Source organism: Mycolicibacterium frederiksbergense (genome assembly GCF_012223425.1).
Taxonomy (GTDB): domain Bacteria; phylum Actinomycetota; class Actinomycetes; order Mycobacteriales; family Mycobacteriaceae; genus Mycobacterium; species Mycobacterium frederiksbergense.
On record NZ_CP038799.1, the window covers coordinates 5,027,733 to 5,481,461 of the forward strand.

Below are 453,729 nucleotides of genomic sequence, written 5' to 3' on the forward strand. Positions count from 1 at the left end.
CCCTGGTGCGGCAGATGCTGGACCGGACCGCGGCGCACTACGGCGTCCGAAACGACGGCATAGCTCTGCCGAACCACGTGCAGGTGGTGGGGCCCGTCACCGCCGGGGGCACCGTGGTGCGTGGCGCGCGCGTCGACGAGGACCTGCGCTTCGACCAGATCTTCCCGCTTGCGCGACTGGTGTCCTCCGCGATGGCCGGGCGGATCTCGGCGCACGACGGTGAAGCCAGACTCGACGAGATCCAGGGTGTTGCCCGCCGCTACCCGGCCTGGGTCACGGTGATCGGCTACGGAATCCAAAGTGCCGGACTGTCCCTCGTCCTGGAGCCGACGCTGTTGAACGTGCTGGCCGCCCTGCTGCTGGGGGCGATGGTCGGTGGGTTCCTGGTCGCGAGTCAGCGTGTCCCGGCGCTTGCCCAGCTGGTGCCTGCGATCAGCGCGTTCGCGGTCGCCTCGATCTGCATCGTGGCGGCACTGCGGCTGGACCTCGATCACGTCGGCCTGCGGGCGCTGATACCGCCACTGGCAGTCTTCCTGCCCGGCGCGGCGATCACGCTGGCCGTCATCGAACTGACCTCCAGAGACGTCATCGCCGGAACCAGCCGCCTGATCGCCGGTTTCGTGCAGATCATCCAGCTGGCCTTCGGCATCCTGATCGCCACCCAGCTACTCGGCATGCGCGAGGACCAACTCAGCTCGGAGGCGGTCAACCACATCGGTCCGTGGGCGCCGTGGCTGGGTGTCCTCGTGTACGGGCTGGGCGTGATGCTCTTCCTGGCGCCGCCCGTGTCGTTTCTGCCGTGGCTGGTGCTCATCACCTACACCGCGTACACGGCTCAATACCTGGGCGATCTGGTGCTGGGCAGCTACGCCAGCGGCTTCTGCGGTGGGCTGGCGCTGACCCTGGTGGCGCTGGCGGTATCGCGCCGGGGCAGCGCCCCGCCGGCCATCACCATGATCCTGCCGGGGTTCTGGCTACTGGTACCCGGATCGATGGGTCTGATCGGTGTCACCGAATTGTTCGGCGCCGACGGTGATTCGGCGCTGCCGGCCACCTTGATCTCGATGATCTCGGTCGCCTTCGGACTGCAGGCCGGACTGGTGCTCTGGCAGGTGGCCCGGCGTAGCCGAGCGCGCCGAGTTCAGGGAACCCGGTAGCCGGCCAGGTACTGCAGTGTGGGCGCGGCGGCCTCCCGCGCCGCGTGCACGCGGTAGGACTCCTCGGTCAGCAGCGCGTGCACCCGATCGTCACCGAAGCCTCGGTCGATGCGGTCACGGATGAAGGCCAGCTCGACCACCTGGGTCGCGAAGGCCTTCACGTCCTTGCCGGCAGCCTTGCCGCCGTGCCGGGAGGCCGCACCGATCGCCAGCTTGCGGTTGCGGATGCTGCCCAGCCAGCTCGCCTCGTTGGCGGTGATCAGGTTCGCGGCCACCATGTTCGGCAGTTTGGCGGCGACCACCAGCTGCTCGCGACGCCGGCTGCGCACCGCCAGCCAGATCGCCAGCCCGAAGATGGGCATCATCCACAGCAGGTACACCAGGAAGTAGGCCTCGATGCCGATCACCGAGGACCCGTTCCACAGCGCGTGCATGACCACCGCGGCGATATAGCCGGCGCCGATGCAGGCGACCTTGCCGATCACATGACGCTGTTTGAGCGCGAAGTAGACGCCGATCGCGAGCATCGACAGGAACAGGGAGTGCGCGAAGGGCGCCATGATCAGTCGCAGCGCGGCGGTCACCAGGGATGTGGCCACGTCCTCGCCGTTGGCGATGTAGAGAACGTCCTCGAACCAGGCGAACCCCGCGCCGACCAGGCCCGCGTAGACCAGGCAGTCGGTCAGCGAGTTCAGTTCATGGCGGCGCCGGCCGGTCATCATGATCAGCAGGAACAGGCCCTTGGCGGCCTCTTCGATGATCGGTGCGCGCAGCGCGGTCGATTCGAAGCCCTCCGGCAGCCCCGGGGTGGGCAGGAAGACTGCGTCCGCCCACAATTCGAGGGCCAGCGACAAGATGATCGCCACCGACGCACCCCACAGGAACGCCAGGATCAGCAGCCGCGGCGGCTCGGGTTCCCAACGGTCCAGCCACAGATAGCAGGCCACGACCACGGCGATCGCGATGCTGGAGAGCACGAACCCGATGGTCGTGCCGACCGGATTCGTCGCGGTCAGCAGGATCATCAGCAGGCCGACGATGACGCTGAGCCCGATGATCACCGCCAGTGGCGCCCCGACTTTGCGGACGGTCGGCGGCCAGGTCGGCAGATGGGGGTGCGGAGGTGGTGGCATCGCGGGCACCTGAGGAGGGTAACCAGGCACCGGCTGCGGGGACCGGGTTTGTCCAGCGTGTACCCGTTCTAGTACCCTTGAGCAGTACCTGTGTGCCCAGTCATGTTCCGGGCCCCGCGGGCACACCGCACATCGGGGCGCCCATGCTTAACAGCCCTGTGTGCAGCACAAATACACAAACCGTCCCTACGATTAAAACTGTCCGGAGCAACCCACCACATGCCAAGCCCCTCCATCACCTCGCCGCAAGTAGCCATCAACGACATTGGCTCGGCCGAGGACTTTCTCGCCGCAATCGACAAGACCATCAAGTACTTCAACGATGGCGACATCGTCGAAGGGACCATCGTCAAGGTCGATCGCGACGAGGTTCTGCTCGATATCGGTTACAAGACCGAAGGCGTCATCCCCTCCCGTGAACTCTCCATCAAGCACGATGTCGACCCCAATGAGGTCGTTTCCGTGGGCGATGAGGTCGAGGCTCTCGTTCTCACCAAGGAGGACAAGGAAGGTCGCCTGATCCTGTCCAAGAAGCGCGCTCAGTACGAGCGGGCCTGGGGCACCATCGAGGAACTCAAGGAGAAGGACGAGGCCGTCAAGGGCACCGTCATCGAGGTCGTCAAGGGCGGCCTGATCCTCGACATCGGTCTGCGTGGCTTCCTGCCCGCATCGCTGGTCGAGATGCGCCGGGTCCGCGATCTGCAGCCGTACATCGGCAAGGAGATCGAGGCCAAGATCATCGAGCTCGACAAGAACCGCAACAACGTGGTGCTCTCGCGCCGCGCGTGGCTGGAGCAGACCCAGTCCGAGGTGCGCAGCGAGTTCCTCAACCAGCTCACCAAGGGCGCCATCCGCAAGGGTGTCGTGTCCTCGATCGTCAACTTCGGCGCCTTCGTCGATCTCGGCGGCGTCGACGGCCTGGTGCACGTTTCCGAGCTGTCCTGGAAGCACATCGATCACCCGTCCGAGGTCGTCACCGTCGGCGACGAGGTCACCGTCGAGGTGCTCGACGTCGACATGGACCGCGAGCGGGTTTCGCTGTCGCTCAAGGCGACTCAGGAAGATCCGTGGCGCCACTTCGCCCGCACCCACGCCATCGGCCAGATCGTGCCGGGCAAGGTCACCAAGCTGGTGCCGTTCGGTGCGTTCGTCCGCGTCGAAGAGGGCATCGAGGGTCTGGTGCACATCTCGGAGCTGTCCGAGCGCCACGTCGAGGTCCCGGACCAGGTGGTCCAGGTCGGCGACGACGCGATGGTCAAGGTCATCGACATCGACCTGGAGCGTCGCCGGATCTCGCTGAGCCTCAAGCAGGCCAACGAGGACTACACCGAGGAGTTCGACCCCTCGAAGTACGGCATGGCCGACAGCTACGACGAGGCCGGGAACTACATCTTCCCGGAGGGCTTCGACGCCGACACCAACGAGTGGCTCGAGGGCTTCGACAAGCAGCGCACCGAATGGGAGGCCCGGTACGCCGAGGCCGAGCGTCGGCACAAGATGCACACCGCGCAGATGGAGAAGTTCGCCGCAGCCGAGGCGGAGGAAGCGGCTCGCCCGTCGACCTCCAGCAGCTCGTCTCGCCCGGAGGGTGAGTCCGGTGGTGGCTCGCTCGCCAGCGACGCTCAGCTCGCCGCGCTGCGCGAGAAGCTCGCGGGCAACGCGTAACAAAGACACTCATTCGCCGAGTGAAGCCGCGCAGCACGTCCTCACGGACGTGCTGCGCGGTTCTTTTTGCACCTGTGAGGGGAGCGTCATGCTGAGGATCGGACTGACCGGTGGAATCGGGGCCGGCAAGTCGACGGTGTCGTCCACGTTCAGTGAGCTCGGCGGCATCGTCGTCGACGGCGACATCATCGCCCGCGAGGTGGTCGAGCCGGGGACCGAAGGCCTGGCCAAACTCGTCGACGCCTTCGGCCGGGACATCCTGCACGACAGCGGGGAGTTGAATCGCCCCTCGCTGGCGGCCGTCGCGTTCAGCGATGACGAGAAGCGTCAGACGCTGAACGGCATCGTGCATCCGCTGGTGGCTCATCGGCGCTCTGAATTGATCGAAGCCGCCTCCGAGGATGCCGTGATCATCGAGGACATCCCGCTGCTGGTGGAGTCCCAGATGGCGCCGATGTTCCCACTGGTCATCGTGGTCAATGCCGATGCCGAACTGCGCGTCAAGCGGCTCATCGAGTACCGCGGGTTCACCGAGCAGGATGCCAGGGCCCGCATCGCGGCTCAGGCCACCGAGGAGCAGCGCCGCGCCGTTGCCGACGTCTGGCTGGACAACTCGGGCAGCGCGGGCGCGTTGGTGGAGCAGGCCCGTGGCCTGTGGCATGACCGCATCCTGCCGTTCGCGCACAATCTGCGGCTTGGACGACCCGTTCATGTCGAGCCGGTCGTGGTGCCGTCCGACCCCAGCTGGCCGGATCAGGCCCGCAGGATCGTGGCGCGGTTGCAGACCAGCTGCGGGCACCGGGCCGTCCGCGTCGACCACATCGGTTCCACCGCGGTGCCCGGGCTGGACGCCAAGGATGTCATCGACGTCCAGGTGACCGTTGCCTCGCTGGAGGTTGCCGACGAGCTTGCCGAGGGGCTACTCGCCGCGGGGTATCCGCGGGTGGCCGCCATCACCGCGGACAATCCGCATTCGGCGGATACCGCCCTGTGGCACAAGAGGTTTCACGCCTCGGCCGATCCGGGTCGGCCGACACACGTGCACATCCGGGTGGATGGCTGGCCGAATCAGCGGTTCGCGTTGTTGTGCGTCGACTGGCTGAAGGCCAATCCCGGTGTGCAGCAAGATTATCTGGCGGCCAAGCAAGCCGCTCTGCGTGCGCCCGACTACGCGGAGGCCAAGGAGCCCTGGTTCCTCGACGCGTATCACCGCGCCTGGGAATGGGCCGAGACCACCGGCTGGCGTCCCTGACGCTCGTGCGTCACTCCGCGGGAACGGCCTCCGAGGCAGGCTGCGGCGGATAGTCCGGCATGCCGGCCTCCGGCACCGGCGCGGGCAGGCCGCTCGCCGGATTATCCAGCGGTGCACCACACTTCATCACCCCGTACAGCGGATCGTCCTTGGCGCGAAACAGTCGCGGCGCGATGAACTGGTCGGCCTGCGCAACTACCTGGTCGTCGACCAGGATCTCGCAGTGCAGGTTCGAACCGTACGGCCACTGGATGGACAGCTCCATCCCGGCCAGATTGGGATCGGACAGCACCGTGTTCACTTCGAACGTCTGTCCCGGCAGCATGGTCGGCTGTTCGCTGTTGACGTTCTGATCGTCGGCCTTGTAGGCGACGACGGCGCCGCGCGAGGTGCCGTCCGCGCGGGCCCGGTAGGTGACGTTGTGCAGTAGGCCGGGTGCCGGCTCGGTCACTTCGGGCTGAGCGGGTTCGACGTCGGGTTCGGCATAAGCAGGTGCGGCAACCAGTTGGGCCGCGAACAGCAACGTGGCTGCCGCGGCAGCTGTCACTCCTGAACGCCTGGTGACACTCATGATCTTGACTTTACCGCTCGCCAGGTCAGCGTCACATCGTGTCCGTGCAACCACCGATCGAGGTCATAGTCGTGCCGGGCCAGGCCGTCCACCGTGGCGACGGCCGTCGCGACGGCCTGCTCGGCGCTGGCGGCGTCCAGCAGACCCTCGGAGACCGCGGCGAACAATTCGTCGATATCGGTCAGTTCGACGTCACGGCCGGTGCGCAGCACCAGATCCAGGTAGTGGTCCTCGGACTGCCAGCGTTCGGCGCCCGCGGTGTATCTGCCGATGTCCAGGTAGAAGTCCTGGTCACGCTCGTATCCGGGGTTGAAGTGGAAGACCGTGACCCGCAGATTCAGCGCCGGCAGCAGCCAGGTTTCCAGATAGTGGAACTGCGCGCGCCCCGGTGCAGGCCGGGCCATGTACAGGCCCCATGGGCGCACGACGAACTCCTCGACATCGCGCACGACGCCCTTGGGGTCGGTGTTGGAGCGGCCGCCGAGGTCGAACGTCTCACGTTTGGGAGGGTGCATGTCACCGCCGCCGGCGCAGGTCCAGCACGCGCGGACCCCTCCCGGCCGGACGCGTCATCAATCGCAGCACGGCGCCGATCACGATGGCCAGCCAACAACCGGTCCACAGCAGGTCGGCGGCCTCCAGCCAGCTGCACTGGCGCGACGGTCGCAGTCCGCCGTCGCCGCACGTGGAGCCCAACCGTGCGGCGATCTCGTCGGGGCCCGGCCATACCAGCAGGACCGCGCAGGCCAGGCCTGCGACCAGCAGGATCAGACCCAGCAGGCGCACTGCAACACGCACGGGTTCGGCCACGGCGTCACCGTATCGCGCACGTTGCGCCGGCGGGGAATGAACTTGTCGGACCGCACGCTTAACCTGGAGACCATGGCTTTCGCGACCGAACACCCCGTGCTGGCGCAGTCGGAGTATCGACCTGCTGCCGACGCCGTCGACGGCGTGGTACGTGCCGGTGGACACTTCGAGGTGGTCAGTGAGTACGAGCCGGCGGGGGACCAGCCGGCCGCCATCGCCGACCTGGAGCGCCGGGTGCGTGCCGGTGAACGTGACATCGTGCTGCTCGGTGCCACCGGAACCGGTAAGTCGGCGACCACCGCGTGGTTGATCGAGAAGCTGCAGCGCCCCACGCTGGTGATGGCGCCGAACAAGACGCTGGCCGCGCAGCTGGCCAACGAACTGCGGGATATGTTGCCGCACAACGCCGTCGAATACTTCGTGTCCTACTACGACTATTACCAGCCCGAGGCGTACATCGCGCAGACCGACACCTACATCGAGAAGGACAGCTCGATCAACGACGATGTCGAGCGTTTGCGGCACTCGGCCACCTCGAGTCTGCTGTCGCGTCGCGATGTCGTCGTGGTGGCGTCGGTGTCCTGCATCTACGGCCTTGGTACCCCGCAGTCCTATCTGGATCGGTCGGTGGAACTGAAGGTCGGCGACGATGTGCCCCGCGACGGGCTGCTGCGCCTGCTGGTGGACGTCCAGTACGACCGCAACGACATCGCGTTCACCAGGGGCTCCTTCCGGGTGCGCGGCGACACGGTCGAGATCATCCCGGCCTACGAGGAACTGGCGATACGCATCGAGTTCTTCGGGGACGAGGTCGAGGCGCTGTACTACCTGCACCCGCTGACCGGCGATGTGGTGCGCAAGGTGGACTCGGTGCGGATCTTCCCGGCCACCCACTATGTGGCGGGGCCGGACCGGATGGCCACGGCGATCTCCAGCATCGAAGCCGAACTGGAGGGCCGACTGGCCGAGCTGGAAGGCCAGGGCAAGCTGCTGGAGGCCCAGCGGCTGCGGATGCGCACCAACTACGACCTGGAGATGATGAAGCAGGTCGGGTTCTGCTCGGGCATCGAGAACTACTCCCGGCACATCGACGGCCGCGGGGCGGGGACGGCGCCCGCCACACTGATCGATTACTTCCCGGAGGACTTCCTGCTCGTCATCGACGAGTCGCACGTGACGGTGCCCCAGATCGGCGGTATGTACGAGGGCGATATGTCCCGTAAGCGCAACCTGGTGGACTTCGGCTTCCGGCTGCCCTCTGCCGTCGACAACCGCCCGCTGACCTGGGAGGAGTTCGCCTCCCGAATCGGCCAGACGGTGTACCTGTCGGCGACGCCGGGCAACTATGAGATGGCGCAGGCCGGCGGCGAGTTCGTCGAACAGGTGATCCGCCCGACCGGGCTGGTCGACCCGCAGGTGCACGTCAAACCCACCAAGGGCCAGATCGACGACCTGATCGGCGAGATCCGGCTGCGCACCGAACGTGATGAGCGGGTGCTGGTCACCACGCTCACCAAGAAAATGGCAGAGGACCTCACCGATTACCTGCTGGAGATGGGTATCCGGGTGCGCTACCTGCACTCCGAGGTGGACACCTTGCGCCGGGTGGAACTGCTGCGGCAGTTGCGCCTGGGCGAGTACGACGTGCTGGTCGGCATCAACCTGCTCCGCGAGGGCCTGGACCTGCCCGAGGTGTCTCTGGTGGCCATCCTGGACGCCGACAAGGAAGGGTTCCTGCGGTCGGCGCGCAGCCTCATCCAGACCATCGGCCGTGCGGCCCGCAACGTGTCCGGTGAGGTGCACCTCTACGCCGACAAGATCACCGACTCGATGAAGCAGGCGATCGACGAGACCGATCGCCGCCGGGCCAAGCAGATCGCCTACAACAAGGAGCACGGCGTCGATCCGCAGCCGCTGCGCAAGAAGATTGCCGACATCCTCGATCAGGTGTACCGGGAAGCCGATGACACGGAAGCCACCGTGGACGTCGGCGGGTCGGGACGCAATTCGTCCCGCGGTCGCCGCGCCCAGGGTGAGCCCGGCCGTGCGGTCAGCGCCGGGATCGTCGAGGGACGCGATACCGCGAACATGCCACGCGCCGAGCTCGCCGACCTGATCAAGGATCTCACCGAGCAGATGATGACTGCCGCGCGCGATCTCCAGTTCGAGCTCGCCGCGCGGATCCGCGACGAGATCCAGGATCTGAAGAAGGAGCTGCGCGGCATGGATGCCGCCGGCCTGAAGTAGTGCCTCGGGGCGAGCGGAGCGACGGGAAGCAACGCTCGGGGTGAGCGAAGCCACCGGAAATCACACTTGAGCTCAACAATGGTTGAGCTTCTAGATTGTCGGTGTGACCGACACTCAAGCGTTGACCGGCGGCAGCTGGCGTGACCTCCTCGGGCCGAAAAACCTTGGCGCCGCGACGGTTCTGGCCGGTGGCGTGGCGCTCTACGCCACCAACGAGTTCCTCACGATCAGCCTGATGCCCAGCGCGGTGGCCGAGATCGGTGGCCACCGCTACTACGCGTGGGTCACAACCGTCTATCTGGTCGCCTCGGTGGCCGCCGCGACCACCGTGAGCGCCACGCTGGCGCGGGTGGGCCCGAGATCGGCCTACCTCGGTGCGCTGACGGTGTTCGGCGTGGGCAGCGTGTTGTGCGCCGTCGCGCCAACCATGGAAATGCTGCTGGCGGGCCGCACGGTGCAGGGCGCCGCCGGGGGGTTGCTCGCCGGTCTGGGCTACGCCGTGATCAACGCCGCGCTGCCCCGCGCCCTGTGGACCAGGGCGTCCGCCCTGGTGTCGGCAATGTGGGGAGTGGGCACCCTGCTGGGCCCGGCCGCCGGCGGGCTGTTCGCCCAGTTCGCCTCGTGGCGTTGGGCATTCGGGGCGCTGGTCATCCTGACCGTCGCGATGAGCGTGCTGGTTCCGCTGGCGTTGCCCGGCCGGGCCCAGGGGGACAGCACGGCGGTGACCCGTGTCCCGGTGTGGTCGCTGATCCTGCTCGGCGCGGCCGCGCTGCTGGTCAGTGTGGCGGGAATCCTGCCCGACCTGTTGTCCACCGCCGCGGTGCTGGCCGCGGCGTTGGCCCTCATCGTGGTTTTCCTGGTGGTCGACCGGCGGCGAGTGGCCGGGGCGAGCGTGTTGCCTCCCACGGCGTTCCGGCCGGGACCGCTCAAATGGGTGTACCTGACGCTCGGTCTGCTGATGGCGGCGACGATGGTCGACATGTATGTGCCGCTGTTCGGGCAGCGGCTGGCCCACCTGGCGCCACTGACGGCCGGATTCCTGGGTGTCGCCCTGTCCGTCGGTTGGACGGCCAGTGAGATCGTCAGTGCCTCGGTGGACCGACGGAGCTCGGTGGTGCGCATCGTGCTCGTGGCACCGCTGGTGATGGCGATCGGGCTGGGCGCCGGCGCGCTGCTGGTGCGCGACGGCATGCCGGGGTGGCTCGCGCTGCTCTGGGCGCTCACCCTGGCGGTGACCGGAACCGGGATCGGGATGGCCTGGCCGCACCTGTCGGTCTGGGCGATGACCGGTGTCGACGACCCCAGCGAGGGGCCGGTGGCGGCCGCGGCGATCAACACCGTTCAGCTGATCTGCGGCGCTTTCGGTGCGGGAGTGGCCGGCGTCATCGTCAACCGCGCCGCCGGCGCCGAGGTTGCGGCCGCGCGCTGGCTGTTCGCCGGTTTCGCGGCGCTGGCGGTGGTCGGTGTCATCGCCTCCTGGCGCGCGGGTGGTCGAACGCCGAGATGAGTCTCGGGGCGTTGCGGAGTCTGCACACCAAGGTCCCCCTACGACTTCCGCTAGGAGAAACAATGTCGCAGAGCGCCGGATATCCCGACGTCGTATCGCGAGAACAGTGGTTGCAGGCGCGTCTGGAGCTGCTGGACGCCGAACGGGCGGCCACCCATCTGCGTGACGCCGTCAACGCCGAGCGCCGGCGGCTTCCGATGGTCAGGGTCGAGAAGGACTACCTCTTCGAGGGTCCGCGCGGACCGGCCCGTCTCATCGACCTGTTCGAGGGTCGCCCACAGCTCTATGTCCATCACTTCATGTGGCTCGATGACATCGATCAGGGCTGCCCCAGCTGCACAGCCGCCGCCGATCTGACGTTCACCGAATCCGACCGGACACTGCTCAGTGCGAAAGGCGTGACCTTCGCCTGCATTTCACGCGCACCGTACGCCAGCATCGCGCGCTACCGCGATGCGCACGGCTGGACATTTCCGTGGTACTCGACCGGTGACGGCGATTTCAGCTACGACTTTCATGTCACCCTGGATCCGGCGCGTGCCGAGGTGCAGTACAACTACAAGTCGCACGACGACCTGCGTCGCGATGGATGGACCGAGCGTGACCTCCGCGGTGACTGGCCCGGCGCCAGCGTTTTCCTGCGCCGCGGGCGCGAGGTATTTCACACCTACTCCGCCTACGCGCGGGGCCTGGACCATACGGCGGTCGGCTACCCGTTCCTGGACCTGACGCCCTACGGACGCCAGGAGCCGTGGGAGGACTCCCCACCGGGTTGGCCGCAGCGCGGGATCGCCGCGGGTATGCCGCACCAATAGCGGCCCCAGCGAACTTTTCCCACATTCCAGGATGATGCCTCCCCCGGGGCATCGAACCTCTCAGTTGACACGTGTTGTCTAGCGCAGGCGGTGGGACCCGTGTCCGCCGATCGGTCGACCCGAGAAGAATTTGCTGAAGGGTCAAAGAACTGAGCCGGTCCGGGCTGTTGTGGTTCGGGTCAACCCGAGTTGCGCATGGGGGAAATCGTTCCTAACTGGACTGTTGTGGCGGCAGGGATTGGCAGAACGGGCCGTCCGCCGCTCGCGACCGACCGCGGATCGTTTGCTAAAAATGCAATTCGCGGAGCGTGGACCTATATTGCGGAGTGGTAAATTGTTTGCCTTGAATTCGGCATCGGCGACATTCTGAGAATGGTGATATTACTTCCAGGTAAGTTGCGCAAATACGCGGCGCTTCGGCTAATTTCCGAGCAGTGTCAAGCCTGACATTGGTTGGTGTCGCGTCCTGGGAATTGGGTGGTCAATATGTGGAAATGCGTCCCACCGTCGGTGCGGGGTATCGCGAACAGAGTGGTCATCGGGGTGACCACGGCGGCGCTGGTCGCGGCCACCGGCAGCCATTTCGTGATGCCCGAGGCGAAGCAGCTCGTTTCGTACGAGGTGATGAATGTGGCGGCGATCGACGAGTCACCGACCACCGTTGGCATTGCCGACTCGAACATCTATTTCACCGACAGCCTCGATGAGGTGATGGAGCACCTCGACCTGATCGAGTCCCTGGGTGTCAAGAATGTCCGGCTCCTGGTGCCGTGGATCTTCATCCAGCAGCAGGATCCGATGGGCGGACCGGTGGACTGGGATCAGGACCTCGACTGGGCGAAACTCGACCAGATCGTCCAGGAGGTCGACCGTCGGGGTCTGGGCATCCTGGGTGTGCTGCAATGGTCACCCGACTGGGCGACCGAAGGAACGGTCGGCAGCGGGCATCCCACCGATGTACAGGATTTCGCCGATTTCGCGGCGGCGGTTGCGGAACGCTACCGCGATGAGATCACCGCCTACGAGGTGTGGAACGAACCGAACGCCTCGTTCTTCTGGAATCCGATCGACCCGGCTGAGTACACCAATCTGCTGAAGGCGGCCTACACCTCGTTGAAGGCCGTCAATCCGGATATCACGGTGGTCGGCGCGGTGGTGAGCGCCACGCTGACCTGGGGTGACACCACCATGAACCCGGTTGATTTCGTCGCAGCCATGTACGAGGCCGGCGCCGACGGCTTTTTCGACGCCATCTCGTTTCACCCGTACAACTTCGACACCAAGTTCTCCGAACAGGATGACCTCGACTGGCGGGAACTGATGCCGCTGTTCCAGGTGCAGAAGATCCGTGAGTTGATGGATCAGCACCTTGCGCCCGGGGAAGAACAGCTCAAGATCTGGATCAGCGAGTACGGCCTGCCCACCAGCGTGGTGACACCGGAGAAGCAGCTCGCTTTCATGACTGATCTGCTGAATGCATGGCAATCATTTTCCGGTGGCGGGCCCGTCTTTCTCTACACCACCAAAGACGATATGAGTGCAATCGGAGATGAACGATTCTTCGGGCTCTTCGACGAGAACGGAAATTTCAAAGGCGGTGAGGCGGCATACCAGGAATTCAAGCGGCTTATCGACTGCCTCGGTGGTTGCTCGCCGTCGAACCCGTCCAACCCCGTGGGATCGCTGCTGCAGTTCCTGCAACAGGTCATCACGCAAGTCCTGAGCTTCGTGCCGAACCTGGTAGCTGGAGTCGTGTCGGCCGTATCGAACCTGATCAGCTCGATCTTGAACGGTCTCTCCGGGCTTGCAGGGGGATCGGCCGCGCCGGCCGGGGTTGTCGGCGCTTCGCTGCGGTCCGCCATGGCAACCACCGATGCGGACGTGACCCCCGCCGCCCCGGTGACCGGTGATCTTGAATCGATCGAGGCCGGCACTGAGGCACCTGGCGCAGAGACGGCGGCGCAAGAGGTCGCGGTCGCCGAGGATCTGGTCGCCGTCGAGGACGCGGTGACCGAAGAGGTCGTCGCGGAGGTGCCGGTGGTTGAGGACGTGGTGACCGAAGAGGTCGTCGCGGAGGTGCCGGTGGTCGAGGACGCGGTGGCAGAAGAGGTCGTCGCCGAGGTGCCGGTGGTTGAGGACGTGGTGACCGAAGAGGTTGTCACGGAGGTGCCGGTGGTTGAGGACGTGGTGACAGAAGAGGTCGTCGCGGAGGTGCCGGTGGTTGAGGACGTGGTGACCGAAGAGGTCGTCGCCGAAACACCTGGCACCGAAGAGATCGTGTCCGAGGCACCCGCCGTCACGGACCCGACCACCACCGATGACGGTACGGACACGTCGGTGGATGAAGCCGGGGTCGCCGAGGGGTCGGCGCCGGAGCTGAGCGATAAATCGGTATCGAAGCTCACGGACACCGAGGAGCCGGCTGCCGAGACGAAGGTGACCCGGTCGGCACCCAAGGCCGGCGTGGGCAGCACGGCGCCCAGGCAGCGGTCGGTACGCAGCGTCCGGTCGAGCGCCTAGGAGCCGCATTCACGCTTGACGACCGGACCTCTCGAGCGCACTGTGATACACATCACGCGCGAGGTGTCGGGAGGACGTGTCAGATGTCGACCAGAGACAAATACACGGAGATCCCCGAGCCGTACTCGTGGCAGGTGCCGAGCGTCGGAGACGCACGCTTCACGTGGGAATACGACGGCGGACGTGCCCGTCTGCTCTCCCTTTATCAGAAGGGCAAGGACAAGCAGTGGGACGCCCAGTCCCGCATCGACTGGAGCCAGGACGTCGACCCGCTGAACCCGATCGGGCTGCCCGACGAGTTCCACCCGCTGTTCGGCAGCCCGATGTGGGACGCCGCCGATGACGCCCGTCGCGCGGAGTTCCGCCGGCACTCCCAGTCCTGGCAGTTCTCGCAATTCCTGCACGGCGAGCAGGGGGCCATGGTGTGCGCGGCCAAGATCGTCGAGGTGGTGCCCGACATGGACGCCAAGTTCTACGCGGCCACCCAGACCATGGACGAGGCACGGCACGTCGAGGCGTTCGCAAAGTTCCTGCAGGACAAGGTCGGAATGGTCTACCCGGTCAACACCAACCTGACCGCGCTGCTCGAGGACACCCTGCGCGACTCTCGTTGGGACATGCCGTATCTGGGTATGCAGGTGCTCATCGAAGGGCTCGCGCTGGCCGCGTTCGGGGTGCTGCGTGATCTGACACCGCCGTCGTCGCTGGCCAAACAACTGCTGGCCTATGTCATGCAGGACGAAGCCCGGCACGTGGCATTCGGGCGAATCTCGCTGAAGGACTACTACGCCGCGCTCACCACCGCCGAACGTGACGAGCGCGAAGAGTTCGTCGTGCAGGCCTGCTATCTGATGCGCGACAGGTTCCGCGGCGAGGAGGTGTTCGAAACGCTCGGGCTCGATGTCAAGGAATGTTCCGAATGGGTCGAGCACTCGCCACTGATGATTCAGTTCCGCTCGCACCTGTTCAGCCGAATCGTGCCGATCGTCAAGGACATTGGCCTCTGGGGCGACAAGGTGCAGAAGGCGTTCGCGGACATGGGGGTGCTCGACATGGCCGCCTTCGACATCGACGCGCTGATGAAGGCCGACGAGGATCAGGCGGACGCGCTGGAGAAGGCACACGCCGAGATGGCGGTCCGGGTCGATGAAGTGGACCAGGCGATCGCGGCGGGCGCTGACTGAGTCTCGCGACCAATAGGAATCAGCGCGATCGAAACGATGTACCCGCAGTTTCGTCGATGGCAGGGTGATGTGTGCTGCGGGTGTGGCTGAGTGGCTAGGCACCGGCCTGCAAAGCCGTTTACACGGGTTCGATTCCCGTCACTCGCTCCAGCACAGCCCTACGGGCCGACGACCACCAGGTCGTCCCAGATGGCTGTGATCTCGGCGGAATTGTCGCCGATGGCCTCGCGCAGCACCAGTGCGGCACCCGCTCGCAGCGCGTCCCCGTCCTGCAGGTAGGTCCGGTCGCGTTCGTCGGCGCCGATGCCGATGAGGTGAATGTGCACCGCCGCCAGCGCACGGTCCTTGACCGTAACCTCCACGTCGGCGACCGCGGCCGCCACCGCGGCTGCCGGCTCGGCCAGCGCCCATGTCAACAGTTTGGCGAGCGCGATATGGCTGACGCCGATCCCCGGCTTCGAAGTCCGGATCAACTTGCCCTGACGCGGCAGCGCCGAAATGCGTTGCGCGATACCGGCGCGCAGCTGGCTCAGTGCGGAACCCGTTTCGGCCCAACGCGGATCGGCGTCGGCATCCGCTTCGGCGAGACCGGCGAAACGGCGCGTGGCATCAGCGATCCACGCCGCCGACTCGGCGGTCGCCTCGTAGTCGTCTTCGGCTGCCGTGCTCATGTGTCCTCCAGTCTTACCCACGTGGCTGCCGCTGTACAGCCGAGCGGTTCTCATGGACGAAACTCCTCGAGTGTTGTGGCCAGGCGTTTTCGGGTGCGCTGCAACAGGCCGCGTACCGAACCCTCCGTCGTGTGCAGCACCGTGGCGATCTCGGCCAACGGCAGGTCGTAGACCTCACGTAACCACCATGCGGCGCGGGCCGGATACGGCAGAGTGGCCAGTTCGCGGTGCAGCGCCGCCAAGAAGGCCGCATGCTCGGCCCGCTGTCCCGGGCCCGGCTGAACATCCACGGTCTCCGGAGCCGAATCGAGATCGCTCTGTGGGCGCCGCCGGCGCAGGGCGTCGATCGTCTTCCGTGACGCCAAGGAGTACAGCCAGGTCCGGAACTTGGACCGGAAGGCGAACGTCGGCAGCGCCTTCCACGCCGCGATGAACGTCTCCTGGACGATGTCGTCACAGTCGCTGGACTCAGGATAGGTTTGCCTGACAAATTTCAGCAACGCGGGTGCATGTCGCACGACCAGCACATCGAACGCTGCCGAGTCGCCCCGTTGAGCCCGTCGGGCAAGCGTCTCGTCGGGCAGTGAGTCCAGCACCCCGGCATGTTGTCCACAAAACGAAGAACTCAAACACAGTGTGTTCTACATCTCGTGGGCGTGCACATCGCGCACCCCGCCGCGTCTCACCCAGTGAGCCGGATGAACGCATCCGAGCTGGAAAGCAACCGAAGGAGACAACGATGACCGCCGCAACCCAGTCCCGTGAGGTCAGCTCTGCCGCCCAGGCCGACACCGCAGGCAAAGAACTGGAGAAGCTGGCATCCGACCACGGCGTGACCACCATCGCCGACGTCGTGGTGTCCAAGATCGCCGGTATCGCGACCCGCGAGGTGGACGGTGTGCATGATCTGGGCGGGCAGACCGCTCGGGTCGTCGGGAAACTTCGCGAGACTTTGCCAGGAAGCACGAGCCTCACCCAGGGCGTCAGCGTCGAGGTCGGCGAGCGGCAGGCGGCCGTCGACATCGGCATCGTCGCCGAGTACGGCGTGGCCATCCACGATCTCGCCGACGGGATCCGCAACAACGTCATCTCCGCGGTCGAGAACATGACCGGTCTCGAAGTGACCGAGGTGAACATCACCGTCCACGACGTCCATTTCGCCGAAGACGAGGACGGCACGGCGCTCGTGGCCGATGCACAGCCCCGGGTCCAGTGACCTCGAGTGAGCGGATCGATCTCGTCATCGCGGCGGTATCCGCCGTCGATGGCGTGATCGGTCTGCATTCTGGGCCGGGCGTGCCCGCCACGTATCTGCCGGGACGCATCGTCGGAGGAGTCCGGCTGGACGGCTCCGGGGGCAAAGTGCACGTGGTCCTCGAACTTCGATCGCCGCTGCTGGAAACCGCGGAGCGGGTACGACACGCCGCCAGCGCCGCCGCCGGAGTCCCCATCGATGTCGTCGTCGGCGATGTCTCGGCACCCGAATCAACCTCACCCCAAGCCAACAGATAGAACCCTCAACACATAGGAGAAGCAATGACCGAAAAGTTGCTGCTGCCAGGACTTTTCGCCGGGCTGCTGCTGGCCATCGCCGCCGTTGCAGGCGGATTGATCGGCTTCTTGCTGGCGCTCGTACTGGGTGCCGCCGGCGCGGCGATCGGTGCCCACCTGGACGGAACGATCGACCTGACCGCACTCGGTCGCGGGTCCGGGCGCTGACGTGACCAGCGATGTGACGGCGCAGTTGCACGCCGGGCGCGGGCGCACGGTCATCGACGACCGCGTACGCCGGCAGCTGGTCGAGCGAGCCGCACTCTCGGTGCCCGGTGTGGTGGCCCGACGCACCATGGTTCCCGGCCGCACCCTGCCCTCCGTCGGTATCAGCGGGGGACAAGGAGCCCAGACCGTCGACGTACAGGTAGCCGTCACCTGGCCGGTCGACGGTGCCGCGGTCCTGGACTCGGTGCGCGCGGCGGTGGCCGACGAGCTGGAGGCGGCCCTGGCCGAACGCCCGGACCGTGTCGACGTCGCGATCACCGTCGTCGAGTCCGATCGCACGCCGGCGCAGGTGGCCGATGCATACGACGCGGACCCGGCCGCTGAGCCGATCGGCGTCGCGCACCGACGCTTCGCGCCGCGGCGCGCCGCCACGGCCACCTACGGCGGGGTGCTCGTCGCCGCCGTCCTGATCGCGGCGGGAGGGGTGGCGATCCGGGATGCCCTCAGCTCCGCCGACCCGTGGATCGCGCCCCCACTGCGGTGGGTGGCCGATGCGCAGTGGCAGTGGTGGGTCTGGCCGATCGCCGCCGTGGCCGCCCTCATCGGGCTGCTGCTGCTCGTGTCGTCGGTGACCCCCCGGCGCCGGACACACGTCTCCGTGGGCGACCACATCTGGGTGCCCAGGAACAAGGTCCGGGACTGGACGGCCCCCGACGCTCTCACTCCCGACAACACCCTCGACAACGGAGGAGAACCCCGATGACGCCCTTCCTGCGGGTAACGGACCGGCTGCTCACCGCGGTGGCCGCCCTGCTGCTGCTGGCCGGGTCGGCGTGGGTGCTCGGCTACGGCCTCGACGTCGCATTCGCACGTACGGCCGCAGCCCGGATCGATGCTGCGGCGGTGGGCCGTGCCCCGGATTGGCAGTGGTGGTCGGTGGCGCTCGGCGCGGGCGGCGCGATCGCCGTGCTCATCGGCCTCTGGCTGCTTCTGCTGCATCTGCGGCCCCGATCGGTGCGGGCGATGGACACCGAACACGTCGGCGCGGTGGATCTGGCGCGGGTGGCCGATGCCGCGGCCGCCGACCTCGCCCGGCACCCCGCTGTGCAGTCGGCCAAAGCGGCGACCCGTACGGCGAGCGGGCGCCCGACGGTGCGCATCACCACCGATGTGCCGCCGACCACGACGGCCGCGCAGGTCCGCCGGCTCGCGCGGCACTGCGCCCAGGATGTGCGGCGTGCAGCCGACACCGATATCGAGTTCCAGCTGCTGGTGCGCCCGGTGCCCGCGGCCACGTCGCGGCCGAAGCCGGCCTGATGACGTCGCCCCGTGCAGACAGCGACGAGGGGACTGCACGGGGCGATTATCGGGGTCGCAACGTCTTTCGGTGGCGGCGCCAGCCAGCCCGGGACGCAGAGCAACCGGCCCGCACCGCTGCCGTCAGGCCTTCGGTGTGCCTCGGGCAAAGCGCCACAGGTAGCGCGGGAGCGCGCGGGCCGGCACACCGTTGGGCCAATCGTCCGTGCGGAAGAACGCATCTGTTCCGACGTCGACGAAAATGACGCTGCCGCACAGAAAATCGGCGGAATCCGACAGCATGAAGGTGATCCAGTCCGCCAGCTGGTCGGCCACGCCGAACCCGCCGACAGGAATCGGGAACCTGCGCACCGCCCTGCCCTCCATGGGCTCGGCGAGCTGGGCTTCCAGCAGCGGCGTCAGAATCGCGCCCGGCGCCAGCGCATTCAGCCGAATTCCCGCGCCCGCCCACAGCGGCGTCACCGCGTGCCGGCGCACCCACCGGCTGACCGCGATCTTGGAAGCCGCGTACATCAGTGCCGAACCGTGCCTGCCGAGCAGCCGGAGACTGCGGACCGCCTTGTCCGGGTCGTGTGCGAGCAGGGCGTTGATGGTGCGACGAGGCACCATCGGCACCGTGGTGGTGGAGTTGCTCGCGATCACGACCACCTTCGCGCGGTTCGCCGCGGCCAGGGCCGGACGCCATGCCAGGAGTGGTTCGACGACGCCGAGGAAGTTCACCTGTGCGATCAGCCGATTGCGATCTGTGCCGGATCCGGGACCCAGGCCGGCCGCCAGCACGGCCCCGTCGAGCACGCCACCCGCGGCCGCGAGCACCTCTGCTGCCGCGCTGCGTCGCCCCGCAGGCTCGGAGAGGTCTGCGATGATGTCGGCGTCGCGGAGGTCGACACCGATCACCCGGTGTCCGCATGCCGTGAGCTGCCGGGCCGCCTGTGCTCCCATGCCGGATGCCGATCCGGTGATGGCGTAAGTACCGATACCTCTCAACTTAAGTGACACCCGTCGCGTCATCTGTATCGGGTTGACCCGGCTCACTCCGGGGCCCGCATGCGGTCCGCAAACACCCCGACCGGGAGCGTCACCTTCCTCACTGATACCCCGCACGTGCTCGGTTTCGGACTAGCATCAACACCCGAACAGCGCCGACGAGACAGTGCAGGACGCGCCGCGTGTGGTGAATCGGCCCCACGGCCGTCGAGCAACGCGTTAATGTCTCGGGTGGCTTAGCAATCGACACTGGGAGGGCATGAATGAGCGCCTATCGGACCGTGGTGGTCGGCACGGACGGATCTGATTCGTCGTTGCGTGCAGTGGACCGGGCCGGGGAGATTGCCGGGGGATCGGGTGCACGAGTAATCGTCGCAACCGCCTACTTCCCGCAGAGCGAGGATCATCACGCCGCCGACGTCCTCAAGGACGAGGGCTACAAGGCCACCGGCAACGCACCTATCTACGCGATCCTGCGGGAGGCCACCGATCGGGCCAAGGCCGCCGGCGCCACCGAAGTGGTGGAGAAGGCCATCGTGGGTGCCCCCGTCGACGCGCTGGTCGAGCTCGCCGAAGCCGAGAAGGCCGACCTGCTGGTGGTCGGCAACGTCGGTCTGAGCACCATCGCGGGCCGCCTGCTCGGGTCGGTGCCCGCGAATGTGGCCCGTCGATCGAAGATCGACGTGCTCATCGTGCACACGTCCTGACCCTCGTCAGACTCACAGGCCGAGGCCCGGCGTCGCCGTCATGCGGTGGCGCCGGGCCTCGGCTTTTGGCGTGCCCGCGGCAACCTTTACAAATAGTCGCGCAAGTGTCACGGTATCGGGGTGGATTTCTCTCGGGTGGAGCTGTCGGCCGAGGACGAGGCGTTTCAGCAGGAGCTGCGCGGTTTTCTCGCTGGGGTCGTCACCGAAGAGGTGATCCGCCGAGATCGTGAGACCGGCGAGAATTTCGACGAGACAGTGCATTTGGCCCTCGGCGCGGCCGGATATCTGGCCGCCGACTACCGGTCCGAGGCCGACGGCGGATTCAGTGCGGTGCGACGGCGCATCTGGGAACTGGAGATCGGCCGCGCGCACACGCCCTGGTTTCATTGGGGCACAACGGCCATGGTGGCGAAATCGGTGCAGGCCTTCGGCGCTGCGGGGCTCGCCGAACGGATACTGCCCGGTGTGCTCTCCGGTGAACTGCGGCTCTGTCTGGGTTACACCGAGCCCGAGGGCGGCTCGGATGTGGCCACCTGCAAGACGCGTGCGGCACGGGATGGATCCACCTGGGTCATCAACGGTTCCAAGATGTTCACCTCGAATGCCCATAACGCCCAGTACGTCTTCCTGATCACCAATACCGACCCGGTCGCCCCCAAGCATCAGAGCCTCACCATGTTCCTGGTGCCGATGGATTCGCCCGGTGTGCAGATCCAGCCCATCCGCACGGTCGACGGCGATCGCACGAACATCACCTTCTACACCGATGTACGGGTGGATGACGAGTACCGCATCGGGGACGTCAACGGGGGATGGGCGGTGCTGCGGGAGGCGCTCAACGCCGAGCACGGCACCATCGAGCGCGAAGCGGGTGGCCTGCAGAAGATCGCCACCATGACCGAGCACATCCTGCTGACCGCCGACGCCGTCGACGGCGTTGCCCGCACCGTCGCGCCCGATTACCGGTTGGGCCGGGCGGTGGCGCGCCTGGAGGCGGCCATGAGTGCCTCCGATATGTACGGCCGGGTCGCCATCGCGCAGACCATGCGGGACATCGCGCCCGATCTGATGGACCTGCTCGGTTCCGCGGGTGCGTTGCCGGTCGATGCCTCGGGCGCCGCCGACAACGGCGGAGCAGAGCACATCTTCCGGCTGGCCGGGCCGACCGGTATCTACGGCGGAACGCTCGAAGTGTTCCGCAACATGATCGCTGCGCACGCACTCGGCCTACCGCGGCCGAACTACGCTCCGCCGAAAGGAGTTCGATGAAATTCGCCTTCACCTATCCGATGCACAGCCATCCCTACAACCCGGAGTTCGTCACCGGGGCCGGGGTGGCGGCGGTGGCCGCGGCAGCGGAGGCGGCGGGTTTCGACGGGTTCGGATTCACCGATCATCCTGCGCCGACCCAGAAATGGCTGGACGCCGGCGGACACGATGCGCTGGATCCCTTCGTGGCCATGGGTTTCGCTGCGGCCCACACCACCACGCTGCGGCTGATCCCCAACGTGGTGGTACTGCCGTACCGGAATCCCTTCGTCGTCGCCAAGGCCGGCGCGACGCTGGACCTGCTGTCCGGCGGCCGATTCACCCTTGCCGTCGGTGTCGGCTACCTCAAACGTGAATTCGCCGCGCTCGGTGTGAATTTCGACGAGCGCGGCGCGCTGGTCGAAGAGGCGCTGGGAGTCATCCGCGCGGTCTGGACCGGTGATGACATCAGCGTCGAGGGCCGGCATTTCACCGCTGCCGGGATCACCGCGCACCCCCGGCCCACCGCACCGCCGCCGATCTGGATCGGCGGCAACACCGCCGCCGCGCGCCGCCGCGTCGCCACGCATGGTGACGGCTGGTGCCCGTTCCCGGCGGCCGGTGTGCTGGCCCAGACCGCGCGGACCGACCCGATGGATTCGCTGGAGACCTTGAGGGCCGGGATCGACGATCTCCGACGGCGCCTGGACGAAGCCGGCCGGGACCCGGCAACCGTCGACGTCACCTTCAGCAATGCCGTCGGTGGTGTGCCCGGCACCGATGACTTCGACGCCGCCGCCTATCTGGGCGGCGTGCAGCAGCTCGCCGATCTGGGTGTGACCTGGATTCAGGTCCAGGTGCCCGGCGAGAGCCTGGCGCGGGCGACCGACGTCATCGCGCAGTTCGGGGAGCAGGTCATCGCGAAGCTGGCGAAGCTCACCAGCCCATCGAGCCGGGTATGCCCTTGAACGGGCCGGTCACCCAGCTGGTGATCCAGCCGCCGTAGAACCCGCCGGGTTGGGCAATGACGTCCTCGCCGTTGACCGTGGCGCGGTCCACCGCGGCGGCCATCACCGCGATGGCGCCGGTCAGGGCTGCGAACCCGGCGGTCGGTGCCGGATACGTCCACGCCGCCCGCGGCGCCACGGTGTCCCCGGCGACCAGGTCGAAGTAGGCGGCCCGGCCTTTCCATTCACACCATGACGACCCGGTGGCCTCGCGCAGCACACCGGGGGCGAAGGCCGCGCGGGGCAGGTAGTACGTCGGAGGGTGGCTGGTTTCCAGTACCCGCCAGCCGTGATCCGTCGACGCGATCCGCTCGCCACCCAGATCGATGGTGATCGAGCCACGGAACTCCTCGAGCCGCGGCGGGCGCGGGTAGTCCCAGACCGATTCCTGGCCGGGACCGGGTTTGTCCGGGGCGGGCCTCACCATCCGCGTTGTTTCCATTCGGCCAGGTGCGGCCGTTCGGCGCCCAGGGTGGTGTCATCACCGTGGCCGGGGTAGACCACGGTGGAATCCGGGTATACGTCGAACACCTTGCTCGACACGTCGTCGAGCAACCGGTCGAAGTCGCCGTCCTTCCAGGTTTTGCCGATCCCCCCCGGGAACAGGCAGTCCCCGGTGAACAGGTGGGTGACCTCGCCGTCGGCGCCCCTCAGGGCGAGAGCGACCGAACCCTCGGTGTGTCCTTGGAGGTGAATCACGTCGAAGGTGAGTTCGCCGACGGTGACGGTGTCGCCGTCGGCGAGGATGCGGTCCGGGGTCACCGGCAACGGCTCGGCGTCCAGGGCGTGTGCCGCGGTCGGGGCGCCGGTGGCCGCGGTGACGGCCTCGAGGGCCTGCCAATGGTCGTAATGCTGGTGGCTGGTCACGATGAGCGCGATGTCGGGGGCGTGTTCGGTGATCAGCTCGATGAGGGAATCGGCGTCGTTGGCGGCGTCGATGAGCAGGGTTTTGCCGGTCGCGGAACACGAGACGAGGTAGGCGTTGTTGTCCATCGGGCCGACCGAAGCCTTGACGATGGTCGCCGCGGGCAGGGTGCGCCGTGCCGCGGTACCGGGGTCGACATGGCCGGTGTAATTCTCGACGAGGGCTGTCATTCGTCCCACGCTATCCGGCTCGACTCGGGCTTGTCGGTGGGTGCACATAGCATTGGCCGTGAATTCTGTCTTGGGAGGAAACCCCGTTGTCTGACCGTCTGATCGTCAAGGGTGCGCGTGAGCACAACCTGCGTGGAGTCGACCTTGATCTGCCGCGTGACGCCCTGATCGTGTTCACCGGCCTGTCCGGTTCCGGGAAGTCCTCACTGGCCTTCGACACGATCTTCGCCGAGGGGCAGCGCCGCTACGTCGAATCGCTGTCGGCATATGCGCGCCAGTTCCTGGGGCAGATGGACAAACCCGACGTCGACTTCATCGAGGGCCTGTCCCCGGCGGTATCCATCGACCAGAAGTCCACCAACCGCAACCCGCGCTCCACCGTCGGCACCATCACCGAGGTCTACGACTACCTGCGTCTGCTCTATGCACGCGCCGGCACCCCGCACTGTCCGGTCTGCGGGGAGCGCATCGCCCGGCAGACCCCGCAGCAGATCGTCGACCAGGTGCTCGCCATGGAGGAGGGCGCCAAGTTCCAGGTGCTGGCCCCGGTGGTGCGCACCCGCAAGGGTGAGTTCGTCGACCTTTTCGACAAGCTCAACTCCCAGGGCTACAGCCGGGTGCGCGTCGACGGCGTCGTCTACCCGCTGACCGACCCGCCGAAGCTCAAGAAGCAGGAAAAACACGATATCGAGGTGGTCGTCGACCGCCTGTCCGTCAAGGCCAGCAGCAAGCAGCGGCTCACCGACTCGGTGGAGACGGCGCTGGGGCTGGCCGACGGCATTCTCGTGCTCGAATTCGTCGACCGGGAGGAGGGGCATCCGCACCGCGAACAGCGCTTCTCGGAGAAGCTGGCCTGCCCCAACGGGCACCCGCTCGCCGTCGACGATCTCGAACCGCGCTCGTTCTCCTTCAACTCGCCCTACGGTGCCTGCCCCGAATGCACCGGCCTGGGGATCAAGAAGGAGGTGGACCCCGACCTGGTGGTGCCCGACCCGGAGATGACGCTCGCCGAGGGCGCCGTCGCTCCCTGGTCGATGGGCCACACCGCCGAATACTTCACCCGGATGATGTCGGGCCTCGGCGACGAGCTCGGCTTCGATGTGGACACCCCGTGGAAGAAGCTGCCCGCCAAGGCGCGCAAGGCCATCCTGGAGGGCTCCGACCACCAGGTACACGTGCGCTACAAGAACCGCTACGGACGCACGCGCTCGTACTACGCCGACTTCGAGGGTGTGCTGGCATTCCTGCAGCGCCGCATGGAGCAGACCGACTCCGAGCAGATGAAGGAGCGCTACGAGGGCTTCATGCGGGACATCCCGTGCCCGGAATGTTCGGGGACCCGGCTCAAGCCGGAGATTCTCGCGGTCACTTTGGCGGCCGGCACACACGGCGCCAAGTCGATCGCCGAGGTCGCCGAGCTGTCGATCGCCGACTGCGCCGAATTCCTCAACGCCCTCACCCTGGGCACCCGTGAGCAGGCCATCGCCGGCCAGGTGCTCAAGGAGATCCAATCCCGGCTCGGCTTCCTGCTCGATGTGGGGCTGGAGTACCTGTCCTTGTCGCGGGCGGCGGCGACGCTGTCCGGCGGTGAGGCACAACGGATCCGGCTGGCCACCCAGATCGGCTCCGGCCTGGTCGGCGTGCTCTATGTGCTCGACGAACCGTCGATCGGTCTGCACCAGCGCGACAACCGCAAGCTGATCGAGACGCTGGTGCGACTGCGCAATCTGGGCAACACGCTCATCGTGGTCGAGCACGACCTGGACACCATCGCGCACGCCGACTGGGTGGTCGACATCGGCCCGTACGCCGGTGAACACGGCGGGCGCATCGTGCACAGCGGAACCTACAAAGATCTGCTGAAGAACCCGGAATCCCTCACCGGCGCTTATCTTTCCGGCAAGGAGAGCATCGAGGTGCCCGCCATCCGCCGCCCGGTGGACCGCAAGCGCCAACTCACCGTTGTCGGCGCGCGGGAGCACAACCTCAAAGAGGTCGACGTGACCTTCCCGCTCGGGGTGCTCACCTCGGTGACCGGAGTGTCCGGTTCGGGCAAGTCGACGTTGGTCAACGACATCCTGGCGACCGTGCTGGCCAACAAGCTCAACGGCGCCCGGCAGGTGCCCGGGCGGCACACCCGGATCAACGGCATCGACCAGCTCGACAAGCTGGTGCGTGTCGACCAGTCGCCGATCGGGCGGACCCCGCGGTCCAACCCGGCCACCTACACCGGGGTGTTCGACAAGATCCGCACCCTGTTCGCCGCCACCACCGAGGCGAAGGTGCGCGGTTACCAGCCGGGCCGGTTCTCGTTCAACGTCAAGGGCGGTCGCTGCGAGGCCTGTTCGGGTGACGGCACGCTGAAGATCGAGATGAACTTCCTGCCCGACGTCTACGTGCCGTGCGAGGTTTGTCACGGTGCCCGGTACAACCGCGAGACGCTCGAAGTGCACTACAAGGGCAAGACCATCTCCGAGGTGCTGGACATGCCGATCGAGGAGGCCACCGAGTTCTTCGAGCCGATCTCCTCGATTCACCGTTACCTCAAGACGCTGGTGGACGTCGGGCTCGGTTATGTGCGGCTGGGACAGCCCGCGCCGACGCTGTCCGGTGGCGAAGCCCAGCGGGTCAAGCTGGCCGCCGAGTTGCAGAAGCGGTCCACCGGTCGCACGATCTACATTCTCGACGAACCGACCACCGGCCTGCATTTCGAGGACATCCGCAAACTGCTCAAGGTCATCAACGGCCTTGTCGACAAGGGCAATACGGTGATCGTCATCGAGCACAACCTCGATGTCATCAAGACTTCGGACTGGATCGTGGACATGGGCCCGGAGGGCGGTGCGGGCGGTGGCACGGTCGTATCGGCCGGCACCCCCGAGGATGTGGCGGCGACCCCGGAGAGCTATACCGGGCAGTTCCTCGTCGACATGCTCGAGGGGGCGGCCGAACCGGTCGAGGTCCCGGCGCCCAAGACCCGCCGGCGGCGCAAGGTCAGTGCCTGAGCGCTGAGGCCAACAACCGGGCGGCGTCCACGCCGGCCGGCTGGGTCCCGTCGGACAACACGCTGAGGTAGACGTGGTCGGCGCCGGCAGCGAGCTGTTGCCGGGCGCGGGCCGCGATGTCGGCGGCGTTGCCCCAGGCGACCATGCTGTCCACCAGGGCGTCGCTGAGCGTCGCGATATCGTGGTCGGTGAAGCCTTGGCGGCGTGCAGAATCCGTGTAGCTGCGCATGTCCATCAGGAACCGCAGCGGCGTGCGGGCCGTCGCCCTGGCCTTGTGGGGATCGGTGTCGAGTACCGCGTACTGGCCGACGATCAGCTGCGCGTCGTCGCCGAGCCGCTGCCTCGCCGTCGCGGTGTAGTCCGGGGTGACCATTCCCGGCATGGCGCCGGCGAAGCGGTTCCGGGCGATATCCAGTGTGCGTGGCCCGAATGCCGCCAGCAGACGCCGATCTCGGGGTATCGGGTCGAGGTCGTCCACGTACGCGGACAGGGCCGCCAACGGCTTCTGGTGCGATGAGCCCAGACCGATCATCAACCGACCCGGTGCCGCTGCCTCGGCATTGCGGTACAGCTCGATCACCTCGTCGGTGCCGAACACGTCCGGCGGGATGATCGCGGGCGCGATCACCGCTTGCCCGGTGGCTGCCAGCAGATCGGTCAGAACGTCCAGCCGGTCGATCTGGCCGCCGTTGACCCACAGCGTGCCGAACCCGAGGTCCTCGATCTCGTGAGCGTGAGGTGAGGCCGGGTCGACGGTGAATCCATAGTGGCCGAGGTTCATGCCGCCACGGTAGGACCCCAACGGTGGTTGAGGTCAAGGCGAGTGAGGCGCGCGCATGCGGCCGCGTAGCTCACCTCTTCGACAACGGGGACGGGAACCGTGGTTTGATCACCGCTCCGCCGAGCCATTCGGTCAGCTCATCGGCCTTGCGCTGCAGCGCTTTCTGAGTCCCACGGTTGACATCGGCGATGACCTGCAGCTCGACCCGGCCATCGCCGGACTGCCGCCATCCTCCGACCACACGGCCATCCGCCCACGCCGTCGGCCCCGCGTTTCCGCGGGTGTCGAACACCGCGCCGCGCAGACCCTCCAGGTACCAGTCCCGATCGACCCAGCCCATGGTCGTGACATCGAGACCCGGCAGCAACGCACACCACGGCTCGGTATCCGGTTCGGGTTCCAGGTCATCGGGCAGGGCCACCGCCGGTGTCCCGTGCATCTCCACCTCGACGGCGCCGATATCGGCCAGGGCGCGCCGGGTCCAGGTCAGGGTGTGGCCGAACCACCACTTGATATCGGCGACGGTGGCCGGGCCGAACGCCCGCAGCCAGGTGCGCACCAACTCCGCGCTCGCGGCGTCGGGCTCGGCGGAATCTGACGTGTCGAGCCAGGAGGCCGCCGACACCCACAGCGGACGCGACGATGTCCAGCCGCCCTGATTCGGGCCGCGGACGACCTCGCCGCGGACGGCGAGCACGGTGATGACCCGAGGCGACAGGGGAGTGGCTCCACCCCAAGGCTTTCCGGGTGCCTGATCGTAGGTCCCCGCCAACTCCGGTAGCGCCACGCGCAACTGGGTCGCGCTGGTCGGGCCGTTGGCCTCCAGATAGGCCAGCACCGCCGCGCACGCCGTGCGCAACCACTCGGCGCCGTCGGTGGCCACCCCGGCCTTCTCGACGTCGGCAATGAGCTTGCGGCTCTCGCTGTCGGCCACCCGATCACTGGATGCCGCCTGCACCGTCGCTATCGCCTCGGCGCGCACCACCCACAACGTGCGCCGCATCGCGAGATGCTTGACCAGCGTCCGCTGGTGATAGAGCGTGGCGTCCAGGTCGGCACGGTCGAAATCCGGAATCCTGGCCCACAGCGACAGATACGGGGTAGCCGGATCGGTGGCATGCAGGCCCACCAGTGCCGATGTCACCGCCGATGCGTCGGGGCCGTGCTCGCCGAGAAAGTGCCGCCGGGCCAGCCGGGCGCGCCTTTCGGCAAGGGTGAACGAGCGCACTAGTCCCGGTTCATCGATTCGCGGATCTGCTTCAGCCGCTCGGCGGCTGCCTCCTGCCGCTGCTCGTACTGCTCGGCCACCGAACGGCCCTCGGGTGTGTCCTCGGCGAGCTCCGCCGACCCGATGGCGGTGCCGAAACGGGTCTCGATCTTCTCGCGCACCGAGTCGAAGGTCGGCACCCCGGCGGTGGTGTAGCCGGTATCTACCGGAATCGGGGTGAGCTCCACCGGAGCCTGCCCGGCGGGTACATCGTCGGCCGGAACTACCTCGGCGTCGATCGGCTCACCCGCAGAAGGCTGCTGGTCATCGGGCATGACGACACCGTACCCGCTGCAGAAGTTGGGATCGGTAGCGATTCGTCACGGATGTACTTGCCCTACGACGGCGCCACAGGGGCGGCGGGCAAAGGAAAAGGACATACACATGACGAAGAATCGCGTTCTGGCCGCCGGGATCGGGATGCTCGCCACCGCGGCGGTACTGGTGGGTTGCTCGGACGACAAGGGCAGCGAGCCCGCCGCGTCGGGCGCCGGCAACACCAGCGGCAGCACCGCTGCGGTCGCCAGCGGCGGCAGCACCCAGGTCAAGGTGGAGGGCCAGGACCTGGCCGGCCTCGACCTCAACTCGGTGACCTGTGTCAAGGCCGGGGGCAAGATCAACGTGGCCAGCGCCGCCGTCGGCGGCCAACAGGGCCTCGGCGTCGTGATGACCGACGATGCCGCTCCCAAGGTCGAGTCGGTCGGACTGGTGGTCGACGGAAATGCCCTCGCGGTGGCCTCGATGGCCGGGGCGAGCTCCGGAAAGGCCGACGTCACCGTCGACGGCAGCACGTACACCATCACCGGTGAGGCTGTCGGCGCCGACATGGCGAACCCGATGGCCGGGATGATCACCAAGAAGTTCGAGATCAAGGTCGACTGCAGCTGACCACAACCGGGCGGCGGGCGCGGAAACGCGTCCGCCGCCCTCGGCCGTCCTATGATGACGCGGTGTCGATCGCGGGTGACCTGGATCGAGCCCGGCGGCTCGCCTGGGCCGCCGACGAATCCGGTGCCAAGGACCTGCTGCTGTCGCTGCTGCCTGCCATCGAGGCAGCCGACCGCGACGACCTCGCACTGGAGGTATTCGCCCAGCTCGGCGAGATCTACCTGGTACGCACCGCCTACGACGGTGTCGGCGAGTGCATCCGGCGCATCCGGGACTGCATCGCGGCGTATGCGGCCCTGCCGGAGTGCAGCCTCGACACCCGCCACATGATGCAGCGCTACACACGCCGTGCCGACTTCCTGCAGGCCGGCCTGCACGCCGCACGCGGCGAGCACGAGGAGGCCGCGGCATCGGTGTCGGCGCTGCTGGGCGCCGACGGCCCGCCGGATCTGGCCGATGAGCACCGGTACCTGGTGGGTTTTGCCAGGCTGCTCTGCGCGATCGCGCTCTCCGATGACGATCTGCACCACCTGGCGGTCCCGTTGTGGGAGCAGGTACTCGACGTCGTCGACGTTTCGGCGGCGGACGGCAGCCACGAGGACCGCCTGCTGGTGCTCGCCGGGATCGGGTACGGCGGATTCTGCGTACAGACCGGCAGGCTCGACGAAGCCGGACCCTGGCTGCAGCGCGCCGGCGCCCGCGCACAGGCGCACGGCTGGGAGCTCGACACTGCGCGAACACAACTGGAACGTGCGATCGCCTGCTGGTCCGTCGGCGACCACAACGGCGTGGACCGCCTCATCGATCAGGCCTACCCGGTCATCGCCAGATACGCTCGCGCCCATGACGTGTCCCGGTGCTGGTTCTACCGCGGCTTCACCAAACTGGCCTCGGCGGCCCTGGAGGAGGCCGATCAGTGCTGGGAACATGCCGAACGGCATTGGCGCGAACTCGGCAAACCGCTCTACCTCCACCGCATTCTGTTGCAGCGCAGCTGGATACCCATTTTCTTCGGTCGCTTCGATCAGGCGACCGAACTGATCGCGCAGGCCCGCAGCCTGCTCGACGAATGGCCGCGCAGTAGCTGGTTGCAGTACGCCCGGCTCGACGATCAGCTGGGCACGGTGTGGCGGGCCGACGCGCTGGGAGATCTGGGATTCGACGGCTCCGGTGATCCGGAGGACACCTGGGATGAGGTCGAGGCCAAACACGAAGCCTCACTGGGCATCACCAATGCCGCGACCGGCAGCCCCGGCTTCGCCCGCGCCATGGCCAAGCTCGAGCAGGCCGCGGAACTCAAGGTGCCTGCGGCGCTCGCGGTGGATTCGGTGCGCTACACGATCATCGATGCCCATGCCCGCGCGCAGTGGGCGACCAGGGTGTCCGCACCCATGCTGGCCGGCGCCTTTGCGGTCTCCTGGGAATGGGAGAACACCGCGCTCACCGCCGAACTGATCGAATATCACAGCGCCCGAGGTAGTTTCAGCACCGACACCGGCGGCGATGCCGAAGCGCCGATCTGGGCGGGAGCCCAGGCGGTGCTCGTCGACGCGGAGTCGGAACTGCCCGACCTCGAGCTCGCCGATGTCGCCGCCGGGTCGGTCAGCGGAGGGCCGTCGTTGACCAGGCTCGGCCCGCTGCCGCCGCTGCAGATGGATCCCGGTGCCGATCCGATCCTGGGGCGTTACCGCGCCCTGGCCAAGCAGCGCTACGGCCGCACCATCACCACCGACGCCCCGGCCTGGCCCACATGGTCGTGATCGACCGGACGACCCTGATACTGCGCTTCGCCGATGTCGGTATCGCCACCTACGCCAGCCTGCGTGTCGTCGGGCAGCCCGAGCGCACCGTCACCTGGGTGGTCGAGGAGACCATTCTGCTTGCGGCACTGGAGGAGATCGCCACAGCGCTTCCGGATCCCAGGGGCGCCGAGGCGGCGGTCGACGCACTGCAGCGCGCCCTGACTGGTGGCGCATTCACCACCGCCGGCGCCGAGCTGACGCTGGCGTACCGCCTGGGCGTGCTGCTGATCTCGGCTGCCGGCTGGGATCTGGTTTCCGAGTGCGTGAACGACCCGCGCGCGGTGCTGTTCGTCGCGCCGAGCGCGCGCCTGGGCCGGGTGCCGTGGGGGTTGCTCGCGCTGCCCGCGGTGCGGCCCGAGGTGACCGCGATGCTGGCGGCGCGCCAGGAGGCCATCACCCCCGATGGCCCGATGCCGGCCACCATCCCGTGGCCGGCCGGAGAGATCGGTGTTCTCACCGAAGGCTTCCGGCTGCTGGAGTTCGCCGATGTGCTGATGGCGGTACCGGCCAATATCGCGCACTCGCGGCGCGTCAACACGCCACGCCCGGAGGCAGATCCGCTGCTGATCCTCGACCCTCGGGTGCCCGGCCAGCGGCCGGATTCCGCACTGGGGTCGGTGCTGGGCAGGCCGGTCCCGGATGCCGTGCTGGCGCGGCATTACGCGGACCTGATGGACCGGCGAACGGTCTTGCCGAGGGTCGGCACCGTGCTCGAGCTGTTCCGGCGCACCGACACCGACCGGCACTGGCTGGCCGACGTGCTGTCCCAACGGCCGGGACGCCTGGTCTATGTCGGACACGCCAGCACCGGCGACGGCGCCGAACGGGCGGCGCTGCATCTGGCGTGCCGCGCCTCGGTCGAGGGGTACAGCGATCCGATCGGTGACCATCGACCGCTCACCGCGGCCGACCTCATGTCGGCAGGGCTGCCCCTTCCGACCCGTGTTGCGTTGCTGGCCTGTGCATCCGGTGGCGACTACCGCTTCGACGAGGCCACCGGGATCGTCGCGGCGATGGTGCTCGGCGGAGCGGAACTGGTGACCGCCACGCTGTGGTCCCTACCGACCAGCGCAGGGTACCGGCGGTTCGTGTCCGGCGCGCCGGCCGACCCGATGGGTGAGCTCATCGCCGCGGTCGACACCGCGCATCAGGCGGGCACCGATTTCGAGGCGGCCTGCGCGGTGAACCGCTGGCAACGCGCACAACTGCGGCGCTGGCGGGACGGCGACGCCGCCGCGGCACCGGTGTATTGGGCGGCGCTGGTGAGCTTCGTGATCCCTCAGGCGGGCGGCACCGCCACCGCGACGGCGGATTCGTCCCCACGCCGGTAGTAGGCGTCGATGACGCTGCCCGGGCAGACCCGATCCAGCGAGGTCGCCGGGATGAGCGTCGTCTCGTGGGCCGGGAACTGCCCGCCTTCGGGCCTGCGGACCATCAGATCGACCACCACCTCGCGGTAATCCTCCCGTTCGACGCCGGTGGTGCGCACGGCCGTCACCACGCCGCTGGACCTGGTGCCGTGCCGGATGAGATCCAGCTGCGCATCGGTGACCAGGCCTTTGTCCACCAGCATCCGGTCGAAGGCCGCGCGGATGGCGACCATGTCGTCGGCCAGTGACAGCTGTTCACGGGAGTCGGGGTCAAAGGCCACCAGTAGCACCGCACCGGGCCGGATCTCGGCGACCACCGGGTCATCCGGGGCGCCGCGCAGGCGACCGGTGAATTTCTGCCCCGACACGCTCACCACCTCGACGGTGATCCTGTCGGAGACCTCGCTGACGGTGCCGATACCGACGGCCGGTGCGCCCGTGGGCCTGGGAGCGGCGCGGCCGCGGGGGAACACGGCGTCGACGGTGACCATCAGGATGGTGACGACGACAAAGGCCAGCAGGATCCACAGTGATTCAGGCATGGAGCAAAGGGTCGCCCCGCGCCGCGGCTACCGAACCCAACTTTCTGCCATCCGCGGCGAGCGGCGCGACCGGGAAGCTCCGGTGCCTATCCTGATCGGGTGAGTACCGTTCCGGAGGTCGCCGCGCGGGAGGCGGGCGCTCCGCCCGCGCAGCCGCGCCGCGCGGTGATCGACCGCGCCTGGCGGGCGCTGGGCCCGGGTGTCCAGGTGCTCAGCGGCGATGACGGCGGACCGCTGAGCCGGACCGTCAAACGCATCCTGGATCCGCTGGTGCTGCGATTGCGCTCCAATCCGCAGTATTCGACGCCGGTGGTGTCCGGCGAGGTGGCCGCAGAGATGCACCAGCTGGTCGTGGCGCAGCGCGATCAGCTGTGTGCCACCGCATCCTGGTTTGCCGTGCTCAAGCGGCAGCGCCGCAAACTTCGGCTCACCACGGGTAACGCCCAGGAACTCTACTTCCCGGTGTGCTTCGAGCTGGCGGTCACCAAAGGTGAACCGGTGCATGGTGATTGGGATACCGCGGAAGCGGTCCTGCGCGAGATCCACGAGGACCGGGACCGCACCGCCATCGAGGTGCTTAACCGCCACGTCGCCGACGCCAGGGTGGTCGACGCATTGACGCGGCAACTGCGGGCCAGTTGGTCCGATGTGGCGCCGACCGCGGCCATCACCGACCCGTTCCTGGCCGGCCTGAACACCGTGCTGGGTGACGCTGCCGGCCACACCGAGTCCGTGGCCCGCCAACGGGTCTGGACCGCGCTGGTGGCCGATGCGACGCCCTACAACCTGGGTGCCCGGGCCCGCGGCCCGGCGCCGGATCTGCCGTGGTCGTTCATCGACCTCGGCCTCACCACGGTGGTGCCGCAGCAGCCGCCGCCCGTGCACGGCGGTGCCGATTCCGACCGTCCGCTCAACCGCAGCGTCGTGGACCGGGTGCGTGCCACGTTGCGCCGCGCCCTGGACCGCGACGAGCTCCCCGATGTACCGCTGCTGTGCGCGGAGGAAGTGGACCGGGCCTGCGCACCATGGGGGCTGCTCGCCGAGGACATCCAGGCCACGATGGTGGCCGGGGTGGAGATCGCCGTCGAACTGGCACCGCTGAACGAGGCCGCCACCCCGCGCTACCGGCTGGCCGCCCAGATCCAGGCCAGGCTCCGTAAGGAGGCCTATGTGCTGCACGCGCGGCGATACCTCGCCGACGGAGGCGCGCTGCATCCGCGCCAGCAGCAGGTGACCGACGAGCTCGCGGCGTTCTCCCGGCCCTACCTGAGCCGGCTGTGGGCCCGGCTGCACGGTCGTGACGTCTGGCAGGAGTCCTGTGCGGATGTCGATGATGTGCGGGCTCTCCTGGAAGGGGTCGCCCGGTCGGTGAGCCTGGATCACCGGCAGCGGATCAAGGCCATGCTGGAACTGGAGGCGGTCCGATGAAACTGATCGCCGAATCCGGCCTGTGGACCGTCGGCGCGCAGGTAGCGTCCCCGCCCGCGGTGGCGGTCGTTGAGGTCGCCGGAGCGGTGCTGGCGTGGACGGTCGACGATCCGGGCGCGGCTGCGCAGCTCACTTTCACCGATGTGGCTGCCGCCGACTGGTTGTGGCGGGTCACCGGTGAGCGGGGGCATGTGGCGGTGATCGAGGCGCTGCGAGACCGCGCTGCCGATCCGCAGGCCAGTGTCGATATCCCGGATCTCGAACTCTCCCGGCAGGTGCTGGCGCCGCTGCGCCGGCTCGCGCTGGGGCACTGGTTGCGGCGGTGGTGGCCGGCCAGTGTCCGCGACGGTATCGCCGATCTCGACATCGCGGTGCTGGATGCCGAACTGGCGGTGCTGACGGGGGCGGCGCAGGAGTTCTTCGGCGAGGACACCCTGGACTCCGATATCGAGGCGCTGCTGCGGCCGCACCGCGACGCACTGTTCGCGCACCTGCGGGACGGCGACCCTCGGGTGGCTACCCTGGTCGAGTCCTGCCTGGAACTACTGGATTGCTCGGAATCGACAGAGCACGAAGAGCTTTCGCCCGACCGCCGCCGAGATGACTATGCGCTGGCAGCCGGTGGGCAGATCTCGCACACCGACGCCATCGGTGCCGGCACCGCGTCGATCAGTTGGAGCGCTGTGCCGCCGGGGGTTTTCGATGCCGCCGAGGACACCGTCGACTGGTCGGTGCGTGGGGACGGTGCCGGGGGAGCCGTGGCCGAGGTGCGTGCCCTGCTCAGCGCCTCCGCCGCCGGGGTGCCGGTGCAGCTGCGCAGCGGCGACGTCACCGCCACCGGTGCGCTCGATGACCGCGGCATCGCGACGCTCACCCTGCCGATCTCGGAATCGGCGGCGTGGAACCATGATTGGACATTTACCACGGTCACCGTCGGGCGGGTGGCATCGGCCGGGGAGGACCGGGCGACCCGGGACCGGCTGCGGGCCTTCGTGCGGTCCCGGTTGGCGGTACCTGCTGCAGACGCGTTCCTGGCGGAGATCCTTGCCGCCGAATCCGATTACTGACTCGGTCGCCGGTCGGCCACCTGCACCGCCGACGGCGCCTTGGCCGGCTGCTGCAATGCGGCCCTCGGCACGTCCGGCGTGCCGATCTGGCCGGCCAGCCACGGGAGTGCCTCGGCGAAAGCACTTGCCGCGAAAGGCCAGTCGTGCTGGCCGGGCCGGCTGACCACCGCACAGTCGATACCGTGGGATGTGCCCAGCGCGCACAGCGACTGGGCGGCCGCGGCGGTCTGCGGTGGCGGTGACACACCCGCCCCGTTCACCGAGAACCAGCCCGACACCCCGGTATACGGACCGTGCCGGGTGATGACGGTGGTCGGATCGAATGCGGCGTAGGCGGCGGCGTCACCGCCGAACAGACGCTCGATTGTCTGCGCCTTCGTCCCCGAGTTCGGGCTCAGGTCACCGGCGATGTCCACGAACGCCGAGAACCGGTCGGGGTGCATCACGGTCAGGTCGACCGCGCAGGTACCGCCCATCGACCAGCCGACGACACCCCAGTTGGCCGGATCCGGGCTGACCCCGAACTTCGAGACCATCGCCGGCACGACATCTTTGACGAGGTGATCGGCGACCTTGCCGCGGCGGCCGTTCACGCACTCGGTGTCGTTGTTGAACGTGCCGCCCACATCGGCGAACACCAGCACCGGCGCGTTGCCGCCGTGCGTTGCGGCGAAGGCATCGGCAGTCTGCACGGCGTTGCCCGCGCGCGCCCAGTCCGCGGGGGTGTTCATCTCGCCGCCGATCATCATCACGGTCGGCAGCCGGGGCGGCGGATCCGAGGCGAACCAGGCCGGCGGCAGATAGACCAACTCACCGCGGTGCGTGAAACCCGAGCCGGCGTCCCCGGTGTCCACCGGCACCAGAGAACCGTTGCGCGGCACCGCGTGCCGGACCTGGAATGCGGCGACGGTCGCCATATCGGTCTGATCGGGCAGCGGTCCCGCGGTCAGCTGGCCCCAGGCCGTCTGCATGGTGGGGAAGTACCCGGTCCACAGATTCAGGGCCAGCGCCGCGCACAGAGCGCACAGCGGGACGGCCGCGACGGCGGCGGTGCGTCGCCACCAGCGCGCTCCGGGCCCACCGGATACCAATGCCGCGGCAGCGAATCCGGTCAGTCCGATCCAGACCCACAGTGCGTACGGTGCGGGTTCGCCGGCCAGCCCCTGGCTGGTCACATACCAGTGCGCGGCCACGGCCAGCGCTGTCCCGAAGGCTGCGGCGGCGACCAGTCGGCGTCGCAACCGCAGCGCAACCAACAGCACCAGACCGGTGATGACCTGAGCGGTCACCGGCACCCAACCGTGCATCAAGGAACCGTGGTGCTGCAAGAGCCCGGACATCAGCGTCACGAGATCATCGTGACGCTGCTTCCTGGAAAGCAGCTGTGGGAAGAGTCAGCGCGGTTTGGCCAACGGGAACGGCAGGGTCTCGCGGATGCTGCGCCCGGTGATCAGCATGACCACCCGGTCGACCCCGACGCCGAGGCCGCCCGTCGGGGGCATGGCGTATTCGAGGGCCTGCAGGAAGTCCTCGTCGAGTTCCATCGCCTCCGGGTCACCGCCGGCGGCCAGCAGGGACTGCTCCTGCAGACGCTTGCGCTGCTCCACCGGATCGGTAAGCTCGCTGTAGGCCGTTCCCAGTTCGACACCCCAGGCCACCAGGTCCCAGCGCTCGGCGACACCGTCGATGCTGCGGTGCGGACGGGTCAGCGGCGATACCGTGGTGGGGAAGTCCTTGTAGAACGTCGGGCGTTCGGTCTGCCCTTCGACGAGCCGCTCGTAGAGTTCGAGGACCACCGCACCGGCGTCCCAGTGCATCAGGTAGGGCACCCCGGCTCCGTCGCAGAGGCTGCGCAACCGGTCCAGGCCGGTCTCCGGGCCGATCTGTTCACCGAGTGCGTCGGACACCGCGCCGTGCACCGTCTTCACCGGCCAGTCTCCGGAAATGTCGACCGCCACCAGACCGCCGTCGGGCCCGGGGCGCATCACCACCTGGGCGCCATTGGCAGCTTCGGCGGCATTTTGGATGAGCTCGCGGCAGCCGTGCATCCACACGTTGTAATCGGCGTGTGCCTGATACGCCTCCAGCAGCGTGAACTCCGGGTTATGGCTGAAATCCACACCCTCGTTGCGGAACGCGCGGCCCAGTTCGAAGACCCGTTCCACGCCGCCCACGCAGAGCCGCTTCAGATACAGTTCCGGCGCGATGCGCAGGTACAGGTCCAGATCGTAGGCATTGATATGGGTGGTGAAGGGGCGCGCATTGGCGCCGCCGTGGATCTGCTGCAGGATGGGCGTCTCGACTTCGAGGAATCCCTTGCCCACCAGCGTTTCCCGGATGGCGTGCAGGATCTTGCTGCGCGCGGTGATCAGGTCGCGGGCCTCGGTGTTTATGGCGAGGTCGACGTAGCGGGAGCGGACGCGGGCCTCCGGGTCGGTGAGGCCCTTCCATTTGTCGGGCAGCGGCCGTAGGCATTTGCCGATCAGCCGCCATCGGGTGACCAGCAGTGACGGGGTGCCGTTGCGGCTGAGCCCCATGGTGCCGGTCACCTCGATCAGGTCACCGAGGTCGATCGAGCCGGTGAAGTCGGCGTTGGTGCCCTGGGTGAGACGCGAGTTGTCCAGCAGCAGTTGTACGTCACCGGACCAGTCGCGCAACGCGGCGAACAGCACCCCGCCGTAGTCCCGCAACCGCAGGATCCGGCCCGCCACGGTGACGGTGACATCGGCAGCGGTGGTGGCCAGGGCCTGCTCGACGGTGTGGCTGGGCGCCTCGCCGACCGGGTAGGCGTCGACGCCGTTGTCCTGCAACGTTTTCAGCTTGGCCATTCGGACCCGCACCTGCTCGGGCAGCCGGTTGCGGTCGTCATCGGGCAGATCATGTTGCAGGGCAAGGGTGTCCGGGGCGCTGCCGTCGCGGTGCAGCAACCCGCTGTCCACCAGGTTCTTCGGCGCCGCGACGTGTTCGCCGGTGTGCTCCTTGCGGCGCGAGAACGGCAGCACCAGGAATCCCTCGGCGATCACCGAGGCCACCCCGACGCGGGGCACCTCACGGGCGTCCTCGTAGCAGGCGAACCGCGGAACCCACTCCGGCTGGTACTTCATGTTGGAGCGGTACAGGGTCTCCAGCTGCCACCACCGGGAGAAGAACACCAGCAGTGCACGCCACAGCCGGGCGACCGGGCCGGCGCCCAGTTGTGCGCCCTGCTCGAACGCCGACCGGAACATCGCGAAGTTCAGCGAGATCCGGGTGATGCCGAGATCCTCGGCCTGCAGACAGATTTCGCTGACCATCAGCTCGATGGTGCCGTTGGGGGACTGCGGTGACCGGCGCATGACGTCCAGCGACACTCCGTTGGTGCCCCACGGGACCAGGGAGAGCATCGCCACGACGTCGCCGTCGTTGTCATTTTCCCCAGTGCCGCCGGCCGCCACGGCCTCCACCAGCATGCAGTCACCGTCGGCGGGATCACCCAGGCGGCCCAGCGCCATCGAGAAACCACGCTCGGTCTCGGTGTCTCGCCAGGCATCGGCGCGGCCGACCACCATGGCCATGTCATCGGAGGTCAGTTCGCGGTGCCTGCGGATGCGGACGGTCAGACCTGCGCGGCGGGCCCGGGTGACGGCCTGGCGCACCGGCTTCATGTCCGGGCCGGACAACTTGAAGCGGTCGGGGTGCAGGATGGCCTCATCGCCGAGTTCGATCGCGTTGAGACCGGCATCGCGAAACGCCTGTGCGGCGGTGGCACTGGCACCCATCACGCCGGGGGCCCAGCCGTAGGATTTGCACAGCTTGAGCCAGGCGTCGATGGCGGCAGGCCAGGAGCGCGGGTCGCCGACCGGGTCCCCGCTGGCCAGGCAGACGCCCACCTCGACGCGGTAGGTGACGGCGGCGCGCCCGTTGGGAGCGAACACCACCGACTTGTCGCGGCGGGTGGCGAAGTAGCCGAGCGAATCGTTCTTGCCGAACAGTTCCAGCAGCCCGCGGATGGCGGATTCGTCCTGGCCGGTCAGCGCGTTGGTGGCGCGTTGGGACCGGAACAGCACGATGGCCGCGACCACCAGTGCCATCGCGCCGAACAGGCCGAGCAGTGCGTTGACCAGGACGCCGGGATGCTGACCGTCGAAGACCGCGGAGTCGACGCCGGCGAACGCCACCACCCGGTTGAAGGCGTAGCCGAGCCGGTAGTCGCGTTGCAGCGTGCCGGGAAACAGTTCCAGCAGACCCCACCCGACCCCGATTGCCAGCGCCATCCCGGCGAGCAGGGTGCCGACGGCCTTGAACAGGGCGCCGCGGCGCACCTTGGCCCAGAACTCGTGCCGGGCCAGCACCAGGAACGCGATGGAGGCCAGGTGGAAGACCAGGCCGATGATCTCGCCGAACTCCTCGAGCACCGATTCGTCACCGGCGATCAGGTCGGCGATGTTCACGGCCGCCGCGGCGACCATGTAGAACACCAGAATCCACCAGGCGATGCTCTTGCGGGCGGCCAGCGCGGCGGCCAGCAGCGCGAGCACCGTGGCCCAGGCGAAGCTGGTGTCGGGGAAGTTGAAGATGTAGTCGTTGACGAACTCGCGGGGCACCCGGATCGCGGACCGGACGAACGGGGAGATGCTCGCCACCAACGACAGCGTGGCGATGACCCCGACGATCCAGCCCGCGGCGGTCGGAACCCACGAGAATCCTGACGGTCGCCGGGTCGTCGACGAATGCGGGACTGTGGTGGCCGTCATAGGGCGCGAGAATATGCCCTAAGCGGCCGAAATGGGTGCTTCTACAGCGCCTGGGTGTCGGCCCGGATCACCAGACCGGACCGGTGAACTTCTCACCGGGGCCCTGGCCGGGTTCCTCGGGTGCCGCGCTGGCCTCCCGGAACGCCAGCTGCAGGCTCTTCAGTCCGTCGCGCAACGGCCCGGCGTGCAGCCCGAGGTATTCGGCGGACGCGGTGACCAGGCCGGCGAGCGCGGTGATGAGACGGCGGGCCTCGTCGAGATCGCGGTGCGGACTGTCATCGGGATCCGCGGACCCCAGGCCGATCTTCTCCGCGGCCGCACTCATCAGCATCACGGCCGAGCGGGTGATCACCTCGACGGCCGGAATCTCGGCGAGCTCCCTAACCTGCGGGTCTGCGCCGGGAGGAGTTTTCTGATCATCGGTCATGCCTGTTAGACTTGCACGATCGACCGTCCCGGCGAACGCCAGGGACAGTAAGTGGAGTCCCGCTCCCACCGCTGACCATACCGGTCCAGCGGTCCGATCACAGGCATCCGCGGATGTCCTGTTCTGCGCATGCGCAGACGGCGAAAGCCGTGATCGGTCGGCATCGGGCCCTGCTGTATGCAGGGCCTTTCTGCTCTCCGGAGCGGAATGCTGGTGGTGTGGTCCCTCCCTGCTGGCCCGGCGCTCCATGCGGTCGTGGCACGAGCAGACAACGTAGGAGGCCCCATCAGCACTGAGACCCGCATCAACGAGCGCATCCGCGTACCTGAAGTCCGCTTGATCGGACCGAACGGTGAGCAGGTAGGCATTGTCCGCATCGAAGATGCTCTCCGCGTCGCCGTCGACGCCGATCTCGACCTTGTCGAAGTAGCCCCAGACGCCAAACCACCGGTGTGCAAGATCATGGACTACGGCAAGTTCAAGTACGAGACGGCACTCAAGGAGCGCGAGTCTCGCAAGAACCAGCAGCAGACCGTCGTCAAGGAACAGAAGCTTCGGCCGAAGATCGACGACCACGACTATCAGACGAAGAAGGGCCATGTGGTCCGCTTCCTCGAAGCCGGGTCGAAGGTCAAGGTCACCATCATGTTCCGCGGTCGCGAGCAGTCCCGGCCCGAACTGGGCTACCGACTGCTGCAGCGTCTCGGCGCGGACGTGGCTGACTACGGCTTCGTCGAGACCTCCGCCAAGCAGGACGGCCGCAACATGACGATGGTGCTGGCACCGCACCGTGGCGCGAAGACCCGCGCCAAGGCGGCGCACGACGCCGACGCCCCGACGCCGCGCTCCGGCGGCGAGGCGGCGGCACCGGCTGCACCGGCCGAACCGAGTCAGCCCACCGAGCCCACGCAGAACTGATCCACCACAAGAACTGAGGACACATGCCCAAGGCAAAGACCCACAGCGGCGCTTCCAAGCGCTTCCGCGTCACCGGAAGCGGCAAGGTCGTCCGGCAGAAGGCCGGCAAGCGCCACCTTCTCGAGCACAAGGCGAGCAAGCGCACCCGTCGCCTGGACGGCCGCGTCACCGTTGCCGCCAACGACACCGCCCGCGTCAAGAAGATGCTGAACGGCTAACTCGGTCGAGCGGCCGAAAAGCCGCTTCCTCCCTCCAGACTTTCCCCGCAAGAATAGGAACACCCTCATGGCACGCGTGAAGCGCGCAGTCAACGCTCAAAAGAAGCGGCGCACAGTACTCAAGGCTTCCAAGGGCTACCGCGGCCAACGGTCGCGCCTCTACCGCAAGGCCAAAGAGCAGCAGCTGCACTCCTTGACCTACGCATACCGGGACCGCAAGGCCCGCAAGGGCGATTTCCGCAAGCTGTGGATCTCCCGGATCAACGCTGCGGCCCGCGCCAACGGCGTCACCTACAACCGCCTGATCCAGGGTCTCAAGCTGGCCGGCGTCGAGGTGGACCGTAAGAACCTGTCGGAGATCGCGATCAGCGATCCGGCCGCGTTCACCGCTCTGGTCGAGGTTGCCAAGGCAGCCCTGCCCGAGGATGTCAACGCACCGTCGGGCGAAGCCGCCTGACCCTCCTCAGCGAGAAGTCCAATCGGGTAGCTGCGGCGATCAAGCTGCAGCGTCCCGCCGGACGTCGCCACGCCGCACGCTTCCTCGCCGAAGGTCCCAACCTGGTCGAGGCAGCGCTGCGGCGTGGTCTCGTCCATGAGGTCTTTGTCACCGAGGACGCGCACGTGCGGTTCGCGGATCTGCTCTCCGGCGCCTCGGTGCACGAGGTGACCGACCGCGCCGCAAAAGCACTGTCGGACACCGTGACCCCGGTCGGGTTGATCGCCGTGTGCGAGATCCCCGATGTCGTCCTGTCCGAGGTGCTCGAGTCGCCACGGCTGGTGGCCGTCGCCGTCGAGACCTCCGATCCCGGCAACGCCGGCACGTTGATCCGGCTCGCCGACGCCATGGGTGCCGATGCGCTCATCCTCTCCGGCGACAGTGTCGACCCCTACAACGCGAAATGCCTGCGGGCCTCGGCGGGCAGCATCTTCGCCCTGCCTGTGGTCCAGGTCCCGGATACGCCCGAACTCATTGCCGCACTGCGGAGTGCGGGTCTGCAGGTGCTGGCCACCACCCTGGACGGCGAGACTCCGCTGCAGTCGGTCGATCTGAGCCTGCCCACGGCCTGGCTACTGGGGTCGGAGGCGCACGGCCTGGCGCCCGCTATCGCCGCGGCCGCCGACGCGCAGGTGACCATCCCCATGCGCGGCAGTGCCGAGAGCCTCAATGTGGCTGCGGCGGCGGCCATCTGCCTCTATGAGAGCGCGCAAGCGCTGTCCTGACTCCCTGGCTTCAGCCTCGGCGGGCCGGTGCTCGCCATATTGCACTGGTGTACGCCAGAGCGCCGGACTGTCTACCCGATTTCAGTCTCGGCGGGGTGAGTCGCGTTATCGCTGAGGCCAAGTAGGTCCTGCCGAGCAATGTGCGTACTGTCCGTCGAACCATTGCTTCATCGTCTCGAATGTCGCCACAGCCGGTGAAGGCGGAGATGCGGGTTCTGAGCACGCGAAGAACCGGCCGGTCTCTCGTGATGGCGCACCTGCTAGCCGCCACTGGATTCCGACAGGGTGTTCTCTCGACGGCCTGACCGCGGCAAGCGTGGCGGCGGCGTTGTCGTACGCTTGTGTCGGGTCGCCCAACTCCACGACAAGGTCGACGATCGTGGCCCCACGGACCTCGAGCTGGAACACGACCACGGGAAGGCTGTCCCGCAACGAAATGACCCGGCTCACTTCTGCTGGTGACAGCGGAAGCCAGACGGTCCAACTGCTGTGCAGAGCCGGTTCGGGGGAACGTATTTCGGCCACGACCGGCAGTGTGGCGTCGAGCGAGTCGATCACGACGGCCAACGACCGCACGGCTTGGTCGGTATCTGCGGGACCGCGGAGCATGTCCACCGTCATCCGGCTTTCATCGAGACGAACTTCTATCGTCCCGTCGATGATCTGCGGTCGCACGCTGCGCAGCATCCGCGCCGCGACCGACACAGATTCGGCGTTCGTCATCGGCCGCTTATCCACGATCGACCCCTCGGCCAGTGCGTAGGTGATCCGATTCCGGTGCCCGGCGAAGCTATCGCCCATCAACTCGTGCACTCGTGACGCGACGGCGGCGATCTGCTGTTCGGATGCAGTGCCGACATTGATCTCGAGGTTGAGTTGTGCGCCGTTCTCGAAGTCGTTGACGTAGTCGTGTGCAACCGCGTCGACTCCCGGCAGCAGGGGGATCTGATCAGCTATTTGTTCGGCGACCGTGCTGCGGTCGGGTGGCGTGCAGCCGACCACGACAAGAGCGACGAGTGCCGTGAAGGCGACAAGCTTGGCGCGGATCACGCTGTCATTGTCGCCGGCGCCGATGACGCGTGGATGAGCGTTTCTACCTATTTCCGGCGAGCAGCCCCTTGGCCACATGGGTGATCTGCACCTCGTTGCTGCCGGCATAGATCATCAGCGATTTGGCATCGCGCGCCAACTGCTCCACCCGGTACTCGGTCATGTAGCCGTTGCCGCCGAAGAGTTGCACGGCCTCCATCGCCACATCGGTGGCCGCCTGCGAGCAGTACCATTTGATCGCCGAGGCCTCGGCCAGCGAGATCGGTGAGCCGGCCTGCGCGGATTCGATGACCCGGAACAGCATGTTGCGCACGTTCATCCGGGCCACCTCCATGGTGGCCAGCTTGAGCTGGATCAACTGGAACTGGCCGATCTCCTTGCCCCACAACACCCGGTTCTTGGCATAGTCCACCGACAATCGCAGGCACTCCTCGATGACGCCCAGGGACATGGCGGCCACGCCGATCCGCTCGGCGGAGAAGCTGGACCGGGCGCTGTCCCGGCCGTCACCGGAGGCGTTGTTCTCGGTCTCGCCGAGCAGGCGGTCACGGCCCAGTCGGACGTTGTTGAAGAACAGCTCACCGGTGCGCGAGCTGTGAATGCCCATCTTGTGGAACGGCTTCGACTGCACGAAGCCCTCCATGCCGCGTTCCAGGACGAAGGTCAGTACCTTGCGGTCGCGTTTGTCGACACCTGGCTCATCGAGCTTCGCGTACACCACGACGATGTCTGCGTCGGGTCCGTTGGTGATGAACGTCTTCTGCCCGTTGAGCAGGTAGTCCTCTCCGTCGCGCACGACGTAGGACTTCATGCCGCCGAACGCATCCGAACCGGAATCCGGTTCGGTGATGGCCCAGGCGCCGATCTTCTCGTAGGTCACCAGGCCGGGCAGCCAGCGTTCCTGCTGCGCCAGGGTGCCGCGGCTCTGGATGGTCGGCACCGTCAGGCCCAGGCTGACACCCATCCCGGTGACCAGGCCCATGGACACCCGGCACAGTTCGCTGATCAACACGAAACCCATCCCGGCCTGGTCGGGTCCGCCCCCGAACATGCCGCCGGAGGACTTGGAGGCCTTCGATTCGCCGCCATCGCGCAATCGAGACAGCCTGCGCTCCAGGGATTCTCGCGCCATGGCATCGATGCCGAAGGCGCTGAACAGCTTGCGGACGATGGGGTAGGGCTCCATATCGCCGCTTTCCAGCGCGTCGATATGCGGCCGGATCTCCTTGTCGACGAACTCGCGCACCGCGTCGCGCACGGCGATGTCGACGTCAGACCATTCCAGCATCGTGTCAAGCGACCTTTCGTTTGGCTGCCGGCCGGGACAGACCCGCCAGCGAGAAGGTGGTGTGGACCAGCGAGCCCGCGCGGTCCAGCAGCGACTTCGGCCCGGATGGTCGCTGCCTCGGCTGGTAGTGCATCGCCAGGCCCTTGCGGTCCGCGGGCGGGGCCATGAACTCGGGCGCCTCCACCAGTGGCGCGTCCTCGGGAATGCTCCCGGCGGCACGGCGATAGGCCGAGATCGCCCGCGGGTGCAGTCGGATCTCGTCGGGCACCACGGTGAACGCCAACTCGACGGCCTTCCCGAACAGCCGCAGCAGAATCTCGTCGCCGGGTGTCCAGTGCATCCCGGCCTTCTCCCGCACCGGTGCGTCGAACACTCCGGCCGCAACCCAGCGCTGCGCCCCAATCATCGGCTTGAACAGCTGATCCCACACGCCCGTCGGCATCAGCACGAACCACGGCTTCGGGATGCGGATGGTGAAGATGTCCAGGGTGGCGCGGTTGATCTCCAACTCCTCGCGGCACTTGTGGTCCCAATAGACCAGGAAGTCCTCCCAGCTCTCCGGGACCGGGCGCATGCTCATGCCGTACATCCGGTACCACTGCACGTGCTCGTCGAACAGCTGATGCTTCTCGGCCTCGGTCAGGCCGCCACAGAAATAGTCGGCGGTCTTGATGATCAGCATGAAAAAGGTGGCGTGCGCCCAGTAGAAGGTCTCGGGATTGAGCGCGTGGTAGCGGCGGCCCTGCCCGTCGACACCTTTGATGTCGTGATGAAAGCCCTTGATCTGGGCGCCGGTCTCGGCGGCACGGTCGCCGTCGTAGACCACCCCCATGATGGGGTACACCGACCTGGCCACCCGCTGCAGCGGCTCGCGCAGCAGGATCGAGTGGTCCTCGACGCCCGCGCCGAGCTCCGGATACATGTTCTGGATCGAGCCGATCCAGACGCCCAGCAGTCCGGTCCGGAGGTCGCCGAAGTACTTCCAGGTCAGTGAATCGGGACCGAGTGGGATCGCCGCGTGCTCGATCGACGGCGCGGAATCTGGCGATGCAGCAGTCATGGCGTCCTCGTCGAGCCTTGAAAACTACGGATGTGCCGACCATATGCTTGACAACGCACGTTGTCTATACGCCGTCGCGGTGTGGCGGGCCGCCGTTATGTGTTGGCTACCGTGCCTCCACGTGCTCGCGATCTGCGCTGCGGGATCCACCTCACGCGATCGCCCACAACCCGAGGCTGATCGCGAAGGCGCTGAGGCCGAGGGTCGTCTCCATGACCGTCCAGGTCTTGAGTGTCGTCTTGACATCCATGCCGAAGAACCGGCTGACCAACCAGAACCCCGAGTCGTTGACGTGGGACAGCACCGTCGCCCCGGCGGCGATCGCCACGACCAGTGCGGTGAGCTGGAGACTGCTGAGGTCGGCCGCGGCGACGGCGGCGCTGAGCAGGCCGGCCGTCGTCGTCAACGCGACGGTCGCCGAGCCCTGCGCGACGCGTAGCAGGGTGGAGATGAGGAACGCCTGCAGGATCAGCGAGATGCCGAGATTCGACAGCGAACTGCTCAGTGCGTCGCCGATACCGCTCAACCGGAGCACGCCACCGAACATGCCGCCCGCGCCCGTGATGAGGATGATCGCGCAGATCGGGCCGAGTGCCTTGTCCAAGATGTCGCTGACATCGGCCATCGACCGGCCCCGCAACCCCAGCACCAGGGTCGCCACGATCACGGTGATCAGCAGTGCGATCGAGGTCGTGCCGAGCAGCTTGAGGTATTCGGCCCAGGTGGCGCCGTCCTCGATGATGCCGGCGGTCATCAAGGTGTTGAGCACGGTGTTGAACGAGATCAACACGAAGGGCAGCAACAAGATCCCCAGCACCGTGGCGAAGCTGGGTGCGGTGCGCGTGGCCGTGCCTCCCGCCGCGGCGGTCGACGGGTCTACGTCCTCGGTGCCTGCGGCGATATCGCGCCCGCCGTTGATCTCGCCGAACAGCGAGGCCGGGATGTCGACGTGTATCCGCCGCCCGATCGCCTGGGATACCAGGTAGGCGCCCACGTACCAGGACACGACGGCGACCGGCGCACCGACGATCAGGGTGAGTCCGATGTTGGCGCCGAGCAACTCCGCGGCCGCCACCGGCCCGGGATGCGGCGGAACAAGGGCGTGCATGGCCGCGAACGCCCCGGCCGCCGGGAACGCGTAGAGCAGCATCGAGCCGCCGAAGCGACGTGCCACCGTCATGATGATCGGGAGGAAGACGACCAGTCCGGCGTCGAAGAAGATGGGAAAGCCGAAGAGCAGTGCGGCCACGCCGAGCGCCAGTGGCGCCCGTTTCTCGCCGAACCGTCCGATCAGGGTGTCGGCGAGTACCTGTGCACCGCCGGTGATTTCCAGGAGCCGGCCGATCATGACGCCGAAACCCACAAGCAGGGCCACCGAGCCGAGCGTGTTGGAGAAACCGAAGGACAGGGCGCTCGGGACGTCGGCCACCGGGATCCCGGCCACCAGTGCGGTCAGCGCACTCACCAGCACCAGCGTGACGAAGGCATGCAGCTTCACCTTGATGATGAGGAACAACAACAGCGCGACCGCCCCGGCCGCGATCAGCAGCAGCGTGGTGGTTCCGTATGCCGGATCAATGGCCTCCACGAGATACTCCGTCCCCTGCGATTTCCGTGCCCCTGGTCATCGGTCCTCCTCGGTCGAGCGTGCTGTGGTTGTGGTGACGTAACTTTCGATGATCGAGTCGATGCTCTGGTCGACGCCGATGGCGACACCGTGCTCATCGGATTCGAGCGGCTCGAGCGTCTCGAACTGGGACGCGAGCAGAGCGGCGGGCATGAAGTGCCCGGGCCGGCTGGCCTGCCGCCTGCCGATGGTCTCCAGTGATCCCTCCAGGTGCAAAAAGTCGATCACGGCGCAATGCCGGCGAAGCTGGTCGCGATAGCTGCGTTTCAGCGCCGAGCAGCTCATCACGCCGCCGTCGCCGTGCGACGCCAACCATTCGCCGATCGAGTCCAGCCAGGGCCCCCGGTCATCGTCGTCGAGCGGGTGACCGGCCGACATCTTTGCGATGTTCGCGGGAGGGTGGAAGTCATCGGCATCGGCGAACGGCACCCGCAGCCGCTGAGCCAGCGCCGCGCCGACGGTCGATTTGCCCGACCCCGAAACCCCCATCACCACGATCGGTGTTGTCATGCCCCTCCGCCTGTTCTGTGTGTGACATCACATAGCTTGTCTCAATCGTCATACGATTGCAAGGGATTCTTCGAGAATTGATCACTTTCGCCGGCGACATGCGTCTGACATCATCTGTTTATGCGCGATCGTCCGAGGGCCAGCGCTCTCCACGGCAGTCTGCTGGCTGCACTGGGAACGGCCATCGTGTCGGGGCAGTACCCGCCCGGTCGGGTGCTCACACTCGACGGTGTGAGCGCCGAGCACGAGATGTCGCGCAGCGTTGCCCGTGAGGTGATTCGGGTGCTGGAGTCGATGGGGCTGGTCGAATCGCGGCGTCGGGTCGGGATCACCGTCCAGCCCGCGGAGAAGTGGAATGTCTTCGATCCGGAGGTGATCCGGTGGCGGCTCGATGTCGGTGACCGTGCCGCCCAGCTGGCCTCCCTGTCGGAGCTGCGCGTCGGATTCGAGCCCGCGGCGGCGGCGTTGGCTGCTCGTCGGGCCACCCCGCATCAGTGCCGGATCATGGCGGCTGCGGTATCCGACATGGTCGTGCACGGGCGATCGGGCGACCTGGACGCGTACCTGCTGGCGGACAAGATGTTTCACCAAGCGCTGCTGGAGGCCAGCGGCAACGAGATGTTCCGGGCGCTCAATGGCGTCGTCGCCGAACTGCTCACCGGCCGGACTCATCACGGGATGATGCCCGAGCGGCCCAACCTCACGGCGATCGCTCTCCATGACGAGGTCGCCCGCGCCATCAGGATGGGCGAGGAGAAGCTGGCTGAGCAGGCGATGCGCGCGATCATCGACGAGGCGGCAGCGGCGGTCGCCGATGAGTCGGCTCGCTGACCCTCAGTCGGCCGGCTGACGACGTCGTGATGTGAGCAACGTCTAGGGCGGGCGTCGTTGCCGGTGTCGGAACAGCCGCCTAGGGTTGCGTTGTGGATGTCGAATCGTTCGAGGAACGATCCGCACGCACCGGGGAGATCGAGGGCACCGATGCGCCGCACCGTCAACCGGGACCGCTGGGATGGCTCACCGCCACAAATCACAACGCCAACGTCATCGCCATGATCCGGCGCGCGCGGCGGGCCCTGCCCGGCGATCCGGAATTCGGGGATCCGCTGTCGGCCGCCGGTGAGGGCGGCCCGCGCGCCGCGGCCCGGGCGGCGGATCGCCTCCTCGAGCGGGAGGCCGTCTCCCGCGAGGTCAGCCTCGGCGCCCTGCAGGTCTGGCAGGCGTTGACCGAACGTGTCTCGGGCCGACCCGCCAACCGGGAGATGACCTTGGTGTTCACCGATCTGGTGGGTTTCTCCGCCTGGTCGCTGGACGCCGGCGACGACGCCACCCTGCGGCTGCTGCGGCGCGTCGCGCAAGTGATGGAACCTCCGCTGCTGGCCGAGGGCGGCCATATCGTCAAACGGATGGGCGACGGTGCCATGGCGGTGTTCCGGAATCCGGAGACCGCGGTGCGCGCGGTGCTGGTCGCCCTGGACGCGGTCCGCGATGTCGAGGTGGACGGGTACACCCCGCGCATGCGGGCCGGTATCCACACCGGCCATCCCCAGCGGATCGGTTCGGACTGGCTCGGTGTCGACGTCAACATCGCCGCCCGGGTGATGGAACGCGCCACCAGGGGTGGCCTGGTCATCTCGCACCCGACGCTGGAACGCATCACCGAGAACGGCGACCTGGCCGCGCTCGGCGTGACGGTGAAGAGGGTGCGCAGGCAGCTGTTCGCGGCCAAACCCAGCGGGGTGCCCGAAGACCTGCAGATGTACTGGGTCAAGCGGATTCCGCAGGCCGGGGGGGCCGAGCGGTTCGACGAAGATGCCGAGGGTGCGTGACGTCGCTCTCATCCGGGCATCACCTATGATCGCCGGGTGGCGGAGCTCTCAGAAGAAGGCCTGATCAACGCGGTGAGCGCGGCCCGGCAGGCCTTCGAAGCGGCCGCCGACCTGGATGCGCTGGCCCGGGCCAAGACCGAACACCTCGGTGATCGATCCCCGATCGCGGTGGCGCGTCAGGCGCTGGGGTCGCTGCCCAAGACCGAGCGTGCCGATGCCGGCAAGCGGGTCAACGTCGCCCGCACCGAGGCCCAGCAGGCCTATGACGAGCGGCTGGCGGCGCTGCGCGTCGAACGCGACGCGGCGGTGCTGGTGGCCGAGCGCATCGACGTGACGCTGCCGTCGTCCCGGCAGCCGATCGGTGCCCGCCACCCCATCACCCTGCTGACCGAGCGCATCGCCGACACCTTCGTCGCGATGGGCTGGGAGCTGGCCGAGGGACCCGAGGTCGAGACGGAGCAGTTCAACTTCGACGCACTCAACTTCGGCCCGGATCACCCGGCGCGCAGTGAACAAGACACCTTCCAGATCGCGCCGGACGGCTCGCGGCAGGTGTTGCGCACCCACACCTCGCCTGTGCAGATCCGGGCGCTGCTGGAACGCGAACTGCCGGTGTACATCATCTCGCTGGGTCGCACCTTCCGCACCGACGAGCTCGATGCGACCCACACGCCCGTCTTTCACCAGGTGGAAGGCCTCGCCGTGGACAAGGGGCTGACGATGGCCAACCTGCGTGGCACGCTGGATGCGTTGGCCCGCGCCGAATTCGGGCCCGCGGGACGCACCCGGTTCCGTCCGCACTTCTTCCCTTTCACCGAACCGTCCGCCGAGGTGGACGTGTGGTTCGAGAACAAGAAGGGTGGGCCCGGCTGGGTCGAGTGGGGTGGTTGCGGCATGGTCAATCCGAATGTGCTGCGCGCCTGCGGAATCGATCCTCACCTGTACTCGGGCTTCGCGTTCGGGATGGGCCTGGAGCGCACCCTGCAGTTCCGCAACGGCATTCCCGATATGCGGGACATGGTCGAGGGTGACGTGCGGTTCTCCCTGCCGTTCGGGGTGGGTGCCTGATGCGCGTTCCCTACAGCTGGCTGCGTGACACCGTCCGGGCCGGCACGCCGGGCTGGGACATGTCGGTCGAGGACCTCGAGCAGACGCTCATCCGGATCGGTCATGAGGTCGAGGAGATCATCCCCGTCGGCCCCGTCACCGGTCCGCTGACCGTCGGCCGGGTCGCCGAGATCGAGGAACTCACCGAGTTCAAGAAGCCCATCCGGGCCTGCAAGGTCGACGTCGGTGAATCCGAGGCCCGCGATATCGTCTGCGGTGCAACGAACTTCGCCGTCGGTGATCTCGTGGTGGTGGCGTTGCCCGGCACCGTGCTGCCCGGCGATTTCACGATCGCCAAACGCAAGACCTACGGTCGCACCTCGGACGGGATGATCTGCTCGGCATCCGAGCTCAACCTGGGCGGCGACCACTCCGGGATCCTGGTGCTGCCACCGGGCACCGCCGAACCGGGCGCCTCGGCCATCGACGTCGTCGGCCTGGACGACGTGGTCTTCAACCTGGCGATCACCCCGGACCGTGGTTACTGCCTGTCGATGCGCGGTATGGCCCGCGAGATCGCCTGTGCCACCGACCTGGAGTTCGTCGACCCCGCCGATATCGCGCCGCTGCCGGTGCAGGGCCAGGCCTGGCCACTGACCGTGCAGCCCGGCACCGGTGTGCAGCGCTTCGGGCTGCGTCCGGTGAGCGGTATCGATCCGTCCGCGGTATCGCCGTGGTGGCTGCAGCGTCGGTTGCTGCTGTCCGGTATCCGCGCCATCTCACCGGCTGTCGATGTCACCAACTACGTGATGCTCGAGCTCGGTCACCCCATGCACGCGCATGACCGGTCGCTGATCACCGGTGCGTTCACCGTGCGGTTCGCCGAGGCGGGGGAGAAGGTCACCACACTTGACGATGTCACCCGGACCCTCAACGACGGCGACGTGCTGATCGTCGACGATGTCGCGACCGCGGCGATCGGCGGCGTGATGGGTGCCGGCACCACCGAGGTGCGCGACACCACCACCGATGTGTTGTTGGAGGCCGCGGTGTGGGATCCGGCGGCGGTCTCGCGCACCCAGCGCAGGCTGCGGCTGGCCAGCGAGGCCGGACGCCGCTACGAACGCACGGTCGACCCGGCGATCTCGGTGGCCGCCCTGGACCGCTGCGCCACGCTGCTCGCCGAGATCGCCGGTGGCACCGTCGATCCCACGCTGACCGACTGGCGGGGTGACCCGCCGCGTGAGAACTGGTCGCCCGCAGCTGTCAGCATGCCGGTGGATCTGCCGGACCGGGTGGCTGGCGTGACCTACCCGGCCGGTGTCGCGGCGCGACGGCTCGCCCAGATCGGCGCCGTGGTGACCGAGGACGCCGACCAGATCACCGCCGTGCCGCCGAGTTGGCGCACCGATCTTCGCGAACCTGCCGATCTGGTCGAAGAGGTGCTGCGGCTTGAGGGCCTGGACGCCATTCCGTCGGTGCTGCCGCTGGCGCCTCCGGGGCGTGGCCTGACACCAGTGCAGAAACGTCGTCGCGCACTCGGGAAGTCGTTGGCGCTCAACGGCTATGTCGAGGTCCTCCCGACACCATTCCTGCCGGCCGGTGTGTTCGACACCTGGGGGCTGCCCGCCGACGACCCGCGTCGCTCCGTCGTCACGGTGCTCAACCCGCTGGAGGCCGACCGGCCGCACCTGGCCAGCACTCTGCTGCCCGGGCTGTTGGAATCGTTGTTGCGCAATGTTTCTCGCGGCGCGGTCGATACTGCGCTGTTCGCGATCTCGCATGTGGCGCTCAAAACCTCGGATACCCGCGCGATGGAGCGTATCCCGACCGACCGCCCTCCCACCGCCGCGGAGATTGCCGGCCTGGACGGCTCGCTGCCGAGTCAGCCCGAGCATGTCGCGGTGGTCCTGACCGGTCTGCGCGAACCCGCCGGGCCGTGGGGCGCGGGCCGGCCGGTGCAGGCAGCCGACGCCTTCGAGGCCGTCCAGGTGATCGGGCGCGCGGCCGGGGTGGAGTTCACCCTGCGCGCCGCCCAGGAACTGCCCTGGCATCCGGGTCGGTGCGCCGAGGTCCTCATCGGCGATCTGACGATCGGCTACGCCGGACAGTTGCATCCCGCCGTCATCGAACGGGCGGGTCTGCCCGCCGAAACCTGCGCGGTGGAACTGAACCTCGACGCCATCCCGATCACCGAACGCCTGCCCGCGCCCGCGGTCTCGCCGTTCCCGGCGGTGTTCCAGGACATCAGCCTCGTCGTTGCCGAGGACGTCGCCGCCGCCGCGGTGGTCGAGGCGGTGCGTGACGGCGCCGGTGAGCTACTGGAGGATGTGCGGTTGTTCGATGTGTACACCGGCCCGCAGATCGGGGACGGGCGCAAGTCGCTGACCCTGGCACTGCGGTTCCGGGCTACCGACCGGACGCTGACCGAGGACGAGGCGAGCGCTGCGCGCGAGGCCGCGGTGGCCGCCGCGGGCGAGCGCGTGGGAGCGGTCCAGCGGGCCTGATTCCCCCGCGAGCAGACACAAATGGCCGCGAAAACACGTCAAAATGCGGCCATTTATGTCTGCTCGCCGTTACACCTGCTAATGGGTTTGCACTTGACTGCATAACAATGCAAGGATTGGGTGTATGACCTCCGTAGCCGTCGCCGGTGCCAGTGGGTACGCCGGCGGAGAGATCCTGCGCCTGCTGCTCGGCCACCCGGCCTACGCGGACGGACGCCTGACCATCGGGGCACTCACCGCCGCCGCCAGCGCGGGCAGCACGCTCGGCGAGCATCACCCGCACCTGCTGCCACTGGCCGACCGGGTCCTGCAGTCCACCGACGCCGCCCTGCTGGCCGGCCATGACGTCGTGTTCCTCGGCCTGCCGCACGGGCATTCCGCCGAACTCGCCGCGCAACTCGGCGACACCGTCATCATCGACTGCGGCGCCGACTTCCGGCTGGCCGACGCCGCCGACTGGGAGAAGTTCTACGGCAGTGCGCACGCCGGCACCTGGCCCTACGGCCTGCCGGAACTGCCCGGCGGCCGGGACGCGCTGGCGGGCGCCACCCGCATCGCCGTGCCCGGCTGCTACCCGACCTCTGCGCTGCTGGCCCTGCTGCCGGCCGTGGCCGCCGATCTGGTCGAGCCGAACGTGACCGTCGTCGCGGTCAGCGGCACCTCCGGCGCGGGCAAGTCGGCCAAGGTCGATCTGCTGGGCGCCGAGGTCATCGGATCGGCACGGGCGTACAACATCGCGGGCAAGCACCGGCACACCCCGGAGATCGCGCAGGGGCTGCGCGCGCTCACCGACAAGAAGGTGACGGTCTCGTTCACCCCGGTGCTCATCCCGACCTCTCGGGGCATCCTGGCCACCTGCACCGCGCCGACTTCGGCCTCCGAAGGCGAAATCCGCGCCGCCTACGAGAAGGCCTACGCCGCAGAGCCGTTCATTCATCTGCTGCCCGAAGGTCAGTTGCCCAAGACCGGATCGGTCATCGGGAGCAATGCCGCACAGGTGGCGGTCGCCGTCGACGAGGAGGCCGGTGTGCTGGTCGCGATCTGTGCGATCGACAATCTGACGAAGGGCACCGGCGGTGCTGCGGTGCAGTCGATGAACCTGGCCCTGGGTTGGCCCGAAACCGAAGGACTGTCGACCGTGGGAGTGGCACCGTGAGCGGAGCGAACCATCCGACCCCGAAGCTCGTTCGAACTCAAGGTGTGACCGCGCCCGCCGGTTTCCGCGCGACCGGGATCCGGGCCGGTATCAAGGCATCCGGGAACCTGGACCTCGCGCTGGTGTTCAACGAGGGCCCCGACCACCACGCCGCGGGTGTGTTCACCCGCAACCAGATCAAGGCCGCCCCCGTGTTGTGGTCGCAGCAGGTGCTGACCACCGGCCGTTTGCGGGCGGTCATCCTGAACTCCGGTGGCGCCAACGCCTGCACCGGACCGCTGGGCTTCCAGGATGCCCACGCCACCGCCGAGGCGCTCGCCGCGGCGCTGAGCGACTGGGGCACCGAGACCGGCGCCATCGAGGTCGCGGTCTGCTCCACCGGGCTGATCGGTGACCGGCTGCCCATGGACAAGGTGCTGGCCGGTGTCACCGAGATCGTGCACGAGATGGCCGGCGGACTCACCGGCGGCGAGGAAGCCGCCAGGGCCATCATGACCACCGATACCGTGCCGAAACAGGTTGCGCTGCACGCCGACAGCTGGACGGTCGGCGGGATGGCCAAGGGCGCCGGCATGCTCGCGCCCTCGCTGGCCACCATGCTGGTGGTCCTCACCACCGACGCCGTCGCCGATTCCGCCGCGCTGGACACCGCACTGCGGCGGGCCACCGGTCGTACCTTCGACCGCCTCGACATCGACGGCAGCTGCTCGACCAATGACACCGTGCTGCTGCTGGCCTCCGGTGCCAGCGAGGTCACGCCCACCCAGGAGGAGCTGGACGCGGCGGTGCTGGCCGTCTGCGATGACCTCTGCGCGCAGCTGCAGGCCGATGCCGAGGGGGTCACCAAGCGGATCTCCATCACCGTCGCCGGCGCCGCCACCGAGGACGAGGCGCTCATCGCCGCCCGGGCGGTGGCCCGCGACAGCCTGGTCAAGACCGCGCTGTTCGGCTCCGACCCCAACTGGGGCCGGGTGCTGGCCGCCGTCGGGATCGCTCCGGTGGCGCTGGACCCACAGCGAATCAGCGTGTCGTTCAACGGCTCACCGGTGTGCGTCGACGGTACCGGCGCTCCTGGCGCCCGCGAGGTCGACCTGTCCGGTGCCGACATCGAGGTGCTGATCGAGCTGTTCGCCGGTGACGCGACCGCGTCCATCAGGACCACCGATCTGTCGCATGCGTACGTCGAAGAGAACTCGGAGTACAGCTCATGACACCCACCACCACCAAGGCAGCGGTCCTCGCCGAGGCGCTGCCCTGGCTCAAGCAACTGCACGGCAAGATCGTGGTGGTCAAGTACGGCGGTAACGCCATGACCGATGACGCGCTGAAGGCCGCCTTCGCCGCGGACATGGTGTTCCTGCGCAACTGCGGTATCCGGCCCGTCGTCGTGCATGGTGGTGGCCCGCAGATCAGCGCGATGCTCAAGAAGCTGGGCATCGCAGGCGATTTCAAGGGTGGCTTCCGTGTCACCACACCCGAGGTGCTCGACGTGGCGCGGATGGTGCTGTTCGGTCAGGTCGGCCGGGAGCTGGTCGGGCTGATCAACGCGCACGGCCCGTACGCGGTCGGCGTCACCGGCGAGGATGCGCAGCTGTTCACCGCGGTGCGGCGCAGCGTCACCGTCGACGGAGTGGCCACCGATATCGGGCTGGTCGGCGATGTCGAGCGTGTCAACGCCGGGTCACTGCTGGATCTCATTGCCGCGGGGCGTATCCCGGTGGTCTCCACCATCGCCCCGGATGTCGACGGGGTGGTGCACAACATCAACGCCGATACCGCCGCCGCCGCGCTGGCCGAGGCGCTCGGTGCCGAGAAGCTGCTGATGCTCACCGATGTCGAGGGGCTCTACACCGACTGGCCGGACCGCACGTCGCTGGTCAGCGAGATCGACAGTGCCGCGTTGACCCAGCTGCTGCCGAGGCTGGAAACCGGCATGGTGCCCAAGATCGAGGCCTGCCTGCGCGCCGTGACCGGCGGGGTGCCCAGTGCGCACGTCATCGACGGCCGCGTCGAACACTGTGTGCTGGTCGAGCTTTTCACCGATGAAGGAACCGGAACCAAGGTCGTGCACACATGAGTGACCCGAATCTGCAGCACCGCTGGGAAGCGGTGATGATGAACAACTACGGCACCCCGCCGTTGGCCTTGGCCACCGGTGACGGTGCGGTGGTCACCGATACCGACGGCAAGAATTACCTGGATCTGCTCGGCGGTATCGCGGTCAATCTGCTCGGGCACCGTCACCCCGCCGTCATCGAGGCCGTCACCGCGCAACTCAACACCCTGGGACACACCTCGAATCTGTACGCCACCGAACCGGGTATCGCCCTGGCCGAAAAGCTCGTCGATCACCTCGGCCATCCCGCGCGGGCCTTCTTCTGCAACTCCGGTACCGAGGCCAACGAGGTCGCGTTCAAGATCAGCCGGCTCACCGGACGCACGAAAGTCGTTGCCGCCGAAGGCGGATTTCACGGCCGCACGATGGGATCACTGGCACTGACCGGCCAGCCGGCCAAACGGGCCCCCTTCGAGCCGCTGCCCGGGGATGTGACCTTCGTGCCCTACGGGGACGCCGAAGCGCTCGCGTCCGCGGTCACCGAGGAGACCGCCGCGGTGTTCCTGGAGCCGATCATGGGGGAGGGCGGCGTCGTCGTGCCCCCGCCGGGCTATCTGGCCGCCGCGCGTGAGATCACCACCAGGCACGGCGCGCTGCTGGTCCTCGACGAGGTGCAGACCGGCGTGGGACGCACCGGGGCCTTCTACGCCCACCAACACGACGGCATCACCCCCGATATCGTCACGCTGGCCAAGGGCCTGGGCGGCGGGCTGCCCATCGGTGCCTGCCTGGCGCTCGGCGCGACCGGCGACCTGCTCACCCCGGGCCTGCACGGCAGCACATTCGGGGGTAACCCGGTGTGCACGGCGGCCGCGCTGGCCGTGCTCGACACACTCGCCGCCGAGGACCTCGTCGCGAAGGCCGGCGCGCTGGGCAAGACGATCAGCCACGGTGTCGAGGAACTGCACCATCCGCTGGTCAGCCATGTCCGGGGCAGGGGCCTGCTGCTGGGCATCGTGCTGACCGCCGAGAAGGCAAAGGCCGTGGAGACGGCCGCGCGGGAGGCCGGGTTCCTGGTCAATGCCGCCGCGGTCGATGTGATCAGGCTGGCCCCGCCGCTGATCATCACCGAGACCCAGATCGACGAATTCCTCACCGCGCTGCCCGCGGTGCTCGACAAGGGAGCGCTATGACGTCCAGAACAGCGGCGACCAGACATTTTCTGCGCGACGATGACCTGACACCCGATGAGCAGGCCGAGGTGCTGGCGCTGGCCGCATCGCTGAAGGCGGCGCCGTTCAGCCGCCGGCCGCTGGAGGGGCCGCGCGGTGTCGCGGTGATCTTCGAGAAGAACTCGACCCGCACCCGGTTCTCGTTCGAGATGGGGATCGCCCAACTCGGCGGGCACGCCGTCGTCGTCGACGGGCGCAGCACCCAGCTGGGCCGCGAGGAGACCCTCGAGGACACCGGAGCCGTGCTGTCGCGCTACGTCGACGCCATCGTGTGGCGCACCTTCGCTCAGGAACGGTTGACCGCCATGGGATCCGGGTCGACGGTGCCGATCGTCAACGCGCTCTCCGACGAGTTCCACCCGTGCCAGGTGCTGGCCGATCTGCAGACCCTCGCCGAGCGCAAGGGCGCGCTGCACGGTCTGAAACTGACCTACTTCGGTGACGGCGCCAACAACATGGCGCACTCGCTGATGCTGGGTGGGGTGACGGCCGGGATCGACGTCACCATCGCCGCACCCGCCGGCTTCGAACCGCACCCGCAGTTCGTCGATGCCGCCCGGCGCCGCGCCGCCGAGACCGGTGCAAGGGTGACACTCGCCCACGACGCGAGAGCCGCCGCCGAGGGCGTCGACGTGCTGGTCACCGATACCTGGACCTCGATGGGGCAGGAGAACGACGGTCTGGACCGGGTGCGCCCCTTCCGCCCGTTCCAGCTGAACGCCGAGCTGCTGAGCCTGGCAGATCCGGAAGCAGTTGTGCTGCACTGCCTTCCGGCGCATCGCGGTCACGAGATCACCGACGAGGTGATCGATGGACCGCAGAGTGCGGTGTTCGACGAGGCCGAGAACCGGCTGCACGCGCAGAAGGCGCTAATGGTCTGGTTGTTGGAGAACTCGTGAGTTCACCCACCCGGGTCGGCCGTCAGGCCCGCATCATCACCCTGCTCTCCGCGAACGCGGTGAGCAGTCAGGGTGAGCTGGCCGCGATGCTCGCGAGCGAGGGCATCGAGGTCACCCAGGCCACGCTGTCGCGGGACCTGGAGGAGCTCGGCGCGGTGAAACTGCGCGGCGCCGACGGTGGCGTCGGGGTCTACGTCGTCCCCGAGGACGGCAGCCCGGTGCGCGGTGTCTCCGGCGGCACCGAACGGGTGACCAAGCTGCTCGGTGAGCTGCTGGTATCCACCGATGCCAGCGCGAACATCGCCGTGCTGCGCACACCGCCGGGGGCGGCGCACTATCTGGCGAGCGCCATCGATCGGGCATCGTTGCCCCAGGTTGTCGGCACCATCGCCGGTGATGACACCATCTTCGTGATGGCGCGTGAGCCGATGACCGGTGCCGAGCTCGCGATCATGTTCGAAAACTTGAAGTGAAGCAGTTCTACACAAGGGAGATTTTGCATGTCCGAGCGCGTCATCCTGGCGTATTCCGGCGGTCTGGACACCTCGGTCGCGATCAGCTGGATCGGCAAGGAGACCGGGCGTGAGGTGGTGGCCGTGGCCATCGACCTCGGCCAGGGTGGTGAAGACATGGAGGTGGTCCGGCAGCGAGCTCTGGACTGCGGCGCCGTCGAGGCCGTCGTGGTCGACGCCCGCGACGAGTTCGCCGACGAGTACTGCCTGCCGACCATCCAGTCCAACGCGCTCTACATGGACCGCTACCCGCTGGTGTCGGCGATCAGCCGCCCACTGATCGTCAAGCATCTGGTGGCCGCCGCCCGCGAGCACAAGGGCGGCACCGTGGCGCACGGCTGCACCGGCAAGGGCAACGATCAGGTCCGCTTCGAGGTCGGATTCGCGTCGTTGGCGCCCGAACTCAAGGTGCTGGCTCCGGTGCGTGACTACGCATGGACGCGGGAGAAGGCCATAGCCTTCGCCGAGGAAAATGCCATCCCGATCAACGTCACCAAGCGCTCACCGTTCTCGATCGACCAGAACGTCTGGGGCCGCGCGGTGGAAACCGGCTTCCTGGAGCACCTCTGGAACGCACCCACCAAGGACGTTTACGACTACACCGAAGACCCCACCCTCAACTGGAGCACCCCCGACGAGGTCATTGTCGGCTTCGAGAAGGGTGTGCCCACCTCCATCGACGGCCGGCCCGTCACGGTGCTGCAGGCCATCGAGGAGCTCAACCGGCGTGCCGGTGCCCAGGGTGTCGGCCGGCTCGACGTCGTCGAGGACCGCCTCGTCGGTATCAAGAGCCGCGAGATCTACGAGGCGCCCGGCGCCATGGTGCTGATCACCGCACACACCGAACTCGAGCACGTCACCCTGGAACGCGAGCTCGGTCGCTACAAGCGTGGCACCGACCAGAAGTGGGGCGAGCTGGTCTATGACGGCCTCTGGTACTCGCCGCTCAAGCGCGCGCTGGAATCCTTCGTGGCGCACACCCAGGAACACGTGACCGGCGAGATCCGACTGGTGCTGCACGGGGGGCACATCGCGGTCAACGGCCGGCGCAGCCCGACCTCGCTGTACGACTTCAACCTGGCCACCTACGACGAGGGCGACAGCTTCGACCAGTCCTCGGCGAAGGGCTTCGTGCACGTGCACGGGTTGTCCAGCAAGATCTCGGCCAAGCGCGACCTGGGCTTGTGATGAGCCGCGTGGGCGAAGAACGTCGATCATGAGCTCAACCAACGAAGGTTCGCTGTGGGGCGGCCGGTTCGCCGACGGCCCTTCCGATGCCCTTGCCGCGCTGAGCAAGTCGACGCACTTCGACTGGGTGCTGGCGCCCTATGACGTCACCGCCTCCAAGGCGCACGCCCGGGTGCTGCACCGCGCCGGGCTGCTCACCGACGAGCAGCGCGACGGGCTGCTCGTCGGGCTGGACAGCCTGGGCGAAGACGTCGCCGACGGCAGCTTCGGGCCGCTGCCGACCGACGAGGACGTACACGGCGCGCTGGAACGCGGGCTCATCGATCGGGTCGGCCCGGAGCTCGGCGGACGGCTGCGCGCCGGCCGGTCCCGCAACGACCAGGTGGCCACGCTGTTCCGGATGTGGCTGCGTGACGCCATCAAAGTCGTCGGTGCCGGTGTGCTGGACGTGGCGGCCGCCTTGAGCACCCAGGCAGCCGCGCACCCGACGGCGATCATGCCCGGCAAGACGCACCTTCAGTCCGCGCAGCCGGTGTTGCTGGCGCATCATCTGCTGGCCCATGCCCATCCGCTGCTGCGCGACGCGGGCCGGTTGGTCGACCTGGACAAGCGGACCGCGGTGTCGCCGTACGGTTCCGGCGCCCTGGCCGGGTCCTCGCTGGGTCTGGATCCGGATGCCATCGCCGAGGAGCTGGGCTTCCATTCGGCGGCCGAGAACTCGATCGATGCCACCGCCGCGCGGGATTTCGCCGCCGAAGCGGCTTTCGTGTTCGCGATGATCGCGGTCGACCTGTCCCGGCTTGCCGAGGACATCATCTTGTGGAGCACCACCGAATTCGGCTACGTCAAGCTGCACGACGCCTGGTCGACGGGAAGCTCGATCATGCCGCAGAAGAAGAACCCGGATATCGCCGAGCTCGCGCGCGGCAAGTCCGGGCGGCTGATCGGGAACCTGGCCGGCCTGCTGGCGACGCTGAAAGCGCAGCCGCTGGCCTACAACCGGGATCTGCAGGAGGACAAGGAGCCTGTCTTCGACTCGGTGGCGCAGCTGCAGATGCTGCTGCCCGCGATGGCCGGGCTGGTCGGCACGCTCACCTTCGACATCGATCGGATGGCGGAGTTGGCGCCGCAGGGCTACACGCTGGCCACCGATATCGCCGAATGGATGGTGCGCCAGGGTATTCCGTTCCGGGTTGCGCACGAGGCGGCCGGGGCGGCGGTGCGGGCGGCCGAGGCGCGCGGGATCGGGCTCGAGGAACTCGCCGATGACGAGCTCGCCGGCATCCATCCCGGACTCACCGCGCAGGTGCGTGAGGTGCTGACCATCGCCGGTTCCGTCGACTCCCGCGACGCCCGCGGCGGCACCGCGCCGATCCAGGTGGCACGCCAGCTCGGCGCGTTGCGCGACGCCGCCGATGAACTACGGATCAAGCTGCGCTAGGTAGCATCTGCAGCCATGGAACCGGCTCGGGGGAGCGCCGCCACCACACTCACTGGACGTCTGCGTCGATGGCTGGCGGGCTGGGGCCTCAAGGAGTGGCGCCGAGCCGGACTGGTGGCCGTGCTGGTGGCCACCGCCGCGTTCGGCGGGCTCGACACGGTGAACAAGAAGGTCGTCGACATCAAGCCGGGGGAGACGTTCGATACCGGTCGGTTCGAGATGACGCTGCATCGCGCGACGCTGGTCGACGAGGTCAAGTCGGACGCAGCTCGGGTGTTGGCTCCGAGGCCGGGCATACGCTATCTCGGACTGGTGTTCGAGATTCGTAATCACGGCACGCTGCCGGGCAATGTGTATAACCCGGTGGACTTGGTCGGTCGTCCGGACGCGTCTCGCATGGGTGCGGTGCGGATGGCCGACGGGACAGTGTCGGTGGTCCTTGGTCCCGGGCTCGGCGACCAGATCGTGCTGCTCTGGAGCGTGCCGACCGGCACGATCGAAGTCGGAGACGACCTACCGTTGCGATTGCGCAAAGAGGTCAAAAAGTCGAGTGCGACCTCATCTCAGGGTTGGGCGCGAAGTGAAACGGAGTATGCGCGGCTCAGCGTTCGGGTGGGGGGCCCGCGGTGAAACAGGCCAAGTGGCCACGAGCGCTGCACGCCTTCGGCACCGCTGTGGTGATTGCCGGCGGTGCGTTCTTGTGGCACAACCTGCCCACACCCGACGATGTGTATGGCCCGTTTGACGTGCACGCCGGTCTGGGCCAGAAGGCTGTGGGCCGCGCTATCAGCGTGGAGGTGAGCGGGGCTCGGATCGCGCCTCGCCTACGCCAGGCACTCGGCTCGAATCCGGAGCTCGACGCGGTGGGCACCTGGGTCGCTGTCGACGCCGAGGCGGTGGCCTTGCGCAGTGATGATGTGGCGAATGTCGAACTCTCGGTGGGACCGAACACCTATGTCCCGACCACGCGCACACGTGTGACGCCTATGGTCGGGGCCCTGGCGCCCGGCATCGCGGTACGCGGTCCCTGGGTGTTCGACGTGCCGGCAGATCTGATGGCGAGCACCCGGCAGATGACGCTGCGGGTGTGGGTCCGCGACGGACGCATGGATTCCCGGCTCGTAATCGACATCCCGCTCGATGACCAACGGGTCAGCCGCAGCGATCTTCTGGTCATGGAACCGGACAGGTTGGCGGGCACGTGACCCTTCAGCTGTGGAAGCGCAATGCCATCGGGGCAGTGGTGTCGGCCGCCGCGCTGGCCGTCGCCGGCACGTTCATCCTGTTGCCGCCGTGGGAGCGTTACCGGCAGACGGTGGCGCCGCGACACATCGCCGCAGCCGGGCAAGAGATCACCGCCGACGGACAGACCTGGACAGTTCGACGCGTCAATCGCTCGACCCATCGGCGCGGTTCCCGTGCACCGCTGCCCGAGAACACGGTGGTGGTGAATGTTCTGGTGGAGCGCATGGGACCGTCTTTGGCCGGTACCGGTTGTCGGGTCTACCTGGTCGAGGGTGACCAAACGTGGCGCGGCGACGGCGGCGTGTGCAGTGCCGAGACGTCGATGTCGGTCGAGTTCCTGGTTCCCTCCGATACGGAACCCACGGCGGTGGATATCAAAGCGGTCAACGCAGCGATACTGGTTCGTTTGGAGCTGTAGTGGTGGTGTCCCTGAGCCGCATTCGGTCCAGGCACCACCCGAGCGTCACGGCGACCAAACAGATTCGCAGCGGCTCCGTGATCACATGGGAGATCAGTTCGATCGGCTCCCAGATGCCGAGCCAGAACATGATGTCGTGCGGGCCGAGCAACCCGGCCATGCCGCGGAACAGATACCCCGGCCCGATCTGGGTCCGTAGGTAGCTGCCCGACATGTCCAGCCAGGCCAGCCCCAGGTAGGCCAACACGTACAGGGACAGTGCGAACACACCGCCGGCGATGATGACATGCGCCGAGTCCACGATCGGCTTGAACTTTCCGATCTGTTGACCGACCTGCTCGCGTAACTCCGTCCGGACCTTTCCTGGCACGCGCTTCCAACGGGTGTCCAGGCGGGTGCGGGTGGATTCGGGATCGATCCAGCGCCCGGCCCGGTGACCGCCCAGTCGTCGCCGGACCTCGCTATGCCAGTCGGCCTTCTCGGCGGCACCGTAGACAATGCATGCCACCGCGAGCCAGACGAGCGGGACCGCTGCGCCACCGAAGACGGTCCCGACCGCCCACATCAGACCCTTCCAAACCGTCTCGAGCAGTTGGACGTGTGAAAACACGCTCTCGCGGGTCTCGTTGAACCACACGATGATTCGTCGCTCAGCAATCCACGCCGACGGGTTGATCACCAAAGTCACGCCTCGACTGGCCGAGAACGTCAGTATCAGGAAAACCCAGAGTGCGTCCAGATAGAGCTGCACCGCCAGCAGCCAAGCCGGTAGCCGGTTCTTGTAGCGCGCCAACACGATGCGGACGACAAACGCGGCTCCGATGACGACCAACGTGACGGTGCTGACCGGGAGCATCCGTGGGTCGATCTCGGTTGCGGTGGCACTCGCGGGCCCGCCCACCTTGTAGGCCAGAGTGGCGTACAAGAACGTGATCCAGTCCTCGCGGAACATCTGCCAGGCCAGATAGATCGCGAAGAACGGCACGATGATCGTGGCGAACATGTCCACTTGTCGGGCCTTGCGGGCGGGCAGCGCGGCCAACGTGGGAATGCCGTGCCGGATCACCAGGAACATCGCCACGTAGGAACCCAGCCGGGCCATACCGGCCAGCGGCATGATCAGGGACGCCCACAGGTCATTGTCGTAGCCGACCCGGGCGGCCAACTCGATGGCTCCGGTGCGGCCGAGGTAACCCAGCAGATAACACGCCGCGAGCTGCGGAAAATACCGGACACACAGCGTCACCGGTTGCAGGAGATACCGCACCGGCTCATCGTAGAGACCCCGAACCTCAGCCGAGCGACTCGGACAGTTCGAGCCACCGCTCCTCCAGCGTGGCGACCTCGGCTTCGAGCTCGCGGACGCCGGCGGTCAGGGCCCTGAGCCCCTCGTAGTCACCCTGGTCGTGCTCGGCCTGGCGGCGCTGGGCGTCCTTGATCTGACCGTCCAGTTTCGTCAGTTTGCGCTCGATCGCCGAGATCTCCTTCTGCGTCGCACGCAGATCGGCCCCGGAGATCGAGTTCCCGTTCAGCGGGGCCGGTGTGAGTGCCGCGGCGCCGGTGGTCGCCTCGTGCGAGGCCCGCAACCGCAGGTACTCGTCGACCCCTCCCGGCAGGTGCCGCAAGTGCCCGCCGAGGATGCCGTACTGCTGATCGGTGACCCGCTCCAGGAAGTACCGGTCGTGGCTGACCACGATCAGGGTGCCCGGCCAGGAGTCCAGCAGATCCTCCATCGCGGCCAGCATGTCGGTGTCCAGGTCGTTGGTCGGCTCGTCGAGGATCAGCACGTTGGGCTGCCCGAGCAGGATGAGCAGCAGCTGCAGACGTCGTAACTGCCCGCCGGAGAGATCCTTGATCGGCGTGGACAGCTGCGCGCTGGCGAAACCGAGACGCTCCAGCAGTTGGCCCGGGGTGAGCTCCTGCGCCTTGGAACCCGTCCCGACGGTGAAGGTGGCGGCCAGCTGACTCAGCACCACCCGCACCGGATCGTCGAGGTGATCGGCGAGCTCGTCGACGCCCTGGGTGAGGGTCGCGATCTGCACCGTCTTGCCGTGTTTGACCCGGCCCTCCGTCGGCTGCACCGAACCGTCGATGAGGCCCAGCAGCGTCGACTTACCCGCACCGTTGACACCGAGGATGCCGGTCCGCTCGCCTGGGGCCACCCGCCACTCGACCTGCTTGAGCACCTCACGGTCGGCATAACTCACCGACACGTCGAGCAGATCCACGACCTGCTTACCCAGCCGGGTCACCGCCAGTGACTGCAGGGCCACCTTGTCCCGGATCTCGGGGACGTCGGCGATCAGGGCGTTGGCCGCATCGATGCGGAACTTCGGCTTGGTGGTCCGGGCCGGTGCGCCGCGGCGCAACCAGGCCAGTTCCTTGCGGGCCAGATTCTGCCGGCGGGCCTCACTCGACGCGGCCTGCCGATCACGTTCCACCCGCTGCAGGATGTAGGCGGCGTACCCACCGTCGAACGGTTCGACGATGCGGTCGTGCACCTCCCACGTCGTCGTGCACACCTCGTCGAGGAACCAGCGATCGTGGGTGATCACCAGCAGTCCACCCGAGGACGGTGACCAACGCCGTTTCAGATGTTCGGCCAGCCAGGTGATTCCTTCGACGTCGAGATGATTGGTCGGCTCGTCGAGCGCCAGCACGTCGTGATCACCGGCCAGCAGTTGGGCCAGCGCGACCCGGCGCCGCTGTCCACCCGACAGCGTGCCGAGCGGCGCGTCCCAGGCCAGGCCGCCCAGCAATCCGGAGATGACGTCGCGGCCGCGCGGGTCACCGGCCCACTCGTGTTCCGGTGTGTCACCGACGACAGCGTGCCCGACGGTGTCGTCGGGATCGAGGGTGTCGCCCTGGTCCAGCACGCCGACGCGGATGCCGCCGCGCACGGTGACCCGCCCGGAATCGGGCGTGACGCGGCCGGCCAGCATGGCCAGCAGGCTGGACTTTCCGTCGCCGTTGCGGCCGACGATGCCGATGCGGTCACCCTCGTTCACGCCGAGCGAGACCGCGTCGAAAACCACTTTGGTCGGGTATTGCAGATGTAGGGCTTCGGCCCCGAGAAGATGCGCCATGTCCCCACCAGGCTAGGCCGACCGGCGGTGCACATTCGCAGCGGCCGACCAGCAACGCTGTGCCATGATGTCGTGGCACTCGGGGGATCGGGAGTTACACAGTCAGGGAGCGCGCGTTGGTGGATTTCTCGTTGATCACGGGTCCGGTGAGCCGAATTCTGGCCACCGCGCAGAACGGCATCGAAGTTCTGCGGTACGGCGGTCTGGAAACCGGTGCGGTCCCCTCGCCCTACCAGATCATCGAGAGCGTGCCGATGTACCGGCTGCGGCGGTACTTCCCGCCCGACACCCGGCCCGGTTCGGCCACCCCCGGCCCCCCGGTGCTGATGGTGCACCCGATGATGATGTCGGCCGATATGTGGGATGTCACCCGCGAGGACGGCGCCGTGGGCATCCTGCACGCCGCAGGGCTGGATCCCTGGGTCATCGATTTCGGTTCGCCCGACCAGGTCGAGGGCGGCATGCAGCGCAACCTCGCCGATCATGTCGTCGCGCTCAGCGAGGCCATCGACACCGTCAAGAGGGTCACCGGCAGCGATGTCCATCTCGCCGGTTACTCCCAGGGCGGGATGTTCTGCTATCAGACCGCGGCATACCGGCGCTCCAAGGATCTCGCCAGCATCGTCGGGTTCGGCTCCCCGGTCGACACCCTGGCCGCCCTGCCGATGGGCATCCCGCCGAACGTGGGCGCGGTCGCCGCCAACTTCATGGCCGACCACGTGTTCTCCCGTATCGACATCCCGGGCTGGCTGGCCCGCACCGGGTTCCAGATGCTCGACCCACTCAAGACCGCACAGGCGCGGCTGGATTTTCTGCGTCAGCTCCATGACCGTGACGCGCTGCTGCCGCGTGAGCAGCAGCGCCGCTTCCTCGATTCCGAGGGGTGGATCGCCTGGTCGGGCCCGGCCATCTCCGAACTGCTCAAGCAGTTCATCGCGCACAACCGGATGATGTCCGGCGGCTTCTCCATCCGCGGTGAGCTCGTCACCCTGGCCGATATCACCTGCCCGGTGCTGGCGGTGATCGGTGAGGTCGACGATATCGGTCAACCGGCGGCGGTTCGCGGCATCAAGTCCGCCGCTCCCAGGGCCGACGCCTACGAATATCTCATCCGCACAGGACATTTCGGTCTTGTCGTCGGATCCAAGGCGGCGAATCAGACCTGGCCGACGGTCGCCTCCTGGGTCAAGTGGCTCAGCAGCGACGGACTGCCGCCCGAGGATGTCGCACCGATGGGCTCTCAACCGTCCGAATCCGCCATCGACGCAGGTGTGGCATTGACCTCCCGGGTGGCACACGGTGCGGCCGCCGCCTCCGAGATGGCCTTCGATCTGGCGCGTTCGGCGGCCGGAGCGATGGTCGCCACGAACAAGTCCGCGCGCACCCTGATCGTCGAAACCGCGCGCACCCTGCCCCGCCTCGCGCGGCTCGGTCAGATCAACGACCACACCCGGATCTCGCTCGGACGCATCATGACCGAGCAGGCCGAGGGCCACCCGGACGGCGAGTTCCTGCTGTTCGACGGTCGTGTGCACACCTATGAGGCGGTCGACCGCCGGGTCAACAACGTGGTGCGCGGGCTGATCGAAGTCGGTGTGCGCCAGGGCGTACGGGTCGGTGTGCTGATGCAGACCCGTCCGAGCGCGTTGGTCGCGATCGCGGCGCTGTCGCGCTTGGGTGCGGTGGCTGTGCTGATGCCCCCGGATGCCGACCTCGCTTTGGCCGCACGACTCGGCGGTGTCGCCGAGGTCCTGACCGATCCGGCGAATCTGGAGATTGCGCGCACACTGGACCTTCGGGTGCTGGTTCTCGGTGGTGGCGAGTCCCGTGACCTGGATGTGGCCGACGGCACCGACGTCGTGGACATGGAAAAGATCGACCCCGGCCGGGTCGAGCTCCCGGGTTGGTATCGGCCCGATCCGGGCTTCGCCCGTGACGTGGCCTATGTGGCATTCGCGACGATCAACGGTGAACTCGTCGCCCGGCAGATCACGAACTACCGGTGGGCGTTGTCCGCACTGGGCACCGCGTCGGCGGCCAACCTGGGCAACCGCGACACCGTGTACTGCCTGACCCCGCTGCATCATCCGTCCGGCCTGCTGGTGAGTCTCGGCGGCGCGGTGGTCGGCGGTGCCCGCATCGCACTGTCCCGGGGGCTGGCCCCGGACCGCTTCGTGCACGAGATCCGGCAGTACGGCGTGACGGTGGTGTCCTACACCTGGGCGATGCTCGGCGAGGTCATCGACGATCCGTCGTTCTCGCTCGTGGGCACCCACTCGGTGCGACTGTTCATCGGCGCGGGTATGCCGACCGGTCTGTGGCGTCGCGTCGTGGAGGTGTTCGCGCCGGCCAAGGTCGTCGAGTTCTTCGCGACCACCGACGGTCAGGCGGTGCTCTCCAACGTGGCGGGGGTGAAGATAGGCAGCAAAGGCCGCCCGCTGCCGGGCGGGCCTCAGGTCGAACTGGCCGCCTATGACGTCGACGATGACCTGATCCTGGAGGAGGACTCCGGTTTCGTGCGGCGCGCCGAGGCGGGTGAGGTCGGGGTGCTCCTGGCCCGCCCGCGCGGACCGGTGGACCCGACCGCATCGGTGAAGCGTGGCGTGTTCGCGCCCGCCGACACCTGGGTGTCCACCGAGCAGCTCTTCCGCCGCGACGAGGACGGTGACTTCTGGCTCGTCGACAACCGCAGCTCGGTGATCAGGACGCCCGACGGACCGTTGTTCACCGCGACGATCAACGACGCCGTCAGCCGGGCGGCCGCGGTTGACTTGGCGGTGACGTACCGCCTCGAGGTGCGTGGCGAGCCGCTGGTCGTCACGGCGGTGACGCTGCAGCCTGGCGGCAGCCTGCCCAGTGCGGAGCTCAATGAGGCCATGGCGACGTTGCCGGTTGGCATCGGGCCCGCGGTGGTCTACGTGGCGCCGGAGATGACACTCGGGGCGTCCTACCGGCCCGAGATCGGTCCATTGCGAGCCGCCGGCGTCCCGAAGGCATCGCGTAACACCTGGTACTTGGATACCGATACCAAGCAGTACAAGCGCATGACGGCTGCCGTGCGCGCCGAGCTCATCGGCAATCAGCCGTGATGCCCCGCGTGGTGTGCACTGTTAGGCTCGCCGAGACGGCAAGGGAGAGGTTCAGATGACGACGGAGAACTCCGTGACCGGCACAGCATTGCGGCGCTGGACGGCAGGCGCCCTCATCGGCGCGGCCGCCGTCGCGGGTCTGGGCCTGGCGCCGGTGGCGTCGGCCGAACCGGACTCCTCCCAGGAACAGCCGGCCCAGCGGATCTCCCCGGATCAGGTGCTGATGATGATCTCCGATCAGTACCAGACCGGTAGCGGTGGCGGACAGGTCTCCAAGCTCATCGAGCAGGTCATGACGCTGCGCCAGCGCGGTGTGCGGCCCTCGGCGGCCAACTCGCAGGCCCTGCTCGACGGGCTGAACGCGCGTCCCAACCAGAAGCCGCTGATCGAGGCGCTGCAGTCCACGTTGTCCTACCAGCGCCGGATGATGAACCAGCAGGCCAACGCCGGCTCCGGCGCACCTGGTCAGGGCTCGGCGGGCTCCGCTGCGCCCTGGGCGCCGGTCGCCGGCGACGACGGAAACAATGCGCTGATCCCACCCGGCTGGGGTGGGGACATGTCGCCGTGGTGACGAGGGTTCGGTGAGCCTCGACGCGAAGCTGCTCGACATCGTGGTCTGCCCCGAGGATCACGGGCCGCTGGCCTACATCCCGGGGGAGTGCCTGTACAACGCCCGACTGCGCCGCGCCTACCCCATCGTGGACGGCATCCCGGTGCTGCTCGTCGACGAGGCGGTACCCGTCGCCGACGATGGCGAGCACGAGCGGTTGCTCAGCGCAGCGCAGGCAGATCCCCGGTGAGATAACGCTGCAGGTTCGGCGCGATGGTCTCGGCGATGACCTGCGGCGCCAGCCCGGCGAACGGCTGCAGTTCCAGGATGTAGCGCACCATCACCACCCCGACCAACTGTGATGCCAAGAACTGCACCCTGATCGCGCCGGAACCGGGCGGGTTGTCCACCCGGGAGCCGATCTCGACGGTGATGACCTCCTGCAGGAACGATCGGACCAGCCCGACATCGGCACCTGCCAGCAGTGAACGCAGCGTGGCGATGAAACCCTTGCCGAGTTCGGAATCCCACAGCGGCAACAGGATTGACGGAAGCACAGCGCCGATCTGTTCGACCGGGGTTTCCCGCAGCGGACCGATCACCTGCATCGGGTCGATGGGGATCGCGATGGCGGCGGCGAACAGCTGCTGCTTGTTTCCGAAGTAGTGGTGCACCAGGGCACCGTCCACGCCGGCGCCCGCGGCCACCGCGCGGATCGATGTCTTGTCGAAACCGTTGCGCGCAAACAATTCCCGCGCGCTGTCCAGGATGCGCTGGCGCCGCTCGGAGGTGCCCGGCGGTCGCCCGGGGCGTTTGCGATCAGCGCTGCTGCTCACGTTTTCCTCTCTACTACGAGGGCCACCCGGTTACGGGGTCCGGCGTCGCAGGGTCCCCGCCGCCAAACCCAGCGCGACGAGTGCGAAGCCGATCACGACCGCGATATCGCGAACCGCGATCGCGGTTGGCTCGGCATACGCTCCGACCTGTTGCAACGCTTCCAGAGCGTAGCTGGCGGGCAGCGCATTGCTGATCCACTGCAGCCAGTCCGGCAAGGCCTCGCGCGGCACCAGAATCCCGCACAGCAGCAGCTGGGGGACCACGACCACCGGCATGAACTGCACCGCCTGGAACTCGGTGCGGGCGAAGGCGCTGCACAGCAGGCCCAGGCCGACACCCAGCACGGCATTGACGATGGCGATCACGAACACCCATACCGGGCTGCCCGCGGTATAGAACCCGAGCAACCAGAACGAGACACCACACGCCAGCGCGGCCTGCGCGGCGGCGGCGATGGAGAACGCCGTGCCGTATGCGGCGAGCAGGTCGAACCGCCGCAGCGGGGTGGTCAGAATCCGCTCCAGCGTGCCGGACACGCGTTCGCGCTGCATGGTGATCGAGGTGATCAGAAACATCACCACCAGCGGGAACACCCCAAGCATGATCAGACACGCGTTGTTGAACGGCGATGGCGTACCCGGGGGGTGCGGTACCTCGGCGAACATGAAGTACATCAGCGTGATGACCAGCGTGGGGACCAGCATGATCATCGCCATGCTGCGGTGGTCGGCGGCCAGCTGGCGCAGGATGCGGGCGGTGGTGGCCTGATAGGCCTGCAGACCGAACATCGCCGGGCGACTCACGCCGCGGTGCCGTGCCGGATGACGGACAGAAATGCGTCCTCCAGTGATGTGCATCCGGTGTCCTCTCGTAGTTGTGCGGGTGTGGTGTGCGCGAGCAGTCGTCCTTCCCGCAGGAGCAGCAGGTCGCCGCAGTGGTCGGCCTCGTCCATGACATGACTGGAGATCAGCAGGGTGGTGCCGTTGCGGGCGAGTCGGTGGAACTGATCCCACAGGTCGACCCGTAGTACCGGATCGAGGCCGACGGTGGGCTCGTCGAGCACCAGCAGGTCGGGGTGTGACACCAGTGCGCAGGCCAGCGACACCCGGGTGCGCTGTCCTCCGGAAAGGTTGCCGCACAGAGCGGTTCGATGGTCGTTCAGGCCGACCGCCGCGATCGCGTCGTCGGCCGCGCGGGCATCGGTGCCGTACAGCGCGGCGAAGTAGCGGGCGTTGTCGATGACCCGCAGGTCGGGGTAGATGGTCGGCTCCTGGGTCACGTAGCCGACGCGTCGGCGCAGTGCAGCGCTGCCGGCCGGCAGGCCGAGCACGGTGACGGTGCCGGACGCGATCACCTGGGTGCCGACGATGGACCGGATGAGTGTGGTCTTGCCGCAGCCCGAGGGGCCGAGCAACCCGGTGATGGAGCCGGGCGGGATGGCGACCGAGATGTCCTCGAGGGCGGTGCGTCTGCCCCGTGTGACGTGCAGGTTCTTGATCAGAATGGCGTGTTCGGGGCGGCCGTGCGGTAATTCATCGCTTGATGAACTCATCATGCGATGAATATCCGCCCGATGACCGCCGGTGTCAAGGGAGCGGGCACAATCAGTGACGTGGGAGCCATGACGCTGGCGGTCGATCCGGTGGCAGCGGCCCGTCGTCTGCTCGGCGCACGACTGCACGGCCGGGACGTCACCGCGACGATCGTCGAGGTCGAGGCCTATGGCGGCCCGCCGGACGGCCCCTGGCCGGACCCGGCGTCGCACTCGTTTCGCGGGCCACGTATGCGCAATACCGTGATGTTCGGTCCGGCCGGTCGGATGTACACCTATCGCAGCCACGGCATCCACGTCTGCGCCAATGTGGTGTGCGGCTGGGAGGGTGTCGCGGCGGCGGTGTTGTTGCGCGCGGCCGTCATCGACGACGGTGCGCCGGTGGCTCAACAGCGTCGCGGCGTGACCCCGGCACTTCGTGCGCTGGCGCGCGGCCCCGGAAATCTGTGTTCAGCACTGGGAATTACCATGGACGACAACGGGATTGACCTTTTCGATAGGACCGCTCCGATCCGCATCGAGGTGGGCGCAGCCGTGGATGCGCTGGCGGGCCCAAGGGTCGGGGTGAGCGCCGCGGCCGATCGCGCCTGGCGGTTCTGGCTGCCGGATCACCCCGAGGTCTCGGCCTACCGCCGCAGTCCGCGGGCTCCGGTACCCGGTGGCAGTGACTGATACAGGATGATGGCCGGGTGAGCAAAGGCATCCTCGATGAGCTGGAATGGCGCGGCCTGATCGCGCAATCGACCGACCGGGACGCGTTGGCGGACGCGCTGGCCAATGCGCCGCTCACGGTCTATTCGGGGTTCGATCCCACCGCGCCCAGCTTGCATGCCGGCCATCTCGTTCCGCTGCTCACGCTGCGCCGATTTCAGCAGGCCGGACATCGTCCGATCGTGCTGGCAGGCGGCGCCACCGGGATGATCGGCGACCCCCGCGACAGCGGGGAACGCACCATGCAGACCGCGGACACCGTCGCCGAATGGTCCGGACGCATCCGTGGCCAGCTCGAACGGTTCGTCGAATTCGACGACGGGCCGACCGGGGCGATTGTCGAGAACAACCTGTCCTGGACCGGTGAGCTGTCCGCCATCGAGTTCCTGCGCGACGTCGGCAAGTACTTCTCGGTCAACGTCATGCTCGACCGCGATACGGTGCGCCGGCGCCTGGAGGGCGAGGGCATCTCCTACACGGAATTCAGCTACATGCTGCTGCAGGCCAACGACTACGTGCAGCTGCACGAACGGTATGGCTGCGGACTGCAGATCGGCGGGTCCGACCAGTGGGGCAACATCGTCGCCGGCGTCCGGCTGGTGCGGCAGAAGCGCAGCGCCACGGTGCACGCGATGACGACACCGCTGGTCACCGACTCCGAGGGAAAGAAGTTCGGTAAGTCGACCGGTGGCGGCAACATCTGGCTCGATCCGGAGCTGACCAGTCCGTACGCCTGGTACCAGTACTTCTTCAACACCGCGGACGCCGATGTTCTCGGCTACCTCAAATGGTTCACGTTCCTGAGCGCCGAGCAGATCTCCGAGCTGGGCGAAGCCACCGACACTCGCGCTCACGAACGTGCCGCGCAACGGACGCTGGCGCGTGAGTTGACCACGCTGGTGCACGGTCAGGCCGCCACCGATGCCGTCGAACTGGCCAGCCAGGCGTTGTTCGGGCGGGGCGAGTTGGGCGATCTCGACGAATCGACGCTGGCCGCGGCCTTGCGGGAGGCAAGCAACGGTGCGGTGACAGAGCTGGCGGTCGGCGGCCCGGATGCGATCACCGATCTGCTGGTGGGCACCGGACTGTCCAAGAGCAAGGGCGAAGCACGCCGAACGGTGGGCGAGGGCGGCGTGTATGTGAACAACGTGCGAATCGAAAGCGACGAGTGGATACCACAGTCATCGGACTTTCTGCACGACCATTGGCTGGTGTTGCGACGTGGCAAGCGCAACATTGCCGGCGTACTGCGGGTGGGCGCCGGTGACCCGTCGGCGTAGCCCGCTGACCTGCGCAGACTCCGCGCTGACCAGGCGATTTGACTCGCTGTTAGCCCTGCCGTAACTTATTGCAAGTCAGAGCGACACGGCCTCGGCCGGAGAGCGAAGACAAATCCGAGCGAATCACCCATTAACGTGGGGGTTCCTCACTGCCCGCTCTACCTACTGCGGCTTTCGAGCCGGGGTTTGTGGCGCGGACAAATGAAGGTCTGTTGTTTGAGAACTCAATAGTGTGTTTGGTGGTTTTTGTTTGTTGTTTTTTGCCACTCATTTTTGGGGGACTTCCCGTCTTCCCGAGTTTGGTGGGTGGTTTGTTTTTTGATGCCAGTTTTTGGTGTCTTTTGTTTGGATATCAGGTTTTTCTGATTCGAATTCCACCTGGGCTTTGGTCCGGGTTGTTTTTGTTTGGAGAGTTTGATTCTGGCTCAGGACGAACGCTGGCGGCGTGCTTAACACATGCAAGTCGAACGGAAAGGCCCTTCGGGGTACTCGAGTGGCGAACGGGTGAGTAACACGTGGGTGATCTGCCCTGCACTTTGGGATAAGCCTGGGAAACTGGGTCTAATACCGAATATGACCATGCACTTCCTGGTGTGTGGTGGAAAGCTTTTGCGGTGTGGGATGGGCCCGCGGCCTATCAGCTTGTTGGTGGGGTAATGGCCTACCAAGGCGACGACGGGTAGCCGGCCTGAGAGGGTGACCGGCCACACTGGGACTGAGATACGGCCCAGACTCCTACGGGAGGCAGCAGTGGGGAATATTGCACAATGGGCGCAAGCCTGATGCAGCGACGCCGCGTGAGGGATGACGGCCTTCGGGTTGTAAACCTCTTTCAGCACAGACGAAGCGCAAGTGACGGTATGTGCAGAAGAAGGACCGGCCAACTACGTGCCAGCAGCCGCGGTAATACGTAGGGTCCGAGCGTTGTCCGGAATTACTGGGCGTAAAGAGCTCGTAGGTGGTTTGTCGCGTTGTTCGTGAAAACTCACAGCTTAACTGTGGGCGTGCGGGCGATACGGGCAGACTTGAGTACTGCAGGGGAGACTGGAATTCCTGGTGTAGCGGTGGAATGCGCAGATATCAGGAGGAACACCGGTGGCGAAGGCGGGTCTCTGGGCAGTAACTGACGCTGAGGAGCGAAAGCGTGGGGAGCGAACAGGATTAGATACCCTGGTAGTCCACGCCGTAAACGGTGGGTACTAGGTGTGGGTTTCCTTCCTTGGGATCCGTGCCGTAGCTAACGCATTAAGTACCCCGCCTGGGGAGTACGGCCGCAAGGCTAAAACTCAAAGAAATTGACGGGGCCCGCACAAGCGGCGGAGCATGTGGATTAATTCGATGCAACGCGAAGAACCTTACCTGGGTTTGACATGCACAGGACGACTGCAGAGATGTGGTTTCCCTTGTGGCCTGTGTGCAGGTGGTGCATGGCTGTCGTCAGCTCGTGTCGTGAGATGTTGGGTTAAGTCCCGCAACGAGCGCAACCCTTGTCCTATGTTGCCAGCGGGTTATGCCGGGGACTCGTAGGAGACTGCCGGGGTCAACTCGGAGGAAGGTGGGGATGACGTCAAGTCATCATGCCCCTTATGTCCAGGGCTTCACACATGCTACAATGGCCGGTACAAAGGGCTGCGATGCCGTGAGGTGGAGCGAATCCTTGTAAAGCCGGTCTCAGTTCGGATCGGGGTCTGCAACTCGACCCCGTGAAGTCGGAGTCGCTAGTAATCGCAGATCAGCAACGCTGCGGTGAATACGTTCCCGGGCCTTGTACACACCGCCCGTCACGTCATGAAAGTCGGTAACACCCGAAGCCGGTGGCCTAACCCCTTGTGGGAGGGAGCCGTCGAAGGTGGGATCGGCGATTGGGACGAAGTCGTAACAAGGTAGCCGTACCGGAAGGTGCGGCTGGATCACCTCCTTTCTAAGGAGCACCACGAGACTGCGGCCCGCCCACATCGTGTGGGGGTTCGGTGTTCGCAGCGATTCGTTGGATGGCCCTCTTACCTGTAGTGGGTGGGGGTCTGGTGCAACTCAACAAACTTTTGGGTGTCCCGCTTTTTGTGGGTGCCTGGCTGCCAGACACACTATTGGGCTTTGAGACAACAGGCCCGCGGGACATCTGCGTTGGTGGGTGTTGCCGGCCGTGAGTCCGCGAGTCCCCAAGTGTTGGGGGTGATCGGTGAGCGGTTCTTGTTGTTGCCCCGCTTTGGTGGTGGGGTGTGGTGTTTGATTTGTGGATAGTGGTTGCGAGCATCTAGCACGCAAGGAGACTGGTTCTTCGGGCTCCCTTTTGGGGGGTGTGGGGTTCTGGTGTTGTTGTGTGTGTTTGATGTGCAATTTTTTTCTTTATTTGGTTTATCTGTGTTGTAAGTGTTTAAGGGCGCATGGTGGATGCCTTGGCATTGGGAGCCGATGAAGGACGTGGGAGGCTGCGATATGCCTCGGGGAGCTGCCAACCGAGCGTGGATCCGAGGATGTCCGAATGGGGAAACCCAGCACGAGTGATGTCGTGTTACCCAACGGTGAATATATAGCCGTTGGGGGGGAACGCGGGGAAGTGAAACATCTCAGTACCCGTAGGAAGAGAAAACAAAAGTGATTCCGTGAGTAGTGGCGAGCGAAAGCGGAGGATGGCTAAACCGTATGCATGTGATACCCGGCGGGGGTTGTGTGTGCGGGGTTGTGGGGCGTTTCTTCTCTGGTCCGCCGACCAGGGCAACAGTGAGAAAAGTGTGTGTTAGCGGAAGTGGTCTTGGGATGGCCTGCCGTAGACGGTGAGAGCCCGGTACGTGAAAACACATGCTCTGTTGTGGGACTGTCCCCGAGTAGCAGCGGGCCCGTGAAATCTGCTGTGAATCTGCCGGGACCACCCGGTAAGCCTGAATACTTCCCAATGACCGATAGCGGATTAGTACCGTGAGGGAATGGTGAAAAGTACCCCGGGAGGGGAGTGAAATAGTACCTGAAACCGTGTGCCTACAATCCGTCAGAGCCCTCGACTTGTCGTGGGGTGATGGCGTGCCTTTTGAAGAATGAGCCTGCGAGTCAGGGACATGTCGCGAGGTTAACCCGTGTGGGGTAGCCGCAGCGAAAGCGAGTCTGAATAGGGCGTATCCAATCCAGAGGGGTTGGTGTAGTGGTGTGTTCTGGACCCGAAGCGGAGTGATCTACCCATGGCCAGGTTGAAGCAGCAGTAAGATGTTGTGGAGGACCGAACCCACTTAGGTTGAAGACTGAGGGGATGAGTTGTGGGTAGGGGTGAAAGGCCAATCAAACTCCGTGATAGCTGGTTCTCCCCGAAATGCATTTAGGTGCAGCGTTGCGTGTTTCTTACCGGAGGTAGAGCTACTGGATGGCCGATGGGCCTCACAAGGTTACTGACGTCAGCCAAACTCCGAATGCCGGTAAGTGAAAGCGTGGCAGTGAGACGGCGGGGATAAGCTCCGTGCGTCGAGAGGGAAACAGCCCAGATCGCCGGCTAAGGCCCCTAAGCGTGTGCTAAGTGGAAAAGGATGTGCAGTCGCGAAGACAACCAGGAGGTTGGCTTAGAAGCAGCCACCCTTGAAAGAGTGCGTAATAGCTCACTGGTCAAGTGATTGTGCGCCGATAATGTAGCGGGGCTCAAGCACACCGCCGAAGCCGCGGCAATCAACTTTGTTGATTGGGTAGGGGAGCGTCCTGCATCCAGTGAAGCAGCGGAGTGATCCAGTTGTGGAGGGTGTGGGAGTGAGAATGCAGGCATGAGTAGCGATAAGGCAAGTGAGAACCTTGCCCGCCGAAAGACCAAGGGTTCCTGGGGCAGGCCAGTCCGCCCAGGGTGAGTCGGGACCTAAGGCGAGGCCGACAGGCGTAGTCGATGGACAACGGGTTGATATTCCCGTACCCGTGTGTGCGCGCCCATGATGAATCAGCGGTACTAACCGCCCAAAACCATCGTTACCGATCGCCTTCGGGTGTGAGGATTGATGGGGCTGCGCGGGACCTTCTCTGGTAGTAGTCAAGCGATGGGGTGACGCAGGAAGGTAGCCGTACCAGTCAGTGGTAATACTGGGGCAAGCCTGTAGGGAGAGGCCTAGGTAAATCCGGGTCTCATATATCCTGAGAGGTGATGCATAGCCGATTGAGGCGAATTCGGTGATCCTATGCTGCCGAGAAAAGCCTCTAGCGAGCTCACACACGGCCCGTACCCCAAACCAACACAGGTGGTCAGGTAGAGAATACTAAGGCGTACGAGTGAACTATGGTTAAGGAACTCGGCAAAATGCCCCGTAACTTCGGGAGAAGGGGACCTCTTACTGTCATGGCACTAGCGGCCGGCAGCGGTGGGGGGTGGCACAAACCAGTGAGAAGCGACTGTTTACTAAAAACACAGGTCCGTGCGAAGTCGCAAGACGATGTATACGGACTGACGCCTGCCCGGTGCTGGAAGGTTAAGAGGACCCGTTAACTCGTAAGGGTGAAGCGGAGAATTTAAGCCCCAGTAAACGGCGGTGGTAACTATAACCATCCTAAGGTAGCGAAATTCCTTGTCGGGTAAGTTCCGACCTGCACGAATGGCGTAACGACTTCTCAACTGTCTCAACCATAGACTCGGCGAAATTGCACTACGAGTAAAGATGCTCGTTACGCGCGGCAGGACGAAAAGACCCCGGGACCTTCACTACAACTTGGTATTGGTGCTCGATACGGTTTGTGTAGGATAGGTGGGAGACTGTGAAGCATGCACGCCAGTGTGTGTGGAGTCATTGTTGAAATACCACTCTGATCGTATTGGGCCTCTAACTTCGAACCGTATATCCGGTTCAGGGACAGTGCCTGGTGGGTAGTTTAACTGGGGCGGTTGCCTCCTAAAATGTAACGGAGGCGCCCAAAGGTTCCCTCAACCTGGACGGCAATCAGGTGTTGAGTGTAAGTGCACAAGGGAGCTTGACTGCGAGACTTACAAGTCGAGCAGGGACGAAAGTCGGGACTAGTGATCCGGCACCTCTGAGTGGAAGGGGTGTCGCTCAACGGATAAAAGGTACCCCGGGGATAACAGGCTGATCTTCCCCAAGAGTCCATATCGACGGGATGGTTTGGCACCTCGATGTCGGCTCGTCGCATCCTGGGGCTGGAGCAGGTCCCAAGGGTTGGGCTGTTCGCCCATTAAAGCGGCACGCGAGCTGGGTTTAGAACGTCGTGAGACAGTTCGGTCTCTATCCGCCGCGCGCGTCAGAAGCTTGAGGAAACCTGTCCCTAGTACGAGAGGACCGGGACGGACGAACCTCTGGTCCACCAGTTGTCCCACCAGGGGCACGGCTGGATAGCCACGTTCGGACAGGATAACCGCTGAAAGCATCTAAGCGGGAAACCTTCTCCAAGACCAGGCTTCTCACCCATTAAGTGGGATAAGGCCCCCGCAGACCACGGGATCGATAGACCAGACCTGTACACCTAGCAATAGGTTTAGGGAACTGGCACTAACCGGCCGAAAACTTACACACACCCAACCATGTTGGGTAGCAGATAAACCGTGTAAGAAAAAAATTTGACGCACAACAAACGCGCTTGCAACCACACATCCACACCATCGGACACGAGACATCACCAGCAATGGAAATGTCACACACTCCACCACCAAAACACACTCCCCCCACCCACATCGTGTGGGGGCGCCCAGAAAAGGGTGAATAAAGTTACGGCGGCCATAGCGGCAGGGAAACGCCCGGTCCCATCCCGAACCCGGAAGCTAAGCCTACCAGCGCCAATGATACTACCCAAAAGGGTGGAAAAGTAGGACACCGCCGAACACACATTAAGCCCTCGGCCCTCCAAACACCGTTTGGAGGGCCGAGGCATTTGTGCATCCGATGCAATTCACCAGCCATTTTACGATTCGAATTGAATGGCAGTAAATGGCCGATATTCAGGCAACTGTCGTGTTTCGCCGGCTCCCGGCTATCCTTTCGGAAAGACGGTTGATCAATCAGGAAGGCGACTGTGGCCGAGGACAGACAAGCCGGCAGCGGCGAACGGCCCTTCCGCCGGGCGGCGGGCGACGGTCCGCGTGCCGGCGGGAACTCCGGACACCGTTCCGGCGCCAACGGCGCTCAGCGTTCCGGAGCCGGCGGCGCGCCTCATCGAGGTGGTCGTGATCGGCCCAGCCCACCATGGTCTTCCGGGCCCAGTAGCCGGCGGGATCAGGATGGCGAAGACCGTCCGGTCGGCCCGCGCATTCCACCGGAGATCGAAGCAAAACAGCTCTCTCCCGAGATCCGCAGCGAGTTGATCACCCTGGACAAGTCCACGGCCGACGTGGTGGCACGCCACCTGGTGGCGGCCGGGGAACTCCTCGAGGAGGATCCTGCGGCCGCGCTGGAACACGCCCGCGCCGCGCGTGCCCGTTCCGGCAGGATCGCCGCGGTCCGCGAAGCCGTGGGTATCGCGGCGTACTACTGCGGTGACTGGGCGCAGGCGCTTGCCGAATTGCGTGCCGCCCGGCGGATGGGCAGCAAGTCTGCACTGCTGCCCTTGATCGCCGATTGCGAACGTGGTGTCGGACGTCCGGAAAGGGCCGTCGAGTTGGCCCGTAGCGAAGAGGCCCTGCAGCTCACCGGCGACGATGCCGATGAATTGCGCATCGTGGTGGCAGGGGCCCGATCCGATCTCGGCCAGCACGAACAGGCGCTGGCGCTACTGTCCAGCCCGCCACTGGACGCGACCCGCCTCGGGACCACCAGTGCCCGGCTGTTCTACGTCTATGCCGAGACCCTGCTCGCGCTCGGTCGCCCCGATGACGCGGTGCAGGCCTTCATCAACGCCGCCGCCGTCGACGTAGAGGGTGTCACCGACGCCGAAGAACGTCTCACCGAGCTGACCTGAGATGGGCACACTGGCGCGGGAGCATGATTGTCTGCTCCTGGATCTCGACGGCACGGTGTTCCGCGGCCACGAACCCACCACCGGAGCGGTGGACAGTTTGGCGACGCTGGACGCCCGCACGCTCTACGTCACCAACAATGCTTCCCGGTCGGCCGCCGAGGTCGCCGGGCATCTCCAGGAGCTCGGCTTCAGCGCCCGAGCCGATGACGTCGTCACCAGCGCGCAGAGCGCCGCCCGCTTGCTGGCGAGCCAATTGCCTGCCGGCGCCGCCGTGCTGGTCGTCGGCACCGACTCGCTGGCCGCCGAGATCGTCGCCGTCGGCCTGAAGCCGGTCCGCGCGTTCGAGGAGAGTCCCGTCGGTGTCGTCCAGGGCCACAACCCCGAGACCGCCTGGCCGATCCTGTCCGAGGCTGCGCTGGCCATCCGTGCCGGTGCGGTGTGGGTCGCCGCCAATGTCGACCGCACGCTGCCGTCGGAACGCGGGTTGCTGCCGGGCAACGGCTCCATGGTCGCTGCGCTGCGTACCGCCACCGACGCCGAACCTCAGGTCGCCGGGAAACCGGCCCCCACCCTGATGAACGACGCGCTGGCCCGCGGCGATTTCCGGACACCTCTGGTCATCGGGGATCGCCTCGATACCGATATCGAGGGAGCCAACGCTGCGGGGCTGCCCAGCCTGATGGTGCTCACCGGGGTGAACAACGCCGCCGATATGGTGCACGCCGCGTCCGGCAGCCGGCCCGATTTCGTGTCCGAGGATCTGCGCGCCCTGCACACCGATGCCGAGGTCCTGCGGATCGCCCCGCACCCGGCCTGGCAGACCCAGACCAGCGGTTCGACGCTCACCGTGCGGGCGACCGGAGCCGATGCCGGTGATCCGCTGAGCGTCGTGCGTGCCACCGCGCACGCAGCGTGGGCCGGCGGTGGCAGCGTCACCGTCGCAGCCGGCGATGACACCGCGCGCGCTGCACTGCAGCGCTGGTCGCTGCTGACCTGACCGCATCGGCTAGCGTGATCAGCGATATGAGTACCGATCCTGAGCAGATCCGCACCCAGATTGCGGCACTGTTGGCAGACCTGCCGGATATCGAATCCGGGGGGCTGGAGGACTCCGAAATCGACGCCGTCGCAGCGCGCCTGGAAGAGGCGCATGACCTACTGGTCCGCGCCCTGGAATCGGTGGAGGGCCGGGGCGACGCGATCCGGGGGCACTGACCCGATGACGCGACGAGCGCGGGTGGATGCCGAGTTGGTGCGGCGTGGGCTGGCCAGGTCCCGGCAGCAGGCCGCCGAACTGATCGGCGCGGGCCGGGTCCGCATCGATGGCATGCCGGCGGCCAAGCCGGCCACCGCGGTATCGGTGGACGCCCATCTCACCGTCGCAGCCGACGAACGCACCTGGGTATCGCGAGGTGCGCACAAACTGATCGGTGCGCTCGATGCCTTCGGTGTGCCCGTCCAGGGCCGCCGCTGCCTGGATGCGGGCGCATCGACCGGCGGATTCACCGAGGTGCTGTTGGACCGTGGTGCCGCCGAGATCGTGGCCGCCGACGTCGGCTACGGACAGCTCGCCTGGTCACTGCGCTCCGATGAGCGGGTGGACGTGCTGGAACGCACAAATGTCCGGACTCTCACACCCGATGCGATCGGCGGCCCGGTCGACCTGGTGGTCGCCGACCTGTCCTTCATCTCGCTGGCCACCGTGCTGCCCGCGCTGACTGCGTGCTGCAGCCGTGACGCCGACATCGTTCCGATGGTCAAACCACAGTTCGAGGTCGGCAAGGACCGGGTCGGTGCCGGTGGCGTCGTCTCGGATCCCGCGCTGCGCGCCGAGGCGGTCCTGGCCGTCGCACACCGTGCCGCCGAATTGCAGTGGCACACAGTCGCTGTCACTGCAAGCCCATTGCCGGGGCCGTCCGGCAATGTGGAGTTCTTCCTGCGGTTCCGGGCCGAAGCCGACGAACCTCTCGTCGGTGAGAGCCTGGAAGACGCTGTTGCTCGTGCCATTGACGAAGGGCCACAATGACATCCGAACGATCCGTGCTGGTCGTCGTGCATACCGGGCGTGACGAGGCCACCGAGACCGCCCGCCGGGTGGAGAAGGTGCTGGGCGAACACGGGATCGGCCTGCGGGTGCTGACCGCGGAAGCCGTCGACCGAGGTTCGCTGCACCTGGCACCGGACGAGATCCGGGCGCTCGGTGTGGACATCGAGGTCGTCGACGCCGACGAACGGGCCGCCGAAGGCTGTGAGCTGGTGCTTGCTCTCGGTGGCGACGGCACCTTCCTGCGGGCTGCCGAACTTGCCCGCAACGCCGAGATTCCGGTGCTCGGGCTCAATCTCGGTCGCATCGGCTTTCTCGCCGAAGCGGAGACCGAGGCCCTCGACGACGTTCTCGACCATGTCATCGCCCGCGACTACCTGGTCGAGAAGCGGATGACCCTCGACATCGTGGTTCGCGCGGGCGGCACCATCCTGGACCACGGCTGGGCGCTCAACGAGGCCAGCCTGGAAAAGGGCCCGCGGCTCGGCGTGCTGGGCGTGGTGCTGGAGGTCGACGGCCGACCGGTGTCCTCGTTCGGGTGCGACGGTGTGCTGGTCTCGACGCCGACGGGTTCCACGGCGTACGCATTCTCGGCGGGCGGACCGATCCTGTGGCCGGATCTGGAGGCGATCCTGGTGGTGCCCAACAACGCTCATGCGCTGTTTGCGCGGCCGATGGTGACCAGCCCGAACGCGTCCATCGCCATCGAGATCGAGGCCGGCGGCAATGACGCGGTGGCCTTCTGTGACGGCCGGCGCAAGATGATCGTGCCGGCCGGCGCACGCCTGGAGGTGACACGCTGTGAGACGTCGCTGAAATGGGTGCGGCTGGACAGCGCGCCGTTCACCGACCGGCTGGTTCGGAAGTTCCGGCTGCCCGTCACCGGATGGCGTGGCCAGTAGTGCTTTCCGAGATACGTATCGAATCGCTGGGCGCGATCAGTTCGGCGACGGCCGAGTTCGATCGCGGCCTGACCGTGTTGACCGGCGAGACCGGCGCAGGCAAGACGATGGTGGTCACTGGCCTGCACCTGCTGGGCGGAGCACGGGCCGACGCCAGCCGGGTGCGTACCGGTGCCGATCGGGCCGTGGTGGAAGGACGTTTCGCCACCGTTGATCTCGGTGCCGATGTCACCGGTCGCATCGACGAGATCCTGGAGTCCTCAGGCGCAGACCGCGACGATGACGACAGCGTCATCGCGGCGCGATCGGTCAGCCGTGACGGGCCGTCGCGGGCCTACCTCGGCGGGCGCAGCGTGCCGGCGAAATCGCTGAGCGGGTTCACCAATGAGCTGCTGGCCCTGCACGGACAGAACGATCAGCTGCGGCTGATGCGCCCCGATGAGCAGCGCGGCGCGCTGGACCGGTTCGCCGATGTGAGCACACCGCTACGCAAGTACCGGGCGCTGCGCGAGGAATGGCTGACCGCGCGCCGCGACCTGATCGACCGTACCCAGCGGGCCCGCGAACTCGCGCTCGAGGCGGACCGGCTGAGCTTCGGGCTCAACGAGATCGACACCGTGGACCCGGCGCCGGGTGAGGACGATGCCCTTGTCGCCGATATCCGTCGGCTCTCCGAACTCGACGCACTGCGCGAATCCGCCGCCGGGGCACGGGCCGCGTTGGCGGGCCCGCCCGATGACGACGGCACCGATGCGGCGTCCGCGGCGGCCAATGTCGCCTCGGCCAGGGCCGCCCTGGAGGGCACCGATGACGGCGTCTTGCAGGCGTTGGGCGAGCGACTGGCCGAAGCGGTCGCCGTGATCGCCGATGTGTCGACCGAGCTCGGTGGATTCCTCTCCGAACTGCCCAGCGATGCCAGCACGTTGGAAGGCAAGCTGGCGCGCCAGAGTGAGCTGCGCGGACTGACCCGCAAGTACGGTGCCGATATCGACGCGGTGCTGGCGTGGGCGAGAGAATCCCGGGACCGGCTGTCGCAGCTCGACGTCTCGGAGGAGGCGCTGGCGGGATTGCAACAGCGTGTCGATGACCTGCAGGCCAAGGTGGTCGCCGCGGCCGCCGATCTGACCAAGGCGCGCACCAAGGCGGCCAAGGGGCTGTCCAAGGCGGTGACCGCAGAATTGGCCGGTCTGGCGATGACCGGGGCCGACTTCGGTATCTCGTTGGCGCCGTTGGCTGCCCGTGCCGACGACTCGGCGCCGATCACGCTGGCCGGTGGCGTGGCGGCGCACGCCGGTCAGCACGGGGTGGACGCGGTCGAGTTCGGGTTCGCCGCGCATCGTGGCACCGAGCTGCTGCCGCTGGCCAAAAGTGCCTCCGGCGGTGAGCTCTCGCGCGTCATGCTGGCCCTCGAGGTCGTGCTGTCAGCGTCGGCGGAGGGCACCACGATGGTGTTCGACGAGGTCGACGCCGGAGTCGGTGGCCGTGCCGCGGTGCAGATCGGTCGCCGGTTGGCGCGGCTGGCCCGCACCCATCAGGTCATCGTCGTCACCCATTTGCCGCAGGTGGCCGCCTACGCCGATACCCATCTCGTGGTGGAGAGCGGCCCGAAATCCAGCCGCGTCGTCCGTCTGCAGGACGAGGACCGGGTGGCCGAACTCGCCAGGATGCTGGCCGGGCTCGGCGACACCGACAGCGGCCGGGCCCATGCGCGTGAGCTGTGGGAGTCCGCCCAGCGCGACCGCGCCGAGTGATCAGGCCGGGTTGGCGGGCGACAGTTCCGCGCTGCTCCAGCGCAGCGGGCTGACACCGGTCAGTTCGAGAACCTCGTCGACGGTGAATTCGATGGAACACTGTGCATCCGGTTCGCTCTGCCAGATGATCTCGGCGGTGCCGGTCAGCTGCAGCGTGGTCCCGGTGTCCCAGTCCGGGATCAGCAGCCCGGCCCGCGGGTTGGCACTGATATTGCCCAGCGTCATGAACATCGAGTTGCCCCGGTAGTCCGGCCACCGCAGCCGGGTGGGTGAAAGCACCTGGAGGAAGCCCGGATTGCCGCCCCGGTGCGAGGCGTCGGTGTTGCCCTCGGTATCCGCGGACCCGATGAAGAAGGTGTCGGCCGCCGCGATGATCTGCTGGGCGCGCGCGTCGAGGGCGTCGCCGTGGTGCCGCACGTGCCTGTCGGGCGCGCTCACCACACCCTCGATATGCCTGCGGGAGATGTATTTCGGGCAGTTCGAGTACACCTGATCGGGCTGGATCAGCAGTCCGGCGCCGGTCGGGACGGCGACACCGTTGACCCGCATGCGGCGCCGGGTCTGCGGCTGCACGGCGATCATGCCGACCCGGTGGGTTTGTCCGGTCAGCACCTCGCGCAGGGGATCGCCGGTGACGGGCAACGCATCGACGGCGATCTGCTCATCGGTGACGTGCACGAAACCGGGCGGGCCGGTGACCAGGCCGGTCCATATCCGGTCGGCGTCGTCGGCCGCGGCGAGCACGACCATCGGTTGATCGGCCAGGAATTCGGCGGCGGCGTCCGGGATCTCGTCGCGGACCATCCGGCTCAGCCGTGCCGCGATGTCGCTCTGGCCCAGTCTGCGCTGCACCGCCAGCTCGCCGGGGTGATAGACGGTCATGGCGCGCCTCAGAAGAATCCGCAGGTGGGTGATTCGCCGTTGGGGGCCGGCTCGGCCTCGGCGCCGCGTGGTGCGAAGACCTCGAGCCGGATCCCGTCGGGGTCGGTGAAGAAGATGCCACCCGACGACGCGCCCTCACCGTGCGCCACCACACCGTCATGAGCGAAGGTCACGCCGAGCTCCTTGAGTGCGGACTCCACGGTTCGGACCTGCTCGATGGTGTCGACCTGGAAGGACAGGTGGTGCAGGCCCGGGGTGCTGCTGGAGAACTCTCCGTCGCTCTGCTGCCACAACGTCAAACGCAGGTCGCCGTCGATGCCCAGGAAGGCGAAGCGGCGGTCACCCTCGTTGTGGATCGCGAGCTGTTCGAAACCCAGTGCCCGCCGGTAGAAGTCCACCGATCGGGTGAGTTCGGTGACGTTGAGGCCGACGTGGCCGGGGGCGAGCTGTGGGGCGGTGGGTGTACTCATCCTGATCCTCCATGTAACCGGTGTAATTTATTTCAGAGGTTAGGACGATTCGCGACCGGTGTCAACCAGCTAAATCTATTTCGGTGGTTAGTGCGCTACGCTGGGGTATGGCTGATCCGCGCCCGCATGTCGGGGAACCTCTCGCGCTGGATCTGCTGAACACGGTGTGGATGTCCGCCGACGGGCCGCAGGACCTGCTCGAGGACGTGCCCGGCCTGCGTATTTGGCTGTTGGCCAACGGTCTCGACGAGCGCTGCCCGGCCGACGAGAAGACCCGTGCCGCACTGGTACGCGCCCGGGACGCGGTACTGCGGGCGGTCGCCGACAACGACATCGATGAGCTGAACGCGGTGCTCGACCAGGGGCGGGTTCGTCGCATCCTCGCCGAGACCGGTCCGCGCGAGGAGCCCGATGTCGCGCGGGCGGAGTGGCTGCCCGGCTGGCTGGCCGCCGACGATCTGTTGCGGCTGCTGGCGGTGGCTCCGGGTCGGATCAAGCAATGCGCCCACGAGCACTGCGTGCTCTGGTTCCACGACACCTCCAAGAACGGCACCCGGCGGTGGCATTCGATGACCACATGCGGCAACCGCGCCAAGGCCGCACGGCACTACGCGGCGAAGCGCGATTGAGATCGCGATGATGTTGCAGATGTGACAAAAGAAAACTTGTGGGGCTGGTGTTACGGCGCGCCTCCACCTCAACTTGAGGGTTTATGGCCAGAATCGCCGCATGAAGATGTCAGCGTTGCTATCGCGTAATGCCAGCTCAAAGCCGGGCGTCATCGGTACTGCCCGCGTTGACCGCGACATTGATCGATTGCTCCGGCGCATCGGGCCCGGCGATATCGTCGTCCTGGACGCACAGGACCTCGACCGCATCACCGCGGACGCCCTGGTGGAGGCCGAGGTCGCCGGTGTGGTCAACGCCTCACCGTCCATCTCGGGCCGCTATCCCAACCTCGGTCCCGAGGTGCTGGTGGCCAACGGCATCGTGCTCATCGACGAGGCGGGCCCGGAGGTCTTCAAGAAGATCAAGGACGGCGCCCGCATCCGGCTCAACAACGGTGGCGTCTACGCCGGTGACCGCCGGATCGGGCTCGGTACCGAGCGCACCGACCTGGAGATCCACGAGCTCATGGTGGAAGCCAAGAGCGGACTCGTCGCGCACCTGGAAGCCTTCGCCGGCAACACCATCGAGTTCATCCGCAGCGAGAGCCCGCTGCTGATCGACGGGATGGGCATCCCCGATATCGATGTCGACATGGACCGCAGGCACGTCGTCGTGGTCGCCGAGGGGCCCGCCGCCGCCGATGACCTGAAGGCGCTCAAGCCGTTCATCAAGGAGTATCAGCCCGTTCTGGTCGGTGTCGGTGCCGGCGCCGATCTACTCCGCAAGGCCGGTTACCGGCCCGCGCTGATCGTGGGCGACCCCAGCTCGATCAGCACCGACGCGCTGCGCTGCGGAGCGCAGGTCGTACTGCCCGCCGACGCCGACGGTCACGCCCCGGGCCTGGAGCGCATCCAGGATCTCGGTGTCGGAGCGATGACCTTCCCGGCCGCCGGGTCGGCCGCCGACCTCGCGCTGCTGCTGTGCCACCACCACGGCGCCTCGCTGATCGTCACCGCAGGCCACAGCGCCACCATCGAAGAATTCTTCGACCGCTCCCGTCAGCAGAGCAACCCGTCGACGTTCCTGACCCGGCTCAAGGTCGGCGAGAAACTCGTCGACGCCAAGGCCGTGGCCACGCTGTACCGCAGCCGGGTCTCGGCCGGCGCGATCGCCCTGCTGGTGCTGGCGATGCTGATCGCGGTGATCGTTGCACTGTGGGTGACCCAGGTCGACGCCACCGTGATCGACTGGGTCGTCGACTACTGGAACCGCTTCCTGCTCTGGGCGCAGGGCCTGGTGTCCTAGATCCTGCGGCATCCTCGCTGAATCCTCCCGAAGGGTGGCATCATGATTTCGCTGCGCACGCATGCCATTTCGTTGGCCGCGGTCTTTCTCGCCCTGGCCATCGGTGTGGTGTTGGGCTCGGGGCTGTTCTCCGACACAGTGCTGTCCGGGCTGCGCAGCGACAAGGCCGACCTGCGCACCGAGATCGAGACGCTGACCGACGAGAAAAACGAACTCAACGAAAAGCTCAGCGCGGCGGGGGAGTTCGATGAGATCGTGGCGCCCCGCATCCTGCGCGACACCCTGCGGGGCAAGTCGGTGGTGATCTTCAGGACCCCCGACGCCGCCGACGACGACGTGGACGCCATGGTGCGGCTGGTCGGGCAGGGCGGCGCCACCACCACCGGAGTCATCGCCCTGACCCCGCAGTTCGTCGACGCGAACTCCTCGGAAAAGCTGCTGTCGGTGGTCAATTCACCGATCGTGCCGGTGGGCCGTCAGCTCAGCACCACATCGGTGGACCAGGGCTCCCAAGCCGGTGACCTGCTCGGGATCGCGCTGTTGCGGGGCAAAGAGCAGGCCGTCCCCGAGGACCAGCGTGAGACCGTGCTGGCGACGCTGCGCGACACCGGTTTCATCGCCTACGACGCGCAGGGCATCGACGCCGCGGACACCGCCGTCATCGTCACCGGAGGCTCGCTCGGCGATGACGCCGGCAACCGGGGGACCACGGTGGCACGATTCGCCGCCGGCCTGGCCCCGCACGGCGGCGGCGTCGTGCTCGCCGGGCGCGACGGGTCGGCCACCGGGACCGCCGCCGTCGCGGTGACCCGTTCGGATGCCGGGCTGTCCGCAGCGGTCAGCACCGTCGACGATGTGGACCTGGTATCGGGACGCATCACCACCGCCCTGGCGCTGAGCGATCTGCTGCGTGGCGGCCAGCCCGGCCGCTACGGCATCGGGCAGGGTGCGAACTCCGTCACCGTCCCGCAGTAAACAGCCCCGGCGCGTCAGGCGCGGCTTGTCGGCGCTGGTGTTAAGGTGAGATTCCGTGGGTCGCAGGCCCTGAGTTGATGCAAATCAACTCGCCCCATCGCCACGGAGGTTGCACTTGCCCGGTCAAGCGAAGTTACGCAAGCACCCGCAGACCGCGACCAAACACCTCTTCGTCAGCGGTGGTGTCGCGTCCTCACTCGGGAAAGGCCTGACGGCCAGTAGCCTCGGCCAGTTGCTCACCGCCCGCGGGTTGCAGGTGACGATGCAGAAGCTCGACCCCTACCTCAATGTCGATCCCGGCACCATGAACCCGTTCCAGCACGGTGAGGTGTTCGTCACCGAAGACGGCGCGGAGACCGACCTCGACGTCGGCCACTACGAGCGCTTCCTGGACCGGAACCTGTCCGGGTCCGCCAACGTGACCACCGGTCAGGTGTACTCCTCGGTGATCGCCAAGGAACGCCGCGGCGAGTACCTCGGCGACACCGTCCAGGTGATCCCGCACATCACCGACGAGATCAAGAGCCGCATCCTGGCGATGGCCGAGCCGGACGCCCAGGGCAACCGGCCCGATGTGGTGATCACCGAGATCGGCGGCACCGTCGGCGATATCGAATCGCTGCCGTTCCTGGAGGCCGCCCGGCAGGTCCGCCACGAGGTGGGCCGCGACAACGTGTTCTTCCTGCACGTCTCGCTGGTGCCGTACCTGGCGCCCTCCGGTGAGCTCAAGACCAAACCCACCCAGCATTCGGTGGCCGCCCTGCGCAGCATCGGTATCGCACCCGACGCGCTGATCCTGCGATGCGACCGCGACGTGCCCGAGGGCCTGAAGAACAAGATCGCGCTGATGTGTGACGTCGACATCGACGGGGTCATCTCCACCCCGGACGCGCCGTCGATCTACGACATCCCCAAGGTGCTGCACCGCGAGGAACTCGATGCCTACGTCGTGCGCAAGCTCAACCTGCCCTTCCGCGACGTCGACTGGACGCAGTGGAACGACCTGCTCCAGCGCGTGCACGAACCCCAGGAGACCGTCCGGATCGCGTTGGTGGGCAAGTACATCGACCTCTCCGATGCGTATCTGTCGGTGGCCGAGGCGCTGCGCGCCGGCGGGTTCGCCCATCGCGCCAAGGTCGACATCCGGTGGATCGCCTCCGACGACTGCGAGACCGATGCCGGTGCGATCGCCGCGCTGGAGGATGTGCACGGCGTGCTCATCCCCGGGGGCTTCGGTATCCGCGGCATCGACGGCAAGATCGGCGCCATCCGCTACGCCCGCAAGCGGGGTGTGCCGGTGCTCGGACTGTGCCTGGGTCTGCAGTGCATCGTCATCGAGGCGGCGCGCTCGGTGGGGCTGACCGAGGCCAGCTCCGCCGAGTTCGATCCCGACACCCCGGACCCGGTGATCGCCACCATGGCCGATCAGCTCGACGCCGTCGCCGGCGAGGCCGACCTGGGTGGCACCATGCGCCTGGGCGCCTACCCGGCGGTGCTGGAGCCGGGATCGATTGTGGCGCAGGCCTACGACGCCACCGAGGTCTCCGAACGGCATCGGCACCGCTACGAGGTCAACAACACCTACCGGGACCGGATCGCCGAGAGCGGATTGAAGTTCTCTGGCACCTCACCGGATGGGCACCTGGTCGAATTCGTCGAGTACGGCGCCGATGTGCATCCGTTCCTGGTGGGCACCCAGGCGCACCCCGAGCTCAAGAGCCGCCCGACCCGTCCGCATCCGTTGTTCGCCGCCTTCATCGGCGCGGCGCTGGACTACAAGGCCGGCGAGCTGCTCCCGCTGGAGCAACTGTCGCGCTCCAACGGCGCCGAGGTCGAGGAAGCCGAACCGGCCCACCGTGGCTGAACACGATTTCGTCACCGAGTCCAGCGAGACCGTCTACGCCGGAAAGATCATCGCCCTTCGCCTCGATGAGGTGCAGATGCCCCACGGCGTGGTGGCCCGGCGCGAGGTGGTCGAGCATTTCGGTGCGGTCGCCGTCGTCGCCCTCGACGACGACGATCGGGTGGCCATGGTCTATCAGTACCGGCACCCGGTGGGTCGCCGGCTCTGGGAGATACCGGCCGGCCTGCTCGACGTGGGTGGGGAAGCCCCGGCGCTGACCGCCGCCCGGGAACTGCACGAGGAAGCCGGCCTGGCCGCCGAGAACTGGTCGGTGCTGGCCGACATCGTGACCTCACCCGGTTTCAGCGACGAGAGCGTGCGGATCTTCCTGGCCACCGGGCTGTCGGAGATCGGGCGGCCCGAGGCCGAGCACGAGGAGGCCGACCTGAGACTGGACTGGCTGCCCCTCGCCGCGGCGGTGCAGCAGGTGCTGGCCGGTGAGATCGTCAATTCGATTGCGGTGGCCGGGATTCTGGCCGCGCACGCGGTTTCCGACCGATCCACGCTGCGGCCGGCCGACAGCCCATGGACGGATCTGCCCCACGCGTTCGCGGCCCGACAGGACTGAACCGTGACGACCGCGATGGGTGTGCTCGACGAACAGATACAGGGCTATCTGGACCACCTCACCATCGAGCGTGGCGTCGCGGCCAACACCCTGAGCTCCTACCGGCGCGACCTGCGCCGCTACGCCGACCACCTGACCGGTCGCGGCATCGCGGATCTGCGGGCGGTCGGGGAGACCGATGTCAGCGACTTCCTGATCGCGCTGCGCAAGGGCGACCCGGACAACGGCATCACCGCGCTGTCGGCGGTGTCCGCGGCGCGCACGCTCGTCGCGGTCCGCGGGCTACACCGCTTCCTCACCGCGGAGGGCATCGTCGAGGTCGACGTCGCCCGCGCCGTCAAACCCCCCACCCCGACCCGGCGGCTGCCCAAGAGCCTCACCCTCGACGAGGTCGTCTCGCTGCTGGAGGCCGCCGGTGGCGAACGCGAATCCGACGGGCCCCTGACCCTGCGCAACCGCGCGCTGCTGGAAGTCCTGTATTCGACCGGCGCCCGGATCTCCGAGGCGGTCGGCCTGGACATCGACGATGTGGACACCGAATCCCGCTCGGTGCTGCTGCGCGGCAAGGGCGGCAAGCAGCGGCTGGTGCCGATCGGCAGGCCCGCGGTCAGCGCCCTGGACACCTACCTGGTGCGCGGGCGCCCCGACCTGGCGCGCCGTGGCAAGGGCAGCCCGGGCATTTTCCTCAACGCCCGCGGTGGCCGGCTGTCCCGGCAGAGCGCGTGGCAAGTGCTGCAGGATTCCGCGGAGGCGGCGGGGATCGCCTCGGCGGTCTCACCACACACCATGCGGCACTCGTTCGCCACCCATCTGCTCGACGGCGGCGCCGATGTGCGCGTCGTGCAGGAACTGTTGGGGCACGCCTCGGTGACCACCACGCAGATCTACACGCTGGTGACCGTCAGCGCGCTCCGCGAGGTGTGGGCCGGGGCGCACCCGCGGGCCCGTTAACCGCCCAGGTAATCGGACTCCAGTACCAGATCGGGCAGCAGCGTCTGGTACTCGGCGTGTGTCTTGTGCTCGACGGTCCGCCACGAGGCGCCCTGGTGTTCCTTCATGTACGCGCGGTACTTGGGGGCGCCGGGGATCCCGACGTTGTCGGCGACGACCACGGCGCCGGTACGCAACCACCCCCGGGACAGGATGGCCTGCAGATCGCTCAGGTAGGCGTCCTTGTCATGGTCGAGGAACAGAAAGTCCAGCTCCCCGGGCGCGAAGCCCAGCGCGTCCAGGGTGGCGCCGCCGTCGCCGATGGTGCCGACGACACAGCTGACCCGGTCGGCGACGCCGGCGTGGGCCCAGATCCGGCGGGCCACCTCGGCGTTGGCCGCCGACAGTTCCACCGAGAACACCTGTGCCTGCGGGGCGGCGCGGGCGATGCGCAGCGCGCCGTATCCGCAGTAGGTGCCCAGCTCCAGCGCAGTCGAGGGCGACGCCCGCCGGACCGCGTCGTCGAGCAGCAGGCCCTTCTCGTCGCCGACGTTGATCAGATAGGAGTGCTCGTAGGCGAAGCGGTCGATGGCGGCGATGACGTCGTCGACGTCCCCGGCGCGGGCCCGGGTCTCCACGAAGTCCGCGGCGGCCGCTTCCCGGCCGTCGCCGATCTGACCCGTGGTGGTGATGTTGCGGGCGCCCCAGGCCAGCCGGAGGAACGACCAGCGCAGGAACGGCAGCCGTCTGGTCAGGCTCATACCTGCGACATTAGCCAGCGGGTCTGCAGTACGGGACTGTTATCCACAGCTAGACTCTGCTGCGATGTTCGCCATGGATGAGGGCCACCCGATCTGCGTGGCTGCAGCGTGAGCGAAGACGAGTCGGCCCCGGAGATCGGCCTCACCGGCCGCCCGCCCCGCGACATTCCCGAGCCCCGCCCACGCAGCGTGCACGGGCCCGCGAAGGTCATCGCCATGTGCAATCAGAAGGGTGGCGTCGGCAAGACCACCTCGACGATCAACCTGGGCGCCAGCCTGGCCGAATACGGTCGCCGGGTGCTGCTGGTCGACCTGGACCCGCAGGGCGCGCTGTCCGCGGGACTCGGGGTGCCGCACTACGAACTCGACCACACCGTGCACAACCTGCTGATCGAGCCGCGGGTGTCCATCGAACAGGTGATCATCAACACCCGGGTCCCCGGGCTGGATTTGGTGCCCAGCAATATCGACCTGTCGGCCGCAGAGATCCAGCTGGTCAACGAGGTGGGCCGCGAACAGTCGCTGGCCCGTGCGCTGTACCCGGTGCTCGACCGCTACGACTACGTGCTCATCGACTGCCAGCCGTCGCTCGGCCTGCTCACCGTGAACGGGCTGGCCTGCTCCGACGGCGTGATCATCCCGACCGAGTGCGAGTACTTCTCGCTGCGCGGGCTGGCGCTGCTCACCGACACCGTCGAGAAGGTGAAGGACCGGCTCAACCCCAAGCTGGAGATCAGCGGCATCCTGGTCACCCGGTTCGACCATCGGACCGTCAACGCCCGCGAGGTGATGGCCCGGGTGGTCGAGCGGTTCGGCGATCTGGTGTTCGACACCGTCATCACCCGCACCGTGCGATTCCCGGAAACCAGCGTGGCCGGTGAGCCGATCACCAGTTGGGCGCCGAAATCGACTGGGGCACTGGCATATCGCGCCTTGGCCCGCGAGGTGATCGCCCGGTTCGGGTCGTGACGGAGGCGGCTGCTCCCGACGCTCCGGAGGCCGCCCAGGGTTTCCAGGTCCGGCTGAGCAACTTCGAGGGCCCGTTCGATCTGCTGCTGCAGCTGATCTTCGGCCACCGCCTCGATGTCACCGAGGTCGCGCTGCACCAGGTGACCGACGAGTTCATCGCCTACACCAAGGAGATCGGCCGCCAGCTCGAGCTCGACGAGACGACGGCGTTCCTGGTGATTGCCGCCACACTCCTGGACCTCAAGGCCGCCCGGCTGCTGCCGGCCGGCGAGGTGCACGACGAGGAAGATCTCGCCCTGCTGGAGGTGCGCGATCTGTTGTTCGCGCGGCTGCTGCAGTACCGCGCTTTCAAGCACGTCGCCGAGATGTTCGCCGAACTGGAGGCCGCCGCGCTGCGCAGCTACCCGCGCGCAGTCTCCCTGGAACCGCAGTTCGAGGAGCTGTTACCCGAGGTCATGCTGGGTGTGGACGCCGACCGGTTCGCTCAGATCGCCGCGACGGCGTTCACCCCGCGACCGGTCCCGACGGTGCGCCTGGACCATCTGCACATCCAGCCGGTCTCGGTGCCCGAGCAGGCCAAACGGCTGATGGGGTTGCTGGAGACCCGGGGCGTGGGGCAGTGGGCGTCGTTCTCGGAGCTGGTGGCGGACTGCGAGGGGTCGATGGAGATCGTCGGCCGCTTCCTGGCGCTGTTGGAGCTGTACCGGGCCAGGGCGGTAGCATTCGAGCAAGTAGAACCGCTTGGTGTGCTCCAGGTTTCGTGGACCGGAGATCGGCCAACCAACGAACACCTCGCAGCCGCCGTGGAAGAAGACCAATGACCAACGATGTGACCGATACCGAAACGGGCGTCGACCCGGCCCCGGGCTCGGACGCCGAGTTGATCGCCGACGAGACCCCGGAGCCGACGGCCGAGGCTCTCGATGACGCCGAGTTCCGCTCGGTCATCGAGGCGCTGCTGCTGGTGGTGGACACCCCGGTGACGGTCGAGGCGCTGGCCTCGGCCACCGCCAACACCGAGGATCGGGTGGCGGCCACGCTCGCCGAACTGGCCGCCGAGCTGACCGAGCGGGGCAGTGGTATCGATCTGCGCGAGGCCGGTGGCGGCTGGCGGATGTACACCCGGGCCCGCTACGCCCCGTACGTGGAGCGGCTGTTGCTCGACGGTTCGCGGTCCAAACTGACCCGTGCCGCGCTGGAGACACTGGCGGTGGTGGCCTACCGGCAGCCCGTCACCCGCGCCCGGGTCAGCGCGGTGCGCGGCGTGAACGTCGACGCCGTGGTGCGCACCCTGGTGGCCCGCGGTCTGATCACCGAAGCGGGTAACGACTCCGACAGTGGCGCCGTCACTTTCGCCACCACCGAGCTGTTCCTGGAACGGCTCGGACTGTCCTCGTTGGCAGATCTACCCGATATCGCGCCCCTGCTGCCCGATGTCGATGTCATCGATGACCTGAGTGAAAACCTCAGTGCCGAACCGCGTTTCGCGAAGCTCGACGGTTCGGCTGCTGTACCCGGCAAGCAGTCGGGTTTCGATGTGGACAAGGATTGACATGGTCGAGCAGGATGGTGTTCGGTTACAGAAAGTGCTGTCGCAGGCGGGAATTGCCTCCCGCCGGGTGGCTGAACGGATGATCCTCGACGGCCGCGTCGAGGTGGACGGCCGCATCGTCACCGAGCTGGGCACCCGGGTGGACACCGAGAACTCGGAGATCCGGGTGGACGGCAGCAAGGTGCAGCTCGACGACACCCTGGTGTATCTCGCGATCAACAAGGAACGCGGCATGCACTCGACGATGTCGGATGACCGGGGCCGGCCCTGCGTCGGTGATCTGGTGGAGCACCGGGTGCGTGGGAACAAGAACCTGTTCCACGTGGGGCGCCTGGACGCCGAGACCGAGGGACTGCTGATCCTGACCAACGACGGCGAGCTGGCCCATCGCCTGATGCACCCGTCCTACGAGGTGCCCAAGACCTATCTGGCCACCGTCGTCGGCTCGGTACCGCGCGGGCTCGGCAAGAAACTGCGCGCCGGGGTGGAACTGGACGACGGGCCGATCGCGCTCGACGACTTCGCGGTCGTGGACACCCTGCCCGGCAAGTCGATGGTGAGAGTGACGCTGCACGAGGGCCGCAAGCGCCTGGTGCGACGGCTGCTGGCCTCGGTGGGTTTTCCGGTCGAGAGTCTGGTGCGCACCAGCATCGGTGCTGTCGAGCTGGGTGATACCCGGCCCGGCAATATCCGGGTGCTGACCCGCAAGGAAATCGGCGATTTGTACCAGGCGGTGGGAATGTGAGTGACGTGCTGATGATCGCCCTGGACGGGCCGGCCGGAACCGGAAAGTCCTCGGTGTCACGCGGTTTGGCGCGCACCCTGGGGCTGCGCTACCTGAACACGGGGGCCATGTACCGGGTCGTCACGCTCGCGGTGCTGCGCGCCGGGGTGGACGTCACCGATGCGCAGCGGGTCGCCGATATCGCCGCCGATGTCGACCTGGCCGTCGGGTACGACCCCGACGAGGACCGGGCTTTTCTTGCCGGCGAAGATGTTTCGTTCGAGATCCGCGGTGACGAGGTCACCGGCGGGGTGTCGGCGGTTTCCGCGGTGCCCGCGGTGCGGGCCCGGCTGGTGCAGCTGCAGCGCGAGCTGGCAGCCGGTGATGGCGGGGTGGTGGTCGAGGGCCGCGATATCGGCACCGTGGTGCTGCCGGATGCCGACGTGAAGATCTTCCTGACGGCGTCGGCGGAGGTGCGTGCGCAGCGGCGCCACGCGCAGAACATCGCGAACGGTATCGAGGACTCCTACGAGGCCGTGCTCGCCGACGTGAAGCGCCGTGACCATCTCGATTCCACCCGCGCGGTATCGCCGCTGCGGGCCGCGCAGGACGCGGTGATCGTGGACACCAGCGAAATGAACGAGGCACAGGTGATTGATCACCTCCAAGAGCTGGTACAGCAGCGGGCCGGAGCGCACCGATGAGCGAAGACGGCACCTGGTACGACGAAAGTGACTGGGCAGAAGGATCATTCGAGGACGACGGTGCCGAGGAGGATTTTGCTCCACCGCCGGTGCTGGCCGTGGTGGGACGCCCCAACGTCGGTAAGTCCACGCTGGTCAACCGGATCCTGGGCCGCCGTGAGGCCGTCGTCCAGGACATCCCCGGAGTGACTCGCGACCGGGTCTCCTATGACGCGCAGTATCTGGGCCGCCGGTTCGTGGTCCAGGACACCGGGGGCTGGGAACCCGACGCGAAGGGCCTGCAGCAGAAGGTGGCCGAGCAGGCGTCGATCGCGATGCAGACCGCCGACGCCATCGTCATGGTCGTCGACGCCATCACCGGCGCGACCTCGGCCGACGAGGCCGCGGCCAAACGCCTGCAGCGCGCCGGGAAGCCGGTGTTCTTGGCGGCCAACAAGGTTGACAACGAGCGCGGTGAATCCGACGCGGCCGCACTGTGGTCGCTGGGACTGGGGCAGCCGTACCCGATCAGCGCCATGCACGGCCGCGGTGTCGCCGACCTGCTGGACAGCGTGCTGGAGAAGTTGCCCGAGGCCTCCGAGGTCGCGGGCGGTCCCGGCGGTCCGCGACGCGTCGCGCTGGTGGGTAAACCCAACGTGGGCAAGAGCTCACTGCTGAACCGGCTGTCCGGTGACGAACGTTCGGTGGTGCACGATGTCGCGGGCACCACGGTGGATCCGGTCGACTCGCTGATCGAGTTGGGCGGCAAGCCTTGGCGTTTCATCGACACCGCCGGGCTGCGGCGCAAGGTGGGCCAGGCCAGCGGGCACGAGTTCTACGCCTCGGTGCGCACCCACAGCGCCATCGACGCCGCCGAGGTGGTGGTCGTGCTGATCGACGGCTCGCAGCCGCTCACCGAGCAGGACCAGCGGGTGCTGACCATGGTGATCGAGGCCGGGCGTGCACTGGTGCTGGCGTTCAACAAGTGGGATCTGGTCGACGAGGACCGGCGCTATCTGTTGGACAAGGAGATCGACCGGGAGCTGGCGCAGGTGCAGTGGGCGCCGCGGGTCAACATCTCGGCCACAACCGGTCGTGCCGTGCAGAAGCTGGTGCCCGCACTTGAGGCCTCGTTGCGGTCCTGGGATGCCCGCATCCCGACCGGGCGGCTGAACACGTTCTTCAAGGAGATCGTCGCGGCGACCCCGCCGCCGGTGCGCGGAGGTAAGCAGCCGCGCATCCTGTTCGCCACCCAGGCGGCCTCGCGCCCACCGACATTCGTGTTGTTCACCAGTGGCTTCCTGGAGGCCGGTTACCGCCGGTTCCTGGAGCGCAAGCTGCGTGAGACCTTCGGATTCGAGGGCAGCCCGATCCGCATCAATGTCCGGGTCCGGGAGAAGCGCTCCGCCCGGAAGTAGCACCCACCGCTTGAGTAGGGTGGCCACAGTGTCGACCACCCACATGATCCTGATCGCGTTGGCCGGAGTGGGTGCCGGAGCGATCAACGCGATCGTCGGCTCGGGCACTCTCATCACCTTCCCGACCCTGGTCGCCCTCGGCTTCCCACCGGTCACCGCGACGATGTCGAACGCAGTAGGGTTGGTCGCCGGCGGAGTGTCGGGCACCTGGGGGTACCGCCGCGAACTGCGCGGCCAGTGGAGCCGCTTGCGCTGGCAGATCCCGGCCTCGCTGGTCGGCGCCGGTGTCGGCGCCTGGCTGCTGCTGCACCTGCCGGAAAAGGTGTTCATCCGTATCGTCCCGGCGCTGTTGATCCTCGCGCTGGTCCTGGTGCTGCTGGGTCCGCGCATCCAAGCCTGGGCGCGCCGGCGGGCCGAAGCATCGGGCCAGACCGCCGACCATGTGTCGGCGGCCCGGATGACCGCCCTGGTGGCGGGAACGTTCGCCGTCGGCATCTACGGCGGCTACTTCACCGCGGCGCAGGGCATCCTGCTGGTGGCGGTTATGGGCGCCTTGCTGCCCGACGATATGCAGCGCATGAATGCGGCCAAGAATCTGCTGTCGCTGCTGGTCAACGTGGTCGCCGCGGTGGCCTACACGGCGGTGGCGTTCGACCGGATCAGCTGGGTGGCGGCCGGACTGATCGCGGTGGGATCGCTGATCGGCGGCTTCCTCGGTGCCCACTACGGGCGGCGGCTGTCACCCAGTGCGTTGCGGGCCGTGATTGTCGTGGTGGGATTGATTGGGCTGTATCGGTTGTTGTCCGTGTAGTCTGGCCTGCGGCTTGAGAATCTGGGAGGACTCCGATGAGTGAACGCGCTTTCGCGGCGTCACCGTCCGAGTTGTGCGCGCTCGAGCCGTTCTGGCCGTCGCGCCGGTTGATGGCTTTCGACGAGTGGTGTTGTCGGCGTCCCTGACGTCCGCCCCACCCGTCTCAAGGCCGCCCATGGCCTCCTGATCGAAAGCAGCCGAACCAGTGCGTTCGCTCATCATCTTCACGCTTGTCGGTGTCGGCGCCCAGCTCGTGGACGGCGCGCTCGGCATGGCGTTCGGCGTCACCGCCACCACCCTGCTGGTGCTCTCCAACGTCGGCGCCGCGCAGGCCAGCGCCGCGGTGCACCTCGCCGAGGTCGGCACCACGTTCGCCTCGGGGCTCTCGCACTGGAAGTTCAAGAACATCGAGTGGGCGCTGGTGGCCAAACTGGGTGTGCCCGGCGCTGTCGGCGCCTTCCTGGGTGCGACGGTGTTGTCGTCGTTGTCCACCGAACATGCCGCTCCACTGATGGCGGCCATCTTGATGGCGATCGGTCTGTACGTCCTGCTGCGGTTCTCGCTGCGGACACCGCTGACGTTCGGTGGGCGGGGGACCAGCCACAGCACGAAGTTCCTGGCCCCGCTGGGGCTGTTCGGTGGATTCATCGACGCCTCGGGCGGCGGTGGCTGGGGCCCGGTGACGACCAGTACCTTGCTCTCCCAGGGCAAGACGGCGCCCAGGACGGTCATCGGCTCGGTCAGTGCGTCCGAGTTCCTGGTCTCGGTGTCGGCGTCACTCGGCTTCCTGATCGGCCTGCGTCAGGAGTTCCTGGAGAACTGGCCGGTGGTCGTGGGGCTGATGATCGGTGGCGTGATCGCGGCTCCGTTCGCCGCGTGGTTGGTGACCAAGGTCAGCCCGGCACTGCTGGGCACCGCGGTCGGCGGTGTCATCGTGCTGACCAACAGCCAGAAGCTGGTGCATTTCTTCGACATCCAGTGGCCGTGGTCGACGGCGATCTACTCGCTGATCGTCGTGGTGTGGGTGTCGTTGGTGATCTACGCCTGGCGGGTGACGCGCGCGCCACGCTTTGCCCCCGAGGCAGGAGCCGTGGCGGCGGGTGAGACGGAGTCAGAAGCGATCACGCGCTGATTCCTGCTCCAAGACGGCCTCGAGGTCGGTGAGCCGGTCCATCGTCGAGACGCTGCGGCGGGTCCGGTTGTTGCGGGACAGCAGGTCCCGGTGCTTATGGGTGAAGGCCCAGTAGCCGGCGGTGAACGGGCACGCGTCGTCGCCGACCCGTTTCTTCGGGTCGAACGCGCAGTCACCGCAGTGGTCGCTCATCTTGTTGATGTAGGCGCCGCCGGAGGTATACGGCTTGGTCGCGAGCAGACCGCCGTCGGCGTGCTGGCTCATGCCCACCACGTTGGTGGGCATCACCCAGCGGAAGCCGTCGACGTAGGCGGTGGCGAACCAGTCGGTGAGCTCGTCGGGCCGGTAGCCGCGCTGCAGGGCATGGCTGCCGAGCACCATGAGGCGTTGGATGTGGTGGTTCCAGCCGCGGTCCCGGACGCCCGCCAGCGCGTTGTGCAGGCATCGCGCGGTGACGGCGTCGGCGTCGAGATCGGCCCACCAGTCCGGCAGCGGCGCCCGGGCGTTCAGTTCGTTGTTGTCGGCGGTGTAGTCGGGGCCGAAGTGCCAGTACAGGTGCCACATGTATTCGCGCCAGCCGAGGATCTGCCGGATGAACCCCTCCACGGCGGCCAGCGGTGCCTGGTTGTCGCGGTACGCCTGCTCGGCGGCTTCCACCGCGTCGAGCGGGTGCAGTACGCCCAGGTTGAGCGGTACGGACAGCAGTGAGTGCGACATCGACCAGTCCTGGGCCATGATGGCGTCCTCGTAGCGGCCGAAGGCCGGCAGTCGGTGTTCGACGAAGCGGGTCAGCGCGCGCTTGGCCTCGGCAGGAGTGACGGCGAACAGGCGCGGGCCGTCGACGCCGACGGTGTCGAGGTCCATCTGGTCCAGGTCGCGGCGGACCTGCTCGTCGATATCGTCCTCGCGGGGTTGGTACGGGGCGGGGACATCGAGGGTCTTCTGCTTCTTCGGCGGGGGCTCCCGGTTGTCCTCGTCGTAGTTCCATCGGTTGCCGACCGGGTCCTTGCCCTCCATCAGGACGTCGAAGCGGCGGCGCTGGTCACGGTAGAAGTCCTCCATCCGGAAGCGGGTCCGCTGGCCGGCCCACTCCTGGAAATCCTTGCGCGGCAGCGCGAATGTCGGGGTGGGCAGGATGTCGGCGATCAGACCGTTGTTGCGGAGTCGGTGGACGAACTTCTCGGCCGCATGCGAGGTGGGTTCGAACACCAGGACGGGTCGCTTGAACTGGTGCAGCGCGTCGGAATAGGTGTCGGCGTGCAGCAGGGTGGCACGATCGTCGAGGTCGTGCGCGGCGTGCCTGAGCGCGGACAGCACCAGATGGAGTTTCTGGCGGTGGTAGCGGCGCTTGGCCAGCGCCGAGGTCGCCTCCACCAGCAGCACCTCACGGTGGGCGTGCTCACCGCCGTAGGTGGCCGGGCCGAGCTGATCGGCGAACAGCCACAGGGGAGTGTCATCGCGGGTCTGCGCCACCCGTCCTTGATACCCCGATTTGGTAGGGATGACGCGGTTGGGATTTGGGTAGGGGGCTGAGGTAGAGTTTCGCTCGCCTACCGGCGATCCCGGAAGGCAACTCGGGCTGTGGCGCAGCTTGGTAGCGCACTTGACTGGGGGTCAAGTGGTCGCAGGTTCAAATCCTGTCAGCCCGACCAAGGGAAACCCGCTCCGACCTGTGTCGGAGCGGGTTTTGGCGTCTCGAGGCGCTCTAGCGCTCCTGGCAGCTCAATGGACAGTGGAAGGTCCCGGAAACTACGGGGTGGGTTCCAGTCAACGTCGCAACACTGTCGGACCAGATGATGTTGGCAACGCGGCCGCTCTCTCAGGAGAACTGAAGCGGCACTTCTAGCGCGTTCGGGGTTGCGTCCAGCAGAGTGGTGTACGAGTCGGACCTGATCGGCGGTACCGGCGTGTCGTAGCCGAATGATTGAAGGTCATCGCGTGATTCTTCGAGAGACCGACCAAAGTCACTCGAGCAAAGAAGGAACACACGCGATGACCACTGCCCACAATATCGACCTGCCCACCGTGCTTGCCGAACGACTCACCACCACCCACCCCGACGTGCTGCGTGAGCTGCTGGCCACGTTCATCCATACGCTGATGGGCGCGGAAGCCGACGCGCTGTGCGGCGCCGGATACGGTGAACGCAGTACCGAACGGACGAACTCCCGCAACGGGTACCGGCACCGCCAATTCGACACCCGCACAGGTTCATTGGATCTCGCAATTCCCAAGCTGCGCCACGGTTCCTACTTCCCGGAGTGGCTACTGGAACGCCGCAAACGCGCCGAGCGGGCCCTGACCACCGTGGTGGCCACCTGCTACCTGCTCGGAGTCTCCACCCGGCGGATGGACAAGCTCGTCGAAACCCTGGGCATCACCAGTCTGTCGAAGTCGCAGGTGTCGGTGATGGCCAAGGAACTCGACACCGCAGTCGAGGCGTTCCGCAGCCGCCCGCTGGACGCCGGCCCGTACACGTTCGTCGCCGCCGATGCGCTGGTGCTCAAGGTGCGCGAGCAGGGACGTGTGGTCAACGTGCACGCGCTGATCGCCGTCGGGGTCAACGCCGAGGGCTACCGCGAGATCCTGGGCATCGACGTCAGCACCGCCGAGGACGGGGCGGGCTGGCTGACGTTCTGGCGGTCGTTGACCGCCCGCGGCCTGTCCGGGGTCAAGCTCATCACCTCCGACGCGCACGCCGGGCTGGTGGCTGCGATCGGGGCGACTCTGCCCGGAGCTGCCTGGCAGCGCTGCCGGACCCACTACACGACCAATCTGATGGCGATCACCCCGAAGTCGTCGTGGCCATGGGTACGCACCCTGCTGCATTCGGTGTTCGATCAGCCCGACGCGCAATCCGTTGCTGCACAATATGATCGCATCATCGATGCACTATCGGACAAGCTGCCCAAAGTCGCCGACCATCTGGAGAACGCCCGCGCGGACCTGCTCGCGTTCACCGCGTTTCCCAAACAGATCTGGCGCCAGATCTGGTCGAACAACCCCCAGGAACGACTCAACAAGGAGATCCGGCGACGCACCGACGTCGTCGGAATCTTCCCCGACCGAGGCGCCCTGATCCGCCTCGTCGGAGCGGTCCTGGCCGAACAGCACGACGAATGGGCCGAATCCCGGCGCTACCTCGGCCTCGACGTCCTGAGCAAATCCCGAGCCGACCAGAACTCACCAACCGAACAGGAGGACGTGCCGGCGGCACTGACCGCCTGAACCATCACCTCGAAGAATCACACGACAACGTCGTACACCACGTCCCTGGACTTGACCGCGTTCGGGTGAGCCGGGAGGAAGTCCAAGCCCACCGCTCGCAGAATGGGAGGGTGGATCGTCTGTGACCTGTGGCTTGACTCGCGACCTGTCAGCCTAATTCGAGCGAGACGCGGGGGACACATGGTGGACACGATGCCGAGATTGGATTTCGCTGACAGTTCACTCTCATCAATGAGGACAGATGCCAGCAAAACCGTTCCACCTCGGATGGTTTCAGACTTTCCAGGCCAACGAGTGGAAGACTCCGTACACGCTGTCCGAGGGGGTTCCCTTCACCGGGGACTTCTACGTCGAGCTGGCACAGGCGCTCGAGCGGGCCTGCTTCGACTTCCTGATGCTGGAAGACACCGTCGGGATCCCGCGCGGTCTGGAAGGCACCACGGCTCGCGCCCTGGAGAACGGCGACTCCTGTCCGAAACAGGATCCGGTGCCGCTGGCCGCGAAGGTCGGCGCGCTGACCCGGCAACTGGGCATCGTCGCGACGATGTCCACGACGTTCTACCACCCGTATGCTTTGGCGCGCCTGGCGTCCACTATGGACTCGCTCACGAGTGGGCGCTTCGGCTGGAACGTGGTCACCAGCGCCAAGGACGAAGCGGCCCAGAACTACGGCCTCGATGAGATGTCGGAGCACGATTTGCGCTACGAGATCGCCGACGAGTTCGTGGAGCTCGTGAACGCCCTCTGCGACAGCTGGGAACCGGGAGCGATCGTGCGTGATCGCGAGAAGGGCATCTACATCGATCCCAGCAAGGTCCATGACGTCGACTTCGTCGGCAAGCACTTCAAGTCGCGGGGCCCCCTGACGTGCGTCCGCTCACCGCAGGGGCGTCCCGTCTACCTGCAAGCCGGGGGTTCCCCCGCGGGGCGGGCCTTCGCCGCCAAGCACGCCGATGCGATCATCGCCTGGGCGACCGGAGTCGAGGGGATGAAGGAGTACCGAGCGGACATCCGCGCGCAGGCCGCCGCCGCTGGGCGCGATCCTGATGACGTGAAGGTGATGTTCCTGTTCTCCCCGATCCTCGGCGAGACCGAGGAGGAGGCACGAGCCAAGGTCAAGCCGATGAGCGAGGAGGAGATCCCGGCGCGGCTCAAGGCGTTGAGTTCGAACTTCTACGCGGACTTCACCAAGATGGACCTTGACGAGCCGGTCCCGTACTTCGTCACGCGCGGCGAACAGGGATCACTCGCTGGGTTCGCCCAGTGGGGAACCGGCAAGACGCTGCGCCAGTGCATGCAGGCCCGATCGGCAGGCGGCGCCAGCTCCTTCGAGGCCATCGGTACGCCGGACCAGGTCGCCGACATCATGGCGGCGGCGATGGAAGAGGTTGGCGGCGACGGCTTCCTGTTCCCAGGGGACGGCGGCTCGCTGACGCGTCACAGGATCATCGAGATTTGCGACGGGCTGGTGCCGGCGCTGCAGGCGAGGGGTCTGACCCGGACGAGCTACTCACACAACCTGTTGCGGGACAACCTACGGGCGTTCTGAGCCCGATCCCCGAGGGTGATTCGGGATCGGTGACTCCGGCGGATGGTGCGGTGGACTCGCGCCGCGGGGAACATTCTGATCTGGTGCGCACAGCCCTCGGACGCCGTCGTCGTAGATCTGTGACCGGACATCCTCACAGAATGGGACGACCGCCGGTCACCGCGATGCGCGCACCGGAAACGTAGCTGCCCTCATCGGAGGCCAGCAGGACGTACACCGGGGCCAGTTCGACCGGTTGGCCGGCGCGCCCGAGCGGAGTGTTCTCGCCGAACTTCGCCACCTTCTCCGGCGGCATGGTCGACGGGATCAACGGAGTCCAGATCGGTCCCGGCGCCACACTGTTGACCCGGATGCCGTCCGGCCCGAGGAGCTGCGCGAGGCTGGCGCTGAAGTTCGCGATCGCTGATTTCGTCGCCGCGTACGGCGCCAGCGTCGGGTTGGGCGAATCGGAGTTGACCGAGGAGTCGCGATGATCGAGGAACCCGCGGGCATGTGCGGAGTCGCCGCCTTGGCCAGGTAGAAGAACGCCCCCACATTGAGCTTGAACGTGTAGTCCCACTCCTCGTCGCTGATCTCCTGCAGATTGTGGTGGGTCATCTGGTAGGCCGCGTTGATCACCAGCACATCGAGACCGCCCCATTCGCCGACCACGGTGTCGATCACGGAGCGGCAGTGCGAGGCCTCGGAAAGATCGCCGGGGATCGAGATGGCACGTCGGCCCTCGGCCTCGATCAGCTGGTGCACCTGCTTGGCGTCGTCGTGTTCGTTGAGATAGGCATTGGCGACGTCGGCGCCCTCACGGGCGAAGGCGATGGCGGCTGCGCGTCCGATCCCGCTGTCGCCGCCGGTGATCAGGGTGCGCTTTCCGGTCAGCTTCCCCGAGCCGCGGTAGCTGTCCTCGCCGCAGTCCGGCACCGGGTTCATCTCCGATTGATTGCCGGGCGGAATCTGTTGTTGCTCGGGAAATTCCATGGTGTGTCCTTTCCGGCCGCTCAGGCCATGCTCGTGGGCGCTGCCCTCGGGACGTCGGATTGTGGGGCCGACGGGCGGCGAAACAATGCGCCCCAGCGGTGTTCCGCGACGCGCGCGGCCGGGTCGACGGTCGTGTCGCGGTAGCCGCCGGCGGCTAGCACCAAACCTCGGGCGAGCGCATAGGTCGAAAGGCCGGCCTCTCGTCCCGCGGATACCAGCTCGGCGATGGCCTGTTCGGGCGAGCACCGACGTAGTCCGATCAAGATTCCCTCGGCCAGGTGCAGCGTTCGGGCACGGGCCATGGAATCGTCGATGCGGGAAAAGGCGCCCTCCGGTCCCGGTTCATGTAGCACGATGTGCACCCCCTGGCGATTGGCTGTAGCCGAGTGAGTACCCATTGCGGTTGGCGGTAAGCGTCATCGACGGCCAGCAAACGAACGAACCGATGAGGCGGGCGGGCGAGACCGACCACATGGGGCATACCACCTGGAACGCCAACGGTTTTGGAGACTCCCACGGGCATCGAGGATTCGGATGCCCCTGAACGGGGTAGTCAACGCTTGCCTTCCGCGTACAGCCAGCCTGCGCGGCTCCCACATCTCGCTCGCAGGAGTTCGACATGCCCCCAGCACGCAAATCCGATCAAGCCGCCGCGAAAGCCGTCGGACCGACCGGCAGCGCCGCGCAGCCAGATCCCGACTACCGCGCCCAGTCCGGTGAGTATCTGACCACCGCACAGGGGCTGCGGTTGTCCGACACCGACCATTCGCTCAAAGCCGGATCTCGCGGACCCACGCTGCTCGAAGACTTCCACCTGCGGGAGAAAATCACCCACTTCGACCACGAACGCATCCCCGAGCGCGTCGTGCACGCGCGTGGTGCGGCCGCCCACGGCGTATTCGAGTCCTACGGCACCGCATCCTCGGTGACCAGGGCCGGTTTCCTGGGTAAGCGCGGCACCAAAACCGAAGTCTTCACCCGGTTTTCGACGGTTCTCGGCTCGCGGGGCTCGGCGGACACGGTGCGTGACACGCGCGGGTTTGCCGTGAAGTTCTACACCGCCGAGGGTGTCTTCGACCTGGTGGGCAACAACATGCCGGTGTTCTTCATCCAGGACGGCATCAAGTTCCCGGACATCATCCATGCCGGAAAGCCGCACCCCGACCGCGAGATCCCGCAGGCCCAGTCGGCGCACGACACATTCTGGGACTTTGTCTCGCTGCACACCGAGGCGACCCATCACGTCTTCTGGAATATGAGCGACCGCGGCATACCGCGCTCCTACCGGACGATGGAAGGTTTTGGCGTGCACACCTTCCGGCTGGTCAACGCGGACGGTAAGACCAGCTTGGCGAAATTCCATTGGAAGCCCGCCGCGGGCGTGCACTCGCTGGTCTGGGAGGAAGCCCAGATTACGGCCGGGGTCGACCCGGACTTCCACCGTCGCGACATGGCCGACGGCATCGAAGCAGGCGCGTTTCTCGAATACGAACTCGGCATCCAGGTCATGCCGGACGACGGGACCGACAGTTTCGAGGGGATCGACCTGCTCGACCCGACCAAACTGGTGCCCGAGGAACTGGTTCCGGTGCAGGTCATCGGCAAGTTGACCTTGAACCGCAACCCCACCAACTACTTTGCCGAAACCGAGCAGGTCGCCTTCCACACCGGCAACCTCGTGCCCGGCATCGAGGTCACCAACGACCCGCTCATGCAGGCCCGGCTGTTCTCCTACCTGGACACCCAATTGACCCGGCTGGGCGGGCCGAACTTCACCCAGTTACCGATCAACCGCCCGCATTGCCCGGTCAACGACATGTTGCGCGACGGCATGCATCAGACAGCGGTCCACACCGGCCTGGCCCCGTATCACCCGAACAGCATCGACAACGACGAACCGAAGCCCGCCGACGTCGATGAAGGCGGCTACGTCCATACTCCGCGTGTCATCGAGGGCACGGCCGTTCGGGCCCAGCCTGTTTCGTTCGATGATCACTTCACGCAGCCGGCCATGTTCTACCGCAGCCTCAGCCCGATCGAGCAGGCGCATGTGGTCGAGGCCTTCACGTTCGAGTTGGGGAAGGTCTACGAGCAGTCCATCAAGGAGCGTCAGCTCCAGGTGCTGGCCAACGTCGACGCCGACCTGTGCCAGCAGGTGGCGGCCGGGCTCGGGCTGCCCGCCCCGGCCGGCGAGCCCGTACAGGACGTACCGGTGTAACCGGCCCTGTCGCAGATCGTGACCGACCCGGGACCCATCGATGGCCGCAAGATCGGCATCATCGCCGATGCCGGGTCCGACCTCGCCGGGGTTGCGGCGCTGGTGAAGGCGATGTCCGGGTTGGGCGCCACGGCGCTCGTGGTGGCTCCGGTGGGTGGAGAGCTCAAGGCACGCCGGCGCACAGTCACCGTCGACCGCACCTTCGCCACGGCGCGCTCCATCGAATTCGACGCGGTGGTGGTGGCGGACGGCACGACGGCCGGTGCCGACATCAAGCTGGTGGTGTTACTGCAGGAAGCATTCCGGCACTGCAAGGCACTCGGAGCCTGGGGCGATGGCGCGGCGGTCCTGAAGACCGCCCGGATCCCGGCGAAGGGCCCTGGCGTGGAAGTCGCGAAGGCCGCCGACAAGGCGTTCGTCGCCGCACTGGCCAATGCCCTGGGCGTGCATCGCGCCTGGGAGCGGGCACCGAAGGTGATGGCCTCCGCGGTGCCGCCGGTGAGCTGAGCGCGCCGGGCTGTGTCGGACCGAGCTACGGAGTGAACTCGGCGGGCAGCTGGATATCCGCGATCGCGAGGTTCTCCTCGAGATGGGCCACCGATGAGGTGCCCGGGATCAGGAGGACGTTGGGCGCGACCGACAGCGTCCACGCCAGCACGATCTGGGCCGGCGTATAACCCAGCTCGGCCGCGGTCTGCCTGACGGCGGGATTGCCGAGCACCGGGTTGTCGGCGGTGAACCCAGAACCGAGCGGGAAGAACGGGACGAACGAGATGCCGTGCTCGGTACACAGGTCGAGCACAGGCTGCGAGGAACGGTCCAGGACATTGAAGGCGTTCTGCACGGTGACGATCTCGGTGCGGTCCAACGCGATTCGCAGGTGTTCGATCGAGACGCTGGACAGGCCGATGCCCGCGATGAGGCCCTCGTCGCGGGCGGCGATCATGGCGGTCAGCTGACGGTCGAACAGCTCGCGCTCGACCGCGCCGACACTGCTGGGGTCACCGGAGTGGATGCGAAGATTCACGGCGGCGAGCCGATCGGTACCCAGGGTCTCCAGGTTGGCTTCGATGTCGGCGCGCAACTCGTCGGGTTGCTGTGCGGCAATCCACTCGCCCCCGTCGTTGCGACGTGCCCCGACCTTGCTGACCAGCGCCAGGTTCGCGGGGTAGGGGTGAAGGGCTTCGCGGATGAGCTCGTTGGACACGTTGGGCCCGTAGAACTGCGCGGTGTCGATATGGTCGACGCCGAGTTCCACGGCCCGCTTGAGCACAGCGATGGCCTGATCGTGATCGCGCGGTGGCCCGATGACGCCGGGGCCGGGAAGCTGCATGGCCCCGAATCCGACGCGACTCACCGTGAAGGGGCCTAGCGGGAAGGTTGTCGTCATTTTTCGAACTACCTCGCCTTCGTCGGGGTTATTCCCCGAGCCCGTTGCGGGCTTGACGCCGACGATAGCCCGTCCTTCAGAAGATGCCGCTGTAGGCGTTCAGCGCCGGCTGGCCGCCGAGGTGTGCGTAGAGCACTGTGGAGGTGGGTCCGATCTGCCCGGACTGGACCAGGTCGATCAGTCCGGCCATGGACTTACCTTCGTAGACCGGGTCGAGGATGACGCCTTCGAGTCGGCCGGTCAGGGTGATCGCATCGATCGTGGATTGCACCGGTATGCCGTAGAGGTCGCCCGCCCAGCCCTCGAGAACGGTGATCTCGTCATCGCGGAGTTCACGGCCGAGGCCGATGAGCTCGGCGGTGTTGCGGGCGATACGTTCGACCTGGGCTCGGGTCTTCTCCAGGGTCGCCGAGGCGTCGATACCGATGATGCGCCGTGGCCGGTCCTGGCCGGCGAACCCCGCGATCATCCCGGCGTGGGTGGAGCCGGTCACGGTGCAGACCACGATCGTGTCGAAGAAGATGCCGAGGTCCCGTTCCTGCTGTTGGACTTCGTAGGCCCAACGGGCGAAGCCGAGTCCGCCCAGCCGGTGATCGGAGGCGCCGGCGGGGATGGCGTAGGGCGTGCCGCCCGCGCGTTTGACGTCCTCGATGGCGTTCTGCCAGCTGTCCTTGAAGCCGATGCCGAAGCCGGAGGGATCGAGTCGCACGTCTGCGCCCATGATGCGCGACAGCAGAATATTGCCGACCTTGTCGTTGACGGAATCAGGCCAGTCGACCCACTTCTCTTGCACGAGCACGGCTTTCAGGCCCAGGCTGGCGGCGACGGCGGCCACCTGGCGGGTGTGGTTGGACTGGACGCCCCCGATCGAGACCAGCGTGTCGGCGCCCTGCTCGAGTGCCTCCGGGATCAGGTACTCCAGCTTTCGGGTCTTGTTGCCGCCGTAGGCCAGCCCGGCGTTGACATCCTCGCGCTTGGCCCAGATCTCCGCGCCACCGAGGAACTGGCTCAGGCGGCGTAGCGGGTGGACGGGGCTCGGGCCGAACGTCAGCGGATAGCGCTGGAAGTCTTCGATAACCATGGGTATCTCCTGGGACGCTGGACGTGGCCGCTGTGAAATGCAATATATCGCATGGCGGCGACGATGGCAGCGGAGGGTTCACCGAGGCATGCCGAGTTCTTGGCGAGGTCGATTTCGAAAGAACAGCACCCGGGCACCTCCGTTGCTGACCCGAGCCATCTCCTCGAAGAGCCGAACACCGTCGAAAATGCCCGCCGAAGAGGGCATTTCGATCCGCCGACGTGGATGGTACGGCCCGGCCGTATCGCCGTGGCGACTCCATCGGGGGATTGCGGGCTGTGGTTAGCTGAAGTGGTGTCTGATGCCGGTCGCACCACCGCAGAGTTGATCGTCGAATGCCTGGAGAACGAAGGGGTCACCCATGTGTTCGGCATCCCCGGCGAGGAGAACATCCTGCTCATCGAGGCGCTGTCGAGGTCATCGATCGAGTACGTCCTCACCCGCCATGAGCAGGGTGCGTCGTTCATGGCGGAGGTTTACGGTCGACTGACCGGCAAGGCCGGGGTGTGCTCGGCGACCCTGGGGCCCGGCGCGATCAACCTGCTGCTCGGCGTTGCTGATGCCACCACGAATTCCACTCCGGTGCTGGCGCTTTCAGCACAAGTAGGAATGCGGCGCAGTTACAAGGAGTCGCATCAGAGTGTGGATCTGGTGTCGATGTTCGCGCCCGTCACCAAGTGGTCGGCGCTGGTCGCCACGCCGGGTTCGGTGCCGGAGATGGTCCGCAAGGCCTTCAAGCTCGCGCAGACCGAGCGTCCCGGAGCGGTGTACCTCGCGGTGCCCGAAGACGTCGAAGACGCGGCAGCGCCCGCAGACACCACCGCACTGCGCATCAACGTGCCGCGCCCGGACGACCCGTCGGAAAAGCAGATTGCGCGGGCGGCGGCGATCCTGAACTCGGCGCGCAATCCGGTGCTGCTCGCCGGCCACGGCGCGGCCCGCGGCGGGGCCTCCGCGGCGGTGCGACGTTTCGCGGAGACACTCGGAATGCCGGTGGCCACCACATTTCACGGCAAGGGCGTGATGCCCGATGACCATCCCTTGGCCCTGGGCGCGGTCGGGTTCATGCGCCACGATTACGCCAACTTCGGTTTCGACCAGGCCGATGTCATCGTCGCTGCCGGCTACGAACTGCAGGAATTCGATCCGGTCCGGATCAACCCGCGTGGGGACACCAAGATCATTCACGTGCACCGGTTTCCGGCTGAAGTCGATGTCCACTACGACGTCGCCGTGGGGTTGCACGCCGACATCGGGCAGTGCCTGGACGCGCTCGCCGCCGCGGCCGACCGCGACGAGCTGTATTCGTCGGGCCAGGAACGCATCCGCGGCCTGCTGGCCGAGGAACTCGATCGTGGCCGCGCCGATGACAGCTTCCCGTTGACCCCTGCGCGCATCGTCGCCGACACCCGTGCCGCCTTGGCGCGCGAGGACATCGCGCTGGTGGACACCGGTGCCTTGAAGATGTGGATGGCGCGGCTCTATCCCACCTACGAGCCGAACACCTGCCTGATCTCCAACGGGCTCTCCACGATGGGATGGACGGTGCCCGGCGCGATCGCCGCCAAGATCGCACGACCTTCGGCCAATATCCTCGTCGCGACCGGGGATGGGTCGTTCCTGATGAACTCCCAGGAGATCGAGACGGCGCTGCGCGTCGGCACGCCGATGGTGATCCTCATCTGGGTGGATGACGCCTACGGTTTGATCAGCTGGAAGATGGACCTGGAGATCGGGCACAACGTGGACACCCGCTTCGGCAATCCCGACTTCGTGGCCTATGCCGAGAGTTTCGGCGCCACGGGGCATCGCATCTCTTCGGCCGGCGAGTTGTTGCCGACCCTGCGGGAAGCGTTGTCGGCGGACACCGTCAGCGTCATCGCCTGCCCAGTGGACTACAGCGCGAACAGCGCCCTGATCGCCGCACTGGGAGAGCTCGACGAGTCCTGGTCGTGAGTTCTGCCGGCACGCCCTCTCGAGACCGTCTTGGAAGCCGTTGTCATAAAGCGCTTTACGTCACCGTCCGCAGATGCGCCGTGTCAGGCACTCAGACCGGTGGTGAGAATGGCGGCAAGTTCGCGATAGGCGCTCGCGTCATCGAGTCCGGTATTGGCGCGCACGGTGCGTTGCTGGATGCGCACCATCATGGTGGCGGCAAGATCGGCCGCGAACGCGGCATGCACATCGCGGAATTCGCCGCCGGCGACACCGGCGGCGATGATGTCCTGGACCCGGCCCGCCGCGAGCGCGGTATTGCGTTCGTACACATCGCGAGAGGGCGGGAAGGCGTCCAGGTCGGCCATGAATTGATCCGACGCCGCATCGAGCGCCGTTCCGACCGCCGATAGATACGCGGAGATCTGGGCGCGCGCGCCATCGGCCTCGGCGACTTCGGCCTCGACATCGGCGGTCGCACGGCGGAAGAAATGCACCGTCGCCATCTGCACGAGCTGCTCCTTGCTGCCGGCCAGGGTGTACAGCGTCGACTTGGAGCAGCGCAGTCGTGCCGCGATGTCGTCGAGGGTCAGATGCGCGAATCCCTCGGCCAAGAACAGCGCGATGAGGGTGTCGAAAAGCACCCCGCGTCGCCGGGTGCCGAATGCGTGTTCTGAAGATCCACTCACGGCGTGATGGTACTGCAGCGAGTTGAGCAGTACCGATATGCGAATGTGTGATGAATCGGTGGGACGATGTCGGTCAGCGAGGCCGAGGACATCATCATGGACCGGCTGGCCGACATGGTCGCCGTGTGACCGGGCAGTTGCCTGGCGGAATCGCTTGAACGACGGGTTATTTCGTCAGCGTGAACTGCCCGACGTCGATCAGGCCGCTGCGGAACAGCGGCGGGCAGCCGAGTAGGTACTTCATGTAGCGGTCGTAGACCTCCTGGGACTGCAGGGCGATGGCTTCGTCCTTGCGTGCCTCCAGCGCCGCGGACCAGTAGTCCAGGGTCGTGGGGTAGTGGGGCTGCAAAGACTGGAACCGGGTCACGGTGAAACCGGGCTTCACGGCGTGCGCGTTGACCATCCGCACCGACGGCAGCCGGCCGCCGGGGAAGATCTCGCGGACCATGAACAGGCAGAACCGGGCCATCTCCATGCTCAGCGGGATGGCTTTTTCACGGACCTCGTCGGGATGCAGACCCAGGATGGTGTGCAGCAGCAGGATGCCGTCGTCCGGCATCGCGTTGTAGGCGAAGTCGAAGAAATCGTCGTAGCGATCGAAGCCGAAATGCTCGAAGGCGCCGATCGACACGATGCGATCCACCGGCTCGTCGAATTGTTCCCAACCACGCAACTCGACCCGCTTGGAGCTCGGGCTCTCCGATGCGGCGAACAACTGCTCGACGTGCGCCTGCTGGTTCGCGCTGAGGGTCAACCCGATCACGTTGACGTCGTAGCGTTCCAGCGCGCGGTTCAGCGTCGAGCCCCAGCCGCACCCGACGTCGAGCAGCGTCATACCCGGCTGCAGATCGAGCTTGCCCAGGGCCAGGTCGATTTTGGCGATCTGCGCCTCTTGCAGCGTCATGTCGTCGCGCTCGAAGTAGGCGCAACTGTAGGTCTGAGTCGGGTCCAGGAACAGCCGGAAGAAATCGTCGGACAGGTCGTAGTGCGCCTGCACGTTCTCGAAGTGCGGCTTCAGCTGCTTGGACATTGGCGTGAGAGCCTTCCTGAAAGTCCGGCAGCGATCACACAGGTTCCCCGACCGTGCGCCACCCGGATGGTTCCGACGTTAGTCCCTTTCGGGGTTCTCCGACGGCTAACGATTGCTGCCGATCCGAAAACGGATATCCTTCGCGGTGAATTGACGGCGCCCCGACGTGGCGAGGCGTCACGGCATGAAGGGCCTCAAGGGCTGGTTCAGAGAAGGCAGCATCGGGGGAACGGATTGCCGAAGTATTCGATCAGTTTCGCGGTATTCGCTCGCCTCATACGTGCCTGGTGGAGCGAGCCGGTCGCCTATGCCACCCAGGTGCAGTACTTCACCAAGCGGACCATGTCCAAGACGATCCAGGTGGCGATCGGCGTCGGCACCGGCATCGACGGGATCGTCTCGCTGGTGCTGCTGTGGCCGGCCGCCGGTAACCCCGCGTCCGGTGCCGCCATGGCGACGTTCGCCGCTCTCCAAATTGTGTGGGGGCTTGCGTGGTGTGTCCTGCCCTGGCCCACGCGGTGGATTTCGCTCGCCTTCGTCGTATCCGCCGATATCGCGATCGCCGCGGTGGTGCTGCTGGATGGGAGCTGGCTGTTCGCGCTGTTCGGTTGGTACTTCTTCGCTCTGATGTCGGTGTACGTGATGTTCTTCGACGGCGCGAAACTAGCTGTGGGGCACGCCCTGTGGGTGGTGCTCACGGCATGCTTGTTCGTCACCGGCACCGGCTCGGCGTTCGGCGGCCTCAACCCCCTGGTGACGACACTCGTGTGGGTGGTGCCGATGGCCGCGGCGCCATTGGGCATCCAGTGCGGCATCTGGGCCATGCGCAACGATGCCTACGAGGCGGTCACCGACCCGCTGACCGGATTGCTCAACCGGCGCGGACTGCACCTGCACATCGACGACCTCTTGCACGGCAGCTCCTCCGACGAGGCAGAGGTGGACGTCATGGTGGTGGATCTCGACCGTTTCAAGGACATCAACGATGCCTACGGCCATCCCATCGGCGACGAGGTTCTGATCCGTAGCGCGCGACGTATCAAGGCCGCCGTGCGCGGCAGCGCGTTGGTGGCCCGCGTCGGCGGTGAGGAATTCGTCGTCATCGATCTGGCCGAACCGGACCGCACGGAGCGTGAATCGGACCGCGTGCGCGATGCGATCGCCGCTCCCGCGGACCCGCCGATCACCGCCAGTGTCGGTGTCACCAGTGTCGCGGTCGCCGACCTCGGCGATCGCGGCGTCGATTCGGTGACCGTGCTCGACACCATCATCGAACGCGCCGACCGAGCGATGTTCGACGCCAAACGCGACGGCGGCAACGCGACGATCCGCATTCGGCCCTGACCGCGCATGTCGGCGTCGCCCGTCAGGAGACCCTGACCAGCTCCACCACCGGGATGACGCGCTCGGTCTTGCGCTGGTACTCGCCGAATTGCGGTTCGACGGCAACCTGTTTCGCGTAGACACCGTCGCGTTCGTCGCCCTCCAGGACCCGTGCGGTCGCCGCGAAGGTATCGCTGCCGATCTCGACGGTGATGTCCGGATGGGCAAGGAGGTTGCGGTACCAGTCGGGGTGGGTATCGGCTCCGCCCTTGCTGGCGAAGATGTAGATTCGGCCGTCGTCCAGCAGCGGCACCAGCGGTGCGATGCGTTCGATTCCGGACTTGGCGCCGGTGTGATGCACCAGGACCAGGGGCTTGCCCTCGAACACCCCGCCCGCCTTGCCGCCGGTCTCCCGGAATTCGGTGATCACGGCGTTGTTCATCTGGTCGAATTCGTGCTTTTCCATCTGCCCAACGGTAGTACTGCTAGACGGTATGAGGTGACCGTCGGCTGTTGTCGGGGGTTGCGGGCCGGGGCCTCGCTCACCCATGTTCGTGGGTTACCGGGTGGGTAGTGGGCCCGCCCGGTCTATCCAACAGTGTTGGGAGGCCCCGGTGTTCACTGAGCGTACGAGTATTGGGCTGGACGTGCACGCACGTTCGGTCGCGGCGGCAGCAATCGATGGGATGACCGGTCAGGTGACCCAGACCCGGTTGACGCCGTCTTACGAGCACATCCAGGACTGGATCAAACAGATGCCTGGTCCGGTGGCGGTTGCCTACGAGGCCGGCCCCACGGGTTTTGGACTGTATCGCGCACTGACCAGTGCAGGAATTCGGTGCGAGGTGCTCGCACCATCGAAGCTGCAGAAACCCGCCGGAGATCGGGTGAAGACCGATGCTCGCGACGCCTTGCACTTGGCCCGGCTGCTGCGCTTAGACGAGGTCACCTCGGTTGCGTCCAGCAGAGTGGTGTACGAGTCGGACCTGATCGGCGGTACCGGCGTGTCGTAGCCGAATGATTGAAGGTCATCGCGTGATTCTTCGAGAGACCGACCAAAGTCACTCGAGCAAAGAAGGAACACACGCGATGACCACTGCCCACAATATCGACCTGCCCACCGTGCTTGCCGAACGACTCACCACCACCCACCCCGACGTGCTGCGTGAGCTGCTGGCCACGTTCATCCATACGCTGATGGGCGCGGAAGCCGACGCGCTGTGCGGCGCCGGATACGGTGAACGCAGTACCGAACGGACGAACTCCCGCAACGGGTACCGGCACCGCCAATTCGACACCCGCACAGGTTCATTGGATCTCGCAATTCCCAAGCTGCGCCACGGTTCCTACTTCCCGGAGTGGCTACTGGAACGCCGCAAACGCGCCGAGCGGGCCCTGACCACCGTGGTGGCCACCTGCTACCTGCTCGGAGTCTCCACCCGGCGGATGGACAAGCTCGTCGAAACCCTGGGCATCACCAGTCTGTCGAAGTCGCAGGTGTCGGTGATGGCCAAGGAACTCGACACCGCAGTCGAGGCGTTCCGCAGCCGCCCGCTGGACGCCGGCCCGTACACGTTCGTCGCCGCCGATGCGCTGGTGCTCAAGGTGCGCGAGCAGGGACGTGTGGTCAACGTGCACGCGCTGATCGCCGTCGGGGTCAACGCCGAGGGCTACCGCGAGATCCTGGGCATCGACGTCAGCACCGCCGAGGACGGGGCGGGCTGGCTGACGTTCTGGCGGTCGTTGACCGCCCGCGGCCTGTCCGGGGTCAAGCTCATCACCTCCGACGCGCACGCCGGGCTGGTGGCTGCGATCGGGGCGACTCTGCCCGGAGCTGCCTGGCAGCGCTGCCGGACCCACTACACGACCAATCTGATGGCGATCACCCCGAAGTCGTCGTGGCCATGGGTACGCACCCTGCTGCATTCGGTGTTCGATCAGCCCGACGCGCAATCCGTTGCTGCACAATATGATCGCATCATCGATGCACTATCGGACAAGCTGCCCAAAGTCGCCGACCATCTGGAGAACGCCCGCGCGGACCTGCTCGCGTTCACCGCGTTTCCCAAACAGATCTGGCGCCAGATCTGGTCGAACAACCCCCAGGAACGACTCAACAAGGAGATCCGGCGACGCACCGACGTCGTCGGAATCTTCCCCGACCGAGGCGCCCTGATCCGCCTCGTCGGAGCGGTCCTGGCCGAACAGCACGACGAATGGGCCGAATCCCGGCGCTACCTCGGCCTCGACGTCCTGAGCAAATCCCGAGCCGACCAGAACTCACCAACCGAACAGGAGGACGTGCCGGCGGCACTGACCGCCTGAACCATCACCTCGAAGAATCACACGACAACGTCGTACACCACGTCCCTGGACTTGACCGTCACCTCGGTGGCGATCCCGAGCCTGAACCAGGAAGCATGCCGCGATCTGGTGCGCGCTCGCGAAGACTGCCGCGGTGATCTGATGCGGGCCCGTCATCGACTGTCCAAGCTGCTGCTGCGCCACGGCATCGTCTACTACGGCGGCCACGCCTGGACGGGTACCCATGATCGCTGGCTGCGCACTGATGCTGTGACCCGGTTGCAGATGCCAGCCACACGGATGGCCTTCGACGCCGATTACGAGCATGTACTGATGCTGCAGGCCCGACGCGACCGCTTGGACGCAGCGATCCACGAAGTCGCCGCCGACAGCGAGTTCACCCCCATCGTGCGTCGGGTGTCGTGTCTTCGCGGCGTAAGCACCTTGACCGGCTTCGCACTGGCGGTTGAGATCGGCGACTGGAACAGATTCACCGGCAACACGATCGGCTCCTTCGTCGGACTGGTGCCCTCGGAACACTCGTCGGGTTCGGCACGGGTGCAGGGACCGATCACCAAGACCGGCAACACCCACGTACGCCGCCTGCTCGTCGAAGCAGCCTGGCATCACCGACCTCGCTATCGTGTCGGACCGGTGATGCGGTCACGGTGGGACCTGGCCCCGGTCGCCGCCCGTGCCCGTGGTGACGAGGGCAACCGACGCTTGCATCACCGGTGGGTGGGCTTTCTGGCCCGCCGCAAGCGGTCCACGGTGGCCAATGTTGCGGTCGCCCGCGAACTGGCCGGCTGGTGCTGGTCGCTGGCGGTCATGGACGACTAACCGCCACCCAAGCTGCTTCCTTGGTCACGGTGGTGGCAGCGCGTGGATCGACCCGCGACCGGCCTATGAGCAGACCCCTGAAAGGGGGCCGACGCTCGATTCTAGACACGCGGATACGATCCAGCCGAAACACCGTCCTGCGGTAACCAATCCGCGCATATCAGTCTGACCGCGCGTCGCCAACCGACACGCTCACCACACGGACCCAGGAAGCAACGAGGCGCCGCCGGGATAACTTTCCCGGCGGCGCCTCACCCTGCCTATTGACAAACTTCCCTACATATCAGGCCGGGGCGTTCAGGGTCAGCACCGAGATGTCCGGTGGTGCACCGACCCGCACCGGCGGGCCCCAGAACCCGGCCCCGCGTGAGACGTACAACTGGGTGTCCTGATGGGTCGACAGCCCTGCCAGCGACGGTTGCACCGCCTCCACGATGTACTGGAACGGCCAGGTCTGCCCGCCGTGGGTGTGCCCGGACAACTGCAGGTCCACTCCGCGGGCCGCTGCCTCTGCGACCATCACCGGTTGGTGGGCCAGCAGCACCGTCGGTCGTGACGGCTCGGCACCGGCCAGTGCACGATCGAAATCCGGCGGGTCGCCGCGCTCTTCGCCGGCCAGGTCGTTCACGCCGGCCAAGTCGAACGCGGCGCCGCCACGCCGGATCGCGGTGTTCTCGTTGCGCAGCGACGACACACCCAACCGCTCCAGCTCATGGATCCACGGCATCGTGTCCTCGACGAAGTACTCGTGATTTCCGGTGACGAAGAAGGACCCTTCGCGAGACACCAAGTCCTGCAGCGGCTCTGCAGCATGGCCGAGCTTTTCGACGGTGCCGTCCACGAGGTCGCCGACGATGGCCACCAGATCGGCGTCGGCTTCGTTGATCAGCCGGACGATCCGCTCGGTGTGCCGCCGCCCCAGCAGGGGACCCAGATGGATATCGGAGACCACCGCGATCCGGAACCCGTTGAACGCCGGATCCAGCCGGCCGAGCCGGACCGGTACCTGCAGGACGTTGGGCGGGCCGAGTGCTGTGGCGGCACCGTAACCGACCAGCCCCGAGGCCGCGACACCCGCCGCAACCGCACTGGTGCGCGCCAGGAAGACCCGCCGGTTGACCGCCGGTGCGGGCTCATCGAGAGCGGCGGGCTCGACCGTCGAGCCGCGTTTCACCCAGCCGCGCAGAATCAACCTCACCGGCTCCAGCAGCAACAGGGCCAGCAGCAGGTACCCGACCAGCGCGAACCAGAGGTAGCCCGGCCACGCGAACCAGGCGGACTCGTCGATCCCGGTGATTCGCGGAACCATCAGCGTCATGACCAGCAGGGCGGCCAACGTCAGGAACACAGCCGTCAGCACCCAGCGGGTGCGCCCGGGGACGGTGGTGTCTCGGATCAGCCGTTTCCACACATAGAGGTGCGCCAGCCCGAGGACCGAGGTCAGAATGATGATGAACATGCAGGCGATCAGCCCCGCGCCCGGACCAGACTCATGTCAAAAGCCTAGCCATGGGTCCCCTTGTCCAGGTTTGCTGTGACCACGCTCACCGGCGATTCCAGAATCGGTGGTGGTGCATGGCATGATTCGCCCTCGCACCGGGTACATGGGTGCGGACGGCGAAAGGAACTCCGATGGCTGGTGCCGCTGCATTGAGTGGACGCACAGTTGGTACCTGCCCGGGATGCGGCTACCCGGTGATGGGCCCGCATCCGTGCGCGGCGTGCGCACCGCTGATGGCGGCTGCGCAGGCTATCGCCGCGCAGGATGGTCCGGTTGTCGCTGCCTGAGCACACAGACGTCCACCGCAGTGCCGCCGGCGGTGACAGGTCATGCGGCAGGCCATGTCGCCGTCAGAACCTCCGGCGTCCACGCCGGCCATGACGGCGTGCCCACCGCGAACCCCGAGTTGAGCTGGGCCACGATCCGAGGTCCCGTCCGCGCACTGTTGTCGTAGCAGCTGGTGGACTCGGCGCGCATCCCCGCGACGGCGACCAGGTCCCACAATCGCCGGTAGCGTCGCCGGATCTTGTCTTCGGGCACCTGGTGTCCGCCGGCCCGAACCCGGTGCCGCACCCGCTCGACGGCCAGTTCCTCGGGGATCAGCACCACGTGCAGCACCACCGCGTAGCCCGCCGTCTGCGCGGCGTCGATCAGATCGAGTTTCGACGGATGCGAGAACACCGTCTCGGCGATGAACGACTCACCGAGCTCGATCAGCTTCGCCCGCGTGTCGGCCGCGATGCGGGCCGCCTCGTAGGCGTGATCGGCGGCGGCGCCCGGCCACCTGTGCCTGGCGATCTCATCGGCGTTGACCACCGGGCTGCCGGGAAGCAGCGGCGCCAGCGTCAACTCGATGAAGGTGGACTTGCCCGCACCGTTGGAGCCGACGACGAGGTCGAGGCGTCTCACCGGCGGGGGTGCAGCACCGACGAGCTGCCGTCGGGGCGGTATTCGATGATCTGCCCGGATGCATCCAGTGCGACGGTGGTGATTCCACGCGCGGCCAGCAGCGCCCCGTAGTCGGTGTCGGCCAGGCTCTCCTCGATGGCCGCTGAGATCTCGGCGTTGAACACGACACCTTCCTCGGTGGTCAGCTCGGCCAATTCCACCCCGCCCGCCAACGCGGCCTCCACCTTGCGGCGTGCCGCGCTGTGCTGGGCCGACACCGACCGCCCGATCCGCGCCCAGTGGTCCAGCTGCTGTTTGGCCGAGCGACTCTGCCGGGCGCCTTCGGCGGCGGCGCTGTCCATGAGGTCAGCGGCGACCCTGGTCACGCGATCAGCGGCATTGGCCATGACGAGCTCCTTTGCATGTAGCAGTCTGCTACAACTGTAGCAATCTGCGACGATGCCTACTGCGGATGAGCTGCCAGGTACTCCGCCACCGGGATCGTGCTGGTCCGTGCGTAGCCGATGGGCAACAGCACGTCACCGGCCGTCGTCCGGTAGTACACCTCCCAGTCGTAGTAGCCGGCGAACGCCACGGGATCGGCGGCCAGCACGGCTGCGTAGTTCTTGACCGCCTGCACGTAGTGGTCGGAGTTGTTGTATCGGTACAGGGCGTGATCGGGATCGGTGACGAAACCGTTGGCGGCCAGATACCGTCCGGCGGCCATGATGCTGTCGCGCGGCGCGTGGATATCACCGCCCCCGCCGTAGGCGGCGAACGTCGACGGCAGAAACTGCATGGGCCCCTGCGCGCCCGCGGTGCTGGTGCCCGCGATGCTTCCCAGGCGGGTCTCGATCAGATTCACCGCGGCCAGATAATTCCAGCCGACACCGGAGGCAGCCTCGGACTCGCGGTAGTGGGCCAACAGTTCCTCGGCGGGACGCGGCGCCTCGATCCGCCATGCGGGCAGGGTGTCCTTGGCTTCACCGGTCAGCAGCGCGTCAAGGTGCCGCCGCGCCTCGATGTTCAGGTCGTAGACCGCCAGCATCGGCGGCGGGATTCGGGGACGGGTCAGGCCATCCCATTCCGGGTGCCTGCCGATGACGCGGTAGGCGGCCTGCTGGCGACGGGCGGCGGCGCGGCGTGCCTCGGGCGTGGACGACGGATTCCGTAGCGTCTGCTCGTCGGCCACCAGGTCGTCGGCCACCTGAGCCGGCTCAGGTGCCAGCCGGGGCTAGGCCGTCGCCGGTGCGGGCGGTGTTGGTGGTGGTGTTGTGGGCGTTGAGGTTTGCGTCGCCGCCGGGGGAGTCGAGGACGATTCCACCGCCCTCGGGTCCGACCTGTCCGAGCATCCCGCGAGCACGATGAGCATCCCGAAGGCCGCAACGAGCCGGGCGGCGACACCGCGAATCGGCGTGGGGCCAACTCGTGCATTCGTGTCCATCGGGTGGTGTCCGAGCGGTAATTTGCGGTACAGATTCGGCGAGCAGCGTGTGGCAACGATGAGGCGACGATAGCAACGCCGCGCAGCGAATCGATCGCAACCGTGCGCCGCCCCGGCCCGCGGACGTCGGAAGGAACTCCATGGGTTACGCCAAGCACATCGGTCGGGTCGGCGCTTTGGCGGTAACTCTGGGGGTGGGGGTGGCGCTGGCATCGGCGCCGACCGCTTTCGCCGAGACGGGCGACTCGTCGTCCTCCTCGTCCTCTTCGAGTTCGACCAGTTCCGCAAGCTCGTCGAACACCGGCAGCAGCAGCACGTCGTCGGACTCGAGCTCGTCGAGCACCAGCGGGCAGAAGACCACCCGGTCGGCCCGGTCTGCCGCCGGCTCGGGCTCCGGCGCCATCACCGTGCCGCTGGCCGACCGCACGTCCCCGGTGCGCGCGAAGACCGCACGCACCGCCAAGACCAGCCCGTTGTCTGCGGGCGCGCCGGCCGAGCCCGCCGTCACGCTCATCACCATCCCGGTGAACCCGGCGGCCCCGCTGGTCAATCCCGATCCCGGAACTCCACCGGTGGAAGCGCCCGCGGCGTTGGCGGCCCTCGGCGCGGTACGTGACGAGCTGGAACGCAACACCTTGCGCCGCAACGCCACCAGCGGACCGCAGGTCGGCATCGCCTCGGTGGACACCCCGAACGTCTTGGTCATCGGAGTGGACGGCGCCAACCTCAGTCGGGTGCTCGCCGACCCGGCCAACGTCAACTTCTTCAGCCTCATCCAGGGCAGCTCGACCGCTCCGTCGAGCATCGTCGGGCACACGACCATCTCCAACCCGTCCTGGTCGACCATCCTGACCGGCAACTGGGGTGAGACGACCGGCGTCATCAACAACATCTTCACGCCGTGGACGTACAACAGGTGGTCGACGGTGTTCAACCAGCTCGAGGAAGACCACGATGACGGCATCCAGACCACGGCGGTGGCCAACTGGGACGTGATCGCCGCCATCGCCGCCGCGGGTGGTGACCTGGGCGCAGACCTGGTGCGCTACATCGGGAAACGCGAGGATGACCCGAATTGGCTGAAGACCGATGACGCGGTCGGTGACACGACCGAGCTGATCATTGCCGGCTCGAACCCCGACGTCGCGAATTTCGTCTTCAGTTACTTCGTCGGAGTCGACGAGAACGGCCACGCGTACGGCGGCGCCTCCGAGGAATACAAGCTGGCGCTGAACAACTTCGACCGCAACCTCGGCGAGATCATGGCCGCGGTCGAAGCCTGGGAGACGGCCAACAACGAGGAGTGGACCATCGTCCTGGTCACCGATCACGGACACCAGCCGCAGCGCGGACTCGGGCACGGCTTCCAATCACCGGATGAGACCGAGACATTCGTCATCGTCAACGGCCCCGGGTTCACGCCGGGCGCGATCAACCTGCAGTACCAGATCGTCGATGTCACTCCGACCGTGGTGACGCTGTTCGGTGGGACCCCGCGGGCGAGCGACGGCACGTCGATGACCGAACTCACCAACAATGTCATCCCGATCAACAACGATGCGGCGCTGCGCGAGGCGCTGCAGGACCTCATCTCCAAGAACGGCTACCCGGACACCATCACCAACATCTCCCTCGGGGTGCGCACCATCTTCACCTCGATCCCGTACTTCCTGGTCGATATCGTCGACGGCATCGTTGGCGGCATCAAATCGGTTGCTGCACAGAATATTCCGATAGTGAGCCTGCTGGCCGGGCTGGCGGTCGGGCCGGTGCAGTTCATCGGGGATCTCGGGTATGTGGCGACGAACTTCGTGGCTCAGGTCGTTGCCCGGATCACCGGTGTCACCGGCGCCAGCATCTACCCGTTCTGGCCGCCGGCAGCACCGGACTTCCCGTCGTACACCCCGCCGGCACCGCCGTCGATGCTGGCCGGACTGCAGGTGTGCGGGGATCCGGCGCTCGGCGCCTGCGTGGACCCGTCGATCGCGGTCTGAGGCTCAGGGCTTCATCGAACCGAGGTAGTAGGACTCGCGGCCGGTGGGGTAGCCGCCCCCATCGGTCGCGATGTGGATGTGGTCGAAATGGTTCAGCGTCTCCGAGCCGTAATCGGCGGTCCAGCTGGGTGCGCCGATGCCCGGGTAGAAGCCCTGCCGCCAGATGACGTGGATGACGCCCCAGCGTTCGGCGTTGGCCAGGGCGAGCCCGGCGATCTGGTTGCCGAGTTCGATCCCGGCGTCGCTGCCGTGGTTGGGGATCATGACGTCGATGGCCAGCCCGTTGGGATGCCACTTCAGCGGATCCTGGCGGTAGCCGCCGATGGTGGTGATCTCCGGATACATCATGCTGATGGCGCGGGCCACCCAGATGGTCTTGACCTGCAGGCCCTGCTCGGGCGTGACGCCCGCGTCGAGCGGGAAGTCGAGTACCCGGGTGTCCACCGGTGCGCTGACCGCCAACAGTTCGGCCTCGGTGGGGGCCTGGGCGGCGTTGTCCGGCAGCAGGGGAGCCGCGGGCTCGGCCGACGCCTGTCCGGGCGCGGCGGCCTCCGGAATGCCAAGCGGGCGGGGGGCCGCGTTCTGGGCGTACAGCACACCTCCGGAGATGACGATGGAGCCGGCGATTGCCAACCACCGTCCCCGGTTCGCGGCTAACAGGTTTCTGCCCACGCTGAGCACTTTAAATGCCGGATCCCGCGAGCGGTGTCAATGTCGGCGAACTGTTTGCGCGTGCCGGGGCGCCACCTCGGCCCCGACGGCTCCTCTCGTACGGCAGCAACCGGGTCACGCGACTTGCGACCAGTGCGGAAACGGACCCACAGCAAAATTGTGGCGATGTCAAGAGGTACGTCGGTGGACACCGTATTGCCGAGAAAAGTGCGGACAGTGGCCGATGTGGGACGGTAGGCGCAACACTTTTGTCCGGTTTGCCGCAAACTGAGAGATTTCTAAGCGCGCGTCTGACATACTGCGGGCGGCAAATCGGGTCAGGTTAAGGAGCAGCGGTGGGAAACGTGCCCAGCACAATCTTTTCGGCATTGGCGGCGGGTGTACTGGCGACGACGGGTGTCACCGTCATCTCGGTAGACGGTAACGGGACGGAGGTAGCCGGCCCGGCAGCGGTGTCTGCCCCCGCGGTGATCAACGCCCAACCGGTGCTGGCGGCCGCCGTGTCGCCCAGTCCGTCGCCCAACGCGCTGTACGGCGCTCAGATCGCCGGCGGCGGCGCGCCCGAGGCGGCGGTGCCCGGCGCCGCAGATTCCGGCGGCACCCTCATCACGTTCGCCCCCACCGGTGGCGGCACCGACGGCGCATCCGCCGAGCGCGGTTCCTCCTCGCGCGGGGCCGCCGGAAGTGGCGCCGCCCCCTTCACTCCCGAGGTCCTCGCCGACGCCGTCGCGCGTACCGGCGGAGACTCCAACACCGAGGTCACCGTGATGGTGGCCGGCGCCACCGGAGCGCTGCAGGTGGCCCAGACCACCCTCGGCGATCTGCCCGGTGCGATCGCCGGACTGCTCGGCGACATCGGCGGCCGCATCCCGGTCGTCAGCTTCTTCGTGCGCAACGGCACCCTGTCCAATCCGGATGGCGGCCTGCTGATCGGCAACGGCTTCAGCTCCATCACCGCAGGCGTGAACGGCGGCCGTGGCGGTCTGCTGTTCGGTAACGGCGGTGCCGGTGGTTTTGGCGCCGACGGTGGCCAGGGTGGTCTGCTCGGCAGCGGTGGCGACGGCGGCCTCGGCGGCGGAAATGGCGGAGCGGCGGGCCTGCTGGGCAATGGCGGCAGCGGTGGTGACGGTTCCGGCCTGAACGCCGACGGCGGCAACGGTGGCCGCGGCGGTCTGCTCTTCGGCAACGGCGGCAGTGGCGGAGCCGGTGATCAGGCCGGCGCGGACGAGACCGGTGGCGCGGGTGGCGACGGTGGCGCGGCCGGCCTGATCGGCGGCGATGGCGGCCACGGCGGCGCGGGCGGCACGGCCGAGGGCGCCAACGCGGTGGGCGGTGCCGGTGGTAACGGTGGCACCGCGGGCATCGTGGGCGGCGGCGGTAGCGGCGGCGCCGGTGGCGCCGCGCAGGGCGACGGTGCCGGCACCGCCACCGGCGGCGCGGGTGGCGACGGTGGCCAGGGCCTGTACGACCCGGGGCGCGGCGGTGATGGCGGAAGCGCCACGGCTGGCGCCGGCGGTTCGGCGGTCGGCGGCGCCGGTGGCACCGGTGGTGTGGTCGAGGTCGGCAGCGGCGGATGGGGCGGCACCGGCGGTGATGCCACGGCCACGGACGGAACCGCAACCGGCGGTGCTGGTGGCACCGGCGGCGGCAATGCCATCGTCGGCAGCGGCGGACGCGGCGGCAACGGCGGCAACGGAACCTCCGAGACCGGTGAGGCCGCAGGCGGATCCGGCGGCTCCGGTGGCGGCAGCGGCCTGGTGCTCGGCGGTGGCGGCCGCGGCGGCAACGGTGGCAACGGCACCAAGGAAGCCGAAGGCGGAATCGGCGGCGACGGCGGCTCCGGTGGTGACGGTCGCGGAATCCTGACCGGTGGCGGTCGCGGTGGCAACGGCGGAAACGGCGTCGGCGACCAAGGTCTCAACTCCGGAACCGGCGGCAGCGGCGGCAACGGCGGTAGCGGCAACTTCGGCGGCATCGGTGGCAACGGCGGCAACGGCGGCGAGTCCAACGGCGCCCCCGGTCAGGGCGGCGGCCCCGGCGGGCGCCCCGGCAACACCGGCGGCAACGTCGTCTGATCGCAACACGCAGTAGGAAGGGCCGGTCCTGGAACTCAGGACCGGCCCTTTCTCGTTGGCCACCTGGGTGTTGCCCGGCGTTCATCCGGGTTGGTCAAGATCACTCGACTTCACCGCCAACTGAACAGGGGTCCCCATGACGTCGAACCTGGGTCGCGTGACGGCCGCGGCCGCGGTCACCGCACTGCTCGCGGCCGCCTGCTCGCCGAGCACGCCGGAGGACAACGCCGGTGCGCCCGCCCCGCAGACGCAGCGCGCGACCTCGCCGATCGACTTCGATCTGCCCGACGCCGAGCGCTACCACCGTCTGGCGACCTACCCGGTGTACCTGAACCGTCCGGCCGGGGAGGACCCCGCGACCGAGACCGTCGCCGAGATCTCGACGGTCACCCCGGACGGCAACACCGTGATCTACACCGATGCCGCGGCCAAGCGCATCGGGTTCGCCGACATCCGAGACCCGCTGAACCCTGCCGGGCTGGGCACACTGTCGCTGGCCGAGCTCGGGCACGCCGATGACCAGCCGACCTCGGTGGCCGCCCACGGCGAGTTCGTCCTGGTCGTCGTCGACACCACCGGTGGTGACTTTGCCAACCCCTCCGGCCGCGTCGACATCGTCCGCGTCGCGGACCGGACTCGGGTACACAGCATCGACCTCGGCGGCCAGCCGGACTCGATCGCCATCAGCCCGGACGGATCCTTCGCCGCCATCGCCATGGAGAACCAGCGCGACGAGGAGTTCACCCCAGAAGGGGGCGAGGAGGGCGACCTGCCCCAGCCACCGACCGGGTTCCTGCAGCTGCTGACCCTGACCGGGGCGCCCACGGCCTGGACCGCACGCAAGGTCGATTTCGACGTCGAGCAGGCCCGCGCCGCCGGCCTGGACACCCCCGAAGACCTTGAGCCCGAATACGTCAGCATCAACTCGCGCGGTCAGGTCGCGCTGAGCCTGCAGGAGAACAACGGCATCGCCATCATCGACGGCAAAACCGGCACGGTCTCCTCGATCTTCACCGCCGGCACCCAGGCCGTCGACGGTATCGACACCGCCGAGGACGGCGCCATCGACCAGAGCGGTGTGATCGAGGCCGTGCCGCGCGAGCCCGACTCGATCGGCTGGATCGGCGACGATCATGTGGCGACCGCCAACGAGGGGGACTGGAAGGGCGGCACCCGCGGCTGGTCGGTCTTCGATGCGGCCACCGGCAAGGTGGTGTGGGATGCCGGGAACTCCTTCGAGCAGCTCGCGGTTCGGACCGGCCTGCACATCGAGGGGCGCGCCGAGTCCAAGGGGCCCGAGCCCGAGGGCCTGGCCATCACCGAGATCGACGGGCGTCCAACGGCCCTCGTGGCCTCCGAGCGGAGCAACTTCGTCGCCGCCTATGACGTGAGCGATCCGGCGGCCCCGGTGTTCCGGCAGATCCTGCCCACCACACCAGGACCGGAAGGCATCCTGGCCGTCCCCGCACGCAATCTGCTGGTCATCTCGTCGGAGGCCGACGACGCCGAGAACCGGGTGCGAGCGTCGGTCACCATCTACGGTTACGGCGACGCGTTCGCCGCCGATGGCGGCAGGCCGGCGTTCCCGTCGATCATCTCGGGTGACCTCGACGGCGCCCCGATCGGCTGGGGTGCGCTCGGCGCGCTCGCCGCGGACCCGGCCGCGCCGGAGCGGCTGTTCACCGCCACCGACAACGCCTACGGCCCGGCCCGCATCCTCAGCGTCGATCTGTCCGAGACGCCCGCGCTGATCGACAGCCGGCTCGTCGTCACCGAGGACGGCAAGCCCGTCAGCCTCGACATCGAGGGAATCGCCGCGCGTCCCGACGGTTTCGTGCTCGCCGTGGAGGGCGAGGAGGGTTCCGGCAACGAGCTGATCAACGTCGCCACCGACGGCAGCATCAAGGATCGGATCGCGCTGCCCGCCGAGATCACCGCGGAGCTGGGCGGCCAAGGTCTGGAGGGCGTGGCCGTCGACGGTGACCACGTGTGGGTGGCGCTGCAGCGCGAGCTGAAATCCGACCCGCCGGGTGTGGCTCGCATCGGCCGCTACGACCCGGCCGACAAGTCCTGGCAGTGGTTCGGCTACCAGCTGGATTCGACTGACGCCGAGGGTGATTGGATCGGGCTGTCCGAGATCGCGGTACATGACGGCGCGTTGCTGGTGCTCGAGCGGGACAAGCTCAACGGGCCCGATGCCCGCGTCAAGGCCATCTACCGGGTGCAGATCCCCACCGAGGACGGGGTGAGCGGCACCGAGGTGCCGAAGGTCCTGCCCAAGACGCCTGCCCGGGATCTGCTGCCCGATCTGCAGGCCACCAGGGGATTCGTGCAGGAGAAGGTCGAGGGCTTCGCCGTCGCCGGCAACGGCAACCTGTACGTCGTCACCGACAACGACGGGCTCGAGGATGCCAACGGCGAGACCGTGTTCCTCGACCTGGGGCCCGCCGAAGAAGCGCTGCGCGGATAGCGGCTCGCACTGCCCGCGAGATTGTCGTTATCGCGCGAAAGCTCGAGTGGAGGCATCGATAACGGCAACCTCGCGGGACAGACCGTATCCGGCGGACGATAATCACCCCGATGAAGACTGTCGGCACGATCATCTGCCTGCTGGGCGCCGGCGCCGCGATATGGCTGGCGTTCACCACCTCGATGGACGTGTCGATGGCCGGTTTCCCGGACGGTCACGTCACCGATTACGGGGCGGCGGTCGACACACCGCTGCAAGTGGTCATGTGGGCCGCGGTGGGTTTCGCCATTCTGTTTCTGGGCCTGACCTTTTCACCGGTACGCTCACGCTCCGGCGCGATCGGGTTGCCCGTCGCGGTGCTCGCCTTCGTCGCCGTGGCGCTGGTCGCCAAGGTGGGTGTGCCGTGGTACTACGGCACCCACCTCGGTCTGGACAACGGAGCCGGCGGTTAGCCGAACCGCTAATCCTCCTTGCGGATGAGCTTGCCCAGTGCCTTGCGGTCGGCGGACAGCAGCTCGTCGATGCGCTCCTGGTTCACGTCGGCGACGATGATCTCGCCGACCTCCTGGTAGACATTGCTGAAAATGCCGTGCTTCTTCATCTTCTCGGTCTGATAGATGTTGTCCTCGGTGGGCGTCACGTAGTACACGATCTCCGGCTTGAACCGGTGGATGAGCCACAGGTGGATCACGTCCATCAGGCGCTTCTTACGCAGCTTCTCGGCGTAGGTGTTCTGATCGCGCACCGTCAGGATGTTGCGTCCGTGCCGGTCCTTGATGGGGTCGACCACCACATCGGCGAGCTTGTCGTCCCCGTCGCCGTAGATACCGAGCTCGAGCACATCGGAACCGGCCCGGCGGGGACGCAACTGCACCCGAAGGGTCTCGCCGATCTGGTAGTGCTCGCCCCACAGCGCCAACCATTCCTCCAGCAGCTTGCGGGGGACCTCGGTCTGCACCAGATGCTGATGCTGGGTGGAGCCCTTGCCCATCGATTTGGTGGTCGCCGTCCGCCCCGAGGAGGCGGCCAGCGCCGCATCGCTGCGCGGCCCACCGACGAGGGTTTGCGGTGTGCGGTAGGGGGATTCGACGAGGCGCATCTTGCGCTGCAGCCGGGCCAGCGACAGCATGCCGTCCTGCAGCAGCGCGGTCGCGAACTCCTCGGCGGCCACACCGTCGATCTGATGCCCGCCGTAGGTCATGAAGTTGAAGACGAACCCGAGCTTGCCGATCTCCTCCGGGAAGGCCCGCATCTCGTCATCGCTCATGCCGGTCGTGTCCCAGTTGAACGACGGTGACAGGTTGTAGGCCAGCATCTTGTCCGGGTAGACGGCGTGGATGGCGTGCGCGAACTCGCGGGCATCGGCCAGATCGGCGGTCTTGGTCTCCATCCAGAGAATGTCGGCGAAGGGTGCGGCCGCCAGCGACTTGGCGATCGCATACGGGATGCCGCCGCGAATCTGGTAGTACCCCTCGGGGGTTTTCACCCGCTCCGGATCCCACGCCACGTCGGCGCCCAGTTCCTTGGCCTTGCCCCGCGCCACGTACAGCGACGCCTGCGCGGCGAACGCACGCCACTCCGCCGCGCTCAGCTCGGCCTTCTCGCCCTCCCGCTCCCGGAACTCCAGCAGCTCGGCGACCGCGTCACCGTAGGTTTCCAATCCGGCGTCGTTCTGCCAGGCCTCCACGAACTGCGATTCCACCCCGTCGAACAGGGCGTCGACGGATTGGCCGGGATCCTTCTTGTAGGCCTCGACGGCGGTGGCGATCGCGGCGAGGATGCCCTGGCTCTCCAACCAGGCCTCGGCCGCGGCGTATTCGCCGTCGGGCAGCGCGTAGAGCAGGTGACCGTTGAGTTCGTTCACCCCGAGCGCGTGGAAATGCCGGGTCATCGCCAGGAAACACGACTTGTACGGTGGGATCTTCAGATTGGTGGCCCCCAGCAGGAACGGCTGGTCGCGCTCGTCGGCCCGGCCGTCGATCAGGTTGGCCGCCTCGGCATCGGTGCGGGCCACGATGATGCCGGGTACCCGCATGATGTCGAGCTGGAACCGGGCGGTGTTGAGCCGCTTGATCTGTTCGTCCGACGGAACCAGCACCTTGCCGCCCTGGTGGCCACACTTCTTGGTGCCGGGCCGCTGGTCCTCGATGTGGTAGCCGGGCACGCCGGACTCGACGAAACGGCGAATCAGGTTGCGCACGTGTGGATCACCACCGTGGCCGGTATCGGCGTCGGCGATGATGAACGGCCGGTAGTCCACCGCCGGGGTGGCCGCACGCTGCTCGGGGGTCATCTTCAGCCGCAGGTACTGCTGATTGCGGTCGGCGGTGAGCAGGGCGCGCACCAGGCCGGCCGCCTCATCGGGAACCTGGCTCAGCGGGTAGCTGGCCAGATCGGGTCCGGGGTCCTCGTTGATCGAGCCCTTGGCCGAGGTGGCCCAGCCGCCCAGATAGATGCCCTCGATGCCCATGCGCTTCATCGTCACGGCCTGGCCGGGGGAGTAGGGCCCGAAGGTAGTGATGCTCTTCTTCTGGCCGAACAGTTCGCGCAGCCGGGGGAAGAAGGCCGTCGCGGCCTCGCGGGCCACCGGGTAGTCCGAGGGGATGGTGCCGCGCTGTTCGGCGACCTGACGGGCCGAGTAGAGCCGGGTGATGCCCTCGAATCGGGGGCTGTCGAAGTACTCCTGGGTTGCCGCCACATCCTGTTCGAAAGCCTGTTCTCCGGATGCGGCGCCGGCTGCGCGTTTGGCCATGTGTCTGCTCCTCTTCGAGCTCGGGTCCCTTGATTATCGCGGGGCGCGCCGTGCGCCGGAGGCGAGTTGGGCAATTGTGCACGGCCGCAACGGACTGAGCCCTAGGCTGCCCACCATGTCTATCGACCGGGCGGCACTGGCCGTGGGCGGTATCCGATTGGCCTCGGGCATCTCGTTTCTCGTCGATCCCCTGCGGGCCAACAAACTGTGGGGTTCGCCGGACAAACCCGACGCCACCGCGCAGCTACTGTTGCGCTCGATGGGATACCGCGACGCGCTGATCGGCGGCTTGATGCTGTCCGCGGCGCTACGCGGAAAGGACACCCGCGGCTGGTTTTTGGCCTCCGGCGGGGCCGACGCCGCCGACCTGCTGGGCGGCGCCGGTGTGCATCACGAGATGCGGCGCTCCCAGCAGGTGATCGGGCTCGGCGGTGCGGTGCTCGGGATCGGGGTGGGGTTGTGGGGTGCGACCCGGCGCTCAGATACCGGCGAAACCCGCGTACCCGGCGCGCCCACGGGCGGGTGAGCCCCCGGTACGCGAGTTTCGCCGTGGTCGGGGTCAGGGCTCCTCGATGATGTCGCGGCGATACCGGTGTGCGGCCAGCGCGTAGCAGCCGATCGCGAGGAACTGCATGGTCGGCACCAGGATCAGCAGCGCGCGGCCGAGCGCCTGCGGGCCCAGCTCGGCGGTCAGCGAATCACTGATCATGCCGGTCAGGAACGGTCCCACCGAGCCCAGCGTCGCATTGAAGAACAGGAAGATGGCGGATGCCGTCGCGCGTTGTTCGGGCAGCACCAGCCGCTGGATCGCCGCGATGGACGGTGCCAGGTACGCGGTGCCGATGACATAGCCCAGGGCCAGCAGCCAGACGCACGCCAACTGGCTCTCGACCACGAATGCCAGCGCCGACGCCGGCAGCAGTACCGCGATCAGGATGACCACGATCCACAGCAGCCAGCGCGGATCCCGGGATGCCAGCCGGTCGGCGATGCGGCCCACGATCAGCAGCCCCAGAATTCCGAGCAACCCGGTGGCCAGGCCGTAGGAGATGCCGACCTCGCCGAGTGACATCCCGCGGGTGCGCATCAGGAATGCGGGGGCGAAGGTGGTCAGCGAGTAGCCGGCCGCCGAGACCAGCGCGGTGCCGGCCACCATGGCCAGGAAGCTGGGCTTGCGCAGCAGGTCCCACCAGTTCACCGCCGCGGCCCGCTCGCGCGGCGGCGGGGTGGGCAGACTCTGGCGGCTGCCGACCACCCACAGCACCAGCGGCGCCAGCAGCACACTGATCCCGCCCATCACCACAAAGGCCATCCGCCAGCCCATGCTCTCGGCGAGCAGGCCGCCGCCGAGCAGGCTGGCGGCACTGGCCAACGGGATGGACATGGTGATGACCGCCAGCGGTGCCGACCGCTTCTCCGGGACGAAGTTGCGCGCCACATAGGCGTGCGCGGCGGGGGTGCTGCCCGCCTCGCCGACGGCCACGCCGACCCGGGTCAGGGCGAGCTGGAAGCCGGACTGGACCGCGCCGCCGAGCATGGTCATCGAGCCCCACAGCGTCAGACAGCCGGCGATGACCGCGCCGAACATGCCGCGGTCGGCGACGCGGGCGATCACGATGCCCAGCACGGCGTACACGATGAGAAAGCCGAACCCGTTGATGACGCCGATTGCGGTGTCCGACAACGCAAGATCCTGCTTGATCGGTTCGGCCAGCACACCCGGCAGGAAGCGGTCGACGTAATTGAGTGTGCCGACAGCGGCGAGCACCGCGACGGCGGCCCACGCGCGACGCGGCCCATGCGTGGCCTGGGGTTCGAGCGGGGCGGTCGACATCGTCTCCTCCGGGTCCGGAACTGGCCGACGTAGCTTTACAGAGCCGTTTCAGATTGTCAGGTGTTTCCTGGTGGGCGCGGCCCGGGCGGCGAAATCGCTAACACCGGATTGACCAATTGTTAACACAGGGCAACCTTGCCTTTGCAACGATGCATGGCGGAAACGCCCGCGTGTTCAACCTACGGACGGAGTTGCCGTCGTGACCGAATTCCTCAACACCCTCAACGGGTACATCTGGAGCAACGGGCTGGTTTATCTGTGCCTGGCCGCCGGCGTGTACTTCTCCATCCGCTCCCGGTTCGTCCAGGTGCGTCAGTTCAAAGAGATGATCCGGCTGATGCTCAAGGGCGAGAAATCGCCCTCCGGTGTCTCCTCCTTCCAGGCGCTGACGATGTCGCTGGCCGGCCGGGTGGGCACCGGCAACATCGCCGGTGTCGCCACCGCGATCGCGTTCGGCGGCCCGGGTGCGCTGTTCTGGATGTGGGCGGTGGCATTCCTCGGTGCCTCGACGAGCTTCGTCGAGTGCACCCTCGGACAGATCTACAAGACCCGCGACACGCTCACCGGTGAATACCGTGGCGGACCGGCCTACTACCTGAGCAGGGCGATGGCGCACACCAAGGCCGCCCCACTGTTCAAGGTGTACGGCCTGGTCTTCGCCGCGGTCACGGTGCTGGCCTGCGGTGTGCTGCTGCCCAGTGTGCAGTCGAATTCGATGGCCTCGGCGATGAACCAGTCCTGGGGCGTGTCCAAGTGGGTCGTCGCGGTGTGCACCGTGATCCTGCTGGCATTCGTGATCATCGGCGGCGTCAAGCGTATCGCGGCGTTCGCCTCGATCGTGGTGCCCTTCATGGCGGTGGTCTACATCGTGCTTGCGATGATCATCGTGTTCGCCAATGCCGATGCGCTGCCCGGAATGCTCAAGCTGATCTTCGAGAGCGCCTTCGGCCTCGACGCCGGATTCGGTGCCATCGTCGGCGCCGCAGTGATGTGGGGCGTCAAACGCGGCATCTACTCCAACGAGGCCGGCCAGGGCACCGGCCCGCATGCCGCCGCGGCCGCCGAGGTGTCCCACCCCGCCAAGCAGGGACTGGTACAGGCCTTCGCCGTCTACGTCGACACCCTGTTCATCTGTTCGGCGACCGGCTTCCTGATCCTGTCGACCGGCGCGTACCGGGTGTACGAGGGTGAAAGCGACACCGGAGCCGTACTCGCCGAGGGCGGCGCGCTGGGCGCCGACGCCGAGGTGGGGCCGTCCTTCGTGCAGACCGGTTTCGACACCCTGTGGCAGGGCGGCGGGTCGAGCTTCGTCGCGGTGTCGCTGGCGTTCTTCTGCCTGACCACCATCATCGCCTACTACTACATGGCCGAGACCAACCTGCGTTTCCTGCTGGGCAAGGCCGCAACGATCAAGGTTCCGGTGATCCGCGGGACCGTCGGTGGCGATGCCACGTTGGTGTTGCAGGCGGTGATCCTCGGATCGGTCGTCTCCGGTGCCGTGTCGACGGCGACTGAGGCCTGGACACTCGGCGATATCGGCGTCGGCCTCATGGCCTGGCTCAACATCATCGGGATCCTGATCCTGCAGCAACCCGCCTACAAGGCGCTGCGCGACTACGAACGACAGAAGAAGGAGGGCCTCGACCCGATCTTCGACCCGACGGCGCTGGGCATCGTGGGCGCCACGTTCTGGGAGACCCGGGACCCGTTGACCGGCAAGGAGCGGGTGCCCGAAACGTCGCGTTCCTAGAATCGGGGCATGGCGAAAAGGGCGGTGGCGGTGGTCCTGGTGCTGGCCGTCGCGGGTTGCACCCGTCCGGTCGACGCCCCGCAGGCCCGACCGGCACCCCCGGTCGGGCCGATCTCGCCGCTGCAGGTCGGCGACCTGCTCAGCCCGGAGATCGTGCACAAGGACGGCAACCTGTTCGCCACCGTCGAACCGGAACGCTGCGCCGGGGTGGCCCGCGAGGTCGATCCGCCGTTCATCGTCGAGCACGCCCCCGAGGCGCGCGACGGCGGGCACTGGTCGACCGGTGTCGGCGGGGTCGAGGCCGTGGTCGAGGAGATGGTGGCGGTCATGCCGTCGGACTTCTCGGCGCGGGATGCGCTGACCGCGGCGCGCGGCACCGTCGACGCGTGCCGCGACACCCCGGTCACCGTGACGACGATGTACGGCCGCACGTACACGTTCAGCGTGGAATCGGCGCCGGATGCGCCCGAGGGTGCGGTGCTGTGGTCGTTGCGGGCCGCCGAGTGGAACTGCGACAACCTGTTCGTCGCCGCCCACAACGCCGCCATCGAGATGACCAGCTGCGGCGCCGCCGGCGGCATCGACGTCGCCACCGCCGCCGAGGACGCCCTCACGCGCATCGAGGCGTTGGCCGACAACCGCGCCTAGACACGGCACAGTCGGGTAGTCCTACTCATCCCGCCGGTGCCGCGGGTCGGGCACGCTGTACCCATGCCGCTCGTCAGACTGCTTCCCGCACGCGACAGTGTCGCGAACCCCGCGCCCGGCCGCGACCGCGCCATCGATGTGGCGCGGCTGTCGGCCCTGGTGACCGTCATGTTCGGGCACTGCGCACTGCTGCTGGCCACCGTCAACGAGAACGGCCTGCGCATCGGGAACATCCTCGGGGAACTGCCGCAGCTGTCGCCCATCACCTGGGTGGTGCAGGTCATGCCGCTGTTCTTCTTCGCCGGCGGTGCCGCCGGCGCCTACGGCTGGCACCCCGACGGGTCGGCGGCCGGCAAGGCCTGGGGCAGCTGGCTGGTCAGCCGGACCCAGCGGTTGTGCCGGCCGGTGTTCTGGTATCTGGCGTTCTGGACGGTGGCGCTGCTGGTGGCCCGGCTGACCCTGGGGGCGGAATCCGCCGACCGGCTCGGCCGCGAATGTGTGGCACTGCTCTGGTTCCTCGGCGTCTACCTGGTGGTCATCGCCTTCGTGCCGGCCCTGACCCGGCTGCGCAGCGCGGGTGCGTTCGCCGCGGTGATCGCGGCGCTGGTGGTGGCGGCCGCGCTGATCGACCAGGTGCGCTTCGCGGTCGGCTCCGCCGAGGCCGGGGTGCTGAACTTCGTCATCGTCTGGCTCATTCCGGTCGTCATCGGCGTCGGCTACGCCCGCCGCCTGATCCGGCCGCGGATGGCGCTGCTCACTGCCGCTGCGGCGCTGGCGACGCAGGTGCTGCTCGTCGTCTACGGGCCCTATGAGGTGGCGCTGGTCACCAACGGCAGCACCGAAGGGGTGTCGAATGTGTCCCCGCCGACGGTGCTGCTCGCGGTGCACTGCATCTGGATGACGGGTCTGTTCGTGGCCATCGCCGGGATCGTCGAGCGGCTCGCCGAACGCCCGCGGGTCTGGTACGTCGTCGCCGTCGGCAACGGGGGAGCGATGACCCTCTACCTCTGGCACATCCCGGCCATCGCGGTCGCGGCGTTCAGCCTCAACGCATTCGGCCTGGACGCCTGGGATGTGCACGCCCCGAACTTCTGGGCACTGCTCGCCCTGCGCGCGGTGGTGTTCGCCGTCGTGATGCTCGCGACGTTCCTGCTGCTGTCCCCGCTGGAACACCGCAGGCTGCCGTGGTGGGATGACGCGGTCGGGGCCACCGGTGCCCGCTCGACGGTGGCCGGGGTGCTGGTGTGCCTGGCCGGGGTGGCGATGCTGCTGGTCGCCAAGAACGGTCTGGCCGGTGCCGACGGCTGGGTGCCGCTGGCCTGCTTCCTGGTCGCGGTGCTGGCGGCGCGCGCATGCGCGGGCGTCAGGGGACATGTCAGCGGGGTTCGGTAGGGTCTGCGGGTGACTTCGAGTGCACCCGTAGGGACCATCACATCTGTAAATGCCCGTCTCGCTGCGGAACTGGCCGTGGCCGAGGGGCAGGTGGCCGCCGCTGTGCGACTGCTCGACGAGGGGTCGACGGTGCCGTTCATCGCGCGGTACCGCAAGGAGGTGACCGGCAGCCTCGACGACGGGCAGCTGCGCACCCTGGAGGAGCGACTGGCCTACCTGCGCGAGATGGACCAGCGCCGCGAGGCCGTGCTGGCCTCCATCGAGGAGCAGGGCAAGCTCACCGACGAGTTACGCGCAGCGCTGTGGGCGGCCGACACCAAGGCCCGTATCGAGGACATCTACCTGCCCTACAAGCCGAAACGGCGCACCAAGGCGCAGATCGCCCGGGAGGCCGGTCTGGAACCGTTGGCCGACCGGTTGCTGGCCGACCCGACCGTGGCACCTGAAACCGTCGCCGCGGAATTCCTCGGCGAGGAGGTCGCCGACGCCGCGGCCGCGCTCGACGGGGCACGACACATCCTGATCGAACGGGCCGCCGAGGACGCCGAACTGGTCGGCGAGGTGCGCACCACATTCTGGAACGACGGCACGCTGCGCACCGCCCCGTGGTCCGAGGAGGCGGCCAAAAGCCCGGCGGGACAGAAGTTCCGGGATTACTTCGAGTTCTCCGAGCCGCTGGAGAAGATGCCGTCGCACCGGGTGCTCGCGGTCATGCGCGGTGAGAAGGAGCAGATCCTTGCGCTGAACTTCGACGGCGGGGATGAGCTGGCCTATCAGGCCCGCATCGCGCGGAGCCTCGGTATCGACATGACCGCCGGGGCGGCCGCCACCACCTGGCTGGCCACCACGGTGCGGCTGGCCTGGCGCACCAAGCTGATGATCTCGGCCGCCGTCGACGCCCGTATCCGGCTGCGGCAGCGCGCCGAGGCGGACGCGGTGGCCGTGTTCGCCCGCAACCTGAAAGACCTGCTGCTGGCCGCTCCCGCGGGCACCCGCACCACGCTCGGCCTGGATCCGGGCTTCCGGACCGGCGTCAAGGTGGCCGTGGTGGACAGCACCGGCAAGGTCGTCGACACCTGCGCGATCTTCCCGCATCAGCCGCAGAAGCAATGGGACACCGCCAAGGCCACGTTGGCCGCGCTGGTCGCGCGTCACGGTGTCGAGCTCATCGCGGTCGGCAACGGGACGGCGTCACGGGAGACCGACGCGCTGGCCGCCGAACTGATCGCCGAAATCCGCGCCTCCGGTGCGAACCCGCCGCTGAAAGCGATGGTCAGCGAGGCCGGCGCCTCGGTGTACTCCGCGTCGGCCTATGCCGCGCACGAGCTGCCGCAGCTCGACGTCACGCTGCGCGGCGCGGTGTCGATCGCGCGCCGGTTGCAGGATCCGCTGGCCGAGCTGGTGAAGATCGAGCCCAAGTCGATCGGCGTGGGCCAGTATCAGCACGACGTGACGCCGGGAACCCTGGCGCGCAGCCTGAATGCCGTCGTCGAGGATGCCGTGAACGCCGTGGGTGTCGATCTCAACACCGCGTCGGTGCCGCTGCTGTCCCGGGTGTCGGGGGTGACGGATTCGCTGGCCGAGGCCATCGTCGCGCACCGGGAGAACACCGGGCCGTTCCGCAACCGCACCGCGCTGCTGAAGGTTCCCCGCCTGGGCCCCAAGGCCTTTGAACAGTGCGCCGGATTCCTGCGGATCCGCGAGGGTGACGACCCACTGGATGCCTCCGGTGTGCATCCCGAGGCGTATCCGGTGGTCCGGCGGATCCTGGACCGCGCGAATGTCACGCTGGCCGAACTCATCGGCAACGAGCGCACGCTGCGCGCGATCAAGCCCGTCGACGTCGCCGATGACCGGTTCGGTGTCCCCACCGTCACCGATATCCTCGCCGAACTGGAGAAGCCGGGACGCGACCCGCGGCCGGCGTTCTCCACCGCGACCTTCGCCGCCGGGGTGGAGAAGGTCGGCGACCTGAAGGTGGGCATGGTGCTGGAGGGTGTGGTCACCAACGTGGCGGCCTTCGGCGCCTTCGTCGATGTCGGTGTGCACCAGGACGGTCTGGTGCACGTGTCGGCCATGTCGGATCGCTTCGTCTCCGACCCACACGAGGTGGTGAAATCCGGTCAGGTGGTCAAGGTGAAGGTGCTCGAGGTCGACGTGGACCGCCAGCGGATCGGATTGTCGTTGCGGCTCAACGACGCTCCCGGTGCCGGCAAGCCGAAGCAGTCCGGAAAGCCTGCGCCCGACCAGAACCGCGGCGGCAATCAGCAGCGCAATCAGAACCGGGCCAAGACCTCCGGTCGCCGGGAAACCGCGGCGCCCACGGGATCGATGGCGGACGCGCTGCGCAATGCCGGTTTCGGGCGCTGAGACCGGAGCTACCCTGAGGTAGTGACTGACCGGATACCCGGTGGGGTGGTGCACACGATGCCCGCCGATCTGCGCACCGCGCTGCTCGCCAACGACACCGCGCTGACGGCGTGGAAGGACATCACGCCGCTGGCGCGCAACGAGTTCATCTGCTGGGTCGAGGACGCCAAGCAGGAAAAGACGAGGGAGCGCCGCATCCGCCGGACCACCGAAGAGCTTGAGGAGGGCCAGCGCAGGCCCTGCTGTTGGCCCGGATGCAAGCACCGGGAGCGCACCGGCAGGGCTTAGGGATTGATGGTGTCCTCGCCGACCTGACGTCCCCACACGTACTCCGCCGTCAGCGGCCGGCCGATCTCGAAGTGGTTGTACGGTGCGATGCTGGCTCCGGTGTCCATCACCAGATAGGGCATCGGGAACAGTTCCCGGGTGATCGGCTGCCAGCATCCGGGCCGCCCGCCGGGGGCCGCGGGCATTGACCCGCGGAAGATTGTCGGGGAACACATAGCGATTGCCCGCGCCCACCAACTCATTCCGCAGCCGCAGCGAGTAACCGTTGCCGCCGAGCATTTCGGCGAATCGGGGCGCGACATCGCTGTAGTTACGCAGCGTGCACAGCAGTTGTGGACTGTAGTAGTCCAGCAACGCGCCCGTCGGCAGCAGATCCTGGGCGCCGCGCACAAGGTACGGGCCGCCACGCTCCAACACGTCGGCGGCGGTGTCGGCGAAACCCACCGCCGACATCAGCGCCTGATCGACCGTGCGCCGTTCGGCGTTGAGCGTGCGCGCGGTGTCCGTGGCGTGGTCGAGCCCGTCGAGAAGCTCGCCGGCGGAGTCGGCATAGATCGTCGCGAGATCGGCCAAACCCGCTGTGTCCCGCCGAATCTGCGGCATCCGGGGGTTGAGCTCGCCCAGGATGTCGTGCCCGTCGACGACGGCACGACCGAAACTGTCTCCCAACCCGTTGAGTGCCTGGGCCGCCGCCGTCAGCGTCTGATTGAGTTTCACCGGGTCCACCTGCTCGGCGATTCCCATGATGGTCTCGAACACGGTGTTGAACTCGGTGGTGGTCGCCGACGCCTCGATCACCGCGTCCGGCCGCAGCCTGTCCGTCGCCGGATTCGCCGGGGACAGAAACGATATGTACTTGTTGCCGAACACCGTTGTCGCCCGCAGTTGCGCATCCACGTTGGCCGGAATGAGCGGCAGATACTGCGGTTTGACGTCCAGAACCAATCTGGCCCGGGCTCCTCGGCCATCGGTCACCACACCGGCCGACTTCAGCCGTCCGATCGGGACACCGTTGAACGTCACCTTCGAACCCGGATCCATGGACAGCCCGGCCCGCTCGGCCATCACCACCACCGTGACACCGGAGTCGAAGTACCCGCGGAACAGCGCCCACGTCATCCCGAACACCAGCGCGACGATCAGCAGCAGCACCGTGCCCGCCATGCGGTACGGCGGCTCCTTCGGGTCGTTCAGTGGGCCCTCGTCCGCCGCATCGACCTGGTCGGCCTCCGGCACCGTGATCATTGGCCAAGTGCACCACAGCGCAAGGCTTTTGGCGTTCTCGCCGCATTGTGACGCTGATGGTGTGCGCCGGTGATTGTGACGGCGATAACAGCGCCGCTAGAGTCCCATGTCCTTGGCGATGATCATCTTCATCACCTCACTGGTGCCGCCATAGATCCGGCTGACCCGGTTGTCGGCGTAGAGCCGGGCGATCGGGTACTCGTTGATATAGCCGTAGCCACCGTGCAGCTGCAGGCAGCGGTCGATGACCTTGGCGGCGATATCGGTGCAGAACAGCTTCGCGGCGGCCGCATCGGCGGCCGTCAGCTCGTCGCGGTCGTGGGCCTCCATCGCGCGGTCGACGACGGCCTCGGCGGCATCGACGTCGGCCTTACAGGCTGCCAGCTCGAATTTGGTGTTCTGGAACGCCGCGACCGGCTTACCGAACACCGTGCGGTCCTTGGTGTACTGCGCGGCGAAGGCGACAGCGGCCTTGGCCTGGGCGTAGGAGCCGACCGCGATGGCAAGCCGCTCGCGGGGCAGGTTCTGGCCCAGATAGGAGAAGCCCATGTGCAATTCACCCAGGACGTCCTCGACGGGCACCTTGACATCGACGAAGTTGAGCTCGGCGGTATCGGATGTGCGCAGGCCCAGCTTGTCGAGCTTGCGCCCCACTTCGTAGCCGGCGGACTTGGTGTCGACCACCAGCAGTGAGATGCCGTAGCGGCGGTCGTCCTCGCGCGGGGCGGCGGTCCGGGCGCAGACGATGACGCGGTCGGCGTGCACGCCGCCGGTGATGAAGGTCTTGGAGCCGTTCAGCACGTAGTGCGTACCGTCGCCGGAAGGCTTTGCGGTGGTGCGCATTCCGGCCAGGTCGGAACCGGTTCCGGGCTCGGTCATGGCGATGGCGAACATGATCTCGCCGGACATCATGCCCGGATACCAGCGCTGCTTCTGCTCCTCGGTGGCCAGCGCCTTGAGATAGGGCAGGCACAATCCGATGTGCACGCTGGAACCGCCGAAGGACACCGCCGCCCGGGACAGTTCCTCGGTGACGATGGCCTGGAACTTGTAGGAATCGATACCGGAGCCACCGTACTCGGTGGGGATCTCGATACCGAAGATGCCCAATTCGCCCAGCTTGTAATAGAAGTCGCGGGGCGCGATACCGGCCTCGAACCACTCGTCGTACACCGGGACGACCTCGGCGGCGATGAAGTCGCGGATCATCGCCCGGAAGTCTTCGTGCTCCTGGTTGTAGACGGTCCTCTGCATCGGTACCTCTCCTTGGCGAACAGTGTTAGCTATTGAGTTCACTATAAGCTAACGTCGTTCACCAAGGCAATCGTGGGGGAGGTGCGGAACAGGTGGGAAGACCACGTCTGCTCAGTCGCGAGCGCATCCGGGACAGCGCACTGATGATCATCGACCGCTCCGGCCTCGGCGAGCTGTCCATGCGCAAACTTGCCGCCGAACTCGGGGTGCAGGCCGCCTCGCTGTACAAGCACTACCCGACCAAAGACGACGTCCTCGACGATGTCGCCAGCCTGATCGTCACCGCCGTGGACACCTCGGCCTTCGACGCCGACGAGGACTGGGATGTGGCCCTGGCCGGGTGGGCACGTTCCTACCGTGCCGCGCTGGTGTCACATCCCAACATGGTGCCGTTTCTGGCCGGTGGCCCCGGCCAGCGCGACGAGAGCCTGCGCATCGCGGATTCGGTCCACGGCGGTCTGGTGCGGGCCGGCTGGCCGCCCCGCGAGGCGACCCTGATCGGCGCGGCCACCCGGTCGCTGGTGCTCGGGTCGACCGTCGGTTCGTTCTCCCGGGGATTCGTCGACGACGTCCAGGTCTACCGCGACCGCTACCCGCACATGGATCAGGCGCACCTGCTGCGCGGTAAGGCCAGCGAAATCGACACGGCGAGCTTCGAGCTTGCGCTCACCGCATTCATCCAGGGCCTGAAAAGCCAGTTCGCGGCGATCGGGGAACGCAGGCGGCGGCGCCGCCCGGCGACCGTGTGACGGCACGGGGTGCGAACGCCCCGACGGTGTTGCGATCGAAGTGAACGCTCGGTGAATGTCTGTCGCCGGATCGGGCAACCCGGCCACCCACCGATGAGTCGGTCGAGGACCGCGCTCCAGCTGGTAACACCGCCGGACGCACGCCCGATAAGCGGTTACACAGCCGTGAAAACGGCCGTTTCGCCGAGATGCCGAACGCGAACGAGCAAACTAGGCTCGTCCGCGACCAGCACCAGACCCGGGACAGGAGTCGGAACCGAGGGTGAAGACCGTACTTGGACTGTCGGTGACAGCGGCCGGTGTCGGCTGGGTACTCGTCGAGGGCACCGCCCCCGTGGACGACGACAAGTTCGCCGTCCGGGGCCTGGAAGACCTCGTGCCCCGCTGTCTCGCCGCGGTACGCGGCGCCCAGTCCATCGCCGCGAGCAGCGGCCGCCGGATCGACTCGATCGGGGTCTGCTGGAGCCCGGAGGTCGAGCAACAGGTCATCACCCTGCTCGCGGAACTGCGGACCGCCGGCTGGCCCGATGTGCGCTCGGTCCGCCAGGTCACACCGGGCAACGGCGATGTTCCGCCCGCCCAGCGCGCCGAGCGCACCGACCTCTGCGGCCTGCTGGCCGGGATGCTCGCCGACGACCCCGAAACCGACGCCGATGACGAGACGGCGTTCGTCGATCACGACATGATCTGCGGGCCCGATGCCGGACGGACACCGGCCTATGACGCCGCACGGGCCGTCGTCACCGGCGTTGCGCCGGCGGAGCCCGTGCCGGCGGCGCGCTCGCCCCGAAACTGGGTACCCGAGTGGACCCCGGCGATCTCGGGCACCCGTCTGGTGTCGGCGGCCGCGGTGACCGCGGTGGTGGCGCTGTTCGCGGTCGGATCCCAGTTCATCGGGACGGCGAAGCAGCAGCCTGCGGAGGCGGCGCTGGCCGGGAGCAGCACGGCGCCGACGGCGCAGACCACCCAGGTGGTGCCGCAACAGCGGCCGGCGGTACAGCCGATGGCGGCGGCGCCGGAGCCTACGCCCGCCCTCGCCGAGGTGAGCGAGCCGCCGGTGCAGCTGGCACCGCCGCAAGCGCAGCCGGTGGCCGAAGCGATGCCCGAGCCGGCTGCGCCCGTCGAACCACCGGCGAGCGCCGAGCCGCTCGCGGCACCGCAACTGCCGGCACCCGAAGCGGCCCCGGCCCCGGCGGCCGAGCCCGTAGTCCCTGAGCCGGCCGTGCCGCTTGCCGCACCCGTTCCGGCGCCGGAGGCTCTTCCGCCGGCACCGGTGGTGCCGCCGCCCCCGTTCTGGATGCTGCCGCCGTTCGTGCCGGCCCCGCCGCCGCCACCGCCGCCGGTCCTGCCACCGGCGCCGGAGGCGCTCGCCGCTCCGGTCGAGCACCTCCCACCGCCCGCTGCGCCCGTCGACCCGGTGCTCGGCGCCCTACCCTGACATCGGGTCTGCGTTCAGATCCGCATCCCACGGGCCGTAGTACACCTCGTCGGTGGCGCCGGCGGGCATCGTCGGCTCCCTAGAAGCTCAGTCCGTGTTTCTCGAAATGCCGTGCCAGTGCCTGCATGTAGGAATCTCCGTGGAACGGTCCGCGCGCCCCGATGGCAGCCTCCAGGAAGGGGCCGTATTCCTCGTCGTTGACGTAGGTCGACCAGTGGGTGATCTGGGCGTCGTCGTTGGTGTCGACGAAACTGATCGAGTAAAAGCCCATCACCTTGCCATCGTTGACGTTCGTGCCCTGCCAGCGGTAGCGCATCACGAATCCGTTCTCGGCCGGCCACACCTTGTAGTCGACGGGCTTCCAGTCCGGGAAGGTGATGCCGTAGGCCTTTGCCTCCACGGTGGCCGCGGTATCCCAGTGCGTCGCCACGTCTTTGAGTACCAGTTCCTGATCGGCGACGAAGTAGGGGGAGGTGTAGACCGCATCCTCGGTGAACTCCCATTCGTCATAGCTCTCGCCGTCGGCGACCTTCTGCAGCACGTACTTGTCGCGGTAACTCTCGGCCATCCGGCGGTGCTTGGCGATACGGTCTTCCAGGTTCACTGCGCGTGCTCCTCTTTCGTCTCTTTTGTCGTCGAGTCCGGTGGCAGCGGTGCGCTGCCCGGTTTGGGCTGTAATCCCCAGGTGCCGAAGGCCATGGCGGTCAGGGTGTAGGTGCCGACCAGGAAGATGACCTCCATGGCGGCGTGTTCGCCGAGTTCGTCGACCAGACGCTGCCAGGTGGGCCACTGCGCCTTTCCGTCGGCGATGACCTCGTCGACGGCGTCGAGCACCAGTCGGTCGGTGCCGTCGAACCCGTCGTTGCCGGCGGCCAGCGCGGTGACATCGTCGTCGGTGACACCGACGGCGGCGCCCAGCCTGACGTGCTGACCCCATTCGAAGGCCGAGCGGTGCCGGTGCGCGACCCGCAGGATGATCAACTCACGCAGCCGCCCCGGTAACTCCCCACGCTGCAGCAGGAAACCGTTGAAGCGCAGGAACACCTCCGACATCTCGGGGTGCCGGGCCAGCATCCCGATGATGTCGAAGTTCAGCGGGTCGTAGGGCTCGCCGGACCCGGCCCTGGGCACTTTGTCGGCGGGCAGCCCGAGCAGCGCGCCGAACGCGGCGTACTCGGGTTCGCTCCATCGGTCGGCGGCCAGCGGGGACATCCGCGGTGCGTCGGTCACGAAGGCGGCTCCATCTGCAGGTACAGGTCCAGGCGCCGGATCCGCCCGTCATCGCTGAACTCATAGACCGACAACGAGTTCACCACACTGCGGAAATCCCCGACGACACTGCGCTCTTCGAGTTCCAGGAACACCAGGTCGCCGTGCTCGGTGATGCGTCTGAAGGTGCCCTCCCATTCCGAGGTGGTCGCCCAGCCGGTGAGGAAGGCGACATAGCCGGCCCAGTCCATCTCCTCCTTGAACGCGCCGACCCGTAGGAAGTTCTCGGTGTCGACCAGCGCGGCCAACGGCGCCCAGCCCGCCTCATCGAACCCGGGTGCCTTGGCCTCGGTGACGAGGCGACCGGTGGTGGCGGCGTATTCCAGCACGGTGCGGCTGTGTCCGGTGTGCTGCGCGACGATCTCGGCGAGTTCGGGCATCAGAGCGCGCCCAGGTAGCGGTCGATGACGGAGTGGTAGTGCGCGATGACCACTTCCTCGTTGACGAGCGCCATATGGTCGAGGCGGGCATTGCGCAGACCGACCTGTTGACGTGGCATCTGTTCGTAATCCTGTTGCAGTGCTTCGAAGTACTTGAAACTGCCCGGTTCCTGGACGTCGATGAGGTCCGCGGCGAACGCGGTGCGGTGTTCTTCGGGCAGCCACATGAAACTGGTGATGTGCCAGATGCAGCGGTTCGGGTCGCCGTCGGGGTGCGGGGTGGCCATGATGACGGTGGCCTCGCCGGCCCGGATGGTCATGAAGAAGTTGGGGAACAGAACCCAGCCGTGGTTGTCGCTCATCTGGGCGTCGGTGAGGCCGTCCACGTCGAGACCGTCGCGGGACAGGGTGTCGCGGGTGGCCTGCTGCAGCAGGGTGCGCCCGGTGACCCCCTCGGGGAACACCAGAGTCCCGTCCGCCGTGCGGTTCTCGTCGACCAGTTCGGTGAACCGGGGGAGCACCCGCACCACCCCCGGGAAGGTCTCGGGGAGCTCCATGATGCCCTCGACCTGTTTCTCCGGTCCCATGCCCTCGACGTGGGCGACCTCGAACGGGGCGACGGCGATGCTGTGTTTGTCCAGGAACCGGTACTTCACCTTGCTCGGGTCGATGACCAGTACCCGCAACAGCTGTGGGTGGATTCCGGAGACGTGATAGCCCTCCTCGAAGGCGTCCATCACCACCTTCCAGTTGCAGTCCAGCGCTTCCCGGACGTTGAGCACCGTGGTCATCTGGTCGAGGTGGTAGGGCTCCAGGATGCGGATGACGTCCTCGCCCAAGAAATCGCACAGCGGTGCGGCGCCCGGGTCGGGGTTGAGGAAGACGAAACCGGCGAAGGTGTCCACCGGGACCTCGAGCAGGCCGTAGTCGTCCTTGTCGATCTCGGGTTTCGAACAGCCCCGCAGCTTTCCCTGCTGGTCATAGGACCACAGGTGATACTGGCACACGATGCGCTGCTTGGCGTGTCCCTGACCGCTGAACAGCGGGTTCCCGCGATGCCGGCAGGCATTGACGAAACCCCTTATCTCGCCGTCATTTCCGCGCATCACCACGAAGGACTGGTCGAAGATCCGGTACTCCTTGAAGTCGCCGGTCTGCTCCAGTTCGTCGACGCGGCCGACGATCTGCCAGACCCGCATCCAGATGGCCTCGCGCTCCCGGCTCACGAAGTCCTTCGATGTGTAGCGGTCGGTCGGGATCTGCATGCGGAACAGCGCACTCGCATCGTCGGGGCTCAGGCCTTCGGAGTCGACCCATTCACCGGGACGGGCGGCTTGCGCGGAATCGATGGACATATCGAGGGTTCCCTTCTGCGGGCGGGTGTTCGCGAGGACGCGAAGGCGGCGTCGGGGGCTGTGACGGCAGTCACGATAATACAGATGTGAATGTCAGATACAAGACTGTATTTGTGATCGATGTTTGCGAGAATGGACCGATGACCGAGCGCTGGACCAGGGAGCGGCGCATGGAGCAGACCCGCACGGTGCTGCTCGATGCGGCGGAGAAGATCTTCGCCGGCCGTGGGTACGCGGGTTCGCTGGAAGACATTGCCGAAGCTGCCGGCTACACCCGCGGCGCGATCTATGCCCAGTTCGGCGGCAAGGATGAACTGTTCCTCGCGGTGATCGAACGGCACCGCCAGCGCTTCCTGGATGGCTTTGCCGATGTGATGGAATCGTTCGACCGACTCGCCGACATCGATGTCGAAGGATTTGCCGAACGCTGGCGGGTGCTCAGCGCTACCACCGACGCGCAACAGGCCGCCGCGCTCAACCATGAGTTCACGCTGTTCCTGCTGCGCAATCCCGCCGCTCGCGACCGGGTGGCCGTCCAGCGCCGCGAGACGGTGCGCTCACTGGCCGAGTACATCGCCAAAGGCGTTGCGCGCCTGGGTGGCTCGCTGAAAATACCAGCCGAGCCGCTGGCCCGGGTGCTGCTGGCCACCAACGACGGCGTCACACTGGCCAGCCATCTCGACGGCGAGGACCTCTACCGAACCTTCCTGCAGTTGGTGCTTTCCAGCGTCGGCCCACCCGAGGGGTGACGCGACGAAGCATAGGCTATCTAACTATGGGACGGACCGAGAATGACACCTGGGATCTTGCCTCGAGTGTGGGCGTGACGGCCACGGTGGTGGCCATGCAGCGGGCCATCGCCACCCGATCCGGCACCGCGGGGGTCAAGGATCCCTACGCCGAGCCGCTGGTGTCGGCGGTGGGTGTGCCCACCTACATCCGGCATGCCCGCGGCGAATCCGGAGACGAGGCGCCCGCCGACGCGGTGCGCATGGCCGATGGCATCGCGGCCCGCACCCGCTGGTTCGACGAATTCGTCACGGAAGCACTGGCGGCCGGTATCCGGCAGTTCGTCATCCTTGCCTCCGGTCTGGACGCGCGCGCCTACCGGCTGCCGTGGCCCGCCGATGCGACCGTCTACGAACTGGATCGGGCCGAGGTGATCACGTTCAAGACGCGCACGCTCGCCGACCTGGGTGCGGTGCCGGGCGCCGAGCACCGCCCGATCGCCGTGGACCTGCGTGACGACTGGCCCGCCGCGCTGCGTGGCGCCGGCTACCCGATCGACCGGCCGACGGCCTGGCTGGCCGAGGGCCTGCTCATCTACCTTCCGCCCGAGGCGCAGGATCGCCTGCTGGACAACATCACCGAGCTCAGCGCCCCCGGTAGCCGCATTGCCACCGAGAACACCCCGACGGTCAGCGTCGAGGACCTGCAGGAGATGAGCGAACGGATGCGCGCCACCCAACAGGAGTGGCGGGCCAAGGGGATGGACCTCGGTGACGAGGTGGACGTGGCCGAACTGTTCTACGCCGGCGACCGTACCGAGGCGGCCACCCACCTGGCCGGGACCGGCTGGACGACGACCCTGCGCACGGGCACCGAACTGTTCGCCGAGTACGGGCTGGCGCCGTCGGCCGAGGGCGTGTCGTCGTTCGGTGACGTCGTCTACGTCAGCGCCACCCTCGGGTGAGCGCGCAACGCACGATCAGCGAGGTCATTCCGGCCGCGCCGGACGTGGTCCGCGATTTCTATGTCGATCTGGACAACCTGCGGACACTGCACCCGCTGATCGTCGCCGTGCAGCGCACCGCGCGCACCGTCGGACCCGACGGCTTCGTGTCGGACTACCGGGTGCAGGATCGAATTCCATTCGGTCGCACCACGTTACCGGTCACCTATACCGCGACGCTGCATGTGCCGGTCGAGGGGGAGGTCTGGACCGAGGCCCGGCAGTTCCCGCGGGTGCGGCTGCGGGGCCGGGTGTCGTTCGACGAGGTCGATGCGGGAACCCGGCTCACCGAGCGGTTGAGCATCACCGCGCCGTGGCCGCTGGCCGGGTTCACCGCTCGCCAGGCGGTCGCCGCGCACGCCGCGATGTTGGCCGGGATCCGCCAGCATTTCGCGTAGTCGGCGCCGCACCGCCGGAGCGGGCGGTAGAAAAGTGTCAGCCGGTGCGGGCGAGCAGCTCGCCCGCCGACGCGAGTGACCGCAGCGTGTCGTCCCGCGCGTCGCCCATTCCCACGATGCAATCGACCGTCAACGGGGCAAGTACTTGCGTGAGGCCGTGGCCCTCGTGGCCGAAGAAGCCGGCCAGCTCGAGCATCACGGCTCCGTGCACGAGGCTCCAGAGCCGGCCGGCGACATTCAGTTCGCCGTCGTCGCGGATACGGCCCGAGGCGATCATCCGGCGAACGGCATGTCGCAGTGCCTCAAAGGATTCCGCCTGCTCGGCACGATCGTTGGCGCTCCCGGTGCTGGTGACGTCGGTGCGTTGACCGACCACCGATGCCGGGGACGTGGTGCCGAAGATCAGCTGATAGCGCTGCGGGTCCGCGAGCGCGAACGCTCGATACGCCGCGCCCATGACGAAGAAGTCGCAGACCGGATCGTCGGTCTGATCGGCGTCGGTCAGGACCCGGGTGAACCGCGCGAACGCCTCGTCGGCAAGCGCGTCGATGACGCCGGTCATGCCGCCGAAGTGGGTGTACACGGCCATTGTCGAGGTTCCGACCTCCGCGGCGAGGCTGCGGACGCTCAGTGCGTGCAGCCCGTCGCGCTCGAGTACGCGCATACCTCCCTCGATCAACCGTTGCCTGATGTCGCTCACCATTGCAATCTTGCCATAACGCTGTTATAACGGAGGAATCAATAACGTTGTTATGGAGGCGTTCGTCATGACCAACCGCTATCTGGAGGGGCCGTTCGCCCCGATCGGCGAGGAGGTCACACTGACCGACCTCGAGGTGTCCGGCACGATCCCGGACTACTTGGACGGCCGTTACCTGCGCAACGGCCCTAACCCGATCGGTGAGATCGACCCCGAGCTATATCACTGGTTCATCGGCGACGGCATGGTCCACGGTCTGCGCATCCGCGACGGAAAGGCCGAGTGGTACCGGAACCGGTGGGTGCGCAGCCCGCACGCCACCCGCATGCTCGGTGAGCAGCGGCGCACCGGGCATACCGGGGTCTCCGCGCTCGGCGCCAACACCAACGTGATCGGACATGCCGGCAAGACGGTCGCGCTGGTCGAGGGCGGCATCGCCAACTACGAACTGACCGACGAACTCGAGACGGTCGGGCCCTGCGACTTCGACGGCACGATCACGGGCGGGTACACCGCACACCCGAAACGCGACCCGGACACCGGGGAACTGCACGCGGTGTCCTACAGCATGTATCGCGGCAACACCGTGCAGTACTCGGTGATCGGCGTCGACGGCCGAGCGCGGCGCACCGTCGACATCGAGGTCACGGGCAGCCCGATGATGCACGACTTCTCGCTGACCGAGCGACACGTTGTCTTCTACGACCTACCGGTCACGTTCGACAATCGCCGGGCCGCGGAGATGGCGGTGCCCCGCGGACTTCGGCTGCCGGCGCGACTGCTTTTGTCCGCGTTGATCGGTCGCGTCCGGATCCCCGACCCGATCAGCGCGAGGACGCCGTCCGGGATGAGCGCCGACCGTCGGTTCCCCTACTCGTGGAACCCGCGCTACCCCGCCAGGGTCGGGGTGATGCCGCGCGAGGGTGGCAGCGCCGACGTGCGGTGGTTCGACGTGGAACCCTGCTACGTCTTCCACCCGATGAATGCCTACGACGACGGTGACACGGTCGTGCTCGACGTGATCCGCCATCCCAAGATGTTCGACACCGATCAGCTCGGACCCAATGAGGGTGCGCCGACGCTGGATCGCTGGACGATCGACCTCGCCGACGGCAAGGTGCGTGAGTCGCGGATCGATGATCGTGGCCAGGAGTTCCCGCGCGTCGACGAGCGGCTCGTCGGCAAGCGGCACCGCTATGGCTATGCGCCCGCGGTCGGCGAAGGCACCGGTGGGACCGGGACCCTGCTCAAGCACGACCTCGTCGGCGGGAACAGCCAGGCCCGGTCCTTCGGTGTGGACATGTCGCTGGGCGAGTTCGTCTTTCACCCGTCCGCGCCGGACGCAGACGAGGACGACGGTGTGTTGATGGGCTACGTCTACGACCGTTCCACCGATCGCAGTGAGCTGGCGATCGTGGATGCCCGGACGCTGGAGTCGGTGGCCGCGGTCAAACTGCCGCACCGGGTGCCCGCCGGCTTCCACGGCAACTGGGTGCCCACGGGCCAGGTCTGATCCGGCGCAGGATCAGCTCGCGGGCACGGCCTCGCCGCCGGCGACCGCCTTGGCCCACCGATAATCGGCCTTGCCGGCCGGTGAGCGCACGATTTTCGGCTGGCGGATAAAGGCTTTCGGAATCTTGTAGCGCGCCACCGACTGCCCGCACACTGCGGCCAGGTCCTCGTCGTCGGCGCTGGCGCCCTCGGCGAGTTGCACGACTGCCACCACCTCCGAGCCCCAGCGTTCCGACGGTCTGCCCACCACCACGACGTCGTAGACGGCCGGGTGCGCGGCGATGGCACGTTCCACCTCTTCGACGAAGATTTTCTCGCCACCGGAATTGATGGTCACCGAATCGCGGCCCAGCAGCTCAATCCTGCCGTCCGCCAAGACGTTTGCCCGGTCACCCGGTACCGACCAGCGCACCCCGTCGATGGTGGGGAAGGTGCGGGCAGTCTTGTCCGGATCGCCGAGATAGCCCAGCGGGATCAGATCACGGCGCGCAAGCCAGCCGCCACCCTCGCCGGGTGCCAGCACCCGGCTGAAGTCCTCGGCGACGACCGCGGTATCGGACTGGGCGTCGAAGACGGCCGCCGTCGTCTCGCCGCCGGCGGTGGAGAAGGTGCTCAACTGGGCACCGGATTCCGAGGCACCGACGGCGTCGAGCAGCATCAGGTGCGGCAGGGCGCTCAGGATGCGCTCACGCACCGTCGGCGAGAGGGCGGCGCCGCCGTTGGTGATGGTGAGCAGCCCGGACAGGTCGTAGTCGCCCTTCTCGATCTCTTCGACCAGCGGCCGGGCCACCGCATCGCCGACGACCGGAATCGTCAGTACCCGTTCACGTTCGGCGAGGCGCAGCACCTCGGCGGGACGCAACCGCTCCACATCGTCGGGGATGACCAGCCGGCCGCCCATGGTGATCGCGTTGTAAGCCGCCCACTGCGCGGCGCCGTGCATGAACGGCGGAATCATCAGCATCGACATGGCGCCCGCGCCGGCGCGGGCCTTCTCGGCGAGTTCCTCGTGAGAGGTCAGGGCCTGATTGCTGCCGAACGGACGCCCGCCCATGGAGGACAGGAAGATGTCGTGCTGGCGCCACAACACGCCCTTGGGCATGCCGGTGGTGCCGCCGGTATAGAGAATGTACAGGTCATCACCGGACGCGGCGGGAAGCCCGCCGGCCGGTGCCGGCGTACTCAGGATCGCCTCGTAATCCACGGCGCCGGGCAGGAGCTCGTTGCCGGATTCGTCGGAGACCTGAACCAGCACCTGCAGATGCGGGACGCGGTCACGGATCGCAGCCACCCGGGGTGCGAACTCGGCGTTGTAGATCAGCGCACGGGCCTTTGAATCATTGAGCAGGTAGACGAGTTCTTCCTCGACGTAGCGGTAGCTCACGTTGAACGGCGCGACCCGAGCGCGGTACGCGCCGATCATCGACTCCAGGTACTCGTTGCCGTTCCGCAGGTAGATGCCGAGGTGGTCCTGTCCGGACTCGTGGCCGTCGAGGGCGTCGCGTTCGGTGTGGCAGCCCAACCCAGCCGAGGCCAGGAAATGGGCGAACCCGTCGACCCGGGCATCGAACTCCGCATAACTGAATCGGCGGTCCCGCCAGACCAGAAAGGTCTGTTCGCCGATGGCACCGGCCACCGTGCGGAATACCGAGGACAGGTCGAAGGTCACGCCACTCATGACAACAGACCATACATTGATCGAATATGCGTATGGTCGAGTTTAGTCAGTCCGGCGCATCCCGCGGGTCCCGAAAAGACGCCGCGGTCCGCTGAGCTCCCGCGTGTCGATCGGCAGCTGAGCCGCCGGCTCAGGCCGGGAAGAACCCGTCTCCGGTCAGCACCCCGGGCTGCCAGCCCTGCGCGCCCCGACAGAGCATGGGGCGACCGTCGGGTGTCTGTGCGGCGCCCTTGGCCACCGAGCACGGCGCACCGGTCTCCTGCACACCGTGCAGTGGATAGGAGATCGTCCAGAAGCCGGTGTAGACGGGCGGCCACTGGTTGGGGATCCAGCTGCACTTCATCGCCTGCCCACCGCGGCCGCGCCCGAAGGTGAACAGCTGGGTGTTGTCGCACGGCGCGCCGAGCGCGGCGTGATAGTTCATCCCGGGCACATCGGTCGGGTAGCGGCCCGACTCGTCATCGGCCGCGGCGGGCGCGGCAAAGCTCAGCGCAGCGGCCGCGATCGATACAGCAACCGTCAGTTCACGAATCATGTCCCACCCTTTGCCAGGTCCTGCCCGTACCGCGGCAAAGTTTAGTGGTGCGGACGCTCCGCGCGGGGCTATTCGGGCGCGTCGAGCACACTGACCGCGATCCCGTACGGCAGGAAACGGACGCGGCGGGACGGGTCGGTGTTGTTCTTGTTCGCCCGCAGCGCATCCAGCTCGCTCGGGTACACCTCTTCGATGTGGGCTCCGCCGGCGGCATCGACGCTGTAGATCGCCCACACGCCGTCGCCGGTGTCACCGGTGGTCTCGGGCCGGGTGGGCTGGGCCTGGCTGGTGAACTGGTCGATCAGGGTGGACCAGCCTGCACGCTTGCCGAACCGGTCCAGCGCGTCGCGCAGCCCCTCGCCGGCTTCGCGGGCGAGCCTGTCAAACTCTTCGGGGTCGATACCGAACGGCCCGTTCTGGCTCATCGCCGTCCTCCTTCACGCAGGGGTGGTAACCAAGGATATGTCCTTAACACGAAGTGCGGTTCTGGCAACGGTGGAGCGCTCGCCGGCAGCGGCCGGCGCCCATGATCGGGCCGGCTGGGTCGGGCTGTTCGCCGGAGACGGCAAGGTCCAGGACCCGGTCGGTTCGCGTCCTCATGTCGGGCATGCCGAGATCGAGAGGTTCTACGACACCTTCATCGGCCCGCGGGACATCACCTTCCACCGTGCGGTCGACATCGTCCACGGCCACACGGTGCTGCGCGACCTCGTGCTCGAGGTGGCGATGGGCTCTGCGGTGACGATGCACATCCCGGCCATCCTGCGCTACGACGTGCACACGGCCGCAAGCCCCGACGAGCTGCGCATCGCCCGGTTGCAGGCGTACTGGGAGCTGCCGGCGATGGCATGGCAGTTCGCCCGCAACGGACCCGCCGCGGTCCCCGCCGCGCTACAGCTGACCCGCGCGCTGCTGACCAATCAGGGGCCGTCGGGGACGGCCGGATTCATGTCCGGGGCGGTCGGTGCCGGCCCGCGCGGCAAGCGTCTCATCGCACAGCTGATCGACGATGCCTGCGCAGGCAACGAGGTCGCGGTGAAGCGGGTGCTGGGACCCGACGTCGACATCACCGCGGGCGACGACGACCGGCTGAGGCCCACCGAACTGGTGGCGGCGCTCAACGGTGCGCGGCGCCGCACCACGATCGTGGCCGGCCGCCATGTCGCCGTCAGTGTCACCGGACCCGGCGGCGATGCGATCCTGATCGCCGATGTCGGCTCGCGGCCGAGCCGGGTGCAGCGGTTGCGGTTGTTCGTCGAGGCGGGGTAGAAGCCCAGCCGGGGGATCGCGGCGACGCGGCGACATGAGACGGTGGTATCCACCATGGACAGTTCTTCCCCCGGGTCTGCCGCCGGAAACACACCGCAGTACCTGAGCTACGAGGATTTCGGCCGGCGGTTCTTCGAAGTCGCGGTCTCGGAGAAGCGCGTCGCGGACGCGATCGGCGCGATCGCCGGGGACGAGTTCGAGATGGGGCCGATGGGCCAGGGTCCCGGCGGCATCGCCAAGGTCACCGCCAGGGTGCGCATCCAGGCGCCGCGGGTCACCCGGCACGTCGGCCCGACCATCACCTTCGACATCCGCATCCCGCTGGAGATCAACATGGTGATCGACCTGCGGATCGACCGGCCACGATTCATGGTGTTCGGTGAGATCGCGCTGCAGGCGGCGGCGCGGGCCGCCGACCCGCTCCTGCTGATCATCGACGTCGACAAACCGGGACCCCGAGACATCTCGATTCACGTGACGTCGGGGACACTGCGGGCCGAGGCGCTGCGGGTGCTCGCCGGTATCGACGCCGAGATCAAACGGTTCATCGCCGCGCACGTGGTCGGCGAGATCGACAGCCCCGGCGCGCGGCAGGCCAGGATCATCGACGTCGCCGCCCAGATCGACGCGGGCTGGGCCGGGATCTGAGCACCGTAGAATTGCCACCCATGCGTCGTATCTCGCTGTGCCTGCTGTCCACCCTGACCGCGGCGACCGCCGCGCTGGCCGTCGCCGCGCCGGCCGGCGCGGACTCCGTCACCGACAGCTTCCTCAACGCCGTCGACCAGGCCGGGGTGACTGCCCCGAACATGGTCGACAACGCGGCACTGGGGCAGTCGGTGTGCCCGATGCTGTCCGAGCCCGGTCAGAACGTCGCCGACGTCGCGGCCCGGGTCGCCGATACCGCGGGCATGCCACTGGGACCGGCCACCATGTTCACCGGGCTCGCGATCTCGGCTTTCTGCCCGGCCGCGGTGGCCGGTATCGGTGACGGCAAGGTGTTCGGGTTCGACGTACTGGGCTTCTGAGCTCCCCGCGCGACCATCGGGCTGCTGAGCCCGTCACGCGGTTATTGGGCTTCGGTGCGCGCTGACACCGGAGCCAGTTCCGGGTGGCGTGGTACCCGCCCGTGCCCGGCGCCCCGTCCGCGCAAGTGCCGCCAGATCCACGGCATGAACATGTTCTGCGTCCACAGCAGCTGTGAGTACATCCGGGACCGGAACGTCTGATGGTCCGTGACGCCTGCGCCGGCCAGCGCCCAATCATGGTTGCTGCCAGGCAGACCCAGTGCCTCCGCGGCCGCCGCGGCGAACAGCAGATGACCGTTGCGGGAACCGTGCACCCGGTCCGGGCTCCACACCTCGGGGTCGGTCATCGATTCGGCGTAGTACAGATCGACGAGCCGGAAACCGTGGTCGGTCGCCGCCGCGCGGATGACGTCGTTGATCTCCAGCACCCGCGGCACCAGCAGCCGCCCGGCCGGCAGGATGCGAGTGATGTCGGGAAACGTCGTCGTCACGACGGTCGCCCCCGATGACGCCAGCCGTCGGTGCAATTCGTCGAGGTCGACGAGCGCCTGCCGGAACTTGCGCCCCGGACGGGTCACGTCGTTCATCCCGACGCACACCGTGATCAGATCCGGCTGCATCGACAACGCCTGTGGCAGCTGCACATCCAGCACATCGCGCACCCGCTTACCGCGGATGGCGAGATTTGCGTAGCGCAGCCCGGGGGAGTGCGCATCGATCATCCGCGCCAGCCGGTCGGCGAAGCCGATCAAGGCTCCCGCATCATCGAGGTCCCAGAGCCCTTCGGTCTGGCTGTCGCCCACAGCCACGTATCTGCGGTACCGGTGGTCGGCCACGGATCAGACTGTAATGGGCAGAACGGGTTCCGCGCTGCGCGGTGTGTGCTCGGCCACACCGTGTCGTCAGCCGGCGTCGATCAGAACGATGGACCTGTTCAGCTCAAGGGGAGCAAGGCCGGGTCCCACGCCCGACATCTTGCTCCGGTTCAAGGCGACCGGCCCCCATCGATCAACCACCACGACGCTGCCTTGACGTGCCTGCTCAACAACGGTTTCGTCGACGGTGTCGGGTCCTTCCGGGGCCGCGTGAGCGGGGGTGGCGAGTCCGATCGACAGACCCCCCAGTGCTACTCCGAGCGCGGTACCGATGTGTGCGCGCGGGGTCCGGAGACCTCTTGCCCTCATGGCCAACTGCCTTCTTTCGCTGCTATTCCCGGTTCAACAGGCGATCGCGGCGGCGAATTCCACCGGAGCACCCTGACGTATATGTGACGTTCACCGCGTATTAACCTGCGGTATGCCGCGATTGAGTGCTGGGCTGTTGGTGTACCGCATCGTCGAGGGCATTCCCGAGGTGCTGATCGGTCACCCGGGAGGCCCGTTCTGGGCACGCAAGGACGACGGGGCCTGGACGATTCCCAAGGGCGAATACGACGACACCGAGGATGCGTGGACGGCGGCCCGGCGCGAGTTCGCCGAGGAGGTCGGTCTGCCGCCGCCGGATGGACCGCGGATTGCGTTCGCACCCCTGCGGCAGCCCAGCGGCAAGGTGGTCACGGTATTCGCGGTGCAGGCAGATCTGGATGTGCGGGACGCGGTGAGCAACACGTTCACCCTCGAGTGGCCCAAAGGGTCCGGGACGTTCCGGGAGTATCCGGAGCTGGACCGGGTCGGCTGGTTCGGTGTGGTGGAGGCGCGTGACAAACTGCTGAAAGGTCAACGGCCACTGCTGGATCTACTGCTGGAACAGCTGGATCACCGCGGGTAGCTCAGGGTAGCCCGTTGCTCTGGCGGATCTGCTCACGGCATTCGCGGCGGGTCTGCCCGGTCTGCTGCATGCACACCCGCACCGGAGACTCCTCGGCGGCCGGCAGCGGTTCGTCGCCGGGGTCGGTGGTGACCGTCGGAATGGGCACCGCGCCCGGCGTCAGCGACCACACGGTGGCGTCGGTGTCCTGAATCGACGAGCAGTAGGCCGTTGCTCCCGCCGCGGTGACCGCGGTGCTGCCCTCCGGCAGACAGTCTGCCCCGATGACCACGGGCGGCGTGGCCCCCGAGGTGTCCGACGTCGTGACGGTGGTGACCGCCGTCGAGGATTGCGCGGAGGGCGTCACCGGCGCGGCGGAACGAGCCGTCGACGACGGGGGCGGCGCGGCGGTGGGGCGCTCGTCGTCGGCGCGGTTGAGCTCGAAGACGGCCGCCGCCACGGCGGCGCACAGCATCACCGCGAGCACGGCGACGACGGCGATCAATGTGCGTGACCGGCGTGCATGGCCCGCGGGTGCGCTCGCCGCGGCGCTCTGCGTCAGTCCGAGGGTGTCGCCTTCGAGTTGATGTCCGAGCGCCCGCGCGAAATCGGCGCACCGGTCGAACCGGTCGGCAGGGTCCTTGGCCAACGCCTTGGCGAACACCGGGTCCAGGTGGGCCAATTCGGGGCGGTGGTCCCCGATTGCCGGAGGCAGCGCCGACAGGTGCTGGCTGATGACCACCGCCGGATTGGAGTTCTGGAACGGCGGCCTGCCGGTGAGCAGCTCGTAGGCGGTGGCGGCGAGCGCGTACTGATCGGCGCGGCCGTCCACGGTGTTGCCCATCAGCTGTTCGGGCGCGGCATAGGACACCGTGCCGACCGTCATATTGGTCGCGGTCAGGCCGCTGACGTCATCGGACCACCGGGCAATGCCGAAGTCGGCCAGCAGGATCCGGCGATCGGCGGACTGCGTGTCGGAGAGCAGGATGTTGGCGGGTTTCACATCGCGATGCAGCAGGCCGCGTTGATGCGCATAGTCCAGCGCGTCGGCGACCGCGCTGACGATCTCGGCCACGTATTTCGCCGGCAGGCCCTTCCGATGGTGTTCGCGCACGAACCGGGCGGTGTCGGTGCCCGGCACGTAGTCCATCGCGATCCACAACTGACCGTCGTGCTCGCCGCGATCGTGCACGCCGACGATATGGGGATGCCACAGCGTCGCGGCGATATCGGCCTCGCGTTCGAACCGCTGCCGGTACTCGTCATCGGCCGAGACACCGGCGCGCAGAACCTTCAGCGCGTCCTGGCGGGGGAGGCGGGGGTGCTGGGCGAGGTAGACCTCACCCATCCCTCCGGTGCCCAGGCATCGGACAACGGTGTACCCCGCAAAGTTCGCTCCGGCTGCCAGTGGCATGGGCGAATATTAGACGGCGGACTCAGCCTGCCGGCGGAGGCACAGGTGCGGGCGAGGTCGGAACCCCTGCACCCGGCGGGGGCACCGGCGTGGGCGTCACGGTGGTGATGCCGTTGGCGCCGATGGTGCGCCCACCGGGACCGGAACCGCTCGACCTGTTCAGGCCGGCCTCGTCGAAGGCCGCCTGGGTGCAGTTGAGCATCAGCTGCACGCGTCCGTTGCTGGTGAATTTCTGCTTCTCCACGACGCAGAGGCTCTGCTGCATATCGCTGCCCACGGCGCCGCCGAAGGTGGCCTTCATGCCGGCGCCGGCCAGGATCTGCACCGCGCGGCCGTAGGGTTCGCCGACGACGTTGTAAGGGCTCTCCGCAGCCGGATCCGAGCTGGCGGTGCCGGCAGTGATCAGTGCCGCCAGTGCTGCGGCGCTGGTGCCGAGGCCTAGCGCGATGAGCTTCTTGTTCACGTGCCCTCCGGGTGTCGCGGTGCGGTGCGAACATATCGCAGAACCGCACCTGTAGAAACTCCAGTCACGTTTCCATCGTCCGTACCTGGCTTTTCATTACTTCGGCCAGCGCGTTGGCGCGCGGGTCGGCGAAGATGTCCTCGACGCGCAGCCGTCGGCCGTCCGGGCCGGCCAGCGGCACCCGCCAATTCGGGTACTCATCGGTGGTGCCCGGCTGATTCTGGGCCCGGACATCGCCGACCGCGTCGGGCAGCGCCAAGGCAAGCAGCTTGGACGGTGTACGCCCCAAGTAGGCGTACAGACCGCGGATCATCTCGTCGATACCGGGGTCCGCGCCGACGAGCCCGAGCCGCTGCAGCTCTGCCAGCCAGGCCGCCTGCTCGGCGCGGTCGGCGGCGAGTTCCTCCTCGGCCGGCCGGGTCAGCAGGCCCAGTTCCTCCCGCAACCGGATGTGCTCGCCGGCCAGATATCCGGCCGTGGGCGGCAGATCGTGGGTGGTCACCGAGGACAGGCAGGCCTCCCGCCACCGGTTGGCGGGCAGGGGCTTGTCCGGTTGCCCCCACTCGCGGTCACGTTCGAACCACAGGATGGAGGTGCCGAACAGTCCGCGTTCGCTCAGGTAGTCACGCACCCACGGCTCGACGGTGCCCAGGTCCTCGCCGACCACGACCGCACCGGCACGCATCGCCTCCAGCGCCACGATGCCGATCAGCGCGTCGTGGTCGTACCGCACGTAGGTGCCCTCGGTCGGCGCGGCGCCCTGGGGGATCCACCACAGCCGGAACAGTCCGATGATGTGGTCGATGCGCACGCCGCCCGCGTGCCGCAGCACCGCCTCGACCAGCGCGCGGAACGGCGCGTACCCGGACTTCTCCAGCTGATCGGGCCGCCACGGGGGTTGGGACCAGTTCTGGCCGAGCTGGTTGTACTCGTCCGGTGGCGCGCCGGCACTGACGCCGAGGGCCAGCACGTCCTGCAGCGCCCAGGAGTCGGCGCCGTTGGGATCCACCCCGACCGCCAGGTCGTGCATGATGCCCAGCGACATCCCGGCCTGGATCGCCGTGGCCTGCGCCGCTGTCAGTTGGTCGTCCAGCAGCCACTGCAGCCAGCGGTGGAAGTCCACGGCCTCGGCGTGGCCGGCGGCGAACTCCGCGACGGCCGGGGCATCCGGATGGGTCAGCGGCTCGGGCCAGCGGTGCCAGTCCGAGCCGTGCACCTCGGCCAGCGCGCACCAGACGGCGAAGTCGTCGAGGCTGCGTCCGGCACGGTCCAGGAATGCGGCGTAGGCGAGTTCGCGGCCCGCCGAGCGCGGTACCCGGTACAGCTGCTTGAGGGCGGCCCGCTTGACCTTCCACGCGGCGTCGCGGTCGATCCCGTCGTGCCGGCGCGCGCGGGCGGCGAGATCGGCGCGGGCCTTGCGCAGCGGCCCGCGCTTGCGCAGGTGGGCGTATTCGGGGACGGCCTCGACCCGCAGGTAGAGCGGGTTGACGAACCGGCGGGAGGTCGGCAGGTAGGGCGACGGTTCCATCGGCGCGACCGGCGCGGCGGCGTGCAGCGGGTTCACCAGGATGAACCCCGCACCGTGCCGGGCTGCTGACCAGACCGCCAGGTCGGTCAGATCGGTCAGATCGCCGGTGCCCCAGGAATTTTCGGAGGTGACGCTGTACAGCTGGGCGGCCAGGCCCCATTGCCGTGTGGTCGGCGCGGCCAGCGTGGCGGGCGCGACGATGAGGGTGGTGCTGATGTCGAGCTGGCCGGCCTGAGCGTGCAGCCGGTGATAACCGGGTGGGAGGTCCGCGGGTAGTTCGAAAGTGGCTTCCCCGATCAGCCTGCCGTCCAGATCATATGGGGGACGGTTGTTTTCGAGCTGGCGTAGCCCGGTGCGCACCGATCCGTCCTCCAGTCGGATCCACAGCCCGACCGGGTCGCCGTGGGTGACGTGCACCCAGAACGAGGACGCGGTGCCGCAACGCGCCACGACGGTCGGGGGCAGGGTGAAACCCCAGTGCTCACGGTCGTGGTTGCGGGCGGCCTCGTCGCGTTCGGCCGCGGAGCCGGCCGGCACGCCGAGCGAGGCCAGCACCCCGATCAGGGTGTGCTCCGGGACCGGAACCCGGTGCCCCCGCCAGTCGATGAAATCGGTCGCCACCCCGTACCGCTGTGCGAGGTCGGCAAGTTCGGTCATGCCCGCAATCTTGCCGGATCCGCCGGCGCATCGCTGTCCGCCCAGCGACCAGTACTGTCTGCGGGCATGGTTTCCGGACCGATCGACACCGTGCGGGACCGGCGGGCCCGGGTCGCGGTCGGCGCCCTGTTCCTCACCAACGGCGCGGTGTTCGCCAATCTGTTGCCCCGCTACCCCGAGATCAAGACCGATCTTGCGTTGACCAATGCCGAGTACGGCGCCGTCGCGGCCGCCTTCCCCACCGGTGCGTTGGTCGCCGGTCTGGCCGCGGGCATGGTCATCCGCCGGCTCGGCTCGGCGCGTGCCGCGGTCAGCTCGACGGTGATGCTGGCCGTGCTGCTCGTGGTCGCCGGCTATGCGAGCGGCCCGGCCGTGCTGGCGGCCGCCCTTTTCCTGGGCGGGGCCTGCGATGCGGTCACCGATGTGGCGCAGAACGCGCACGGTCTGCGCGTCCAGCAGCGCTACGGGCGGTCCATCATCAACTCGCTGCACGCGGTGTGGGCCGCCGGTGCGATCCTGGGCGGGATGATGGGGGCGGGCGCCATCGCGCTGGGCATCGACCGGGGACCTCACCTGGCCATCTCGGCGGCGCTGTTCGCGGCGGTGGCGCTCGCCGCGTATCCGTTCCTGCTGCCCGGGCCCGATCGCGCCGAGGGCGAGACATCGCCTACCGGGTCGGGGTTCCGTGCGGGTCTCGCCGTCTACGCCGTGCTGGCGGCGCTGATCGCGATGGCCATCGCCGGTGCGGTGATCGAGGATGCCGGGAGCACCTGGGCCACCCTCTACATGCGCGACGGTGTCGGGGCGCCGCCCGCGGTCGCGGTGTCCGGTTACGTGGCGCTGATGGGCGCCATGTTCATCGGACGGCTCACCGGCGATCGGCTGGTGGACCGGTTCGGGGAACGCGCGGTGACATTGTCCGGCGGTCTGGTGATCGCCGCAGGCATGGGTGCGGCGTTGGCGCTTCCGAGTGTGCCGGGGACCATTGCCGGTTTCGCGGCGGTGGGTCTGGGGGTGGCCACCCTGGTGCCGGCCGCCATGCACGGCGCCGATCGGCTGCCGGGGCTGCGGCCGGGGACCGGGCTGACCGCGGTGGCCTGGTTGATGCGCCTCGGGTTCGTGGCGTCCCCACCGGTGGTCGGCCTGATCGCGGACGCTGCGGGGCTGCGGGCCGGGCTGCTGCTGGTCCCGGCGGCGGGGCTGTTGGTGGCGTTGCTCGCCTGCTGTCCCGGTGTGCTCAGTGGGCGGCACCGCCCATCTCGATCGTGAGGACTCCGGCGATGATCAATCCGATCCCGGCCAGCATCCGCCAGGTCAGCGGATCGTGGAACAGGAATCGTGCGGCGATGGCCACCAGTGCCACCCCGCATGCGGTCCAGATGCCGTAGGCGACACCGACCGGCATGCCGAGCGACAACGACAACCACAACAGATAGAAGGACACCAGGTACCCGGCGGCCACCGGCGCGATCCACGCCCTGCGGCGGAATCCGTCGGAGGCCCGCAGGGACAGCGTCGCCAGCACCTCCATGCCGATCGCCCCGGCCAACGCCAGCCACATCATGCGGGCGCCTCGGGTGTGCGCTCGTGCGAACCGAACTCGACCAGCAGCACCCCGGCGATGATCAACGCGATACCCGCCGCCAATGGCCAGGTGAAGGCCTCACCGAAGATCACCGAGGCGGCGAGTGCGGTGACCGCGGTGCCGATGGCGCCCCAGATGCCGTAGGCCACCCCGACCGGCATTCCCGCCCGCAGTACGGCCGCCATCAGGATGAAGGACGAGATGTAGCCGACCGCCACGACGATCAGCCAGGCCCAGTGGTCCTGAGAGGCCCGCAGGGACAGGGTGCCGGTGACTTCCGTGGCGATCGCCGCACTCAGCAGCCCCCACTTTCGCATCGCGGCAGCCTAGCCGCGATCAGGCCGGCATGGTCTGCCGGGTTCGAAGAGGTCATCGAGGGAAGGCACCACGCCGCGTCTCATTCGACCAGAGTCTCAGCGCCGTCTGGAACGCATGCGTACCGTGGAACAACGGAAGGTAGGACTGAACATGAACGACTCGCTCATCGTCGATACCAGCAACGGACCCGTCCGCGGGATCAGCGACGGCACCGTCTCGGCATGGCTGGGCATCCGCTACGCCGCACCGCCGACCGGTGACCTGCGCTGGCGGGCTCCGCAACCTCCGGCGCCGTGGACCGAACCGGCCGACGCCACCGAAGTGGGCCCGGTGTGCCCGCAGCCGACCGACCCGCGGATCCCGCTCGATCTGGGCGCCCCACAGGGCGAGGACTGCCTCACCCTCAACGTGTGGGTTCCCTGTGGGGGCGCACGCAGCGACGGGGAACCGGTGAGTGGGTCGGACAACAAGCCGGTACTGGTGTGGGTGCACGGCGGGGCCTACGTGCTGGGGTCGGGTGCTCAGCCGCTCTACCACGGCAGGGAACTGGCCGTCGGCGATGACGTCGTCGTGGTGACCATCAACTACCGCCTCGGCGCGTTCGGCTTCCTCGACCTGTCCTCGTTCGGGGATGCCTTCGACACCAACAACGGCCTGCGCGATGTGCTGTTCGCCCTGCAGTGGGTGCGCGACAACATCGCCGGATTCGGCGGTGACCCGGACCGCGTCACGCTGTTCGGGGAATCTGCCGGCGGCGGCATCGTCACGACGCTGCTGGGCAGCCCGGCCGCCGCCGGGCTGTTCCACCGTGCCATCGCCCAGAGCTCACCGGTCACCTCGGTCTACGACCAGACCCGGGGTCGGCGGATCGCCGAGGAGTTCCTCACCGAGTTGGGCATGTCGGCCCGCGACGCCGGACAGCTGCCCACCCTGCCGGTGGCCGCCGTGGTGGCGGCCTCCAAACACCTGTTCAACGACGTGCCGGCGCGTGCACCCGGGACGCTGGCGTTCGTGCCGATCGTGGACGGCGACCTGGTGCCCGACTACCCGGTGCAACTGGCGCGGGCCGGGCGCACGCTGCCGGTACCGCTGATCATCGGGACCAATGAGCACGAGGCGGCTCTGTTCCGCTGGATGAAGTCGCCTCTGCTGCCGATCACCCCGCAGGCCATCACGGACATGTTCACCGCGATCGCCGCCGAGCAGCCCGGTCTGCAGATCCCCAGTCAGTCCGAGATCGGGTCCGTCTACCGTGGCCGCGGGAAGAAGCCGGGGATGGGCGTGGCCCGCGACGTCGGCTTCCGGATGCCCTCGATCTGGTTCGCCGAGGGACACAACCGGGTCGCGCCGGTCTACATGTACCGATTCGACTGGGCCACCCCGATGTTGCGGGCGCTGCGCCTGGGCGGTGCGCACGCCACCGAGCTGCCGTATGTGTGGGGCAATCTGGTTGCCGGACCGAAGGACCCGACCTTCAAGCTGGGCGGCCTGGCGACCGGTAAGGCGGTCTCGCGCCGTATGCGGGCCCGCTGGACCGGTTTCGCCGCGGGTGCCGAGCCCGCCGCGGGACCGGCGGACCCGGTCTGGCGCCCGTACCGCGACGACGATCGGGCCACCCTGCTGATCGGCGCCGAGGACGTGCTGGCCGACGATCCCGACCATGTGCAGCGCGCGACATGGGGCGCCGAAGTGCTGAGCTTCCGATGACCGTCATGGGTGTGTGCGGCTCGGCATCGGTTGCCGAACGCGGCGATTAGGCTCACCGCCATGGATGCGTTGCTGAGGGTGCTCGACGCGCTGCCACCGCAGATGCGGGACCCGGTGCTCTTCGCCATCCCGTTCTTCCTGCTGCTGTTGGTGCTGGAGTGGACCGCCGCGCGCAAGCTGGCCCACCTTGAGCCCGCCGACCGTACCCCGGCCGGGGCCTATCACCGCCGCGACGCCTGGGCGAGCCTGTCGATGGGGCTGGTCTCGGTGGTCACCACCGCCGGCTGGAAAGTGTTGGCGCTGTTGGGCTATGCGGCGATCTATGCCTACCTGGCGCCGTGGCATCTGCCGTCGGACCAGTGGTACACGTGGGTGATCGCGCTGGTCGGCGTCGACCTGTTGTTCTACGCGTATCACCGGGTCGCGCACCGGGTCCGGCTCATCTGGGCGACGCACCAGGCGCACCACTCCAGTCAGTATTTCAACTTCGCCACTGCGCTCCGGCAGAAGTGGAACAACAGCGGAGAGATCCTGATGTGGATTCCGCTGCCGCTGCTCGGGGTGCCGCCGTGGATGGTGTTCGCGAGTTTCTCGGTCAACCTGATCTACCAGTTCTGGGTGCACACCGAGCGAATCGACCGGCTGTGGCGGCCCGTCGAGTTCGTGTTCAACACACCGTCGCATCACCGGGTGCACCACGGCATGGATCCGGAGTATCTGGACAAGAACTACGCGGGGATCTTCATCCTGTGGGACAGGATCTTCGGGACTTATCAGGATGAGTTGTTCCGGCCGCACTACGGGCTGACCAAACAGGTCGACACCTTCAACATCTGGAAGCTGCAGACCCACGAATACGTCGCGATCGGCCGGGATGTCCGGGGCGCAAGGCGCTGGCGCGACAAGTTCGGCTACGCGTTCGGGCCGCCCGGCTGGGCACCCCGGGAGGCCGGGCGCACGGTGTCCAGCAGTGCGGGCTGAAGTCTGCTCGCAAGACCCGCAGACCCCGTAGTCTCATGCTGTGAAGACCGTTTTCGATGCCCACGTCGACCCCGCACTCGTCGAACGTTCGCTTGCCGCAAGCGCGTTCGCGCCGATGTGGCTCGACATCCGGCGGCCCGAACATGCCGCGCTGACCGGGGCGGTGAGTTGCGACCTGCTGGTCATCGGCGGTGGCTACACCGGTTTGTGGGCGGCCCTGCACGCCGCCGAGCGCAATCCGGGCCGCAAGATCGTGTTGATCGAGGCGAACCGGATCGGTTGGGCGGCTTCGGGGCGCAACGGCGGTTTCGTCGACGCCAGCCTCACCCATGGCGCCGAGAACGGAAAGTCGCGCTGGGCCGACGAGTTCGACACGCTGCAGGCGATGGGCATGGAGAACCTCGACGGCATGGCTGCCGATATCGAACGGCTCGAGCTCGACGTGGAGTGGCAACGAACCGGCATGCTGTCGGTGGCCACCGAACCACACCAGGTCGACTGGCTGGCCGAATCCGCAGCGGCCGGGGAAGGCCGTTTCCTGGATCAGGAGCAGGTGCGTGCCGAGGTTGCGTCGCCGACCTATCGGGCGGGACTGTTCGAGCCAGACACCTGTGCGATCGTGCACCCGGCCAAGCTCGCGGTCGAGCTGGCGCGGGCGTGTCGCGAGGCCGGCGTGCAGATCCACGAGCACACCCGGGCGGTCTCGGTGCAGGCGTCGGGCAGCGGTCTGCGGGTGGGCGCCGAGACTGCCGTGGTGAACGCCAATCAGGTGGTGCTGGCGACCAACGTGTATCCCAGCCTGGTGCGCCGGAACCGTTGGTACACAGTGCCGGTGTATGACTACGTGCTGTCCACTGAGCCGCTGACCGCCGATCAGCTGGACCGGATCGGCTGGCGGAACCGGCAGGGCGTCGGCGACTGTGCGAACCAGTTCCACTACTACCGGCTGACCGCGGACAACCGCGTGGTGTGGGGCGGCTACGACGCCGTGTACTACTTCGGGCGGCGCGTCGATGCCGTGTACGAGGACCGGCAGCAGACATACCGCAAGTTGGCCGAGCATTTCTTCATCACCTTCCCGCAACTCGACGACATCCGGTTCAGCCACCGCTGGGCAGGGGCGATCGACACCAACACCAGATTCTGCGCGCACTGGGGGACCGCCCACCGCGGCCGCGTCGCCTACGTCAACGGGTTCACCGGCCTCGGAGTCGGGGCCACCCGGTTCGCCGCAGACGTCTGCCTGGATCTGCTCGACGGTGCAGCCACGCCGCGCACCGAGTTGGAGATGGTCCGCAAGCGGCCATTGCCGTTCCCGCCGGAACCGGTTGCCAGCGTGGGGATTCAGGCCACCCGCTGGTCGCTGGATCGCGCCGACCACTCCGCGGGCAAGCGCAATGTGCTTTTGAAGACCCTGGACACGCTGGGCCTGGGTTTCGACTCCTGATCGTCTCGCACCAAATGTTCGCCGAGCGTTCGGCTTCGGCGAGCAGAACCGGATACCGGAGCTCCCGAGATCACTAGGCTCGGCATATCAATTGTCGAAAGGGGAGAGCGACATGGGTGACAGACTTCAGAAGGGCGGGAAGCTCGGACCGGGGGAGTCGCTGACGTCCAAGAACGGGGCCTTTTCCGTGGTCCTGCAGGATGACGGCAACCTGGTGCTCTACAGCGGTGACACCGCGGTGTGGTCGACGGAGACCAACGGCCAGAACGTGGTCAGGGCCGAGGTCCAGGACGACGGCAACTTCGTGCTCTACACACCCGACAAGCCGGTCTGGCACACCGACACCAAGGGCGCCAAGGATGTCCGGCTGATCATCCAGGACGACCGCAATCTCGTGCTCTACGGTTTCGACGGGGTCGCCTGGGCCTCGGGTACGGAAACGACCGAAGCCACGCCCGCGCCGACGCCACCCCCGCCGGCCGCCGAGCCGGAGGTCGAGCTCGCCGCCGCCGAGGAACCCGCACCGGCGGCCGAGGCTGCCGCACCGCCGCCACCCGCTCCGCCGGCCCCGCGCACCTACACGGCGGTGTCCGGGGACACGCTGTGGGCGATCTCGGAGCGCTTCTACGGCGACGGTAACCAGTATCAGCGCATCGCCGACGCCAGCGGCGTCGCCAACCCGGACCTGATCCACCCGGGTCAGGTGCTGACGATCCCGTAGAACTTTCGCTCCACGTGTTGCACGTGTGACACGCGAGTCGTTACGAGAACTGTGATGTAACGAGATCTATCCGTTATCCGATTCACCTCTCAGCACCCCGGTAGCGTCGATTCCTGTGTGGGGTGGAGGATCGGAGGGCTCGATGCGTGCACGCCTTTTCCTGGGACTGATGGCGGCGGCGCCGGCGATGGCGATGACGTTGGCCGTCGCCCCCGCGGCAAGCTCCGAGCCGGGGGTGACGGTGTATCCGGGGATGGAGATCCGGCAGGGCAGCACGCTGTGCACGCTGGGCTTCGTCGATCCGGTGGCCCGCGCCGCGTTCACCGCGGGGCACTGCCGCGGTGACGGCCCGGTCACCGACCGGGCGGGCAATGTCATCGGCGCGATGGCGCTGTTCGACGACAACACCCCCGACGGCGCGACCGTCACCGGCGATCATCAGATCGCCGATTGGGGCGCCATCACGCTGGCCGACGACGTGCAGATCAATTCGGTGCTGCCCGGCGGACGGGCGCTCGTGATCGACGAGGCGCACGCGGTGAGCCAACCCGGTCAGCAGGTCTGTCACTTCGGCGTCGTCACCGGAGAGAGCTGTGGCACCGTCGCGGTGGTCAACAACGGCTGGTTCACCATGGGCAACGGCGTGGTCAGCCAGAAGGGCGACTCCGGCGGCCCGGTCTACACCCTCACCCCGGACGGCCGGGCGGCGATCGTCGGACTGTTCAACAGCACCTGGGGCGGCGCCCCGACGGCGGTCTCCTGGCAATCCACCGGCCAACGGATCCGTGAGGCCGTCGCGACTCAGCCGGCCAGTTCGAACACCGGTATCGAGGCGGCGATCTCTTTCACCTCCGAGTCGGTCGATACGGGCGTCAACCCGCCCGAGTGACCCTTGACCTCCCAGTACCACCTGTCCAGATAACGCCGGATGAGTTCCGGCTTGGCCGCATCGGGAACCTCCCGGACGCTCGCCCGGCGCCGGTGCCAGCGCGGGCCGGTCTCCACGGTTCCCGCGGCCCGGGCATTGCGCACCCATTGGGTGTTGCCGCGCGGTGAGACGACATAGTCGCGACCGTCGACGGTGAGTACGTTCACCACCACCGACCGCCACTGTCCCGTCGTTCGGCCCCGCACCCGCAGTGCTCGGCTGCCGGCTATTTCGATTCCCAGTTCGGCCAACTGCCGGATCACCTCGTTGAAGGCCCGGGCGGCCCGGTTCGGCTGGTCGTAGCGCGTGGTCATGGCATTCCCTTCACTTAGAGAGCACTGCTCTTTGATGAAGCGTGGCATGCCGCGCCCCGAAATTCAAGAGCAGTGTTCTCTTTTCTGGCACACTGGGCCGGTGGGCAAGAGGCAGCAGGCGCGCGACCGGACCGAGGCGCAGATCATCGAGGTGGGCCGGCGCCACCTGGTCACCGACGGGGCGGCGGGGCTGTCGCTGCGTGCCATCGCCCGCGAGATCGGCCTGGTGTCCTCCGCGGTCTACCGCTATGTCGCCAGCCGTGACGATCTGCTGACCCTGTTGCTGGTCGACGCCTACACCGAACTGGCCGACACGGTGGACGCCGCGGCCGCGGCGGTGCCCGGCGACTGGGCGGCGCGGCTGATGGCGATGGCGCATGCCGCGCGCCGGTGGGCCGTCGGGCAGCCGGCGCGCTGGGCGCTGCTCTACGGCAGTCCGGTGCCCGGCTATCGCGCCCCGGCGGAATTGACGGTCGGCCCCGGTACGCGGGTCGTCGGCGCCCTGTTCGCGGTCATCGCCGACGGTATTCGCGACGGTGCGGTGCCCAACCCCAAAGGTACTGCACCGCAACCTGTATCGGATGACCTGAACCGGGTGCGAGCGGAGTTCGGTTTCGCCGGTGGCGATCCGGTGCTACTGCAGTGCTTCCTGGTGTGGGCGGCGCTGGTGGGGGCGATCAGCCTGGAGGTGTTCGGCCAGTACGGCCCGGACACGCTCTCGGCGCCCGAGGTGGTCTTTGACGGGCAGATCCGGTTGTTGGTGCAGGCCCTCGCCTCGTCAATCGGCGATTCGTGGCCGGACACCGGGAAAAACTAGAACACGTTCTAGCCATCGCGGCGCGGTGGCGATATCCTCACTGGCGATGCTGAATCAGACACCTGTCCAGGTTGCCTGGGTGACCCGCGACCTCGACGCCACCGAGCAGACCCTGTCCGCGTTGCTCGGGGCCAAGAAGTGGGTCCGCATGCCCGGTGTTCACTTCGGTCCGGACAGTTGCACCTATCGCGGTCGGCCCGCCGATTTCACCGCCGACATCTCCCTGAGCTACGCAGGTGACATGCAGCTCGAGCTGATCGCCCCGGTCGGCGGTGCGAACGTCTACGCCGATTTCCTGGCAACCTCCGGCCCCGGTCTGCACCACATCTGCATGGCCGCCGCCGACGAGGCCGCGTTCGACACCGCGCTGCACGATGCATGCGCCGGTGGCGCATCGGTCGTCATGCAGGGCGTGCTGCCCGGCGGGATGCGTTTCGCCTATGTCAGCGCCGCCGGCGCCGGGGTGCCGTTCATCGAGATCGCCTACATCCCGCCCGATATCCAGGCCGTTTTCGACCACATCAAGAACGAGCAGAAGTGAGAGATATGACACTGCAACAGATCCCGGACACCATGGCCGTCGCCGAAGCGACGGCTTGGTCCGACGACGTCGACGTCGTGGTCATCGGTTTCGGTATCGCCGGGGGATGTGCGGCGGTATCGGCCGCCGCGTCCGGCGCCCGGGTACTGGTGCTGGAACGCGCCGCCGCAGCCGGCGGCACCACCTCGATGGCCGGCGGCCACTTCTATCTCGGCGGTGGTACCGCCGTGCAGGAGGCCACCGGACACCCCGACACCGCAGACGAAATGTACAAGTACCTCGTCGCGGTGACCGAGGATCCCGAGCTGGACAAGATCCGCGCCTACTGTGACGGCAGCGTCGAGCACTTCAATTGGCTTGAGTCACTGGGATTTCAGTTCGAGCGCAGCTACTACCCGGGCAAGGTGGTGGTGCCGCCGGGCACCCAGGGGCTGTCCTACACCGGCAACGAGAAGGTGTGGCCGTTCATCGAGCAGGCCAAGCCCGCACCGCGCGGTCACTCCGTGCCGGTGCCCGGCGAACTCGGTGGCGCCAACATGGTCATCGAACTGCTACTCAAGCGTGCCGCCGAACTCGGCGTGCAGATCCGCTACGAGACCGGGGCCACCAACCTCATCGTGAGCGACGGCGCCGTTGTCGGGGTGAACTGGAAACACTTCACCGAAACCGGTGCGGTCAAAGCGAAGTCGGTGGTCATCGCCGCGGGTGGGTTCGCGATGAATCCCGACATGGTCGCCCAGTACACGCCGGCGCTCGGCCAGGAACGCAAGACCAAACACCACGGCATGGTGGCGCCCTACATCCTGGGCAACCCCAACGACGACGGGCTGGGCATCCGGCTCGGGGTGTCGGCCGGCGGGGTCGCCAGGAACCTCGATCAGCTGTTCATCACCGCTGCGGCCTACCCGCCGGAGATCCTGTTGACCGGGATCATCGTCAACAAGGACGGGCAGCGGTTCGTCGCCGAGGACTCCTACCATTCGCGTACCTCGGCGTTCGTCCTCGAACAACCGGATCAGACCGCATACCTCGTCGTCGACGAGGCGCATATGCAGATGCCGGAGATGCCGCTGATCAAATTCATCGACGGTTGGGAGACCATCGCGGAAATGGAGTCGGCGCTCGGCATCCCGGAAGGCAAGCTGGCCGCATCGTTGCAGCGGTACAACGAGAACGCCGCGAGCGGAACCGACCCCGACTTTCACAAGCAACCCGAGTACATCGCGGCGCAGGACGCCGGCCCATGGGCCGCCTTCGACCTGACGCTCGGGGTGGCGATGTACTCCGGTTTCACCATGGGTGGGTTGACGGTGTCGATCGACGGTGAGGTGCTGCGCGCCGACGGCAGTCCCGTGCCCGGGCTGTACGCCGCGGGGGCATGCGCCTCCAACATCGCCCGAGACGGTAAGGGATACGCCAGCGGTGTGCAGCTCGGTGAGGGATCCTTTTTCGGGCGACGGGCGGGAGAGCACGCCGGCAGGCGCAGCGGCTAGCTCGGCTCGGGGTCCTTGGCGGGCTTGTCGATGTCATCGTCGACATCGCCGAGGACCCAGTTACCGCCGCCGAGCAGGTGCAGATGCCGCTCATGGTGCTGGCCGACGGTGCTGCGGTGGGTCACGCTGACCAGGATGGTGTCCGGCAGTTCGCGGCGCACCAGGTCGTACATGCTGTACTCCAGCCCCTCGTCCAGCGCGGAGGTGGCCTCGTCGAAGAACACCACCCGCGGTTTGGTCAGCAGCACCCGCGCGAAGGCGATGCGCTGCTGCTCGCCCGGTGAGAGCACCTTGGCCCAGTCGGCCAGCTCGTCCAGGCGCCTCGCGCACTGCGGTAGCGAGACCTTGTCCAGGGCGACCCGCAGCTCGGAATCCGAGAGTACGTCGGGCCCCTTCGGATAGGACACCACGGCCCGCAGATCACCGAGTGGCACATACGGCATCTGGGACAGAAACATGGTCTCGTTGATGCCGGCGGGGCAGCGCAACGTGCCGGTGGTGTATGGCCACAGCTGAGCGAGGCTGCGCAACAGGGTGGTCTTGCCGGTGCCGGACTGGCCGGTGATGATCAGGGTGTCACCCGGATACATCTCGAAGTTCAGACCGTCGATGAGCACCTCACCGGTGGGGGTGTGCACGTCGATATCGTGCAGCTCGACCGGGCAGCTGCCGCAGGGTTCGACGTTCAGCTCGGGGAGCGCGCGGCCTTCCTCGTTGGCGATCACCAGTCCGTGCAGACGGATGATCGAGGCCCGCCAGCCGGCGAAGGCGTCATAGGAGTTACGGAAGAACGACAGCGACGTCTGGATCTGGCCGAACGCCGAACCGGTCTGGGAGACATCGCCTAGCTGGATGCTTCCGTTGAACAGGCGCGGTGCCTGAACGACCCAGGGCAGCGGGTTGATGATCTGGCTGATGGTCAAGTTCCAGCCGTAGAACCCGACCGACCGATTGATGAAGCGCTGATAGTTCGACACGATCGGCTCGAAACGCTTGCGCAACTGCACCCGCTCGGCGACCTCGCCGCGGTAGAAGGCCACCGACTCCGAGGCGTCGCGCAGGCGGACCAGTGCGTATCGGAACGCGGCGTTGTACTTCTCGTTGTCGAAGCTCAGCCGGATGATCGGGCGGCCGATCCAGAACGCGATAACCGTGGCGATGAACACGTAAAGGAAAGCGATCAGGAACATCGCGCGCGGCACGGTGGCACCGAAGACCTCCAGATCGCCGGAGAGGTTCCACAGAATCGTGGTGAACGAAATCACCGAGACGATCGCCGTGATGGCACCGAACAGCAGGGTGGAACCGCTGGTGTTGTTGGGCGTGTTGGGCAGCGGGCCGACGTTGGTGGTGAAGATGTCGATATCTGCCTGGATGCGCTGATCCGGGTTGTCGATGGTGTCATCGATGAACCGGCTGCGGTAATAGGCCTTGCCGTCGAGCCAGTCCGAGGTCAGCCGGTCGGTCAGCCAGGTCCGCCAGGCAAGCATGAAGCGCTGCATCATGTACAGGTCGAGCATCACCCGCGCGACGTGGATCGTGGCGAGCAGAGCGAACAGCCACAGTGCGGCCCAGAAACCGTCGCGACCGGACTCGGCGATCGCTTCATTGCCACTGGACAACCCCTGCACCGCCACCTGGGCGCCGGTCATCATGTCGTTGCCCTGGAAGCTGAACAGCACGTCGAGCCGGACCCCGGCGATCACCGACAGCAGGATCGCCCCGAGCCACGCCCAGACCTTCACCGACTCGCGCCCGGTGAAGTAGGCGCCGGTGATGCGCCAGAACTGGCGGCCCCAGGAGGTGAACCTGCCGAGCAGGACGAGCACGAGCAGAGTGCCCGCCGCGGCCATCGCCCACGCCTTGGCGATCCAGATCAGTGAGGTGACGAGCTCACTGCCCCAGTCGAGGGACGTGGTGAACATTTCCATGCGGGCAAGGTACCCCTAGAACCTGTCGAGAGGCGGCTGGAGGGTCGTGGCGTCCCAACGGCCGTCGCCCAGCAGATCGAGCCGCTGTTCGTGGAAGCGGTGCACCGTGTGTCGATGGCTGACACTGACCAGGGTGGTGTCGGGCAGCTCGGCGCGCAGCAGCTGGTAGAGCGTCAGCTCGAGTCCCTCGTCGAGGGCCGAGGTGGATTCGTCCAGGCACACCATCGGTGGCCGTTGCAGCAGCACCCGGGCGAAGGCGATGCGCTGTTGCTCACCGGGCGACAGGATGGCCGCCCAGTCGCGCGTGTCGCCCAGCTGCAGCACCAGGTGCGGCAGCACCACCTGCAGCAGGGCGCGCTGGATGGCCTCGTCGCCGAACATCTCACGGTCGTGCGGGTAGGCCACCACCGCGCGCAGTGTTCCCAGCGGGAGGTAGGGCACCTGCGGGATGAACATGCAGTTCAGCGGGTACTGCGCATGGCCGGAGGTGTACGGCCACAAGCCGACCAGGCTCTGCAGCAGGACGGACTTGCCGACCCCGGACTGCCCGGTCACCAGCAGAGTGGCCCCGGGCTCCAGCGTCAGGTCCAGGCCGTCGACCAACTGGCGGCCGTCCGGGGTGTGCACCTCGACGCCGCGCAGCCGGACACCGTCATCGGTCGCCGGGACGTAGTCGATGCCCGGCATGGCCCGCGCCCGCCGGTTGGCGTCCAGAAGTCCGTCGAGCCGGATCAGCGCGGCGCGGAAGCCGGCGAACACGTCGTAGCTGGTGCGGAAGAAGGACAGCCCGTCGTGGATGGCGTGGAAGGCGGTGGCAGACTGCATGACGTCGCCGAACGATATCTGCTGGGCGAACAGCCGTTGGGCCTGAACGACATAGGGCAGCGGATTGATGGCCTGACTCATCGACACGTTCCAGCCCAGGAACAGCATCATCCGGTTCAGCCAGCGCCGGTAGTTGCCGATCACCCCGCCCAGGCGTTCCTCGAGCATGCGGCGCTCGGCCGGTTCACCCCGGTACAGGCCGACTCCGGCGGCCGCTTGCTTGAGCCGGATCATGGCGAACCGGAAACCGGCGTTGCGCAGTTCGTTGCGGAAGCTCAACCGGATGAGCGGGCGCCCGATCCAGAACGCGACGACGGTCGCGGCCAGCACGTAGACGATCACTGTCCAGAACAGCGCCCGCGGGATGACGATGCCCAGCAGGTTCAGCGGCCCGGACAGGTTCCACAGGATCACGCCGAACGAGGCGACCGTCAGCATCGACTCGATCGCGCCGAACAACAGGATGTGGTTCGACCCGTGTGCCGGGTTGTTCGGGTCCGCCGAACCGGTGGTCACGATGTCGACATCGGCCTGGATCCGCTGGTCGGGGTTGTCGACCGCGTCGCGGATGAATCGGCCGCGGAAATAGGCGTGTCCGTCCAGCCAGTCGTCGAGGACGTGGCGGGTCAGCCACAACCGCCACCGGATCAGGAAGCGCTGGGTGAGATACAGGTCGGCGAAGTAGCGCGCCATGAACAGCAGGGCGAGCACCAGGTAGATCAGCAGGGCATCCCAGAAATGCGCGATGCCATCGGCCTTCAGCGCGTCGTCATCGGTGCCGCTGCCCTGAAACGCCATCTGCAGGGCGGTGAACAGGTCGTTGGTGTAGTAGCTGATCAGCACGCTGAGACGGACCGCGATGATCGTCGAGAGCAGCAGAGTCCCCACGAGCAGCCAGACCTGCACGCTGCCGCGGCCGGTGAAGAAGCGTCCGGTGATGCGGACGAACTGACGGCCCCACTCGGCGCGGCGGGCGACCACGGCGATGACGACCGCCAGGCATGCCGCGGTGATGCCGAACGCTTCGAGGACCCACAGTGCCGAATGCCCGAACTCGGTACTCCAGTCGATCGACGGGCCGAGCGTGGCTGTGTCCATCTGTGTCCGTTCGACGGTCCGGTCCGTTCGGCGTGCTGCTGGGCAGGAAGCCACCGCAGCGCAACTGCCGTGGCGCCCTGCCACGGCAGTGCGGCCGCCGTGCCGCTGCCGCGTACCGTATGACTGTGGCTGTGAGTTCCAAGACCTCGAAGGCGTCCAAGTCCGGTGGCTCGAAATCCGGCGGATTGAGCAACCGGTTCTGGAAGTTGCTCGGCGCCAGCACCGACAAGGACCAGGCGCGCTCCATGACCCAGGTCAGCGCCTCGTCGAAATTCGACGAGAAGGCCGCCGACCTCGATGATGAGCAGTTGCGCAAGGCCGCCGGACTGCTGAACCTCGACGACCTCGCCGACTCCGGCGATATCCCGCAGTTCCTGGCCATCGTGCGGGAAGCGGCCGATCGGTCGATCTCCCTGCGGCCGTTCGACGTCCAGCTGCTCGGGGCCCTGCGGATGCTCGCCGGCGACGTGGTCGAGATGGCCACCGGCGAAGGCAAGACACTGGCCGGCGCCATCGCCGCGGCCGGCTACGCCATCGGGGGCCGAAGTGTGCACGTCATCTCCGTCAACGACTATCTGGCCCGCCGCGATGCCGAATGGATGGCCCCGCTGCTGGAGGCGCTCGGTCTGACGGTCGGTTGGATCACCGCCGACGCGACCCCCGCGCAGCGGCGCGCGGCCTACGCCTGCAACGTCACCTACGGCTCGGTCAATGAGATCGGTTTCGACGTGCTGCGCGATCAGCTGGTGATCTCGGTGGACGATCTGGTCTCGCCGCGCCCGGATGTGGCCCTGATCGACGAGGCCGACTCGGTGCTGGTCGACGAGGCGCTGGTCCCGCTGGTGCTGGCGGGCACCTCGCACCGCGAGACCCCGCGGCTGGAGGTCATCCGGCTGGTCGGCGAGCTCCGCGAGAACACCGAGTACGAGACCGACGCCGACCGGCGCAATGTGCAGCTCACCGATGCCGGTGCGCGCCGGCTGGAGGCCGCGCTCGGCGGGATCGATCTGTACTCCGAGGAACACGTCGGCACCACCCTCACCGAGATCAACGTCGCCCTGCACGCGCATGTGCTGCTGGAACGCGATGTCCACTACATCGTCCGCGACGATGCGGTGCACCTGATCAACGCCTCACGGGGCCGCATCGCGTCGCTGCAGCGCTGGCCCGACGGCCTGCAGGCGGCGGTCGAGGCCAAGGAGGGCATCGATATCACCGAGACCGGTGAGGTGCTCGACACCATCACCGTGCAGGCGCTGATCAATCGGTACCCGCGGGTGTGCGGGATGACCGGCACCGCGCTGGCTGCCGGTGAGCAGTTGCGGCAGTTCTACAAGTTGGGTGTCTCGCCGATCCCGCCGAACAAGCCCAATGTGCGCGAGGACGAGTCGGATCGCGTCTACATCACGGTGGCCGCCAAGAACGACGCCATCGTCGAGCACATCGCCGAGGTGCATGAGTCGTCGCAACCGATCCTGGTCGGTACCCGCGACGTCGCCGAATCCGAGGATCTGCACGAGCGGCTGGTGAAGGCCGGCATCCCGGCGGTGGTGCTGAACGCCAAGAACGATGCCGAGGAGGCGGCCGTCATCGCCGAGGCCGGTGCGCAGGGCCGGGTCACGGTGTCGACCCAGATGGCCGGCCGCGGTACCGACATCCGGCTGGGCGGGTCCGACGAATCGGGCCACGATCAGGTGGCCGAGCTGGGCGGGCTGCACGTCATCGGCACCGGACGGCACTACACCGAACGGCTGGACAACCAGCTGCGCGGCCGGGCCGGGCGCCAGGGCGACCCGGGCTCCTCGGTGTTCTTCTCCAGCTGGGAGGACGACGTGGTGGTGTCGTTCCTGGAACCCAACAAGCTGCCGTTGCAGACCGACGAGGACGGCAAGGTCACCAGCAACAAGGCGGCGACCCTGCTCGACCATGCGCAGCGGGTGGCCGAGGGCAAGACGCTGGACCTGCACGCCAACACCTGGCGCTACAACCAGCTCACCGCCCAGCAGCGCGCCATCCTGGTGGATCGCCGGGACACTCTGCTGCGCACATCCACGGCGCGCGAAGAACTGCAGGAGCGTTCGCCGAAGCGCTATGAGCAGATCGCGGAATCGGTGTCCGAGGAACGGCTCGACGAGATCTGCCGACTGATCATGCTCTATCACCTGGACCGCGGCTGGGCCGATCACCTGGCCTACCTGGCCGATATCCGGGAGAGCATCAGCCTGCGCGCCCTCGGTAACCAGAGCCCGCTCGACGAGTTCCACCGGATGGCCGTGGACGCCTTCGCCTCGCTGGCCGCCGATGCCATCGAGGCGGCCCAGCAGACCTTCGACACCGCCAACATCGTGGGCGGTGAGACCGGCCTGGACCTGACCCGGCTGGCGCGGCCGACCTCGACGTGGACGTACATGATCCACGACGATCCGTTGGCCGACAACGTCATGTCGGCGCTGAGCCTGCCGGGCGTCTTCCGCTAGGTTGACCCGTATGCAGCCCGGGGCGAGCGGAGCGATGGGGGATGAGCCCGGGGCGAGCGGAGCGACGGGAAATCGGCCTGGGGATCGGGTGCTCACCATCCCCAATGCGTTGAGCGTGCTGCGCCTGCTGCTGGTGCCGGTGTTCCTGTACCTGCTCTTCGACGGTGCCATCGGCTGGGCGGTCGCGGTGCTGATGTTCAGTGGTTTCTCCGACTGGGCCGACGGCAAGATCGCTCGGCTGGTCGCCGATCAGTCCTCCCGGCTGGGCGAGTTGCTCGACCCGGCCGTCGACCGCATCTACATGGTGGTGACCCCGGTGGCGCTCGCCGCCGCCGGCGTGGTGCCGTGGTGGTTCGTGATCGTGCTGATCGGCCGGGATCTGGTGCTGGCCGCGACGCTGCCGGTGCTGCGCAGCCGCGGGCTCACCGCACTGCCGGTCACCTATATCGGCAAGGCTGCGACGTTCGCGTTGATGTCCGGGTTGCCGCTTGTGCTGCTGGGCCAGTTCGATGCGCTGTGGAGCCGGGTCATCCTGGCCTGTGGCTGGGCATTCCTGATCTGGGGGATGGTGCTGTACCTGTGGTCGGCGGTGCTGTACCTGGCGCAGGTGGGGCTGGTGATCCAGCGACTGCCCCGCACCGCCGCAGCGAACCGGGGAGCACCGGGGCATGGTTGATCCCGCGAGTTCGCTGGGCGGCTTTCACCCCGAGGCCGGCCTGAACCATCACGAAAAGGATGCGCCGCAACGCATCCCGGTGCCGTCGCTGCTGCGTTCGCTGCTCTCCGACCATCTCGACCCGGGCTATGCGGCGGCCGCCGCGGCCCGCCACGACCACCCTGCGGGCCGGCTGCGCGCCGGGGGCTGGACATTGCTGGCGGGGCTGACCGTGGCGGTCGTGTTCGCCGCGGCCGCCTCGCAGGCGCAGTCGGTGGCGCCGGCGAACCGGCAGACTCAGCTGGTGCTCGCCGACAGCGTGCGGGCCGGCGAGAGCCGCACCGACGCCGTCGAGGTGACCAGGGATGAGCTGGCCGCCGAAGTCGAGACCGAGCGGCGCAGCCGCCTCGCCGGTGACGAACAGGGCCGGGCACTGCTTGCCGCGCTCGACGAGGCGGAGTTCTCCGCCGCCGTGACGCCCGCGATCGGGCCCGGGCTCGAGGTCGCCGTCACCGACCCCGGTATGTCCCGGGATCTCACCGACGTGTCCAAACAGCGGGTGACGGGCAGTCAACAGGCGATCCTGGACCGCGATCTGCAACTCGTGGTCAACTCGTTGTGGGTCGGGGGAGCCGAGGCGGTGGCGGTCGGTGGGGTGCGGATCGGGCCCAACGTCACCATCCGGCAGGCCGGCGGCGGCATTCTCGTCGACAACCGGCCGATCACCAGCCCGTACGCCATCGTCGCACTGGGGCCGCCGCACGCGATGCAGGACGTGTTCAACCGCAGTCCCGGGATGCAGCGGCTCACGCTGCTGCAGCAGTCCTACGGCGTCGGGGTTACGGTCAGTACCGGTGAGGCGCTGAGCGTGCCCGCTGGTTCGGTACGAGAGATCCGCTTTGCCACACGGATTGAGCGGTGAGGTATGGGGAAGAGTTGATCTACAGGTTGAACCAGAAGTTGGTCCAGACGTGATCGGTATCGCCGCACTCGTCGTCGGCATCGTGCTCGGGCTGGTCTTCCACCCGAGCGTGCCCGAGGCGATCCAGCCGTACCTGCCCATCGCCGTGGTGGCGGCGCTGGACGCGGTGTTCGGTGGCTTGCGCGCCTATCTGGAGCGGATCTTTGATTCGAAGGTGTTCGTCGTGTCCTTCGTCTTCAACGTGTTGGTGGCCGCGCTCATCGTCTACGTGGGCGACCAGCTCGGTGTCGGTACCCAGTTGTCCACCGCGATCATCGTGGTGCTCGGTATCCGGATCTTCGGCAATGCAGCCGCGTTGCGGCGCAGGCTGTTCGGAGCGTGAGCGATGGCTGAGCACGCCGCGAACGAGCAGCCCGAGCACGGCCGCCACGAGTTGCCGGAGGACGCCGCCGCGCCCGCCGGTCGCACGCGCTCCCAATGGATTTTTGGCGCTCTGGGCGTCGTGCTGTGCATGCTGCTTGGGATCGCGATCGTCACGCAGGTGCGGCAGACCGGATCCGGTGATTCGCTGGAGACCGCACGGCCGGCCGATCTGCTGGTGCTGCTGGACTCCCTGCAGCAGCGGGAGGCCGCGCTCAACACCGAGGTCGCCGATCTGCAGCAGACCCTGAACTCGCTGCAGGCATCCGGCAGCAGCGATCAGGCGGCCATCGAGAACGCCCAGGCCAGGCTGGCGGCATTGTCCATTCTGATCGGCTCCGTGGCCGCCGTCGGCCCGGGTGTGACGATCAGCGTCCGGGACGATGCCCGCGGCGTGTCGCCGGAGACGATGCTCGACGTGATCAACGAGTTGCGGGCGGCGGGCGCGGAGGCCATGGAGATCCGCGGCGCGGGGACCGGCGGGCTGGCGGCACCTCCCGCCCGCGGGGGAGAACGCAGCGACCCGGGGAATGCGGCGCAGGGTGTCCGGGTGGGCGTCGACACCTGGGTGATCGGCGCGCCGGGCGCACTGATCGTCGACGGGGTCACCCTCGGGTCTCCGTATTCGGTTCTGGCGATTGGTGATCCGCCCACGCTCTCGGCCGCGATGAACATCCCCGGCGGGGCCATGGACAGCGTGAAGCGGGTCGGCGGCACGATGACGGTGACCCAGTCCGAGTCCGTAGAGGTGACCGCCTTGCGGCAACCGAAACCTCGCCAATACGCTCAGCCCGTCAAGTAGTGCCCGCGTCCCGCCGCCGAAGGAGTCCCGTGAGCGAGATCCCGTCCGATCTGCAGTACACCGCCGAGCACGAGTGGGTGCGACGCACCGGCGAGGACACCGTGCGGGTCGGCATCACCGACTACGCGCAGGCGGCCCTCGGCGATGTGGTGTTCGTGCAGCTGCCCGACGTGGGCGCAGCGGTCGCCGCAGGCGATGCGTTCGGGGAGGTCGAATCCACCAAATCGCTGTCGGACCTCTACGCGCCGATCACCGCGAAAGTCGTTGCGGTCAACGGTGAGCTCGAGGGCAATCCCGAGTTGGTCAACTCCGATCCCTACGGCGCCGGCTGGCTGGTCGAACTGCAGACCGACACCGCGGTGCCGGCAGGTCCGCTTCCGGACCTTCTGGACGCGGACGGCTACCGCGGGATTCTTCCCGAGTAGGTGTTGTTAGGGTTTTGCGGATCTGTTGATCAGCGACAAGCGTTGAGCAGGTCTGCGTGACCGGATCCGGCGGTGGTGGACCCAATGGCCTGCCCGGCGCGGTACGGTCGTCGTGAGACGCAACTAAGGCCGGACGGGCGCGCGGATGGTCCCATACGGCCGTCGGACAAGCACGCCACAGCAGCCAGTAGAGGAGCAGCGGGTGACGGAAAACAGCAACTTTCAGGCCGACCAGTCCGACGAAGTCACGGTGGAGACGACATCGGTTTTCCGCGCTGATTTCCTGAACGAACTGGATGCCCCGGCCAGTACCGGCACCGAGAGTTCGGTGTCGGGTGTCGAGGGTCTGCCTGCGGGTTCGGCCCTTCTCGTCGTCAAGCGGGGCCCCAACGCGGGCTCGCGCTTCCTGCTCGACCAGGCCACCACCTCGGCAGGCCGCCATCCGGACAGCGACATCTTCCTCGATGACGTCACCGTGAGCCGTCGGCACGCCGAGTTCCGGCTGGAGTCCGGCGAGTTCCAGGTCGTCGACGTCGGCAGCCTCAACGGCACCTACGTCAACCGTGAGCCGGTGGACTCCGCCGTGCTCGCCAATGGCGACGAGGTGCAGATCGGCAAGTTCCGGCTGGTCTTCCTGACCGGGCCGAAGACGGACGACGCCGGCTAACTGCCGAGCGCCGCTTGCGCGAGGATTAGATGACCCAGCCCGAACCGGCACCCGCCGGGATGTCCATCGGAGCGGTTCTGGACCTGCTGCGCCCCGACTTCCCGGATGTCACGATCTCGAAGATCCGGTTCCTGGAGGCCGAGGGGCTGGTCACCCCGCAGCGCTCGGCGGCCGGCTATCGCCGGTTCACCGCCTACGACTGCGCCCGGCTGCGGTTCGTCCTGACCGCGCAGCGCGAGCAGTATCTGCCACTCAAGGTCATCAAGGCCCAACTGGACGCGCAGCCCGACGGCGAGCTGCCGACACTCGGATCCGCGTACACGGTTCCGCGCCTCGTCCAGATCGCCGGGGATGTCGGCACGGGCACCGATCCCGCGGGCACCGAGGCGGTGGCGCCGGCACAGGTGCGGCTCAGCCGAGAGGATCTGCTGTCCCGCTCCGGTGTGGACAACGCCCTGCTGGCGGCCCTGGTCACCGCGGGTGTCATCAAGCCCGGACCGGCAGGGTTCTTCGACGAGCATTCGGTCACCATTGCCCAGTGTGCCCGCGCGCTGGCCGATTACGGTGTCGAGCCGCGGCACCTGCGGGCGTTCCGGTCGGCAGCCGACCGGCAGTCCGATCTGATCGCCCAGATCGCCGGTCCGGTGGCGGCCGCCGGCAAGGCCGGGGCGCGCGACCGCGCCGATGACCTGGCCCGCGAGGTGGCGGCACTGGCGATCACCTTGCACACATCGCTGATCAAGTCCGCAGTGCGAGACGTTCTCGATCGTTGAGGACTAGACTTTGCCTGGACGGCTTCGTTGCGGAGGGCAGGCGCTGATGGGTGAGGTTCGGGTAGTCGGTATTCGCGTGGAGCAGCCCCAGAATCAGCCTGTGCTGTTGCTGCGGGAGTCCAACGGTGACCGCTACCTGCCGATCTGGATCGGGCAGTCCGAGGCCGCCGCGATCGCGCAGGAACAACAGGGCGTCGAGGCCCCGCGCCCACTCACCCATGACCTCATCCGGGATCTGATTGCTGCCCTGGGCCATTCGCTCAAAGAGGTACGCATCGTCGATCTGCTGGAGGGCACCTTCTACGCCGACCTGATCTTCGATCGCGATATCAAGGTCTCGGCGCGGCCGTCGGACTCGGTGGCCATCGCGCTGCGCGTCGGGGTGCCGATCTTCGTCGAGGAAGCGGTGCTGGCCGAGGCCGGGCTGCTGATTCCCGACGAGACCGATGAAGAGAGCGACGGACCGGTCCGCGAGGACGAGGTCGAGAAGTTCAAGGAATTCCTCGACAGCGTGTCACCCGACGATTTCAAGGCGACCTGACGCTGCTCCTCCCGCACCATGGTCAAGATCACGGATGCGTCTCGTGAGTTCGACACGCGGGCCGGGTGTGAGCCGCAGGGGAAACGGGCAGCCATAATTTTGATCGACGACGAGCAGTAGCAGCAATGTGTTGAGCGTATGCTCGACACATTCAAACTCGGACGTGACGCGCGACGATCACGGGCCCGGGGGCGACGGCGAGAGGATGGACTGTGGGCGACACGCCACATCAGGGGGAGCTGGATCTGTCTTCCGCCGGCGGTGCGACTCCGCCCGTGAGCAGCGCACCCGGCGAGCCCGTGCAAGGCGGACTGTTCCCGGACAATTCGATCCCGGACGAGCTGGTCGGATACCGCGGGCCGAGCGCCTGCCAGATCGCCGGCATCACCTACCGCCAGCTCGACTATTGGGCGCGCACCTCGCTGGTCGTGCCATCGATCCGGGGCGCCGCCGGATCGGGCAGCCAGCGCCTGTACTCCTTCAAGGACGTCCTTGTCCTCAAGATCGTCAAGCGACTGCTCGACACCGGAATCTCACTGCACAACATCCGTGTCGCGGTGGATCACCTGCGGCAGCGCGGTGTGCAGGACCTCGCCAACATCACGCTGTTCTCCGACGGGACCACGGTGTACGAGTGCACCTCCGCCGAAGAGGTTGTCGACCTCCTGCAGGGCGGCCAGGGCGTGTTCGGGATCGCGGTGTCGGGTGCCATGCGGGAACTGACCGGCGCGATCGCCGACTTCCCGGGAGAGCGCGCCGACGGCGGCGAGTCGATCTCGGCGCCGGAGGATGAACTGGCCTCGCGGCGCAAGACCCGGGACCGCAAAATCGGCTGACCGCTCACTCACGAATGTGACGAAGATGGCGAGGAATCCTTGATTCCTCGCCATCTTCGTCACATTCGGCCCGGCTGAATCCGGCGTGGACGGTGCTGGATCTGGCCGACCGGTAGAATCAGCAGCGCATCGCCCTTGCGCGGGAGAGTTCCGTGACGGCCAGTCACGGGCGCCGAAGGAGCAATACCTCTCCGTCAACCTCTCAGGCACCCAGGACCGCGGACGGCCACGATGCCTCTGGAAAGTGGTGCCCCGCGCACCCGCCCATGGGGAAAGGCCGGACCGGCTGAATCTCTCAGGCGCCCCGACAGAGGGAGAGGGACTGGCTGTCCGCGCCCTCGAACAGGGGAGATCACGTGTCTGTTGACCATTCCGGCTTCGTCGCCCGCCACATCGGGCCCGACGCCGACGCCATCGCCACCATGCTCGATGTCATCGGCGTCGGCTCGCTCGACGAGCTGGCCGACAAGGCACTTCCGGCCGGCATCCTCGACGCGGTCGGCGCCGACGGCCTGGCACCCGGCCTGGAACACCTGCCGCCGGCGGCCACCGAGGAAGAGGCTCTCGCCGAGCTGCGCGCCCTGGCCGACTCCAACACCGTGGCCGTGTCGATGATCGGCCAGGGGTACTTCGACACGCTGACCCCGCCGGTGCTCAAACGCAACATCCTGGAGAACCCGGCCTGGTACACCGCCTACACGCCGTACCAGCCCGAGATCAGCCAGGGTCGGCTGGAGGCGCTGCTCAACTTCCAGACCATGGTCAGCGACCTGACCGGCCTGGATGTGGCGAACGCCTCGATGCTCGATGAGGGCACCGCCGCCGCCGAGGCGATGACGCTGATGCACCGTGCGGTGAAGGGCCCGTCCAACCGGCTGGCCGTCGACGCCGATGTGTACGCCCAGACCGCGGCGGTGATCGCGACCCGCGCCGAGCCGCTGGGCATCGAGATCGTCACCGCCGACCTGCGCGACGGCCTGCCCGAGGGCGATTTCTTCGGTGTGATCGTGCAGTTGCCGGGCGCCAGTGGACGGGTCGACGACTGGAGCGCACTGGTTGCCCAGGCCCATGAGCGCGGCGCGCTCGTCGCCGTGGGGGCCGACCTGTTGGCGACCACCCTGATCACCCCGCCCGGCGATATCGGCGCCGACGTCGCCTTCGGCACCACCCAACGTTTCGGTGTGCCCATGGGATTCGGCGGCCCGCACGCCGGTTACCTGGCCGTGCACACCAAGCACGCCCGCCAGCTTCCCGGCCGCCTCGTCGGTGTCTCCGTCGACAGGGATGGGTCGCCGGCGTTCCGCCTGAGCCTGCAGACCCGCGAGCAGCACATCCGGCGCGACAAGGCGACCAGCAACATCTGCACCGCGCAGGTGCTGCTGGCCGTGATCGCGGCGATGTACGCCAGTTACCACGGCGCCGCCGGCCTGACCGCGATCGCCCGCGGGGTGCACGATCAGGCGGCGAAGATCGCTGCGGCCCTTGGTGATTCGCTGGTGCACGAGAGGTTCTTCGACACCGTGCTGGCCGAAGTTCCCGGCCGGGCCGATGAGATCGTCGCCGCGGCCAAGGCCGCGGGTGTCAACCTGTGGCGCGTCGACGCCGATCACGTGTCGGTGGCCTGTGATGAGGCCACCACCGATGCGCATGTCGCGGCCGTGTTGGAAGCGTTCGCGGTGACCCCCGCGCCGGCTGCGGGAACCGATATCGCCACCCGGACGTCGGATTTCCTGACCCACCCGGCGTTCCACCTGTACCGCACCGAGACCTCGATGATGCGGTACCTGCGGTCGTTGGCGGACAAGGACATTGCGCTGGACCGCAGCATGATCCCGCTCGGGTCGTGCACGATGAAGCTCAATGCGGCCGCCGAGATGGAACCGATCACCTGGCCGGAATTCGCCAAGCAGCATCCGTTCGCCCCGGCGTCGGACAATCCGGGCCTGCGCCGCCTGATCGCCGACCTGCAGGACTGGCTGACCGGCATCACCGGCTACGACGAGATCTCGTTGCAGCCCAACGCCGGATCGCAGGGGGAGTACGCCGGGCTGCTCGCCATCCAGGCCTACCACCGCGACAACGACCAGGCCGACCGCGACGTCTGCCTGATCCCGTCCAGTGCACACGGCACCAATGCGGCCTCCGCCGCACTGGTCGGGATGCGGGTGGTCGTGGTGTCCTGCCGCGCCAACGGTGACGTGGACCTCGATGACCTGCGCGCCAAGGTCGCTGCGCACGCGGATCGGCTGGCCGCGCTGATGATCACCTACCCGTCCACCCACGGGGTGTACGAGCATGATGTCGCCGACATCTGTGCGGCCGTGCATGATGCGGGCGGCCAGGTCTACGTGGACGGCGCCAACCTCAACGCGCTGGTCGGGCTGGCCCGACCGGGTCGTTTCGGCGGCGATGTCAGCCACCTCAACCTGCACAAGACGTTCTGCATCCCGCACGGTGGTGGGGGTCCCGGCGTCGGACCGGTCGCGGTGCGCAGCCACCTGGCGCCGTATCTGCCCGGCCATCCGCTGGCCGACGAACTCGGCGACAGCTACACCGTCTCGGCGGCCCCGTACGGGTCGGCGTCGATCCTGCCGATCACCTGGACCTACATCCGGATGATGGGCGGGGCCGGGCTGCGGGCAGCCTCGCTGACCGCGATCGCGTCGGCCAACTATGTGGCGCGCCGCCTCGACGAATACTTCCCGGTGCTTTACACCGGCGAGAACGGCATGGTCGCTCACGAGTGCATCCTGGATCTCAACGGCATCACCAAGGCCACCGGCGTCACCGTCGACGATGTGGCGAAGCGGTTGGCGGACTTCGGTTTCCACGCACCGACGATGAGCTTCCCGGTGGCCGGCACGCTCATGGTGGAGCCCACCGAGAGCGAGAGCCTGGCCGAGGTGGACGCGTTCTGTGACGCGATGATCGCCATCAAGGCCGAGATCGACAAGGTCGGTTCGGGGGAGTGGCCGGTGGAGGACAACCCGCTGCGCGGTGCCCCGCACACCGCGGAGGCTCTGCTGGTGCCGGAGTGGTCGCACCCCTACACGCGGGAGCAGGCCGCCTATCCGTTGGGCAAGGGATTTCGTCCGAAGGTGTGGCCGCCGGTCCGCCGGATCGACGCCGCCTACGGCGACCGCAATCTGGTGTGTTCCTGCCCGCCGGTGGAGGCATTCGCTTAGCCTGACCCGGTGCTGCCTGCAGATGTGCAGAACTGGGCCGACGGTGGACGCTTCCTGGCCACCTCCGCCGGTTCGGTGTTCGTCCGGTCCGCGCCCGGCGAGGGGCCGACGGTGCTTCTGCTGCACGGATTTCCGTCCAGCTCCTTCGATTACCGCGAGGTGGTCACCGAGCTGGCGGGCCGGTCGTGGGTGACGCTGGACTTCCTGGGCTTCGGTCTGTCGGACAAGCCTCGGTGGGCAGGAGCGCAGCGACCGGGGAGTCGGCGCCGACCGCACACCTACAGCCTGCTGGAACAGGCGGACCTGGTGCAGCAGGTGCTGGCCGAGACCATCACCGGGCCGGTCTCGATGGTGGCGCACGATATGGGCACGTCGGTGGCGACCGAGCTGCTGGCCCGCGATGTGGAGGGCCGGCTGCCGTTCGATCTGCGTTCCGCGGTGCTGACCAATGGCAGCGTGATCCTGGAGCGGGCCAGTCTGCGCCCGTCCCAGAAGGTGCTACGGGGACCGCTCGGACCGGTGATGTCGCGGCTGATCGGCCGGGGCGGTTTCGTGCGCGGCTTCGGCCGGCTGTTCGGTGCGGATCATCCGCTGACGGCGCAGGAGGCCGCGGCGCAATGGGCGTTGTTGGCGCACAACGACGGTCACCGGATCACGCACCTGCTGTGTGCCTATCTCGACGAGCGGGTGCGCTATGCGTCCCGGTGGCACGGTGCGATCAGTGCGTGGCAGAAGCCGCTGAGTTTCCTGTGGGGGCTGGACGATCCGGTGGCCACGGTCAACGTCCTCGCCGGACTGCGTGAACTGCGCCCGGCGGCGAAGGTGGTCGAACTGCCGGGCATCGGGCACTATCCCCAGGTCGAGGTGCCGGATGTGTTCGCCAGAGAGGCTCTCGGTCTGCTTCAGCTGTGAGCGGCGTCGAACTCCCGACGCGCCGCTGCGATATCGCCCTGGTGGCGTTCGGTCCACCGGACCAGCGATTGGACGGTCTGGTGCAGGGTGCGCCCGAGATCGGTGAGTTCGTAGTCGACCCGGGGCGGGACGACGGGATGCACGGTGCGGCGCACCAGGCCGTCGCGTTCGAGCTGGCGCAGCGTGACGGTCAGCATCCGCTGGCTGACGCCGTCGATCATGCGTTTGAGCTCGGTGAATCGCATGGAACCGTCATCGAGCAGGGCGATGACGAGCAGCGACCATTTGTCCGCGATCCGGTCGAGGATCTGGCGGACCTCACAGTCCTCGCGCCGATCCCACTGGAAGGCGTCCGGGCAGCAGTCGGTTACCTCAGGGGTACCGGCTGACTTCGAAGTGCCTTCTTCCGCCACACCGCCATGGTGCCTGATGATGTGGTCAGTTACCAATAGGAACTCAAGGTTGGGGTAGATGGACACAGTTGCGGCACATCCCACACGTACGCCCTCGCGGACCCGCTCGGCGCTGCTCCTGGTGGCGCTCTGCGGGGCGGCTTTCCTGGAGGGCATCGACATCGCGATGTTCAACATCGCCCTGCCGGTGATCCGCGAGGCGCTGGGGCTGCCGACCGTCCAACTCCAGTGGATCGTCAGCGGTTACGTCATCGGCTACGGCGGTTTCATGTTGCTGGGCGGGCGCACCGCCGATGTCTACGGGCGGCGGCGGGTGTTCCTGATCGCCCTGGTCGTCTTCATCGGCGTCTCCGCGCTGGGGGGCGTCGCCCCCAGTGGAGCGATGATCATCGCGGTCCGCGTCATCACCGGGATCGCGGCGGCCTTCCTGATGCCGGCCGGGCTCGCGATCATCACCACCAGCTTTCCCGAAGGCCCGCAACGGGATCGCGCGGTGCTCATCTACGCGGGCATCGGCGCGGCCGGGTTCTCGCTCGGGCTCGTCGCCGGCGGCGTGCTGACGGCCTTCGGCTGGCGTTGGGTCTTCTTCGCTCCCGTCGTGCTCGCGCTGGCCGTGCTGGCCCTGGGTTTTCCGCTGATCCCACGCGACACCGTGGCAGCGCGCCGTTCACTCGACCTGCCCGGCGCTCTGCTGATCACCGGCGCGGTGGTCCTGACCGTCGCCACGATCGAGAATGCCGCGCACGCCTCCGTTTTCGCCTCGGCAGCGACAGGTGCCGTCGCGCTCATGCTGTTCGCCGCATTCACCGTCCGGCAGCGCACCGCCGCCGACCCGCTCGTCCCTCCTGGTCTGCTGCGCAACGACAGCCTGGTCAACGCCTACATCGGTGCCGGCTGCCTGGCGGGTGGCTTCATGGGATTCCAGTTCATCGTGGTGCTCTACCTGCAGGAATTACGCGGTTGGTCGGCACTGACGACGGCGTTGGCGCTGCTGGTGGTCGCCATCGACGCCATCCTCGCGCCGACACTGACCCCGGTCCTGGTCCGCAGGTTCGGGCTGTGGCGGGTCATCGCGGCCGGCATGTTCTTCTCGGCATTGTCGTTCGCCTTGTTCACCGGTGTCGAGGACGACTGGGTCTATCTGAGCATGCTGCCGAGCTTCCTGGCGCTGGGGATCGCGTTCACCCTGGCCTACGGCCCACTGACCATTGCCGCCACCGACGGCGTCGAGGAATCAGCGCAGGGCCTGACCGGGGGGTTGCTCTACACCACGTTCCAGTTCGGCGCGGCGATCGGGCTCGCCGTCACCACCGCCGTTCAGGTCGCCGTCCTGGCAACTGGTGCCGACCTGCTCGAGTCATACCGTGCGGCGCTGCTGGTGCCGCTCGGGGTCGGACTGATCGGCATCGCGGTGACACTGCCGCGGGCGTGGCGGGCTCCGCGGGGGTGCGCCACCGCAGCGGAGTAGCTTGGGCACCATGGACCGGCTGTGGCACAGCTATTTCCGTCGCCCGGCCCACGTGCCCGTGCTGCGGTTCGATCCCGGTCGCCAAAGGTGGATCACCGCACGCGAAACGGCCACGCCATGCCACGTCGACCGTCTCACCGTCACGACGTACAACATCTGGTTCAACGACAAGCACGCCCGGCAGCGCCACCGCACCATCGCCGATCTGCTGTCCCGAGAATCCCCGGACATCATGGCTTTTCAGGAGGTGACTCCCGATGCGCTCACCGTGTTCGGAGAACAACCATGGATCCGGGAGCACTATCGCAGTGCCGCGGTTGTCGGGGGCCGCCGGGGCAACTATGGCATGCTGCTGCTGTCCCGCGTCCCCGTCGACAGCGTCACCTACACGCCGCTGCCGACCCGATTGTCCCGCGGATACCTGACCGCACAGCTCACCGTCAACGGTGAGCGGCTGACCGTCGTCGGTATCCATCTCGAGAGCGGAAAGGCGTCAGCGTCTCTGCGTGCCCGCCAACTCGGGCGGATCTTCGCATCCCAGCGCGACGCCGAGAACGTGGTGATGTTGGGCGACTTCAACATCCGTGACTCCGAGAACGCCATCATCGACCCGGACTACCGGGACGCCTGGCCGGTGCTGCGCCCGGGAGAACCCGGGTACACCGAGGACACCACCATCAACCACATGCGGTTCGACATGAAGGACAAACGCCGCCACGTCCGATTCGACCGGGTGCTCACCACGGGTGACGCCTGGGTGCCCGAATCGATCGAACTACTGGGCCGCGAACCGATTTCGGCCGCACTGCCGCGGGTGTTCCCGTCGGATCACTTCGGGGTGCGCTGCGTGCTGCGGCGGCGCTGAAGCGAGGAGCTCAGCCCAGGAAGTCGGCGACCGCATCGGCCAGACCGGGATCGGCCGAGCTGGGCACATTGCGGTACTCGCCGCCACTGGCCCGTGCCACCTCTTCCCACGTCGAGCGGTCCGGGTCGTCGCCGAGATTGATGACGTTCACCGCGACCGGCCGGTCCGTGTCCACCGCGCCCTGGATGTAGGAGATCAGTCCCGGGCCGTCCAGGCTGCGGTCGGTGTGCGGGCCGGAGGTGATCACCAGCACCGAATTCGGTTCACCGGCGCGGAAGTTCGCCAGCGCGTCGGCGTAGATCAGCCGCAGCGTGGTGAAGGACACCGCGCCGCCACCGGAGCTCGTCTGGGACTGCAGATTCGTCGACAGCGCCGCCGAGCGGGGTTCACCACCGACATCGTCGCCGAGTGGTCCGGTGGTGGTCACCGAGCGTCCCGCCACCCCGTCGAAGGTCCACAGCCCCACCGACGATGTCGGCGACAGCATCTGCAGCCGGTCGTTGAGCGCGGTGGTCACATTGGCCAGCCGGCTGCGGCCTCCCTCGTCGACGGGCATCGACTGATCGAGCATCACGGTGACCGTGCCGCTCTGGGCGGGTGCGGTCATCCGGGTGGCCAGGGTGGCGCGGGACTGCGCGTCACCGAAGGACAACGGCTGGGCGAGCGCCGGGAAATCGGTGACCGGGCTGCCCGGCGGTGCCACCCCTTCGACCCGGAATCCGGCCTTGGCGAGTTCGGCGAGTTGCTCGGGTTTGCGCATGAAGCGGTCGAACTCGCTTGCCGCGGTCAGCTGTTCCTTGGACAGCCAGTCGCCGCTGAGCAGCACCGCGGGGAAGTCGGCGACGGCGGCCGGCCCCGAGGGGATCCAGGAACCGAGCTTGCCGGCAGCATCGTCGAGGTTCGCGCCCCGCTCGAACAGCTTCTGTTCGGTGGTGGCGACGGCGTGCACCGGTGCGGTCGCGGGGTCGGCGGCGTTGACGAGGGCGTCCAAAGCGGTCGAGGCCGCGGCGTCGGCCAACTCGGGTTGCCCGGCAAGCAGGCGTTGAGCCGCGCCCGCGCCCGCGCTGCCCGGCGATCCGGCGGGCGCCGAGGCGGCGGCCACCGCTTCGGAGGCCAGGTAGGCGGCGTCGCTGTTGTCGGTGAGCGGCAGCGCCAGTTTCAGGCCACCCCAGCCCGGCAGGTTGAGCCCGTCCAGGCCGGCCGGGTCGCTCTGCAGCCCCGGCAGGGCCGACCAGCTCTGCTGGCCCAGCGCATCCTTGAGCTCGGGCCGGACGGCCAGCACGACGGGGGAGCTCACCAGCGGCCGGCTGTCGATGACGGTTTTGCCGCCGCTGGCCGTCTCCAGCCGTGCCTCCGAGATCGAGCTCGCCGGAATCCACAGGGCCGGGCGGTCACCGAGTTCGCCAGGCCAGGACTCGGCGAAACCGTTGATCACCGCGGTGGAGTCCGCGGCCCGCACCGCGACCTGCACACAACGGTCGCCCACCGGGTCGGCGGTCGCGCTGTACTGCTCGGCGAAGGTGCCCACCTGTTCGGCGATGGCAGGGTCGGCGATGACCGCGACGGTCACCTCGCCCTCGACGCAGCGATCGGCGGAGGCCTGGCTGCGGTTGGACAGCGCGTCACCGAAGAAGCGCCACAGGATGACGGCGCCGACCACCACCACGACGGTGATGAGAGCGCCGATGACGACGGGGCTGACCTTGCGCCGCCCGGTGGTCACCGCACGGTGACTGCCGGTCCACTCGCCGTCCTCGTAGGTGCGCTGGCGGCCGGTGACCGAGAAAGCCTGGGTCGGCGAATCCTCGTCGGCGACGGCGGGGAAACCTCGCGGCGCCGGGTCGGGCTCGTCGTACCCGCGATCGACTTCGTACTGGTAGTCGTCCGGACCGTACTCATCGGACCCGTAGTCATCGGACCGGTATTCGCCAGGACCGTATTCGTCGGCCCCATAACCGGCGTCGCGGAAACCTGCATCACTGTCCCCGGCGGGTTCCGACCCGTAACCGGCGTCCGGCCCGTTGCCGGTCCGGTCGTCGGCCTCGTCGGGGTCGGGAATGCTGTGCCTGCCCATCCCTACCCTCTTAACTCGTCGTGTCGAATGCCCCGCCGAAGTCTAGTCACTGGCTTGCGGCACGCGCCTTGAACTCGCGGCGGCGCCGGTGCAGGATCGGCTCGGTGTAGCCGCTGGGCTGCTGGGTGCCCGACAGGATCAATTCCTGCGCGGCCTGGAAGGCGATGCTGGCCTCGGGATCGGTGGCCATCGGCAGGTAGTCGGGGTCGCCGGCGTTCTGCTGATCGACGACAGCGGCCATCCGGCGCAGGCTCGCCTTGATATCGCCCTCAGTGATCACTCCGTGGCGCAGCCAGTTGGCCAGCAACTGACTCGAGATGCGCAGCGTGGCACGGTCTTCCATCAGCGCGACATTGTGGATGTCGGGCACCTTGGAACAGCCGACACCGGCGTCGACCCAGCGCACCACGTAGCCCAGGATGGACTGGCAGTTGTTGTCGACCTCTTCGTGGATCTCATCGGTCGACCAAGCCAGTTCACCGGCCAGCGGAATGGTCAGCAACTCGTCGATGGTGGCGCGCTGCTTGCCTGCGAGTTCCTTCTGCACCGCCGCCACGTCGACCTGGTGGTAATGCATGGCGTGCAGGGTGGCCGCGGTCGGGGAGGGCACCCACGCGGTGGTGGCGCCTGCGCGGGGCTGGCCGATCTTCTGTTCGACCATGTCGGCCATCAGATCGGTCATGGCCCACATGCCCTTGCCGATCTGGGCGCGCCCGGACAGGCCGGTGGCCAGGCCGACGTCGACGTTGGCGTCCTCATAGGCCTTGATCCACGGCTGGCTCTTCATGGCGCCCTTGCGGATCATCGGGCCGGCCTCCATCGAGGTGTGGATCTCGTCGCCGGTGCGGTCCAGGAAGCCGGTGTTGATGAACACGACACGGTCGGCGGCGGCCTTGATGCAGGCCTTCAGATTCAGCGTGGTGCGGCGTTCCTCGTCCATGATGCCGACCTTGAGGGTGCCCTGGGGCAGACCGAGGACATCCTCGACTCGGCTGAACAACTCGCAGGTGAACGCGACCTCGTCGGGCCCGTGCATCTTGGGCTTCACGATGTAGATCGATCCGGTGCGACTGTTGGCGTGCGGTCCCGTCTCGTCGCTGACCGTCAATCCGTGGGTGGCGATCAGGCCGGTGAACAGGGCGTCCTGGATGCCCTCGGGGACCTCGTTGCCGTCGGCGTCCACGATCGCGTCGTTGGTCATCAGATGCCCGACATTGCGGACGAACAGCAGGCTGCGCCCGGGCAAGCTGAGCTGGCCGGTGCCGTCGGGGGTGCTGAACGTCCGATCGGGGCTGAGCACCCGGGTGAAGGACTTGCCGCCCTTGCTGACCTCTTCGGCGAGATCGCCGCGGTTGAGCCCCAACCAGTTGCGGTAGCCCAGGACCTTGTCCTCGGCGTCGACCGCGGCGACCGAGTCCTCGAAATCCATGATGGTGGTGATGGCGGACTCCAGCACGACGTCCTTGATGCCGGCCTTGTCGGTCGATCCGACCGGTGAGTCCGCGTCGGTCAGGATCTCGATGTGCAGGCCGTTGTGCTCCAGCAGCACCGACCAGGCCGGAGCACCGAGTTCGCCGGTGTAGCCGACGAATGCGCTCGGATCGGCGAGCTCGACCGACGAGGGCTCGCCCGAGGAGTCGACGGTCAAAGTCAGCACGCCGTCGGTGATCGTCACCTCGGTGATGTCGGCCCAGGAGCCCGAGGACAGCGGCACGGCCTCGTCGAGGAAGTTGCGGGCGTAGGCGATGACCTTGTCGCCGCGCACCCGGTTGTACGAGGAGCCCTTCTCGGCGCCACCGTCCTCGGAGATCACGTCGGTGCCGTACAGCGCGTCATAGAGCGAACCCCACCGCGCGTTGGCGGCGTTCAGGGCGAAGCGGGCGTTGAGGATCGGCACCACCAACTGCGGGCCCGCGGTGCTGGTGATCTCGGCGTCGACACCGGAGGTGGTGATGCTGAAGTCGGCGGGCTCGGGCGCCAGGTAACCGATATCGGTGAGGAACTGCTTGTACTCGGCGGCGTCGAAGGGGCCGATGACCCGGGCACGGTGCCACTTGTCGATCTGGGCCTGCAGGTCATCACGACGGGCCAGCAGACCCTGGTTCTGCGGGGTGAGGTCGGCGATGACCTTGTCCACGCCCGACCAGAAGGTATCGGGGTCCAGACCGGTGCCGGGTAACGCTTCGGTCGTGATGAAGTCGTGCAGCACCTTGGCAACCCGCAGGTTTCCCACCGTCACGCGCTCGGTCATGTTTCCTCCCTTAGCAGTCGGACTAGTTTACCCGCCGGTAACTACCGGTGATCCGGCGGAGGACCGGGTGAGCAGCAGGTCACACCGGCGGGCCAGCTCCGCACGCAACGGCGCGGCCCGTTCGGTGATGCCCTGCTGCGCTGTGACGTACTCGGCGCGGCCTGCGGCGGTCTCGATGGTAATCGGGTCGAAACCATAGTCGGTCAGGTCATATGGGCTGGCACACATGTCGACCGCCCGCGCGTCGGCGGCCAGTTCCAGGCAGTCCATCACCAGTTCCGAGGGCACCAGCGGCCCCAGTTTGTAGGCCCACTTGTAGCAGTCCATTGCTGCGTGAATGCAGCCCGGCTGCTCGGTGACGAGCTGGGTGTCGCGGCGTAACTGCTCACCGTTGCGCTCGGCAGCGGCCGGGGTGAAGAACCTGAACGCGTCGAAATGGCTGCATCGCAACGGCATCGAATCGACGACGGCGTCGGTGCCCGTCGCCCCGAGACGCAGCGGCACCTGGCCGTGGCGCACCTCCGGCGAGCGGTAGACCATCGCCCATTCATGCAGCCCGAAACAGTTGAACCGGGCGGGCCGCTGGGCGGTACCCGACAGCAGGTCGGCGATGAACGCCACGGTGTCGCGCCGGGCTTTCAACAGCTCATCGGTCACCGTCACAGTGCCCTCGATGCGGTGGTAACCGGTGCGGGTGGCGAAGCGTTCGGCGGCGGGTCCGGCCAGCGCGACGCCGAAGCCGGGATGCCAGCGCCGCAGCTGGCGGGGCCGCAGGCTGTAGTAGGTGAACAGGAAATCCCACACCGGATGCGGTTCGCCGCGTCGCGCGCGGTGCTGGTGCGGCGCGGTGAACCGCGCGACCCGCTGCTGGTGCGCGGCCTCCCGAGCCAGCCAGTCCGATTCGGTGAGGACGGTCACCATCAGATCCGGTTCGTCCCGTCGCGCACCGTGCCGACCAGATCTTCCACCAGGTCCTCCAGCGTCACCATCGCCGTGACCCGGCCACCGTCGGTGACCAGTGCGAGGTGACTCTTGTTGCGCCGCAACCGGGTCAGCGCGTCGGGCAGCGGCAGCGTGGATGCCACCTCGATCAGCGGGCGCACCATCGCCGCGTCCAGCGTGGTGCGCTCCTCGTGGAGCACCGGCAGCACATCCTTGATGTGCAGGTAGCCCAGGTAGCTGCCGTCGGCATTGGTCACCGGGAAGCGGGAGTACCCGGTCTCCGAGAGCGCCTGCTCGACGGCCGCGATCGTGGGTCCGGACCCCGGTGCCGCCGAGGGCACCGCGTGGATCCGGTCCAGCGGGATGGCCAGATCCGCCACGCTGCGATCGCGGATCTGCAGGGCGCGGGTCAACCGGGTGTGCTCCTCCCGGTCGAGCAGACCCTCCGACAGGGACTCGGCGATCATGTCGGACAGCTCGACGGTGGAGACCGTGACGTCGAGTTCGTCCTTGGGTTCCACCCGCATCGCCCGCAGCGTGGTGTTGGCGGCCCAGTTGTAGAAGGCGATGAGCGGGCGCACCGCACGGATGTACATCAGGTACGGCGGTACCAGCAGCATCGCGGTGGCTTCCGGTCCGGCGATGGCGATGTTCTTGGGCACCATCTCGCCGAGCAGCACGTGCAGGGTCACGACCACCGCGAGCGCGACGATGAACGACACCGTGTGCAGGACGGCGTCGCCGACGCCGAGCAGCGCGAACGGTTTCTCCAGGAGATGGGCCACCGCGGGCTCGCCGACCCGGCCGAGCAGGATCGAGCAGATGGTGATGCCCAGCTGCGCGCCGGCCAGCATCAGCGAAAGGTTCTCCGCCGCACGCATCACCGTGACGGCGCGTTTCTTGCCCTGCTCGGCGAGCGCTTCGAGGCGGTCGCGCCGCGCCGAGATCAGGGCGAACTCGGCGCCGACGAAGAACGCGTTGAGGCCCAGCAGCAGGACGGTCAGTGCGACCGCGAACAGGTCACCGCCCATCGGTGGGCTCCTTGCCCTCGGCGGGTGACGCGTCGGCGCCGGCGGTCTCGACGAGTTCCAGCAGATCGATACGCCGGCCGTCCATCCTCAAGATCCGGGCCTGCCAGCGCACCGGGTCCTCACCGGGCTTGTCCGGGTCGAACTCGGTGAGCTCCACGGTTTCGCCGACGTCGGGGATGTGTCCGAGCTTCTCCAGGACCAGGCCGCCGATCGTCTCGTAATCACCCTCGGGGGCCCGGAACGGTGTCTCGGAATCGACCTCGTCGATCCGCAGCAGTCCGGAGACCTGCCAGCCGGCCCGGCTCTGCACCACATCCGGTGTGGCGTCATCGTGTTCGTCGCGCACATCGCCGACGATCTCCTCGATCAGGTCCTCGAAGGTGACCATGCCCGCGGTGCCGCCGTATTCGTCGACGACCATGGCGGTCTGGATCCCGTTAGCGCGGATCTGGGTCATCACCGCGTCACCGTCGAGCGACGCGGGCACCGTCGGCACCGGCACCGCCAACCGGGACAACGGGGTGGTGGCGCGCCGTTGCGCCGGCACCTCGAAGACCTGCTTGACGTGCACCATGCCGACGGTCTGGTCGAGGTCGCCGTCGACGATCGGGAAACGCGAGTAGCCGGTGCGGATCGAGGCGTCCAACAGGTCGGAGACGGTGTCCTCCAGTTCCAGCGATTCGATCTTGGACCGTGGGGTCATCAGTTCCTCGGCGGAACGGTCGCCGAACTGCAGTGAACGGTCGACCAGGACGGCGGTGTCGGCGTCCAGCGCGCCGCTGCGTGCCGAGGTGCGCACCAGCGACACCAGTTCCTGGGGGGACCGTGCCGAGCGCAGTTCCTCGGCCGGTTCGATGCCCAACCGGCGCAGGATCCAGTTGGCGGTGCCGTTGGTGGCCTTGATGACCGGGGTGAACAGCTTGGAGAAGTACCACTGCGGCGCGCCGGCGAATCGGGCGGTGGGCAGTGGTTTGGAGATGGCCAGATTTTTTGGCACCAGCTCACCGAAGATCATCGACACCGAGGTGGCGATCAGCAGCGCCAGCACCAGAGCGATCGGGCTCACCCAGTCGGCGGGGACGTGCAGCGCGGTCAGCGGCGCGTAGAGCAGCCGGGCCACCACGGGTTCGGCCAGGTATCCGGTGGCCAGGGTGGTGATCGAGATGCCGAGCTGCGCGCCGGACAGCTGGAAGGACAGGGTGCGGTGTGCCTTGAGGACGAACTGATCGCGCCGTCCGCCGGTCCGTGCGTTGGACTCGACGATGCTGCGTTCCAGTGCGGTCAAGGAGAACTCGGCCGCGACGAACAACGCGGTTCCCGCGGTCAGCAGGATGAACGCGAGCAGGCTGAGCAGCGTCATGGTGAGATTCATCGTCTGCTCACCGCAGGTGTGCCGGGCCTGGTGCCCGGCCGGCTACTGGACGGCTCGGATTCACCGGGTTCGCTGGGCGAGGGCGGTGTGCCGAGCGCAATCCCGGAGCCCATTCGATCTCCGTGGGCTTCCACGGGTGCCTGTGGCACGGGGTCCCTCTCTGTATTGGCGACGGATGTCATTCGCGACGGAATCGGTACATGGTAACTGCCCGGATCGGGCCCGCGGAATCACCAACCGGTGGGCAGCGGGTGTCCTTCGGCGAAGCCGGCGGCCGACTGCACGCCGAGGACGACCTTGTCGTGCAGTTCGGGCAGCGTCGTGGCGCCGACGTAGGTGCAGGTGCTGCGCACCCCGGAGGTGATGTGGTCGAGCAGGTCCTCCACACCGCCGCGCGCCGCGTCGAGAGCCATCCGGGAGCTGGAGATGCCCTCTTCGAACAGACCCTTGCGGGCCCGGTCGAAGGCGCTGTCGGCGGCGGTGCGCGCGGCCACCGCGCGTTTGGAGGCCATCCCGTAGCTCTCCTTGAAGGGCTGTCCGTCCCGGTCGCGCAGCAGGTCGCCGGGTGATTCGTAGGTGCCGGCGAACCAGGAGCCGATCATCACGTTGGAGGCACCCGCGGCAAGGGCCAGGGCCACGTCGCGGGGGTGGCGCACCCCGCCGTCGGCCCACACGTGACCGCCGAGTTCCTTTGCTGCCGAAGAACATTCGACGACGGCGGAGAACTGTGGGCGCCCGACGCCGGTCATCATGCGGGTGGTGCACATCGCGCCGGGGCCGACACCGACCTTGACGATGGAGGCACCCGCGCCGATCAGGTCGCGGGTGCCCTCGGCGGACACCACGTTCCCGGCGGCGATCGGCAGACCCAGATCGAGTGAGGCGACCACCGCGATGGCCTCGAGCATCTTGGCCTGATGACCGTGTGCGGTGTCGATCACGAGCAGGTCCGCCCCGGCCTCGGCGAGGCCGCGGGCCTTGGCGCCGACGTCACCGTTGATGCCGACCGCGGCGGCGATGCGCAGCCGACCCGAGGCGTCCACCGCGGGGGTGTAGATGCCCGCGCGGATGGCGCCGGTGCGGGTCAGCACACCGGTGAGTTCGCCGTTGTCATCGGTGAGCACCGCGATGTCGACGGGGGCATGCTCGAGCAGGTCGAACACCTTGCGCGGTTCGGTGCCGGCCGGCGCGGTGATGAAGTCGCTGATGGCGATGTCGCGGACCCGGGCGAACCGGTCCACGCCCGCGCAGGAGGCCTCGGTGACCACGCCGATCGGCCTGCCCTCGAAGACCACCACCGCCGCGCCGTGCGCCCGCTTGTGGATCAGCGCCATCGCATCGGAGACGGAGTCCTCGGGGCCCAGGATGACCGGGGTGTCGACGACCAGATCGCGGCTCTTCACGAAGTCCACGGTGTGCTGCACCACCGACAGCGGCAGATCCTGGGGCAACACCACGATGCCGCCGCGGCGCGCCACCGTCTCGGCCATCCGGCGGCCCGCGACGGCGGTCATGTTCGCCACCACCACCGGGATGGTGGTGCCCGATCCGTCGACAGTGGACAGGTCCACATCGAAGCGGGACGCCACATCGGAGTGTCCGGGCACGACGAAGACGTCGTTGTAGGTCAAGTCGTAGGGCGGGGTGTGACCGTTGAGGAACTGCACGCCCGTAAGTCTAGTGGGCTCCGAACATCCCGCGAGCAGACGCAAATGGCAGAGATAGCTGCCCTATTTGGGGCCATTTATGACTGCTCGCGGGTAAAACTCAGGCCTCGACCTCGCTGCGGTCGCCGCTCCACAGGGTGTGGAAACGCTTGTCGCGGTCGGTGTCGATGCGGCCGTAGGTGTGCGCGCCGAAGAAGTCGCGCAGGCCCTGGGTCAGCGCCGCAGGCAGCCGCTCGGTGCGCAGGCCGTCGTAGTAGGACAGCGCGGAGCTGAAACCGGGGATCGGGATGCCCAGTTCGGTGGCCTTGACCACGACGCGGCGCCAGCTGTCGATGGCAGCCTCGATGGCGTCGCGGAAGTACGGGTCGACGATCAGGGTGGGCAGGTCGGCATCATTGTCGAAGGCGTCCTTGATGCGGTTGAGGAACTTGGCCCGGATGATGCAGCCGCCGCGCCAGATGGTGGCCATGTCGCCGGGGGTGATGTCCCAGTTGTACTCGGCGCTGCCGGCCTGGATCTGGTTGAAGCCCTGGGCGTAGGCGATGATCTTGGAGGCGTAGAGCGCCTGCCGGATGTCCTCGGTGAATTGCGCTGCATCCGTTGGTTTTTTGCCGAGATCGCCGGAGGCCAGGCCGGTGGTGGCCTTGCGCTGGGCCACCGAGCCCGACAGTGCGCGGGCGAACACCGCTTCGGCGATGCCGGTGACGGGTACACCCAGATCGAGCGCGGACTTCACCGTCCAGCGTCCGGTGCCCTTCTGCTCGGCCTCGTCGAGGATCAGATCGACCAGCGGCGTGCCGGTCTTCGCGTCGACCTGGCGCAGCACCTCGGCGGTGATCTCCACCAGGTAGCTGTCCAGATCGCCGGAGTTCCAGTCGGTGAAGACGTCGGCGATCTGTCCGGCGGCCAGGCCCAGGCCGTCGCGCAGCAGTTGGTAGGCCTCGCCGATGAGCTGCATGTCGGAGTACTCGATGCCGTTGTGCACCATCTTCACGAAGTGCCCGGCGCCATCGGGGCCGATGTGGGTGCAACACGGCACCCCGTCGACGTGCGCAGAGATCTCCTCCAGCAGCGGACCCAGCGAGACATAGGACTCGGCGGGGCCGCCGGGCATGATCGACGGGCCGTTGAGCGCGCCCTCCTCACCGCCGGAGATGCCGGCGCCGACGAAGTGCAGACCCCGCTCCCGGATCGCCTTCTCGCGGCGGATGGTGTCGGTGTAGAGCGCGTTGCCGCCGTCGATGATGATGTCGCCTTCCTCCATCGCGTCGGCGAGCTCATTGATGACGGCGTCGGTCGGGTCACCGGCCTTGACCATGATCAGCACGCGGCGCGGCTTCTCCAGCGCGTCGAGGAACTCGGCGATCGTCTCGCTGCGCACGAAATTGCCCTCGGAGCCGTGCTCGGCCAGCAGCGCATCGGTTTTGGCGATCGAGCGGTTGTGTAGCGCAACGGTGTAGCCGTGCCGGGCGAAGTTCCGCGCGATGTTGGATCCCATGACCGCGAGGCCGGTGACCCCGATCTGTGCCTTACCGGTGTTGCCCGAACTGGTCATGCGGCAGCCTTTCGTGTCGTCTACGTCTTCGATGGTTGAATCGCCGCCGGTTCGGGGTTTATGCCCTAGTGACTGAACAAGCGGTGCAGCTCGGTGAGCCAGGGAAGTGCCAGCGCCACCGTGGGAATGATCAGGATCGCAGCCGCGGCGGTGTAGGCCGCCACTGCCAGGGCAAGACTATTGCCCTCGCCGCAGAGCCGCTGCACGCGCACCACGGTGGTCGGTCCGCCGGCGGCCAGCGCACCGGACGGGGTGCGCCCGCCGGCGCACGCGACCAGCGCACGGGCCAGGGGAGTGGGCCCGGCGACCCGGACGGCGGCGTCGTCGGCGAGCAGTTCGATGAGCAGCCGGACGGCGTCGAGGGCGTTACCGCTGCGGACGAACCGCGGAAACGCGGCGTGCACGGCGGTGAACATCTCCAGCACCAGATCGTGGCGGGCCCGCAGGTGGGCTCGTTCGTGGCTGAGGATGGCCGAGACCTCGGATTCCGAGAGCGTGGTCAGCGCGCCCTCGCTGACCACCACGCGGCTGCGCACACCGGGCAGGCAGTAGGCCATCGGTTGGGCGACGCCAAGGACGCGCAGTCCGCTGGGCCGACGGGCGGGGGTGCGCACGACGTCGCGGGACATGCCGACGAGGTCGACGACCATGCGGTGATGGGCGCGTCGTCGCCGGGTGGCGATGGCCACCAGCACGACCGCGATGATCAACCGCGCGCCGATCATCAGGGTGAGTGCGAAGACCACCACGTACAGCGCCCACAGTGGCCAGCCCAGGACCGCGATTTCGCTGGTCAGTGTGGCGGTGGGGCGGCCGTCGGGGCCGGGGACGAACAGCCGGCTGGCGATGGCGATACCGGCGGAGAACGCCGAGAGCACCGCGGCGAGTGCGATGGCCTGCCAGAGCACGATGGCGGCGCGCGGCGCGCGTAGGGGCCAGGATGCGCGCGCGAGGAGCGCGGGGACCGGACCGACGAGCACCAGCGCGACGATGGAGAAGGCCAGCGCGGACACGTCGTCAGTGTCCCTCAGCCGGTACCCGAATTACCAGCCGGTGGGACAACCCGGTGCTTGGATTCCAGTTCGGCGAGTGCGCGGCGCAGCGCGTCAGCCTCATCCGCGCCCACTCGTTCGACGAAATGCACCAGAGCGGCCTCCCGGCTGCCGGAGTCCGAGACCTGGTCGAGTGCGTCGACCATCAGTCCGGCGACGAGCTCGTCGCGGCCGTGGGTGGGGGCGTAGCGGTGGGCGCGGTCATCGCGATGCTGGACGACGAGATTCTTCTTCGCCAGCCGCTGCAGGACCGTCATGATCGTGGTGTAGGCGAGGTCGCGGCGCGCAGCAAGGGCCTCGTGGACCTGCCGCACCGTTTGTGGTTCGCGCGATGTCCAGAGGTGGTCCATCACTTCGCGCTCGAGTTCCCCGAGCCGCGTCAACTTGGCCATGTTCTGTTCACTCTCCTGAGCAATGGAACAAGGGTACTACGCGGTTACTACCGTGCGTCGTATCCCATCTACGCGCCAGGTCGGTTGCCTGGAGCCGTACTCTCCTGCGCCGGTCACGGCCCGTTTCCGAGATACCTGTGAGTCGAGTCACAGGTACTGGCCCGCTTGACGCCGATGACTATAGTAAGGCTAACCTAACCGAAGAAGGAGGTGCTGATGACGGTCGTGGTCGACGATCCGCTGATCGCACGCATGTCGATTAGGCGGGCACTGCCGCTACATGAGTCCAGCCGGCGACTGCGGGAGCTCTATCCCGAATGTCCGCGGGTCTACGGCGTGGCGGTGATGGGTGATCTGTCCCGGCGGCGTTGGTGGCCGCTGGTCGAGGTGATGACCACCGACCGCCTGCGCACCATGTTCGACGCCGCGGTCGCCGAGACCGACAGCCGCGCCGCGGTCGCGCAGCAGCTGGCGGCGACGCTGTCTCATGTCGTGATCGGGCGGGTGGTGCCATTGATCGCGCTGGAAGGCCGCGCGTGGGACACCGGGCTGGAGAACCTGTGGGTGCACGTCGATTCCGAAGGTGCCATCGACTGGGTCGGGGTAGTTGACCCGACGCTGCGCGCACTGCCGGACGATCCCCACCTGGCGCAACGTGCCACGGTCGGCACGGTGCGCACCACGCGCGACGGCATCGTGGCGCTGCCCAGTGAGGCGGCCCTGACGACCTGGGTGGCCCATCGCAGTCACCGGGCGCTGGCTCCGCTGTTCGCCAAGCTCTATGAGGTCAGTGACGGCGCCATCTCGATCGCGTCGATGTGGAACATCGTGGGAGCGGCCGTGGTCGGCGCGTCGACCCAGGTACCCCTGCTGGCCGGGTCCAGTGAGCTGACGAGCATGTGCCGCGGCCAGGCGATCCTCGACGCCTTGGTCGGGTTCGGCCTGCCGGTGCGCGGCGCCAGCAGGATTGCCGCAGGGAAGGCCTTGCTAAATTAGGGCAGCCTTGCCTATTATTTAGGTGCGAGGCTAACGGACCGAGCCGGAGTCCTGAGGGCTGCAGAGACCCCCGGTCCACTCGAAGGAAGGGCCCCACGCATTACGCGTGGGGCCCTTCCGCATTCGGTGATCAGACCGTGTAGACACAGATCTCGTGACCGCATCTCTGCCTCCCGGCCTCGGCGCCGGCTTCGACAGCGAATTGGGACTGCAATACCTGGAGGTGACCCCCGACGGCGGACGTGCCCGTCTGGAGATCACCGACAAGGTGAAGCAGCCCTGGGGGATCGTCCACGGCGGCGTCTACTGCGCCATCGTGGAAAGCCTCGCCAGCGTCTCCGGACACGTCTGGCTCGCCGAGCACGGCGGCGGGACCGTCGTCGGTGTGAACAACAACACCGATTTCCTGCGTGCCATCAAATCCGGCACGGTGACGGCGGTTTCGACGCCGATCCACCGGGGCCGGCGGCAGCAGCTGTGGCTGATCACCATCACCGACGAGGATGACCGCACGGTGGCGCGCGGCCAGGTTCGGCTGCAGAACGTCGCCGAATAACGGTGAGCGCTGCTGATTCGCCCGAGGCGTGGCAGTATCGCGCACTATGCGTTTAACGCCGCATGAACAAGAGCGGTTACTCATTTCCTACGCGGCCGAGCTCGCTCGGCGACGGCAGGACCGAGGGCTGCGGCTGAACCATCCCGAAGCCGTCGCGCTGATCACCGACCACATCCTGGAAGGCGCGCGCGACGGACGCACGGTGTCCGAGCTGATGGTCAGCGGTCGCGACGTGCTGACCCGTGAGCAGGTCATGGACGGTGTGCCGGAGATGCTCCATGACGTCCAGGTCGAGGCGACCTTCCCGGACGGCACCAAGCTCGTCACCGTCCACCATCCGATTCCGTGACAGGGGTGTGCCATGTACCCAGGTGAGATCGTCTTCGGTGACGGCGATATCGGCCTCAGTCCGGGCGCGCCGCGCATCTCGCTCGATGTGGTCAACAGCGGGGATCGGCCGGTGCAGGTGGGCAGTCATGTGCACCTGCCGCAGGCGAACTCGGCGCTGGAATTCGATCGCGATGCCGCGCACGGGCACCGTCTCGACATCCCCGCCGGCACCGCGGTGCGCTTCGAACCCGGCATCGCCCAGCACGTTTCGTTGGTTCCACTGAGCGGCACGCGTGAGGTGTACGGGCTTTCGCTGAATCCACCGGGCAGATTGGACGCGCCACAGTGACCTACCTCTCCCGCGACCGTTACGCCGCGTTGTACGGTCCCACCGCCGGCGACCGGATCCGGCTGGCCGATACCGACCTGTTCATCGAGATCACCGAGGATCGCAGCGGCGGACCGGAATTGGCCGGTGACGAAGCGGTGTTCGGTGGCGGCAAGGTGCTGCGCGAATCGATGGGCCAGAGCCGGGCCACCCGGGCCGACGGTGCGCCGGACACCGTCATCACCGGTGCGGTGATCCTCGACTACTGGGGAATCATCAAGGCCGATATCGGGATCCGCGATGGCCGTATCGTGGCGATCGGCAAGGCGGGAAACCCCGACATCATGTCCGGGGTGCACCCCGACCTGGTGGTCGGCCCGTCCACCGAGGTCATTTCCGGCAACGGCCGCATCGTCACCGCGGGCGCCATCGACTGTCACGTCCACCTGATCTGTCCGCAGATCATGGAGGAGGCCCTCGGCGGCGGCATCACCACCATCGTCGCCGGCGGGACCGGGCCGGCGGAGGGCAGCAAGGCCACCACCGTGACCCCCGGTTCCTGGCACCTGGCACGGATGTTGGAAGCGCTGGACACCTGGCCGCTCAACATCGCGCTGCTGGGCAAGGGCAACACCGTCAGCCATGAGGCGATGTGGGAGCAATTGCGCGGTGGTGCAGCCGGATTCAAGCTGCACGAGGACTGGGGCACCACGCCAGCCGCGATCGACGCCTGCCTGACCGTGTCCGAGGCCGCCGGCGTGCAGGCCAACATCCACACCGACACACTCAACGAGATGGGGTTCGTGGAGGACACCCTGGCCGCGGTGAAGGGCCGGTCCATCCACGCCTACCACACCGAGGGCGCGGGCGGCGGGCATGCACCCGACATCATCACGGTCGCGGGGGAACCCAACGTGCTGCCGAGTTCGACGAACCCGACCCGCCCGCACACCGTCAACACTCTCGACGAGCATCTGGACATGTTGATGGTGTGTCACCATCTCAACCCGCGAATCCCCGAAGATCTCGCGTTCGCGGAAAGCCGGATCCGCCCCTCGACCATCGCCGCAGAGGATCTGCTGCACGATATCGGCGCGATCTCGATGATCGGCAGCGACGCCCAGGCCATGGGGCGTATCGGCGAAGTGGTGTTGCGCACCTGGCAGACCGCGCATGTCATGAAGCGCCGCAGAGGCTTCCTGGAAGGCGACGTGCGGGCCGACAACAACCGGGCCCGTCGCTATGTCGCGAAGTACACCATCTGCCCCGCGGTGGCGCACGGGATGGATCACGAGATCGGTTCGGTGGAGGTCGGCAAACTGGCCGATCTGGTGTTGTGGGAGCCGGCCTTCTTCGGTGTCCGCCCGCACGCCGTCATCAAGGGCGGCATGATCGCCTGGGCGGCGATGGGCGATGCCAATGCCTCCATTCCGACCCCGCAACCGGTGCTGCCCCGGCCGATGTTCGGCGCCGCGCCCGCCGCTGCGGCGGCCACGTCGGTGCATTTCGTGGCACCGCAAGCGCTCGAGGACGGCCTGGGCGACCGGCTCGACGTCAAGCGACGGCTGCTGGCGGTGGGCAACGTACGGCAGGTGGGCAAGGCCCAGATGCCGCTCAACGACGCATTGCCGCGGATCGAGGTCGACTCCGATAGCTTCACCGTCCGCATCGACGGCGAGGTCTGGCAGGAGCAGCCGGCCACCGAACTGCCGATGGCGCAGCGTTACTTCTTGTTCTGATGTTCGCCCATTCCCCGTCGCTGCGCTCGCCCGAGCCGAACTTCCCGTCGCTTGGCTCGCCGTCGTCCCTGGCAACACTTCTCACGCTGGCCGATTCCCGGCTGCCGACCGGCGGTCACGTGCACTCCGGCGGCATCGAAGAGGCGATCACCGCGGGGCGGGTCACCGGCGTCACCACGCTGCGGGCCTACCTGTGTCGCCGGATCCGCAGTCAGGGCCTGGTGAGTGCGTCCCTGGCGGCCGCGGTGCACACCGGCAGTCTGGCGATCGATGCCGCCGACGCCGAAACCGATGCCCGCACGCCGTCGCCGGCGGCACGGACGGCTTCGCGGGCGCAGGGCCGCGGACTGCTGCGGCTGGCCAAACGGGTGTGGCCGGAGCACCCCTGGGGTGCACTCGGATCCAAGCCGCACCTCGCAGTGGCGACGGGCGCGGTCGGTATCGCCGGCGCGATGGCTCCCGAACACACCGCGCTGTCGGTGGTGTACACCACCATGACCGGGTCGGCCACGGCCGCGCAACGGCTGCTGGCGCTGGATCCGGCCGATGTCGCGGCACTGACCTTCGAGTTATCCGCGCTGTGCGAGCAGACCGCCGCACTGGCCGTCAAGGAGCTCGCCGACCTGTCCGATCCGCTGCTCGACGTGCTGGCCGAGGGGCACGCTGCGCGCGAGCGGCCACTGTTCTTCTCCTGAAATTCCTGAGCCGAGTCGAAAGGTCCATATATGCCACCACATTTCATCGACGGCGAACCGCACACCCATGCCGACCGGCCCAAGCGGGTGCGTCAGCCGGGGGAGCCGCTGCGCATCGGCGTGGGCGGCCCGGTGGGGTCCGGCAAGACGGCCCTGGTGGCCGCGCTGTGCCGTCAGCTGCGCGATGAGATCTCGCTGGCCGTGCTGACCAACGACATCTACACCACCGAGGACGCCGACTTCCTGCGCAGGCATGCCGTCCTGCCCGACGAGCGCATCGCCGCGGTGCAGACCGGAGGCTGCCCGCACACCGCCATCCGCGATGACATCACCGCCAATCTGGATGCCATCGACGATCTCATCGCCGCCAATCCGGGTCTGGATCTGATCCTGGTCGAGTCCGGCGGCGACAACCTGACCGCCACCTTCTCCTCCGGCCTCATCGACGTGCAGATCTTCGTCGTCGACGTGGCCGGCGGTGACAAGGTGCCGCGCAAGGGTGGGCCAGGGGTGACCTTCTCGGATCTGTTGGTGATCAACAAGACCGACCTCGCACCCATGGTCGGCGCCGATCTGGACGTGATGCGCCGGGATTCCACCCAGGTGCGGGGAGACCGTCCCTTCGTGCTCATCTCGCTCACCGACGACCCGACCGCCGGCCCGGTGCTGCAGTGGGTGCACAAGCAGCTACGGGTACCGGTCGCGGGCTGAGATGCGTTCCGACGTCCTGCTGGTGGCGCGGCCCGGCCGCGGCCCGCACATCGAATGCGCGGGCGGGCTCGCCGCGCGTCGCACCGAGCCCGACGTCGTACACCTGCTGTCGGCCGCGGCGACACCGCTTGGCGGGGATGTCATCTCGGTGCGGATCGTCGTGGAGGCCGGTGCGCGGCTGCGGGTGCGCAGTGTCGCGGCCAGCGTCGCGCTCCCGGGTGCGGGAAGCGTGGTGTCGCACAGCTTCTGGGATCTGGAGGTCGCAGGTGAGCTCGACCTCGATCCCCAGCCCACTGTCATCGCGGGCGACGCGTGCCACCACACCAGCACCCGGCTGCGGGTAGGCCAGTCCGCGACGGCACGGGTGCGCGAAAGCGCGCAGATCGGCAGAACCGGTGAGGACCAAGGATTCTGGACCTCGGCGCTGCACGCCGATGTGGACGGCACGCCGCTGCTACGGCACCGGGTGGAGCTGGGCGCGGGATCGGTGGCCGACGACGAGCTGGGCACACCGCTGGCGTGTGTCAGCGAACTGCGTTATCCGGAAACCGGATTCGACAGCCCCGGCACCGTCCTGGAACTGGCCGGTGGAGGCAGTCTGTCGACGTGGCAGGGACAGCGATTGGGCGGCTAACTGGCCGCCTTCTCGCGTTCCTGCACCGAGGCGGCGATCTCCTCGAGTTCCTCGATCCTGGTGCGGGCGTAGGCCTGCTGCTCGGTGATGGTCAGCTGACCACGCTGGCGGCTCAGGAACGTCACCGCCCAAGAGAGCAAGGTGGCGATCTTGGTCTTGAAGCCCACCAGGTAGATCAGGTGCAGCCCCAGCCACGCGAGCCAGGCGATGAAGCCGCCGAACTCGAGCTTGCCGACCTTGGCCACGGCGTTCCACTTTGACACGGTGGCCATCGAGCCCTTGTCGAAGTACTTGAACGGCACCCGGGGCTTGGGCTTGGTGCCGTGTGCGCGTGCAGCGGCCTCGTTCTTGATGATCGCGGCGACGTACTTGGCGCCCTGGATGGCGCCCTGTGCCATACCCGGCACGCCGTCGACGAACGCCATATCGCCGACCACGAACACGTTGGGGTGACCGGGGATCGACAGGTCCGGGTTGACCTTGACGCGGCCGGCACGATCGATCTCGGTCTCGGACTGGGCGGCCAGATCCTTACCGAGCGGGCTGGCCTGCACGCCTGCGGACCACACCTTGGACGCCGATTCGATGCGTCGGATGGTGCCGTCCTTGTCCTTGACGGTGATGCCATTGCGGTCGACATCGGTGACCATGGCATTGAGCTGAATCTCGACGCCCATCTTCTCCAGCCGCTCCTTGGCCTTGAGGCCGAGCTTCTCGCCCATCGGCGGAAGGACCGCGGGCGCGGCGTCGAGCAGGATGACGTGCGCCTCGGTGGGGTCGATATGCCGGAAGCTGCCCTTGAGCGTCTGGTCCGCCAGCTCCTGGATCTGGCCGGCCATCTCCACGCCGGTCGGTCCGGCACCGATGACGACGAACGTCAGCAGCTTCTTGCGGCGCTCCGGATCACTCGACCGCTCGGCCTGCTCGAAGGCGCCGAGGATGCGGCCACGCAGCTCCAGCGCGTCGTCGATGGTCTTCATGCCGGGTGCGAACTCGGCGAAGTGATCGTTGCCGAAATATGACTGACCTGCACCTGCGGCCAGGATCAAGGTGTCATACGGCGTGCGGTAGGTATGGCCCAGCAGGACGGAGTCGATCGTCTGGTTCTCCAGGTCGACATGGGTCACGTCACCGAGCAGCACCTGGGCGTTCTCCTGCTTGCGCAGGATCAGCCGGGTCGGCGGCGCGATCTCGCCCTCGGAGATGATGCCGGTGGCCACCTGGTACAGCAGCGGCTGGAACAGGTGGTGGGTGGTACGGGCGATCAACTTGATGTCGACATCGGCACGCTTGAGTGCCTGTGCGGTGTTCAATCCACCGAAACCCGAACCGACGATGACGACCTTGTGCCGATCCGATGCCGTAGCTCCCGGGTGGCTCATCTGACGCTCCTAGCGAAGTACTTTGTCAATACAACCCTAGGGTAGTCGGTGGCCATCCCACCAGCGCGGTGAGATGGCGCACCGACCAAGAGTTCACCCGCCGATCACGGGCTTCAATGCCTCGGCCACCGCAGTGACGCCGCCGGGTACGTAACCGCCCATCGTCACCGGGCTGAGGATGACCCCGTCGACACCGACGTCGTAGACCTTCTCCTTGATCTGCTCGGCGACCTGCTCCGGCGTGCCGAAGACCGCCTGCTGTTTGAAGTCGTCGGGGATCATGTCCGCGGTGAACTGCTCGCCGATCAAGGCGATCACCAGCATGCTCGTCTCCAGCGTGGCGGGATCGCGGTCGATCTTCTCGCAGTTCTCCTTGACCACAGCCAGCTTGCGGGGCAGCTCGTCGAATCCGGCGATGATGTTGAGGTGGTCGAAGTGCCGCGCGGCCAGTGGGATGGTCTTCTTCTCGCCGCTGCCGCCGATCATCAGCGGAATGTGCTCGCGGAAGCGGGGATTGGCGAAGGCTTCCTGAGTCTTGTAGTAGGCGCCGTCGACGGTCACGCGCTCGCCCTTGAGCATCGGCACGATGATCTGCAGGGCCTCGTCGAGCTTTTTGAAGCGGTCGGTGAAGGTGCCGAACTCGAAGCCCAGGCTGTCATGCTCCAGTTCGAACCAGCCGGTGCCGATGCCCAGGATGGCGCGGCCCTGGCTGATCACGTCCAGCGTGGTGATGGCCTTGGCCAGCACCGTGGGATTGCGGTAGGTGTTGCCGGTGACCAGGGTGCCCAGTTGGACCCGTTCGGTGGCGGTGGCCAGTGCGCCGAGTGCCGTGTAGGCCTCCAGCATCGGCTCCTCGGGTGCGCCGAGGCCGGGCAGTTGGTAGAAGTGGTCCATCACGAAAACCGAGTCGAAGCCGGCATTCTCGGCTTCCTTCGCCTGCGCGATGACGGTGGGGAACAGTTCGGAGATGCTGGTGCCGTAGGAAAAGTTGGGGATCTGGAGTCCGAGTCGAATCGCCATGGGACTCACGAAACCACAACTAAGCGGAGCGGTCACCCCGTTTTAGCTCGGGGCGAACACGGGAATATCTCAGCCGAAGTTGGCGAGCGCACCCTGGCTGACGTGCAGCGTCTCGCCGGTGATGTGCCTGGCCGACGGTGTGGTGAGAAACAGTGCCAGACGGGTGATTTCATCGGCAGTCGTGGTGGGGGAGCCGCCGAGGCCGTCGTAGCCGGGGTCGACGCCACGGCCGGCTGCGACGAGGTTGATGGTGATGCCGCGGACGCCGAAGTGGGCGGCCTGACCGGAGGTCCAGTTCGACAGCGCCGCCTTGACAGCGGCGTCGGCGCTGCCGTCGGCGGGATTCGACGCCACCACGTTGACGATCGAGCCGCCCGAACTCAGCTGGTCGCCCAGTATCGACACCGTCAGGACCGCGGACAACACCGTGGTGTCCAGCGCGTGGCGCCAGGCCGACGCACGGTCGGTCAGCGTGTGGGTGCGGGGGTCGCCGGCGTCCCAGCGCGGGGCGGGCACATTGATGATGCCGTCGAGGTGCTGAGGGAAGGCGCCGCGAGCGGCTTCGAGACTGGCTGGATCGTTGTTGTCGAAGACCACGTAGTCGACGTCGAGTTCCTTGGCGGCCACTTCGAGCTCGGCGCGCTGCGCTCCGGCGATCACCACGTTGTGGCCCTCGTCGCGGAACCCACTTGCGATGACACGGCCCAGTTCGGTATCGCCACCGGTGACGAGCAACTCCATGGGACCTCCTTGGTTCAGCGCTGAAGCCAGCGAGTGACGGTCATGTTACTGGACAGTAGCTAGCTGGGGAAATCAGACGCGCCGGGTGTGCGAATGGCCGGCAACGTCGCGTAACGGATCCCGGGGCGCCGGCGACGTAAGGGGTGAGAACCCCACCGGGGCGTGGACGGCACACCCGAGCGCCATCGGTGGACTCCGTCGTGGGCACGTAAAATCAGCAACGCTGCGCATCGGTATCTGCGTAGGCTTTAGAGGTTCTCAGCAACGTCTCAGCTTGACACTCAATGAGCAACTCACACTTGCGTCACGGCCGTAACACGGTAGTTTCTTCACCATGGATCAGTCGGACGTGAATTCCTCACACCGCAAGCGGCTCGGCAAGAGGCTTACGGTCGCTGTAGCGGTTGCGTCCGCGGCGGCCCTGACCCTTCCGGTCGCGGTGTCGCACGCGGAACCGGTGCCACCCGCGCCGGCCCCCGCCCCCGCTGAACCGACGCCGCCGCCCCCGCCGCCGCCGGCCGATCCGAACGCTCCGCCGCCGCCCGCCGCTCCGCCGCCGCCCGCCGCACCGCTGCCTCCGGGCGTGCCGCCACCACCGCCCGATCCGAACGCGCCGCCCGTCGATCCCAACGCTCCGCCGCCCCCGCCGGAGCCGGAACCGGGCCGCGTCAACAACGCTCCCGGTGGTTTCAGCTATCTCCTGCCCGAGGGGTGGAAGGTGGCCGACGCCACCCAGTTGTCCTACGGGCAGGCGCTGCTGACCAAGATCCCGCCGCCCGGTACCGAGCAGCCGCCGAACGACACCAGCGTGCTGCTGGGCCGCCTCGACATGAAGTTGTTCGCCGGTTCCGAGGCCGACAACGCCAAGGCGGCAGCCCGACTGGCCTCCGATATGGGCGAGTTCTTCATGCCTTTCCCGGGGACCCGCCTCGGCCAGGAGACCGTGCCGCTGACGGCAGGTGATCTCACCGGCACCGCCTCCTACTACGAGGTGAAATTCACCGACACCAGCAAGCCGACCGGACAGATCTGGGCCGGTGTGGTCGGTGCCCCCACCGCGGCAGCCCGCGGTCAGCGCGCACCCGAGCGCTGGTTCGTGGTGTGGCTCGGTACGGCGAACAACCCGGTGGACAAGGGTGCCGCGGTGACGCTGGCCCAGTCGATCCGGCCGTGGAGCCCGCCGCCACCGCCGCCGCCGCCGGACCCGAACGCGCCTCCGCCGCCGCCGGATCCGAACGCACCCCCGCCGGACCCCAACGCGCCGCCGCCGCGTCCCGGCGTCGGTGTCCCGGTGCCTGTCGACCCGAACAGCGCCCCCGGGATGCTGCCGGCGTAGTCGTCACGACCGACGCAATGTCGCCCTGAGGGCCGCAGCGCGGATCCATATCCGCGGCGGCCTCCTCAGGGCGACATTGCGTCTCAGGGCGACATTGCGTCGCCGTGGCGATGGGAGATCGTGGCCATTTCTTGGGCATGATCGTTACCTTGGGTTGGTATTCCATAGATATGGGCCTGTCAGCCATGTCGGGCCCAGGGAGGATGTCTCATGGGCACCATCATCGGAACCATCATCTTCGGCGCAGTGATCGGCGTGCTGGCGCGTCTGGTCATTCCCGGTAAGCAGTCGATCGGATGGGTGATAACCATCGTCTTAGGCATAGCCGGTGCCCTCATCGGTTATTGGGTCTGGGGCCTCGTCGCCAGTGAGGGAAACGCCAACACCGGCGGTATCGACTGGATTAGGTGGGCAATCAGCATCGCTGCGGCAGCGGTTCTGACCCTGGGCTACACCGCGGCGACCAAGAAATAGCCAGGATGAAAATGCTTGCCGGTCAAGAATTTTTGGCCTTTGCGCCGCCGACGGCTGTGAGCTGGCTGAGCTACATCGTCATCGGCGGTATCGCGGGTTGGTTGGCCGGCAAGATCATGCGCGGCGGTGGACAAGGCATCGTGCTGAACATTGTCGTCGGTATCATTGGCGGTTTCTTGGGCGGTTTCTTACTGGAAAAGCTCGGCGTCGATGTCGTTGAGGGCCGACGGTGGTTCACTTTCTTCACCTCGCTGCTTGGCGCGGTGCTTCTTTTGTGGATCGTCGGTCTCATCCGAAAGAAGTCCTGACTTAGGCGCATGGGCGCCGCGCTCAGGTGGACGCGTGCCACACGAGCGCGGCGGCCAGTGCGCCCATCCCGTTCAGTGACCAGTGCAGTGCGATCGGCGCGATCAGACTGCCACTGCGCCGGCGCAGCCAGGTGAAGACGAAGCCGGCCGCTGCGGTCGCGATCACTGCACCGACGACGCCGGCCACCATGCCGAACACACCGCCACCGAGGATGCGGGAAAACCCGACATTGCCGCTGGTGAGTCCGAACGAACTGGCGATGTGCCACAGGCCGAACAACAGCGATCCGGCGGCGGCCACCCCGCGGACGCCCCAGGCGCGGTCCAGCGCACCGTGCAGCACACCGCGAAAGGCCAGTTCCTCGGGGATGACGGTCTGCAGCGGGATGATCACCATCGACGCGAGTAGCGCGCCCGACAGCGTCGCGTAGTGGTTGTTCATGAACATCGGGCGCGTCCACGGCAGTAGGGCGCCGATCGCGATGACCAGCAGCACGATCCCCACGACGGCCGCGGCGTACCCAGCGCCCGAACGCCACTGCTCGCGGCCCAGGCCGAGCTCGGACCAGCCGAGACCGCGCGAGCGCACCAGGATGACCAGACCGACTGCCGCGGCGGGCACGATCACGACATTGGCCCACGGAGTGGTGAAATGCGCGACCAGATTGGTGAGGGCGAGCACCACCACGACGACACCCACATCGACGTAGACCCGAAAATGGTGCAGCGCCGACAGCTGCCCAACCAGCGGATGGGCAGGCATTTCGATCGGTGAAGCCATCGCGCCGGCGTCAGACATTGTCTGCAAGTGTACGTGCCGTGGTTGTCTACCTAAGTTAGCGAACTGACACGCTATGGTGTCGAGCGTGCTGAGGATGACGCGGTGACGGCGCAGGGGCCACTGCTGGGTGGCGTGCGGGTGCTCGACCTCGCGGGCGCCGAGGCTGCGGCGATCACCCGGCTGCTGGCCGATCTGGGTGCCGATGTGCTCAAGATCGGGCTGCCCGGGGACGACCGCGACCGGCACACCGCGCCATTGGTGGGTGCCACCAGCGTGCCGTTCGCCCTGAACAATGCCAACAAGCGCGCCACGACGCTGGATCCCTCCGACGAGGCGGACCGGCGCCGATTCGACGAACTGGTCGCCGGGGCGGACATTCTTGTCGCCGCCGGCGGTTCCCTGACCGCTGCTTTCGGCGCCTCCTGCGCCGAACTCGCCGACCGCCATCCCGACCTGGTGGCGCTGTCGGTCACCGATTTCGGGGCCGACGGGCCGTACCGGTCCTGGGTGGGCACCGACGCGGTGTTCTACGCGATGTCGACCGCGCTGTCGCGTTCCGGCCCGGCCACCGGGACACCGGTGCTGCCGCCGATCGGTATCGCGTCGGCGACGGCGGCAGCGCAGGCGGCGTGGGCGGTGCTGGCCGCCTACTACCACCGGTTGCGCCACGGCGGCGGTGACTACATCGATTTCTCCCGCTTCGAGGCCGTCGTGCAGGCGCTCGACCCACCCTTCGGCTCGCAGGGGCAGGCGGCATCCGGTCTGAAGCGCTCCGGTGGCTGGCGTGGCCGGCCCCGCAACCAGCAGATCTATCCGACGTTCCCGTGTCGCGACGGGTATGTCCGCATCTGTCTGCTCTCGGCGCGGCAATGGCGTGGAATGCGAGCCTGGCTCGGTGAACCCGAGGAATTCAGCGGGCCCGAATTCGACTCGATCGCGGCGCGATTCGCCGCGTCCGTCCGGCTGAATGCGGCGATAGCGGCGTTGTTCGCACCCGGGACCATGGCCGATCTGGTGGCACAGGGGCAGTCGCGGGGCGTGCCGATCGCCGCGGTGCAGACGCCGGCCGAGGCACTGGCCTCCGAGCACTTCCGTGCCGTCGGTGCCCTGGCGCCGCTGCCGGTGGCCGGCGGCGCCGTGGCGGTGCCGGTCGGCCCGTTCGTCGTCGACGGTGCGCACCGCGGTATGACCGCCCCGGTAACCGAGGACGCGGTACCCGAGTGGTTGGGCCCGACCAACACCCTCGGGCGGCCGCGCAAGAGCGGGAAACGTCCGTTCGACGGACTGCGGATCCTGGATCTCGGGGTGATCGTCGCCGGCGGCGAGCTCGGCCGGTTGTTCGCCGACCTAGGAGCCCGGGTGGTGAAGGTGGAAAGTGCGGCCTACCCCGACGGGTTGCGTCAGACCGCGCCGGGACAGGCGATGAGTTCATCCTGGGCGTTGACCCACCGCAACGAGCTGAGCTTCGGGGTCGATCTGCGCCGACCGGAAGGCGCGGAGATCTTTGGCAGGCTGGTCGGTCGGACCGACGCGGTGTTCGCCAACTTCAAACCGGGAACGCTTGCGGCACTGGGGTTCTCCTTCGATACCCTGCGTACGTTGAATCCCACTGTGGTGCTGGCCGAGAGCAGCGCCTTCGGCGACACCGGCCCATGGAGCGACCGGATGGGTTACGGCCCCTTGGTCCGTGCCACCACCGGCGTCACGCGGCTGTGGCGGGGTGCGGGATCACCGGCCGATCAGTTCTTCGATGCGACCACGATCTTCCCCGATCACGTGGCGGCCAGGATCACCGCGATCGCCACCCTGGCCGCGCTGATCCGCCGGGAACGCACCGGAAGCGGTGCACACGTGCACATCTCGCAGGCCGAGGTCGCGGTCAACCAACTGGCCGTGGCGTACGTCGCCGAGGCCGCCGCGCAGGCCGGTCTGCCGCTCACCGAGGACGCCGCCGTGCACGCGGTCTGCCCGTGCGCCGGCGAGGACGAATGGTGTGTCATCTCGGTGCGCGACGAGCGCGATCGCGCCACGCTGGCGGCCCTCATCGGCATCGACCTGCCCGCCGACGCCGCGGCGCTGACCGCCATCCTCGGGGCGTACACCGTCAGCCGCGACAAGCACGTCCTCACCGAGGAACTGCAGGGCGCCGGCATCCCGGCCGGGCCGATGAACCGGCCGGGCGATGTGCTCGACGATGTGCAGCTACAGTTCCGGTCGCTCTACGCCGATCTGGAGCATCCGCTCTTCGACGAGCCGATGCCCAGCGAGACCGGGCCCGCACCCTTCCGCACGATTCCGCGCGGCGAACTGCGCCCGGCACCGGTGGCCGGGGAGCACACCCGCGATATCGCCCACCGAGCACTTGGCATGGACAACGACGAGATCGACCGGCTCATCGCCGAGGGTGTCTTGTTCGAAAGCGACGGACTGTTCAAAAGCGACGTCGCGTCCGAGAGCAGCGTGCCTACCGAGAGCACCACCGACCAGAGGAGTGCACCGTGAGCACCGCATCAGTCTTCATCGCCGGACAGTTCCGCACCGCATCCGAGCACGTCGCCGTGATCGAGGCGGCCACCGAGGAACAGCTCGGGCTGGGCGCGGCGGCAACAGAATCCGAGATCGACGACGCCGTGACGGCGGCCCGCACGGCACTGCCGGGATGGGCGGCCACCCCGGCCGGTGCGCGGGCCGGCGTGCTGCGGTTGATGGCCGATGCGCTGCAGAAGCGGGCGGCAGGCACCCTGGAGCTCTGTTCGCGTGAGAACGGGATGCCGATCCGGCTGTCCAAGGGTGCCAACGGCATGTTCCCCGCGGTGCTGCTGCGCTACTACGCCGACCTGCTGGACACGACCGGCCAGGAGGAGGTGCGCCCGGCCGCCATCGGTCACACCATCGTGCGGCGCGAGCCCGTCGGTGTCGTCGCCGCGATCACCCCGTGGAACTACCCGCAGGCGCTGGCCATCATGAAGATCGCGCCGGCACTGGCCGCGGGATGCACCATGGTGCTCAAGGCGGCACCCGAAACCGCTTTGGATGCCTTGGTTTTCGCCGAGGCGGCCGAAGAGGCCGGATTGCCGGCCGGTGTGCTGAACGTCATCGCCGGCGGCGCGCAATCGGGCGCGCATTTGGTGTCGCACCCCGGGGTCGACAAGGTGGCCTTCACCGGGTCGACGGTCGCCGGACGCATCATCGCCGAGACCTGCGGTCGGCTGCTGCGGCCGGTGACGCTGGAACTCGGTGGTAAATCGGCCGCGATCATCCTCGACGATGCGGACCTGGACGCCACCGTCAAGGGGCTGAAGTCGGCCTCGTTCGTCAACAACGGGCAAACCTGTCATCTGAGCTCCCGGATCCTGGCGCCGCGGTCGCGCTACGCCGAAGTGGTCGACGCGGTTGCGGCACTGGCCGACGGGCTGGTCGTGGGCGACCCGCTGCAGAAGTCCACCGATATCGGGCCCCTGGTCAGCCGTCGCCAGCAGGAACGCGTGCTCGAATACATCGGAGTCGGTAGGTCTGAGGCCAAACTTGTTGCCGGCGGCGCGATCCCGGCCGATCAGCCGCGCGGCTGGTTCGTCTCGCCGACGGTGTTCGCCGATGTCGACAACTCGTCGCGCATCGCCCAGGAGGAGATCTTCGGCCCGGTGCTGACGGTGATCCCGTACGGCACCGATCAGGAGGCCATCGACATCGCCAACGACAGTGAGTTCGGCCTGGGCGGCACGGTGTGGTCACCCGATGTGGATCGCGCCACCGATATCGCCCGCGCGGTGCGCACCGGCACCATCGGCGTCAACGAATACCAGTTGGACGTCAACGCCCCGTTCGGTGGCGTCAAGGCCAGCGGGCTGGGCCGCGAACTCGGACCCGAGGGGCTGGCCGCCTATCAGACGCTGAAATCGATCTACCGGGTCGGACCGGCCTGATTCCGCGCGAGCGTGCGGGTCTGTTGCCCGACACGCCGCGCGTCACACCAAGTTTCCGCACGCTCGTGGAGAGGACCCCAATAGTGACGATCGACCCCAGAACCCCGGTGCTCGTCGGGTACGGACAGGTCAACCAGCGCGACGAGAGTTCGACGACCGAACCCGTCGACCTGATGGAGGCTGCCGCCCGCGCCGCCGCCGATCCCCGGGTGCTCGCCGCCGTCGACTCGGTGCGGGTGGTCAATCTGCTGTCCTGGCGCTACCGCGATCCCGGCCTGCTGCTCGCGCAACGTATCGGCGCCCAGAACGCGGCCACCCGGTACACGCCGATCGGCGGCAACGTGCCGCAGTCACTGGTGAACCAGGCCTGCCTGGACATCCAGCAGGGCCGCAACGATGTGGTGCTCATCAGCGGCGGCGAGACGTGGCGCTCGCGGACCCGGCTACGGGCCCGCGGTGAGAAACTGGTCGGCACCAAGCAGGACGAATCGGTGGCGCCGGCGCCCGGCTCCGATGACGAATTCCAGCTGGCCGGGCCCGGTGAGTTGCGCATCCATCTGGACCGACCGGCGTTCGTGTACCCCATGTTCGAGCAGGCGCTCCGGATCGCGGCGGGCGCCAGCCCGCAGGAACACCAGCAGCGCATCGGTGAACTGTGGTCACGATTCAGCGCGGTGGCCGCCGGCAATCCGCACGCCTGGAGCAGGGAGGCGCTCAGTGCCGAGGAGATCGCCCGACCCGGACCGAAGAACCGGATGATCAGCGCCCCGTACACCAAGCTGATGAACTCCAACAACATGGTCGATCAAGGTGCCGCCCTGATCCTGATGTCCGCGGAGAAGGCGACCTATCTGCAGATCCCACAGGAGCGTTGGGTGTTCCCGTACGCGGGCACCGACGCGCACGACACCTATGAGATCAGCCACCGCGCCGAGTTCCACGGATCGCCGGCCATCCGCATCGGCGGGAAGCGGGCACTGGAACTCGCCGGACTGGGCGTCGATGACATCGCCCTCGTGGACGTCTACTCGTGCTTCCCGTCCGCGGTGCAAGTCGCGGCCAACGAACTCGGCCTTGGTCTCGACGACCCACAGCGACCGCTGACCGTGACCGGCGGACTGACCTTCGCCGGCGGGCCATGGAACAACTACGTGACACATTCCATCGCCACCATGGCCGAGCGGTTGACCGCCACACCCGGAGCGGTCGGCCTGATCACGGCCAACGGTGGCTACCTCACCAAGCACAGCTTCGGGGTCTACGGTACCCAGCCACCCAGTGGTGGATTCCGCTGGGAAGATGTGCAATCCGACGTCGATGCCGAACCCGTCAGGGCCGCCGAGGTCGAATGGGAAGGCGTCGGCACGGTCGAAACCTGGACCACACCGTTCGACCGCGAAGGCGTACCGGAGAAGGCGTACCTGGCGGTCCGGACACCGGCGGGCACCCGGACGCTGGCGGTTCTCAACGATCGCTCCGAGGCAGCGACCAGCGTCGCCGAGGACATCGCGGGTGTCAAGGTCACCGTACGGGCCGACGGCACGGCCACACTGGGCTGACTACAGCAGTCCCAGTGCCGCGACGGCGTCGCGTTCCGCGCGCAGCTCGGCGACCGACGCGTCGATCCGGGCGCGGGAGAACGCGTTGATGTCAAGGTTTTCCACGATCTCCCAGCGACCCTCACGCGATCGGCACGGGAACGAACACACCAGGCCCTCCTCGATGCCGTAGACACCGGGGGAGGGCAGTGCCACCGATGTCCAGTCGCCCTCGGGCGTGCCGTGCACCCAGTCGTCGATATGGTCGATGGCGCCGTTGGCCGCCGACGCCGCCGAACTCGCGCCCCGCGCCTCGATGATGGCCGTTCCGCGGCGTGCCACCGTGGGGATGAAATCGTCGGCGAGCCAACGGGTATCGGCGGCGAAGTCGGCACCGGAGCGGCCGCCGACGATCGCGTGGAAAATATCCGGGTACTGCGTCGGCGAGTGGTTACCCCAGATGCTCATCCGGCTGATCTCGGTGACCGGCGCGCCGGTGTGTCGCGCCAGCGCCGCCACCGCGCGGTTGTGATCGAGACGGGTCAGTGCGGTGAATCGCTCGCGCGGAATGTCGGGGGCGTGCGCCGAGGCCACCAGCGCGTTGGTGTTGGCCGGGTTTCCGACGACGAGCACCCGGATGCCGGGCGACGCTCCGGCGTTGAGTGCCTTGCCGGCCGTCGCGAAGATCTGCGCGTTGGCACCGAGCAGATCAGCGCGCTCCATCCCCTTGGTGCGGGGCCTCGAGCCGATCAGCAGGGCGACGTCGACACCGTCGAATGCCCGCACCGGATCGTCGTGGATTTCGGCGCCGGCCAGCAGCGGGAAGGCACCGTCGTCGAGTTCCATCACCACGCCCTCGGCGGCACGGACGGCGTCCGGTAATTCCAGGAGTCGCAGTCGGACCGGGGTGTCGTGGCCGAGCATCGCTCCGGCCGCGATGCGGAAGAGCGCGGCGTAGCCGATCTGCCCTGCGGCGCCGGTGACGACGACAGTGATCGGTGATGGGATCGGGGACATGTACCCGACCCTAGTCAACGATTCCTAGACCAGTTCGGACAGCGGGACTTTGGGGTCGGCCAGTCGATCGGTGTCGATCTTCGCACCGGCGCGGATGATCGCCTTGATGTCATCGAGACCATCCCAGATGTTCACGTTCATCCCGGCCAGTACCCGCTTCTTCTTGTCGAGCCAGAACACGGTGAACTCGCGCTTGTCGACGTCACCCCGGAACACCGCCGCGTCGTACTTCGGTGCGTGGCCGACGTATTCCATGCCGAGGTCGTACTGGTCGGTGAAGAAATACGGGAGCTCGTCATAGCTACCCGGGCTCCCGAGCATGCCGCTCACCGCGACGGCCGGTTGCTTGAGCGCGTTGGCCCAGTGTTCGGTGCGGACGCGCCCACCGAAGAGCGGATGTCGCGCGGCGGCGATGTCACCGACGGCGTACACATCGTCGTCGCTGGTTTTCAGCGACTCGTCGACGGCCACACCGCCGTCGTCCAGCGTGAGCCCGGCTTTCTCGGCGAGCGCGATATTGGGTTCCGCGCCGACGGCGATCAGGACCAAGTCGGCCGACACGGTGGACCCATCTGCGAGTCGCAGTCCACTCGCGGTGCCCTCGGCGGTGGTGGTGACGGCCTCGACCGTCGTGTTCAGCCGCAGATCCACACCGTGGTCGGTGTGCAGGGCCGCGAACACCTGCGCGACCTCGGGTCCGAGGGCCCCCAGCAGGGGCAGTTCTGCGCTTTCCACAACGGTGACCTGTGCGCCACGGGTCCGGGCCACGGCGGCGACCTCCAGCCCGATCCACCCGGCGCCGACGATGGCGAGCCTGCTGCGCTCGGTCAGCGCCGACAGCAGCGCGGAGGCATCGTCGGCGGTGCGCAGTACGTGCACGCCCTCGGCGTCGGCGCCCAGCAGGTCAAGGCGGCGAGCCCGCGAGCCGGTCGCAAGCAGCAGCTTGTCGTAGTGCTCATGGCGGCCGTCATCGAAACCGACGCTGTGGCCGCCCGTGTCGATGACCTGCACGCCGGTGCCCAGGCGCAGGTCCACATCGTGCTCGGTGTACCACTCGGCGGGGTGCACGGTGAAATCCGCCAGTGACTTCTCGCCGGCGAGGTAGTCCTTGGACAGGGGCGGCCGCTCGTAGGGGAGTTGTTCTTCGTTCCCGAACAAGATGATCTTGCCTTCGAAGCCGTTGTCGCGCAGTCCTTCCGCGGCCTTGGCGCCGGCCAGGCCGGCACCGACGATGACGTATGTGGGCATGGTGTTCTCCTTTGATCAGGGCTATGCGGACAGCCGCTCGCGCAGCTGTTGGTCGAGCGATGCGCGCACCAGGGCGGCAGCCAGCTCAGCGGGCCTGCCCTCGGACAGTTCGAGCAACTGTTCGGGATCGCCGGGAAGTCCAAGTTCGCGGGCCGTCCTCACTGCGCGGTCGTCGAAATAGGGCTGGGCCCATGGCCATACGTTCTGCACTTCACGCAGGAAAATGTCGGCTCCGGTGGGACCGATGCCGTCGAACTGCTGTAAGGCCTGGGCCGCGGCTCGAGGGTCATGCCCGGCTTCCTCGGCCAGGTTGCGGAGGTCACCGGAGTAGCGGTCTCTCACGGCGGTGGCGAGTTCGGTGAGCCGGGTCGCCGAACTCTCGTCGTACCGGGCGTAGCCGGCACGTCCGAACGCTGCGATCATCGTCGGCCGGTCGGCGCGCAGCACATCCGCCGGCGTGCGTAGCCCGGCACCGAACAGTTCCCGGGCGGCGGCGACCGCGACCGAGGCGGCAATGGGCTTGCTGGCCAGCATCGTCAGCGTCAGCAGCTGGAACAGCGGTTTGGGTTTGTCGCGCAGCGTGATGCAGGCCTCGTCGGCGTAGGTGGTGCCCGCCTGCTGGAGCAGGCGGCTGATCGAGGTGGTCGAGCCTGCCATCGGGTAGTCATACCCCGGTGCTCCGGTGCCTAATCGGGCCTACTTGGGCGGCAGGGTCGACGCGTACTCGACGCCGCGGGTCACCCACGGTTGCAACTGCCGTTTGGTGGTCACACCGGCCGCCGCGACCCGGACCCAGCCGCGAGTTTCCCTGCCCGCCATGATCATCGGTTCGACGTGCGCACGGGTGAGCAGGGCGGCGGTGTCCTCGGCCGGCACCCGCACCATCAGGCCGCCGGCCCCGGACACGCAGACGGCCATATGGCCGTGCACGAGGAAGGCCAGCCCGCCGAACATGCGTCTCTCGTCGACGCCGGCGGCCATCGCCACCAGCTCCCTGACCCGCTCGGCCAGATCCTCGTCGTAGGCCATCGGTCTAGTCCAGGTCGACGCGGATGGTCAGGAGGTCACTGCCCATCACCCGGACCATCGAGCTGTTGAGCTGCGGCAGTTGGGCCAGCCGGGCGATCGGGTCGTCGGAGGGCAGCAGGTGCGCGGTGCCCGTGCGCCACCGCCCGCGGATGCGTACCCGGACAGCAGGATTGGCCTTGATGTTCAGCACGTAGTGCGAATGCTCCCCGTGCTCGGACACCATCCAGAACTGGTCGTCGACAACCCGGCCGCCGACGGCGGTGCGCCGCGGCAACCCGGATCTGCGCCCGATCGTCTCCAGCATGGTGACGGGCAGCTTACGGCCGATCGGGTTGACGACGCGGCGCTGTGCCGCGTGCACGACGCGGCGCTTGGCGGTGTTGAAGTCGGTCATCGGGCTCCCCGAGTTGCTGGTCAGCCGAGTCTATTCGGTGACCGGACCTCACACCTGGACAACGACACGCGGCCGGCAGCCGACATCGAAATTGACCGAGTTGGCGATGAAGCAGAGTTCGTGTGCACGCTCGTGGATGCTGGTGAGCGCCTCGGCGTGCTGCGCATCGGTGATGTGCACGGTCGGTCGCAGCACGACTTCGGTGAAATGCCCTCCGCCGTCGGCGGTCTGGGCCATGGTGCCCGACGGGTGGTCGGTGTAGCCGGTCACCGTGACACCGTCCTGCGCGCACAACGCCAGCACCCAGAGCATGTGGCACTGTGACAGCGACGCCACCAAAAGCTCCTCGGGGTTCCAGCGCTCGGCCGCGCCCCGGAAACTGGGATCGGCGCTGCCGGGGATGGTCGGCTTACCGGGTGCGCTGATGTCGTGGGCGCGTTCATACTCCCGGTAGCCGCTGGTGCCGGAGCCGGTGTTGCCGGTCCAGGTGATGTCGAGCTCGTAGTGATGCGTCTTGTCGGCCATCGGGTCACCCTAGCTGCGCGAACAGACACAAATGGCCCACAAATCCGTCGGATTTGGGGCCATTTGTGTCTGCTCGCGAGGGCGAGGGTCAGGCGGCCTGGGTAGCCGGTTCCGCCACCGGCTCCAGCGCCAAGGCGACGATCTCGGCGACATCGGTCATCGGCCTGACCTCCAGCGCCTGCAACACCTCGGCCGGGACCTCGTCGAGATCCGGCTCGTTGCGCTGCGGAATGAAGACCGTCTTCAGCCCCGCCCGTTGCGCGGCCAACAGCTTCTGCTTGACGCCGCCGATCGGCAGCACCCGGCCGTTCAGCGTGACCTCACCGGTCATGCCGACATCACCGCGCACCTGCCGGCCGGTGGCCATCGAAACCAACGCCGTCACCATGGTGACGCCCGCCGACGGGCCGTCCTTGGGCACCGCGCCCGCCGGCACGTGCACATGGATCTGGCGGTCCAGGGCCTTCGGATCCACGCCCAACTGCTCGGCGTGGGCCCGCACGTAGGACAGCGCGATCTGCGCAGACTCCTTCATGACGTCACCCAGCTGTCCGGTCAGCTTCAAGCCCGGTTCGGCATCCACCGCGCCGGCCTCGATGTAGAGCACATCGCCACCCAGGCCGGTGACGGCCAGGCCGGTCGCCACACCGGGCACCGCGGTGCGTTCGTCGGAGTCCGGCGTGAACCGCGGACGGCCCAGGTACTCAACGAGATCCGGCTCATCGACGATGAGGCTGGTCAATCCTCCGGGTGCCAGCTTCGTGGTGACCTTGCGCAATGCCTTGGCCAGCAACCGCTCGAACTGCCGCACCCCCGGTTCGCGGGTGTAGTCCGCGGCGATCTTGCGCAACGCCGCGTCGGTGAGCGTGACCTCGTCGGAGGTCAGCGCGGCCCGTTCGGCTTGCCGGGGCAGCAGGTAGTCCCGCGCGATGGCCACTTTGTCGTCCTCGGTGTAGCCGTCGATCTGGATCAGCTCCATGCGGTCCAGCAGCGCCGACGGGATGTTCTCGATGACGTTGGCCGTCGCCAGGAACACCACATCGCTCAGGTCCAGATCCAGCTCCAGGTAGTGGTCGCGGAACGTATGGTTCTGCGCCGGATCCAGCACCTCGAGCAGGGCCGATGACGGGTCGCCGCGGTAATCCGAGCCGACCTTGTCGATCTCGTCGAGCAGCACGACGGGGTTCATCGACCCGGCCTCGCCGATGGCGCGGACGATACGGCCGGGTAGCGCGCCGACGTAGGTGCGCCGGTGGCCGCGGATCTCCGCCTCGTCACGCACGCCGCCGAGGGCGACCCGAACGAACTTGCGGCCCAACGCCCGTGCCACGGATTCACCCAGGGACGTCTTGCCGACACCGGGAGGACCGGCCAGCACCATGACGGCGCCGGAGCCGCGCCCACCGACGACTGACATGTTGCGCTGCGCGCGACGGGCGCGCACGGCCAGGTACTCGACGATGCGGTCCTTGACGTCGTCGAGGCCGTGGTGATCGGCATCCAGGATCTCGCGGGCCGACTTCAGGTCGGTGGCGTCCTCGGTGGTGACGTTCCAGGGCAGGTCCAGGACGGTGTCCAGCCAGGTGCGGATCCAGCCGCCCTCGGGGCTCTGGTCGCTGGAGCGTTCCAGCTTGCCCACCTCGCGCAGCGCGGCCTCGCGGACCTTCTCGGGCAGGTCGGCGGCCTCGACACGCGAGCGGTAATCGGCCTCTTCTGCAGTGCCGTCCGGACCCAACTCGCCCAATTCCTTGCGGATGGCGGCGAGTTGCTGGCGCAGCAGGAATTCCTTCTGCTGCTTGTCCATCCCGGACCGGACATCCTCGGCGATCTTGTCGTTGACCTCGACCTCGGCCAGGTGTTCACCCGTCCACTCGATGAGCTGACGCAGCCGCTGCGAGACATCCTCGGTCTCCAGCAGTTCACGTTTCTGCACATCGGTCAGGTACGACGCATAGCCGGCGGTATCGGCCATGGCGGACGGATCGGTGATCTTGTTGACCACGTCGACGATCTGCCACGCCTCGCGCCGCTGCAGCATCGCCAGCAGCAGCTTCTTGTACTCGGCGGCCAGCGCGCGAGTCTCCTCGTTGGCCTCGGCATCGGCCACTTCGGTGACCTCCACCCAGAGCGCCGCGCCCGGTCCGGTCGTCCCGGTACCGATGTGGGCACGTCGTTCGCCCTTGACGACGGCAGCGGCACCGCCGCCCGGAATGCGTCCGACCTGCACGATCGAGGCAAGCACACCGTAGGTGGGGTAGCGGTCATCCAGGCGCGGGGCGATCAGCAGCTGTCCGGAGTCGCTGGACTGGGCGGCGTCGACGGCGGCCCGGGCGGCGTCGTCGAGCTCGATGGGCACCACCATTCCTGGCAGCAGGATGGGCTCACGGACGAACACGACCGGGACGGAGATGGGTTCAGACATCAATCCTCCAAAGTTGATTCTGTTGCACTCAACTCAGTGGCGGTGCGGATTGTTCCCGCGGGAGTTCATCGGGTCGTGCTCTCAGGAGCGCGGCAACCGTCAGCGGAGGTCGAGCAGGCGTTGCACGGGGCTGTCGGCGAGGTGGGTGCAGAGGTCGAGAGCGTTGTCGAACACCACCTCGGCGCCGGCCTGCTCGAGCTCGCCGCGTGAGACGCCCCCGCTGAGGACGCCGATGCAGGCCACCCCGGCAGCGACGCCGGCCTTTGCATCCCACACGGCGTCGCCGACGAAAACGGCGCGCTGCGGACTGACCTGCGCGCGCGCCAAAGCGATGTGGACGATATCGGGCTCGGGCTTAGCCGTCTCGACATCCTGCGCCGAGGTCGCGGTGGAGATCAGGTCGTCACGGTCGAGCACTGCGCGTAGCGTGGCGAACTCGTCTTCGGGAGCGGAGGTGGCCAGCACGACCTGTAGTCCCATCGAATCGATGAGTTCCAGGATTTCGCGTGCACCAGGCAACGGAGACAGCAGCGATGCCGTCTCCTGGTAGTACTGCTTGTGGAGATCTTTGAGCCGGTTGCGCGAGTCCTCTTCTGCTGCAGTGGCCAACGTGTCGAGCAGCTTCTCGCCGTCCATACCGATGGACCGGTGAATCTGCCAGCTCTGCACCGGAATTCGCAGGTCGGTGAACGCACGGTGCCAGGCGTGCACGTGCAGATAATTCGAATCGACCAAGGTGCCGTCGACATCGAACAGCACGGCAGGGGGATGTACGTCGTCAGGCACGTCGTCAGGCATGCCCATTCGGCGCACTGTCAAACCCCATCCCACCGATCTACGTGATGGACCAGAACTCGAGCAGGGTGCGGATGGTCGCCACCAGGGGGAGAGGTTGGTCCAGCATCGGGTGGTGCCCCGCCTCGGCGAGTTCGACGAATGGGCCCCGCAATTGCAGCAGGGAACGGATCTGATCGGCCATCGGCGGTGGCACCAGACCGTTCTCGCACCGCAAATATCCTATCCGGCAGGGAATTCGGGCGAAGACGTTCTCCAGGATCTCGTCATCGGCCGGCGTCTCTTCCAGCCGCAGGCCGCCGAAGATCTCGGGGTCGAACTTCCACACCCATCCGCTGTCGGCCTTGCGCACCGACTGCGCGGCGATATGGCGTTCGATGAACGGCAGTGTCACCGCTTGGGTGGGCACCGCTCGGAAGCGTGCCAGGATCTCTGCCTCGGTGCGGTATCCGGGAGTGTCGCGGCGACGGGTGGCCAACCGCGACTCCTCGGGAACGCGGTCGCTCAGCGGTGAATCGATGACCAGGACGCTGTCGATCTGCTTCCCGTACCGGGTGGCTGCCGCCGCGCCGACCCATCCGCCCATGCTGTGTCCCACGACAGCGGGCCGGGCCGACGACCCGGAGGCCTCCGCCGCGGCGAGCACCTCGCGCGCCCACATCGACATGGAGTATTCCGGGCGCGTGCCGCTGTCACCGTGCCCGCTCAGGTCGAGAGCGACGACCCGGTGGGTGACGGTGAACAAGGGAGCGATGTGATCCCACCATCCGGAGTGCGCGCCGCCACCGTGGACGAACAGCAACGGTGGCTTGTCGGTATCGCCCCACAGACGTAGATGGATGCGGCACCCGCGGACGTCGATCGCGGAATGTTCGGGCCTGACAGCCAGGGCGGCGCTGAACCATTCCGGCACGTCGACCACCGGTTCCGGGTCCGACGGCGTTCCGCGGCGGAACTTGAGACTCATCGTGAGGAGTCTGTCTCATCGCCTGACCTGCCCGATATCCGGCCCGCGTGTGTGCGGTGGCCTTGTTGCCTGGGCTGGTGTTGCTGCAAACGGTGCAGGTATGGTCAAACCTCGCTGGGCCCAACGCCAGCTGACGGCCAGAACCTGACTGGCGCACGTGACGAGACGATGACGATGACGAGGTCTGTTGATGCCCCGCAATTCGCGATCTGTGATGCCGAAGGCGTTCCGCGCCTTGAAACCGCAGGTGTTCATACCTTCCTCGGTGGTGATCATTGGTCTCATCGTGTTCGCGGTGGCCTTTGCGTCCATTGCCGAGGGTGCTTTCACCGGACTCAATGAAGCCATCGCCTCCACTGTTGGCTGGTGGTACATCCTGGTCACGACCGGGTTCGTGCTGTTCGCTGTGTACTGCGGAGCGTCGCGCATCGGCACCATCAGGCTCGGCGCCGATGACGAGGAGCCCGAGTTCACCTTCACTGCCTGGCTTGCCATGCTGTTCAGCGCGGGCATGGGTATCGGCCTGGTGTTCTACGGGGTCGCCGAACCACTGACCCACTACATCAATCCGCCCGCGTCGTTGGGAGTGGACGGCGCCACCGCGCCGGCGGCGAACCAAGCACTGTCGCTCACACTGTTCCACTGGGGTCTGCACGCCTGGGCCATCTATGTGGTCGTCGGCCTGGGAATGGCCTATATGACCTACCGACGCGGGCGCCCGCTGTCGGTGCGGTGGCTGCTGGAACCACTCATCGGCAAGGAACGCGTCGAGGGGCCCATCGGCCATACCGTCGACGTGGTGGCCGTGGTCGGCACCCTGTTCGGCGTCGCGACCTCACTCGGCTTCGGCATCACGCAGATCGGGGCCGGGCTGGAGTACCTGGGCTGGATCGAACTCGACGCCACCTGGACGATCGTGCTCATCCTCGTGATCACCACGATGGCCACATTTTCCGTGGTCAGCGGTGTCGCCAAGGGCTTGCAGTGGCTGTCGAACATCAACATGGGCATGGCCGCGGCGCTGGCCCTGTTCGTCATGGCGCTGGGTCCGACGCTCTTCCTGTTGCAGGCATGGGTGCAGAACCTCGGTGGGTATGCCCAGGCGCTGCCACAGCTGTCCCTGCGGACCGGACCGTTCAGCGACGGCAGCTGGCTGGGATCCTGGACGATCTTCTACTGGGGTTGGTGGATCAGCTGGGCGCCGTTCGTCGGGATGTTCATCGCGCGCATCTCCCGCGGTCGCACGATCCGGGAGTTCGTCGCCACCGTCCTGCTGGTACCCACGGTGATCGGTTCGTTGTGGTTCACCATCTTCGGGGACTCGGCGATACTTCGGCAGCGGACCGACGGCGACATGCTGGTCGACGGTGCGGTGGACTCGAACACCTCGCTGTTCCAGCTGTTGGCGACACTTCCGTGGCCCACAATCACCAGCGTGCTGGCCGTGCTGGTGATCATGTTTTTCTTCATCACGTCATCGGACTCCGGCTCGCTGGTCATCGACATCCTCTGTTCGGGCGGTGACCTGGACCCGCCCAAGGCCACCCGGGTCTACTGGGCGGTGCTCGAGGGTGTGGCCGCAGCGGTCCTGTTGCTGGCCGGCGGCGCGGGATCACTCACAGCCCTTCAAACGGCGTCGATCGCCACCGCAGCGCCGTTTTCGATTGTGATGGTGGCCGCGTGCGTGGCGATGTTGCGGGCGTTCCGCTACGACCTCGCCACGACGCCGCGGCTGTTGCACGTCAGTGCACCCGACCTTTTACCGGCGCATCGCCGACATGACGTGTCGGCCACCATGGCCGGGTTGATCTCGGTACGCACGATCACTCCGGCCGACTGGGAGATACACCCGACCACCGGGGAGCTCTCCATCACCGAACCGACGGATCCGTTGGCCGAGGGCGAGTCGTCGACCGATTCGGAGTCCGAACCGGCACAGCAAGTTCCGGACGAGTTGCGGTGAGACACGCGCGATCTTGCTAGCGACCGCGTGGAGGTCGTACTACGACGGCGCGCTCCCGGCGTTGCCGGCCGCGGCCTGCCAGTCCCGGGCCGCGACCAGTTCCGGAATGAGCGTCTCGGTCAGCAGGCGCACATCGTCGACATCGTCCCCGGGATAACGCACCGTGTGGGTGGCGGTGGGCACGTCACCGCCCACGCCGACCACCATGGTGTCGCGCGGCCCGGTCCATTCGGCCATCTGGGCTTCCCATTTCGACCCGGCGAACACGAGCATCCGCAGATCGCTGTTCTTGGTGCGGTACACATCGACATGACTCCAGTCGCCGCTCTCACAGCCGATGGCCGAGCGCCGGGGCCCTTCCCGAAACATCAAGGCGCCCTGCTGCGCAGACGACAAGCGGTGGGCCGGGGCCACCAGATGCGTCTCCGCCTCGCCGAGTAGCAGGTCGGAAACCGGGGGTCGCCAGTCGCTTTCGGTGGACAGCAGCCAGTCGCTCGCGCGAGCCGCCGACTCCACGGCGGTGACCAGGTCGTCGGTGCGGGTTCCGGTGAGGTGACATTCGAGCGCCATCAGCATCGCAAGGGTGTGCTGATAGCTGCGGCAGGCGACCCCACCCACTTCGGGCTCGGCCAACAACTCGACCGTCTCCCGGCAGCGCGTGGTGATGGTGGATCCGGGTGTGTTGGTCAGCGCCACCGTATGTGCCGAACCATCGAGACGTTCCAGCGCATCCAGGGTCTCGATCGATCCACCGGTCGCCGAGGTGGCCACCACGAGGGTGCCAGCACCCCACCGGGGCAGCAGTTCCGTGGACGCGATCTCGGAGACCGCGCAGATCCCGCGGGCCCGCAGCCGCGCGGCCGCGACCCCGCCGGCGTAGGCCGACGATCCCATGCCGAGCAGGACGACGCGATCGACTTCGGCGGGAACGATGTGCGCCCAAGGGTTCCGAGCCGCCAGCGCGTCGGCCAGATTGGTCAGCACATCGGGCTTGCGGGCGAGATCGGCGGCGAATCCGTCGGGTTTCATGAGCTCATTTCGGTGAGAAGGGCGGGAAGCGCCGCATCCGGGACGTACATCCAGCGCGGCAGGTGGCGGCCTGCGTAGACGATCTCGCGGAGCACCTGTTGCAGGCGGAAGGCGCCGAGGGCGTGTTGGATGTGCAGGTTGGCATTCCCGACCTGCGTCAGCCGGTCGATGTAGGCGTCATTCAGTGCCGTCCGCGCAACTCTATCGACCTCGGCGAATGCGTCCGCGCCGAGATCTGAGCGTTTCACGGCGACGATGGCGACGTGCGACAGCGACTGCAGGATGCCGGCGAGGTCGACGGCCGCCGGTACGGGCAGAACACGTTCGGCCGGCGGGAGTACCGGATTGCCGTCGAAGTCGGTGATGACCAGCAGATCGTCGGTGCGCAGCACCTGACCGACGTGCAGGTCGCCGTGTGCGCCGAGGACCGGCACGTCTACCAGCCCGGACAAACCGTCCAGGATGTGCTCGATGTCGTCGGCATGCTCGGCGAGCAGCTTCGCGTTGGCCGGACCGGCCAGCAGGCGCGCCTCGGCCAAGGTGTCGAAAGCGCTGTCGCGCCAGCGTTTCGCGTCTTCGGATGTGGACCGGATCGATGTCTTGCCCAACGCGCCGTGCAGGTCGGCGACCACAGCGCCCAGCGCGCGGGACGTGGCGGCCACCGCGGACAGATCGCCGCTGCGGGCCGCGGCGATGAACAGATCCTTGGCCCAGGTCCAGCCGTCGACCGCGCCGGGCAGGTACCCATTCACCGTCGCGACCAGGGTTTGTTCGCCGGCCTGGGGTGTCCAGGTGACCACCCCCCACGGGGGCGGCGTGGCCGTGAACCCGGCGGCGGTCAGGGCCGCCAGCCTGCCCGGGGCGGGATGCGGCCCGGGCTGCAGGTGGGTCGCCCACTTCACCACGGCCTGCTCGCCGACGATGACCGACTCGTTGGTCTGGTCGACGGTGATCGGACGTTCGCCGCCCGGCAGGTACCGGTCGGTCCACGAGACCACGGAGAACCGGCCGTGCGTCGCGTGCCCGGGCGTCCGCGCAAGCAGCCGTACCAGCGCGTCGGCGGTGCCGTCGCCTGCCGCCGCTCGCCGCCAATCCCCGGGTGTGCCGACGACGGGAACTGCCGACAACGACCCGTCGCGCTCGACGATCGCCAGCGCGTGGCCATCATCGAGCGTGAGGAGATCGACAGCGGACTGCACGAATCAGCCGGTGGTGCTCAGATGGGACACACCGGTGCGCTCGATGACGTCGGCGGCCACGCTGAGGCCGTCACGCTCGCGGACGGCCACACCGATCGCGGACACCCTGTCGCGCAGTTCCTGATCGGCCAGGATCCGGTCCAGGGCGCCGGTCAGTTCGGAATCGGCGAAATGGTAGGTGTCCAACCGAATGCCCAGTTTCAATTCGTCTATGCGCTGGGCATTTTCGTACTGATCCCAGAACAGGGGCAGCACGATCAGCGGTTTCCCGAAATGCAGCGCCTCGGTCGTGGTGTTGTTGCCGCCGTGCGAGATCACCGCGTCCACCAGGGGGATGATTCTGGTCTGCGGCAGCATCTGCGCTCCGACCATGTTGTCGGCCAGCGTGATCTTGTCCGCTTGCGGGCCCTTGCTCACGATGAAGCGGTGCCGGGTGGTGCCGAGGATGTCGACCAGCCGTTGCATCAGCGACACATCTGCTGCACCAAGCGAACCCAGCGACAGATAGATCAGTGCGCTGTCACCGGGGCGATCGGCCATTTCGGCGGGTAGCTCGTAGTCCTCGTCGGTCTCGCGGATACTGGAGTCCACCCGCGTCCACGACGTGTCCAGTGGCCGCCTGTCGACGTAGTCTGCCTCTTCCGGATAAATGTAGATCGTGGCCGCGTTGTCGCGCGGCATGAACTCCAGATCCGGCAGAGGGGCGCCACCCTGTTGGCGGACCCAGGCGTCGAAGTCCTCCCACATCGGCCGCAGGACGCGGTCGAATTCGGTGCGGTAGGCCGCCCAGCCGGACCTGTCATCACTGGGCAGACCCGAAAACGGCGGCGGGACATCGGCTCCGGGAACCTCCAGTGGGCTGCACGAGATGAACCGCACGAACGGCTTGCCCGCGGTGGACAGTGCGGGAAAAAGGACCACGTTGTCTTCGACGATCACGTCGGGTCGGTGCTTGTCGACGATCTCTCGCAACCGTGGCTCGCAGTATTTCGCGCCGTCGATGAGCGCCTGGTAGGTGGGACCGATGAAGGTTTCCAGTTGGTCGAAGGTCGGTTTGGCGAACTCAGGTGCGGTCTCGGCGATGAAGTCGGTCCAGAACTGGCCCGCGTCACCGTCTTCGGCGCCCTCGACGGGCGCGGCAAGGTCGACGAGTTCCTCGATGAATCCGTAGGTGGCGATCTTTCCCGCCCATGATGACTCGGCGGCGAAGACGATGGTGTGGCCGCGGTCGCGGAGCTTGGCGGCAACGCCGATGCATTGATTGGTGGGTCCGTAGGCGGATTCCGGCCAGAACATGATGGTCAATGGCTGGGACATCATTGCGTCCTTTCGCCGTCAGCGCGGCGGGGTAGGGGATGGCCGGTTGCCACCCGCGCGTAATCGAGGATCAGTTCGGTGGACGCGTCGGCATCGAGGCTCGGATGGCGGGCGACCATGCGGTAGCCGTAGGCATCCTCGAGTGCCACGATGTTGCGGGCAATGGTCAGCGAGGGCGAGGTCAAACTGAAGACACCCTGTGCGGCACCGGATTCCAGAATGATCTGGTACATCGCCACCTGTCGGTCGTACAGTGCGGTGAGCAGCACAGCGTACGTCGGGTAGCGTCCGGCCGCCCCGCCCAGCTCACACAGCAGCTTCACCGCCGGATCGTCGGAGTCGACCGGCAGGCCGGACTCGATGGTGAGTACCAGGCGGCGGTCGGGTTCGGCGATGCCCTCGATCCGGCGGAGACGATCATCGTAGAACCGCTCCATCCCCGCCCTGTTGGCCTCCACGAGGAGCGTCTGCACGTCGGGGAAGTGGTAGAGAACAGCACCCGAGGTGAGCCCGGCCTCCGCTGCCACCTGGTTGAGCTGGACGTCCGCGCCGTGTTTCATCACTGCGCGCTGGGCGGCGTGCAGCAGGTTCGCGCGTCGTTCCGTGCGGCTCACCGCCACCTGGGTCCCCTCCCCTCGGGCAATCTCCCACGAAGTATGTCGTGTGTCACGGTGCCAGACAACGGGGCATTCCGGAAGCATTTCTTGAAGAGAAACTCAGGATTCACGTTTGTAACCCCATTGACATGCAATTTCTGGTCTTGTGTTCTCTGAATGGCGGTGCAACTATCGTCCCTGCCGTCGTGGGACTCGCGGATGGGCGGCACCGATCGACGATGGAGCAAAGCGTGAGAACGACCGACGATCTGCGTGACGCAGAGCCCCGGCCCGTGTGGTGGGACGGCGCACACACCGGACCGCAGGCGCCGGCGCTGCGCGGGCGGGTCAACGCCGATCTCGTCGTCGTGGGTGGGGGATACACCGGTCTGTGGACGGCGATCGAAGCTCTCACCGCGGACCCGGGCCGCCGGGTCGTCGTGCTCGAACAGTCGTGGGTGGGCGCTGCCGCGTCGGGGCGCAACGGCGGCTTCGTCTCCGAGTCGCTCACGCACGGCATCGCCCATGGCCTGGCGAGGTGGCCGGACGAACTCGACGAGCTGCAGCGCCAGGGCCGCCAGAACGTCGAGCAGATCGCAGATGTCCTGCAGCGCAACCATATCGACGCCGATCTGCGCTTAGTCGGCAAGACCACGCTGGCCAGAACTCCGCACGAGGTCGAGGCGCTGCGCCTCGCCGTGCCGGGCTATGCTCGCCACGGCGAGGCCGTCGAGTTCCTCGACCGCGATCAGGTTCGTGCGGACATCCACTCGACCGCCTTCCACGGCGGACTGCGGATCCGGAGCGGCGGCCTGGTGGACCCGATGGCGCTGGTGCTCGGGTTACGCCGCCTTGCAGAGCAATTGGGTGCCGTCATCTTCGAACGATCCCCGGTGACCGGTATCACCAGGACTGGTGGCAACCTGACCGTGCGCAGCACGCACGGCGAGGTCGACACGTCCCACGTCGTGCTCGCCACCAACGCCTACCCGCCCCTGCTGCGACGGCTGAAGTCCTGGGTTCTCCCGGTCTACGACTACGTGCTGGCGACGGCACCGCTGACGACCGGTCAGCTGGACTCGATCGGCTGGTCGCAGAACCAGGGCCTCACCGACGCCGGCAACCAGTTCCACTACTTCCGCCGGACCCGCGACGACCGCATCGTGTGGGGTGGCTATGACGCGATCTACCACTACGGCGATGCCATCGGCCCCGAACTCGAACTGCGCGATCGATCACACCGACTGCTGGCGCAGCACTTTCGCGAGACGTTCCCACAGTTGGCTGATCTGCCGTTCACCCACCGTTGGGGTGGCGTCATCGACACCACCAGCAGGTTCACCCCGATCTTCGGGACAGCCTTCAACGGTCGCCTGGCTTACGCGGTCGGATTCACCGGCCTCGGTGTGGCATCGACGCGCTTCGGTGCGCGGGTGGCACTGGACCTGCTGAGCGGGCGGGAGACCGAACGCACCTGTCTTCGGGCCGTCACCGGCAGCGCTGTGCCGTTCCCGCCCGAGCCCTTGCGCTGGCCCGCCGTGGAGATGACACGCGCCGCCCTAGCCCGTGAGGACGAAACAGGCCGTAGGGGACTGCTTTTGCGCACCCTGGACCGCTTCGGTGTGGGATTCAACAGTTGACGAGGAGTGTGCGAGTGACCGCAGGACTATTCCATCGGGGCGAGCGGGTCGCCGGCTCCGGGGGCGCACGTACCCTGATCGACCCGGCGACGGGGGAGCCGACGACGACGATCTCCGAGGCCTCGGTCGGCGACGCCGCACGCGCCGTCGCCGCGGCCGCCGAAGCCTTCCCCGCCTGGTCCGGCCGGACCGCCGGCGAGCGGGCACGGGTACTACTGCGGTGGGCCGACCTGATCGACGCCCATGCCGCGGAACTGACCGCACTGGAGGTCGCCGAAACGGGTAAGCCGGAGGCGGTCTTTCGCGACGGCGAACTTCCCTTCGGCACCGACAATCTGCGGTTTTTCGCGGGAGCCGGCCGTTCCCTGGAGGAGACCGGTGCCGGCCTGCTGAGCGCGGGCTACACCTCGATGGTCGTCCGCCGGCCCGTGGGTCCCGTGGTGGGCATCGCCCCGTGGAACTTCCCGATGATCATGGGGCTGTGGAAGATCGGGCCCGCCCTGGCTGCGGGCAACACGATCGTCATCAAGCCGGCGCCCTCGACCCCGTCGAGCACGCTCTACATCGCCGAACTGGCGATCGAGGCGGGTGTACCACCGGGAGTACTGGAAGTGGTGACCGGTGATCAGGCCGTCGGCGAGACATTGGTCGCCGATGAGCGTGTGCACCTCGTCTCCATCACCGGGTCGACACGTGCCGGACGCCAGGTGATGTCGACAGCAGCGGTGCGCGGTGCGCGGGTTCATCTCGAACTCGGCGGCAAGGCGCCGTGTCTGGTGTTCGAGGATGCTCACCTCGATGATGCGGCGCACGGTATCGCGATGGGCGCCACCTACAACTCGGGCCAGGACTGCACCGCGGCGACCCGCGTGTACGCACATGAGTCGATCATCGACGCACTCGTCGAACGTCTCACCGAGGCTTTCGGTGCGATCCGGGTCGGTGATCCGCACCAGTCGTCCACCGACATCGGTCCACTGATCAGTGTCGAGCACCGCGAGCGGGTGCACGGCTTCGTCCAACGTGCGGTGGCGGCGGGAGCCACGGTGCGCGCGGGCGGTGTGCTGCCGGAGGGCCCCGGTGCCTACTATCCGCCGACGCTGATCACCGGAGTGCCACAGACCGCCGAAATCGTGCAGGACGAGGTCTTCGGACCGGTGCTGGTGGTGCTGCCGTTCGGCGATGAGGCGGAAGCTCTTCGGCTGGCCAACGACTGTCGGTACGGACTGGCGTCCTCGGTGTGGACCACCGATGTGGCGCGCGCACTTCGCACCGCGCACGCGATCGAGGCCGGTGTGACGTGGGTCAACGACCACCTGCCCATCGCGTCCGAGGCGCCGCACGGCGGTGTCAAGGCAAGCGGTTTCGGCAAGGACATGAGCCAGGCCGCTGTCGCCGAATACACCGTCGCCCGGCACATCATGGTCAAACACGCGCCGAGGGCGGCGCATGCCTCCTTCCGGCCGTCCTGAATCACGTTCATGCCGAACCGATCTGATACCCAATTCCCAAACGGAGGTACCCCCATGACATCCAACAGTCAGTCAGCAGAACTACATTCGGTGGACGAGGTGCTCCCCCGGAAGATGCGGTGGTTCGACGGCTTCGCGATGGCGATGACGATGCCCGCCGCGCTGGTCGCCACCCTGGGCGCCTCGATCGCCGGGCTCGGCGGCTGGGGTGCCGCGGTGCTGTGGGCCATCTCGATGGCCATATCGCTGGCCGTCAACTGGATCTATATCGAGTTGGCGGCGATGTTCCCCAATGCCTCGGGCGGCATCTCGGGCTACGCGGCCGAAGCGTGGAAGCGACGCGTGCCCTGGTTCGCGCCGCTGGCCGGGGTCGGGTATTGGCTGCCGTGGGGATCCAACCTGGCGACCTACGGTTCGTTCACCGGTCTGCTGGTGCAGTCCCAGTGGTTCCCCGACCAACAGTGGACCTTTGATCTGGGTCCACTGCACTTCAGCTTCCCGATTCTCATCGGGCTGATCGTCATCTTCGTGCTGTACGGCATCAATGTCATCGGCGTGCGGGTCACCATGGCGTTCGTCTATGTCACCGCCGCGATCCTGATGATCCCGCTTGCCGTGTTCATCTTCTTCCCGCTCTTCAACGCCGACTGGGCGCCGATGGACCTGACGTGGAACCTGCACGGCCTGGAGGGTCTACACACCGCGATCGTCTGGCTGTATGTGATGGCCTGGACGACGCTGGGCATCGAGGTCTGCGCGACCTTCGCTTCCGAGTATCGCGATCCGGTCCGGGACACCTCGCGGGCGATCCGTGCGTCGGCGCTGTTCTGCCTGGGGGTGTTCTTCCTCGTCCCGCTCACCCTCGGCGGTTTCGCCGGCGAGGAGGCGATCGCGGCGGACCCGTCCACCTTCTTCGTGGCGAGCTTCTCGCAGTTGACCGGCGCCGGTGCGGACGTCATGGTGTTGTGTCTCATCGCATCCCTGGTGTTGGTGATGCTGACATCTGTCGCCGATGCCTCGCGCGTCCTGTTCAACATGGGCAAGGAGGGCATCACCGTGCGCTCCATGGGCAAGCTCAATCGTCGCGGTGTTCCCATCCGCGCGCTGAACGTCATGCTGGTGCTCAACATCGTGCTGCTGGTGGTGCTCCAACAACCGCTGGCAATCATCGTCACCGGCAACCTTGGTTACATCCTGGCCCACGTGCTGGCCGTGGCCGGCTTCGCGCTGCTGCGCAAGGACCGGCCCACCGCGCCGCGTCCCATCCGGCTGCCGCGGGTCTTCGTGCCGGTCTCGGTGGGCCTTGCGATTCTGCTGACCGTGATGCTGGTCGTCGGAGCCACCGGGTTCTCGGTGACCGGGTACGGCGGCGTCCTCGAACTCGGCATCGCCCTGTCGATTCTGGCCGCGGGCGTGGTGCTCTGGTGGTTCGTTCAGCGCAGCGACCGACGCAACGAGGCGCAGGCGGACACGGCAGGCTGATCGGCGTCACTGACCGTAGGTGTAGCGCAGGTTCGCGTTGATGAGCTCGTTGAGGCGGTGCCGCAGATGGCCGACCAGACCGGCGTCGGGCTCGGGCTCGTCCAGGTACAGGGTCCACCGCAAGTCCGTTCCGCCGTCACTGGTGGCCGAGAGATCGAACCGCACGATGGCGTCGGGGCGCCGGGGCCACAGCGATGACCAGACCACCAGGCGTGCCTGATCGCTCTCGGTGACGGTCGGGGCGATCTCGTCGACCCTCAACTCGAGCCACGGACGCGCCGGTTGGCGATGCGGGTCGCACAGATCCTCGAACAACGCCCACGGGGGCGCGGGTTGGCTGCGTCGGCGGGAGCCGAATTCCTTCATCGTCGGCCGCCTACCGGGCCCGATCCAGCCAGCGCGCAATCCGCGGCTCGAACACCGCCAGCAGTATCGCTGAGACGAGCCACACCCCCGATAGTGCGACCGTGGTGTTCCACGCGTCCATCGAGAAGCCCTCGTCATCCTCGGTGTGGAAGAACGGCGTGATGATGCCGTATTCGATCGCCGGGGCGACCGCGATGCTGAACGCGAGACCCGTTGTGGCGCCGAAGGCTCCGCGCAGCAGATAGGAGCGCGGGCTCCCGTCGGTCGGCGCGGCGTGATGGTGGGCCAGCAGGATGAGCAACAGCATCAGGCCGATGACGACGGCCAGGACGTCCCAGTCCTCGCCGGCGAAGATGAAGGCGACGGCTCCGCCGACCGTGGCCAGGGCCAGCGCGCCGGGATCCACGCGGTGCTGGACGTGCAGTGTCGGCGGTGGGCCCTGGTCGTCGGCTGGCATGACCGAACTTTATTGCTGCGAGCCAGATAATCCGCTGCGAATCGCCGCTCGCGCAACGCGCAAAAGCAGGGAGCCTGCCGTTCGGGGGGTACGGCAGGCTCCCTGGGTTTTGTGGATCAAGCCCTCATCAGGCGACGGCTTGGGCTCCCAGCACACGCTGGATATCCGGCTTCATCATCTGGAGCTGCTGGCCCCAGTAGCCCCAGCTGTGGGTTCCGTTCGGCGGGAAGTTGAACACACCGTTGGTGCCACCGGCCGCGATGTACTTGTCGCGGAAGGCGACATTGGTGCGCAGCGTGAAGCCCTCCAGGAACTGGGCGGCCATCAGGTTGGCGGCGTTGCCGCCGGCGTCCAGGTCCGACGGGGTGCCGGTGCCGCAGTAGATCCAGACCCGGGTGTTGTTGGCCACCAGCTGGTTGATGTTGACCATCGGATCGTTGCGCTTCCAGGCCGGATCAGAGGACGGGCCCCACATGCTCTCGGCGTTGAAGCCACCGGCGTCGTTCATGGCCAGACCGATCAGCATCGGCCACCAGCCCTCGGACGGATTGAGGAAGCCCGACAGGGTTGCCGCATAGATGAACTGCTGCGGATGGTGGATCGCGTAGGTCAGCGCCGCACTGCCGGCCATCGAGATACCGACCGCCGCGTTACCGGTGCGCGACACGCCCTTGGCGGCTTCCAGGTAGGTGGGCAGCTCCTGGGTCAGGAACGTCTCCCACTTGTAGGTGTAGTTCTGCCCGTTGCCCTTCGAGGGCTGGTACCAGTCGGTGTAGAAGCTGGACTGACCGCCGACGGGCATGACCGTCGACAGACCGGATTCGTAGTAGTACTCGAATGCGGCGGTGTTGATGTCCCAGCCGTTGTAGTCGTCCTGGGCGCGCAGACCGTCGAGCAGATAGACCGCGTGCGGTCCGCCGCCCTGGAACTGCACCCGGATGTTGCGGTTCATGGACTGCGAGAACACGTCCAGATACTCCACGGGCAGGCCCGGGCGCGAGAACGCTCCCGCTGTCGCCGAACCCCCGGCGAAGCCGATCAGCCCGGGCAGTACCAGGACTGAAGCGGCGACCACCGCCGCCCTGCGTAGCACTCCGCCTCGGATATTTCTGATGAACTTCATAACGGCAACCAACCCACCTTTCTTCACGTGTTAAGCAAGCGCCGCTGCTTTCTTCGTGAGGTAGTTGAACATGCGCCTCACCAGTCACACACGTAACAGCGCGGCGTGGTGTGGTCGCGGGTTGCTAACGATTGCGACTCGGGGTCGAGACCAGCTCCGACACCGGTGTTCAGTCGATCGCGGACAGTGCCTGTCGCACGGCGATCTGGCGTTCCTCGATGGCTCTGCCGAATTCCTGCAGCAGCACCGGTTTGCGGGCCACGAGCTTCTCCAGGTCCACACGTTCGATCTGCACCACGGTGACCTCGTCGAGTGCGTACGCGCCCGTCGTGACGGGCTCGCGGGTCAGCGTGGTCTGGCCGAGGAAGTCGCCCTCCTCGGCCGTGCGGACCGTGACGGTCATGCCGTCATCACGCACCGCCGTCAGTTTCACCCGCCCTTGCACGATGAACGTCATCCGAGTCGGCACCTGACCGGGCGACTGAATGGACTCCTCGGCGCCGTACCGGGCCAGCCGCACTCGGGACGTCAACTCGTCGAGTTCGGCGCCCTTCAGGCGCAGGCTGGACGCCACAACCGTCATGGCGTCGGCGACCCTTTCCGGCGTCGCGAAATCGTCGTCGGCTTCATCGAGGTGAAGCCCGGCCCGACGCGACGCGTACCAGATCCAGCGCAGGAACGTCGCCCTGGCGGCGACGTCGTCGGTGGGGGAGCGCAGCGGGATGGTGGCCTGGTAGTCCAGCCCGCCGCTGTACGCGGCGGTGGCCTTCGCACCGGCACGGAGGTGCGGCAACGCGTTGGCCGCCCGGGACAGCAAGGCACACACAACATCCGGCGAATCTTCGACACCGAACACGCAACGCACCGTGATCGAGTGCTGACCGGCCGGCCGGCTCAGATTGGTGAACGACGCACCGGCGAGCACCGAGTTGGGGATGATCTGCATGCCGCTGCGGGTGTCGATATGCGTTGCGCGCCAATTCACCTCGATGACACGCCCACGTGCGCTCGGTGTGTCGAGCCAGTCACCCAGACGGAACGGCTGCTCGAACAGCAGCAGAAGACCTGACACGATCTGGCCCACCGAATTCTGCAGCGCCAGACCCAATACGATCGAGGTGATGCCCAGGGCGGTGAACAGACCGCCGACGTTGGCGCCCCACACATAGGAGAAGATCAACGCCAGCCCGACGGCGATCACCGCGAAGCGGGCCACGTCCAGAAAGATCGACGGCATGCGTTTGCGCCAGCTGTCGTCGGGAGCGCCCTGGAACAGGGTGGCGTTCAGCCCCGACAACAACAGGATGAGAACGACGAATCCGAACGCTGTGGCAATGATCCGCACCGGCGTGGCATCCGCGGACACCTCATTGGCTTTGGTCAGCAGCAGCAGCAGTGCGCCAAGCGGCAGGATGTAGTTGCGCAGCAGTCCGACTGCGCGAGCCAGCGTGTTGCCCCTGCGCACCAGCGCGTTGCGCAGTTCGGTCAGTAGCACGATCGTCAGGGGCAGACCGATGGAGATGCCCACCGCCCAGGCGAACCACGGTGCGCCGGTGATGTCGTTCACGGCTGGGTCTCGGTGAGCCGCCACACCGGCTCGGCCCCGTCTGCGCCCACGATCTCCCCGGTCTGGACGAACCGGTGTTCCTCACCCAGCGAGTCGTACACCCGGGCCGTGACATAGATGCCGCCCTGGTCCGAGCCGGTCTGTACCCTGTTGGCAAGATCGACCGTGGCGCCCCACATGTCGTAGGCCAGGGTCGAGCGCCCCACCAGTCCGCTCGTGACGGTGCCGGTGTCGATACCGGCCCGGAGCGTGAGCGCGCTGCCGGTCTCGCCGTTGAAGCGGTTGACGATCAGCTGCATCTCCATCGCGAAATCCACTGTGCGCCGTACATTGTCTAGGCGAGGCACGTTCAGTCCGCAGCTGGCCAGATATCCGTTGTGCAGAGTGCGGATATGTTCCACCCCGAGGCTGTCGGCCGCGGCGTCGAACTGGCGGACCAGCCTGTTGACGATGGCCAGCGAATCCTCCGAGCTCAGATTCGCCGAGAGTTCCTCCAGGCCGACGATATCGGCGAAGATGACCGACACGTCCTGATGATCCTGCGAGATGGTTTCCTCACCGTCGCGGTAGCGCGCCACCGCCGTCTCCGGCATCAGCGACAGCATGAGTCTGTCGTTCTCACTGCGTTGCTCGTTGAGCAGATCTTCCTTGATGGCCAGGTTGCGACTCATATCGTTGAAAGCCACTGTGAGGTCGCCGAATTCATCCCTGGATAGCACCGGAACCGTGACGCCGTAGTCCCCGGAGCTGATTCGTCTGGCGCCGGCTTCAAGCCGGCGGATGGGTCGCACGAAGAACCGCGCCAGCAGCATGGCCGCGATCGACACCACGAAGATGATCGCTGCGGTGGACAGCACCAGGGTGCGGGTAAATGCCGACACCGGCGCGAAGGCCTCTGCGGTATCGATCTCGGCGATCACTCCCCAGTGCAGACCCTCGATCTCCACCGGTCCGTACGCCTGCAACGACTGCTGCCCGAGGTAGTCGTCGGTGACGACCGTGCCGCGTTCACCGCGCAGGGCGCGCTCGGCGGACGGACCGTCGACCGGCTGCACCAAGGTGGTGCCGTTCTGCCGAAGCGAGTCCTCCGCGATCTCCGGGGGCGTCCCGGCCTCGATGACGGCGCGTTTGAACGCTTCGGGATCCTCCACGAACAACCGTGAGTCCGAGCGCATCAGACCGTCCGGCCCGACGATGTACGTTTCGCCGGTCCGGCCCATCCCGGACGCCTCCCACTGCTTGTCCACCGTCATCAACCGGTTGATCTTCGAGATGGGAAACTGCATGGCCAGCACGCCCGTGGCGCGGCCCGCGCCCCCGACCGGAGAGACCAGCCATGCCGTGGGAGCGGGTGCCGGCTGGTATTGACCGAAATCGGTGACCGCCACGTAGTCCACCGTGTTGGACTGCATGGCCTTGATATAGGCCTCGGTGAGGTTGCCGCCCTTGTAAGGACCGTTGAGGATGTTGCTGCCGAGTTCGACACCCTTGTTCGCGGTGTAGACGATATTGCCGCGGGTGTCGATGAGCAGCGCGTCCTCGTATTTGAAGCGGGTGACGATTTCACGGAAGAAGTCGTTGTATTTGGCGTTCGCCGCCGACCATGCGCTGCGGTCACCGGCGTCGTCGAACAGAATGGACTGCTCGTCTTCGGTGAACGGCGTCGTGTACATGGCCTGCAGGTAACGCTGAGCATTGCCGTAGGGCAGCAGCGCGGCCACATCGATCTGGTTGCCGGTCTGTTCCCTTTCCTCCCTGGCGAACGGCCCGGTGTAATAGTCGGTGAGGCGCTGTTGCTGTTGCGGCGTGATGGTGGCGTTGGCCAGCTCGTCGAAGCCGGCGGTGAAATCCTGTAGCGCCTGGGTCGCCGTCGCGCCGCGGCTGTAGATCACCAACGAGTCCTTGAGATCCGCCACACCGATGCCCAGCGTCCGTGTCTGTGCCTCCCGGATCTCGGTCAGCCGGTCGAACACCGACGCCCGCAGCGACTCATGGCCGGACTGATATCCGATGAAGCCGACGATCACCGCCGACAGCACGCTCGTCGCGAGCAACATCAACAGCAATCTGGATTGGATACTGGCTCGGGAGAACAGGTGGCGCCGGCTCAGGTGTGGTGTCGACGCTGTCGCGTCGAGATCGGCGGGCGGCCCGGGCGCAATCATCGTCGGCATCAGTTCGGCAGCCTATCCCGGCGACGAGCGGTGTCGCGCCGCTTGGCCGATGCCGGCCGTCGGCACCGAAGATGCAGCTACCCTCGAAGCGGTGAGCGACGAACGCACCAGGGTGCTCATCATCGGTGGCGGATTCGGCGGGCTGTTCTGCGCCCGCAGGCTCGGCAGGCACGATGTCGACGTCACCCTGCTCGATCGGGGTGCCGGCCACATCTTCCAGCCGCTGCTCTACCAGTGCGCCACCGGAACCCTGAGCATCGGGCACATCAGTCGGTCGCTGCGTGAGGAGCTTGCGCGCCACCGCAATGTGACCACCTTGCTGGGTGAGGCGATCCGGCTGGATCCCGGCGCCCGGACCGTCACGGCGATGCGTCCCGACGAGACCACCTTCACCGTGGGTTACGACGTCCTGGTGGTCGCCGCGGGTATGAAACAGTCCTATTTCGGCAAGGAGCATTTCGCCGAATGGGCGCCGGGGATGAAGACCCTCGATGACGCCCTGTGTATCCGTCAGCGGCTGTTCACCGCGTTCGAGATCGCCGAGACGCTGCCGCCGGGACCCGAACGGGACAGCTGGCTGACGTTCGCCGTCGCCGGCGGCGGCCCGACCGGCGTGGAGATCGCCGGGCAGATCCGCGAGGTGGCCAGCCGTACGCTGGCCAACGAATTCCACAGCATCGCCCCCGAGGACGCCAGGGTGTTGTTGTTCGACGGCGGCGACCGGGTGCTCAAGAGTTTCGCTCCGGGTCTGTCCGACAAGGCCGCCCGCACACTGACGTCACTCGGGGTCGAATTGCACATGGGCGTGCACGTGACCGATGTCGGCCGCGACGGGGTGACCGTCACGCCGAAATCCGGTGGGGCGGCCGAACAGTACGCCGCGCGCACCGTGTTGTGGACCGCCGGTGTCGAGGCCGTGCCCTTTGCCCGGCAGGTCGCCGAGGTCCTCGGGGCGGACACCGACCGCGCCGGCCGGATCAGCGTCGAGGACGATCTTTCGGTGCCCGGGCATCCCGAGGTCTTCATCGTCGGGGACCTTGTCGGTCGCGACGACCTGCCGGGGGTCGCCGAGAACGCCATGCAGGGCGGGCTACACGTGGCCGCCTGCGTGCGCCGCGACCTCGACGGTAAACCGCGCCGGCGCTACCGCTACCGGGATCTGGGATCGGCGGCCTACATCAGCCGGGGCAACGCGCTGCTGCAGGTCGGGCCCGTCCGGGTGTCCGGTTTCGCCGGCTGGCTGGGCTGGGGCTTCATCCACATCGCGTTCCTCACCGGTCTGAGTAACCGGGTCAGCACCGTGTTCACCTGGATGGCCGCCATCGGTCGGGCCGATCGTCATCATCGGGCGTTCATGCTCGGTGGTGCCACCGCGGCCGAGCAGCACTACACGTGGTCCGAGTGTGACGAGACGCCAGGCTGATCCCGTCAGCCGACGTCGACGATCACCCAACCGTGCGCAGGCACCACGAGCTGCTGCACGCGTTCGGCGGGGGGAGCCCCGGAGCCGGCGACGACGTGCCCGGCCTCGGGTAACTGCGCCGACAGCGGCTGGTCGTCGATGTTGAGCGCCACCACCAGCGCCCGGTCGGCGGCGCTGGTGCGGTAGACGTAGCCGGTATTGGTCAGCTGCACCGCCTCGGTGGTCGCGGTGTGCAACCACGGATTCCGGCGCCGCAGGCCGATCAGATACTGGTGCAGCGACAGCGTGTCGTGCGGACCGGGCCGGGGGTGCCCGAACTCGGGGCGCACCGCGTCGTCACCGCCGACGCGTTCCTCCTTGACACCCTGGGCGGCCCATTCATCGCCGGCATAGATGCTCGGTGTTCCGCCGGTGGTGAGCAGCAGCACCAGGGCGTGCTCAAGGTGGCGGACATCGGTCAGCTGGCTGGCGATCCTGCTGACATCATGGTTGCCGATGAAGGTGAGCGGCACGAAGGTGTCCAGAAATTCGTTGTGCCGCTGCAGCGCCCAGTCGAGTTCGTGGAAGTTGGCGTCGTTGAGGCTGCTCCAGATCGCCTTCCACAGCTCATACTGGGTGATCGAATCCAGCGTGCCCGCGCGCAGCTGAGCCGGGTAGTCGCCGTGGATGACCTCGCCGACGAACCACGCCTCGGGGTGCCGCCGGCGCACCTCGGGTAGCACCGCGGCCCAGAAGGACGGGGCCACCGCATAGGCCGCGTCCAGGCGCCAGCCGTCGGCTCCGCGTCCGAGCCAGTGGTCCATGACCTCGATCACGTAGGCGATGACCTCGGGGTTGTCATGGTTCAGGGCGATCAGTTCACCGTGACCCTCGAAGGTGGCAAAACCGTTGCGGTTCTTGCGGAACCAGTCGTCGGGCCCATCGGCCAGCGCTTCGCGGTAGCGGCCGAAATCGGTGCCGACATGGTTGAACACGCCGTCCAGCAGCACCCGCAGTCCGCGCTGATGGCAGGCGCCGACCAACGCATCGAAGTCGGCGTCATCGCCGAGGCGCGGGTCGATGCGCAAGTGGTCGGTGGTGTCGTAGCCGTGGGTCCGGGACGCGAAGACCGGGCCCAGCGCGATACCGGAGGCGCCGAGTTCCACTGCGTGGTCCAGCCATTCGATGATGCGTCGCAGCCGGTGCTCGTCGGCAGTCGGTGGGTTCTCGGCAGGGAACGCTCCGACGAACCCCAGCGGGTAGATCTGCCACCAGATGACGTGTTGCACCCAGTCCGGATCGCTCATGGGCGGAACGTCGCTTCGTAGAGTGCGCGCATCTCGTCCTCCAGTTCCGGCGCCGGCCCGTCGCAGCGGATGCCGGGCGCGATGGTGGTGACGGGCAGTGCGGCGACCGGAGCGGGTGGGGTACCCCATTCGGTGCACCACCGGCTGAGCTGCTCCGAGGAGGTGGCATAGACGATGCGGCCGAGCCCGACCCAGGCGTGCGCGGCCGAGCACATGGGGCAGTGCTCACCGGAGGTGTAGACGACGGCGCCGGCTCGCTGCTGCGGGGTCAGGCGCTCGACGGCCCACCGTGCGATGGCGAACTCGGGATGCTGGGTGGCGTCGCCACCCTGGACACGGTTGTGATCTTCGAACAGCACCGTGCCCGACTCGTCGACCAGGATGGACCCGAAGGGTTCATCGCCACCCTGGTGCGCGGTGCGGGCAAGTCCTACACAGCGGCGCAGATACTGGAGGTCTTCGTCGCTGATCGGCACACCGGCAGTTTACGCGGGCATGCGCGCCATGCCCGGAGGCTCGGCGTCGGCGGTCGGGGCGGAGCCCCAGCACCACGCGGCGTAGGCCGCCGCGACGGCGATCGCCTCAAGGTCGTGATCGTCGCCGCCGGCCGAGCGAACCGGGTCCTCGACGGCCCCCCGGATCATCCGGACAAGGGCGAACAGGGGCTCTTCTGCATGGCGTTCGCACGTCATCGGGCGTCCTCTCCACAGCGGATGGCGGCACCTCATCCAGATGCGTGCGCGCCCCCCGTATCGCTTCTGGGGCCAACAGTAGCCCTCACCACCGCAAATGGTGGCATGACACATTGAGAGGCAACCAAATTCATTCAATCGCAACATTGGGTCGGCTCGTTCGTGACATCCGCCCTGCAGGCGCAGGACGCCAGCACCGGAACATCGGCCCGCGCCTGCGCCACCTCGAGCTCCGCGGCGACGGTGTCGGCCTCCTCGTCGCGGCCCAGCCGGCGCAGGCTCTCGTGGTATCCGTGCAGGCTCCAGACGTTTCCCGGGTGCTGGCATGACCGACGCAGCGTGTCGTCGAGCCCGAGGTCGGCGGCGTAGACGGCGGCGGCCTTCTCGACGAGCCCCTGTTCGAGCAGCAGGGCCCCGTAGGCGTGCCGGGTCGGCTGCATCCAGCCCCACGGTTCGTCGTAGGGCAGCCCGTCGTCCAGCGCGATGGCATGCCGCAGATGGTCGAAGGCTTCCTCGAATCGTCGCTCCCGATAAGCGATTTCGCCGTCGAGCATGGCCACCGCCACCGCCAGGATGTCGCGGCTGGTGTTGTTGAACAGGTAGCGGGAATCGGGAATGCGTGCGTAGCTCGCAGCAAGCGCCTGCCGTTCGGTATGCGCCTGGGGTAGCTGGCCTTTCGCCGCGTGCGCGACACCGCGGCCGTAGTGAATGGTGGCGGTGGTGGTGCAGTAGAGGTCCGGGTCCGCGGGCAGGGGGAGGGCGATCAACTCGTCCCACCGGCCGAACCGCACCAGCACGTGCACCCGCAGCCCCGCGAACGCTTCCAGCCAGTCCGCCATCGGTGGCGATTCGATGGCCAGCAGCTCGGGTGTCAGCTGGCCGGCGAGTTCGGCGGCGGCGTCCTCGGCAACCTGGAATCTGCCTTCGAACATGGCCGAATAGACCACGAAATGCAGGTCGTGCGCGCGGTAGAGAGAGTAGAAGTTCAGCGGACCGGACCGCGCGACGAACTTTCGGTCCGCGGACACCGCGGCGTGGTTGGCGATCACCGACGCCCCGTAGTCGCCGCAGAGCACATCGATGTGGCTCGGCATGTGTTGCAGGTGTCCGGCGTCGGGCACCAGGCCGCGCAACAGATCGGCTGCGGGCCGCGCATCCTCCGGGTGCGCCGACATCTCCATGGCGTGGATATAGAGGTGCAGCACGCCGGGGTGGGTGCGCCCGGCCGGGGTGGCGAGGGCGGCCTCGAGAATGGCCTTGGCCTCGACCACTCTGGACCCTTCGGCGGGTTCCCCGGTGACGCTGTCCCACAACGCCCATGCGGTGACGTTCAGCAGCGCATCGGCGGCCAGTACCTGGACGTCGACATCATCGGGATGGCGCTGCGCCACCGCCGACATGGCCTCGGCGTAGGCCAGGTGGCCCTCGGTGAGCGCGGCCTCGTCGGTCGGGTCGTCGGTGCGGAAACGCATCGCTAACGCGTCGATGAGCGCGCGCTCGGTCGCCGATGCCCGGCCGCCGCCGGTGGCGGCCAGTTCCGCTCGGGCCCGGGCCAGCGCACCGGCGAGTTCGACCGGATCGAACGCCTCCCACGCCTTGTTGTAGTTCGGTCCGACGGCGTAGGCGATACCCCACCGGGCGATCGCCAGATCGGGGTCCAGTTCCAGCGCCCGCTCGAAACAGTGCACGGCTTCTTCGTGATTGAACGCGTAGGCCCACACCAGTCCGCGGTCGAACCACACCTGAGCCTGCGGAGCGGAGGTCTCGATCGGCCGGTGATAGGACCCCAGATCGTAGTACGGCTCGCTCATGGCGAGAACGATAGTTCGCTCAGGCGCGGGTGGTGACGCGTTGCCACAACTGCCGGGTGCCCGGCATTCTCACGGTGGTGGCCAGCACCGCGAGGACGCACCCGGTGGCAGCCCAAATCATCAGCGTGCCAAGCGGTGTCAGCGCTCCGTTGCCGCCGAAGTACTCGATGCTGCGCAGCAGCGATACCCCGGATCCCTGCGGAACGACATGGTTGAACGTCGTGTAGAACCCCGACAGCAGCGGGCGCCCGATCGGTCCGGCGGCCGCGGCGTTGCCGACGACCACCAGGAACGCGGTCACCGCCATCGCCGCCACCGTCCCGAATGCGGCAGCCACGCCGGTGACCGCACCCCCGACGGCCATCGCATAGAGCCACAGCGCCCCGAACACCTGCCACGGGTGGCCGGTCAGCGCGCCGAGTGCAGCGTCCACGTAGATGGTGACCACACCGGCCAGCAGCGCGGAGTAGGCCGAAAGCGTGAGGGTACGCAACCCCAGCGTCCAGGGCCGCCGGACCGCCCCGACGAGCCGGCCGAACGCGGCCGCGCCGACCGAGGCCCCGATGGACACGAAGATGACCGCGTAGAACTCGACGGTGCCGGACGGGTCGCCCGCCGACGTCGGCGCGATATCGGTCACCACGGGTGCCAGGCCGGCCTCGGTCGCGGTTGCGCGGCCGACGGTCTCGGCGGCGGTGGCGACGCTGCGCCCGCCGCCCCCGGCGACATAGATGTCGAGGCCGCCCGCGGGAGTGGCGACGAAGGCCGCGTCGGCCTTTCGTTCGAGGATCAGAGCGCGGGCCGCGGCGTCGTCACCGACCGCGGTGACATCCAATTCGGAGCGGGTCTCGAGCGCGTCGAGCAGCTGCTGTGGGGCCGCGACGGCGATGTCGAGGTGGTGCAGGGTGGGCTTGGCGAAGGCGCCGGCATAACTGGCGATCATCGCGAGCACCAGCAGGGTGAAGGTGACCATGGCCAGCACCACATGGCGGACCTGGGTGCGGGTGATCCCGTGTCCTGTCGGTATGGACGGTGCGGTGGTCTGGCCGTTGTGCTTGCCCATGTCATGGCCTCCCAGCGGTGTCGGGCAGCGTCAGGAGCGCGTTGACGGTGTCGAAGGCGGCGGCGACACGGTCGCGGAGGTCTCGGGCGTCGCGCGCCTCGGGCTCCTCCATCCAGGACCGCAGTACCTCCATGAAGCCGCCCACCAGGAAGCGGGTCACGGCTTCGACGGTCAGTCCGGCGATCGGCGTCACCACGGCCATGCCCTGGGTCGCGATCTCGGCGCAGGCGGGGGCGAGTTCGGCGCGGAAGGCGCTGACCACCCGTTGGGTGACCGAACTGGGCACCACATTGCGGTACATCGCGCGGTGTTCGCCGGCGAAATCAAACAGGCGCATGATGCGCACCCGTGCGTCGCCGCCGTTATCGGCGCATGCCTGTCCGAAGGCGACCGAGAAGGCCGCCGCGACGGCGTCGTCGCGGTCGCGGAAGTGTTGGTAGAAGACCTGCCGGCTGACACCCGCCCGGCCCACGATGACGGCCACGGTGAGTTCATCGACCGGGCGTTCGTGGGCGAGCGCGAATGCCGCCTCGTGCAGGAGAGTGCGGACCCGCTCGGCGCGCGGGTCGGCGCTGTGTGTGCGTGCCGCCATGAATCACAGCGTAAGCCACTTCGTAGACACATGACCACGAAAGCTTAGGTTAACTATGACACCTGCCGCGGCCCGTTGTGACCCGCGCCGCAGACCTGGCGAAACTCGCGTACCGGGGGTTGTGAGCCCCCTTTCAACCCCGGGTACGCGAGTTTCGCCCGGCGTCAGTGGCCGGCGACGATATCGGACTCGTCGACGACCACCGGGTCTTTCGCGCCGGGCAGCAGCGAGTACGCCAGGCAGACCGCGGCGAAGAACAGATAGCCCAGCGCCACCGCGGGACTGGCCGCCCAGGACACCTCGGGTGCGTGGATCAGCCCGATGAAGCTCAGCACCGCGCCGACAGTCGCCGCGATCGCCGCATAGTGGAACTTCTTGTCCAGGATGAAGGTCACCATGGTGCCGAGGATCAGACCGACGAGCACCGCGCCCTCGCCGAGGGTCTTGAGCCCCTCGTAGACCACCCCGGCGCCGTTGAGCGCCTCCATGCCGACCTCGGAGGCCGAGGTGCCCGCGGCGTTGAGCGCGTTGTCGACCTGTGTCTTGGCCCATTCGGCGAGGTTGGGTAGCAGCGCGGCAACCACCGCGATGGCATGCAGGCGGGGGACCGCCTGGAACGCCTGGGCGCCGATCAGCAGCCCGATGTAGAGCAGGATCGGCACGATCGCGGGCACCGGTAACAGCGCGTCCAGGATCCCGAACAGGCCGACGAAGCAGAAGATCCCGATCATCAGTCCGCTGGCCAGTGAGTAGCTCGCCCGGCCGCCGGCGTCCTTCCAGCCGGGGTGGCCGATGTACACCGCGGGCGGGAACGGCGACCCGAACGCGGATCCGACGACCGCGCCGGCGCCGTCGGCCAGCAGCACGCTGCGCAGGTTGTAGTTGTCGCCGGCGGCCGCCGCGCTCTCGACATTGCTCATCGCCTCGGTGAAGTTGTACACACCCAAGGGAATTGCGGTGCCCAGCAATGGCGCCAGGTTGGACAGTCCGGAGAACAACAGGTCCAGGCGCAGGTCGGGGACACCGACGGCGATATCGGAGAAGGCCTGCCCGACATCGGGAGCCGACATGTAGCCGCCGATCCAGCCGATCGCGGTGCCCACCAGCAGCGCCGCCAACCCGACCGGGATGCCGAACGGCAGTTTCACGTCGGTGAAGAACCCGATCAGGATGATGGCCAGCACGGGCAGGCCGATCCACGCCGCCTCCCACATCTGGGCGGCCGGTCGCATCGAGATGAAGGTGATCGAGATGCCCGCCAGGGTGCCGAGCATGGCCGCCCGCGGGGTCAGCTTGCGGATGTAGGGGCCGACGAAGGCGCCGATCATCACGATCACACCGATCATGAAGGCCCACGCCAACCCGGCAGACCAGGCCTGCACCGCATCGTCGGTGTTGAGGTACACCGGCAGCATGACGACGAACACCACGATGAACATGTGCGGGACCGACGGCCCGTACGGCAGCGCGGTGACATCGGAGCGGTTCTCCCGCTTGGCAAGTCGGCGGGCCAGGAAGGTGTAGTACAGGTTGCCCAGGATCAGCGCGACGCCGAGCGCGGGTAGCACGGTGCCGAGCACGTCCCCGGCCGGCACGGCGATGACGCCGATCATCAGGCCGGTCAGCGTGAGGACGTTGACCAGGATGTTGAAGCCCAGGCCGAAGAAGGCGTTGGTGTCGCCCCGGGTCCACCACGCGACGGTCGGCGCGGGTTTCTCGGCGGGGGGATCGACGGGGGGATCGGAGATCTCGGTGCTCATGAGCAGGTCCTTTCAGGCAGCGGACAACGCGAGGGTGTGCAAAGCGGGAATGACGGCAGAGGTGTCGGCGACCCAGCCGAAGATGCCCCCCTGGGCTTTGATCATTTCCAGCCCCACCCGCTGGAACTCCGGGAAATACGAACCCACACAGTCGGATACCACCAGGCACTCGTATCCGCGATCGTTGGCCTCGCGGGTGGTGGTGTGCACGCACACCTCGGTGGTGACGCCGGTGACGAGCAACTGGGTGATGCCGGCGCCGGTGAGCACGTCCTGTAACTCGGTGGCGTAGAAGGCGCCCTTGCCCGGTTTGTCGATCACCACTTCACCCTCGACGGGGCTGAGCTCGTCGACGATGTCGTGGCCGTACTCGCCGCGGATCAGGATGCGGCCGTACTTGCCGGGATCGCCGATGCGTTTCGACGGGGCGCCGCGGCTGAGTTTGGCCGGCGGGCAGTCCGACAGGTCGGGCACATGGCCTTCCCGGGTGTGGATCACCAGGATCCCGGCCTCGCGGGCCGCGGCGATCAACGCGGCCAGCGGCGGCACCACCTTGAGCAGCTGGTCGACATCGTTGCCCAGGCTCTCGCCGAAACCGCCGGGCAACAGGAAGTCCCGCTGCATGTCGATGACGATCAACGCGGTCCTGCCGGCGATCAGGGGGAACGCCGACGGTTCGGCGGGCACATCGATGGGACTCATACCTGCTCCTTGTGGCGGGTGGTGGCTGGTGTTTCGGTGTGGGTTCGGGGTTCGTCGAGGATCTGGGCGGCCAAAGCCAGTGCGGTGTCATCGGATCCGGCGTCGGCCAGCAGCATCGCGCTGTGCGGCCTGCCGTCGGTGGTGGTGCCGGCGGGGACCGCAACCCCCAGCAGATCGAGCAGGTTGCCGAAGTGGGTGTAGTGCCCGAGCATCGTGTTCGTCTCGATGGGACGTGCCAGCACCTCGTCGACGGTGAAGGTGGTGCCGATGGTCGGGAGCACCAGCACATCCATGCTCTGCCACACCCTGGCGACGTGCGCCTTGAGTTCCTGCAGGCGCTGCAGCGCGGCGAACGCATCGACCGCGGTGTAGTCCAGGCCGCTGCGGAAGATGTCGCGCACCACCGGATGGATCGAATCAGGTTGAGCGGCAAGGAATTCTCCGAACTCGACCAGGCGTTCGGCGACCCATGGCCCCTGGTAGAGCAGTGCTCCCGCGGCCAAGAACGGCTCCAGCGACACCTCGACCACGCTCACCTGGCGGCTCAGCTGCTCGCGGAAGCCCAGATGGGCCGCCCGCACCGCCTCGTCGCCGAAGAACTCCAGGTCGGCCACCGGCGGCAGGCCGACCCGGATTGTCCGGCCATCGTGACGCGCGCCGCGGTCGCGCGACCAGGCGTCGTCGTCATCACGGCCGGCCATCACGTCGAAGACGCGGTCGACGTCGGCGATGCAGCCGGCCATCACACTGATGCAGTCCAGCGATTTGCACGCGGGCACCAGGCCTACCGTGCTGATCACGCCGCGCGACGGCTTGAACCCGACGACGCCGTTGAGCGCGGCCGGCACCCGCCCCGACCCTGCGGTATCGGTCGCCACGGCGAACGGAACCTGCCCGAGCGCGACCGCCAACGCCGAGCCGGAGCTGGAGCCACCGGAGATCATCTCGCCGCCATAGACGCTGCGCGGCAACGGATACGGGGTCCGTGTTCCGTTGAGGCCGGTGGCGAACTGGTCCAGATTGGTCTTGCCGACGTAGAGTGCGCCGGCGTCGAGCAACCGCTGCACGGCCGGTGCGGTGCGCTCGGCGACATAGGCGTAGTCCGGGCAGGACAGCGTCGTCGGCACGCCGGCGACGTCGATGCTGTCCTTGACGCCGAAGGGGACGCCGTACAGCGGCAGCGTGCGGGCCGCCGGGCGGCTCTCTATCTCGGCGGCCGCCGCCAGCAGTTCGTCGCGGGGCACCGTGGACAGCCACGTCCCGTCGTCCCCGCGCGCGGCGATGGCATCGGCCACCCGCGCGGCCGTCTTCGTCGGTGAACCCGTCCCGCCCGCGTGTGAGGCGAGGATCTCCGCGACCGACGGTCCGATGGACGGCCCGCGTGTGTCAAATCCCATAAATGGAAATTGTCGACAAAATGATGGCGTTCGCGGAACGCCCGTGTGTCGATCGTGTTAGCGATTCGGCGGCAGGTCCAGGTATTGCAGGTGTCCGTGATCGGCCAGCGCGGTGATCACGGTGTCGGAGTCGTTGCTCTCCAGGGCGGTGAGGATCGCCAGGTGCCGGTCGATCCCGTCACCGGCGCGATGGTGTCGGGCCTCCTCGCGCAGGTTCATCGCCATCGGCAGCTGCAACTTGAGCAGTATCGGCTCCAGCGCGATGTCGAGCTGACGCTGGCCGGCCAGTCCGACGACTGCGGCATGAAAGCGCCGGTGGGCGTCGTCGCGTTCCAGGTCGTCTGTGGCACTGCTCATTTCATCGAGAACCCGACGCACCGGTTGCAGCGCGGTCTGCGGATCGGCCAGCGGTAACGCTGTCTCGATCGCATGCCGTTCCAGCACATGCCGCAGCGCGAACAACTGCAGGATCTCCTCCGGGGACCAGGCCGCCACCCGTGACCCGCGCCGGGGCAGCCGCTCGACGAGTCCCTGCTGGGTCAGCAATCGCAGTGCCTCCCGCAGCGGCGCCCGGCCGATGCCGAAATCAGCGCACAGCTGCTCCTCGACGAGCTTGTCTCCGGGACCGAGTGCGCCGCTGAGGATGGCGGCACGCAGCCTGCTGCCCGCGATATCGACGAGCGTCGCGGGCGAGCCGTGCCGCGATCCGTCCATCCTGGGTGCCGCCATGGCGGATTCGGTGCCCCCTCATGCCGGCGCGTGCCGACTCAGAGGCCATCGTAGGAACTTTTGCCCTGCGCTGCCGCGTCGGCGCCGGTGATGACTCGACAGCGTGGATAGAACGTGTTCTAGTTCTCGGATGCTGGACTTCACTCTCGAGGACCTCAGTGCCGAGGACGTCGAGCGCCTACGTGACATCTACCGCCCGCTGACCGAATCGGTGCGTGAACTCATCGACGCCACCATCCGCACGGCGGCGGACGCGGACACGGTGGCGGCCGCGAAGGCCCAGATCGATGCCGCGACGGCGGCCTTGCGTGCCAACCAACTCGACGGCCCGTTCGGTGTGCGGTTCACCGCGCACGGCGACCGGATGCCCTGGGGCAACGCCGTCATCGGACTGCGTAACCCGATCGCGCCGCCGCTGCAGGTCCAGCACGAACCCGACGGTGGGGTGTTCGCCGATTTCACGCTGGGCGCCGCGTACGAGGGACCGCCGGGGCATGTGCACGGGGGAGTGGCCGCGTTGATCCTGGACCATGTGCTCGGGGAATCGGCCAGCCCCGCCGCCAGCCCGCGGTTGACCGGCACCATCAGCATGCGCTACCTGCGTCCGACACCGCTGGGCGCGCTGCACGTCGAGGCCGCGATCGTCCGCACCGAGGGTGTGAAAACCTATGCCGCCGGCGTCATCTCGGATGCCGAGGGTCCCACCGTCCAGGCCGAAGGGGTATTCATCCGGCCGAAGTGGGCCCGGGACTAGAGAGCCCGATATCGCGGGTCGCGATCTCGGTGACCACGCCGGTGATGGTGGCGATCTCGCCGACCAACAGTCGCTCGGCGGCGTGCGCATCGGTCAGCGTCGCCGCGGCATCACGCACGCCGGCGCTGGCGGCCAGCAATGCGTCGGTGTCGACACTCCACGGTGCGGCCGGGGTGGCCGGATCGCCGCACAGCGCCTTGACATAGTCGTCGACGGCGGCCACGAATTCGCGGTTCAAGTTGGGCGGCGGGTGCGCAGGTAGATGCGCCTCCAGGGTGGCGCACGATGTGGTCACCGAGTTCAGTGCGGCCCGATAGCCGCGCATCCACCGCCGCAGCGCTCCGGACTCCGTGCCGGTGGCACCCGCGGTGGCCTCGAACGCAGCGCGTGCGCTGACCGCACGTCCCCACGCCGATTCCAGCTGTTCCTTCGGATGATCGAGGTCGTGCACGAAGGCCTTGACCACTGCAGCGGCATAGTCGATTTCGGTCTTCAGCAGTTCACCGGCGCGTTGTCGCAAGCGGACCAACGCGTTGTCGGGCACCAGCACATGGACGGCGACCGCCAGCCCGCCGCCGGTCACCACCGCCAGTAGCTGATCGCCGATCGCCCCCGCCCCGCCGGCGCCTGCGGTGTCGATCAGAAAGACGAGCGCGCCCGCGATGGCCGTATTCACCCCGACATAGCTGAATTCGGCGGTCAGGTACCCCATGGCCAGGAAGCTCACCGCCAGCACTGCCGACACCAGCGCGGACGGCTCGGTCAGGGAGGCCAGTAGCGCGGCAACGGCCACCCCGACGGCGGTGCCTGCGATCCGGCCCACACACCGGGTATAGGTGTGCGCGGTCTCGGGGCGCAGCACCATCAGCACGGTGAGGGGCACCCATACGCCGTGCGGCATGCCGCCGAATCGCCACAACGCCACGCCGATGGCGGTCGCGGCGGTCAGTCGCACCGTGTGACGCAGGATCGGGGAGCTGCTGGTGAGCTGGGCGCGCACCAGTCCGGCGATGGCGGTCAGCGCGTGGGGTACACCGCCGTGGCCCAGGGACACCACCTGTTCGGGTTCGAACTGCCCGAACCTCAGTTCAACGGCCTCGCGGAGTTGCGTCGACAACCGCAGCGCAGCCTCGCGGGCCCCGCCCTGGACGCCGTCGGCCGCACCGTCCAATTGGCCGGTCGCATAGCCGAGTTCGCCGCGGGACCGGCGCCGGGCATGGGCGACGATGACCAACAACTCGGAGGCACTGTGCAACACCCGCACGACGGCGTCGTCGTCGTTGTGCACACCGAGCACGGCCAGCGATTCGGCGATGCGCTCGGGCAGGCTGTACCAGCCCCGATAGATCGGCGGTCGACGTTTGGCCAGCGCCTCGCTCACGGTGAAGGCCTCGCGCAGCCGGATCAACGGTTCCGTCTCCACACCGGTGTCCGAGTCGACGGCGATCCGGTCGGCATCGGCGGCCAGTGAGAGGTAGGCGCGGGTGAGTGCGCTGCGCTGGATGCGCCAGCGGCGCTGCGGCCAGATCGCGATCAGGACGGCCTGCGACAGTCCGCCCGCCAGGGCGAGTGCGACGGTGGCCGCCACCGATGCCACGGTGTGCGATGTGGGCGCCGTCGTCAGGATGAGCGCCGCGCCCGCGGCCGCCACCAGCCCCGCATTGGCGCCGATCGACCAGTGCAGACCGGCCGCCACACACCACAGCGCCGCCACGATGACGAACGCGATGGTGTTGCCCTCGGTCAGTGAGCCCAGGAGGACGGCGAGGGCCATCTCCAGCGACACCACCACGACGGTGAGGAACCGGCTGCGTGGACTGTCTTGCAGGGCGCTCGCCCCCGCGACGATGGCGGCGGCGCCGGCACTGACTGCGGCGGCCGGTGAGCTCACCCAGGCCGCCACCAGCACGATGGCCAGCACACCGGCGAGGCTGCGCGCGACCGCGCCGGCGTCATACAACGTCAGTCGCAGTTGACGGCCGATGGTCACCCCGCCATTGTGACCCCGCGGACGGGTGTGGCAGGTGCGATCGTCTTGTTAGGTTCAGCGGGTGGAAAAGGTGATGGTCACACTGCGCTCGACGACTGCCGACGAACAATGGTGCACACGGTTGCGGACCCGGGTCGCCACCGAGTTGTCCGAACTCGATCTCGCCGGCCTGACGGTGAACGTACGCGACGCGGTGGTCAGCGCATCGATGATGACGCTCACCACACTGGATCCTCCGGTCTCGGCGGTGATCAGCATCTGGACGCAGCAGTACTACGGTGCGGCGCTGCTCAAGGCGCTGGATCTGCTCGCGGCCGAATCCCAGGAAACGGCCGCCTATCTGGTCACCGAGTCGGTCCCCTTGGTGGGCCCGGACGTCGCGCCGAGCGCCAGGACCCCGGGACTGGCCAATATCGCGTTGCTGCGCCGACCGCAGGACATGGACGTGGCGACCTGGCTGCGGCGGTGGCACGTCGACCACACGCCGGTGGCGATGGCGACCCAGGCGACCTTCGGGTACACCCAGAACACCGTGGTGCGGGCGCTGACTCCGGATGCGCCGCCGATCGACGCCATCGTCGAAGAGTTGTTCCCCATCGAGGCTGTTTCGGACCTGCACGCATTCTTCGGGGCCGCCGATGATGCCGATCTGGGCGACCGGATAGGCAAGATGGCGGCCAGCGTGGCGCGTTTCGGTGCGGATCGGGACATCGACACGGTGCCGACCAGTCGCTACGTGCTGTGGACTCCGACCCTTACGCTGCAACCGTGACTCTGTTGATCGCCGATGAGAATCGGGTACGCACCCTGACGTTCAATCGCCCGGAGGCGCTCAATGCCTTCAGTGAGGCGCTCTACGACGCGACGACGGAGGCGCTGCTGGCGGCGGCCGAGGACCCGGAGGTCTCGGTGGTGCTGCTGACCGGTGCCGGGCGCGCCTTCAGCGCGGGCAACGACCTGGTGGAGATGCAGAAGCTGGTGACCGACCCGAACTACCAGCCGGGCAAGCACGGGTTCCGCGGCATGCTCGAGGCGCTGGCGGCGTTTCCCAAGCCGCTCATCTGCGCGGTCAACGGCGTCGGTCTGGGCATCGGTACCACCATCCTCGGCTACGCCGACCTGGCCTTCATGTCGAGCACCGCCCGATTGAAGTGCCCGTTCACCAGCCTGGGCGTGCCGCCGGAGGCTGCGTCCTCATATTTGTTGCCGCGGTTGATCGGCAGGCAGAACGCGGCCTGGCTGCTGTTGTCGTCGGAGTGGGTGGACGCCGCCGAGGCGCTGCGCATGGGGTTGGTGTGGAAGGTCTGTGCGCCCGAGGATCTGCTGGCCGAGGCACGTCGGCATGCCGAGGTGTTGTCCTCGCGGCCACTCAACAGCCTGCTTGCGGTGAAGCAGACGATGATGGAACCGGTCCGCCCGGGTATCGCGGCGGCCAGCGAGCGGGAGAACGCACTGTTCGCCGAGCTGCTGGGACAGGCTGCCAACGTGGATGCGCTGGCCTCGTTCGTGGACGGCCGCGGGTAGGGCCTCAGCGCACCGCGTGCACCGGGCAGTCGACGGCGGTGCGGGAGGCCGCGAGGATGGCCCGTACCGTGCGACGGCACCGTCCGCAGTCCGAGCCGGCGCCGCAGGCGTCTGCGACCTGCCGGGACGTGGTCGCGCCGCCGGCCACCGCGTCATGGACGGCCTGGGTGGTGGCTCCGGTGCACAGACACACGAACATCGGCTCAGGCCGCCGTATCCGTCGACCGAATTGAACCGGCGTGCGCCACGCCATTGTTTTCACGCCCGAATTCCGGTGAGCATCCGTATGAAAAGCGGGCATTCATGTTCGCCGTCGAATGGCGATCATCCATTGTGGATGCCGGTAGGAGATACGCGTTGCACCGACGGAATTCGCCAGCCGGAACGAATGACCGGGAAGTGTGTTCCGCCACCGTTCCTCCCATTGCATCCGCGTTGATCCGGGGTGCCGACGTCGACCGCCAGCGAGTTAGGTCAGTGTAACCTAACTAAGGGTAGCCAGTCCATAACAAGGGCGCTGACTAGGGTTAGCCTCACCTACGGCGCGCCGCAGCCGCCCCAAAAATGTTCCCGAACCGCCGCCGCCGCTCTCGCCGGGCCCCGTCTGCTGGACTAGATTCAGATGTGCACGGCTTTAGCGAACTTGACCAGCCCTCAAGGTGCCTAGGAGCGATATGCAAGGCGATCCGGACGTTCTCAAACTGCTCAATGAACAGTTGACCAGTGAACTCACGGCGATCAACCAGTATTTCCTGCATTCGAAGATGCAGGACAATTGGGGATTCACCGAATTGGCCCGCCACACCCGGGAAGAATCATTCGAGGAAATGCGTCACGCGGAAACGATCACCGATCGGATTCTGCTTCTCGACGGCCTGCCGAACTACCAGCGGCTGTTCTCCCTGCGTGTCGGCCAGACCCTGCGCGAGCAGTTCGAATCCGACCTCGCGGTCGAATACGAGGTGGTGGCGAGGCTGAGGCCCGGCATCATCATGTGCCGTGAGAAGCAGGACGCCACCTCGGCCGGCATCCTGGAGACGATCCTCGCCGACGAAGAAAGCCACATCGACTACCTGGAAACACAGCTGCAGTTGATGGACACCCTCGGCGAAGAGCTCTTCTCCGCGCAGTGTGTGTCGCGCCCGCCCGGCGGGGGTAGCGGCTAGGCGCGAGGCCGCTGGCCCAACCCCGCGTATGTTAGGTAGCAAAGCTAATATTCTGCTGGGTCGGGGAGGACCGGGGAATCGTGACGGCCGCTGACACCGGCGCGGCGACAGCACCGATCAGTCTGCAGCGACGAAACATCATCTTCGTCGCTGTGTTGCTCGGCATGCTGCTCGCTGCGCTCGACCAGACCATCGTCGCCACCGCACTGCCCACGGTGGTGTCAGATCTCGGTGGAGCGGGCCACCAGTCGTGGGTGGTCACCAGCTATCTGCTCGCATCGACCATTGCCACCGCGGTCGTCGGCAAGCTCGGCGACCTGTTCAGCCGCAAGTCGGTGTTCCAGGTCGCGGTCGTGTTCTTCCTCGCCGGGTCGGTGCTGTGCGGGCTCGCCGGTTCGATGTCGATGTTGGTCGGCGCCCGCGCCCTGCAGGGCATCGGCGGCGGTGCGCTCATGGTCACGGCGACCGCCGTGATCGGTGAGGTGATCCCGTTGCGCGACCGTGGCCGCTATCAGGGGGCGCTGGGTGCGGTCTTCGGTGTGACCACCGTGATCGGACCGCTGCTCGGCGGATTTTTCACCGATCACCTGTCCTGGCGCTGGGCGTTCTGGATCAATGTCCCCGTCGCGGTGGTGGTGTTTCTGGTCGCCACCATCGCCATCCCGGCGCTGGCCAGGAAATCCCGGCCCGTGATCGACTACGCCGGGATCGCGCTGGTCGGAATCGGCGCATCCGGGCTCACGCTGGCCACCAGCTGGGGCGGAGCCCAGTACGCATGGGGATCCCCGATGATCATCGGGCTTTTCGTAGGGTCGGTCATCGCCTTGGCGGCGTTTGTCTGGGTGGAACTGCGCGTGCCGGAGCCGATTCTGCCGATCAGGCTGTTCGCCGGGCAGGTGTTCTCGGTCTGCTGCGTGCTGGCGTTCATCGTCGGTTTCGCGATGCTGGGCGCGATGACGTTCCTGCCGACGTTCATGCAGTTCGTGGACGGGGTATCGGCGACGGTGTCGGGCCTGCGCACGCTGCCGATGGTGGCCGGCATGCTGATCACCTCGATCGGCAGCGGTTCGATCGTGGGTCGCACCGGGCGCTACAAGATCTTTCCGGTCGCGGGTACCGCCATCATGTTCGTCGGCTTCCTGTTGTTGTCCACGATGGACGCGCACACCTCGCTGCTGAAGCAATCGCTGTATCTGTTCGTCCTCGGCTCCGGTATCGGACTGTGCATGCAGGTGCTGGTCCTGGTGGTGCAGAACACCGCCAACTTCTCCGATCTGGGGGTGGCCACCTCGGGTGTCACTTTCTTCCGGACAATCGGAAGTTCCTTCGGTGCAGCGATTTTCGGTTCACTGTTCGCCAACTTCCTGTCTGGCCGCATTGCGGGCGCGCTGGCCACCAGTGGTGCGCCACCGATCGCCGCCGAGTCGCCGCAGGCCTTGCGGGAACTGTCGCCGGAGATGGCCGCACCGATCATCGACGCCTATGCCGACTCGCTGGGTCTGGTGTTCTTGTGCGCCGCCCCGGTCGCCCTGGTCGGCTTCGCGGTCTCGTTGTTCCTCAAGGAGATTCCGCTGCGTGAGATGGAAACGGTATCGGCAACCGACCTCGGCGAGGGTTTCGGGATGCCGGCACTCGAGACGTCGGACGAGATTCTCGAGATGGCGGTGGCCCGGATCTTCCGGGACTCACCCGATATCCGGCTGCGCAGGCTGGCCGACCATCCCGGCTGTGAGCTCGATGTCGCGCGGTTGTGGGCTGTCGTTCAGATCTACCGACACAACCAGGTCTACGGCTCGGCCACGCTCGGCCAGATCGCCGAACTGCGGCGGCTGCCGCCGGAGGTGCTGGAGCCGACCTTCGAGCGATTGGTGGATAGCGGATACGCCCTGCGTACCGGCGATCAACTCTGGCTGACGCAGTCCGGGGCGCGACAGGTGGATGTGGCGGTGGACGCGCTGGTGAGCAAGCTGGTCGAAAGGCTGGCCGGCGGGGCGAGCGCGGCGACGGGGGATGAGCAGTCGCCGGGCTACCACGGGCGGCCGGACCGAATCCAGGTCGAGGCCGCGCTGGAGCGCATCGCGCACCGGATGGTGCTGCAGCCCCAGTGGGTCGAAGACCGGGCCGAGTTGACCGCCGCGGGCGGACCAAAAAACTAGAACACGTTCCAATTCAGGGTGTGCGCGCGTATTCTTCGGGCATGAGCCGTATCGGAGATTTCGCTGATGACGACGCCGCCGCATGGATCACCAAGTCACCCGACATCGGTGTCGCGATGGCCGGATACACCCACGCCGTCTACAACAAGAACCGGCTGCCGATGCGGGTCCGGGAACTGGCCCGGATGGTGATCGCGCTGGACAACGAGTGCGTCGTCTGCCAGAACACGCGCGACTCGGCGGGTGCCGAGGCCGGCGTCGACGAAGACCTCTACGAGCACGCCGCAGTGTGGCGGACCTGGCCGGGCTTCAGCGAGCAGGAGCGTATCGCCGCGGAGTTCGCCGAGCGTTTCGCCGCCGATCACACCGGCCTGCGCGATGACGAAGAGTTCTGGGAGCGCTGCCGTGCGGAGTTCAGCGACGAGTTGCTGACCGACCTCGCCCTCTCGTGCGCGATGTGGTTGGGCATGGGCCGCATGCTGCGGACCCTCGACATCGGCCAGTCCTGCAAGATCACGCTCTAGCCGCAGCGCCGGGTAGCACAATGGCTGATGTGAGTATCCCGGCAGCCACACCCCATGGCGCTTCGGCCATCGCAACATTAAAGGGCGCCGGCGTCCGGACCGTGATCGGCACCGTGGTGAATCCGGCCGGCCTGACGATGGCCAAGGCGGTGCCGTTGCGCAGGACCACGCATTTCGCCGAACCGGGTCTGGGTGCCAGCCCGGTCTGGCATGTGTTCGCCATCGACCAGACCGGCATCGTGTTCGGCGACCACACCGGCGTCATCGGAGACCAGCGGGTCCGGATCGATCTCGCGGGGCTACGCATCGTGGACGACGGAATCGCTTGGGCGCCAGGGTCTTTCTTCGCCCAGGACGGCACCCCGGATCCATACTGCGCGCGCGGCACCCTGCAGCGGGTACAGCGCCGGCTGGCCGACGCCGGTATCGACAGCAGGGTCGGCCACGAACTCGAGTTCGTGCTCGTCGGCCCCGACGGCGCGGCGCTGTCGTCGGCGCTGTGGGCGCAGTACGGCCTGGCCGGCATGCTCGAGTTCGAGGGGTTCGTCCGTGACGTGATCGATGCGGCGGACCGATCCGGGCTGGCCATCGAACAGATCCATCCGGAGTACGGTGTCAACCAGTTCGAGATCTCGCTCGCTCCAGCGGATCCGGTGACAGCGGCCGACCAGCTGATCCTGGCCCGGATGGTGGTCTGCCGAACGGCGCGCCGGCACGGTCTGCGGGTCAGCCTGTCCCCGGTACCTTTCGCCGGCAGTGTGGGATCCGGCGCGCATCAGCACTTCTCGATGACCCGCGATGGCGCCCCGCTGTTCTCCGGCGGCGCCGGCGTGCACGGTATGACGCCGGAGGGGGAGTCGGCGATTGCCGGTCTGCTGGCCGGTCTGGCGGACGCCCAAGGGGTGCTGTGTGGTTCGATCCTCTCCGGCCTGCGCACCCAGCCGGGCCACTGGTCGGGTGCGCACGTCTGTTGGGGAACCGAGAACCGGGAGGCCGCGGTGCGCTTCCTGCTCGGCGGGCCGAGCAATCCCTACGGTGCGCACGCCGAAGTCAAAGTGGTCGACCCTGCCGCGAATCCGTATCTGGCAACCGCGGCGATCCTCGGATTGGCGCTGGATGGAATCACCCGCGGGCTGCCGATTCCGGGCGAGATCCGCGTCGACCCGGCCACGCTGAGCGAGGGCCGGCGCATCGATGCCGGGGTCACCACCTTGCCGGCGCAGCAGGCTGACGTGCTCGACGCGCTGGACCGCTCGACACTGATCCGCGACATCCTGGGCGATGCCGTGGTCGACGCCACGGTGGCAGTCCGCCGCTATGAGCAGCAGACATACGCCGACCGCGCAGACTCTGAGCTCGCCGACCAGTTTCGGCTGGCCTGGAGTCTGTAATGGAAGATCCGCTGGCCGAACACATTGGCGCGGTCCCGTTGATCGATCACCACGTGCATGGCTATTGGACGCACACCGGGCCTCGGCGCACATTCGAGAACGGCCTCAACGAGGCCAACACTGAGCCGTTGGCCACCTTCGATTCCGGGTTCGACACCCAACTCGGCTTTGCGGTGCGTGCGCACTGTGCACCGCTGTTGGGCCTGCCCGCCCATGCCGATGCCGACAGCTATTGGGCGGCCCGCAGCATGGTTTCGGATGACGCACTCGCACGACGCTTTCTGGGTGCCGCCGGGGTCACCGACTGGCTGGTGGACACCGGATTCGGGGAGGGCATCAGTGATCTGCCCGCGATGGCCAACGCCGGCGGTGGCCGGGTCCATGAAGTGGTCCGACTGGAAGCGCTGGCCGAAGATGCTGCCGCGCAACCGGGGGACTACGCGGCCGCATTCGAGGCGGTACTCGCCGACCGGGGCGCCCGGGCGGTGGCCACCAAATCGATCCTGGCCTATCGGGGCGGCCTGCGTGGAGACCTGTCCGAACCGTCGCAGCGCGACGTCAGGGAGGCGGCGCAGCGTTGGCGCGCGGCGGGCGGACGACGCCTCACGGACCGAGTTCTGCTTCGTTTCGGTCTGCACCAGGCGCTCCGGTTGAACAAGCCGCTGCAATTCCATATCGGATTCGGGGACAGGGACTGCGATCTGGATGCCGCAAATCCGTTGCACCTGTCGAGCTTTCTGCGTGAGGCCGGTGACACGCCGATCATGCTGCTGCACTGCTATCCGTTCGAACGGGAGGCCGGCTATCTGGCGCAGGCGTTCAATCACGTCTATCTCGACGGCGGCCTGGCGATCAACCACCTCGGTGCAAGGTCGAGCGCGTTCATCGCCCGGTTACTGGAGATGGCCCCGTTCCGCAAAATTCTGTACTCCTCGGACGGGTTCGGCCCGCCGGAGCTGCACTATCTGGGAGCAATGCTGTGGCGCAGGGGAATTCATTCGGTCCTCGACACCTTCGTGCGCAGCGAAGAGTGGGGTCTGGCCGAGGCCATCCGGGTGGTCGATTTGACGGCGTACCAGAACGCGCGTCGCGTCTACCGATTGGAGTAGTTCGATGACACCGGCGGCGGGAATCGCGGCGGCGCTGACATTTGTGTGGCTGGGCATGGTGGTTGCGATCTCGTTCATCGAGGCGCCGCTGAAATTCCGGGCGCCCGGGGTGACGTTGCAGATCGGGCTCGGGATCGGCCGACTGGTTTTCCGCGCGCTCAACGGCGCCGAAGTCGTTCTGGCCGTGTCCATCATGATTGCGCTGCTGCTGACCGGCGCATCAAGGCTGGAACTGATCGCGGTCACCATCGCGGTGATCGCGCTGGCCGCCCAACTGATGGGCGTACGGCCGCAATTGACCAAACGCTCCGATGCCGTGCTGGCCGCCGGACCGGAGGCCGCGCAGCTACCTCGGTCCCGCGCACACTACGTCTATGTCGCCCTCGAGTTGGTCAAGGTGGGGTCGCTGGGCGTCGCCGGGGCCGCGCTGCTCGCCGGCTGAATCCGAACGCGACCCACCGGGGTATCACCCACCCCGCGCGGGTTCGGTTCGAACATCGGCGGGTTCGTGGGCCGGGCACGTTACGGGCGGGGCGGCGTCGACCGCCCTGGCGCGGATCCTGGCGCCCCGGTGCGGGACCAGGATGACGCCCTTGACCCGTGACCGCTCGGCGCGAGCAGTGCTGGTGTGCAGATCGACGCGGCGCAGCACCTCACCCAACACCACCGCCATCTCGACCAGCGCGAAGTTCGCGCCGAGGCACCGGCGATTGCCGCCGCCGAACGGCAGCCATGTCGTCGGGCCGAGGGCGGCGCCGAGCATGCGGTCCGGGTCGAACCGGTCTGGATCGGGGTACTGCCCGGCGCCGCGGTGCACCAGTCCGATTCCCGGTGCCACCATCACACCCGCCGGCAGCCGGTACCCGGCGACCTCCGTCGGCTCGGTCAGGATGCGACCGATATCGAACACCACCGGCCGGATCCGCAGCACCTCCTTGCACACGGCGTCGAGGTATTCGTCGGCGCCGGTGCGTGCCGCGTGCACGGCCTTCGCCAGCACCGCCGGGTGCCGGGTCAACCGTTCCAGCGCCCACGACAGCGAGGTCGCGGTGGTGTCGTGACCGGCGACCAGCAGGGTCATCAGTTGATCGCGGAGTTGGGAGTCGGTCATGTCGCCGGTGCGGATCATCATCGCCAGCGCGTCGGTCCGGGCGTTCAGATCGGGATCGGCCCGGCGTTCGGCGATCTCGGCGTAGAGCAGGCGGTCGGCCTCGCGCAAGCGGTCCCGGAACGGGCGCCACGGCGCGAGGCGCTGAAGACCGGGGGTGTTGATCGCCAGGTATTCCCACACGCCGATGCTGAGCAGTTTCGGCATGATGGCGCGCAACTGGGTCAGCCGGTGTTCGTCAGTGGCCCCGATGACGGTCCGCAGGATCACCTCGAGCGTGATCTCGGACATCTTCGGGGCCACCGCGAACCGACGGCCGACCGGCCAGCCCGCGATGTTGTCCGCGGCGATCCGGGCGATCAGCCCGGTCTGGCGGGCCACCGCCTCCCGGCGGAACGGTGCCAGCATCAACCGCCGCCGATCGCGGTGCTCTTCATCATCGACGACCAGCACGGAGCTGGATCCCAGCAGCCCGGCGAGCATCGAATTGGCTTCGCCGGCATGGTAAACCGCCGGATCGCCGCCGAAGACGGTCTTGATGTCATCGGGCCGGGCCAGGTAGATCAGGGTGCCCATGGAGGCCACCCGCAACGTGAACACATCCCCGTAGCGGCGATGGCAGGCCGAGACGAACCGGGGCCAGAACTTCATCATCAGCCCGGCCTGGACTCCCGGCGGCAGCGGTGGCCCGGGCGGTAACGCGGTCTCGGTCACGTGTACGAGTCTATGGCGCGGACCGCGGTCCTCAGAGCAGATCGGTCGCGTCGTAGACCCAGGACATGTCGGCGGTGGCGAAATCGTCCAGCCAGTTCGGCGGGGCGAAGTTGGCCAGCGCACTCATGTCCCAGTAGTCCTTCCAGATGGTGATCCTGTCGTCGACGACCTTGTGCACCGTGACGAAGCGCAACTGTGCGACCTCACCGGTCGGCCACGTCCAGGTCTCGGAGTGCTCGTACATGACGTTCGGTCCGTCGGCGACCAGCAACCCGTCGTGGTTCTCGTACCCGGCAAGGACTTCGAGCCCGATCTTGAGACGTTTGACGATGTCCTCAGGTCCGCGCGCGGCGGCGGCCGGGCCCACCGGCATATCGGCGTAGATGCAGTCCGGTGCGAGATACGTCTTCACCTGATCCCAGTCGCGCGCCGACAGTGCCCGCCACATGCCCAGGATCGTTGCAATTTCCCCGCGCTGCGCTAGGCCGTGCGTCTCAGCTGACATGGGCCAGTTCGTTCTTGTCGGTGGGCAGAGCGGGGGAGCGGTGCGCCGCCCGCAGGAACCGTCCGGTGCGCTGCGTGCCGACCAGGTCGGTCGGCCGGCCCTCGAGGAACACCGCGCGACCACCCACCAGGACGGCGTTGACGGTGTCGTCGTTGCGGTTGACCATTCGAGACAGCCCGCCGTAGCAGTCGACGGTGTGCTCGGCGTAGGCCTCCAGGGAGGCGTCCAGGCGGGCGGGATCGACGATGACGACATCGGCGCGGTCCCCGATGCGCAGGTGCCCGGCGTCGAGGCGGTACCAGTCGGCCAGTTCGCCGGTGAGCCGGTGGACAGCCTGTTCGATCGTCATGAACGGCGTGCCGGCGCTCTCGGCGTCGCGGACGTGCTTGAGCAGCCGCAGGCCCATGTTGTAGAACGCCATGTTCCGCAGGTGCGCCCCGGCATCGGAGAATCCGAACTGGATCCCGGGCTCGCGGGCCAACTTCTTGAGCACGTCGGGCCGGTGGTTGGAGATGGTGGTGCGCCAGCGCAGGGCGCGCCCGTGCTCGCACACCAGGTCCAGGAAGGCGTCCACCGGGTGCACGCCGCGGTCCAGACCGACCTGCCCGAAGGAGCTGCCGATGACGGTGCTGTCCGGGCAGTCCACGATCTCGGCATCGTGGAAGTCGCGCTGCCAGACCCGGAGGCCGAACCGGTTCTCGTAATCCTTGCGGAACTGCCTGCGGTACAGCTCATCGCGCAGCAGATCGTTGCGTTCCACTTCGTCGCGCAGGTGCAGGGCGGCGGCACCGGCGCCGAATTCCTCGAACACCACCAGGTCGATACCGTCGGCGTAGACCTCGAATGGGACCGGCAGGTGTTGCCAGCGGAAGTTGCCGCCCAGGCCGTTGATGACCCGAGCGAGCGGGCCGAGCAGCTTGATGGCGTGCGGATTGGCCTTGATATCGGCCGCCGACAGCAGGCTGGTCTTGAGGGGATTGCGGAAGACGCCCAGTGACTGTGCCAGCTGCGACGCCAGGTTGAGTGGATTCTGGATGTCCGGCCCGGACTGCAACACCCGGCCGGCGCGGCGCAGCAAGGACTTCAGCCGGCGTAGCTCGCGTGGCCCGGCGTAGGTCGAAGGCAGCGTCCGTGATCGGCAGATGTCTCCGTCGATCTTGTCGAAAAGGAGTTGTTGTGAGGACATTCCGACGAACCCTGCGTCGAGCGCCTCGGTGAGCATGGCTTCCATCCGGGCCTGCTCGCGCCGGGTGGGGCGGTGCCGTTTGCGGGTGGCGCGGTCCAATCCCATCACCGCGGTGCGCATATCGGAGTGACCGATGAAGGCGGCGAGGTTGGGGCCCAGCGGCAGCGACTCCAGTGCCTCGACGTATTGCTCGGCCCCGCTCCAGGTCTTGTTCTTCTCGACGGTGTCGATCACGAATTCGCGGGGGATGGCCTCCACCCGGCCGAAGAGATCGCCCGCATCGGCGCCACCAACGTGCACCGTCGACAGCGAGCAGGAGCCGAGCATCACGGTGGTGACGCCGTGGCGCAGTGATTCGGCCAGTGATGGCAGGCCGAGCACCTCGATGTCGTAGTGGGTGTGGATGTCGAGCATGCCGGGCAGCACCCATTTCCCGGAGGCGTCGAGGATCTGGGGACACCCGGTTTCGTCCAGGGGTTCGGCGCTGATCGTGGCGACCTGGCCGTCCCGGATGCCGATGTTGCGGACCGCCGACGGCGCGCCCGTCCCGTCGAACCAGCGGCCCCCGCGGATGATTGTGTCGTAGGTCACCCAGACATCAGAGCAGTGCGGTCGAGCGGGTGTCAACGAAAATCGTGAACAGATTCCAAAAGGTGTCTACTGGCGGAGGCGCATAATCGTTAAGTGTGACCCCGTTGCAGCGGTACATCGCCGAAGAGATCGCGACCGACCACGTCGACGGGCTGCTGTCGCGGCGCGAAGCGATGCGCCGGCTCGCGCTGCTGGGCGTTGGCGCGTCCGCGGCGACCGCGCTGATCGCAGCCTGCGGATCGAACTCCGCTCAGCCGACCCCGGCGTCGACAGAGACAGCCACCCCGACGGCGTCGGCTCCGCCGGGAATGGACACCGCGGTGGAGACCACCGCGATCACCTGGGCCGGCCCGAAGGGGGAATTGCAGGGCGCGTGGGCGCAGGCGGCCGAACCCAAGGGCGCCATCCTGGTGATCCACGAGAACAAGGGCCTCAACGACTGGGTGCGCACGGTGGCCGGCCGGCTCGCCGGAGTCGGCTACTCGAGCCTCGCGATCGACCTGCTCTCCGAGAACGGCGGCACCGCCACCTTCGCCGACCCCGCCGAGGCGACCGCCGCACTGGGTAACCGCGCTCCCGAGGAGATGGTCGCCGACCTGAAGTCGGGGATCGGCGAGGTCTCGGCACGCACCCCGGGGGCCGGGATCGCGGCCGTCGGCTTCTGTATGGGCGGTGGACTGGTGTGGCGGCTGTTGGCCGCCGGCACTCCCGAACTGGCCGCGGCCTTCCCGTTCTACGGGCCCACCCCTGACGCCCCCGACTTCGCCGGGTCGAAAGACGTAGCCGTGCTCGGTTTCTACGGTGAACTCGACCAGCGGGTCAACGCCACCGAGCCCGTCGCCCGCGCCGCGCTGGAGCGGGCCGGGCTGGTCCATGAACTGGTGACCGAGCCCGGGGCCAATCACGCGTTCTTCAACGACACCGGTGACCGGTATGACGCTGGCGCCGCCGCCGACGCCTGGCGACGAACGTTGGATTGGCTGTCCGTGCACGTCGGCTGACCGGCGCTCAGTCCGTGCCCCAGCCGTCCGGGCAGTAGCCGTCGATATCGGTGAACCCGTACTCCCTGGCCAGCTCCACCGAGGTGACCGACCGCTGATTCCAGCGCGTGCGCATCTCATCGGCCGCCATCGCGGCGACTCCTCGTCCGACGAACCGCGGCGTCTCGGACTCGGCGAATCCCGGCGGCGCGCTGGGGTACCCGTCGTCACGGCCGGCGTGTAGGGCGGTGCGCCAGTTGTCCTCGGTCACTCCGTAGTTGTCCAGCATCATCTCCGAGCGCAGCCAGCCTGGGCTGACCGCGACGGCGGTGGCGCCGACCTGTCGCAGTTCGTGGCCGTGGCTGAAGGCGAGCCGGTTGACGGCCATCTTGGCGAGATCGTAGAACACCGACAGTCGAAACGTATCGGCATTGTATTCCGTTGTGCCATCGGTAATTTCGACCAGCAGGCCGCCGGGTCGGGTGACCAGCAGCGGGAGCAGGCAATGTGAGGTGATCAGGTGCGTGCGGACACCGAGATCGATGATGCGCAGCCCGTCGTCGAGGTCGTGTTCCCACATCGGCCGCCCCCAGGTCGCCGGCGGCCCCTTCAGCACTTCCGCGCCCCAGATGTCGTTCACCAGAATGTCGATGGTTCCGTGATCGGTGCGGATACGGTCTGCCAGCGCACGAACCTGGTCGGGCACCAGATGGTCCACCTGGACCGCCACCCCGGTGCCGCCGAGCGTATTGACCAGTGCTGCAGTCTCTTCGATGGTTTCCGAGCGGTCATAGTCCGAACCGCCGCGTCCTGTCACACTGCTGCGGCCGGTGCAGATGACGGTCGCCCCCGCCTCGCCCAATGCCGCAGCGATACCCCGGCCGGCGCCTCGGGTGGCGCCGGCCACGACGGCGACCCGGCCGCGCAGTGCCCCGGGGCCCGGTAATCCGGCCATGGACGCAAAGTATGCGCGTGGACACCGAACCTCGTGGGCGAACCCGGATAGCGCACATTCACCCTGCGTTAACGCACCGGTGGGCCCGGCGTGTTCGTACGCACATGGGTGGCGGCTGTGATGGGCACATGCGAGTCGTGCAGGTCGCGAACTTCTACGGTCCGCGGTCCGGGGGGCTGCGGACCGCCATCGACCGGCTTGGTGCGGAGTATGCCGCGGCCGGTCACCAGGTCACCCTGGTGGTACCCGGTGACCGGGCCGCGCGCCACACCTTGGAAACGGGTGTCACCCGGCTGTCGCTGCCCGCGAAGCTGATTCCCCTCACCGGTGGCTACCGCGCGGTGCTGCCCGGCCCGGTCACCGCGTTACTGGCCGAGTTGGAGCCCGACGCCCTGGAGGTGTCCGACCGGCTCACGCTGCGCTCGCTCGGCCCGTGGGGCAGGCGGCGGGGCGTCGCCACCGTGATGATCTCCCATGAACGGCTGGACCGCCTGGTCGGGCAGATCCTGCCGGCGAGCGCGGCGCGCGCGGTCGCCGACATCGCCAATCGCCGCACCGCACACAACTACGACGCGGTGGTCTGCACGACAGCCTTCGCCCGCGAGGAGTTCGACCGGATCGGTGCAGACAATGTCGTCACCGTGCCCCTCGGAGTCGACCTCCATCAGTTCCATCCGCGGCACCGCAGCGCACAGCTGCGCAGCCGCTGGGCACAACCGGAACAGACTCTGCTGGTGCACTGCGGCAGGCTGTCGGTGGAAAAGCACGCCCACCGCAGTATCGACACCGTTGGTGCGCTGCGCGATTCGGGTATCGATGCGCGTCTGGTGGTGGTCGGTGAAGGCCCGTTGCGGGCCCGGCTCGAACGGCAGGCGGCCGGGCTGCCCGTGGATTTCACCGGTTTCATCGGGTGCCGCGATACCGTCGCCGGCATCCTGGCCTCCGCCGATGTCGCGCTGGCGCCGGGCCCGCACGAGACCTTCGGCCTGGCGGCGCTGGAGGCACTGGCCTGTGGCACGCCCGCGGTGGTGTCGCGCACCTCGGCGCTCGCCGAGATCCTGACCGCCGACAGCGGTGCGACCGCGGACAACGATCCGGCGGCCATCGCGCGGGCGGTCACCTCCGTGGTCTCCCGGCCCGAGACGCAACGCCGGATCGACGCGCGGCGCCGCGCCGAACAGTTCACCTGGCCGCGCGCCGCTGCAGGCATGCTCGACGTGCTCGCCCGGCGCTGACACCGAAATTGCGCAGCCGGGTATGGATGGTGCGCCGGTGCCATACGATTCCCGACATGGTGGTCTCCGCGGTGGCATGGTCCGGGTTGGCGATACCCGCTCTGATGGTGGCTGCGCTGAGCGGCGGGGGCCAGGCCGTCGCGGCGCCCGCTGACCCCGGCTGTGCGACGACGCTGACGGCACCGCAGGTGATCGACGTGTCCGGCACCGCCATGGTGTCGGCCTCGGCATCGCCGGGGGCCTGTAACCGTGCCGCGCCGCAACTGCAGGTCGCCTGCCTGCAATTGGTGGGCAGCACCCTCGCGCCGGTGTGTGTACAGGCCGAGGGGCCGGGCACCGCGCGGGTGTACTTCGCCCCGTACACCCCGGGGGCCAGCTATGTGGCCACCGGCCGCAGCTGCGCCAATGCCGGTAGCCCGCCGGTCACCTATTGCCGATCTGCCGGACCGCTCACCGCAACGCTGTAGCGGCCCGTGGCCTAGCCTGCGCGCGTCCACCGCACCGGCAGGCGCTTGATGCCGTGGATGAACGGCGACAGCAGCCGATCCGGCTCGGCGTCGGCCGCCATATCCGGTATCTGCCGGTGCAATTCCTCGAACGCGACCGTGATCTCCCGACGGGCCAGGTTGGCGCCCAGGCAGAAATGTGCACCGCCGCCCCCGAACCCGACATGCGGGTTGGGGCTGCGCCGGATGTCGAAACGCCAGGGGTCGAGGAAACGTGTTTCGTCGCGGTTCGCCGATCCGTACCACAGGGTGACCTTGTCGCCGGCGGCCATCGCGACACCGCTCAGCTCGGTATCGCGGGTGAGGGTGCGCCGCATGTAGGCCACCGGGGAGGCCCAGCGGATGATCTCCTCGACGGCGGTCGGCGCGAGCGCGTCGTAGTCCGACCACCAGAGGTCGCGTTCTTCGGGAAAGCGGCTCAACGCGGCGACGCCATGGCTGATCGCATTGCGGGTGGTCTCGTTGCCTGCGACCACGAGCAGGATAAAGAACGACGCCACTTCCGCCGATGTCAGCTGTTCACCGTCCACTTCGGCGGCCACCAGTGCGGTGGTCAGGTCATCGCCCGGTCGAGCCCGACGGTCCTCGGCCAGATCCTTGGCGTACGCGCCGATATCCATGGCGACGCGCGCGAATTCGTCGAAATCGGTGGTGAGGTCGGGGTCTCCGAAACCGAGGATCACATTCGTCCAGTGGAAGATCTTGTCGTGATCGTGCTCGTCGATGCCCATCATGTCGCAGATCACCTGCAGCGGTAGTGGGCCGGCCAGCGTCGTCACCAGGTCGGCCCGGCCGTCGGGATGGTCGGCGACCATCCGCGACACCAGGTGGCGGGCGCGTTCGCGTACCGATTCCTCGATCCGGGCGAGCACCTTCGGGGTGAAGGCACTGCGCACGATATTTCGCAGCCTGCTGTGCCGCGGGTCGTCCATCGCGATCATCGATCCGAAGTACTCGGCGAGCTCGGGTGTCTGGTCGCCGATGGTGATGTTCGGGCTGGAACTGAACACGTCGGGGTGCCGGCTCGCGAAGTGCACGTCGTCGTAGCGGGCCAGCGCCCAGTGTCCGGCGCCGGCGTCGACTCCTTCCCCGGTGATCGGCGCGTGGAAGGAGACCGGCGCTTCGCGGCGCAGGGTGGCGAAGGCGGCGTCGCGGAAGTCGTCGTCCCGCGACCAGAAGCGCCAGGACCCCAGATCGACCTCGGCCAGGTCGACCTGCGGGGGCTGCGAACCGTTGACCCGTGTCGCGATCGGCATGGCCGTAGCTTAGGTTCGCCGCGCCGCGGGTCACCGGGTTTTGAACCGGCCGCTCAGTCGGGCAGGTCGTGACGCACCACGCGGACGCGGCCGTGTGGCAGGCACGCCGCGTACCCGTGGCGCTTGCCGTACAACTCCCACGAAGTGTGCGCATCGTCGCTGGGAACGTCGATGTGCTGACCGCCGGAGAACTGCAGGTGCAGGCTGCCGTCCTCATCCCAGTCGGCATGTGTGCACGTGGTGCCGGCGAAATCGAAGAGCGGCTTCTGCTCGTTGCGTACCACGGTCGGATCGATGGCGACCACCTCGGACGCTCCCGAGGGGGCGCCGGCGATATCGGGCAACGTCAGCTCCAGCGGTGCGGAGATGACGAGTTCGTTGTATTCGTCCAGGTTGAGCACCAGACCGTCGCGGAACATGATCCGCTGCAGCGTGCGCCCCTGGATCCATTGTTCGGTCATTTCTCCACTTTGGGCCGTTGCTGGGCCCAGCACAAGAGATGATGGGCTGTTCGCTCCGGCTCGGGTTCTGCGCTGTTGTCCAGACCGGCGATCGCAGGTGAAAGCCGCTGTTTGAACGCCTGACGAAGCGGGCCGCACGCCAGACACTGTTCGCTGATGTAAACGCTTGCGGCTCCCGGGCGTAAACTCCACGCAACGGGGGAGGGTTCACGCAACGAGCCGGTCCATGTACGTGTCACTAGTGAAAGGGCTGACTTGCCCGCATCAGACAACCGAGTTCCCGAAACCGGTCTCAAACCGCACTTCGAGGACGTACAGGCGCATTACGACCTGTCGGACGACTTTTTCCGGCTGTTTCTGGATCCCACCCAGACCTACAGCTGTGCCTATTTCGAACGCGACGACATGACCCTGGAAGAGGCTCAGTACGCGAAAATTGACCTCTCGCTGGGCAAACTTGGACTTGAGCCCGGAATGAAGCTCCTCGACGTCGGCTGCGGGTGGGGCGCCACCCTGAAGCGCGCCATCGAACGTTACGACGTCGACGTGGTCGGGCTGACGTTGAGCCGCAACCAGCAGGCTCATGTCCAGGAGCTGTTCGACGGACTGGACACCGAGCGGTCCCGCGAGGTCCTGCTCGAGGGCTGGGAACAGTTCAGTGGGTCCGTCGACCGGATCGTGTCGATCGGCGCCTTCGAGCATTTCGGAGCCAACCGGTACGACGACTTCTTCAAGATGGCCTACGCCGCGCTACCGGCCGGTGGCTCGATGCTGCTGCACACGATCGTCAAACCCAGTGACGTCGAGTTCGGGGACCGCGGGCTGCCGCTGACCATGACGAAGCTCAAGTTCTTCAAGTTCGTCATGGACGAGATCTTCCCGGGCGGAATGTTGCCGTTCGTCTCGGTCGTGGAGGAGCATGCCGCGAAGGCCGGATTCCAGGTGCAACGGGTGCAGTCGCTGCGATTGCACTACGCGCGGACGCTCTCGATCTGGGCAGACGCCCTGGAAGCTCGCCGTGACGAGGCGATCGCCATCCAGTCCGAAGAGGTCTACGACAGGTATATGCGGTACCTGACCGGCTGCTCCGAGCTGTTCCGGGACGGATACACCGACGTCTGTCAGTTCACGCTGCACAAGGTCTGATCGGTTCACCTCGCGGCTTCGAGGGCTTGGCGCAACGCATCGGGTAGTTCGCGTTTCGCCCAGCCGTCGGTGGACACCACCACGTAGACGTTGCGCCCGCGCACCGCGACCTGTTCGATGTCGCATGGGTCGCCGGGTGCGGTGCGCGACACCGTGAAGCTCACGGCGAAGCTGGTGGTGCCGATGTGGTCGCACACCGCGTCGACCCGGACATCGTCGCGCCAGCGGACCGACGTCAGGTAGTCGATCTCGCTGTGGACGACCTGGAAGTCGACGCCGGTGGTCGTCAATTGCGCGTCGTCGACGCCGTGGCCGTCCAGCAGCGCGGTGCACGCCTCGTCGAACCACGTCAGGTAGTGGCCGTTGAACACCACGCCCTGCTGATCGATCTCCGCGTACCGGGGCACGATCTTCAGTGAACTCACGTCAGCCACCATGCACGACGACCGCGGGTCACCGCTAGCATCGAGCGGTGACGTCTGCGGCGATGGAATCCCGATGAGTGCGCCCACCCTCGTCACCGTCGGCGAGATCAGGGCGGCGGCGGATCGGTTGCGCGGCAGCATCATGCGTACTCCTCTCATCCCGGCGCCGTGGGCGGATCCCGGCCGGCCGCTGTTCATCAAACCGGAGAGCCTGCAGGTCATCGGCGCGTTCAAGGTGCGCGGTGCGCTCAACGCCATCGGCCGCATCGATGACGGGCTCCGGCAGCGCGGCGTCGTCGCCTATTCGAGCGGAAATCACGCGCAGGCAGTTGCTTACGCCGCCGCCCGATTCGGCATCGACGCGCACATCGTGATGCCCGAGGAGACACCCCGGGTGAAGGTGGCGCGAACCAGAAGCCACGGCGCCCGGGTGGTGTTGTGCGGTGCGGGTCAACGAGAAGTGGTTGCCGCGCAGCTCGTCGAGGACACCGGAGCCACGTTGGTGCCGCCGTTCGACCATCCCGATGTCATTGCCGGCCAGGGCACGATCGGTCTGGAGATCGCCGAGGACATGCCCGATGTCAGGACCGTGCTGGTTCCGGTCAGCGGTGGCGGGTTGGCCTCCGGTATAGGCACCGCCATCCGCGCGTTGTGCCCGGATGCGCAGATCTTCGGGGTCGAACCCGAACTGGCGGCCGACACCGCCGAGGGGTTGCGTCGGGGAAGCCGGGTCAGCATGCCGATCGAAGACCGTAACCGCACCATCGCCGATGGTCTGCGGTCCGAACCGTCGGAACTGACCTTCGCGCACCTGCAGCAGGTGCTCACCGATGTGCTGACCGTGAGCGAAGACGAAATTCGTTCCGCGGTAGCAGAACTGGCTGTGCAGGCGCGTTTGGTCAGCGAGCCCAGCGGGGCGGTGGCACTGGCCGCCTACCGGCGTCACCGGACACCGGCGGGCAAGACCGTGATGATCCTGTCCGGCGGCAACATCGAACCGGCGCTGCTGGCACAGATCGTGGCGGAGTCACCAACGGTCGGGGTTGACCAAGGGGACGGACACGGCGCAACCCCCACGCGCGCAGTGTGACCAGGCATCCTGTTCGGCAGCGGCCTTGAGTCGGCGGCGCTGTCCGGCCCATCCGCACGAGCAGGTCGCCGTGGAATGGCCGAAGCCGCGGTTGAACACGTAGACCGTTCCGTGTCCGGTGGTCTCCGCGAAAAGATCTTCGAGCAGCATGGATTTCATCGGTTTATCTCCTTCGTCGACCTGACCTCGGTGTCATGTAGACGCACTGGCGCAGTTCGATTCTGCGCCGCAGCACCTCGGAATGGCGGGACCTGCGGGTCACGAGTCGGCGCAGATCCAGTCAAGCCGAAGTAACTGGTGATCCGTCTCTACCCGGGGTCTGGAGTTGCTAAACCCGGTGCCCGTCCACGTAATTGACGCCGCGGCAGGTTGCTGTGCTAGTGCACACCCTCCATCAACCGGCTGATGCGTCCGGTCAATGCCAGTACCACCAGACCCGCGCCGATCGCCGTCAGACCGAGGATGCCGAAGTAGGCGAACTCGTGTGCCGGGTCGTAATAGCCGGCCAGCACCCCGGACATCGACGTCCCGAGGCCGACGGAGAAGAAGTACAGCGCCATCATCTGCGCCCGGAAGGCCTCCGGCGCAAGTTGAGTCGTCACGGCCAAGCCGATCGGGGAGATCATCAGCTCGGAGACCGCGAAGGCGGCCATGACCGCGACGATGAACAGTGCGGGTACCGCTCGTCCGGTGGTGCCGGCGAACGGCAGGAACAGCAGGAATGCCACACCCATGCCGATGACGCCGTAGGAGAACTTGCGCGGCGTGGTGGGTGCGCGTTGCCCCAACCGCGTCCACATCACGGCGAACAGCGGTGACAGCAGGATGATCCAGACGGGCTCGATCGACCCGATCCAGCTCGACGGGGCCGTCCATCCGAAGATCGACCAGTTCATCCGTTCGTCCGAGTAGACCGCCAGCACGGTGAAGATCTGCTGGAACAGCGACCAGAACACGGCATTGGCGATGAACAACGGAATGAAGGCGCGGACCCGGGTGCGTTCGAGAGCAGCGACTTTCGGGCTCGTCAACAACAGGATGAAGTAGCCGATGGCGGCGACGATGATGACCCCGGTGGTCACCTGGGACAGGTTCTCCAATGTCACCAGACCGGTGGCAAAGACCAGGACGGCGATGGCGACCACGCCGACGGCGACCCCGACGGCCGGCAGCACACCGCTGCGCGGCAGCGGGTTCGGCACCTCGCGGCCATGGTTACCGAGGTTGCGCCGGAACACCACATACTGGGCCAGGCCGAAGGCCATACCGATTGCGGCGGCACCGAATCCGTAGTGGAACCCGACGTGTGTCTGGAGCAGGCCGGTGATCAGGGGCCCGGCAAAGGCGCCCAGGTTGATACCGAGGTAGAACAGCGTGAATCCGCCGTCGGCGCGCGCGTCGCCCTTGTCGTACAGCGTGCCCAGCAGCGACGAGGCGTTGGCCTTGAGCGCGCCGGAACCGAGTGCGACGAGAACCAGACCTGCTGCCACCCCGGTGATTCCGGGCAGTACCGCCAGCGCGATGTGTCCGAGCATGACGACGATGCCGCCATAGAACACCGTGCGTTCCATGCCGAGGACCCGGTCGGCCAGCCAGCCGCCCAGCACCGTCGACAGGTACACCAGCCCGCCGTACGCGCCGACGATGCCGGTCGCCGTGGTCTTGGACATCTCGAGGCCGCCATCGGTGGCCGAGTAGTACAGGTAGTACCCGAGGATGGTGAGCATCCCGTAGAAGGAGAACCGTTCCCACAGTTCGACGCCGAACAGATTCGTCAATCCGATCGGGTGACCGAACAAGGTCCGTGCTGCCTGCTGATCCGTCTGGCCGCCCCCGGCCGGTTCCGCCCCAGTCATAGCGCCACCTTTTCACGATGTCTCCCCGGCCCGGTGCATTGTCGGGAAGTCCTGGCGGGTCGCCCCGGTCCCGACGTTATGGGCAAATCAGCCGATGCGCTTCACATGGCTATTTACTGCTGCAGCAAACCGAAAGGCGAAGATTTGCGTGCACGGGTGGGTTCCCGGCTGCAACGAAGGTAGTCTCAGCCGGATAACGGGACGGTGGCTGCATCGTCACGACGCGGTCGCCTGCGCGTGGCCGAAGAGGGTCCGAAGGGGTACATGTGGACGCGGTGCTCGGCTTGTCGATGACACCAAGGTCGCTGTCAGTGGTGGTTGTGGGCGGCGGCGACGACCCGGCCGGCAGCCGTAACGACGCGTTCGAGGTCGCCGTCGACGGCTCCGATGGGCGGTCGGCCACCGAACGTGCGACCGCTGCGGTGGAGGCGATCGCGGCCTCGCGCGGTGATCGGCTGAAATCCATCGGCATCACCTGGAGCGACGATGCGGACGCCGAGGCGTCACTGTTGATGGAATCGCTGACCGAATCGGGATTCGACAATGTCGTGCCGATCCGCCTGCCGGAGGCGACCGAGGCCCTGGCCCGCGGGATGGCCGATGTCATCGGCTACCGGACCTCCGCGGTCTGCGTCATCGAGCCGGACACCGCGATCGCCCTGATCGTGCACACCGGCGACGGTGCGGTGCAGACCGCGATCAACCACACCATCGACTCCGACGAGAGTCTCGTCGGCTGGCTCAGCACCGTGTTCGCGCGCGCCGACTGGCAGCCCGAAGCCCTGGTGGTGGTCGGGTCGGCCGGCGGGTTCGACACCGTGCTGCCCAAGCTGGAGGAAGCGCTGTCGGTGCCGGTCTTCGCGCCGGCCGAGGCGCCCTTGGCGTTGGCACGAGGTGCGGCACTCGCCTCCACCCACAACGCCGGGCTGCCACTGGACACGAGCCCGTTGTTTTCGTCCGGTGCCACCGGTCGGCACGCCGCCGCCGAAGCGTCCCGGCTGTCGCCCTCACGGCTGCTGGCCGGGCTGCTGGTGGCCGGAGTGGTGACCTTTGTGGCGTCGGCGTCCGTGGCGGTCGCCGTTGCGCTCTCCCCGCGCCCGCAGGACGCACCGCCGCCGGCGGTCAGCGCCGAGCGCGGCGTCGATGAGGCACCGGTGGTCCGGCCGGCGCCCAGTGCCGCGGTCCCGCCGCCTGCCGAGGCTCCCGTTGTTGTCCCCGAGCCCGTGGAAGCGGTCGCACCGGTGGTCGAGCCCGTCGTCGAGTCGGTGCCGCCGCCCGAGGTCAACCCCGTGGCGGACAACATCCCCGCCGAGGGGCCATACGTACTGGAAGCCCCGGCCCCGCCGCCACCGCCGCCCGTCGTGGCGCCGCCGACCGTGGCTGCACCGCCGCCGGTGGTGGGTCCGGTCTATGACCAGCCGAAGAGACCGTTGCTGCAACGCATCAGGGACAAGTTGCGGATCGGTGGCGACGATCAGCCGCCGCCGATCATCATGAATCCACCGATGGGCTGAGCGTCGACCCTCATCGCTGGCTAACATTTCCCGCACTCGGCACGATCTACGATGTAGTTCAGTACGCCAGGTCCGGATGTCCGGAACGAGGGAGGTCGGGAACTTGCGCAGAAATTTTCGTCATGTGCTGCTCATGGCGGGTGTCACGGTTGCCGCACTGATGACGTCGACCGGTACCGGTGTGGCGGCGGTGCCCATGCTGCCGGCGGCCGTATCGGTGTCGCCCGCGCCCGGCGACGTCGTCGGGGTCGCCTATCCGGTGACCGTGGCATTCGCCGATCCGGTCCGGAATCGCGTTCAGGCCGAACGCGGTATCACGTTCTCGGCCGACACCGTCCCGGCCGGCACCTTTGACTGGCTGGACGATTCGACGGTGCGTTTCACGCCGGTCGACTTCTGGCCGGCGCACTCGACCATCTCGGTCCGGGCGCTCGGTTTCAAGTCCTCGTTCGAGACCGGCGCTCAGGTGGTCGGCGTGGCCGATATCAGCGCGCACACCTACACGGTGAGCATCGACGGAGTGGTCGCCAGGGAGATGCCGGCATCGATGGGCAAGCCGGGGTTCGCCACCCCGATCGGCCGGTTCACCGCGCTGGGCAAGGAGAGCGTGGTGGTGATGGACTCCCGCACCATCGGCATCCCGCTCGATGATCCGGAGGGCTACAAGCTGACCGTGTACGACGCGGTGCGGGTGACCTGGGGTGGCGTGTACGTGCACGGTGCACCGTGGTCGGTCGGTTCTCAGGGATACGCGAACGTCAGCCATGGCTGCATCAACCTGAGCCCCGACAACGCCGACTGGTACTTCAACAACGTCAGCATCGGTGACCCGATCATCGTGCAGGCCTAGCCTCGGGCGTGCAGGTTGCGCGCCGTCGGTGAGGTTTCGGCGGATCCCGGATCCGGATAGGTGCCCAGCACCCGGTCGGCGGTGCCGCTGCTGGTGACAGTGAACCAGTAGTGCTCGTTCTTGAAGTGGTGCTGGCGGTGGTTGCGCCAGATCGACCGGTAGACAGTCGATTTCGGCCGGTAATCGGTGTGGATCAGGTAGTGGCACCATTCGTAGCCGATGCCTAGCAGAGCGAGGAAGGTCAGGAACGTCAGGCCGCGCCCGAGGCTGGGGAACGCGATCAGGGCAACCGCCACGGCCAGCGGCAGCACCCACAGCAGCGACTGCCAGGGGATGAACACCAGCGGGAGATCGCGCGGTTCGACGTGGTGGTCGCGGTGCTTGCGTGACAGCAGCGGATCCACCGTCACACCGGCGATCCGGCGTGGCCGCCAGTGCAGGATGACCACGTGGATCATCCATTCGGCGAACGGGAACACGGCGAGCATCGCCAGTGGTACCAGGGCATCGGTGAGCTGCCAGTCGCCCGCGGACACCCGGGCCGCCGCGGCGGCGATCAGCGTCCCGGTGAGCATCCAGGGGGTGGGGTGGCGCAGGAACTCCCGTCCCGCACCGGCCAGCGTGACGCCGCGACGCGTGCTCATGAGAGGTCCTCCAGTTCGGTGAGCGCGCCCAGCAGGGCGGTGGTGGCGGGCTCCAACAAGGCGCGGGCGGCGGCCGCGGCCGCCGCCGCGTCGCCGGCGCGCACGGCCGCGGCGATCGCTCGATAGGCCGCGGGGTTGCCGACCTCGGCGGCCATCATGACGGCCAGCGCGGGCAGGGCGGGCTCGTAGGTCGCGCGCAGCGTGTTGTACATCAACCGGAAGGCGATCGAATCCGCGCCGTCGACCAGGTGATCCCAGAACATCAGCGCATGACGTTGCCGCTGCACCGGGTCGTCGTCCGCGCTCAGGGCGTCGACCGCGGCGTCGAGCAGGGCGGCCCGTTCCGGACCGCGCCGTGCGGCGGCGAGTTCGGCCACCTTGGGGCCGTTGTGCAGCCGGGTTTCCAGGATGGAACGCACGACGGCGACGTCGAGTTCGCCGGCCCGGAACAGCAGCCGGGGGAGCAGGTCGAGGCCCGCGTGCCTGCGGAAATCACGCACCGTGGTGGTGTCGCCCTGGCGGATCTCCACCAGACCGGTCGACGTGAGTCGCTTGAGTGCCTCGCGCACCGCGGGCCGGGACACCCCGAGGACCTCGGCGAGGCGACGTTCGCTGGGCAGCGCGTCGCCGGGCTTCATCTCGCCGCTGAGGACCTCGGCGACGATCTGTTCGAAGACGTCGTCGGGAACCGAGCGCCGGTTGACCGGTTGCAGTGCCATGGATCGAGCATGACACCGCCAGCGGTAAGAGGTCAAGTGGTCATACCAGTGTTGGCGGAACTGGCGGCACCCCGTAGCGCTTCGGCGGTCGCGTCGTCAGCGGGCAGGAACGCCTCGATGCTGAGTTCGGCGGCGGTCAGATCCAAGGCGGTGCCGAAGGTCGTGACGGTACTGAGGAAAGTGAGGATCTGCCCGCCCGGCCCTTCCAGTTCCAGGGGCACGACGACCCCGCCCAGATCGGTGCTCGCATCGAGCCCGCCCGGATACGCCTCGATCTCGGCGAGCAGTTCGGCCGACCGCGCCGAACCGCTGATCGCGGACTCGCGCCGCAACCGCCCGATGACGTGGTGTCGCCATTGCGCCAGATTCCGGATCCGCGGTGCGAGTCCGTCGGGGTGCAGCGAGATCCGCAGCGCGTTGGGCTGCGCCAGCAGGTGGGTGGCCACCCCGTCCAGCAAAATCGCTGCACCGGCGTTGACCTGCAGCACATTCCACCCGCGGTCGATGGCCAGGCACGGAAAGGGGTTGTACGCGTTGAGAACTCGCTCCACACCTGTCCGTACCGCGGACATCCCGGGGTCGTCGAGGGTGCGTTCGGAGTACGCCGGGGCCAGCCCCGCGGCGATCAGCAGCTGATTCTGCTCACGGGCCGGCACCTCGAGCGCCGTGGCCAGTCGCAGCACCATGGCGCGGCTGGGTGTCGAGCGGCCGGTCTCGATGAAGCTCACGTGCCGGGCCGACACATCGGCCTCCAGCGCGAGGTCGAGCTGGCTGAGCCGTCTGCGTTGTCGCCACGACCGCATCAACGCACCGAACGGGGGAGTCTGCAGGTGAACACCGGTCACCCCGCCAGTCTCGACCACAACCGGTCGCGGCACCATTACCTCACCGGTAATTGCGGTGCTGACCTCCGCGGACGACGGTGGGGACATGAACGAGACCCGCAATCCCGACGTCCCCCGGTGGCTTGGCCTGGTGCTTCGCTGCGACCGCGCCGGATCATCCTGGTACATCGGTACCGGTTTCTTCTTCGCACCCGCGCTCGCGGTGCTCTCACCGTGGCCGGCGCTGACCAGCGTGCTGTGGGTGCTGATCGCGCTGGCCGGCCTGTGGCTGGGACTGCTCGGCATCGCGATGGCAACCGGTCTGGCCATGGTGCTGCGGCGCAACGGGGAAATCGACGAGGACTACTGGAGGTCCATCCTGGACTATCGGGACGCGCCCGGAGTCAGTGCGCGACAGGCTGCCTGGTCGCACCGGCGTAGTCGACCTGCCAGTGCTTGATGCCGTTGAGCCAGCCCGATCGCAACCGTTCGGGCTTCTCCAGCGGGGTGAGATCGGGCATGGCATCGGCGATCGCGTTGAACATCAGGTCGATGGTCATCCGGGCCAGGTTCGCGCCGATGCAGTAGTGCGCGCCGGTGCCCCCGAAGCCCACGTGCGGGTTGGGATCGCGCAGGATGTTGAACGTGAACGGATCCTCGAAGACCTCTTCGTCGAAGTTGGCCGAGCGGTAGAACATCACCACCCGTTGCCCCTTCTTGATGGGAACCCCGCCCAGTTCGGTGTCCTGCAGGGCGGTGCGCTGGAATGACGTCACCGGGGTCGCCCACCGGACGATCTCGTCGGCGGCGGTGCCCGGGCGTTCCCGCTTGAACAGCTCCCACTGATCGGGGAAGTCGGTGAACGCCATCATCCCCTGGGTGATCGAATTGCGGGTGGTCTCATTGCCGGCCACCGCGAGCAGGATGACGAAGAACCCGAACTCGTCGTCGGATAGCTTGTGTCCCTCCACATCTGCCTGCACCAGTTTGGTGACCAGATCGTCGGTGGGGTTGGCCGACTTCTCGGCCGCCATCTGCATGCCGTAGGTGATGAGTTCCACCGACGCGCTGATCGCGTCATTGTTCTCGAACTCGGGATCCTGGTCACCGACCATCTGATTGGACCAGTGGAAGAGTTTCATCCGGTCTTCCTGCGGCACACCCATCAGGCCGGCGATGGCCTGCAGGGGGAGCTCGCAGGACACCTGCTCGACGAAGTCGCCGCGGCCCTCCGCGAGCGCGGCCGCGGCGATCTCACGGGCCCGGTCGGCCAGATCGGCGCGCAGCTGCTCGACGGCCCGCGGCGTGAACGCCCGCGACACGATCTTGCGCAGGTGGGTGTGGTGCGGCGCATCCATGTTCAGCAGCACGAACTTGCCGGAGTCGATCTGGGCCTGGACGGTGCCGTCCTTGTAGCGGGGCAGGGCCGTCTTCTCCAGGCTGGAGAACACGTCGCTGCGCCGCGACACCTCCTTGACGTCCTTGTGCTTGGTCACCACCCAGAAGCCGCCGTCGTTGAATCCGCCGGCGCCATCGGGTTGCTCGTTCCACCAGATGGGGGCCACCTTGCGCATCTGTGCCAGCTCGTCGACCGGTAGTCGTTCGGCATAGATGTCCGGATCGGTGAAGTCGAATCCGGCGGGCAGGTCGGGTGTCGGCATCGCGCAAGCCTCCGAGGTAGGAACTGGTGTCGCTATCGCATTGCTACACCAGAGATGCACCCTGCGTCCTGAAGTCGGACAAGGTGACCGAGGCTGACAGCACGGAGGCGGAACTCCTAGGAAAGTCACAGCAGTCGCAGCTGTAACGAAACCGACGCCGAGACGGAAGATCATAGGGCAGGGTCCACGAGAGAGGAGCGTCGCCGATGATCGATGTCGGAGCGAAGGTACTCAGCGCGGCGATCGGCGGCGGATTCGCCGCGTTGATGTTCGCATCCCCGGCCGCCGCCGCGCCCGCCCCCATCCCGCCTCCCGCTCCTGTCACGGACGGCGCCGTCGTGCAGGCGGCTCCCGTGCAGGCCGGCCCGGAGGGCGTGCCGCACCTACCGAGCCCGGAGGCGCTGCCGCCGGGTTCGACGATGGATCCCAGCGTGATGGCCGGCGGTGAGTCGCCGAACGTGAGTTACCTGCGGGATCTGTGGCATGCGGTGCAGAACCAGGAGCTCAGCGGGAGGGAAGCCCTGCTGCTCGGCATCTCGCAGCGCAACCTGAACACCCCGATCCCGGCCCAGGCGTCCGGACCGAACGTGCCGATCACGCCCGCCGGTCCCGCGTCGGTACCCACCCCGCCGCCGGCTCCCGCCGCTCCGGTCCCGGCCCCGCCCGCTCCCGTCGCCCCCTAAACGCCGACGGGGTCGATACGCGCAGGCACGTGTTTGTGCCACGGCGTGCCGGCGTAGGCATCGCGCCAATCAGAGGCGGTCAGGGCATTGGGCGCGACCCCCGGTGCCGTGACGGTGCCATCGGTCGCGGCGAAGTCCAGCCCGTAACCGTTGGGCAACGAGGCATGCCCGGGCAGCATGGCGTCGCTGATCTCGATGCAGGCCTCCGCGGCCCCGGATGCGGTCGTGATGCGGGCCCGCCCGCCGTCGACCAGGCCCAGTGCGCGGGCATCCTCGACGCTGACCCGCAGGGCGCCGTCGGTGTCGCGTTTACGCCAGACCGGGTCTCGGATGATGTCGTTGGCCGTGAACGCGCGGCGCTCACCGGCCGACAGCACGATCGGATACTCGCTGGTGGTCAGCAGTAGCCGGTCGGTGGCCAGCGCGGTGAGTTCGGTGACCAGTTCCGGGATCTCGAGCGCGATGCGGCGGTCCGGATGGGTGATCAGAGCCCAGTCGTCGGCGTACTCGTGTTCGGTGAACGTCACCCCGGACCGGGCCTCCAGGATCGCGGTGAACAGGGCGTTGCCATCGGGGTGGCCGGCGCGTTGCATCGCCTCCGGATAGGTCAGCGCCACCTTCTGGGCCAGCCCCCACAGGCCCGCCGCGCCGGCCAGTCCGTCGGGCAGGCTGGGGCCCAACGTTTCGTACAGCACGTAGGGCAGGACCTTGCCCAGCATCGGATTCGCGCCGACCGCGGCAAAGAAGGCCTGGGTGTACGCGTCCAGTCCGTCTGCGGCGGCCCGGCGTAGCGGCTGCAGTTCGGCATCGTCGACGACGCCGAGTTCGCGTACCAGCCGCGCCCAGATCTCCGGCTCGGGCAGAGTGCCCGGCAGTGGCTCCAGCAGGGGATGGCGCAAATGGAAGGTGTTGTGCGGGAATTCGAGATTGAAGAAGGTCGCCTCGGCCTTCTCGAACTGGCTGGCCGCGGGCAGCACGTAATGCGCCAGCCGGGCGGTCTCGGTCATCGCGACGTCGACCACCACCAGCAGTTCCAGCGCGCGCAGCGCCTCGCCGACGGCCGTGGAGTCGGCGATCGAATGGGCCGGGTTGCTGCTCTCCACGATCATGGCGCGGAACCGGTCGGGATGATCGCCGAGAATCTCCTGAGGCACCACATTGGAGGGCACCAGTCCGGCGATGATCGGCGCGCCGGTGACCGGTGTGCGGCCCACCCCGCCGGCGCCGAACAGTGACGCGAAACTCGAATGCAGATGCTGGGCACCGCGTTTGGCGAAGTTTCCGGTGAGGATCCACAGCAACTTGTTCAGGTAGGAACACAGCGTGCTGTTGGGCGCCTGCTGGATGCCGAGGTCCTCGAACACCGAAACACTTGCGGCGGCGGCGATCCGGCGCGCCGCGTCACGCAACAGCTCGGCGTCCACGCCGCACCGCTGCGCGTAATCGTCGACATCAACCCCGGCCAGCGCCCGTCGCACCGGTTCGACGCCGGTGACATGTTCGGCCAGAAACGCCTCGTCGCACAGGTTTTCCTGCACCAGTACTGCCGCCAGCGCACTCAGGCACCAGGCGTCGGTCCCGGGCCGCACCCGCAGATGGAAGTCGGCCAGCTTGGCGGTGTCGGTGATCACCGGGTCGATGACGATCATGGAGCGCGCCGGGTCCTTGGCGATTTCGTTGAGCACGGTGCGCGCCCGCGGAAAGCTCTGCGACATCCACGGGTTCTTCCCGACGAACACCGCGACCTCGGCATGCTCGAACTCGCCTCGGGTGTGCCCGCCGTAGAGCTGGCTGTCCACCCAGAACTCGCCGGTCTTCTCCTGCGCCAGTGCATTCGAGCGGTACCGGGCGCCCAGCGCTTTGAGGAAGGCGCCACTGTAGGCGCCGCCGAGGTGGTTGCCCTGGCCGCCGCCCCCGTAGTAGAAGATCTTGTCCCCGCCGTATTCGTCGCGGATGCGGGCGAAGCCTTCGGCGATCTCGGTGATCGCGGTGTCCCAGCCGATCTCCTCATAGTCGCCCGCGGGGGTGCGACGCATCGGCGAGGTCAGCCGGGCCCGGTTGTTCTGATAGTGGTCCAGCCGCAACGCCTTGTTGCAGGTGTAGCCCTGTGAGGCCGGATGCTGCTTGTCACCGCGGATCTTGGCCAGCGTGCGGCCCTCGAGCTGGACCACGATGCCGCAGTTGCATTCGCAGAGGATGCACGCCGTGGGTTGCCAGTCCGAGGCGGTCGACGAGGTGTCACGCATTTCCGGATTTCCCTTCGCCGGTGGCGGCGGTCACGAGGGCGCGTAACTGCCGGTGGACCATGTCGAGTGCGCCGGTGTCACCGGTCGTGCGGGCGACCAGGACGGCGCCCTCGATCGCGGTGGTCGTCAGCATCGCGAGTTCGGCAGCACGGTCCGCGGTGGCGCCGTCGCTGCGCAGCAGTTGCTCGATCAGCCCGGTCCAGCGGACGAATGCCGCTGCCGCCCGTTCGACGACCGGCGGATTGTCGGCCTCTACGGCGACCGCGGCCACCGGGCAGCCGGCCCGGAAACCGGTCTCGGTGAGCTGGCTGCGGAACCCGTCGACCACGGTGTCGAGCGCGTCGAGTGCGCTGGTCGCGGCGGTTATTCGGCGCGCGATGTGATCATTGGCGAAATCGACTGCCTCGCAGAGCAGTTGGGTACGCCCGCCGGGGAAGTGGTGGTAGGCCGAACCGCGCGGTGCGCCGCTGTGCTCGAGGACGTCGGAGATCGCCGTGGCATGCGCGCCACGTTCGCGGATGAGCAGCGCAGCGGAGGCGACCATGCGGTCACGGGGCGAGGCCATACGACATCCCTTCGCAGTAGATTATGTAGAGCATCATACATAAAGCTGCTGACCGGGCCAGAGGCGAAAAAATGGCTGCCCCCGCGATCGCGGGAGCAGCCATCTCGGGTGGCTTGGCGGGCTAGACCGAGGCCGCCTCGTTGAGCTCATTGAGGGTGTTGGTCGCCTCCAGGTATTCCTGCACCCAGCGCTCGATGACCGCCGAGGTCTTCTCGACCTTGGCGAACTGACCGACCACCTGGCCGACCGGGTTGAATGCCACGTCCACCGACTCGTTGGGGAACTTGTGCGTCGCGGCCACGGCCATGCCCGAGACCATGTACTGCAACGGCATCCCGAGGGGCTTCGGGTTCTCCGGGTTCTCCCAGGCCTCGGTCCAGTCGTTGCGCAGCATCCGGGCCGGCTTCCCGGTGAAGGACCGGCTGCGCACGGTGTCCTTGCTGGTGGCTTTCACATAGGCGGCGTGCTGCTGCTCGGTGTGCTCGGATTCCTCGACCATCACCCACTGCGAGCCGGTCCAGGCCCCCTGCGTGCCCAGGGCCAGGGCCGCCGCGATCTGCTGACCGCTGCCGATTCCGCCGGCGGCCAGCACCGGGACCGGCGCGACCTCCTTGACGACCTGCGGCCACAGCACGATCGAGCCGATCTCGCCGCTGTGTCCGCCGGCCTCGCCGCCCTGGGCGATGATGATGTCGACCCCGGCGTCGGCGTGCTTGCGGGCCTGTGACGGCGAGCCGCACAGCGCCGCGACCTTGCGGCCCTCGGCGTGGATGTGCTTGATCATCTCGGCGGGCGGGGTGCCCAGCGCATTGGCGATCAACGTCATCTTGGGGTGCTTGAGCGCGATCTCCACCTGCGGGGTGGCGGTGGCCTCGGTCCAGCCGAGCAGCTGCAGCGCGTCATCGTCGCTGTGGTCGACCGGGACGCCGTGATCGGCCAGGATCTTCTTGGCGAAGTCGATGTGTTCCTGCGGGACCAAGTCGTTGAGCGTCTTCTTGAGCACCTCGGGATCCATATCGGTGGCGTCCATGCCCTCGTACTTGTTCGGGATCACGATGTCCACGCCGTAGGAGTGGTCGCCGATGTTCTCGTCGATCCAGTTGAGTTCGATCTCAAGCTGCTCCGGGCTGAAGCCGACCGCCCCCAGCACGCCGAACCCGCCGGCCTTGCTGACCGCGACCACCACGTCGCGGCAGTGGGTGAAGGCGAAGATGGGGAATTCGATACCCAATTGGTCGCAGAGGGGAGTGTGCACGCAGGCTCCTATGTTGGGCGATCGCGAATCGCAGACTGAAACGTGTTCTAGTTTAGTATCCCGGCCCTCGTTTTCCGCAATGCTCACGGGCTCATTTGTCGCCATCGGCATCCGCACCATGCGAGAATGCGATTACCGTTTTTCGGAAGTTCCATTAACAGCCGCCGTATCCACGATCCCGGGAGGGCCACGATATGAAGGACTGGCTGGCCAACTCTTTGGTGCTGGTGTCCGACTACCGCGTGCCCGACCCGACCGCCGTCTGGCCGCTGTTGCAGCGCCGCACCGACGCACTGGCGGGCATGGGTGTCCACCACGTACTGGTCTACACCTCGACGACGGATCCCGAGCGTGTTCTGGTGATCCTCGGCATTCACGCCCACGAACCGGTGCTGGATCTGCTGCGGTCCCGGGTGTTCTTCGACTGGTTCGACGCCGTCGGCGTCCAGGACCTGCCCGCGGTGTTCGCCGGTGAACTGTTCGAACGGATCGACTTCGACCACGATGAGCATCCCGCCCCGCCGGTGATGGTGTCGATGGTGACCTCGGTCGCCGATATCACCGCACTGAACACGCGGGTGCGGGGCGCGGCCAAGGCCTTCCATGCCTCCGGAGTTCAGCGCTTCTGGAGCTTCCGTGCGCTCGACGATCCGCACGAGGTGCTGATCCTGCAGCAGATCGACGACGAACTCAGTGCCCGGCGCTGGCTGCACGATTCCGACGATGCGGCCGAATGGCTCGCCGAAGCCGGTGTGGGAGCCTACCCGCCGGTGTTCATCGGCCAGTTTCAGCAGATGATGCGCATCGAGGGCTGATGTTCGTCTGCCTCTGCAACGGCATCACCAGTCATGAGGTGGCTGATGCGGTGGACGGCGGTGCCGCCACCACCAAACAGGTGGCCGTGGCCTGCGGGGCCGGCGCCGACTGCGGACGCTGCCGGCGCACGATCCGCGCGATCATCGAATCCCGGGGCGCTGGGCGCGCGACCACCACCGCCGGTCCTCCTCGGAGCTGACCCGAAGCACCGGCCAGCCGTTCCTGGCCGCGGCGGCCGCGAGGCCCGGCCGGGGATTGACCGCGCTGGGATGTCCGACCGCATCGAGCACCGGCAGATCCTCGGTGCCGTCGGCGTAGCAGAAGCTCTCGGCCAGATCGATGCCGCGCTGCGCGCTGAAGTCCATCACCGCTCTTGCCTTCTGGCTTCCCCACACGACGGGTTTGGCGATGTACCCGGTCAGCTTGTCCTCGGCGTCCACCTCGAAGTGGTTGCACAGCACATGCTCGATGCCGAGATGGCGGGCGACCGGCCCGGCGTGCATGGTCAGGGCCGACGAACTCATCGCCACCGTGTGCCCGCGCTCCTGGTGTGCGGCGACCACGCGGGTCATCACCGGGAAGAGTCGACCGGCGATGCGGGTGGTGAACAACTCGTCTCCGAGGGCCTCGAGCTCGGCCAGCGGTTCGCCTGCGAGGTATCCCGCCGCGCGCTGAAGCAGCCGGGCGAACTGCATCCGGCCCAGTTTGTAGCGGAGGCTTGCCTCGAAGATCCCGGACAGTTCCCCGAATCCGGACTGCCCGTTGCGGATGCGGTGTCCGGCGTGCACCGTCGCGGTGAACCCACGCACCAGCGTCCCGTCGAGATCGAAGAACGCACCGATGTGTGGGCCTTGCGGACTCGCGAGTATGGCTGGCAGCGGGTCAGTCACTCTTCCATTGTGCGTGTTGCCGGAATCAGGCCGGATACACCAGACCCTTGCCGGTGCCCAGCGGCAGATCGAGCGTGGTGCGGATGCCGGGTGCGGCGGCCACCACATCGGGGATGGCGTTCACGATCCGGCCGGCGGCGGCCAGGATGGCGGCGTAGTTGTGATCACCGCGGCTGCTGGTCGGACAGATGTCGACCACATAGGACGGTTCGCCGCTGATCTCGACGCGGTAGGACCCGCCCGGTTGCGCGGGCTGAGCCCAGTCCGGGCGCAGGTCCTCGCGCACCCGGGTGATGTGTTCGACGACGATCACCGGTTTCCCGCCGACCATGCCGTTGATCTCGAACCGCATCGCGGCCACGGTGCCCTTGGCGATGACGCCGGTGGCGACGGGGATGTCCTCCGGTGCGGGCTCCAGTTCGTAATTCTCGGTGATCTCGTCGACCTCGACGCCCAGACCGGCCGCCAGCATCCGGATCGCCGTGCCCCAGGCCGCGCTCAGGATCCCCGGCAGGAACAGCATGCCGGGCTGATCGATGGGATTGCCGAAGCCCATCACGATCGACATCACCTCGGCGCCGTCGTAGGTGGCGTAGTCGGCGATTTCCATGGTCTTGATCTGGTCGATGCGCTGGCAGGTGCTGGCGATCGCGAACGGGACCAGGTCGGTGGCGAACCCGGGATCGACACCGGTGATGTACACACTCGAATTACCTTGTCGTGCCGCATCTTCCACGCGTGCAATGGCCTTCTCCGGCATTGCGCCCCACGGGAACTGCAGACCGCCCGGAGCGGAGCCGACCACGTTGATACCGGCCGCGAGCGCTGCCATCACATCGCGGGTCGCCTCGACGGGGCGGGTGTCGCCCATCGCGCAGTACACGAGGCAGTCCGGCTTCGCGGCCAGCGCGTCCTCGATGCCCAGCGTCGCGGTCACCCCGGTGACGGTGTCCAGTCCGGCGAGCTCACCGGCGTCGCGGCCGACCTTGGCCTCGGTCGAGGTGCCCACCGCGACGAGCTCGAACCGGGGGTCACCGATGAGCTGAATCAAGGACAGCCGGCCGCAGTTTCCGGTGCCGACGAGTGCCACGCGAATGGCCATACAGGTCTCCTCACGGTGTTTGGTCTGGTCGCAGTATGCGGGGGCCGGACACAAATTGGAACAGGTTCTAGTTTATTTCGGGGTTGAGGTAGCCTGACGCCTCATGGGACGCGTGGACGGAAAAGTGGTACTCATCAGCGGCGGCGCACAGGGAATGGGTGCCGCCCACGCCAAGATGCTCATCGACGAAGGCGCCAAGGTGGTCGTCGGCGACATCCTCGACGAGAAGGGTACGGCGCTGGCCGCCGAACTCGGCGACTCCGTCCGGTATGTCCACCTCGACGTCACCGACGCCGACCAGTGGGCCGCAGCGGTCAACACCGCCGTCGAGACCTACGGCAGCCTCACCACCCTGGTGAACAACGCGGGCATCGTCGCGCTCGGCAAGATCGGCCAATTCGATATGGCCAAGTGGCAGAAGGTCATCGACGTCAACCTGACCGGGACCTTCCTGGGCATGCAGGCCGTCGTCGAACAGATGAAGGCCGCCGGCGGCGGCTCGATCATCAATGTGTCCTCGATCGAGGGCCTGCGCGGCGCACCCATGGTGCACCCGTACGTGGCGTCCAAATGGGCGGTGCGCGGGTTGGCCAAGTCCGCCGCGATCGAGCTCGGCAAGTTCAACATCCGGATCAACTCGCTGCACCCGGGCTTCATCCGCACCCCGATGACCAAACACTTCCCCGACGACATGGTCACCTCGCCGCTGGGCCGGCCGGGCCGCTCCGAAGAGGTCTCGACCTTCGTGGTGTTCCTGGCCAGCGATGAGTCGTCGTTCTCGACCGGCGCGGAGTTCGTGGTCGACGGTGGTCTGATCACCGACGTCCCGCACAAGGACCTGTTCTGATATGGGGAGCTGATTGTCAACAAGGCAGGGTGAAGCGGCGGCCGCGACCGTCGCCGTGGCCGCCGCTTCGTTGACCAGATGAGTGTCTCGGTGCTGTCGAGCGTGTCGTGTCGACGCGTTGTCAGTCTGGTATGCGCGGGTTGGTTACCGCAGGATCGGGACTTCGAGTCGGAGTTGGCCGCCATCTAGAGTCGAGCGTGATCATGTTGCCGTGCAACGTGATTGCTCATAGAACGGACGCGGATCACTCCAAGACGCTTGCCGTCACCACTGAGGTCGTCATCTGGAAAATTGTGGGCCGGCTACTCGTCGAGGACCGCCAGCGACCAGCACCAGCCGGCCAGTTCCCTGGCCACCGCGATGTTGGCGACCACGGATCGCTTCCGGCGTTGATCAAAGCCGGTCCAGCGGTAGTGCAGGCGTCGGTTGGCGGCCTGTCCGCGAGCCCGTGCCGCCGGGGAGGCCAGGTCCCATCGTCGTCGCAACACCTGCCCCGGCCGATACGGGCTGCGGTGGTGCCATGCCGCTTCGACCAACAGGCGCCGTACGTGTTTGTTGCCGGTCTTGGTCACCTCGCCCTGGACCCGACTGCCACCGGAGGAGAATTCGGACGGGACCAGCCCCAGGTAGGCGCCGATCGTTCGTCCGGTTAGTCGGCGCCAGTCGCCGATCTCGGTGGCCAACCCGAACGCGGTCAACGTGGCGATCCCGCGGATGCACCCCAGCCGTCGGACTACCGGAGTGAACTCGCTGTCGGCGGCCATCGCGTCGATCGCGGCCTCCAGGCGTTCCCGCCGGTCGATGCAGGCGCTCATGGCGTCGAATGCGGCGTCGTAGGTCAACTGCAGTGCCCTGTTTTCGAAGCGCTGCTTGCGCAGCCACAGTTCGTGACGATTGGTCCAGGCCGCGCCGTCGTAGTACACGATGCCCTGCCGCAAAAGCAGTTTCGATAGTCGGTGCCGAGCGGCCATCAGATCGCCGCGGCAGTCCTCGCGGGCCCTCACCAGATCACGAGCCGCTTCCTGATCGGCAGTGGGAACCGCAACCGCGGTGATCTGGCCCAGATGCAACAAACGAGCCAGATGCGCCGCGTCGCGAGCGTCGGTTTTGACCCGATCGCCAGCGGGACGGATCAGTTTCGAGGGCGCGGCGACCTGGCACTCTATCCCCGCCACCGCCAGAGCCCGGGCCAGGCAAAATCCGGTGGGACCGGCCTCATAAGTCACCGACACCGGACCGGGCAACCCGTTGATCCAGCTCAGAATGTCGTGATGATCCGGCGTCAGCCGCCGCTCAACGACTTCACCTGTTTCTCGGTCCAAACCGCACGCGACAACCGAACGTGCATGCACATCCAACCCAACGCTCGTACGCTGACTCACCACTGGGGCCTCCTACATCTGTGGCTCTACCGGCCAGGACCCAATTCCTGTCGGCAACCCACGTTCACATGCAGTGAGGCCCCAGCCTCCTCATACGATCTAGGGGCGGTGGTCTGGTTCCTGGGTGACGACCGGTCGCCGGACAGGGCGACCCGGCAGGGCAGGATGGGGGTCAACCCATCACAGGAGGACACCGTGCCCGATTCGACGACGAGGCCAGACGCAACCGAACGGCAGGCCCTTGCCGAGATCACCGCGGAGCGCGGGTGGACCCGGCGCGTCGCCGACCGGGTCGACATCTACCTGCGCGGAGCGGCGCGTATCCGGGTGATCTGGCAGGGCGACGAGGCCATCAGCGGGGGATCCCGCTACCACGACGACGGCATGGAGCAATACACCCGCGACCTGGCGACGGTGAAGGGCTGGCTGACGCACTGACGGCGTCGCTGCCTAGGCTCATACCATGACTGTGCGCGCGGCGATCGTGGTGACCGGAACCGAGGTGCTGACCGGGCGCATCCAGGATCTCAACGGGCCCTGGCTCGCCGACCGGCTGCTGGAGCTGGGTGTGGAACTGGCCTATGTCACCCAGTGTGGTGACCGCGCCGACGATATCGAGGCGCAGCTGCGCTTCCTCGCCGACCAGGGTGTCGACCTCATCATCACCAGCGGCGGCCTCGGCCCGACGGCCGATGATCTGACGGTGGCCACCGTCGCGCGATTCGCCGGCCGCGAACTGTTGCTCGACGGCCCCCTCGAAGTCCGCATCGCCGAGATCCTGCGCACCCTGATGGCCGGGCGCGACGGAGTCGACTTCGAGGCGGTGATGGCCGCCAACCGCAAGCAGGCGATGGTGCCCGCCGGTGCGGAGATCCTGGATCCGGTGGGCACCGCGCCCGGGATTGTCCTGAGCCCAACTGGGGACGGGCCGACCGTGGTGGTGCTGCCCGGCCCGCCACGTGAACTGCAGCCGATGTGGTCGCGTGCGGTCGAGACCCTCGCCGTGCAGCAGGCGATCTCCGGACGCACCGAATACCGCCAGGAGACCGTCCGGATGTTCGGCCTCGCCGAGTCCGGGCTGGCGGATACGTTGCGGGAGGCCGAATCCCGTATCGACGGCTTCTCCGGCCTGGAGATCACCACCTGCCTTCGCCGCGGTGAACTGGAGATCGTCACCCGCTACGAACCGCCCGCCGCCGGTGCCTATGCCGCATTGATCGACCTGCTGCGGGACCGCCATCGAACCGAACTGTTCTCCACCGACGGTGCGCTGGTCGACGATCAGGTGGCCGCGCTGCTGGCCGGGCGCCGCTTCGCCACCGCAGAATCGTGCACGGCGGGCCTGCTGGCCGCCCGCATCGCGGACCGGGCCGGGTCGTCGGCCTATCTGGTCGGCGGGGTGGTGTCCTACTCCAACGAGGCCAAGGTGGAACTCCTCGGCGTGGACGCCGCACTGATCGACGAGCATGGCGCGGTGTCCGAGCCGGTGGCGCGCGCGATGGCCGAGGGTGCGCTGGCCCGCTTCGATGCCGACACCGCGGTCGGAATCACCGGAATCGCCGGGCCGGGCGGTGGGTCGGCGGAAAAGCCGGTCGGCACGGTGTGTTTCGGGGTGGCGCTGAGCGGCAGGCCGACGCTGGTGCGTACGTTGCGACTGCCCGGTGACCGCAGCGACGTGCGTGAGCGCTCGACGACGGTCGCCATGCACATGTTGCGCAACGAACTGTTGTCGCTGCCCCCGGACTAGCCCGCGAACTCGGAGATGATCTGGGAGGCAAGGATTTCCAGAGTTTGATCGGAGGCGCGGTCGTGGGTGAACAAGACGACCTGGCCGAATCCCAGATCCCGCCAATGGCGCAGTCGCTCGACGATCATGGGTGCGGTGCCGATCAGCCCGCCCTCGGTCAGTCCGAACCCTGGTCCACCGAAGCGCTTCTCGGCGAACTCGCGGACCTTCGGCAGGGACTGCTCGTCGGGCGCCAGGGCCATCACCGCCTCCACCGACATCACGATGGTGGACGGATCGCGTCCGATTCCGGAGCAGATGGAGCGCAGCACGGCCAGTTTGTGCTCCAACTCGCCGAGTGCGTAAGTGGGCACGTTCCACACGTCGGCGTAGCGCGCCACCAGTGGCAGCGTGTACTTTTCACCCACGCCGCCGACCACGATGGGCGGCCGCGGCTGCTGGAACGCGCCGGGACGGATGGGCATATCGCGGATGGCGTAGTGCTCGCCGGTGAAGTCGACGGTGCCGCTGCCGAACGCCTGGGTCAGGATCTCCAGCGATTCGGCCAGTCGCGCCGAACGGGTGGCGAACGAGCCCCAGTCCAGGCCGGTGCGCCGGTGCTCGTCCTCGATGGAGCCGCTGCCGATCCCGAGTTGCAGGCGGCCTGCTGATATCTGGTCGAGCGTGGTGGCCATCTTCGCCAGCACCACCGGATGGCGGAACTGGTTGCACAGCACCATATGTCCGACCCGCAGCCGCTCGGTCCGGGCCAGCAGTGCAGTGGCCAGTGTCCAGGCCTCCAGGGAGTCGATCTCGGGCATGCCCGGGCCGTACAGATGGTCGTACAGCCACAGCGACCCGATGCCGAGTTCCTCGCAGCGCTGCGCACGATGCAGCACGTCGGCAAAGGAGAAACCCATCTGCGGGACGTAGACACCGATATCGAGCTCACCCATCGGCGGATATCAGTTCAGTACGGGCGCAAGCCGACGCCACTGCTGCATCGGCAGCGCTGTCGGATCCGCGTCGAGCACCTGGACGCACACATGGTCGGCGCCGGCGGCCTTGTGCTCGTTGACCCGCGCCAGGATCGCTTCCTCGTTGCCCCACACCACGATTGCGTCGACCAGCCGGTCGCTGACCGAAGCCACGTCGTCTTCGGTGAACCCGGAGCGCAGCAGGTTGTTCGCATAATTCGGCATGGCCAGGTAGCCACGCACCCACTCGCGTCCGATCTCGCGGGCGGCGTCGGCGTCGTCGCTGAGCACGGCGGTCTGCTCGGGCAGCAGCAGGGGTCCGTCGCCGAGGCGCTCCCTGGCGGTGGCGGTGTGCTCGGGGGTGACCAGGTAGGGGTGTGCGCCGCGTGAGCGGTCGGCGGCAAGGCGAAGCATCTTCGGCCCGAGCGCGGCGAGCACCCGGTCCTCGGCCGCGACGGGCTGCTCGGCGTTGTCCAGTCCGTCCAGGAAGGCCGCGGTGGCGGCCAGCGGCTTGCGGTAGGTGCCCGGGGACTTCGAATCGATCAGTGGCGCGTGGCTGACGCCGATACCCAGCAGGAACCGACGGCCGTGCGCCGCGGAGAGCCGTGCGTGTGCGGCCGCCACCTCGGCGGGCTCGTGCATCCAGAGGTTGAGGATGCCGGTGGCGATGGTGACGGTCTTCGTGGCGGTCAGCAGGTTCTCGACCGAGTCGAGCACAGGTCCGCCGACGTCGGGAATCCACAGCGCGGTGTAGCCGAGCTCTTCGAGTTCGGCCGCTGCCTCGGCGGCGTGGCCGGCATCGCCGTACCGCAGATGTGAGCTCCAAATTCCGGTTCCCGAAAGTTCCACGTGCCGAACTCCTTTCAGCGGGAGCCGCGGCCGTCGCGATCCCAGATGTCAAGCATCGTACGGAGGATCTCTTCGGCGCAGCCGAGCCCCCCGAGGTGGCTCTCGCCGGGCAGCACCGTCATCTCGGCCTCCGGCAGTCGTGACACCACGTGCGCGCCGTGCGCGAACGGGACGATGTGGTCCTTGTCGCCGTGCCACCAGTGCACCGGGACCTTGACCTCATCGAGGCGGAATCCCCAGTCGCGGACGAAGTCGACGATGTCGTAGAACGGTGCCGCCAGCTGTTTGCGGCCGCCGTTGAGCAGGTCATCGAGGAACATCGCCTTGAACTCGGGGCGTGCCAGCAGTCGGCGGTCTCCCTCCGGGGAGATCCGCGCGTACATCTCCAACGCCGGTGAGCCGACCGGCGCGATGAACTTGATCAACGTGGCAGCGGCCAATCTGATGGGGGCACCCGCCAGCTCGAGTACCGGGGCGACCGTCGAGCCGAGGTTCATCAGGCCGCTCGCGATCCCATCCGGCCCGACATAGGGGGCCACGCCGCCGAGCACACCGGCGGCGACCACCCGGTCGGGCATGGCGGCCGCGGCCGCCAGCGTGTACGGCCCACCACCAGAGAGGCCGATCACGGCGAAGTTGTCGATGCCGAGGGTGTCCGCGATGACGCGCAGGTCCTCGGCGAAGGCCAGCACGTTGGGATACTGGTGCGCCGTGGAGGACCCGATGCCCGGCCGGTCCACTCCGATAAGCCGGACCTTCTCCAATCCGGCGTAGGCACGTGCCTCGGCGGGTATCTGCCGGCGCGCGCCGGGGGTGCCGTGCAACCAGAAGACCGCCCGGCCCCGGGGATCGCCGAACTCGGCGAAACCGAGTTGGCGGTCAGCGCTGACGGCGACATTGCCCTCGAGCTTGGGGCGCGCGATGGGAGGAACCATCAGCCGAGTGTGTCATGGATTACAGGTCGGCAATATCGTGCCCTTCGCCACGCGCGGCACGTCCTCATGGAATGGTCGGGTGCACGCTGGCTTCGTGGTCAGCCCTGCGATCGAGGAGGACACCATGGACGATCCGATCGACCGAGGCGCCGTCGCGCTGGCGTTCTCCACCCATCGTTTCGAGGAGTCCCTGCCGCATCTGGCCAGAGACGTCCAGTGGACGATCGTGGGCTACATGGTGCTCGAAGGTGCCGACGCCGTCATCCGCACCTGCCGCGAAACGCGCGAGAGCCTGGCCGACACCGAGACCAGCATGCAGCGCTGTGTGGTCGCCGCCCAAGGCGATGTGGTGGCGGTGGACACCGTGGCCCGCTACAGCGGGCCCAACGGCGTGACGGCGGTGGCCGGCTGCGACATCATCGAGTTCACCGGAACCCAGATCAGCGCCATCACCTCGTATGCGGTGCAGGTCGACCCCGATTGTTCGGGTGCGCCGCCGCGATAGGTCGCTGATCCGGGGCCGGGTGCGATCAGCGCCGCGCCGCCACTCCGTTGCGCTCGGCCAACGAGCGCAACTGTTTCAGCGCGAATTGCCGGCTACGCCCGGCCGGCGGCAGCACGATACCGGCCCACAGACCCTCCGCCCCCGGAGTCGCACAGGCCTCTTTGGCGCATTGCCAGCGGCGCGGGCACGCTCGGCACAAGGCCTTTGCCCCTTCATCCGCCGTCGTCGTCCATCGGTCGGGATTCTGTGTGCACGGTGCCGTCCACACTCCGTCTTCGATCGATATCGGATACACGTCCCCCCACCATCCCTTCCGTCTCGATTCATCGAGCTACTGGACCATACGTTTGTATCGTACTTACGATACAGACGTATCGGCCAGCCGTGGTGGAGTGAGATTGACTACGGTGGCAATTGTGAAGTCTGAGGCCGGCGGGACGGGCGTTGAGGTACCGCGCAGCGTCGAGAAAATCCGTACCGCGGCGTTGCAGAGTTTCGCGGTGCACGGCACCGCCGCGACGACGCTGCGCGGGGTCGCCGCGGCGGCCGGGGTGTCACTCGGGCTCGTGCAACATCATTTCTCCACCAAGGCCGGATTGATCGAGGCCGTCGACCAATACGTGGTCGACGTGGTGATCGCCCCGATGGCACAGCCCATCTCCGAGCTCGCCGCCGACTCGGTCTCGGAGGTCGGCAACCGGGTGAACAAGATCTTCGCCGAGCACCCCGATGTGGCGGCCTATGTGGGCCGTGCCCTGGTCGACGGGAGCCAGTTGGGCACCACGATCTTCGACAGCCTCTACCAGATCGGCATGGTGCGCTGGCAGGAGCGCGCCGAGCGTGGGGAGACCCGCCCGGATATCGACCTGCCCTGGGCGGTCATCAACGCGCTGATCCTGCCGCTCGGCGCAGTCAGCATGCGCGGCCATATCGAAAGGCACCTGCCGGGGTCGTTCACCGCTCCGGAGCAACTGCACCGTTGGCGGGACGCGGTGAACGAATTGTTGCGCCAGGGTCTGTTCCGCGGGCCATAGCGCATATCAATCCTTTTGGCCGGCAACCCTTTTGCGGTAGGCCGATGGCGTCTCGCCGCAGAACTGGGCGAAGCTGCGGGTGAACGAGCTCAGGTTGTCGAAACCCACCGCCGACGAGGTCGCCTGTACCGACTAGCCGGGTGCGGCCAGCAATGCCATCGCGCGCAGCATCCGGGCGTGCAGCAGATAGGTCCGCCAGGACAGCCCGAGGGTGTCGGAGAACAACCTGCGCAACGTCCGTTCCGAGACCGCCACCGCGCGACTGACATCCTCGGCGGTCACCGATGCGAGGTGCTCCTTGGTGTAGGCCAGCGCCGCCGCGACGATCGGATGATCCGACGTCGGCAGGCTCAGCGGTGCCTCGTGGTCGAGTGCCTCGGTGACCAGGTGGGCCATGGTGCGGAAGAAGTCGTCGGATATCTGATCGCTGTGGTCCCGGTCGATCGGCCAGCGCAGGGCGTAGATCATCATCTCGCGGATGAGCGGCGACACCGCGATGATCCGGGCCCGGTCACCGGTGTCGGTGATCATCTGCGCGTCGAACATCACCGCGACGGTCTTGACGTCCGGGTTCATCACCGCCTGGTGTTCCAGCCCGGCCGGGATCCAGGCGGCCTGCTGGGGTGGCAGCAGATAGTGGCCCGCATCGGTCTCCACCTCGACGACACCCTGCAGCGCGTATTCGATCTGATGAACCTCGTGGGAGTGCCAACCGGTGATCAACCCGTCGCCCTCGTAGAGATAGCTGCCGGCGACCGCGTGCCCGCCACGGCGCAATTCGATGACCGGCCGGCCGGGTTCATCCACATTGGCCGAAAAGGTCAAACCTCTGTCCGATAGCGCAGAGACGGTCACGGAATCCGAGGGTACTAGTTAAGTATGCAGACCGACGACCTGATTCTTGTGAGCATCGACGACCACGTCGTCGAGCCTCCCGACATGTTCCTGAACCACGTACCGGCCAAGTACAAATCAGAGGCCCCGATCGTCGTGACCGACGACAAGGGCGTCGACCAGTGGATGTATCAGGGCCGCCCGCAGGGCGTCAGCGGCCTCAACGCCGTGGTGTCCTGGCCCGCCGAGGAATGGGGCCGTGATCCCGCCGGGTTCGCCGAGATGCGCCCCGGCGTCTACGACGTGCACGAACGGGTCCGGGACATGAGCCGCAACGGCATCTTGGCCTCGATGTGCTTTCCGACCTTCACCGGATTCTCCGCGCGCCATCTCAACATGCACCGCGAGGACGTCACGCTGGTGATGGTGTCGGCCTACAACGACTGGCACATCGACGAGTGGGCCGGCTCCTACCCGGACCGCTTCATCCCGATCGCCGTGTTGCCGACCTGGAACCCGGAGGCGATGATCAAGGAGATCAAGCGGGTCGCCGCCAAGGGGTGTCGCGCGGTCACGATGCCGGAACTGCCGCACCTGGAAGGACTTCCGAGCTACCACGACGAGGACTACTGGGGCCCGGTCTTCCAGGCGCTCTCCGACGAACAGGTCGTGATGTGCCTGCACATCGGCACCGGTTTCGGAGCGATCAGCATGGCGCCCAATGCGCCCATCGACAACCTGATCATCCTGGCCACCCAGGTATCGGCGATGTGTGCCCAGGACCTGTTGTGGGGACCGGCGATGCGCAACTACCCCGACCTCAAGTTCGCATTCTCCGAGGGCGGTATCGGCTGGATCCCGTTTTATCTGGACCGCAGCGACCGGCACTATACGAACCAGAAATGGCTGCGCCGCGACTTCGGTGACAAGATGCCCAGCGACGTCTTCCGCGAGCACTCGCTGGCCTGCTACGTCACCGACAAGACCTCACTGAAGCTGCGCCATGAGATCGGCATCGACATCATCGCGTGGGAATGCGACTATCCGCACTCGGACTGCTTCTGGCCCGATGCTCCCGAGCAGGTGCTCGCGGAGTTGAATGCTGCGGGCGCCGACGACGCCGACATCAACAAGATCACCTGGGAGAACTCCAGCAGGTTCTTCGGCTGGGATCCGTTCAAGCTCACGCCCAAGGAGAAGGCGACCGTCGGCGCGTTGCGGGCTACCGCCACCGATGTCGACACCTCCATCCGGCCGCGTGCGGAGTGGGCACGGCTCTACGACGAAAAGCGGTTCGCTCAGGTCTGATCGAGGTCACCGGATCCGATGCCGGCACACGCGGCGCTTGATCTAGGCTTGGCAGCATGACCGATCTGGATCGTGCCGCCGCCCGCCGTGAAATCGCCGAAGCCCTGCTGAAGGCACTCGACCGCCGGCACGAGGTGCTCGACATCATCGTCGACGCCACCGATCGGGACGCGGCCGTGACGGCCATCGCCGACCTGCTCGGCACCACCCACCTGGGCAGTGAGGCGGTTTTCGGGCTGTCGTTCCAGCAGCTGACCAAGGACGCCCGCCGGGGCATCGCGGCCGAGCTGGACGATCTCAACAGCCAGCTCACGTTCACTCTCAACGAGCGCCCGGCATCGTCGGCGGAAACGCTGGTGCTGCGCGCCTTCTCGGGCGAGACCGACCGCGACATCTTCGCCGCCCGGGTGGACGAGTTGCACACCGCAGGCGACGGCAAGGGCGGTCCCGCAGGCAGCCTCGATGACGAGATCACTTCTGCGCTGGGTCGTTTGGACGCTGAAGAAGCGGCCTGGTTCGTGGCTTTGGAGGGCGAAGAGAAGGTCGGTCTGGTCCTCGGCGAGCTCGTCGACCACGAGGTCGAGGTGCGTATCTGGATTCGTCCCGATCTGCGCAAGAAGGGCTACGGCACGGCGGCGCTGCGCAAGTGCCGCTCCGAGATGGCGATCTACTTCCCGGCGGTGCCTGTCGTGGTGCGTGCTCCAGGAGCCGTCGCTCGCTGACGGATCACGCTCGGCAGTAGTGCTTTTCGGGCGCTGATCACCAGTCGGCGCGGCCCGCGCCCTCCGGCGTGGGTGCCGCCGCGCCGGGTTCACCTTCGGGCGCGGTGGCCGACCATGCGGTGCCTTCGCACACCAGGTCGGTCGGCAGTGAGATCTCACTCGGAAGTGTCACCGGCAAGCCGGGCACGGTCGGCAGGGCCAGCGGGGGCGGCGGTGTCGCGGCCAGCACGGACGGGGCCGATGCCAGCATCGGGAGAACATTGCCCGCCGCCTCTGCGACGCTTGCCGCGGCGGGTGCCCCGATCCCCACCGGTGGCGCGACCGCGGCCTCGACCGGCGCGGCGGCGGCAATGGGTGCCGCGGCGTCCACCAGTGCCACATCCGCCGGTGGTGGCGGCGCGTCGACCGGCGCGGGAGCCACGATCTCGGCAGGCGGAGCAACGGCCTCGACCGGTGCGGGCGGTGCCGCCGCTACGGGTGCCGGTGGCGGTGTTGCCTCGATCGGGGGTGGCGGCGGTGCTGCCGCGATCGGCGGTGGCGGGGGAGTCGCGGCGAGTGGCGCCCCGGCCTCCACCGGACTGACTGCGGCTGCCTCGATCAGCGGCGCGGCCACCGGCGCGGCCGGTGCGGCCATCGGGATGCCCGCCGGGACGGGCACCGGGGCCGGCGGAACGCCGACGGGCAGCGGCGGGGTCACGACCGGTACGGCCGGGGCCGCGATCGGCGCAGGAACCGGGAGCGCGGCGGGCACCGGAGCCGCCACCGGGGCTACGGGCGGTCCGGCCATCGCGCGCTCGAGCACCGACATCGCCGCGGGGGTGGCCTCGCTCGCGGCGGGAACCGCCGGAACCGCCGGAACCGCCGGAACCGCGATCTCCGCGGGCGGAGCGGGGACCGCAGGGGCCTCGATCAGGGGTGCCGCGATCTCCATGGGTGCCGGAGGTGGAGGTGGTGCGAAGGCTTCGTTCAGCGCCGCCGTGCCACCCTCCAAGGACTGCGGGATGATCTCCGGAGCGGCGGCGAGGTCGGAGACCATGTCCAGACACGGCACTCCAGGGCTGGGCTCAGCAAAGACCGCCGGGCTCAATGCGAGCACACCGCAGTACAGACCTGCCGTCGCAAACGATGTCAGCACGATCCGATTTGTGGTGCGTGGCATAGATTTCCCGGTCTCCCTGCGACTGACGACGAGGGGAACCTATCGCGATCTCGAAATTGCGCAAACCGCTAATTTTGGCCGACACCGATCCGATGCGAAGCGGTGGCCGTCCTGTGACTGCCACGGGGCACGCCGTCGCGTCGCCGTTCAAAAGCGGAGCGCGCGAGCCCATTTCTGCAATCCCGCGGCTGGTCAGAGTCCGGCGGCCTGTTCCAGCGCGGCCAGCGAATCCTCCAGGTGGGTCAGCAACCTCTGTAGATGCGGCACGCTGCGGCGGCACCCGACCAGTCCGAAGTCCAGGTTGTCGGCGTTGTTGGTGAGGGTGATGTTCAGTGCCTGCCCGTCCAGGGCGATGGACATCGGGTAATTGCCGTCCAGCCTGGCGCCATTCCAGTACATCGGTTCCCGCGCTCCGGGAACATTGGAGATGACGATGTTGAACGGCGGCGGTGCCGAGGACACGAATCCGGGCACCAGGCTGAGTCCGAGCCCGGCGACCAGGAAGCCCGACAGCGCCAGCGCCTGGGTGCGCGGTAGCTCGCTGAAAACCTGCTTGTTGTCCCGCATCGATGCGCTGATGGCTGCCAGGCGTTTCATCGGGTCCACGACGTCGGTGGCCAGATTGCACAGGATCGTGCCGACCATGTTGCCGCCGGCGTCTTGCTCGTGTTCGCCGCGCAGGCTGACCGGAACCATTGCCACCAAGGGTGTTTCGGGCAGTGCGTGCTGCTCGTCGAGGTAGGCGCGCAGCGCTCCCGCGCACATCGCAAGCACCACATCGTTGACGGTCGATCCCGGAGCGGCCTCCTTCACAGCGCGAAGCCGGGCCAGCTTCCAAGACTGTGCCGCGCACCTTCGGGCACCGCCGATGGGCACGTTGAACATGGTCTTGGGCGCCCTGAAGGGGAGGGTGAGTTGCTGTTCGAAGAGCGCCGAGCGGGCGAGGGAGATGGTCGAGGGGGCGATGCCGGCCACCGCTCCTGCGGCACCGGTGAGCGTGCCCACCAAGGAGGAGCCCGGACTGGCGGACTTCACCGCCCGCTTCTTGGCCCGCAGCGTCCAGGGCACCCGGACTTCGCGGTCGGCCGGATCGGAGGCCAGCGTGCGAATCATCAGCCGCTGGGCGGACACCCCATCGATGAGGGAATGGTGGATCTTGGTGTAGATGGCGAAGCGTCCGTCGCTGAGGCCCTCGACGAAATAGGCCTCCCACAGTGGTCGGTGCCTGTCGAGCAGTGTGCCGTGGATCCGTGAGGTCAGCTCCAGCAGCTCGCGGACCCGCCCGGGGCGCGGCAACCCGGAGCGGCGCAGGTGGTAGTCGACATCCACCTCGCTGTCCAAAGTCCAAGCGACATTGGATATTCCACCAAAAAGGCTGGCCGGGTGTTTGCGGAACGTCGGCTGAAAGTCATCACACTTGGTGATCGTCCGGTACAGGTCACCGACGAAATCGGGTCCGGCGTCGGCCGGGGGTTCGAACAGTTGCAGCCCGCCGACGTGCATCGGGTGTTCCCGTGACTCTCCGACGAGGAACAGTGCATCGGTCGGTGAGATCAGCTTCATGCCGCCACGCTACCGATACCGTCGGCGGGTGGTAGGCGATTGCTCAGGCGGGCCGGGTGGCGACGGGCACCCGGACCACCGGGGCCGGTACGACCGGGACCTGCACCGCAGGTGCGGGGGCGACGGGGGCCGGCACCGCGGGTGCGGGCGCAACGGGTGCGGCCGGCGGCGGAGCGGGCGGGGTGACACCGAGCACGCGCAGCAGGTCCGGCTTCATCGCCTGCAGCTGGGAACCCCAGTAGCCCCAGCTGTGGGTGCCGTCCTTGGGGAAGTTGAACACCCCGTTGCGGCCGCCGGCAGCCAGATACCGTTGCTGGAAGGTCTTATTGGTGTTCAGCGTGATGTTCTCCAGGAACTGGGAACTGAACATGCCACCGAAATCGCCCGCGTTGTCGAGTTCGGACGGTGTGCCGTCGCCGCAGTACACCCAGACCGCGGTGCGGTTGGCGGCCAGCATGGCGACGTTGACCATCGGGTCGTTGCGGCGCCAGGCCGGATCGCTGGTCTGTCCCCACATATCGGTGGCGTTGTAGCCGCCGGCATCCCGCATCGCCAGCCCGATCAGTGTCGGCCACAGGCCCAGTGACGGGTTGACGAAACCGGACAGCGAGGCGGCGAAGATGAACTGGGCGGGGTGCCAGATGGCCAGCGTCAGCGCGGAACCGCCCGACATTGACAGGCCGACAACGGCATTGCCCACTGGACTGACTCCACGGTTGGCGGCCAGCCAGGCCGGCAGCTCCTGCGTCAGGAAGGTTTCCCACTTGTAGGTGATAGGGCCGGCGCTGCCCACCGCGGGCTGGTACCAGTCGGAGTAGAAGCTCGACTGGCCGCCGACTGGCATCACCATCGACAACCCGGAATCGTGGTACCACTCGAAGGCGGCGGTATTGATGTCCCACCCGCTGAAATCGTCCTGCGCGCGCAGTCCGTCGAGCAGATAGACGGCGTGCGGCCCGCCGCCCTGGAACTCGACGCGGATGTTGCGTCCCATCGCCGCGGATGGAATGTCCAGTTGTTCGATGGGCAGACCGGGGCGGGAGAACGCGGCGGCGGGCGGCGCGCTGGCCAGCGACCCGAGCACCATCGTCGCGAGAGCGGTGGACATGCCCCGGCGCAGCCACCGACGCATCGTTTTCGAAGGCGTCATACCCGGCAAGTTAACAAAACCACGAGGGCCACCGGTGGTCCGACGCGGGCTGTGATCGCGTTGTGATGTAACGGTTTTGACTCAGGCCGGTACGACGATGACGAGATCGTTGCCGGTGCGCTCGACCCGCATACCCGCCTTTCGTGCGACGGCGGCGACCTTGGCGGCGTCGTCGGGTTCGGACCGGCTGCTGACCAGCGCGCGGGCCAGCTTGCCCTTGTGTGCCTTGTTGAAATGGCTGACGACCGTGCGGTGTCCGTCGGCATGTTCGGCCAGCACGTTGACCCGGACCGCGCGGTCGAGCCGGCCGAGTGCGGCATAGGATCCCGAACGCAGATCGACCACCAACTCGTCGGCGGCGATCTCGGCCAGCGCCGGCTCGAGCACGGGTTTCCAGCGGGCCGCCAGCGTCGGCCGGCCGGGCAGTTTGGCGGATGCCGACAATCGGTACGCCGGTACCGGATCGTCGGCACGGAGCAGCCCGAACAGCGCCGATCCCACGGCGAGCCGGGCCCGCGCGCGGGCCGCGCTCGCCCCGCGCAGCGATCCGATGTCGAGGGCGTCATAGAGCACGCCGGTGTAGCGGTCGATCGCCGGCAGCGTCGGTGTGGTCATCAGCGTGGCATTGCGCTCGATCTCGGCGTCCTGTTTCGCGGTCAGGCCGAGAGCCCGGCGGCTGGCGGGTACGTCGGCGGCCAATGCGGCGACCTCTCCGGTGAGTTCGGTACGTACGCCGGTCAGTGCGGGGAAGCTGAGTTGGTCGAGTCGCAGCGGTGGGCCCTCGCCCCCGGATCGCTTGGTTTCCGACGGTGGCAGCAGCACGATCACGCTGAGAGGTTAGCCGAGCCTGGAGCGCCGGCCGACCGCACAGTCCGAGCAAGCGCTTGGTTTGACGCAACGAAGAAAATGTCGATGGATTAGCTGAATTACGCGCATTTGCGCGCGGGCACGAAAACCTTGGGTAATCGCTCAGCCAAGGCATTGACAATGCTGCATTCGGTATTCGACGATCGGCGTGTTCGATCAGGTGAGGATCGGTGCGGGGGCCGATCGAGGTTTGTTGCAACTGCGGTGCAGAAGGATCGCAGGAGTATTGCAGAACGATGTAAAGGATCCGGTTGTGGAGTCGACGCACAGAATGTCTGCGATCATGGGCACCGGACGACGCGCGGTTGCTCTGCGCGGTGTATTAGCTGCCGCCGTTATTCACTCGGCCAAGCGCGTTGACTCCGCACATTCCGTGTCCACGATTCGATCGCACGACGACCGCTTGCCGCGGTCGCCGCAGATGACAGGGGAGCTCCCGTGACAGCTCAGGACATTGTCGGCGCCGAGCCCGGCGGCACCGACGACCATGGAATCGCGGTGGATGTGCGGGTACGTGTGCATGCCGGGTCCGATGACGAGGAACTCGGTCTCGTCGTCGATGACTTCGGGGACAGTGCAGGCTATTCCGTGGACATCGGTGACAACCACATCGCCGATCCCGCCCGCCGTTGGGCGGTTCTGCTCGACACGGGCTCGTTGACCTTCCTCAACAGCGACGCGCTGACCCCGGAGTAACCCGGTCAGGCCTTGTCGGGCAGCCGGTCCAGCAGGTCGTCGAGGAAGCCGCCGGCTTCCCGGCCCGCCCGTGCGGTGTCCTGCGCGGCGATCGCCTCGATCAGCCCCCGGTGTCGGGCGAACTCGGCGACGGGCTGTACCTCTTGGGTGGTGATCACGCTCGCCGACACCACCTCGGTGAGACCGCGATAGAGCTCGGTGAGCACGGGGTTGTGCGAGCTCTTGACCACCGCGAAGTGCAGTTCGGCATCCGCTCGGGCGAATTCGTCGCCGCCTTGTTCACGCAACGCTTCGCTGCGATCCAGGAGCTTCCAGAGCTCATCGAGATCCTCGGACGTCCGAGCCGTCGCGGCCAGCCGGGCACCTTCGACCTCCAGGCAGCGACGGACCTGCAGGACGTCTCGAAATTCGGTGCCGCACAACCTGTGAAGCGCTCCGGAGACCTCACTGGTGGCCCGGACATAGGTGCCGTCGCCCTGGCGGACTTCCAGGATGCCGCTGTGCGCGAGTGCTCGGACGGCTTCGCGCACGGTGTTGCGGCCGACACCCAGCGTCTCGGCGAGTGCGGGTTCGGTCGGGATCCTGGTGTCGACCGGCCACTCGCCGGTGCTGACCGACGAGCGCAGCTGTTCGATGACCTGGTCGACCAGGCCCGTGCGGCGCGTGGTGGCCAAAGGCACAGAAACCCCTTTCATCCAATCATGGGATGTATGGCAGGGTAGTTCAGGTGAATGGAAGTCGCCACACGAGCGCGCTCGACGACCTTGAGCCCGACCTCGACGGATCGGTGGAGCTGCGGCCCTCCGAAGTGGCGGCCGGTGGTGCCCTCCTGGTCGTGGCGGTCGTCCTCACCGCTCTGAATCTGCGGCCCGCGATCACCAGCGTGGGCCCGTTGCTCGGGGATATGCGTGACGATCTGGGCACCTCGGCGCTGTGGGCCGGGCTGCTGACGACCCTGCCGGGTTTGTGCTTCGCCGCGGCCGGCCTCACGGCGCCGTGGCTGGCTCGTCGCTTCGGCATCGGTTCGGCGATCGCGGCCGCGCTGCTGGTCCTCACCACCGGGCTGCTGCTGCGGGTGATCGACGGTCCGCATGTCGTCATCGGCGGCACCCTGGTCGCGACCGCGGGTATCGCGTTGATCAACGTGCTGATTCCGGTGGTGATCAAGGGCTCCTTCCCCGCCCGGATCGGCTTGATGACGGGTATCTACACCGCCGCGCTGCAGGGCGGCGGGGCGGCAGGTTCGGCCGTCACGCCGGCGCTCGACGAGAAGCTCGGCGGCTGGAGATTTGCGCTGGGCGCCTGGGCCGTCCTGGCGGCCGCGGCGCTGATCGTGTGGTTGATCGCGATGCAGCGCCGACGGGCCGCGGCCGGGCCCGCCCCACGGATGGTGACGGTGGTTCCGCACGGGCGCTCGCTGCTGCGCAGCCGGCTGGCCTGGATCATCACCGGGTTCTTCGGCTGCCAGTCATTGCTGGCCTACGTGGTGATGGGCTGGCTGCCGCAGGTGTTCATCGACAACGGCATGAGCAAGGGCGATGCCGGTCTGCTCCTCGGTCTCAACGCCGTGATCGCGGTGCCGATCAGCATCGTGGTCGCCCCGATGGCCTCGCGGCGACCGAGTCAGAGCGGCTGGATTGTCGGCCTGGGCCTGCTGGGCATCAGCGGTGTGGCGGGCCTGGCGATCGCGCCCGCCGCGGCGCCCCTGCTGTGGACGGTGTTGTTGGGGCTGGGGATGAGTGTGTTCTCGCTGGCGCTTGCGGTCATCGCGTTGCGGGCCCGGACCGCCGAGGACACCGCGCGGCTGTCCGGCATGGTCCAGGGTCTGGGATATCTGCTGGCCGGCGCCGGACCGTTCGCGTTCGGTCTGCTGCATGAACTCAGCGGCGGCTGGACGGTGCCCTGGGTGATGTTGATGGTGGTCTACGTCATCCAGATCATCCTGGGGGCCCTCGCGGGCCGGCCCAGGTACGTCTAGAAAGTCGCTACAGCGGGAACGTCGCCGGGGGAGCCGGGGGCCGGGGATCCAGCGGAGCCGGTGGCGGAGGCACATCCAGCGGTACCGGCGCCATCGCGTCGGCGGGCGGGGGTGGCAGCTGGCCCGGGGCCGGGGGAGCGAAGCCGGGTGGCGGAGGCGGAATCATGCCGTCTGGCGCGGGCTGTGCGGGCGGATCCATCGGCAGGTACATGTGCTTGGTGAACTGCGGCTGGTAGGCGCCGCCGCCACCGATCTTGACGCCGCCACCCTCGCCGGAGGAGACGGGCGTGCCGTCGGGCAGGGTGACGGCCGTGTGGCCGCTGTTCCAGCCGATGACGAGTGCCCCGGGTGCAGTGCCGTACCGGAAACCGCGGGCCAGCAGTGCGCTTTCCTGGTTTCCGGTGTTGAACCGGTCACCGAACACCGGTCGGTTGGTCGCGGCGTTGCTGACCCATGATGCCAGGCCCGAGCAATCGGTCCCCGCGGGGGAATCCCCGCCCGACACGTACGGCGTCCCTGACACCTGGCTCACAAGCGCCAGAAGTGAAGCTACAGCAAACATGCGGACGGACGTTAACAGAGCGGTTTGTAGGCGGGCAAAATTCTGTGACCCCCTTCACATCTCGTCAAACTCCCAGTACAACTCACAAAAGGGCGCATGAACGGCTTTGTACGAGGGCGCAATTCAAGGGTGTCTCTGCATCGATCTTGAGTTCTCGCAAATTTCTTGGGGGCCCGGCGTTGTCGCTCGTAGCGCGCGAAACCTGTTGAGCTGCTTCACCATCCAAAGCTGCTGGGATGCAACGTATTTCGGACCGCTGGTCCAGGTGCCCAAAATGGCTGCCCCGAACGCCGGGAGCAGCCATCTGGTGTGGTTCGCGCAGCGGTCTACCAGGTCCAGACGGACATGTCGTCGGGTGGGTAGTTCATGCAGACTGCGGTGGATGCGGCGACGACGCCCTTGTTGTTGAAGAAGATCTTGGCCCAGTTGGGCCAGTTCCAGGCCAGCTGTTCGTAGAAGGCGTTGGTGGCGGTGTCTTCGGAGTACTGGCGACGGCCGGCGTAGTCCATGGCGAAGAACCAGTGGATGCGGTCCTGCACGGCGCGGTGCACCTCGGGGGACTTGTTGTTGTAGTCGATCATGTAGCGCTCGTAGTACACCGGGTTGGTGTCGCGGGTGGCGGCCAGGATCTGTTCGGCGGTGCACGGGGTGTGCAGGATCTTGCGCGGGATCGGGTAGTCCTCGGTCGCGTCGGCGGACGCGGTGGGGGCGAGGGTCAGGGCGGCGGCCGCGGCCAGGGCGGCCAGGCTGAGCTTCTTGAGTGGCGTTTTCTTGAGTGGCATTGGTCTTCCCTACTGTTGGGTGAGCAGGACGCGCTTGTCCGGGCAGTAGTAGTTCATTGCCGCGCAGACGAATTGGTAGGCCTGCTCGGAGCTGGAGCCGCGCAGCAGTTGGTCGGAGACGAACGTGGCCGAGTCCGCCGCGGTGACGTCGACGGCCGCGCTCGATTTCATGACCGACCCCGCTCTGGTTCGGGCGCACCGGCGGCGACCGGCTGCTGGGGCCACGGCTGCGGCACCGGGCGCCGGCGCATCCGCTGCGGCCACCAGAACCACTTGCCCAGCAGCGCCGCGATGGCCGGTGTCATGAACGCCCGGATCACCAGTGTGTCGAACAGCAGACCCAGCCCGATCGTCGTGCCGACCTGTCCGATCACCGTCAGCTCGCTGACCGCCATGGACATCATGGTGAACGCGAACACCAGACCCGCCGAAGTCACCACCGAACCGGTGCCGCCCATGGCCCGGATGATGCCGGTGTTCACGCCCGCGTGGATCTCTTCCTTCAAGCGCGCGACCAGCAGCAGGTTGTAGTCCGCGCCGACGGCCAACAGCACGATCACCGCCATCGCCAACACCATCCAGTGCAAGGGGATCCCGATGATGTGCTGCCAGATCAACACGGACAGCCCGAAAGCCGACCCCAGCGAGACCGTCACCGTGCCGACGATGACCGCGGCCGCCACGACGCTGCGGGTGATGATCAGCATGATGATGAAAATCAGTCCGATGGAGGCGATTCCGGCGATGATCAGATCCCACTTGGATCCTTCGGCCATGTCTTTGAACACCGAGGCGGTGCCGGCCAGGTAGACCTTGGAGCCCTCCAGCGGAGTGCCCTTGATGGCCTCCTTCGCTGCCTGCTTGATCGCCTCGATGTGGGCGATCCCCTCCGGGCTCATCGGGTCGTTCTCATGACTGATGATGAAGCGCACCGCGTGTCCGTTGGGGGACAGGAAGTTCTTCATCCCGCGCTTGAAGTCTTCGTTCTCGAAGGTCTCCGGCGGCAGGTAGAAGGAGTCGTCGTTCTGGGCGGCGTCGAAGGCCTCACCCATGGCCGACGAGTTGTCCTGCATCGCCGACACCTGATCCTGGATGCCCTTCTGGGTCTGATACATGGTCAGCATGTAGGTCTTCATATTCTTCATCGTCGCGATCATCGACGGCATCAGCGCGACCATCTGCGGCATCAGCGCGTTGAGCCGCTCCATGTCCGGAATGAGGTCTTCGATGCCGTCGGTCATCACGTCGATGCCGTCGAGGGTGTCGAAGATCGAGCGCAGCGCCCAGCAGCCGGGAATGTTGAAGCAGTGCGGTTCCCAGTAGAAGTAGTTGCGGATCGGGCGGAAGAAATCGTCGAAATTGGAGATGTTGTCCCGCAATTCGGCGATGTCGAGCGTCATCGCCTTCATCTTGCCGACCATGGAGTTCGTCACCGCGGCCATCTGCACGGTGATCGAACTCATCTTCTCCATGTTCTCGATGGTCGACTGCATGTCGTCGGCCTGCCTGAGCATGTCGGCCATCATGTCCTGCTGGTACTTCTCGTTCATTTTCTGCGTGGTGCCCTGCATGCTGATCTGGAACGGGATCGAGGTGTGCTCGATCGGCGTTCCCTGCGGGCGGGTGATGGCCTGCACGCGGCCTACCCCGGGCACCCGGAAGACGGACTTGGCGATCTTGTCGATCACCAGGAAGTCCGCAGAGTTACGCAGGTCGTGATCGCTCTCGATCAGCAGTAGTTCCGGGTTCATCCGGGCCTGCGAGAAATGCCGGTCCGCCGCGGCGTAGCCGACCTGCGCGGGAAGATCGGCGGGCAGGTACTGGCGGTCGTTGTAATTGGTCTGATAGCCGGGCAGCGCCAGCAGGCCGACCATCGACAGGGCGATCGTTCCCACCAGCACCGGTCCGGGCCAGCGCACGATGACCGCGCCGATCTTGCGCCAGCCGCGGGTGCGCATGGCGCGCTTGGGCTCCAGGATCGTGCCGAATCGGGTGGCGACCGAGATGACGGCGGGTCCCAGCGTCAGGGCCGCCAGCACCGCCACCACCATGCCGATGGACAACGGGATGCCCAGCGACATGAAATACGGGAGCTTCGTGAAATGCAGGCAGAACGTCGCACCCGCGATCGTCAGGCCCGAGCCGAGCACGACGTGCGCGGTGCCGTGGAACATGGTGTAGTACGCGGATTCCCGGTCCTCACCGGCCGCACGCGCCTCCTGGTATCTGCCTATCAGGAAGATGGCGTAGTCGGTGGATGCGGCGATCGCCAGGGTCACCAGCAGGTTCACCGCGAACATGGAGAGTCCGATGATCTCGTGGTAGCCCAGGAAGGCCACCACGCCGCGGGTGATGCCGAGTTCGACGACGACCATCGCCAGCACCAGCACCGTGGTGACCACCGACCGGTAGATGATCAGCAGCATGGCGATGATGACTGTGAAGGTCAGCAGCTCGATGACTTGCACGCTGCGGTCGCTGGCGATGTGTTGATCGGCGGCCAACGCCGACGGGCCCGTGACGTATGCCTTGACGCCGGGTGGTGGGGCGAGGCTCTCGACAATCTCCTGGGCGGCCTCCACCGACTCGTTGGCCAGCGCCTCACCCTGGTTGCCGGCGAGATACACCTGGACGTAGGCGGCCTTGCCGTCGGAGCTCTGCGCGCCCGAGGCCGTCAGCGGATCGCCCCAGAAATCCTGGATGTGCTCGACGTGCTCGGCGTCGGCTTCCAGCTTGTCGATCATCTCGTCGTAGAACGCGTGCGCCGCCTCGCCGAGTGGCTCGTCGCCTTCGAGCACGATCATGATCGAGCTGTCGGAACTGAATTCCTCGAAGACCGAGCCGACGCGTTTCATCGCGATCATCGACGGTGCGCTGTCCGGGCTCATCGACACCGCGCGCATCTGCCCGACCGTTTCCAGCTGCGGGACGATGGTGTTGAGCACGATCAGCAGCCCGATCCAGGCCAGGATGATCGGGACGGCCAGGGTGCGGATGGTGCGCGGGATGGCGCTCCGACGCTGCGGCTCGGCGGCCGGGAAGGCGTCGGTGCGGGGCTCGTTGCTGAAGGTCATGCCGATTTCACCAGGCAGTAGGTGTGGGCGCCCACGCCGTCGACGGTGCGCTCATCCTTCACCTCGTCATCGACGGTGATCCGGCACGACAGCGTGCTGCCATCGCCCTGCCCGGAAATGGTCGGGAACACCGAGGGCGCGGTGGTGCTCAGCGTGATCTCCCACGGCAACGTCACATTGTCGGCGCGCACCGGGCGCGCATCGAGATCCATGTAGTTCACATTGGCCGTCGCCCCGGGCTCGCCCCACACCTCGTACTTGACGACCTTCGGGTCGAACGGCTCGGTGTCATCGGAGGCGCTGTTCTCGGTCGAGATATAGCCGGGGCCGGTGCCGAAGAACGTGCGCACCCGCATCACGGTGAACGTCGCCACCAGGACCACCGCCACGATGACCAGGGGGATCCACGCGCGTTTCAGAATCGTCGTCATCGTGAATCGAGTTCCCCGCTGCCTTTTCTCACCTCGTCGCGACCTCGGGAGTCGTTCAACACCGGTGCAGGCCGGCGACTTTGAAAACTCTCACCTTCGCCACAGGTTAGCTAAGGTAAGCGAGAGCTTAGCTCATATAACAGAGTTGCGCCCCCTCGATATTGTGCAGTCGCACAGCGCGCCGACCGGTGCCCGTTTTCATGCCCTCTATCAGCGGCGATGTCATAGTGCACCACGCCCTCCGGTGCCGGCGCGCGGGCTCGGCGGAGCTTTCAGCAACCTCTCAGCCGGCCTCCGCGAGGCTCCTGTGACGCCACCCACGGAATTCCGGTTTGCGCCGGATCGGGCCTACCCTTGTCGGTCATGGGGTTCACAAAGCCGATGATCACCGCTGCCGGGCTGGCGCTCGCCGGACTGATCGCCGCGGGTCCGGCAGTCGCCGAGCCCGCCGAGCCGGCCCCGCCGGCTCCGCCCGTCAGCTCCGAACCTGCGCCCGATGCGCCGCCACCGGCCGCACCGTTGAACGTCATCGACAAGGACGGCACCTACCAGGTCGGCACCGATATCGTGCCCGGCGTCTATGCCTCCGCCGGTCCGTTCCCCGAGGGCACCTGCTCCTGGCGGCGGATGGCGCCGGTCGTCACCGAGGGCGAGCCCGGCGAGACGCTGGACCGGGCCTTCACCAAACAGCCCCAGATCGTCGAGATCAAGGCCGACGACGGCTCGTTCAAAACCACCGGGTGCCAGACCTGGACGCTGACCAACCAGCCGCCACCCGCGCCCGGGATGTCTCCGGTGATGGCCGCGCTGCAGTGGAAGCTCTATATGGACACGCTGAACCGCAACGCCGCGCAGTTCGAGGCAAACCCGCCGCAACCTGCGCCCGCGCCGCCGGGTGCGCCCGGATCGTAAAGCTTCAGCAACGGCCCGTTTTCGGCCTCACCCAGCCGAGCCGGTAGCGCTGTTATTCTTCGATCACTGCCGGCTGCCTGGACGTTGGGGAGCGGTCCGCCCGGCCAGCGCGCGTAAGCGTAAGTGAAAAGCCGGAACTCGGGGAAAGAGTGTTGTGCGTAGCGGAGAAATCAAGGCCCTCACCGGTCTTCGTTTCTTCGCCGCAATCTGGGTCGTGCTGTTCCACTTTCGCCCGCTGCTCGCGCAGGCGGTGCCGGATGTCAGTTCCGCGCTGGCGCCCGTGCTCGACAGCGGCGCACAGGGCGTCGATCTGTTCTTCATCCTGAGCGGTTTCGTACTGGCCTGGAACTATCTGGACCGGATGGGTCCGTCCTGGTCGACCCGCGACACCCTGCATTTCCTGTGGATGCGGCTGGCCAGGGTGTGGCCGGTCTATCTGGTGACCCTGCATCTGGCCGCGCTGTGGATCATCTTCACCCTCAACGTCGGGCACGTCCCGGCAGAGAACGCCGACACCCTGACCGCGACCAGCTACATACGTCAGCTCTTCCTGGTGCAACTGTGGTTCCAGCCTTACTTCGACGGCTCCAGCTGGGACGGCCCGGCCTGGTCGATCAGCGCCGAGTGGCTGGCGTACCTGACCTTCGGCTTCCTGGCGCTGGTCATCTTCCGGCTGGCGCGGGCCACCCGCGCGCGCAGCCTGCTTCTGCTGGCGTTCGCGACGACCCTGCCGCCGGTGATGTTCCTGCTGGCCAGCGGCCAGTTCTACACGCCGTGGAGCTGGTTGCCCCGCATCCTGCTGCAGTTCACCGCCGGAGTGATCGCCTGCGCGGCGGTGCGCCGGCTCGATCCCGGCGATCGCACCCGGATGCTGGCGGGCGCGGGTTCGATACTCCTGTTAGGGGCGATCATCGGCACGCTGTACTGGCTGGACGGGCATCCCATTCCTGGGGTGATGGACAGCGGCGGCGTGGTGGATCTGCTGTTCGTCCCGCTGGTCGTGATGCTGTCCATCGGGGCGGGCACGCTGCCCGCGCTGCTGTCGACCCGCATTCTGGTCTATGGCGGGCAGATCTCGTTCAGCCTGTACATGGTTCATGAGCTGGTGCACACCGCGTGGAACTGGGCAGCAGAGCAGTTCGCGTTGGTGTTGGCGTCCCCGGCCGGGCCGTGGTGGTTGACCGCGATCTTCGCGGTGACGCTGGCCTGCGCGGCGCTGCTGTATCACGTGGTGGAGGAGCCGGCCCGGCATTGGATGCGCCGCATGGTCGACATCCGGGGAACCGTGCCCAGAATGCAGGCGGCCGACACCGACCGCACCGAGTCCAGATTGTCGGCCTGACGCGAATGCTTCTGTGCGGCAGTTTATCTGCGTGGTCCAGTACGCTTACGCGGGTACTTCAAGCAGGAGGATGTCGTGCGTCGTGTGGCCGGTCTGGTGGTCTCGCTTGCGCTGTTGGTCACCGCTGTACCGCTCGCGGCACCGTCGGTGCAGCTCGCCGGGCGGGAATCAGCGCTCAGCCGGGTCGCCGTCATCAGCGACTCCTACACCACCGGCACCGACCTCGGCGGTCTCGGCGTCAATGGCTGGCCGGCGCTGGCCTGGCGGATCCTGGCCGATCAGGGCAGGCCGGTCGCGGCCGACGTCGCGGCCGAGGGGCGTGCCGGCTACGGGGTGCGCGGAGATCACAACAGCACGTTCGGTGACCTGACCGCTCGGGCTGTCCGGCCCGATGATGCTCTGGTGGTGTTCTTCGGGTCCCGCAATGACCAGCCGGTCGACGCGGTAGATGTGGCCGGATTGGCCAGAAGCGCTTTCGATCTCGCGCGGCACCGGGCGCCGGCGGCGCGCTTGCTGGTGATCGGGCCACCGTGGCCCACCGCAGACGTTCCCGTTCGGATCACCCAGATCCGGGATGCCCTGTCCATCGTCGCCATGGCGTCGGGGGCCCGATTCGTGGATCCGCTCGCCGAACGCTGGTTTGTCGGCAGACCCGATCTGATCGCCGTCGACGGAGTGCACCCCACCGATGGCGGGCATCGCTATCTGGCCGAGCGGATCGCCGGACTCATTGCGGCGGAGCTGCCTCCGGTCCGCTAGGCGTGCGCGCGGCGGCGTGCCTTGTCCTTCAACGGTTCCGGCAGGGCGTCGGCGACGAGCAGTGACGGCAGCAGGCTTGGATCCTTCATCATCGCGCGGAACACCAGCGCGATCGTCACATCATGGCCGGGGCGCTCCAGGATCTCGATCGAATCGCCGGCACGCACCACTCCGGGCGTGATGATGCGCAGATAGGCACCGGGCACACCACGATCGGTGAATCGCTTGATCCAGTTGTCGATCTCCAGCCACGACGAGAACGTCCGGCACGGTGTGCGGGGCCGGGTCACCTCCAGGACCAGGCCGCCGTCTCCGACGCGCCAACGTTCACCGACGACCGCGTTCGTGACGTCGATGCCCGCCGTGGTCAGGTTCTCCCCGAAGGCGCCGTTGCCGATCTGCCGGTCGAGTTCGCTCTCCCAGGCATCGAGATCCTCCCTGGCGTAGGCGTACACGGCTTGATCGTCGCCGCCGTGGTGCTTCTGCTCGCTCACCAGATCGCCCACCAACCCGCTGCCCAGACCACCACGCATCGGACCGGGCGGGCGCACCTCGACGGCGGTATCGGTGGGGCGCTTGTCGATGCCGGTCGGCTTCTTGAGGGTGTCGGGGTTGGTCCGCGGATGGGCGATGTTCACTGTCAGCACGCTCGACATGCGGTCAGCCTAGTGGCACCCGGACGGTACGGCCTTCCGCATAACCTGACACCCATGTTCGTCACTCCGCACTACGGCGACGGAGCCCTCGCCGATCTGGTCCCCTCGGTGCTCGGCGTCCTGGGGGTGGCCGGGGAAACCGACCGGGTCGGGCTGGGTCTCGACGGCGTGCGGCGGGTGGCGATCCTGCTCATCGACGGTATGGGTGCCGAACTGGTCGCCGCCCGCCGCGAGGTCGCGCCGTTCCTGGCGGCCCGGACCGCGCAGTCGCTGACGGCGGGGTTTCCCAGCACCACGGCGGCCAGCCTGGCCTCGCTGGGCACCGGCCTGCCCGCCGGGGAGCACGGCCTGGTCGGTTACCTGCTGGCGGTGCCCGATCACGATCGGTTGATGAACCCGCTCAAATGGCGGCTGATGGGCGAGGGGCCGAAGGTCGATCTGCTCAAAGAGATCGTTCCCGAGCAGTTTCAGCCGGTGGCGACCGCGTTCGAGCGGGCAGCTGCCGACGGCGTGGTGGTGACGCAGGTGGCGCCGATGTATCAGGCGGGTTCGGGTCTGACCCGGGCGGCATTGCGCGGCGGCGAGTTCCGGCCCACCTTCTCGTCCGGGGACCTGGTTGACGGGGTGGTCGGTGCGCTCGGTGCGGGGGACCGCAGCCTCGTCTACGCCTATCACGGTGACCTGGATCTGACGGGTCACGTGCGCGGGCCCGCCTCGGAATCGTGGGCGCTGGAATTGCAGCAGATCGACCTGACCGTCCGCCTCATCGCCGAGCGGTTGCCGCCCGGTTCCGCCCTGATCGTCACCGCGGACCACGGCATGGTCCACGTGGAGGATCCGGTCGACTTCGATCACCGCGCCGAACTGCGCGCCGGTGTGCGGGGGCTGGGCGGGGAACCGCGTGCGCGGCATGTGTACACCGAACCCGGGGCCGCACCGGATGTGGCGGCGGCCTGGCGGGCGGCGCTCGGCGACGACTTCACCGTCCTCACCAGGGCCGAGGTGATCGGCGCCGGTTGGTTCGGCCCGACCGTGCAGGCGCGCGTCGAGCCCCGCATCGGAGATGTCGTGGTGGTGGCCAACGGTGATCGGGCGATCATCCGCTCGGGTGCCGAGCCGTTGCAATCGCAGCTGGTCGGTCACCACGGATCGCTGACACCGGCTGAAATGCTGGTGCCGCTGTACACAATTCGATGATGTCCCCGCCGCCGGCTCGATTATTTCCCCGTCGCTGCTCTCGCGCCGGCAAGAACTCGGCTAGCGTGCAGGTCTTGTGCAGACGCTGATCGATCTGGACACCGCTGCGGTGTTCGCCATCCCCATGCGTGACGGCACCACCATGCACGAAGGCGTCCTCGTGGAGGGACCGCAGGGCTGGGGGGAGTTCAGCCCACCGCCCGGGTGCCCGGACCATCTGCTCGTGCGCTGGCTCACGGCCGCCACCGAACCCGGCACCGTCGGCTGGCCGGACGCCCGGCGCGGACGTGTGCCCGTAGCGGTGACCGTTCCCGTGACGGATCCGGCGCGGGCCCATGACGTGGTCGTGGCTTCGGACTGCCGGACGGCTGCGGTCGAGGTGGCCGATCCGGCGTGCACGCTCGGAGACGATGTCGCCAGAATCGCCGCGGTGCGCGACGCGCTGGGCCCGGACGGCATCATCCGCTGTGACGCCAAGGGCAGGTGGTCGGTCGATGCTGCGGTGACCGCGGTCCCGGCGCTCGATCGTGCCGCGGGCGGCCTCGAGTTCGTCGAGCAGCCATGCCGGGGCATCGCGGAACTCTCCGCGGTGCGACGACGGGTCGATGTCCGGATCGCCATCGCCGATTCGCTGGAGCGGGCGTTGGGCGATCCGGGGCTGGCCGAGGCCGCCGATATCGCTGTGCTGCAGTGCGGGTCACTCGGCGGGGCGCGACGGGCGCTGCGCATCGCCGAAGCGTGTGGGCTGCCATGCTCGGTCACCTCGGGGGTGGAGACCAGTATCGGGGTGGCGGTCGGCGTGGCGCTGGCCGGCGCATTGCCCGAGCTTCCGTTCGCCGGCACCCTGGGCTCGGGCTCGTTGCTGGACGGGGACCTGGTGGCCGACTCGCGCAGGCTGATTCCGATCGATGGATTTCTGCCGGTCGCGCCCATGTCACCGGCGCCGCTGCCCGAGCTGCTGGACCGGTATTCGGTCATCGATCCGGCCCGAATCCGGTGGTGGCGTTCCCGGCTGGAAAGCGCGATTGCACAATGAGGAGATGACTTCGGTGTCCGAACCGGCGGTCCTGCTCGGGCAGGCCCTTGCCCCGTCCAACCGCGTCGACCCCTATCCGGCGTACCGCGCGCTGCGCGAACACGGTCCGCTGCAGATCCCCGAGATCAGCCTGACGGTGTTGACCTCGTACGCCGACTGCGACGCCGCGATCCGGCATCCGGCGTCGTCGAGTGACCGGATGAAGTCGGCCATCGCGCAACGCCAGATCGCTGCCGGTGAGGAACCGCGACCGTTCGGACTGGCCGGACTGGTCGACAAGCGCCGCACCCCGGCCTTCCTTTTCCTTGATCCGCCCGACCACACCCGGCTGCGCAAACTGGTGGCCAAGGCATTCGCGCCCCGGGTGATCAACGAGCTGCGCAATGAGATCGTCGCCACCGTCGATGGCCTACTCGACGCCGCGGAGGAACGCGGCGAGTTCGACGCCGTCAGCGGCCTGGCCTACCCAATCGCGGTGGCGGTGATCTGCCGGCTGCTCGGTGTACCCGTTGAGGATGAACCCAAGTTCGGGCACGCCTCCACCCTGCTCGCGCAGACCGTGGACCCGTTCCTCACCGCGACCGGCGATGTGCCGGAGGGGTTCACCGACCGCATCGAGGCCGGAAAATGGCTGCGGAAGTACTTCCGCGAGCTGATCAGCCGCCGCCGCAGCAGTCCCGGCGATGACCTGATATCCGCGATGATCGCGGTCGAGGAGTCCGGTGATCAGCTCAGCGAGGACGAGATCATCTCGACCTGCAATCTGCTGCTGATCGCCGGACACGAGTCGACGGTGAGCCTGATGGCGACCTCGGTGCTGGCGATGCTGCGGGATCGCACGCAATGGGCGGCGCTGGGGGCCGATCCGTCGCGGGCGCTGCGCGTCATCGAGGAGACGCTGCGTTTCGATCCGCCCGCTCAGCTGCTGGGTCGGGTGGCGGCCGAGGAGATGCGGCTGGGGGACACCGTGATTCCCCAGGGCGACACCATCATCGTGCTGTTGGCCGCCGCGCACCGTGACCCGGCAGCCAACCCCAACCCCGATGTCTTCGATCCCGACCGGGCCACCATCAGGCATTTGGGTTTCGGACACGGCGCCCACTTCTGTCTCGGTGCGCCGCTGGTGCGGCTGGAAGCCTCAATCGCCTTGTCTGCCGTGACACAGCGTTTCCCGAAGGCCGAACTCGGCGGTGACCCGCGGTACAAACCGAATGTGACGCTGCGCGGCATGCTGTCGTTGCCGGTCAGCGTGTCGGGCTGAGCTGCATCGCTTCGCGGTCAAAAGGGCGGCGGGTCGCTGTCGTTGTCGGCGCGTTCGAGGGCGAGTTCTAGTTGGTTGCGTGCGCGTTCGGTGTTGATGCGTTGGGCGCGGTCCTTGAACCGTCCTGGTCTGGATGGAGACCTCGGTTATGCCACCTCTGTTGTTGAGGCGACGGTGTGACGGTACCGGTCCTCGTACTCCGAGGGCGAGAGATAGCCCAGGGCCGAGTGCAGGCGGGTGGTGTTGTACCAATGCACCCAGGCGGCGGTTTCGCGTTCCACCTCGGCGCGCCCGGTCCAGGACTGGGCCCGATTGATCAACTCGGTCTTGTAGAGACCGATCGCTGATTCCATCAGTGCATTGTCCAAAGCATCACCGACCGAGCCGATCGATCCTGCGATTCCCGAGTCATGCAGAGCATCGGTGAAGACCAGCGATGTGTACTGACTTCCGGCATCGGAGTGATGGATCAAACCCGTTGTCGTAAAACGGAAATCGGTTCTGCGACGGGTGAACACAGCCTGTTCGAGCACGCTGTGAACGAGCGGTGTCGCCTTGGTCGACATCACCCGCCACCCCAGAATTCGGCGTGAGTACACATCCACGCAGAACGCGGTGTAGACGAATCCCGCCAAGGTCCAGGTGTAGGTGAAATCGGCCACCCACCATTGATCAGGCCGTCTCGGAGCACCCCACTGGCGGGCGATCAGATCGGGATGGCGCGGTGCGCCCGGATCAGCGGTCGTGGTGACCGTGGTGCGCCGCCGGCCACGAACGGCTCCGCTGATGCCGCAGATGCCCATCAGCCGGCTGACCTGGTCACGGCCCACATCATGGCCTGCATGTTTCATCGCGTGCCACATCTTGCGGACCCCGTAAAGCCGCCGGTTGGACACAAACAACCGGTGCACGGTGTTGGCGGCGTGCGCCTCGGTCCAGGCAGTGTCGCTGACCGGGCCGCGGGCTTTGGCCGCGTAATAGGTGGACGGGGCGATCTTGACGCCGTAGCTGGTGAGCACGGTGCAGATCGGGTCGACCCCGAACTGGTGACGGTGGGCATCGATGTAATCGATGATCACCGAAGTCGGCGGTCGACCTCCGCCGCTGCGAAAAACGCTGTCGCCGTCTTGAGAATCTCATTGGCCCTGCGTAGCTCGGCGTTCTCTCGGCGCAACGACTTCAATTCCGCAGAAGAATCCACAGCCCCATCGACAACCGCCGAGTCGCTGCTGCCGTAGCGATTCTCTACCCAGTTGCGCAACGTAGCTTCATTGATTCCGAGGATCTCGCCGACATACCGGCGGGCCCCTCGCTTGGAATCCCCAGTCTGGGAAATCCGGTCCTGATACATCCGTACCGCCCGCTCACGGGTCTCTGGGTCAAACTTCCTCGGCGCAGCCACAACAACATCCTCCTGGTGCGTTCACGATCTCCACCAGACCCAGGACGGTTCACCTGGGCGCGGGTGCGTTGTCGGACCGGCATCTTGGTGTCGCGGTCGGTGTCGTTGATGAGGCTGATCGCGCGTTTTCGGGGGATGGGCGTCTGGATATTCCAGTACGGGAACAGGATTGCCGCGCCGGGTGATTTCTTGTAGGTGTGTCCGGTGGGCGCTGTCCATTGGATGCTGCCGTCGGGTTTCGCGCTGGGTGTCCAGCCGCTGAAGGTTTTGAGCAGATGATGCAGACGGCACAGCGGGGCCAGGTTGCCCGGATGGGTGGCCCCGGCCGGCCATGGGGTCAGGTGATCGAGGTCGCAGCGGTGGGCGGCCCGGTTGCAGCCGGGGAAGCTGCAGGTCATGGCGCGCATCCGGACGAAGGCGGTCAAGGCTGTGGAGGGCCGGTACTGGCGCTCGGCGGGCAGGTCGGCGATCTCCGATAGCGGCTTGACGGTGGCGCCGCCGGCGACTAGTTCGGCGAGCATGGCGGCGGGGATGATGGCGCCATCGAGCGTGACGCCGGGGCTGGGGTTGCACGCCGCGGGAGCCGCAGGACGGGCGCTGGCCGCGGGCGCGGCAGGCTGGGAGCTGGCCGCGGCTGGTTCGGTGCGGGCAGCCGGCGCGGCGGGTTCGGACGGCCCAACGGGCTCAGACTCCGCAGCCGGAGTCTGCGGCTCGTGCTCGGCAGTCCGCTCCTGTTGCTCTGGCGCGGCCTCAGTCGCGGCAGGCTCGGAGTCCGGGGTGCCTGCAGTACCAGGCGTGCTCTGCGGCGGGGTGTCTTCACCGGCGGCGGGCACCTGGTCGGTGAGCGCATAGATGGTGACCGCGCCCGCACGCGGATCCTTCCCGCTGCCCGCACAGTTCACGTCCCCGCACTCGCAGGCCAGGCGCTCCAATTGTGGGCCCACCGCACCCAGGGCGGCCAGGGCCGCGGCACGCAGTTCCCCACGCTTACGGGGGTCATTCGGGCAGACGGTGTCGGCCAGGGCGTCGAGGCGTTGTTCGAGGATTTTCTTGTCGGTGATGCGCAGTCTGCCCCAGAAGGAGGCGACCCCGTTGGGGTCGTCCTTGTCGTCGAACTCGACGTAGAGGTCTTTGGCGGCCCGTCGGGAGCGGACGACGGCGTCGGGGTCGAATTTTTCCACCCAGAGGTCGACCGCGCCGATCAGCTGTTTCTCCGAATGCGCCCCGTACGCGCCCGCTTCGCCGGAAATCGCCGCATCGATCAATACCAGCGCGTCCTCGTCGACGACCAGATGGGTGCGCCAGGTGATGGCATCGATCACGGTCGCCGAGATCGCGCCGGTGGCGAACAGGGCCGCGGTGCGGGGTAGCCGGTCACGCAGGGCTTGGGCGATGCGCATCTGCTTGGACGCGGCATAGGGGTTGAGGTTGCAGGCAGCCGCGACCGCGGCCTGGGCCCATGCCCAGCCATCGATCACCTGGTGGGCGACCGTGTCGTCTTCGTCGTCGCATTGGCGGGCGATCACTTCGCCGATCAGGGCCAGCCGTGCCGCGGCGGCCATGGCCTCGGTTTGGGTCAAGGTCGTGACCGCGGAGATGAGCGCTTCATCGCTCAACTCCGCGAGTGCGACCCGATCCAAGACTTCGAACATATGTGCGATACTACCGGCCGGTTCCGACACTGGCAGCAGCATTCTCGCGGCTGTGGATGAACTGGATTGAGGCTATTCCTGGACCGCTTTGGCGACGGCCACGCAGGTGGTCAGCCACTTCGCGTCCGGCACCGCGTTCTCGGTGAGTTCCCACATCGCGTTGTGCATCATCCGCACGATCACCCACGCCCGCGCGCGGTCGACGTCCAAACCGGCGGCCTCGGACAGGGTGTAGAAGCGGCGCCGCACACCTTCGCGGACGTAACCGGCAAGCTCGTCCCAGCGGTCCCACAGCATCGGCGCGATCTCGTAATGGGGATCGCCACTCATCGGCTTCGGGTCGATCACCAGCCACGGTTCGCGGTCGCCGGCCAGCACGTTCTCGTAGTGCAGGTCGCCGTGGATGAGCGTGCCGGTGCTGGCCGGGTCGGACACGAAATCGGCGCCCAGTGACAGCGCCTGCTCCACGAGCCGGTGGGGCAGAGCGGCGCTGCGCGGTAGCTGCGCCAGATCGGTATTCCATTTTTCGATGAAGCCGACAAGCGGACGCAGCTGCGGCAGGGCGGGGACATGGATTCGCCCGTACAGTCCGGCGACGATCTCACACGCCTCCAGGTCCCAGACGTCGTTGAGGTTGCGGGCATGCAGCCGCTCCAGCAGCATTGCGCGGCGGTAGGGATTGGCGCGCAGCAGGCGCACGGTTCCCTGGCCGTCCCAGCGGCGCAACGCCAGGTGTTCGTGTTCGGATTCGTCGTCGGGGAATGCGATTTTGAGCATGGCGGATTCACCGTCGCCGGCGCGAACCGGCAGCACGATCGAGCAGAATCCGTATTGGGGTGCACCGTCCGGGGTGAGATCCCACTCCTGAAGCTGGCTGCCTACCGACCTGGGCAGGTCGTCGACCCAACGCTGCCATTCGTGTCCGCGGGCGGCCATCGCGAGGACCGCGTCGGGCAGGACGATCACGATTCGATGGTGCCATGCATCCTCACCTACCCCTGTGGCACCCGAGCGCTCCAGTCTTTGACAGACTGGTGGCCATGGCACAGATCACCATCAAGGGAAACCCCATCAACACGGCCGGCGAGCTGCCCGCAGTCGGCACGTCGGCTCCGGCCTTCACCCTGGTCGGTACCGACCTCGGCGCGGTCACCAGTGACCAATTCAGCGGCAAGGCCGTACTGCTCAACATCTTCCCGTCGGTGGACACCCCGGTGTGCGCGACGAGTGTGCGGACGTTCAACGAGCGCGCCGCATCGACCGGAGCGGCGGTGCTGAACGTGTCGAAGGATCTGCCGTTCGCGCAGAGCCGTTTCTGCGGTGCCGAGGGCATCGAGAACGTGGTGACGGCCTCGGCGTTCCGGGACAGCTTCGGCGAGGACTACGGGATCGTCCTCGTCGACGGCCCGTTCGCCGGCCTGCTGGGCCGCGCCGTCGTGGTGATCGGTGCCGACGGCAATGTCGCCTACGCGGAGCTGGTTCCCGAGATCGCCCAGGAGCCCAACTACGATGCCGCGCTCGCCGCACTGAAGTAATCCGGCTTGCCGCAACGGCACCGGTCAGCACAGCCTTCGGGTCGCGCGGACCGGTGCCGTTCTGCATTCTGCGCACCGTCGCGATGGTGTCGGAACGGTCGCGGATCGATCACGACCCGGGTACGGGAGTCTCTTTCCGGTCACGGATCGGCATCTCATTTGCGCTGTCCTGCAGTCGAATTGGGAAACGACTGAATCGGTCGGTAGAAATAGCGGTGACGCCCGTCAATTATGGGTCGTCGCGGTATCCGCCCTGATTGAAAGAGTTGACGACCCGATGAGACGCTTCTGTGCCCTGCTGCTCGGCCTGGCTGTGTTGACAGTGACTCCTGGTGTCGCATCGGCTGATCCGTTCAATACCCGCCCGGCTCGCAACCAGCAGGCGGTCGACTATGTGATCGCGCGGGCGCTGGCCCAGCGCGGCGTGCCGTTCGCCTACGGCGGTGGTGACGCCAACGGTCCCACCCGTGGTGTCGTCCGCGAGACCCCGGCCGCAGCGGAACCGGCTGCCGCCGCCATCCCCGGCGGGGTACCTGGCCTGAACTTCCCCGGGCTGGCGCCGCCGGCCCCGGTCGCGTCGCCGCTCGTTCCGAGCCTTCCCGCGGCGCCTGATCCGGCCGTCAACGTGGTGGGGTTCGACGCCTCGGGCATCATCGTCTACGCCTTCGCGGGTGTCGGGGTGAAGCTTCCGCGCTCGTCCGGCGAGATGTACAAGGTCGGCCAGAAGGTGCTGCCGGATCAAGCGCTGCCCGGCGATCTGATCTTCTTCGGTCCGGAGGGCACCCAGAGCGTGGCGCTGTTCGTGGGCAACGGGCAGATGCTGGAAGCCACCGACTCTGGAGTTGCGGTCTCGGCCGTGCGCACCGCCTCGATGACGCCCTATCTGGTGCGCATCATCGCCTGAGTCGGACCGCAGACCTACCCGACCGGCAGCGAGTCGTTGCGCTGCAGAACGAAGAAATATGGGCGTTTGCCGCCCCGGTAGTCCATCGCGCCGATCACGGTGTCTTCGGAGACCTTGCGGAACACGTCGTTGATCGGCAGGTTGTCGTAAATCATTGTCGCGCTGTCTATCCCGCGGTAGCGGGTGGTACGTAGCCGCGCCTTGGGCGCCTTGGTCCGCAGCGCCGGCCGCAAGGCCGAGATCGGCTGCACCAGCGACAGGTTGCGCACCAGGGGCACCTTCGTGGCGATGCCCAGGCCGCCGAACGCGAGCACCGGATTCAACGGCCACAAGGCCGTGCCCCCGTCCTTCGGGAAGAGCAGGGGATGCACGGTCTCGGCGTCGACGAACTGTTTGCCCCACCAGCCACTGGCGGCGAGCAGTCCGTCCATTGGGTGCGCGGTCGGCAGTTCGGCGCCGTGCCAGGTGCCAATCATGAAATCCGGTTCGACACCGGGGGCGGCGTCGAAGAGGTCGAGCGCCTCTGCTGTCGTCGTCGGCACGGTGGTCAGAATGTCCTCGGCAAGCATGCCCGCACCTTACTTGACACGTGTCAAGTTCTCAAAGCCGATTCGCCTGCCCTCTCGTCATGCAGCAGCACGAAACGAACCGCTTCGGTTCGCGAAGCGACGCCGAGTTTTCGGTAGGCGCGGTAGAGGTGGTTGGCCACCGTTTTTGCGCTCAGGCCGAGACGCTTGGCGATCTGTTGGTTCGTCAGCCCGTTGGCGACCTCGGTGAGCACCCGGCCCTCCGCCTCGGTGAGCGCGCTGAGCTCGGGGGTACGCCGGTCGACCTTTGCCGCCCATGCGGCGGCGCCGAGCCTGCTGAATCCGTTGCGTGCCTCGGCACGTGCGTGCTCGCGGTCTGTCGCGTCATCGGCCAACCGCGCGATGTCATGGAAGGTGCGCGCCCGGTCGAAGGCGTCGTGCGCGGGATCGTAGATTGCCGTTGCCCGGTGGAGAAGGCGAAGTGATCCTGCCGGATCGGTACCGCGGAGCAGTAGTGCCTCGGCGCGGCAAGCGGTGGCCTTGGTCCATCGGCTGGACCCGACGGCTGCCGCAACCGTCTGGAGGTGCTCCACCACCGGTCGGGCGTCGTCGCTGCGCCCCACTGCGAGGTAGGCCTCGACCAGGTCGATGTGCCAGCGGGCCAGCTGTGGGGCGAGGAGTCCGCCGACCTGTTCGAATGCCCAGCACTCGGAAAGCGCGGCGACCGCGTCGTCGGGGCGACGTGCGGTCAACGCGGCCAGTCCCGCATTGGCCAACAGAAAGTAGCGCGCGCCGAAGGTGGACAGTTCATCGGAGATCGCGAAGCCGAGTTCCAGGTCTGCGGCGGATGTGTTGTCATCGCCGCGGATAGCGTGCACCCGCGCACGGAGCGAGAGCCAGAACGGCGCGAATGCTCGTTGGCCGGTTGCCAGGCTGAGCGCAGTCGCCTCATCCAGACACATCAGGGCATCATCGAAGCGCGATGCGCGTACATAGGTTTCGCCGAGTGCACCGAACACCATGGCGAGCGCAGACCGCGCTCCCTCGCCCCGCAGTTGGGCGCTGAGTTCGGTCAGCGCCGCTGCCGAGGCCTCGTATCGTTCGGCGATCGACAACGCCCGCCCGTAATGCAGGCCGATCATCGGGTCGCTTGTGACGGCGGCGACGAGGTCCAATTCCTCCGGTATGCCATCGACGAGTTGGTCCGATCGATTCTCGTGCCGGGCGCTGAGTGCATGGGCGAGGATCACCCGCGCCACATGGGAATCGGTCGACAGTGGGTCGCTGAGAGCGACCGCCGCCGTAGCGGTGTCGATGATCTCGCCGACCATCCCGAGCATCCCCAGCGGTATGGCCATCCGGGCGTGCACCATGCCGGCCTCGGCCGGTGAGGCCAAGATGGCGCATTCCTTGAGGCGGTGCAAAGCCATTGCCGGCGCTCCGCCCACCGCTTCCAGCGTGGCAAGCAACACCGTCGCCGCGACGTGTAGCTCGTGGGATGCGGGATCTGCCAACACCGTTTCTAGCCGGTACCGCGCGGAGTCGGTCTGTCCGGCCGTCACCAGTTGCCGGGCAGCCAGCACCCTGAGCTCGGCGCGGCGGGAGTCATCACCGGTCAGATCGATGGCACGGTCCAGCAGACGTGCGGCCGGCTCCGTTCCGCCTCTGGACCTAAGCGTGCGCGCTGCGCCGACGAGCTCGTCAACCAACGCTTCGTCCGGTCCCAGAGTGCCGTGCGCGCGGTGCACGAGCCGGACGGTGTCCGAAAGTGCCGAGCAGTCGGCGAATTCCAGGTGCAACCGGCGCTGGTGTTGGTGGGGCATGGCGGCAACGGTCGCGCTGCGCAGCAACGGGTGCTGCAGGGTCAGCCTTCCGGAGTGCAAGGCGGCCAGGCCGCTGTCCTCGAGGGTGTGCAGCGCCGCCTCGGCGATGCCGGGGCGCATCGACCGCAGTACCGACCAGGATCCGTCGGCCGACAGCGAGGCCAACTCCAACAGGGTGCGCCCCGCGGTGCCGGGGCGGGGTAGCTGTCGGCTGAACACGGCGCGGAGATCCCCGACGAGTGGGATGTGCTCCGGCAGCAGGTGCGCACCGGACAGTTGCTCCGGTGTCAACGCGCCGGGGAGATGGCGCAGCACCAGTGGATTACCGGCCGCCACATCCAGGAGCTTCTCGATGACCGCCGGGGCGATGGGCACGGTGCTCGCCGCTTCCAGCACCGCAGTGGCGGCCGGCCGATCCAGTCCGGGGAGCTCTTCGACGTCGAACCCCTCGGCGAAACTCTCGGCCGACGGAACCCGGCGACCGGTCACCACCACGAAGACGGCGGCATCCGTTGACCTCCGCATGGCGAGGTTCAGCGCTGTTCGGCTGGCGGCATCGGCGTCGTGGATATCGTCGATCAACAGCGTTGTTCCGGCGGCCCTCGCCAGTCCGGCGCTGAGGATGTCGGCGACCCGCAAGGCGTCCACCTCGCCGGCCACCGATCCCACCGGTGTCATGATCGGCAGCACCGCGGCGATCTCGGCGGCGGTGGACATCGGTGCTGCGATATCGCCGCCGCGGCAGCTCACCAGATGGGCTGTCGGCCCGATGCGGTGCGCGAGCTGAGCGAGCGCACTTGACTTTCCGATGCCGGGATCGCCGAGCAGTACGACGATACGGCCGGCTCCCGTGCAGGACTGCAGCCACGCCTGTTCCAGGCGATCGCCGAGTGTGCCTGCCGATGTCGAACCCACCATGTAGGAGGCAGGCTATCGCAGGTGACGCCGTACGGCGCCGATCGGCAGGACTCAGTTCACCCCGATGAGCTCCCAACGATCGTCTTCGTCGACACCGCCGGGAGTGACCTTCACCGGACGGGTGTCTCCACGCCGGTCAGCCGCGGTGCATTCGAACGATTCACCGACCTCGACGACCTTGAGCCCTTCGCCGCAGGTCACCGTGACGGCGAATCCTCTGTCGGCAGAGATCTCCTTGGTCAGCCCCTGTGCTGTCTGCGACAGATCGAAGATGACGTCGAGGGTGCTGAACTCGACGTTGTCCTCGTCGTCGCTGACAACCACCTGCACTCGCACCGTTGAGCCGTCGACATCGGCGTTGCAGAGAAACTTGTCACCCGCCTTCGGCGCCTTCTCGGGTTTCTCACAGGCGACGTCGGACACCTCGCGGTCGATCTTCTGGTAGCTCGAGTTCAATTCGTCGGTGATGGCGCTCTCCAGCTTCGCGTAATCCGGGCCGCCCGCGGACATCGAGAACGAGCAACTGGCCAGGGCCGCGGGCAGCATCAACAGCATCAGGCGCGATCGATTGGACACCTCACGAGGCTAATCTCCCATCGCCGGCGGGGGATATGGGTAAAAGTTCTCACCCGCGGATGGCCGCGCCGACATAGTCGGCCAGGTGCTGTCCGGTCAGCGTCGAACGATCGCCCACCAGGTCCCGCGGGGTTCCCTCGAAGACGATCCGCCCGCCGTCGTGTCCGGCGCCCGGGCCCAGGTCGATGATCCAGTCGGCGTGGGCCATCACGGCCTGATGATGCTCGATCACCACCACCGACTTTCCGGCGTCCACCAGCCTGTCCAGCAGCGCGAGAAGTTGCTCGACATCGGCGAGGTGCAGGCCGGTCGTCGGCTCGTCGAGTATGAAGACCGCACCGTCGTCGGCGCCCTTGTCGCTGAGGCGGGCGGCCAGCTTGAGGCGTTGCCGCTCGCCGCCGGACAGGGTGGTCAACGGCTGGCCGAGGGTCAGGTAGCCCAGCCCGACATCGGACATGTGGCCCAGGATCTTCTGTGCTGCTGCTACTTTGGCCGCACCGCTGGCGAAATGTCGCACGGCTTCGGTCACCGGCATGGCGAGCACCTCGGCGATGTTCTTGCCCGCCAGCGTGTATTCCAGCACCGAAGCCTGGAAGCGGCGTCCCTCGCACTCTTCGCAGGTGGATTCCACCGTGGCCATCACGCCGAGCTCGGTATAGATCACGCCGGCACCATTGCAGGTGGGGCAGGCGCCCTCGGAGTTGGAACTGAACAGGGCGGGTTTCACACCGTTGGCCTTGGCGAATGCCTTGCGGATCGGCTCCAGCAGGCCGGTGTAGGTGGCCGGGTTGCTGCGCCGCGAACCGCGGATCGCGGCCTGATCGATGGTGACGACGCCGTCGAGACCGGCCACCGATCCGTCGATCAGCGAACTCTTACCCGAACCGGCCACCCCGGTGATGACAACCAGGACGCCCAGCGGGATGTCGACATCGATGTCACGCAGGTTGTGGGTGGCGGCCCCGCGGATCTGCAAAGCCCCGTTGGGCTCTCGCACCGACTCCTTCACCGCCGCGCGGTCGTCGAGATGGCGGCCGGTGACCGTGCCGCTCTTGCGCAACGCCGCGAGGCTGCCCGCGAACACCACTTCGCCACCGGCGCTGCCGGCACCGGGGCCCAGGTCGACGATATGGTCGGCGACCGCGATCGTTTCCGGCTTGTGCTCGACGACCAGCACGGTGTTGCCCTTGTCCCGCAACTGCAACAGCAGATTGTTCATCCGTGCGATGTCATGCGGATGCAGCCCGATGGTCGGCTCGTCGAAGACATAGGTGACATCGGTCAGCGCCGATCCCAGGTGCCGGATCATCTTCACGCGCTGGGCTTCTCCGCCGGACAGGGTGCCCGCCGGGCGCTCCAGTGACAGATATCCCAGGCCGATCTCGACGAAGGAATCCAGGGTGTGCCCGAGTGCGGTGAGCAGTGGCGCCAGTGGTTTGGCCGCCGGCTTCTCGCTGAGCGTGCCGACCCACCGGGCGAGATCGGTGATCTGCATGGCGCACACGTCGGCGATGTTGACGCCCTCGATCGTCGATGACCTGGCAGCCTCGGAGAGTCGGGTGCCGCCGCAGTCCGGGCAGGTGGTGAAGGTGACGGCACGTTCGACGAAAGCGCGGATATGTGGCTGCATCGCGTCCACATCCTTGGACAGGTACGACTTCTGGATCTGCGGGATCAGTCCGAGGTAGGTCAGGTTCACCCCGTCGATCTTGAGCTTGGTGGCCTCCTTGTACAGCAGAGCGTCGAGTTCCTTGTCGGTGAAGGTGTTGATCGGCTTGTCCGGGTCGAAGAAGCCGCAGCCGTTGAAGATTCGGCCATACCAGCCCTCCATGCTGAAACCCGGGATCGTGAGCGCGCCCTCGTTGAGCGACTTGCTGTCGTCATAGAGCGCGGTCAGATCGATGTCGTTGACGGCGCCCCGCCCCTCGCAACGCGGGCACATGCCGCCGAGGACGCTGAAATCGCGGCGCTCCTTTACGGTCTTGCCGCCCTTCTCGAACGTCACCGCGCCGGCACCGCTGATCGAGGCGACGTTGAACGAAAAGGCCTGCGGGGACCCGATGTGCGGTGTACCCAACCGGCTGAACAGGATTCGCAACATCGCCCCGGTGTCTGTGGCGGTGCCGACGGTGGAGCGTGGATCGGCGCCCATGCGCTGCTGGTCGACGATGATGGCGGTGGTCAGGCCCTCCAACACGTCGACGTCGGGGCGGGCCATGCTGGGCATGAAACCCTGCACGAACGAGCTGTATGTCTCGTTGATCAGTCGCTGGGACTCGGCGGCGATGGTGTCGAACACCAGCGAGCTCTTGCCGGAGCCGGACACGCCGGTGAACACCGTCAGACGGCGCTTCGGCAGTTCGATATCGACGTTCTTGAGGTTGTTCTCCCGCGCTCCGGTCACCCGGATCAGGTCGTGGCTGTCGGCGGCATGCGGCATGGAGGACGATGTTGCCATGCACTGGATCGTGGACGCCATGAACGTCGTGGGTTCGCGACCGGATGGCTGGTGGAAGGACCGCCGGGGCGCGCTCACCACCTTGATCGGGCAGATCGAGCGCTGGGCGGCGGCGGGCGCCCACGATGTGACGGTGGTGCTGGAGCGGCCGATGTCACCTCCGCTGCAGTCGGCGGCGATCGGCGTGGCGCATGCGCCACGGGCGGCAGCGAATTCCGCCGATGACGAGATCGTCCGGCTGGTCGGTGAGGCCGACGCGCCGCGGGACATCACGGTGGTGACCTCCGATGGTGCGCTGGCCGCCCGCGTTCAGGCCGCCGGCGCCGCGACGTTCCCGGCCGGCCGCTTCAGGGAGCTGCTGGACTGATCGGCAACACACCGTCGATGACGTTGGCAAGCAACCCTTTCCGATCGAACTTCCCGCTGGGCAGGGTCGGGATCTGGTCAGCGGTGGCGATCACCCACCGGGTGGGAACCTTGTAGACCGACAACTGCTCACGCGCGAGTTGCCGGATGCCGTCCAGATCCAGACCTGTCACCGCCGGGACCACCACGGCGCATACCTCCTCACCCCGCTGCGGATGCCGGAGCCCGAGCACCACACACTGCGCGATATCGGGCAGCGCCGAGATCACCGCCTCGACTTCCAGCGGTGACACATTCGCGCCGCCGGCCTTGATCAGGTCGGTGCTGCGGCCGACGTAGAACAGCCGCGGGTCACCGGTTCGCCGGTAGACACGGTCGCCGGTGTGGTACCAGCCATCGGCGTCAAAGACCTCGGCGCGTTCGCGTTTGTTGTAGCCGGCCATCACCCCGACCCCGCGGATCCACAGTTCCCCGGTGGTGCCGTCGGGAACGGGCCTGCCGTCGGCATCGACGATGGCGAGTTCGGTGTGGACGAATCCGCCCGCGGTCTCGGACATGGTGCGGTGCACCGGAAATCCGTCGGGCACATCGGTCATCGCGATGTCGAGCGGGCCGTCCCGCAGCATCGGTGCGCTGGACAGGTCGCGGTCGGCGAACCCGGGGTGGTCGCGTAACCGCTGGGTGAACGCCGGCCAGCCGATGATGCCGGTGGCACGTTCGGACTCCATCAGGTCCAGGGCGGTCCCCGGGTCGAGTCGCGCCATGACCAGCAGCGTGATCGTGTCCTGCAGGGCACCCATGGCGGCGAGCAAACCGCCGATCCAGAAGAACGGCATGGCGCACAGGATTCGGGGCCGGTGATGGGTCCCGGTGACCGCACGGATCGCGACCGGCCAAGCCGATGTCTGTCGCACCAGGGTGCCGTGGGTGTGCAGGACACCCTTGGGGTCGGCGGTCGAACCGGAGGTGTGCACCATGATCGCCAGGTCGGCGGGGGACACCTCGTCCTCCACCGCGGTGAGCACCTGCGGTGAGACCTGTTGTGTCAGATCGTCCCACCGGGTCGCCCAGCGGTACCCGGTGTCCTCGGTGAGCACGATGCGGCGCAGATACGGTGCGGCGGTGAGCGCGAGGGCGTCACGGTCCTGACCCCGGAGTTCGGGCAGCGCCGACTCGAAGCGGCCGCCGACATCGGTGCCGAGTACTTCGGCCGGCGCGATGAGCGTGCCGATATCGGCCAGCCGCAGCACCTTGGCGATTTCGGCGGGCGCGTAGAGGGTGCTCAACGGCACCACCAGCGCGCCGATCCGAGACAGCGCCAGCCACCAGCTGATCCAGTCGAGCCCGTTCGGGAAGAACAGTCCGACCCGGCTGCCCTTGCCGACGCCCGCGGCCAACAGCCGGCGGGCGATATCGGCAGAGCTTGCATCGGCCTGTGCGTAGGTCAGCCGTCCGTTCGGCGCGACGACATAGGTGTCCTGCCCGGATGCGCGAACCCGGCCGGCCAACAACGCGGGAACAGTCAGCGGCGTTACAACAGTGTGCGGAGATGTCACCCCTTGATCATCGCCGATGAACTGCGCACCTCAGCGGTCGCCGTACGCGTCGTGCCATCTCCACCATTGGTAGGGCGGGGTCTGGGGGTAACCCGCCGGGGAGTCTTCCCACGATTCCTGACGGCCCAGCGCCGTGATGTCCAGATAGCTCCAGGTGGTGCCGAACGCCTCGTCGCCGCGGTTGTTGACGAAATAGGTCCGGAAGATCTGATCGCCCTCGCGGATGAAGGCATTCGTGCCGTGCCATTGGTCCACGTCGAAGTCGGCGTCGAAGGCGAGGCCCGATTCCTCGACGATGGTGTACCAGGGGATGGTCCAGCCCATCTTGTCCTTGATCCGCGTGATGTCCCGCTGCGCGCCGCGCGACGCGTAGACCAGTGTGGTGTCGCGGGCGTTGAGATGGCTGAGGTCGCCCACGTGATCGGCCATCAAGGAGCAGCCGGTACAACCGTGTTCCGGCCAGCCGTGTACGCCGGGGTCCATGAACGCGCGGTAGACGATCAGCTGCCGCCGGCCGTCGAACAGATCGGGCAGGGCAACCCTGCCGTTCGGTCCGTCGAAGGCGTAGTCGTTCCGCACCGGGGTCCACGGCATCCGGCGGCGCTGCGCCGCAAGTGCATCCCGGGCCCGGGTGAGTTCCTTCTCCTTCACCAACATCTCGGAATGGGCGACCGCCCACTCTTGAGCGCTGACTATCGGTGGTGTCTTCATCGTGTCTCCCTGTCGTCCGAGCTTGCTCAATCATTCAACAACATTGTTGAATATTAACCGAGGAGACCACAGCCGACCCGATATAGTCAACAGAATGGTTGAAGATCAGCTGCTCGACCGGGCGTATGCCGCGCTGGCGGACCCGACGCGTCGCCGATTGCTGGAGGCCTTGCGGGAAGGGGATGCCCGCATCACCGATCTGGCCGCCCCGATGCCGATGACGTTCGCGGGAGTCTCCCGCCATATCGGAGTCCTGGAGACAGCAGGTCTGGTGACCCGCGAAGTGCGTGGTCGTGAACACTGGCTCTCGCTGCGCGAGGAGGGCCTGACCCCGGCCGCACAGTGGATGGGGGAACAGACCGACTTCTGGTCGACTCGCGCCGATGCACTTGCCGAGCGGTTGCGTCGCAAGAAGGACGGGCGATGACCGAGGCGCGCACGGTGCACGTGCAGCGGATCATGCCGGCCGGCCCAGAGGAGGTGTTCGACGAGTGGCTGGACCCGGAATCGTTGCGAGAGTGGATGTGTCCGCGCCCCACTCGATGTGTCACGGTGACCGTCGAACCGCGGGTGGGCGGGCTGTTCCGCTTCGACGTCGACGACCGGGGTGCCAGTGTGCTCATCACGGGGCAGTTCGTCAGTATCGAACGGCCACGGTTGCTGAGATTCACCTGGACCAATTCATACTGGGTGGACCCGACGGCCTCCAGCATGGTCACGGTGACCTTCGAACCGGTGCGGGACGATCAGACCTTGATGTCCATCGAGCACGTCATGCTGCCGCCGGAGGAGTACGAGAACTTCCACGACGGGTGGCTCAAGACCGCCGATCAGCTGGCGGATCGCTTGAACGCCTGAAGGCGGTTGCTTCCGCCGCGGAAACGCCGGCCGGCGCGAAAATTAGGTCGTCGGACGTGCAGTTGGTACGCTGGCCGAATACGTCGCACTCGTGAATCGACGTGTCTGTGTTCGGCCGAATCGCGGCCGGGGTCAGTATCACCCCTTTACGGCCTGTGCCGGCATCGCACACCCCAGAACCCCACTGAATTGAGCGACCATCGGTCGCACAACCAGGCTTGGTCGACATGACGTTCGGCCAGTAAAAAAGAAGAAAGAAGTAAGAACATGGCAGAAGGAACCGTTAAGTGGTTCAACAGCGAAAAGGGCTTCGGCTTTATCGCTCCTGACGGCGGTGCACCGGACGTTTTCGTGCACTACTCCGAGATCCAGGCCGGCGGATTCCGCAACCTGGAGGAGAACCAGCGGGTGAAGTTCGACATCACCCAGGGCGCCAAGGGCCCCCAGGCGGTCGGCGTCACCGGCCTGTAAAGACCTCCTCGAGCCCCCGGACCGATATCACGCTCAGCGTGAGTCGGGCCGGGGGTTTCGTGTATCGCAACCCTTCGCGATGACTTTCCGCACGCAACCCGGTCTGATCAGTGTCCGTTGACGGTCTGAGGAGGAACGCGTGGCTCAACTGCTGAGAGTGCACAATTTCGCGGTATCGCAAGACGGTTTCGGAGCCGGCCGCGACCAGAGCTTCGAGCGTCCCTTCGGGCACGCAGACCCGGCGGATTTGATGTCCTGGGCGGGTGCCACCGCGAGCTGGCCCAATCGCAAGGATCCCGGTGGCAGTCGGGGTATCGACGACTACTTCACCAGAGAGTTCGCCCGCAACATCGGGGCTGAGATCATGGGCCGCAACAAGTTCAGTCCCCATCGCGGCGCCTGGGCCGACCACGACTGGCAGGGCTGGTGGGGCGACGAGCCGCCGTTCCACACCCCGGTCTTCGTGCTGACACACCATCAGCGCCCGTCGTTCTCCTTGTCGGACAACACATTTCACTTCATCGACGCCAGCCCGGCCACTGCGCTGAAGCGGGCCAAAGAGGCCGCCGCGGGCAAGGACGTCCGGCTCGGCGGCGGGGCGCACACCATTCGGCAGTTCCTGCAGGACGATCTCGTCGACACGCTGCACGTCGCGGTGGCGCCGGTCCAGCTCGGTGGGGGGTCGCGGCTGTGGGAGAGTTCCGATGACCTGCTCGACAGATTCCATCGCGATGTCGTGCCCAGCCCCAGCGGCGTCACGCATCACCTGTTTTGGCGACGCTGACGGCTACCTGCACGGGCCCACCCGACACGCCGGAGGCGTCGTCTCGGGCGCCGACCTGCCCGGCTTGACTTCCTTCCTGGGCCGCGATCCGGAAAGCGATGTGACGCTGGTGATCTGGGCCAATCTGACCTTCTCGGCGGACGGCTAAACGACCGCCAACGCCATGCTGCGACCGATTCTCGATGAGATCGACGTGGGCCTCGCGACGGCGTCCTGCCCGATCAGTATCGTGTCCGGTGATGGTTTTCGATCGGTCTGAAGAAACGGCCCGCGCACGTCGCAGCCTGCGGGGCGCGCTTCGTGGTCGCCGTGATCCTGCGCCGATCGCCGGACAACGCAGACGCAGCGCCAACCACGTCGGTGACGTGTACACCCGCAAGGTTCTCGACCTGACCATCCGGCTGGCCGAGGTCATGTTGTCGTCGGGGTCGGGCACCGCCGATATCGCCGCGACCGCTCAGGATGTGGCTCAGGCGTATCAGCTCTCCGACTGTGTCGTCGACATCACCTTCTCCACCATCATCGTCTCGGCGTTGCCGACCGCGGATAGCCCGCCGCTGACCATCGTGCGGTCGGTGCGCGCCCGCGCCACCGACTACACCCGGTTGGCCGAGTTGGACAAGCTGGTCCGCCGGATCACCTCCGGCGGCGTCACCGTCGATCAGGCCCATGAGGCAATGGACGTGCTCAGTGAGCGTCCACATCCGTATCCGCGCTGGCTGGCCACCGCCGGCTGGGCGGGCTTCGCGCTCGGTATCGCCATGCTGCTCGGCGGCAATTGGCTGGTCTGCATACTGGCGGCGGTCACCTCGGCGGTGATCGACCGGGTCGGGCGGTACCTCAACCGGATCGGCACACCGTTCTTCTTCCAGCACGCGGTGGGGGCCGCGATCGCCACCCTGGTGGCGGTGGCCGCCTACCGGTTCGCTGATCAGGGCCCGACGGCGCTGGTGGCCACCGGCATCGTGGTCCTGTTGTCGGGAATGACGCTCGTCGGTTCTGTTCAGGATGCGTTGACCGGCCACATGCTGACGGCCGTGGGGCGCCTCGGCGACGTGATCTTCCTGACCGCGGGGATCGTGGTGGGCATCGTGGCAGCACTGCAGATCGCCACCCTGGCCGGTGTCACCATCGCCCTGCATGTCGACGCCACCGAATCATTCGTGGTGCCGAGCGAACCGCTGCCGATCTTCATCGCCGTGTTCGGTGCCGCCTTGGCCGGAGTGTGTCTGACGTTGGCGAGCTACGCGCCGCTGCGTTCGGTGGTGACCGCCGGGTTCGCGGCCGGTGCGGCCCAGTTGGCGCTCATCGGCCTCGGCCATGCCCAGATCGGGCATATTTTCGCCACCGGGATTGCGTCCGTCGGCGTCGGCCTGCTGGCCACACTGATCTCGATCCGGCGTCAGGCACCGGCACTGGTGACCGCGACCGCCGGCATCACGCCCATGCTGCCGGGTCTGGCGGTCTTCCGGTCGGTGTTCTACTTCGCGGTCGACGAACGATTCCTCGACGGCATCGCCCAGTTGCTGTCGGCCGTGGCGATCGCGCTGGCGATCGGCAGTGGCGTGGTGATGGGGGAGTTGCTGGGCTCACCGCTGCGCTATCGGGCCGGTCGAGTCGGCGACTTTCTCCGCATCGAGGGGCCGCCGGGCCTGCGCCGCGCAGTGGGCCGGGTGGTGCGTCTGCAGCCGGCCACGGATGTACCCGCGCCCCGGGCGCAGAGTGTGGCCCTGGAGCCGGAGACGTCGGCCGAGGATTCCGACGGCGACGAGCCACCGAAGGAGACGGTCGACACCGACGACGGCAGTCCCACGAACTAGCCGCTTACAGCGCGTCGAGCGTCTGGGCGGCCAGCCCGAAGGCCAACGTCATCCCGAGGCCGGTCGTCACGGTCACCGAGCTGACCGTGGGCTCATGGCTCGCACGCAGCACATCGGTGCGGCCGCTGGAGGCGTAGATGCCCTGCCAGCGCTGCAGCACCTGCAGATGGTCGACCCCGAGGATGCGGCTGACCCCGCCGAGCAGATGCGCGGACATCTGTTCGTCGAGGAAGGGTGGCGCAGTGCGGCCGTAGTGGTGCGAATCGCCGACCAGCAGGGTGCCGTCGGGCCGACGGGTGAACATCATGTTTGCACCCAGCTCCAGCAATTCGGGGTTGCCGCGTTCCAGCTCGGCCCGCACCGCCACCGCGGAAGGCAGATTCGCCATGCCCTCGTACCGCAGCATCGAGGTGCCGGTCAGTACCGCCGAATCCAGGGCATAGCCGGCCGGCGCCCCCACCAGTGCCATCTGCAGCCGGCATCGCACCACCTCGTTGGCCTCGGCGGTCGCCGGATACAGCCGGTCCAGGTCGTGGCCGACGCACACCAACACGTGCCGTCCGCGCACCACGCCTCGGCTGGTGTGCACCGCGGCATCGGTGCACCGCACGGCATTGGTACGCCAATGGAATCGCACCCCGGGCTGCTCGGCGAGCCATGCGGCGATGGTGGCCACCGTGGTGCGCGGATCGACCCGCAGATCCGCCGGGAACCAGGCGGCGCCGACGATCGCGGGATCGGGCGTCCGGCCGGGCCCGGCCAACCGGGTATTCACCTCACCCGCGGTCAGCAGCCGGACGGCTTCGGTGCCGCGTGCGTCGCGGAACTCCTCGATCAGGGCGGCTTCGGCGGAACTGCGCGCGAGTACGACGGCGCCCGCCTCCGGCGCCCAGAACCCGCTCTGTGCCGCGGTGCGCAGCCATCCGCGCCGGGACGCCTGGGCCGTCTCCAAGAGGGCGGGGCCCTGCGCGGTGATGCAGGCGTGGCCGAAATTCCGGACCGAGGCGCCGACGGCCTCGGAGTCGCGTTCCACGATCTCCACGGTGAGTCCGCGGTGCACGGCCTCGGCAGCGTGGGCGAGGCCGATGATCCCCGCTCCGACGATGACCAGATCAGGGATTGCAGAATTCATGCGGCCATCTTCGGGTGCCCGCGAATCCCGCGGTGCGCGGGGTGGATTCGTTCACCGGGGGTTTGACTGCTCGTCACCTTCGGCGCCGTCGGGATGTTCGGCGTGGTCTATCGGCGACGCCGACGGCGCCGAGGCGCTAGCCTTTTGACCCATGACCGATCGACAGCGTGCCGCGACGCGCTCCACCGTCAAGCTCGCGTTGGCGACGACCTTGCTCACCGGGGGCGCGTTGTTCACCGCCGGGCTGGCCGCTGCCGAGCCGGCGCCGCTGGTGCCACCGGGGGACCCGGCCGCGCCGATCCCGGGTCAGCCGGTGGCAGTGAATCCCGAAGAATTGGTGGCCGCGCCGCCGGCACCGCCGCCGGTCGGCGCCCCGCCGGTACCGGCGATGACGAACCCGGCCTACGGGCAGGGCTCCTCCGGTGGCGGACTCGGCTACATCAAGGATCTGTGGAACGCGGCCAGGTCGAATGACCCGATGGCGGCGTTCTCCGAGGCCGGGACGGCCGGAATGCCGACCGGTGCACCGCCGGGGGCGGGCCCGGCGCCCAAGCTCCCGCCGGGCTACATGTCGCTGACCGATCCATCGTCCTCGACCCCGTCGTTGCAGGGCACGCCGCAGGTCGGTGGCCCGCCGCTGCCGCCGGGCTTCGTCTCGCTGTCGGATCCCAATCCGCCGGCAGAGGCGCTGCCCATCGGTGCACCCGGCGCCGCTCCGGCCGGGGTTCCCGCGCCGGGCGCCCCGGCACCGCCGCCGGTTCCGGCCCCCGCCCCGATGCCGCCGACCATCATCCAGCAGGGTCCGCTGGGCTGATTCAGCCCAGTCCGGCCCGCCATTTATCGAGGACCCGGCGGTCGCGTTTGGTCGGCCGCCCCGCGCCGCGGTCGCGCACGGCCACCGGCACCACGGTCGTCGGCGGGACCACGGGCGTGCGATCCAGGTAGCAGGTCACCGCGTCGGCGGCACCGACCCGTTTCTGGATGACCCGCACCACCTCGACGATCCGGGTGCGATCACCGACCAGCGCTTTGACCGTGTCGCCGGGGACCACGGTCGCCGACGGTTTCGCGACCCGATCGTTGATCCGCACGTGTCCGCCCCGGCAGGCCGTCGCCGCGTCGGGGCGGGTCTTGGTCAGCCGGACCGCCCACAACCAGCGATCCACCCGCGTCGACTCCATGGCTCCATCATCGCGCACCGAGGTCGAGGGCGCGGGCGCCCGGCTCAGGAAGCCGGCCGCCGGGCCACGATGGCGAAGTTCAGCGGGATCCGCGGCGTCCCCGACGGCATGGTCCACCCCTGAGGGCCGGACACCAGGGACGGAAACGCGGGCCAATCCATGTAGGGCAGTTCGCGGAACTTCTCGATACGCAACCCAGCCCCGAGTAGCGCACTGACCACCTCTCCGAGGCCATGACGCCATTCATGGTTCGTGGTGTGGGTGATCTCGCCGGACGAATTCTCTGTGTAGGTGCCCGCATCGTCGTAGGTCCTGGTCCCACCGCCGGCCAGATAATCATCGGTGATCTGCCAGGGCTCGAACTCCATCGCAGCCAGGAGTGGGTGGTCATCGCGGATCAGAAAGAGCCCGCCCGGGTTCAGCAGATCGTGGATCGATCGAGCCCAGTTGACGAGTTCCGGTAGCCACACGATGGTTCCGGCACTGGTGACGACGATGTCGAACCTGCGATCGATCTTGGCGGACGCGAATCGGGCATCGCCCTCGACCCATTCGATGTGCCGGCCGTCGGCTTCGGCGATACGGGCCGCGTGCTGCAGCGAATTCGGGGACAGATCAAGCCCTGCGACGTCGACCGCGCCCAGTCGTGCCCAGGACACCGTGTCGGTGCCGATATGGCACTGCAGGTGCAGCAGGGACCGACCGCGCACGCCGGTGGCGGGTAAGTGCTCATTCAGCATTGCCAGATCGCGTTCGACGACATCCGAGATCTGGGTCGGATCGGCCAAAAAGCCTTCCACGTCGTACATTTGGGAACGCACGTGCACATCGGCGCGCTGATCCCAGTTGGCTCTGTTGGAGGCGATCGCCTCGCTGTCACTCATGTGTCCCCCTGCGGACAAGTGTGACATCCGCGGGGGAGCGCTTGCTGCTATACCCTGCCTGCCGCGTAGGCGGCCGCCTCATTGGCGATTCCGTTGATCCCGTACATGGCGTGCGCCATCGACGGCATGCCGCCGGGGGTCCCGTCGCAGATGGTGTCACCGGGTGCGCAAAGTTCGACCGTCTTCGGCGCATACAACGGACCGACGGTGCTCAACGGGGCGCCGAATTGGTTGAGGAACGCATCGGACGGATTGCCCAGCAGCACCACCGCGGCCACATTCTCGGACACGGCGTCCGGCAACGGATTCGGGATGGAGGGCAGGTACTCCTCGGGCACACCGTCGGGGACGGAATCGGCCGTGACATAGCCGGCGACCACCGCGCCCTGGGAGAAGCCGCCGAGCACGATACGGGTGTCCGGGCACGCCGCCGCAGTTGCCTCGATATGGGAGCCGGCATCACGCACTCCGTCGACCACGTTCTGCCCGAACGCAATTCGGTCGCCGAAGTTGTCGCTGGCGGGATAGTTCACCGGATACACCGACACCGTTTTGCCGGGAGTCTGGGCCCGGAACGCATCGACGAAAGCCTGACCAGTACCGCCGACGCCCGGCGCCTCGGCGGTGCCGCGGGCGAACACGACCTCGACATCGGGGCACGGCTCAGCGGAGGCGGCCGGAACGGCGGTTGCGGCCACCAGACCCGACGCGATCAGGGCGCCGGCCCCCAGAAAACGCACGGATTGACGAATACTCATCAGCGAACTCCTTCGGGATACGGCGCGCGCCCTTGCTGCAGACCGGCCTGCTGGTCTGTACCCGTGATATTTGCCACTGAAACAGCAGCGGTGAGTTCTGCGGCCCGGTCGGGTCGATATCTGGGCACGGTTTCCTACGAGAGGAGCACACCAGCATGGTCATCGTGGCAGGACACATCACCGTCGACCCGGCGCAGCAGGACACCTATCTGGCCGGGTGCGTCAGCGTCGTGGCAGCGGCGCGTCGGGCAGAGGGCTGCCTGGACTTCGCCATCGCCGCCGATGCGGTGGAATCCGGCCGGATCAACATCTACGAACGCTGGGAATCCCGAGCGGCGGTCGAGCAGTTCCGGGGTAGTGGCCCATCCGACGAGCAAGGCACGGCGATGAAGTCGGCGGCAGTCGCCGAGTATGACGTTGCGGGCGTGCGGAGTCTGAGCTGACCCGCCAGGATCAGGTGGCCGAGACGGGCGCGGCGGAGACGGCGCGGGCCACGAAGTCCGCCGCCTGTTCGGCCATGCCGTTGGATTTGTAGGAACTGTGTGCGCTGCGATCCAGGCCGCCCGGGAAGCAGACCGGGTCTCCCGATGCGCACAGCTGAACCGTCTTCGCGGCGTACTGCGAGCCCACCGTGACAGGTGGCGCGTCATGGTCGACGAGGTTCAGGAACCAGTTGTCGGGGGTGCCGAACAGCGCCACCGCCACCACGTGCGGTGACACCGAGGCGGGCATGGGCCCGATACCGGCGGGAAGCGTGAGCCCGGCCGGCACCGTGTCGAAGGTGGTGTAGCCCGCGACAGCCGCGCCTTGCGAGTAGCCGCCCAGGACGATCTTGGTGTCCGGGCACGTCGCGGCGATGTCCTCGATCCTGTTGCTGGCATCGGCGATCCCCGCGGTGGCGGCCTGGAAGTCCAGGGACGCTGGGTAGTTCACCCCGTAGATGTCGACGCTGTCGGCGCCCAGCCGGCTGGTGAGCGCGTCGACGAACGCCTGACCGGTCGCACCGACGCCCGGGGCTTCGAACGTGCCGCGGGCGAAGACCACTTCCACATCTGGGCACGGCGCCGCCGGATCGGCGAATGCCTTGGCGGTCGCCAGCGGTCCCATGGTTGCGGCCAGGAACAACACCGCGGCGGCGGCGTATTCGACGCGGTGCGACCGCGGGGTGTCTGACATCTTGGTGGCCATTTCGATCCTTCGTCTGCAGTGGGCGATCTTGAATGTGGTCATCAGCATCCCGCGATCGCCGCACCCGCACATTGACGCAGACGCCACTGCTTATGTTCCGGCTAGCACTACCACCGGCTCAGTCGACATCCCCGACAAAGGTCACCGTTTCTGCCAATGGGGCGCGCATGGTGCGGATGTAGTCGACGGCAGGATCCTCGTAGCCGATCGACATGCCGCAGAAGAGCATGAGCTCTACCGGGGGAGTGAGCGCCTCTTCGACCGATTTGCGCACCTGCGACCACGCCATCTGCGGGCAGCTGTGCAGGCCCTCGGCGCGCAACAGCAGCATCACCGTCTGCAGGTACATCCCGAGGTCGGCCCACTGGGGACGGCCCATGCCACGGTCGATGAAACAGAACAGGGCAGCCGGGGCCCCGAAGCACTCCCAGTTGCCGATGGCCGCGCGCTGGCGGGCCTCCCAGTCCTCGCGGGCGATGCCCAGCGCCGTGTAGCGCTCCCTGCCGAACCGGGACCGACGCTCACGGTAGGGGGAGACCAATTGCGGCGGGTACATCTGGAACTCACGCTCGTCCCAGGGTTCGCCCGCGGCGACGCGTTCGACGGCGACCTTCTTGAGCTGCTCCAGCGGCGCACCCGTGACGACATAGCTGTGCCAGGGCTGCAAATTCGACCCCGATGGCGCCCACGCGGCTGCGGAAAGCACCCTCTCCAGCACGTCCACCCGGACCGGCTCATCGGTGAACCCACGCACCGCCCGCCGGCTCTGCACTGCCTCATATACGTTCACGACCCGCCTGCCTCTCTGATCTGTTTGAGATCAAGCCTGGCAGCGGACGTATGGGTGCGAGCCCTTGAAATCCCGTGGCCGGTGCGTGGTCCTACACCCGCGCGGCGGCGAAGCCGGCGGCCTCGGTGACCATGCCGTTGGCGGTGTAGAGGTTGTGCGCCACCGGATCCAGTCCGCCCGAGCAGATCGGGTCGTTGACGGCGCACAGGTCGAGAGTCTTGGCCGCGAACGCCGAGCCGACGGGCACGTAGGGCTGGCCGATCAGGAAGAGGAACCGGTCGTTGGGTTTGCCGAACAGCACCACGGCGTCGACCTGGCCGGCGACATCGGGTGCCAGCGGCGTGGTGGTGCCGAACGCGAACGAGTTCGGCGGAATCGCCGGGGCGTCTGCGGTCACGAGCTGGGCGACGGCGGCGCCCTGGGAGAAGCCGCCGAGCACCACCTTGGTGTCGGGGCAGTCCGCCGCGAGTTGGCGGATGCGGTTGCCGGCATCGTTGACGCCGATGACCGAGGTGGGCCAGTCGTGGTTCGCCGGATAACTGACCGGGTATAGGCCGACGGTCTTGTCGCCGACCTGGCTGCGTAGCGCCTCGGTGAAGGCGTTGCCGACGCTGCCTGCGCCCGGGCGCTCGGTGGTGCCCCTGGCGAAGACGACCTCCACGTCGGTGCAGGGTTCAGCGGAGGCGGGTGGCGACCCACCGAGCACCGTGCCTGCGCCGGTCAGTGCGGCGGTTGCCAGCAGCGCGGCGACTGCTCGGGACTGAACTCGCATCGTTGTCGTGCCCTCCTCGGTGTACGGACGGATCTGCTCGGTGTCGGCGAAATGTCCTTCGTCGACGATGGTAGTGACCGCGTGACACAGCCCACGTCGCACATGAATAGACTCACCTTGTCGGGTCGCGCGCACGCGCGGTGCTCGTGAGTTACGAATCGTTTCTCGGTTGTAAAGTTTGGTAGTGCGTGTCGGGCCGTCTCCGGCGGCGCGAAGCAGCTGTTACTTCAGCCCATGTCCGGAAAGGCAACTCGTTGAACGCGGTTCTGGCGCGCACGGCCATTTTTCAGGATGTCGATCCCGACGCGATGGCGGCGCTCGAAGCCGAGTTGGAGTGGATCACGTTCCGACGCAATCACACGGTATTCACCGAGGGAGAGCCCGGCGACCGGTTGTATGTCCTCGTGCAGGGCAAGGTCAAGATCGGCAAGCGTTCGGTGGACGGACGCGAGAGCCTGATCGCGGTGATGGGGCCGGGGGAGACGTTCGGCGAACTCGCCCTGTTCGACCCGGGTCCGCGAACGGCGACGGTGACCACGCTGACCGAGGTGCGGGTGGCGGCGGTGGCGAGGCAGGCGCTGAGTGGCTGGATTTCCGAGCGCCCCGAGATCTCCGAGCAACTCCTGCGGGTGCTGGCGCGTCGGTTGCGGCGCACCAATGACGATCTCTGCGACATGATCTTCACCGATGTGCCCGGGCGGGTGGCCAAGCAATTGCTCGACCTCGCCAAGCGTTTCGGTAAGACCGAAGGCGATGTGCTGCGGGTGGACCACGAACTGACGCAGCTCGAGCTCGCGCAGTTGGTGGGATCGTCTCGCGAGACGATCAACAAGGCGCTCTCGGAGTTTGCGAACCGCGGCTGGATTCGTCAGCAGGGCAAGACGGTCTTCGTACTCGAACCGGCGAAACTGGCCCGCCGGGCCAGGTAGCTAGCGGCCCGGCGGCACCGACTGTTCGGGTGCGGGCCGACCCCACAACGAACCGATAGCATTGGCGCGCAGAGCATCCCAGCGCGGGCCGTGCGCCGCCCCCGTGCATTCGGCGCGCCTGACCACGCCGGCCGACTGCGTTTTCTCCCCCTCGTTCATGTGGTGTCACTCAACGCCGGGCGGGCACGTCTTTGCAACCGATTTTGTTCCAGGGGGTGCCGCGTCGCGGCTTCACAACCGGGCGTCCACGTCCTCCCGGAGCGCCAGGGAGGACGTGGACGCGGGCTGAGCGTCTAGTTCGAGGCTTCCAGGATCTTGATGGCGAAGATGAGCGTGTCGCCCTTCTGGATGCCCGCGGCGGGCTGGCCCTCCGCGTAGCCGTCTGCAGAGGTCATCGCGACCGCGACGGTGGATCCGACCGTCTGGCCGGCGATGGCCTTCTGGAATCCCGGGATGACACCGTCGAGCGGGAAGTCGACGGGAGATCCGGTCTGGTAGCTGCTGTCGAACACCGACCCGTCGCGTCCGTTGACACCCATGTAGCAGACCGACACTGTCGCGGTCTCCGGAACCACCGGGCCGTCGCCGGCCTTCAGGGTCTGGACCTGTGTCTCGGTGACGCTGAACGGTCCTTGCACGTCCACGACCGGCGAGGCGGTGTCGGTGGATCCGGTTACCGCGACGCTTCCGGTGGCGCCAGAAAGCGTCCACTCCGGTGTGCCAGGGGTTGCCGGTGCGGCCGACGGGCACGGGCTCGCGATCGGTGCGTTGTCACCAGCGGTGGCCGGGATGTCGAACACATCGTTGGTGGTGGAGGCGCTGGTCGAGGCTGCACTTTGGGTGTCAGAGCCGCATGCGGACACTGTCATGGCGATGGCCGCAGCACCGGCGAGGAGCGCGATGGAGGAGGGGACGCGAGAGCAATTCACCTTCGCCACGCTACCGGCGCAGCGCTTTCGTTTGGTCAGAAGGCCCGGTCGGCGCACCTGTCATCGACGGCGCAGTGGTGGCGGCCGGTGACCGGTGCGTGCTGAGTTGTTGTGCTGCCGCTGTTTTCGTCAGGTGTTCACCGGCGCGGGCGGCAAATCGGATTGCGTACACGCCGCGCGGCCGCCAACATGGAGAACCAGGGGACTGCCCGGCGGGGGCCGGGCACATCATGAGGGGGAACGACATGGGGTTTCGCAAAGGTGACATCGTCACAGCTCGTCGTCGGATCGAGGGGATCGACGTCCCGGTCGTGCCGGCCGGCGCCACCGGGACGGTGACGACGACAACATTGTTCGGAGGCCCCAAGCGGGTGCACTTCGAGGTGTCCGACGGCTGGGGGGAGAAGAGCTTCCAGGTGCGCGTGCGCCGGCGAGATGTCGTACCGGGCGACGCAGGCTAGTTTCGGGAGCGGTGGGCTCAGAGCGGGCTGCGCCGGGACGCCGACGCCATACCCAGCCAGGTGTGTCGATTGCCCGCCCAGCACCAGCCCACCTTGGGTGCACCGCGATTCGCGACCCCGTCGCGTCCGGTTCCGCCGCTGATCCAGATCGCCGGTGTCCTGGCGTCCAGGCCTTGTCGGGCACGTTTGCGCGATGCGATCGTCATGAAACAGTGATTTGCTTCAAGGTGTTTGGGTTCTTGCAACAGCCAGCTGATCCCTTCGCAGATGGTCAACGGGGTGCGTTCCCGTTCGGCAATCACCGGTAGCGACTCCTTGGGGCTCCAGTTGCGCATGTCGTCGCCGCGGTCGACGTCATGGACCAGGTACAGCGGCGTGTCCGGTATCGCGACACCGGCGATCGGTTCGAAGGCCTCGAGATCGGTCAGATCGGTCACCACGAAGCCGGCCTTGTCGTCATGACGCAGGAGCGGGGCGAGAGCCCGCGCCGGCGCGAGCCGGGGGTGCACGGCAATGACGGCACCGGGCTCGTCGGGCAGCGCGGCCGCGTACCCGCGCAACTCGTCGGCGGATATCGCGGCGGCCTCGGCAACACCCGCGTCGAGCAACGCGGTGAGCTGGTCTGTCAGGGACATCGACACTCCAGGGGGATGGGCACGCTTCCGGGCAGCGCACTCCGTACAGTGTACGGAACAACGTATGGGGGTGTGATGCCGCGATCAAAGCCACACGTGGGCGACCCGGTGCGGCTCTCGCAGCTGCTCTGGTCCCACGAACGGCCGGTCGGCCGATCGGGCCTGTCACTCGGGATGATCGTGGGTGCCGGAACCGCGGTCGCGCGGCGCGAGGGAGCCGACGCGATCACCATGCGGCGGGTGGCCGCGGAGCTCGAGGTCGCTGCGATGAGTCTGTACTCGCACATACCCGGAAAGGCCGAACTGCTGGAGTTGATGCTCGACGCGTGTGCGGCAGCGGTCTATGAGGCGGACGACCTACCGGCCGCCCGCCCTGACCGGCGGGCCGCCGCGCTGTTTGTCGCCGAGCGAAACTTCGACGTGGCCGTCGCCCAGCCCTGGACATTGGAGATTCCCGCCGACCGACTGGTGCCCGGCCCGGGAACGACCGCGAAGTACGAGGCTGAACTGGCTGTTTTCGACGGAGTCGGACTCACCGATGTCCAGATGGACCACGCACTGACCGGGTTGCTCGGCCTCGCATCGGCCATGGCGCGCCACCAGGTCGGGCTCGTACGAGCCCGCGCGGCCAGCGACCGCGACGACAACCAGTGGTGGCAGCAGGTGGGGCCGGCGCTGGCCACCGCCATGCGTGGGCGCGAATTCCCTTTGGCGGCGCGGGTGGGAACTGCCGCTTCACTGGCCGCGAACGCCTCCGCAGATCCCAGGGCGGCACTCGACTACACCGCAGGACTGTTGCTGGACGGACTGGCGGCGAGCGGCGCTGATCTGTGACCGATGTCATCGGCGCATCCGCCGCTGGGTGTGGTCCGATCGGCGGTTGTGGGTATGGGAGTCGAGAGGGATGTCCGTACAACAGGAAGCGCTGAGGAGAAATGGCGAAAGTCGATGTGTCGGTGTCGTCGGATCTGGCGCCAGATCAGGCCTGGAAGTTGGCCTCCGACCTGCAGCGGTTCGACGAGTGGCTGACCATCTTCGCCGGTTGGCGTAGCCCGCCGCCCGCGGTGATCGAAGAGGGCACCCAGGTGTCGTCATCGATCAAGGTCAAGGGTTTTCGGAACACGATCCATTGGCAAGTCACCGAATACGACGAACCGCGACAGATCCGGTTGCAGGGCCGTGGCCGCGGAGGAGTGCACATCTCGCTGACGATGACCGTGGCCGACGACCGGCCGGGCTCCAACTTTCACCTGGTGGCCGAACTTTCCGGGGGGTTGCTCGGTGGGCCCGTCGGATCACTGGTCGCCAAGATGATCACCTCCGACGTGCGGAACTCGGTGCAGAACCTCAGCTCATTGCGCTGACCAAAAGCGACTCCTCAGAACAGCTTGAGGGCCTCGGCGATCATCCGGTGGCCCTGTTGCTCGAACGGTTCGTCACCGACCTGGTGAGCCCACACTGCGGTTCCGATGGCCTCATGCACGGCGAACATCCGCCACTGCCCGGGTGTTCGGGGATCACCGCCGTACCCGGCGAAGAAAGCGTCCTCCAGTTGCGGATGCTGTCGCCACTGTTGAGCCGCCAGTCGGCAGAAGTCACTGATCGCGGGACGCCAGGAAAAGCGCCCGAAGTCGATGGCCTTGACCGTGCCTGCGTCGATGACCCAATTCCGCGGCTGCCAGTCACCGTGGGTGGGCACCACCGCGACGGGTCTGGTTCGGTGAGAGTTCAGCACGGTGCGTAGACCGGCAGAGGTCTGCGGCGCGATGCGATGCGGCTTGTCGAGCCAAGCGAGCGATTTCGCCACCGCGGCGGGCTCCCAACCGGGGTCCACACGTTCGCCTTGATCATGAAATGTGCGCGCCAACTGCCCGGCCTGCCGGTGGGTGTCGATCGTGAGTTCGGCGGCCGACCCCTCCACGAGGTGGCCGTCGAGGAAACTGACCACGAGAAGCCCCGCCGCCCGGTCTTGATGGAGCAGGCGGGCGGCGTGCCCGCTGCGCGCCAGGCACTCGGTGTAGCCCTCGAAGGCAGTGATCTCGCGGCCGAGGTGGTGATCCAGTGGGCCGGCCGCCTTGATGACGACTCGCCCCCGACTGGAATCGGCGTCGAGAACCACCGTGTCCACCAGGTTCCAGCTCATATCGCGGCGGACCTGCACGCCCGGCAACCAACGTTCCAGCAGGGCGGCCTGTTGATCGCTGAGTCGCCCACCATGCCAAGACCGCACTCGCGTCACGCTATACGCATGCCCCGGCGAAACCGCCGGGTCGCTGGGCGCACCGACCACGATCGACGCGCAATCGGGATAGTTCTCACGTATCAAATATGCTGGCACACAAAGAATTCACGAATATTCTTGATAGTGTCCAAGAAACGGGCCACACTCGAGTGGATGGCTGACGTCCCAGGCTCCACGTCGTTGTTGCGGGCGGCCGGACTCCGTGTGACCCGGCCCCGGCTGGTCGTGATGGACGCCGTCGAGATGAATGCACACGCCGATACCGACACGATCTTCACCGCCGCGCGACGGCAACTCCCCGATATCTCCCGCCAGACCGTGTACGACATCCTGAACGCACTGACGGCGGTCGGTTTGGCTCGTCGCATCCAGCCTGCCGGGGCCACCGCCCGCTATGAATCCCGCGTCGGTGACAACCACCACCATGTGGTGTGTCGGTCCTGCGGCGTCATCGCCGACGTCGATTGTGCCGTCGGCGGGGCGCCGTGCCTGACTGCTTCCGATGACCTGGGTTTCGATATCGACGAGGCGGAGGTCATCTACTGGGGTCTGTGCCCCGACTGTGTGAAATCGGGGACCACCTGACTGATCCGACTTCCTGATCCGACCATTGTGCAGCCCGTATGAAACCGACGAAAGGCGAGAAGATGACCGACACCTCCGATGCCCGGCCCCCGCACTCCGACACCAAGACAGACAGCGGGAGTGAATCCGAGAACCCGGCCATCGACTCACCGCACCCCAAGTCACATGCGCCGCTGACCAATAAGGACTGGTGGCCGGAGCAGGTCGATGTGTCGGTGCTGCACCGCCAGTCCTCGAAGGGCAACCCGTTCGGCGAGTCCTCGAACTACGCCGAAGAGTTCAAGAAGCTCGACGTCGAGGCCCTCAAGGCCGACATGCTTGCGCTGATGACGTCATCGCAGGACTGGTGGCCTGCGGATTACGGCAGCTACGCCGGTCTGTTCATCCGGATGAGCTGGCACGCCGCCGGTACCTACCGGATCCACGACGGGCGCGGCGGCGGCGGCCAGGGCGCGCAGCGCTTCGCCCCGCTGAACAGCTGGCCCGACAACGCGAACCTCGACAAGGCGCGGCGGCTGCTGTGGCCCATCAAACGCAAGTACGGCAACAAGCTGTCGTGGGCGGACCTGATTGTCTACGCAGGCAACGTCGCCCTCGAGTCTGCGGGCTTCGAGACATTCGGTTTCGCTTTCGGGCGCGAAGACATCTGGGAACCCGAGGAGATCCTGTACGGCCAGGAGGACACCTGGCTGGGTACCGACAAGCGCTACGGCGGAGCCAACGACAGCGACAAACGCGAGCTGGCTGAGCCGTTCGGCGCCACCACCATGGGGCTGATCTACGTCAATCCTGAAGGGCCCGAGGGGAAGCCGGATCCGCTGGCCGCTGCGCACGATATCCGTGAAACCTTCGGTCGGATGGCGATGAACGACGAGGAGACCGCAGCGCTCATCGTCGGTGGTCACACGCTCGGCAAGACGCACGGTGCCAGCGCCGACGATGTGGGTCCCGAACCCGAAGGAGCGCCGATCGAGCAGCAGGGTCTGGGCTGGAAGTGCCCGTTCGGCACCGGCAACGCCGGTGACACCATCACCAGCGGCCTGGAGGTGGTGTGGACCGGTACACCGACGCAGTGGAGCAACGGTTATCTGGAGATCCTCTACGGCAACGAGTGGGAGCTGACCAAGAGCCCGGGCGGGGCCTGGCAGTTCGAAGCCAAGGACGCAGCGGCGACCATCCCGGATCCGTTCGGCGGACCACCGCGGAAACCGACCATGCTGGTCACCGACGTGTCGATGCGGGTGGACCCGATCTACGGGCAGATCACCCGGCGCTGGCTCGATCACCCGGAAGAGATGAACGCGGCGTTCGCCAAGGCCTGGTACAAGCTGCTGCACCGCGATATGGGACCGGTGAGCCGCTACCTGGGCCCGTGGGTGGCCGAGCCACAGCTCTGGCAGGATCCGGTACCGGCGGTCGACCACCCCCTCATCGACGACGCCGATATCGCGGCGCTGAAGAGTAAGGTCCTCGAATCCGGGCTGTCGGTCCCGCAATTGGTGAAAACGGCGTGGGCATCGGCATCCAGCTTCCGCGGCACCGACAAGCGCGGTGGAGCCAACGGCGCCCGGATCCGTCTGGAACCGCAGCGCAACTGGGAAGCCAACGAGCCTTCGGAACTGGACAAGGTGCTACCGGTGCTGGAGAAGGTCCAGCAGGACTTCAACGTTTCCGCCGCCGGAGGTAAGAAGGTCTCGCTGGCCGATCTGATCGTGCTTGCCGGATCGGCTGCGATCGAGAAAGCAGCCAAGGACGGCGGTTTCGACGTCACGGTGCACTTCGTACCCGGGCGCACCGATGCCAGCCAGCAGGATACCGACGTGGAGTCGTTCGCGGTGCTGGAAACGCGCGCGGACGGTTTCCGTAACTATGTGCGGCCAGGCGAGAAGACGGCGCTGGAACAACTTCTGGTCGACAAGGCGTACTTCCTGGACCTCACGGCACCCGAGTTGACGGTGCTGGTGGGCGGGCTGCGTGCCATCGGCGCCAACCACGGCGGCACCAAGCACGGCGTGTTCACCGATCGGCCCGGTGCGCTGACGAATGATTTCTTCGTCAATCTGCTTGATATGGGCACGGATTGGAAGGGGTCGGAGTCAGCCGAGAACGTCTACACCGGGTACGACCGCGGCACCGGCGAGGTGAAGTGGACGGCCACGGCCAATGACCTGGTGTTCGGCTCGAATTCGGTGCTGCGCGCTCTGGCCGAGGTCTACGCGCAGGATGACAACAAGGGCAAGTTCGTCGAGGACTTCGTCGCCGCATGGGTCAAGGTCATGCACAACGACCGATTCGATCTGGACTGATCTACCCACATCGAAAGGGGCGGGATCCTCGGATCCCGCCCCTTTCGCTATGACTATCTAGGGCGTACCGACGCAGACCGATCCGACGCACGCGCCGGCACCGTCGGGACCGGCGCCCGCGCCCGCTCCGGGAACACCGACGGAAGCGCCGCCGGGACCGGCTTCCGCGCCCGCTCCGGGAACACCGGCAGATGCGCCGCCGGGACCGGCTTCCGCGCCCGCTCCGGGAACGCCCGCGGTAGCTCCGCCCGGGCCTGCCCCTGCACTGGCGCCGGGTGCGGTGGCCGTCGCGCCACCGGGCCCGGCGTCGGCACCCGGAGCCGGGGCGGATGACGACGGCGCAAGCGTGGTGGTGGCCGCGCCGGTGGAGGGAGTGGTCGTCATCGTCGACTCTGTTGTCGAGGTCTCGGTCGAGGTTCCGCTGTCGGAACTGCAGGCGGTGAGCCCGCCCGCCAGTACTGCGCCCGCCACTGCGGCCGCGAGGGGTAGACGACGGACAATCTGAACGACGGTCATATGTGACTCGATTCTGCTAGTACGGCTGCCGAACAGTGCGAACACTGCTCTGCGGGAACGACCCCGATGTGTTACCCGCTTTCAATGCGGGTTAAGCACGGAATCCCGCCGTAGAGTTTCGGTGCGGGGGAGGAACGCGATGTCGACGCAGTCAGCGGTGGTGTGCGGGGCAAGCATGAGCGGCCTGTTGGCTGCTCGAGTAATGGCCGAAACGTGCGACTCGGTGACGGTGATCGAGCGCGACAAGCTTCCCGACCAGGTCTCGCAACGGCCCGGAGTGCAACAGGGCCTGCACCTCCACATGCTGCTCAGCTCTGGCCTCAGAGCGCTCGAGGATCTCCTGCCGGGCGTCAGTGAGGAACTGCGGTCAAAGGGCGCGCCGGTTCTCGATTCCCGCGACCTGTCGCAGGCTTACCTTGACATCAACGGGCGCGTTCTGTGCAGGCGCGGGACCGTGGCTGATCCCGATGCCATAAGGGTCGTCCTGGCAAGCAGACCACTGCTGGAATCTGTTGTCCGTGAGCGGGTTCGCTCGTTGTCGAACGTGACGTTCCTAGACGGTCATGACGTGATCGAACCGACGCTGAGTGGGCGCACGGTGACGGGAGTAAAGGTCGGTAGCCGCTGCACAAAGCGTACGTTCGAGGTGCCGGCCGATGTCGTCGTCGACTCGTCGGGCCGATCGGCCCGGACACCGGCATTCCTGGAGGCTCACGGGTTCGGTCGGCCGGTCGAACAGACCTACCGCGTGCAGCTCAGCTACACCAGCCAGCTTTTTCGAGTCCCCGGCGGATTGCTCCACGAAAAGGCCGCCGTCATCAGCCCGACCTTGCAGCGTCCCACCGGCGCCGGAATGCTCGCGAACGAGGATGGCACCGTGATCTTCACGCTGATCGGTACCGGAGGGCAGCGGCTCCCGGCCGATCTGCCTTCCGTCCTCGAGGGCGCGGCCCGGCTCCTGCCACGGCATATCAGCTCGGTGCTCAAGGCGGCAGAGCCACTCGGCGAACTTCACCACCGTCGGTACCAGGCCAGCGTGTGGCGGCGCTACGACAAGCTGACATCCTTTCCCGTCGGACTTCTGGTCACCGGTGACGCGGTGTGCAGTTTCAACCCGGTCTACGGGCAGGGCATGACCTCTGCGGCGCAGCAAGCCCTCGCGCTGCGAAAGGCCTTCGCCGACAATGATATTCCCGATCTGAGCAGAGCATTCTTCCGCAAAGCCGCCCGCCGGATCGCGCCGGTCTGGCATGCCAACCGGCTCAACGATTTTGCCGTCACGCCGGCAACCGGATGGACGATGTGGCCGCAGCGGGCGTTCAACACCTACACGACGGCCTACATGGCCGCGGCCTCCGACGACGCCGGGCTCACCGAGGCGTTTCTCCGGGTCCTACAGGGCATGGACTCAGGGTTCACGCTCGCCTCTCCCGTGCGTGCGGCGCGCGTCATTGCGCATTCGGTCCGGCGGCGATGAGTTCCGGCCGTTCCGCGGGTCCAACCACCATGGGAAAGAAGCTCTCGCGAAGCGGTCACCTACCGATCAACGGTCTGGATCTGTACTACGAGGTGCACGGCGACCTCGCTGCCCCCGGGATTCCGTTGCTGCTCATCCCGGGCGCGTTCATGGCCACCGACTCGATGCCGGACTGGGTGGACGCCTTTGCAAAAACCCGCACCGTCATCGTGTTCGACCAGCAGGGGCACGGCCGTACCCCGGACACCGCCCGAGCCATGTCCTATGAGCAGTTCGGGGACGATGCCGCCGAGCTGTTGCGTGCGCTCGGGGTGGCACGAGCGGATGTGATGGGCTACTCACAGGGCGGTGGCGCTGCCATGCAACTTGCCATCAGGAATCCCACCCTCGTGAGCAAGTTGGTGGCCATGTCGGCGACGTTTAACCGCGACGGCTGGCATCCGTCGGTGGCCGAAGCCATCGCGGCTATGCGTGCCGCCGACTTCGCCGGCACGCCCGTGCACACCGCGTTCACCGCACACACCTCTGCGCCGGGTGCCTTCGATGCCTACCTGGAGAAGATGAAGGCACTCAACATCGCGGATCAGCAGATCGGCGAGGAGCAGGTGCGAGCCATCGCTGCCAGGACGATGGTGATCGTCGGTGACGCGGACTCGGTGATTCTGGAGCACGCGCTGACCTTGTTCAGGCTGCGCGGGGGAGTGGACGACGACGCGGCCAAAACGGGACTATTGCAGAGTGTTCCGCAGGCGCGCCTGGTGGTGTTGCCGGCCACATCGCATATAGGCCTCGCCGGGCAAGCTGATGTGTTGGTGCCGTTGGTGACCGCGTTCCTTGACGACGTGCCGCCGGTGGCACCCGATCTTTTCTGATCGGGATCACTGCGGCCGGTTGTCCAGGATCACCTTGCCGACGGTGCGCTTGGATTCCAGCAGCTGGTGCGCGCGAGCGGCTTCGGTCAGGGGAATGACGGTGTCCACGACGACACGGACTGCCCCGGAGGCGAACAAAGGAAGGACATCGCGGGTCACGCCGCTGATGATCTCGGCTTTCTGGTGCAGCGGGCGCGCCCGCAGCATGGTCGCAGACACGGTGGCGCGTTTGGACATCAGGTAGCCGATGTCCAACTGCGTGGACCCGGTGGTGCCGCCGATGATCACCAGATGTCCGTCGGGTGCCAAGCATTCGAGGTTGCGCCCCAGGTAGTCCGCTCCCACGACGTCGAGGATGCTGTCGACGCCGCGCCCGCCGGTGGCTTCCAGGGTGGCGGCGACGAAATCCTCTGAGCGGTAGTTGATCGCGGTCTGAGCGCCGAGACTCAGGCCTGCCTGCACCTTGGCGTCACTGCCGGCGGTGGTGATGACGTGGGCGCCGATCGCGACGGCCCATTGGATCGCGAAGGTGCCGATACCGCCGCCCGCGCCGTGGATCAGCACGGTGTGACTCTTCCCGAGTCCGGCGATCATGGCGAGGTTGGAGTAGACGGTGGCGGCCACCTCAGGGATCGCGGCCGCTTCGATCATGTTGACACCCTGGGGGATCGGCATCACCTGGGCCGCGGGCACGGCGACTTCGTCGGCGTAGCCGCCGCCGTCGAGCAGCGCGCACACATCATCTCCCGGTGACCAGGCCGCGACATCTGCTCCGACGGCGGTGATCGTTCCGGAGCACTCCAGCCCCAGCGGGCGCGGCGCCCACGACGGCACCGGATAGTGCCCACGGCGCTGTAGCAGGTCGGCGTTGTTGATCCCCGCCGCCGCAACTCTGATCACCACCTCGTGGGGCCGGGGCTGCAAGCGCTCGACCTCCCGCCACTGCAGCACGTCCGGCTCACCTGGGTGATCGAACAAGATCGCGCCGTTCATCGCGCGGCTGCCCAGCGGGCGATGCTCTGTGCGTACAGCGGTGTCTCGACGCGGCAGTGCCGCCCAGACGCCTCCTGCCGCGCATCGGCTGCCTCGCTGAAGGTCTGGCCGTTCTCGGCGATGAACTTCAGAAACGCCTCGGTGGGATGGGAGGTCACGGTGTTGGTGTAGCGGCACCGGTCACCGTCGAGCTGCTCCATGCGAAGCTCCCAGATCACCTGGGTGGTTGTCCACCCGGCGGGGGTGAGAATGTCTGACAACGACACCATCTTGCAGTAGTGGGTTTCAGCGACCTCGAATCGGTACTGCTGGATGACCAGCCCGGTGCCGATCATCTCGATGTTGATCGACATGGGTGTGCCGTCGTCGTCGACCGTATATCCCGCAGCCTTGTGATCGCCAGGCGCGCAGCGCTGATACTCATGTGTGGGAAGGGTTTTCAACCATTGGGCGATATCCACACGCTCGAACGGCGCCTCCACGTCGGCGGTGATCGCTGCGTGCGAGAGCACCAGTTCGTCGCGCACTGCCTTGCTCATGTTCTGCTCCTGTCATCGATGGGGAGGCTTACACCACACAGCATGTCCGGGTGACCGCGGTGTGGACAATGACGCTGGCGTGACCTCATCGGGTAGTGCTAGCCGCCACCGGCTTCGATCTGCTCGCGCAGGATGTCGGCGTGTCCGGCATGCCTGGCGAACTCCTCGATCATGGCCAGCAGTGTCCACCGCATACTGAGTTCACCCTCGACGGGATTGACCTTGGTGTCATCGAGGTCGAACCGTGCCGCAATCGTGCGGGACAGCCGGCTGGACCGCTCGAATTCGGCGATCACACCGGCGAGCGACTCGTGCGCGCCGACGTCGAAGGTGCCCTCGTCACGCTCGGCGTATCCGTCACACTCCGCAGCGTCCAGGCCGGCCCAAAAGCGTTGGAACCAGATGCGTTCGGCGGCCGCCGCATGCTTGATCAACGAGATGGGCGTGGTCAGCGACGCGACGAGCCGGCGCCGGGCGTCTGACTCGGAGAGCCCGCGCACGGCGTCGATGAGGGCCGATCGGTTGCGATCCAGGGTGTTCTCGATGATCAGTCGCTCGGTGCCGCTCCTGATGATGTTGACAGACATCGGCTTTCTCCGTTCTGGTGAGATGAGTGAAGGCACGACAGGTCCCGTCCCGTCAGGGGAAAGAGTCGAGGGAGGGAGATAGGGATTGTGGGCCTACACCGATCGGGGGCCGCGCCTGAGATCAGTATGTCCCACCCGCCCGGTTCTGCGCCAGGGGCATGAAAACAAGTGGGCAATCCGCCGCGAGGCGTGCCACCCTTCCACGATGACGCAGACGATGTATGTGTTTCTGTGGGCACACCCCGGAATGGAGCAGGCGCTCAGCGACTACGAGGACGCGGTGCTTCGACTGGTCACCGAGCACGGCGGAAGCGTCGTCCACCGCGCGTGGACAGATGGCGCCGAGGGCCGGCCGTTGGAGATCCAGCTGTTCGAGTGGGCATCGGCGGCAGCGATGGACCGATACATGGCGGACCCGCGTCGCACCGCGCTGTCGGACGATCGGGAACGGGCGATCGCCCGCACCGAGATCGTCCCCGTGTACACCTGCCTACCATCGACCTATGAGCGAGCGGCCGCAGACAACAGCTGATGGTCACCATGTGGTCATCGACGGGAGGCGCTGGCGCGCGACGGATCCGTCGATACCTGAGAAACGCCGGACCGAGCTGGTGCGGATATTGATGGCGTGGCGCCGAGAGGTGCGCAGGACGAAGGGGACGCCGGAGGAGCCGGCGGCCCGCGCCGGCGTACAGGCCGCCAAGGTCGCCCTGGGGGAGCGGGGCCAACCGCCGTGGTGGGAGCAGACCGACGAGCAGCGCCGAACACGTTGGCAGGAGCCGCTTTCCGAGCCGAATTGATGTCGCGACGCACCAGATGGGGCGCGGACGGTTCAGGTCAGCGGCGGTAGTCCCGCAGTGCGGCAGCGTCGAGTCTCTGGTAGGCCGCCCACATATCGCGCCCCAGGGCTCGGACGCCTTCGGCGTTGTAATGACGATCGGCCAGACTGTTGATCGAATCCCTGTTGCCGGGCACAAATGCCGTCCGCGGCAGGCGATTCGGGGTGTCCTGGTGCACGGCGTCGATCACCGTATAGTCCTTGCCGCTGAGCTCCATCTCCTCGGGCACCATGCCGCCGAGGATGATCGGAGTCTCGGCCCCATAGCGGGCGCGAAGATCGCCGAACAGGGCGTCGAGCTTGCGCTGGTAGTCCGGCCCAGTCGTCAAGGGCACATCGGATTCCCCCTGGTGCCACAACACGACAGCAACGGTGCTTCCCGGATGTTGTGCCAGGGCAGCGTCGATCGAACGGACCGCCTCACGGTAGAGATTGCGTCGGGTCTTGGTGTCCTCGATGTCCCAGGTGTACCCGTTCTTCGGATGAAACGAGGTGTCGCCGCGGGCGCAGGGCACCAGCAGAACCGAGCGATTGGTCGCCTCGGTCAGCGCCTTGCCGAACGTCACGCCGAAACCGACACGCCGCGAGGGTGTCTCGTGCACCAGCGGATCCGCGCCGAGGATGACGGTGTTCTTCGACGGGCCACTGTTGGCCCACTGGTGCACATTCGGGTGCGGTTTGTCGGCCCCCTCCCGATCCAATGGCAGGCCCATCCCGAACGCGTTGGACTGCCCGAGGATCGGCACCACCAGGTACGGCTCGCTCGGTGGCGCCACTGGGACGCCCTTCGGTGCGATCCGGCGTTTGATGAAGCACTTCAGTTCGAAGGCCGCCCGCTTCCACAGCGGGGCGTCGCCATCAGGATTGCGGGGCGTGCGCATGGCCAGGACAGTACAACCGCCCCGACCGGCACACATCTGAACCCGGGAGGTATGCGCGGTGCGGCTTGTTGACACCCGTCGAGTGCCACGTACGATCTGTTGACTACAAGCGTTGTCAAAATCAGCTCAAAGGGGAGCAGCGATGACTGTAGGTGTCCCGAGCAGGCATCCTGCCGGACCTCGTCCGGTGCCGGGGATGATCAAGCTCTTGGCCACCGGCCTGGGTATACGCAGGCCAGGCCCGGGGCAATGGCATCGACTCGGGGAGCGGCTCACCGTCGGTGACGAGCCCATGGATCGACTGCTGGACTGGATGGTGGTCACCGGCCTGCCGCAGACCCGTCCGCTGTTCGACCGGGCACTGGTCGAAGGCATCGCGAATGTGCCGGAAGCGCCGCAGCCGCTGCGGGACTTCTTCTCCTCGGTGGAGACTCTGCCGGACTGGGTCGATCCCGGGCTGATCCGGCGCGGGCAGCGCGCCATGCGGCGGGGCGGTGCCGACGGCATGTATATCGCGCGCGATGTGTCCTTGCTGGGCGGTTACCAGTTCTCCGGCTTCAACAAGACCCTGCTGCGCACCGGAGCGCTGGAGAAGGGCTCCAACAAGCGCTTCGCCGAGACCATGCAATGGGCGATGGACGTCATCGCCGAAGACGGCCTCGAACCACTGGGGGTCGGTTATCGGTCCACGATCCGGGTGCGGCTCATTCACGCCTTCGTGCGCAGGCATGTCGGTGCGATGCCGGACTGGCACCCCGACGACTGGGGCGTGCCGGTCAACCAGACTGATATGGCGGCCACCTTGATCGGTGCCCTCATTGCTCCGCCGGCGGCCAGCCTCGGAATGGGAATCCTCACCGCGCCTGATGATCTGGATGCTGTGGCTCACCTGACGCGCTATGTCGGGTGGCTCATCGGTGTCGAGGATGAGTGGTTGCCGCACAGCTTCCGCGACGGCATCAGGGTGCTTTACCACACCTTGACCGCGCTCTCGGCGCCGGATGAGTCCACGCGGCAACTGGCCGCACCGATGGCCGACGATCCGCTGGCCTGGCATTTCGACAGCCTTCCCGCGCTGCGCCGGCAGCTGGCGCGGGCCCAGCACCTCTCGGTGACGAGCGCCTTCCTGGGACCCCGCGCGATGCGGATGCTGGGACTGCCGACCTTCGTGCTGCCGTGGTATCCGCTGCTCAAGTTGCCGGTCAATGTCGTGCGCAGTGCGGTCGACCTGACGCTGCCCGGCGGTATGGACCGGGCTGCGCGTCGCGGTCAACGCGAGCAGGCGGAGTTGCTTCGCACCATGATCGGCGGAAGCGAGGTCGCCATCGGGGATTCGGCAGCGCACGTGAGCAGGGTCGTGGCCTGAGATCCGTCATTGTTTAGCGACGCGGCCATGTTGGGCACCCCGCGGGTATGAGCAACGAAGCAAAGGTCACCGTCGAACGAACCATCACCGCCCCGTCGATGCGGTGTTCGACATCCTGTCCAACCCGAGCGGCATCCAGTGCTCGACGGGTCCGGGTTTGTCCGCAGTGTCGACCATGCCGATCGGATTCAGAAGGTCGGCGAGGTGTTCACGATGAACATGCAGGGCGACCATATGGGCGGGGAATACAAGACCGACAACCACGTCACCGGGTATGCGAAGGACAAGCTGCTGGCCTGGAAGACGGCGCCCGCGGGTACTGAGCCTCCCGGCTGGGAATGGCTGTGGGAGCTGGAAGCGCACGGCCCGGGCGAGACGCTGGTCCGTCATACCTATGACTGGTCCAAGGTCACCGACAAGAAGCTGCTCGAAAAGGTCAAGTTCCCGCTCGTCACCGAGGACCAATTGGACGACACGCTGTCCAGGCTCGCCGCCGAGGCGACGTCCTGAGCCACCAGGCTGGACGTTGCGTCAACGAGGTACGTGCGTGGGTGCGCTGAGGCGACGAACCGGCCCGGTCAGCCGCGCCCGGTCTTTTGTTGCAGCTCCTCGATGAGGTCGGAGGCTTGCGCTTTCGTCACGTCCTCGGGAACCTCCGCGCCCGCCTCCTGGGCAAGCGTGTGCAAATAGCTGCGTTGCGGGCCGGTCATCGGCTCATCGCCGGTGACCCACTGCGATGTATCCTTCTCGGCGTTTTCGTTGGGCGCTTGTGTGGTGTCATCATTCATGACCAGATAAATGCCCGTAGCACGTATGTTCGAAACCTCGGGTTCAGCCGAGGATCGGGAATCGGCGTTTGCGGGCCAGATCGTCCAGGGCGCGCTGCATCACCGTTCGGACGTGGTCATCCACCTCGTCGATGTCAGGGTCATCCCCGAACTGCTCGGTCACATCGATCGGGGCGAGCACGCGCATCACAATCTTGGACGGCAGCGGAATGTTCGCGGGCAGCACGGTGGTCAGGCCGAAGGGCAGGCCGAAGGTGAGCGGAAGGGCGTTGAACCGGATCCGGTGCAGTCCGAGGCGCCGCGCCAGACCGTCGCCGCGGGCCAGGAACCACTGGGTTTCCTGGCCGCCGATCGACACCATCGGCACGATCGGCACACCCGACTGGATGGCGGTCCGGACGTAGCCGGTACGCCCCTCGAAGTCGATGACATTGGCTGATTCCGACGGACGGAATGCGTCGTAATCGCCGCCCGGGAATACGAGGACCACCGCATCGGAGCGCAACGCCGCCGCCGCGTTGTCCGGTGTGGCCTCGATGGCGCCGGCCTGCGACAGGGCCGAGCCCCACGGCCCCAGCAACACCCCGTAGTGCGCCAAGATGTGCAGCGGCCGGTCATAGCCGAATGTGTTGTAGAAGGCCGGCGCAAAGATCAGCACGTCGGGTGTGAGCACGCCGCCGGAGTGATTGGAGACGATCAACGCCCCGCCGAGGGCGGGCACATTCGCGAGATCCTTGACCTCCGCCCGAAAGTAGCGGGCCACGATCGGCCCGATCGCATTGCTGATCCGGCGTGCTACGGATGGATCCCACTTGGCGATTTCATTGTGTGTTCCGCCCATTCCACTCCCTGACTGCGTCGGGCCGGAGTTGTGATCCAGCGCACAGAGCGGATGCCCTTTCTTGCGTGGGTTCAATCGTCGGTGAAGATCTCGCGGATGGTGCCCACAAAGCGCTCGCCGACACGTTGGTGAACCTGCGGGCCGGGATGCACGTTGTCGGCGAGAGGAAGCTCGGAGAAGTCGTCGGGCCCATACAACGTCAATCCGTCGAGGTAGCGAAGGTGTGGGTCGACAGTGGAGCGTTGTTCGACGATGGCCGCCAGTTCGTGACGGATGACGCTCAGCGTGAGCTTGCCCGCCCTGGTCTCTGCCGGATCTCCGGTGGCGACAAATGTCATTGTGCCGCTGCTGAAATCGGGAGCCAGCGGTCCGGGGGTGTCTTCGTGGATGGGGCAGTAGAGCGCGGAGACGACGACGATCGGAGTTGTCGGGTGACCGTCGCGGATGGTGTCGAGAAAGCCGTGTACGGAGGGCCCGAACGCGCGAAGGCGCATCAGATCGGCGTTGACGACGTTGATGCCGATCTTGATGCTGATCAGATCGGCCGGAATGTCGCGCATCGTGCGTGCGGTGAAAGGATCCAGCAGGGCCGAGCCACCCATACCGAGGTTGATCAGTTCCACGCCGGCGCCGGCAGCCGCCAGCGCGGGCCAGGTGCCGGTGGGGTGAAGTGCGTTGGAGCCGTGGCTGATGGAGCTGCCGTGATGTAGCCAGATGGGCCGGGTGATCGGGCAGCTTTCCAGCTGCTGGTCGCTGCGAAGTGCGATCAGTTCGGTGGTTTCGTTGTGCGGCAACCAGATCTCGACGGTCTTGTGGCGATCAGGAAGATCGGCGAAGCGAATCGTGCCGGGTGCACCGGGCAGGAGTTCCTCGGTGCCGCTCGCGGCGTCCTTCATCAGCACGTTGCCGCCGGTCAGGCTCGCCTGCGCGGCGAGTCGGCCGTCGATCAGCAAGTCGTAGACGCCGTCGGGCCGCATCGGCATCCCCCGATAGGCCGCACGGGTGCGCAGCGCATCCAGTTCGATCATCGTGGACAGGGTGCGAAACACCAATCGGCAACCGGCGGGCTGGGATTCGGCCATTGCCAGCTGAGCATCCGCGCATTGCGCTCGTGCCCAGCCAGGCAACCGATGCGGAAGCAGGCCGTGCGCCGTCGGTTCCAGTTCGCGCGCACCGCGCACGATGTCCATGGAGATCGGGGTGGTAACCGGCATGGCCGTAGGGCTCCGTTCAGTAGTTCGGTACTGGCATCAGTTGCTGATCGAACGAAGACTGTACGTTCGGACCGGACCTGCCGTGGTTGCTCGGCACTGTGAGAACAGCGGCCTGGACATCGCTTCGTTCAAGAGGACCTCGACCGCGCCGTTGTCGGCCGCCAACACAACCCGGACGACTCCGTCAGCACTGTCGACGGTGACGGGATTCAGTGCTTCGATCCGGTCGTCGCCATAGGCTTCGCGGGCGAAGTGTTGCGCAGCCTGCACAGCGTGGGGGACAGAGGTTCTGCCGCGCAGGTATCGGTCGTCGAGTCTGCCGTCGAAGTACAGCCGGAGGAATTCGGCGGCGTCGGTGCTGTCGGCGCGGCCGTAGCACAGGCCCTCCGGCAGGATCAGCATCGTCGCGGCAAACCGATCCCCACCCAGATGCGAACACTCCCAGACTATCTCGGGATACGACGCGGCGATGGCGGCTGCTGCTGCCCGCCCCCGCACAGCGCAGCACTGGTCGTGCTTGCCGTGCGCGCAGACAGCCACGAGCGGATCTTCCGATCGGACACCGTCGCCGCCGCCGAGGTCGAGGTCCAGGTACTCACGTGCCTCACCGACCTCGCCGTGAAAGAGGGCATGCTGTTGTCCCACCGTGGAATTCGCCACGAACCACCGCCATCGCGGGCTCGACGACCGCCGTCCGTGCCGCCGGATCGCGGCGATGCGCATCCCCGCCGACTCGGCGCGCCGCACGATCGACCGTCCCAGAGTCGGGTCGATACAACTCGGCGACTGCAGGAACGCCGACGGGCCCCAGCCGCCTTCGAGTTCGAGCAACAGCCAGGACGATCCGGCCGACGCCGTGCCGTACATCGGCTCGTCACGAGCCAGGGACTCAACGCTGCACGGCGGGCGTTTCTCCGGCGTCACCAGCTCAGCCTAGGGGTGGGCCCGGTCGGCAGGGCAGGGCACCAGCACACCTTCTCGGAGCAGCCGCCGAATCAGCACTGCGCCATCGGCGCTGTCCAGACCGGGTAACGCCGCTGCGTCGGCGGTCCTGCCGGTGATGAGTTCCCGTAACGCACCGGAGCACACCACCGGGAAACGGATGGTCTTGTCCGCCAAGCTCAGGGCCACCCGGCCATCGCGTTCCTCCGAGATGGTGGCGGTCAGGCCGCGACGCCACCGCACATGCATGGTGTCGGCCTGCTCAGCGGCACGCATCATCGCCAGCGGGCGGACCGCTTCGGCTCTGGTTCGCGATCCGTGCCGGGTGATCAACCGCTCGGCGGCAGCAGTGCTCAGCACTTCTGCGTTGTCGCGGAGATGGCCGGCGATCTGCGCGATGACTTTGGCTGTAGTTGCCGCGACACCGTCTTTGTCGACCGGATTGATGCCCAAGGGGAGTGGGGCCCGGAACTCTTCGACGGCGCCGAGCTGGTCGAGTACGGCGCGCGCGATATCCACCGCCGTCGTCGCCTCCACACCGATCGTCAGGTGGATGGAGGTCGTGTCCAGCGTCTGCGCCGCATGCACCCACCCACGTGGTAGATAGAGCGCGTCGCCCTGCGACAGCTCGGCGTCGATGACCGGCTCGCCGGTGACGCGCTCAGCGATCTGGTCGCGATGGTCGGTCCACGACTGCGATGGCAGCGGATGAACGTGCACCGGTTCATGCACGATCCAGCGTTTGGTTCCAGATACCTGCAGGACGAACACGTCGTGCACATCGTAGTGGAAGTCGAAGCCCCGATTGCCTGGTGGCGTGATGTACGCATTCGCCTGAACCGGATGACCGATGTCGTCGACGGCATGACCGACGAAGTCGATGAGTGGCGGCCAAAGCCGGTGCAGCCCTTGCAGAACGACGGTGGCGCCCGACCCGAGCCGGCTGAGCACCTTCGCCGAGTCGACCTGGTCGGCGATTTCCGCACCGAAGCCGGCAGGCCCGAGGTAGGAGTCCTTGGACAGGACGTGCCCTTCCTTGGCCAGCCGGATGAAAGGCGCGCGCACCCCGCGCTCTGCAATGAGCTCGTCGACCGTGTCGGGCGACAACAGATCGCAGAAGTCGCGGGGTAGCGCAGCCGAGCGGCTCAGCAGTGGCTTTTGACCCCAGTACTCGGTGGCGAAGACATCAGTGTCGATGCCTATACAACGGCTGAGCACCACGGACTCTCAGGCGGTGCCGTCGGCGCCGCCGTCGTGGCCTTCGGGGTTGCTTCCGCCGTCGGCGGGGCCTTCGCCACCGGCGGTGCCGTCAGCGCCACCGTCGTGACCTTCGGGGTTGCTTCCGCCGTCGGCGGGGCCTTCGCCACCGGCGGTGCCGTCAGCGCCACCGTCATGGCCCTCGGGGTTGCTTCCGCCGTCGGCCGTTCCTTCGCCGCCGGCTGCCGGCGAGGTGCTGATGTCATTGTCGTCGAGCGCCATGTGAGTCTCTTTCCGATGTGATCCCCATGGGGATTGCTTTCGCTTCCGCGTCGCGTCAGCGTGCGCAGGCTGTGCGCGTCGACGGTGTGCCCCGCCTGGGGGCACCCGAAACCCCAGGGTTGGCTTACCTGCTCACCCGTTGTCCCGCCAGGTGAGCACCTCTTTCAGAGACGTGAGGTCGTAACCGTTGTCGGCGGTGAGTTCGGTCTGAAATAAGCTCACTCCTGCCTCGCGGAAGGCATCGGCGCCCTCGGCGTTCGCCCAGAGCGTCGAGCGCTCGATATCGGCGCCGTTGCGGCCGAACGTTTCTGCCAGCTCATCGACGCGGTCGCTGGACCTACGGAAGGCGTCGAGGTCGGCGAACGCGTGCCAGATGTCGGCGTGCCGGGCGACGGCGGGCAGCGAACGCTTGGGCCCGGTGCCCCCGATGAGGATGGGTAGCTTGCGCACGGGCGGCGGAATCAGCGCAGCGAGCCGGCTTTCGATGCGAATCAAGCTCTCGTCGAACAGATCGAACCGGGAGCCAAAGGTGCCGAAGTCGTAACCGTAGGTGGTGTAATCCTTTTCGTACCATCCCGCGCCCAGGCCGAGGATGAGCCGACCGCCGCTGATGTGGTCGACGGTGCGCGCCATGTCGGCGAGCAGGTCGGCGTTGCGGTACCCGACGCCGGTGACAAGCAACCCGATCTCGGCGTGTGAGGTGATCTCGCCCCACGACGCGAGTGCGGTCCAACCTTCGAAGTTGGCGACGTCGGGTTGCTCGTCGTACATGACCGGCTTGCCGTCGACGAGGGCCTTCATCGCCGGGAGGTGGAAGTGGTCGTAGCCGAAGATCACGTCAACACCGAGGTCGTCGGCGGCCAGGACGGCGTCGCGCCAGGTGCGGTAGTCGGGCGTGCCGCCGGGCTGGATCTGTACGGCGACGCGGACGGGACGGGTCATGGATGCTCCTGAGTCGGGGAAGGGGCGACCCTTGAGCCAAGTTCACCGGGCGCGGGGTTTATTCCGGCGGAGGGCGCCGAGCGGTTCAACCGAAACTTGACCCACTCCAGAGCAAGACGCGAGAGTGAGCCAATGAGGACAACCGAATACCGCTACACAGCAGTCGTCGGCATGGCTGTCGTCGCACTGATCACCGTGGGCTGCAGCAATGGTGAGACCGTCGACACGTCGGTGCCGCCGCAGGTCGGGTTGATCGCCACCTCCGAGACGGAGGCCCCGCCCGCCGAAGTGAAGCTCATCGGGGAGAGAGACGTCGAGGTGACGCTGACCGGTCCGATTGCGGCCAAATATGCGTCGGCATCCGAATACCAGCGGCAGGCTCTCGGCAAGCCGCTGACGGGTGACCGCAATGCGGGGGCACGCGAGAGCGGTGTGTTGTTCCAGCAGTTCCAGGGCGGCGTGATCACGGCCAAGAATGGCGACGCCGGCACGCCTGGTTACATCACCTGGGGCAAGATCCGGGAGGCCTGGAATGTCCCGCGGGACCCAGCGGGCGTACCGGTGGTCACCGGCGAGAACGGCTCAGTGGGTCCCCTGGGCGCGCCCACCAGTGACGAGGATACCGTCGGCGATCTACTCGTGACGACCTTCGAACACGGCAAGGTCGAGTACGACGCGGAGATGGACCAGGTCGCGGTAACGGTCAACGGCAAGGTCGTACCGTCCGGTCTCTGATGGACACGGCCTTCGGCGAAAGTCGACGGGCTCATGCCAGGATCGCCCGGGCCGCGCGTTCGGCAATCAACATGACCGGCGCGTTGGTGTTCCCGGATGTGATGGTCGGCATCGCCGACGCATCGACCACTCGGAGACCCGCCACGCGGTACACGCGGCAGTCGGTGTCGAGCACCGTGGCGGCCGACCGTGGCAGTCCTCGTGTGTCAAAGGCTCCCATGGTGCAGGTGCCGACGGGATGAAAGATGGTCGTTCCGAGCTCGCCGGCCGCCCGCAGGAGGTCTTCATCGCTCACCAGTTGCGGGCCGGGCAGCAGTTCTTCCGGGTGGTATCGGGCCAGGGACGGCGCCGCCATGATCTGCCGGGTCATCCTCAAGCCCCGCACGGCGGTTTCGCGATCGGCGTCGGTGGACAGGTAGTTGCAGGAGATCTTCGGGTAAGTCAGCGGATCTGCGTCGGCGATGCGTACGTGGCCGCGCGAGCTGGGTCGCAGATTGCACACCGAGGGCGTGATCGCTCCGAAACGGTGTAGCGGTTCGCCGAACTTTGCCAACGACAAGGGCTGTACATGCCACTCCAGATCGGGACTGGTCAGCGTGGGGTCGCTCTTGGCGAAAGCGCCCAGCGTGGAAGGCGGCATGGTCATGGGTCCGGATCGCAACATCAGGTACTGAAGTCCCATGCCTGCGCGGGTAAACCAATTGCGGTACAGGGAGTTGACGGTCCGGGCACCCCGCACCCGGTAAACCGTGCGCAGCTGCAGGTGGTCCTGGAGGTTCTCACCTACCCCTGGCAGATCGACGGCCACCGACACGTGATGCTGAGCAAGCAGCCCGGCCGGTCCCAGACCTGACGCCTGCATGAGCTGTGGCGACCCGATCGCTCCGGCGCTCAGGATCACCTCTCGCCGGGCCCGGACCTCGATGATGCGCCCGTTCTTGAGCAGCCGCACACCAGAGGCGCGGTGCGCAGCTGTGGTCCAGGCACCGCGACGCTGGCCGTCGTGGACCTGGTCGTCCATCAGCAGCTGCAACGCCTGGGTGTGGGTGTACACGGTGAGATTGGGTCGGTGGGCGACGGGATGCAGAAAAGCATCGGCCATCGACCAGCGACGGCCCCGACGTTGGTTGACGTGAAAGTACGCGCTGCCGGCGTTGTTACCGCGGTTGAACTCGGCGATCGGGGCGATGCCTTCCTGGGCCGCGGCGGCCTGCCAGGCGTCCAAGATTTTCCAGCGCACCCGCGGCCGCTCGACGGCAATCTCGCCGCCGGCGCCGTGCCATTCGTCGGCGCCACCGAAGTAGTCTTCCAACTCCTTGTAGATCGACAGCGTCTCGCCGGCCCCGCCCTGTCCACCCCACCGCCAGCGATCGTCACCGGTGGCCTGCGCCCACAGCTCGTAATCGCTGGCTTGTCCACGCATGTGGATCATGGCATTGATCGACGAGCTGCCGCCGATCACACGGCCGCGCGCGTAGTGGATGCTGCGATCGGCCAGACCGGGGTCTGCCTCGGTGGTGAAGCACCAGTCGGTGCGGGGGTTGGCGATGGTGTACAGGTAGCCCACCGGGATCTTGATCCAGAACCAGTTGTCCTTGCCGCCGGCCTCGACCAGGAGCACCCGGTGATCGGGGTTGGCGCTGAGCCGGTTGGCGAGCAGGCAGCCCGCACTGCCCGCTCCCACGATGACGAAATCGAACTCGGCAGCGGGGCTCATTTCCGGCATCGGGGGAGACTAAGGCTTTGCGGCACGTCGTTGTCGCGAAATTGGACGCATCATCGACAAGCTCACAACCTGCCTGTCGACTCGGTACCCAAACACCGACATACCGTTGTCGCAACCATGTCTGATGCTGTCGCCATGAATGAGAACCCGAACATGGTTAATACAAACCGGGCTGCTGCAGATGCGGCGCTCGCGGTGTGGTTGGAGATGTGGAACACCGACAGTCAGATCGCGCGCCGGATCTGCAGTGCTGATTTCCGGATTCATTTTCTGGTCTCCGAGACCGATGGGTCGAACCCGGGGGATGCCGTGCTGGGCGCGCAGAGCTTCGCCGGGTTCCTCGATCGGTATCGCGAGCAACATCCCGATGTGGTGTTCACCGAGATCGCACGGGCTGTGGACGGCGCGCACGGGCGGATGCTGTGGAATGTGCAGGACGGGGAACTTGCTGCGGGCGGCATCGATGTCTTCGACTTCACCGACGATGGGTTGATCCGCGAGGTGTGGTCGACGACCGGGACGCGCGCGCACCTCACCTGAGATCGAGGAGACTCGAAATCATGAGGAGAGCCGAGCGGTTGTACGCGCTGGTGGATCTGTTGCGGGGATCTCGCCGGCCGATGTCGGCCGCTCGGCTCTCGGAGGAGTTCGCAGTGTCCAAACGCACGATCGAGCGTGACATCCAGTCGCTTCAGCGTGCGGGTGTCCCGATCTATGCCGACCACGGAATGTCCGGTGGGTATTCGATCCTGCGCGAACATTCCCTGCCGCCATTGAATCTCACGGTGCCGGAGTCGCTGGCCGTGCTTGCGGGGCTGGGCTTGCTGGAGTCCTCGCCCTACGGTGCGGTGGCGCGCCGTGCGAGGGCGAAGATCCTTGCGATCAGCCGCGAAGAACAGCTTGCGACCGTCGACGAGGCCTTGGCGTCGATGTTCGTCATCGAGTCTCAGCCGCCGTCTGAGGCGGCGATCTCGCTGGTTCCCGAGGCTATCGCTGCGCGCCGAGTCGTGCGGTTGGACTACACCGCTGAGGACGGCGCAACGCGCACCACCCGTGACGTGGAGGCGATGGGTCTGCTGCGTGGAGGTGATGCGTGGGTGTTCGCGGGATGGTGTCGGCTGCGCGACGCCATCCGGGGATTTCACCTCGACCGCATCCGGCACCTGGAGATCACCGAAGAGGTGTTCGCCGAACGCGATCCTGCGGTGCTCGAGGAGGATCTGTCACGGTGGCGCACTCGGCGGCTGGGTTGACGCCACCAAACCACAAGCAGATCGACAGGCGAGACGCGTTGGACTGCAGTGACAATGCGTCCACCTGGAGTCGTTCACCGGTGTCACCCGGTGAACGCTCGGAACACCGAAAGACTGTCCTCGTAGATGTGGTGGCCGGTGATCAGGCCATCTACCACCGTCAGGTGCAACGCGAATGCAGCCTGATAGCTGCGGCCAGTCGGTGCCGCTGTGTTCTGGAGCTCGCCGAGCACGACGGCGTCTGCGTCGTCGACCAGCACCAAACTCACCTTGGCGGAACTCAATTGCGCGATGTGGTGTTCGGCGATGAGTCGGTAGTGCTGCTCGACGCCAGCTCGTGTGGACCGTTGTTGAATCCAGGGCACTGTGTCTGTGTAGTCGCCGGACGGCCAGGCCAGTTTCCACGAGATCTGCTCGGCATAGAGCTCAGCGATTTTCGTGTGGTCACCGACTGCGATGCGCCGTAGCAGTTCGTTGACCGTCTCTCGGGTATCCACAGATTTGAGTGTGCCCCTCGCAGGGTCGCCCGGCGATTACGTGACAGGTCATGGTCTTTGGCCAAACCTGCCGGCAAAGACGGCGCCCGACTCAGCTGTACCGCGCGACAAGCGCACCGCCGATCGAGGCGAGGTGGTCCCGCACGCCCTGCGGGCTGGTGACGTCGAGCCATTCGATGAACCCGGCAAGTTCGACAGCGAGTGAGTACTCGCTACGGCCGCGGACCACGATCGCGATCCGGCCGTCGGGCGTGGAACCTCCAACGTCGAGGCGACCCCCGAGCACCGTTCGAAGCAGGCCGAGCCCGTCGGGAGCGCACAGGGCCTGAACCTCAAGGGGAGTGCGCCTTCGGTCGACCTCGTCGGCGATCTCGCGCCAGCTCTCGGCAAGGTCGAATCCCTCGGGCCGTTGGACGGGAACGTCGGTCAACTCGACCGACGAGACACGGTCTATCCGAAAGGTCCGTTGGCCGTCCGCTGTATGGGCGACCAGGTACCACGTCGAGCTCTTGGCGACGATGCCCAAGGGGTGGACATTCCGCTCGGTCTCGGAGCCCTTGCGGTCGACGTAGCCGAGCCGCACCTGGACGCCGAGGATCACCGCCTCCTGAAGTTCGTCGAGAAACCGGGGTGGTCGGCGCTCGAGCCGGCTGGATCCCCAGTGTCGTGGGTCCACGACGACTGATGTCGCCGCTCTCGCGGCCTGCTCCCGGAAGGGCTCAGGAAGCGCGCGTACGAGCTTGCGCAGAGCGGCCTTCGCGCCCGGGGTTGCCGTCGAAGCGGCCCCGGCAACCAGAAAGAGGGCGCGAGCCTCGCCCGCGGTCAGGCCGGAAAGGTCGGTGCGAGCGCCGCCCAACAGACGCCACCCACCCCCTCGGCCTTGCATGGAGTACACCGGCACCCCGGCGACGCTCAACGCTTCGAGGTCACGGCGGGCGGTGCGCTCGGACACCTCCAGCTCCAGGGCGACCTCCTGCGCGGTGACCTGCTCGCGCTGCTGAAGCAGCAGGAGGATGGCTATCAGCCGGTCGGCGCGCACCCAACCACACTCCCACATCAAACAGGCCATCAGATGACCGGTTTGAGTCGGCACAATGCCGTCATGACCACACAGACCAGTGTCACCACAGACCGCCCCCACGATCCCAGGCCAATGCTCGACCGCGCCATCGATACCGTCGGGGTCGTCGTTGCCGGCGTCCGGTCAGGGCAGCTCAGGAACCCGACACCGTGCCCAGGCATGGACGTGCGAGCACTGCTCGCCCACCTCATCGGCGTGCTGAACCGAGTTGCCGCGCTCGGAAACGGCGAAGATCCCTTCGCAGTCACCGATACCGCAATCGCCGACGACCGCTGGCCCGACGCGTGGCGGGAGTCGGGGAGGCGCGCCGCGGATGCCTGGAGCGACGACACCGTGCTCGAACGACCCATGGCGCTGCCGTGGATCCAAGGAAGCGGCGCGCAGGTACTGGCGTCATACTTCTCCGAGCTGACCGTCCACACGTGGGACCTTGCGACAGCGACCGGTCAGCAGCCCGACTGGGACGTCACGGTCGTCACCGCGGCGCTCGAAGCGGCCCGCCAGATGCTCCCGGCCGAGAACCGCCGAGCGCTCTATGCGGAGATCTCGGCCGCGAGGGGACTCGACGAGGTCGGCATCCCGTTCGCCGAGGCCGTCCCGATCCCCGACGACGCTCCCGCCATCGACCGCCTCGTCGCCTGGAACGGTCGGGATCCGCGCGGCCGATAGTGACGAGCCAGTCCAGGCCTCTCCCTGTCGACGAAAACGACTGCGGCGGAATGGAAACAGCGACCTCTACCGGCAATCCGCCAGAGTTGATGCCGGCGTATTCCTCGCCGCCCCGGGCAGTGAAACGGTCTAGAGTTGTCCCAGAGGTCGGCAGACATTGGACAGGGCGTTCCAGTACTGACCGGGCGCACAGTTCTCCGCCGGACGTGGGGTCTGGCAGGTGTTGGTGATCGGATCCCAGAATTGTCCGTTGACGCAGTTCGGGGGCTCAGCCGAACCGATTCCGGCGCCGAACAGCGACCCCGCAGCAATGGGAGCGGCCGCAAGGATGGCGATGGCCGAACGGCGCAAAAGATGATTTCGCATACGCGTATCTTGCCCGACGATCTGAATTTCCAAACGCTGTCGGTGCCCACCGGCAGCGGTGGGAGCAGGCTCTGATTGTTGGCAACGGTCGACTCGGCCTCGGACCCCGCCGCCGCGGCCGGACGCCTTCGTTCCCTAGGTAGTACACGCAACGCGTGCTGCAGGGTCGCGTAGATTCTTCGAGAACAATCCCGAGCACCTGCCGCACCATTCGACGAAGGCCATCATGTCCGAGGACCAGAACGCAGACGTTCCACCGAATCACCTCTCGATCGACCCGCGCAGCCCCTTCTATAGCGAAGAGGTGCTTCGCCGCGAAGTGGGTATTCGCTTCAACGGCGTCGAGAAAACCAACGTTCACGAATACAACGTGGCCGAAGGCTGGGTGCGTGTCGAGGTCCCTACGGCGAAGGATCGCCGCGGAAATCCTATGGTCGTCAAGCTCAGCGGCACGGTCGAACCGTATTTCCGCTGAGCAAGACAGCGGACGCCGCGCGCGTCGGGCCCGGCGCGTGGTGACGGTTCACGCGACGCTGCTCATGATCGCGATAACCAGCCCGCCCAGGGTGAGTGCGCCGACCATCACCGCGGCCGCGATCGCCCGTCCCCGGCGATGTCGGCGCGCGTCGTAGATACCCACCGCGATGCCGGCGAGGATCAACGCTGCATAGGCCGACAGTCCCAACGTCAACGCCGCCGTTGACGCGGCGCTGGACAGGGTCACGGTGTGCACGCCGTGAGCCTACGGCGCGAGCGCATCGCTGCGTCGGCGAGTTCGGACCGGTACCCGCGGAGGGGGGAGTTGCCTCATGGCGATCTGGCGGGCCTACACCCGGCCGGGGCGGTTGTCGCGCGGCCGCCTCGTCAATTGGTAAAGGCTGTGCCCACGAAGGACGATATTCGTCGCCTGGCTTCCTTCGACTCTGGAGCGGGCAAAAGGATGGGGTGGATCCCAAAGTGCCGCTGGCCGACCAGATTGGTGAGCTCAAGGCGCTCCAGGATGAGGGCAAGATCCGCGAGATCGGAATGCCGCAATGCACTGTGGCGCAGCTCGACGAGGCGCGGCAGATCGCCAATATCGTCAGTGTCCAAAGTCGGTTCAACGTCATCGACCGGAGCGCCAACGACGTTCTGGAGGTGTGCGAACGCGATGGGCTCGCGTTCATTCCATGGGCGCCCGTGGCACAGGGCGGGCTCGCCGCCGCCCATCAAGCGCTCGCCGACATCGCCCGGGTGCACCAGTGCACTGAGGGCCAGGTGGCGATCGCGTGGTTGTTGCATCTGTCACCGGCGATGCTCCCCATCCCTGGCACATCGCGCCGCACGCATCTGGAAGAGAATATGGCTGCCGCTGAAGTGCAGTTGACACCGGAACAGATCGACGAGCTCAGCGCCGCTGCCAGTTGATCGAGCATGCCCAGTGGTACTGCGCCTGAGGCGATTTCAACCGAGGAACTCCACCGGGCCGGCGCAGCCAAAACCGAATGGGGGATTGCTTTTAGCGCGCCTTGGAGGATGTCGTCGTCAGGGTCGGGGTGTTTTCAGGCCCGCGAACAGATGAATCATCTGTTGCATCATCAATTCCAAGTCTCGCCAGATGCAATATGCAGTGCTTTGCAGGTAACCCTGCATATTCGATGCGTCCATAATCGCTCCGTGTCCGCCCCGCAGGAAGCGGCAGGGGGAGTGCATTACCGGCTCGATGCCGGAGCTGCGTCCGTCTCCTACCGCCTCGGCAATCAGCGGTAGCGTTTCGCATCCCACATCGGTACCATCTCGCTATGAGCAAGCAGATCGCCGTTCGGCTTCCGGACGACGTCGTCGATTTCATCGACAGGGAAGTGGACCAGCGGCACGTCGAGAGCCGCGCGTCATTTGTACTCAAAGCGCTCGAACGCGAGCGTCGCCGGCTGATCGCTGCCCGCGACGCGGCGATTCTCGCCGAGCGCACCACCGCGGACGATGACTTCGACGAGCTCGCTGCTCACACCTCCACCTTCGAATTGGATATCGATTGAGGCCAATTCACGTTGCCCAGCTAGATAAGGCTCGGCCGGTTCTGATCCTGACTCGGGAGCTCGTGCGGCCCCACCTAACCAGGGTCACCGTGGCACCGATCACCGGAACAGTTCGCGGCCTGTCGACCGAAGTTCCAGTAGGTGTACGTAACGGGCTCGAGAGAGATTCCGTCGTCAGCGTCGACAACATTGTCACGATCCCGGTTGCGGCTCTGGGCCGTCAAATTGGGTTCTTTCTTCCTGATCAAGAGGAATCGCTGACAACGGCGATCCAGCACGCGTTCGATCTCGACTGACAAGCAAGGGCGACCGCGGTGCGGGGATTCACAATGCTTCCTCCAAGGCATCCCTTCTGGATCGAGCGGCGACGCAAGTGCGCCGGGGAAGGCTGGAGGACCTGATCTTCATAGTGGCGACGGGGTCAATGCGAGCGATGTCCGAGACGATCCGGATGCGCGTGCTCTGTTTGCTGCAGGGCCACACCGGGGTTGTCGGCGGGTAGGCGCCACTGGCGTTGCCGCTGCTGTGCGAAAACAGCGCTGATGAGGATCTTGTGACTTCTTGGACCACGTCAGACGCGGCGGCAGTACCTGCGAGACTGGACGCATGAGTACCACACCGCAGTGCTGGCTGACCGACATGGATGGCGTCTTGGTCCGGGAGGAGCACGCCCTGCCAGGGGCCGCGGAGTTCCTCCAGGCGCTCAGCGACCGGCAGCGGCCCTTCCTGGTACTCACCAACAACTCGATCTTCACGCCACGTGACCTGGCGGCCCGGTTGGCGCGGTCGGGCCTGATTGTGCCCGAGGAGTCGATCTGGACCTCGGCCCTTGCGACGGCGGCCTTCCTGCACGACCAGCTGCCGGGCGGCTCGGCCTACGTGATCGGCGAGGCCGGCCTCACCACGGCGCTGCATCACGTGGGCTACACGTTGACCGACGTCGGTCCGGACTTCGTCGTGCTGGGAGAGACGCGCACGTACTCGTTCGAGGCCATCACCAAGGCGATCCGCCTGATTCTCGGCGGGGCGCGTTTCATCGCCACCAACCCCGACGTGAGCGGTCCGTCGGCGGAGGGTCCGCTGCCTGCCACGGGCTCGGTCGCCGCGCTGATCACCAAGGCGACCGGCAGGGAGCCCTACTTCGTCGGCAAGCCGAATCCGATGATGTTCCGCAGCGCGATGAACCGCATCGATGCCCATTCGGAAGGCACCGTAATGATCGGCGATCGGATGGACACCGACGTGGTTGCGGGCATCGAGGCCGGGCTGGAGACGATCCTGGTGCTCACCGGCTCGACGACGCGCGAGGAGATCGAGCGCTATCCGTTCCGGCCCAGCCGGGTGTTCGAATCCATCGCCGACGTGATCGAACTCGTCTGACGCGACGTCCCCACGCGTCAGACGAGGGGGTCACTTTGAAGTCACTCGAAACAATGCATGGTTCACCTGGTGAACACGGCACACTCAACTTGACATAATGTAGATTATCGGCACAAATCTGAACTGGGTGGATGGGCTGAAGCTGCACATGCTGCCGTCTTGCCGTCTGTTTTCCGAACTGGACGTCGACAGTCCCCGGACAGCGTTTCCGGCTGCGCCCTGTTCGAAGCCGCGTCCGCGCCGCGGTCGCCTGACGCGTCGCTGTCCCGCCCTCGCCGCGTTGCTTCCGCCTGGATCGACGCACCGTTGCCTCGCCGGCGCGGCGCCCCCTGGATTCGATGCCGCCCATCGCCCACACTCCTCGCCGACCTGACCCTAATAACGTCACAGTGACGAAACGATGGAGTGCGCCTGGATGGCGATATTGCACACACATGCGAGGATAATGACGCATCGGCACGCGCCGACGGGATCGGAGTCGGTTCATGGAGCGACCGCATCAGGTGGTGGTCCTCGTGCTCGAGGGGGCGCTCCCCCTCGACGTCGGGATCCCGGCGGAGGTGTTCCATCCCGAGACGGGGTTCGGATACGAGGTGTCGGTCTGCGGGGTCACCGCCGGAACGGTGCCGTCCCACGGGGGCTTCGGCTACGCGGTCCCGCGGGGCCTGGACGCGCTGGCCGACGCAGACACGATCATCGTCCCGGGGTACGCACCGGCGGGTCGGCCGATACCGGTTCAGGTGCGCGACGCGCTCCGCAGCGCCGCATCCCGCGGGGCCCGTATCGCATCGATCTGCTACGGCGCCTTCGCGCTTGCGGAGGCCGGCCTGCTCGACGGCCTGCGAGCGACGACGCACTGGGACGCGGCGGAGAAGTTCGCGGCGCGATATCCGCAGATTGCGGTCGAGCCGAACGTGCTCTTCGTCGACCAGGGATCCATCCTCACCTCGGCCGGCGCCGCCGCCGGTCTGGACCTGTGCCTGCACATCGTTCGGTGCGACCTCGGCGTGAGCGCGGCGAACGAGATCGCACGAGGCCTCGTCACTGCGCCGTACCGCACCGGCGGTCAGGCCCAGTACTTGCCGAAGACCAACTCGGCGGCCCATGGTGAAACCCTCGCCGAGACGCGCGAATGGGCCATGGCGCGGCTGGACCAGCCACTCACGATCGCCGGCCTGGCCGCACACGCGCAGATGTCGCCGCGCACGTTCCTGCGCCGCTTCGCCGAAGAGACCGGCAGCACCCCACTGCAGTGGATTCTCCGGGCACGGGTCGACACCGCCCGCGAACTGCTGGAAAGCACGAAGCTGTCGGTCGACCGCATCGCGGAGCAGGTGGGCCTGGGAACCGGATCGAACCTCCGACTGCACTTCCGCCGACTCCTGGATGTGTCCCCCTCGGAGTACCGGGACACCTTCGCCGGGCGGAGCTGATACCTACGAGATGCGGGGAGGCAACGCGACAGTGTCTCCCGCCACATCGATCGCGACCTTGCCGCGCAGCGCAAACGACCGCCTGTTCTCCAGGAGCTCATGAGCCTCACCGGTCCGGGCGAGCGGAAGAGTCGCGCCGATGACCGGCTTCACGAGGCCGCGCTCGACCAGCGTGGTGAGCGCGTTCAGCTTTCCGCGGTTCTGTCGGGTGAAGACGAAGTGGTAGGCGGCGTTCTTGCCCCACGCCTCGATGAGGTTCTGCGGCTGCGCGATGTCGACGATGCTGACGACGCGTCCGGAGTCGGCGAGCGCCAGCGGGCTTCGGGTGAGCGCGTCGCCACCGATGGTGTCGAAGACGACGTCGACACCCACGCCCGAGGTCAGCTCGGACACGGCGTCGACGTAGTCCGTCGACGTGTAGTCGATGGCCGCATCCGCTCCGAGCGAACGCACGAACTCATGGTCACCGGCTTTCGCGGTGGTGATCACTCGTGCGCCGATCGCCGCCGCGACCTGGATCGCGATGGTGCCGACACCACCCGTGCCGCCATGGATGAGGATCGTCTCGCCGACGGTGAGTTGAGCTCGCGTCACCAGGGCCTCCCAGACCGTGCCGCCGACCAGGGTCAGGCTCGCCGCCTCCAGGTGACTGACGTTCTCCGGCTTCCGGCCGACGAGTTCGACATCGGCGACGTGCTGCTCGGCGTAGGAGCCGGGGCCACCGAAGATCTGGGGCGTGTAGTACACGGCATCGCCGACGCAAAACTCGGTCACGTGCGATCCGACTTCCTCGATCACGCCGGAGATGTCATGCCCGATGATCGCCGGGAGCGGCACCAGATCCACGTAGTCTCCGCGGCGGATCTGAAAGTCGAGCGGGTTGATGGCGGTGGCATGGACGCGCACCCGAACCTGACGGGGCCCGACGTGCGGCACAGATACCTCGCGCAGTTCGAAAGCATCGGGCCCTCCGAAATGGGTGAGCACAACGGCCTTCATCTGTTCGGTCATATCGGTGATCCTCATCGTGGTTCTGGGTGCGCGCCGCGGCGATGTGGGGCGGCTCCTTCCCAGTGTCGCGCACAGAATCCGCACTTTCCAGTGGCGTGAATGCCAGTATCCACAAGGATAATGACAGCTGTCGCGCGGTGCTCGTGGATGATCCCTCGGGACGGACCAAGCCTCCGCGAGGCCACCGCACCGAACACATAGGCTGGCTCGGTGAGTCTTCTGCTCGGTCCTGTGCTGCGCCACGTCGGCGAAACCACCGCGATGGTCTGGGTGCAGACCGACGAACCCGCCGAGGTGGAAGTGCTGGGATGCTCGGCGCGCACCTTTCAGGTGCAGGACCAGCATTACGCGCTCGTCTCGGTGCAGGGGTTGGCCCCGGATTCGACCACCGAATACCAGGTGCACATCGACGGCACGCAGGTCTGGCCAGAACCCGATTCCGAGTTCCCGCCGAGTGTCATCCGCACCCGTGGTCCGGCGGCGTCAGACCGGTTGCGACTGATCTTCGGTTCGTGTCGCTATCCCAAGACCGGCGACGCCAAGATCGACAGCAAGCTCGGTCTGGATGCGCTGGACTGCTACGCCGCACGGCTGACCTCGCAGCCGCACGAGCAGTGGCCGGACGTGTTGATCCTGCTCGGCGATCAGGTCTACGCCGATGAGCTGACTCCGGAGGCGCGGCAGCAGATCACCGGCCGACGCACCAACAAGAAGCGGCCACCGGACGAGGTGGTCAGCTTCGGCGAATACGTCGGCCTCTATCGGCACACCTGGGGCGACCCCGAGATCCGCTGGGTGATGTCGACGCTGCCCACCGCAATGATCTTCGACGACCACGACATCCGTGACGATTGGAACACGTCGGCGGCGTGGCGGGCAGCGGTCAACAAGAAGCCGTGGTGGCGGGACCGGATTCGCTCCGGTCTGGCCTCGTACTGGGTCTACCAGCACATCGGCAACCTGAGCCCGCAGCAACTGGAGCAGGATGAGGATTATCAGCAGATGCTGGCCACCTCCGGTGACTGCTGGCCGCTGTTGTCAGAACTCGCCGACCGCGCGGACCGGGAAGTCGACGGCGCGAAAGGCCTACGGTTCAGTTTTCGTTGGGACCTCGGGCGCAGCAGGCTCATCATGATCGACTCGCGGAATTCCCGGATTCTGGAAGACGGCAATCGCAAGATGTTGGGCGACGGCGAATTCAGCTGGGTCGAGAAGCATGTCAACGTAGGCCTGGAAGATCTCGACCATCTGATTCTGGCGTCCTCTCTGCCGTGGCTGCTGCCGCCGGCGATCGGTGACATGCAAACCGTCAACGAGTTCGCGGCCAACCGATCGGGCTTGCGCGGCGCGGTGGCCGAGAAGATCCGACAGACAGTCGATTTCGAGCACTGGCCGGCCTTCTTGACGTCATTTCTGCGGTTGAGTCAACTCATCATCGAAGCAGCCGGCAGTTCGGACCGTGGGCCGGCGACGGTCAGCGTGCTCTCCGGCGATGTGCACCACAGCTACGCAGCGCGAGCCCACTTCCCGGGCGACTCCGCCGCCCGCGTCCACCAGCTTGTCTGCTCCCCCGTCCACAACTACGTTCCGTTCTTCATCAAACCGGTGTTCAAGTTGGGCTGGTCACCGCGGGCGGCGGGGGTTGCCCGACGGTGGGCGCGGCGCCATGGCGCACCCGACCTGCCGATGTCGTGGCGCAACCTGAGCGGTCCGCTGTTCGGAAACACGATCGCCACGCTGGAGACGGCAGGCCGCACCGCGCGAGTGATTTTCGAACAACCGGCCGACGACAGCGAGCTGATAGCCGTGACAGAAATTTCGCTGACCGACTGATCGGCCCCCGCCGTAACGGCACCGCGCACTACCGCGATGACATGAGCGGCGACTCGCACGAGAGCCACTTTTACGGCAGGTGGCCAATAACGCCGCCGCCTGCCACGGGGGTCTGGCACAGTCTGCGCAGGGCTGTTTGGGGAGGATTGAATTGGTCATTGGAGTGCGAATCGTCGGTCGCCTGGTTGCGGCGACTGTCCTGGCGGCCGCGGCGCTGCCCGTCATGGTGCCGACTGCGGTTTCGCAGCCGTGCCCGGACATCGGCGTGGTGTTCGCCAGAGGCACCTCTGAGCCGCCCGGCGTAGGGGGCGTCGGTCAGCGGTTCGTCGAAGCTTTACGTGCGCAAGCCTTTCCGCGCACGGTCGGTGTACACGGTGTCAATTATCCGGCGAGCAACAACTTCACCGGCGGCCCGGCATTCCAGATGAACGTCGTCGAGGGTGTGCGCGACGAGTCCATCCATGTGCAGGGCGTGACCTCGGTGTGCCCGAGCACCCAGATGGTCCTCGGCGGGTACTCGCAGGGGGCCGTCGTGACAGCTCTGGCCACCTCCGGCGTGGTGCCCGCAGGTCTCGCGCCGGGGACTGCTCCCCCGCCGTTGCCCGCCGACGCCGTCGACAATGTCGCCGCGGTGGTCCTCTTCGGGACACCCGCGGGTTGGTCCGCGGAGAAGTACGGTACCCCGGCGATCGACGTCGGACCCGCCTACGCCGCCAAGTCCCTGGAGTTGTGCGCTCCCGGCGACACCGTCTGCTCGGGCGCATTGCCGTCGGGATCGAGCGGTCCTCATCAGCAGTACGGCGTCAACGGGATGGTCGACCAGGCGGCGGCCTTCACTGTCAGCAAGTTGGTGCGGTCGCCTGCGCCCGTGTAGCGCTCGTTGCGGTTGGCGTCGGCGTGATCCGCGGGATGCGCCCATGGGCGCCGCGCTCTGAGAGCCTGCGCCTCCCGTGAGATAGGGAACCCGTCCTATCCCGGTGGATGGGCGTGCGTTCAGAATCGTTGCAACGAGTGACGACGGAAGCCCGATCACGAGGAGCAGCCATGACCACACCGAAGAACTCCCCGCTGGCAGATCTCGGTATGAGCATTCCGCTGATCGCCGCCCCGATGGCCGGCGGTGCCACCACGCCGGCCATGGTCATCGCCGCTTCCCACGCCGGCGCGCTGGGGTTCCTGGCCGCCGGCTACAAGACTCCCCAGGCCCTGGAGTCCGAGATCGCCGCCGTACGAGCCGCGTCAATCCCGTTCGGCGTCAATATTTTTGCCCCCAACCCGGTGCCGATCACCGGGCAGGACTATCGCCGCTACGCAGATGCCCTGCGCCCCGACGCAGACCGCTTCGCGCTCACCTTGCCCGCCGACCCCATCGATGACGATGACGCTTTCGGCGCCAAGATCGACCTGTTGTCGGCGAACCCGGTACCCGTGGTGAGCTTCACCTTCGGGCTACCGAGCCACGACGTCATCACCGCCCTGCAGCGGGCCGGGACAGCCGTTGTGCAGACCGTGACGACGATGGCGGAAGCCGAACTGGCCGCCGCGGCGGGCGTGGACATGCTCGCCGTGCAGGCCAGCGCGGCCGGCGGGCATTCGGGCACGCTGACTCCGAACCGCTTGCCGGCACCGGTTCCGATCGGTGACCTGATCCGGCAGGTGACCCACGGGGTGAAGGTGCCGGTGATCGCCGCGGGTGGTCTGGCCACGCCGGAAGCGGTCGGTGCCGTCCTGGATGCCGGCGCGGTCGCGGCCGCCGTCGGGACGGTGCTGCTGCGCGCCGACGAAAGCGGCGCCTCGGCAACCCACAAGGCCGCACTCATCGACCCGTCGCGCACCGATACCGTCCTGACCCGCGCTTTCACCGGGCGGCCGGCCCGCGGTCTGCGAAACGGCTTCATCGACCGTTTCGAATCGGTTGCGCCGCTGGGCTACCCCGCGATTCACTACCTGACGAGCCCGCTTCGCAAGGCAGCCGCTGCGGCAGGCGACGCCGATCTCGTGCACCTGTGGGCCGGCACGGGTTACCGTCACGTCCGCGATGCATCGACGGCGTCGATCCTCACCTCCCTGGCCGGCTGAAAACTCCTTGCTCGCGCTGCGAGCGGTCGTACACAGTGGGTCAGGTGATGACGCATCCAGACATCCGGGCGGCGATGAGACGCGATCTCGTCGCCGCGCTCAAGGCCCGCGACACCGACACCGTCTCGGCGTTACGGACCGCGATCGCCGCGATCGACAACGCCGAGGCGGTCGACACGGCTGCGCCGGCGCCAGTCCACAACGAGGGACGGGTCGCGGGCGCCACGGCCGGACTGGGCTCCAGCGAGCTGGCGCGCCGGATCCTGTCAGTGGCGGACGGGCAGTCCGTGGTCTCGGCCCTCGTCGCGGAGTACCTCGATGAAGCCGGGCGCTATGCGGAGCTCAACCGGGATGACCTCGCCGAGGGTTTGCGCCGGCAGGCCGCGGTGCTGCGTTCCTATGTTTGCTGATCAGCCGGGCGGGCTAGTTTGGAGGCATGCCGTCCGTGTTGTGGTTCCGTCGTGACCTCCGGTTGACCGATCTCCCCTCGTTGCTGGCCGCGACCGACGGTGACGGGGACGTACTCGGCTGTTTCGTGCTCGACCCCCGCCTGGAGGCGTCCTCCGGCCCGCGCCGCATGCAGTACCTCGGTGACAGCCTGCGTCACCTGCACAACGAACTGGACGGTCGGCTGCTCGTGGTCCGTGGTCAAGCTGACAAGCGAATACCGTTGATCGCCAAAGATATCGATGCGGATGCGGTGCACATCTCCGGTGACTTCACGCCATACGGCCGACGCCGTGACGAACAGGTGCAAAAGGCGCTCGACGGCATCCCATTGGTGGCGACCGGCTCCCCCTATCTGGTGTCGCCGGGCCGGGTCCGCAAGGACGACGACAGCCCCTACAAGGTGTTCACCCCGTATTTCCGCCGGTGGCAGGAACACGGCTGGCGCGCCCCCGCTGCGTCGACCACGACGTCGGCGCGCTGGCTCGATCCCGCGGATCTGTCGCACAAGACACTGCGGCCGGTGCCGATTCCCGACCCCGGCGTGGATATGGACGTCACCGCTGGGGAAGCCGCCGCACTGGAGCAGTGGAAGAACTTCGTCGAGGACGACCTGCAGAATTACGAAGAGGACCGCAACCGTCCGGACCTCGCCCGCACCAGCCGGATGTCCGGTCCGCTGAAGTTCGGCACCATCCACCCGCGCACCCTGGCCGCCGACCTCGATGCCCGTCGGGCCGGCGACGCCGCGTACCTGCGGGAGTTGGCATTTCGCGACTTCTACGCCGACGTCCTGAACCACTGGCCGCGCAGCGTCTGGTGGAACTGGAACGCCGACTTCGACGCGATCGAAGTCGACGAGGGCTCCGATGCAGAGCAGCTGTTCGCGGCGTGGAAGGCCGGCAAAACCGGGTTCCCGATCGTCGACGCCGGCATGCGACAGCTGCGGGATACCGGTTTCATGCACAACAGGGTGCGGATGATCACCGCGTCCTTTCTCGTCAAAGACCTTCACCTGCCCTGGCAGTGGGGTGCCCGCTGGTTCCTGGAACAGCTGGTCGACGGTGACATGGCGAGCAACCAGCACGGGTGGCAGTGGTGTGCAGGCAGCGGCACCGATGCCGCGCCCTACTTCAGGGTGTTCAACCCGACCACTCAGGGGCAGAAGTTCGATCCCGCAGGCGATTACATCCGTCGCTGGGTCCCCGAACTCGTGGATGCCGACGACCCGCACCTGAAGAAGGGGCAGCGGCCGGCGGGCTACCCGGATCCGGTCGTGGATCACAGCCAGGAACGTGCCGAGGCCCTGCGCCGCTATCAGGTGATCACGGGTAAATGATCTCGTGGCACTGATACGGTCGCGGTATGCGTGATTCCGCCACCGTCGTCATCGATGTCCCGGCAATCGATGTGTGGAATGTGGTGTCCGATATCCGTAACACCGGGAAGTTCTCCCCGGAGGTCTTCGAAGCGGAGTGGCTCAACGGAGCGACCGGCCCGGCGCTCGGCGCGAAGTTCCGCGGGCACGTCAAGCGCAACGAGATCGGACCGATCTACTGGACAACCTGCCGCGTGACCGCCTGCCAGCCGGGTAAAGAGTTCGGGTTCGAGGTGCTCATCGGCGACCGCGCGGTCAACAACTGGCATTACCGGTTCGAGCCCAACGGCGCGGCATCGACGAAAGTGACCGAGTCCTTCTTCCTGCCGCTGCCGGCGCTGGTGCGACCGTTTGAGCCGCTGTACTTCCTGCGCCGCCGCCGCAACGTCAGGGACATGACCACGACGCTGAACCGCATCAAGGATTACGTCGAGCAGGGTTAGCGGGTGCGCACCGGTAATTGCGCCCACCCGCGGACACTCGAGGTATGCGCCCGTCGCGCGTTGTCGTAGTCGACATCCCAGTCGGTCCAGCGTTTGAGCACCTCCTCGAACGCCACTCGTGCCTCCAGGCGCGCGAGCGCCGAGCCTAGGCAGAAGTGGATGCCCTGGCCGAACCCGAGATGCGGTGCCTTGCGGTGGATGTCGAAACGATCAGGGTCGGGGTGCCGCGCGGGATCACGATCGGCCGAGGCGTTGATCAGCAACATGTACGAGCCCTCGGTCACGGTGTGTCCGTAGTGCTCGACATCGCGGGCGACGTAGCGGGCCTGCACCGGTGACGGCGGTTCGAAACGCAAGGTCTCCTCGACTGCTGCAGGGATCAGCGACGGGTCGGCGACCAACTCATGACGCTGATCGGGATGCTCGCCCAGCAACTGCCCCATCGCCCCGATCAGTCTCGCGGTGGTTTCGTTGCCCGCGCCGGCGATCATCGCGGTGTAGGCCAGTACCTCCCCGCGCTCGAGCTTGCGCCGGTTGCCGTCGGCTTCCTCGATCTCGGCGTTGAGCAGGTCGGTCATCAGATCGTCGGACGGGTGGGTGGCGCGCCATTCGATGTACTCGACGAACATCGCCACGGCGTCCTGGAATATCGTCGGGCTGATATCGCCATCCCGGTTCGGGGCGACGGTGATGGCGGTGTCATTGCGATCCCGAATACGCTGCTGCTCCTCTTCGGGGATGCCCAGCAGATAGCCGATGGTGCGCATCGGCATGATGGCACCCAGATCGACGACGAAGTCGAAGCGGTCGGATCCGACGATCGGATCGAGGGCCCGCGAACAGAATTCGCGCACCAGGTCTTCGACGGCCAGCATCCGCCTGGGCGTGAACACCCGCGACAAGAGCTTGCGATGCAGGTCGTGCAGCGGCGGGTCCTCGAAGAGCAGGATGCCGGGTGGCACTTCGATACCGCTGAACAGGATGTCAGCGGTGGTGCCGTGGCCCGATCGATAGGTCTGCCAGTCCGGCAGGGCCGGTGCGACATCGTCGTAGCGGCTCAGCGCGTAGAAGTTGTACTTCTCGTTGTAGTAGAGCGGCGCCTCTTCGCGCATCCGCTTCCAGATCGGATAGGGGTCGTCGTCGATGTCGTTGTCGAACGGGTCGTAGTACAGCTCTGTCGTCGGATGGACGGTCACAGCGGGTTTCCTTCCACTACCGGTGCACGAATTACCTGGGCTGGTTGGGCACACCGGGAAACAATTGCTCGGTCGGACCGGAGGTCACATAGCCAGCGAGCTTCGTTGCCAGGTGGGGGGCGAATACCGCGCCGTAGGCGAGATGCCCGGCCACGATCATGGCCGCCACCGATAGCAGGGCGGCTCCCCCGCGGGACTTCGACCGCGTGTCGGCCCACACTTCGACGACATTGCGGCCTTGCCCGTCGGTGCGCCCGAGCAGATAGGTGAACACCATCATCTGTACGGCCATGGCGATCGCGTCATAGATCGGGTATTGGTACCTGCTGCCCTCGAAAAGTGCCAAACCCGGAATGACCAAGCCGTAGTAAAAGATGCCGAACCGCGGACCGAAGAAGGCGTTGAAAAACACGGCCCAGCAGAACCCGACGAGCAACCCGACGACAAGCAGCGTCTGCGGCCTGCGCCACCCGAATCGCCGGATCGCCCAGCGCCCGAGTGCGGCACCGATCACCGCGGGCAGCACGAAGTAGGCGACATAGCCGATGGGTACCGCCGACGGCAGTCCACCGCCCCAGGTGAAGTTCATCGGCCACCAGGACGGCATGCGTGGGAGTGCGGGCGGGAACTGCGCGTACATCGCCCAGTCATACGGCGCTTCGATCCAGGAGAACGAGATGGCCGAAATGGACACCAGCAACAGCGGATGCAGGCGGCCACGCCGGTAGCTCAGGTACACGCCGTACGCCAGGAACAGCACACCCCCGATGTAGGCGAAGGACAGGCCAATGATGAGCGCCGGCGTCAGCCCGGTGCTCACCGATCACTCTCCGGCGCTGCGCCGTGCACTGCGCGAGGCCCGCGCGCCTCGGGATCGAAGTACCAGACGAGCCCGAAGATCAGGAGAATGAGTCCGAACAACGTTCCGAGCATGATGAATTGGCCCACGATACGTTCCTTCCGCAGGGCTGATGGCCAGAAAAAACATCGGTCTAACCGCCAGGCCCGTTGGGCCACTTGAGAAGTGATCCGGCATCCACCCGAATGTGCTGTCCGGTGATGTAGCGGCTCTCGTCGCTGGCCAGGAACACGCCCAGGTTGGCCATGTCCTCAGGCTCGATGTATGGGATCGGCATCGCCTGAAACAGACTGAACAGGGGTTCGGCGTCTTCCCGGGTGGCGACCTTGCCCTCGGCCTTCAGATCTGGCCGGAACACCCCGTACATGCCCTCGTTCTGTAGCAGATGGGTGTTGCAGTTCGTCGGGTGCACGGCGTTCACCCGGATCATCCTCGGCGCCAGGTGCAGACACATCTCATCGACGTATTCCATGACGATGCGCTTGCTCCAGCCGTAACCGGCTCCCCCGGGCCCCATGTCCGGGCTGGTGGTGGTGCCGCGAATCATGCCCGCGGTGGAGCCGGTGACGATGATCGATGCGCCCTCGGGAAGATGCGGAATCGCCACTGCCACCGTGTTCATCACGCCGACCAGATCGACGTCGGAGGCATCGACGAAACCCATCGGGTCGGGGTTGCCCATCGCCATCGGCAGGATGCCGGCGTTGGCGACGACGATGTCGATCTTGCCGAAGTCGGCCACCCCCGCCTCGACCGCATCACGCAGCTCGTGGCGTTCGCGCACGTCGGCGATCCGGGCCAGCACCCGCCGGCCCTGCCCCTTGATCGAGCGTTCCGTCTCGGCGAGATCCTCGGGTGTGGCCAACGGGTACGGGTTGGACGCTATGTCGCGGCAGATGTCGACGGCGATGATATCGGCGCCCTCTCGAGCCATCGCTATCGCGTGCGCCCGCCCCTGCCCGCGTGCGGCGCCGGTGATGAAAGCGACCTTGCCGTCCAGCTTTCCGGGCATGTTCTGTGATCCTCTCGTCAGCCGGCGGGCGCAAAGGTGATGTGTAGCTCGCTGAGTCCACGCATGATGAAGGTCGGCTCGTATCCATAGCGTCGGTCCTCGGCGGGCCCGTGATGATCCTCGGAGATCGTGATGTCGTGCATCCGGTCCAGGATGCGTTCGAGCGAGATGCGGCCCTCCGCTCGGGCCAGCGGGGCTCCCGGGCAGGAATGCGCGCCGCGGATGAAGGCGATCTGCTCGCGCGCGTTCGGGCGATCGGTCTGGAATTCATCGGGTTGCTGAAATTTTCGCGGGTCCCGGTTGCACGCACCCGGTAACACCATCACCGTCGTTCCCGCCGAGATCTTGACCTCGCCGATCGTCGTGGACCTGCTCGCCATCCGAAAGTGGGATTTGACCGGGCTTTCCAGCCGTAGGGTTTCCTCCAGAAAGGCGGGAATCTTGCTCCGGTCGTCACGCAGCAGCTTCTCGAAGCCGGGGTTGTCCCCGATGAACCGCACCGCCGAACTCACCAGCTTCGTCGTGGTTTCGGTGCCGGCGGCGAACAGGAACGTCGACAGGTTCATCACATCCTCGATGTCAGGTGTCGAACCGTCCTCGTGCTTGGCCTGCGCGAGTTCGGTCAGGACATCGTCGCGAGGTAGTCGTCGGCGATCCTCGATGTAGCCGAAGAACTTCTCATTGAGCCATTGCAGTGGATTGTGTGTGGTCGGGGCTTCCTTGCCGAGTTCGCCGACGGTCTCCAGCGCAAAGACCGCCTTGAACTCCTCATGGTCCTGCTCGGGCACTCCCAGCAGATCGGCGATGACCAGTAACGAGAACGGCTTTGCGTAATCGGCCAGGAACTCCGCACTCCCCCGGGCCAGAAAGGTGTCGAGCTGCCGGTCCGCGAGCCGCCACATGAAATCCTCGTTTTCCTTGAGGCGTTTCGGAGTGATCAGCTTGCTCAACAAACCGCGCGTGCGGGTGTGCAACGGCGCGTCCTGAGAGGTGATGTGTTCGGCCATCGGCACCTGGCCACGGTGTTGCTCGATGAGATCGCTGACGTCGTCACTCTCACCGGGGCCGAACGGCAGGCCGGAGAACGGTCCGGCCACCGAGTTGCAGGAGGAGAACGCCGGGTTCTTGTACACCGCGAGCGCTTCGTCGTAACCGGTGATCGCGACGACGTTGAACGGCGTCGCCTCGGTCACCGGGCACTTGGCGCGCAGATGGTCGAAGTACGGATAGGGGTCCGAAACCAGCGATTCGTCGGCGAAGTAGTCCACCGTGTCGAAGTCGGTCACCGCGCGCTCCTGAACGATCCTGTGGCCACAGCCGTAAAACCTAACGTTTGTTACAGCTCACCCTAATACTTGTTCCACATCGCGGTCAACGAGTGACTTGACAACGTTTTTTGGTGCTGACTGCGCGTACACGTTCTTGCCGGATACCTAATATCGGGTTTCGCAGGGGCGTTCCGGGTGAGTCAGTCCGTGCTCCAGAGCAAGCCCCGCATGAGTGCGGACTGTGGAACGTCCTCGACGGCGATCAGTCCGGCCGGTGCATTGCACACCCAGTCGATGGCGTTCACCACGCGTGCCGCCGTCGAGATGCACCCCGCGTCGGTGGGATCGAGGACCGGGTGCGACAGGTGCGTGTTGAGTTCCACGCGGGGATCCCCGTCGACGACGACCCGGTGGACCCCCACCTGCCCGTCGGGCGGAAAGTCCCAATCCGGCGCGGCCGCGGTGGTCAGCCGGTTGACGTGCTCCAGCGTGATCACCGTGCGACCATCGAGCACTCCTTCGGTGGCGAAGCGGATGGCGGCCATCTGGCCCGGCTGCACCGACATCATGGCGCACTCGATGGGTGCTGGGGTGAACCACCGTTCGGTCCGCTGGCGGATTTCGTCGAGCGTCACGCCGAGATTGGCCGCCAGCCCGCGCACCTGCGGACCCCATATTGATTCGACCACGCCGGGAAGTAGGAGCGGAGGTGGATCATCCGCCTCAGAGGTGCCGAACCCCATTGAGGCACCTGTGAATTCGGCGTCATCGTAGTTGCCGTAGTCGAAGATCTCCTGCACGGTGATACTTTCGACGCGGGTCGCCAAGCTCGCCGCGGTATGGACGAGCGTGTCGCCGGAATAGCCGGGGTCGATGCCGTTGATGTACAGCGAGGCGTTGCCCGCCTCGCACGCGGCCTGGAGCGGCTCCGTCACCCAGCTCTCGGCATGACGTGACGCGGCCATCCAGACCAGTGACGTGCCCACGACGTTGATACCGGCGCCGAGAAACCTGGCCAGCTCCTCGATGGCCTCCATCGGCCGGGTCTCGGCGAGTGCGGTGTAGACGACGCAGTCCGGTGCGAGGTCGATCAGGGCGCCGATATCGTTGGTGGCGATGACACCTGTCGCCGTCGGCAGACCGCACACGTCGGCGGCGTCGCATCCGATCTTGTCCGGCCCGGATGCGTGCAGCCCGACAAGTTCCATATCGGGTCGCCCGATGACGGTCTGCAACGCATGGCGGCCGACGTTGCCGGTGGAGAACTGAACCACTCTGCGCATGTATGGCTCCTCGAAGACTGTCCGCAATGTCAACCGAAGTACTTACAGTACTGATGACGGCATCCATCGCGAGGCACTATCGGAATCGACAGAGATACACCGTTCGGCGCGCCAACATCACCACCGCACCGGATTCGGGCTCTGACCCGATGCTGACACTTTCGGTGCGACACGTAACGTGAGCGCATGGGCTACCTCGGGGAGCTTCGGACCAACTGGCAGCCATTGGCGGCGGCAACCGCGGGTTTGAGCGCAGGACTGAGCCTCAGCGCATACACCAACGCCGCCATGGCCCCGCAGTTCCTCGAAGAATTCGGCTGGAATCGTTCGGAGTTCGTGTTGACCGGCGTCATCACGCTACTGACGTTCGTGTTCCTGCCCATCTACGGCAGGCTCACCGATCTGTTCGGAGTCCGTCGAATCGCGGTGATCGGCGTCGTCGGACTACCGCTGTGCTGGGCCGGCTATACGCTGATGTCCGGGCCCATCTGGCAGTACTTCGCGATCAACGTCGTGCTGATCGGGCTGGGCGTCACCACGACGCCGGCGATCTACAGCCGAATCGTGGCAACCTGTTTCGACAAGGCTCGCGGTCTGGCGCTGGCCATCGCCATCTCCGGACCACCGCTGCTGGGAGCCGTCGGCGCACCGGCGCTCGACGTCATCAACCGGGTCTACGGCTGGCGAGTGGGCTGCCTGGCGATCGCCGTCACGATCGCCCTGATCGGCGGCCTCGCCTTGTGGCTGATTCCGGCCGACGGGGCCGATGCCCGGCGCACCCGCCGAGAGGGCAGGACCGGCAACGACTACCGCCTCATCGGCCGCACCCGGGTGTTCTGGATTTTGTTCGCCGGCGTACTGCTGTGCAACCTGTACCACACGGTGACCACCACCCAACTCGGTGTCGTCCTCGGTGATTCGCTGGGTACCGGAGGTGAGGTCGCGTTGCTGATCTCGATATTTGCCACCGCCGTGATCGTCGGAAGATTCGCGTGCGGTATTGCGCTGGACCGCTTTCCGGCGCAGCGGGTGGCGGCGGCCGCGATGGCACTGCCCGGCCTGGGATGCCTGCTCATCGCCTCGACCTGGGACGGCTTCACGGTGCTGGTCGTCGCGGTCTGCTGCCTGGGGGCGGCGTGGGGTGCCGAAGGCGATGTCATCGCCTATCTGGTGGCGCGGCGGTTCGACCTGACCCTGTACAGCACCGTGCTGAGCATCCTGTCCGCGGCCATCGGGGTGTCCTCGGCTCTCGGTGCTTTCATCCTCAGCAGGACCCTGCAGGTGAGCGAGAGTTTCAACGGTTTCCTCGTGTTCACCGGAGTGGCCGCGTTCGTCGGTGGCGCCTTGTTCCTGCTGCTGGGCAGCCGGTCGGCCGTTGCAGAAACCGCCGAGACCGGCGAACCGACGCACTCGCGCTAGTCGCCGGAGGGCCGGCAGACCCCGACCGGAAGCGGCGAATGGTGCAGCAGGTTGAGGCTGGTCGATCCGATCAGCGCACTGGCCAGCGCCCCGTGACCGCGGGTCCCGACGATGACGAGTTGCGCACCGTCGAGGTGTTTCAGCAGCGCCTGGCTGGGCTTGGCCGGCTCGACGAAGAAACTGACATCGACCCCTGGATGGCGTTGTGCCCAGGGGCCGACGGTCGCAGTCAGCGAACTCCATTCCAGGGCTTCCAGTGCGTCCCAGTCGATCAGGAACGGGATGGTGACGTCACCGGGTGCGCGACGCGACGACGAGGACCGCACGGCCCACAATGGGACGTGTAGTGCGCTGGCAAGGTCGAAGGCCAACTCGAGGGCGGCATCGCTGTTGTCGCCGTCGACCCCGACCACGATCGGTTGCGTTGTCGGAGAGAGAATCTCGCCACGCCAAGCAATGACCGGACAAGCCGACCGGGTGATCGTCTTGAGCGTCAGAGACCCGATCAGCAACGCGGAAGCCGCCGATACGTCCTGTGAGCCCAGCACGATCAGCCGAGACTGTGCGCTCAAGGATTCCAGCACTTCGTCGGCGGCTTCGGCAGGTGCGCTCGTGGTGACACTCAGATCGGGTTCGGCACTGCGCACCGCGTCCGCCGCGGCGCCCAAGATGGATACCGCGGCCTCCCGCTGCCCGGTGATCGCCGCCGCCCGGACCGCCGCCGCCGCGTCGCTGAAATTGTGGCCGAGATAGGGCGTGGCATACACGATGTGCAGGGGCGCTCCCAGCCGGGCGGCCAACGCGCCTGCCCAGGTTGCCGCACCCACCGCGTTCGCGGAACCGTCCACTCCGACCACGATGGGTTGTGCCGTATCGGTCATGTCACTGGTGTCCTCTCGGAGTTACTGTGCCGCTGCGCACACTACGCGCCGCCGAATCGCCCGCTCGCCGCTTGTGGCGGAACCGCGCAGCACTAAGGACTTTGGACCCTGCCGGTGCGCGGCCGACTCGACTAGCGTCGACTGTGAACATCACAGAGGAGCATCGCATGTCTACGCCAGCCGAGAACGCAGGAATCCTCGTCGCGGTCGACGGCTCACCCGGTTCGGACGCCGCGGTGATCTGGGCCGCGCGGGAAGGGCTGCGCCGCAAGGTGCCTGTGACGCTGCTCCATGTCATCGCGCCGATGATGGTCACCTGGTCGTCTGCCGTCGCCGAGTCGAGTATCGCTGATTTGCAGGAGGATTCATCCGCGAGGGTGCTCGTGCATGCTCAGCAGGTCTTCGAGTCGGCACTCGAGGATCCGAAATCAGTGTCGTTGCGTACCGAGTCGCGACCGTCCCCGGTGGTGGGATCGCTGGCTGAGGCTTCGCGGTCGGCGCTGATGCTGGTGGTCGGCAACCGGGGCGCCGGTGGGCACAAGCGTCTTCCCCTGGGATCGGTGGCTGCCGGCCTGCTGCACCACGCGCACAGCCCGGTCGTGGTGATCCACGAGGACGACGTTGCCGACGCCACGGCCCCGGTGGTGCTCGGCGTGGACGGGTCCCCGTCCTCGGAGGCCGCCACCCGGTTCGCCTTCGAGGAGGCGGCGCTGCGCGGCGTGGACTTGGTGGCCCTGCATGCCTGGAGCGATATCGGGGCGGTTCCGCTGTTCGCCCTGGACTGGCGGGTGTACGAGGAAGAGGCACAGGAGACGCTGGCCGAACGGCTTGCCGGATGGCAGGAGCAATACCCCGATGTCCAAGTCCAGCGCCGGCTGGTGCGGGATCGTCCCGCGCACTGGCTGGTCGAGGAGTCGCAGCACGCGCAGCTGGTCGTCGTAGGAAGCCGTGGGCGCGGCGGCTTCACCGGACTGTTGCTGGGTTCGGTCGCCTCGACCGTCGCTCAGCTCTCGCACGCCGCGGTGGCCGTGGTCCGCATCCACTGAGGGGTGATCACCACCGGCAGTAGTTGGGTTGTCCCGGCTGGATGTAGCGGAAGTCCATCAGGTAGAGCTGCGGAGTCAGATCATCCGTGCGCCAAGTGGGATCGGTGACGATGTCTGCGGTGGTGTAGCGGTACCCGTCGTAGGCGTACGTCATCGGCACCGTATAGCCGGCCTGGTCCCACGCGTGGATCCATTTGCGGAATTCCACGACCGGCAGCGCGTAGCCGCGCGGGGACCCGTCGTAGTGGTAGATGATGTCGCCGTAGCGATCATCGATATCGAGGATCCAGACCACGTCTTCCTGATACCCCCACACCTTGATCGGATTGCTGCCCAGCAGAAGGTGGTTGGACGACTCCCCCTCGGTACGCAGATTGCTGAACATGGAGAAATTGCCTGCGGTGCGCAAACCCAGGTAGGGCGTCAGGCCGATGAAAATCAACAGGATCGCAAAGATGTAGAGCAGCGCAGGCATCCGCGGGTCGACAATGCGCACCCCCTCCCAGCGGGGGGCGCGGTCTGCCGAGAACACCGTCGCCAGCAGCGGCCAGATCGCGATGAGGACTGCGGCGTCGAGGGCCAGTCCGGTGAGCAGTGTCAGCTCGGATATGCGGTGAACGTGCGCGCTCCACCCACACACCAATGCGATGCCGAAGCAGATTCCCGCGTAGGCGCGCACCCGGGGCGCGGTCAGCAGCTGCACGTGGCTGGCGGGGACAAAGGTGAACAGCAGGGCGACGGCCAGCGCCCCGAAATCGACGAATCCGATCAGCGCGAGCGCGGCGTGCATGGTCAGCGAGAACGCCAGGATGCCCGCCTGCAGACGCGGAACGGACAGCAGCAGGCCCCCGCCCAGCTCCCACCCGATCACCGATACCGCCGCGATGACACCGATCATCGGTGCCACGGCACCCAACCGCGGCGCGAACAGCACCAGCACGACCGCCGCGAGCCCGGCGGCAGCGGTACCGACCACCACTACGGTGAACATCCGGTTCCCTGCGGTGCCGAATCTTCCTCGTCGCAGCAACCGATAGCCGAGGTAGGCCATCACGACGGTGACCGGCACCACCAACGGCACCCCGAGGAACCGGGTCTGCATGGCGGCGATGATCGATTGCAGCATGCCGGCCGCGCATGAGGCCGCGGGGTCGAAAAAATCAGAGTTCAGCTTGTCGAACCCGGCGATGACGTAGACGAGGATCAGACCGATGCGCAGCACCGGCAGTATCGCGGCGTAGTCGTGATCGGGTGCATCCCGGCGCCGGATCAGTGAATGCGCGAACACCAGGATCATTGCTACGTTCAGGCACAGCATCAGGTTGACGTGGTTGGCCACATCCGGGAATCGGAAGAGCAGGAAGTACGCCGTCGAAGCGGCCAGCAACACCAGGAACTTCGGGCGGGTCATCCCGGTGGCGATCGCGGCACCGGCGAGCAGGATGAAGGCGCCGGTGAACCAGGGATCGATCCACTGCTCGCCCAGTTCCATGACGACGGCAACGGTGTAGAGCAGTGCGAACACCGAGAACGGGCTCAGCGCAGGGTCGTCCCGTCCGGCCACCTGCGTCACGTGCGCAGTTTAACCGCGACTCACATCGTCACCTGTTGTAGCGGATCTCAAGATCGGCCGAGCACACCGCGGGGCCATCGGCATCGGCGGTGACCCGTACGCCTACCGGCCGGCCCTGCCGATCGAAGAAGGACAGCGGCGGCTTGCCGTCCTGCAGGTGCGCGTCGCCCCACTGCATCAGCGACAGGAAGACCGGCAACAGGTCCTCCCCGGCCGGGGTCAGGTGGTACTCCTCGCGCGCCCGGCTACCGGGCTCCCGATAGGGCGCTCGCTGGACCGCACCGGCGGCCTCCAACTGCTTCAGCGCACGCGACACCGCGGGTGCCGAGGTTCCGATGCGCTCCACGAAGTCTTCGAACCGTTTTGTGCCGTAGAAGCATTCGCGGACAGTGAGGAACACGGTCTTGGTGCTCAGCAGATCCAGCACCCTGGCCACCGAACAGCGCTCGCCGGCGGTCCAGGATTCGCGATCCTGAAGCTGTCGCTCGAATGTCATCGCCATCACCCCAGTGTAGCTAATGGTTGCGTTACTCAGCTACCTGTGGTTGTATCTCAGTAACGTATTCGTTATTCAGACTGGGAGGAGCGGTCATGGTTGCAGTCAGAGGCACGACGGTGTTGGTGACCGGAGGCCGACGCGGTCTCGGCTCGGCACTGGTAGACGAGGTACTCTCCCGCGGCGCGGCAAAGGTGTATTCCACTGCGCGCGAGCAGTACTCGGACAGTCGCGAAAAGGTGGTCAGCGTCCCCCTCGAGGTGCAGGACGAGAAATCAGTCGGCGCGCTCGCGGCGATCGCCTCCGACGTCGACATCGTCATCAACAACGCCGGGATCCTGCTGCCTAGCTCTCTGCTGACCGGAGCCTTCGACGACATCACCACGACGTTCGACATCAACACCCTCGGTCCGTTGCGGGTCACCCGGGCATTCGCGCCGATACTTGCCGGCAACGGTGGCGGCGCGCTGGTGAACGTGCACTCCGTGTTGTCCTGGGTGGGGGGCAGCGGAGCCTACGGCGCCTCCAAGGCCGCCATCTGGTCGCTGTCCAATTCCCTGCGCATGGAACTGCGAGCCCAGGGCACCCAGGTGCTCGGCGTACACGTCGGCTTCGTCGACACCGAGATGGTCTCCGACGTCGCCCTCCCCAAGACCGCTCCGGCCGATGTTGCCGCCACTGTGATCGACGCCCTGGAAGCCGGAGCCCACGAGGTCCTGGTCGATGAGGTGTCCGTCGCAGTCAAGGCACAACTGTCCGGACCCGTCGAAAACCTCGTCTTCGACCTGGCGCACTGACCGGGCTAGCGCAGGAAGGCCGAAACCCATGCCGCTCTGGACCATTCACCACACCCCAGGCATCTTCACCGACGCCGAAAAGCGCGAACTCGCGTCGCGCATCACCGATCACTACGAGAAGATCGGGCTGCCGCGCTTCTATGTGGTCGCCGTCTTCAACGAGACGACACCGGCGAATCTGTACGTCGGTGGCGAGCCCACGCCGGTCGGGGTGCGCGTCGTCATCGAACACATCGCCCGCAGCAGCGTGGATTCCGCAGGTAGACAACGCACCAGTCGATGGATCAAGTCGATTCTCGAGCCCTACCTCGACAGGCACGAGGGATTGCACTGGGAGTTCCACGTCGACGAGACCAGCGAGGAGCTCTGGATGATCAACGGGCTCATCCCGCCGCCGGCGGGTTCGGAGGCCGAACGCGAATGGGTCCGGTCCAACGCCGCATCCGTGTACTGAGAACTGTTCGCCCAGCGTTCATTGTGCGGTGTGGCGGCGGCATTGCGTCACTGCAAGGGTCCTCGCATGCCCGTCACCCATCGTGTCGTCCCACTGCTCTCGCTCGTCGCCGTCGGCGCCCTCACGCTGAGTGCATGCAGTGACCCGGCCGCCGAATCCGGGGCGTTGCCAGAGAATCCCAGCGTCATCATCCTCAGCGGAGACGGGATGGGTTCTCAGCAGCGCACCGCGATCCAGTACCACTCCTACGGGCTCGACGAGCGCCAGCCGATGGATGCACTGCCTTTCGCGGGCATGCTGGACACGATTCCGGGTGACCCCGAGTACGCGGTCAGCGACTCGGCCGCAGGGGCCACCGCGTGGGCCATCGGCCAGAAGGTCCCCAACGGCACCACCGGTCTGGGGCCGGACGGTGATTCGGTGCCGACGCTGCTGGACATGGCCAAGGACCGCGGCATGTCGACGGGCCTGGTGAACGACCACGACGTCACCAACGCCACGCTGGCGGCCTTCGGCGCACCGGTTGCCGACCGGGATCTCAAGGTCGAGATCGCCGAGGGCTACCTGGAGCGCGGTGTCGACGTGCTGTTCGGTGGTGGCGAAAAGTACTGGTACCCAGAGGGTGACGCCGGCAGGATTCCCGACGTCGGCGAGGACGATGTCAGCGAAGGCACCTCGAACCTCGTCGAGCGCGCCGAAGAACTCGGCTACGGCTACGCGTACGACCGCGACACCTTCGATGCACTGGCCGGGCCCAGGGCGCTGGCACTGGTGCAGGACAGCGCCAAGCGGCGTTCCACCGAGATCGAAGGCTATGACTACCAGAACGACCCGCACTACGTGGCACCGGAGAAACTGGTCGCCAAGGCGCTGGACATCCTGGGTCAGAACGACAAGGGATTCTTCCTCGTCATCGAGAGTGATGACCTGGACTCCGACGGCCACGAGCACGACGCCCAGAACATGATGCTGGCCGGTGAATCCGTGAACGCCATGGTTCAGGTGATCACGGAGTACCAGAAGGAACATCCCGACGTTCTGCTGATCGTCACGGCCGACCACGAAACCGGTGGTATGGCCATCGAAAACGTGCTCGACGACGGCGAGCCCGAGCCCAACAGCGATCAGATCGCCGATGACCCGGTGCCGTACTGGGCCGAAACGCCGGAGAACATGCCACTGCCGGGCGGTGGTGTCCCCAAGCGCAGTGGTCCCTTCACCATCAAGGGCACCGATCGACAGTTCAAGGTGGACTGGACGACTCCGGAGCACACCGGAACCATGGTGCCGGTCACGGCCGCCGGTCCGCTCGCCGAGCGGTTCACCGGCGTGCACCACAACACCCACGTCTACGACGTCGTGACCGAACTGTTCGGCAACTGAGTACAGCTTTATCGACCGTCATGCCGCGACATTGCCGTTGTCGCGCGGTTCTTCGAGTAACAGCCGCAACAACAGCAATCTCGCGGGGTCGGCTCCGGGTTTCGCGAGCTCTCGCCGCCGGTCGGGACACGTCACCGGTTGCGTTCAGGCGGATCCGATTGCCGGGGCCTTACGCTGAGGCGATGACCCACAGCGGCGGCGACGACGAGAACCCTGGTCGAGCCCGTGCCGCTGCGCGGATGGCGCTGGGCGTTGCCGTCATGATCGCTGTGCTCGCGGGATGCGGCTCCCCCACCATCGTCAACACCGGTGAGCCCTGGACCCCGGTCGAAACCCCGGCACCGCCGCCGCGATTACCGGACCACCCGACGAATCGGTTGCTGGCCGACGCGTCGGAGTACTACGTCGTCACCGAGACGCCCAAGGTGTATCGCTTCGCCACCCCCAGCGGTCGTTGGCAGTGCGAGATCGTGCCGCACGCCTCGGCGGGCTGCCGGCCGGCGACGTCGTCGACGCTGGGCATCACGGGCGCGCCGACGACGGTACCCGGAGCCGACGGTGAACCGGCCGCGCCCAACACCATCGTCATCGATCGCGGCTCCGACGTCCGGTTCGTCGAGACAGCCACCGATACCGATACCGATACCCCGATCGTCACGCTGCCGTTCGGCAAGGTGCTGCAGGTCGCGGGATTCCGGTGCAATGTCCAGGAGGCCACCGGGGTGTCCTGTGGCAGCGAATCCAGCGGCAAGGGATTCACCTTCTCCGCCGAGGGCTACGCCGCGGTGTACACCGATGTCCCCCACTAGAGCGGTCCGCTTCACGGCCGGTCTCGTCTTCGCACACCTGCTCACCTCCGGCGAGGTCTTCATCGTCCTGATGTCGCTGCGCCGTCAGAACCACAGCGGGGCAGAAGTGTTGGTCCCGCAGGGTGATCTGTGGACCATCCTGGTCGTGGTGCTGCTGGGCACCGCGCTGGCAGGTATCGGGGGCTACCGCATCATCGCGCCGTCGCTGCGCTGGTTCGAAGCCGGAATCGAACCGAATGTGCGCCAGCGTCGCGCCGCCATCAACATGATCCGGCGCCAGTCGGTGTTGCTGTTGTCGATCTGGTTGCTCGGCGCGGCGATCTTCATCGTCGTCAGCGGCATCACCGGCTGGAAGCCGATCCTGCTCATCGAGGTATCGGCGCTGTTCGGCGGCATCTCCACCGCCAGCAGCAGCCTGCTGTTCACCCAGCGGGTCACCCGGCCCGTGGTGGCCGCGGCGTCAAGGGATTTCGACGGCCGTGTGACCGCCCCCGGCGTGCAGGCGCGACTGGTGCTGATGTGGACGCTCACCACGGCAGTGCCGAGCCTCACCATCGCGATCATGGTGGTGGCCCGCGCCAACGGCTGGCTGATCCCGGAGTCGGCGTCGGTGGATGTTCCGGTGGTGCTGCTCTCACTGGTCTCGGTATTCCTCGGGCTGCGCACCCTGATGCTGGTCTCCATCTCCATCTCCGATCCACTGCGCGAGATCATCGACGCGATGGCCGATGTCGAGCAGGGCCGCATCGGCAAGCAGGTGGATGTCTACGAGCAATCCGAGATCGGTCGGTTGCAGCACGGGTTCAACCGGATGGTGGCGGGCCTGCAGGAGCGTGACCGGCTGCGCGACCTGTTCGGCCGGCACGTCGGCCCCGAGGTGGTGAGTATGGCCATCGAGACGGGTGCGGTGACTGATGACGTGCTCTCCGGCGATGTGCGCGAGGTGGCCGTCCTGTTCATCGACGTGACGGGTTCCACCGCCCTGGCGATGACCCGCACCCCGGCCGAGGTGGCCGACGTGTTCAACGATTTCTTCCGGATCGTGGTGGCCGCCGTCGAGGCCCACGACGGGCTGATCAACAAGTTCCAGGGCGATGCGGTGCTGGCCGTGTTCGGCGCTCCCCTCGCCTCGCAGACGGCGGCCGCGTCGGCGCTGGCGGCGGCCCGCACCCTGGGCGCGGCCCTCGGGCGCCAGGAACTGGACTACGGCATCGGGGTCTCGGCGGGGCCCGCGTTCGCGGGCAACATCGGTGCGGAGAACCGTTATGAGTACACGGTCATCGGGGATCCGGTGAATGAGGCTGCGCGGCTGGCCGATATCGCCAAGACACTGCCGGCGCGTATCGCGTGTTCCGGCGCCGCCATCGAGCGGGCCGGCGACGAAGTCAGGCACTGGGACCGACACGGCGAGGTGACGTTGCGAGGGCGTTCCGAGGCGACGGATGTCCACGTGCCACGATGATCGCCATGAGCGAAGCTTGCGCGCGAATCGTCAACCCATGAGTGAGATTGCGCCCTTCCGGATCGCGGTGACCGACGACGAACTGGACGACCTGTTGCGCCGGCTGACGCATACCCGGTGGCCCGAGGCCGAATGCGTCGACGACTGGAGCCAGGGCATTCCGCTGGCCTACACCCGTGAACTCGCCGCGTACTGGGCTGAGGGCTACGACTGGCGGGCACGGGAGGCCGCACTGAATCGCTTCCCGCAGTTCGTCACCGCCATCGACGACTTGGACATCCACTTCATCCACCAGCGGTCCCCGCACGAGGACGCGTTCCCGTTGGTCATCACCCACGGCTGGCCGGGATCGATCGTCGAGTTTCAGAAGATCATCGCTCCACTGACAGATCCCACGGCGCACGGCGGGCGCGCCGAGGATGCGTTCCATGTCGTCTGCCCGTCACTGCCCGGCTATGGCTTCTCCGGCAAACCCACCACCACCGGATGGGGTGTCGAACGGATCGCGACGGCCTGGGACACCCTGATGGGCCGGTTGGGCTATGAGCGTTACGGCGCTCAGGGCGGCGACTGGGGTGCGGCCGTCACGACGCAGATCGGGCGAAATATCGGCCGGTGCTGCGCGATTCATACCAACATGCCGATCGGGCAACCCACCGCCGAGAGCATGCAGAACCCGACCGAAGACGACCAGGCGGCCTTCGCCGCGATGAAGCACTACCGGAAATGGGAAGCGGGTTACTCCATGCAGCAGTCCACCCGGCCGCAGACGCTGGGCTACGGTCTGGTCGATTCGCCGGTGGCTCAACTGGCCTGGATCGTCGAGAAATTCTGGTCCTGGAGCGACTGCGACGGGCACCCGGAGAACGTGTTCAGCCGGGATGAGCTGCTGGACAACGTGATGCTGTACTGGCTCACCGGCAGCGGGGCGTCATCGGCGCGGTTGTACTGGGAGAGTTTCGGCGCCTTCGGTAAGCGCGAACCGGTGTCTCTGCCCACCGGTGTCGCGGACTTCCCCAAGGAGATCCTGCGTTCGCCGCGTCCCTGGTGCGAACCGCAGTACAACATCACCCGGTGGACGACGATGCCGCGCGGCGGGCATTTCGCCGCGTTCGAACAACCCGAATTACTGATCGAGGACGTCAGGACATTCTTCGCGACGGTGCGAAGCTAATCGGCCCGGCCCGCCCGACGGGCGAGCAACCGGTAGCCGCCGTAAAGCAGCGCGGCCACCGCGAAGTTCACGAAGTACGCGATATCCGCGCCATGCCAGGCGGCCGCGACCGGTCCCTTGATCAGCGTGGTGTTCATGAACGGCATCGCCGCGGCATAGGAGAGCACGAAGACCGCCAGCGCGGCGATGGCGTGCCGACGTTCGGTGAACGCCGAGGCCACATCGACGGCGGGACCGGCGCCGCGGGTACGCAGCACCCAGTCGATGCCGATGATCGCCACGAAGGCCGGAATCCAGTACCCGATCAGCAACAGGACGTCGAGGAACCTCGTCGAGGTGTCGGCACCCTCGAGCCACAGGATGAGAAAGAACGCGAGGACGGTCACCACGACCGCGGACACCGGCCGCCGCACCCGCACGCCGAGCGTCTGCAAGGCCAGCGAACCGCTGTAGTCGTTCATGACACCGGAGCCCACCGAGGCCAAGGCGATGATCAACAGTGCCACCGCGCCCAGGGCGCCGCCGCCCATCACATCGCGCACGCCCTCGGCAGTGTGCGCACCGATCACATCGGCAGCGGCGATCCCGATGCCCTGCACGAAGATGTATGCCGACACCATTCCGCCGAACGTGTACCCGAATACCTTGGCCTTCGGCGACTCCACCGGTAGGTAGCGACTGAAGTCCGCGGCATAGCTTGCCCAGGAGATCGTCAAGCTGAGCGCGATGGTGACCTCGAGCACGAACGCGCCGATGAGATCGGCACCGGTCAGCGCCGCCGGGGTGACGACCTCATGGCCTTCGACGAGTTTGACGGCGAACACCACGAAGGTGGCGAACAGCACCACCGTCAGCACGGCTTGCAGTCGGTGGATGAGTTCGTAGCCGACGAATCCGACCGCGCCCTGCACGGCCAGCACGATCAACACGGCCACCCAGAACGGGATGCCGAGCAGCAGGGCCAGCGCCTGCCCGCCGAACAGGCCGACCAGCGCGTCCCACGCGATCGAGGACAGCCACTGCAGTGCGGCCGGCAACGCCACACCCGGACCGAAGGCGAGCCGCGCCGACGGCAACTGCGCGGTGCCGGTACGCGGACCCCAGGTGGACAGATAGGCCACCACCAGTCCGCCCAGCACGGTGCCGATCACCATCGCCAGCAGTCCCAGCCAGAACCCGAGGCCCAGCAGGATGGCCAGGGTGCCGGTGAAAACGCCGGTCATGTTGACCTGGGGTGCGAACCACACGGTGAACAGCCGCGCCGGCTTCCCGTAGCGGCGGTCCGCGGCGACGGGCGCGATACCGTGCGTCTCCACCGAGAGATCGCCGGCCCCAGCCGGGGACCTGCCACTGAACGACGGCGCATCAATCGCCCGGTTGGATGTCTGAGAGCCACTTGCCGCGCCGCCGGTCATGCGAGTATTCGATCACGCCACCCCGGTCGGTCCGGGCCCACACCTCCGATGACTGTGCACGTCACCACATCGGCGCAGCGGATTCTGTCTCCATCGCCGCGAACAAGCTATGGATTCCATTGTCGGAATGTAAATTCGTTGCGGAATCGCTTGCGAAGGGAGTGGTGATCGGCAATGGTTGATCAAGTCCACCGCAATGCCCGAGGGAGGCTCCGCCCTGACCGGTACACACGCCACCGCCACTGACCAGACCGTCGGCGAGAATGGGACCACCCTGCGCAAGGGCGAGCCCGTGATCGAGATCGACCATGTGGTCAAACGCTTCGACGACTACGTCGCCGTGGCCGATGCCGACTTCACGATCGCCGCCGGCGAGTTCTTCTCCATGCTCGGGCCGTCGGGCTGCGGGAAGACGACCACCCTGCGGATGATCGCCGGGTTCGAGACACCCACCGCGGGCGCCATCCGGCTGCAGGGTGTCGACGTGTCGCGGGTTCCCCCGCACAAGCGCAACGTCAACACCGTCTTCCAGCACTACGCGCTGTTCCCGCACATGACGGTGTGGGACAACATCGCCTACGGCCCGCGCAGCATGAAGATCGACAAGACAAAAGGCAAAGGGGAGGTCAAGCGGCGCGTCGACGAGATCATCGAGATCGTCCGGCTCACCGACTTCGCCACGCGCAAACCGGGCCAGCTGTCCGGTGGCCAGCAGCAGCGCGTCGCGCTGGCCCGGGCGCTGGTCAACTACCCCAGCGCGCTGCTGCTCGACGAACCGCTGGGCGCGCTCGACCTCAAACTGCGCCATGCCATGCAGTTCGAGCTCAAGCGCATCCAGCGCGAGGTCGGCATCACCTTCATCTACGTCACCCACGACCAGGAAGAAGCGCTGACGATGAGTGACCGCATCGCGGTCATGAACGCCGGCAATGTCGAGCAGATCGGGAGTCCGGCCGACATCTACGACCGTCCCGCCTCGGTCTTCGTCGCGGGCTTCATCGGGCAGGCCAACCTGTGGGCGGGCAAGCAGACCGGCCGGGCCAACCGCGACTTCGTCGAGATCGACGTGCTCGGCACGACGCTGAAGTCGCGCCCCGGCGACACCGCCATCGAATCCGGTGGGCAGGCCACGCTGATGATCCGGCCCGAGCGCGTCCAGGTCTCCACCGACCAACCCAGCGGCGATCTCGCGGTGGTCCGGGCGACCGTGCGGGATCTCACCTTCCAGGGTCCGGTCGTGCGGCTGTCGCTCGCCGCACCCGACGATTCGACGGTGGTCGCGCATGTCGGCCCGGAGCAGAGTCTGCCGCTGTTGCGGCCGGGTGACGAGGTCTACGTCAGCTGGTCTCCGGAAGCGTCGCTGGTGTTGCCGGCGGCGGACATCCCGACCACCGAAGATCTCGAAGAGATGCTCGACGAGTCCTGATCTCTTCGCTTCACTCCCCCTCCCTCACGAAAGGCACCGCATGTCCAACGAGATCGATCCCCGGCTACTGTCCCGACTGGCTGCCAACCGCACCAGCCGGCGACGGTTCATCGGCGGCAGCGCCGCCACGGCCGCGGCGGCGATCCTCGGGTCGTCGTTCCTCGCCGCGTGTGGATCCGACAGCAGCAGCTCCGGTTCGTCGAGCACCCAGGATGACGGTGGACCCGCCAGTGGCACGCTGCGCGTGTCGAACTGGCCGCTCTACATGGCCGACGGATTTGTCGCCGCGTTCCAGACGGCGTCCGGCATCACCGTCGACTACAAGGAAGACTTCAACGACAACGAGCAGTGGTTCGCCAAGGTGAAGGAACCGCTGTCGCGCAAGCAGGACATCGGTGCCGACCTGGTGGTGCCCACCGAGTTCATGGCCGCCCGCGTCAAGGGCCTGGGCTGGCTCAACGAGATCAGCGACGCCGGGGTGCCCAACCGCAAGAATCTGCGGCAGGATCTGTTGGACTCCAAGGTCGACGAGGGACGCAAGTTCACCGCGCCCTATATGACGGGCATGGTCGGTCTCGCCTACAACAGGGCGGCCACCGGGCGCGATATCAGGACCATCGATGACCTGTGGGATCCCGCCTTCAAGGGCCGTGTCAGCCTGTTCTCCGACGTCCAGGACGGCCTCGGGATGCTCATGCTGTCCCAGGGCAATTCGCCGGAGAACCCGTCGACGGAATCCATCACGCAGGCTGTCGATCTGGTCCGTGAGCAGAAGGACCGGGGGCAGATCCGCCGCTTCACCGGCAACGACTACGCCGATGACCTGGCCGCCGGCAATATCGCTGTCGCACAGGCGTATTCCGGTGACGTCGTGCAGCTGCAGGCCGACAACCCCGACCTGCAGTTCATCGTCCCCGAGTCCGGCGGTGACTGGTTCATCGACACCATGGTGATCCCGTACACCACGCAGAACCAGAAGGCCGCCGAGGCGTGGATCGACTACGTCTATGACCGGGCCAACTACGCGAAGCTGGTCGCCTTCACCCAGTTCGTCCCGGCGCTCTCGGACATGACCGACGAGCTCGCCAAGGTCGATCCGGCATCGGCGGAGAACCCGCTGATCAACCCGCCCGCCGAGATGCAGGCGAATCTGAAGTCGTGGGCGGCGCTGACCGACGAGCAGACCCTGGAGTTCAACACCCTGTACGCCGCTGTGACCGGCGGCTAGGTCGATGGCTCGGCGAATGCAGGGAGCATAAATGGCGGGAGTCGCCACCAGCAGTCGGCAGCGGAGCAAGATCGCCCCCTACCTGATGATCTTGCCCGCGCTGGCCTACCTCGCGGTGTTCTTCGTGGTGCCGTTCTTCTCACTGGCCAGGACGTCGCTGTCCTCGTCGGGTGGTTCGGTGTACCTGCCGACACTGACGTTCGACTGGAACTTCGGGAACTTCATCGACGCGTTCAAGCTCTATCAGGACCCGATCCTGCGGTCGTTCGGCTATGCGGCCGCGGCGACGGTGTTGTGCATGCTGCTGGCCTTTCCGTTGGCCTATGTGATCGCGTTCAAGGCCGGCCGGTTCAAGAACCTGATCCTCGGCCTGGTGATCCTGCCGTTCTTCGTCACGTTCCTGATCCGCACCATCGCCTGGAAGACGATTCTCGCCGACGAGGGATGGGTGGTCAGCGCGCTCGGCACGATCGGACTGCTCCCCGAGGAGGGTCGGCTGCTCTCGACGAGTTGGGCGGTGATCGGTGGGTTGACCTACAACTGGATCATCTTCATGATCCTGCCGCTCTACGTCAGCCTGGAGAAGATCGATCCGCGACTGCTGGAGGCTTCCCGGGATCTGTATTCCGGTGGCACCCGCAGTTTCCGGAAGGTGATCTTTCCGCTGGCCGTGCCGGGCCTGCTGGCGGGCAGCCTGCTGGTGTTCATCCCGTCGGTCGGTGACTTCATCAATGCCGATTATCTGGGTAGCACCCAGACCACGATGATCGGCAACGTGATCCAGAAACAGTTCCTGGTGGTCAAGGACTACCCGGCCGCTGCCGCGCTCAGCCTGGGTCTGATGGGTCTCATTCTGGTCGGGGTGCTGATGTACACCCGGGCACTGGGTACGGAGGACCTCGTATGACCGCCGGGGCGCGCGAAGCGATGGGGAATCGCGCCGGTACCGAACGGCCGGCCGCGCCCAAACATGTTCGTTCCCGGCCGAAGTGGGGCGACGTCTCGCTGCGTATCGTCGCCGGACTGGTACTGCTGTACCTGTTCTTGCCGATCATGGTGATCGTGCTGTTCTCGTTCAACGATCCGGCGGGCAAGTTCAACTACACCTGGCAGGGATTCACCCTGGACAACTGGGCCGACCCCTTCAAGTACCCGGCACTGACCGAGGCGCTCAAACTCAGCCTCAACATCGCCTTCGTGTCCACGCTCATCGCACTGGTCCTCGGCACGCTGCTGGCCATCGCCCTGGTGCGCCAGCGCTTCGCCGGGTACCGGGCCGTCGACACGTTCATGATCCTGCCGCTGACGGCACCCGAGGTGGTCATGGGTGCCTCGCTGCTGACGCTGTTCCTGGACTTCGGTTGGGCCGCGGGCTACACCACCATCCTGATCGCGCATGTGGCCTTCGAAGTCAGCTTCATCGCGATGACGGTGCGGGCCCGGGTGCGTGGTTTCGACTGGACACTGGAGGACGCGTCGATGGATCTGGGCGCCAGTCCGGTACGGACGTTCTTCAAGGTGACATTGCCGCTGATCGTGCCCGGCATCGTGGCCGCGGGCATGCTGTCGTTCGCGCTGTCACTCGACGATTTCATCGTCACCTATTTCGTCAGCGGATCCACGGTCACCTATCCGCTCTACGTCAACGCGGCGGTCAAAGCCGCTGTGCCACCCCAGATCAACGTGCTGGCGACGGCGATTCTGCTGGTGAGCCTGGTGCTGCTGGCAGCCGGTACCCTCTACCGCCGCAAGAAGGTCGTCATCTGAGATCAGGTGAGCCGAACGTCCACCCGCACCCGTCCCCGGTCGTCACGGGTGGCCACGGCGTGGCCGGCGCGGTCGCTGCCGCGGAAGTTGAGCAACGTGATCGGCGCGCCGTCGCCGAGGAAATTGCGCCACCAGCTCTTGGCGTCCGGCGACATGACGGCGATGGTCACCCGGTCGCCGTCGAGTCGATAGTTCACCGGGGTCTGGAAATCGCGCCCGGATTTGCGCCCGGTGTAGCGGATCTCGACCAGGCCGCGACCGACCAGGCCGCCGAGCACGGGCAGGTTGGTCAGGGCGACGGCCCCCCGGTTGAGCGCACGGGCGACCGGGTTGTCGAACATTCTGCTGGACATGCCTTGAGGCTAACCTCCCCGTGCCAGGTCCGCCGCGACATGTGACGCCCGACGGTCACCGGATCGCGCCGCGCCGACACCGGCGATGACGACCGCGACGATGCCGATGACCCCGAGCGCGGCCGGGACCTGATCCAGGATCACCCACCCCATCAGCATCGCAAACGCCGGCTCCAGGCTCATCAGCGTTCCGAACGCGGCGGTGGTGAGCCGGCGCAGAGCCAGCAATTCAAGGGCAAATGGTATGACGGGCAACAGCAATGCCAGCCCGATGCCGGCCAGCCACAGGTGCGGTGTCATGTGCCCCAGCACGGCGGGCCCCGTGACCACCGACGCAACGATGGCGGCCACCGGCATGGAGACCGCCAGACCGCTCAGTCCGCGCACCTCGTCGCCGACGCGCTGGGTCAGCAGAATGTAGGCGCCCCAACAGAATCCGGCGGCGAGCGCGAAACCGACCCCGGCCAGGTCGACGGCACCGGCCCACGGTTCGGTGAGCAGCAGCACTCCCAGTGCCGCGAGTCCGGGCCAGACGATCCTGCCGGGCCCGTTGCCGTGTAGTACCGCGACGCCGAGCGGCCCCAGGAATTCCAGTGCGCTCGCGGTACCCAGCGGGATGCGTTCCACAGCCATCATGAACAGCACGGTGATACCGGCGGTGACCACGCCCAGCAGCACGGAGGCCAGAAATGACTTCCGGGTGAACGACGACGGGCGTGGCCGCACGATGACCAGCAGCAGCAGGGCCGCCCAGAACAGGCGTAGCCAGGCAGCCCCGGTGGCGCCGATATCGTCGATCAACCCCACGGCGATGGCGGCGCCCACCTGTACCGAACACATCGCGGCCACGGCCATCAGCGCGCCGTTACGTGCCTCGCTGGATGCCACCCCTGCATTCAACGGTGCCCGCGCAGTCCTGTCCACGAGTTTTCCCGAGTGGTGCCGGTGGGGACACCCGGCGCACCGGTGACGGCCGGCGGATGAAGCTAGGCGATCCCGGCGGCTTGCCGGACATCATCGGCGATCCGCTGATGTCCGGCACCGTTGGGGTGCGGATCGTCGTCGCTGCAGTAGTAACTCAGCGCGCATATCTCATCCACCGACGTGGCGATCGGCTCTACGAACCTGGCGCCGGACCTCGAATAGGATTCCCGCAGAGCGGGATTGAAGTACCCGTCGAAGACGGCGGCCGCCGGCTCGGCGTGCTCCCCGGCGACGAACACGTTCAGATAGGACAGGCCCACCACCGGAACGCCGGCGTCGAGCACGCCCCCGAGCTTGCCCAACATGTCGTCGAGCGCGGCTGTGGCGGATTCGGTTGCGGTTTCCGAACACGCCAGCACGCCGTCCGGCGGCGCCTCGGCAATACAGGGCGCGACATCGTTGCCTCCGGCGACGATGGTCACCAGACCCACCTGCTCGCGATGATCGGATATGAACTGCACTGCCGCATCCACCTGTGAAACGTCGTCATAGGCCGGTCCGTCGTGCGCCTTCGCCTCGACATCGCAGCCGGGTTGATGGACCATCTGCTCCGCGGTCGCTCCAGAGCAACCGAAGTTGATCAGGCGCCACTGCTCGTCGACGTTGCGCCGCAAAGCGCTTTCGGTGCGGTACGCGAATCCGTCGGTGGATTTCGAACCCGCACCGGTGCCGTACGGACTGTCGCCGGCGGCATACGAGTCACCGATGGACACGAAGTAGGTTATTTCGGTTGCAGGCTTGGCCGGTTCGCTTCCACATGCCGTCGACACAACTGCGGCGATCCACATCGAAATCAGCACTCGTACACGCGTAGTCGCGGAGGCCACGCTTCGAGAATACCCCTGGCGCCGTACCGAGATCAGCGAGTGCGGTCGGGAAACGGGTCATTTCGAAAGTCGATCTGTGCGTCCGGGTTGCTGACGGCGGTGACCATCCCCGATCCGATGGCACCGTGGCTGTCGAACAGCGTCGCGGTGCCGACCGCGATTCCGTCTGCCGCCCAATGAGAATCGGCCTGCACGCCGATCCACTCGTCGCGCGGCAGCCGGGCCAGCGCGACGGTGAGATCGCCGTTGATATAGCCGACGCCGTCGGTACCGAGGTTGGTGACCAGGCTGGTGCCCTCGGCGGCCATGGAGGCACGCACGAACGGCGTGTTGCGGTAGCCGTCGACGACGTCGATGGTCCGATTGATGAACCGCTTGCGCGACGCATTCTGGTGATCTGCGATGGCATCCGTCCACCCGACCTCGTCACTGCCGATCCCGATGCCGCGGCTCTCGTCCCGATCGGGCGGGCCGACGAACTCGGCGGGCGAGACCCATTCGGTGCCCCGCGGAGGCGCCGAGAGCCGGTACTGGACCAGCGTGGCCCGCACCACCGTCACCCCGTCCTGGATCAGTTCGCATTCCGCATTGCGCACCCGCCGGCCATCGCGCACCAGCGTCAGTTTGGTGATCGTCGGAACACCGCGGGCGGCCTTGAACAGGTCGACGGTGAGCCGGGACGGCAGGAACTCCGGGTCACCGAAGCTCGTCTCCAGTGCTCGTGCCGCCAGCCCGACCAGGGCCGGGCCGTTGAGGTGGTCGGGACCCCAGTGACTCTGCGCATAGGTGCTGGGCGCGTAGGTGTCGTGCTCGGTCTGGGTGAAATGAAACGGGCGCGCGCTCATTTGCGCATCGTCGCACACCTATTGCGGGGCGACGATGCCGTGGTCATAGGCGTAGACGATCGCGGCGGCGCGATCCCGCAACCGGAGCTTGTCGAAGATCCGCCCGATGTGGCTCTTGACCGTGACACCGGAGATGAACAGTTCCGCGGCGATCTCGGCGTTCGTGTGGCCCTTGCCGATCAGCGTCAGGACATCGAGTTCGCGCCCGGTGAGCTCGCTGACCTCGACCTGCTGTCGGCCCTCGGCGGACTTGCGGTACGTGTCGAGCACTCTGGCGGTGACCGCCGGATCCAGGTAGCTGTCGCCGTGGGCGACGGCGCGGACGGCCCGGATGAGCTCTTCGGCCGAGGAATCCTTGAGGACGAAGCCGGCCGCACCGGCGCGCAGCACGCCGGACAGCAGATCGTCCTCGTTGAAGGTGGTCAGTGCCAGCACCGGCGGGCCGCCGGCTTCGGCCAGCCGTCGGGTCGCCTCGATACCGTCGACCCGCTTCATCCGCAGATCCATCACCACCACGTCGACCGACTGCTCGGCCAGGGCGTCGAGGACCTCGTCACCGTCCGAACATTCGGCAACGATCACGAATCCGTCCTTGCGCCGCAGGATCCGGCGCAGCCCGGAGCGCACCAGGTCCTGGTCGTCGACGAGCAGCACTGCGATATCGCTCAATCCCCCGTCGCTTCGCTCGCCCCTGACTGCCACCGCTATCCCCCGCACCAGGTGGCCGCGGGCATGGTGCCGGAGTCGCCCAACGGCACCTCGGCGTGCACCGCCCACCCCTCGCGGGTCAGTCCGATATCGATGACGCCGCCCAGCAACTCGACCCGCTGGCGCATCCCGCGCACACCGCGGCCATCGGGTGCGCGGCGACCGCTCGCCGACACCGCCACCGGCAGCTCATTGGTGATCGAGAGTTCGGCATGGTCCCCGATGACCGCCACGGTGACCGCCGACCGCGATTCCGGGGCGTGCTTGGCGACATTTGCCAGCGATTCCTGAGCGATCCGGTACAGCGCCAGCCCCACCGCCGGAGACACCCTGGTGGTGGAACCCTCCGTGCGCAACGTGACGGTCAGGCCGGCGCGGGCGAAATCGTCGGTGAGCCGTGCGATGTCATCGACGCCGGGCTCCGGTGCGATCCGCATCGGAGCCACATCGAGCAGTCCGACGGTGCGCCGGATATCGGCCATCGCCTCGCGGCCGAGCTTCTCGGCGTCCACGAGCGCATCGACCGCGTCGTCGACATCGCGGTCCTCCTGCAGCGCGCGGCGGGCACCGGTGAGGTGAAGCAGCGTCACCGACAGCGAATGCGCAATGACATCGTGCACCTCGCGCGCGATCCGACGCCGCTCATCGGCGGCGGCATGGGCGGACAGCGCATCCTGGGCGGCGCGCTGCGCGACGATCAGCTGCTGCTGAATCCGCATCAGATAACCCACCAGCCAGCCCATCCCCAGCACGCTCAGATACAGCCAGACCCCGTCGAGCCGGTGTGAAGCCGCGGCGGCGCCCAACATGGCGGCCGCCGATGCCGTCGCGGCAAGTCCGCCGGCCAGCGGTGTCATCGCACCTACAGCGCCGACCATCAGCACCAGGATCAGCGGGGCGAAATCGAACGCGATCGGGGTCGACGTGCCGAACAGGAAGATCGCCGCGGCACCCGACCAGGCTCCCCAGATGAGCAAGGGGTTGAACGATGCGCCGGCGGCAAAGAACACGACCAGCGGGCACATCGCGACCATGATGCCCACCGGCACCGCGACCAGGTAATCCGAGGCGGGGCGTTGCAGCGTGCAGATCAGGGCGATCAACGCCAGCGCGGTATCGGTGGTGATGACGAACATCGGGCTCCAGCCGAGCTCGTTGAGCTCGCCGTGCCGCGCGAAACGCGCACGCAGGAATTCGGGCACACCCAAGCGCATCGAACAATGGTAGGTCCGAAAGGCCGTCTAAACCATCATGCTGCGGGCGGGTTCACGGTCATACCTAGGGAGGAGACGCGGCTAGGGCCGTTGGCACGACGCGCCGCGGCAACCTGGATCCCTAGCGTTTCTGCCATGGGGTGGCGGGCGCCGGGGTCGCGGCGCGCAGCGGTGCTGATCGTCGGGCTGTGGCTTGCCGTCGCGGGCGCGGCGAATCTTGCGGTACCGCAACTGGAACGGGTGGTGCACGAGCACGCCCGCTCGTTCATGCCGGACGACGCACCGAGCTCGGTGGCCGCCGTGCGGTCTGCGCAGCTGTTCGGTGACTCGACCGACAACAACCTCAACTATGTGGTGCTCGAGCGCGCCGGCGGTCCGCTCGGAGAGGACGACCGCGCCTACTACGGCCGCCTGACCGCAGCCCTGCACGCCGATACCGAGCATGTCCGCACGGTCACCGACCTCTGGTCCGACCCGCTGACCGAATCGTTCGCCGTCAGCGCCGACGGCCACGCGGTCACGGTGATGCTGCGGCTTACCGGGGTGCTGGGCACCACACCGGCGGCCGAGGCGGTGCAGGCGGTCCGGTCCGCCGTCGACGCCGCGAATCCGCCGTCCGGTCTGGAGGTGTTCGTCACCGGTCCCGGTGCGACGATCGTCGACGAGTTCACCGCGATCGACCGGCAGCTGCTGATGATCACGGCGGTGACCGTCGGGCTCATCCTGGTTCTGCTGCTGCTGGTCTACCGGTCCCCCGCAGCGGCGATGATCCCGTTGTTCTCGGTGGGATTGGCGTTGGGCGTCGCGCGGCCGATCGCCTCGGCGTTGGGCGCCGCCGGTGTGATCGAGGTGTCGTTGTTCTCGGTTGCCCTCGTGGCGGCCATGATGCTCGGCGCGGGAACCGATTACGCGATCTTTCTGATCGGACGGTATCAGGAGGGTCTGCGCGACGGGCTGGACTCGACCCGGGCCCTCGCCGCCGCCCAGCGCGGTGTGGCCCCGGTGGTTGCGGGGTCGGCGCTGACTGTCGCCATCGCGCTGGCCTGCCTGGGGTTCGCCGAGGTCGGCATGTTCCGCAGTGCCGGAATACCTTCTGCAATAGGCATTCTGGTGGTGATGGCGGCATCGCTGTCCCTGACGCCGGCACTGATCGGCCTTTCCGGCGGCGCCGGCATGTTGGCCACCAAACCGAGTCGCACGACCCGGCGCTGGCGCCGGGTCGGAGCGGTTCTGGCCCGGTGGCCGGCGCCGATTCTGGTCACCGCCCTGGCCGCGCTGGCCCTGCTGGCGTCGCCGGCGGCCGGCATCCGCATCGGCTGGGACGAGCCCGCCGCGGCACCCGCAGGCACCGGGTCGAACCTCGGATATGCGGCGGCTGAACGGCATTTCGAGGACAACCAGCTGCTGTCGGCCGTCGTGGCGGTGCAGGCCGATCACGACGTGCGCAACCCGGCCGGGCTCATCGCCGTCGAACGCGTGACCCGCGCGGTGATGGAGATCCCGGGAGTGCGGGTGGTGCAGTCGCCCAGCAGGCCGGCGGGCACCGTGCCGGAGGAGACCACCTTGGCCGGTCAGCTGGGCCGTATCGGTGACGAACTCGCGGCCGGTGTCGGCGAATTCGATGACCGGCTGGGCGGCATCGATGAGCTGGACGCGATCCTCGACGACATGGCCGCCGCGCTGTCCGGGATGCGGCACGGACTACGGGGCAGCGCAGCCGGGCTTGGCGAGGTGTCCGAGGCCGCCGCGGACATGCAGCGCGGCACCTCCGATCTGCAGTCCACCGCCGAGTCGGCGGCGGGCCGGCTGGACCCGTTGCGCGGGTTCGTCGCCGCGACACCGCACTGCTCAGCCAACCCGATCTGCGCTGTCGCGCAGCAGATCGTGACACCGGTCGACGATGTGGTGGCAGGGACGGCGGTGCTGACAGCCGGAGTGCACACGCTCAGCGGTGGCACCGTCACCGCCACCAGTGCGCTCGGCGGGCTACCCGCGGATATCGACACCATGACGGCAGCCCTGGCACGGGCCCGTGCGGCGATGGCCGACACCACATCCCAACTGGGTTCGGTGGGCCCGCGGCTCGATGAATTCACCGGCTATCTGCGCGAAGCGGCGACCGCCTTCGAAGGCAGCGCGGCCGGCGGGTTCTACGCGCCGCACCGCGCCCTGACCGATCCGCGGATGGCGGCGGCCCTGGACCGGCTGATCGCACCGGACGGGCGAGCCTTCTATCTGCTGGTGTACGGGACCGGCAAGGAATGGGGCGTGGACGGGGCGGCCCGCACCGTGTCCATCGGATCGGCGGTGACCGAGGCGACCAAGGAAGGGACGCTGCGGCCGGTGGCCGTGTACCTTGCCGGCGTCGGACCCGCCACCCTGGATCTGCAGCAGATGGTGGCCGGCGATACTCGGTTGCTCGTCATCACCACGCTGGCACTGATCTTCGCGATCGTCGCGCTGCTGATGCGCAGCCCGGTGGCCGGCCTGGTGATCGTGGGCACGGTGGCGTTGTCCTACGCCGCGGCACTCGGCGCGAGCGTGTTCATCTGGCAACATCTGCTGGGGCTCGAATTGCACTGGGCGGTAGGCCCTATCGCCTTCATCGCGCTGGTTGCCGTCGGTGCGGACTACAACCTCTTGCTGGCCATGCGCATCCGTGAGGAAACACGATCGGTCAGATTGCGCACCGGCATCATCCGCGCCGTCGGAGCCACCGGCGGCGTCGTGACCACCGCCGGCGTGATCTTCGGTATCACGATGCTGGCACTGCTTGCCAGCAGCGTGCTCAGCATCGCCCAGATCGGGCTCACCATCGGTGTCGGACTGCTCATCGACACGATGATCGTCCGCACGTTCGTCCTGCCCACGCTGATGGTGCTGCTGGGTCGCTGGTTCTGGTGGCCGCGCCGGCCGTGGTCAGGTCGTGGTGACGAGCAGGTGGTCGGCGGGTTCGTCCCAGTGGTCCAGGTTGACGGCGTGGGTCAGCGGGCGGCGCCGTAGCCTGCCGTGCCTGCCCTTGGGCCAGCCGATGACGATGTGCCCGCCGAGCATCCAGTCGTCGGGGACGCCGACGGCGTCACGCAGCAGGGCTTCGCCGCCGTAGGACGCCCAGCTCGTCAGGCAGGCACCGAGACCTTGTGCGCGGGCAGCCAGCAGAAAGTTCTGCATCGCCGGGAAAATGGACCCGCCGAGTAGCAGGTCGGACGCGGTGGGAAAGCGCTTCTGCACGAACAGCACCGAGGTGAACTCCTCGGCGCGGTCGTGCAGTTCGTAGGTGGCCCGGTTGTTACGGGCCACCAGGTCGGTTTCCTCATCGGTCGGCCTGCTCATGCCGTAGACCGGTTCGATGACCGACAGCGCATGCCGCGCGGCTTCGGCCACCACAGCCCGTTGTTCGGGTGAACGCAGCACCACGAACCGCCAGGCCTGCGCGTTCGCGCCGGACGGGGCCCAGGTCGCGGCCTCCAGGCAGCGTGCCAGCGTCGCATCGTCCACGGGTTCGTCCGTGAAGCGCCGGATGGTCCGCGCCGTCGACAGCACCTCCCAGATGTCACTGCTCGCAGTTGCCATGTCGGCACCCTAGCGTGCGTTCACCCCATCGTGGCGGCGCCTGCCGCCGTCAGCAGTTCCACGGCCTGCCTGCGGGTCAGCGTTCCCAGTATCTGGGCGGCCGCCTTCATCACGTCGCCGACCAGCACGGTGGGCCCGTTGTCCAGGTTGTCGAATGCCTCGGTCACCACCTCCTCGACGGTGGCCGCATCGGCGGGGGCGTCCGTCGATGGCAGGACGCTTGTGCTCAAGGGTGCGCAGCGACGGGGTGTCGGTCTTGCCGAGAATGAGCCCGATGACGTCGACGCCCTTGTCGTGCAGTTCGGCCCACAGTGCCTCGGCGAACACCATGTCGAAGGCCTTGGAGGCGCCATAGGCAACCATGTTGGGCGCGCCGGCGAATCCGGCGCCCGACCCGAACAGCACGATGCCGCCGCGGGCACGGGACACCATCGGCGCGGCAAAATGATGGCACAGCCGCATCGGTACGACGCAGTTGCGTTGCACCATCGCTTCGGCCGCCGCCAGCGGACTGTCCAGGAACGGTTGATAATTGGGGTCGGCGCCCGCGCAGTAGGCGAGGAAGCCGATCTCCAGATCGCCGGTCGCCTCCGCGATCTGCGATGCCGCGGTCTCGGTGGCGAGATCGATTGCCAGTGTGCGCGTCTGGACGCCGTGCCGGTTCTCGATTCCTGCGGCGACCTCGTCGAGGAGGGGTTGGCGGCGGGCCAGCAACACCACGTTGACGCCGCGCTGCGCCAGACCGTCGGCGAGGGCGGCCCCCACGCCGTCGGAGGCGCCGGCCACCAGCGCCCAGGGGCCATACTTGTCGGCGAACATGGATCAGCCTCCGACCGTGGTGATCCGGACCGCAGTGAACACGCGCCGGGCGATGCGCCACCCGTGATCGGTGCGGACGATGTCGTCATCGTAGATGCCGACGGCGTTGACTCCGGAGGCATTGTCGGGAGCAAGGATCAGCCCGTCGACATAGGTGCGGGCGGTGGCACGGTCACCGTCGAGGGTGATGACGATATTGCTGAGCCGGTGCATGGTGTGGCCGGCCATCGCGTGTGACCGGTCCATGAACTCGGTGACGGCGTCGACGCCGTTGAAGCTGCCGATCTCGCCGTAGTCGAGTGCACAGTCCGCGGTGAAGACGGTGCGGAAGGTGTCCCAGTCCCTGCGGTCGATTCCGGTGGCGTAGCGCAGCAACACCTCGGTGATGTCGGCGCGGTCGCGGTAGGCGGTTGATTCCGTCATCGGGGGGTCTCCGTTCGGGTGGACGTGCGCCCCTGACGTTACGGGCTCACTGGATCGAAGAGCACCGGCAGCGCGGTTGGCGAACGGAACACCTGACCGCGGATGTGTGGATCTCCTCCGTCAGGGTCCAGGCGCAGGTTGGGTAGCCGATCCAGTAGCAGGTTGATCGCCGTGCGCATCTCGAGGCGGGCCAAGTGCATGCCCAGACACACGTGCACGCCGTAACCCCAGCCGACGTTTGCCTTCTGCTTGCGGAAGATGTCGAAGGTATCCGGGTTCGGGTAGCGGTCGTCCTGACGGTTGGCCGCGCCCAGCATCGGCATCACCGTGGCACCCGCCGGGATCTGCACGCCACCGAGTTCGGTGTCGCGGGTCGCCACCCGGGTGATGGTGAGCAGCGGTGACTCCCAGCGCACACCCTCTTCGATGGCCTGCGGCAGCAGGGTCCGGTCGGCCCGGATCGCCTCCAGCTGAGCGGGGTCGGAGAGTAGCGCGAAGAGCAGGCTGCCCAGGGACCGGTAGGTCGTCTCGACGCCGGCCGGAAGCAGCAGCCGCAGAAAGGAGAAGATCTCCTCGTCGTCGAGCTTGTTCCCGTCGATTTCGGCAGCGGCCAATGCGCTGATCAGATCGTCCTTGGGTTCGGCGCGTCGGGCCGCCAGGATCGGGGCGAAGTAGTCGCACAGCGCCGCCGATGCCGCGAGTCCGCGCTCGGGGTTCATCAGCCAGCTCAGCAGCGAGATGGACCATCGCTGGAACTGCGGGAAGTCCTCCTCAGGGAGCCCCAGCAGTCCGGCGATGATCTGGCTGGGATAGTCGAAGGTGAACTCCTTCACCAGATCTGCCTTGCCGTTCGCCTCGAACTTGTCGATCAACGCGTTACCGACCCGGCCGACGAGTTCATCCTCCCAGCGCGCCAGCGACTTCTGGGTGAAGGCCTTCTGCACCAGTGCCCGCAGCCGGCCGTGCACCGGTTCGTCCATCCCGAGCATCACCCGCTCCCCCAGTACCGGGCCGAAGGCCGCGATGACACCGGCGGACGAGAACGTCTCGTTGTCGCGCAGCATCTGCTGGATCTCCTCGTGCCGGTACACGATGAACATCGGCAGCGATTCCTCGTGCGGCAACATCCCGGAGGTCTCCAGCCGCTGCACCGGCTCCTCCCGGCGCAGCCGCGCCATCTCGGTGTACGGATCACGCACGTCACCGGAGATGGCGTCGTCGAAGGAACCGAAGTCCTCCAGGTCATCGAAAAGTTGTTCCACGGTTGCAGACTCCCTATTGGGCCGGGTAGGCGATGGATTTGATCTCGGTGTACTGGTCGAAGCCGGCGGTGCCGTTCTGCCGGCCGACCCCGCTGTTCTTGTACCCGCCGAACGGGGTGTCCGCTCCGTAACCGGCAGTGCCGTTGATGCCGATGAAGCCCGCCCGTAGCCGCGTGGCCACCGCCAATGCGTGATCCAGCGATCCGGACATGACGTTGCCGGCCAGCCCGTACGGGCTGTCGTTGGCGACACGTACCGCGTCGTCCTCGTCGTCGTAGGCGATCACCGAGAGCACGGGTCCGAAGATCTCTTCCTGGGCGATCGCCATCGAGTTGTCGACATCGGCGAAAAGCGTTGGTTTGACGAAGAATCCCTTGTCCAGGCCATCGGGCTGCTCGGATCCGCCGACCACCAGGCGCGCCCCTTCGGCCATACCTCGATCGACGTACCCGCGGATGCGTGCACGCTGCCGGCCGGAGATCACCGGACCACACAGCGTTGCGGCATCCTGCGGATCACCGGGTTGCACGCCTTCATAGATGCCCCTGAGGATCTCGATACCCTCGTCGTAGCGCGAGCGCGGAAGCAGCAGCCGTGTCGGGTTCGCACATCCCTGGCCGGCGTGTACACAGGGCGCGATGCCCATCATGCAACCCAGTGCGAAGTCGGCGTCCTCCAGCACGATGGTGGCCGATTTGCCCCCGAGTTCGAGGAACAGCCGCTTCATGGTGGCCGCGCCCTTCTCCATGATGCGCATACCGACGGTGGTGGAGCCGGTGAAGGAGATGAGGTCCACCTTGGGCGAGAGCGTCAACTCCTCGCCGACCAGATGATCCGAGGCCGTGACGACGTTGACGACACCGGCCGGAATGTCGGTGTGCTCGGCGATGAGCCGGCCGACCCGGGTGGCGTTGAACGGTGTGTTGGGGGCGGGCTTGAGGATCACCGTGTTGCCGGTGGCCAGTGCCTGTCCGAGCTTCTGGATGGTGACCTCGAAGGGGAAGTTCCACGGCACGATTGCGCCGACCACGCCCACCGGTTCGCGCCACACCTTGCGGGTGGTGTTCACGCCGGTCACCGACACCAGGGCGTCACCGAGCGAGGTTTCCCAGGGGTATTCGTCGATCAGTGCGGCCGGATAGGTGAGCGCATCGCTGAGCGGGGCATCCAGTTGGGGCCCGTAGGTCAGCGAGCGCGGGCAACCGACCTCGGCGATCAGTTCCTCGCGCAACTCTTCGCGCTCGGCTTCCAGCGCCTCCTGCAGCTGGAGCAGACACTGTTGCCGCAGAACGCGATCGGTCGACCAGCCGGTGTCGTCGAAGGCCCGCCGGGCGGCATCGATGGCGCGACGCATATCGGCCGCCGACGCGTCGGTGACTTCGCCGATCACCTCTTCGGTGGCCGGATTGATGTTGACGAATGCGCCCGCCGTACCCTCGACGAGCTTGCCGTCCATCAGCATCCGGGTTTCGTGCCGGACGGTGGTCTCAGCCATGCGCTCGAACTTCTTCCTCATCGGTGGCAGCTGCCGGCGGAGCTGGTGGCGGGGTCGGCGCGAATCGCATGGCCAGTCCGACGACCCGCTGCAGGACCGGCGCGGGTAGGACTTTCGTGGCGAGTATCAGCGCCTGCTGGGCGGGCGTCAGCGTGCCGGGACGCATGACGCCCATCCGCGGCAGCCCCATGGCCAGTCGAGCCATGTGGTGCACACCGGAGCTGGGCAGAATTCGGTTGGCGATCAACAGCATCCGTGCATCCGGACCGAGCGGGCGTCGCACGAAGGCCGACGTGTCGTGCAGTGCTTTGGCCAATCCCACGGCGAAAACCTCCGGTGGACGGGCGAGTGTCATGGCGAACCGGCCGCGGCGATCGATCGTCGCATGATGGCGGGCGTAGGGCCCGTCGAAGTCGCGGCAATCCGTGGTGCCGGCATCGGTGATGATGTCCGTGTCATACGTACCTGTCACGAGGATGGTCACGCCGATGCCGAACGGCGCGACCTCGCCGGCCATCGACTCTCCCCAGCGTTCCAGCGCACCCTTGGCGGCTGAGTAAGCCGCGATGGAGGGCATGCCTCGGACCCCGCCCTGGCTGGAGATCAGGACGATCCGACCTCTGCCCGCCGCTCGCATGGACGGCAGCAAGGTTTTGGTCAGCAGTACCGGACCGAGCACGTGGGTGCTGAACATCTTCTCCCACAGCTCCATCGGCGTCTCTTCGACCATGCCGGCGGCGGAGATTCCCGCGTTGTTGACGATCGCATCCGGCGCGCCTACGGCGTCCTCGATGGCCGCAGCCGCCGCGAGCACCGAATCAGGATCGTCGAGGTCGAGTCGAACCCCGAACAGCCGGGAATCGGTGTCGGAGGCCCCCGTCGCCGCGCGCAGGCGGGCCATCCCGGTCTCCGGTGACCGCATCGCGGCGACGACTTGCCAGCCCGCTCGGTACAGGTGCACGGCGGAGGCCATGCCGAGCCCCCTGGACGCCCCGGTGACGACGACACTGCGTATCTCAACCATTCTGCTCCTCCGGTGCGCAACGATTGCTCCTGGCGCCGGGTTCGACATCGGGCCTGCCATCGGGCTGCCCGCTCATCCAGGTGGACATGATGCCCACGGCGAACGGACCCTGGGCACCGTTCTCTTCGTAATAGCCCTGTGGGTCATAGACTTTGGCTTCTGGGTAGGGCCACGGGCAAGCCACTGACGTCGCGGTTCCCGACATCCGGATCAGGGTGAAGCCCAGACCATAGGCGAAATACGCGACATTGATGATCACGAACATCACCACGAGCATGCCCAGCCGGGGTCGGTTCAGGAACAGCCGTGAACGCTGCGCCAGCTTCTCGGCGACGGTTCTGCCCGTATCGTCGCGGTAGACCAGTAGACCGGCCGGCACCATCACGAAGGTCACCATCACCGATTCCCAGAGCAGCGGGAATTGGAACGTGGTTCCTACGAAGATCGATCCGAACGGAATGACCTGCGAGTAGATGTACAGGCCGGTACGGACCAGGGTCAGCTCCAGCACCATGTCGAACAGGAATCCGATGACGAAGATCAGCATCCCGAGGCTGATCAGCGGATGACGCCAGACGAACGAGTCGACCGGCCTGCGGGACTGGATCTTTCGCAAAATCCATACTGCCGGGAAGTAGGGACCGAACTGGAACATGACGTAGCCGATCACGACGAACGGTTCGACCGTCGGCGACAGCGAGACCCACGGCCAGTCCACCGGCCAGTGCCACAGTTCCGGGTTGTAGACCGCGTACGGCGCCCAGTTCATGTACGGGTCCTGCCACACGATCAGGGTGGTGATGGCGGCCATCATCACGATGGGACTGCCGGGATTGCCGCGCCACGCGATGATGCAGGCGATGAGCAGTGCCGGCACCGAGAAGATCGTGAAGATCTGCCAGAGATCGATCCAGTGCTCGAAGCCGAACAGGAAATCGACGGGGCGCGGCGTGCCCTCGACGTCAGGGTTGGCGATTCGCGGTGACGTCGGCCCGCTCTGTGCGTGATACGCAATCACCGCGATACACAGCGCCGCGGTAACGATCCACGCGGCGCCCCAGGGGAAGCGGCGGGGGCGAGTGGGGGGCGCCTCGGCGCTGGGCGTGACGTGGTCGGTGCCCACGTCTACTCTTCCCCGAAACGGTCGACCAGATGCGAGTTCACGCCGTCGGGGTCCAGGCTGCGGGCCACCAGGTAGCCGGCTCCCATCCAGGCACGCCGCGTCCAGTTGCCGAACGAGACCCGGGTCCCGGGGGCACCGGCGGCGGCGGGCAGCATCTTGACCCGCTCGAGTGCCTCCTTGACACCCCGCGGACTGAGCGGATGGGCGTCGATGACAGCGTGCAGCAACGCATTGGCGACATCATGGTTGACCACGGGCACGCAGTACTCCGGGCGCCTGCCGTAGGCCTGCTGGTAGCGGTCCAGGAACCGTTGTCCCACTTGGTTGGACTCGTCGTACTGATCGATACCGGTCCAGCCCGAGAAGGCCTCCCACATCACCGGGTTGATCCAGGCGTTCTGGAAAGCGGTACTCGTGAAGCGGGGCGGATCCCAATCCAATTCCGTGAGAACTGCATTGAGGAACACGATGCCGAAGCCGAAGCCGAAGCCGCAGTGCACCAGCGCGCTCGGCTTGGCCTTGTGCACGATGTCGACGGCCTCGTTGATGTTCTGCGCGGTCTGGGCGATGGTCGCCTCCGCGACGATCCTGATGTTCTTGCGCCGGCATGCGCTCCGGAAGTTCCGCAGGTAGGTCTCCCCGACCAGTGACGCCTCGATGAGCACCCCGACCTCGGTGTGGCCGCCCTTGGCCAGCAGATCCGCCCAGAAGATCGGTTCGTCGGTCAGTGAGCCCTGCGGGAAAGCGAAGGTCCATTCGCCCAGCCAGTCATCGCTGCCGGTGACACTCAGCGCCGGTACCCGAAACCGTTCCTCGATGGCTTCCCGGGTCGGCACCGCGTTGTCGGTGATGTGTGGGCCGAACACCGCGAGACACCCCTCGTCGACGAGATCCCCGTAAGCGTCGATGACCTTCTTCACCGACCCCTTCGGCAGACCCTCCACCTCGCGGTACACCAGTTCGATCTTGCGGTCGATACGGCCATCGGCCAACGCTTCGTCGAACACGAGCTCGAACGTCTGGAAGAAGTCTTTCTTCATCTCCGGCGGGAACGATTCGGGCAGCTTGAAATCCATCAGGTAGCCGATTTTTATCGGCTCCGTCGAACTTTCGTAACTCACGTTCAATCTCCGTCCGCGGGAAGGTATACGTCGATCATCTCGATGAGTCCGCGCGTGACCGTCGAGTCATCGGTGAGGGGACCGGCGATCGCGGCGCGGGCGGCGACCTGTGGCGTCAGCCCCTCGGCGATGAGCCGGCCCGCTGCGATCAGCACCCGTGTCGATGCGACCTCGCGCAGACCACCGGTCTCCAGACGCCGGATCGCCTGCCCGAGCCGCACCAGGTCGGCAGCGCGGCGGTGGTCGATGCCGGCCTCCTGGGACAGGATCTTCTCCTCGACATCCGGTGCCGGGAAACCGAACTCGATGGCGACCATGCGCTGGCGGGTCGAGTCCTTGAGATCTTTGAGCACACTCTGGTAGCCCGGGTTGTAGGACACCACCAGGCAAAAGCCCGGAGCGGCGGCGAGAGTGATGCCGAGCCGGTCGATCGGCAGCTCGCGACGGTGATCGGCCAGTGGGTGCAACACCACCGTGGTGTCCTGACGCGCCTCCACCACCTCGTCCAGATAGCAGATCGCACCGTCGCGGACGGCGCGGGTGAGTGGGCCGTCCACCCACTCGGTCTCTCCCCCGCGTAGCAGGAAGCGACCGACCAGGTCGGCGGTGGTCAGGTCGTCGTGGCACGACACGGTGATCAGCGGACGCCCCAGGTCGTGGGCCATCGCCTCGACGAACCGCGTCTTCCCGCAGCCGGTCGGGCCCTTGAGCACCACCGAGAGTCCCTGCCGGTAGGCGGCTTTGAAGACCAGTTCCTCGTCGGCAACCGACACGTAGTACGGGCGAGGTTGCGTGGTGGTTCTCGGCTGAGCCGGATGCATATCGTCCTCTCGGGCAACCAGGTTGGATCACTGTAGCGCGGAACAGATGTTTGGTTCAAGCATTTGGGCGGGTTGTCAGGAGACCCGGCGCCGGAGGTCCGCCGAGCGCAGCGCGGACCGGAACAGCGGTCCGATGATGTCGCCGAGTTGTTCGGGCCGTCCAATGGCGGCGTGCGCGGCACTGCCGAACACTCGTCTCAGTTCGTGCGCGTCGGTGCCTGCCCCGACGGTCAGGCAGACGGCGCCGGTCCCCTGTCGACGCACTTCGGCCAGGGCGCGCCGGGCATCTGCCGCACCGTAGGCGCGTTCATAACCGTGGTCATAGGCCAGCCCGTCGGACAGCACGACGAGCAACCGCCGGGAGGTGCCCGCCTTCGCAGCCATCAGCGCGGTGCCGTGCCGGATGGCCGCACCGAGGCGGGAGTACGCACCCGGGGTCAGGGCCGCCAGACGATGCGCGACAGCGCTGTCGACGTTGTCCTCGAAACGTTTGACGGGCAGCACCTGCACCGACGAGCGGCCCTGGGACCGAAATCCGTAGAGCGCCACCCGGTCGCCGAGTTCGTGCAGCGCCACCGTCAACGCGTGCGCGGCCAGAATCTGCTGCTCGTGCACGGTGCGCCCGGCTGTCCCTGGCTCGTTGACCGACCCGGACACGTCGAGCAGCACCAGCACCGCGAGATCTCTGCTGCGTCGCAGGCTCTCGATATAGACGGCGGCATCACCGGCCGTGCCGGACAGCGTGTCGATCCTGCTGCTCACCGCGGCATCGATATCGATATCGTCGCCCTGGGGACGGCGCCGGCAGCGGTCGAGCCCGACGCCCAGCCTGGTCAGCGGACGGCGCAAGGCATGGACGTCGGGTCTCGGTGCCGGCTTGACGTCCCGCTCAGGCACCTCGACTTCTTCTACCGTGCACCAGTTCTCGCGATAGCGGCGCTGATTGGCGTCCCATTCGGGGTACGTCGCGCCCCCGTGCCCCGGGATCGTCGTCGTAGGAGGGTCCGACGGTGGTGGACAGCACGGCGGCCGCTCCCCTGGTGCCGGAGCGGGTCCGGCGGGTGGCCGAATCCGTTCCGGGCGGGCCGCCGCCGCTGCCTCGGCGGCGCACGCTTTTCATCATGCGCTGCAGAAGTTTTCCGATCGAGCCACCGCCGCCGACCGGGCTGGTGAGGTTGTCCAGCGCGTCGAGATCGGGATCGTCGGCCGCATCCTCGACGAGTTCGTGCAACTCGTTGCCGTGCCCCCTGCGGGCCAGGTGGCGGCCGGGCCGGCCCGGGTCGTTCGCACCGGTCGCCATGCTGCGTGGCCGCAGGATCCCGAAGGCGGCGGGTGGCTCGGGCAGCGCCACCCGGCTCAGTGCCAGCTCCAGCGATGCCTGCGCCGAATCGGTGCCGGCTGCGAGCTCGGGATCCAGCAGGGCTCGGATGTCGCGAGACAGCAACTCCTCGTTGCAGGCCAGGGCGCGGTGACCTTCGATCGCGAGGTAGCGCCGCGCGAGTGCGGCACGCCGACCGAGCGTGCGCAGGATCGCGGGGTTCAGACTGTCGGCGGCCAGCATCGACGCCTGAACCGCCAGGCACCGTCGCTGGAACGCGATATCGGTCGCGGCGTCCAGGTACACCGCGACGCCGTCGGTCCAGGCGGGATCCCCGGGCGGGATGGACCGCACCGCCACGGTACGTCCGGCCAACGCGCAGGCAAGCAGGGCATGGACCTGCACGTCGGGCGCAACGTCATCGGTCGTCACCGTGCTGTGCACCTCGATTTCGTGCCGGACCACATTTGTTGACCAAATATCTGTTCCACCGTAGAGTTCGGGTCACAACGAGTCAACGTTCGACATGACGAATGTGCGATATGAAGAAGGCCCCTTGGAATCCTTCGGTTTCACCTACCCGCCACACACCGAGCAGTTCCGCAAGGAACTGCGGGCCTGGCTGGCCGAGCATCTGAGTTCCGAGATCCTCGGCGCGGCCCAGTGTTACGGGCGTGACGAGGACGCCTTCGACATCATGCGACGCTGGAATGCCCAGATGGCGGATGCGCGCTGGGCGGCGGTCTCGTGGCCCGCCGACTACGGTGGCCGCGGCGCGGGCGTCACCGAACAGTTGGTGTACGCCGAGGAGACCACCTGGGCGCGAGTGCCGCACCCGCTCAATGTGATCGGTATCAACAACATCGCGCCTGCACTCATGCATTACGGATCCGAGCAGCAGAAGCGTGATCTGCTCCCCCGCATGCTGCGCGCCGATGACATCTGGTGCCAGGGCATGTCGGAACCCGAAGCGGGTTCGGATCTGGCGTCCCTGCGCACCCGCGCCGTCGCCGACGGCGGAGATTTCGTCGTCAACGGTCAGAAGATCTGGACATCACTGGGCCACCGCGCGGACTGGTGCCAGCTGTACGTCCGCACCGACCCCGATGCACCGAAGCACCGAAGCATCTCCTGTCTGATCGTCGACCTGTCCCTGCCCGGGGTCGAGGCCCGTCCCCTGGTCACCCTCAACGGTGACGCCGACTTCGCGGAGATCTTTTTCACCGACGTCCGGGTACCGGCGAGCGCGCTGCTCGGCTCGCTGAATCAGGGCTGGCAGGTCGCGACCACCACGCTGTCCCACGAACGTGCCGGTGCGGCACGGCTGTACGCCGAGATGCAGACCCGCCTCACCGACCTGGTCACCGACCTCGACGCCGCGGGCCACCCACTCGACGACCCGTCGACGCTGCGCAGGCTCGGCGAACTGGAGATGCGGATCAATTATCTCCAAACGCTCTGCCAGCGTTCGATCTCGGCCACCGCGCACGGCAAGGACGGTTTCGGCACCGCGAGCCTGGCCAAATCGGTGTGGGCGGAGATCGGGCAGGATGTCGCTGCGCTGGGCTATGCGCTGCTCGGCGACGCCGGCGCCGAGGGTCGATGGGCCGAGCGCAGACTGACTTCGCGTGCCTTGAGCATCGCCGGCGGCACCACCCAGATCAACACCAACATCACCGCCCGCCTCCTCGGACTGCCCCGCCGATGAACCTCGAGTACAGCACCGAACAGGTGGCACTGGCCGACACCGTGCGGGCATTCCTCGCCGAGAAAGCAGGTGTCACCGACCACGTCCGTGCCCACCTCGACAACCCGCGAGGCACCACCGACACGGTGTGGCACGGACTTGCCGCCCTCGGCATGACGGGTCTGCTAGTGGCGCCCGAGTACGGCGGGTCCGGTGCGACGATGGTGGACGCCGGCATCACCGCCGAAGCGCTCGGTGCGGCCGTCAATTCCGGACCCTGGTTGTCCTGTGCCGCCGCCTCCCGCGCACTCTTCCGATTCGGTCTCGAAGACGAATCCTCCGCGCTGCTGTCCGGTGTCGCCGACGGGTCGGTGATCGCGACGGTGGGACCGCTCACCGGACCGGGGCCCGAGAGTGTCGGCAACGGCCCCCAGGTGCACTTGCGCGGCGAGATCGGCAGGCTCCGGGACGCCGCGGCAGCCGACATCGCGTTGATCCCGGTCCGCGGGCAGGCAGGCTGGGCACTGCACGCGGTGTCCACCGACGACCTCGAGCTCACCGAGGTGGCCGGCATCGACTGCACCAGTAGGGTCTTCCTGGCGCGATTCGACGACGTGCCCGCCCGCGTGCTCGGTGTGGCAGGCGACGATGCGATGGCCGCCCTCCGCGACGACGTGCTGGCGCTGGCCGCGGCCGATGCGTTGGGCGCCGCGCAGCGGCTGCTCGACCTGACGATCGGGTACGCAGTCAGCCGCAGGCAATTCGGCCAACCCATCGGCAGCTTTCAGGCCGTTCAGCAGCTCTGCGTGAGCATGTTCCAGACCGTCGAACTGGGACGCGGTGGGGTGCTGCGCGCGCTGTGGGCCGCCGATGACGCCGACGGTGCCGAACGACGGCTCGCGGCCGCCCGGGCCAAGGCATTCGGCGCCACACTGGCCACCGTCGGCGACACCGCGATCCAGGTGTTCGGCGGCATCGGCTACACCTGGGAACACGATGCACACCTCTACCTCAGGCGGCTGTTGGGATTCTCGACGTTTCTCGGCGGCAGCGACGACCATCTGGAACAGCTGGGTGCCGAGTTGGTGGCCGGCTGCCGACGGGGAAAGGACACCGTCCAGTGAACGATCCGATCGATTTCACCGGGCAGGTGGCCATCGTCACCGGCGCCGGTCGAGGACTGGCCCTCGGCGGGAATGTTCGGCCAGCCGTGGGAATCGCACTACGCCGCCGCCAAGACCGGACTGGTTGGCCTGACCAATGTCATCGCCCTGGAGGGCGCCGAACACGACATCAAGGCCAATTCGGTTCTGCCCTTCGGGTTCTCGCGCATGGTGACCGAGACACTGGGTGACGCGGCAGCGCTCGAGGAGACCGGGTTCCCGAAAATGGTCGACCCGGCGCCGGTCGTGCCGATCGTCACCTATCTCGCCGGCCGGGACTGCGAGGTGTCCCATCAGAACTGCTCCGCAGGTACCGGGCACTTCGCGCGGGTGTTCGTCGGCCTTTCCGAAGGCTGGGGCGCGCCGGCGGGTACCGTCCCACGGGCCGAGGACATCTGCGCACACCCGCCCGAGATGTCGTCCACTGATCGGTTCACCGTGCCGGGCTCGATCTTCGAGGAGGTCTTCGCCATGTGTGAACGGCTAGGCGTCAACGCGCTGGGATAGCCGGCCTGCAGACCGTAATGCCGGGCTGGCGAAGGGCCAGGTCGTAGAATCGGAAGTTCAGATCAGATCCGGACGCGACAGTGAGGGAGCCGATGGCCGTTTCCGCGTCAGACTCCCCCGATACCCGGCGGATCCAGATTCTGCAGACGGCCAACGACGTGATCGCCGAATCGGGTCTGCGCACCTCGCTGCAGCAGATCGCCGATGCGGCCGGAATCCTCGCAGGCAGCCTGTATCACCATTTCGAATCCAAGGAAGCCATCCTGGTCGAGTTGACCCGGCGCTACCACGCCGCACTGGACCTGGTCGGCGAGCAGGCGCTGGGTGAACTCGACGCCCCGGATCCGCGCCCGATCGAGGATCAGATCACCGGCCTCGGGTGTGCCATTGCGCGCTGCGCGGTGGCACACCGGGCGGCGCTGCAGATGTCGTTCTACGAAGGCCCGAGTTCGGATCCCGAGCTGATGGAACTGACCAAGCGCCGTCCGGCCGGCATCCAGTCCGCGATGCTGCAACTGCTGCGGGCCGGGCGGTGGAGCGGGTTCATCCGACCCGACATGGACCTGCCGACGCTGGCCGACCGGATCTGCCAGAGCATGCTGCATGTCGGACTCGACGTGATCCGGTACAAGGGCAGCAGCGATCAGGTAGCGAGCCTGCTGTGCCGCATTCACCTGCACGGGCTGGCCAGCCACGACCTCACCGATGCCCAACTGGATCGGTCGGCCGCGTTCGCCGCCGCCGATGAGGTGGTGAAGAGCTGGTCGGAGAACACCGAGCCGGACACGAGCGACAAAGCCGCCCACGTCCGGGCCGTCGCCCGAGGCGAATTCGGCCGGCGCGGCTATGAGATGACCACGATCCGCGATATCGCCTCGGCGGCAGGTATGGGCACCGGCACCGTGTACCGGATCATCGGCTCCAAGGACGAACTGCTGATGTCGATCATGCTGGCCTTCGGCCGAAAGGTCGGCGGGGGTTGGAGCGAGGTGCTGCGGTCCGATTCCACAACCCTGGAGAAGCTGGATGCGCTGAGCTGGCTCAATATCAATGCCCTGGAACAGTTCCCGGACGAGTTCCGCATCCAGCTCGCATGGATGCGGCAGACCCCGCCCGATGTGGCCGACCCCGGCTGGTCGTTCTCGACGCGGGTGCGGCAGATGAAGACGATGCTCTCCGAGGGCATCCGGTCCGGGGAGATCCGGGTGGACAGCCCCAACGCCGAGATGCTGTCTCGCGGTGTCATCGGTGTGCAGTGGATTCCGGAGAACATTCTGCGTGAGCTCGGCATCGATCGAGCACTCACCCACTCCCGCGATACCGTCATTCGAGGTGTCGCGGTGCGCTCGGAGTAGAGCGCCGTGCACCGCGGGGATCCGGACGGGGTTCATCACTTGCCGATATCGCCCGGGCGAGTAGGTTCTGCAGGCATGACCACAGGTGGATTCGATCCTCAGCCCGGCATGTACCCGACGCCCAGTGGGCAACCGGGCGGACTTCTCCCCCGCTGGCTGGCCCGCATCATCGACGGCATCGTCATCGCGATCGTCGCGTTCTTCCTGGCGTTCGTCACCGACTCGTTGTCCAACGTCTGGGTCACCGGCCTGTTCACCGGTGCGCTGACCTTCGTCTACTTCATTGCGTTCGAGACGACCCAGGGATGGACACCGGGAAAGAAGCTGCTGGGCCTGAGTGTCCATGGCCCGGCCGGTGCCGCGAAGCCGACGCTGCAGCAGTCGGCGATCCGGAATGCGTTCACGCTGCTGCCGATTGTCCCCTTCGTCGGCGGCTTGCTGGGTGTCATCGCGATCCTCGTCATCGCGGTCACCATCAACAGCAGTACCACCAAACAGGGCAAGCACGACGAAATGGCCGGCGGCACCCAGGTCGTCAAGCGCTGATCTCACCGAGGGCACTGAAGGCGCACGGTCGCTGTTTGATTGACTGTCGGGGTGAGCAGACCAACGACCGTCGCGCGGCGCCTGTTCGATCGGCTGGAGCCTGTCCACGCCGTCACGTACTTCGCCCCGGAATCACGAGCCGCCCTTGACGGGCTCGGTTTCCGCGGATTCTGGATGGGCTATTTCGCTGCCCGGTCGGCGCCGCTGGGGCCGGTGGCACCCGAGGTGGTCACGGCGGTGTTCGGCAATTTCGCGCCGCAGCGGGTAGCCAAGGCGCTGCCCGCCGCCTGGGAGATCGCCGCGCCGGCGACGGTGCTGCAGGCCCGCAAGGATGCTGCGGTGGCCGCGCTGCGCCGCTACGGATGCACCGATCCCGATGCGGTCGCCACGGCAGCGGATCTGCTGTCCACCGCGGCGCGCAACGCGGCGTCGGAGGGTCGGCCACTGTTCGCGGCGAATCTGGCGTTGCCGTGGCCGCAGGAGCCGTTGGCCCGACTGTGGCACGCCACAACGCTGTTGCGGGAGCAGCGCGGTGACGGCCACATCGCAGCGCTCAATGTGTTCGGGATCAGCGGGCGCCAGTCGAATGTCCTGCATGCCGCCGCGGACCGGGTGCCCCGCGAGATGATCATGCGCAGCCGCGATTACGACGAGCAGCAGTGGCAACACCATGTCGCAGAACTGGCCGACCGCGGCCTGCTCGACGGTGCCGGCACGCTCACCCCGGCCGGCGCCGCACTGAAGGCCCAGATCGAGGAGACCACCGACCGGCTGGCGCTGTCGGCGTTCGACGTGCTCGACGACGCGGATCTGGCCACTCTGTTCGGTGTGCTCACGCCGCTGACCCGGCTGGTGGTCGCGGCAGGCGATGTTCCGGCGGCGACCCCGATGGGGCTGGACCGCGGCGATCTCGGCAATGACCACCTCTGATTCAGCGCGGCGCGTACATGATCAGGCCCACCCCGAGCAGACACACCAGCGCACCCGAGATGTCCCAGCGGTCCGGCCGGAACCCGTCGGCGACCATGCCCCAGACCAGCGACCCGGCGACGAACACCCCGCCGTAGGCGGCCAGTACCCGGCCGAAGTTCGCATCGGGCTGGAATGCGGCCACGAAACCGTAGGCGCCGAGCGCGATCACACCCGCCCCGACGAACAGCCAGCCGCGGTGCTCGCGCACCCCCTGCCACACAAGCCAGGCACCGCCGATCTCCAGCACCGCGGCGAGCAGGAACAGCACCATGGATTTGAGCACCATCACCCGCGCCAGTCTGGCACGCGGCGGGTCAGAGGTTGCGGTTCCACTCCAGCCAACCGACGCCCTTGCGGCCGTCGGCGGTCGTGACCGTCGCCCAGGCGCGCGGGAATTGGGCGACCCGTCCGTCGGCTGCGGTGAGCAACACCGGCGCGTGGCCCTTGATGTCGACGGTCAGTTCGGTATCCCCCGGTTGCAACGTCAAGGTGGCCGTCAACGGCAGCTCGTCCTGGCCCAGAGTGTGCTTGGCGGAGACGCTTTCGAGTTCGATGAGCGCCTCGCCTTCGCGCTGCGAGTAGCCGATGCCGATCGGCGCCATCCCGGGTATCCGGATGTCCACCCCGTGCAGGTGGGTGCCGTCCTCGAGGTGCAGGGCGCTCCACGTCCAGTCCATGCCCCACCAGTCACGCACACCCCAGGAATGGTCCCGCTGTCCGGGAACGGCGTTCAACGGATACTGCTGACCGTCGACGGTCGCGGTACCCGATACCGTGCAGGCGATCTCGTAGCGCGGCGTGATCCGGTACAGGTAGGGCGTGCTGACCGAGCGGAACTCCAGGTCCAGGCCCACCTCGACCGGTCGTCCGGATTCCCCGCGCAGCAACCCGGCCGGGTCGTCGTACGCCTCGCCCTGGGCCCGCAGCGTCACCCGGTAGCGCTGCAACGGCGCCGTTGCGGACAACCCGAGATCGATCTGCCCGGTACGCACCCGGGCCGGGTCGGCGGGCAGCGCGGCCCGAAAGTCGGTGACCGCCACCGTTGGCATGCCGGGGCCGCACAGCAACGCGTTGATCCAGGAGATGCCCTGGTTCGGCATCAGGCCCAGGCGCACCCAGCCGCCCAGACCCTGTGCGGTATCGACGAAATCGAAGTACCAGCTCTCGTTCCACAACTCCTCATCGGTGGGCGCATGCGGGCCCTCGTCGGCGGCGTTGGGCGTCAACGCTGCGGGCGCCGCGGCAACAGGCAGCACCGCCAGGGCATCGGTGTCGAGCACATGAGCGCAATGGCGCGCCAGCATCGTCATGAACATCTCATCGCCGCGCTCGGTCTGCGCGACGAGCATGGAGGACACGATCGCCATCATCACGCCGAAGAAGCTCTGCCGCCGCACTCCTGCCCTGACATCGTCGTACGACAGCCGTGATGTGTCGCCGAGCGCCTCGTGATAAGCGCCAAGCAGCGCGTCGTAGTGGGCGCGCCGCACCTCGTCGGGCAGCGCGCACCCGATGAAATACGCGACGTCGGTGAACGCAGGTCCGCGGGTGACGGTCTGCCAGTCCACCACGGTCAGAGGCCGTTCCGCGCCGTCCGTACCGAACAGCATGTTGTCCAACCGGTAGTCGCCGTGGACGAGCCCCTGCAGCGCGGCGGCCTCCTGGGCCAGATACGCGTCGAAGGAATCCACCAGGCGTTCGCACACCAGTCGGTGCGCCGGGGCGATCCGATCACCGAACCGGTCGGCGAATCCGGCCCACAGTCCGCCCAGCAATGCCTGGCTGACCGGGGCCTCGCGGTTGAGCCAGGCCGCCTCCGCGAGTCCCTCGTCGCCGAGCAAGGGGCCGTGCACCCGTCCGAGCTGGGTCAGTGCCAGAAACGCCTGTTCACTTGTGGCGCCGCGGATCTCGTCACCCACCTCCGCGGGCGCCGCGTCGCCCAGCAGCAGGTCGAACGCGCCGGTCGTGGCGTCATAGGCGTGGTGAAAGCAGGGCGCGAACGGCGCTGACGATTCCCCGTCGCTTCGCTCGCCCCCTGCCAACGCTCCCGCGATCTCGGCGTAGAACCGCACCTCGCGCTCGTAGAGACCCAGCGCGAGACCGGTCTGGCGGCTGTTCGGGTCGGCGGCGGCGACCTTGAGCACCACGGTCGCCGGGCCGGTGTCGCCGTCGGCATAGGTCAGTGTCACCCGATAACACTCGCTCATCTGCCCGGTGCCGATGCGTTCGAATTCGTGACCGGTCACGGCACCGGCGCCCAGCACCGCCGTGAGCCATTCGTCGGTCAGATCGGTGGGACGCTCGATGAGTTGGCTCTGCACGGATGTGAACCTAGCAGTGGCCCCGATCACACATGACGGGTGTCAACTCTTATGGCATTCCCCGGGGCTTTCCGCCACATCCAGTGCCGGGTTGCGGTCGAAGAAACCGAACGGCTTCAGCCAGAACGACACCACATCCACCGGCATCACCGGCCAGTCCTCGGGCCGGGTGATGTGGTGGATGCCGAAGACATACCAGAGCACCACGTCGGTGTTGTCGATCGAACGGTTGGCCTTTGTCCATTCGCCGAGGCCGGTGTCAGCTACCGACTGGTTGACGAATTCCCCGGCCGGCCAGCGCTCGCCGGGGTGATTCGGTGTCACCCACAGCGCGTGCCCGATGACGTTGGCGCGCCGCAACACCGGGGACTGCGCGTCGAACATCGCGGGCAGCGCCCCGGTGGGTACCAGCTTGTAGGACGGGTGGGTGCCCAGGCCGTTGACGACGTTGGTGTTGACCACCTTCCACCCGCGCTGGGTGGCGAAGTCGACATCCTGTCTGCCCTCGTCCTCGGTACGCAGCGCGACATTGCGGGTCACCAGCGACAGCCCGTACGGATTGTCCGGTCCGGTCGGCTCGGCGTAGGACTCCGACATGTAGACGGTGTTGTCGGGGCCGTCGACGTCGAGGTCGAGCCGTGCCACCAGGAAGTGCTGGTGGAAGGGGGCGTAGGTGCGTTCGTCGACAAGCGTGCCGTTGGGGTTCGGCTGCCCGGCCGCCAGCGGTGTGGTGACCATGATGCCGGTGGCGCGCACCTCGCACTCGATGTTGCCGTCCTGGTAGAGGCGCCAGTAGACCAGGTACTCGTAGTTGGCGACCGTGACATGGAATGACAGTGTGAGCCTGCGGATCCGGCGCACCTCGGCGCCGGTGTCATGGTCGACGTGCTTCCAGAGGACGGCGGCGTCCTCCTCGTGGATGCAGATCGCGTTGGTGATGGTGTACGGCTCGCCCTTGCTGTTGTGCAGCACGGCATCGAGATAGCGGATCTCGCCGAGGCAGTCACAACCGAGTTCCAGGGACTGCGTCATGAAACCCAGTCCCCACTCCCCGATGTCGAACGCGGTGCGGCGGTAGTGGTCCACCGAGGAGTCGCGGTAGGGCACCACCATCTCTGCGAACGACATCCGGTGCGCGATCGAGCGGTCCCGGTCACCGTCCTGGTACCGCACGGTGTGCAGGGTCATGCCCTCGCGATAGTTGAAACCCACCCGCAGCGACCAGTTCTGCCAGCGCAACAGGTTGCCGTCCAGGGTGAAAGACGGACCCTCGGGCTGGGTGATGTGCAGCGGTTTGAGCGGTTCCCGGCGTGAGCCTGCGCGGATGTGCTCCGGGATGTGCCGCGGCGTGTATTCGCCCATCACGTCCGGGGTTTCGACGTTGACCGTGTCCTCGACACGCAGCAACTCCATGGTGTTGAGGTCGATCACGCAGTGCAGTCCGCTGACCAGGTGTGCATACGGATTCATCCCCGGCCCGTCCTTGAGCCAGGTGTCCGACCAACCCAGCCGCCGGCCGCGGAACTCGTCGGGGATGACGGCGTCCCCGTAGGTCCAGGTGTCGACGAACACCAGGTCGATGTCGGTGATACCGCGACCGGCCAGGGCGGCGAGGAAGTCGGGGTGGCGGCGCAGCATCTGGTCACACTCGAGGAACTCGTCGACGGTGAAGTTCGGCTGCACGCCGGGCACATGCTCGAACGACTCGACCCGGCCCTCGGTCAGCGACACCACACTCTTGTAGGTCGCATTGGCGGACCGCTCGAAGCACACGACAACGGCCCTTCGGGCCGGGACCGGCCCGCCGTTCTCGAAGGCCGCGAGTTCGGCCTTGCCCGGCTCCGCCATCTCGATGGACGCGTATCGCCAGCCCGCCGCGACGCCGTGTTCGCGGCCCAGGATCTCAGCGACAGCGGTGAATTCGTCGTGGCCCAGCGGGTCCAGCGGGTGCGTCATCGGACCAAACAACCACACCCGGCGCGGCGGCGCAGCCAGTTGCTCCTAACCGCTATCGCGCGGCCAGTGTGAAACCTTCCCAGGCACGCCGACGGTCCGCGTTCGGGTCGTACTCAAGCCGGGTCCGGCGGTCGAACACCAGCACGGCGCGCATGGTCTCGTCATACCGCGGCCAACTCTCGCCGGGGCTACCGGTGCGGCTGAATTCACCCCATCTGGCTTGTATTTCCCGGCTGACCCGCTTCGCCGAGGCGCGGTCCCCGCCGGCGGTGAGCAGCGCGCCGAGCCGGGTCCGGTAGATGCCGAACACCGCGAGCAGTTCGGTGGCGTGGGTGGCGCCCATACCGGACCAGTTCAGGATGCGCGGGGCGTAGTCGTAACGATAGAAGTACGTCGGGGCGTGCGCTTGGTGCGCCTCGGCGATATCCCATGCCGCCGTGCCGAATGCGAAGTCGCCACCCAGTCGGATGCAGGCCTGTTTGCTCGGATAGCCCGGGTAGGCCGACACGATGCGGTCCCGGGTGCCGGTGTCGGAATCTGCCAGCAGCATCTCGATGGTCTGCTCGGTCATCGGCAGCAGCTGCATGAACCGGGTGAACAACTTGCCCTCGTCGGCGTTGGTGCCCACGATGAGCGGCACCCGGTGCGCGGTGCCGGTCCGCATGGCGTGCAACGGATCCTCGGGCAGCAGCTCGGTGCCGCTGGTGGGGCCGGCAGGGAAGGCGCCCGGCATGTCCCGACCGCCGCGCGCGATGAGCTTGTCCAGGGCGGTGACCAACTCGCCGGGGCGTGCCGACATCACGGCCGCCGCGCCGTCGGACATCGACGCCCCCAGCAGGCCGGCGAACTGCTCGGCGAACACCGGGGCGGCCTCGGCGGAGCGGACCATGCCGCTGGCGGGACTCTCCGAGATCGCTTGCGCAAAGAGCCCTTTGGCGTCGGGAACGGCCATCAGGGTGGCAACCGCATGTGCCCCGGCACTCTCACCGAAGATCGTCACGTTCTCGGGGTCGCCACCGAACACCGCAATGTTCTCTCGCACCCAGCGCAGCGCCAGCACCAGGTCGGCCAGGTACAGGTTGCCGTCGATCGGATGCTCGGGCGTGGACAGCGCGGAGAGATCCAGACAGCCCAGCGCACCCAACCGGTAGTTCACCGAGACGTAGACGCATCCGCGCCGGGCCAGCGCGACCCCGTCATAGATCGGTGTCGCCGAACTGCCCATGATGTAACCGCCGCCGTGGATGAAGAACATCACCGGGAGCGGTCCCTCGGTGTCCGGTTCCTCGGGTGCCACCACGTTGAGCGTCAGGCAGTCCTCGCTCATCGGCTGGTATCTGCCCACGCCGAGCAGGGTGTACATCTTCTGTTGCGGGGCGCAGTAGGTGAACCCGTGGCAATAGCGCACCCCTGGCCACGGTTCGGCCGCAACGGGTGCGCGGTAGCGCAGCGCGCCCACCGGCGGCTTGGCATACGGGATCGAGCGCCAGCGGTGCACGCCGTTGCGGGTGAAGCCCTCGATGGTTCCGGTGTTGATACGAACCCGGACGGTGTGTTCGTGCATGGGGCCGACGTTAGCGAAGATCCGGCGGTTCGCCGCGCCGGGGCGCGCCCGCTACCCTGGCCGAATGCGGTTGGTGCTGTTGCTGATGACGTCTGCGCTGGTGGCAGGCTGTTCGCAGACCCTGGATTCGGAGAGTTCCACCGCCCGCACCCCGCTGTCGGTGCCGTCCTCGAGCGCCACGAGCAGCGCTTCGGCGGCCCCCGGCAGTACATCGCGCGCCGCGCAACCGTCCGGAGCCATCGCACCCGACGCCGAGATCGGTGAGGTCATCTCCCGGATCGAGGACGGTGCGCCGGCCGTGCCCGCGGACTTCGGGTCGCTCACCCGCGACGGGGTGACCACCACGCTCGACGGCGGTATCGCCTTCACCACCGAGACCGTGAGCTGCATCAGCACACCGAAGTACCGGGACGGGCTGTTGGCCTGCCTGGTGCACCTCACCGATCCGCCGCCGCGGCCCCCCGACGTGTTCACCGTCTGGAAGGGCAACTGGGTCGACTTCGACGGCTCCAGCGTGGATATCGGATCTCAGCACGGAGATCCTGGCCCCTTCGTCGAGGGCGATGGTGCGGCGCTCGCGGACGGGTCGTCGCTGGCATTCGGCGATTTCCGCTGCCGCGCCGACACCGACGCGGTGCTGTGTGTCAACTACGCCCAACGCGCCGCGGTCCGGCTGAGTGCCGACGGCGTCGACGGGTTCGGGTGCCTCGCCGCGGTGGAGGCACCGCCCGGAATCGGCGTCCGGCTGTCCTGTTAGGGCGGACGGTGGTGCGTCAACGCCAGCCGTCGGCGGCCTTCGCCGCCTGTAACAGCACCTCACACAGCTCACGCAGCTCGGTGCCGACGACTCCTTCGTCGGCGGCGGTGACGACGTCCTCGGCCGCACACCGGACCTGGTAGATGCGATCGGAGAGGTCGGCGGCCTCATCGGCAGTGAGCACCACCGCATCGGGCGCCACCGAGGTGCCCTTGACCTGCGCGCGCTGTTCGTAGGCGCGCTGGCGGCAGGATTGCTTGCAGTACTGGCGCCGTCGGCCCATGCCCGCATCGGGAACTTCGCGGCCGCACCAGCGGCACGGCTGGGGCCGATTGCGCCTTCGCGCAGCGGATGTACCAGGCGTTGCGGATCTCACGCGCCGACTGTAGACCGCCACACCCGAGGTGCCCAGCTTCTGCCGTATCCTGGTGGATTGAGTCGGGAACTTCGCGCGGGTCCGCCGCGTTGATCCTCCGGACGAAATCGCGCGTGATTGAGGAGAGTGGACGATGGCTGATCGTGTTCTGAGGGGCAGCCGGCTCGGCGCCGTGAGCTACGAGACCGACCGTAACCACGACCTGGCGCCACGCCAGGTGGCGCGCTACCGCACCGACAACGGTGAAGAGTTCGAGGTTCCGTTCGCCGACGATGCCGAGATCCCCGGTACCTGGCCCTGCCGCAACGGTATGGAGGGCACGCTGATCGACGGCGATGTCCCCGAGCCCAAGAAGGTCAAGCCGCCGCGGACGCACTGGGACATGCTGCTGGAGCGGCGTTCGGTGGAGGAGCTCGAAGAGCTGCTCAAGGAGCGCCTCGACATCATCAAGACCCGTCGCCGCGGCTGACGCCGCCCGACCCGAACCACACGAGCGTGCGTGATCGCGCGCCGGCACCCGGTGTGCCGGCCGCGGACGCGCACGCTCGCGGTCGTTAGAGGGAGGCCGGCCTGCCGCTGACGCCCCGGGCGCGATCCAGCCGTCCGCGCATCCCCCACTCGGCGACCTTGAACATTGCCTCGCGGATGTTCGACCCGCTCATCTTGGAGACGCCCAGTTCCCGTTCGGAGAACGTGATGGGCACCTCGACGACGGTGAAACCGGCGTTGATGGCCCGCCAGGTCAGGTCGATCTGGAAGCAGTAGCCCTTCGAATCCACCGCGGACAGGTCGATCTTCTCCAGCACCTCGCGGCGATACGCGCGGTAGCCGGCCGTGATGTCGTTGATGCCGACGCCCAGCAGCACCCGGGAATAGGTGTTCGCCGTCCGGGACAGCGCCAGCCTGCGCCATGGCCAGTTGCGCACCGTGCCACCGGGCACATAGCGCGACCCGATCGCCAGATCGGCGCCACCGTCGACGGCCGACAGCAGCCGGCCCAGTTCCTCCGGGGCGTGACTGCCGTCGGCATCCATCTCGACCAGGACGGTGTACTCGCGGCTCAGACCCCAGGCGAAACCGGCCAGATACGCTGCTCCGAGCCCGTCCTTGCTGACCCGGTGCATGACATGGATGCGGTCCGGATCGGCGAGCGAGAGCTCATCGGCCAGCCCACCGGTGCCGTCCGGGCTGCCGTCGTCGACGACGAGGATGTGCACGTCCGGCTGAGCTGCATGAACCCGCCTTACGATCAGCGGTAGATTTTCCCGCTCGTTGTAGGTGGGGATGATCACCAGCGTGCGTCGGCTGGGCGCCATCAGATCGCTCATGCTGTTCTCTCGTCCTCACTGCCCGCTTCGGGCGAATCTTGTCCGGAGGCCCTGCGCTGCGGGCCGACCGGGGCGCGCACCGCAGAGTCTCGCCGTCTGCGCACGAGCTTCCCATTGTGCAGCATGGCGGCGATCACAGCAGCAACGCCGAGTCCGACCAGCACCCATTGCACGGTGGGACCCCAGTCGGTGGCGAAGGTGATGTTCGATTTCAGCCGCACCGCAATGTCGAGGTAGGCCGGTTCGAAAAACTCCGTGGTGGCCAGCGCATAACCATCGGGGGCGACCACGGCGCTGATCCCGGTGGTCCCGGACACCACTACGTACCGGTCGTGCTCGACGGCCCGCAACCGGGCGAACGCCAACTGCTGGGCGCTCATGGCCGCGTCGAACGTGGCGTTGTTGGCCGGAACCGCGAGCAGCTGGGCGCCACCCCGAACGGAGTCGCGGACGGCCCGGTCGAAAATCACCTCCCAGCAGGTGGCGATGCCGATCGGGATGCCGGCGGCCTGCACGACGCCGGTGCCGTCACCGGGCAGGAAATAGCCGGCCCGGTCGGCGTAGGACGAGAACTTGCGGAAGAAGTCCCGCCAGGGCAGGTACTCACCGAACGGCTGGATGATCCGCTTGTCGTGCCGGTCCTGCGGGCCGGTTTCGGGATCCCACACCAGCACCGTGTTCGTCGCCACCGGGGAGTCTCGGGTGTAGCCGGGGGCTGCCAGCACCGTGCCCACCAGGATCGGGGCCCGGATGGCGCGCGCGGCCGCCGAGATCTGCGCGGCGGCGTCGGTATTGCGCAGCGGGTCGATATCGGAGGAGTTCTCCGGCCAGATCACCACCATCGGTTGCGGCGCGCGACCGGCCCGGACGTCCTCGGCCAGTTTCAGGGTCTGGGCGACGTGGTTGTCGAGCACGGCGCGGCGCTGCGCGTTGAAATCCAGCCCCAGCCGCGGCACGTTGCCCTGCACCGCGGCCACCGTCACCGACGGGTGCTCGCCTGCCCCCGCGCCGGCCTGCCGCACACCCGGCCACACGAGCGCGGTGGCCAGCAGCACCACGCAGATGATCACACCCGGCAGCACCGCCTCCGGCCGGGCGGCATCGGAGCCCTCGGCGCTCGGGTGGCTGCGCCGCCACCACATCACGATCTCCAGGCTCAGCGCGGTCAGACTGAACCCGACCAGCGCCACCGCGACCGATACCAGCGGGGCGCCCCCGAGCTGTGCGAGCGGCAGCAGCGGCCCCTCGGCCTGCCCGAAGGCGACGACACCCCACGGGAAGCCGCCGAACGGCACACTCGATTTCAGCCACTCCTGCACCGCCCACTCCGAGGCGAACCAGAGCGGCCAGCCCGGCAACCCGCGCACGGTGACGGCGAGCAGCCCAAACAGGGCCGGGAACAGCGCCTGCAGCAGCGACAGTGCCAGCCAGGGCCCGGTCCCGACGAACAGCCCCACCCACGGGATCAACGGCAGGTAGAAGGCCAGCCCGAACAGCAGGCCGTAGCCGAATCCGCCCGCCCGGGTGGTCTGTCTGCGGGTGAGCACCCAACCGAGCAGGGCCAGCGACGGGAACGCCGCCCACCACCAGCCCACCGGGGGAAGCTGAGATACAACAGGACACCGCCGATCACCGAGGCGGCCAGCCGGATCAGCCGCCCGCGCAGTGCACGCCAGGCGGCGATCCGGGCGCCGCGGCCGGGAGCCGCGGCGTCCGCGGCGCCGGCAGGGGCGTCGTCGACGGTATCGGCGGTATCGGCGTCAGCCATGAAGCACCGTGCCGCGGTGAACGGTTCGCAGGCAG

General features: G+C 67.2%; 434 protein-coding genes, 2 tRNA genes, 3 rRNA genes, 11 pseudogenes, 2 riboswitches and 1 other annotated feature (2 of these 453 running past the window's edge). Of the genes and pseudogenes, 235 read left to right on the forward strand and 215 right to left on the reverse strand.

Annotated elements, in window-relative coordinates:
* On the forward strand, positions 1-1,157 hold the 3' portion of the coding sequence (locus tag EXE63_RS27305) for a threonine/serine exporter family protein (protein WP_168144525.1). It extends 79 nt beyond the left edge of the window; the window shows 1,157 of its 1,236 coding nt (coding positions 80-1,236); its start codon lies off the left edge, out of view; it ends in the stop codon at positions 1,155-1,157.
* Here EXE63_RS27305 and EXE63_RS27310 read toward each other — a convergent pair.
* On the reverse strand, positions 1,142-2,290 hold the full coding sequence (locus tag EXE63_RS27310) for a PrsW family intramembrane metalloprotease (protein ID WP_168145806.1): 1,149 nt from the start codon (positions 2,288-2,290) through the stop codon (positions 1,142-1,144). The genes EXE63_RS27305 and EXE63_RS27310 overlap by 16 nt on opposite strands.
* Before the next feature lie 219 nt (positions 2,291-2,509).
* Here EXE63_RS27310 and rpsA point away from each other — a divergent pair, with 219 nt between their 5' ends.
* Entirely contained in the window at positions 2,510-3,955 is a 1,446-nt protein-coding gene (rpsA, locus tag EXE63_RS27315) for a 30S ribosomal protein S1 (RefSeq protein WP_105362067.1), read from the forward strand.
* 88 nt (positions 3,956-4,043) lie between these two features.
* Positions 4,044-5,207 (forward strand): dephospho-CoA kinase, encoded by a 1,164-nt coding sequence (gene coaE / locus EXE63_RS27320; RefSeq protein WP_168144526.1) that lies wholly within the window; start codon positions 4,044-4,046, stop codon positions 5,205-5,207.
* A gap of 10 nt (positions 5,208-5,217) precedes the next feature.
* Here coaE and EXE63_RS27325 read toward each other — a convergent pair whose 3' ends face one another.
* Genes EXE63_RS27325 through EXE63_RS27335 form a run of 3 tightly spaced genes read right to left on the reverse strand, consistent with a single transcriptional unit; the run spans position 5,218 to position 6,588 of the window.
* Positions 5,218-5,778, reverse strand: a complete 561-nt coding sequence (locus EXE63_RS27325) for a hypothetical protein (protein ID WP_168144527.1) — start codon at positions 5,776-5,778, stop codon at positions 5,218-5,220.
* Positions 5,775-6,293 carry a ribonuclease FAU-1 family protein gene (locus tag EXE63_RS27330; RefSeq protein ID WP_168144528.1) on the reverse strand — a complete coding sequence of 173 codons (519 nt, stop codon included), beginning with the start codon at positions 6,291-6,293 and terminating at the stop codon, positions 5,775-5,777. The genes EXE63_RS27325 and EXE63_RS27330 overlap by 4 nt, the downstream gene beginning before the upstream one ends.
* Before the next feature lies 1 nt (position 6,294).
* On the reverse strand, positions 6,295-6,588 hold the full coding sequence (locus EXE63_RS27335; protein ID WP_168144529.1) for a hypothetical protein: 294 nt from the start codon (positions 6,586-6,588) through the stop codon (positions 6,295-6,297).
* A gap of 72 nt (positions 6,589-6,660) precedes the next feature.
* Between EXE63_RS27335 and uvrB the strand changes: the two genes are divergently transcribed.
* The 6 genes from uvrB (at position 6,661) to EXE63_RS27365 (ending at position 15,011) form a co-directional block, all read left to right on the forward strand.
* Positions 6,661-8,835: an excinuclease ABC subunit UvrB gene (gene uvrB / locus EXE63_RS27340; RefSeq protein WP_168144530.1), complete on the forward strand. Its 2,175-nt coding sequence runs from the start codon at positions 6,661-6,663 to the stop codon at positions 8,833-8,835.
* 103 nt (positions 8,836-8,938) lie between these two features.
* Complete coding sequence (locus EXE63_RS27345) at positions 8,939-10,342, forward strand: MFS transporter (RefSeq protein WP_168144531.1); 1,404 nt, start codon at positions 8,939-8,941, stop codon at positions 10,340-10,342.
* Positions 10,343-10,404: 62 nt separating this feature from the next.
* Positions 10,405-11,157 carry a DUF899 domain-containing protein gene (locus tag EXE63_RS27350; RefSeq protein ID WP_168144532.1) on the forward strand — a complete coding sequence of 251 codons (753 nt, stop codon included), beginning with the start codon at positions 10,405-10,407 and terminating at the stop codon, positions 11,155-11,157.
* A 486-nt stretch (positions 11,158-11,643) separates the two neighbouring features.
* Positions 11,644-13,677, forward strand: a complete 2,034-nt coding sequence (locus tag EXE63_RS27355; RefSeq protein WP_168144533.1) for a cellulase family glycosylhydrolase — start codon at positions 11,644-11,646, stop codon at positions 13,675-13,677.
* An 83-nt stretch (positions 13,678-13,760) separates the two neighbouring features.
* Positions 13,761-14,861 (forward strand): ferritin-like domain-containing protein, encoded by a 1,101-nt coding sequence (locus EXE63_RS27360; RefSeq protein ID WP_168144534.1) that lies wholly within the window; start codon positions 13,761-13,763, stop codon positions 14,859-14,861.
* Positions 14,862-14,937: 76 nt separating this feature from the next.
* Positions 14,938-15,011, forward strand: a tRNA-Cys gene (locus tag EXE63_RS27365).
* Between the two features lie 8 nt (positions 15,012-15,019).
* Here EXE63_RS27365 and EXE63_RS27370 read toward each other — a convergent pair.
* Both EXE63_RS27370 and EXE63_RS27375 read right to left on the reverse strand, forming a co-directional pair.
* Positions 15,020-15,532 carry a hypothetical protein gene (locus EXE63_RS27370; protein ID WP_168144535.1) on the reverse strand — a complete coding sequence of 171 codons (513 nt, stop codon included), beginning with the start codon at positions 15,530-15,532 and terminating at the stop codon, positions 15,020-15,022.
* Positions 15,533-15,582: 50 nt separating this feature from the next.
* Entirely contained in the window at positions 15,583-16,128 is a 546-nt protein-coding gene (locus tag EXE63_RS27375; RefSeq protein ID WP_210000050.1) for an RNA polymerase sigma factor, read from the reverse strand.
* Between the two features lie 143 nt (positions 16,129-16,271).
* On the opposite strand from EXE63_RS27375, the gene EXE63_RS27380 reads away from it, so the two are divergent.
* Genes EXE63_RS27380 through EXE63_RS27400 form a run of 5 tightly spaced genes read left to right on the forward strand, consistent with a single transcriptional unit; the run spans position 16,272 to position 18,568 of the window.
* Positions 16,272-16,748 (forward strand): Asp23/Gls24 family envelope stress response protein, encoded by a 477-nt coding sequence (locus EXE63_RS27380; protein ID WP_168144537.1) that lies wholly within the window; start codon positions 16,272-16,274, stop codon positions 16,746-16,748.
* Entirely contained in the window at positions 16,745-17,044 is a 300-nt protein-coding gene (locus tag EXE63_RS27385; protein ID WP_168144538.1) for a hypothetical protein, read from the forward strand. The genes EXE63_RS27380 and EXE63_RS27385 overlap by 4 nt, the downstream gene beginning before the upstream one ends.
* Before the next feature lie 24 nt (positions 17,045-17,068).
* Positions 17,069-17,251 (forward strand): DUF2273 domain-containing protein, encoded by a 183-nt coding sequence (locus tag EXE63_RS27390; RefSeq protein WP_168144539.1) that lies wholly within the window; start codon positions 17,069-17,071, stop codon positions 17,249-17,251.
* A 1-nt stretch (position 17,252) separates the two neighbouring features.
* Complete coding sequence (locus EXE63_RS27395; protein ID WP_168144540.1) at positions 17,253-18,014, forward strand: Asp23/Gls24 family envelope stress response protein; 762 nt, start codon at positions 17,253-17,255, stop codon at positions 18,012-18,014.
* Positions 18,011-18,568 (forward strand): hypothetical protein, encoded by a 558-nt coding sequence (locus EXE63_RS27400; protein ID WP_168144541.1) that lies wholly within the window; start codon positions 18,011-18,013, stop codon positions 18,566-18,568. The genes EXE63_RS27395 and EXE63_RS27400 overlap by 4 nt, the downstream gene beginning before the upstream one ends.
* Before the next feature lie 123 nt (positions 18,569-18,691).
* Here EXE63_RS27400 and EXE63_RS27405 read toward each other — a convergent pair whose 3' ends face one another.
* Positions 18,692-19,546, reverse strand: a complete 855-nt coding sequence (locus tag EXE63_RS27405) for an SDR family oxidoreductase (RefSeq protein ID WP_168145807.1) — start codon at positions 19,544-19,546, stop codon at positions 18,692-18,694.
* 272 nt (positions 19,547-19,818) lie between these two features.
* Between EXE63_RS27405 and EXE63_RS27410 the strand changes: the two genes are divergently transcribed.
* The 3 genes from EXE63_RS27410 (at position 19,819) to EXE63_RS27420 (ending at position 22,478) form a co-directional block, all read left to right on the forward strand.
* Complete coding sequence (locus tag EXE63_RS27410) at positions 19,819-20,262, forward strand: universal stress protein (RefSeq protein ID WP_105363819.1); 444 nt, start codon at positions 19,819-19,821, stop codon at positions 20,260-20,262.
* A gap of 120 nt (positions 20,263-20,382) precedes the next feature.
* A complete protein-coding gene (locus EXE63_RS27415) occupies positions 20,383-21,531 on the forward strand; it encodes an acyl-CoA dehydrogenase family protein (RefSeq protein WP_168144542.1) in 1,149 nt (382 codons plus the stop codon).
* The gene (locus EXE63_RS27420) at positions 21,528-22,478 is read left to right on the forward strand and encodes an LLM class F420-dependent oxidoreductase (protein ID WP_168144543.1); all 951 of its coding nucleotides are present in this window, start codon (positions 21,528-21,530) and stop codon (positions 22,476-22,478) included. The genes EXE63_RS27415 and EXE63_RS27420 overlap by 4 nt, the downstream gene beginning before the upstream one ends.
* On the opposite strand, the gene EXE63_RS27425 is transcribed toward EXE63_RS27420, so the two are convergent.
* The gene (locus tag EXE63_RS27425) at positions 22,447-22,944 is read right to left on the reverse strand and encodes a DUF427 domain-containing protein (RefSeq protein ID WP_234904292.1); all 498 of its coding nucleotides are present in this window, start codon (positions 22,942-22,944) and stop codon (positions 22,447-22,449) included. The genes EXE63_RS27420 and EXE63_RS27425 overlap by 32 nt on opposite strands.
* Positions 22,938-23,612, reverse strand: a complete 675-nt coding sequence (locus EXE63_RS27430; protein ID WP_168144545.1) for an MBL fold metallo-hydrolase — start codon at positions 23,610-23,612, stop codon at positions 22,938-22,940. The genes EXE63_RS27425 and EXE63_RS27430 overlap by 7 nt, the downstream gene beginning before the upstream one ends.
* Positions 23,613-23,698: 86 nt before the next feature.
* Here EXE63_RS27430 and uvrA point away from each other — a divergent pair, with 86 nt between their 5' ends.
* Complete coding sequence (gene uvrA / locus EXE63_RS27435) at positions 23,699-26,617, forward strand: excinuclease ABC subunit UvrA (protein WP_168144546.1); 2,919 nt, start codon at positions 23,699-23,701, stop codon at positions 26,615-26,617.
* Here the strand turns inward: uvrA and EXE63_RS27440 are convergent.
* The 3 genes from EXE63_RS27440 to EXE63_RS27450 all read right to left on the reverse strand — a co-directional run bounded on the left by EXE63_RS27440 (position 26,607) and on the right by EXE63_RS27450 (position 28,940).
* A complete protein-coding gene (locus EXE63_RS27440; protein WP_168144547.1) occupies positions 26,607-27,398 on the reverse strand; it encodes a TIGR03620 family F420-dependent LLM class oxidoreductase in 792 nt (263 codons plus the stop codon). The two genes, uvrA and EXE63_RS27440, sit on opposite strands and share 11 nt — an antisense overlap.
* Before the next feature lie 70 nt (positions 27,399-27,468).
* Positions 27,469-28,626 (reverse strand): winged helix DNA-binding domain-containing protein, encoded by a 1,158-nt coding sequence (locus EXE63_RS27445; protein WP_168144548.1) that lies wholly within the window; start codon positions 28,624-28,626, stop codon positions 27,469-27,471.
* Positions 28,626-28,940, reverse strand: coding sequence for a hypothetical protein (locus tag EXE63_RS27450; RefSeq protein WP_168144549.1), 315 nt, complete (start codon positions 28,938-28,940; stop codon positions 28,626-28,628). The genes EXE63_RS27445 and EXE63_RS27450 overlap by 1 nt, the downstream gene beginning before the upstream one ends.
* Before the next feature lie 109 nt (positions 28,941-29,049).
* Here EXE63_RS27450 and EXE63_RS27455 point away from each other — a divergent pair, with 109 nt between their 5' ends.
* The 3 genes from EXE63_RS27455 (at position 29,050) to EXE63_RS27465 (ending at position 32,686) form a co-directional block, all read left to right on the forward strand.
* A complete protein-coding gene (locus tag EXE63_RS27455; protein ID WP_168144550.1) occupies positions 29,050-29,553 on the forward strand; it encodes a lipoprotein LpqH in 504 nt (167 codons plus the stop codon).
* Between the two features lie 62 nt (positions 29,554-29,615).
* A complete protein-coding gene (locus EXE63_RS27460; protein WP_168144551.1) occupies positions 29,616-31,313 on the forward strand; it encodes a hypothetical protein in 1,698 nt (565 codons plus the stop codon).
* Positions 31,304-32,686 (forward strand): CHAT domain-containing protein, encoded by a 1,383-nt coding sequence (locus EXE63_RS27465; protein WP_168144552.1) that lies wholly within the window; start codon positions 31,304-31,306, stop codon positions 32,684-32,686. Before EXE63_RS27460 ends, EXE63_RS27465 begins: the two co-directional genes overlap by 10 nt.
* Here the strand turns inward: EXE63_RS27465 and EXE63_RS32555 are convergent.
* A complete protein-coding gene (locus EXE63_RS32555) occupies positions 32,635-33,267 on the reverse strand; it encodes a hypothetical protein (protein ID WP_210000064.1) in 633 nt (210 codons plus the stop codon). The genes EXE63_RS27465 and EXE63_RS32555 overlap by 52 nt on opposite strands.
* Positions 33,268-33,366: 99 nt before the next feature.
* Here EXE63_RS32555 and EXE63_RS27475 point away from each other — a divergent pair, with 99 nt between their 5' ends.
* Positions 33,367-34,695 (forward strand): hypothetical protein, encoded by a 1,329-nt coding sequence (locus tag EXE63_RS27475; protein WP_168144553.1) that lies wholly within the window; start codon positions 33,367-33,369, stop codon positions 34,693-34,695.
* Positions 34,692-35,762, forward strand: a complete 1,071-nt coding sequence (locus tag EXE63_RS27480; RefSeq protein ID WP_168144554.1) for a hypothetical protein — start codon at positions 34,692-34,694, stop codon at positions 35,760-35,762. Before EXE63_RS27475 ends, EXE63_RS27480 begins: the two co-directional genes overlap by 4 nt.
* Here EXE63_RS27480 and EXE63_RS27485 read toward each other — a convergent pair.
* From EXE63_RS27485 to EXE63_RS27495, 3 genes are all read right to left on the reverse strand, one after another.
* Positions 35,756-37,102: an alpha/beta hydrolase gene (locus EXE63_RS27485; RefSeq protein WP_210000913.1), complete on the reverse strand. Its 1,347-nt coding sequence runs from the start codon at positions 37,100-37,102 to the stop codon at positions 35,756-35,758. The genes EXE63_RS27480 and EXE63_RS27485 overlap by 7 nt on opposite strands.
* A 54-nt stretch (positions 37,103-37,156) precedes the next feature.
* Positions 37,157-40,495 (reverse strand): bifunctional lysylphosphatidylglycerol synthetase/lysine--tRNA ligase LysX, encoded by a 3,339-nt coding sequence (lysX, locus tag EXE63_RS27490; RefSeq protein ID WP_168144555.1) that lies wholly within the window; start codon positions 40,493-40,495, stop codon positions 37,157-37,159.
* A gap of 67 nt (positions 40,496-40,562) precedes the next feature.
* Positions 40,563-40,922: a DUF1844 domain-containing protein gene (locus EXE63_RS27495; protein ID WP_168144556.1), complete on the reverse strand. Its 360-nt coding sequence runs from the start codon at positions 40,920-40,922 to the stop codon at positions 40,563-40,565.
* 207 nt (positions 40,923-41,129) lie between these two features.
* Between EXE63_RS27495 and infC the strand changes: the two genes are divergently transcribed.
* The 4 genes from infC (at position 41,130) to EXE63_RS27515 (ending at position 43,279) form a co-directional block, all read left to right on the forward strand.
* Positions 41,130-41,840 carry a translation initiation factor IF-3 gene (gene infC / locus EXE63_RS27500; RefSeq protein WP_168144557.1) on the forward strand — a complete coding sequence of 237 codons (711 nt, stop codon included), beginning with the start codon at positions 41,130-41,132 and terminating at the stop codon, positions 41,838-41,840.
* Positions 41,841-41,863: 23 nt separating this feature from the next.
* Positions 41,864-42,058 (forward strand): 50S ribosomal protein L35, encoded by a 195-nt coding sequence (rpmI, locus tag EXE63_RS27505; protein ID WP_168144558.1) that lies wholly within the window; start codon positions 41,864-41,866, stop codon positions 42,056-42,058.
* A gap of 67 nt (positions 42,059-42,125) precedes the next feature.
* Entirely contained in the window at positions 42,126-42,515 is a 390-nt protein-coding gene (gene rplT / locus EXE63_RS27510) for a 50S ribosomal protein L20 (RefSeq protein WP_057167998.1), read from the forward strand.
* A complete protein-coding gene (locus tag EXE63_RS27515) occupies positions 42,512-43,279 on the forward strand; it encodes a TrmH family RNA methyltransferase (protein WP_168145809.1) in 768 nt (255 codons plus the stop codon). Before rplT ends, EXE63_RS27515 begins: the two co-directional genes overlap by 4 nt.
* Before the next feature lie 105 nt (positions 43,280-43,384).
* On the opposite strand, the gene EXE63_RS27520 is transcribed toward EXE63_RS27515, so the two are convergent.
* The 5 genes from EXE63_RS27520 to EXE63_RS27540 all read right to left on the reverse strand — a co-directional run bounded on the left by EXE63_RS27520 (position 43,385) and on the right by EXE63_RS27540 (position 48,814).
* Positions 43,385-44,329: a hypothetical protein gene (locus EXE63_RS27520; protein WP_168144559.1), complete on the reverse strand. Its 945-nt coding sequence runs from the start codon at positions 44,327-44,329 to the stop codon at positions 43,385-43,387.
* A 43-nt stretch (positions 44,330-44,372) separates the two neighbouring features.
* Complete coding sequence (locus EXE63_RS27525; RefSeq protein ID WP_168144560.1) at positions 44,373-45,617, reverse strand: acyl-CoA dehydrogenase family protein; 1,245 nt, start codon at positions 45,615-45,617, stop codon at positions 44,373-44,375.
* A gap of 4 nt (positions 45,618-45,621) precedes the next feature.
* Positions 45,622-46,677, reverse strand: a complete 1,056-nt coding sequence (locus tag EXE63_RS27530) for an oxygenase MpaB family protein (RefSeq protein ID WP_168144561.1) — start codon at positions 46,675-46,677, stop codon at positions 45,622-45,624.
* 151 nt (positions 46,678-46,828) lie between these two features.
* On the reverse strand, positions 46,829-48,265 hold the full coding sequence (locus tag EXE63_RS27535) for a GntP family permease (RefSeq protein WP_168144562.1): 1,437 nt from the start codon (positions 48,263-48,265) through the stop codon (positions 46,829-46,831).
* 36 nt (positions 48,266-48,301) lie between these two features.
* Positions 48,302-48,814, reverse strand: a complete 513-nt coding sequence (locus EXE63_RS27540; RefSeq protein ID WP_168144563.1) for a gluconokinase — start codon at positions 48,812-48,814, stop codon at positions 48,302-48,304.
* Positions 48,815-48,934: 120 nt separating this feature from the next.
* Here EXE63_RS27540 and EXE63_RS27545 point away from each other — a divergent pair, with 120 nt between their 5' ends.
* The 15 genes from EXE63_RS27545 (at position 48,935) to EXE63_RS27615 (ending at position 64,344) form a co-directional block, all read left to right on the forward strand.
* Positions 48,935-49,645, forward strand: a complete 711-nt coding sequence (locus EXE63_RS27545; RefSeq protein WP_168144564.1) for a FadR/GntR family transcriptional regulator — start codon at positions 48,935-48,937, stop codon at positions 49,643-49,645.
* A 92-nt stretch (positions 49,646-49,737) separates the two neighbouring features.
* Positions 49,738-50,643 carry an adenylate/guanylate cyclase domain-containing protein gene (locus EXE63_RS27550; protein WP_168144565.1) on the forward strand — a complete coding sequence of 302 codons (906 nt, stop codon included), beginning with the start codon at positions 49,738-49,740 and terminating at the stop codon, positions 50,641-50,643.
* 36 nt (positions 50,644-50,679) lie between these two features.
* Positions 50,680-51,711, forward strand: a complete 1,032-nt coding sequence (pheS, locus tag EXE63_RS27555) for a phenylalanine--tRNA ligase subunit alpha (protein ID WP_210000067.1) — start codon at positions 50,680-50,682, stop codon at positions 51,709-51,711.
* Positions 51,711-54,197: a phenylalanine--tRNA ligase subunit beta gene (gene pheT, locus EXE63_RS27560; RefSeq protein WP_168144566.1), complete on the forward strand. Its 2,487-nt coding sequence runs from the start codon at positions 51,711-51,713 to the stop codon at positions 54,195-54,197. Before pheS ends, pheT begins: the two co-directional genes overlap by 1 nt.
* Positions 54,198-54,321: 124 nt before the next feature.
* A complete protein-coding gene (gene argC / locus EXE63_RS27565) occupies positions 54,322-55,353 on the forward strand; it encodes an N-acetyl-gamma-glutamyl-phosphate reductase (RefSeq protein WP_168144567.1) in 1,032 nt (343 codons plus the stop codon).
* Positions 55,350-56,564: a bifunctional glutamate N-acetyltransferase/amino-acid acetyltransferase ArgJ gene (gene argJ, locus EXE63_RS27570; protein WP_168144568.1), complete on the forward strand. Its 1,215-nt coding sequence runs from the start codon at positions 55,350-55,352 to the stop codon at positions 56,562-56,564. Before argC ends, argJ begins: the two co-directional genes overlap by 4 nt.
* Positions 56,561-57,430, forward strand: a complete 870-nt coding sequence (gene argB / locus EXE63_RS27575) for an acetylglutamate kinase (RefSeq protein ID WP_168144569.1) — start codon at positions 56,561-56,563, stop codon at positions 57,428-57,430. The genes argJ and argB overlap by 4 nt, the downstream gene beginning before the upstream one ends.
* Complete coding sequence (locus EXE63_RS27580) at positions 57,427-58,602, forward strand: acetylornithine transaminase (protein WP_168144570.1); 1,176 nt, start codon at positions 57,427-57,429, stop codon at positions 58,600-58,602. Before argB ends, EXE63_RS27580 begins: the two co-directional genes overlap by 4 nt.
* Entirely contained in the window at positions 58,599-59,540 is a 942-nt protein-coding gene (gene argF, locus EXE63_RS27585; protein WP_168144571.1) for an ornithine carbamoyltransferase, read from the forward strand. Before EXE63_RS27580 ends, argF begins: the two co-directional genes overlap by 4 nt.
* Positions 59,537-60,013, forward strand: a complete 477-nt coding sequence (locus EXE63_RS27590) for an arginine repressor (RefSeq protein ID WP_105362716.1) — start codon at positions 59,537-59,539, stop codon at positions 60,011-60,013. The genes argF and EXE63_RS27590 overlap by 4 nt, the downstream gene beginning before the upstream one ends.
* Before the next feature lie 27 nt (positions 60,014-60,040).
* The gene (locus EXE63_RS27595; protein ID WP_105362715.1) at positions 60,041-61,240 is read left to right on the forward strand and encodes an argininosuccinate synthase; all 1,200 of its coding nucleotides are present in this window, start codon (positions 60,041-60,043) and stop codon (positions 61,238-61,240) included.
* A 28-nt stretch (positions 61,241-61,268) separates the two neighbouring features.
* Positions 61,269-62,681 carry an argininosuccinate lyase gene (gene argH / locus EXE63_RS27600; RefSeq protein WP_168144572.1) on the forward strand — a complete coding sequence of 471 codons (1,413 nt, stop codon included), beginning with the start codon at positions 61,269-61,271 and terminating at the stop codon, positions 62,679-62,681.
* 15 nt (positions 62,682-62,696) lie between these two features.
* A complete protein-coding gene (locus tag EXE63_RS27605) occupies positions 62,697-63,311 on the forward strand; it encodes a hypothetical protein (protein ID WP_168144573.1) in 615 nt (204 codons plus the stop codon).
* Positions 63,308-63,886: a hypothetical protein gene (locus EXE63_RS27610; RefSeq protein WP_168144574.1), complete on the forward strand. Its 579-nt coding sequence runs from the start codon at positions 63,308-63,310 to the stop codon at positions 63,884-63,886. Before EXE63_RS27605 ends, EXE63_RS27610 begins: the two co-directional genes overlap by 4 nt.
* Positions 63,883-64,344, forward strand: a complete 462-nt coding sequence (locus EXE63_RS27615; RefSeq protein WP_168144575.1) for a hypothetical protein — start codon at positions 63,883-63,885, stop codon at positions 64,342-64,344. Before EXE63_RS27610 ends, EXE63_RS27615 begins: the two co-directional genes overlap by 4 nt.
* Here the strand turns inward: EXE63_RS27615 and EXE63_RS27620 are convergent.
* Positions 64,310-65,611, reverse strand: a complete 1,302-nt coding sequence (locus EXE63_RS27620) for a hypothetical protein (protein ID WP_168144576.1) — start codon at positions 65,609-65,611, stop codon at positions 64,310-64,312. The genes EXE63_RS27615 and EXE63_RS27620 overlap by 35 nt on opposite strands.
* Before the next feature lie 25 nt (positions 65,612-65,636).
* The gene (locus EXE63_RS27625; protein WP_168144577.1) at positions 65,637-67,430 is read right to left on the reverse strand and encodes an ABC-F family ATP-binding cassette domain-containing protein; all 1,794 of its coding nucleotides are present in this window, start codon (positions 67,428-67,430) and stop codon (positions 65,637-65,639) included.
* Between the two features lie 119 nt (positions 67,431-67,549).
* Here EXE63_RS27625 and EXE63_RS27630 point away from each other — a divergent pair, with 119 nt between their 5' ends.
* The 3 genes from EXE63_RS27630 to EXE63_RS27640 are packed head-to-tail and all read left to right on the forward strand — an operon-like array spanning position 67,550 to position 71,319.
* Entirely contained in the window at positions 67,550-70,519 is a 2,970-nt protein-coding gene (locus EXE63_RS27630; protein WP_168144578.1) for an acyl-CoA synthetase, read from the forward strand.
* Positions 70,520-70,574: 55 nt separating this feature from the next.
* Positions 70,575-71,090, forward strand: coding sequence for a hypothetical protein (locus tag EXE63_RS27635; RefSeq protein ID WP_168144579.1), 516 nt, complete (start codon positions 70,575-70,577; stop codon positions 71,088-71,090).
* Between the two features lie 10 nt (positions 71,091-71,100).
* Positions 71,101-71,319 (forward strand): Trm112 family protein, encoded by a 219-nt coding sequence (locus EXE63_RS27640; protein WP_168144580.1) that lies wholly within the window; start codon positions 71,101-71,103, stop codon positions 71,317-71,319.
* Here the strand turns inward: EXE63_RS27640 and EXE63_RS27645 are convergent.
* Genes EXE63_RS27645 through EXE63_RS27655 form a run of 3 tightly spaced genes read right to left on the reverse strand, consistent with a single transcriptional unit; the run spans position 71,291 to position 73,461 of the window.
* Complete coding sequence (locus tag EXE63_RS27645) at positions 71,291-71,905, reverse strand: TetR/AcrR family transcriptional regulator (protein ID WP_168144581.1); 615 nt, start codon at positions 71,903-71,905, stop codon at positions 71,291-71,293. The genes EXE63_RS27640 and EXE63_RS27645 overlap by 29 nt on opposite strands.
* A gap of 30 nt (positions 71,906-71,935) precedes the next feature.
* A complete protein-coding gene (locus tag EXE63_RS27650; RefSeq protein WP_234904660.1) occupies positions 71,936-72,694 on the reverse strand; it encodes an ABC transporter permease in 759 nt (252 codons plus the stop codon).
* An 11-nt stretch (positions 72,695-72,705) separates the two neighbouring features.
* On the reverse strand, positions 72,706-73,461 hold the full coding sequence (locus tag EXE63_RS27655) for an ABC transporter ATP-binding protein (protein ID WP_168144583.1): 756 nt from the start codon (positions 73,459-73,461) through the stop codon (positions 72,706-72,708).
* Positions 73,462-73,479: 18 nt separating this feature from the next.
* On the opposite strand from EXE63_RS27655, the gene EXE63_RS27660 reads away from it, so the two are divergent.
* From EXE63_RS27660 to recN, 11 genes are all read left to right on the forward strand, one after another.
* The gene (locus EXE63_RS27660; protein ID WP_168144584.1) at positions 73,480-74,130 is read left to right on the forward strand and encodes a DNA-3-methyladenine glycosylase; all 651 of its coding nucleotides are present in this window, start codon (positions 73,480-73,482) and stop codon (positions 74,128-74,130) included.
* 17 nt (positions 74,131-74,147) lie between these two features.
* Complete coding sequence (tyrS, locus tag EXE63_RS27665) at positions 74,148-75,449, forward strand: tyrosine--tRNA ligase (RefSeq protein ID WP_168144585.1); 1,302 nt, start codon at positions 74,148-74,150, stop codon at positions 75,447-75,449.
* 402 nt (positions 75,450-75,851) lie between these two features.
* Positions 75,852-77,370 (forward strand): 16S ribosomal RNA (locus EXE63_RS27670).
* A 443-nt stretch (positions 77,371-77,813) separates the two neighbouring features.
* Positions 77,814-80,932 (forward strand): 23S ribosomal RNA (locus EXE63_RS27675).
* A 193-nt stretch (positions 80,933-81,125) separates the two neighbouring features.
* A 5S ribosomal RNA gene (gene rrf / locus EXE63_RS27680) occupies positions 81,126-81,238 on the forward strand.
* Together the 16S, 23S and 5S rRNA genes form the textbook arrangement of a ribosomal RNA operon.
* A gap of 190 nt (positions 81,239-81,428) precedes the next feature.
* Positions 81,429-82,310 carry a tetratricopeptide repeat protein gene (locus EXE63_RS27685; RefSeq protein WP_168144586.1) on the forward strand — a complete coding sequence of 294 codons (882 nt, stop codon included), beginning with the start codon at positions 81,429-81,431 and terminating at the stop codon, positions 82,308-82,310.
* A gap of 1 nt (position 82,311) precedes the next feature.
* Entirely contained in the window at positions 82,312-83,307 is a 996-nt protein-coding gene (locus EXE63_RS27690) for an HAD-IIA family hydrolase (protein WP_168144587.1), read from the forward strand.
* 26 nt (positions 83,308-83,333) lie between these two features.
* Positions 83,334-83,525, forward strand: coding sequence for a hypothetical protein (locus tag EXE63_RS27695; protein ID WP_105362608.1), 192 nt, complete (start codon positions 83,334-83,336; stop codon positions 83,523-83,525).
* A gap of 4 nt (positions 83,526-83,529) precedes the next feature.
* Positions 83,530-84,336: a TlyA family RNA methyltransferase gene (locus tag EXE63_RS27700; protein ID WP_168144588.1), complete on the forward strand. Its 807-nt coding sequence runs from the start codon at positions 83,530-83,532 to the stop codon at positions 84,334-84,336.
* Complete coding sequence (locus EXE63_RS27705) at positions 84,333-85,256, forward strand: NAD kinase (protein ID WP_168144589.1); 924 nt, start codon at positions 84,333-84,335, stop codon at positions 85,254-85,256. Before EXE63_RS27700 ends, EXE63_RS27705 begins: the two co-directional genes overlap by 4 nt.
* Positions 85,256-87,007: a DNA repair protein RecN gene (gene recN, locus EXE63_RS27710; RefSeq protein ID WP_168145811.1), complete on the forward strand. Its 1,752-nt coding sequence runs from the start codon at positions 85,256-85,258 to the stop codon at positions 87,005-87,007. Before EXE63_RS27705 ends, recN begins: the two co-directional genes overlap by 1 nt.
* Here recN and EXE63_RS27715 read toward each other — a convergent pair whose 3' ends face one another.
* Together EXE63_RS27715 and EXE63_RS27720 are read right to left on the reverse strand one after the other, a co-directional pair.
* Complete coding sequence (locus EXE63_RS27715; protein WP_168144590.1) at positions 87,008-87,889, reverse strand: pyridoxamine 5'-phosphate oxidase family protein; 882 nt, start codon at positions 87,887-87,889, stop codon at positions 87,008-87,010. It abuts the gene before it with no gap.
* A gap of 8 nt (positions 87,890-87,897) precedes the next feature.
* A complete protein-coding gene (locus EXE63_RS27720) occupies positions 87,898-88,359 on the reverse strand; it encodes a VOC family protein (protein WP_168144591.1) in 462 nt (153 codons plus the stop codon).
* Between the two features lie 107 nt (positions 88,360-88,466).
* Here EXE63_RS27720 and EXE63_RS27725 point away from each other — a divergent pair, with 107 nt between their 5' ends.
* From EXE63_RS27725 to xerD, 6 genes are all read left to right on the forward strand, one after another.
* Positions 88,467-88,988 (forward strand): CGNR zinc finger domain-containing protein, encoded by a 522-nt coding sequence (locus EXE63_RS27725; protein WP_168144592.1) that lies wholly within the window; start codon positions 88,467-88,469, stop codon positions 88,986-88,988.
* 100 nt (positions 88,989-89,088) lie between these two features.
* Positions 89,089-90,273, forward strand: a complete 1,185-nt coding sequence (gene steA / locus EXE63_RS27730; RefSeq protein WP_168144593.1) for a putative cytokinetic ring protein SteA — start codon at positions 89,089-89,091, stop codon at positions 90,271-90,273.
* Between the two features lie 42 nt (positions 90,274-90,315).
* Entirely contained in the window at positions 90,316-91,248 is a 933-nt protein-coding gene (locus EXE63_RS27735; protein ID WP_168144594.1) for a copper transporter, read from the forward strand.
* 115 nt (positions 91,249-91,363) lie between these two features.
* On the forward strand, positions 91,364-93,112 hold the full coding sequence (gene pyrG, locus EXE63_RS27740; protein ID WP_168144595.1) for a CTP synthase: 1,749 nt from the start codon (positions 91,364-91,366) through the stop codon (positions 93,110-93,112).
* Complete coding sequence (locus EXE63_RS27745; RefSeq protein ID WP_168144596.1) at positions 93,105-93,719, forward strand: NUDIX domain-containing protein; 615 nt, start codon at positions 93,105-93,107, stop codon at positions 93,717-93,719. The genes pyrG and EXE63_RS27745 overlap by 8 nt, the downstream gene beginning before the upstream one ends.
* Positions 93,720-93,734: 15 nt before the next feature.
* Complete coding sequence (xerD, locus tag EXE63_RS27750) at positions 93,735-94,670, forward strand: site-specific tyrosine recombinase XerD (protein ID WP_168145812.1); 936 nt, start codon at positions 93,735-93,737, stop codon at positions 94,668-94,670.
* On the opposite strand, the gene EXE63_RS27755 is transcribed toward xerD, so the two are convergent.
* Positions 94,667-95,410, reverse strand: a complete 744-nt coding sequence (locus EXE63_RS27755) for an O-methyltransferase (RefSeq protein ID WP_168144597.1) — start codon at positions 95,408-95,410, stop codon at positions 94,667-94,669. The two genes, xerD and EXE63_RS27755, sit on opposite strands and share 4 nt — an antisense overlap.
* Positions 95,411-95,518: 108 nt before the next feature.
* Here EXE63_RS27755 and EXE63_RS27760 point away from each other — a divergent pair, with 108 nt between their 5' ends.
* The 8 genes from EXE63_RS27760 (at position 95,519) to EXE63_RS27795 (ending at position 102,699) form a co-directional block, all read left to right on the forward strand.
* Positions 95,519-96,379 (forward strand): ParA family protein, encoded by an 861-nt coding sequence (locus tag EXE63_RS27760; protein ID WP_210000070.1) that lies wholly within the window; start codon positions 95,519-95,521, stop codon positions 96,377-96,379.
* The gene (locus tag EXE63_RS27765; RefSeq protein WP_168144598.1) at positions 96,376-97,200 is read left to right on the forward strand and encodes a segregation/condensation protein A; all 825 of its coding nucleotides are present in this window, start codon (positions 96,376-96,378) and stop codon (positions 97,198-97,200) included. The genes EXE63_RS27760 and EXE63_RS27765 overlap by 4 nt, the downstream gene beginning before the upstream one ends.
* Entirely contained in the window at positions 97,197-97,931 is a 735-nt protein-coding gene (scpB, locus tag EXE63_RS27770; RefSeq protein WP_168144599.1) for an SMC-Scp complex subunit ScpB, read from the forward strand. The genes EXE63_RS27765 and scpB overlap by 4 nt, the downstream gene beginning before the upstream one ends.
* A 1-nt stretch (position 97,932) precedes the next feature.
* Positions 97,933-98,676, forward strand: coding sequence for a pseudouridine synthase (locus EXE63_RS27775; RefSeq protein WP_168144600.1), 744 nt, complete (start codon positions 97,933-97,935; stop codon positions 98,674-98,676).
* 11 nt (positions 98,677-98,687) lie between these two features.
* On the forward strand, positions 98,688-99,359 hold the full coding sequence (gene cmk / locus EXE63_RS27780; RefSeq protein WP_436277761.1) for a (d)CMP kinase: 672 nt from the start codon (positions 98,688-98,690) through the stop codon (positions 99,357-99,359).
* A complete protein-coding gene (gene der / locus EXE63_RS27785; RefSeq protein WP_168144602.1) occupies positions 99,356-100,756 on the forward strand; it encodes a ribosome biogenesis GTPase Der in 1,401 nt (466 codons plus the stop codon). The genes cmk and der overlap by 4 nt, the downstream gene beginning before the upstream one ends.
* A gap of 43 nt (positions 100,757-100,799) precedes the next feature.
* The gene (locus tag EXE63_RS27790; protein ID WP_168145814.1) at positions 100,800-101,567 is read left to right on the forward strand and encodes a sulfite exporter TauE/SafE family protein; all 768 of its coding nucleotides are present in this window, start codon (positions 100,800-100,802) and stop codon (positions 101,565-101,567) included.
* 205 nt (positions 101,568-101,772) lie between these two features.
* Positions 101,773-102,699, forward strand: coding sequence for a sulfite exporter TauE/SafE family protein (locus tag EXE63_RS27795; RefSeq protein WP_168144603.1), 927 nt, complete (start codon positions 101,773-101,775; stop codon positions 102,697-102,699).
* Here the strand turns inward: EXE63_RS27795 and EXE63_RS27800 are convergent.
* Positions 102,679-104,172 (reverse strand): cryptochrome/photolyase family protein, encoded by a 1,494-nt coding sequence (locus EXE63_RS27800; RefSeq protein ID WP_168144604.1) that lies wholly within the window; start codon positions 104,170-104,172, stop codon positions 102,679-102,681. The two genes, EXE63_RS27795 and EXE63_RS27800, sit on opposite strands and share 21 nt — an antisense overlap.
* A gap of 102 nt (positions 104,173-104,274) precedes the next feature.
* On the opposite strand from EXE63_RS27800, the gene EXE63_RS27805 reads away from it, so the two are divergent.
* The 3 genes from EXE63_RS27805 to EXE63_RS27815 all read left to right on the forward strand — a co-directional run bounded on the left by EXE63_RS27805 (position 104,275) and on the right by EXE63_RS27815 (position 107,476).
* A tRNA-Pro gene (locus tag EXE63_RS27805) sits at positions 104,275-104,351 on the forward strand.
* A 340-nt stretch (positions 104,352-104,691) separates the two neighbouring features.
* The gene (locus EXE63_RS27810; RefSeq protein ID WP_168143021.1) at positions 104,692-105,927 is read left to right on the forward strand and encodes an IS256 family transposase; all 1,236 of its coding nucleotides are present in this window, start codon (positions 104,692-104,694) and stop codon (positions 105,925-105,927) included.
* Between the two features lie 241 nt (positions 105,928-106,168).
* Complete coding sequence (locus tag EXE63_RS27815; protein WP_168144605.1) at positions 106,169-107,476, forward strand: NtaA/DmoA family FMN-dependent monooxygenase; 1,308 nt, start codon at positions 106,169-106,171, stop codon at positions 107,474-107,476.
* 133 nt (positions 107,477-107,609) lie between these two features.
* Here the strand turns inward: EXE63_RS27815 and EXE63_RS27820 are convergent.
* Positions 107,610-108,448 (reverse strand): annotated as a pseudogene (locus EXE63_RS27820) (SDR family oxidoreductase).
* Positions 108,449-108,468: 20 nt separating this feature from the next.
* Positions 108,469-108,801, reverse strand: coding sequence for a hypothetical protein (locus tag EXE63_RS27825; RefSeq protein ID WP_168144606.1), 333 nt, complete (start codon positions 108,799-108,801; stop codon positions 108,469-108,471).
* A 266-nt stretch (positions 108,802-109,067) separates the two neighbouring features.
* Between EXE63_RS27825 and EXE63_RS27830 the strand changes: the two are divergent.
* Positions 109,068-111,173, forward strand: a pseudogene (locus EXE63_RS27830) (catalase).
* Between the two features lie 25 nt (positions 111,174-111,198).
* Here the strand turns inward: EXE63_RS27830 and EXE63_RS27835 are convergent.
* Positions 111,199-112,056 carry an aldo/keto reductase gene (locus EXE63_RS27835; protein WP_168144607.1) on the reverse strand — a complete coding sequence of 286 codons (858 nt, stop codon included), beginning with the start codon at positions 112,054-112,056 and terminating at the stop codon, positions 111,199-111,201.
* Positions 112,057-112,132: 76 nt separating this feature from the next.
* Positions 112,133-113,137 (reverse strand): 1-aminocyclopropane-1-carboxylate deaminase, encoded by a 1,005-nt coding sequence (locus tag EXE63_RS27840; protein WP_168144608.1) that lies wholly within the window; start codon positions 113,135-113,137, stop codon positions 112,133-112,135.
* 327 nt (positions 113,138-113,464) lie between these two features.
* On the opposite strand from EXE63_RS27840, the gene EXE63_RS27845 reads away from it, so the two are divergent.
* The gene (locus tag EXE63_RS27845) at positions 113,465-115,093 is read left to right on the forward strand and encodes an acetolactate synthase large subunit (RefSeq protein ID WP_234904662.1); all 1,629 of its coding nucleotides are present in this window, start codon (positions 113,465-113,467) and stop codon (positions 115,091-115,093) included.
* A gap of 83 nt (positions 115,094-115,176) precedes the next feature.
* Here EXE63_RS27845 and EXE63_RS27850 read toward each other — a convergent pair whose 3' ends face one another.
* Complete coding sequence (locus EXE63_RS27850) at positions 115,177-115,761, reverse strand: TetR/AcrR family transcriptional regulator (protein ID WP_168144610.1); 585 nt, start codon at positions 115,759-115,761, stop codon at positions 115,177-115,179.
* 166 nt (positions 115,762-115,927) lie between these two features.
* A complete protein-coding gene (locus EXE63_RS27855) occupies positions 115,928-116,791 on the reverse strand; it encodes a cyclopropane mycolic acid synthase family methyltransferase (RefSeq protein ID WP_168144611.1) in 864 nt (287 codons plus the stop codon).
* Positions 116,792-117,025: 234 nt separating this feature from the next.
* Between EXE63_RS27855 and EXE63_RS27860 the strand changes: the two genes are divergently transcribed.
* Entirely contained in the window at positions 117,026-118,135 is a 1,110-nt protein-coding gene (locus tag EXE63_RS27860) for a GGDEF domain-containing protein (protein ID WP_234904293.1), read from the forward strand.
* A gap of 22 nt (positions 118,136-118,157) precedes the next feature.
* On the opposite strand, the gene EXE63_RS27865 is transcribed toward EXE63_RS27860, so the two are convergent.
* Positions 118,158-118,580 carry a nitroreductase family deazaflavin-dependent oxidoreductase gene (locus EXE63_RS27865; protein WP_168144613.1) on the reverse strand — a complete coding sequence of 141 codons (423 nt, stop codon included), beginning with the start codon at positions 118,578-118,580 and terminating at the stop codon, positions 118,158-118,160.
* Between the two features lie 148 nt (positions 118,581-118,728).
* Here EXE63_RS27865 and EXE63_RS27870 point away from each other — a divergent pair.
* From EXE63_RS27870 to EXE63_RS27880, 3 genes and pseudogenes are all read left to right on the forward strand, one after another.
* A pseudogene (locus EXE63_RS27870) lies at positions 118,729-119,077 on the forward strand (IS110 family transposase); the annotation flags it as partial.
* A 126-nt stretch (positions 119,078-119,203) separates the two neighbouring features.
* Positions 119,204-120,439 carry an IS256 family transposase gene (locus tag EXE63_RS27875; RefSeq protein ID WP_168143021.1) on the forward strand — a complete coding sequence of 412 codons (1,236 nt, stop codon included), beginning with the start codon at positions 119,204-119,206 and terminating at the stop codon, positions 120,437-120,439.
* 57 nt (positions 120,440-120,496) lie between these two features.
* Positions 120,497-121,258: pseudogene (locus EXE63_RS27880) on the forward strand (transposase); the annotation flags it as partial.
* 283 nt (positions 121,259-121,541) lie between these two features.
* Here the strand turns inward: EXE63_RS27880 and EXE63_RS27885 are convergent.
* From EXE63_RS27885 to EXE63_RS33150, 6 genes are all read right to left on the reverse strand, one after another.
* Entirely contained in the window at positions 121,542-122,717 is a 1,176-nt protein-coding gene (locus tag EXE63_RS27885) for a metallophosphoesterase (RefSeq protein WP_168144614.1), read from the reverse strand.
* 369 nt (positions 122,718-123,086) lie between these two features.
* Positions 123,087-123,668 (reverse strand): ATPase, encoded by a 582-nt coding sequence (locus EXE63_RS27890; protein ID WP_168144615.1) that lies wholly within the window; start codon positions 123,666-123,668, stop codon positions 123,087-123,089.
* A complete protein-coding gene (locus tag EXE63_RS27895; RefSeq protein WP_168144616.1) occupies positions 123,665-124,054 on the reverse strand; it encodes a TA system antitoxin ParD family protein in 390 nt (129 codons plus the stop codon). Before EXE63_RS27895 ends, EXE63_RS27890 begins: the two co-directional genes overlap by 4 nt.
* A gap of 56 nt (positions 124,055-124,110) precedes the next feature.
* On the reverse strand, positions 124,111-124,854 hold the full coding sequence (locus tag EXE63_RS27900; protein WP_366515300.1) for a lytic transglycosylase domain-containing protein: 744 nt from the start codon (positions 124,852-124,854) through the stop codon (positions 124,111-124,113).
* A gap of 10 nt (positions 124,855-124,864) precedes the next feature.
* Positions 124,865-124,999, reverse strand: coding sequence for a hypothetical protein (locus EXE63_RS33330; protein WP_272955796.1), 135 nt, complete (start codon positions 124,997-124,999; stop codon positions 124,865-124,867).
* Positions 125,000-125,236: 237 nt separating this feature from the next.
* Complete coding sequence (locus EXE63_RS33150; protein WP_168140749.1) at positions 125,237-125,599, reverse strand: hypothetical protein; 363 nt, start codon at positions 125,597-125,599, stop codon at positions 125,237-125,239.
* Between EXE63_RS33150 and EXE63_RS27910 the strand changes: the two genes are divergently transcribed.
* On the forward strand, positions 125,565-127,085 hold the full coding sequence (locus EXE63_RS27910) for an alkaline phosphatase family protein (protein ID WP_234904294.1): 1,521 nt from the start codon (positions 125,565-125,567) through the stop codon (positions 127,083-127,085). The genes EXE63_RS33150 and EXE63_RS27910 overlap by 35 nt on opposite strands.
* 3 nt (positions 127,086-127,088) lie before the next feature.
* On the opposite strand, the gene EXE63_RS27915 is transcribed toward EXE63_RS27910, so the two are convergent.
* Positions 127,089-127,766, reverse strand: coding sequence for a VldE C-terminal domain-containing protein (locus EXE63_RS27915; RefSeq protein WP_210000078.1), 678 nt, complete (start codon positions 127,764-127,766; stop codon positions 127,089-127,091).
* Positions 127,767-128,101: 335 nt separating this feature from the next.
* Between EXE63_RS27915 and EXE63_RS27920 the strand changes: the two genes are divergently transcribed.
* The 3 genes from EXE63_RS27920 to EXE63_RS27930 all read left to right on the forward strand — a co-directional run bounded on the left by EXE63_RS27920 (position 128,102) and on the right by EXE63_RS27930 (position 132,754).
* Positions 128,102-129,832 carry a hypothetical protein gene (locus EXE63_RS27920; protein WP_168144619.1) on the forward strand — a complete coding sequence of 577 codons (1,731 nt, stop codon included), beginning with the start codon at positions 128,102-128,104 and terminating at the stop codon, positions 129,830-129,832.
* Between the two features lie 136 nt (positions 129,833-129,968).
* Positions 129,969-132,302, forward strand: a complete 2,334-nt coding sequence (locus EXE63_RS27925; RefSeq protein ID WP_168144620.1) for an esterase-like activity of phytase family protein — start codon at positions 129,969-129,971, stop codon at positions 132,300-132,302.
* A gap of 110 nt (positions 132,303-132,412) precedes the next feature.
* Positions 132,413-132,754 (forward strand): hypothetical protein, encoded by a 342-nt coding sequence (locus EXE63_RS27930; protein ID WP_168144621.1) that lies wholly within the window; start codon positions 132,413-132,415, stop codon positions 132,752-132,754.
* Between the two features lie 8 nt (positions 132,755-132,762).
* Here EXE63_RS27930 and aceA read toward each other — a convergent pair whose 3' ends face one another.
* Positions 132,763-135,054 (reverse strand): isocitrate lyase ICL2, encoded by a 2,292-nt coding sequence (gene aceA, locus EXE63_RS27935; protein WP_168144622.1) that lies wholly within the window; start codon positions 135,052-135,054, stop codon positions 132,763-132,765.
* Positions 135,055-135,169: 115 nt separating this feature from the next.
* On the opposite strand from aceA, the gene EXE63_RS27940 reads away from it, so the two are divergent.
* Positions 135,170-135,580, forward strand: coding sequence for a DUF4267 domain-containing protein (locus EXE63_RS27940; RefSeq protein WP_168144623.1), 411 nt, complete (start codon positions 135,170-135,172; stop codon positions 135,578-135,580).
* A 33-nt stretch (positions 135,581-135,613) separates the two neighbouring features.
* Here the strand turns inward: EXE63_RS27940 and EXE63_RS27945 are convergent, their stop codons facing one another.
* Positions 135,614-136,888, reverse strand: a complete 1,275-nt coding sequence (locus EXE63_RS27945) for a spinster family MFS transporter (protein WP_168144624.1) — start codon at positions 136,886-136,888, stop codon at positions 135,614-135,616.
* Between the two features lie 199 nt (positions 136,889-137,087).
* On the opposite strand from EXE63_RS27945, the gene EXE63_RS27950 reads away from it, so the two are divergent.
* The 5 genes from EXE63_RS27950 (at position 137,088) to EXE63_RS27970 (ending at position 143,336) form a co-directional block, all read left to right on the forward strand.
* On the forward strand, positions 137,088-138,638 hold the full coding sequence (locus tag EXE63_RS27950) for an alanine/glycine:cation symporter family protein (RefSeq protein ID WP_168144625.1): 1,551 nt from the start codon (positions 137,088-137,090) through the stop codon (positions 138,636-138,638).
* 9 nt (positions 138,639-138,647) lie between these two features.
* Positions 138,648-139,286 (forward strand): sensor domain-containing protein, encoded by a 639-nt coding sequence (locus tag EXE63_RS27955; RefSeq protein WP_210000080.1) that lies wholly within the window; start codon positions 138,648-138,650, stop codon positions 139,284-139,286.
* 63 nt (positions 139,287-139,349) lie between these two features.
* Positions 139,350-140,678 (forward strand): acyltransferase family protein, encoded by a 1,329-nt coding sequence (locus EXE63_RS27960; protein WP_168144626.1) that lies wholly within the window; start codon positions 139,350-139,352, stop codon positions 140,676-140,678.
* Between the two features lie 36 nt (positions 140,679-140,714).
* A complete protein-coding gene (locus tag EXE63_RS27965) occupies positions 140,715-143,048 on the forward strand; it encodes a Tex family protein (RefSeq protein WP_210000918.1) in 2,334 nt (777 codons plus the stop codon).
* A 57-nt stretch (positions 143,049-143,105) separates the two neighbouring features.
* Positions 143,106-143,336: a YdeI/OmpD-associated family protein gene (locus EXE63_RS27970; protein WP_168145817.1), complete on the forward strand. Its 231-nt coding sequence runs from the start codon at positions 143,106-143,108 to the stop codon at positions 143,334-143,336.
* On the opposite strand, the pseudogene EXE63_RS27975 reads toward EXE63_RS27970, so the two are convergent.
* Positions 143,333-144,581, reverse strand: a pseudogene (locus EXE63_RS27975) (MCE family protein). The gene EXE63_RS27970 and the pseudogene EXE63_RS27975 overlap by 4 nt on opposite strands.
* A 96-nt stretch (positions 144,582-144,677) precedes the next feature.
* On the reverse strand, positions 144,678-145,835 hold the full coding sequence (locus EXE63_RS27980) for an acyl-CoA dehydrogenase family protein (RefSeq protein ID WP_168144628.1): 1,158 nt from the start codon (positions 145,833-145,835) through the stop codon (positions 144,678-144,680).
* Between the two features lie 92 nt (positions 145,836-145,927).
* Between EXE63_RS27980 and EXE63_RS27985 the strand changes: the two genes are divergently transcribed.
* Together EXE63_RS27985 and EXE63_RS27990 are read left to right on the forward strand one after the other, a co-directional pair.
* Positions 145,928-146,584, forward strand: coding sequence for a TetR/AcrR family transcriptional regulator (locus EXE63_RS27985; RefSeq protein ID WP_168144629.1), 657 nt, complete (start codon positions 145,928-145,930; stop codon positions 146,582-146,584).
* Between the two features lie 262 nt (positions 146,585-146,846).
* On the forward strand, positions 146,847-148,022 hold the full coding sequence (locus EXE63_RS27990) for a DUF7159 family protein (protein ID WP_168144630.1): 1,176 nt from the start codon (positions 146,847-146,849) through the stop codon (positions 148,020-148,022).
* Between the two features lie 79 nt (positions 148,023-148,101).
* Here EXE63_RS27990 and EXE63_RS27995 read toward each other — a convergent pair whose 3' ends face one another.
* Genes EXE63_RS27995 through EXE63_RS28010 form a run of 4 tightly spaced genes read right to left on the reverse strand, consistent with a single transcriptional unit; the run spans position 148,102 to position 151,026 of the window.
* Positions 148,102-148,626 (reverse strand): hypothetical protein, encoded by a 525-nt coding sequence (locus EXE63_RS27995; RefSeq protein ID WP_168144631.1) that lies wholly within the window; start codon positions 148,624-148,626, stop codon positions 148,102-148,104.
* Positions 148,623-149,234, reverse strand: coding sequence for a carboxymuconolactone decarboxylase family protein (locus EXE63_RS28000; RefSeq protein ID WP_168145818.1), 612 nt, complete (start codon positions 149,232-149,234; stop codon positions 148,623-148,625). The genes EXE63_RS27995 and EXE63_RS28000 overlap by 4 nt, the downstream gene beginning before the upstream one ends.
* A gap of 14 nt (positions 149,235-149,248) precedes the next feature.
* On the reverse strand, positions 149,249-149,671 hold the full coding sequence (locus tag EXE63_RS28005; RefSeq protein WP_168144632.1) for a hypothetical protein: 423 nt from the start codon (positions 149,669-149,671) through the stop codon (positions 149,249-149,251).
* Positions 149,671-151,026: an aromatic ring-hydroxylating oxygenase subunit alpha gene (locus EXE63_RS28010; RefSeq protein ID WP_168144633.1), complete on the reverse strand. Its 1,356-nt coding sequence runs from the start codon at positions 151,024-151,026 to the stop codon at positions 149,671-149,673. Before EXE63_RS28010 ends, EXE63_RS28005 begins: the two co-directional genes overlap by 1 nt.
* Before the next feature lie 140 nt (positions 151,027-151,166).
* Here EXE63_RS28010 and EXE63_RS28015 point away from each other — a divergent pair, with 140 nt between their 5' ends.
* From EXE63_RS28015 to EXE63_RS28025, 3 genes are read left to right on the forward strand one after another with little or no spacing between them, the layout of a single operon-like run.
* The gene (locus tag EXE63_RS28015) at positions 151,167-151,775 is read left to right on the forward strand and encodes a TetR/AcrR family transcriptional regulator (RefSeq protein WP_168144634.1); all 609 of its coding nucleotides are present in this window, start codon (positions 151,167-151,169) and stop codon (positions 151,773-151,775) included.
* Positions 151,776-151,801: 26 nt separating this feature from the next.
* Entirely contained in the window at positions 151,802-152,719 is a 918-nt protein-coding gene (locus EXE63_RS28020) for an SAM-dependent methyltransferase (protein WP_168144635.1), read from the forward strand.
* Positions 152,716-153,156: an SRPBCC family protein gene (locus EXE63_RS28025; protein ID WP_168144636.1), complete on the forward strand. Its 441-nt coding sequence runs from the start codon at positions 152,716-152,718 to the stop codon at positions 153,154-153,156. Before EXE63_RS28020 ends, EXE63_RS28025 begins: the two co-directional genes overlap by 4 nt.
* A gap of 37 nt (positions 153,157-153,193) precedes the next feature.
* On the opposite strand, the gene EXE63_RS28030 is transcribed toward EXE63_RS28025, so the two are convergent.
* Positions 153,194-153,859 carry a TetR/AcrR family transcriptional regulator gene (locus EXE63_RS28030; RefSeq protein WP_168144637.1) on the reverse strand — a complete coding sequence of 222 codons (666 nt, stop codon included), beginning with the start codon at positions 153,857-153,859 and terminating at the stop codon, positions 153,194-153,196.
* Positions 153,860-153,923: 64 nt separating this feature from the next.
* Between EXE63_RS28030 and EXE63_RS28035 the strand changes: the two genes are divergently transcribed.
* The gene (locus tag EXE63_RS28035) at positions 153,924-155,369 is read left to right on the forward strand and encodes a carotenoid oxygenase family protein (RefSeq protein ID WP_168145819.1); all 1,446 of its coding nucleotides are present in this window, start codon (positions 153,924-153,926) and stop codon (positions 155,367-155,369) included.
* Between the two features lie 12 nt (positions 155,370-155,381).
* On the opposite strand, the gene EXE63_RS28040 is transcribed toward EXE63_RS28035, so the two are convergent.
* The 3 genes from EXE63_RS28040 to EXE63_RS28050 form a co-directional block, all read right to left on the reverse strand.
* On the reverse strand, positions 155,382-157,046 hold the full coding sequence (locus EXE63_RS28040) for an acyl-CoA synthetase (RefSeq protein ID WP_168144638.1): 1,665 nt from the start codon (positions 157,044-157,046) through the stop codon (positions 155,382-155,384).
* A 130-nt stretch (positions 157,047-157,176) separates the two neighbouring features.
* Positions 157,177-157,581, reverse strand: coding sequence for a hypothetical protein (locus EXE63_RS28045; protein WP_168144639.1), 405 nt, complete (start codon positions 157,579-157,581; stop codon positions 157,177-157,179).
* 68 nt (positions 157,582-157,649) lie between these two features.
* Positions 157,650-158,006 (reverse strand): Rv0313 family protein, encoded by a 357-nt coding sequence (locus EXE63_RS28050; RefSeq protein WP_168144640.1) that lies wholly within the window; start codon positions 158,004-158,006, stop codon positions 157,650-157,652.
* Between the two features lie 37 nt (positions 158,007-158,043).
* Between EXE63_RS28050 and EXE63_RS28055 the strand changes: the two genes are divergently transcribed.
* From EXE63_RS28055 to EXE63_RS28065, 3 genes are read left to right on the forward strand one after another with little or no spacing between them, the layout of a single operon-like run.
* Positions 158,044-158,850, forward strand: a complete 807-nt coding sequence (locus EXE63_RS28055; protein WP_168144641.1) for a ketosteroid isomerase family protein — start codon at positions 158,044-158,046, stop codon at positions 158,848-158,850.
* A gap of 54 nt (positions 158,851-158,904) precedes the next feature.
* Positions 158,905-159,498 carry a hypothetical protein gene (locus EXE63_RS28060; protein ID WP_168144642.1) on the forward strand — a complete coding sequence of 198 codons (594 nt, stop codon included), beginning with the start codon at positions 158,905-158,907 and terminating at the stop codon, positions 159,496-159,498.
* Between the two features lie 20 nt (positions 159,499-159,518).
* Entirely contained in the window at positions 159,519-159,878 is a 360-nt protein-coding gene (locus EXE63_RS28065; protein WP_168144643.1) for a DUF732 domain-containing protein, read from the forward strand.
* A 41-nt stretch (positions 159,879-159,919) separates the two neighbouring features.
* Here EXE63_RS28065 and EXE63_RS28070 read toward each other — a convergent pair whose 3' ends face one another.
* Complete coding sequence (locus EXE63_RS28070) at positions 159,920-160,714, reverse strand: SGNH/GDSL hydrolase family protein (RefSeq protein ID WP_168144644.1); 795 nt, start codon at positions 160,712-160,714, stop codon at positions 159,920-159,922.
* A gap of 460 nt (positions 160,715-161,174) precedes the next feature.
* Here EXE63_RS28070 and EXE63_RS28075 point away from each other — a divergent pair, with 460 nt between their 5' ends.
* Positions 161,175-161,645: an NUDIX hydrolase gene (locus EXE63_RS28075; RefSeq protein WP_168144645.1), complete on the forward strand. Its 471-nt coding sequence runs from the start codon at positions 161,175-161,177 to the stop codon at positions 161,643-161,645.
* A gap of 1 nt (position 161,646) precedes the next feature.
* Here the strand turns inward: EXE63_RS28075 and EXE63_RS28080 are convergent, their stop codons facing one another.
* From EXE63_RS28080 to malQ, 3 genes are all read right to left on the reverse strand, one after another.
* Positions 161,647-163,038 (reverse strand): serine/threonine-protein kinase, encoded by a 1,392-nt coding sequence (locus tag EXE63_RS28080; RefSeq protein ID WP_168144646.1) that lies wholly within the window; start codon positions 163,036-163,038, stop codon positions 161,647-161,649.
* Between the two features lie 22 nt (positions 163,039-163,060).
* Complete coding sequence (locus EXE63_RS28085) at positions 163,061-163,501, reverse strand: hypothetical protein (RefSeq protein ID WP_210000083.1); 441 nt, start codon at positions 163,499-163,501, stop codon at positions 163,061-163,063.
* A 64-nt stretch (positions 163,502-163,565) separates the two neighbouring features.
* Positions 163,566-165,686: a 4-alpha-glucanotransferase gene (gene malQ, locus EXE63_RS28090; RefSeq protein ID WP_168144647.1), complete on the reverse strand. Its 2,121-nt coding sequence runs from the start codon at positions 165,684-165,686 to the stop codon at positions 163,566-163,568.
* A 66-nt stretch (positions 165,687-165,752) separates the two neighbouring features.
* On the opposite strand from malQ, the gene EXE63_RS28095 reads away from it, so the two are divergent.
* A complete protein-coding gene (locus EXE63_RS28095) occupies positions 165,753-166,955 on the forward strand; it encodes an MFS transporter (protein WP_168144648.1) in 1,203 nt (400 codons plus the stop codon).
* Here the strand turns inward: EXE63_RS28095 and EXE63_RS28100 are convergent.
* Positions 166,924-167,247 (reverse strand): DMT family transporter, encoded by a 324-nt coding sequence (locus tag EXE63_RS28100; RefSeq protein WP_168145820.1) that lies wholly within the window; start codon positions 167,245-167,247, stop codon positions 166,924-166,926. The genes EXE63_RS28095 and EXE63_RS28100 overlap by 32 nt on opposite strands.
* The gene (locus EXE63_RS28105; RefSeq protein ID WP_168144649.1) at positions 167,247-167,588 is read right to left on the reverse strand and encodes a DMT family transporter; all 342 of its coding nucleotides are present in this window, start codon (positions 167,586-167,588) and stop codon (positions 167,247-167,249) included. The genes EXE63_RS28100 and EXE63_RS28105 overlap by 1 nt, the downstream gene beginning before the upstream one ends.
* A gap of 151 nt (positions 167,589-167,739) precedes the next feature.
* On the opposite strand from EXE63_RS28105, the gene EXE63_RS28110 reads away from it, so the two are divergent.
* The 5 genes from EXE63_RS28110 to EXE63_RS28130 all read left to right on the forward strand — a co-directional run bounded on the left by EXE63_RS28110 (position 167,740) and on the right by EXE63_RS28130 (position 173,334).
* The gene (locus EXE63_RS28110) at positions 167,740-169,296 is read left to right on the forward strand and encodes a carboxylesterase/lipase family protein (protein WP_234904295.1); all 1,557 of its coding nucleotides are present in this window, start codon (positions 167,740-167,742) and stop codon (positions 169,294-169,296) included.
* Between the two features lie 60 nt (positions 169,297-169,356).
* Positions 169,357-170,277 (forward strand): sterol desaturase family protein, encoded by a 921-nt coding sequence (locus EXE63_RS28115; protein ID WP_168144651.1) that lies wholly within the window; start codon positions 169,357-169,359, stop codon positions 170,275-170,277.
* A gap of 40 nt (positions 170,278-170,317) precedes the next feature.
* Positions 170,318-171,724: an NAD(P)/FAD-dependent oxidoreductase gene (locus tag EXE63_RS28120; protein WP_168144652.1), complete on the forward strand. Its 1,407-nt coding sequence runs from the start codon at positions 170,318-170,320 to the stop codon at positions 171,722-171,724.
* 112 nt (positions 171,725-171,836) lie between these two features.
* Complete coding sequence (locus tag EXE63_RS28125) at positions 171,837-172,445, forward strand: LysM peptidoglycan-binding domain-containing protein (RefSeq protein WP_168144653.1); 609 nt, start codon at positions 171,837-171,839, stop codon at positions 172,443-172,445.
* Positions 172,446-172,587: 142 nt separating this feature from the next.
* Complete coding sequence (locus tag EXE63_RS28130) at positions 172,588-173,334, forward strand: Rv1815 family serine proteinase (protein WP_436277726.1); 747 nt, start codon at positions 172,588-172,590, stop codon at positions 173,332-173,334.
* Here EXE63_RS28130 and EXE63_RS28135 read toward each other — a convergent pair.
* A complete protein-coding gene (locus EXE63_RS28135; protein WP_168144654.1) occupies positions 173,247-173,687 on the reverse strand; it encodes a nitroreductase/quinone reductase family protein in 441 nt (146 codons plus the stop codon). The genes EXE63_RS28130 and EXE63_RS28135 overlap by 88 nt on opposite strands.
* 100 nt (positions 173,688-173,787) lie before the next feature.
* Between EXE63_RS28135 and EXE63_RS28140 the strand changes: the two genes are divergently transcribed.
* Genes EXE63_RS28140 through EXE63_RS28150 form a run of 3 tightly spaced genes read left to right on the forward strand, consistent with a single transcriptional unit; the run spans position 173,788 to position 176,538 of the window.
* Positions 173,788-174,504 carry a TetR/AcrR family transcriptional regulator gene (locus EXE63_RS28140; RefSeq protein WP_168144655.1) on the forward strand — a complete coding sequence of 239 codons (717 nt, stop codon included), beginning with the start codon at positions 173,788-173,790 and terminating at the stop codon, positions 174,502-174,504.
* 46 nt (positions 174,505-174,550) lie between these two features.
* Entirely contained in the window at positions 174,551-175,045 is a 495-nt protein-coding gene (locus tag EXE63_RS28145) for a VOC family protein (RefSeq protein WP_168144656.1), read from the forward strand.
* A 5-nt stretch (positions 175,046-175,050) separates the two neighbouring features.
* Positions 175,051-176,538 carry an FAD-binding protein gene (locus EXE63_RS28150; RefSeq protein ID WP_168144657.1) on the forward strand — a complete coding sequence of 496 codons (1,488 nt, stop codon included), beginning with the start codon at positions 175,051-175,053 and terminating at the stop codon, positions 176,536-176,538.
* Here EXE63_RS28150 and EXE63_RS28155 read toward each other — a convergent pair.
* Complete coding sequence (locus tag EXE63_RS28155; RefSeq protein ID WP_168144658.1) at positions 176,535-178,469, reverse strand: ABC transporter ATP-binding protein/permease; 1,935 nt, start codon at positions 178,467-178,469, stop codon at positions 176,535-176,537. The two genes, EXE63_RS28150 and EXE63_RS28155, sit on opposite strands and share 4 nt — an antisense overlap.
* Positions 178,470-178,484: 15 nt before the next feature.
* Positions 178,485-180,392, reverse strand: a complete 1,908-nt coding sequence (locus tag EXE63_RS28160; RefSeq protein ID WP_168144659.1) for an ABC transporter ATP-binding protein/permease — start codon at positions 180,390-180,392, stop codon at positions 178,485-178,487.
* Positions 180,393-180,523: 131 nt separating this feature from the next.
* Here EXE63_RS28160 and secA2 point away from each other — a divergent pair, with 131 nt between their 5' ends.
* The 12 genes from secA2 (at position 180,524) to EXE63_RS28220 (ending at position 193,007) form a co-directional block, all read left to right on the forward strand.
* On the forward strand, positions 180,524-182,869 hold the full coding sequence (gene secA2, locus EXE63_RS28165) for an accessory Sec system translocase SecA2 (protein WP_494546314.1): 2,346 nt from the start codon (positions 180,524-180,526) through the stop codon (positions 182,867-182,869).
* Between the two features lie 34 nt (positions 182,870-182,903).
* Positions 182,904-183,545 (forward strand): CDP-alcohol phosphatidyltransferase family protein, encoded by a 642-nt coding sequence (locus EXE63_RS28170; protein ID WP_168145822.1) that lies wholly within the window; start codon positions 182,904-182,906, stop codon positions 183,543-183,545.
* Positions 183,538-184,446 carry a DUF881 domain-containing protein gene (locus EXE63_RS28175; protein ID WP_168144661.1) on the forward strand — a complete coding sequence of 303 codons (909 nt, stop codon included), beginning with the start codon at positions 183,538-183,540 and terminating at the stop codon, positions 184,444-184,446. The genes EXE63_RS28170 and EXE63_RS28175 overlap by 8 nt, the downstream gene beginning before the upstream one ends.
* Positions 184,447-184,495: 49 nt before the next feature.
* The gene (locus tag EXE63_RS28180) at positions 184,496-184,828 is read left to right on the forward strand and encodes a small basic family protein (protein WP_067996730.1); all 333 of its coding nucleotides are present in this window, start codon (positions 184,496-184,498) and stop codon (positions 184,826-184,828) included.
* Positions 184,829-184,831: 3 nt separating this feature from the next.
* Positions 184,832-185,668: a DUF881 domain-containing protein gene (locus tag EXE63_RS28185; protein WP_168144662.1), complete on the forward strand. Its 837-nt coding sequence runs from the start codon at positions 184,832-184,834 to the stop codon at positions 185,666-185,668.
* 29 nt (positions 185,669-185,697) lie between these two features.
* Positions 185,698-186,093: a glycine cleavage system protein GcvH gene (gene gcvH, locus EXE63_RS28190; RefSeq protein WP_168144663.1), complete on the forward strand. Its 396-nt coding sequence runs from the start codon at positions 185,698-185,700 to the stop codon at positions 186,091-186,093.
* 202 nt (positions 186,094-186,295) lie between these two features.
* A complete protein-coding gene (gene garA, locus EXE63_RS28195) occupies positions 186,296-186,760 on the forward strand; it encodes a glycogen accumulation regulator GarA (protein ID WP_057166076.1) in 465 nt (154 codons plus the stop codon).
* Between the two features lie 29 nt (positions 186,761-186,789).
* Positions 186,790-187,533: a transcriptional regulator FtsR gene (gene ftsR, locus EXE63_RS28200; protein WP_168144664.1), complete on the forward strand. Its 744-nt coding sequence runs from the start codon at positions 186,790-186,792 to the stop codon at positions 187,531-187,533.
* Between the two features lie 46 nt (positions 187,534-187,579).
* Positions 187,580-188,074, forward strand: a complete 495-nt coding sequence (locus EXE63_RS28205) for a bifunctional nuclease family protein (RefSeq protein WP_168144665.1) — start codon at positions 187,580-187,582, stop codon at positions 188,072-188,074.
* 212 nt (positions 188,075-188,286) lie between these two features.
* Positions 188,287-188,910, forward strand: a complete 624-nt coding sequence (locus tag EXE63_RS28210; protein ID WP_168144666.1) for a MerR family transcriptional regulator — start codon at positions 188,287-188,289, stop codon at positions 188,908-188,910.
* 130 nt (positions 188,911-189,040) lie between these two features.
* Positions 189,041-189,139, forward strand: a riboswitch (glycine riboswitch).
* A riboswitch (glycine riboswitch) is annotated at positions 189,140-189,231 on the forward strand.
* Positions 189,232-189,266: 35 nt separating this feature from the next.
* Entirely contained in the window at positions 189,267-192,095 is a 2,829-nt protein-coding gene (gene gcvP / locus EXE63_RS28215; RefSeq protein WP_168144667.1) for an aminomethyl-transferring glycine dehydrogenase, read from the forward strand.
* Between the two features lie 9 nt (positions 192,096-192,104).
* Positions 192,105-193,007, forward strand: a complete 903-nt coding sequence (locus tag EXE63_RS28220; RefSeq protein WP_168144668.1) for an alpha/beta fold hydrolase — start codon at positions 192,105-192,107, stop codon at positions 193,005-193,007.
* Here the strand turns inward: EXE63_RS28220 and EXE63_RS28225 are convergent.
* A complete protein-coding gene (locus EXE63_RS28225; protein WP_234904296.1) occupies positions 192,998-193,420 on the reverse strand; it encodes a winged helix-turn-helix transcriptional regulator in 423 nt (140 codons plus the stop codon). The genes EXE63_RS28220 and EXE63_RS28225 overlap by 10 nt on opposite strands.
* Before the next feature lie 58 nt (positions 193,421-193,478).
* On the opposite strand from EXE63_RS28225, the gene EXE63_RS28230 reads away from it, so the two are divergent.
* Both EXE63_RS28230 and EXE63_RS28235 read left to right on the forward strand, forming a co-directional pair.
* Positions 193,479-194,888 carry an MFS transporter gene (locus EXE63_RS28230; protein ID WP_168144670.1) on the forward strand — a complete coding sequence of 470 codons (1,410 nt, stop codon included), beginning with the start codon at positions 193,479-193,481 and terminating at the stop codon, positions 194,886-194,888.
* 10 nt (positions 194,889-194,898) lie between these two features.
* Complete coding sequence (locus tag EXE63_RS28235) at positions 194,899-195,753, forward strand: endonuclease/exonuclease/phosphatase family protein (RefSeq protein ID WP_168144671.1); 855 nt, start codon at positions 194,899-194,901, stop codon at positions 195,751-195,753.
* Between the two features lie 10 nt (positions 195,754-195,763).
* Here the strand turns inward: EXE63_RS28235 and EXE63_RS28240 are convergent, their stop codons facing one another.
* From EXE63_RS28240 to EXE63_RS28280, 9 genes are all read right to left on the reverse strand, one after another.
* Positions 195,764-197,827 carry a vWA domain-containing protein gene (locus EXE63_RS28240; protein ID WP_168144672.1) on the reverse strand — a complete coding sequence of 688 codons (2,064 nt, stop codon included), beginning with the start codon at positions 197,825-197,827 and terminating at the stop codon, positions 195,764-195,766.
* Positions 197,828-197,873: 46 nt separating this feature from the next.
* Complete coding sequence (locus EXE63_RS28245) at positions 197,874-200,078, reverse strand: malate synthase G (protein ID WP_168144673.1); 2,205 nt, start codon at positions 200,076-200,078, stop codon at positions 197,874-197,876.
* A gap of 27 nt (positions 200,079-200,105) precedes the next feature.
* Entirely contained in the window at positions 200,106-200,999 is an 894-nt protein-coding gene (locus tag EXE63_RS28250) for a 3-methyladenine DNA glycosylase (RefSeq protein WP_168144674.1), read from the reverse strand.
* Positions 200,999-202,051, reverse strand: coding sequence for a hemolysin family protein (locus EXE63_RS28255; protein WP_168144675.1), 1,053 nt, complete (start codon positions 202,049-202,051; stop codon positions 200,999-201,001). Before EXE63_RS28255 ends, EXE63_RS28250 begins: the two co-directional genes overlap by 1 nt.
* Positions 202,041-203,423: a hemolysin family protein gene (locus EXE63_RS28260; RefSeq protein WP_168144676.1), complete on the reverse strand. Its 1,383-nt coding sequence runs from the start codon at positions 203,421-203,423 to the stop codon at positions 202,041-202,043. Before EXE63_RS28260 ends, EXE63_RS28255 begins: the two co-directional genes overlap by 11 nt.
* Before the next feature lie 230 nt (positions 203,424-203,653).
* Positions 203,654-205,090, reverse strand: coding sequence for a GuaB1 family IMP dehydrogenase-related protein (locus EXE63_RS28265; RefSeq protein WP_168144677.1), 1,437 nt, complete (start codon positions 205,088-205,090; stop codon positions 203,654-203,656).
* Positions 205,091-205,190: 100 nt separating this feature from the next.
* Positions 205,191-206,645, reverse strand: coding sequence for an NADP-dependent phosphogluconate dehydrogenase (gene gnd / locus EXE63_RS28270; RefSeq protein WP_168144678.1), 1,455 nt, complete (start codon positions 206,643-206,645; stop codon positions 205,191-205,193).
* 65 nt (positions 206,646-206,710) lie between these two features.
* Entirely contained in the window at positions 206,711-207,658 is a 948-nt protein-coding gene (locus tag EXE63_RS28275; RefSeq protein ID WP_168144679.1) for a M56 family metallopeptidase, read from the reverse strand.
* 14 nt (positions 207,659-207,672) lie between these two features.
* Positions 207,673-208,089 carry a BlaI/MecI/CopY family transcriptional regulator gene (locus tag EXE63_RS28280; protein WP_105366471.1) on the reverse strand — a complete coding sequence of 139 codons (417 nt, stop codon included), beginning with the start codon at positions 208,087-208,089 and terminating at the stop codon, positions 207,673-207,675.
* A gap of 216 nt (positions 208,090-208,305) precedes the next feature.
* Here EXE63_RS28280 and EXE63_RS28285 point away from each other — a divergent pair, with 216 nt between their 5' ends.
* The 8 genes from EXE63_RS28285 (at position 208,306) to EXE63_RS28320 (ending at position 214,078) form a co-directional block, all read left to right on the forward strand.
* Positions 208,306-209,085: an iron reductase gene (locus EXE63_RS28285; RefSeq protein WP_168144680.1), complete on the forward strand. Its 780-nt coding sequence runs from the start codon at positions 208,306-208,308 to the stop codon at positions 209,083-209,085.
* A 154-nt stretch (positions 209,086-209,239) separates the two neighbouring features.
* Positions 209,240-209,641 (forward strand): PaaI family thioesterase, encoded by a 402-nt coding sequence (locus EXE63_RS28290; RefSeq protein WP_168144681.1) that lies wholly within the window; start codon positions 209,240-209,242, stop codon positions 209,639-209,641.
* Positions 209,642-209,687: 46 nt separating this feature from the next.
* Positions 209,688-209,990, forward strand: coding sequence for an urease subunit gamma (locus tag EXE63_RS28295; protein WP_168144682.1), 303 nt, complete (start codon positions 209,688-209,690; stop codon positions 209,988-209,990).
* Positions 209,991-210,002: 12 nt separating this feature from the next.
* Positions 210,003-210,320, forward strand: a complete 318-nt coding sequence (locus EXE63_RS28300) for an urease subunit beta (RefSeq protein ID WP_168144683.1) — start codon at positions 210,003-210,005, stop codon at positions 210,318-210,320.
* Positions 210,317-212,038, forward strand: coding sequence for an urease subunit alpha (locus tag EXE63_RS28305; RefSeq protein WP_168144684.1), 1,722 nt, complete (start codon positions 210,317-210,319; stop codon positions 212,036-212,038). Before EXE63_RS28300 ends, EXE63_RS28305 begins: the two co-directional genes overlap by 4 nt.
* Positions 212,038-212,733, forward strand: coding sequence for an urease accessory protein UreF (locus EXE63_RS28310; protein WP_168144685.1), 696 nt, complete (start codon positions 212,038-212,040; stop codon positions 212,731-212,733). Before EXE63_RS28305 ends, EXE63_RS28310 begins: the two co-directional genes overlap by 1 nt.
* 30 nt (positions 212,734-212,763) lie before the next feature.
* Positions 212,764-213,444 carry an urease accessory protein UreG gene (gene ureG / locus EXE63_RS28315; RefSeq protein WP_168144686.1) on the forward strand — a complete coding sequence of 227 codons (681 nt, stop codon included), beginning with the start codon at positions 212,764-212,766 and terminating at the stop codon, positions 213,442-213,444.
* Between the two features lies 1 nt (position 213,445).
* Entirely contained in the window at positions 213,446-214,078 is a 633-nt protein-coding gene (locus EXE63_RS28320) for an urease accessory protein UreD (RefSeq protein ID WP_168144687.1), read from the forward strand.
* Here EXE63_RS28320 and EXE63_RS28325 read toward each other — a convergent pair.
* The 3 genes from EXE63_RS28325 to EXE63_RS28335 form a co-directional block, all read right to left on the reverse strand.
* Positions 214,075-215,460, reverse strand: coding sequence for a type II NADH:quinone oxidoreductase Ndh (locus EXE63_RS28325; RefSeq protein WP_168144688.1), 1,386 nt, complete (start codon positions 215,458-215,460; stop codon positions 214,075-214,077). The genes EXE63_RS28320 and EXE63_RS28325 overlap by 4 nt on opposite strands.
* 93 nt (positions 215,461-215,553) lie before the next feature.
* Positions 215,554-216,480: an LLM class F420-dependent oxidoreductase gene (locus EXE63_RS28330; RefSeq protein ID WP_168144689.1), complete on the reverse strand. Its 927-nt coding sequence runs from the start codon at positions 216,478-216,480 to the stop codon at positions 215,554-215,556.
* Between the two features lie 69 nt (positions 216,481-216,549).
* Positions 216,550-217,221, reverse strand: a complete 672-nt coding sequence (locus EXE63_RS28335) for an SDR family oxidoreductase (protein ID WP_168144690.1) — start codon at positions 217,219-217,221, stop codon at positions 216,550-216,552.
* A 334-nt stretch (positions 217,222-217,555) separates the two neighbouring features.
* Between EXE63_RS28335 and EXE63_RS28340 the strand changes: the two genes are divergently transcribed.
* From EXE63_RS28340 to EXE63_RS28350, 3 genes are all read left to right on the forward strand, one after another.
* Entirely contained in the window at positions 217,556-218,557 is a 1,002-nt protein-coding gene (locus EXE63_RS28340) for an alanine and proline-rich secreted protein Apa (RefSeq protein ID WP_168144691.1), read from the forward strand.
* Between the two features lie 210 nt (positions 218,558-218,767).
* Entirely contained in the window at positions 218,768-219,031 is a 264-nt protein-coding gene (locus tag EXE63_RS28345; RefSeq protein WP_168144692.1) for a GlsB/YeaQ/YmgE family stress response membrane protein, read from the forward strand.
* Positions 219,032-219,036: 5 nt separating this feature from the next.
* Positions 219,037-219,339 (forward strand): GlsB/YeaQ/YmgE family stress response membrane protein, encoded by a 303-nt coding sequence (locus EXE63_RS28350; RefSeq protein WP_168144693.1) that lies wholly within the window; start codon positions 219,037-219,039, stop codon positions 219,337-219,339.
* 22 nt (positions 219,340-219,361) lie between these two features.
* Here EXE63_RS28350 and EXE63_RS28355 read toward each other — a convergent pair whose 3' ends face one another.
* Positions 219,362-220,138, reverse strand: coding sequence for a CPBP family intramembrane glutamic endopeptidase (locus EXE63_RS28355; RefSeq protein WP_168144694.1), 777 nt, complete (start codon positions 220,136-220,138; stop codon positions 219,362-219,364).
* Between the two features lie 84 nt (positions 220,139-220,222).
* On the opposite strand from EXE63_RS28355, the gene EXE63_RS28360 reads away from it, so the two are divergent.
* From EXE63_RS28360 to EXE63_RS28370, 3 genes are all read left to right on the forward strand, one after another.
* Positions 220,223-222,622 (forward strand): CaiB/BaiF CoA-transferase family protein, encoded by a 2,400-nt coding sequence (locus tag EXE63_RS28360; protein WP_168144695.1) that lies wholly within the window; start codon positions 220,223-220,225, stop codon positions 222,620-222,622.
* Entirely contained in the window at positions 222,619-224,043 is a 1,425-nt protein-coding gene (locus EXE63_RS28365; protein ID WP_168144696.1) for an aldehyde dehydrogenase, read from the forward strand. Before EXE63_RS28360 ends, EXE63_RS28365 begins: the two co-directional genes overlap by 4 nt.
* 83 nt (positions 224,044-224,126) lie before the next feature.
* On the forward strand, positions 224,127-225,602 hold the full coding sequence (locus EXE63_RS28370) for an acetyl-CoA acetyltransferase (protein WP_168144697.1): 1,476 nt from the start codon (positions 224,127-224,129) through the stop codon (positions 225,600-225,602).
* Here EXE63_RS28370 and EXE63_RS28375 read toward each other — a convergent pair whose 3' ends face one another.
* The 9 genes from EXE63_RS28375 to EXE63_RS28415 form a co-directional block, all read right to left on the reverse strand.
* Positions 225,603-226,598 carry a malate dehydrogenase gene (locus tag EXE63_RS28375; RefSeq protein ID WP_168144698.1) on the reverse strand — a complete coding sequence of 332 codons (996 nt, stop codon included), beginning with the start codon at positions 226,596-226,598 and terminating at the stop codon, positions 225,603-225,605. It abuts the gene before it with no gap.
* Between the two features lie 24 nt (positions 226,599-226,622).
* Positions 226,623-227,846, reverse strand: a complete 1,224-nt coding sequence (locus tag EXE63_RS28380; protein ID WP_168144699.1) for an NAD(P)/FAD-dependent oxidoreductase — start codon at positions 227,844-227,846, stop codon at positions 226,623-226,625.
* Positions 227,847-227,867: 21 nt separating this feature from the next.
* Positions 227,868-228,503: an HhH-GDP family DNA glycosylase gene (locus tag EXE63_RS28385; RefSeq protein ID WP_168144700.1), complete on the reverse strand. Its 636-nt coding sequence runs from the start codon at positions 228,501-228,503 to the stop codon at positions 227,868-227,870.
* 39 nt (positions 228,504-228,542) lie between these two features.
* Positions 228,543-228,875, reverse strand: a complete 333-nt coding sequence (locus tag EXE63_RS28390) for a TfoX/Sxy family protein (RefSeq protein WP_168144701.1) — start codon at positions 228,873-228,875, stop codon at positions 228,543-228,545.
* A gap of 4 nt (positions 228,876-228,879) precedes the next feature.
* Positions 228,880-229,269 carry a nitroreductase family deazaflavin-dependent oxidoreductase gene (locus EXE63_RS28395; RefSeq protein ID WP_168144702.1) on the reverse strand — a complete coding sequence of 130 codons (390 nt, stop codon included), beginning with the start codon at positions 229,267-229,269 and terminating at the stop codon, positions 228,880-228,882.
* A gap of 48 nt (positions 229,270-229,317) precedes the next feature.
* Positions 229,318-229,794: an OsmC family protein gene (locus EXE63_RS28400; RefSeq protein WP_168144703.1), complete on the reverse strand. Its 477-nt coding sequence runs from the start codon at positions 229,792-229,794 to the stop codon at positions 229,318-229,320.
* 88 nt (positions 229,795-229,882) lie between these two features.
* A complete protein-coding gene (gene lon, locus EXE63_RS28405; RefSeq protein ID WP_168144704.1) occupies positions 229,883-232,216 on the reverse strand; it encodes an endopeptidase La in 2,334 nt (777 codons plus the stop codon).
* Between the two features lie 99 nt (positions 232,217-232,315).
* A complete protein-coding gene (locus EXE63_RS28410) occupies positions 232,316-233,020 on the reverse strand; it encodes an HAD family hydrolase (RefSeq protein WP_234904297.1) in 705 nt (234 codons plus the stop codon).
* Between the two features lie 31 nt (positions 233,021-233,051).
* Complete coding sequence (locus EXE63_RS28415; protein WP_168144705.1) at positions 233,052-233,978, reverse strand: alpha/beta fold hydrolase; 927 nt, start codon at positions 233,976-233,978, stop codon at positions 233,052-233,054.
* 190 nt (positions 233,979-234,168) lie between these two features.
* On the opposite strand from EXE63_RS28415, the gene EXE63_RS28420 reads away from it, so the two are divergent.
* Positions 234,169-235,941 carry a BCCT family transporter gene (locus tag EXE63_RS28420; protein ID WP_168144706.1) on the forward strand — a complete coding sequence of 591 codons (1,773 nt, stop codon included), beginning with the start codon at positions 234,169-234,171 and terminating at the stop codon, positions 235,939-235,941.
* 39 nt (positions 235,942-235,980) lie between these two features.
* Here EXE63_RS28420 and EXE63_RS28425 read toward each other — a convergent pair whose 3' ends face one another.
* The 4 genes from EXE63_RS28425 to EXE63_RS28440 are packed head-to-tail and all read right to left on the reverse strand — an operon-like array spanning position 235,981 to position 240,100.
* Positions 235,981-236,970, reverse strand: coding sequence for an SIS domain-containing protein (locus EXE63_RS28425; protein WP_168144707.1), 990 nt, complete (start codon positions 236,968-236,970; stop codon positions 235,981-235,983).
* Positions 236,967-238,169, reverse strand: a complete 1,203-nt coding sequence (locus EXE63_RS28430) for a glucosamine kinase (protein WP_168144708.1) — start codon at positions 238,167-238,169, stop codon at positions 236,967-236,969. Before EXE63_RS28430 ends, EXE63_RS28425 begins: the two co-directional genes overlap by 4 nt.
* A 3-nt stretch (positions 238,170-238,172) precedes the next feature.
* On the reverse strand, positions 238,173-239,486 hold the full coding sequence (locus EXE63_RS28435; RefSeq protein ID WP_168144709.1) for a glycosyltransferase: 1,314 nt from the start codon (positions 239,484-239,486) through the stop codon (positions 238,173-238,175).
* Positions 239,486-240,100, reverse strand: coding sequence for a TetR/AcrR family transcriptional regulator (locus EXE63_RS28440; RefSeq protein WP_234904298.1), 615 nt, complete (start codon positions 240,098-240,100; stop codon positions 239,486-239,488). The genes EXE63_RS28435 and EXE63_RS28440 overlap by 1 nt, the downstream gene beginning before the upstream one ends.
* A gap of 233 nt (positions 240,101-240,333) precedes the next feature.
* Between EXE63_RS28440 and EXE63_RS28445 the strand changes: the two genes are divergently transcribed.
* From EXE63_RS28445 to EXE63_RS28455, 3 genes are read left to right on the forward strand one after another with little or no spacing between them, the layout of a single operon-like run.
* Positions 240,334-241,722: an NAD(P)/FAD-dependent oxidoreductase gene (locus tag EXE63_RS28445; protein WP_234904299.1), complete on the forward strand. Its 1,389-nt coding sequence runs from the start codon at positions 240,334-240,336 to the stop codon at positions 241,720-241,722.
* A gap of 14 nt (positions 241,723-241,736) precedes the next feature.
* Positions 241,737-243,194, forward strand: coding sequence for an aminobutyraldehyde dehydrogenase (locus tag EXE63_RS28450; RefSeq protein WP_168144712.1), 1,458 nt, complete (start codon positions 241,737-241,739; stop codon positions 243,192-243,194).
* A gap of 54 nt (positions 243,195-243,248) precedes the next feature.
* Complete coding sequence (locus EXE63_RS28455) at positions 243,249-244,676, forward strand: APC family permease (protein ID WP_168144713.1); 1,428 nt, start codon at positions 243,249-243,251, stop codon at positions 244,674-244,676.
* A gap of 6 nt (positions 244,677-244,682) precedes the next feature.
* Here EXE63_RS28455 and EXE63_RS28460 read toward each other — a convergent pair whose 3' ends face one another.
* The 5 genes from EXE63_RS28460 to EXE63_RS28480 form a co-directional block, all read right to left on the reverse strand.
* Positions 244,683-245,042, reverse strand: coding sequence for a hypothetical protein (locus EXE63_RS28460; RefSeq protein ID WP_168144714.1), 360 nt, complete (start codon positions 245,040-245,042; stop codon positions 244,683-244,685).
* A gap of 10 nt (positions 245,043-245,052) precedes the next feature.
* Positions 245,053-245,499 carry a hypothetical protein gene (locus EXE63_RS28465; protein WP_168144715.1) on the reverse strand — a complete coding sequence of 149 codons (447 nt, stop codon included), beginning with the start codon at positions 245,497-245,499 and terminating at the stop codon, positions 245,053-245,055.
* A gap of 127 nt (positions 245,500-245,626) precedes the next feature.
* Entirely contained in the window at positions 245,627-246,622 is a 996-nt protein-coding gene (locus tag EXE63_RS28470) for an esterase family protein (RefSeq protein ID WP_105362681.1), read from the reverse strand.
* A 169-nt stretch (positions 246,623-246,791) separates the two neighbouring features.
* Positions 246,792-248,189 carry a mechanosensitive ion channel domain-containing protein gene (locus EXE63_RS28475; RefSeq protein WP_168144716.1) on the reverse strand — a complete coding sequence of 466 codons (1,398 nt, stop codon included), beginning with the start codon at positions 248,187-248,189 and terminating at the stop codon, positions 246,792-246,794.
* Positions 248,186-250,354 (reverse strand): adenylate/guanylate cyclase domain-containing protein, encoded by a 2,169-nt coding sequence (locus tag EXE63_RS28480; RefSeq protein ID WP_210000920.1) that lies wholly within the window; start codon positions 250,352-250,354, stop codon positions 248,186-248,188. The genes EXE63_RS28475 and EXE63_RS28480 overlap by 4 nt, the downstream gene beginning before the upstream one ends.
* A 100-nt stretch (positions 250,355-250,454) precedes the next feature.
* Here EXE63_RS28480 and EXE63_RS28485 point away from each other — a divergent pair, with 100 nt between their 5' ends.
* Complete coding sequence (locus EXE63_RS28485; RefSeq protein ID WP_234904300.1) at positions 250,455-251,786, forward strand: NAD(P)/FAD-dependent oxidoreductase; 1,332 nt, start codon at positions 250,455-250,457, stop codon at positions 251,784-251,786.
* Positions 251,787-251,791: 5 nt separating this feature from the next.
* On the opposite strand, the gene EXE63_RS28490 is transcribed toward EXE63_RS28485, so the two are convergent.
* The 10 genes from EXE63_RS28490 to EXE63_RS28535 form a co-directional block, all read right to left on the reverse strand.
* A complete protein-coding gene (locus EXE63_RS28490; protein ID WP_168144718.1) occupies positions 251,792-253,072 on the reverse strand; it encodes an alpha-amylase family protein in 1,281 nt (426 codons plus the stop codon).
* On the reverse strand, positions 253,069-253,548 hold the full coding sequence (locus EXE63_RS28495) for a nucleoside deaminase (protein ID WP_168144719.1): 480 nt from the start codon (positions 253,546-253,548) through the stop codon (positions 253,069-253,071). The genes EXE63_RS28490 and EXE63_RS28495 overlap by 4 nt, the downstream gene beginning before the upstream one ends.
* 9 nt (positions 253,549-253,557) lie before the next feature.
* Positions 253,558-253,764 carry a hypothetical protein gene (locus EXE63_RS28500; RefSeq protein WP_105363343.1) on the reverse strand — a complete coding sequence of 69 codons (207 nt, stop codon included), beginning with the start codon at positions 253,762-253,764 and terminating at the stop codon, positions 253,558-253,560.
* A 134-nt stretch (positions 253,765-253,898) separates the two neighbouring features.
* Positions 253,899-255,575, reverse strand: a complete 1,677-nt coding sequence (locus tag EXE63_RS28505) for a tetratricopeptide repeat protein (protein WP_168144720.1) — start codon at positions 255,573-255,575, stop codon at positions 253,899-253,901.
* A 19-nt stretch (positions 255,576-255,594) separates the two neighbouring features.
* Complete coding sequence (locus tag EXE63_RS28510; protein WP_168144721.1) at positions 255,595-256,638, reverse strand: ABC transporter permease; 1,044 nt, start codon at positions 256,636-256,638, stop codon at positions 255,595-255,597.
* Position 256,639: 1 nt separating this feature from the next.
* Positions 256,640-257,230, reverse strand: coding sequence for a TetR/AcrR family transcriptional regulator (locus EXE63_RS28515; RefSeq protein ID WP_168144722.1), 591 nt, complete (start codon positions 257,228-257,230; stop codon positions 256,640-256,642).
* A 164-nt stretch (positions 257,231-257,394) separates the two neighbouring features.
* Positions 257,395-258,990, reverse strand: coding sequence for a SulP family inorganic anion transporter (locus tag EXE63_RS28520; protein WP_168144723.1), 1,596 nt, complete (start codon positions 258,988-258,990; stop codon positions 257,395-257,397).
* 12 nt (positions 258,991-259,002) lie between these two features.
* A complete protein-coding gene (locus tag EXE63_RS28525; protein ID WP_168144724.1) occupies positions 259,003-259,692 on the reverse strand; it encodes a cysteine hydrolase family protein in 690 nt (229 codons plus the stop codon).
* Positions 259,689-261,089: an allophanate hydrolase gene (locus tag EXE63_RS28530; protein ID WP_168144725.1), complete on the reverse strand. Its 1,401-nt coding sequence runs from the start codon at positions 261,087-261,089 to the stop codon at positions 259,689-259,691. The genes EXE63_RS28525 and EXE63_RS28530 overlap by 4 nt, the downstream gene beginning before the upstream one ends.
* Positions 261,090-261,146: 57 nt before the next feature.
* Entirely contained in the window at positions 261,147-261,818 is a 672-nt protein-coding gene (locus EXE63_RS28535) for a GntR family transcriptional regulator (protein WP_168144726.1), read from the reverse strand.
* A 130-nt stretch (positions 261,819-261,948) separates the two neighbouring features.
* Here EXE63_RS28535 and EXE63_RS28540 point away from each other — a divergent pair, with 130 nt between their 5' ends.
* Positions 261,949-262,572 (forward strand): PaaI family thioesterase, encoded by a 624-nt coding sequence (locus tag EXE63_RS28540; RefSeq protein ID WP_168144727.1) that lies wholly within the window; start codon positions 261,949-261,951, stop codon positions 262,570-262,572.
* Here EXE63_RS28540 and EXE63_RS28545 read toward each other — a convergent pair.
* The gene (locus tag EXE63_RS28545) at positions 262,544-264,562 is read right to left on the reverse strand and encodes an FUSC family protein (RefSeq protein ID WP_168144728.1); all 2,019 of its coding nucleotides are present in this window, start codon (positions 264,560-264,562) and stop codon (positions 262,544-262,546) included. The two genes, EXE63_RS28540 and EXE63_RS28545, sit on opposite strands and share 29 nt — an antisense overlap.
* A gap of 61 nt (positions 264,563-264,623) precedes the next feature.
* Between EXE63_RS28545 and EXE63_RS28550 the strand changes: the two genes are divergently transcribed.
* Both EXE63_RS28550 and EXE63_RS28555 read left to right on the forward strand, forming a co-directional pair.
* Complete coding sequence (locus tag EXE63_RS28550) at positions 264,624-265,334, forward strand: EthD domain-containing protein (RefSeq protein WP_168144729.1); 711 nt, start codon at positions 264,624-264,626, stop codon at positions 265,332-265,334.
* The gene (locus tag EXE63_RS28555; protein WP_168144730.1) at positions 265,331-266,086 is read left to right on the forward strand and encodes an enoyl-CoA hydratase/isomerase family protein; all 756 of its coding nucleotides are present in this window, start codon (positions 265,331-265,333) and stop codon (positions 266,084-266,086) included. The genes EXE63_RS28550 and EXE63_RS28555 overlap by 4 nt, the downstream gene beginning before the upstream one ends.
* 4 nt (positions 266,087-266,090) lie before the next feature.
* Here EXE63_RS28555 and EXE63_RS28560 read toward each other — a convergent pair whose 3' ends face one another.
* Complete coding sequence (locus EXE63_RS28560) at positions 266,091-266,285, reverse strand: (2Fe-2S)-binding protein (RefSeq protein ID WP_105363331.1); 195 nt, start codon at positions 266,283-266,285, stop codon at positions 266,091-266,093.
* A gap of 475 nt (positions 266,286-266,760) precedes the next feature.
* Here EXE63_RS28560 and bfr point away from each other — a divergent pair, with 475 nt between their 5' ends.
* The 6 genes from bfr (at position 266,761) to EXE63_RS28590 (ending at position 272,874) form a co-directional block, all read left to right on the forward strand.
* Positions 266,761-267,252: a bacterioferritin gene (gene bfr / locus EXE63_RS28565; protein WP_168144731.1), complete on the forward strand. Its 492-nt coding sequence runs from the start codon at positions 266,761-266,763 to the stop codon at positions 267,250-267,252.
* An 80-nt stretch (positions 267,253-267,332) separates the two neighbouring features.
* Positions 267,333-269,408 carry an MDR family MFS transporter gene (locus tag EXE63_RS28570; RefSeq protein ID WP_234904301.1) on the forward strand — a complete coding sequence of 692 codons (2,076 nt, stop codon included), beginning with the start codon at positions 267,333-267,335 and terminating at the stop codon, positions 269,406-269,408.
* A 41-nt stretch (positions 269,409-269,449) separates the two neighbouring features.
* Positions 269,450-269,932 carry a carboxymuconolactone decarboxylase family protein gene (locus tag EXE63_RS28575; protein WP_168144732.1) on the forward strand — a complete coding sequence of 161 codons (483 nt, stop codon included), beginning with the start codon at positions 269,450-269,452 and terminating at the stop codon, positions 269,930-269,932.
* Between the two features lie 20 nt (positions 269,933-269,952).
* On the forward strand, positions 269,953-271,323 hold the full coding sequence (locus tag EXE63_RS28580; protein WP_168144733.1) for a type I glutamate--ammonia ligase: 1,371 nt from the start codon (positions 269,953-269,955) through the stop codon (positions 271,321-271,323).
* Positions 271,323-272,432 carry an amidohydrolase family protein gene (locus EXE63_RS28585; protein ID WP_168144734.1) on the forward strand — a complete coding sequence of 370 codons (1,110 nt, stop codon included), beginning with the start codon at positions 271,323-271,325 and terminating at the stop codon, positions 272,430-272,432. The genes EXE63_RS28580 and EXE63_RS28585 overlap by 1 nt, the downstream gene beginning before the upstream one ends.
* Before the next feature lie 4 nt (positions 272,433-272,436).
* On the forward strand, positions 272,437-272,874 hold the full coding sequence (locus tag EXE63_RS28590) for a hypothetical protein (protein WP_168144735.1): 438 nt from the start codon (positions 272,437-272,439) through the stop codon (positions 272,872-272,874).
* A 24-nt stretch (positions 272,875-272,898) separates the two neighbouring features.
* On the opposite strand, the gene EXE63_RS28595 is transcribed toward EXE63_RS28590, so the two are convergent.
* From EXE63_RS28595 to EXE63_RS28605, 3 genes are all read right to left on the reverse strand, one after another.
* Positions 272,899-274,194 (reverse strand): cytochrome P450, encoded by a 1,296-nt coding sequence (locus EXE63_RS28595; RefSeq protein ID WP_234904663.1) that lies wholly within the window; start codon positions 274,192-274,194, stop codon positions 272,899-272,901.
* 91 nt (positions 274,195-274,285) lie between these two features.
* Entirely contained in the window at positions 274,286-274,759 is a 474-nt protein-coding gene (locus EXE63_RS28600; protein WP_168144737.1) for a nuclear transport factor 2 family protein, read from the reverse strand.
* Positions 274,749-276,536 (reverse strand): N-acyl-D-amino-acid deacylase family protein, encoded by a 1,788-nt coding sequence (locus EXE63_RS28605; RefSeq protein ID WP_168144738.1) that lies wholly within the window; start codon positions 276,534-276,536, stop codon positions 274,749-274,751. Before EXE63_RS28605 ends, EXE63_RS28600 begins: the two co-directional genes overlap by 11 nt.
* A 95-nt stretch (positions 276,537-276,631) precedes the next feature.
* Here EXE63_RS28605 and EXE63_RS28610 point away from each other — a divergent pair, with 95 nt between their 5' ends.
* A complete protein-coding gene (locus tag EXE63_RS28610; protein ID WP_168144739.1) occupies positions 276,632-277,537 on the forward strand; it encodes a dienelactone hydrolase family protein in 906 nt (301 codons plus the stop codon).
* A 7-nt stretch (positions 277,538-277,544) separates the two neighbouring features.
* Here EXE63_RS28610 and EXE63_RS28615 read toward each other — a convergent pair whose 3' ends face one another.
* Entirely contained in the window at positions 277,545-278,471 is a 927-nt protein-coding gene (locus tag EXE63_RS28615) for an SDR family oxidoreductase (RefSeq protein WP_168144740.1), read from the reverse strand.
* Positions 278,472-278,599: 128 nt separating this feature from the next.
* Between EXE63_RS28615 and EXE63_RS28620 the strand changes: the two genes are divergently transcribed.
* Both EXE63_RS28620 and EXE63_RS28625 read left to right on the forward strand, forming a co-directional pair.
* Positions 278,600-279,706 carry a glycosyltransferase gene (locus tag EXE63_RS28620; RefSeq protein WP_168144741.1) on the forward strand — a complete coding sequence of 369 codons (1,107 nt, stop codon included), beginning with the start codon at positions 278,600-278,602 and terminating at the stop codon, positions 279,704-279,706.
* Positions 279,707-279,762: 56 nt separating this feature from the next.
* Positions 279,763-280,173, forward strand: coding sequence for a hypothetical protein (locus EXE63_RS28625; RefSeq protein WP_168144742.1), 411 nt, complete (start codon positions 279,763-279,765; stop codon positions 280,171-280,173).
* An 11-nt stretch (positions 280,174-280,184) separates the two neighbouring features.
* On the opposite strand, the gene EXE63_RS28630 is transcribed toward EXE63_RS28625, so the two are convergent.
* Positions 280,185-281,468 (reverse strand): cytochrome P450, encoded by a 1,284-nt coding sequence (locus EXE63_RS28630; RefSeq protein ID WP_168144743.1) that lies wholly within the window; start codon positions 281,466-281,468, stop codon positions 280,185-280,187.
* A 53-nt stretch (positions 281,469-281,521) separates the two neighbouring features.
* Positions 281,522-281,929 carry a DUF6188 family protein gene (locus EXE63_RS28635; RefSeq protein ID WP_168144744.1) on the reverse strand — a complete coding sequence of 136 codons (408 nt, stop codon included), beginning with the start codon at positions 281,927-281,929 and terminating at the stop codon, positions 281,522-281,524.
* A 255-nt stretch (positions 281,930-282,184) separates the two neighbouring features.
* On the opposite strand from EXE63_RS28635, the gene EXE63_RS28640 reads away from it, so the two are divergent.
* Entirely contained in the window at positions 282,185-283,075 is an 891-nt protein-coding gene (locus EXE63_RS28640; RefSeq protein ID WP_168144745.1) for a cyclopropane mycolic acid synthase family methyltransferase, read from the forward strand.
* Between the two features lie 5 nt (positions 283,076-283,080).
* Here EXE63_RS28640 and EXE63_RS28645 read toward each other — a convergent pair whose 3' ends face one another.
* Entirely contained in the window at positions 283,081-283,512 is a 432-nt protein-coding gene (locus tag EXE63_RS28645) for an acyl-CoA thioesterase (RefSeq protein ID WP_168144746.1), read from the reverse strand.
* 61 nt (positions 283,513-283,573) lie between these two features.
* On the opposite strand from EXE63_RS28645, the gene EXE63_RS28650 reads away from it, so the two are divergent.
* Positions 283,574-284,590, forward strand: coding sequence for a threonine ammonia-lyase (locus tag EXE63_RS28650; RefSeq protein WP_168144747.1), 1,017 nt, complete (start codon positions 283,574-283,576; stop codon positions 284,588-284,590).
* A gap of 377 nt (positions 284,591-284,967) precedes the next feature.
* Here the strand turns inward: EXE63_RS28650 and EXE63_RS28655 are convergent, their stop codons facing one another.
* A complete protein-coding gene (locus EXE63_RS28655; RefSeq protein ID WP_168144748.1) occupies positions 284,968-286,446 on the reverse strand; it encodes a peptide MFS transporter in 1,479 nt (492 codons plus the stop codon).
* Between the two features lie 311 nt (positions 286,447-286,757).
* Here EXE63_RS28655 and EXE63_RS28660 point away from each other — a divergent pair, with 311 nt between their 5' ends.
* Together EXE63_RS28660 and EXE63_RS28665 are read left to right on the forward strand one after the other, a co-directional pair.
* Positions 286,758-287,960, forward strand: coding sequence for a DUF7159 family protein (locus tag EXE63_RS28660; protein ID WP_234904302.1), 1,203 nt, complete (start codon positions 286,758-286,760; stop codon positions 287,958-287,960).
* A 133-nt stretch (positions 287,961-288,093) separates the two neighbouring features.
* A complete protein-coding gene (locus tag EXE63_RS28665; RefSeq protein WP_168144750.1) occupies positions 288,094-288,810 on the forward strand; it encodes a L,D-transpeptidase in 717 nt (238 codons plus the stop codon).
* Here EXE63_RS28665 and EXE63_RS28670 read toward each other — a convergent pair.
* Genes EXE63_RS28670 through EXE63_RS28680 form a run of 3 tightly spaced genes read right to left on the reverse strand, consistent with a single transcriptional unit; the run spans position 288,807 to position 291,018 of the window.
* Positions 288,807-289,454, reverse strand: coding sequence for a sterol desaturase family protein (locus tag EXE63_RS28670; protein WP_168144751.1), 648 nt, complete (start codon positions 289,452-289,454; stop codon positions 288,807-288,809). The genes EXE63_RS28665 and EXE63_RS28670 overlap by 4 nt on opposite strands.
* Positions 289,451-290,173: a FadR/GntR family transcriptional regulator gene (locus tag EXE63_RS28675; protein WP_168144752.1), complete on the reverse strand. Its 723-nt coding sequence runs from the start codon at positions 290,171-290,173 to the stop codon at positions 289,451-289,453. The genes EXE63_RS28670 and EXE63_RS28675 overlap by 4 nt, the downstream gene beginning before the upstream one ends.
* Before the next feature lie 32 nt (positions 290,174-290,205).
* On the reverse strand, positions 290,206-291,018 hold the full coding sequence (locus EXE63_RS28680) for a helix-turn-helix domain-containing protein (protein ID WP_168144753.1): 813 nt from the start codon (positions 291,016-291,018) through the stop codon (positions 290,206-290,208).
* A gap of 85 nt (positions 291,019-291,103) precedes the next feature.
* Between EXE63_RS28680 and EXE63_RS28685 the strand changes: the two genes are divergently transcribed.
* The gene (locus EXE63_RS28685; protein WP_168144754.1) at positions 291,104-291,457 is read left to right on the forward strand and encodes a hypothetical protein; all 354 of its coding nucleotides are present in this window, start codon (positions 291,104-291,106) and stop codon (positions 291,455-291,457) included.
* Here the strand turns inward: EXE63_RS28685 and EXE63_RS28690 are convergent.
* A complete protein-coding gene (locus EXE63_RS28690; RefSeq protein WP_168144755.1) occupies positions 291,402-292,658 on the reverse strand; it encodes a cytochrome P450 in 1,257 nt (418 codons plus the stop codon). The genes EXE63_RS28685 and EXE63_RS28690 overlap by 56 nt on opposite strands.
* Positions 292,659-292,864: 206 nt before the next feature.
* Here EXE63_RS28690 and EXE63_RS28695 point away from each other — a divergent pair, with 206 nt between their 5' ends.
* Positions 292,865-293,341, forward strand: coding sequence for a hypothetical protein (locus tag EXE63_RS28695; protein WP_168144756.1), 477 nt, complete (start codon positions 292,865-292,867; stop codon positions 293,339-293,341).
* Here the strand turns inward: EXE63_RS28695 and EXE63_RS28700 are convergent.
* From EXE63_RS28700 to EXE63_RS28710, 3 genes are all read right to left on the reverse strand, one after another.
* Positions 293,338-295,587, reverse strand: a complete 2,250-nt coding sequence (locus EXE63_RS28700) for a molybdopterin-dependent oxidoreductase (RefSeq protein WP_168144757.1) — start codon at positions 295,585-295,587, stop codon at positions 293,338-293,340. The two genes, EXE63_RS28695 and EXE63_RS28700, sit on opposite strands and share 4 nt — an antisense overlap.
* Complete coding sequence (locus tag EXE63_RS28705; protein ID WP_168144758.1) at positions 295,580-296,152, reverse strand: TetR/AcrR family transcriptional regulator; 573 nt, start codon at positions 296,150-296,152, stop codon at positions 295,580-295,582. The genes EXE63_RS28700 and EXE63_RS28705 overlap by 8 nt, the downstream gene beginning before the upstream one ends.
* A gap of 121 nt (positions 296,153-296,273) precedes the next feature.
* Positions 296,274-297,407, reverse strand: a complete 1,134-nt coding sequence (locus tag EXE63_RS28710; protein WP_168144759.1) for a nitronate monooxygenase — start codon at positions 297,405-297,407, stop codon at positions 296,274-296,276.
* Between the two features lie 194 nt (positions 297,408-297,601).
* Here EXE63_RS28710 and EXE63_RS28715 point away from each other — a divergent pair, with 194 nt between their 5' ends.
* Together EXE63_RS28715 and EXE63_RS28720 are read left to right on the forward strand one after the other, a co-directional pair.
* A complete protein-coding gene (locus EXE63_RS28715) occupies positions 297,602-298,222 on the forward strand; it encodes a fatty-acid--CoA ligase (protein ID WP_168144760.1) in 621 nt (206 codons plus the stop codon).
* Positions 298,222-298,422, forward strand: a complete 201-nt coding sequence (locus EXE63_RS28720) for a (2Fe-2S)-binding protein (protein ID WP_168144761.1) — start codon at positions 298,222-298,224, stop codon at positions 298,420-298,422. Before EXE63_RS28715 ends, EXE63_RS28720 begins: the two co-directional genes overlap by 1 nt.
* Here the strand turns inward: EXE63_RS28720 and EXE63_RS28725 are convergent.
* Both EXE63_RS28725 and EXE63_RS28730 read right to left on the reverse strand, forming a co-directional pair.
* Positions 298,364-299,113, reverse strand: a complete 750-nt coding sequence (locus EXE63_RS28725; RefSeq protein WP_234904303.1) for an HAD family hydrolase — start codon at positions 299,111-299,113, stop codon at positions 298,364-298,366. The two genes, EXE63_RS28720 and EXE63_RS28725, sit on opposite strands and share 59 nt — an antisense overlap.
* A 25-nt stretch (positions 299,114-299,138) precedes the next feature.
* Entirely contained in the window at positions 299,139-300,215 is a 1,077-nt protein-coding gene (locus tag EXE63_RS28730; RefSeq protein WP_168144763.1) for an NAD(P)H-dependent amine dehydrogenase family protein, read from the reverse strand.
* Between the two features lie 103 nt (positions 300,216-300,318).
* On the opposite strand from EXE63_RS28730, the gene EXE63_RS28735 reads away from it, so the two are divergent.
* Complete coding sequence (locus EXE63_RS28735) at positions 300,319-301,062, forward strand: glucose 1-dehydrogenase (RefSeq protein ID WP_168144764.1); 744 nt, start codon at positions 300,319-300,321, stop codon at positions 301,060-301,062.
* A 302-nt stretch (positions 301,063-301,364) separates the two neighbouring features.
* On the opposite strand, the gene EXE63_RS28740 is transcribed toward EXE63_RS28735, so the two are convergent.
* Positions 301,365-302,447 carry an IS110 family RNA-guided transposase gene (locus tag EXE63_RS28740; protein WP_210000086.1) on the reverse strand — a complete coding sequence of 361 codons (1,083 nt, stop codon included), beginning with the start codon at positions 302,445-302,447 and terminating at the stop codon, positions 301,365-301,367.
* Between the two features lie 105 nt (positions 302,448-302,552).
* Between EXE63_RS28740 and EXE63_RS28745 the strand changes: the two genes are divergently transcribed.
* Complete coding sequence (locus tag EXE63_RS28745) at positions 302,553-302,882, forward strand: hypothetical protein (RefSeq protein WP_366515301.1); 330 nt, start codon at positions 302,553-302,555, stop codon at positions 302,880-302,882.
* Positions 302,883-302,907: 25 nt separating this feature from the next.
* Positions 302,908-304,191: a competence/damage-inducible protein A gene (locus EXE63_RS28750; RefSeq protein WP_168144766.1), complete on the forward strand. Its 1,284-nt coding sequence runs from the start codon at positions 302,908-302,910 to the stop codon at positions 304,189-304,191.
* Here the strand turns inward: EXE63_RS28750 and EXE63_RS28755 are convergent.
* Genes EXE63_RS28755 through EXE63_RS28765 form a run of 3 tightly spaced genes read right to left on the reverse strand, consistent with a single transcriptional unit; the run spans position 304,188 to position 306,931 of the window.
* The gene (locus EXE63_RS28755; protein ID WP_168144767.1) at positions 304,188-305,126 is read right to left on the reverse strand and encodes an LLM class flavin-dependent oxidoreductase; all 939 of its coding nucleotides are present in this window, start codon (positions 305,124-305,126) and stop codon (positions 304,188-304,190) included. The genes EXE63_RS28750 and EXE63_RS28755 overlap by 4 nt on opposite strands.
* Positions 305,127-305,135: 9 nt before the next feature.
* Positions 305,136-305,996, reverse strand: a complete 861-nt coding sequence (locus tag EXE63_RS28760; RefSeq protein ID WP_168144768.1) for an LLM class F420-dependent oxidoreductase — start codon at positions 305,994-305,996, stop codon at positions 305,136-305,138.
* A 14-nt stretch (positions 305,997-306,010) separates the two neighbouring features.
* On the reverse strand, positions 306,011-306,931 hold the full coding sequence (locus EXE63_RS28765) for an alpha/beta fold hydrolase (protein WP_168144769.1): 921 nt from the start codon (positions 306,929-306,931) through the stop codon (positions 306,011-306,013).
* Between the two features lie 94 nt (positions 306,932-307,025).
* Here EXE63_RS28765 and EXE63_RS28770 point away from each other — a divergent pair, with 94 nt between their 5' ends.
* Positions 307,026-307,436: a nuclear transport factor 2 family protein gene (locus EXE63_RS28770; protein ID WP_308205581.1), complete on the forward strand. Its 411-nt coding sequence runs from the start codon at positions 307,026-307,028 to the stop codon at positions 307,434-307,436.
* Positions 307,437-307,461: 25 nt separating this feature from the next.
* On the opposite strand, the gene EXE63_RS28775 is transcribed toward EXE63_RS28770, so the two are convergent.
* Complete coding sequence (locus EXE63_RS28775; protein ID WP_168144770.1) at positions 307,462-307,731, reverse strand: WhiB family transcriptional regulator; 270 nt, start codon at positions 307,729-307,731, stop codon at positions 307,462-307,464.
* Between the two features lie 121 nt (positions 307,732-307,852).
* Between EXE63_RS28775 and EXE63_RS28780 the strand changes: the two genes are divergently transcribed.
* Positions 307,853-308,470, forward strand: coding sequence for a TetR/AcrR family transcriptional regulator (locus EXE63_RS28780; protein WP_168144771.1), 618 nt, complete (start codon positions 307,853-307,855; stop codon positions 308,468-308,470).
* Between the two features lie 6 nt (positions 308,471-308,476).
* On the opposite strand, the pseudogene EXE63_RS28785 reads toward EXE63_RS28780, so the two are convergent.
* Positions 308,477-309,325: pseudogene (locus tag EXE63_RS28785) on the reverse strand (AraC family transcriptional regulator).
* A gap of 24 nt (positions 309,326-309,349) precedes the next feature.
* Here EXE63_RS28785 and EXE63_RS28790 point away from each other — a divergent pair.
* A complete protein-coding gene (locus EXE63_RS28790; protein WP_168144772.1) occupies positions 309,350-310,612 on the forward strand; it encodes an amidohydrolase family protein in 1,263 nt (420 codons plus the stop codon).
* A 56-nt stretch (positions 310,613-310,668) separates the two neighbouring features.
* Positions 310,669-311,334 (forward strand): GNAT family N-acetyltransferase, encoded by a 666-nt coding sequence (locus EXE63_RS28795; protein WP_168144773.1) that lies wholly within the window; start codon positions 310,669-310,671, stop codon positions 311,332-311,334.
* Between the two features lie 37 nt (positions 311,335-311,371).
* Here EXE63_RS28795 and EXE63_RS28800 read toward each other — a convergent pair whose 3' ends face one another.
* The 4 genes from EXE63_RS28800 to yaaA form a co-directional block, all read right to left on the reverse strand.
* Entirely contained in the window at positions 311,372-312,469 is a 1,098-nt protein-coding gene (locus tag EXE63_RS28800; protein ID WP_168144774.1) for a hypothetical protein, read from the reverse strand.
* A 216-nt stretch (positions 312,470-312,685) separates the two neighbouring features.
* The gene (locus EXE63_RS28805) at positions 312,686-314,056 is read right to left on the reverse strand and encodes a WS/DGAT/MGAT family O-acyltransferase (RefSeq protein WP_168144775.1); all 1,371 of its coding nucleotides are present in this window, start codon (positions 314,054-314,056) and stop codon (positions 312,686-312,688) included.
* Between the two features lie 43 nt (positions 314,057-314,099).
* The gene (locus tag EXE63_RS28810) at positions 314,100-315,206 is read right to left on the reverse strand and encodes an esterase family protein (RefSeq protein WP_168144776.1); all 1,107 of its coding nucleotides are present in this window, start codon (positions 315,204-315,206) and stop codon (positions 314,100-314,102) included.
* An 81-nt stretch (positions 315,207-315,287) separates the two neighbouring features.
* Positions 315,288-316,034 (reverse strand): peroxide stress protein YaaA, encoded by a 747-nt coding sequence (gene yaaA / locus EXE63_RS28815; protein WP_168144777.1) that lies wholly within the window; start codon positions 316,032-316,034, stop codon positions 315,288-315,290.
* A 477-nt stretch (positions 316,035-316,511) separates the two neighbouring features.
* Here yaaA and EXE63_RS28820 point away from each other — a divergent pair, with 477 nt between their 5' ends.
* Entirely contained in the window at positions 316,512-316,769 is a 258-nt protein-coding gene (locus EXE63_RS28820) for a hypothetical protein (protein ID WP_168144778.1), read from the forward strand.
* A 5-nt stretch (positions 316,770-316,774) separates the two neighbouring features.
* On the opposite strand, the gene EXE63_RS28825 is transcribed toward EXE63_RS28820, so the two are convergent.
* Positions 316,775-317,449, reverse strand: a complete 675-nt coding sequence (locus EXE63_RS28825; protein ID WP_168145827.1) for a FadR/GntR family transcriptional regulator — start codon at positions 317,447-317,449, stop codon at positions 316,775-316,777.
* A 47-nt stretch (positions 317,450-317,496) separates the two neighbouring features.
* On the opposite strand from EXE63_RS28825, the gene EXE63_RS28830 reads away from it, so the two are divergent.
* Positions 317,497-318,747: a CynX/NimT family MFS transporter gene (locus tag EXE63_RS28830; RefSeq protein ID WP_436277728.1), complete on the forward strand. Its 1,251-nt coding sequence runs from the start codon at positions 317,497-317,499 to the stop codon at positions 318,745-318,747.
* Between the two features lie 7 nt (positions 318,748-318,754).
* Here EXE63_RS28830 and EXE63_RS28835 read toward each other — a convergent pair whose 3' ends face one another.
* The 5 genes from EXE63_RS28835 to EXE63_RS28855 all read right to left on the reverse strand — a co-directional run bounded on the left by EXE63_RS28835 (position 318,755) and on the right by EXE63_RS28855 (position 323,596).
* Positions 318,755-319,309 carry a C40 family peptidase gene (locus EXE63_RS28835; protein ID WP_168144780.1) on the reverse strand — a complete coding sequence of 185 codons (555 nt, stop codon included), beginning with the start codon at positions 319,307-319,309 and terminating at the stop codon, positions 318,755-318,757.
* 326 nt (positions 319,310-319,635) lie between these two features.
* On the reverse strand, positions 319,636-320,091 hold the full coding sequence (locus EXE63_RS28840; protein ID WP_168144781.1) for a DUF5078 domain-containing protein: 456 nt from the start codon (positions 320,089-320,091) through the stop codon (positions 319,636-319,638).
* Between the two features lie 9 nt (positions 320,092-320,100).
* A complete protein-coding gene (locus EXE63_RS28845; RefSeq protein WP_234904304.1) occupies positions 320,101-320,262 on the reverse strand; it encodes a hypothetical protein in 162 nt (53 codons plus the stop codon).
* On the reverse strand, positions 320,259-323,165 hold the full coding sequence (locus tag EXE63_RS28850) for an MMPL/RND family transporter (protein ID WP_168144782.1): 2,907 nt from the start codon (positions 323,163-323,165) through the stop codon (positions 320,259-320,261). Before EXE63_RS28850 ends, EXE63_RS28845 begins: the two co-directional genes overlap by 4 nt.
* On the reverse strand, positions 323,162-323,596 hold the full coding sequence (locus EXE63_RS28855; protein ID WP_168144783.1) for an MmpS family transport accessory protein: 435 nt from the start codon (positions 323,594-323,596) through the stop codon (positions 323,162-323,164). The genes EXE63_RS28850 and EXE63_RS28855 overlap by 4 nt, the downstream gene beginning before the upstream one ends.
* Before the next feature lie 363 nt (positions 323,597-323,959).
* Between EXE63_RS28855 and EXE63_RS28860 the strand changes: the two genes are divergently transcribed.
* From EXE63_RS28860 to EXE63_RS28870, 3 genes are all read left to right on the forward strand, one after another.
* The gene (locus tag EXE63_RS28860; protein ID WP_168144784.1) at positions 323,960-324,508 is read left to right on the forward strand and encodes an Rv1352/Rv1906c domain-containing protein; all 549 of its coding nucleotides are present in this window, start codon (positions 323,960-323,962) and stop codon (positions 324,506-324,508) included.
* A 154-nt stretch (positions 324,509-324,662) separates the two neighbouring features.
* Complete coding sequence (locus EXE63_RS28865; protein WP_168144785.1) at positions 324,663-325,850, forward strand: acyltransferase family protein; 1,188 nt, start codon at positions 324,663-324,665, stop codon at positions 325,848-325,850.
* 75 nt (positions 325,851-325,925) lie between these two features.
* A complete protein-coding gene (locus tag EXE63_RS28870) occupies positions 325,926-326,609 on the forward strand; it encodes an Rv0518 family GDSL lipase (protein WP_168144786.1) in 684 nt (227 codons plus the stop codon).
* Here EXE63_RS28870 and EXE63_RS28875 read toward each other — a convergent pair.
* Entirely contained in the window at positions 326,606-327,265 is a 660-nt protein-coding gene (locus tag EXE63_RS28875) for an MOSC domain-containing protein (RefSeq protein WP_168144787.1), read from the reverse strand. The genes EXE63_RS28870 and EXE63_RS28875 overlap by 4 nt on opposite strands.
* Before the next feature lie 54 nt (positions 327,266-327,319).
* Here EXE63_RS28875 and EXE63_RS28880 point away from each other — a divergent pair, with 54 nt between their 5' ends.
* The 3 genes from EXE63_RS28880 to EXE63_RS28890 all read left to right on the forward strand — a co-directional run bounded on the left by EXE63_RS28880 (position 327,320) and on the right by EXE63_RS28890 (position 330,759).
* Positions 327,320-328,462 (forward strand): alkaline phosphatase family protein, encoded by a 1,143-nt coding sequence (locus EXE63_RS28880; protein ID WP_168144788.1) that lies wholly within the window; start codon positions 327,320-327,322, stop codon positions 328,460-328,462.
* A 76-nt stretch (positions 328,463-328,538) separates the two neighbouring features.
* A complete protein-coding gene (locus EXE63_RS28885) occupies positions 328,539-329,498 on the forward strand; it encodes an o-succinylbenzoate synthase (protein WP_168144789.1) in 960 nt (319 codons plus the stop codon).
* 4 nt (positions 329,499-329,502) lie between these two features.
* Positions 329,503-330,759 (forward strand): cytochrome P450, encoded by a 1,257-nt coding sequence (locus tag EXE63_RS28890; protein WP_168144790.1) that lies wholly within the window; start codon positions 329,503-329,505, stop codon positions 330,757-330,759.
* A gap of 146 nt (positions 330,760-330,905) precedes the next feature.
* Here the strand turns inward: EXE63_RS28890 and EXE63_RS28895 are convergent.
* From EXE63_RS28895 to EXE63_RS28905, 3 genes are all read right to left on the reverse strand, one after another.
* Positions 330,906-332,110 (reverse strand): IS3 family transposase gene (locus tag EXE63_RS28895; protein ID WP_234904305.1). Its coding sequence is split into 2 segments (ribosomal slippage): positions 330,906-331,867 and positions 331,867-332,110, totalling 1,206 coding nucleotides; the frame shifts between segments, so codons are not numbered across the junction.
* Positions 331,746-331,877, reverse strand: a sequence feature (AL1L pseudoknot). (Overlaps the previous gene by 132 nt.)
* A complete protein-coding gene (locus tag EXE63_RS28900) occupies positions 332,005-333,813 on the reverse strand; it encodes an HNH endonuclease signature motif containing protein (protein ID WP_234904306.1) in 1,809 nt (602 codons plus the stop codon). The genes EXE63_RS28895 and EXE63_RS28900 overlap by 106 nt, the downstream gene beginning before the upstream one ends.
* A 72-nt stretch (positions 333,814-333,885) precedes the next feature.
* The gene (locus tag EXE63_RS28905; RefSeq protein ID WP_168144792.1) at positions 333,886-334,779 is read right to left on the reverse strand and encodes an aminoglycoside phosphotransferase family protein; all 894 of its coding nucleotides are present in this window, start codon (positions 334,777-334,779) and stop codon (positions 333,886-333,888) included.
* A 74-nt stretch (positions 334,780-334,853) separates the two neighbouring features.
* Here EXE63_RS28905 and tpx point away from each other — a divergent pair, with 74 nt between their 5' ends.
* Positions 334,854-335,348 (forward strand): thiol peroxidase, encoded by a 495-nt coding sequence (gene tpx / locus EXE63_RS28910; protein ID WP_105363686.1) that lies wholly within the window; start codon positions 334,854-334,856, stop codon positions 335,346-335,348.
* A gap of 277 nt (positions 335,349-335,625) precedes the next feature.
* The gene (ripD, locus tag EXE63_RS28915) at positions 335,626-336,252 is read left to right on the forward strand and encodes an NlpC/P60 family peptidoglycan-binding protein RipD (protein ID WP_168144793.1); all 627 of its coding nucleotides are present in this window, start codon (positions 335,626-335,628) and stop codon (positions 336,250-336,252) included.
* A 14-nt stretch (positions 336,253-336,266) separates the two neighbouring features.
* Here the strand turns inward: ripD and EXE63_RS28920 are convergent, their stop codons facing one another.
* Genes EXE63_RS28920 through EXE63_RS28935 form a run of 4 tightly spaced genes read right to left on the reverse strand, consistent with a single transcriptional unit; the run spans position 336,267 to position 342,536 of the window.
* On the reverse strand, positions 336,267-336,821 hold the full coding sequence (locus tag EXE63_RS28920) for a DUF4334 domain-containing protein (protein ID WP_168144794.1): 555 nt from the start codon (positions 336,819-336,821) through the stop codon (positions 336,267-336,269).
* Between the two features lie 23 nt (positions 336,822-336,844).
* The gene (locus tag EXE63_RS28925; RefSeq protein ID WP_168144795.1) at positions 336,845-339,520 is read right to left on the reverse strand and encodes a helix-turn-helix transcriptional regulator; all 2,676 of its coding nucleotides are present in this window, start codon (positions 339,518-339,520) and stop codon (positions 336,845-336,847) included.
* Positions 339,521-339,571: 51 nt separating this feature from the next.
* Positions 339,572-340,096 carry a DUF4333 domain-containing protein gene (locus EXE63_RS28930; protein ID WP_234904307.1) on the reverse strand — a complete coding sequence of 175 codons (525 nt, stop codon included), beginning with the start codon at positions 340,094-340,096 and terminating at the stop codon, positions 339,572-339,574.
* A gap of 49 nt (positions 340,097-340,145) precedes the next feature.
* Positions 340,146-342,536 carry an ATP-binding cassette domain-containing protein gene (locus EXE63_RS28935; RefSeq protein ID WP_168145829.1) on the reverse strand — a complete coding sequence of 797 codons (2,391 nt, stop codon included), beginning with the start codon at positions 342,534-342,536 and terminating at the stop codon, positions 340,146-340,148.
* 16 nt (positions 342,537-342,552) lie between these two features.
* Between EXE63_RS28935 and EXE63_RS28940 the strand changes: the two genes are divergently transcribed.
* Complete coding sequence (locus EXE63_RS28940) at positions 342,553-342,921, forward strand: NYN domain-containing protein (RefSeq protein ID WP_168145831.1); 369 nt, start codon at positions 342,553-342,555, stop codon at positions 342,919-342,921.
* Here the strand turns inward: EXE63_RS28940 and EXE63_RS28945 are convergent.
* Complete coding sequence (locus tag EXE63_RS28945; RefSeq protein WP_234904309.1) at positions 342,902-344,476, reverse strand: class I adenylate-forming enzyme family protein; 1,575 nt, start codon at positions 344,474-344,476, stop codon at positions 342,902-342,904. The genes EXE63_RS28940 and EXE63_RS28945 overlap by 20 nt on opposite strands.
* 30 nt (positions 344,477-344,506) lie before the next feature.
* Positions 344,507-345,187, reverse strand: a complete 681-nt coding sequence (locus tag EXE63_RS28950; protein ID WP_168144796.1) for a DUF899 domain-containing protein — start codon at positions 345,185-345,187, stop codon at positions 344,507-344,509.
* Between the two features lie 94 nt (positions 345,188-345,281).
* On the opposite strand from EXE63_RS28950, the gene EXE63_RS28955 reads away from it, so the two are divergent.
* The 5 genes from EXE63_RS28955 (at position 345,282) to EXE63_RS28975 (ending at position 349,120) form a co-directional block, all read left to right on the forward strand.
* A complete protein-coding gene (locus tag EXE63_RS28955) occupies positions 345,282-345,614 on the forward strand; it encodes an ArsR/SmtB family transcription factor (RefSeq protein WP_168144797.1) in 333 nt (110 codons plus the stop codon).
* Positions 345,611-346,045 (forward strand): SRPBCC family protein, encoded by a 435-nt coding sequence (locus tag EXE63_RS28960; RefSeq protein ID WP_168144798.1) that lies wholly within the window; start codon positions 345,611-345,613, stop codon positions 346,043-346,045. Before EXE63_RS28955 ends, EXE63_RS28960 begins: the two co-directional genes overlap by 4 nt.
* 267 nt (positions 346,046-346,312) lie before the next feature.
* Complete coding sequence (locus tag EXE63_RS28965) at positions 346,313-346,516, forward strand: cold-shock protein (RefSeq protein ID WP_105363694.1); 204 nt, start codon at positions 346,313-346,315, stop codon at positions 346,514-346,516.
* A 139-nt stretch (positions 346,517-346,655) separates the two neighbouring features.
* Entirely contained in the window at positions 346,656-347,300 is a 645-nt protein-coding gene (locus tag EXE63_RS28970; RefSeq protein ID WP_168144799.1) for a dihydrofolate reductase family protein, read from the forward strand.
* 239 nt (positions 347,301-347,539) lie between these two features.
* Complete coding sequence (locus EXE63_RS28975; protein WP_168144800.1) at positions 347,540-349,120, forward strand: threonine/serine exporter family protein; 1,581 nt, start codon at positions 347,540-347,542, stop codon at positions 349,118-349,120.
* 4 nt (positions 349,121-349,124) lie between these two features.
* On the opposite strand, the gene EXE63_RS28980 is transcribed toward EXE63_RS28975, so the two are convergent.
* The gene (locus EXE63_RS28980; protein ID WP_168144801.1) at positions 349,125-350,252 is read right to left on the reverse strand and encodes a TIGR03364 family FAD-dependent oxidoreductase; all 1,128 of its coding nucleotides are present in this window, start codon (positions 350,250-350,252) and stop codon (positions 349,125-349,127) included.
* Between the two features lie 151 nt (positions 350,253-350,403).
* On the opposite strand from EXE63_RS28980, the gene EXE63_RS28985 reads away from it, so the two are divergent.
* Positions 350,404-351,066, forward strand: coding sequence for a hypothetical protein (locus EXE63_RS28985; RefSeq protein WP_168144802.1), 663 nt, complete (start codon positions 350,404-350,406; stop codon positions 351,064-351,066).
* 1 nt (position 351,067) lies between these two features.
* Here EXE63_RS28985 and EXE63_RS28990 read toward each other — a convergent pair whose 3' ends face one another.
* The 3 genes from EXE63_RS28990 to EXE63_RS29000 are packed head-to-tail and all read right to left on the reverse strand — an operon-like array spanning position 351,068 to position 353,075.
* Positions 351,068-351,433 carry an RNA-binding S4 domain-containing protein gene (locus tag EXE63_RS28990; RefSeq protein WP_168144803.1) on the reverse strand — a complete coding sequence of 122 codons (366 nt, stop codon included), beginning with the start codon at positions 351,431-351,433 and terminating at the stop codon, positions 351,068-351,070.
* Positions 351,434-351,477: 44 nt separating this feature from the next.
* The gene (locus EXE63_RS28995; protein WP_168144804.1) at positions 351,478-352,317 is read right to left on the reverse strand and encodes a class I SAM-dependent methyltransferase; all 840 of its coding nucleotides are present in this window, start codon (positions 352,315-352,317) and stop codon (positions 351,478-351,480) included.
* 47 nt (positions 352,318-352,364) lie between these two features.
* Positions 352,365-353,075 (reverse strand): cutinase family protein, encoded by a 711-nt coding sequence (locus EXE63_RS29000; protein ID WP_168144805.1) that lies wholly within the window; start codon positions 353,073-353,075, stop codon positions 352,365-352,367.
* Between the two features lie 155 nt (positions 353,076-353,230).
* On the opposite strand from EXE63_RS29000, the gene EXE63_RS29005 reads away from it, so the two are divergent.
* Positions 353,231-353,518 carry a putative quinol monooxygenase gene (locus EXE63_RS29005; RefSeq protein WP_168144806.1) on the forward strand — a complete coding sequence of 96 codons (288 nt, stop codon included), beginning with the start codon at positions 353,231-353,233 and terminating at the stop codon, positions 353,516-353,518.
* 10 nt (positions 353,519-353,528) lie between these two features.
* Here EXE63_RS29005 and EXE63_RS29010 read toward each other — a convergent pair whose 3' ends face one another.
* The 3 genes from EXE63_RS29010 to EXE63_RS29020 all read right to left on the reverse strand — a co-directional run bounded on the left by EXE63_RS29010 (position 353,529) and on the right by EXE63_RS29020 (position 355,927).
* On the reverse strand, positions 353,529-354,263 hold the full coding sequence (locus EXE63_RS29010; protein ID WP_168144807.1) for a cutinase family protein: 735 nt from the start codon (positions 354,261-354,263) through the stop codon (positions 353,529-353,531).
* A 118-nt stretch (positions 354,264-354,381) separates the two neighbouring features.
* Positions 354,382-355,053, reverse strand: a complete 672-nt coding sequence (locus EXE63_RS29015) for a nitroreductase (RefSeq protein ID WP_168144808.1) — start codon at positions 355,051-355,053, stop codon at positions 354,382-354,384.
* Positions 355,054-355,144: 91 nt separating this feature from the next.
* Complete coding sequence (locus EXE63_RS29020; RefSeq protein ID WP_234904310.1) at positions 355,145-355,927, reverse strand: cutinase family protein; 783 nt, start codon at positions 355,925-355,927, stop codon at positions 355,145-355,147.
* Between the two features lie 152 nt (positions 355,928-356,079).
* Here EXE63_RS29020 and EXE63_RS29025 point away from each other — a divergent pair, with 152 nt between their 5' ends.
* Entirely contained in the window at positions 356,080-356,754 is a 675-nt protein-coding gene (locus EXE63_RS29025; RefSeq protein ID WP_105364730.1) for a Crp/Fnr family transcriptional regulator, read from the forward strand.
* A 293-nt stretch (positions 356,755-357,047) separates the two neighbouring features.
* On the opposite strand, the gene EXE63_RS29030 is transcribed toward EXE63_RS29025, so the two are convergent.
* The gene (locus EXE63_RS29030; protein WP_234904311.1) at positions 357,048-357,692 is read right to left on the reverse strand and encodes an FKBP-type peptidyl-prolyl cis-trans isomerase; all 645 of its coding nucleotides are present in this window, start codon (positions 357,690-357,692) and stop codon (positions 357,048-357,050) included.
* 236 nt (positions 357,693-357,928) lie between these two features.
* Here EXE63_RS29030 and EXE63_RS29035 point away from each other — a divergent pair, with 236 nt between their 5' ends.
* Positions 357,929-358,144, forward strand: a complete 216-nt coding sequence (locus tag EXE63_RS29035; protein WP_168144809.1) for a hypothetical protein — start codon at positions 357,929-357,931, stop codon at positions 358,142-358,144.
* A gap of 17 nt (positions 358,145-358,161) precedes the next feature.
* Here EXE63_RS29035 and EXE63_RS29040 read toward each other — a convergent pair whose 3' ends face one another.
* A complete protein-coding gene (locus EXE63_RS29040) occupies positions 358,162-358,779 on the reverse strand; it encodes a DUF5701 family protein (RefSeq protein ID WP_168144810.1) in 618 nt (205 codons plus the stop codon).
* A gap of 75 nt (positions 358,780-358,854) precedes the next feature.
* On the opposite strand from EXE63_RS29040, the gene EXE63_RS29045 reads away from it, so the two are divergent.
* Both EXE63_RS29045 and EXE63_RS29050 read left to right on the forward strand, forming a co-directional pair.
* Complete coding sequence (locus EXE63_RS29045) at positions 358,855-359,613, forward strand: TetR/AcrR family transcriptional regulator (RefSeq protein ID WP_210000092.1); 759 nt, start codon at positions 358,855-358,857, stop codon at positions 359,611-359,613.
* A 101-nt stretch (positions 359,614-359,714) separates the two neighbouring features.
* Positions 359,715-360,143 (forward strand): type II toxin-antitoxin system Rv0910 family toxin, encoded by a 429-nt coding sequence (locus EXE63_RS29050; RefSeq protein WP_168144812.1) that lies wholly within the window; start codon positions 359,715-359,717, stop codon positions 360,141-360,143.
* Positions 360,144-360,157: 14 nt separating this feature from the next.
* Here EXE63_RS29050 and EXE63_RS29055 read toward each other — a convergent pair whose 3' ends face one another.
* Positions 360,158-361,009, reverse strand: coding sequence for a phosphotransferase (locus EXE63_RS29055; protein WP_234904312.1), 852 nt, complete (start codon positions 361,007-361,009; stop codon positions 360,158-360,160).
* 165 nt (positions 361,010-361,174) lie between these two features.
* Between EXE63_RS29055 and EXE63_RS29060 the strand changes: the two genes are divergently transcribed.
* Positions 361,175-361,606, forward strand: a complete 432-nt coding sequence (locus EXE63_RS29060) for a Fur family transcriptional regulator (protein WP_168144813.1) — start codon at positions 361,175-361,177, stop codon at positions 361,604-361,606.
* 62 nt (positions 361,607-361,668) lie between these two features.
* Positions 361,669-363,912, forward strand: a complete 2,244-nt coding sequence (gene katG / locus EXE63_RS29065) for a catalase/peroxidase HPI (protein WP_168145835.1) — start codon at positions 361,669-361,671, stop codon at positions 363,910-363,912.
* Positions 363,913-363,969: 57 nt separating this feature from the next.
* On the opposite strand, the gene EXE63_RS32560 is transcribed toward katG, so the two are convergent.
* Positions 363,970-364,296, reverse strand: coding sequence for a hypothetical protein (locus tag EXE63_RS32560; protein WP_210000095.1), 327 nt, complete (start codon positions 364,294-364,296; stop codon positions 363,970-363,972).
* 307 nt (positions 364,297-364,603) lie between these two features.
* On the opposite strand from EXE63_RS32560, the gene EXE63_RS29075 reads away from it, so the two are divergent.
* Both EXE63_RS29075 and EXE63_RS29080 read left to right on the forward strand, forming a co-directional pair.
* Positions 364,604-365,905: an FAD-dependent oxidoreductase gene (locus tag EXE63_RS29075; protein WP_168144814.1), complete on the forward strand. Its 1,302-nt coding sequence runs from the start codon at positions 364,604-364,606 to the stop codon at positions 365,903-365,905.
* Positions 365,906-365,934: 29 nt separating this feature from the next.
* Positions 365,935-366,777 carry an alpha/beta fold hydrolase gene (locus EXE63_RS29080; protein WP_168144815.1) on the forward strand — a complete coding sequence of 281 codons (843 nt, stop codon included), beginning with the start codon at positions 365,935-365,937 and terminating at the stop codon, positions 366,775-366,777.
* Positions 366,778-366,783: 6 nt separating this feature from the next.
* On the opposite strand, the gene EXE63_RS29085 is transcribed toward EXE63_RS29080, so the two are convergent.
* The 3 genes from EXE63_RS29085 to EXE63_RS29095 all read right to left on the reverse strand — a co-directional run bounded on the left by EXE63_RS29085 (position 366,784) and on the right by EXE63_RS29095 (position 368,896).
* Positions 366,784-367,770, reverse strand: a complete 987-nt coding sequence (locus tag EXE63_RS29085) for an NAD(P)H-quinone oxidoreductase (RefSeq protein ID WP_168144816.1) — start codon at positions 367,768-367,770, stop codon at positions 366,784-366,786.
* Positions 367,767-368,309, reverse strand: a complete 543-nt coding sequence (locus EXE63_RS29090) for a hypothetical protein (RefSeq protein ID WP_168144817.1) — start codon at positions 368,307-368,309, stop codon at positions 367,767-367,769. The genes EXE63_RS29085 and EXE63_RS29090 overlap by 4 nt, the downstream gene beginning before the upstream one ends.
* 98 nt (positions 368,310-368,407) lie before the next feature.
* Positions 368,408-368,896 (reverse strand): DinB family protein, encoded by a 489-nt coding sequence (locus tag EXE63_RS29095; protein WP_168144818.1) that lies wholly within the window; start codon positions 368,894-368,896, stop codon positions 368,408-368,410.
* A 205-nt stretch (positions 368,897-369,101) separates the two neighbouring features.
* Here EXE63_RS29095 and EXE63_RS29100 point away from each other — a divergent pair, with 205 nt between their 5' ends.
* Positions 369,102-369,428 carry a hypothetical protein gene (locus EXE63_RS29100; RefSeq protein WP_168144819.1) on the forward strand — a complete coding sequence of 109 codons (327 nt, stop codon included), beginning with the start codon at positions 369,102-369,104 and terminating at the stop codon, positions 369,426-369,428.
* Positions 369,400-369,696, forward strand: a complete 297-nt coding sequence (locus EXE63_RS29105; RefSeq protein WP_168144820.1) for a hypothetical protein — start codon at positions 369,400-369,402, stop codon at positions 369,694-369,696. Before EXE63_RS29100 ends, EXE63_RS29105 begins: the two co-directional genes overlap by 29 nt.
* 37 nt (positions 369,697-369,733) lie before the next feature.
* Here EXE63_RS29105 and EXE63_RS29110 read toward each other — a convergent pair whose 3' ends face one another.
* Positions 369,734-370,615, reverse strand: a complete 882-nt coding sequence (locus tag EXE63_RS29110) for a sialate O-acetylesterase (protein WP_168144821.1) — start codon at positions 370,613-370,615, stop codon at positions 369,734-369,736.
* Positions 370,616-370,757: 142 nt separating this feature from the next.
* Here EXE63_RS29110 and EXE63_RS29115 point away from each other — a divergent pair, with 142 nt between their 5' ends.
* A complete protein-coding gene (locus tag EXE63_RS29115; RefSeq protein WP_168144822.1) occupies positions 370,758-371,981 on the forward strand; it encodes an oxygenase MpaB family protein in 1,224 nt (407 codons plus the stop codon).
* A gap of 47 nt (positions 371,982-372,028) precedes the next feature.
* A pseudogene (locus tag EXE63_RS29120) lies at positions 372,029-372,491 on the forward strand (SRPBCC family protein).
* 68 nt (positions 372,492-372,559) lie between these two features.
* Here EXE63_RS29120 and EXE63_RS29125 read toward each other — a convergent pair.
* The 7 genes from EXE63_RS29125 to EXE63_RS29155 form a co-directional block, all read right to left on the reverse strand.
* Positions 372,560-372,769, reverse strand: a complete 210-nt coding sequence (locus tag EXE63_RS29125; RefSeq protein WP_168144823.1) for a DUF3072 domain-containing protein — start codon at positions 372,767-372,769, stop codon at positions 372,560-372,562.
* 43 nt (positions 372,770-372,812) lie between these two features.
* Positions 372,813-373,610 (reverse strand): lysophospholipid acyltransferase family protein, encoded by a 798-nt coding sequence (locus tag EXE63_RS29130; protein ID WP_168144824.1) that lies wholly within the window; start codon positions 373,608-373,610, stop codon positions 372,813-372,815.
* A 71-nt stretch (positions 373,611-373,681) separates the two neighbouring features.
* Entirely contained in the window at positions 373,682-374,824 is a 1,143-nt protein-coding gene (locus EXE63_RS29135) for an SGNH/GDSL hydrolase family protein (protein ID WP_168144825.1), read from the reverse strand.
* 36 nt (positions 374,825-374,860) lie between these two features.
* A complete protein-coding gene (locus tag EXE63_RS29140) occupies positions 374,861-375,748 on the reverse strand; it encodes a ferredoxin family protein (RefSeq protein WP_168144826.1) in 888 nt (295 codons plus the stop codon).
* A gap of 9 nt (positions 375,749-375,757) precedes the next feature.
* The gene (locus EXE63_RS29145; RefSeq protein WP_168145836.1) at positions 375,758-376,984 is read right to left on the reverse strand and encodes a cupin domain-containing protein; all 1,227 of its coding nucleotides are present in this window, start codon (positions 376,982-376,984) and stop codon (positions 375,758-375,760) included.
* Between the two features lie 9 nt (positions 376,985-376,993).
* On the reverse strand, positions 376,994-377,245 hold the full coding sequence (locus EXE63_RS29150) for a BatC protein (protein WP_168144827.1): 252 nt from the start codon (positions 377,243-377,245) through the stop codon (positions 376,994-376,996).
* A 132-nt stretch (positions 377,246-377,377) separates the two neighbouring features.
* Positions 377,378-378,187 (reverse strand): LLM class F420-dependent oxidoreductase, encoded by an 810-nt coding sequence (locus EXE63_RS29155; RefSeq protein WP_168144828.1) that lies wholly within the window; start codon positions 378,185-378,187, stop codon positions 377,378-377,380.
* 132 nt (positions 378,188-378,319) lie between these two features.
* Here EXE63_RS29155 and EXE63_RS29160 point away from each other — a divergent pair, with 132 nt between their 5' ends.
* On the forward strand, positions 378,320-378,922 hold the full coding sequence (locus EXE63_RS29160) for an LGFP repeat-containing protein (RefSeq protein WP_168144829.1): 603 nt from the start codon (positions 378,320-378,322) through the stop codon (positions 378,920-378,922).
* 31 nt (positions 378,923-378,953) lie between these two features.
* On the opposite strand, the gene EXE63_RS29165 is transcribed toward EXE63_RS29160, so the two are convergent.
* Positions 378,954-380,639: a GMC family oxidoreductase gene (locus tag EXE63_RS29165; protein WP_210000929.1), complete on the reverse strand. Its 1,686-nt coding sequence runs from the start codon at positions 380,637-380,639 to the stop codon at positions 378,954-378,956.
* 144 nt (positions 380,640-380,783) lie between these two features.
* Between EXE63_RS29165 and EXE63_RS29170 the strand changes: the two genes are divergently transcribed.
* Positions 380,784-381,188: a nuclear transport factor 2 family protein gene (locus EXE63_RS29170; RefSeq protein ID WP_168144831.1), complete on the forward strand. Its 405-nt coding sequence runs from the start codon at positions 380,784-380,786 to the stop codon at positions 381,186-381,188.
* Positions 381,189-381,208: 20 nt separating this feature from the next.
* Positions 381,209-381,901: a helix-turn-helix transcriptional regulator gene (locus tag EXE63_RS29175; protein ID WP_168144832.1), complete on the forward strand. Its 693-nt coding sequence runs from the start codon at positions 381,209-381,211 to the stop codon at positions 381,899-381,901.
* An 83-nt stretch (positions 381,902-381,984) separates the two neighbouring features.
* Here the strand turns inward: EXE63_RS29175 and EXE63_RS29180 are convergent, their stop codons facing one another.
* Together EXE63_RS29180 and EXE63_RS29185 are read right to left on the reverse strand one after the other, a co-directional pair.
* Positions 381,985-382,398, reverse strand: a complete 414-nt coding sequence (locus tag EXE63_RS29180) for a nuclear transport factor 2 family protein (protein WP_168144833.1) — start codon at positions 382,396-382,398, stop codon at positions 381,985-381,987.
* Positions 382,399-382,489: 91 nt separating this feature from the next.
* Positions 382,490-383,437, reverse strand: a complete 948-nt coding sequence (locus tag EXE63_RS29185) for a helix-turn-helix transcriptional regulator (RefSeq protein WP_210000100.1) — start codon at positions 383,435-383,437, stop codon at positions 382,490-382,492.
* A gap of 63 nt (positions 383,438-383,500) precedes the next feature.
* Between EXE63_RS29185 and EXE63_RS29190 the strand changes: the two genes are divergently transcribed.
* Positions 383,501-384,148 carry a TIGR03086 family metal-binding protein gene (locus tag EXE63_RS29190; RefSeq protein WP_234904313.1) on the forward strand — a complete coding sequence of 216 codons (648 nt, stop codon included), beginning with the start codon at positions 383,501-383,503 and terminating at the stop codon, positions 384,146-384,148.
* Between the two features lie 129 nt (positions 384,149-384,277).
* Here the strand turns inward: EXE63_RS29190 and EXE63_RS29195 are convergent, their stop codons facing one another.
* Positions 384,278-384,514 (reverse strand): hypothetical protein, encoded by a 237-nt coding sequence (locus EXE63_RS29195; RefSeq protein ID WP_168144835.1) that lies wholly within the window; start codon positions 384,512-384,514, stop codon positions 384,278-384,280.
* A 226-nt stretch (positions 384,515-384,740) separates the two neighbouring features.
* Between EXE63_RS29195 and EXE63_RS29200 the strand changes: the two genes are divergently transcribed.
* Positions 384,741-384,989 carry a DUF3297 family protein gene (locus EXE63_RS29200; RefSeq protein WP_168144836.1) on the forward strand — a complete coding sequence of 83 codons (249 nt, stop codon included), beginning with the start codon at positions 384,741-384,743 and terminating at the stop codon, positions 384,987-384,989.
* Between the two features lie 48 nt (positions 384,990-385,037).
* On the opposite strand, the gene EXE63_RS29205 is transcribed toward EXE63_RS29200, so the two are convergent.
* Positions 385,038-385,247, reverse strand: coding sequence for a hypothetical protein (locus EXE63_RS29205; RefSeq protein ID WP_168144837.1), 210 nt, complete (start codon positions 385,245-385,247; stop codon positions 385,038-385,040).
* A gap of 212 nt (positions 385,248-385,459) precedes the next feature.
* On the opposite strand from EXE63_RS29205, the gene EXE63_RS33160 reads away from it, so the two are divergent.
* From EXE63_RS33160 to EXE63_RS29230, 5 genes are all read left to right on the forward strand, one after another.
* Complete coding sequence (locus EXE63_RS33160) at positions 385,460-385,921, forward strand: aldo/keto reductase (protein ID WP_234904314.1); 462 nt, start codon at positions 385,460-385,462, stop codon at positions 385,919-385,921.
* A 374-nt stretch (positions 385,922-386,295) separates the two neighbouring features.
* Positions 386,296-386,532 carry a YlcI/YnfO family protein gene (locus tag EXE63_RS29215; protein ID WP_105365888.1) on the forward strand — a complete coding sequence of 79 codons (237 nt, stop codon included), beginning with the start codon at positions 386,296-386,298 and terminating at the stop codon, positions 386,530-386,532.
* Positions 386,529-386,828, forward strand: coding sequence for a type II toxin-antitoxin system PemK/MazF family toxin (locus tag EXE63_RS29220; RefSeq protein ID WP_168144838.1), 300 nt, complete (start codon positions 386,529-386,531; stop codon positions 386,826-386,828). The genes EXE63_RS29215 and EXE63_RS29220 overlap by 4 nt, the downstream gene beginning before the upstream one ends.
* 310 nt (positions 386,829-387,138) lie before the next feature.
* Positions 387,139-387,912, forward strand: coding sequence for an HAD-IIA family hydrolase (locus tag EXE63_RS29225; RefSeq protein WP_023985811.1), 774 nt, complete (start codon positions 387,139-387,141; stop codon positions 387,910-387,912).
* Between the two features lie 485 nt (positions 387,913-388,397).
* Positions 388,398-389,345 (forward strand): GlxA family transcriptional regulator, encoded by a 948-nt coding sequence (locus EXE63_RS29230; protein ID WP_168144839.1) that lies wholly within the window; start codon positions 388,398-388,400, stop codon positions 389,343-389,345.
* A 3-nt stretch (positions 389,346-389,348) separates the two neighbouring features.
* Here EXE63_RS29230 and EXE63_RS29235 read toward each other — a convergent pair whose 3' ends face one another.
* Positions 389,349-390,356, reverse strand: a complete 1,008-nt coding sequence (locus EXE63_RS29235; RefSeq protein WP_168144840.1) for a zinc-dependent alcohol dehydrogenase family protein — start codon at positions 390,354-390,356, stop codon at positions 389,349-389,351.
* A 210-nt stretch (positions 390,357-390,566) separates the two neighbouring features.
* On the opposite strand from EXE63_RS29235, the gene EXE63_RS29240 reads away from it, so the two are divergent.
* The 6 genes from EXE63_RS29240 (at position 390,567) to EXE63_RS29265 (ending at position 396,536) form a co-directional block, all read left to right on the forward strand.
* Positions 390,567-392,189, forward strand: coding sequence for an alkaline phosphatase D family protein (locus EXE63_RS29240; RefSeq protein ID WP_436277729.1), 1,623 nt, complete (start codon positions 390,567-390,569; stop codon positions 392,187-392,189).
* A gap of 169 nt (positions 392,190-392,358) precedes the next feature.
* The gene (locus EXE63_RS29245) at positions 392,359-393,063 is read left to right on the forward strand and encodes a cutinase family protein (RefSeq protein ID WP_234904667.1); all 705 of its coding nucleotides are present in this window, start codon (positions 392,359-392,361) and stop codon (positions 393,061-393,063) included.
* A gap of 170 nt (positions 393,064-393,233) precedes the next feature.
* A complete protein-coding gene (locus EXE63_RS29250; RefSeq protein WP_168144841.1) occupies positions 393,234-394,268 on the forward strand; it encodes a nitronate monooxygenase in 1,035 nt (344 codons plus the stop codon).
* 47 nt (positions 394,269-394,315) lie between these two features.
* Entirely contained in the window at positions 394,316-394,678 is a 363-nt protein-coding gene (locus EXE63_RS29255; RefSeq protein ID WP_234904668.1) for a GatB/YqeY domain-containing protein, read from the forward strand.
* Positions 394,679-394,704: 26 nt separating this feature from the next.
* Positions 394,705-396,054, forward strand: a complete 1,350-nt coding sequence (locus EXE63_RS29260; RefSeq protein WP_168144842.1) for a cryptochrome/photolyase family protein — start codon at positions 394,705-394,707, stop codon at positions 396,052-396,054.
* A gap of 26 nt (positions 396,055-396,080) precedes the next feature.
* Complete coding sequence (locus tag EXE63_RS29265; RefSeq protein ID WP_168144843.1) at positions 396,081-396,536, forward strand: SRPBCC family protein; 456 nt, start codon at positions 396,081-396,083, stop codon at positions 396,534-396,536.
* Here EXE63_RS29265 and EXE63_RS29270 read toward each other — a convergent pair.
* The 6 genes from EXE63_RS29270 to EXE63_RS29290 form a co-directional block, all read right to left on the reverse strand.
* Positions 396,533-397,732, reverse strand: a complete 1,200-nt coding sequence (locus EXE63_RS29270; RefSeq protein ID WP_168144844.1) for a cytochrome P450 — start codon at positions 397,730-397,732, stop codon at positions 396,533-396,535. The genes EXE63_RS29265 and EXE63_RS29270 overlap by 4 nt on opposite strands.
* Positions 397,733-397,763: 31 nt before the next feature.
* The gene (locus EXE63_RS29275) at positions 397,764-398,552 is read right to left on the reverse strand and encodes a spirocyclase AveC family protein (RefSeq protein WP_168144845.1); all 789 of its coding nucleotides are present in this window, start codon (positions 398,550-398,552) and stop codon (positions 397,764-397,766) included.
* Positions 398,549-398,680 carry a hypothetical protein gene (locus tag EXE63_RS33335; protein WP_272955797.1) on the reverse strand — a complete coding sequence of 44 codons (132 nt, stop codon included), beginning with the start codon at positions 398,678-398,680 and terminating at the stop codon, positions 398,549-398,551. Before EXE63_RS33335 ends, EXE63_RS29275 begins: the two co-directional genes overlap by 4 nt.
* A 44-nt stretch (positions 398,681-398,724) precedes the next feature.
* A complete protein-coding gene (locus tag EXE63_RS29280) occupies positions 398,725-399,603 on the reverse strand; it encodes a mycofactocin-coupled SDR family oxidoreductase (RefSeq protein WP_168144846.1) in 879 nt (292 codons plus the stop codon).
* Positions 399,604-399,620: 17 nt separating this feature from the next.
* The gene (locus EXE63_RS29285; RefSeq protein ID WP_168144847.1) at positions 399,621-400,889 is read right to left on the reverse strand and encodes a cytochrome P450; all 1,269 of its coding nucleotides are present in this window, start codon (positions 400,887-400,889) and stop codon (positions 399,621-399,623) included.
* Positions 400,890-401,071: 182 nt separating this feature from the next.
* The gene (locus tag EXE63_RS29290) at positions 401,072-402,154 is read right to left on the reverse strand and encodes an NAD(P)H-dependent amine dehydrogenase family protein (RefSeq protein WP_168144848.1); all 1,083 of its coding nucleotides are present in this window, start codon (positions 402,152-402,154) and stop codon (positions 401,072-401,074) included.
* A 186-nt stretch (positions 402,155-402,340) separates the two neighbouring features.
* On the opposite strand from EXE63_RS29290, the gene EXE63_RS29295 reads away from it, so the two are divergent.
* Entirely contained in the window at positions 402,341-403,573 is a 1,233-nt protein-coding gene (locus EXE63_RS29295) for an MFS transporter (RefSeq protein ID WP_168144849.1), read from the forward strand.
* Here EXE63_RS29295 and EXE63_RS29300 read toward each other — a convergent pair.
* The gene (locus tag EXE63_RS29300) at positions 403,570-404,454 is read right to left on the reverse strand and encodes a universal stress protein (RefSeq protein ID WP_168144850.1); all 885 of its coding nucleotides are present in this window, start codon (positions 404,452-404,454) and stop codon (positions 403,570-403,572) included. The genes EXE63_RS29295 and EXE63_RS29300 overlap by 4 nt on opposite strands.
* A gap of 167 nt (positions 404,455-404,621) precedes the next feature.
* On the opposite strand from EXE63_RS29300, the gene EXE63_RS29305 reads away from it, so the two are divergent.
* The gene (locus EXE63_RS29305; RefSeq protein WP_168144851.1) at positions 404,622-405,500 is read left to right on the forward strand and encodes a universal stress protein; all 879 of its coding nucleotides are present in this window, start codon (positions 404,622-404,624) and stop codon (positions 405,498-405,500) included.
* Positions 405,501-405,507: 7 nt separating this feature from the next.
* Here EXE63_RS29305 and EXE63_RS29310 read toward each other — a convergent pair whose 3' ends face one another.
* Complete coding sequence (locus EXE63_RS29310; protein ID WP_168144852.1) at positions 405,508-407,073, reverse strand: hypothetical protein; 1,566 nt, start codon at positions 407,071-407,073, stop codon at positions 405,508-405,510.
* 28 nt (positions 407,074-407,101) lie between these two features.
* On the reverse strand, positions 407,102-407,569 hold the full coding sequence (locus EXE63_RS29315) for a winged helix-turn-helix transcriptional regulator (RefSeq protein WP_210000935.1): 468 nt from the start codon (positions 407,567-407,569) through the stop codon (positions 407,102-407,104).
* Between the two features lie 95 nt (positions 407,570-407,664).
* On the opposite strand from EXE63_RS29315, the gene EXE63_RS29320 reads away from it, so the two are divergent.
* The 6 genes from EXE63_RS29320 (at position 407,665) to EXE63_RS29345 (ending at position 413,648) form a co-directional block, all read left to right on the forward strand.
* On the forward strand, positions 407,665-408,366 hold the full coding sequence (locus EXE63_RS29320; protein ID WP_168144854.1) for an SDR family oxidoreductase: 702 nt from the start codon (positions 407,665-407,667) through the stop codon (positions 408,364-408,366).
* Between the two features lie 28 nt (positions 408,367-408,394).
* On the forward strand, positions 408,395-408,820 hold the full coding sequence (locus EXE63_RS29325; RefSeq protein ID WP_168144855.1) for a tautomerase family protein: 426 nt from the start codon (positions 408,395-408,397) through the stop codon (positions 408,818-408,820).
* Between the two features lie 66 nt (positions 408,821-408,886).
* Positions 408,887-410,203, forward strand: a complete 1,317-nt coding sequence (locus tag EXE63_RS29330) for an alkaline phosphatase (protein ID WP_168144856.1) — start codon at positions 408,887-408,889, stop codon at positions 410,201-410,203.
* Positions 410,204-410,385: 182 nt separating this feature from the next.
* Positions 410,386-411,012, forward strand: coding sequence for a hypothetical protein (locus EXE63_RS29335; RefSeq protein WP_234904315.1), 627 nt, complete (start codon positions 410,386-410,388; stop codon positions 411,010-411,012).
* Positions 410,999-412,474 carry an adenylate/guanylate cyclase domain-containing protein gene (locus tag EXE63_RS29340; protein WP_168144857.1) on the forward strand — a complete coding sequence of 492 codons (1,476 nt, stop codon included), beginning with the start codon at positions 410,999-411,001 and terminating at the stop codon, positions 412,472-412,474. Before EXE63_RS29335 ends, EXE63_RS29340 begins: the two co-directional genes overlap by 14 nt.
* Positions 412,475-412,520: 46 nt before the next feature.
* On the forward strand, positions 412,521-413,648 hold the full coding sequence (locus EXE63_RS29345; protein WP_168145843.1) for an epoxide hydrolase family protein: 1,128 nt from the start codon (positions 412,521-412,523) through the stop codon (positions 413,646-413,648).
* Here EXE63_RS29345 and EXE63_RS29350 read toward each other — a convergent pair.
* Entirely contained in the window at positions 413,645-415,063 is a 1,419-nt protein-coding gene (locus tag EXE63_RS29350; protein ID WP_168144858.1) for a purine-cytosine permease family protein, read from the reverse strand. The two genes, EXE63_RS29345 and EXE63_RS29350, sit on opposite strands and share 4 nt — an antisense overlap.
* 292 nt (positions 415,064-415,355) lie before the next feature.
* On the opposite strand from EXE63_RS29350, the gene EXE63_RS29355 reads away from it, so the two are divergent.
* Genes EXE63_RS29355 through EXE63_RS29370 form a run of 4 tightly spaced genes read left to right on the forward strand, consistent with a single transcriptional unit; the run spans position 415,356 to position 419,484 of the window.
* Positions 415,356-416,489, forward strand: a complete 1,134-nt coding sequence (locus tag EXE63_RS29355) for an ABC transporter ATP-binding protein (RefSeq protein WP_168145844.1) — start codon at positions 415,356-415,358, stop codon at positions 416,487-416,489.
* Positions 416,490-416,529: 40 nt separating this feature from the next.
* On the forward strand, positions 416,530-417,717 hold the full coding sequence (locus EXE63_RS29360) for a polyamine ABC transporter substrate-binding protein (protein WP_168144859.1): 1,188 nt from the start codon (positions 416,530-416,532) through the stop codon (positions 417,715-417,717).
* A gap of 31 nt (positions 417,718-417,748) precedes the next feature.
* Positions 417,749-418,624 (forward strand): ABC transporter permease, encoded by an 876-nt coding sequence (locus tag EXE63_RS29365; protein WP_168144860.1) that lies wholly within the window; start codon positions 417,749-417,751, stop codon positions 418,622-418,624.
* Between the two features lie 20 nt (positions 418,625-418,644).
* Positions 418,645-419,484 carry an ABC transporter permease gene (locus EXE63_RS29370; protein WP_436277762.1) on the forward strand — a complete coding sequence of 280 codons (840 nt, stop codon included), beginning with the start codon at positions 418,645-418,647 and terminating at the stop codon, positions 419,482-419,484.
* A 2-nt stretch (positions 419,485-419,486) separates the two neighbouring features.
* Here the strand turns inward: EXE63_RS29370 and EXE63_RS29375 are convergent, their stop codons facing one another.
* From EXE63_RS29375 to EXE63_RS29400, 6 genes are all read right to left on the reverse strand, one after another.
* Positions 419,487-419,837, reverse strand: coding sequence for a hypothetical protein (locus EXE63_RS29375; protein WP_168144862.1), 351 nt, complete (start codon positions 419,835-419,837; stop codon positions 419,487-419,489).
* A gap of 9 nt (positions 419,838-419,846) precedes the next feature.
* The gene (locus EXE63_RS29380) at positions 419,847-420,725 is read right to left on the reverse strand and encodes an EamA family transporter (protein WP_168144863.1); all 879 of its coding nucleotides are present in this window, start codon (positions 420,723-420,725) and stop codon (positions 419,847-419,849) included.
* A gap of 98 nt (positions 420,726-420,823) precedes the next feature.
* The gene (locus EXE63_RS29385; RefSeq protein ID WP_168144864.1) at positions 420,824-421,534 is read right to left on the reverse strand and encodes an SGNH/GDSL hydrolase family protein; all 711 of its coding nucleotides are present in this window, start codon (positions 421,532-421,534) and stop codon (positions 420,824-420,826) included.
* 146 nt (positions 421,535-421,680) lie between these two features.
* Complete coding sequence (locus EXE63_RS29390; RefSeq protein ID WP_168144865.1) at positions 421,681-422,493, reverse strand: acyl-CoA thioesterase domain-containing protein; 813 nt, start codon at positions 422,491-422,493, stop codon at positions 421,681-421,683.
* Positions 422,494-422,511: 18 nt separating this feature from the next.
* A complete protein-coding gene (locus tag EXE63_RS29395; protein ID WP_168144866.1) occupies positions 422,512-423,162 on the reverse strand; it encodes a response regulator transcription factor in 651 nt (216 codons plus the stop codon).
* 35 nt (positions 423,163-423,197) lie between these two features.
* Positions 423,198-424,415 carry a sensor histidine kinase gene (locus EXE63_RS29400; RefSeq protein ID WP_168144867.1) on the reverse strand — a complete coding sequence of 406 codons (1,218 nt, stop codon included), beginning with the start codon at positions 424,413-424,415 and terminating at the stop codon, positions 423,198-423,200.
* 135 nt (positions 424,416-424,550) lie between these two features.
* Here EXE63_RS29400 and EXE63_RS29405 point away from each other — a divergent pair, with 135 nt between their 5' ends.
* On the forward strand, positions 424,551-427,418 hold the full coding sequence (locus EXE63_RS29405; RefSeq protein ID WP_168144868.1) for an MMPL/RND family transporter: 2,868 nt from the start codon (positions 424,551-424,553) through the stop codon (positions 427,416-427,418).
* On the opposite strand, the gene EXE63_RS29410 is transcribed toward EXE63_RS29405, so the two are convergent.
* From EXE63_RS29410 to EXE63_RS33545, 11 genes and pseudogenes are all read right to left on the reverse strand, one after another.
* Positions 427,335-427,988 (reverse strand): nitroreductase family protein, encoded by a 654-nt coding sequence (locus EXE63_RS29410; protein WP_168144869.1) that lies wholly within the window; start codon positions 427,986-427,988, stop codon positions 427,335-427,337. The genes EXE63_RS29405 and EXE63_RS29410 overlap by 84 nt on opposite strands.
* Positions 427,989-428,008: 20 nt before the next feature.
* Positions 428,009-428,807 (reverse strand): annotated as a pseudogene (locus EXE63_RS29415) (SDR family NAD(P)-dependent oxidoreductase).
* A 3-nt stretch (positions 428,808-428,810) separates the two neighbouring features.
* A complete protein-coding gene (locus EXE63_RS29420) occupies positions 428,811-429,230 on the reverse strand; it encodes a nuclear transport factor 2 family protein (RefSeq protein ID WP_168144870.1) in 420 nt (139 codons plus the stop codon).
* A 38-nt stretch (positions 429,231-429,268) separates the two neighbouring features.
* Positions 429,269-430,492 carry a cytochrome P450 gene (locus tag EXE63_RS29425; protein WP_168144871.1) on the reverse strand — a complete coding sequence of 408 codons (1,224 nt, stop codon included), beginning with the start codon at positions 430,490-430,492 and terminating at the stop codon, positions 429,269-429,271.
* Positions 430,493-430,505: 13 nt separating this feature from the next.
* Entirely contained in the window at positions 430,506-431,987 is a 1,482-nt protein-coding gene (locus EXE63_RS29430; protein ID WP_210000103.1) for an aldehyde dehydrogenase family protein, read from the reverse strand.
* On the reverse strand, positions 431,980-433,011 hold the full coding sequence (locus tag EXE63_RS29435) for an SDR family oxidoreductase (RefSeq protein ID WP_168144872.1): 1,032 nt from the start codon (positions 433,009-433,011) through the stop codon (positions 431,980-431,982). The genes EXE63_RS29430 and EXE63_RS29435 overlap by 8 nt, the downstream gene beginning before the upstream one ends.
* The gene (locus EXE63_RS29440; RefSeq protein ID WP_168144873.1) at positions 433,004-434,134 is read right to left on the reverse strand and encodes a spirocyclase AveC family protein; all 1,131 of its coding nucleotides are present in this window, start codon (positions 434,132-434,134) and stop codon (positions 433,004-433,006) included. Before EXE63_RS29440 ends, EXE63_RS29435 begins: the two co-directional genes overlap by 8 nt.
* 2 nt (positions 434,135-434,136) lie before the next feature.
* Entirely contained in the window at positions 434,137-435,255 is a 1,119-nt protein-coding gene (locus tag EXE63_RS29445; protein WP_168144874.1) for an ABC transporter substrate-binding protein, read from the reverse strand.
* 2 nt (positions 435,256-435,257) lie between these two features.
* Positions 435,258-436,076: a CbbQ/NirQ/NorQ/GpvN family protein gene (locus EXE63_RS29450; protein WP_168144875.1), complete on the reverse strand. Its 819-nt coding sequence runs from the start codon at positions 436,074-436,076 to the stop codon at positions 435,258-435,260.
* Between the two features lie 75 nt (positions 436,077-436,151).
* Positions 436,152-436,937 (reverse strand): annotated as a pseudogene (locus EXE63_RS33540) (nitric oxide reductase activation protein NorD); the annotation flags it as partial.
* Positions 436,938-436,965: 28 nt separating this feature from the next.
* A complete protein-coding gene (locus tag EXE63_RS33545) occupies positions 436,966-437,826 on the reverse strand; it encodes a hypothetical protein (RefSeq protein ID WP_366515303.1) in 861 nt (286 codons plus the stop codon).
* 94 nt (positions 437,827-437,920) lie between these two features.
* Here EXE63_RS33545 and EXE63_RS29460 point away from each other — a divergent pair, with 94 nt between their 5' ends.
* From EXE63_RS29460 to EXE63_RS29485, 6 genes and pseudogenes are all read left to right on the forward strand, one after another.
* Entirely contained in the window at positions 437,921-439,102 is a 1,182-nt protein-coding gene (locus tag EXE63_RS29460) for an acyl-CoA dehydrogenase family protein (RefSeq protein ID WP_168144876.1), read from the forward strand.
* Positions 439,099-440,205 (forward strand): acyl-CoA dehydrogenase family protein, encoded by a 1,107-nt coding sequence (locus EXE63_RS29465; RefSeq protein ID WP_168144877.1) that lies wholly within the window; start codon positions 439,099-439,101, stop codon positions 440,203-440,205. The genes EXE63_RS29460 and EXE63_RS29465 overlap by 4 nt, the downstream gene beginning before the upstream one ends.
* Positions 440,206-440,268: 63 nt before the next feature.
* A pseudogene (locus tag EXE63_RS29470) lies at positions 440,269-440,751 on the forward strand (SDR family NAD(P)-dependent oxidoreductase); the annotation flags it as partial.
* 92 nt (positions 440,752-440,843) lie between these two features.
* Complete coding sequence (locus EXE63_RS29475; RefSeq protein WP_168144879.1) at positions 440,844-442,106, forward strand: TetR/AcrR family transcriptional regulator; 1,263 nt, start codon at positions 440,844-440,846, stop codon at positions 442,104-442,106.
* Between the two features lie 75 nt (positions 442,107-442,181).
* Complete coding sequence (locus tag EXE63_RS29480) at positions 442,182-442,652, forward strand: RDD family protein (protein WP_168144880.1); 471 nt, start codon at positions 442,182-442,184, stop codon at positions 442,650-442,652.
* A gap of 51 nt (positions 442,653-442,703) precedes the next feature.
* Positions 442,704-443,582, forward strand: coding sequence for an SCO6745 family protein (locus EXE63_RS29485; RefSeq protein WP_168144881.1), 879 nt, complete (start codon positions 442,704-442,706; stop codon positions 443,580-443,582).
* A gap of 1 nt (position 443,583) precedes the next feature.
* On the opposite strand, the gene EXE63_RS29490 is transcribed toward EXE63_RS29485, so the two are convergent.
* The 4 genes from EXE63_RS29490 to EXE63_RS29505 are packed head-to-tail and all read right to left on the reverse strand — an operon-like array spanning position 443,584 to position 449,465.
* Positions 443,584-443,910 carry a YnfA family protein gene (locus EXE63_RS29490; protein ID WP_168145846.1) on the reverse strand — a complete coding sequence of 109 codons (327 nt, stop codon included), beginning with the start codon at positions 443,908-443,910 and terminating at the stop codon, positions 443,584-443,586.
* A gap of 28 nt (positions 443,911-443,938) precedes the next feature.
* Positions 443,939-445,945 (reverse strand): DUF7064 domain-containing protein, encoded by a 2,007-nt coding sequence (locus tag EXE63_RS29495; protein ID WP_168144882.1) that lies wholly within the window; start codon positions 445,943-445,945, stop codon positions 443,939-443,941.
* A 42-nt stretch (positions 445,946-445,987) separates the two neighbouring features.
* Positions 445,988-447,901 carry a primary-amine oxidase gene (locus EXE63_RS29500; protein WP_168144883.1) on the reverse strand — a complete coding sequence of 638 codons (1,914 nt, stop codon included), beginning with the start codon at positions 447,899-447,901 and terminating at the stop codon, positions 445,988-445,990.
* Between the two features lie 52 nt (positions 447,902-447,953).
* Positions 447,954-449,465 carry a carboxylesterase/lipase family protein gene (locus EXE63_RS29505; RefSeq protein WP_168144884.1) on the reverse strand — a complete coding sequence of 504 codons (1,512 nt, stop codon included), beginning with the start codon at positions 449,463-449,465 and terminating at the stop codon, positions 447,954-447,956.
* A 64-nt stretch (positions 449,466-449,529) separates the two neighbouring features.
* Between EXE63_RS29505 and EXE63_RS29510 the strand changes: the two genes are divergently transcribed.
* On the forward strand, positions 449,530-450,222 hold the full coding sequence (locus tag EXE63_RS29510) for a hypothetical protein (protein WP_210000106.1): 693 nt from the start codon (positions 449,530-449,532) through the stop codon (positions 450,220-450,222).
* A gap of 16 nt (positions 450,223-450,238) precedes the next feature.
* Here EXE63_RS29510 and EXE63_RS29515 read toward each other — a convergent pair whose 3' ends face one another.
* Positions 450,239-450,598: a hypothetical protein gene (locus EXE63_RS29515; RefSeq protein WP_168144885.1), complete on the reverse strand. Its 360-nt coding sequence runs from the start codon at positions 450,596-450,598 to the stop codon at positions 450,239-450,241.
* A 133-nt stretch (positions 450,599-450,731) separates the two neighbouring features.
* On the opposite strand from EXE63_RS29515, the gene EXE63_RS29520 reads away from it, so the two are divergent.
* Positions 450,732-451,067 carry an RNA polymerase-binding protein RbpA gene (locus EXE63_RS29520; protein WP_057165293.1) on the forward strand — a complete coding sequence of 112 codons (336 nt, stop codon included), beginning with the start codon at positions 450,732-450,734 and terminating at the stop codon, positions 451,065-451,067.
* An 85-nt stretch (positions 451,068-451,152) separates the two neighbouring features.
* On the opposite strand, the gene EXE63_RS33365 is transcribed toward EXE63_RS29520, so the two are convergent.
* The 3 genes and pseudogenes from EXE63_RS33365 to EXE63_RS29535 form a co-directional block, all read right to left on the reverse strand.
* Positions 451,153-451,926: a polyprenol monophosphomannose synthase gene (locus EXE63_RS33365; RefSeq protein WP_168144886.1), complete on the reverse strand. Its 774-nt coding sequence runs from the start codon at positions 451,924-451,926 to the stop codon at positions 451,153-451,155.
* A pseudogene (gene lnt / locus EXE63_RS29530) lies at positions 451,923-453,694 on the reverse strand (apolipoprotein N-acyltransferase). Before lnt ends, EXE63_RS33365 begins: the two are co-directional and overlap by 4 nt.
* Positions 453,687-453,729: the 3' portion of an amidohydrolase gene (locus EXE63_RS29535; RefSeq protein WP_168144887.1), read on the reverse strand. Its footprint extends 1,562 nt past the window's final position; only the last 43 of its 1,605 coding nucleotides appear in the window; its start codon lies beyond the right edge, outside the window; it ends in the stop codon at positions 453,687-453,689. The pseudogene lnt and the gene EXE63_RS29535 overlap by 8 nt, the downstream one beginning before the upstream one ends.

What these genes read in the sequence shown, in the direction of transcription:
- katG (WP_168145835.1), top strand. Translation starts at nt 361,669, where the DNA reads ATGACCGACACCTCCGATGCCCGGCCCCCGCACTCCGACACCAAGACA.
- EXE63_RS29225 (WP_023985811.1), top strand. Translation starts at nt 387,139, where the DNA reads ATGAGTACCACACCGCAGTGCTGGCTGACCGACATGGATGGCGTCTTG.
- EXE63_RS27350 (WP_168144532.1), top strand. Translation starts at nt 10,405, where the DNA reads ATGTCGCAGAGCGCCGGATATCCCGACGTCGTATCGCGAGAACAGTGG.
- ripD (WP_168144793.1), top strand. Translation starts at nt 335,626, where the DNA reads ATGAGACGCTTCTGTGCCCTGCTGCTCGGCCTGGCTGTGTTGACAGTG.
- EXE63_RS28615 (WP_168144740.1), bottom strand. Translation starts at nt 278,471, where the DNA reads ATGGCCGGATTACCGGGCCCCGGGGCACTGCGCGGCCGGGTCGCCGTC.
- EXE63_RS27330 (WP_168144528.1), bottom strand. Translation starts at nt 6,293, where the DNA reads ATGCACCCTCCCAAACGTGAGACGTTCGACCTCGGCGGCCGCTCCAAC.
- EXE63_RS27840 (WP_168144608.1), bottom strand. Translation starts at nt 113,137, where the DNA reads ATGGTTATCGAAGACTTCCAGCGCTATCCGCTGACGTTCGGCCCGAGC.
- EXE63_RS29005 (WP_168144806.1), top strand. Translation starts at nt 353,231, where the DNA reads ATGGTCATCGTGGCAGGACACATCACCGTCGACCCGGCGCAGCAGGAC.
- EXE63_RS28515 (WP_168144722.1), bottom strand. Translation starts at nt 257,230, where the DNA reads ATGGCGGCACGCACACACAGCGCCGACCCGCGCGCCGAGCGGGTCCGC.
- EXE63_RS28285 (WP_168144680.1), top strand. Translation starts at nt 208,306, where the DNA reads ATGACGGTCGTGGTCGACGATCCGCTGATCGCACGCATGTCGATTAGG.
- EXE63_RS28520 (WP_168144723.1), bottom strand. Translation starts at nt 258,990, where the DNA reads ATGAGCACCGAGATCTCCGATCCCCCCGTCGATCCCCCCGCCGAGAAA.
- EXE63_RS32555 (WP_210000064.1), bottom strand. Translation starts at nt 33,267, where the DNA reads ATGCCTGAATCACTGTGGATCCTGCTGGCCTTTGTCGTCGTCACCATC.
- EXE63_RS28020 (WP_168144635.1), top strand. Translation starts at nt 151,802, where the DNA reads ATGGGACGGACCGAGAATGACACCTGGGATCTTGCCTCGAGTGTGGGC.
- EXE63_RS28110 (WP_234904295.1), top strand. Translation starts at nt 167,740, where the DNA reads ATGAACGACTCGCTCATCGTCGATACCAGCAACGGACCCGTCCGCGGG.
- EXE63_RS28715 (WP_168144760.1), top strand. Translation starts at nt 297,602, where the DNA reads ATGAAGGACTGGCTGGCCAACTCTTTGGTGCTGGTGTCCGACTACCGC.
- EXE63_RS28735 (WP_168144764.1), top strand. Translation starts at nt 300,319, where the DNA reads ATGGGACGCGTGGACGGAAAAGTGGTACTCATCAGCGGCGGCGCACAG.
- EXE63_RS29510 (WP_210000106.1), top strand. Translation starts at nt 449,530, where the DNA reads ATGCGGTTGGTGCTGTTGCTGATGACGTCTGCGCTGGTGGCAGGCTGT.
- EXE63_RS29320 (WP_168144854.1), top strand. Translation starts at nt 407,665, where the DNA reads ATGGTTGCAGTCAGAGGCACGACGGTGTTGGTGACCGGAGGCCGACGC.
- aceA (WP_168144622.1), bottom strand. Translation starts at nt 135,054, where the DNA reads ATGGCCAAACGCGCAGCCGGCGCCGCATCCGGAGAACAGGCTTTCGAA.
- EXE63_RS29325 (WP_168144855.1), top strand. Translation starts at nt 408,395, where the DNA reads ATGCCGCTCTGGACCATTCACCACACCCCAGGCATCTTCACCGACGCC.
- EXE63_RS28625 (WP_168144742.1), top strand. Translation starts at nt 279,763, where the DNA reads ATGGTGGTCTCCGCGGTGGCATGGTCCGGGTTGGCGATACCCGCTCTG.
- EXE63_RS29235 (WP_168144840.1), bottom strand. Translation starts at nt 390,356, where the DNA reads ATGACCGAACAGATGAAGGCCGTTGTGCTCACCCATTTCGGAGGGCCC.
- EXE63_RS28840 (WP_168144781.1), bottom strand. Translation starts at nt 320,091, where the DNA reads ATGCCACTCAAGAAAACGCCACTCAAGAAGCTCAGCCTGGCCGCCCTG.
- EXE63_RS28835 (WP_168144780.1), bottom strand. Translation starts at nt 319,309, where the DNA reads ATGTTTGCTGTAGCTTCACTTCTGGCGCTTGTGAGCCAGGTGTCAGGG.
- coaE (WP_168144526.1), top strand. Translation starts at nt 4,044, where the DNA reads ATGCTGAGGATCGGACTGACCGGTGGAATCGGGGCCGGCAAGTCGACG.
- EXE63_RS28350 (WP_168144693.1), top strand. Translation starts at nt 219,037, where the DNA reads ATGAAAATGCTTGCCGGTCAAGAATTTTTGGCCTTTGCGCCGCCGACG.
- EXE63_RS28010 (WP_168144633.1), bottom strand. Translation starts at nt 151,026, where the DNA reads ATGTCCATCGATTCCGCGCAAGCCGCCCGTCCCGGTGAATGGGTCGAC.
- EXE63_RS28600 (WP_168144737.1), bottom strand. Translation starts at nt 274,759, where the DNA reads ATGTCAGCTGAGACGCACGGCCTAGCGCAGCGCGGGGAAATTGCAACG.
- EXE63_RS28340 (WP_168144691.1), top strand. Translation starts at nt 217,556, where the DNA reads ATGGATCAGTCGGACGTGAATTCCTCACACCGCAAGCGGCTCGGCAAG.
- EXE63_RS27530 (WP_168144561.1), bottom strand. Translation starts at nt 46,677, where the DNA reads ATGACTGCTGCATCGCCAGATTCCGCGCCGTCGATCGAGCACGCGGCG.
- EXE63_RS28975 (WP_168144800.1), top strand. Translation starts at nt 347,540, where the DNA reads ATGGTTTTCGATCGGTCTGAAGAAACGGCCCGCGCACGTCGCAGCCTG.
- EXE63_RS29330 (WP_168144856.1), top strand. Translation starts at nt 408,887, where the DNA reads ATGCCCGTCACCCATCGTGTCGTCCCACTGCTCTCGCTCGTCGCCGTC.
- EXE63_RS29430 (WP_210000103.1), bottom strand. Translation starts at nt 431,987, where the DNA reads ATGGCTGAGACCACCGTCCGGCACGAAACCCGGATGCTGATGGACGGC.
- argH (WP_168144572.1), top strand. Translation starts at nt 61,269, where the DNA reads ATGAGCTCAACCAACGAAGGTTCGCTGTGGGGCGGCCGGTTCGCCGAC.
- EXE63_RS29305 (WP_168144851.1), top strand. Translation starts at nt 404,622, where the DNA reads ATGTCTACGCCAGCCGAGAACGCAGGAATCCTCGTCGCGGTCGACGGC.
- EXE63_RS28580 (WP_168144733.1), top strand. Translation starts at nt 269,953, where the DNA reads ATGGCTGATGTGAGTATCCCGGCAGCCACACCCCATGGCGCTTCGGCC.
- EXE63_RS29290 (WP_168144848.1), bottom strand. Translation starts at nt 402,154, where the DNA reads ATGCGCAGAGTGGTTCAGTTCTCCACCGGCAACGTCGGCCGCCATGCG.
- EXE63_RS28150 (WP_168144657.1), top strand. Translation starts at nt 175,051, where the DNA reads ATGACACTGCAACAGATCCCGGACACCATGGCCGTCGCCGAAGCGACG.
- EXE63_RS28960 (WP_168144798.1), top strand. Translation starts at nt 345,611, where the DNA reads ATGACCGAGGCGCGCACGGTGCACGTGCAGCGGATCATGCCGGCCGGC.
- EXE63_RS29350 (WP_168144858.1), bottom strand. Translation starts at nt 415,063, where the DNA reads ATGACCGGCGGCGCGGCAAGTGGCTCTCAGACATCCAACCGGGCGATT.
- EXE63_RS27790 (WP_168145814.1), top strand. Translation starts at nt 100,800, where the DNA reads ATGATCCTGATCGCGTTGGCCGGAGTGGGTGCCGGAGCGATCAACGCG.
- EXE63_RS27895 (WP_168144616.1), bottom strand. Translation starts at nt 124,054, where the DNA reads ATGGCCAATGCCGCTGATCGCGTGACCAGGGTCGCCGCTGACCTCATG.
- lon (WP_168144704.1), bottom strand. Translation starts at nt 232,216, where the DNA reads ATGTCTGAACCCATCTCCGTCCCGGTCGTGTTCGTCCGTGAGCCCATC.
- EXE63_RS28490 (WP_168144718.1), bottom strand. Translation starts at nt 253,072, where the DNA reads ATGAGCGATCCGGACTGGGTGCAACACGTCATCTGGTGGCAGATCTAC.
- EXE63_RS28375 (WP_168144698.1), bottom strand. Translation starts at nt 226,598, where the DNA reads ATGTCCCCGATCCCATCACCGATCACTGTCGTCGTCACCGGCGCCGCA.
- EXE63_RS29010 (WP_168144807.1), bottom strand. Translation starts at nt 354,263, where the DNA reads ATGGCCACCAAGATGTCAGACACCCCGCGGTCGCACCGCGTCGAATAC.
- EXE63_RS29265 (WP_168144843.1), top strand. Translation starts at nt 396,081, where the DNA reads ATGCGTGATTCCGCCACCGTCGTCATCGATGTCCCGGCAATCGATGTG.
- EXE63_RS28005 (WP_168144632.1), bottom strand. Translation starts at nt 149,671, where the DNA reads ATGCCCGAACTCGCCGAGATCGTCGCGCAGCACACCGGACACAGCCGC.
- argF (WP_168144571.1), top strand. Translation starts at nt 58,599, where the DNA reads ATGACGTCCAGAACAGCGGCGACCAGACATTTTCTGCGCGACGATGAC.
- EXE63_RS27980 (WP_168144628.1), bottom strand. Translation starts at nt 145,835, where the DNA reads ATGCAGAGGACCGTCTACAACCAGGAGCACGAAGACTTCCGGGCGATG.
- EXE63_RS27545 (WP_168144564.1), top strand. Translation starts at nt 48,935, where the DNA reads ATGCGCGATCGTCCGAGGGCCAGCGCTCTCCACGGCAGTCTGCTGGCT.
- bfr (WP_168144731.1), top strand. Translation starts at nt 266,761, where the DNA reads ATGCAAGGCGATCCGGACGTTCTCAAACTGCTCAATGAACAGTTGACC.
- scpB (WP_168144599.1), top strand. Translation starts at nt 97,197, where the DNA reads ATGACCAACGATGTGACCGATACCGAAACGGGCGTCGACCCGGCCCCG.
- EXE63_RS28855 (WP_168144783.1), bottom strand. Translation starts at nt 323,596, where the DNA reads ATGACGACGATTCTGAAACGCGCGTGGATCCCCCTGGTCATCGTGGCG.
- EXE63_RS27370 (WP_168144535.1), bottom strand. Translation starts at nt 15,532, where the DNA reads ATGAGCACGGCAGCCGAAGACGACTACGAGGCGACCGCCGAGTCGGCG.
- EXE63_RS28470 (WP_105362681.1), bottom strand. Translation starts at nt 246,622, where the DNA reads ATGAAGTTCATCAGAAATATCCGAGGCGGAGTGCTACGCAGGGCGGCG.
- EXE63_RS27360 (WP_168144534.1), top strand. Translation starts at nt 13,761, where the DNA reads ATGTCGACCAGAGACAAATACACGGAGATCCCCGAGCCGTACTCGTGG.
- EXE63_RS29480 (WP_168144880.1), top strand. Translation starts at nt 442,182, where the DNA reads ATGACCACAGGTGGATTCGATCCTCAGCCCGGCATGTACCCGACGCCC.
- EXE63_RS28330 (WP_168144689.1), bottom strand. Translation starts at nt 216,480, where the DNA reads ATGGCGATTCGACTCGGACTCCAGATCCCCAACTTTTCCTACGGCACC.
- lysX (WP_168144555.1), bottom strand. Translation starts at nt 40,495, where the DNA reads ATGACGGCCACCACAGTCCCGCATTCGTCGACGACCCGGCGACCGTCA.
- EXE63_RS28260 (WP_168144676.1), bottom strand. Translation starts at nt 203,423, where the DNA reads ATGAATCTCACCATGACGCTGCTCAGCCTGCTCGCGTTCATCCTGCTG.
- EXE63_RS27930 (WP_168144621.1), top strand. Translation starts at nt 132,413, where the DNA reads ATGAAGACTGTCGGCACGATCATCTGCCTGCTGGGCGCCGGCGCCGCG.
- EXE63_RS28395 (WP_168144702.1), bottom strand. Translation starts at nt 229,269, where the DNA reads ATGACCGACTTCAACACCGCCAAGCGCCGCGTCGTGCACGCGGCACAG.
- EXE63_RS28000 (WP_168145818.1), bottom strand. Translation starts at nt 149,234, where the DNA reads ATGTCCCCGCTGGCCGCCGACCGATGGAGCGAACCCGAGTACGCCGCG.
- EXE63_RS28990 (WP_168144803.1), bottom strand. Translation starts at nt 351,433, where the DNA reads ATGGAGTCGACGCGGGTGGATCGCTGGTTGTGGGCGGTCCGGCTGACC.
- EXE63_RS29170 (WP_168144831.1), top strand. Translation starts at nt 380,784, where the DNA reads ATGAATGAGAACCCGAACATGGTTAATACAAACCGGGCTGCTGCAGAT.
- EXE63_RS27355 (WP_168144533.1), top strand. Translation starts at nt 11,644, where the DNA reads ATGTGGAAATGCGTCCCACCGTCGGTGCGGGGTATCGCGAACAGAGTG.
- EXE63_RS28955 (WP_168144797.1), top strand. Translation starts at nt 345,282, where the DNA reads ATGGTTGAAGATCAGCTGCTCGACCGGGCGTATGCCGCGCTGGCGGAC.
- EXE63_RS28035 (WP_168145819.1), top strand. Translation starts at nt 153,924, where the DNA reads ATGACCAACCGCTATCTGGAGGGGCCGTTCGCCCCGATCGGCGAGGAG.
- EXE63_RS27715 (WP_168144590.1), bottom strand. Translation starts at nt 87,889, where the DNA reads ATGACCGTCTATCACCCCGGCGAGCTGGCGGTGCAGCGCAGACTGGGC.
- EXE63_RS27580 (WP_168144570.1), top strand. Translation starts at nt 57,427, where the DNA reads ATGAGTGACCCGAATCTGCAGCACCGCTGGGAAGCGGTGATGATGAAC.
- EXE63_RS27955 (WP_210000080.1), top strand. Translation starts at nt 138,648, where the DNA reads ATGGCGAAAAGGGCGGTGGCGGTGGTCCTGGTGCTGGCCGTCGCGGGT.
- EXE63_RS28400 (WP_168144703.1), bottom strand. Translation starts at nt 229,794, where the DNA reads ATGGCCGACAAGACGCATCACTACGAGCTCGACATCACCTGGACCGGC.
- EXE63_RS28920 (WP_168144794.1), bottom strand. Translation starts at nt 336,821, where the DNA reads ATGCTTGCCGAGGACATTCTGACCACCGTGCCGACGACGACAGCAGAG.
- EXE63_RS29105 (WP_168144820.1), top strand. Translation starts at nt 369,400, where the DNA reads ATGAGCGAGCGGCCGCAGACAACAGCTGATGGTCACCATGTGGTCATC.
- EXE63_RS27660 (WP_168144584.1), top strand. Translation starts at nt 73,480, where the DNA reads ATGACCGCCGGTGTCAAGGGAGCGGGCACAATCAGTGACGTGGGAGCC.
- EXE63_RS28810 (WP_168144776.1), bottom strand. Translation starts at nt 315,206, where the DNA reads ATGACGCCTTCGAAAACGATGCGTCGGTGGCTGCGCCGGGGCATGTCC.
- EXE63_RS29230 (WP_168144839.1), top strand. Translation starts at nt 388,398, where the DNA reads ATGGAGCGACCGCATCAGGTGGTGGTCCTCGTGCTCGAGGGGGCGCTC.
- EXE63_RS28685 (WP_168144754.1), top strand. Translation starts at nt 291,104, where the DNA reads ATGAACGAGACCCGCAATCCCGACGTCCCCCGGTGGCTTGGCCTGGTG.
- EXE63_RS28320 (WP_168144687.1), top strand. Translation starts at nt 213,446, where the DNA reads ATGCGTTCCGACGTCCTGCTGGTGGCGCGGCCCGGCCGCGGCCCGCAC.
- EXE63_RS27455 (WP_168144550.1), top strand. Translation starts at nt 29,050, where the DNA reads ATGACGAAGAATCGCGTTCTGGCCGCCGGGATCGGGATGCTCGCCACC.
- xerD (WP_168145812.1), top strand. Translation starts at nt 93,735, where the DNA reads ATGGGTGTGCTCGACGAACAGATACAGGGCTATCTGGACCACCTCACC.
- EXE63_RS28235 (WP_168144671.1), top strand. Translation starts at nt 194,899, where the DNA reads ATGGACCGGCTGTGGCACAGCTATTTCCGTCGCCCGGCCCACGTGCCC.
- EXE63_RS29175 (WP_168144832.1), top strand. Translation starts at nt 381,209, where the DNA reads ATGAGGAGAGCCGAGCGGTTGTACGCGCTGGTGGATCTGTTGCGGGGA.
- EXE63_RS28585 (WP_168144734.1), top strand. Translation starts at nt 271,323, where the DNA reads ATGGAAGATCCGCTGGCCGAACACATTGGCGCGGTCCCGTTGATCGAT.
- EXE63_RS29465 (WP_168144877.1), top strand. Translation starts at nt 439,099, where the DNA reads ATGAACCTCGAGTACAGCACCGAACAGGTGGCACTGGCCGACACCGTG.
- EXE63_RS28425 (WP_168144707.1), bottom strand. Translation starts at nt 236,970, where the DNA reads ATGAAACCCGACGGATTCGCCGCCGATCTCGCCCGCAAGCCCGATGTG.
- EXE63_RS27625 (WP_168144577.1), bottom strand. Translation starts at nt 67,430, where the DNA reads ATGGCGCATCTTCTCGGGGCCGAAGCCCTACATCTGCAATACCCGACC.
- EXE63_RS28935 (WP_168145829.1), bottom strand. Translation starts at nt 342,536, where the DNA reads ATGCCGCATGCCGCCGACAGCCACGACCTGATCCGGGTGACCGGAGCG.
- EXE63_RS29095 (WP_168144818.1), bottom strand. Translation starts at nt 368,896, where the DNA reads ATGTCTGTCAACATCATCAGGAGCGGCACCGAGCGACTGATCATCGAG.
- EXE63_RS28620 (WP_168144741.1), top strand. Translation starts at nt 278,600, where the DNA reads ATGCGAGTCGTGCAGGTCGCGAACTTCTACGGTCCGCGGTCCGGGGGG.
- EXE63_RS28590 (WP_168144735.1), top strand. Translation starts at nt 272,437, where the DNA reads ATGACACCGGCGGCGGGAATCGCGGCGGCGCTGACATTTGTGTGGCTG.
- EXE63_RS28595 (WP_234904663.1), bottom strand. Translation starts at nt 274,194, where the DNA reads ATGATGAAGTTCTGGCCCCGGTTCGTCTCGGCCTGCCATCGCCGCTAC.
- EXE63_RS27755 (WP_168144597.1), bottom strand. Translation starts at nt 95,410, where the DNA reads ATGAGCCTGACCAGACGGCTGCCGTTCCTGCGCTGGTCGTTCCTCCGG.
- EXE63_RS29160 (WP_168144829.1), top strand. Translation starts at nt 378,320, where the DNA reads ATGAGGACAACCGAATACCGCTACACAGCAGTCGTCGGCATGGCTGTC.
- EXE63_RS29340 (WP_168144857.1), top strand. Translation starts at nt 410,999, where the DNA reads ATGTCCCCCACTAGAGCGGTCCGCTTCACGGCCGGTCTCGTCTTCGCA.
- EXE63_RS29215 (WP_105365888.1), top strand. Translation starts at nt 386,296, where the DNA reads ATGAGCAAGCAGATCGCCGTTCGGCTTCCGGACGACGTCGTCGATTTC.
- EXE63_RS28040 (WP_168144638.1), bottom strand. Translation starts at nt 157,046, where the DNA reads ATGAGTGGCGTGACCTTCGACCTGTCCTCGGTATTCCGCACGGTGGCC.
- EXE63_RS27655 (WP_168144583.1), bottom strand. Translation starts at nt 73,461, where the DNA reads ATGATGAGTTCATCAAGCGATGAATTACCGCACGGCCGCCCCGAACAC.
- EXE63_RS28805 (WP_168144775.1), bottom strand. Translation starts at nt 314,056, where the DNA reads ATGAAGCTGATCTCACCGACCGATGCACTGTTCCTCGTCGGAGAGTCA.
- EXE63_RS27425 (WP_234904292.1), bottom strand. Translation starts at nt 22,944, where the DNA reads ATGGTGAGGCCCGCCCCGGACAAACCCGGTCCCGGCCAGGAATCGGTC.
- EXE63_RS29365 (WP_168144860.1), top strand. Translation starts at nt 417,749, where the DNA reads ATGGCGGGAGTCGCCACCAGCAGTCGGCAGCGGAGCAAGATCGCCCCC.
- EXE63_RS29165 (WP_210000929.1), bottom strand. Translation starts at nt 380,639, where the DNA reads ATGAGCCCCGCTGCCGAGTTCGATTTCGTCATCGTGGGAGCGGGCAGT.
- EXE63_RS28720 (WP_168144761.1), top strand. Translation starts at nt 298,222, where the DNA reads ATGTTCGTCTGCCTCTGCAACGGCATCACCAGTCATGAGGTGGCTGAT.
- EXE63_RS28065 (WP_168144643.1), top strand. Translation starts at nt 159,519, where the DNA reads ATGCGTCGTATCTCGCTGTGCCTGCTGTCCACCCTGACCGCGGCGACC.
- EXE63_RS28705 (WP_168144758.1), bottom strand. Translation starts at nt 296,152, where the DNA reads ATGGCCTCGCCCCGTGACCGCATGGTCGCCTCCGCTGCGCTGCTCATC.
- EXE63_RS28750 (WP_168144766.1), top strand. Translation starts at nt 302,908, where the DNA reads ATGACTGTGCGCGCGGCGATCGTGGTGACCGGAACCGAGGTGCTGACC.
- EXE63_RS28940 (WP_168145831.1), top strand. Translation starts at nt 342,553, where the DNA reads ATGCACTGGATCGTGGACGCCATGAACGTCGTGGGTTCGCGACCGGAT.
- EXE63_RS27885 (WP_168144614.1), bottom strand. Translation starts at nt 122,717, where the DNA reads ATGTTCATCATCATTCTGACCTCGGTCCTCGGGCTGGCGCACCTCTAT.
- EXE63_RS28100 (WP_168145820.1), bottom strand. Translation starts at nt 167,247, where the DNA reads ATGTGGCTGGCGTTGGCCGGGGCGATCGGCATGGAGGTGCTGGCGACG.
- infC (WP_168144557.1), top strand. Translation starts at nt 41,130, where the DNA reads ATGCTGGTGGTGTGGTCCCTCCCTGCTGGCCCGGCGCTCCATGCGGTC.
- EXE63_RS28530 (WP_168144725.1), bottom strand. Translation starts at nt 261,089, where the DNA reads ATGGGATTTGACACACGCGGGCCGTCCATCGGACCGTCGGTCGCGGAG.
- EXE63_RS28385 (WP_168144700.1), bottom strand. Translation starts at nt 228,503, where the DNA reads ATGGCAGGCTCGACCACCTCGATCAGCCGCCTGCTCCAGCAGGCGGGC.
- EXE63_RS28415 (WP_168144705.1), bottom strand. Translation starts at nt 233,978, where the DNA reads ATGAGTCTCAAGTTCCGCCGCGGAACGCCGTCGGACCCGGAACCGGTG.
- EXE63_RS27465 (WP_168144552.1), top strand. Translation starts at nt 31,304, where the DNA reads ATGGTCGTGATCGACCGGACGACCCTGATACTGCGCTTCGCCGATGTC.
- EXE63_RS27925 (WP_168144620.1), top strand. Translation starts at nt 129,969, where the DNA reads ATGACGTCGAACCTGGGTCGCGTGACGGCCGCGGCCGCGGTCACCGCA.
- EXE63_RS28125 (WP_168144653.1), top strand. Translation starts at nt 171,837, where the DNA reads ATGGGTGACAGACTTCAGAAGGGCGGGAAGCTCGGACCGGGGGAGTCG.
- EXE63_RS27835 (WP_168144607.1), bottom strand. Translation starts at nt 112,056, where the DNA reads ATGACGACAACCTTCCCGCTAGGCCCCTTCACGGTGAGTCGCGTCGGA.
- EXE63_RS29250 (WP_168144841.1), top strand. Translation starts at nt 393,234, where the DNA reads ATGACCACACCGAAGAACTCCCCGCTGGCAGATCTCGGTATGAGCATT.
- EXE63_RS28300 (WP_168144683.1), top strand. Translation starts at nt 210,003, where the DNA reads ATGTACCCAGGTGAGATCGTCTTCGGTGACGGCGATATCGGCCTCAGT.
- EXE63_RS28355 (WP_168144694.1), bottom strand. Translation starts at nt 220,138, where the DNA reads ATGTCTGACGCCGGCGCGATGGCTTCACCGATCGAAATGCCTGCCCAT.
- EXE63_RS28675 (WP_168144752.1), bottom strand. Translation starts at nt 290,173, where the DNA reads ATGGCACTGCAACCGGTCAACCGGCGCTCGGTTCCCGACGACGTCTTC.
- ftsR (WP_168144664.1), top strand. Translation starts at nt 186,790, where the DNA reads ATGACCCAGCCCGAACCGGCACCCGCCGGGATGTCCATCGGAGCGGTT.
- EXE63_RS28860 (WP_168144784.1), top strand. Translation starts at nt 323,960, where the DNA reads ATGGGGTTCACAAAGCCGATGATCACCGCTGCCGGGCTGGCGCTCGCC.
- EXE63_RS29335 (WP_234904315.1), top strand. Translation starts at nt 410,386, where the DNA reads ATGACCCACAGCGGCGGCGACGACGAGAACCCTGGTCGAGCCCGTGCC.
- EXE63_RS27690 (WP_168144587.1), top strand. Translation starts at nt 82,312, where the DNA reads ATGGGCACACTGGCGCGGGAGCATGATTGTCTGCTCCTGGATCTCGAC.
- EXE63_RS28950 (WP_168144796.1), bottom strand. Translation starts at nt 345,187, where the DNA reads ATGAAGACACCACCGATAGTCAGCGCTCAAGAGTGGGCGGTCGCCCAT.
- EXE63_RS27380 (WP_168144537.1), top strand. Translation starts at nt 16,272, where the DNA reads ATGACCGCCGCAACCCAGTCCCGTGAGGTCAGCTCTGCCGCCCAGGCC.
- EXE63_RS29450 (WP_168144875.1), bottom strand. Translation starts at nt 436,076, where the DNA reads ATGCATCCGGCTCAGCCGAGAACCACCACGCAACCTCGCCCGTACTAC.
- EXE63_RS29115 (WP_168144822.1), top strand. Translation starts at nt 370,758, where the DNA reads ATGACTGTAGGTGTCCCGAGCAGGCATCCTGCCGGACCTCGTCCGGTG.
- EXE63_RS27595 (WP_105362715.1), top strand. Translation starts at nt 60,041, where the DNA reads ATGTCCGAGCGCGTCATCCTGGCGTATTCCGGCGGTCTGGACACCTCG.
- EXE63_RS27430 (WP_168144545.1), bottom strand. Translation starts at nt 23,612, where the DNA reads ATGACAGCCCTCGTCGAGAATTACACCGGCCATGTCGACCCCGGTACC.
- EXE63_RS28900 (WP_234904306.1), bottom strand. Translation starts at nt 333,813, where the DNA reads ATGTTCGAAGTCTTGGATCGGGTCGCACTCGCGGAGTTGAGCGATGAA.
- EXE63_RS28670 (WP_168144751.1), bottom strand. Translation starts at nt 289,454, where the DNA reads ATGAGCACGCGTCGCGGCGTCACGCTGGCCGGTGCGGGACGGGAGTTC.
- EXE63_RS28845 (WP_234904304.1), bottom strand. Translation starts at nt 320,262, where the DNA reads ATGAAATCGAGCGCGGCCGTCGACGTCACCGCGGCGGACTCGGCCACG.
- EXE63_RS28925 (WP_168144795.1), bottom strand. Translation starts at nt 339,520, where the DNA reads ATGGTGGGTTCGACATCGGCAGGCACACTCGGCGATCGCCTGGAACAG.
- EXE63_RS27705 (WP_168144589.1), top strand. Translation starts at nt 84,333, where the DNA reads ATGACATCCGAACGATCCGTGCTGGTCGTCGTGCATACCGGGCGTGAC.
- EXE63_RS27390 (WP_168144539.1), top strand. Translation starts at nt 17,069, where the DNA reads ATGACCGAAAAGTTGCTGCTGCCAGGACTTTTCGCCGGGCTGCTGCTG.
- EXE63_RS27775 (WP_168144600.1), top strand. Translation starts at nt 97,933, where the DNA reads ATGGTCGAGCAGGATGGTGTTCGGTTACAGAAAGTGCTGTCGCAGGCG.
- EXE63_RS28015 (WP_168144634.1), top strand. Translation starts at nt 151,167, where the DNA reads ATGACCGAGCGCTGGACCAGGGAGCGGCGCATGGAGCAGACCCGCACG.
- der (WP_168144602.1), top strand. Translation starts at nt 99,356, where the DNA reads ATGAGCGAAGACGGCACCTGGTACGACGAAAGTGACTGGGCAGAAGGA.
- EXE63_RS28135 (WP_168144654.1), bottom strand. Translation starts at nt 173,687, where the DNA reads ATGACCACGCGCTACGACCAGCCGAACCGGGCCGCCCGGGCCTTCAAC.
- EXE63_RS27400 (WP_168144541.1), top strand. Translation starts at nt 18,011, where the DNA reads ATGACGCCCTTCCTGCGGGTAACGGACCGGCTGCTCACCGCGGTGGCC.
- EXE63_RS27495 (WP_168144556.1), bottom strand. Translation starts at nt 40,922, where the DNA reads ATGACCGATGATCAGAAAACTCCTCCCGGCGCAGACCCGCAGGTTAGG.
- EXE63_RS28875 (WP_168144787.1), bottom strand. Translation starts at nt 327,265, where the DNA reads ATGTCGAGCGTGCTGACAGTGAACATCGCCCATCCGCGGACCAACCCC.
- rpsA (WP_105362067.1), top strand. Translation starts at nt 2,510, where the DNA reads ATGCCAAGCCCCTCCATCACCTCGCCGCAAGTAGCCATCAACGACATT.
- EXE63_RS29050 (WP_168144812.1), top strand. Translation starts at nt 359,715, where the DNA reads ATGGCGAAAGTCGATGTGTCGGTGTCGTCGGATCTGGCGCCAGATCAG.
- EXE63_RS29035 (WP_168144809.1), top strand. Translation starts at nt 357,929, where the DNA reads ATGGGGTTTCGCAAAGGTGACATCGTCACAGCTCGTCGTCGGATCGAG.
- EXE63_RS28045 (WP_168144639.1), bottom strand. Translation starts at nt 157,581, where the DNA reads ATGATTCGTGAACTGACGGTTGCTGTATCGATCGCGGCCGCTGCGCTG.
- EXE63_RS27875 (WP_168143021.1), top strand. Translation starts at nt 119,204, where the DNA reads ATGACCACTGCCCACAATATCGACCTGCCCACCGTGCTTGCCGAACGA.
- EXE63_RS28510 (WP_168144721.1), bottom strand. Translation starts at nt 256,638, where the DNA reads ATGGGCAAGCACAACGGCCAGACCACCGCACCGTCCATACCGACAGGA.
- EXE63_RS29045 (WP_210000092.1), top strand. Translation starts at nt 358,855, where the DNA reads ATGCCGCGATCAAAGCCACACGTGGGCGACCCGGTGCGGCTCTCGCAG.
- EXE63_RS28295 (WP_168144682.1), top strand. Translation starts at nt 209,688, where the DNA reads ATGCGTTTAACGCCGCATGAACAAGAGCGGTTACTCATTTCCTACGCG.
- EXE63_RS28980 (WP_168144801.1), bottom strand. Translation starts at nt 350,252, where the DNA reads ATGAATTCTGCAATCCCTGATCTGGTCATCGTCGGAGCGGGGATCATC.
- EXE63_RS27325 (WP_168144527.1), bottom strand. Translation starts at nt 5,778, where the DNA reads ATGAGTGTCACCAGGCGTTCAGGAGTGACAGCTGCCGCGGCAGCCACG.
- EXE63_RS28435 (WP_168144709.1), bottom strand. Translation starts at nt 239,486, where the DNA reads ATGTCCCAGCCATTGACCATCATGTTCTGGCCGGAATCCGCCTACGGA.
- EXE63_RS28695 (WP_168144756.1), top strand. Translation starts at nt 292,865, where the DNA reads ATGATCGATGTCGGAGCGAAGGTACTCAGCGCGGCGATCGGCGGCGGA.
- EXE63_RS28030 (WP_168144637.1), bottom strand. Translation starts at nt 153,859, where the DNA reads ATGGTGAGCGACATCAGGCAACGGTTGATCGAGGGAGGTATGCGCGTA.
- EXE63_RS28420 (WP_168144706.1), top strand. Translation starts at nt 234,169, where the DNA reads ATGCCCCGCAATTCGCGATCTGTGATGCCGAAGGCGTTCCGCGCCTTG.
- EXE63_RS28730 (WP_168144763.1), bottom strand. Translation starts at nt 300,215, where the DNA reads ATGGCCATTCGCGTGGCACTCGTCGGCACCGGAAACTGCGGCCGGCTG.
- EXE63_RS29075 (WP_168144814.1), top strand. Translation starts at nt 364,604, where the DNA reads ATGAGCGGCCTGTTGGCTGCTCGAGTAATGGCCGAAACGTGCGACTCG.
- EXE63_RS27945 (WP_168144624.1), bottom strand. Translation starts at nt 136,888, where the DNA reads ATGTCGACCGCCCCGCTCGAACCCCAGGCCACGCATGGGCCGCGTCGC.
- EXE63_RS29500 (WP_168144883.1), bottom strand. Translation starts at nt 447,901, where the DNA reads ATGACGCACCCGCTGGACCCGCTGGGCCACGACGAATTCACCGCTGTC.
- EXE63_RS29400 (WP_168144867.1), bottom strand. Translation starts at nt 424,415, where the DNA reads ATGCGCTTGGGTGTGCCCGAATTCCTGCGTGCGCGTTTCGCGCGGCAC.
- EXE63_RS28655 (WP_168144748.1), bottom strand. Translation starts at nt 286,446, where the DNA reads ATGACTGGGGCGGAACCGGCCGGGGGCGGCCAGACGGATCAGCAGGCA.
- EXE63_RS28690 (WP_168144755.1), bottom strand. Translation starts at nt 292,658, where the DNA reads ATGCCGACACCCGACCTGCCCGCCGGATTCGACTTCACCGATCCGGAC.
- EXE63_RS28560 (WP_105363331.1), bottom strand. Translation starts at nt 266,285, where the DNA reads ATGTTCGTGTGTCTGTGCACCGGAGCCACCACCCAGGCCGTCCATGAC.
- EXE63_RS28255 (WP_168144675.1), bottom strand. Translation starts at nt 202,051, where the DNA reads ATGGGCGGTGACCTGTTCGCGGTCGCACTGACCGTCCTGCTGCTGGGC.
- EXE63_RS29420 (WP_168144870.1), bottom strand. Translation starts at nt 429,230, where the DNA reads ATGACGGAATCAACCGCCTACCGCGACCGCGCCGACATCACCGAGGTG.
- EXE63_RS28645 (WP_168144746.1), bottom strand. Translation starts at nt 283,512, where the DNA reads ATGGTGGCTGACGTGAGTTCACTGAAGATCGTGCCCCGGTACGCGGAG.
- EXE63_RS29135 (WP_168144825.1), bottom strand. Translation starts at nt 374,824, where the DNA reads ATGCCGGTTACCACCCCGATCTCCATGGACATCGTGCGCGGTGCGCGC.
- rplT (WP_057167998.1), top strand. Translation starts at nt 42,126, where the DNA reads ATGGCACGCGTGAAGCGCGCAGTCAACGCTCAAAAGAAGCGGCGCACA.
- EXE63_RS28410 (WP_234904297.1), bottom strand. Translation starts at nt 233,020, where the DNA reads ATGGGCATGCCTGACGACGTGCCTGACGACGTACATCCCCCTGCCGTG.
- EXE63_RS27310 (WP_168145806.1), bottom strand. Translation starts at nt 2,290, where the DNA reads ATGCCACCACCTCCGCACCCCCATCTGCCGACCTGGCCGCCGACCGTC.
- EXE63_RS29260 (WP_168144842.1), top strand. Translation starts at nt 394,705, where the DNA reads ATGCCGTCCGTGTTGTGGTTCCGTCGTGACCTCCGGTTGACCGATCTC.
- EXE63_RS28380 (WP_168144699.1), bottom strand. Translation starts at nt 227,846, where the DNA reads ATGCCCACATACGTCATCGTCGGTGCCGGCCTGGCCGGCGCCAAGGCC.
- EXE63_RS27650 (WP_234904660.1), bottom strand. Translation starts at nt 72,694, where the DNA reads ATGTTCGGTCTGCAGGCCTATCAGGCCACCACCGCCCGCATCCTGCGC.
- EXE63_RS27635 (WP_168144579.1), top strand. Translation starts at nt 70,575, where the DNA reads ATGACGACGGAGAACTCCGTGACCGGCACAGCATTGCGGCGCTGGACG.
- EXE63_RS28105 (WP_168144649.1), bottom strand. Translation starts at nt 167,588, where the DNA reads ATGCGAAAGTGGGGGCTGCTGAGTGCGGCGATCGCCACGGAAGTCACC.
- EXE63_RS28880 (WP_168144788.1), top strand. Translation starts at nt 327,320, where the DNA reads ATGTTCGTCACTCCGCACTACGGCGACGGAGCCCTCGCCGATCTGGTC.
- EXE63_RS28460 (WP_168144714.1), bottom strand. Translation starts at nt 245,042, where the DNA reads ATGAAGGAATTCGGCTCCCGCCGACGCAGCCAACCCGCGCCCCCGTGG.
- EXE63_RS28230 (WP_168144670.1), top strand. Translation starts at nt 193,479, where the DNA reads ATGGACACAGTTGCGGCACATCCCACACGTACGCCCTCGCGGACCCGC.
- EXE63_RS28790 (WP_168144772.1), top strand. Translation starts at nt 309,350, where the DNA reads ATGCAGACCGACGACCTGATTCTTGTGAGCATCGACGACCACGTCGTC.
- EXE63_RS29255 (WP_234904668.1), top strand. Translation starts at nt 394,316, where the DNA reads ATGACGCATCCAGACATCCGGGCGGCGATGAGACGCGATCTCGTCGCC.
- EXE63_RS27695 (WP_105362608.1), top strand. Translation starts at nt 83,334, where the DNA reads ATGAGTACCGATCCTGAGCAGATCCGCACCCAGATTGCGGCACTGTTG.
- EXE63_RS28075 (WP_168144645.1), top strand. Translation starts at nt 161,175, where the DNA reads ATGCCGCGATTGAGTGCTGGGCTGTTGGTGTACCGCATCGTCGAGGGC.
- EXE63_RS29130 (WP_168144824.1), bottom strand. Translation starts at nt 373,610, where the DNA reads ATGGGCGGAACACACAATGAAATCGCCAAGTGGGATCCATCCGTAGCA.
- steA (WP_168144593.1), top strand. Translation starts at nt 89,089, where the DNA reads ATGAAGATGTCAGCGTTGCTATCGCGTAATGCCAGCTCAAAGCCGGGC.
- EXE63_RS27865 (WP_168144613.1), bottom strand. Translation starts at nt 118,580, where the DNA reads ATGGAAAAGCACGAATTCGACCAGATGAACAACGCCGTGATCACCGAA.
- EXE63_RS29460 (WP_168144876.1), top strand. Translation starts at nt 437,921, where the DNA reads ATGACGAATGTGCGATATGAAGAAGGCCCCTTGGAATCCTTCGGTTTC.
- EXE63_RS27970 (WP_168145817.1), top strand. Translation starts at nt 143,106, where the DNA reads ATGCCCGCCGATCTGCGCACCGCGCTGCTCGCCAACGACACCGCGCTG.
- EXE63_RS27540 (WP_168144563.1), bottom strand. Translation starts at nt 48,814, where the DNA reads ATGACAACACCGATCGTGGTGATGGGGGTTTCGGGGTCGGGCAAATCG.
- EXE63_RS28170 (WP_168145822.1), top strand. Translation starts at nt 182,904, where the DNA reads ATGGGGGATGAGCCCGGGGCGAGCGGAGCGACGGGAAATCGGCCTGGG.
- EXE63_RS29150 (WP_168144827.1), bottom strand. Translation starts at nt 377,245, where the DNA reads ATGGCGCTCGACGACAATGACATCAGCACCTCGCCGGCAGCCGGCGGC.
- malQ (WP_168144647.1), bottom strand. Translation starts at nt 165,686, where the DNA reads ATGACCGAACTTGCCGACCTCGCACAGCGGTACGGGGTGGCGACCGAT.
- EXE63_RS28630 (WP_168144743.1), bottom strand. Translation starts at nt 281,468, where the DNA reads ATGCCGATCGCGACACGGGTCAACGGTTCGCAGCCCCCGCAGGTCGAC.
- EXE63_RS28985 (WP_168144802.1), top strand. Translation starts at nt 350,404, where the DNA reads ATGACCGATCGACAGCGTGCCGCGACGCGCTCCACCGTCAAGCTCGCG.
- EXE63_RS29505 (WP_168144884.1), bottom strand. Translation starts at nt 449,465, where the DNA reads ATGCACGAACACACCGTCCGGGTTCGTATCAACACCGGAACCATCGAG.
- EXE63_RS29300 (WP_168144850.1), bottom strand. Translation starts at nt 404,454, where the DNA reads ATGACCGATACGGCACAACCCATCGTGGTCGGAGTGGACGGTTCCGCG.
- EXE63_RS29370 (WP_436277762.1), top strand. Translation starts at nt 418,645, where the DNA reads ATGGGGAATCGCGCCGGTACCGAACGGCCGGCCGCGCCCAAACATGTT.
- EXE63_RS27420 (WP_168144543.1), top strand. Translation starts at nt 21,528, where the DNA reads ATGAAATTCGCCTTCACCTATCCGATGCACAGCCATCCCTACAACCCG.
- EXE63_RS27410 (WP_105363819.1), top strand. Translation starts at nt 19,819, where the DNA reads ATGAGCGCCTATCGGACCGTGGTGGTCGGCACGGACGGATCTGATTCG.
- EXE63_RS28455 (WP_168144713.1), top strand. Translation starts at nt 243,249, where the DNA reads ATGACATCCAACAGTCAGTCAGCAGAACTACATTCGGTGGACGAGGTG.
- EXE63_RS27700 (WP_168144588.1), top strand. Translation starts at nt 83,530, where the DNA reads ATGACGCGACGAGCGCGGGTGGATGCCGAGTTGGTGCGGCGTGGGCTG.
- EXE63_RS28540 (WP_168144727.1), top strand. Translation starts at nt 261,949, where the DNA reads ATGCTGGACTTCACTCTCGAGGACCTCAGTGCCGAGGACGTCGAGCGC.
- EXE63_RS29280 (WP_168144846.1), bottom strand. Translation starts at nt 399,603, where the DNA reads ATGCCCGGAAAGCTGGACGGCAAGGTCGCTTTCATCACCGGCGCCGCA.
- EXE63_RS28635 (WP_168144744.1), bottom strand. Translation starts at nt 281,929, where the DNA reads ATGACCGAACAATGGATCCAGGGGCGCACGCTGCAGCGGATCATGTTC.
- EXE63_RS29435 (WP_168144872.1), bottom strand. Translation starts at nt 433,011, where the DNA reads ATGGTTGAGATACGCAGTGTCGTCGTCACCGGGGCGTCCAGGGGGCTC.
- EXE63_RS28335 (WP_168144690.1), bottom strand. Translation starts at nt 217,221, where the DNA reads ATGGAGTTGCTCGTCACCGGTGGCGATACCGAACTGGGCCGTGTCATC.
- EXE63_RS28325 (WP_168144688.1), bottom strand. Translation starts at nt 215,460, where the DNA reads ATGAGCCACCCGGGAGCTACGGCATCGGATCGGCACAAGGTCGTCATC.
- EXE63_RS29410 (WP_168144869.1), bottom strand. Translation starts at nt 427,988, where the DNA reads ATGGCAACTGCGAGCAGTGACATCTGGGAGGTGCTGTCGACGGCGCGG.
- EXE63_RS29190 (WP_234904313.1), top strand. Translation starts at nt 383,501, where the DNA reads ATGACCACACAGACCAGTGTCACCACAGACCGCCCCCACGATCCCAGG.
- EXE63_RS29490 (WP_168145846.1), bottom strand. Translation starts at nt 443,910, where the DNA reads ATGGTGCTCAAATCCATGGTGCTGTTCCTGCTCGCCGCGGTGCTGGAG.
- EXE63_RS27725 (WP_168144592.1), top strand. Translation starts at nt 88,467, where the DNA reads ATGGCTGATCCGCGCCCGCATGTCGGGGAACCTCTCGCGCTGGATCTG.
- EXE63_RS28280 (WP_105366471.1), bottom strand. Translation starts at nt 208,089, where the DNA reads ATGGCCAAGTTGACGCGGCTCGGGGAACTCGAGCGCGAAGTGATGGAC.
- EXE63_RS28055 (WP_168144641.1), top strand. Translation starts at nt 158,044, where the DNA reads ATGTCCTTAACACGAAGTGCGGTTCTGGCAACGGTGGAGCGCTCGCCG.
- EXE63_RS28250 (WP_168144674.1), bottom strand. Translation starts at nt 200,999, where the DNA reads ATGGTGACCGTCCTCACCGAATCGGACTGGCTGGCTCGGGAGGCCGCG.
- EXE63_RS27855 (WP_168144611.1), bottom strand. Translation starts at nt 116,791, where the DNA reads ATGTCCAAGCAGCTGAAGCCGCACTTCGAGAACGTGCAGGCGCACTAC.
- EXE63_RS27940 (WP_168144623.1), top strand. Translation starts at nt 135,170, where the DNA reads ATGTCTATCGACCGGGCGGCACTGGCCGTGGGCGGTATCCGATTGGCC.
- EXE63_RS28890 (WP_168144790.1), top strand. Translation starts at nt 329,503, where the DNA reads ATGACTTCGGTGTCCGAACCGGCGGTCCTGCTCGGGCAGGCCCTTGCC.
- EXE63_RS29000 (WP_168144805.1), bottom strand. Translation starts at nt 353,075, where the DNA reads ATGAGTATTCGTCAATCCGTGCGTTTTCTGGGGGCCGGCGCCCTGATC.
- EXE63_RS28060 (WP_168144642.1), top strand. Translation starts at nt 158,905, where the DNA reads ATGGACAGTTCTTCCCCCGGGTCTGCCGCCGGAAACACACCGCAGTAC.
- EXE63_RS29040 (WP_168144810.1), bottom strand. Translation starts at nt 358,779, where the DNA reads ATGTCCCTGACAGACCAGCTCACCGCGTTGCTCGACGCGGGTGTTGCC.
- EXE63_RS29080 (WP_168144815.1), top strand. Translation starts at nt 365,935, where the DNA reads ATGGGAAAGAAGCTCTCGCGAAGCGGTCACCTACCGATCAACGGTCTG.
- EXE63_RS28185 (WP_168144662.1), top strand. Translation starts at nt 184,832, where the DNA reads ATGGCTGAGCACGCCGCGAACGAGCAGCCCGAGCACGGCCGCCACGAG.
- cmk (WP_436277761.1), top strand. Translation starts at nt 98,688, where the DNA reads ATGATCGCCCTGGACGGGCCGGCCGGAACCGGAAAGTCCTCGGTGTCA.
- EXE63_RS27440 (WP_168144547.1), bottom strand. Translation starts at nt 27,398, where the DNA reads ATGAACCTCGGCCACTATGGATTCACCGTCGACCCGGCCTCACCTCAC.
- EXE63_RS29155 (WP_168144828.1), bottom strand. Translation starts at nt 378,187, where the DNA reads ATGACCCGTCCCGTCCGCGTCGCCGTACAGATCCAGCCCGGCGGCACG.
- EXE63_RS33330 (WP_272955796.1), bottom strand. Translation starts at nt 124,999, where the DNA reads ATGCTCGGACAGGTCGGACCCGAGGGCGGTGGAATCGTCCTCGACTCC.
- uvrB (WP_168144530.1), top strand. Translation starts at nt 6,661, where the DNA reads ATGGCTTTCGCGACCGAACACCCCGTGCTGGCGCAGTCGGAGTATCGA.
- EXE63_RS29110 (WP_168144821.1), bottom strand. Translation starts at nt 370,615, where the DNA reads ATGCGCACGCCCCGCAATCCTGATGGCGACGCCCCGCTGTGGAAGCGG.
- EXE63_RS28795 (WP_168144773.1), top strand. Translation starts at nt 310,669, where the DNA reads ATGACCGATCTGGATCGTGCCGCCGCCCGCCGTGAAATCGCCGAAGCC.
- EXE63_RS27960 (WP_168144626.1), top strand. Translation starts at nt 139,350, where the DNA reads ATGCCGCTCGTCAGACTGCTTCCCGCACGCGACAGTGTCGCGAACCCC.
- EXE63_RS28080 (WP_168144646.1), bottom strand. Translation starts at nt 163,038, where the DNA reads ATGCCACTGGCAGCCGGAGCGAACTTTGCGGGGTACACCGTTGTCCGA.
- EXE63_RS29090 (WP_168144817.1), bottom strand. Translation starts at nt 368,309, where the DNA reads ATGAGCAAGGCAGTGCGCGACGAACTGGTGCTCTCGCACGCAGCGATC.
- EXE63_RS28310 (WP_168144685.1), top strand. Translation starts at nt 212,038, where the DNA reads ATGTTCGCCCATTCCCCGTCGCTGCGCTCGCCCGAGCCGAACTTCCCG.
- EXE63_RS28700 (WP_168144757.1), bottom strand. Translation starts at nt 295,587, where the DNA reads ATGCGTGACACCTCGTCGACCGCCTCGGACTGGCAACCCACGGCGTGC.
- EXE63_RS29520 (WP_057165293.1), top strand. Translation starts at nt 450,732, where the DNA reads ATGGCTGATCGTGTTCTGAGGGGCAGCCGGCTCGGCGCCGTGAGCTAC.
- argB (WP_168144569.1), top strand. Translation starts at nt 56,561, where the DNA reads ATGACACCCACCACCACCAAGGCAGCGGTCCTCGCCGAGGCGCTGCCC.
- EXE63_RS27810 (WP_168143021.1), top strand. Translation starts at nt 104,692, where the DNA reads ATGACCACTGCCCACAATATCGACCTGCCCACCGTGCTTGCCGAACGA.
- EXE63_RS27525 (WP_168144560.1), bottom strand. Translation starts at nt 45,617, where the DNA reads ATGCTGGAATGGTCTGACGTCGACATCGCCGTGCGCGACGCGGTGCGC.
- EXE63_RS28465 (WP_168144715.1), bottom strand. Translation starts at nt 245,499, where the DNA reads ATGCCAGCCGACGACCAGGGCCCACCGCCGACACTGCACGTCCAGCAC.
- EXE63_RS27450 (WP_168144549.1), bottom strand. Translation starts at nt 28,940, where the DNA reads ATGCCCGATGACCAGCAGCCTTCTGCGGGTGAGCCGATCGACGCCGAG.
- EXE63_RS28175 (WP_168144661.1), top strand. Translation starts at nt 183,538, where the DNA reads ATGGTTGATCCCGCGAGTTCGCTGGGCGGCTTTCACCCCGAGGCCGGC.
- EXE63_RS28205 (WP_168144665.1), top strand. Translation starts at nt 187,580, where the DNA reads ATGGGTGAGGTTCGGGTAGTCGGTATTCGCGTGGAGCAGCCCCAGAAT.
- EXE63_RS27720 (WP_168144591.1), bottom strand. Translation starts at nt 88,359, where the DNA reads ATGAGTACACCCACCGCCCCACAGCTCGCCCCCGGCCACGTCGGCCTC.
- EXE63_RS28050 (WP_168144640.1), bottom strand. Translation starts at nt 158,006, where the DNA reads ATGAGCCAGAACGGGCCGTTCGGTATCGACCCCGAAGAGTTTGACAGG.
- EXE63_RS27480 (WP_168144554.1), top strand. Translation starts at nt 34,692, where the DNA reads ATGAAACTGATCGCCGAATCCGGCCTGTGGACCGTCGGCGCGCAGGTA.
- EXE63_RS29200 (WP_168144836.1), top strand. Translation starts at nt 384,741, where the DNA reads ATGTCCGAGGACCAGAACGCAGACGTTCCACCGAATCACCTCTCGATC.
- EXE63_RS28755 (WP_168144767.1), bottom strand. Translation starts at nt 305,126, where the DNA reads ATGGGTGAGCTCGATATCGGTGTCTACGTCCCGCAGATGGGTTTCTCC.
- EXE63_RS29405 (WP_168144868.1), top strand. Translation starts at nt 424,551, where the DNA reads ATGGGGTGGCGGGCGCCGGGGTCGCGGCGCGCAGCGGTGCTGATCGTC.
- EXE63_RS28850 (WP_168144782.1), bottom strand. Translation starts at nt 323,165, where the DNA reads ATGACCTTCAGCAACGAGCCCCGCACCGACGCCTTCCCGGCCGCCGAG.
- EXE63_RS28995 (WP_168144804.1), bottom strand. Translation starts at nt 352,317, where the DNA reads ATGAGTGACAGCGAGGCGATCGCCTCCAACAGAGCCAACTGGGATCAG.
- EXE63_RS29475 (WP_168144879.1), top strand. Translation starts at nt 440,844, where the DNA reads ATGGCCGTTTCCGCGTCAGACTCCCCCGATACCCGGCGGATCCAGATT.
- EXE63_RS28505 (WP_168144720.1), bottom strand. Translation starts at nt 255,575, where the DNA reads ATGAGCGAGCCGTACTACGATCTGGGGTCCTATCACCGGCCGATCGAG.
- EXE63_RS28665 (WP_168144750.1), top strand. Translation starts at nt 288,094, where the DNA reads ATGGCGGGTGTCACGGTTGCCGCACTGATGACGTCGACCGGTACCGGT.
- EXE63_RS28650 (WP_168144747.1), top strand. Translation starts at nt 283,574, where the DNA reads ATGAGTGCGCCCACCCTCGTCACCGTCGGCGAGATCAGGGCGGCGGCG.
- EXE63_RS28500 (WP_105363343.1), bottom strand. Translation starts at nt 253,764, where the DNA reads ATGACGTGCGAACGCCATGCAGAAGAGCCCCTGTTCGCCCTTGTCCGG.
- EXE63_RS29125 (WP_168144823.1), bottom strand. Translation starts at nt 372,769, where the DNA reads ATGAATGATGACACCACACAAGCGCCCAACGAAAACGCCGAGAAGGAT.
- EXE63_RS28575 (WP_168144732.1), top strand. Translation starts at nt 269,450, where the DNA reads ATGAGCCGTATCGGAGATTTCGCTGATGACGACGCCGCCGCATGGATC.
- EXE63_RS28345 (WP_168144692.1), top strand. Translation starts at nt 218,768, where the DNA reads ATGGGCACCATCATCGGAACCATCATCTTCGGCGCAGTGATCGGCGTG.
- EXE63_RS28155 (WP_168144658.1), bottom strand. Translation starts at nt 178,469, where the DNA reads ATGGAAATGTTCACCACGTCCCTCGACTGGGGCAGTGAGCTCGTCACC.
- EXE63_RS27485 (WP_210000913.1), bottom strand. Translation starts at nt 37,102, where the DNA reads ATGTCCGGGCTCTTGCAGCACCACGGTTCCTTGATGCACGGTTGGGTG.
- EXE63_RS29315 (WP_210000935.1), bottom strand. Translation starts at nt 407,569, where the DNA reads ATGACATTCGAGCGACAGCTTCAGGATCGCGAATCCTGGACCGCCGGC.
- EXE63_RS28245 (WP_168144673.1), bottom strand. Translation starts at nt 200,078, where the DNA reads ATGACCGAGCGCGTGACGGTGGGAAACCTGCGGGTTGCCAAGGTGCTG.
- EXE63_RS28160 (WP_168144659.1), bottom strand. Translation starts at nt 180,392, where the DNA reads ATGGACACAGCCACGCTCGGCCCGTCGATCGACTGGAGTACCGAGTTC.
- EXE63_RS28765 (WP_168144769.1), bottom strand. Translation starts at nt 306,931, where the DNA reads ATGGTTCCTCCCATCGCGCGCCCCAAGCTCGAGGGCAATGTCGCCGTC.
- gnd (WP_168144678.1), bottom strand. Translation starts at nt 206,645, where the DNA reads ATGACCAGTTCGGGCAACACCGGTAAGGCACAGATCGGGGTCACCGGC.
- EXE63_RS28095 (WP_168144648.1), top strand. Translation starts at nt 165,753, where the DNA reads ATGGTTTCCGGACCGATCGACACCGTGCGGGACCGGCGGGCCCGGGTC.
- EXE63_RS27605 (WP_168144573.1), top strand. Translation starts at nt 62,697, where the DNA reads ATGGAACCGGCTCGGGGGAGCGCCGCCACCACACTCACTGGACGTCTG.
- EXE63_RS28480 (WP_210000920.1), bottom strand. Translation starts at nt 250,354, where the DNA reads ATGATTGCGCCCGGGCCGCCCGCCGATCTCGACGCGACAGCGTCGACA.
- tpx (WP_105363686.1), top strand. Translation starts at nt 334,854, where the DNA reads ATGGCACAGATCACCATCAAGGGAAACCCCATCAACACGGCCGGCGAG.
- EXE63_RS29195 (WP_168144835.1), bottom strand. Translation starts at nt 384,514, where the DNA reads ATGCGAAATCATCTTTTGCGCCGTTCGGCCATCGCCATCCTTGCGGCC.
- EXE63_RS29390 (WP_168144865.1), bottom strand. Translation starts at nt 422,493, where the DNA reads ATGAGCGCGCGCCCGTTTCATTTCACCCAGACCGAGCACGACACCTAC.
- EXE63_RS29360 (WP_168144859.1), top strand. Translation starts at nt 416,530, where the DNA reads ATGTCCAACGAGATCGATCCCCGGCTACTGTCCCGACTGGCTGCCAAC.
- EXE63_RS32560 (WP_210000095.1), bottom strand. Translation starts at nt 364,296, where the DNA reads ATGACGACCACTCCCTCCACCGGCGCGGCCACCACCACGCTTGCGCCG.
- EXE63_RS27735 (WP_168144594.1), top strand. Translation starts at nt 90,316, where the DNA reads ATGATTTCGCTGCGCACGCATGCCATTTCGTTGGCCGCGGTCTTTCTC.
- EXE63_RS28130 (WP_436277726.1), top strand. Translation starts at nt 172,588, where the DNA reads ATGCGTGCACGCCTTTTCCTGGGACTGATGGCGGCGGCGCCGGCGATG.
- EXE63_RS29375 (WP_168144862.1), bottom strand. Translation starts at nt 419,837, where the DNA reads ATGTCCAGCAGAATGTTCGACAACCCGGTCGCCCGTGCGCTCAACCGG.
- ureG (WP_168144686.1), top strand. Translation starts at nt 212,764, where the DNA reads ATGCCACCACATTTCATCGACGGCGAACCGCACACCCATGCCGACCGG.
- EXE63_RS29060 (WP_168144813.1), top strand. Translation starts at nt 361,175, where the DNA reads ATGGCTGACGTCCCAGGCTCCACGTCGTTGTTGCGGGCGGCCGGACTC.
- EXE63_RS28240 (WP_168144672.1), bottom strand. Translation starts at nt 197,827, where the DNA reads ATGGGCAGGCACAGCATTCCCGACCCCGACGAGGCCGACGACCGGACC.
- argC (WP_168144567.1), top strand. Translation starts at nt 54,322, where the DNA reads ATGACCTCCGTAGCCGTCGCCGGTGCCAGTGGGTACGCCGGCGGAGAG.
- pheT (WP_168144566.1), top strand. Translation starts at nt 51,711, where the DNA reads ATGCGCGTTCCCTACAGCTGGCTGCGTGACACCGTCCGGGCCGGCACG.
- EXE63_RS29085 (WP_168144816.1), bottom strand. Translation starts at nt 367,770, where the DNA reads ATGAACGGCGCGATCTTGTTCGATCACCCAGGTGAGCCGGACGTGCTG.
- EXE63_RS28145 (WP_168144656.1), top strand. Translation starts at nt 174,551, where the DNA reads ATGCTGAATCAGACACCTGTCCAGGTTGCCTGGGTGACCCGCGACCTC.
- EXE63_RS33365 (WP_168144886.1), bottom strand. Translation starts at nt 451,926, where the DNA reads ATGAGCGATCTGATGGCGCCCAGCCGACGCACGCTGGTGATCATCCCC.
- EXE63_RS28535 (WP_168144726.1), bottom strand. Translation starts at nt 261,818, where the DNA reads ATGGCGGCACCCAGGATGGACGGATCGCGGCACGGCTCGCCCGCGACG.
- EXE63_RS28525 (WP_168144724.1), bottom strand. Translation starts at nt 259,692, where the DNA reads ATGAGTCCCATCGATGTGCCCGCCGAACCGTCGGCGTTCCCCCTGATC.
- EXE63_RS27815 (WP_168144605.1), top strand. Translation starts at nt 106,169, where the DNA reads ATGCCAGCAAAACCGTTCCACCTCGGATGGTTTCAGACTTTCCAGGCC.
- rpmI (WP_168144558.1), top strand. Translation starts at nt 41,864, where the DNA reads ATGCCCAAGGCAAAGACCCACAGCGGCGCTTCCAAGCGCTTCCGCGTC.
- EXE63_RS28390 (WP_168144701.1), bottom strand. Translation starts at nt 228,875, where the DNA reads ATGGCCTACGACGAGGATCTGGCCGAGCGGGTCAGGGAGCTGGTGGCG.
- EXE63_RS28965 (WP_105363694.1), top strand. Translation starts at nt 346,313, where the DNA reads ATGGCAGAAGGAACCGTTAAGTGGTTCAACAGCGAAAAGGGCTTCGGC.
- EXE63_RS29100 (WP_168144819.1), top strand. Translation starts at nt 369,102, where the DNA reads ATGACGCAGACGATGTATGTGTTTCTGTGGGCACACCCCGGAATGGAG.
- EXE63_RS28115 (WP_168144651.1), top strand. Translation starts at nt 169,357, where the DNA reads ATGGATGCGTTGCTGAGGGTGCTCGACGCGCTGCCACCGCAGATGCGG.
- EXE63_RS29295 (WP_168144849.1), top strand. Translation starts at nt 402,341, where the DNA reads ATGGGCTACCTCGGGGAGCTTCGGACCAACTGGCAGCCATTGGCGGCG.